Annotated in this window: 381 protein-coding genes, 5 tRNA genes, 1 other RNA gene and 93 pseudogenes (1 of these 480 only partly in view); 244 read left to right on the top strand and 236 right to left on the bottom strand. The window is 60.7% G+C overall.

The genetic code is table 11. The annotated features are described in order from the left end of the window. The 10 genes and pseudogenes from ACZ1HK_RS02965 to pgi all read left to right on the top strand — a co-directional run. A protein-coding gene (locus tag ACZ1HK_RS02965; protein WP_472627391.1) for a DNA-3-methyladenine glycosylase family protein crosses the window boundary here: on the top strand, nucleotides 1–49 show its final stretch. Its footprint begins 581 nt before the window's first position; the window shows 49 of its 630 coding nt (coding positions 582–630); the start codon falls outside the window, past its left edge; the stop codon is at nucleotides 47–49. Continuing rightward, nucleotides 49–714 carry an alpha/beta hydrolase gene (locus ACZ1HK_RS02960; RefSeq protein WP_472627390.1) on the top strand — a complete coding sequence of 222 codons (666 nt, stop codon included), beginning with the start codon at nucleotides 49–51 and terminating at the stop codon, nucleotides 712–714. Before ACZ1HK_RS02965 ends, ACZ1HK_RS02960 begins: the two co-directional genes overlap by 1 nt. Further along, nucleotides 711–1,241: a hypothetical protein gene (locus ACZ1HK_RS02955; RefSeq protein WP_472627389.1), complete on the top strand. Its 531-nt coding sequence runs from the start codon at nucleotides 711–713 to the stop codon at nucleotides 1,239–1,241. Before ACZ1HK_RS02960 ends, ACZ1HK_RS02955 begins: the two co-directional genes overlap by 4 nt. Nucleotides 1,242–1,401: 160 nt before the next feature. Beyond that, nucleotides 1,402–2,010 carry an HNH endonuclease gene (locus tag ACZ1HK_RS02950; RefSeq protein ID WP_472627388.1) on the top strand — a complete coding sequence of 203 codons (609 nt, stop codon included), beginning with the start codon at nucleotides 1,402–1,404 and terminating at the stop codon, nucleotides 2,008–2,010. Nucleotides 2,011–2,127: 117 nt separating this feature from the next. Continuing rightward, nucleotides 2,128–3,084, top strand: coding sequence for an agmatinase (gene speB, locus ACZ1HK_RS02945; protein WP_472627387.1), 957 nt, complete (start codon nucleotides 2,128–2,130; stop codon nucleotides 3,082–3,084). 95 nt (nucleotides 3,085–3,179) lie between these two features. Then, nucleotides 3,180–4,148, top strand: coding sequence for a reductive dehalogenase domain-containing protein (locus ACZ1HK_RS02940; RefSeq protein WP_472627386.1), 969 nt, complete (start codon nucleotides 3,180–3,182; stop codon nucleotides 4,146–4,148). Beyond that, entirely contained in the window at nucleotides 4,145–4,393 is a 249-nt protein-coding gene (locus tag ACZ1HK_RS02935; protein ID WP_472627385.1) for a hypothetical protein, read from the top strand. The genes ACZ1HK_RS02940 and ACZ1HK_RS02935 overlap by 4 nt, the downstream gene beginning before the upstream one ends. Nucleotides 4,394–4,531: 138 nt before the next feature. Then, a pseudogene (gene zwf / locus ACZ1HK_RS02930) lies at nucleotides 4,532–5,975 on the top strand (glucose-6-phosphate dehydrogenase). Beyond that, the gene (pgl, locus tag ACZ1HK_RS02925) at nucleotides 5,972–6,643 is read left to right on the top strand and encodes a 6-phosphogluconolactonase (RefSeq protein WP_472627384.1); all 672 of its coding nucleotides are present in this window, start codon (nucleotides 5,972–5,974) and stop codon (nucleotides 6,641–6,643) included. Before zwf ends, pgl begins: the two are co-directional and overlap by 4 nt. 5 nt (nucleotides 6,644–6,648) lie before the next feature. Then, a pseudogene (gene pgi, locus ACZ1HK_RS02920) lies at nucleotides 6,649–8,261 on the top strand (glucose-6-phosphate isomerase). Between the two features lie 23 nt (nucleotides 8,262–8,284). Here pgi and ACZ1HK_RS02915 read toward each other — a convergent pair. Together ACZ1HK_RS02915 and ACZ1HK_RS02910 are read right to left on the bottom strand one after the other, a co-directional pair. After that, nucleotides 8,285–8,698, bottom strand: coding sequence for a hypothetical protein (locus ACZ1HK_RS02915; protein ID WP_472627383.1), 414 nt, complete (start codon nucleotides 8,696–8,698; stop codon nucleotides 8,285–8,287). 209 nt (nucleotides 8,699–8,907) lie between these two features. After that, complete coding sequence (locus tag ACZ1HK_RS02910) at nucleotides 8,908–9,270, bottom strand: acyl-CoA thioesterase (protein WP_472627382.1); 363 nt, start codon at nucleotides 9,268–9,270, stop codon at nucleotides 8,908–8,910. 161 nt (nucleotides 9,271–9,431) lie between these two features. On the opposite strand from ACZ1HK_RS02910, the gene gph reads away from it, so the two are divergent. Beyond that, complete coding sequence (gph, locus tag ACZ1HK_RS02905; protein ID WP_472627381.1) at nucleotides 9,432–10,133, top strand: phosphoglycolate phosphatase; 702 nt, start codon at nucleotides 9,432–9,434, stop codon at nucleotides 10,131–10,133. A gap of 76 nt (nucleotides 10,134–10,209) precedes the next feature. Here gph and ACZ1HK_RS02900 read toward each other — a convergent pair. The 3 genes from ACZ1HK_RS02900 to ACZ1HK_RS02890 all read right to left on the bottom strand — a co-directional run bounded on the left by ACZ1HK_RS02900 (nucleotide 10,210) and on the right by ACZ1HK_RS02890 (nucleotide 12,225). Next, nucleotides 10,210–10,282 (bottom strand) — tRNA-Gly (locus tag ACZ1HK_RS02900). A gap of 1,086 nt (nucleotides 10,283–11,368) precedes the next feature. Beyond that, nucleotides 11,369–11,755 (bottom strand): hypothetical protein, encoded by a 387-nt coding sequence (locus tag ACZ1HK_RS02895; RefSeq protein WP_472627380.1) that lies wholly within the window; start codon nucleotides 11,753–11,755, stop codon nucleotides 11,369–11,371. 263 nt (nucleotides 11,756–12,018) lie between these two features. Then, entirely contained in the window at nucleotides 12,019–12,225 is a 207-nt protein-coding gene (locus ACZ1HK_RS02890) for a cold-shock protein (RefSeq protein ID WP_472627379.1), read from the bottom strand. A 255-nt stretch (nucleotides 12,226–12,480) separates the two neighbouring features. Between ACZ1HK_RS02890 and ACZ1HK_RS02885 the strand changes: the two genes are divergently transcribed. After that, nucleotides 12,481–12,609 carry a hypothetical protein gene (locus tag ACZ1HK_RS02885; protein WP_472627378.1) on the top strand — a complete coding sequence of 43 codons (129 nt, stop codon included), beginning with the start codon at nucleotides 12,481–12,483 and terminating at the stop codon, nucleotides 12,607–12,609. Nucleotides 12,610–12,651: 42 nt separating this feature from the next. On the opposite strand, the gene ACZ1HK_RS02880 is transcribed toward ACZ1HK_RS02885, so the two are convergent. Next, a complete protein-coding gene (locus tag ACZ1HK_RS02880; RefSeq protein WP_472627377.1) occupies nucleotides 12,652–12,888 on the bottom strand; it encodes a hypothetical protein in 237 nt (78 codons plus the stop codon). A 154-nt stretch (nucleotides 12,889–13,042) separates the two neighbouring features. Between ACZ1HK_RS02880 and ACZ1HK_RS02875 the strand changes: the two genes are divergently transcribed. Beyond that, complete coding sequence (locus tag ACZ1HK_RS02875) at nucleotides 13,043–13,774, top strand: Crp/Fnr family transcriptional regulator (RefSeq protein WP_472627376.1); 732 nt, start codon at nucleotides 13,043–13,045, stop codon at nucleotides 13,772–13,774. A gap of 57 nt (nucleotides 13,775–13,831) precedes the next feature. On the opposite strand, the gene ACZ1HK_RS02870 is transcribed toward ACZ1HK_RS02875, so the two are convergent. Then, on the bottom strand, nucleotides 13,832–13,987 hold the full coding sequence (locus ACZ1HK_RS02870; RefSeq protein ID WP_472627375.1) for a hypothetical protein: 156 nt from the start codon (nucleotides 13,985–13,987) through the stop codon (nucleotides 13,832–13,834). Between the two features lie 217 nt (nucleotides 13,988–14,204). After that, entirely contained in the window at nucleotides 14,205–14,621 is a 417-nt protein-coding gene (locus ACZ1HK_RS02865; RefSeq protein ID WP_472627374.1) for a hypothetical protein, read from the bottom strand. Nucleotides 14,622–15,078: 457 nt separating this feature from the next. On the opposite strand from ACZ1HK_RS02865, the gene ACZ1HK_RS02860 reads away from it, so the two are divergent. The 4 genes from ACZ1HK_RS02860 to ACZ1HK_RS02845 all read left to right on the top strand — a co-directional run bounded on the left by ACZ1HK_RS02860 (nucleotide 15,079) and on the right by ACZ1HK_RS02845 (nucleotide 18,504). Next, on the top strand, nucleotides 15,079–15,318 hold the full coding sequence (locus ACZ1HK_RS02860; RefSeq protein ID WP_472627373.1) for a hypothetical protein: 240 nt from the start codon (nucleotides 15,079–15,081) through the stop codon (nucleotides 15,316–15,318). Continuing rightward, nucleotides 15,308–16,090: a hypothetical protein gene (locus ACZ1HK_RS02855; RefSeq protein WP_472627372.1), complete on the top strand. Its 783-nt coding sequence runs from the start codon at nucleotides 15,308–15,310 to the stop codon at nucleotides 16,088–16,090. The genes ACZ1HK_RS02860 and ACZ1HK_RS02855 overlap by 11 nt, the downstream gene beginning before the upstream one ends. 97 nt (nucleotides 16,091–16,187) lie before the next feature. After that, nucleotides 16,188–17,387, top strand: coding sequence for a DUF1611 domain-containing protein (locus tag ACZ1HK_RS02850; RefSeq protein ID WP_472627371.1), 1,200 nt, complete (start codon nucleotides 16,188–16,190; stop codon nucleotides 17,385–17,387). Nucleotides 17,388–17,613: 226 nt separating this feature from the next. Continuing rightward, on the top strand, nucleotides 17,614–18,504 hold the full coding sequence (locus ACZ1HK_RS02845) for an alanine racemase (protein ID WP_472627370.1): 891 nt from the start codon (nucleotides 17,614–17,616) through the stop codon (nucleotides 18,502–18,504). Between the two features lie 605 nt (nucleotides 18,505–19,109). On the opposite strand, the pseudogene ACZ1HK_RS02840 reads toward ACZ1HK_RS02845, so the two are convergent. Next, a pseudogene (locus ACZ1HK_RS02840) lies at nucleotides 19,110–19,741 on the bottom strand (tyrosine-type recombinase/integrase). 212 nt (nucleotides 19,742–19,953) lie between these two features. Here ACZ1HK_RS02840 and ACZ1HK_RS02835 point away from each other — a divergent pair. Continuing rightward, nucleotides 19,954–20,442: a hypothetical protein gene (locus ACZ1HK_RS02835; protein ID WP_472627369.1), complete on the top strand. Its 489-nt coding sequence runs from the start codon at nucleotides 19,954–19,956 to the stop codon at nucleotides 20,440–20,442. Nucleotides 20,443–20,756: 314 nt separating this feature from the next. Here the strand turns inward: ACZ1HK_RS02835 and ACZ1HK_RS02830 are convergent, their stop codons facing one another. Then, complete coding sequence (locus ACZ1HK_RS02830; protein ID WP_472627368.1) at nucleotides 20,757–21,071, bottom strand: MarR family transcriptional regulator; 315 nt, start codon at nucleotides 21,069–21,071, stop codon at nucleotides 20,757–20,759. Nucleotides 21,072–21,215: 144 nt separating this feature from the next. On the opposite strand from ACZ1HK_RS02830, the gene ACZ1HK_RS02825 reads away from it, so the two are divergent. Together ACZ1HK_RS02825 and ACZ1HK_RS02820 are read left to right on the top strand one after the other, a co-directional pair. Next, a complete protein-coding gene (locus ACZ1HK_RS02825) occupies nucleotides 21,216–21,434 on the top strand; it encodes a hypothetical protein (RefSeq protein WP_472627367.1) in 219 nt (72 codons plus the stop codon). A gap of 392 nt (nucleotides 21,435–21,826) precedes the next feature. Beyond that, nucleotides 21,827–22,339, top strand: a complete 513-nt coding sequence (locus ACZ1HK_RS02820) for a YdeI/OmpD-associated family protein (protein ID WP_472627366.1) — start codon at nucleotides 21,827–21,829, stop codon at nucleotides 22,337–22,339. A gap of 969 nt (nucleotides 22,340–23,308) precedes the next feature. Here ACZ1HK_RS02820 and ACZ1HK_RS02815 read toward each other — a convergent pair. Beyond that, nucleotides 23,309–23,506, bottom strand: coding sequence for a tautomerase family protein (locus ACZ1HK_RS02815; RefSeq protein WP_472627365.1), 198 nt, complete (start codon nucleotides 23,504–23,506; stop codon nucleotides 23,309–23,311). Between the two features lie 157 nt (nucleotides 23,507–23,663). On the opposite strand from ACZ1HK_RS02815, the gene ACZ1HK_RS02810 reads away from it, so the two are divergent. After that, nucleotides 23,664–24,197 carry a TetR/AcrR family transcriptional regulator gene (locus ACZ1HK_RS02810; RefSeq protein WP_472627364.1) on the top strand — a complete coding sequence of 178 codons (534 nt, stop codon included), beginning with the start codon at nucleotides 23,664–23,666 and terminating at the stop codon, nucleotides 24,195–24,197. 421 nt (nucleotides 24,198–24,618) lie between these two features. On the opposite strand, the gene ACZ1HK_RS02805 is transcribed toward ACZ1HK_RS02810, so the two are convergent. Next, a complete protein-coding gene (locus ACZ1HK_RS02805; RefSeq protein WP_472627363.1) occupies nucleotides 24,619–24,801 on the bottom strand; it encodes a hypothetical protein in 183 nt (60 codons plus the stop codon). 448 nt (nucleotides 24,802–25,249) lie between these two features. Between ACZ1HK_RS02805 and ACZ1HK_RS02800 the strand changes: the two genes are divergently transcribed. Next, on the top strand, nucleotides 25,250–25,987 hold the full coding sequence (locus ACZ1HK_RS02800) for a hypothetical protein (RefSeq protein ID WP_472627362.1): 738 nt from the start codon (nucleotides 25,250–25,252) through the stop codon (nucleotides 25,985–25,987). A gap of 425 nt (nucleotides 25,988–26,412) precedes the next feature. On the opposite strand, the pseudogene ACZ1HK_RS02795 reads toward ACZ1HK_RS02800, so the two are convergent. The 3 pseudogenes from ACZ1HK_RS02795 to ACZ1HK_RS02785 all read right to left on the bottom strand — a co-directional run bounded on the left by ACZ1HK_RS02795 (nucleotide 26,413) and on the right by ACZ1HK_RS02785 (nucleotide 29,468). After that, nucleotides 26,413–27,190 (bottom strand): annotated as a pseudogene (locus tag ACZ1HK_RS02795) (ATP-binding cassette domain-containing protein). Next, nucleotides 27,190–28,345: pseudogene (locus ACZ1HK_RS02790) on the bottom strand (ABC transporter permease). The pseudogenes ACZ1HK_RS02795 and ACZ1HK_RS02790 overlap by 1 nt, the downstream one beginning before the upstream one ends. 104 nt (nucleotides 28,346–28,449) lie before the next feature. Continuing rightward, nucleotides 28,450–29,468: pseudogene (locus ACZ1HK_RS02785) on the bottom strand (substrate-binding domain-containing protein). 178 nt (nucleotides 29,469–29,646) lie between these two features. Here ACZ1HK_RS02785 and ACZ1HK_RS02780 point away from each other — a divergent pair. Together ACZ1HK_RS02780 and ACZ1HK_RS02775 are read left to right on the top strand one after the other, a co-directional pair. Further along, nucleotides 29,647–30,815, top strand: a pseudogene (locus ACZ1HK_RS02780) (ROK family transcriptional regulator). Between the two features lie 257 nt (nucleotides 30,816–31,072). After that, nucleotides 31,073–31,707: pseudogene (locus ACZ1HK_RS02775) on the top strand (tyrosine-type recombinase/integrase). A 556-nt stretch (nucleotides 31,708–32,263) separates the two neighbouring features. Here ACZ1HK_RS02775 and ACZ1HK_RS02770 read toward each other — a convergent pair. The 4 genes and pseudogenes from ACZ1HK_RS02770 to ACZ1HK_RS02755 form a co-directional block, all read right to left on the bottom strand. Beyond that, nucleotides 32,264–32,374 (bottom strand): CsbD family protein, encoded by a 111-nt coding sequence (locus ACZ1HK_RS02770; RefSeq protein WP_472627361.1) that lies wholly within the window; start codon nucleotides 32,372–32,374, stop codon nucleotides 32,264–32,266. A gap of 46 nt (nucleotides 32,375–32,420) precedes the next feature. Then, nucleotides 32,421–32,657, bottom strand: a complete 237-nt coding sequence (locus tag ACZ1HK_RS02765) for a hypothetical protein (RefSeq protein ID WP_472627359.1) — start codon at nucleotides 32,655–32,657, stop codon at nucleotides 32,421–32,423. Nucleotides 32,658–32,813: 156 nt separating this feature from the next. Further along, nucleotides 32,814–32,982, bottom strand: a pseudogene (locus tag ACZ1HK_RS02760) (DUF1328 domain-containing protein). A gap of 67 nt (nucleotides 32,983–33,049) precedes the next feature. Continuing rightward, nucleotides 33,050–33,292: a hypothetical protein gene (locus ACZ1HK_RS02755; protein WP_472627358.1), complete on the bottom strand. Its 243-nt coding sequence runs from the start codon at nucleotides 33,290–33,292 to the stop codon at nucleotides 33,050–33,052. A gap of 218 nt (nucleotides 33,293–33,510) precedes the next feature. Here ACZ1HK_RS02755 and ACZ1HK_RS02750 point away from each other — a divergent pair. Continuing rightward, nucleotides 33,511–34,242, top strand: a pseudogene (locus ACZ1HK_RS02750) (Crp/Fnr family transcriptional regulator). Nucleotides 34,243–34,308: 66 nt separating this feature from the next. Here the strand turns inward: ACZ1HK_RS02750 and ACZ1HK_RS02745 are convergent. Further along, nucleotides 34,309–34,488, bottom strand: a complete 180-nt coding sequence (locus ACZ1HK_RS02745) for a hypothetical protein (RefSeq protein WP_472627357.1) — start codon at nucleotides 34,486–34,488, stop codon at nucleotides 34,309–34,311. A 68-nt stretch (nucleotides 34,489–34,556) separates the two neighbouring features. Next, nucleotides 34,557–35,359, bottom strand: a pseudogene (locus ACZ1HK_RS02740) (formate/nitrite transporter family protein). A gap of 115 nt (nucleotides 35,360–35,474) precedes the next feature. On the opposite strand from ACZ1HK_RS02740, the gene ACZ1HK_RS02735 reads away from it, so the two are divergent. Further along, on the top strand, nucleotides 35,475–35,972 hold the full coding sequence (locus ACZ1HK_RS02735) for a Dps family protein (protein ID WP_472627356.1): 498 nt from the start codon (nucleotides 35,475–35,477) through the stop codon (nucleotides 35,970–35,972). Nucleotides 35,973–36,048: 76 nt separating this feature from the next. On the opposite strand, the pseudogene ACZ1HK_RS02730 reads toward ACZ1HK_RS02735, so the two are convergent. Further along, a pseudogene (locus ACZ1HK_RS02730) lies at nucleotides 36,049–36,877 on the bottom strand (response regulator). Nucleotides 36,878–36,995: 118 nt separating this feature from the next. Between ACZ1HK_RS02730 and ACZ1HK_RS02725 the strand changes: the two are divergent. The 10 genes and pseudogenes from ACZ1HK_RS02725 (at nucleotide 36,996) to ACZ1HK_RS02680 (ending at nucleotide 42,849) form a co-directional block, all read left to right on the top strand. After that, complete coding sequence (locus ACZ1HK_RS02725; RefSeq protein ID WP_472627355.1) at nucleotides 36,996–37,127, top strand: NepR family anti-sigma factor; 132 nt, start codon at nucleotides 36,996–36,998, stop codon at nucleotides 37,125–37,127. Then, nucleotides 37,117–37,667 (top strand): annotated as a pseudogene (locus ACZ1HK_RS02720) (RNA polymerase sigma factor). Before ACZ1HK_RS02725 ends, ACZ1HK_RS02720 begins: the two are co-directional and overlap by 11 nt. Nucleotides 37,668–37,763: 96 nt before the next feature. Next, nucleotides 37,764–38,345 carry a hypothetical protein gene (locus ACZ1HK_RS02715; protein WP_472627354.1) on the top strand — a complete coding sequence of 194 codons (582 nt, stop codon included), beginning with the start codon at nucleotides 37,764–37,766 and terminating at the stop codon, nucleotides 38,343–38,345. Beyond that, nucleotides 38,233–39,306 carry a sensor histidine kinase gene (locus tag ACZ1HK_RS02710; RefSeq protein WP_472627353.1) on the top strand — a complete coding sequence of 358 codons (1,074 nt, stop codon included), beginning with the start codon at nucleotides 38,233–38,235 and terminating at the stop codon, nucleotides 39,304–39,306. The genes ACZ1HK_RS02715 and ACZ1HK_RS02710 overlap by 113 nt, the downstream gene beginning before the upstream one ends. 267 nt (nucleotides 39,307–39,573) lie before the next feature. Then, on the top strand, nucleotides 39,574–40,218 hold the full coding sequence (locus ACZ1HK_RS02705) for a phospholipase D-like domain-containing protein (protein ID WP_472627352.1): 645 nt from the start codon (nucleotides 39,574–39,576) through the stop codon (nucleotides 40,216–40,218). Next, complete coding sequence (locus ACZ1HK_RS02700) at nucleotides 40,215–40,586, top strand: phospholipase D-like domain-containing protein (protein WP_472627351.1); 372 nt, start codon at nucleotides 40,215–40,217, stop codon at nucleotides 40,584–40,586. The genes ACZ1HK_RS02705 and ACZ1HK_RS02700 overlap by 4 nt, the downstream gene beginning before the upstream one ends. Continuing rightward, nucleotides 40,565–40,897, top strand: a complete 333-nt coding sequence (locus ACZ1HK_RS02695) for a hypothetical protein (protein WP_472627349.1) — start codon at nucleotides 40,565–40,567, stop codon at nucleotides 40,895–40,897. The genes ACZ1HK_RS02700 and ACZ1HK_RS02695 overlap by 22 nt, the downstream gene beginning before the upstream one ends. Nucleotides 40,898–41,113: 216 nt before the next feature. Beyond that, on the top strand, nucleotides 41,114–41,590 hold the full coding sequence (locus tag ACZ1HK_RS02690; RefSeq protein ID WP_472627347.1) for a hypothetical protein: 477 nt from the start codon (nucleotides 41,114–41,116) through the stop codon (nucleotides 41,588–41,590). Beyond that, nucleotides 41,590–41,991 carry a phage holin family protein gene (locus tag ACZ1HK_RS02685; RefSeq protein ID WP_472627346.1) on the top strand — a complete coding sequence of 134 codons (402 nt, stop codon included), beginning with the start codon at nucleotides 41,590–41,592 and terminating at the stop codon, nucleotides 41,989–41,991. The genes ACZ1HK_RS02690 and ACZ1HK_RS02685 overlap by 1 nt, the downstream gene beginning before the upstream one ends. 177 nt (nucleotides 41,992–42,168) lie before the next feature. Further along, on the top strand, nucleotides 42,169–42,849 hold the full coding sequence (locus ACZ1HK_RS02680; protein ID WP_472627345.1) for a hypothetical protein: 681 nt from the start codon (nucleotides 42,169–42,171) through the stop codon (nucleotides 42,847–42,849). Between the two features lie 117 nt (nucleotides 42,850–42,966). On the opposite strand, the gene ACZ1HK_RS02675 is transcribed toward ACZ1HK_RS02680, so the two are convergent. From ACZ1HK_RS02675 to ACZ1HK_RS02630, 10 genes and pseudogenes are all read right to left on the bottom strand, one after another. After that, a complete protein-coding gene (locus tag ACZ1HK_RS02675) occupies nucleotides 42,967–43,671 on the bottom strand; it encodes an AI-2E family transporter (RefSeq protein WP_472627344.1) in 705 nt (234 codons plus the stop codon). Then, nucleotides 43,635–44,048 (bottom strand): hypothetical protein, encoded by a 414-nt coding sequence (locus ACZ1HK_RS02670; RefSeq protein WP_472627343.1) that lies wholly within the window; start codon nucleotides 44,046–44,048, stop codon nucleotides 43,635–43,637. The genes ACZ1HK_RS02675 and ACZ1HK_RS02670 overlap by 37 nt, the downstream gene beginning before the upstream one ends. Before the next feature lie 527 nt (nucleotides 44,049–44,575). Then, nucleotides 44,576–45,223 carry a helix-turn-helix domain-containing protein gene (locus ACZ1HK_RS02665; RefSeq protein WP_472627342.1) on the bottom strand — a complete coding sequence of 216 codons (648 nt, stop codon included), beginning with the start codon at nucleotides 45,221–45,223 and terminating at the stop codon, nucleotides 44,576–44,578. Between the two features lie 1,355 nt (nucleotides 45,224–46,578). After that, on the bottom strand, nucleotides 46,579–47,676 hold the full coding sequence (locus ACZ1HK_RS02660) for a tyrosine-type recombinase/integrase (RefSeq protein WP_472627341.1): 1,098 nt from the start codon (nucleotides 47,674–47,676) through the stop codon (nucleotides 46,579–46,581). Nucleotides 47,677–48,032: 356 nt separating this feature from the next. Next, on the bottom strand, nucleotides 48,033–48,581 hold the full coding sequence (locus ACZ1HK_RS02655; RefSeq protein ID WP_472627340.1) for a carboxymuconolactone decarboxylase family protein: 549 nt from the start codon (nucleotides 48,579–48,581) through the stop codon (nucleotides 48,033–48,035). Nucleotides 48,582–48,602: 21 nt separating this feature from the next. Then, nucleotides 48,603–49,763, bottom strand: a complete 1,161-nt coding sequence (locus tag ACZ1HK_RS02650; protein ID WP_472627877.1) for an ASKHA domain-containing protein — start codon at nucleotides 49,761–49,763, stop codon at nucleotides 48,603–48,605. Then, on the bottom strand, nucleotides 49,690–50,637 hold the full coding sequence (locus ACZ1HK_RS02645; protein ID WP_472627339.1) for a hypothetical protein: 948 nt from the start codon (nucleotides 50,635–50,637) through the stop codon (nucleotides 49,690–49,692). The genes ACZ1HK_RS02650 and ACZ1HK_RS02645 overlap by 74 nt, the downstream gene beginning before the upstream one ends. 11 nt (nucleotides 50,638–50,648) lie before the next feature. Continuing rightward, nucleotides 50,649–51,720: pseudogene (locus ACZ1HK_RS02640) on the bottom strand (methyltetrahydrofolate cobalamin methyltransferase). Nucleotides 51,721–51,732: 12 nt separating this feature from the next. Beyond that, nucleotides 51,733–52,671: a methylenetetrahydrofolate reductase gene (locus ACZ1HK_RS02635; RefSeq protein ID WP_472627338.1), complete on the bottom strand. Its 939-nt coding sequence runs from the start codon at nucleotides 52,669–52,671 to the stop codon at nucleotides 51,733–51,735. A 24-nt stretch (nucleotides 52,672–52,695) separates the two neighbouring features. Further along, the gene (locus tag ACZ1HK_RS02630) at nucleotides 52,696–53,007 is read right to left on the bottom strand and encodes a virulence factor (protein WP_472627337.1); all 312 of its coding nucleotides are present in this window, start codon (nucleotides 53,005–53,007) and stop codon (nucleotides 52,696–52,698) included. 284 nt (nucleotides 53,008–53,291) lie between these two features. On the opposite strand from ACZ1HK_RS02630, the gene ACZ1HK_RS02625 reads away from it, so the two are divergent. The 7 genes and pseudogenes from ACZ1HK_RS02625 to ACZ1HK_RS02595 all read left to right on the top strand — a co-directional run bounded on the left by ACZ1HK_RS02625 (nucleotide 53,292) and on the right by ACZ1HK_RS02595 (nucleotide 61,188). Next, the gene (locus ACZ1HK_RS02625) at nucleotides 53,292–54,467 is read left to right on the top strand and encodes a Ppx/GppA phosphatase family protein (RefSeq protein ID WP_472627876.1); all 1,176 of its coding nucleotides are present in this window, start codon (nucleotides 53,292–53,294) and stop codon (nucleotides 54,465–54,467) included. Between the two features lies 1 nt (nucleotide 54,468). Next, nucleotides 54,469–55,113 (top strand): MSMEG_1061 family FMN-dependent PPOX-type flavoprotein, encoded by a 645-nt coding sequence (locus ACZ1HK_RS02620; protein ID WP_472627336.1) that lies wholly within the window; start codon nucleotides 54,469–54,471, stop codon nucleotides 55,111–55,113. A 16-nt stretch (nucleotides 55,114–55,129) separates the two neighbouring features. Beyond that, nucleotides 55,130–55,825 (top strand): annotated as a pseudogene (locus ACZ1HK_RS02615) (RlmE family RNA methyltransferase); the annotation flags it as partial. Between the two features lie 258 nt (nucleotides 55,826–56,083). After that, a complete protein-coding gene (gene guaB, locus ACZ1HK_RS02610; RefSeq protein ID WP_472627875.1) occupies nucleotides 56,084–57,547 on the top strand; it encodes an IMP dehydrogenase in 1,464 nt (487 codons plus the stop codon). Between the two features lie 36 nt (nucleotides 57,548–57,583). Continuing rightward, nucleotides 57,584–58,763: pseudogene (locus tag ACZ1HK_RS02605) on the top strand (RsmB/NOP family class I SAM-dependent RNA methyltransferase). 1,281 nt (nucleotides 58,764–60,044) lie between these two features. Then, nucleotides 60,045–60,678: pseudogene (locus tag ACZ1HK_RS02600) on the top strand (ATP-binding protein); the annotation flags it as partial. Nucleotides 60,679–60,837: 159 nt separating this feature from the next. Beyond that, a complete protein-coding gene (locus ACZ1HK_RS02595) occupies nucleotides 60,838–61,188 on the top strand; it encodes a response regulator (RefSeq protein WP_472627874.1) in 351 nt (116 codons plus the stop codon). Here ACZ1HK_RS02595 and ACZ1HK_RS02590 read toward each other — a convergent pair. Continuing rightward, the gene (locus ACZ1HK_RS02590) at nucleotides 61,185–61,790 is read right to left on the bottom strand and encodes a gamma-glutamyl kinase (RefSeq protein ID WP_472627335.1); all 606 of its coding nucleotides are present in this window, start codon (nucleotides 61,788–61,790) and stop codon (nucleotides 61,185–61,187) included. The two genes, ACZ1HK_RS02595 and ACZ1HK_RS02590, sit on opposite strands and share 4 nt — an antisense overlap. Nucleotides 61,791–62,005: 215 nt before the next feature. Here ACZ1HK_RS02590 and recA point away from each other — a divergent pair. The 12 genes and pseudogenes from recA (at nucleotide 62,006) to ACZ1HK_RS02530 (ending at nucleotide 75,747) form a co-directional block, all read left to right on the top strand. Then, nucleotides 62,006–63,083: pseudogene (recA, locus tag ACZ1HK_RS02585) on the top strand (recombinase RecA). 154 nt (nucleotides 63,084–63,237) lie between these two features. Continuing rightward, nucleotides 63,238–65,884: pseudogene (gene alaS / locus ACZ1HK_RS02580) on the top strand (alanine--tRNA ligase). 3 nt (nucleotides 65,885–65,887) lie between these two features. Then, nucleotides 65,888–66,178 carry a DUF1330 domain-containing protein gene (locus ACZ1HK_RS02575; RefSeq protein WP_368475239.1) on the top strand — a complete coding sequence of 97 codons (291 nt, stop codon included), beginning with the start codon at nucleotides 65,888–65,890 and terminating at the stop codon, nucleotides 66,176–66,178. A 56-nt stretch (nucleotides 66,179–66,234) separates the two neighbouring features. Continuing rightward, a pseudogene (locus tag ACZ1HK_RS02570) lies at nucleotides 66,235–67,649 on the top strand (cryptochrome/photolyase family protein). Between the two features lie 95 nt (nucleotides 67,650–67,744). Further along, entirely contained in the window at nucleotides 67,745–68,956 is a 1,212-nt protein-coding gene (locus tag ACZ1HK_RS02565; protein WP_472627334.1) for a class I SAM-dependent methyltransferase, read from the top strand. A 21-nt stretch (nucleotides 68,957–68,977) separates the two neighbouring features. Further along, a complete protein-coding gene (locus ACZ1HK_RS02560; RefSeq protein WP_472627333.1) occupies nucleotides 68,978–69,418 on the top strand; it encodes a TrgA family protein in 441 nt (146 codons plus the stop codon). A 2-nt stretch (nucleotides 69,419–69,420) separates the two neighbouring features. Next, nucleotides 69,421–70,551, top strand: a complete 1,131-nt coding sequence (locus tag ACZ1HK_RS02555; RefSeq protein ID WP_472627332.1) for an NUDIX domain-containing protein — start codon at nucleotides 69,421–69,423, stop codon at nucleotides 70,549–70,551. 75 nt (nucleotides 70,552–70,626) lie between these two features. Then, nucleotides 70,627–71,655 (top strand): cysteine synthase A, encoded by a 1,029-nt coding sequence (locus ACZ1HK_RS02550; protein ID WP_472627331.1) that lies wholly within the window; start codon nucleotides 70,627–70,629, stop codon nucleotides 71,653–71,655. Beyond that, a complete protein-coding gene (locus ACZ1HK_RS02545) occupies nucleotides 71,652–74,012 on the top strand; it encodes a DUF3772 domain-containing protein (protein ID WP_472627330.1) in 2,361 nt (786 codons plus the stop codon). The genes ACZ1HK_RS02550 and ACZ1HK_RS02545 overlap by 4 nt, the downstream gene beginning before the upstream one ends. Before the next feature lie 2 nt (nucleotides 74,013–74,014). After that, entirely contained in the window at nucleotides 74,015–74,731 is a 717-nt protein-coding gene (locus ACZ1HK_RS02540) for an alanyl-tRNA editing protein (RefSeq protein WP_472627329.1), read from the top strand. Between the two features lie 57 nt (nucleotides 74,732–74,788). Then, entirely contained in the window at nucleotides 74,789–75,616 is an 828-nt protein-coding gene (locus ACZ1HK_RS02535; RefSeq protein WP_472627328.1) for an endonuclease/exonuclease/phosphatase family protein, read from the top strand. Nucleotides 75,617–75,657: 41 nt separating this feature from the next. Beyond that, nucleotides 75,658–75,747: transfer RNA gene (locus ACZ1HK_RS02530), tRNA-Ser, on the top strand. 354 nt (nucleotides 75,748–76,101) lie between these two features. On the opposite strand, the gene ACZ1HK_RS02525 is transcribed toward ACZ1HK_RS02530, so the two are convergent. Continuing rightward, entirely contained in the window at nucleotides 76,102–76,623 is a 522-nt protein-coding gene (locus tag ACZ1HK_RS02525; protein ID WP_472627327.1) for an invasion associated locus B family protein, read from the bottom strand. 438 nt (nucleotides 76,624–77,061) lie between these two features. On the opposite strand from ACZ1HK_RS02525, the gene ACZ1HK_RS02520 reads away from it, so the two are divergent. The 8 genes from ACZ1HK_RS02520 to ACZ1HK_RS02485 all read left to right on the top strand — a co-directional run bounded on the left by ACZ1HK_RS02520 (nucleotide 77,062) and on the right by ACZ1HK_RS02485 (nucleotide 91,433). Then, nucleotides 77,062–83,784, top strand: a complete 6,723-nt coding sequence (locus ACZ1HK_RS02520; RefSeq protein WP_472627326.1) for an inverse autotransporter beta domain-containing protein — start codon at nucleotides 77,062–77,064, stop codon at nucleotides 83,782–83,784. A gap of 17 nt (nucleotides 83,785–83,801) precedes the next feature. Next, complete coding sequence (locus ACZ1HK_RS02515; RefSeq protein WP_472627325.1) at nucleotides 83,802–87,923, top strand: beta strand repeat-containing protein; 4,122 nt, start codon at nucleotides 83,802–83,804, stop codon at nucleotides 87,921–87,923. Between the two features lie 139 nt (nucleotides 87,924–88,062). Continuing rightward, nucleotides 88,063–88,533: a phage tail protein gene (locus tag ACZ1HK_RS02510; protein WP_472627324.1), complete on the top strand. Its 471-nt coding sequence runs from the start codon at nucleotides 88,063–88,065 to the stop codon at nucleotides 88,531–88,533. A gap of 9 nt (nucleotides 88,534–88,542) precedes the next feature. Beyond that, nucleotides 88,543–89,073, top strand: coding sequence for a phage tail protein (locus ACZ1HK_RS02505; protein ID WP_472627323.1), 531 nt, complete (start codon nucleotides 88,543–88,545; stop codon nucleotides 89,071–89,073). A 9-nt stretch (nucleotides 89,074–89,082) separates the two neighbouring features. Further along, nucleotides 89,083–89,616 carry a phage tail protein gene (locus ACZ1HK_RS02500; protein WP_472627322.1) on the top strand — a complete coding sequence of 178 codons (534 nt, stop codon included), beginning with the start codon at nucleotides 89,083–89,085 and terminating at the stop codon, nucleotides 89,614–89,616. A gap of 17 nt (nucleotides 89,617–89,633) precedes the next feature. Then, nucleotides 89,634–90,002: a hypothetical protein gene (locus tag ACZ1HK_RS02495; RefSeq protein WP_472627321.1), complete on the top strand. Its 369-nt coding sequence runs from the start codon at nucleotides 89,634–89,636 to the stop codon at nucleotides 90,000–90,002. Beyond that, on the top strand, nucleotides 89,999–90,907 hold the full coding sequence (locus ACZ1HK_RS02490; protein WP_472627320.1) for a PLL family lectin: 909 nt from the start codon (nucleotides 89,999–90,001) through the stop codon (nucleotides 90,905–90,907). Before ACZ1HK_RS02495 ends, ACZ1HK_RS02490 begins: the two co-directional genes overlap by 4 nt. A 10-nt stretch (nucleotides 90,908–90,917) precedes the next feature. Then, nucleotides 90,918–91,433, top strand: coding sequence for a GNAT family N-acetyltransferase (locus ACZ1HK_RS02485; RefSeq protein ID WP_472627319.1), 516 nt, complete (start codon nucleotides 90,918–90,920; stop codon nucleotides 91,431–91,433). Here the strand turns inward: ACZ1HK_RS02485 and ACZ1HK_RS02480 are convergent. Together ACZ1HK_RS02480 and ACZ1HK_RS02475 are read right to left on the bottom strand one after the other, a co-directional pair. Then, nucleotides 91,430–91,717 carry a DUF6916 family protein gene (locus ACZ1HK_RS02480; protein WP_472627318.1) on the bottom strand — a complete coding sequence of 96 codons (288 nt, stop codon included), beginning with the start codon at nucleotides 91,715–91,717 and terminating at the stop codon, nucleotides 91,430–91,432. The genes ACZ1HK_RS02485 and ACZ1HK_RS02480 overlap by 4 nt on opposite strands. A gap of 149 nt (nucleotides 91,718–91,866) precedes the next feature. Beyond that, on the bottom strand, nucleotides 91,867–92,889 hold the full coding sequence (locus tag ACZ1HK_RS02475; RefSeq protein ID WP_472627317.1) for a LacI family DNA-binding transcriptional regulator: 1,023 nt from the start codon (nucleotides 92,887–92,889) through the stop codon (nucleotides 91,867–91,869). A 102-nt stretch (nucleotides 92,890–92,991) separates the two neighbouring features. Here ACZ1HK_RS02475 and ACZ1HK_RS02470 point away from each other — a divergent pair, with 102 nt between their 5' ends. From ACZ1HK_RS02470 to ACZ1HK_RS02450, 5 genes are read left to right on the top strand one after another with little or no spacing between them, the layout of a single operon-like run. Continuing rightward, nucleotides 92,992–94,521, top strand: a complete 1,530-nt coding sequence (locus tag ACZ1HK_RS02470; protein ID WP_472627316.1) for a tripartite tricarboxylate transporter permease — start codon at nucleotides 92,992–92,994, stop codon at nucleotides 94,519–94,521. Next, nucleotides 94,518–95,009 carry a tripartite tricarboxylate transporter TctB family protein gene (locus ACZ1HK_RS02465; RefSeq protein WP_472627315.1) on the top strand — a complete coding sequence of 164 codons (492 nt, stop codon included), beginning with the start codon at nucleotides 94,518–94,520 and terminating at the stop codon, nucleotides 95,007–95,009. Before ACZ1HK_RS02470 ends, ACZ1HK_RS02465 begins: the two co-directional genes overlap by 4 nt. A 13-nt stretch (nucleotides 95,010–95,022) precedes the next feature. Next, nucleotides 95,023–95,997 (top strand): tripartite tricarboxylate transporter substrate binding protein, encoded by a 975-nt coding sequence (locus tag ACZ1HK_RS02460; RefSeq protein ID WP_472627314.1) that lies wholly within the window; start codon nucleotides 95,023–95,025, stop codon nucleotides 95,995–95,997. A 59-nt stretch (nucleotides 95,998–96,056) separates the two neighbouring features. Next, a complete protein-coding gene (sauS, locus tag ACZ1HK_RS02455) occupies nucleotides 96,057–97,460 on the top strand; it encodes an acylating sulfoacetaldehyde dehydrogenase (protein WP_472627313.1) in 1,404 nt (467 codons plus the stop codon). Next, nucleotides 97,457–98,947, top strand: coding sequence for an AMP-binding protein (locus ACZ1HK_RS02450; protein ID WP_472627312.1), 1,491 nt, complete (start codon nucleotides 97,457–97,459; stop codon nucleotides 98,945–98,947). Before sauS ends, ACZ1HK_RS02450 begins: the two co-directional genes overlap by 4 nt. A gap of 135 nt (nucleotides 98,948–99,082) precedes the next feature. On the opposite strand, the gene ACZ1HK_RS02445 is transcribed toward ACZ1HK_RS02450, so the two are convergent. After that, the gene (locus ACZ1HK_RS02445; RefSeq protein ID WP_472627311.1) at nucleotides 99,083–100,075 is read right to left on the bottom strand and encodes an AraC family transcriptional regulator; all 993 of its coding nucleotides are present in this window, start codon (nucleotides 100,073–100,075) and stop codon (nucleotides 99,083–99,085) included. 171 nt (nucleotides 100,076–100,246) lie between these two features. Here ACZ1HK_RS02445 and ACZ1HK_RS02440 point away from each other — a divergent pair, with 171 nt between their 5' ends. The 5 genes from ACZ1HK_RS02440 (at nucleotide 100,247) to ACZ1HK_RS02420 (ending at nucleotide 103,898) form a co-directional block, all read left to right on the top strand. Continuing rightward, a complete protein-coding gene (locus tag ACZ1HK_RS02440) occupies nucleotides 100,247–100,705 on the top strand; it encodes a (2Fe-2S)-binding protein (RefSeq protein WP_472627310.1) in 459 nt (152 codons plus the stop codon). Between the two features lie 2 nt (nucleotides 100,706–100,707). Then, on the top strand, nucleotides 100,708–101,850 hold the full coding sequence (locus ACZ1HK_RS02435) for a hypothetical protein (protein ID WP_472627309.1): 1,143 nt from the start codon (nucleotides 100,708–100,710) through the stop codon (nucleotides 101,848–101,850). Continuing rightward, nucleotides 101,847–102,950 (top strand): molybdopterin cofactor-binding domain-containing protein, encoded by a 1,104-nt coding sequence (locus ACZ1HK_RS02430; RefSeq protein WP_472627308.1) that lies wholly within the window; start codon nucleotides 101,847–101,849, stop codon nucleotides 102,948–102,950. Before ACZ1HK_RS02435 ends, ACZ1HK_RS02430 begins: the two co-directional genes overlap by 4 nt. 61 nt (nucleotides 102,951–103,011) lie before the next feature. Continuing rightward, on the top strand, nucleotides 103,012–103,569 hold the full coding sequence (locus ACZ1HK_RS02425; protein WP_472627307.1) for a hypothetical protein: 558 nt from the start codon (nucleotides 103,012–103,014) through the stop codon (nucleotides 103,567–103,569). An 11-nt stretch (nucleotides 103,570–103,580) separates the two neighbouring features. Next, entirely contained in the window at nucleotides 103,581–103,898 is a 318-nt protein-coding gene (locus tag ACZ1HK_RS02420; protein ID WP_472627306.1) for a hypothetical protein, read from the top strand. A gap of 9 nt (nucleotides 103,899–103,907) precedes the next feature. Here the strand turns inward: ACZ1HK_RS02420 and ACZ1HK_RS02415 are convergent, their stop codons facing one another. The 3 genes from ACZ1HK_RS02415 to ACZ1HK_RS02405 form a co-directional block, all read right to left on the bottom strand. Then, nucleotides 103,908–104,573 (bottom strand): GntR family transcriptional regulator, encoded by a 666-nt coding sequence (locus ACZ1HK_RS02415; protein WP_472627305.1) that lies wholly within the window; start codon nucleotides 104,571–104,573, stop codon nucleotides 103,908–103,910. Between the two features lie 96 nt (nucleotides 104,574–104,669). Further along, nucleotides 104,670–105,032: a hypothetical protein gene (locus tag ACZ1HK_RS02410; protein ID WP_472627304.1), complete on the bottom strand. Its 363-nt coding sequence runs from the start codon at nucleotides 105,030–105,032 to the stop codon at nucleotides 104,670–104,672. A 27-nt stretch (nucleotides 105,033–105,059) separates the two neighbouring features. After that, nucleotides 105,060–105,473, bottom strand: coding sequence for a hypothetical protein (locus ACZ1HK_RS02405; RefSeq protein WP_472627303.1), 414 nt, complete (start codon nucleotides 105,471–105,473; stop codon nucleotides 105,060–105,062). A 131-nt stretch (nucleotides 105,474–105,604) separates the two neighbouring features. Here ACZ1HK_RS02405 and ACZ1HK_RS02400 point away from each other — a divergent pair, with 131 nt between their 5' ends. From ACZ1HK_RS02400 to ugpC, 7 genes and pseudogenes are all read left to right on the top strand, one after another. Continuing rightward, the gene (locus ACZ1HK_RS02400; RefSeq protein ID WP_472627302.1) at nucleotides 105,605–105,898 is read left to right on the top strand and encodes a hypothetical protein; all 294 of its coding nucleotides are present in this window, start codon (nucleotides 105,605–105,607) and stop codon (nucleotides 105,896–105,898) included. A 584-nt stretch (nucleotides 105,899–106,482) separates the two neighbouring features. After that, nucleotides 106,483–107,388: an L-threonate dehydrogenase gene (gene ltnD, locus ACZ1HK_RS02395; protein WP_472627873.1), complete on the top strand. Its 906-nt coding sequence runs from the start codon at nucleotides 106,483–106,485 to the stop codon at nucleotides 107,386–107,388. Next, nucleotides 107,385–107,753 carry a methylglyoxal synthase gene (locus ACZ1HK_RS02390; protein WP_472627301.1) on the top strand — a complete coding sequence of 123 codons (369 nt, stop codon included), beginning with the start codon at nucleotides 107,385–107,387 and terminating at the stop codon, nucleotides 107,751–107,753. The genes ltnD and ACZ1HK_RS02390 overlap by 4 nt, the downstream gene beginning before the upstream one ends. A 281-nt stretch (nucleotides 107,754–108,034) precedes the next feature. Continuing rightward, nucleotides 108,035–109,339, top strand: a complete 1,305-nt coding sequence (locus tag ACZ1HK_RS02385) for an extracellular solute-binding protein (protein WP_472627300.1) — start codon at nucleotides 108,035–108,037, stop codon at nucleotides 109,337–109,339. A 79-nt stretch (nucleotides 109,340–109,418) separates the two neighbouring features. Then, nucleotides 109,419–110,300, top strand: a pseudogene (locus ACZ1HK_RS02380) (ABC transporter permease subunit). Between the two features lie 50 nt (nucleotides 110,301–110,350). After that, a complete protein-coding gene (locus ACZ1HK_RS02375) occupies nucleotides 110,351–111,241 on the top strand; it encodes an ABC transporter permease subunit (protein WP_472627299.1) in 891 nt (296 codons plus the stop codon). A 12-nt stretch (nucleotides 111,242–111,253) separates the two neighbouring features. After that, nucleotides 111,254–112,360, top strand: a complete 1,107-nt coding sequence (gene ugpC / locus ACZ1HK_RS02370) for a sn-glycerol-3-phosphate ABC transporter ATP-binding protein UgpC (protein WP_472627298.1) — start codon at nucleotides 111,254–111,256, stop codon at nucleotides 112,358–112,360. Here the strand turns inward: ugpC and ACZ1HK_RS02365 are convergent. Then, complete coding sequence (locus ACZ1HK_RS02365) at nucleotides 112,357–113,253, bottom strand: LysR family transcriptional regulator (RefSeq protein WP_472627297.1); 897 nt, start codon at nucleotides 113,251–113,253, stop codon at nucleotides 112,357–112,359. The genes ugpC and ACZ1HK_RS02365 overlap by 4 nt on opposite strands. A gap of 109 nt (nucleotides 113,254–113,362) precedes the next feature. Between ACZ1HK_RS02365 and ACZ1HK_RS02360 the strand changes: the two are divergent. The 11 genes and pseudogenes from ACZ1HK_RS02360 to ACZ1HK_RS02310 all read left to right on the top strand — a co-directional run bounded on the left by ACZ1HK_RS02360 (nucleotide 113,363) and on the right by ACZ1HK_RS02310 (nucleotide 125,221). After that, nucleotides 113,363–114,694 (top strand): annotated as a pseudogene (locus ACZ1HK_RS02360) (aminotransferase class I/II-fold pyridoxal phosphate-dependent enzyme). Between the two features lie 98 nt (nucleotides 114,695–114,792). Continuing rightward, the gene (locus ACZ1HK_RS02355; protein ID WP_472627296.1) at nucleotides 114,793–115,740 is read left to right on the top strand and encodes a metal ABC transporter solute-binding protein, Zn/Mn family; all 948 of its coding nucleotides are present in this window, start codon (nucleotides 114,793–114,795) and stop codon (nucleotides 115,738–115,740) included. A gap of 56 nt (nucleotides 115,741–115,796) precedes the next feature. Next, nucleotides 115,797–116,536, top strand: a pseudogene (locus ACZ1HK_RS02350) (metal ABC transporter ATP-binding protein). Beyond that, nucleotides 116,536–117,720 (top strand): annotated as a pseudogene (locus ACZ1HK_RS02345) (metal ABC transporter permease); the annotation flags it as partial. The pseudogenes ACZ1HK_RS02350 and ACZ1HK_RS02345, both read left to right, overlap by 1 nt. Before the next feature lie 18 nt (nucleotides 117,721–117,738). Further along, nucleotides 117,739–118,665: a metal ABC transporter permease gene (locus ACZ1HK_RS02340; RefSeq protein ID WP_472627872.1), complete on the top strand. Its 927-nt coding sequence runs from the start codon at nucleotides 117,739–117,741 to the stop codon at nucleotides 118,663–118,665. A 51-nt stretch (nucleotides 118,666–118,716) separates the two neighbouring features. Next, nucleotides 118,717–119,558: pseudogene (locus ACZ1HK_RS02335) on the top strand (tryptophan 2,3-dioxygenase). Then, nucleotides 119,530–120,715 (top strand): annotated as a pseudogene (gene kynU / locus ACZ1HK_RS02330) (kynureninase). The pseudogenes ACZ1HK_RS02335 and kynU overlap by 29 nt, the downstream one beginning before the upstream one ends. A 46-nt stretch (nucleotides 120,716–120,761) precedes the next feature. Beyond that, entirely contained in the window at nucleotides 120,762–121,484 is a 723-nt protein-coding gene (locus ACZ1HK_RS02325; protein WP_472627295.1) for a GntR family transcriptional regulator, read from the top strand. Continuing rightward, a complete protein-coding gene (locus tag ACZ1HK_RS02320; RefSeq protein ID WP_472627294.1) occupies nucleotides 121,481–122,398 on the top strand; it encodes a dihydrodipicolinate synthase family protein in 918 nt (305 codons plus the stop codon). Before ACZ1HK_RS02325 ends, ACZ1HK_RS02320 begins: the two co-directional genes overlap by 4 nt. Nucleotides 122,399–122,402: 4 nt before the next feature. Further along, nucleotides 122,403–123,896 (top strand): aldehyde dehydrogenase, encoded by a 1,494-nt coding sequence (locus ACZ1HK_RS02315; protein ID WP_472627293.1) that lies wholly within the window; start codon nucleotides 122,403–122,405, stop codon nucleotides 123,894–123,896. Further along, nucleotides 123,893–125,221 (top strand): NAD(P)/FAD-dependent oxidoreductase, encoded by a 1,329-nt coding sequence (locus tag ACZ1HK_RS02310; protein WP_472627292.1) that lies wholly within the window; start codon nucleotides 123,893–123,895, stop codon nucleotides 125,219–125,221. The genes ACZ1HK_RS02315 and ACZ1HK_RS02310 overlap by 4 nt, the downstream gene beginning before the upstream one ends. 29 nt (nucleotides 125,222–125,250) lie before the next feature. On the opposite strand, the gene ACZ1HK_RS02305 is transcribed toward ACZ1HK_RS02310, so the two are convergent. The 3 genes from ACZ1HK_RS02305 to ACZ1HK_RS02295 form a co-directional block, all read right to left on the bottom strand. Further along, the gene (locus ACZ1HK_RS02305; protein WP_472627291.1) at nucleotides 125,251–126,801 is read right to left on the bottom strand and encodes a trimethylamine methyltransferase family protein; all 1,551 of its coding nucleotides are present in this window, start codon (nucleotides 126,799–126,801) and stop codon (nucleotides 125,251–125,253) included. Between the two features lie 95 nt (nucleotides 126,802–126,896). Further along, complete coding sequence (locus tag ACZ1HK_RS02300; protein ID WP_472627290.1) at nucleotides 126,897–127,916, bottom strand: AbrB family transcriptional regulator; 1,020 nt, start codon at nucleotides 127,914–127,916, stop codon at nucleotides 126,897–126,899. A 112-nt stretch (nucleotides 127,917–128,028) separates the two neighbouring features. After that, entirely contained in the window at nucleotides 128,029–128,724 is a 696-nt protein-coding gene (locus ACZ1HK_RS02295; protein ID WP_472627289.1) for an alpha/beta fold hydrolase, read from the bottom strand. Between the two features lie 147 nt (nucleotides 128,725–128,871). Here ACZ1HK_RS02295 and ACZ1HK_RS02290 point away from each other — a divergent pair, with 147 nt between their 5' ends. Then, complete coding sequence (locus ACZ1HK_RS02290) at nucleotides 128,872–129,285, top strand: response regulator (RefSeq protein ID WP_472627288.1); 414 nt, start codon at nucleotides 128,872–128,874, stop codon at nucleotides 129,283–129,285. Here ACZ1HK_RS02290 and ACZ1HK_RS02285 read toward each other — a convergent pair. The 9 genes from ACZ1HK_RS02285 to ACZ1HK_RS02245 all read right to left on the bottom strand — a co-directional run bounded on the left by ACZ1HK_RS02285 (nucleotide 129,282) and on the right by ACZ1HK_RS02245 (nucleotide 138,589). Continuing rightward, entirely contained in the window at nucleotides 129,282–130,154 is an 873-nt protein-coding gene (locus ACZ1HK_RS02285) for a hypothetical protein (protein WP_472627287.1), read from the bottom strand. The genes ACZ1HK_RS02290 and ACZ1HK_RS02285 overlap by 4 nt on opposite strands. Nucleotides 130,155–130,186: 32 nt before the next feature. Next, nucleotides 130,187–130,924 (bottom strand): FkbM family methyltransferase, encoded by a 738-nt coding sequence (locus tag ACZ1HK_RS02280; protein ID WP_472627286.1) that lies wholly within the window; start codon nucleotides 130,922–130,924, stop codon nucleotides 130,187–130,189. Then, entirely contained in the window at nucleotides 130,921–131,958 is a 1,038-nt protein-coding gene (locus ACZ1HK_RS02275) for a glycosyltransferase family 4 protein (RefSeq protein WP_472627285.1), read from the bottom strand. The genes ACZ1HK_RS02280 and ACZ1HK_RS02275 overlap by 4 nt, the downstream gene beginning before the upstream one ends. Beyond that, nucleotides 131,955–133,496, bottom strand: coding sequence for an ABC transporter permease (locus ACZ1HK_RS02270; protein WP_472627284.1), 1,542 nt, complete (start codon nucleotides 133,494–133,496; stop codon nucleotides 131,955–131,957). Before ACZ1HK_RS02270 ends, ACZ1HK_RS02275 begins: the two co-directional genes overlap by 4 nt. Then, on the bottom strand, nucleotides 133,493–134,272 hold the full coding sequence (locus ACZ1HK_RS02265; RefSeq protein ID WP_472627283.1) for an ABC transporter ATP-binding protein: 780 nt from the start codon (nucleotides 134,270–134,272) through the stop codon (nucleotides 133,493–133,495). Before ACZ1HK_RS02265 ends, ACZ1HK_RS02270 begins: the two co-directional genes overlap by 4 nt. Before the next feature lie 9 nt (nucleotides 134,273–134,281). Beyond that, nucleotides 134,282–135,280, bottom strand: coding sequence for an ABC transporter substrate-binding protein (locus ACZ1HK_RS02260; RefSeq protein ID WP_472627282.1), 999 nt, complete (start codon nucleotides 135,278–135,280; stop codon nucleotides 134,282–134,284). A 65-nt stretch (nucleotides 135,281–135,345) separates the two neighbouring features. Then, on the bottom strand, nucleotides 135,346–136,272 hold the full coding sequence (locus tag ACZ1HK_RS02255; protein WP_472627281.1) for a lysylphosphatidylglycerol synthase transmembrane domain-containing protein: 927 nt from the start codon (nucleotides 136,270–136,272) through the stop codon (nucleotides 135,346–135,348). 14 nt (nucleotides 136,273–136,286) lie between these two features. Beyond that, nucleotides 136,287–137,903, bottom strand: a complete 1,617-nt coding sequence (locus tag ACZ1HK_RS02250; protein ID WP_472627280.1) for a sulfatase — start codon at nucleotides 137,901–137,903, stop codon at nucleotides 136,287–136,289. Next, entirely contained in the window at nucleotides 137,900–138,589 is a 690-nt protein-coding gene (locus tag ACZ1HK_RS02245; protein WP_472627279.1) for a CDP-alcohol phosphatidyltransferase family protein, read from the bottom strand. Before ACZ1HK_RS02245 ends, ACZ1HK_RS02250 begins: the two co-directional genes overlap by 4 nt. 245 nt (nucleotides 138,590–138,834) lie before the next feature. On the opposite strand from ACZ1HK_RS02245, the gene ACZ1HK_RS02240 reads away from it, so the two are divergent. Beyond that, a complete protein-coding gene (locus tag ACZ1HK_RS02240; protein WP_472627278.1) occupies nucleotides 138,835–140,352 on the top strand; it encodes an OpgD/OpgG family glucan biosynthesis protein in 1,518 nt (505 codons plus the stop codon). Nucleotides 140,353–140,354: 2 nt separating this feature from the next. Here ACZ1HK_RS02240 and ACZ1HK_RS02235 read toward each other — a convergent pair. Beyond that, a pseudogene (locus ACZ1HK_RS02235) lies at nucleotides 140,355–141,037 on the bottom strand (fumarylacetoacetate hydrolase family protein). A gap of 110 nt (nucleotides 141,038–141,147) precedes the next feature. Between ACZ1HK_RS02235 and ACZ1HK_RS02230 the strand changes: the two are divergent. The 12 genes from ACZ1HK_RS02230 (at nucleotide 141,148) to ACZ1HK_RS02175 (ending at nucleotide 154,099) form a co-directional block, all read left to right on the top strand. Next, nucleotides 141,148–142,590: an AMP-binding protein gene (locus tag ACZ1HK_RS02230; RefSeq protein WP_472627277.1), complete on the top strand. Its 1,443-nt coding sequence runs from the start codon at nucleotides 141,148–141,150 to the stop codon at nucleotides 142,588–142,590. A gap of 74 nt (nucleotides 142,591–142,664) precedes the next feature. Then, the gene (locus ACZ1HK_RS02225) at nucleotides 142,665–144,014 is read left to right on the top strand and encodes an acyclic terpene utilization AtuA family protein (protein ID WP_472627276.1); all 1,350 of its coding nucleotides are present in this window, start codon (nucleotides 142,665–142,667) and stop codon (nucleotides 144,012–144,014) included. Then, complete coding sequence (locus ACZ1HK_RS02220) at nucleotides 144,011–144,310, top strand: DUF4387 family protein (protein WP_472627275.1); 300 nt, start codon at nucleotides 144,011–144,013, stop codon at nucleotides 144,308–144,310. The genes ACZ1HK_RS02225 and ACZ1HK_RS02220 overlap by 4 nt, the downstream gene beginning before the upstream one ends. A 257-nt stretch (nucleotides 144,311–144,567) precedes the next feature. After that, nucleotides 144,568–145,569: a taurine ABC transporter substrate-binding protein gene (locus ACZ1HK_RS02215; protein WP_472627274.1), complete on the top strand. Its 1,002-nt coding sequence runs from the start codon at nucleotides 144,568–144,570 to the stop codon at nucleotides 145,567–145,569. A 109-nt stretch (nucleotides 145,570–145,678) separates the two neighbouring features. Further along, nucleotides 145,679–146,479, top strand: coding sequence for a taurine ABC transporter ATP-binding protein (locus ACZ1HK_RS02210; protein WP_472627273.1), 801 nt, complete (start codon nucleotides 145,679–145,681; stop codon nucleotides 146,477–146,479). A gap of 2 nt (nucleotides 146,480–146,481) precedes the next feature. Further along, nucleotides 146,482–147,753, top strand: coding sequence for an ABC transporter permease (locus ACZ1HK_RS02205; protein WP_472627272.1), 1,272 nt, complete (start codon nucleotides 146,482–146,484; stop codon nucleotides 147,751–147,753). 654 nt (nucleotides 147,754–148,407) lie between these two features. Continuing rightward, nucleotides 148,408–149,049, top strand: coding sequence for a L,D-transpeptidase (locus ACZ1HK_RS02200; protein WP_472627871.1), 642 nt, complete (start codon nucleotides 148,408–148,410; stop codon nucleotides 149,047–149,049). A gap of 237 nt (nucleotides 149,050–149,286) precedes the next feature. Then, nucleotides 149,287–149,880, top strand: a complete 594-nt coding sequence (locus ACZ1HK_RS02195) for a hypothetical protein (RefSeq protein WP_472627271.1) — start codon at nucleotides 149,287–149,289, stop codon at nucleotides 149,878–149,880. Then, the gene (locus ACZ1HK_RS02190) at nucleotides 149,832–151,634 is read left to right on the top strand and encodes a heavy metal translocating P-type ATPase (RefSeq protein WP_472627270.1); all 1,803 of its coding nucleotides are present in this window, start codon (nucleotides 149,832–149,834) and stop codon (nucleotides 151,632–151,634) included. Before ACZ1HK_RS02195 ends, ACZ1HK_RS02190 begins: the two co-directional genes overlap by 49 nt. 34 nt (nucleotides 151,635–151,668) lie before the next feature. Further along, on the top strand, nucleotides 151,669–152,190 hold the full coding sequence (locus ACZ1HK_RS02185; RefSeq protein ID WP_472627269.1) for a TRAP transporter small permease subunit: 522 nt from the start codon (nucleotides 151,669–151,671) through the stop codon (nucleotides 152,188–152,190). Further along, nucleotides 152,180–153,547 (top strand): TRAP transporter large permease, encoded by a 1,368-nt coding sequence (locus ACZ1HK_RS02180; RefSeq protein WP_472627268.1) that lies wholly within the window; start codon nucleotides 152,180–152,182, stop codon nucleotides 153,545–153,547. Before ACZ1HK_RS02185 ends, ACZ1HK_RS02180 begins: the two co-directional genes overlap by 11 nt. A 54-nt stretch (nucleotides 153,548–153,601) precedes the next feature. Next, nucleotides 153,602–154,099, top strand: coding sequence for a L,D-transpeptidase family protein (locus ACZ1HK_RS02175; RefSeq protein WP_472627267.1), 498 nt, complete (start codon nucleotides 153,602–153,604; stop codon nucleotides 154,097–154,099). 38 nt (nucleotides 154,100–154,137) lie between these two features. Here the strand turns inward: ACZ1HK_RS02175 and ACZ1HK_RS02170 are convergent. From ACZ1HK_RS02170 to ACZ1HK_RS02140, 7 genes and pseudogenes are all read right to left on the bottom strand, one after another. Beyond that, nucleotides 154,138–154,921, bottom strand: a pseudogene (locus ACZ1HK_RS02170) (ZIP family metal transporter). Between the two features lie 161 nt (nucleotides 154,922–155,082). Further along, nucleotides 155,083–156,450, bottom strand: a pseudogene (locus ACZ1HK_RS02165) (M23 family metallopeptidase). After that, nucleotides 156,447–157,073, bottom strand: coding sequence for an SCO family protein (locus ACZ1HK_RS02160; RefSeq protein WP_472627266.1), 627 nt, complete (start codon nucleotides 157,071–157,073; stop codon nucleotides 156,447–156,449). Before ACZ1HK_RS02160 ends, ACZ1HK_RS02165 begins: the two are co-directional and overlap by 4 nt. Then, the gene (locus tag ACZ1HK_RS02155) at nucleotides 157,073–157,540 is read right to left on the bottom strand and encodes a copper chaperone PCu(A)C (protein WP_472627265.1); all 468 of its coding nucleotides are present in this window, start codon (nucleotides 157,538–157,540) and stop codon (nucleotides 157,073–157,075) included. The genes ACZ1HK_RS02160 and ACZ1HK_RS02155 overlap by 1 nt, the downstream gene beginning before the upstream one ends. Nucleotides 157,541–157,564: 24 nt before the next feature. Next, nucleotides 157,565–158,223: pseudogene (locus tag ACZ1HK_RS02150) on the bottom strand (DsbA family protein). Further along, the gene (locus ACZ1HK_RS02145; RefSeq protein WP_472627264.1) at nucleotides 158,220–158,642 is read right to left on the bottom strand and encodes a disulfide bond formation protein B; all 423 of its coding nucleotides are present in this window, start codon (nucleotides 158,640–158,642) and stop codon (nucleotides 158,220–158,222) included. The pseudogene ACZ1HK_RS02150 and the gene ACZ1HK_RS02145 overlap by 4 nt, the downstream one beginning before the upstream one ends. Further along, nucleotides 158,639–159,214, bottom strand: a complete 576-nt coding sequence (locus ACZ1HK_RS02140; protein WP_472627870.1) for an SCO family protein — start codon at nucleotides 159,212–159,214, stop codon at nucleotides 158,639–158,641. The genes ACZ1HK_RS02145 and ACZ1HK_RS02140 overlap by 4 nt, the downstream gene beginning before the upstream one ends. A gap of 209 nt (nucleotides 159,215–159,423) precedes the next feature. Here ACZ1HK_RS02140 and ACZ1HK_RS02135 point away from each other — a divergent pair, with 209 nt between their 5' ends. From ACZ1HK_RS02135 to ACZ1HK_RS02120, 4 genes are all read left to right on the top strand, one after another. Then, nucleotides 159,424–159,852, top strand: coding sequence for a MerR family transcriptional regulator (locus ACZ1HK_RS02135; RefSeq protein ID WP_472627869.1), 429 nt, complete (start codon nucleotides 159,424–159,426; stop codon nucleotides 159,850–159,852). Between the two features lie 91 nt (nucleotides 159,853–159,943). Then, nucleotides 159,944–160,705, top strand: coding sequence for a transglutaminase-like domain-containing protein (locus ACZ1HK_RS02130; protein ID WP_472627263.1), 762 nt, complete (start codon nucleotides 159,944–159,946; stop codon nucleotides 160,703–160,705). After that, on the top strand, nucleotides 160,695–161,651 hold the full coding sequence (locus ACZ1HK_RS02125; RefSeq protein ID WP_472627262.1) for a cation diffusion facilitator family transporter: 957 nt from the start codon (nucleotides 160,695–160,697) through the stop codon (nucleotides 161,649–161,651). The genes ACZ1HK_RS02130 and ACZ1HK_RS02125 overlap by 11 nt, the downstream gene beginning before the upstream one ends. Before the next feature lie 105 nt (nucleotides 161,652–161,756). Then, nucleotides 161,757–162,506, top strand: coding sequence for a heparan-alpha-glucosaminide N-acetyltransferase (locus ACZ1HK_RS02120; protein ID WP_472627261.1), 750 nt, complete (start codon nucleotides 161,757–161,759; stop codon nucleotides 162,504–162,506). Nucleotides 162,507–162,641: 135 nt separating this feature from the next. Here the strand turns inward: ACZ1HK_RS02120 and ACZ1HK_RS02115 are convergent, their stop codons facing one another. The 5 genes and pseudogenes from ACZ1HK_RS02115 to ACZ1HK_RS02095 all read right to left on the bottom strand — a co-directional run bounded on the left by ACZ1HK_RS02115 (nucleotide 162,642) and on the right by ACZ1HK_RS02095 (nucleotide 167,589). Beyond that, entirely contained in the window at nucleotides 162,642–162,872 is a 231-nt protein-coding gene (locus ACZ1HK_RS02115) for a DUF2274 domain-containing protein (RefSeq protein WP_472627260.1), read from the bottom strand. After that, nucleotides 162,869–164,062: a TraB/TrbI/VirB10 family type IV secretion system protein gene (locus tag ACZ1HK_RS02110; RefSeq protein WP_472627259.1), complete on the bottom strand. Its 1,194-nt coding sequence runs from the start codon at nucleotides 164,060–164,062 to the stop codon at nucleotides 162,869–162,871. Before ACZ1HK_RS02110 ends, ACZ1HK_RS02115 begins: the two co-directional genes overlap by 4 nt. After that, a pseudogene (locus ACZ1HK_RS02105) lies at nucleotides 164,059–165,485 on the bottom strand (TrbG/VirB9 family P-type conjugative transfer protein). The gene ACZ1HK_RS02110 and the pseudogene ACZ1HK_RS02105 overlap by 4 nt, the downstream one beginning before the upstream one ends. 125 nt (nucleotides 165,486–165,610) lie before the next feature. Continuing rightward, nucleotides 165,611–166,807, bottom strand: a pseudogene (locus ACZ1HK_RS02100) (DUF932 domain-containing protein). An 89-nt stretch (nucleotides 166,808–166,896) separates the two neighbouring features. After that, nucleotides 166,897–167,589: a site-specific integrase gene (locus tag ACZ1HK_RS02095; RefSeq protein ID WP_472627258.1), complete on the bottom strand. Its 693-nt coding sequence runs from the start codon at nucleotides 167,587–167,589 to the stop codon at nucleotides 166,897–166,899. A gap of 546 nt (nucleotides 167,590–168,135) precedes the next feature. Here ACZ1HK_RS02095 and dusA point away from each other — a divergent pair. The 3 genes and pseudogenes from dusA to ACZ1HK_RS02080 all read left to right on the top strand — a co-directional run bounded on the left by dusA (nucleotide 168,136) and on the right by ACZ1HK_RS02080 (nucleotide 170,275). Continuing rightward, nucleotides 168,136–169,085 (top strand): annotated as a pseudogene (gene dusA, locus ACZ1HK_RS02090) (tRNA dihydrouridine(20/20a) synthase DusA). 53 nt (nucleotides 169,086–169,138) lie between these two features. Next, nucleotides 169,139–169,215 (top strand) — tRNA-Arg (locus tag ACZ1HK_RS02085). A 73-nt stretch (nucleotides 169,216–169,288) separates the two neighbouring features. After that, complete coding sequence (locus ACZ1HK_RS02080) at nucleotides 169,289–170,275, top strand: Ldh family oxidoreductase (protein ID WP_472627257.1); 987 nt, start codon at nucleotides 169,289–169,291, stop codon at nucleotides 170,273–170,275. Here ACZ1HK_RS02080 and ACZ1HK_RS02075 read toward each other — a convergent pair. The 4 genes from ACZ1HK_RS02075 to mepK all read right to left on the bottom strand — a co-directional run bounded on the left by ACZ1HK_RS02075 (nucleotide 170,272) and on the right by mepK (nucleotide 172,024). Further along, entirely contained in the window at nucleotides 170,272–170,412 is a 141-nt protein-coding gene (locus ACZ1HK_RS02075) for a hypothetical protein (protein ID WP_472627256.1), read from the bottom strand. The genes ACZ1HK_RS02080 and ACZ1HK_RS02075 overlap by 4 nt on opposite strands. A 4-nt stretch (nucleotides 170,413–170,416) precedes the next feature. After that, the gene (gene msrA / locus ACZ1HK_RS02070; protein WP_472627255.1) at nucleotides 170,417–170,926 is read right to left on the bottom strand and encodes a peptide-methionine (S)-S-oxide reductase MsrA; all 510 of its coding nucleotides are present in this window, start codon (nucleotides 170,924–170,926) and stop codon (nucleotides 170,417–170,419) included. Beyond that, nucleotides 170,923–171,366 (bottom strand): peptide-methionine (R)-S-oxide reductase MsrB, encoded by a 444-nt coding sequence (gene msrB / locus ACZ1HK_RS02065; protein ID WP_472627254.1) that lies wholly within the window; start codon nucleotides 171,364–171,366, stop codon nucleotides 170,923–170,925. The genes msrA and msrB overlap by 4 nt, the downstream gene beginning before the upstream one ends. A gap of 130 nt (nucleotides 171,367–171,496) precedes the next feature. Next, a complete protein-coding gene (mepK, locus tag ACZ1HK_RS02060) occupies nucleotides 171,497–172,024 on the bottom strand; it encodes a peptidoglycan L,D-endopeptidase MepK (protein ID WP_472627253.1) in 528 nt (175 codons plus the stop codon). A 429-nt stretch (nucleotides 172,025–172,453) separates the two neighbouring features. Here mepK and ACZ1HK_RS02055 point away from each other — a divergent pair, with 429 nt between their 5' ends. Genes ACZ1HK_RS02055 through ACZ1HK_RS02040 form a run of 4 tightly spaced genes read left to right on the top strand, consistent with a single transcriptional unit; the run spans nucleotide 172,454 to nucleotide 176,691 of the window. Beyond that, nucleotides 172,454–174,043, top strand: coding sequence for a L,D-transpeptidase family protein (locus ACZ1HK_RS02055; protein WP_472627252.1), 1,590 nt, complete (start codon nucleotides 172,454–172,456; stop codon nucleotides 174,041–174,043). 38 nt (nucleotides 174,044–174,081) lie between these two features. Then, nucleotides 174,082–175,179, top strand: a complete 1,098-nt coding sequence (lpxD, locus tag ACZ1HK_RS02050) for a UDP-3-O-(3-hydroxymyristoyl)glucosamine N-acyltransferase (protein WP_472627251.1) — start codon at nucleotides 174,082–174,084, stop codon at nucleotides 175,177–175,179. A gap of 30 nt (nucleotides 175,180–175,209) precedes the next feature. Beyond that, nucleotides 175,210–175,476: an acyl carrier protein gene (locus ACZ1HK_RS02045; protein ID WP_472627250.1), complete on the top strand. Its 267-nt coding sequence runs from the start codon at nucleotides 175,210–175,212 to the stop codon at nucleotides 175,474–175,476. A 3-nt stretch (nucleotides 175,477–175,479) separates the two neighbouring features. Beyond that, a complete protein-coding gene (locus ACZ1HK_RS02040) occupies nucleotides 175,480–176,691 on the top strand; it encodes a beta-ketoacyl-[acyl-carrier-protein] synthase family protein (RefSeq protein WP_472627249.1) in 1,212 nt (403 codons plus the stop codon). 72 nt (nucleotides 176,692–176,763) lie between these two features. Here the strand turns inward: ACZ1HK_RS02040 and ACZ1HK_RS02035 are convergent, their stop codons facing one another. Together ACZ1HK_RS02035 and ACZ1HK_RS02030 are read right to left on the bottom strand one after the other, a co-directional pair. Beyond that, a complete protein-coding gene (locus ACZ1HK_RS02035) occupies nucleotides 176,764–177,189 on the bottom strand; it encodes an invasion associated locus B family protein (RefSeq protein ID WP_472627248.1) in 426 nt (141 codons plus the stop codon). Next, nucleotides 177,168–177,476 (bottom strand): invasion associated locus B family protein, encoded by a 309-nt coding sequence (locus tag ACZ1HK_RS02030; RefSeq protein ID WP_472627247.1) that lies wholly within the window; start codon nucleotides 177,474–177,476, stop codon nucleotides 177,168–177,170. The genes ACZ1HK_RS02035 and ACZ1HK_RS02030 overlap by 22 nt, the downstream gene beginning before the upstream one ends. A gap of 436 nt (nucleotides 177,477–177,912) precedes the next feature. Between ACZ1HK_RS02030 and ACZ1HK_RS02025 the strand changes: the two genes are divergently transcribed. The 8 genes and pseudogenes from ACZ1HK_RS02025 to ACZ1HK_RS01990 all read left to right on the top strand — a co-directional run bounded on the left by ACZ1HK_RS02025 (nucleotide 177,913) and on the right by ACZ1HK_RS01990 (nucleotide 184,085). After that, complete coding sequence (locus ACZ1HK_RS02025; protein WP_472627246.1) at nucleotides 177,913–179,484, top strand: helicase HerA-like domain-containing protein; 1,572 nt, start codon at nucleotides 177,913–177,915, stop codon at nucleotides 179,482–179,484. A gap of 234 nt (nucleotides 179,485–179,718) precedes the next feature. Continuing rightward, nucleotides 179,719–180,544, top strand: a pseudogene (gene ccsA / locus ACZ1HK_RS02020) (cytochrome c biogenesis protein CcsA); the annotation flags it as partial. Nucleotides 180,545–180,664: 120 nt separating this feature from the next. Then, nucleotides 180,665–180,859 carry a cytochrome c-type biogenesis CcmF C-terminal domain-containing protein gene (locus tag ACZ1HK_RS02015; protein ID WP_472627868.1) on the top strand — a complete coding sequence of 65 codons (195 nt, stop codon included), beginning with the start codon at nucleotides 180,665–180,667 and terminating at the stop codon, nucleotides 180,857–180,859. After that, nucleotides 180,798–181,406, top strand: a complete 609-nt coding sequence (locus tag ACZ1HK_RS02010) for a cytochrome c-type biogenesis CcmF C-terminal domain-containing protein (protein WP_472627245.1) — start codon at nucleotides 180,798–180,800, stop codon at nucleotides 181,404–181,406. The genes ACZ1HK_RS02015 and ACZ1HK_RS02010 overlap by 62 nt, the downstream gene beginning before the upstream one ends. A gap of 59 nt (nucleotides 181,407–181,465) precedes the next feature. Then, nucleotides 181,466–181,705: a cytochrome c-type biogenesis CcmF C-terminal domain-containing protein gene (locus ACZ1HK_RS02005; protein ID WP_472627244.1), complete on the top strand. Its 240-nt coding sequence runs from the start codon at nucleotides 181,466–181,468 to the stop codon at nucleotides 181,703–181,705. Then, nucleotides 181,702–182,185 (top strand): annotated as a pseudogene (locus tag ACZ1HK_RS02000) (cytochrome c-type biogenesis protein). The gene ACZ1HK_RS02005 and the pseudogene ACZ1HK_RS02000 overlap by 4 nt, the downstream one beginning before the upstream one ends. A 70-nt stretch (nucleotides 182,186–182,255) precedes the next feature. Continuing rightward, nucleotides 182,256–183,033, top strand: a pseudogene (locus tag ACZ1HK_RS01995) (enoyl-CoA hydratase-related protein). Between the two features lie 722 nt (nucleotides 183,034–183,755). Continuing rightward, a complete protein-coding gene (locus tag ACZ1HK_RS01990) occupies nucleotides 183,756–184,085 on the top strand; it encodes a hypothetical protein (RefSeq protein WP_472627243.1) in 330 nt (109 codons plus the stop codon). Between the two features lie 5 nt (nucleotides 184,086–184,090). Here the strand turns inward: ACZ1HK_RS01990 and ACZ1HK_RS01985 are convergent, their stop codons facing one another. The 12 genes and pseudogenes from ACZ1HK_RS01985 to ACZ1HK_RS01930 all read right to left on the bottom strand — a co-directional run bounded on the left by ACZ1HK_RS01985 (nucleotide 184,091) and on the right by ACZ1HK_RS01930 (nucleotide 192,771). After that, on the bottom strand, nucleotides 184,091–185,407 hold the full coding sequence (locus ACZ1HK_RS01985) for a branched-chain amino acid ABC transporter permease (RefSeq protein WP_472627242.1): 1,317 nt from the start codon (nucleotides 185,405–185,407) through the stop codon (nucleotides 184,091–184,093). Further along, nucleotides 185,404–186,415 (bottom strand): annotated as a pseudogene (locus tag ACZ1HK_RS01980) (branched-chain amino acid ABC transporter permease). Before ACZ1HK_RS01980 ends, ACZ1HK_RS01985 begins: the two are co-directional and overlap by 4 nt. Before the next feature lie 49 nt (nucleotides 186,416–186,464). Beyond that, a complete protein-coding gene (locus tag ACZ1HK_RS01975) occupies nucleotides 186,465–186,800 on the bottom strand; it encodes a hypothetical protein (RefSeq protein ID WP_472627241.1) in 336 nt (111 codons plus the stop codon). Nucleotides 186,801–186,891: 91 nt separating this feature from the next. Then, the gene (locus tag ACZ1HK_RS01970; protein WP_472627240.1) at nucleotides 186,892–187,308 is read right to left on the bottom strand and encodes a hypothetical protein; all 417 of its coding nucleotides are present in this window, start codon (nucleotides 187,306–187,308) and stop codon (nucleotides 186,892–186,894) included. A gap of 8 nt (nucleotides 187,309–187,316) precedes the next feature. Further along, the gene (locus ACZ1HK_RS01965; RefSeq protein WP_472627239.1) at nucleotides 187,317–187,673 is read right to left on the bottom strand and encodes a hypothetical protein; all 357 of its coding nucleotides are present in this window, start codon (nucleotides 187,671–187,673) and stop codon (nucleotides 187,317–187,319) included. Then, entirely contained in the window at nucleotides 187,670–188,038 is a 369-nt protein-coding gene (locus ACZ1HK_RS01960) for a hypothetical protein (protein WP_472627238.1), read from the bottom strand. The genes ACZ1HK_RS01965 and ACZ1HK_RS01960 overlap by 4 nt, the downstream gene beginning before the upstream one ends. Continuing rightward, a complete protein-coding gene (locus tag ACZ1HK_RS01955) occupies nucleotides 188,035–188,418 on the bottom strand; it encodes a hypothetical protein (protein ID WP_472627237.1) in 384 nt (127 codons plus the stop codon). The genes ACZ1HK_RS01960 and ACZ1HK_RS01955 overlap by 4 nt, the downstream gene beginning before the upstream one ends. A gap of 430 nt (nucleotides 188,419–188,848) precedes the next feature. Further along, a complete protein-coding gene (locus tag ACZ1HK_RS01950; RefSeq protein WP_472627236.1) occupies nucleotides 188,849–189,589 on the bottom strand; it encodes an ABC transporter ATP-binding protein in 741 nt (246 codons plus the stop codon). A gap of 34 nt (nucleotides 189,590–189,623) precedes the next feature. Beyond that, on the bottom strand, nucleotides 189,624–190,154 hold the full coding sequence (locus ACZ1HK_RS01945; protein ID WP_472627235.1) for a hypothetical protein: 531 nt from the start codon (nucleotides 190,152–190,154) through the stop codon (nucleotides 189,624–189,626). Then, complete coding sequence (locus ACZ1HK_RS01940) at nucleotides 190,151–190,711, bottom strand: hypothetical protein (RefSeq protein WP_472627234.1); 561 nt, start codon at nucleotides 190,709–190,711, stop codon at nucleotides 190,151–190,153. The genes ACZ1HK_RS01945 and ACZ1HK_RS01940 overlap by 4 nt, the downstream gene beginning before the upstream one ends. Continuing rightward, nucleotides 190,708–191,499 carry an ABC transporter ATP-binding protein gene (locus ACZ1HK_RS01935; RefSeq protein WP_472627233.1) on the bottom strand — a complete coding sequence of 264 codons (792 nt, stop codon included), beginning with the start codon at nucleotides 191,497–191,499 and terminating at the stop codon, nucleotides 190,708–190,710. The genes ACZ1HK_RS01940 and ACZ1HK_RS01935 overlap by 4 nt, the downstream gene beginning before the upstream one ends. A 75-nt stretch (nucleotides 191,500–191,574) precedes the next feature. Continuing rightward, nucleotides 191,575–192,771: an ABC transporter substrate-binding protein gene (locus tag ACZ1HK_RS01930; RefSeq protein ID WP_472627232.1), complete on the bottom strand. Its 1,197-nt coding sequence runs from the start codon at nucleotides 192,769–192,771 to the stop codon at nucleotides 191,575–191,577. A 192-nt stretch (nucleotides 192,772–192,963) separates the two neighbouring features. Here ACZ1HK_RS01930 and ACZ1HK_RS01925 point away from each other — a divergent pair, with 192 nt between their 5' ends. Genes ACZ1HK_RS01925 through der form a run of 4 tightly spaced genes read left to right on the top strand, consistent with a single transcriptional unit; the run spans nucleotide 192,964 to nucleotide 196,670 of the window. Continuing rightward, nucleotides 192,964–193,701 carry an HpcH/HpaI aldolase family protein gene (locus ACZ1HK_RS01925; RefSeq protein ID WP_472627231.1) on the top strand — a complete coding sequence of 246 codons (738 nt, stop codon included), beginning with the start codon at nucleotides 192,964–192,966 and terminating at the stop codon, nucleotides 193,699–193,701. Then, the gene (locus tag ACZ1HK_RS01920) at nucleotides 193,644–194,741 is read left to right on the top strand and encodes a hypothetical protein (RefSeq protein ID WP_472627229.1); all 1,098 of its coding nucleotides are present in this window, start codon (nucleotides 193,644–193,646) and stop codon (nucleotides 194,739–194,741) included. The genes ACZ1HK_RS01925 and ACZ1HK_RS01920 overlap by 58 nt, the downstream gene beginning before the upstream one ends. After that, nucleotides 194,734–195,183 (top strand): DUF188 domain-containing protein, encoded by a 450-nt coding sequence (locus ACZ1HK_RS01915; RefSeq protein ID WP_472627228.1) that lies wholly within the window; start codon nucleotides 194,734–194,736, stop codon nucleotides 195,181–195,183. Before ACZ1HK_RS01920 ends, ACZ1HK_RS01915 begins: the two co-directional genes overlap by 8 nt. 50 nt (nucleotides 195,184–195,233) lie before the next feature. Next, a complete protein-coding gene (gene der / locus ACZ1HK_RS01910; RefSeq protein WP_472627227.1) occupies nucleotides 195,234–196,670 on the top strand; it encodes a ribosome biogenesis GTPase Der in 1,437 nt (478 codons plus the stop codon). 124 nt (nucleotides 196,671–196,794) lie between these two features. On the opposite strand, the gene grxD is transcribed toward der, so the two are convergent. The 7 genes from grxD to ACZ1HK_RS01875 all read right to left on the bottom strand — a co-directional run bounded on the left by grxD (nucleotide 196,795) and on the right by ACZ1HK_RS01875 (nucleotide 202,558). Beyond that, nucleotides 196,795–197,154, bottom strand: a complete 360-nt coding sequence (gene grxD, locus ACZ1HK_RS01905; RefSeq protein ID WP_472627226.1) for a Grx4 family monothiol glutaredoxin — start codon at nucleotides 197,152–197,154, stop codon at nucleotides 196,795–196,797. Then, nucleotides 197,144–197,290, bottom strand: coding sequence for a hypothetical protein (locus ACZ1HK_RS01900; RefSeq protein ID WP_472627225.1), 147 nt, complete (start codon nucleotides 197,288–197,290; stop codon nucleotides 197,144–197,146). Before ACZ1HK_RS01900 ends, grxD begins: the two co-directional genes overlap by 11 nt. A gap of 249 nt (nucleotides 197,291–197,539) precedes the next feature. Beyond that, nucleotides 197,540–197,776, bottom strand: coding sequence for a BolA family protein (locus ACZ1HK_RS01895; protein WP_472627224.1), 237 nt, complete (start codon nucleotides 197,774–197,776; stop codon nucleotides 197,540–197,542). Between the two features lie 61 nt (nucleotides 197,777–197,837). Continuing rightward, nucleotides 197,838–199,997 carry a phosphoribosylformylglycinamidine synthase subunit PurL gene (gene purL / locus ACZ1HK_RS01890; RefSeq protein ID WP_472627223.1) on the bottom strand — a complete coding sequence of 720 codons (2,160 nt, stop codon included), beginning with the start codon at nucleotides 199,995–199,997 and terminating at the stop codon, nucleotides 197,838–197,840. Between the two features lie 174 nt (nucleotides 199,998–200,171). Then, complete coding sequence (locus tag ACZ1HK_RS01885) at nucleotides 200,172–200,519, bottom strand: hypothetical protein (protein WP_472627222.1); 348 nt, start codon at nucleotides 200,517–200,519, stop codon at nucleotides 200,172–200,174. Between the two features lie 202 nt (nucleotides 200,520–200,721). Continuing rightward, nucleotides 200,722–201,636, bottom strand: coding sequence for a LysR family transcriptional regulator (locus ACZ1HK_RS01880; RefSeq protein WP_472627867.1), 915 nt, complete (start codon nucleotides 201,634–201,636; stop codon nucleotides 200,722–200,724). A gap of 70 nt (nucleotides 201,637–201,706) precedes the next feature. Beyond that, nucleotides 201,707–202,558, bottom strand: a complete 852-nt coding sequence (locus ACZ1HK_RS01875) for an EamA family transporter (protein WP_472627221.1) — start codon at nucleotides 202,556–202,558, stop codon at nucleotides 201,707–201,709. A gap of 141 nt (nucleotides 202,559–202,699) precedes the next feature. Here ACZ1HK_RS01875 and ACZ1HK_RS01870 point away from each other — a divergent pair, with 141 nt between their 5' ends. The 3 genes and pseudogenes from ACZ1HK_RS01870 (at nucleotide 202,700) to ACZ1HK_RS01860 (ending at nucleotide 207,793) form a co-directional block, all read left to right on the top strand. Then, nucleotides 202,700–206,104 (top strand): indolepyruvate ferredoxin oxidoreductase family protein, encoded by a 3,405-nt coding sequence (locus ACZ1HK_RS01870; protein ID WP_472627220.1) that lies wholly within the window; start codon nucleotides 202,700–202,702, stop codon nucleotides 206,102–206,104. Between the two features lie 87 nt (nucleotides 206,105–206,191). Then, nucleotides 206,192–207,017, top strand: a pseudogene (locus ACZ1HK_RS01865) (sulfite exporter TauE/SafE family protein). Continuing rightward, nucleotides 207,014–207,793, top strand: a complete 780-nt coding sequence (locus ACZ1HK_RS01860; RefSeq protein WP_472627219.1) for a hypothetical protein — start codon at nucleotides 207,014–207,016, stop codon at nucleotides 207,791–207,793. Before ACZ1HK_RS01865 ends, ACZ1HK_RS01860 begins: the two are co-directional and overlap by 4 nt. Here ACZ1HK_RS01860 and ACZ1HK_RS01855 read toward each other — a convergent pair. The 3 genes and pseudogenes from ACZ1HK_RS01855 to ccmI form a co-directional block, all read right to left on the bottom strand. Then, entirely contained in the window at nucleotides 207,790–208,026 is a 237-nt protein-coding gene (locus ACZ1HK_RS01855; RefSeq protein ID WP_472627218.1) for a DUF1289 domain-containing protein, read from the bottom strand. The two genes, ACZ1HK_RS01860 and ACZ1HK_RS01855, sit on opposite strands and share 4 nt — an antisense overlap. Continuing rightward, nucleotides 208,023–208,508 carry a Holliday junction resolvase RuvX gene (ruvX, locus tag ACZ1HK_RS01850; protein ID WP_472627866.1) on the bottom strand — a complete coding sequence of 162 codons (486 nt, stop codon included), beginning with the start codon at nucleotides 208,506–208,508 and terminating at the stop codon, nucleotides 208,023–208,025. The genes ACZ1HK_RS01855 and ruvX overlap by 4 nt, the downstream gene beginning before the upstream one ends. Nucleotides 208,509–209,393: 885 nt before the next feature. After that, nucleotides 209,394–209,729: pseudogene (gene ccmI, locus ACZ1HK_RS01845) on the bottom strand (c-type cytochrome biogenesis protein CcmI); the annotation flags it as partial. A 204-nt stretch (nucleotides 209,730–209,933) separates the two neighbouring features. Here ccmI and ACZ1HK_RS01840 point away from each other — a divergent pair. From ACZ1HK_RS01840 to ACZ1HK_RS01800, 9 genes and pseudogenes are all read left to right on the top strand, one after another. Continuing rightward, nucleotides 209,934–211,178, top strand: a complete 1,245-nt coding sequence (locus ACZ1HK_RS01840; RefSeq protein ID WP_472627217.1) for a sarcosine oxidase subunit beta family protein — start codon at nucleotides 209,934–209,936, stop codon at nucleotides 211,176–211,178. A gap of 206 nt (nucleotides 211,179–211,384) precedes the next feature. Beyond that, nucleotides 211,385–211,624 (top strand): hypothetical protein, encoded by a 240-nt coding sequence (locus ACZ1HK_RS01835; RefSeq protein ID WP_472627216.1) that lies wholly within the window; start codon nucleotides 211,385–211,387, stop codon nucleotides 211,622–211,624. 26 nt (nucleotides 211,625–211,650) lie between these two features. Further along, on the top strand, nucleotides 211,651–212,403 hold the full coding sequence (locus ACZ1HK_RS01830; protein ID WP_472627215.1) for a glycosyltransferase family 32 protein: 753 nt from the start codon (nucleotides 211,651–211,653) through the stop codon (nucleotides 212,401–212,403). Then, nucleotides 212,397–212,717: a sarcosine oxidase subunit delta gene (locus tag ACZ1HK_RS01825; RefSeq protein ID WP_472627214.1), complete on the top strand. Its 321-nt coding sequence runs from the start codon at nucleotides 212,397–212,399 to the stop codon at nucleotides 212,715–212,717. Before ACZ1HK_RS01830 ends, ACZ1HK_RS01825 begins: the two co-directional genes overlap by 7 nt. Beyond that, nucleotides 212,718–215,721, top strand: a pseudogene (locus ACZ1HK_RS01820) (sarcosine oxidase subunit alpha family protein). It begins immediately after the preceding gene. Further along, the gene (locus tag ACZ1HK_RS01815) at nucleotides 215,714–216,337 is read left to right on the top strand and encodes a sarcosine oxidase subunit gamma (RefSeq protein ID WP_472627213.1); all 624 of its coding nucleotides are present in this window, start codon (nucleotides 215,714–215,716) and stop codon (nucleotides 216,335–216,337) included. Before ACZ1HK_RS01820 ends, ACZ1HK_RS01815 begins: the two are co-directional and overlap by 8 nt. After that, nucleotides 216,334–216,735 carry a hypothetical protein gene (locus ACZ1HK_RS01810; protein WP_472627212.1) on the top strand — a complete coding sequence of 134 codons (402 nt, stop codon included), beginning with the start codon at nucleotides 216,334–216,336 and terminating at the stop codon, nucleotides 216,733–216,735. Before ACZ1HK_RS01815 ends, ACZ1HK_RS01810 begins: the two co-directional genes overlap by 4 nt. Nucleotides 216,736–216,828: 93 nt before the next feature. After that, entirely contained in the window at nucleotides 216,829–217,428 is a 600-nt protein-coding gene (locus ACZ1HK_RS01805) for a superoxide dismutase (protein ID WP_472627211.1), read from the top strand. 79 nt (nucleotides 217,429–217,507) lie between these two features. Beyond that, nucleotides 217,508–217,960: a GNAT family N-acetyltransferase gene (locus tag ACZ1HK_RS01800; RefSeq protein WP_472627210.1), complete on the top strand. Its 453-nt coding sequence runs from the start codon at nucleotides 217,508–217,510 to the stop codon at nucleotides 217,958–217,960. 39 nt (nucleotides 217,961–217,999) lie between these two features. Here ACZ1HK_RS01800 and ACZ1HK_RS01795 read toward each other — a convergent pair whose 3' ends face one another. After that, nucleotides 218,000–218,539, bottom strand: coding sequence for an LOG family protein (locus ACZ1HK_RS01795; RefSeq protein WP_472627209.1), 540 nt, complete (start codon nucleotides 218,537–218,539; stop codon nucleotides 218,000–218,002). A gap of 122 nt (nucleotides 218,540–218,661) precedes the next feature. On the opposite strand from ACZ1HK_RS01795, the gene ACZ1HK_RS01790 reads away from it, so the two are divergent. The 4 genes from ACZ1HK_RS01790 (at nucleotide 218,662) to ACZ1HK_RS01775 (ending at nucleotide 222,000) form a co-directional block, all read left to right on the top strand. Then, the gene (locus ACZ1HK_RS01790; protein ID WP_472627208.1) at nucleotides 218,662–218,904 is read left to right on the top strand and encodes a hypothetical protein; all 243 of its coding nucleotides are present in this window, start codon (nucleotides 218,662–218,664) and stop codon (nucleotides 218,902–218,904) included. After that, the gene (locus ACZ1HK_RS01785; protein WP_472627207.1) at nucleotides 218,897–219,265 is read left to right on the top strand and encodes a hypothetical protein; all 369 of its coding nucleotides are present in this window, start codon (nucleotides 218,897–218,899) and stop codon (nucleotides 219,263–219,265) included. The genes ACZ1HK_RS01790 and ACZ1HK_RS01785 overlap by 8 nt, the downstream gene beginning before the upstream one ends. 443 nt (nucleotides 219,266–219,708) lie before the next feature. After that, nucleotides 219,709–220,062 carry a LysM peptidoglycan-binding domain-containing protein gene (locus tag ACZ1HK_RS01780; protein WP_472627206.1) on the top strand — a complete coding sequence of 118 codons (354 nt, stop codon included), beginning with the start codon at nucleotides 219,709–219,711 and terminating at the stop codon, nucleotides 220,060–220,062. A 69-nt stretch (nucleotides 220,063–220,131) separates the two neighbouring features. Next, nucleotides 220,132–222,000, top strand: coding sequence for an ABCB family ABC transporter ATP-binding protein/permease (locus ACZ1HK_RS01775; protein ID WP_472627205.1), 1,869 nt, complete (start codon nucleotides 220,132–220,134; stop codon nucleotides 221,998–222,000). A gap of 213 nt (nucleotides 222,001–222,213) precedes the next feature. Here ACZ1HK_RS01775 and ACZ1HK_RS01770 read toward each other — a convergent pair. The 3 genes and pseudogenes from ACZ1HK_RS01770 to ACZ1HK_RS01760 form a co-directional block, all read right to left on the bottom strand. Continuing rightward, a pseudogene (locus ACZ1HK_RS01770) lies at nucleotides 222,214–226,059 on the bottom strand (efflux RND transporter permease subunit). Continuing rightward, on the bottom strand, nucleotides 226,056–227,243 hold the full coding sequence (locus ACZ1HK_RS01765) for an efflux RND transporter periplasmic adaptor subunit (protein WP_472627204.1): 1,188 nt from the start codon (nucleotides 227,241–227,243) through the stop codon (nucleotides 226,056–226,058). The pseudogene ACZ1HK_RS01770 and the gene ACZ1HK_RS01765 overlap by 4 nt, the downstream one beginning before the upstream one ends. Beyond that, nucleotides 227,212–227,400, bottom strand: coding sequence for a hypothetical protein (locus ACZ1HK_RS01760; RefSeq protein ID WP_472627203.1), 189 nt, complete (start codon nucleotides 227,398–227,400; stop codon nucleotides 227,212–227,214). The genes ACZ1HK_RS01765 and ACZ1HK_RS01760 overlap by 32 nt, the downstream gene beginning before the upstream one ends. Before the next feature lie 274 nt (nucleotides 227,401–227,674). Between ACZ1HK_RS01760 and ACZ1HK_RS01755 the strand changes: the two genes are divergently transcribed. From ACZ1HK_RS01755 to ACZ1HK_RS01745, 3 genes are all read left to right on the top strand, one after another. Next, entirely contained in the window at nucleotides 227,675–228,550 is an 876-nt protein-coding gene (locus tag ACZ1HK_RS01755; RefSeq protein ID WP_472627202.1) for a tetratricopeptide repeat protein, read from the top strand. Nucleotides 228,551–228,628: 78 nt separating this feature from the next. Then, nucleotides 228,629–229,141, top strand: a complete 513-nt coding sequence (locus ACZ1HK_RS01750) for a hypothetical protein (protein ID WP_472627201.1) — start codon at nucleotides 228,629–228,631, stop codon at nucleotides 229,139–229,141. Then, the gene (locus ACZ1HK_RS01745) at nucleotides 229,138–229,971 is read left to right on the top strand and encodes a PQQ-like beta-propeller repeat protein (protein ID WP_472627200.1); all 834 of its coding nucleotides are present in this window, start codon (nucleotides 229,138–229,140) and stop codon (nucleotides 229,969–229,971) included. The genes ACZ1HK_RS01750 and ACZ1HK_RS01745 overlap by 4 nt, the downstream gene beginning before the upstream one ends. 11 nt (nucleotides 229,972–229,982) lie before the next feature. Here ACZ1HK_RS01745 and ACZ1HK_RS01740 read toward each other — a convergent pair whose 3' ends face one another. Beyond that, nucleotides 229,983–230,573, bottom strand: a complete 591-nt coding sequence (locus ACZ1HK_RS01740) for a YdcF family protein (protein ID WP_472627199.1) — start codon at nucleotides 230,571–230,573, stop codon at nucleotides 229,983–229,985. Between the two features lie 150 nt (nucleotides 230,574–230,723). Beyond that, nucleotides 230,724–232,316, bottom strand: coding sequence for a glutamine-hydrolyzing GMP synthase (guaA, locus tag ACZ1HK_RS01735; RefSeq protein WP_472627198.1), 1,593 nt, complete (start codon nucleotides 232,314–232,316; stop codon nucleotides 230,724–230,726). A gap of 140 nt (nucleotides 232,317–232,456) precedes the next feature. Here guaA and ACZ1HK_RS01730 point away from each other — a divergent pair, with 140 nt between their 5' ends. Continuing rightward, on the top strand, nucleotides 232,457–234,013 hold the full coding sequence (locus ACZ1HK_RS01730; RefSeq protein ID WP_472627197.1) for a trimethylamine methyltransferase family protein: 1,557 nt from the start codon (nucleotides 232,457–232,459) through the stop codon (nucleotides 234,011–234,013). A 42-nt stretch (nucleotides 234,014–234,055) separates the two neighbouring features. On the opposite strand, the gene ACZ1HK_RS01725 is transcribed toward ACZ1HK_RS01730, so the two are convergent. Then, nucleotides 234,056–234,298 (bottom strand): DUF6477 family protein, encoded by a 243-nt coding sequence (locus ACZ1HK_RS01725; protein ID WP_472627196.1) that lies wholly within the window; start codon nucleotides 234,296–234,298, stop codon nucleotides 234,056–234,058. Between the two features lie 209 nt (nucleotides 234,299–234,507). On the opposite strand from ACZ1HK_RS01725, the gene ACZ1HK_RS01720 reads away from it, so the two are divergent. The 6 genes and pseudogenes from ACZ1HK_RS01720 (at nucleotide 234,508) to ACZ1HK_RS01695 (ending at nucleotide 238,705) form a co-directional block, all read left to right on the top strand. Beyond that, nucleotides 234,508–235,308 (top strand): hypothetical protein, encoded by an 801-nt coding sequence (locus ACZ1HK_RS01720; protein WP_472627893.1) that lies wholly within the window; start codon nucleotides 234,508–234,510, stop codon nucleotides 235,306–235,308. Continuing rightward, complete coding sequence (locus tag ACZ1HK_RS01715) at nucleotides 235,265–235,654, top strand: DUF6456 domain-containing protein (RefSeq protein WP_472627195.1); 390 nt, start codon at nucleotides 235,265–235,267, stop codon at nucleotides 235,652–235,654. The genes ACZ1HK_RS01720 and ACZ1HK_RS01715 overlap by 44 nt, the downstream gene beginning before the upstream one ends. Nucleotides 235,655–235,808: 154 nt before the next feature. Beyond that, nucleotides 235,809–236,090 carry a hypothetical protein gene (locus ACZ1HK_RS01710; RefSeq protein WP_472627194.1) on the top strand — a complete coding sequence of 94 codons (282 nt, stop codon included), beginning with the start codon at nucleotides 235,809–235,811 and terminating at the stop codon, nucleotides 236,088–236,090. 205 nt (nucleotides 236,091–236,295) lie between these two features. Next, nucleotides 236,296–237,240: pseudogene (gene lipA, locus ACZ1HK_RS01705) on the top strand (lipoyl synthase); the annotation flags it as partial. Between the two features lie 93 nt (nucleotides 237,241–237,333). Further along, nucleotides 237,334–238,215 (top strand): tetratricopeptide repeat protein, encoded by an 882-nt coding sequence (locus tag ACZ1HK_RS01700; RefSeq protein WP_472627865.1) that lies wholly within the window; start codon nucleotides 237,334–237,336, stop codon nucleotides 238,213–238,215. Next, a complete protein-coding gene (locus ACZ1HK_RS01695) occupies nucleotides 238,172–238,705 on the top strand; it encodes a tetratricopeptide repeat protein (protein ID WP_472627193.1) in 534 nt (177 codons plus the stop codon). The genes ACZ1HK_RS01700 and ACZ1HK_RS01695 overlap by 44 nt, the downstream gene beginning before the upstream one ends. A 19-nt stretch (nucleotides 238,706–238,724) precedes the next feature. On the opposite strand, the gene ACZ1HK_RS01690 is transcribed toward ACZ1HK_RS01695, so the two are convergent. The 6 genes and pseudogenes from ACZ1HK_RS01690 to hpt form a co-directional block, all read right to left on the bottom strand. Next, entirely contained in the window at nucleotides 238,725–239,978 is a 1,254-nt protein-coding gene (locus ACZ1HK_RS01690) for a methyl-accepting chemotaxis protein (RefSeq protein ID WP_472627192.1), read from the bottom strand. A gap of 268 nt (nucleotides 239,979–240,246) precedes the next feature. Beyond that, nucleotides 240,247–241,138: pseudogene (locus ACZ1HK_RS01685) on the bottom strand (c-type cytochrome). A 3-nt stretch (nucleotides 241,139–241,141) separates the two neighbouring features. Further along, nucleotides 241,142–241,603: a c-type cytochrome gene (locus ACZ1HK_RS01680; RefSeq protein WP_472627191.1), complete on the bottom strand. Its 462-nt coding sequence runs from the start codon at nucleotides 241,601–241,603 to the stop codon at nucleotides 241,142–241,144. A 146-nt stretch (nucleotides 241,604–241,749) separates the two neighbouring features. Then, entirely contained in the window at nucleotides 241,750–242,001 is a 252-nt protein-coding gene (locus tag ACZ1HK_RS01675; RefSeq protein ID WP_472627190.1) for a hypothetical protein, read from the bottom strand. Between the two features lie 100 nt (nucleotides 242,002–242,101). Further along, nucleotides 242,102–242,725, bottom strand: coding sequence for a hypothetical protein (locus tag ACZ1HK_RS01670; RefSeq protein ID WP_472627189.1), 624 nt, complete (start codon nucleotides 242,723–242,725; stop codon nucleotides 242,102–242,104). A 119-nt stretch (nucleotides 242,726–242,844) separates the two neighbouring features. Next, nucleotides 242,845–243,381 carry a hypoxanthine phosphoribosyltransferase gene (hpt, locus tag ACZ1HK_RS01665; RefSeq protein ID WP_472627188.1) on the bottom strand — a complete coding sequence of 179 codons (537 nt, stop codon included), beginning with the start codon at nucleotides 243,379–243,381 and terminating at the stop codon, nucleotides 242,845–242,847. Between the two features lie 95 nt (nucleotides 243,382–243,476). Here hpt and ACZ1HK_RS01660 point away from each other — a divergent pair, with 95 nt between their 5' ends. Further along, complete coding sequence (locus tag ACZ1HK_RS01660; RefSeq protein WP_472627187.1) at nucleotides 243,477–243,941, top strand: type II toxin-antitoxin system RatA family toxin; 465 nt, start codon at nucleotides 243,477–243,479, stop codon at nucleotides 243,939–243,941. Between the two features lie 82 nt (nucleotides 243,942–244,023). Here the strand turns inward: ACZ1HK_RS01660 and ACZ1HK_RS01655 are convergent, their stop codons facing one another. From ACZ1HK_RS01655 to ispD, 4 genes and pseudogenes are all read right to left on the bottom strand, one after another. Beyond that, a complete protein-coding gene (locus ACZ1HK_RS01655; protein ID WP_472627186.1) occupies nucleotides 244,024–245,205 on the bottom strand; it encodes an ammonium transporter in 1,182 nt (393 codons plus the stop codon). A 197-nt stretch (nucleotides 245,206–245,402) separates the two neighbouring features. Next, nucleotides 245,403–245,885 (bottom strand): CinA family protein, encoded by a 483-nt coding sequence (locus tag ACZ1HK_RS01650; protein WP_472627185.1) that lies wholly within the window; start codon nucleotides 245,883–245,885, stop codon nucleotides 245,403–245,405. Continuing rightward, nucleotides 245,882–246,367, bottom strand: coding sequence for a phosphatidylglycerophosphatase A family protein (locus tag ACZ1HK_RS01645; RefSeq protein ID WP_472627184.1), 486 nt, complete (start codon nucleotides 246,365–246,367; stop codon nucleotides 245,882–245,884). The genes ACZ1HK_RS01650 and ACZ1HK_RS01645 overlap by 4 nt, the downstream gene beginning before the upstream one ends. Then, nucleotides 246,364–247,508, bottom strand: a pseudogene (gene ispD / locus ACZ1HK_RS01640) (2-C-methyl-D-erythritol 4-phosphate cytidylyltransferase). Before ispD ends, ACZ1HK_RS01645 begins: the two are co-directional and overlap by 4 nt. 153 nt (nucleotides 247,509–247,661) lie before the next feature. Between ispD and dusB the strand changes: the two are divergent. The 5 pseudogenes from dusB (at nucleotide 247,662) to ntrX (ending at nucleotide 255,009) form a co-directional block, all read left to right on the top strand. After that, nucleotides 247,662–248,673: pseudogene (dusB, locus tag ACZ1HK_RS01635) on the top strand (tRNA dihydrouridine synthase DusB). Then, nucleotides 248,670–249,741 (top strand): annotated as a pseudogene (locus tag ACZ1HK_RS01630) (two-component system sensor histidine kinase NtrB). Before dusB ends, ACZ1HK_RS01630 begins: the two co-directional pseudogenes overlap by 4 nt. A 107-nt stretch (nucleotides 249,742–249,848) precedes the next feature. After that, nucleotides 249,849–251,229 (top strand): annotated as a pseudogene (locus ACZ1HK_RS01625) (response regulator). A gap of 115 nt (nucleotides 251,230–251,344) precedes the next feature. Then, a pseudogene (locus tag ACZ1HK_RS01620) lies at nucleotides 251,345–253,580 on the top strand (sensor histidine kinase NtrY-like). 3 nt (nucleotides 253,581–253,583) lie between these two features. Continuing rightward, a pseudogene (gene ntrX / locus ACZ1HK_RS01615) lies at nucleotides 253,584–255,009 on the top strand (nitrogen assimilation response regulator NtrX). Between the two features lie 96 nt (nucleotides 255,010–255,105). Here the strand turns inward: ntrX and ACZ1HK_RS01610 are convergent. The 3 genes from ACZ1HK_RS01610 to ACZ1HK_RS01600 form a co-directional block, all read right to left on the bottom strand. Beyond that, a complete protein-coding gene (locus ACZ1HK_RS01610; RefSeq protein ID WP_472627183.1) occupies nucleotides 255,106–255,567 on the bottom strand; it encodes a hypothetical protein in 462 nt (153 codons plus the stop codon). Nucleotides 255,568–255,759: 192 nt separating this feature from the next. After that, nucleotides 255,760–256,092: a putative quinol monooxygenase gene (locus ACZ1HK_RS01605; protein WP_472627182.1), complete on the bottom strand. Its 333-nt coding sequence runs from the start codon at nucleotides 256,090–256,092 to the stop codon at nucleotides 255,760–255,762. Nucleotides 256,093–256,110: 18 nt separating this feature from the next. Further along, nucleotides 256,111–256,737, bottom strand: a complete 627-nt coding sequence (locus tag ACZ1HK_RS01600) for a LysE family translocator (protein WP_472627181.1) — start codon at nucleotides 256,735–256,737, stop codon at nucleotides 256,111–256,113. Nucleotides 256,738–257,056: 319 nt separating this feature from the next. On the opposite strand from ACZ1HK_RS01600, the gene trkA reads away from it, so the two are divergent. The 5 genes and pseudogenes from trkA (at nucleotide 257,057) to ACZ1HK_RS01575 (ending at nucleotide 262,973) form a co-directional block, all read left to right on the top strand. Continuing rightward, entirely contained in the window at nucleotides 257,057–258,433 is a 1,377-nt protein-coding gene (gene trkA / locus ACZ1HK_RS01595; protein ID WP_472627180.1) for a Trk system potassium transporter TrkA, read from the top strand. Nucleotides 258,434–258,439: 6 nt separating this feature from the next. Further along, nucleotides 258,440–259,957 (top strand): TrkH family potassium uptake protein, encoded by a 1,518-nt coding sequence (locus ACZ1HK_RS01590; RefSeq protein ID WP_472627179.1) that lies wholly within the window; start codon nucleotides 258,440–258,442, stop codon nucleotides 259,955–259,957. Nucleotides 259,958–260,082: 125 nt separating this feature from the next. Beyond that, nucleotides 260,083–260,316: an RNA chaperone Hfq gene (gene hfq / locus ACZ1HK_RS01585; RefSeq protein ID WP_025312876.1), complete on the top strand. Its 234-nt coding sequence runs from the start codon at nucleotides 260,083–260,085 to the stop codon at nucleotides 260,314–260,316. 53 nt (nucleotides 260,317–260,369) lie between these two features. Then, nucleotides 260,370–261,621 (top strand): annotated as a pseudogene (gene hflX / locus ACZ1HK_RS01580) (GTPase HflX). A gap of 89 nt (nucleotides 261,622–261,710) precedes the next feature. Then, nucleotides 261,711–262,973, top strand: coding sequence for a sensor domain-containing phosphodiesterase (locus ACZ1HK_RS01575; protein ID WP_472627178.1), 1,263 nt, complete (start codon nucleotides 261,711–261,713; stop codon nucleotides 262,971–262,973). Here the strand turns inward: ACZ1HK_RS01575 and ACZ1HK_RS01570 are convergent. The 4 genes and pseudogenes from ACZ1HK_RS01570 to hemB form a co-directional block, all read right to left on the bottom strand. Beyond that, nucleotides 262,948–265,432 (bottom strand): annotated as a pseudogene (locus tag ACZ1HK_RS01570) (penicillin acylase family protein). The gene ACZ1HK_RS01575 and the pseudogene ACZ1HK_RS01570 sit on opposite strands and share 26 nt — an antisense overlap. Nucleotides 265,433–265,517: 85 nt before the next feature. Next, nucleotides 265,518–265,943, bottom strand: coding sequence for a DUF302 domain-containing protein (locus ACZ1HK_RS01565; protein WP_472627177.1), 426 nt, complete (start codon nucleotides 265,941–265,943; stop codon nucleotides 265,518–265,520). 76 nt (nucleotides 265,944–266,019) lie between these two features. Then, the gene (locus ACZ1HK_RS01560) at nucleotides 266,020–266,580 is read right to left on the bottom strand and encodes a lipid-binding SYLF domain-containing protein (protein WP_472627176.1); all 561 of its coding nucleotides are present in this window, start codon (nucleotides 266,578–266,580) and stop codon (nucleotides 266,020–266,022) included. 130 nt (nucleotides 266,581–266,710) lie between these two features. Further along, nucleotides 266,711–267,710, bottom strand: a pseudogene (gene hemB / locus ACZ1HK_RS01555) (porphobilinogen synthase). Between the two features lie 142 nt (nucleotides 267,711–267,852). On the opposite strand from hemB, the gene ACZ1HK_RS01550 reads away from it, so the two are divergent. The 3 genes and pseudogenes from ACZ1HK_RS01550 (at nucleotide 267,853) to ACZ1HK_RS01540 (ending at nucleotide 272,688) form a co-directional block, all read left to right on the top strand. After that, nucleotides 267,853–268,371 (top strand): component of SufBCD complex, encoded by a 519-nt coding sequence (locus ACZ1HK_RS01550; RefSeq protein WP_472627175.1) that lies wholly within the window; start codon nucleotides 267,853–267,855, stop codon nucleotides 268,369–268,371. A gap of 41 nt (nucleotides 268,372–268,412) precedes the next feature. After that, nucleotides 268,413–271,886 (top strand): annotated as a pseudogene (gene mfd, locus ACZ1HK_RS01545) (transcription-repair coupling factor). A gap of 112 nt (nucleotides 271,887–271,998) precedes the next feature. Then, nucleotides 271,999–272,688 carry a DUF2306 domain-containing protein gene (locus tag ACZ1HK_RS01540; RefSeq protein WP_472627174.1) on the top strand — a complete coding sequence of 230 codons (690 nt, stop codon included), beginning with the start codon at nucleotides 271,999–272,001 and terminating at the stop codon, nucleotides 272,686–272,688. Between the two features lie 102 nt (nucleotides 272,689–272,790). Here ACZ1HK_RS01540 and ACZ1HK_RS01535 read toward each other — a convergent pair whose 3' ends face one another. The 4 genes and pseudogenes from ACZ1HK_RS01535 to ACZ1HK_RS01520 form a co-directional block, all read right to left on the bottom strand. After that, nucleotides 272,791–274,017 carry a multidrug effflux MFS transporter gene (locus ACZ1HK_RS01535; RefSeq protein ID WP_472627173.1) on the bottom strand — a complete coding sequence of 409 codons (1,227 nt, stop codon included), beginning with the start codon at nucleotides 274,015–274,017 and terminating at the stop codon, nucleotides 272,791–272,793. Next, the gene (locus tag ACZ1HK_RS01530; RefSeq protein WP_472627864.1) at nucleotides 274,014–274,481 is read right to left on the bottom strand and encodes a methyltransferase family protein; all 468 of its coding nucleotides are present in this window, start codon (nucleotides 274,479–274,481) and stop codon (nucleotides 274,014–274,016) included. The genes ACZ1HK_RS01535 and ACZ1HK_RS01530 overlap by 4 nt, the downstream gene beginning before the upstream one ends. Before the next feature lie 74 nt (nucleotides 274,482–274,555). Further along, a pseudogene (locus ACZ1HK_RS01525) lies at nucleotides 274,556–275,217 on the bottom strand (DsbA family oxidoreductase). Beyond that, a complete protein-coding gene (locus ACZ1HK_RS01520) occupies nucleotides 275,214–276,683 on the bottom strand; it encodes a class I adenylate-forming enzyme family protein (protein ID WP_472627172.1) in 1,470 nt (489 codons plus the stop codon). Before ACZ1HK_RS01520 ends, ACZ1HK_RS01525 begins: the two are co-directional and overlap by 4 nt. A gap of 67 nt (nucleotides 276,684–276,750) precedes the next feature. Between ACZ1HK_RS01520 and ACZ1HK_RS01515 the strand changes: the two are divergent. After that, nucleotides 276,751–277,376 (top strand): annotated as a pseudogene (locus ACZ1HK_RS01515) (helix-turn-helix domain-containing protein). Here the strand turns inward: ACZ1HK_RS01515 and ACZ1HK_RS01510 are convergent. The 5 genes from ACZ1HK_RS01510 to ACZ1HK_RS01490 all read right to left on the bottom strand — a co-directional run bounded on the left by ACZ1HK_RS01510 (nucleotide 277,373) and on the right by ACZ1HK_RS01490 (nucleotide 280,745). Further along, nucleotides 277,373–278,035 carry an aquaporin gene (locus ACZ1HK_RS01510; protein ID WP_472627171.1) on the bottom strand — a complete coding sequence of 221 codons (663 nt, stop codon included), beginning with the start codon at nucleotides 278,033–278,035 and terminating at the stop codon, nucleotides 277,373–277,375. The pseudogene ACZ1HK_RS01515 and the gene ACZ1HK_RS01510 overlap by 4 nt on opposite strands. Before the next feature lie 76 nt (nucleotides 278,036–278,111). Further along, on the bottom strand, nucleotides 278,112–278,459 hold the full coding sequence (locus tag ACZ1HK_RS01505) for a hypothetical protein (RefSeq protein WP_472627170.1): 348 nt from the start codon (nucleotides 278,457–278,459) through the stop codon (nucleotides 278,112–278,114). Nucleotides 278,460–278,518: 59 nt separating this feature from the next. Next, entirely contained in the window at nucleotides 278,519–279,553 is a 1,035-nt protein-coding gene (locus tag ACZ1HK_RS01500; protein ID WP_472627169.1) for a patatin-like phospholipase family protein, read from the bottom strand. After that, nucleotides 279,540–279,911, bottom strand: a complete 372-nt coding sequence (locus ACZ1HK_RS01495) for a pentapeptide repeat-containing protein (RefSeq protein WP_472627168.1) — start codon at nucleotides 279,909–279,911, stop codon at nucleotides 279,540–279,542. Before ACZ1HK_RS01495 ends, ACZ1HK_RS01500 begins: the two co-directional genes overlap by 14 nt. Before the next feature lie 48 nt (nucleotides 279,912–279,959). Continuing rightward, nucleotides 279,960–280,745 carry a 3-hydroxybutyrate dehydrogenase gene (locus ACZ1HK_RS01490; RefSeq protein ID WP_472627167.1) on the bottom strand — a complete coding sequence of 262 codons (786 nt, stop codon included), beginning with the start codon at nucleotides 280,743–280,745 and terminating at the stop codon, nucleotides 279,960–279,962. Between the two features lie 294 nt (nucleotides 280,746–281,039). Between ACZ1HK_RS01490 and ACZ1HK_RS01485 the strand changes: the two are divergent. After that, nucleotides 281,040–282,849 (top strand): annotated as a pseudogene (locus tag ACZ1HK_RS01485) (extracellular solute-binding protein). A 419-nt stretch (nucleotides 282,850–283,268) separates the two neighbouring features. Then, nucleotides 283,269–283,751 carry a hypothetical protein gene (locus ACZ1HK_RS01480; RefSeq protein WP_472627166.1) on the top strand — a complete coding sequence of 161 codons (483 nt, stop codon included), beginning with the start codon at nucleotides 283,269–283,271 and terminating at the stop codon, nucleotides 283,749–283,751. 136 nt (nucleotides 283,752–283,887) lie between these two features. On the opposite strand, the gene ACZ1HK_RS01475 is transcribed toward ACZ1HK_RS01480, so the two are convergent. The 3 genes and pseudogenes from ACZ1HK_RS01475 to ACZ1HK_RS01465 all read right to left on the bottom strand — a co-directional run bounded on the left by ACZ1HK_RS01475 (nucleotide 283,888) and on the right by ACZ1HK_RS01465 (nucleotide 286,474). Further along, nucleotides 283,888–284,598 (bottom strand): DUF502 domain-containing protein, encoded by a 711-nt coding sequence (locus tag ACZ1HK_RS01475; RefSeq protein WP_472627165.1) that lies wholly within the window; start codon nucleotides 284,596–284,598, stop codon nucleotides 283,888–283,890. A gap of 82 nt (nucleotides 284,599–284,680) precedes the next feature. After that, nucleotides 284,681–285,588: pseudogene (locus tag ACZ1HK_RS01470) on the bottom strand (pseudouridine-5'-phosphate glycosidase). After that, nucleotides 285,585–286,474 (bottom strand): annotated as a pseudogene (locus ACZ1HK_RS01465) (PfkB family carbohydrate kinase). The pseudogenes ACZ1HK_RS01470 and ACZ1HK_RS01465 overlap by 4 nt, the downstream one beginning before the upstream one ends. 166 nt (nucleotides 286,475–286,640) lie before the next feature. Between ACZ1HK_RS01465 and ACZ1HK_RS01460 the strand changes: the two are divergent. After that, the gene (locus ACZ1HK_RS01460) at nucleotides 286,641–288,170 is read left to right on the top strand and encodes a GNAT family N-acetyltransferase (protein ID WP_472627164.1); all 1,530 of its coding nucleotides are present in this window, start codon (nucleotides 286,641–286,643) and stop codon (nucleotides 288,168–288,170) included. Nucleotides 288,171–288,210: 40 nt separating this feature from the next. On the opposite strand, the pseudogene ppk2 (ACZ1HK_RS01455) reads toward ACZ1HK_RS01460, so the two are convergent. Next, nucleotides 288,211–289,103, bottom strand: a pseudogene (gene ppk2, locus ACZ1HK_RS01455) (polyphosphate kinase 2). Between the two features lie 639 nt (nucleotides 289,104–289,742). Between ppk2 (ACZ1HK_RS01455) and ACZ1HK_RS01450 the strand changes: the two are divergent. The 3 genes and pseudogenes from ACZ1HK_RS01450 to tsf all read left to right on the top strand — a co-directional run bounded on the left by ACZ1HK_RS01450 (nucleotide 289,743) and on the right by tsf (nucleotide 292,496). After that, nucleotides 289,743–290,366: a Hint domain-containing protein gene (locus ACZ1HK_RS01450; RefSeq protein ID WP_472627163.1), complete on the top strand. Its 624-nt coding sequence runs from the start codon at nucleotides 289,743–289,745 to the stop codon at nucleotides 290,364–290,366. Nucleotides 290,367–290,726: 360 nt separating this feature from the next. After that, nucleotides 290,727–291,545, top strand: a complete 819-nt coding sequence (gene rpsB / locus ACZ1HK_RS01445) for a 30S ribosomal protein S2 (protein ID WP_472627162.1) — start codon at nucleotides 290,727–290,729, stop codon at nucleotides 291,543–291,545. Nucleotides 291,546–291,619: 74 nt separating this feature from the next. After that, nucleotides 291,620–292,496 (top strand): annotated as a pseudogene (gene tsf, locus ACZ1HK_RS01440) (translation elongation factor Ts). Nucleotides 292,497–292,568: 72 nt separating this feature from the next. On the opposite strand, the gene ACZ1HK_RS01435 reads toward tsf, so the two are convergent. The 6 genes from ACZ1HK_RS01435 to ACZ1HK_RS01410 all read right to left on the bottom strand — a co-directional run bounded on the left by ACZ1HK_RS01435 (nucleotide 292,569) and on the right by ACZ1HK_RS01410 (nucleotide 296,057). Continuing rightward, on the bottom strand, nucleotides 292,569–292,949 hold the full coding sequence (locus tag ACZ1HK_RS01435; protein WP_472627161.1) for a tetratricopeptide repeat protein: 381 nt from the start codon (nucleotides 292,947–292,949) through the stop codon (nucleotides 292,569–292,571). Continuing rightward, the gene (locus tag ACZ1HK_RS01430; RefSeq protein WP_472627160.1) at nucleotides 292,946–293,521 is read right to left on the bottom strand and encodes an RNA polymerase sigma factor; all 576 of its coding nucleotides are present in this window, start codon (nucleotides 293,519–293,521) and stop codon (nucleotides 292,946–292,948) included. The genes ACZ1HK_RS01435 and ACZ1HK_RS01430 overlap by 4 nt, the downstream gene beginning before the upstream one ends. After that, nucleotides 293,518–293,892, bottom strand: a complete 375-nt coding sequence (locus ACZ1HK_RS01425) for a hypothetical protein (protein ID WP_472627159.1) — start codon at nucleotides 293,890–293,892, stop codon at nucleotides 293,518–293,520. Before ACZ1HK_RS01425 ends, ACZ1HK_RS01430 begins: the two co-directional genes overlap by 4 nt. Nucleotides 293,893–294,346: 454 nt before the next feature. Then, on the bottom strand, nucleotides 294,347–295,150 hold the full coding sequence (locus ACZ1HK_RS01420; RefSeq protein WP_472627158.1) for a helix-turn-helix transcriptional regulator: 804 nt from the start codon (nucleotides 295,148–295,150) through the stop codon (nucleotides 294,347–294,349). 18 nt (nucleotides 295,151–295,168) lie between these two features. Beyond that, on the bottom strand, nucleotides 295,169–295,579 hold the full coding sequence (locus tag ACZ1HK_RS01415; protein ID WP_472627157.1) for a type II 3-dehydroquinate dehydratase: 411 nt from the start codon (nucleotides 295,577–295,579) through the stop codon (nucleotides 295,169–295,171). 79 nt (nucleotides 295,580–295,658) lie between these two features. Further along, a complete protein-coding gene (locus ACZ1HK_RS01410; RefSeq protein WP_472627156.1) occupies nucleotides 295,659–296,057 on the bottom strand; it encodes a rhodanese-like domain-containing protein in 399 nt (132 codons plus the stop codon). 108 nt (nucleotides 296,058–296,165) lie between these two features. Here ACZ1HK_RS01410 and ACZ1HK_RS01405 point away from each other — a divergent pair, with 108 nt between their 5' ends. The 3 genes from ACZ1HK_RS01405 to ACZ1HK_RS01395 all read left to right on the top strand — a co-directional run bounded on the left by ACZ1HK_RS01405 (nucleotide 296,166) and on the right by ACZ1HK_RS01395 (nucleotide 299,440). Beyond that, on the top strand, nucleotides 296,166–298,067 hold the full coding sequence (locus tag ACZ1HK_RS01405) for a propionyl-CoA synthetase (RefSeq protein ID WP_472627155.1): 1,902 nt from the start codon (nucleotides 296,166–296,168) through the stop codon (nucleotides 298,065–298,067). Further along, nucleotides 298,064–298,405: a RidA family protein gene (locus tag ACZ1HK_RS01400; RefSeq protein ID WP_472627154.1), complete on the top strand. Its 342-nt coding sequence runs from the start codon at nucleotides 298,064–298,066 to the stop codon at nucleotides 298,403–298,405. Before ACZ1HK_RS01405 ends, ACZ1HK_RS01400 begins: the two co-directional genes overlap by 4 nt. A gap of 105 nt (nucleotides 298,406–298,510) precedes the next feature. Continuing rightward, nucleotides 298,511–299,440 (top strand): amidohydrolase family protein, encoded by a 930-nt coding sequence (locus tag ACZ1HK_RS01395; protein WP_472627153.1) that lies wholly within the window; start codon nucleotides 298,511–298,513, stop codon nucleotides 299,438–299,440. On the opposite strand, the gene phoB is transcribed toward ACZ1HK_RS01395, so the two are convergent. The 15 genes and pseudogenes from phoB to ACZ1HK_RS01320 all read right to left on the bottom strand — a co-directional run bounded on the left by phoB (nucleotide 299,432) and on the right by ACZ1HK_RS01320 (nucleotide 315,091). Further along, nucleotides 299,432–300,118 carry a phosphate regulon transcriptional regulator PhoB gene (gene phoB, locus ACZ1HK_RS01390; protein WP_472627152.1) on the bottom strand — a complete coding sequence of 229 codons (687 nt, stop codon included), beginning with the start codon at nucleotides 300,116–300,118 and terminating at the stop codon, nucleotides 299,432–299,434. The two genes, ACZ1HK_RS01395 and phoB, sit on opposite strands and share 9 nt — an antisense overlap. A 3-nt stretch (nucleotides 300,119–300,121) precedes the next feature. Further along, nucleotides 300,122–300,832 (bottom strand): phosphate signaling complex protein PhoU, encoded by a 711-nt coding sequence (gene phoU, locus ACZ1HK_RS01385; protein ID WP_472627151.1) that lies wholly within the window; start codon nucleotides 300,830–300,832, stop codon nucleotides 300,122–300,124. Between the two features lie 16 nt (nucleotides 300,833–300,848). After that, nucleotides 300,849–301,550 carry a phosphate ABC transporter ATP-binding protein PstB gene (pstB, locus tag ACZ1HK_RS01380; protein WP_472627863.1) on the bottom strand — a complete coding sequence of 234 codons (702 nt, stop codon included), beginning with the start codon at nucleotides 301,548–301,550 and terminating at the stop codon, nucleotides 300,849–300,851. A 121-nt stretch (nucleotides 301,551–301,671) separates the two neighbouring features. Next, entirely contained in the window at nucleotides 301,672–303,027 is a 1,356-nt protein-coding gene (gene pstA / locus ACZ1HK_RS01375; RefSeq protein ID WP_472627150.1) for a phosphate ABC transporter permease PstA, read from the bottom strand. Then, nucleotides 303,027–304,479 (bottom strand): annotated as a pseudogene (pstC, locus tag ACZ1HK_RS01370) (phosphate ABC transporter permease subunit PstC). Before pstC ends, pstA begins: the two are co-directional and overlap by 1 nt. A 75-nt stretch (nucleotides 304,480–304,554) precedes the next feature. Beyond that, a complete protein-coding gene (locus ACZ1HK_RS01365; RefSeq protein ID WP_472627149.1) occupies nucleotides 304,555–305,592 on the bottom strand; it encodes a substrate-binding domain-containing protein in 1,038 nt (345 codons plus the stop codon). 139 nt (nucleotides 305,593–305,731) lie between these two features. Continuing rightward, nucleotides 305,732–306,826 (bottom strand): ATP-binding protein, encoded by a 1,095-nt coding sequence (locus ACZ1HK_RS01360; protein WP_472627148.1) that lies wholly within the window; start codon nucleotides 306,824–306,826, stop codon nucleotides 305,732–305,734. A 672-nt stretch (nucleotides 306,827–307,498) separates the two neighbouring features. Then, nucleotides 307,499–308,687 (bottom strand): annotated as a pseudogene (locus ACZ1HK_RS01355) (trans-sulfuration enzyme family protein). A gap of 87 nt (nucleotides 308,688–308,774) precedes the next feature. Further along, nucleotides 308,775–310,041 (bottom strand): annotated as a pseudogene (locus ACZ1HK_RS01350) (glutamate-5-semialdehyde dehydrogenase). A gap of 57 nt (nucleotides 310,042–310,098) precedes the next feature. Further along, entirely contained in the window at nucleotides 310,099–311,208 is a 1,110-nt protein-coding gene (proB, locus tag ACZ1HK_RS01345) for a glutamate 5-kinase (RefSeq protein ID WP_472627147.1), read from the bottom strand. Further along, entirely contained in the window at nucleotides 311,196–312,230 is a 1,035-nt protein-coding gene (gene obgE, locus ACZ1HK_RS01340) for a GTPase ObgE (protein WP_472627146.1), read from the bottom strand. The genes proB and obgE overlap by 13 nt, the downstream gene beginning before the upstream one ends. Nucleotides 312,231–312,324: 94 nt before the next feature. Next, entirely contained in the window at nucleotides 312,325–312,888 is a 564-nt protein-coding gene (locus tag ACZ1HK_RS01335; RefSeq protein ID WP_472627145.1) for a GNAT family N-acetyltransferase, read from the bottom strand. Between the two features lie 156 nt (nucleotides 312,889–313,044). Then, nucleotides 313,045–313,314 (bottom strand): 50S ribosomal protein L27, encoded by a 270-nt coding sequence (rpmA, locus tag ACZ1HK_RS01330; RefSeq protein ID WP_472627144.1) that lies wholly within the window; start codon nucleotides 313,312–313,314, stop codon nucleotides 313,045–313,047. Nucleotides 313,315–313,326: 12 nt separating this feature from the next. Next, entirely contained in the window at nucleotides 313,327–314,025 is a 699-nt protein-coding gene (locus ACZ1HK_RS01325) for a 50S ribosomal protein L21 (protein WP_472627143.1), read from the bottom strand. Between the two features lie 196 nt (nucleotides 314,026–314,221). Further along, a complete protein-coding gene (locus tag ACZ1HK_RS01320; protein ID WP_472627142.1) occupies nucleotides 314,222–315,091 on the bottom strand; it encodes a hypothetical protein in 870 nt (289 codons plus the stop codon). Nucleotides 315,092–315,266: 175 nt separating this feature from the next. On the opposite strand from ACZ1HK_RS01320, the gene ACZ1HK_RS01315 reads away from it, so the two are divergent. Beyond that, a tRNA-Ser gene (locus tag ACZ1HK_RS01315) sits at nucleotides 315,267–315,355 on the top strand. Nucleotides 315,356–315,435: 80 nt separating this feature from the next. On the opposite strand, the gene ACZ1HK_RS01310 is transcribed toward ACZ1HK_RS01315, so the two are convergent. Continuing rightward, entirely contained in the window at nucleotides 315,436–316,386 is a 951-nt protein-coding gene (locus tag ACZ1HK_RS01310; RefSeq protein WP_472627141.1) for a CheB methylesterase domain-containing protein, read from the bottom strand. Between the two features lie 161 nt (nucleotides 316,387–316,547). Between ACZ1HK_RS01310 and ACZ1HK_RS01305 the strand changes: the two genes are divergently transcribed. The 3 genes from ACZ1HK_RS01305 (at nucleotide 316,548) to ACZ1HK_RS01295 (ending at nucleotide 317,886) form a co-directional block, all read left to right on the top strand. Continuing rightward, on the top strand, nucleotides 316,548–316,925 hold the full coding sequence (locus tag ACZ1HK_RS01305) for a hypothetical protein (protein ID WP_472627140.1): 378 nt from the start codon (nucleotides 316,548–316,550) through the stop codon (nucleotides 316,923–316,925). Further along, a complete protein-coding gene (locus tag ACZ1HK_RS01300; protein WP_472627862.1) occupies nucleotides 316,813–317,406 on the top strand; it encodes a M20/M25/M40 family metallo-hydrolase in 594 nt (197 codons plus the stop codon). Before ACZ1HK_RS01305 ends, ACZ1HK_RS01300 begins: the two co-directional genes overlap by 113 nt. A 111-nt stretch (nucleotides 317,407–317,517) precedes the next feature. Further along, nucleotides 317,518–317,886 carry a hypothetical protein gene (locus ACZ1HK_RS01295; RefSeq protein WP_472627139.1) on the top strand — a complete coding sequence of 123 codons (369 nt, stop codon included), beginning with the start codon at nucleotides 317,518–317,520 and terminating at the stop codon, nucleotides 317,884–317,886. On the opposite strand, the gene ACZ1HK_RS01290 is transcribed toward ACZ1HK_RS01295, so the two are convergent. From ACZ1HK_RS01290 to speB (ACZ1HK_RS01255), 8 genes and pseudogenes are all read right to left on the bottom strand, one after another. Next, the gene (locus ACZ1HK_RS01290; RefSeq protein ID WP_472627138.1) at nucleotides 317,883–318,419 is read right to left on the bottom strand and encodes a holin family protein; all 537 of its coding nucleotides are present in this window, start codon (nucleotides 318,417–318,419) and stop codon (nucleotides 317,883–317,885) included. The two genes, ACZ1HK_RS01295 and ACZ1HK_RS01290, sit on opposite strands and share 4 nt — an antisense overlap. Further along, nucleotides 318,410–319,022 (bottom strand): annotated as a pseudogene (locus ACZ1HK_RS01285) (holin-associated N-acetylmuramidase). The gene ACZ1HK_RS01290 and the pseudogene ACZ1HK_RS01285 overlap by 10 nt, the downstream one beginning before the upstream one ends. Before the next feature lie 123 nt (nucleotides 319,023–319,145). Further along, on the bottom strand, nucleotides 319,146–319,592 hold the full coding sequence (gene ccmE, locus ACZ1HK_RS01280) for a cytochrome c maturation protein CcmE (protein WP_472627137.1): 447 nt from the start codon (nucleotides 319,590–319,592) through the stop codon (nucleotides 319,146–319,148). A gap of 12 nt (nucleotides 319,593–319,604) precedes the next feature. Beyond that, nucleotides 319,605–320,635 (bottom strand): annotated as a pseudogene (argC, locus tag ACZ1HK_RS01275) (N-acetyl-gamma-glutamyl-phosphate reductase). Between the two features lie 182 nt (nucleotides 320,636–320,817). Then, the gene (locus tag ACZ1HK_RS01270) at nucleotides 320,818–321,393 is read right to left on the bottom strand and encodes a hypothetical protein (RefSeq protein ID WP_472627136.1); all 576 of its coding nucleotides are present in this window, start codon (nucleotides 321,391–321,393) and stop codon (nucleotides 320,818–320,820) included. Nucleotides 321,394–321,437: 44 nt separating this feature from the next. Then, nucleotides 321,438–322,250, bottom strand: coding sequence for a glutamate racemase (locus ACZ1HK_RS01265; RefSeq protein ID WP_472627135.1), 813 nt, complete (start codon nucleotides 322,248–322,250; stop codon nucleotides 321,438–321,440). Next, nucleotides 322,250–323,209: a lysophospholipid acyltransferase family protein gene (locus ACZ1HK_RS01260; RefSeq protein WP_472627134.1), complete on the bottom strand. Its 960-nt coding sequence runs from the start codon at nucleotides 323,207–323,209 to the stop codon at nucleotides 322,250–322,252. The genes ACZ1HK_RS01265 and ACZ1HK_RS01260 overlap by 1 nt, the downstream gene beginning before the upstream one ends. Nucleotides 323,210–323,260: 51 nt before the next feature. Beyond that, nucleotides 323,261–324,225 (bottom strand): annotated as a pseudogene (speB, locus tag ACZ1HK_RS01255) (agmatinase). A 130-nt stretch (nucleotides 324,226–324,355) separates the two neighbouring features. Here speB (ACZ1HK_RS01255) and ACZ1HK_RS01250 point away from each other — a divergent pair. From ACZ1HK_RS01250 to ACZ1HK_RS01240, 3 genes are all read left to right on the top strand, one after another. Then, the gene (locus ACZ1HK_RS01250; RefSeq protein ID WP_472627133.1) at nucleotides 324,356–324,862 is read left to right on the top strand and encodes a flavin reductase family protein; all 507 of its coding nucleotides are present in this window, start codon (nucleotides 324,356–324,358) and stop codon (nucleotides 324,860–324,862) included. A 79-nt stretch (nucleotides 324,863–324,941) separates the two neighbouring features. Next, complete coding sequence (locus tag ACZ1HK_RS01245; RefSeq protein ID WP_472627132.1) at nucleotides 324,942–325,475, top strand: hypothetical protein; 534 nt, start codon at nucleotides 324,942–324,944, stop codon at nucleotides 325,473–325,475. After that, nucleotides 325,390–326,136, top strand: coding sequence for a Hint domain-containing protein (locus tag ACZ1HK_RS01240; RefSeq protein WP_472627131.1), 747 nt, complete (start codon nucleotides 325,390–325,392; stop codon nucleotides 326,134–326,136). Before ACZ1HK_RS01245 ends, ACZ1HK_RS01240 begins: the two co-directional genes overlap by 86 nt. Nucleotides 326,137–326,146: 10 nt before the next feature. Here ACZ1HK_RS01240 and ACZ1HK_RS01235 read toward each other — a convergent pair. Then, nucleotides 326,147–327,307 (bottom strand): annotated as a pseudogene (locus ACZ1HK_RS01235) (M20 aminoacylase family protein). A 91-nt stretch (nucleotides 327,308–327,398) separates the two neighbouring features. On the opposite strand from ACZ1HK_RS01235, the gene mazG reads away from it, so the two are divergent. The 12 genes and pseudogenes from mazG to ACZ1HK_RS01175 all read left to right on the top strand — a co-directional run bounded on the left by mazG (nucleotide 327,399) and on the right by ACZ1HK_RS01175 (nucleotide 337,676). Further along, on the top strand, nucleotides 327,399–328,196 hold the full coding sequence (gene mazG / locus ACZ1HK_RS01230; protein WP_472627130.1) for a nucleoside triphosphate pyrophosphohydrolase: 798 nt from the start codon (nucleotides 327,399–327,401) through the stop codon (nucleotides 328,194–328,196). Nucleotides 328,197–328,392: 196 nt separating this feature from the next. Beyond that, nucleotides 328,393–329,019: an outer membrane protein gene (locus ACZ1HK_RS01225; protein WP_472627129.1), complete on the top strand. Its 627-nt coding sequence runs from the start codon at nucleotides 328,393–328,395 to the stop codon at nucleotides 329,017–329,019. Between the two features lie 159 nt (nucleotides 329,020–329,178). Continuing rightward, entirely contained in the window at nucleotides 329,179–330,021 is an 843-nt protein-coding gene (locus ACZ1HK_RS01220) for a DMT family transporter (RefSeq protein ID WP_472627861.1), read from the top strand. A 793-nt stretch (nucleotides 330,022–330,814) separates the two neighbouring features. After that, entirely contained in the window at nucleotides 330,815–331,117 is a 303-nt protein-coding gene (locus ACZ1HK_RS01215) for a hypothetical protein (RefSeq protein WP_472627128.1), read from the top strand. A 318-nt stretch (nucleotides 331,118–331,435) separates the two neighbouring features. Further along, a pseudogene (locus tag ACZ1HK_RS01210) lies at nucleotides 331,436–332,342 on the top strand (DMT family transporter). 90 nt (nucleotides 332,343–332,432) lie between these two features. Continuing rightward, a complete protein-coding gene (locus ACZ1HK_RS01205) occupies nucleotides 332,433–332,813 on the top strand; it encodes a hypothetical protein (RefSeq protein WP_472627127.1) in 381 nt (126 codons plus the stop codon). A 39-nt stretch (nucleotides 332,814–332,852) separates the two neighbouring features. Then, nucleotides 332,853–333,227, top strand: a complete 375-nt coding sequence (locus ACZ1HK_RS01200) for a hypothetical protein (RefSeq protein ID WP_472627126.1) — start codon at nucleotides 332,853–332,855, stop codon at nucleotides 333,225–333,227. Between the two features lie 51 nt (nucleotides 333,228–333,278). Next, nucleotides 333,279–334,157, top strand: a complete 879-nt coding sequence (locus ACZ1HK_RS01195; RefSeq protein ID WP_472627125.1) for an ATPase — start codon at nucleotides 333,279–333,281, stop codon at nucleotides 334,155–334,157. 32 nt (nucleotides 334,158–334,189) lie between these two features. Next, a pseudogene (locus ACZ1HK_RS01190) lies at nucleotides 334,190–335,132 on the top strand (homoserine O-succinyltransferase). Next, nucleotides 335,129–336,097, top strand: a complete 969-nt coding sequence (locus tag ACZ1HK_RS01185) for an alpha/beta fold hydrolase (RefSeq protein WP_472627124.1) — start codon at nucleotides 335,129–335,131, stop codon at nucleotides 336,095–336,097. The pseudogene ACZ1HK_RS01190 and the gene ACZ1HK_RS01185 overlap by 4 nt, the downstream one beginning before the upstream one ends. A 72-nt stretch (nucleotides 336,098–336,169) precedes the next feature. Then, nucleotides 336,170–337,059 (top strand): annotated as a pseudogene (gene ppk2 / locus ACZ1HK_RS01180) (polyphosphate kinase 2). Next, the gene (locus ACZ1HK_RS01175; RefSeq protein ID WP_472627123.1) at nucleotides 337,059–337,676 is read left to right on the top strand and encodes a TetR/AcrR family transcriptional regulator; all 618 of its coding nucleotides are present in this window, start codon (nucleotides 337,059–337,061) and stop codon (nucleotides 337,674–337,676) included. The pseudogene ppk2 (ACZ1HK_RS01180) and the gene ACZ1HK_RS01175 overlap by 1 nt, the downstream one beginning before the upstream one ends. Before the next feature lie 339 nt (nucleotides 337,677–338,015). On the opposite strand, the gene ACZ1HK_RS01170 is transcribed toward ACZ1HK_RS01175, so the two are convergent. The 12 genes and pseudogenes from ACZ1HK_RS01170 to iscR form a co-directional block, all read right to left on the bottom strand. Further along, on the bottom strand, nucleotides 338,016–339,239 hold the full coding sequence (locus ACZ1HK_RS01170) for a cysteine desulfurase (protein WP_472627122.1): 1,224 nt from the start codon (nucleotides 339,237–339,239) through the stop codon (nucleotides 338,016–338,018). After that, nucleotides 339,236–339,616 (bottom strand): Yip1 family protein, encoded by a 381-nt coding sequence (locus tag ACZ1HK_RS01165; RefSeq protein ID WP_472627121.1) that lies wholly within the window; start codon nucleotides 339,614–339,616, stop codon nucleotides 339,236–339,238. Before ACZ1HK_RS01165 ends, ACZ1HK_RS01170 begins: the two co-directional genes overlap by 4 nt. Nucleotides 339,617–339,643: 27 nt before the next feature. Continuing rightward, entirely contained in the window at nucleotides 339,644–339,835 is a 192-nt protein-coding gene (locus tag ACZ1HK_RS01160; RefSeq protein WP_472627120.1) for a hypothetical protein, read from the bottom strand. After that, nucleotides 339,832–340,404 carry a hypothetical protein gene (locus tag ACZ1HK_RS01155; RefSeq protein ID WP_472627119.1) on the bottom strand — a complete coding sequence of 191 codons (573 nt, stop codon included), beginning with the start codon at nucleotides 340,402–340,404 and terminating at the stop codon, nucleotides 339,832–339,834. Before ACZ1HK_RS01155 ends, ACZ1HK_RS01160 begins: the two co-directional genes overlap by 4 nt. A 6-nt stretch (nucleotides 340,405–340,410) precedes the next feature. Beyond that, nucleotides 340,411–341,713 (bottom strand): annotated as a pseudogene (locus ACZ1HK_RS01150) (SufB/SufD family protein). Continuing rightward, nucleotides 341,713–342,469, bottom strand: a pseudogene (gene sufC, locus ACZ1HK_RS01145) (Fe-S cluster assembly ATPase SufC). Before sufC ends, ACZ1HK_RS01150 begins: the two co-directional pseudogenes overlap by 1 nt. Then, nucleotides 342,462–343,268, bottom strand: coding sequence for a polysaccharide pyruvyl transferase family protein (locus ACZ1HK_RS01140; RefSeq protein WP_472627118.1), 807 nt, complete (start codon nucleotides 343,266–343,268; stop codon nucleotides 342,462–342,464). The pseudogene sufC and the gene ACZ1HK_RS01140 overlap by 8 nt, the downstream one beginning before the upstream one ends. Continuing rightward, a complete protein-coding gene (locus ACZ1HK_RS01135) occupies nucleotides 343,265–344,065 on the bottom strand; it encodes an FkbM family methyltransferase (protein WP_472627117.1) in 801 nt (266 codons plus the stop codon). Before ACZ1HK_RS01135 ends, ACZ1HK_RS01140 begins: the two co-directional genes overlap by 4 nt. 8 nt (nucleotides 344,066–344,073) lie before the next feature. Beyond that, the gene (locus ACZ1HK_RS01130; protein WP_472627116.1) at nucleotides 344,074–344,304 is read right to left on the bottom strand and encodes a hypothetical protein; all 231 of its coding nucleotides are present in this window, start codon (nucleotides 344,302–344,304) and stop codon (nucleotides 344,074–344,076) included. A gap of 37 nt (nucleotides 344,305–344,341) precedes the next feature. Then, a pseudogene (gene sufB, locus ACZ1HK_RS01125) lies at nucleotides 344,342–345,858 on the bottom strand (Fe-S cluster assembly protein SufB). Nucleotides 345,859–345,880: 22 nt separating this feature from the next. After that, nucleotides 345,881–346,927 (bottom strand): annotated as a pseudogene (locus ACZ1HK_RS01120) (cysteine desulfurase family protein). Nucleotides 346,928–347,117: 190 nt separating this feature from the next. Next, the gene (gene iscR / locus ACZ1HK_RS01115; RefSeq protein WP_472627115.1) at nucleotides 347,118–347,576 is read right to left on the bottom strand and encodes a Fe-S cluster assembly transcriptional regulator IscR; all 459 of its coding nucleotides are present in this window, start codon (nucleotides 347,574–347,576) and stop codon (nucleotides 347,118–347,120) included. A gap of 197 nt (nucleotides 347,577–347,773) precedes the next feature. On the opposite strand from iscR, the gene ACZ1HK_RS01110 reads away from it, so the two are divergent. From ACZ1HK_RS01110 to ACZ1HK_RS01065, 10 genes and pseudogenes are all read left to right on the top strand, one after another. Further along, nucleotides 347,774–348,427, top strand: coding sequence for an alpha/beta hydrolase (locus tag ACZ1HK_RS01110; RefSeq protein WP_472627114.1), 654 nt, complete (start codon nucleotides 347,774–347,776; stop codon nucleotides 348,425–348,427). Nucleotides 348,428–348,450: 23 nt separating this feature from the next. Then, on the top strand, nucleotides 348,451–348,702 hold the full coding sequence (locus tag ACZ1HK_RS01105) for a hypothetical protein (protein ID WP_472627113.1): 252 nt from the start codon (nucleotides 348,451–348,453) through the stop codon (nucleotides 348,700–348,702). 88 nt (nucleotides 348,703–348,790) lie between these two features. Continuing rightward, nucleotides 348,791–349,498 carry a hypothetical protein gene (locus ACZ1HK_RS01100; protein ID WP_472627112.1) on the top strand — a complete coding sequence of 236 codons (708 nt, stop codon included), beginning with the start codon at nucleotides 348,791–348,793 and terminating at the stop codon, nucleotides 349,496–349,498. 151 nt (nucleotides 349,499–349,649) lie between these two features. After that, a pseudogene (locus ACZ1HK_RS01095) lies at nucleotides 349,650–351,847 on the top strand (NADP-dependent isocitrate dehydrogenase). Nucleotides 351,848–352,154: 307 nt separating this feature from the next. After that, nucleotides 352,155–353,371: pseudogene (locus tag ACZ1HK_RS01090) on the top strand (NADP-dependent isocitrate dehydrogenase). Nucleotides 353,372–353,536: 165 nt separating this feature from the next. Beyond that, the gene (locus ACZ1HK_RS01085) at nucleotides 353,537–353,746 is read left to right on the top strand and encodes a hypothetical protein (protein WP_472627111.1); all 210 of its coding nucleotides are present in this window, start codon (nucleotides 353,537–353,539) and stop codon (nucleotides 353,744–353,746) included. 59 nt (nucleotides 353,747–353,805) lie between these two features. Then, nucleotides 353,806–354,277: pseudogene (arsC, locus tag ACZ1HK_RS01080) on the top strand (arsenate reductase (glutaredoxin)). Then, complete coding sequence (locus ACZ1HK_RS01075) at nucleotides 354,274–354,567, top strand: SDR family NAD(P)-dependent oxidoreductase (protein ID WP_472627110.1); 294 nt, start codon at nucleotides 354,274–354,276, stop codon at nucleotides 354,565–354,567. Before arsC ends, ACZ1HK_RS01075 begins: the two are co-directional and overlap by 4 nt. Beyond that, nucleotides 354,473–355,030 carry an SDR family NAD(P)-dependent oxidoreductase gene (locus ACZ1HK_RS01070; RefSeq protein WP_472627860.1) on the top strand — a complete coding sequence of 186 codons (558 nt, stop codon included), beginning with the start codon at nucleotides 354,473–354,475 and terminating at the stop codon, nucleotides 355,028–355,030. Before ACZ1HK_RS01075 ends, ACZ1HK_RS01070 begins: the two co-directional genes overlap by 95 nt. Before the next feature lie 128 nt (nucleotides 355,031–355,158). Beyond that, complete coding sequence (locus tag ACZ1HK_RS01065) at nucleotides 355,159–355,779, top strand: YitT family protein (protein ID WP_472627109.1); 621 nt, start codon at nucleotides 355,159–355,161, stop codon at nucleotides 355,777–355,779. A 410-nt stretch (nucleotides 355,780–356,189) separates the two neighbouring features. On the opposite strand, the gene ACZ1HK_RS01060 is transcribed toward ACZ1HK_RS01065, so the two are convergent. Then, the gene (locus ACZ1HK_RS01060; protein WP_472627108.1) at nucleotides 356,190–356,984 is read right to left on the bottom strand and encodes a class II glutamine amidotransferase; all 795 of its coding nucleotides are present in this window, start codon (nucleotides 356,982–356,984) and stop codon (nucleotides 356,190–356,192) included. 1 nt (nucleotide 356,985) lies between these two features. Then, a complete protein-coding gene (locus tag ACZ1HK_RS01055) occupies nucleotides 356,986–357,192 on the bottom strand; it encodes a DUF6356 family protein (protein ID WP_472627107.1) in 207 nt (68 codons plus the stop codon). 118 nt (nucleotides 357,193–357,310) lie between these two features. Between ACZ1HK_RS01055 and ACZ1HK_RS01050 the strand changes: the two genes are divergently transcribed. Next, nucleotides 357,311–357,769, top strand: coding sequence for an Lrp/AsnC family transcriptional regulator (locus tag ACZ1HK_RS01050; protein ID WP_472627106.1), 459 nt, complete (start codon nucleotides 357,311–357,313; stop codon nucleotides 357,767–357,769). A gap of 83 nt (nucleotides 357,770–357,852) precedes the next feature. Here ACZ1HK_RS01050 and acuI read toward each other — a convergent pair. Together acuI and ACZ1HK_RS01040 are read right to left on the bottom strand one after the other, a co-directional pair. Continuing rightward, a pseudogene (gene acuI, locus ACZ1HK_RS01045) lies at nucleotides 357,853–358,844 on the bottom strand (acrylyl-CoA reductase (NADPH)). 45 nt (nucleotides 358,845–358,889) lie between these two features. Continuing rightward, nucleotides 358,890–359,994: pseudogene (locus tag ACZ1HK_RS01040) on the bottom strand (dimethylsulfoniopropionate demethylase). Nucleotides 359,995–360,150: 156 nt separating this feature from the next. Here ACZ1HK_RS01040 and ACZ1HK_RS01035 point away from each other — a divergent pair. Next, entirely contained in the window at nucleotides 360,151–360,546 is a 396-nt protein-coding gene (locus ACZ1HK_RS01035) for a hypothetical protein (protein WP_472627105.1), read from the top strand. Here ACZ1HK_RS01035 and ACZ1HK_RS01030 read toward each other — a convergent pair. The 3 genes and pseudogenes from ACZ1HK_RS01030 to ACZ1HK_RS01020 form a co-directional block, all read right to left on the bottom strand. Then, nucleotides 360,543–361,058, bottom strand: a complete 516-nt coding sequence (locus tag ACZ1HK_RS01030) for a DinB family protein (RefSeq protein ID WP_472627104.1) — start codon at nucleotides 361,056–361,058, stop codon at nucleotides 360,543–360,545. The two genes, ACZ1HK_RS01035 and ACZ1HK_RS01030, sit on opposite strands and share 4 nt — an antisense overlap. After that, nucleotides 361,058–361,770: pseudogene (locus ACZ1HK_RS01025) on the bottom strand (DUF1326 domain-containing protein). The gene ACZ1HK_RS01030 and the pseudogene ACZ1HK_RS01025 overlap by 1 nt, the downstream one beginning before the upstream one ends. 11 nt (nucleotides 361,771–361,781) lie before the next feature. Then, a complete protein-coding gene (locus tag ACZ1HK_RS01020; protein ID WP_472627103.1) occupies nucleotides 361,782–362,666 on the bottom strand; it encodes a DUF2182 domain-containing protein in 885 nt (294 codons plus the stop codon). A gap of 65 nt (nucleotides 362,667–362,731) precedes the next feature. On the opposite strand from ACZ1HK_RS01020, the gene ACZ1HK_RS01015 reads away from it, so the two are divergent. Beyond that, nucleotides 362,732–363,475, top strand: a complete 744-nt coding sequence (locus tag ACZ1HK_RS01015) for a FadR/GntR family transcriptional regulator (protein ID WP_472627102.1) — start codon at nucleotides 362,732–362,734, stop codon at nucleotides 363,473–363,475. Between the two features lie 10 nt (nucleotides 363,476–363,485). Here ACZ1HK_RS01015 and ACZ1HK_RS01010 read toward each other — a convergent pair whose 3' ends face one another. Next, a complete protein-coding gene (locus tag ACZ1HK_RS01010; protein WP_472627101.1) occupies nucleotides 363,486–364,070 on the bottom strand; it encodes a hypothetical protein in 585 nt (194 codons plus the stop codon). A gap of 146 nt (nucleotides 364,071–364,216) precedes the next feature. Then, a complete protein-coding gene (locus tag ACZ1HK_RS01005; RefSeq protein WP_472627100.1) occupies nucleotides 364,217–365,068 on the bottom strand; it encodes a hypothetical protein in 852 nt (283 codons plus the stop codon). Nucleotides 365,069–365,309: 241 nt separating this feature from the next. Between ACZ1HK_RS01005 and ACZ1HK_RS01000 the strand changes: the two genes are divergently transcribed. Further along, nucleotides 365,310–366,344: an extracellular solute-binding protein gene (locus ACZ1HK_RS01000; RefSeq protein ID WP_472627099.1), complete on the top strand. Its 1,035-nt coding sequence runs from the start codon at nucleotides 365,310–365,312 to the stop codon at nucleotides 366,342–366,344. A gap of 366 nt (nucleotides 366,345–366,710) precedes the next feature. Here ACZ1HK_RS01000 and ACZ1HK_RS00995 read toward each other — a convergent pair whose 3' ends face one another. Next, on the bottom strand, nucleotides 366,711–367,268 hold the full coding sequence (locus ACZ1HK_RS00995) for a protein-tyrosine phosphatase family protein (RefSeq protein ID WP_472627098.1): 558 nt from the start codon (nucleotides 367,266–367,268) through the stop codon (nucleotides 366,711–366,713). Nucleotides 367,269–367,345: 77 nt separating this feature from the next. Here ACZ1HK_RS00995 and ACZ1HK_RS00990 point away from each other — a divergent pair, with 77 nt between their 5' ends. Together ACZ1HK_RS00990 and ssrA are read left to right on the top strand one after the other, a co-directional pair. After that, nucleotides 367,346–367,960 (top strand): GntR family transcriptional regulator, encoded by a 615-nt coding sequence (locus ACZ1HK_RS00990; protein WP_472627097.1) that lies wholly within the window; start codon nucleotides 367,346–367,348, stop codon nucleotides 367,958–367,960. Beyond that, nucleotides 367,953–368,307, top strand: a transfer-messenger RNA (tmRNA) gene (gene ssrA, locus ACZ1HK_RS00985). Before ACZ1HK_RS00990 ends, ssrA begins: the two co-directional genes overlap by 8 nt. Before the next feature lie 76 nt (nucleotides 368,308–368,383). Here the strand turns inward: ssrA and ACZ1HK_RS00980 are convergent. Beyond that, the gene (locus ACZ1HK_RS00980) at nucleotides 368,384–369,958 is read right to left on the bottom strand and encodes a Hint domain-containing protein (protein ID WP_472627096.1); all 1,575 of its coding nucleotides are present in this window, start codon (nucleotides 369,956–369,958) and stop codon (nucleotides 368,384–368,386) included. Between the two features lie 204 nt (nucleotides 369,959–370,162). Here ACZ1HK_RS00980 and ACZ1HK_RS00975 point away from each other — a divergent pair, with 204 nt between their 5' ends. The 3 genes and pseudogenes from ACZ1HK_RS00975 to ACZ1HK_RS00965 all read left to right on the top strand — a co-directional run. Further along, nucleotides 370,163–370,528 carry a DUF4345 family protein gene (locus tag ACZ1HK_RS00975; protein ID WP_472627095.1) on the top strand — a complete coding sequence of 122 codons (366 nt, stop codon included), beginning with the start codon at nucleotides 370,163–370,165 and terminating at the stop codon, nucleotides 370,526–370,528. A gap of 74 nt (nucleotides 370,529–370,602) precedes the next feature. After that, entirely contained in the window at nucleotides 370,603–371,097 is a 495-nt protein-coding gene (locus tag ACZ1HK_RS00970) for an SspB family protein (RefSeq protein WP_472627094.1), read from the top strand. Between the two features lie 32 nt (nucleotides 371,098–371,129). Further along, nucleotides 371,130–371,486, top strand: a pseudogene (locus tag ACZ1HK_RS00965) (class I SAM-dependent methyltransferase); the annotation flags it as partial. Between the two features lie 9 nt (nucleotides 371,487–371,495). On the opposite strand, the gene ACZ1HK_RS00960 reads toward ACZ1HK_RS00965, so the two are convergent. Continuing rightward, nucleotides 371,496–372,566: a LysR family transcriptional regulator gene (locus ACZ1HK_RS00960; protein ID WP_472627093.1), complete on the bottom strand. Its 1,071-nt coding sequence runs from the start codon at nucleotides 372,564–372,566 to the stop codon at nucleotides 371,496–371,498. Between the two features lie 131 nt (nucleotides 372,567–372,697). Between ACZ1HK_RS00960 and ACZ1HK_RS00955 the strand changes: the two genes are divergently transcribed. The 6 genes from ACZ1HK_RS00955 (at nucleotide 372,698) to ACZ1HK_RS00930 (ending at nucleotide 375,690) form a co-directional block, all read left to right on the top strand. Then, a complete protein-coding gene (locus tag ACZ1HK_RS00955) occupies nucleotides 372,698–373,171 on the top strand; it encodes an SRPBCC family protein (RefSeq protein WP_472627092.1) in 474 nt (157 codons plus the stop codon). Next, the gene (locus tag ACZ1HK_RS00950) at nucleotides 373,158–373,472 is read left to right on the top strand and encodes a DUF1330 domain-containing protein (protein WP_472627091.1); all 315 of its coding nucleotides are present in this window, start codon (nucleotides 373,158–373,160) and stop codon (nucleotides 373,470–373,472) included. The genes ACZ1HK_RS00955 and ACZ1HK_RS00950 overlap by 14 nt, the downstream gene beginning before the upstream one ends. 150 nt (nucleotides 373,473–373,622) lie before the next feature. Continuing rightward, on the top strand, nucleotides 373,623–375,011 hold the full coding sequence (gene fumC, locus ACZ1HK_RS00945) for a class II fumarate hydratase (protein ID WP_472627090.1): 1,389 nt from the start codon (nucleotides 373,623–373,625) through the stop codon (nucleotides 375,009–375,011). Continuing rightward, entirely contained in the window at nucleotides 375,008–375,187 is a 180-nt protein-coding gene (locus tag ACZ1HK_RS00940) for a DUF4169 family protein (RefSeq protein WP_472627089.1), read from the top strand. Before fumC ends, ACZ1HK_RS00940 begins: the two co-directional genes overlap by 4 nt. Beyond that, nucleotides 375,180–375,401 (top strand): ribbon-helix-helix domain-containing protein, encoded by a 222-nt coding sequence (locus ACZ1HK_RS00935; RefSeq protein WP_472627088.1) that lies wholly within the window; start codon nucleotides 375,180–375,182, stop codon nucleotides 375,399–375,401. The genes ACZ1HK_RS00940 and ACZ1HK_RS00935 overlap by 8 nt, the downstream gene beginning before the upstream one ends. Before the next feature lie 34 nt (nucleotides 375,402–375,435). After that, a complete protein-coding gene (locus ACZ1HK_RS00930; protein ID WP_472627087.1) occupies nucleotides 375,436–375,690 on the top strand; it encodes an N-(5'-phosphoribosyl)anthranilate isomerase in 255 nt (84 codons plus the stop codon). Between the two features lie 76 nt (nucleotides 375,691–375,766). Here the strand turns inward: ACZ1HK_RS00930 and ACZ1HK_RS00925 are convergent, their stop codons facing one another. From ACZ1HK_RS00925 to ACZ1HK_RS00915, 3 genes and pseudogenes are all read right to left on the bottom strand, one after another. Then, the gene (locus tag ACZ1HK_RS00925) at nucleotides 375,767–377,056 is read right to left on the bottom strand and encodes a cytochrome P450 (protein ID WP_472627859.1); all 1,290 of its coding nucleotides are present in this window, start codon (nucleotides 377,054–377,056) and stop codon (nucleotides 375,767–375,769) included. A 56-nt stretch (nucleotides 377,057–377,112) separates the two neighbouring features. Then, nucleotides 377,113–378,371 (bottom strand): annotated as a pseudogene (locus ACZ1HK_RS00920) (hypothetical protein). 42 nt (nucleotides 378,372–378,413) lie between these two features. Further along, complete coding sequence (locus ACZ1HK_RS00915; RefSeq protein ID WP_472627086.1) at nucleotides 378,414–379,169, bottom strand: cytochrome c biogenesis CcdA family protein; 756 nt, start codon at nucleotides 379,167–379,169, stop codon at nucleotides 378,414–378,416. Nucleotides 379,170–379,302: 133 nt separating this feature from the next. Here ACZ1HK_RS00915 and ACZ1HK_RS00910 point away from each other — a divergent pair, with 133 nt between their 5' ends. Beyond that, complete coding sequence (locus ACZ1HK_RS00910) at nucleotides 379,303–379,494, top strand: sulfurtransferase TusA family protein (protein ID WP_472627085.1); 192 nt, start codon at nucleotides 379,303–379,305, stop codon at nucleotides 379,492–379,494. A gap of 143 nt (nucleotides 379,495–379,637) precedes the next feature. On the opposite strand, the gene ACZ1HK_RS00905 is transcribed toward ACZ1HK_RS00910, so the two are convergent. The 7 genes from ACZ1HK_RS00905 to rplM all read right to left on the bottom strand — a co-directional run bounded on the left by ACZ1HK_RS00905 (nucleotide 379,638) and on the right by rplM (nucleotide 385,278). Next, the gene (locus tag ACZ1HK_RS00905; RefSeq protein ID WP_472627858.1) at nucleotides 379,638–380,720 is read right to left on the bottom strand and encodes an ABC transporter ATP-binding protein; all 1,083 of its coding nucleotides are present in this window, start codon (nucleotides 380,718–380,720) and stop codon (nucleotides 379,638–379,640) included. Nucleotides 380,721–380,722: 2 nt separating this feature from the next. Continuing rightward, nucleotides 380,723–381,529 (bottom strand): ABC transporter permease, encoded by an 807-nt coding sequence (locus tag ACZ1HK_RS00900; protein ID WP_472627084.1) that lies wholly within the window; start codon nucleotides 381,527–381,529, stop codon nucleotides 380,723–380,725. Beyond that, nucleotides 381,526–382,590, bottom strand: coding sequence for an ABC transporter permease (locus ACZ1HK_RS00895; protein ID WP_472627083.1), 1,065 nt, complete (start codon nucleotides 382,588–382,590; stop codon nucleotides 381,526–381,528). The genes ACZ1HK_RS00900 and ACZ1HK_RS00895 overlap by 4 nt, the downstream gene beginning before the upstream one ends. Before the next feature lie 173 nt (nucleotides 382,591–382,763). Beyond that, complete coding sequence (locus ACZ1HK_RS00890) at nucleotides 382,764–382,955, bottom strand: hypothetical protein (RefSeq protein WP_472627082.1); 192 nt, start codon at nucleotides 382,953–382,955, stop codon at nucleotides 382,764–382,766. Between the two features lie 148 nt (nucleotides 382,956–383,103). After that, nucleotides 383,104–384,159, bottom strand: coding sequence for a hypothetical protein (locus tag ACZ1HK_RS00885; protein ID WP_472627081.1), 1,056 nt, complete (start codon nucleotides 384,157–384,159; stop codon nucleotides 383,104–383,106). 161 nt (nucleotides 384,160–384,320) lie between these two features. Then, on the bottom strand, nucleotides 384,321–384,815 hold the full coding sequence (gene rpsI, locus ACZ1HK_RS00880) for a 30S ribosomal protein S9 (protein WP_472627080.1): 495 nt from the start codon (nucleotides 384,813–384,815) through the stop codon (nucleotides 384,321–384,323). A gap of 1 nt (nucleotide 384,816) precedes the next feature. Continuing rightward, nucleotides 384,817–385,278 (bottom strand): 50S ribosomal protein L13, encoded by a 462-nt coding sequence (rplM, locus tag ACZ1HK_RS00875; protein WP_368474928.1) that lies wholly within the window; start codon nucleotides 385,276–385,278, stop codon nucleotides 384,817–384,819. Between the two features lie 257 nt (nucleotides 385,279–385,535). On the opposite strand from rplM, the gene speD reads away from it, so the two are divergent. Continuing rightward, nucleotides 385,536–385,907: an adenosylmethionine decarboxylase gene (gene speD / locus ACZ1HK_RS00870; protein WP_472627079.1), complete on the top strand. Its 372-nt coding sequence runs from the start codon at nucleotides 385,536–385,538 to the stop codon at nucleotides 385,905–385,907. A gap of 118 nt (nucleotides 385,908–386,025) precedes the next feature. Here speD and ACZ1HK_RS00865 read toward each other — a convergent pair whose 3' ends face one another. Further along, nucleotides 386,026–386,445, bottom strand: a complete 420-nt coding sequence (locus tag ACZ1HK_RS00865) for a PaaI family thioesterase (protein ID WP_472627078.1) — start codon at nucleotides 386,443–386,445, stop codon at nucleotides 386,026–386,028. Between the two features lie 68 nt (nucleotides 386,446–386,513). Here ACZ1HK_RS00865 and ACZ1HK_RS00860 point away from each other — a divergent pair. After that, a pseudogene (locus ACZ1HK_RS00860) lies at nucleotides 386,514–387,306 on the top strand (enoyl-CoA hydratase). A 96-nt stretch (nucleotides 387,307–387,402) separates the two neighbouring features. On the opposite strand, the pseudogene ACZ1HK_RS00855 reads toward ACZ1HK_RS00860, so the two are convergent. From ACZ1HK_RS00855 to ACZ1HK_RS00845, 3 genes and pseudogenes are all read right to left on the bottom strand, one after another. Beyond that, nucleotides 387,403–388,870 (bottom strand): annotated as a pseudogene (locus ACZ1HK_RS00855) (carboxypeptidase M32). Further along, nucleotides 388,870–390,009 (bottom strand): annotated as a pseudogene (gene ctaA, locus ACZ1HK_RS00850) (heme A synthase). Before ctaA ends, ACZ1HK_RS00855 begins: the two co-directional pseudogenes overlap by 1 nt. Nucleotides 390,010–390,091: 82 nt before the next feature. Further along, the gene (locus tag ACZ1HK_RS00845) at nucleotides 390,092–390,847 is read right to left on the bottom strand and encodes an RNA methyltransferase (protein WP_472627077.1); all 756 of its coding nucleotides are present in this window, start codon (nucleotides 390,845–390,847) and stop codon (nucleotides 390,092–390,094) included. A 117-nt stretch (nucleotides 390,848–390,964) separates the two neighbouring features. Between ACZ1HK_RS00845 and ACZ1HK_RS00840 the strand changes: the two genes are divergently transcribed. After that, the gene (locus ACZ1HK_RS00840; RefSeq protein WP_472627076.1) at nucleotides 390,965–391,597 is read left to right on the top strand and encodes a thiamine phosphate synthase; all 633 of its coding nucleotides are present in this window, start codon (nucleotides 390,965–390,967) and stop codon (nucleotides 391,595–391,597) included. On the opposite strand, the pseudogene olsA reads toward ACZ1HK_RS00840, so the two are convergent. The 3 genes and pseudogenes from olsA to ACZ1HK_RS00825 all read right to left on the bottom strand — a co-directional run bounded on the left by olsA (nucleotide 391,594) and on the right by ACZ1HK_RS00825 (nucleotide 393,569). Next, a pseudogene (olsA, locus tag ACZ1HK_RS00835) lies at nucleotides 391,594–392,429 on the bottom strand (lyso-ornithine lipid O-acyltransferase). The gene ACZ1HK_RS00840 and the pseudogene olsA sit on opposite strands and share 4 nt — an antisense overlap. Beyond that, the gene (olsB, locus tag ACZ1HK_RS00830) at nucleotides 392,426–393,199 is read right to left on the bottom strand and encodes an L-ornithine N(alpha)-acyltransferase (protein ID WP_472627075.1); all 774 of its coding nucleotides are present in this window, start codon (nucleotides 393,197–393,199) and stop codon (nucleotides 392,426–392,428) included. The pseudogene olsA and the gene olsB overlap by 4 nt, the downstream one beginning before the upstream one ends. A 169-nt stretch (nucleotides 393,200–393,368) precedes the next feature. Continuing rightward, nucleotides 393,369–393,569 (bottom strand): DUF3553 domain-containing protein, encoded by a 201-nt coding sequence (locus tag ACZ1HK_RS00825; protein WP_472627074.1) that lies wholly within the window; start codon nucleotides 393,567–393,569, stop codon nucleotides 393,369–393,371. Between the two features lie 22 nt (nucleotides 393,570–393,591). On the opposite strand from ACZ1HK_RS00825, the gene ACZ1HK_RS00820 reads away from it, so the two are divergent. Beyond that, nucleotides 393,592–394,215 carry a histidine phosphotransferase family protein gene (locus ACZ1HK_RS00820; RefSeq protein WP_472627073.1) on the top strand — a complete coding sequence of 208 codons (624 nt, stop codon included), beginning with the start codon at nucleotides 393,592–393,594 and terminating at the stop codon, nucleotides 394,213–394,215. Here the strand turns inward: ACZ1HK_RS00820 and ACZ1HK_RS00815 are convergent. The 3 genes from ACZ1HK_RS00815 to ACZ1HK_RS00805 are packed head-to-tail and all read right to left on the bottom strand — an operon-like array spanning nucleotide 394,212 to nucleotide 396,243. Next, nucleotides 394,212–394,733: a gamma carbonic anhydrase family protein gene (locus ACZ1HK_RS00815; protein ID WP_472627072.1), complete on the bottom strand. Its 522-nt coding sequence runs from the start codon at nucleotides 394,731–394,733 to the stop codon at nucleotides 394,212–394,214. The genes ACZ1HK_RS00820 and ACZ1HK_RS00815 overlap by 4 nt on opposite strands. Then, nucleotides 394,730–395,377 (bottom strand): guanylate kinase, encoded by a 648-nt coding sequence (gmk, locus tag ACZ1HK_RS00810; protein WP_472627071.1) that lies wholly within the window; start codon nucleotides 395,375–395,377, stop codon nucleotides 394,730–394,732. Before gmk ends, ACZ1HK_RS00815 begins: the two co-directional genes overlap by 4 nt. A 2-nt stretch (nucleotides 395,378–395,379) precedes the next feature. Then, complete coding sequence (locus ACZ1HK_RS00805; protein ID WP_472627070.1) at nucleotides 395,380–396,243, bottom strand: YicC/YloC family endoribonuclease; 864 nt, start codon at nucleotides 396,241–396,243, stop codon at nucleotides 395,380–395,382. 192 nt (nucleotides 396,244–396,435) lie between these two features. Here ACZ1HK_RS00805 and ACZ1HK_RS00800 point away from each other — a divergent pair, with 192 nt between their 5' ends. Continuing rightward, nucleotides 396,436–397,143 carry a PAS domain-containing protein gene (locus ACZ1HK_RS00800; RefSeq protein ID WP_472627069.1) on the top strand — a complete coding sequence of 236 codons (708 nt, stop codon included), beginning with the start codon at nucleotides 396,436–396,438 and terminating at the stop codon, nucleotides 397,141–397,143. Nucleotides 397,144–397,195: 52 nt separating this feature from the next. Here ACZ1HK_RS00800 and ACZ1HK_RS00795 read toward each other — a convergent pair. Then, nucleotides 397,196–398,511, bottom strand: a pseudogene (locus ACZ1HK_RS00795) (class II 3-deoxy-7-phosphoheptulonate synthase). A 247-nt stretch (nucleotides 398,512–398,758) separates the two neighbouring features. Between ACZ1HK_RS00795 and ACZ1HK_RS00790 the strand changes: the two are divergent. After that, on the top strand, nucleotides 398,759–399,754 hold the full coding sequence (locus ACZ1HK_RS00790; protein WP_472627068.1) for a GlxA family transcriptional regulator: 996 nt from the start codon (nucleotides 398,759–398,761) through the stop codon (nucleotides 399,752–399,754). A 103-nt stretch (nucleotides 399,755–399,857) separates the two neighbouring features. Here the strand turns inward: ACZ1HK_RS00790 and ACZ1HK_RS00785 are convergent, their stop codons facing one another. Both ACZ1HK_RS00785 and ACZ1HK_RS00780 read right to left on the bottom strand, forming a co-directional pair. Then, entirely contained in the window at nucleotides 399,858–400,361 is a 504-nt protein-coding gene (locus ACZ1HK_RS00785; RefSeq protein ID WP_472627067.1) for a hypothetical protein, read from the bottom strand. A gap of 218 nt (nucleotides 400,362–400,579) precedes the next feature. After that, nucleotides 400,580–403,384 (bottom strand): [protein-PII] uridylyltransferase family protein, encoded by a 2,805-nt coding sequence (locus ACZ1HK_RS00780; protein ID WP_472627066.1) that lies wholly within the window; start codon nucleotides 403,382–403,384, stop codon nucleotides 400,580–400,582. A 65-nt stretch (nucleotides 403,385–403,449) separates the two neighbouring features. Between ACZ1HK_RS00780 and ACZ1HK_RS00775 the strand changes: the two genes are divergently transcribed. Further along, entirely contained in the window at nucleotides 403,450–403,920 is a 471-nt protein-coding gene (locus ACZ1HK_RS00775) for a YbaK/EbsC family protein (RefSeq protein ID WP_472627065.1), read from the top strand. Between the two features lie 98 nt (nucleotides 403,921–404,018). On the opposite strand, the pseudogene lpxB reads toward ACZ1HK_RS00775, so the two are convergent. The 13 genes and pseudogenes from lpxB to pyrH form a co-directional block, all read right to left on the bottom strand. Then, nucleotides 404,019–405,168 (bottom strand): annotated as a pseudogene (gene lpxB / locus ACZ1HK_RS00770) (lipid-A-disaccharide synthase). A 1-nt stretch (nucleotide 405,169) separates the two neighbouring features. Further along, nucleotides 405,170–405,943 carry an LpxI family protein gene (locus ACZ1HK_RS00765; protein ID WP_472627064.1) on the bottom strand — a complete coding sequence of 258 codons (774 nt, stop codon included), beginning with the start codon at nucleotides 405,941–405,943 and terminating at the stop codon, nucleotides 405,170–405,172. 4 nt (nucleotides 405,944–405,947) lie between these two features. Next, nucleotides 405,948–406,754 (bottom strand): acyl-ACP--UDP-N-acetylglucosamine O-acyltransferase, encoded by an 807-nt coding sequence (gene lpxA, locus ACZ1HK_RS00760; RefSeq protein WP_472627063.1) that lies wholly within the window; start codon nucleotides 406,752–406,754, stop codon nucleotides 405,948–405,950. After that, nucleotides 406,754–407,227, bottom strand: a complete 474-nt coding sequence (gene fabZ, locus ACZ1HK_RS00755; protein ID WP_472627062.1) for a 3-hydroxyacyl-ACP dehydratase FabZ — start codon at nucleotides 407,225–407,227, stop codon at nucleotides 406,754–406,756. The genes lpxA and fabZ overlap by 1 nt, the downstream gene beginning before the upstream one ends. A gap of 73 nt (nucleotides 407,228–407,300) precedes the next feature. After that, a complete protein-coding gene (locus ACZ1HK_RS00750; RefSeq protein WP_472627061.1) occupies nucleotides 407,301–407,888 on the bottom strand; it encodes an OmpH/Skp family outer membrane protein in 588 nt (195 codons plus the stop codon). Between the two features lie 14 nt (nucleotides 407,889–407,902). Further along, a complete protein-coding gene (bamA, locus tag ACZ1HK_RS00745; protein WP_472627060.1) occupies nucleotides 407,903–410,239 on the bottom strand; it encodes an outer membrane protein assembly factor BamA in 2,337 nt (778 codons plus the stop codon). A gap of 452 nt (nucleotides 410,240–410,691) precedes the next feature. Then, nucleotides 410,692–412,017 (bottom strand): RIP metalloprotease RseP, encoded by a 1,326-nt coding sequence (gene rseP / locus ACZ1HK_RS00740; protein WP_472627059.1) that lies wholly within the window; start codon nucleotides 412,015–412,017, stop codon nucleotides 410,692–410,694. Nucleotides 412,018–412,020: 3 nt separating this feature from the next. Continuing rightward, nucleotides 412,021–413,220, bottom strand: a complete 1,200-nt coding sequence (gene dxr / locus ACZ1HK_RS00735) for a 1-deoxy-D-xylulose-5-phosphate reductoisomerase (RefSeq protein ID WP_472627058.1) — start codon at nucleotides 413,218–413,220, stop codon at nucleotides 412,021–412,023. Then, a complete protein-coding gene (locus ACZ1HK_RS00730; protein WP_472627057.1) occupies nucleotides 413,217–414,011 on the bottom strand; it encodes a phosphatidate cytidylyltransferase in 795 nt (264 codons plus the stop codon). The genes dxr and ACZ1HK_RS00730 overlap by 4 nt, the downstream gene beginning before the upstream one ends. 46 nt (nucleotides 414,012–414,057) lie before the next feature. Continuing rightward, a pseudogene (gene uppS / locus ACZ1HK_RS00725) lies at nucleotides 414,058–414,753 on the bottom strand (polyprenyl diphosphate synthase); the annotation flags it as partial. Between the two features lie 100 nt (nucleotides 414,754–414,853). Further along, nucleotides 414,854–415,408 (bottom strand): ribosome recycling factor, encoded by a 555-nt coding sequence (gene frr / locus ACZ1HK_RS00720; RefSeq protein ID WP_472627056.1) that lies wholly within the window; start codon nucleotides 415,406–415,408, stop codon nucleotides 414,854–414,856. 126 nt (nucleotides 415,409–415,534) lie between these two features. After that, nucleotides 415,535–416,347, bottom strand: a complete 813-nt coding sequence (locus ACZ1HK_RS00715) for a hypothetical protein (RefSeq protein ID WP_472627055.1) — start codon at nucleotides 416,345–416,347, stop codon at nucleotides 415,535–415,537. Beyond that, the gene (gene pyrH / locus ACZ1HK_RS00710; RefSeq protein ID WP_368474896.1) at nucleotides 416,344–417,078 is read right to left on the bottom strand and encodes a UMP kinase; all 735 of its coding nucleotides are present in this window, start codon (nucleotides 417,076–417,078) and stop codon (nucleotides 416,344–416,346) included. The genes ACZ1HK_RS00715 and pyrH overlap by 4 nt, the downstream gene beginning before the upstream one ends. A gap of 128 nt (nucleotides 417,079–417,206) precedes the next feature. On the opposite strand from pyrH, the gene miaA reads away from it, so the two are divergent. The 7 genes and pseudogenes from miaA to ACZ1HK_RS00675 all read left to right on the top strand — a co-directional run bounded on the left by miaA (nucleotide 417,207) and on the right by ACZ1HK_RS00675 (nucleotide 426,216). After that, nucleotides 417,207–418,064 (top strand): tRNA (adenosine(37)-N6)-dimethylallyltransferase MiaA, encoded by an 858-nt coding sequence (miaA, locus tag ACZ1HK_RS00705; RefSeq protein ID WP_472627054.1) that lies wholly within the window; start codon nucleotides 417,207–417,209, stop codon nucleotides 418,062–418,064. Between the two features lie 116 nt (nucleotides 418,065–418,180). Next, nucleotides 418,181–418,927, top strand: coding sequence for an AraC family transcriptional regulator (locus ACZ1HK_RS00700; RefSeq protein ID WP_472627053.1), 747 nt, complete (start codon nucleotides 418,181–418,183; stop codon nucleotides 418,925–418,927). 235 nt (nucleotides 418,928–419,162) lie between these two features. Next, nucleotides 419,163–420,818 carry an ABC transporter substrate-binding protein gene (locus ACZ1HK_RS00695; RefSeq protein WP_472627052.1) on the top strand — a complete coding sequence of 552 codons (1,656 nt, stop codon included), beginning with the start codon at nucleotides 419,163–419,165 and terminating at the stop codon, nucleotides 420,816–420,818. 152 nt (nucleotides 420,819–420,970) lie between these two features. Further along, entirely contained in the window at nucleotides 420,971–422,083 is a 1,113-nt protein-coding gene (locus ACZ1HK_RS00690; protein ID WP_472627051.1) for an ABC transporter permease, read from the top strand. A gap of 13 nt (nucleotides 422,084–422,096) precedes the next feature. Then, complete coding sequence (locus ACZ1HK_RS00685) at nucleotides 422,097–423,548, top strand: ABC transporter permease (RefSeq protein WP_472627050.1); 1,452 nt, start codon at nucleotides 422,097–422,099, stop codon at nucleotides 423,546–423,548. Continuing rightward, on the top strand, nucleotides 423,548–424,030 hold the full coding sequence (locus tag ACZ1HK_RS00680) for a hypothetical protein (RefSeq protein ID WP_472627049.1): 483 nt from the start codon (nucleotides 423,548–423,550) through the stop codon (nucleotides 424,028–424,030). Before ACZ1HK_RS00685 ends, ACZ1HK_RS00680 begins: the two co-directional genes overlap by 1 nt. A 100-nt stretch (nucleotides 424,031–424,130) precedes the next feature. Continuing rightward, nucleotides 424,131–426,216 (top strand): annotated as a pseudogene (locus ACZ1HK_RS00675) (dipeptide ABC transporter ATP-binding protein). On the opposite strand, the gene modC reads toward ACZ1HK_RS00675, so the two are convergent. The 8 genes and pseudogenes from modC to pdxH form a co-directional block, all read right to left on the bottom strand. Next, the gene (gene modC, locus ACZ1HK_RS00670; protein ID WP_472627048.1) at nucleotides 426,197–427,270 is read right to left on the bottom strand and encodes a molybdenum ABC transporter ATP-binding protein; all 1,074 of its coding nucleotides are present in this window, start codon (nucleotides 427,268–427,270) and stop codon (nucleotides 426,197–426,199) included. The pseudogene ACZ1HK_RS00675 and the gene modC sit on opposite strands and share 20 nt — an antisense overlap. Beyond that, entirely contained in the window at nucleotides 427,263–427,964 is a 702-nt protein-coding gene (gene modB / locus ACZ1HK_RS00665) for a molybdate ABC transporter permease subunit (RefSeq protein ID WP_472627047.1), read from the bottom strand. The genes modC and modB overlap by 8 nt, the downstream gene beginning before the upstream one ends. Continuing rightward, a complete protein-coding gene (modA, locus tag ACZ1HK_RS00660; protein WP_472627046.1) occupies nucleotides 427,961–428,695 on the bottom strand; it encodes a molybdate ABC transporter substrate-binding protein in 735 nt (244 codons plus the stop codon). Before modA ends, modB begins: the two co-directional genes overlap by 4 nt. 213 nt (nucleotides 428,696–428,908) lie before the next feature. After that, a pseudogene (locus ACZ1HK_RS00655) lies at nucleotides 428,909–432,579 on the bottom strand (vitamin B12-dependent ribonucleotide reductase). Nucleotides 432,580–433,157: 578 nt separating this feature from the next. Next, nucleotides 433,158–433,234: transfer RNA gene (locus ACZ1HK_RS00650), tRNA-Pro, on the bottom strand. A gap of 63 nt (nucleotides 433,235–433,297) precedes the next feature. Continuing rightward, entirely contained in the window at nucleotides 433,298–433,783 is a 486-nt protein-coding gene (locus tag ACZ1HK_RS00645; protein WP_472627045.1) for a DUF192 domain-containing protein, read from the bottom strand. A 58-nt stretch (nucleotides 433,784–433,841) separates the two neighbouring features. Continuing rightward, nucleotides 433,842–434,360 (bottom strand): cold-shock protein, encoded by a 519-nt coding sequence (locus ACZ1HK_RS00640; RefSeq protein ID WP_472627044.1) that lies wholly within the window; start codon nucleotides 434,358–434,360, stop codon nucleotides 433,842–433,844. Nucleotides 434,361–434,509: 149 nt separating this feature from the next. Further along, nucleotides 434,510–435,128, bottom strand: a pseudogene (pdxH, locus tag ACZ1HK_RS00635) (pyridoxamine 5'-phosphate oxidase). A gap of 132 nt (nucleotides 435,129–435,260) precedes the next feature. Here pdxH and fabI point away from each other — a divergent pair. From fabI to gpt, 3 genes are all read left to right on the top strand, one after another. After that, nucleotides 435,261–436,073, top strand: coding sequence for an enoyl-ACP reductase FabI (gene fabI / locus ACZ1HK_RS00630; RefSeq protein WP_472627043.1), 813 nt, complete (start codon nucleotides 435,261–435,263; stop codon nucleotides 436,071–436,073). A 3-nt stretch (nucleotides 436,074–436,076) separates the two neighbouring features. Continuing rightward, nucleotides 436,077–436,631 (top strand): LysE family translocator, encoded by a 555-nt coding sequence (locus ACZ1HK_RS00625; RefSeq protein ID WP_472627042.1) that lies wholly within the window; start codon nucleotides 436,077–436,079, stop codon nucleotides 436,629–436,631. A gap of 65 nt (nucleotides 436,632–436,696) precedes the next feature. Further along, nucleotides 436,697–437,215 carry a xanthine phosphoribosyltransferase gene (gpt, locus tag ACZ1HK_RS00620; protein ID WP_472627041.1) on the top strand — a complete coding sequence of 173 codons (519 nt, stop codon included), beginning with the start codon at nucleotides 436,697–436,699 and terminating at the stop codon, nucleotides 437,213–437,215. 3 nt (nucleotides 437,216–437,218) lie between these two features. On the opposite strand, the pseudogene ACZ1HK_RS00615 reads toward gpt, so the two are convergent. From ACZ1HK_RS00615 to ACZ1HK_RS00600, 4 genes and pseudogenes are all read right to left on the bottom strand, one after another. Beyond that, nucleotides 437,219–438,546, bottom strand: a pseudogene (locus tag ACZ1HK_RS00615) (HlyC/CorC family transporter). Nucleotides 438,547–438,647: 101 nt separating this feature from the next. After that, a complete protein-coding gene (locus ACZ1HK_RS00610) occupies nucleotides 438,648–439,589 on the bottom strand; it encodes a tyrosine recombinase (RefSeq protein WP_472627040.1) in 942 nt (313 codons plus the stop codon). A gap of 3 nt (nucleotides 439,590–439,592) precedes the next feature. Then, nucleotides 439,593–440,657, bottom strand: coding sequence for a hypothetical protein (locus ACZ1HK_RS00605; protein ID WP_472627039.1), 1,065 nt, complete (start codon nucleotides 440,655–440,657; stop codon nucleotides 439,593–439,595). After that, nucleotides 440,657–441,109 (bottom strand): hypothetical protein, encoded by a 453-nt coding sequence (locus ACZ1HK_RS00600; protein ID WP_472627038.1) that lies wholly within the window; start codon nucleotides 441,107–441,109, stop codon nucleotides 440,657–440,659. The genes ACZ1HK_RS00605 and ACZ1HK_RS00600 overlap by 1 nt, the downstream gene beginning before the upstream one ends. 271 nt (nucleotides 441,110–441,380) lie before the next feature. On the opposite strand from ACZ1HK_RS00600, the gene ACZ1HK_RS00595 reads away from it, so the two are divergent. The 4 genes from ACZ1HK_RS00595 to ACZ1HK_RS00580 all read left to right on the top strand — a co-directional run bounded on the left by ACZ1HK_RS00595 (nucleotide 441,381) and on the right by ACZ1HK_RS00580 (nucleotide 446,205). Further along, nucleotides 441,381–441,956 (top strand): shikimate kinase, encoded by a 576-nt coding sequence (locus tag ACZ1HK_RS00595; protein ID WP_472627037.1) that lies wholly within the window; start codon nucleotides 441,381–441,383, stop codon nucleotides 441,954–441,956. Next, a complete protein-coding gene (gene aroB / locus ACZ1HK_RS00590) occupies nucleotides 441,953–443,062 on the top strand; it encodes a 3-dehydroquinate synthase (RefSeq protein WP_472627036.1) in 1,110 nt (369 codons plus the stop codon). The genes ACZ1HK_RS00595 and aroB overlap by 4 nt, the downstream gene beginning before the upstream one ends. A gap of 147 nt (nucleotides 443,063–443,209) precedes the next feature. After that, a complete protein-coding gene (locus ACZ1HK_RS00585) occupies nucleotides 443,210–445,618 on the top strand; it encodes a GcvT family protein (protein WP_472627035.1) in 2,409 nt (802 codons plus the stop codon). Beyond that, a complete protein-coding gene (locus ACZ1HK_RS00580) occupies nucleotides 445,615–446,205 on the top strand; it encodes a nucleotidyltransferase family protein (protein ID WP_472627034.1) in 591 nt (196 codons plus the stop codon). The genes ACZ1HK_RS00585 and ACZ1HK_RS00580 overlap by 4 nt, the downstream gene beginning before the upstream one ends. Before the next feature lie 246 nt (nucleotides 446,206–446,451). Here the strand turns inward: ACZ1HK_RS00580 and ACZ1HK_RS00575 are convergent, their stop codons facing one another. Continuing rightward, nucleotides 446,452–451,434, bottom strand: a complete 4,983-nt coding sequence (locus ACZ1HK_RS00575) for a cadherin-like domain-containing protein (protein ID WP_472627033.1) — start codon at nucleotides 451,432–451,434, stop codon at nucleotides 446,452–446,454. Then, nucleotides 451,400–453,520: an Ig-like domain-containing protein gene (locus ACZ1HK_RS00570; protein WP_472627032.1), complete on the bottom strand. Its 2,121-nt coding sequence runs from the start codon at nucleotides 453,518–453,520 to the stop codon at nucleotides 451,400–451,402. The genes ACZ1HK_RS00575 and ACZ1HK_RS00570 overlap by 35 nt, the downstream gene beginning before the upstream one ends. Nucleotides 453,521–454,308: the final 788 nt, after the last annotated feature.

The following is a 454,308-nucleotide window of genomic DNA, read 5'->3' as shown; positions in this document are numbered from 1 at the left end:
GCTCTGGGCCTACTACCGGGAAAAGACCAAACGCGAAGGGGCGCTTTGATGGTGCGGACGCTGGACTACAAGACCAAGGGCTCCCATTCGGGTGACACGAAGAGCCTGGTGATCTTTCTGCACGGCTATGGGGCCGATGGGGGCGACTTGTTAGGGCTGGCTGATCCGCTGGCCGAACACCTACCCGATACCGTCTTTGCAGCGCCCGATGCACCGGAGCGGTCGGTGATGAATCCCATGGGGTTTCAATGGTTTCCGATCCCCTGGATCGATGGCTCGTCCGAGGAGGTCGCCGCCGAAGGGATGGAGCGGGCCGTGCATGATCTCAATGGCTTTCTTGACCATGTGATGGCCGAGAATGGCGTGACGGCGGCTGAAACTGCGCTGGTGGGTTTCAGCCAGGGCACGATGATGAGCCTGCATGTCGCGCCGCGCCGCGCAGACGCGTTTGCAGGCGTTGTTGGTTTCTCGGGCCGCCTGCTGGAGCCTGAGAGCCTGGTGGACGAGGTGGTCGTGCGCCCTCCGGTCCTTTTGATCCATGGCGATGCCGACGATGTCGTTCCGCCACAATCGCTGCCGGAGGCCGCCGAAGGGTTGCAAAATGCCGGTTGGGAAGAGGTCTACGCTCATATCATGAAGGGCACAGCACATGGGATCGCGCCCGACGGGCTAAGCGTGGCTTTGGCCTTTCTGCGGGACAAGTTACCATCATGAAATCCCTGCTCGCCAGACTGTTGGGACGGGATGGCGGCCTGCAGGAGGGGGCATTGGTGGGTGTGCTGTTTCACGCGAAAGGCACCTTATTTGAGCCCTATGAACGGCGGATCACGGCGCGCGGTCCAGGCTCTAACGAGGCGATGGAGCCGGAGTATTGGAGCGTCCTCGCGCCAGATACGGACGCGCCGGCGTTGGGCGAAGCCGCCCTTGCGGCCTTTGATCGGGTGCGTACGGTCAAAGGCAATAAGGAAGGGATGTGGGGGCGACCGGGCTATGCGGACGAGGTTCGCGCGGCTCTTGGTCTCAAACCCCGTGCGGCGTTATGGAGCGCTGCTGGAAAGGTCACTCTATCCGTGGATGCAGGAGACTTGATCTTGCGCCCCATGCAACCGGAGGGTCGGGCGGGTGCATTCACGTTTATGAAGGGCCACGGCGTTCCTGCGCTGGCTTTGAAAGATTTGTCCGCGGAGCGATTGGGGGCACGGCTGATGCGGGCGCGCGATCTGGTTTTGCCGCGTCGCTGAGACTGTCATGTCCCGGTCACACAGCCGGGCTAGGTCGATCACAACCACTTCATCTATTTTGCTTGCCGCAGGGCGGCACCTAGATATAGTGGCCAAAAGGCAGGAGCGGGGGCTCCCGCTCTGGTGCCGCGAACGGGCAGACAGGGCGGAGAAGGACTCGATGCAGGCAACGACCCCCGACAGTGTAGACGGTGACTTCCGAACCAACTTTGTGCGTGAGCCGGGCGCGTTGCGCCATAACCCGGCGCTTGTGCTGAACGCAGATTACCGACCGCTCAGCTATTATCCACTCTCCCTTTGGCCCTGGCAGGAGGCCGTGAAGGCCGTCTGGCTTGATCGGGTGCAGATCGTAGCGGAGTATGAGGACTATGTTCATTCGCCCTCCATGGCGATCAAGATCCCGTCGGTGGTAGTGCTGAAGGACTATGTGAAGCCGCAAAAACGCGTGGCCTTCACGCGGTTCAACCTGTTTCTGCGGGATGAGTTCAGCTGCCAATATTGCGGGGCGAAGGGCGATCTGACCTTCGACCATGTGGTGCCGCGTGCGAAGGGCGGGGTGACGTCTTGGGAGAATGTTGTCGCGGCGTGTTCCAAATGCAATTTGCGCAAGGGGTCGCGCAGTTTGCGGCATTCGGGTCTGTCGCTGCGCCAACCGCCGCGTCAGCCGGGCGCGGAAGAGCTGCGCAACCGGGGGCGGAAGTTTCCGCCGAATTACCTTCACGAAAGCTGGATGGATTTCCTTTACTGGGACAGCGAGCTGGAGGCGTAAGGCGCTCTTTGGGGGCCAGCCCCCAAACCCCGAGGTATTTGTAAAACAAGGAAGGCAGGGCCGTGACAGTCGCCACGGGCGCGCATAGCATAGCGTGGCCGAATGGGGAGTTATTCTATGGCTGATCCTTTCTTCCAACCACCGTCGGGCACCGATCTGCCGCGTTATGCCGGTGTGCCAAGCTTTATGCGTCTGCCTTACCTGACGCCTGAAGATCCGCGGCGTGCCGAGGTTGATATCGGCTTTTTCGGTATGCCGTGGGACGGGGCCACGTCGAACCGGCCGGGGGCGCGGCATGGGCCGCGGGCGCTCAGGGATGCGTCGACGATGATCCGGGAGATGAACCGGCATACCGGGCAGGAGCCGTTCAAAGCGGCACGGGTCGCTGATCTGGGCGACATCGCCATGAGCCCTGTCGATCAGGACGAGGCCTTGCGCGATGCGCAGGCGTTCATCGGAGATGTGCTGGGGCAGGGGATTCGACCGTTCATGGTGGGCGGGGATCACCTGTGCACGCTGACGGTTTTACGTGAATTGCGCAAAGCGCGCGGCGCGCCGTTTGGCCTGGTTCTGCTCGACAGCCACACGGATTTGTATCCGGCCTATTTCGGTGGCGAGACGCTGACCCATGGCAATCCGTTCCGGCAGGGGATTGAGGAGGGCTGCCTTGATCCGGCGCGCTGCGTGATGATCGGGATGCGCGGAACCTCTTACAATAACTCGGATTTTCAGTACGGGTGGGACAAAGGCGTGCGGATCATTCCGGTGGAGGAATGCATGGAGCGCGGCTGGCCGTCGACCATGCAGGTGGCGCGCGAGGTGGTGGGCGACGCACCAACCTACCTGAGCTTTGATATCGATTTCATCGACCCGGCCTTTGCGCCCGGAACTGGCACGCCGGAGGTGGGAGGGCCGACCTCCTATGAGGCGATCCAATGCGTGCGTGCATTGCGGGGGCTGGATGTGATCGGGGCGGATCTGGTTGAGGTCTCACCGCCCTTTGACACGAATGGCATCACCGCTTGGTTAGGCGCGTCGGTGATGTTCGAATTGCTCTGTGCGATGCAGCCATGAGCTGCCGCGAAACCGCGTTTCCGGGCATAATGAAGCTGTAGTTTTTCCGTAATTATTCTGTAACTACAATTGTAGTGCACGAAAGAGGTCAGACAGTGGAGGAATACGGGCGAAATTCCCTGTCTGCGCATCTGCTCGAAACCGATGCGGCGGCGGGTTTTGAGGTGACGGAAGATTTCGAACGCTTCAGTCAGATGAACGACATCTTCACGCGCGCCTTTTGGGACCCCGCGGTGAAGACCGCCGATACCGAGGCCTTCTTTGCCTCCTACCGGATGGAGGCCGCGCCGCGGCGGGGCGACGGGTTCACGCAAAAGGATTTCGCGCTGCGCAATGCTGCGTGGCTGATCAGCGACCTGATCAGCGAGCGCTGCGCAGCGGAGGGGCTGCGCGAGGGATTCCAAGGGCCGATCCGGGCCGATACGCCCGTGGCGCCGGACAAGGCCGATCTGGGGCCGCCCGCTGCGGAGGCGTCCGAGATTAAGGCGATCGCGAAACTATTCGGGGCCGATCTGGTGGGTATCACGCACCGTGACGACCGCTGGCACTACAAGGATCGGCCCGATACGCGCGCGATGAAACCGGTGGCGAACGACCTGCCGGATGGCTTGAGCCATGTCATCGTCATGGGCCACGCCATGGATGCGGATCTGGTCGAGACCTATCCAAGCGCGCTGGCCGGCGCCGCAACGGGGCGCGAATACAGCCATGAGGCCGCCATCGTGATGCAGGTTGCCGCCTATATCCGGAACCTCGGCTACAATGCAGTGGCCAGCATGAACGATACGGCGCTGGTGATCCCCTATGCGATCAAGGCGGGGCTTGGGGAATATGGCCGCAACCAGATGGTGCTGACGCCGGAATTTGGCCCGCGCGTGCGGTTTTCCAAAATCTTCACGGATTTGCCGCTGGCCGTCGACGGGCCGCGCGATCTGGGGATGAAGGACTATTGCACCGACTGCGATGTCTGTGCGGCGGCCTGCCCGGTGAACGCATTGCCGTTCGGGCCCCCGGATTTCGGCGAGGAGGTTGCGGCAGGCTCCCCCTCCACCCTGCGGGGGTGAAGAAATGGTCGTCGAACGCCGAGGCCTGTTTTGGCTATTGGGCGACGCTGAAATCCGATTGCGCGATCTGCATGCGCGTGTGCCCGTTGACCATGCCGCGGGATGACAGCTTCGGGCGGCGCTGGTTCCGATTGGCCACCGGATCGCACGGCGCGCGTGGGCGCGCTGTGGCGCGAAAATGGGCCGCGCGCCGGGCCAAAGCACGGCTGCGGCCAAAGGCGTGGTGGGCGCGTCTGCGCGACTGATTTGCGCAATCTGACATCGCCGGTTGCGTGGCCACCGGAAGTGATAGACTTTCCCTGTGGGTTTCGGATAAGGAAGCGCTGTTAGCGCTAACGTTCCGACGATTACGTCGGCCCATAAGAATATCGAGAGGACAGAGCATGGTCTCGCGCGTCATTCCGGTGGAACCGTTTGATCTGGTGATTTTTGGCGGCACGGGGGACCTTGCGCGGCGCAAGATTTTGCCCGCCCTGTATCGTCGTTTCCGGGATGGGCAGATGCCCGATGGGGCTCGGATCATCGGGGCCGCACGTTCCGACTTGGATGCCGAAGGCTATCGCAAGGAAATCCGCGCGGCGTTCAAGGAATTCCTGCGTAAGGAAGAACGCGACGATCAGATGGACGCCTTTCTTGAGCATGTCGATTACCTTGCCATCGACGCGATGGGGGACGGCGGCTGGAAGGCACTGAAAAGAAGATGCGCGACGGGGTCACGCAGGCCTTTTATTTCTCGGTCGGTCCCAGCCTGTTTGGCGCATTGGCCGAACGGCTGCATGCCCATGACATTGCGCATGAAGATGCGCGGATTGTTGTGGAAAAGCCTTTTGGGCGCGATTTGGCCTCGGCCCGGGCGTTGAACGCAACGCTGGCGGAGCATTTCGACGAAAAGCAGATTTACCGTATCGATCACTATCTGGGGAAAGAAACCGTCCAGAACCTGATGGCGATCCGGTTTGGCAACGTGCTGTTCGAGCCGTTGTGGAAGGCGCAATATGTCGACCATGTCCAGATCACCGTAGCCGAAGAGGTCGGCGTTGGTGGGCGGGGGGCCTATTACGACAAATCCGGCGCGATGCGGGACATGGTGCAGAACCACTTGATGCAGCTTTTGTGTCTGACCGCGATGGAGCCGCCCAACCGGTTTGAGCCTGATGCGGTCCGCGACGAGAAGTTGAAAGTGATCCGCGCACTGCAGCCGGTGCCTGCGGCGGACATTGTGCGCGGGCAATATGCCGGGAATGACGGGCCGTCTTACGTGGAGGACGCCGAAGCGCCCGAGAGCCGGACCGAAAGCTACATCGCAATGAAGCTGGAGATTGCGAATTGGCGCTGGAATGGCACGCCGTTCTATTTGCGCACGGGCAAGCGGATGAAGGCGCGCAAGTCCGAGATCGTGGTGACGTTCAAGGACACGCCGCATTCGATCTTTGATGAGGATGCGGGGCAGAAGGCGAACGTCTTGTCGATCCGTCTGCAACCCGATGAGGGGATCGACCTGAGCGTGACAATCAAGGAGCCGGGGCCGGGGGTATGCGTCTGGTGGATGTGCCGCTCGACATGACCTTCGCCGATGCCTTGGGGCCGGATGCCGAACATGTGCCCGATGCCTATGAGCGGCTGATCATGGATGTGATCCGGGGCAACCAGACGCTGTTCATGCGCGGCGATGAGGTTGAGGCGGCCTGGGCGTGGACTGACCCGTTGATCGAAGGCTGGAAAGAACGCGGCGACAAGCCTTCCACCTATGAGGCGGGGTCGGCCGGGCCGGAGGAAGCCTTGATGTTGATGCATCGCGATGGCCGCCGGTGGAGGGATCTGACATGAACATCGTCGAATATCCCGATCGGGACATGATGATGCTGGATCTGGCCGACAAGTTGACGGCTGAGCTGGCCGATTGCCTGCGCCGGCACGAGAGTGCGACGTTCTGCGTGCCCGGAGGCTCCACCCCGGGGCCGATCTTTGATGTCCTGAGCGAGCAGGCTTTGGATTGGGACCGCGTTGCGATTGTGTTGAATGATGAGCGCTGGGTCGATGAAGACAGCCCACGGTCGAACACGGCGATGCTGCGCAAACGGTTATTGGTTTCAAAGGCCTCCGACGCGACGTTGATCCCGCTGTTCAAACCGGGTGTTGCGGCGGAAGACGCGATGGAGGAGCTTGGCGCGGGACTGGACGGGCATTTGCCAATCTCGGTTCTGCTGTTGGGCATGGGGGCCGATATGCACACGGCCTCTCTGTTTCCTGGTGCGGATAACCTTGAGGCGGCCTTGGCGGCGGATGCGCCGCGCCTGATGCCGATGCGGGCCGAAGGTGCGGGTGAGCCGCGGATTACGCTGACGGCGCCGGTTCTGAACGGCGCGATGAGCAAGCATATCCTGATCACCGGTGCAGAGAAACGCGCGGCATTGGAACGGGCGCGTACCCTGAGCCCGCAAGAGGCGCCCGTGGCGGCGGTCTTGCAAGGCGCAACGGTGCATTGGGCGGAGTGACGGACATGAGCGATATCTGGGCAGATCTTGACGCGCACAACAAAACCAAGGCGCGGCGTACGATCCTTGAACTGTTCGAAAAGCCGGGCCGGGCAGAGGCATTTACCGCCAAAGCGGATGGGTTGCTGTTCGACTATTCGAAAACGCAGATCGACGCTGGCGCCATGTCACTGTTGCTGGAATTGGCGCGCGCCAGCCGGGTCGAGGCCCGCCGTGCGGCCATGTTCAGCGGTGAGAAAATCAATGAGACCGAGGGCCGTGCCGTTCTGCACACCGTCTTGAGGGCGTCCGGTGGAACGGTTCTGGTCGATGGCGAAGACGTCATGCCGGGTGTGTTGGAGACCCGCGCCCGTTGCCTTGCGTTTGCTGAGGCGGTGCGCAGTGGTGCCTTTGCCGGCGCGGGCGGGCGGTTCACGGATGTCATCAACATTGGCATCGGCGGGTCCGATCTTGGCCCGGCCATGGCAACGCTTGCGCTGGCCCCGTACCATGATGGGCCGCGACTGCACTATGTCTCGAACGTAGACGGAGCCGACATCAACGACACGTTGCAAGGGCTTGATCCAAAAGCAACTTTGGTGATCGTCGCGTCGAAAACCTTCACCACGATCGAGACCATGACCAATGCGCAGACGGCGCGGGATTGGATGGCCAGGGAGGTGGCGGACCCCGCCACGCAATTCGCGGCCCTCAGCTCGGCCACCGACAAGGCGGGTGACTTCGGCATCCCGGCGGAGCGCGTCTTTGGGTTCGAGGATTGGGTCGGCGGGCGCTATTCGCTTTGGGGACCCATCGGTTTGGGCATCATGATCGCCATCGGGGCGGAGGCGTTTGAAGCCTTCCTCGCGGGCGGCGCTGCCATGGACAGCCATTTTCAGGACGCTGATTTGGCCGACAACCTGCCCGTGCTGCTTGCGCTGGTTGGTGTTTGGCACAATCAGGTGCAAGGCCACGCGACCCGCGCGGTGCTGCCTTATGACAATCGGCTGAGCCGTTTGCCCGCCTACCTTCAGCAGTTGGAGATGGAGAGCAACGGGAAATCCGTTGCGATGGATGGCACGGCCTTACGCCGGAATTCCGGCCCTGTGGTCTGGGGGAGCCCGGCACAAACGGGCAGCACGCCTTCTATCAGTTGATTCATCAGGGCACGCGGGTCATCCCATGTGAATTCCTGGTCGCCGCCCGCGGGCACGAGCCGGAGCTAGCCCATCATCATCGTCTGCTTGTCGCAAATTGCCTCGCACAATCCGAGGCGTTGATGCGGGGCCGCACGCTGGAAGAAGCGCGTGAGATCATGCGGGCCAAGGGGCTGGAAGGCGCCGAACTGGAACGACAGGCGGCGCACCGCGTATTCTCGGGCAACCGGCCCTCAACGACTTTGCTCTACGATCAGCTGACGCCGTTCGTTCTGGGCCAGATCATCGCGCTTTATGAGCACCGCGTATTTGTCGAAGGTGTGATCCTTGGCATCAATTCCTACGATCAGTGGGGCGTGGAATTGGGCAAGGAATTGGCCGTTGCGCTGGAGCCCGTTCTGAGCGGCGCGTCCGATGGGGCGGGCAAGGATGGTTCCACCCTTGCCTTGGTTGAGGCGGTTCGATCGGCAGGTCAGGCATAGAGCCTGGCCTGATCAGGTGCGGCCTATAAGGGGCGCTCTTCGAACTGTTCACACTCGGTGCACTCTTCTTCCGGCTCTTCCGACTCCACCGGTGCGGACGCTGGCTGTTCCTCAGCCTCTTCGTCTTCGTTGAGAATACCGCAGACATAATCGGTGTAGTTGCCAAAGACCGTGCCCTCAGGGAACAGGCCGGAATTGCGTGCCCATTCCAGCGCGCGGCGTTGGTTGAACGCAATGGAACGGGTCAGGCCGCCTTCACCGACGACAACCAGAAAGCGGTTACCTCCGGATACGAAGTGCAGGGCTGGCGTATTGTTCCCATCCGCCGCGGCACAACGCGACACGCCAACAAAGTCAGCGGCGGCGGGAAAGGCGAGTGCGGTGGTCAGGGCAGCAGATAATGCAAGTGTTCGGGCCTTGGTGTTTGAGGGGGACATGGTGGCAGACCTTCCGGGAATATAATTAACGAATTAGCAGACTTCTTGTTTTTGCGCTGGCAACACTCTGTTGCCGGGGTCGAGGCAAAATAACCTCTGTGTACGCCGTCGGGCTTGAAATACTGGCGGGGCGTCGGGGTTCTTCAATATCCGCAAAGATTATCAGATCACGCCGCTGTGAACAGTTGCGGAAAACCCGACCTATTCCCTTAACCCTCAGAGACTGCGCCGTCCTCGTCCACAAAAGCGCGGCGACCGGCATCCGGGATCGGATAGCGCCCCGGCGCCCCGCGGTTGAGCAGCACAACCACCGCGCCGCCGCGCGCTGTTTCCTGGGCTTTTGCCCCCGGAACCCAAACGGCATATTCCATTGTGAAGGACGTATTGCGGAAGCGGCTGACCCGGCCCGTGACGACGTAGTCCAGCCCAAGCCCCATCTCGGCCAGGTAGGTGCATTCGACCTGTTTCAGCACGAGACGCGGTGAGGTTGAGCCATAGTCCGTGACATGGCGTGCCTTGAGGAACGGCAGGCGAAAACTCTCAAACCAGCGCAGATAGGCGGTGTGGTTCACATGGCCCAGGGCGTCGATCTCTCCGAACCGGACCCTGTCGGCCAGTCCGAACGTCCAGGGCGCAGGAATGCCGAGATCGCGCAGGCTGTCGGCCCCAAGGGGGTGTGATAGGGCAATGAATTCATGCCTCTAATCTGACGAGGCGGTTGGGAAGGGGCAAGATGGCACGTATCGCATTCGATCTTGATGGCACGCTTTTGGACAGCGCGCCGGATATTTGTCTGGCGGGCAATGCAGCGCTGGAAGGGACCGGGGCCGATCCGATGGATACGGGCGAAGCGCGCGGTTATGTCGGCTCGGGCGCTGCGGTGTTTGTGGAAAGGATGATGGCGGCACGGGGTCTGCCTGATGCACAGCACGCAATGCTGCTGGAGCGGTTCATCGATGCCTATGAGGGCGCCGTGCACCTGACCCAGCCCTATCCCGGTGCCTTGACGGCCCTTGAGCGGTTGAGCGCGCAGGGGCATCATCTGGCGATCTGTACCAACAAGCCGATGCGTCCGACACGGGCAGCGATGGCTCATTTCGGGTTGGACCGGTTCTTTGGCGCGGTTTTTGGCGGCGACAGCTTGCCGGTGCGAAAGCCTGACCCTGCGCCGCTGCACGCGGCTTTGGAGGCGTTGGGGCAGGGGCCTGCGTTGTTTGTCGGTGACAGCGAGGTGGATGCCGAGACCGGGGCTGGTGCGGGGGTTCCGACACTGATCTTCACGCCGGGTTACCGCAAAGCCCCGCTGGAGACGCTGCCCCATGCGGGTGCGTTTGATCATTGGGATGATCTGCCGGATTTGGTGGAGGCGGTGCTTGGAGCGGGTAACGGAATCGAACCCGTAACTGAAGCTTGGGAAGCAGGTTTGAAAATTTGATATTTTGTTTGATTATCAATATTTTGACATAGGCTTGAGGTCAAGATTTGTCGGAAAAGTGTCGGCTCAGTGACTTTGGAGCGGGTAACGGAATCGAACCCGTAATTGCAGCTTGGGAAGCTGTCGTGATACCTTTTCACCATACCCGCTACGCCTCAAACCGGTAAGTGAGACTTGTTCATTGGTCAAGACACAGTCTCCGTTGAACAGACCCTTCATAGTCAGAAACGATCGAAAGGTTGTCCGAGTTAGAGGCACTATTTCTGTTGACCGTTCTGCAACTTCGGCAAACGCGACAATGGATGATTGGGTGAAGCCGGTACGCGGTCAGCGAGATCAACGGAACAAAGACTGTGTTGTGACCTAGTGTGACGGCATCGCTTCACGAAGGGCGGAAAGCGGACTTTCGCTGCGATTGCATTGGTTGTTTTTTAACGAAAGCAAGCAGACCTTCTGGATGCAAATACCAACGCGAAGACTCTGGTGAGATGCCTTAAGGCGCAGATATCTTGGCAAAGCCGACCTCCGCTATTTAAGCGCGCTGTTCAGGACTGTGCGAAAGTAGGCTTGTCCATCTGGCAACATGGTTGGGAAAATCCACGTCGGGTGCCGGCTCCATCGGGGGTAATACGCGATCCGCCGACAGCTGCTTCTGGTTGTTGCTTCAGGATCGATGCATGCGACCGAGTGTTAAGCTGGGCGCTTTAGTGCTGGAGGTTGGCCTCCTGCTAGCGGGATCGTTCAGATACCACTTGTTCACCCGCAGGCAGGTTGACGTCTTGCCTTATCATTTAACCCTCGGCGGTGGCGCGCGGCTCCTCGCTATGGAAATGGCCAATGCCCCGACCCTTTGCAGGACGCATGGACATCTGCACCAAGTTAAGGGGCCGCGTCAGCGGATCGCAAATCGCTACCGTCTTTCGGTTGACTAAAGGATGGTCGGATCAATTGTATCCATGGCGGACACCTGCATCATTCCAATCTGCTCACAGGACCCCCTACAGCATCGCGCAATTCAGGATGCAGTATCCAGTTTCCGCGATGCGCATCGGTTTTTGCCGATCCACGAGATGCAAGGATCGTGTCGTCGTCCAAAGCGGTCGACTGGATATCCGGGCCCGTCTCGGAGGGACAGATAACCGGCGATCAGGCGGCCTGCGTTCGCAAGGGATCTGGTCGCGGAGGCCTGTGAAGTATACCCGACGCTGTTCGCCAGCATCGCGTCTGTCAGCCCGTCATCGCCTCGCCAATGACAATGCGAACAGCATCGCCCGCTGCGGGCGGGTCAGAGCGACGTGATCAAGTGCTTCGGCATATTCCTCGACGCTCGGCACCGCCATGTCCGTGGCCGTATCCTTCCTGCGGACTTCCATTCGGCGCGCTTCTCTTGCGTCGATGATGTCTTGCAAGGCGGCGATCGCGATATCTTCGGTTTTACCGCTCGCTTCGGCAATCAATCCACGTGTCTTTGTTGGCGGTTTGGCGAAGGCGCGCGCGACGAACTCTCCTGCGAGAAGTCCGGACTTGATCTGATATCTGCCATGTTCGCTGAGGTGGACCGGAGATTGCGCTTTCTTCTTGTCGACCCTGGCTTTCTTTGACTTCGTCATGTCTTTGAACACGGCCTGACCCTTAACGGATCGGCTTCCCAAGCTTGAACTCGCCACTGGGCATCCCCTTTCGGACTATGATTTAAACGGATCGGTTGACGCGCAAGGCATTGCGGCTGCCTGGGTGCCGCGACGCTGCATGCCGAACGGATCCACAGTCGCTGCGCGGATGTGCGACTTGGGATGTTGACGTTCAGGCTGAAGGCCTCGACCGCGTCAGAGGAAGCCATTCTTGGCTGGAATGGGTGCCCGGCTGAGGCACCCATCCGCAATTCTCAGGCGAGTGCAATATTCGTTGCACTTTCGCGGCCGTCCCGGCCAGGCTCGATCTCGAACGTCACTTTTTGGTCGTCGTTCAAGCTCGTCATGCCCGCCTGTTCAAGCGCGGAGATGTGCACGAACACATCCTTTCCACCCGATTCCGGTGCGATAAAGCCGAAGCCTTTGGTGGAGTTGAACCATTTCACTGTGCCATTGGCCATGTGAATTTTCCTTGTAGATCGCTGCCCGCGACATGCGGCAGCCCGGCTTCTTACGACAATGTCGAGCGCTGTGAGCCGGCAACGGAAAACAGGAAGTCGAATGGAGGTCAGTAGCACATGTGACGTGGTTACCATCTGACGCGATTACAAGTGGCGCGCCGACCGGGGACCGATCTTTCCTTTGCCAATGGGGTATCGATCTACTATGAGTGCACAGCTACCGGGCACCCCGGTGGCGCGAAAAGGAAAGCCAAAATGTCGTTCAACGACCTGGCGAAGAAAGAGGCCGCCGACCAAAAGGCCTCGCAAGAAAAAGACCCGAAACAACAAGACAAGACTGACAAGAGCCCTGCACCTGAGGCAGAGTCCGGCGATCAGAAATAGGCCTGACTCACTTCGAAGGATGTATCGTTCTTCGCACCGCTCTTAGAGGCGGTGCGCAAGAGTTCCGCCTTCAATGATCTCGTGGATCAGATCAGCGGCTTTCGCGTGCGATTTCCGCTCGGGCTTCGGACAGTCAGCGTTTCCAAGCGTCTCCGCAGCATCGCTGAGAATGCCGGTGATCTCGCTGTCGGGAAGCAACTTGCGATCTTGCAAAGCCAGCAGCAGGGCCTCGCAAATCGAGAGGGCGGCCAACCCCGCCGGGTCTGGTTGGTCTGACATCACGATATCCCTTTGGTTTTTCATCACGGTACGCAGGCGCGAGGTTTTGATGCCCCTGAATACTGTCAGGCAGGATTTTGTCGTTTGTACTGATTGAAAGCAGTGTCGATGACGAATTCCAGACAGCCATTCTGCAGATCGAGAGGGCCCGGAAATGGCAATTGAAACCAGTCCACTGGCGCGGAAGCTCTCCGCCTTCGTCCAGCTTTCGGCGACAGAACTCGGCGTTCTGGAGCGGTTGCATGAGCGACGGAAATCCTTCTCACCGGGACGCGATCTTGTGCATCAAGGTCAATCCGAGCAGGCGGCGTATATTCTGGCGGCGGGTTGGGTTGTCTCATACAAGATTCAGCCTGACGGATCGCGCCAGATCGTTGATTTCCAGATACCGGGGGATTTTCTTGGGTTGCGCAGCGTGCTTTTGCACACGTCCGATCATGGGATCGAACCGATTGTCGACATCGAAGCCGCTGAAGTCATGGTGGGCGATCTTCTGCAGGCCTTCGCTGAGACGCCACGGCTTGCAACTGCGATCATGTGGGCCGTGTCGCGCGACGAGGCGATGGTTGTCGAACATCTGGTTGGGTTGGGACGTCGCGACGCAGATGCCCGCATGGCGCATTTCCTGCTGGAACTTGGCGTAAGGTTATCCCTTGTCGGGATAGGAAGCAGACAAGGCTATGCGTGCCCGCTCACGCAGTATCATCTGGCTGATGCGCTGGGATTGAGCGCGATTCACGTCAACCGCGTCTTGCGCAAACTCCGGGAAGGCGGGCTTGTCACGTTTCGGGACGGTTTGGTCGTGTTCGATGATTATGACGGTTTGGTGGATTTGGCCAATTTCGACCCGGCCTATCTGGATCATGCGCGGCCGTTATTGCCTTAATGCGGCCGCCCGAAATTTGGCTACGGGCGGCCCGGGATCACTGCGGCGCGGGCGGCATCACATCAAGGCGCGGCTGGCTTCCTTGAGTTCGCGATGCGCTTCTTCGTCGTTGTCTGCGTCATGTGCCTTTTCGGCGGCTTGAAAATGTTTCAGAGCAGTCGCCTTCTTGGAGCCTTCAGGGGCCTTGTCCCAAGCCGACTTGACCGATGCCATGTGCTTCACAGTCTGATTTTCCTGGCTTTGATTTTCTTCTGTTCATGGAATTGTCCTTTCCTGGACAGTCCGACAACGAGAGGCGCAATAGCCGCGCATTACAGTCGATGCATTGCGTGCCTTCCGCGCCTCTGGGATACTCGGAAAAAGCGCCACCACGAATTGCGGTGGTCAGGTCGGGCATAGCCCATGCATGGAAGACGTGGACTGACGTAAGTTAGCCAGGCTGCGCCAGATACAGGATTTGCGCAATCATCGCGCAGCCAATGATTGCCAGCATAACCCAAATAACTGGAATTTGCGGAAACGAATGGCGGCCCGATTGAGGTTCCTTGGCGAAAATGGGCGGTGCCCGCGTGGGCAGCAAGGAGACAAGCCTGCTGGCCCTGCTCTGGCTTGCCAGTGCAAGCGCCGGGATATCCTTGATCATCTCGAAATGTGCGTTCAGGCGAAGTTCGGCATCCTCTTTCCCCAGCCGCGCAAGCTCTTTGGCTTCGGTCCAGGGTTCGAGGCCAAGACGCGCAAGGGCAGACAGAACTGTCACGGCGGCGCCGGTTCTGTCTTCGCCCACTTCTGCGTGCAGGAAGGCATCATAGTCGGAGCCATCCGGGTGGAGAACATCAGAGGCAGACATTGAATTCCTTTCTATCGGCGGCTGACACGGTAACGCGCAGCGCCCAAATCTATTTTCGGACCTACTCTCGCAGTCATTCACCACGTGAGAGCTAACCTCGATCAGCATCGCGCCCCCAATGATCGGTTAATGTGCGCTCAATCGCGCCGGTTTGCGGGGTGTCTTACTTGCTCACGCCGATGCGCCATGACTTGGCCGACGACCCATTGTCCTGCCTACGGCACCCAAAACCGATGACGCAAAAAAGGTTGAGGGCGCGGAGCACGCAGTTTTGTGCGGTCCCGCCTGCTCTTGAACCAAGAAAATAGCGAAGCGGCGCTTTCCCCGCTGGAGGATACAGAATGAAGACACCTGAATGGCTGAAGCCCGGTCTCTACGGTGCATTTGCGGGCGCTGCATTTGTTGCGATCGCGGGATTTTCCTGGGGTGGCTGGATGACCAGTGCCGGTGCCAACGAGTGCTGGCCGACGAACTTGCCCAGGATCGGGTGGTGGCAGCGCTTGTTCCGGTATGTCTCGAAATCTCGAACACCGACCCTGACAGGGTTGCCCTGATCGAGACAATCCAGGCCGCTTCGGGTTTCCGGCGGCGGGACGCGTTGATTGAGGCAGGGTGGGCCACGGTGCCGGGCGCGGATGCGCCCAATCGTGATCTCGCTTTGGCGTGTGACGAGGGGCTTGAGCTGGATGAGTCGTGATATCGCGGCGTTGGCAAAACCCCTGCTGATTGCCCTTATTGTTTCACTAGCGGGAGCGGCGCCGGCCTACGCACAGGTCGATGACGACACAGTCCCGGAAAACGCCCAACCCAGAAGTTTTGGAGGTGGATGGGAATGTCTGAGCACCTTTCGACGGGACGGCGGGGCCTGTTTGCCCGTTGTCGTGCCCGAAAACGCATTTCCGACGAACCGGACCTATGGCAACGGGTGGGAGTGTTCGCATGGGTATCGGGAAACAGCGGATGCGAACTGTGCCGCAGTGCATGTCCCCCAAGGTGCCTATCTTGATCCGTCAGGATTGAGTTGGACATGCGTGCGTGGATTTCGGGAGGTCGACGATACCTGCCAGGCGATTGTTCTGCCAGCCAACGGATATCTGACCGGTAATTCCTTCGGGGCAGAATGGACCTGCGATCGTGGTTTTGAGCGCATCAGCGAGCTTTGCGCAGCAATTGCTGTGCCCGAAAACGGGTATTTGAACGGTTCAAATCATGGACGCCCTTGGGATTGCGAACGGGGCTATGTGGCGCAGCGCGACAGCTGCGCGGAGATTGCCGTCCCCGAGAACGCGTATTTCGATGATGCGAGATATGGCCCGGGCTGGAGATGTGAGCGTGGGTTCGCGGCGTCGGACAACGCGTGCACTTTGATCGAAGTGCCCGCCAATGCGCATCTCAACCGGTCTGGAAACGGTTGGGAATGCAACCGGAATTTCCACCGCGCAAACGGACGCTGTGCCCTGAACGAGTAGCGGGCGCTCACTTAGCACCGAAAAAGGTCCGGCTATCACCAACATGTCGCGTGTCGGCGCATTGGCGGTCATGCGGCGCTGAGAAAAGGAACGCGCTATGAAACCAATAGATACACAAACACCAACCGCAAGGCTTTCGAGCATGGGGCCGCAAGCCCCACCGGGTCCAACGATGATTGGCTCACCGGATGGTAGCATCACGGTCACCGAAAAGGTGCCAACAGCGGTCGTTTATTGCGAAGGGAACTTCGGACAGATCGACGGCAAGACGGCAAACGGGCTTGTTCGCCACAGCCAAGCCTACCGCATTCTTTCTGTGATCGACAGCGCGCTTGCCGGGCGCGATAGCGGTCAGGTCCTGGACAATGTCAGCAACGGAGTGCCAATACTTGAAGGCATTGAGGCCGTCCTGGACGGCGCAACAAGCATCCCCGATACGCTGATCTACGGAATGGCGCCGTCGACCGGCAAGCTGTCGCCGTCAGATCGCGAAGTCGTACTCGATGCGATCGCGCTCGGTATGAATATCGTCAGCGGACTGCACGAATACCTCGGTGATGATCCAGAGATTTCGGCGGCTGCGCAGGCCGCAAACGTGACCATCCGCGACATTCGCAAACCTCGGCCGAGCAAGGATATGCGCCTGTTTGACGGCAGCGTCTCGAAGGTCGGGGCGATCCGCATCGCCGTGCTGGGAACAGATTGCGCCATCGGCAAGCGGACGACGGCGACCGTCCTCGCTCGGGCATTGAACGCCCGTGGCATCAAGACGATCCTGGTGGGCACAGGCCAGACTGGCCTGATGCAGGGCGCAAAATACGGGGTCGCCATGGACGCCGTGCCGCCGCAATTCTGCTGCGGGGAGCTTGAACGCGTGGTCGTTGCGGCAACTGATGGCGAGACACCAGATGTCATCTTGGTGGAAGGACAAGGAGCGCTCAGCCATCCGGCGTTTTGCACATCGGCCTTCATTCTGCGCGGCAGCCAACCTCAGGGGGTCATTCTTCAACACGCGCCGAAGCGTGCTCATCGATGCGACTTTCCAACCTTTCCGATGCCGGACCCGAAAGTCGAAATTGCCCTCATCGAAGCCTTTTCCGACACACAGGTCATTGGATTGACGATCAATCATGAGGCAATGACGGAGTCCGAGGTGGATCTGGCAATCAAAACGCTGTCGCGCGATCTCTGTATCCCAGTGACAGACGCGTTGACCCGGCCGGAAGTTCATCTGGCCGACATGGTCCTGTCGGCCTTTCCGCAACTGCATTCAGAACCGCTCGTGGCTGCAGAATGATCACACCGCGTGTCGAGATCGATCTTGAAAAAATCACTCAAAACGCCCGATGCCTCACAGGTAGGCTTGGCCCGCGGGGTATCTCTGTCACTGGTGTGACCAAGGCCGTTTGCGGCCATCCTGGCGTAGCTGGAGCAATGTTGACCGGAGGTGTCGTCGGACTTGCTGAATCCCGTATCAGAAGTGTCATGAGAATGCGGGGAGCGGAATCCGTTGCCCCATTTCGATGATACGCGCGCCAATGCTCGAGGAGGCTGCAGACGTCATCAGGTACTGTGAAACAAGCCACAATACCGAGAAGAGCACGATCCTGAACCTCGGCGCTACCGCGCGGCAAGAAGGAAAAACGCATCAGATAATTCTGACTGTCGAAATGGGGGATATGCGCGATGGCATCTTGCCCGAGGACCTTAACGATCTTGCCTCACTTGTCGTTGCCACGCCGGGCCTCGCCCTCAAGGGGGCTGCTGCGAATTTCGCCTGCTTGGGCAACGTGGCGCCGACAGCCAAAGACATGGCCAAATTCTCGCGACTGGCCGACAAGGTCGAAGGCGAATGCGGGCCCTACGTGGCGGTGGCATCTGGCGGCAGCTCGGCCAATTTGGCATGGGCGCTCGGCAAAGAACCGACCGGTCGGGTCAACAATTTGCGCCTGGGCGAGGCGATCCTTTTGGGCATCGACCCCGTTTCGGGGCAGCCGATCGACGGTCTTCATACAGATGCATTTGCTCTTTTTGCCGAAGTCATCGAAGCAAGCATCAAACCAAGCTCAATGCCGATGAGACCGAGTGCGCCGACGTTCGGGAAGCCCTTTCTGATTTCGAATGGCGCTCAACGACATTGCGCCGTCCTTGCCGTTGGGCGCCAAGACACGGATGCCACCGGCCTATTTCTTCCATCGGGGTTTGGGTTTGCCGGAGCGTCGAGCGACCACACCGTGGTCGACACCGGCAAAACCAGCGTATCCGTCGGTTCTGAAATGAAGTTTGGAATGAACTATGCTGCCCTGATCAGGGCGATGAGCGCGCCCGATGTCGAAAAAGTCGTGCACCACGGGCTGCCGATTAAGCGAACGAGCACAGACACCAGACCTCAGCCGTTTCTGAGGTTGATATGAGATCCAAATGACCCGGCCGGGGGCCGCCATTGCGCCGCAAACGAGGGGTCGCCAAGCGCACTCCTCCCTTCATTCCTCTCCAAGGAACAATGGAAAAGATCTTGCGCCCAATTGAATGTGGAGAAGCCATGCAAACCAAAGGTGACGACATTGAAATGGACCAGCCCACGCGCGCCCTTGGTGACGCACCCAAGGCGCGTTTCTGCTTGCGGTGTGAGGCCTCATTCTGGAGCGAAGGGTTCGGCCAGCGCATTTGCAACCGTTGCAAAGGATCTTCGGTCTGGCGGACGGAAGTGCCGGAAGGCATCGGTCAAGGTCGACGCCGTCCCGGCGGTCGATCCTACTAGGGTTCGCCTGTGGTGTTTATCACAATCACATACGCAACGACGCATCGCTATCGAACCCCTGCATGACTTGGTCCGCACCGACCCACCCTACGCCACCGTGAGACTCGGGACCTCGCCATGGCATTTCTTGATCTCAAGATCGTTCCGACCGCATGCATCGCGCCATGAATGCATAGCCGGTATGGTGAAGCTGCACTGCAGCGCGCAGCCATGAACCGAACGGCGGCTCAGGGCCGTCTCTGAAGGCGGCACAAGTCATTAGATTTCAATGGCTTCTGCAATCGCAAGAGCATCCTCAAGCTCGACGCCGAGGTATCTGACGGTGCTGTCCATCTTCGTGTGGCCCAACAGCAGCCTGGACTGCACGCAGGTTGCCCGTCTTTTTGTAGATCTGTGTCACCTTCGTGCGCCGCATCGAGTGCGTGCCGTATGCGCTCGCCTCCAGGCCGATCGACGTCACCCAATCACGGACAATCCGCGCATATTGGCGGGTCGAAATATGCAGCCGCTCGTGGAACCGGCCGGGCCAGAGGTATTCGGATCCGACCATCAGCGGGTCCCGCATCCACCTTTCGAGCGAGGCTCGGGTGCCTTCCGAGATTTCGAAGCGGACAGGTTTCTGCGTCTTGCTCTGCAGAACCGACGCACGTTCCTTGATCTGGCCAGATGCCATGACGTCGACGACCTTCATTTTGACCAGATCGCAGCCACGCAGTTTGCTGTCGATGGCCAGGTTGAAGAGCGCCAGGTCACGATGGTTCTCGGCCAGTTCGCCGAACTCGGATCGCCCAGACGTGCTTTGGCTTCAGCGGTCGTTTCTGGCCAACGATACGTCCTTTGTTCCAGGCTGGGCGAAGCGCGCGAATGGCCGGTAAGTTTGGTGCTTCCATGACTGATCCTCCGATCCGCCATACTCCTCCTCAAGCGACAACCCGACGTTGACAAGGCACGATATCACGGGATTGTTGCGCTGCCTCCGAGGTCGGCAGTGAGCCCAAAGTGACAGATGCTGCAATGCAAAAAGCGATGCTAGGCGACACTCCTGACATATCTTGGCGGCAGCGTATGCTATCCTGCAAGTCGGCTGGCCAGGAGAGAAGATATGAGCAGCATCGAGAACTATGACTCGCAATCAGGAAAGCTGATCCCTGTCTTTCGGATGGAGATAAACACACGACCGGATGATACCGAACGGCTGTTGGATACCATCTTTAAGGTTCATCCGCTTGCCGTTGGAGCTTACGAGCGGAACGCAACCGTAACCGCTCAAGGAGCGGAGACGGGAAGACCGGGAGAAGAAACGGTTACGCGTATTCACAACGAAGATTTCGAGGCCGATGGCACCGAGGTGTATCCGTCAGTCGAACTCAAGGTGTCTTTCGAGCGCGATATCCAGTTGCTACAAAGGATCATGGAGGCCGTTCTCCACGCCCATCAGTACGAAGAGCCGATTATCCATGTTCGTGAGGAGTGGGCCAGCCGGGCAAATTATACGCCAAAGAACGACAATCCGAACCGGTGGTGGAACGATGGGCGCGGCACTCTGAGATGGTTTCGCTCGATCAAAGCCGCAGATAGCTGGTCATCCTGAACGGCAGGAAAGTCCCGCGTTGCAGCCATCCGTCCACAGTTAGGTTTGCCAGCGCAGAGAATGTCCGGTTCGACGGGCCGCGCCGCAGCAGAAGCGAAGGCGGTTGAACGGCAGCTTTGGGCCGAGTGACCGTTAGTGATACTGCTGACCGCCTGGATGCTGCGATGCATCCAGTGACCGCCCTGAGCCCATACCTGCCACATGCTGCACGTAGCACGAATGGCTGCTATCGATCATGGATCGATGCGACGACCTCATATGCAGATGACGCGTCATTGAGGTGTGTCACGGCAGCTTTTCGCTCGTCCGCAGAATCACTCTGCGGCGATCCGTTCGATCTCCTTGGCAACACCCGAATAGATCGGTCCAAGCGCCTCAAACAGGTATTGTGTCGGATGGACAACAATCCCTCGCCGGTCGTCCGGGTCACGTTCGCGCCTCGCTAGGTCTGCTTTTTCCAAACGGTCTAGCAAGGTCGTGACGGACCCGGTGGTCAATCCCAACTCGGCGGCGATCTTGCTTGGCTTAACCGGTGCTTCTGCGAGCATGTTCAAACACCGCAGGTCGTTCCGGCTGACGCCGACGGTGTTGGCGGCTTTTGTGTCGAGCCGGTCAATACTTGCGTACAATCTGCGGCACGCTGCGACGAGGTCTTGAGGGGTCGCTTCTTCGGAAGATGGCATCGGCTGTCATCCATTTAGCTTGACAATCAAGTTACTTGATATAGATCATCGTTCAACTGGATTTGGAACGCAAGAACCTTGGAGACTGAAATGGAAATCGCGCTTTATATCGTGCTCGGGCTGGTTGCCCTTGTTGCCCTTCTGTCCGCACTCGCGCTCCACCAGGTTGAGTACACCGAAGAGATTACAGTCGATGCACCGGTTGAGCAGGTCTATGGCGATATACGCCTCCAAGAGCATCTGATGCGTTGGTCGGCCTGGCCGAAGGAGACCAAATCTACGTGCACTCGTCGAAGGTGCCGACGGTGAAACAGGAACCAAAACGGTGTTCTTCACAAAAGGCAAACGGGTGGGCCACCAGGAAGTTGTGCGCCTGAAAGAGAACGAGGAAGTGGTCCTGACACTTGTCGGCCCCGGACCTCCTCATAGACCAAAAACTGACCTTTGAACTTCCGCTCCCTGGGCGAAGGGCGCACGCGCGTGTTGGCTCACTTCATCAACGAACTGCCTCGCCCGTTCAACGCGATCTGGAAGCTTGCTGGTCTCACGAAATGGACGCGAGAAATGCATCGGAAGGACCTCGTCGGTCCTCAAGGCGTTCTGTGAGCCGCCGCATCGTGACATGAACGGTGACGTCGTCGGACACCCACCGAAGGGTAACAACCCCTATGAGCATAACAAGCAGTCGGCGTTATCGTCACATGAGTTACTTCCCTCATGACTTCTTCGGCGAAATTGCACTGCATGGTGTCGGGAAGTTGCGGGTGATCACCTACAAGGTTTTGTTCATGCCACCTCGTTTTGAGGCCGAATTACCCTTCCAGACGTACCCGCGCTTAAGGGTCGAGGGTGAGATCGCTGATGTCCCAGTACGTGGTGCATGGATGCCGGTAGGTGATGGACGGCGCTACTTTATTGTCTCGCCCGACATCAAGGCCAATACCGGTATTGACGTTGGCGACGAGGTCGAAATGCGATTCAGGGTCGATGACCAGGATCACGTCGATGTGCCGGCCGCCTTGAACGCGGCTTTGAAATCAGACGATGCCGCATCGGCGCAGTGGGCCAAACTTACAGCAGGGAAGAAACGGATGTTCACCAACCACGTCTTCTCTGCAAAGACCGCACTGACCGAACGACGCCGCGTTGACGAGGCAATGACAGCGATCACACAAGAGATCACTCTCCGCGACCTGCAAAAACGGAAGAAGTAGGTTCCTCATAGCAAGTGAAGCCGCCGTTGGCGCGGGCGTGTTAAACGGAAGCAAAGTCCGCATGCATAAATTAGCCGCCTCCAAGATTTCGCGGTTGCGGCGAAAGTCCGGTCTGACGGGCCGCACCGCGGCATACCGGTCGGTGGGAGAATGTCCGCAAAGGGCCGAATGCGGATTATTGAGGCAGCGCTTGATCTTGTCGGCTTGTTGTTCCGACGACCGTCGCGTTCGGCCCATAGCTGCCGTCCACCCCAAGCCCGCGATCCCGCGGTCGCAGCCCACTTTCCCGACATTTCCGCTGCGCGTGCAAAATCCGGAGCCTCAATGAACTCACAGATCGCGAGATTTTTGCTGCCGTTCGATCTGAGGATCGAACGGCTGCTAGGGCCGGATCAAGCGAACGCTTCGCGGGCTTTCACAGCCTTCTTTGAGGCGTCGGCCTTCACCTTTCGCGGATGCGGCTTTCCTGTCTCGGCATAGTGCTTCGCACTCTTCAGTCGCTCTCCCGCAGGACTTTGCCGAATTGCAGCTTCATCATCGGGCCCATCAGGATGTTGAGGGGGAAAGCGATGTCGACGTTGAGTTCCATTTGAACCTTGCTCGCGTTGCCCCTGGGCTGCACGGTCCAGCCTGTTCACAAGCCGTTTCACGAAGCCCGGCATTTTGTCTCCGGTGGCTGAATAGGCGACATGCCGTCTGTTTGCGTCGAAGGCCTCGATCGTCTCCTGTGAACGGCCCAAGCGAAGTCTGGCACACACGCCCGGCCACTGGGGCGGCCGCAATCTTTGGACGTTCCCGGTCGAGCTTCCGAGGAGTAGACGCTCGATGCCCATTCACCGGCATTGACGTAGTTCGGTCCAAGAATGTCCCAGACCTTGTCGGCAGGTGCATTGATGTTGATGGTTTTGCTGATTTTCATGGGATCCTCCTAGGGATAGCGGGGTCGGGTCCAATCCGACCCCTGGTCGGTTAACCGATCACATTTCCGCCCATCGCGTATCCGCCCTCGGCGGTTTCTTCGATATGGACGTTGATGTACTGCTTGATGTCGCCCTTACCGCTGTCGGAGGCGACGGTATTCAAACCGTCCGTCAGCTTGCTGACGATTGCGGCCTTTTCGTCCTTGGTCCATGCGGATTTCGGGACCGTTACTCGGATGGTTGGCATTTGGTTTCCTTTACTTTAGCTGAAGTGTTGCGTTTTGCATCACGTAATGTATTTTGCACCAAGCGATACATAATGCAACAGTTGATGTAAAATAAATCCGATATGGCCAGACCACGAAATTTCGATGAAGGCGAAGCCCTGCAAAAGATGGTCCAGGGTGTTCTGGCGCCACGGCTTCGATGCGACCACCACGAGGATGTTGGAAGAAGCGACCGGGATAGGCGTTCGCGGGATCGCCAACACGTTCGGTGACAAAGAAGAGATATTCTTGAAGGTGCTTGGCGCCTACACTCAGATGGCGCGCGGGGTGGTCGCACACGTCTTCGATCCGCCGCGTCTGGAGGCCGCCCAGATGTTGTTTCAGGGTTTGGCGCAGGCGACGGACGATCCCGATGACGTGACGAACTGCGGTTGTCTGATGGTGAACACGGTCTTTGAACTCCTGGTCGCGCGAGCCCGCGTAGTCCGCGACGCCGTGGAGGCATACCGCTTCATGTGGCGCGACGCGTTTCGCGACGCTGCAATCGCGGACGGATTATCCGATCCTGATGCGCGCGCGGAATTTCTTTTGGGGCTCTTGTGGGGCGCACTTAGTCAAATACGCTTGATGGGGTCGACAACAGCGCACTCGCACCCTATGGCGCAGATCGCCGTCGAGACAATCGATGGCTGGAAACGACAAACAGCCTGATCTTACAGAGGACGGCGATTTTGAGCTAATACTGCTCTTTGCCGATTGCAGACCTTCGTCGGCTCTGCAGCATCCTTCACGTTGGGCTCAACCTGCCATCAATGCGGCGCGGCATCTGCCAAGTCACAGCCTTGACTTTGGCCACTCGCGGCCCGAAGCCGCCGCTCGCTCAATGGTTGCCTTGCTGTGGTGCGACACGTCAGACCGGCCTTTCGCCGCAGGTGCATTCATTGCCTGCCCTCATACTCACAGTCCACGACATCAAACTGCCATAAAAACGTATGTGCCACATGACGGATCGCCGCTACCGGTCCTTTCCGTTCGCTGTACTCGCAGCGAACCGTCGCCAATGCCTTACGAGAATAAGCCCTAGCGCCTGTGGAGAGCACCAAGGCCGATCCTGTGGGAGCATTGCTCGACTTTAGCGCGACGACCCGAGGTCAAGGCCGGAGACGCCATCCACACGACCGGAGCCGAGGTCCGTGCCAGAAACCATGGACGGAGCTTCGACGCCGAAGGACCAGGCCTGGGCGGGTGCAGTATCGATGGTGAACGTGGTGACAAGTGCAAGTGCTATAATCAATGCAGTAAAGACGTTGGTCATGGGAAAGGGTCCTCCGTTGCGATGTGACAGATATGCGCACTCTCCGCCGCGGTTCGCGAGGCAGGGAAACCCGACTTCTCACATTTTCGCGAAGCGGTTATGCGGTGAGAGGCCGTCGAAGTGAGTCAGCGCGCCTGTCGGATTGCGCAACCCTTAGACGATATCTTGCCATTTTGAGCGAGCGCATTCCGCACTATCCCTCAGCGCACACCATGCCGCTCGGCCAGCTTCCGAAGGCTGGTCTCCGCATCATTCAGACTGGTCACGCAATATGTGTTCGGGGTGCTATTCCGTCACTTCCACCCGACTTGAAAAAACCCGAGAGGACGGACAAGCTCATCACAACCCAGACGTGCTGAGGAACTTTTGGTTAGGAATTATGATATGGATTTTTTGTCCCGCATCTTGGCGACTGGCGGCCTAGTGGTTCTGTTTACCCAACCAGCAAGTGCATCTCGATCCGTCAAATTGCACACAATTTGGCCAAGATAATCGGTTGCCACAGGGAGCCGAAGCGGCGGCAAATCCTGACCCGTTCGTTGATCCAACTGGTTGGTCAGAACGCCTGGTTTGCTTTCTTGCTCCCGATGCAACTCACGGACCGATATATCATTTCTTAGAGCCCATTCCTGGCGATCCAAATGGTGGATTTCTGCGCTACATGCCAAACGTTGTGACGGTGATGCGCACCTCTGGCCTTTGGGCTGGCAGGTCGATGACGGGGTGCGGCCCGTTGACGACGGACCAATCGGCGGGCCCAACGTTCGGAGGGTTTTGGTGTCAGGCTGACATCTCTTCAGGTTTCGACGTTCGTTTTGATTTGGAGTATTCTCCTATCGGCGACCTCTCGTCTGTAACGTTTTCGATCTACACGACCGAGAGCAGCGTTTTCCAAGGGTCGGACCTTGCTCCTCTTCTCTCCGCGTCGGACAATTTGGTCCTACAAGGTGAGCTTGTTTTGCCCGGTGCAGGGATCAGCTATCCTTTGAGCTTTATCAATGATGAAAACCGAATAACGACGGCCGTTCCGGAGCACATGATCGAGCTGTTCTTTGGCCTTCGCGAAACCGCTGAGGACGTGACTATCTTCATGAACGCGGCCAACGCGAACCCGCCTGTGTCCGCCGAGATCACATTGGGAGCCGCGACGATTGGGCAGGTCTTGAACGAGCCTGGCTCTTCTTGAAACAGTGATCCGCCATGACATTAACCGCTAATAAATGGTACTTTGCAAAAAACTGCGGCGGTCCCTTCTATCTAGTACCCTTCGATAAGAAAATATCTCTGGATCTGAACGCCTTTTTAAGTAGGCGGAATGCTAGATCCATTCCCTGGTTTGTCATCGCGCGAAGCGAAAAACCGGCCCAAAGCCGCCATCCGTGGCGTTCATCTTAGCTGCGATGCGGCTTCCCCCGAAGCGGACGTTGGCAGTCTGCGCGAAAATTCGAGGTTTTCAAGAGCGTCTGCGCTGCCGAAAGCCGTCCAATCTCAACGCAAACGAAAGACGCCGGTCGTTGCTGGGTACCTGGTGACGTGCGTGCGGCAGTTCGATGCTCACTGCAATGGCGTCTATGCAGGTGCGCCAAGCATCAAAGCCAACCTGCGCCGCGTCTAAGCCATTTGAACGCTCGCTGGAGCGTCCTTGGCGCCGGTCATAAAAGCGACGGCGTCTGACATGGTGTAGTCCTTTGGGTCCACGACACAAAGCCTGCGGCCTAGTCGATGAACGTGGATACGATCTGCAACTTCAAAGACGTGCGGCATGTTGTGACTGATCAGGATGATCGGAATGCCCCGCGACCGCACGTCCAGGATCAACTCCCAACACCTTCTCGACTCTTTGACCCCGAGCGCCGCAGTGGGTTCGTCGAGAATGATGACCTTTGAGCCAAACGCCGCTGCGCGTGCCACGGCGACGCCTTGTCGTTGTCCCCCTGACAAGCGTTTCAACAGCTTGGTTGATGTTCTGGATCGTCATCAATCCTAGCTCGTTCAGCTTTTCGCGCGCCTTGGCCTCCATCGCGGCCTTGTCTAACTGCTTCAATATCGTTCCGCGCCAGCCAGGTTTGCGCAGCTCTCGCCCCATGAACATGTTGTCTGCAATCGATAGCGCAGGGCTGACGGCCAACGTCTGATACACGGTCTCGATGCCGGCATGACGCGCGTCGTTTGGTGAGGCGAAGGTGACACGCTTACCTTCCAACTCGACCTTCCCTTGGTCGGGCACAACTGCCCCCGACAGCGCCTTGATCAAAGTGGACTTTCCCGCTCCGTTGTCGCCGATCACTGCCAGGATTTCCCCAGGGTAAAGATCGAAGTCGCAGTTATCGAGGGCTACAACCTTACCGTACCGTTTGGTCAGATTTCTGCCCTTGAGAATGGGTTCCATTACGCGGCCACCTTTCTGATCCATTGGTCGATGCCGACCGCTAAAATGATGAGCGTGCCGATCAACATGAACGTCCATTGCGGGTTCACACCAGCCATCCCGAGGCCCAGCATGAAGACCCCCACGATAAGTGCCCCAAAGAAGGCACCCCAGATGGAGCCACGCCCGCCGAACAGTGAGATACCTCCGATCACCACCGCCGTAATCGACTCGATATTGCCCTCGATCCCCGTCGACGCACTGGGCGAGACCGAGGCGAACCGTCCGATCAGTGACCACCCGGCGATCGCTGCAATGAAGCCGGCAAGCATGTAAACCGACATCAGCGTGCGCTTGACGTTCACACCGGCAAGTTCGGCGGCTTCGGGGTCGTCGCCTACGGCGTAGACATGACGCCCCCACGCGGTCGAGCGCAGCATATAGGCCAGAATGAAGGTAAGCAGGATCAAGGTCAGCACGCCGTAGGTGATCTTGGTCTGCCAGATCAGGTCCAAAAGAAACTGGTCGGTGTCGTTGGGCCTCATACGCTCATAGACATTCCCGCGCAGGCCATCGATCCAAAGGACCAGCTTGTTCGTTGGGCTTCAGCCCCAGCCATTGCAGCATCGGCGCGTCTTCACGGATGTCGCGGGCGCGGATCGTCTCGTTGCGGGAATAGATGTAGTTGGCCGCGAGCACGATTCGCCAAACGCCCAATGTGGCGATGAAGGGCGGGATCTTGATCCGTGTGACCAGCCATCCTGATAGCGCCCCGATGGCCGCACCGGCTGCAAGACCGCAGGCCACGGCAACGGCGGGAGGGATGCCGTAGCGAAACGTGAATTGCCCCATGATGACCGAACAGAATACCGCGATGGCGCCGACCGACAGATCAATGCCTGCGGTCAGGATCACCAAAGTCTGGGCCAAGGCGAGGATGCCGACAATCTGGATCTGCTGAAACACCAGCGTCATTTGCGGCAGGAACCGCGGCCCAAGCCAGCCGGTAAATATCATGATAGCGCAGCCAAGCACGATCAACGGCACCAACGACGGCGTCTTGTGAAGCGCACTCTGAAACCGCATCAGAAGGGATTTGTTATCCACTTCAAAGCTTGCGACGCTTTGCTCCGCGCCCTTCAGGCCGTCTTCAAAGTTGTCCGAACGCTCCGCCATATCCTCTGCCCCTGATTGCTGGTTGTCGCGGTCTTGATTTTCGAAGGGCGGACCCTGGCCCGCCCTCCTTTCAGCATGGTCGGTGGCACGAAGCCCCGATCACTTCAGCCCCAGCAGAGGTCAGCGCCTTCTTCGACGCCGATGCTTTCCACACCGTCGACGGGTTCAGCCGTTACAAGCGCCACGCCGGTATCAAAGAAGTCCAGGCCGGGCGTATTCTCCGGCAAGGTGCCGTCTTCGGCAAAGGCGGCAATGGCCTCAATGCCGAGCGAAGCCATCAGCAGCGGGTATTGCTGCGAGGTCGCGCCGATCACACCATCGGCCACGTCCGCCACGCCAGGGCAGCCACCGTCGACCGAGACGATCAGGACGTCATCCTGGCGACCAACGGCCACAAGCGCTTCGTAGGCACCGGCGGCGGCAGGCTCGTTGATGGTGTAGACCACGTTGATGTCCGGGTCGGCGGCAAGGCAGGTTTCCATCGCCGTACGCCCACCTTCTTCGTTGCCGGCGGTCACTTCGTTGCAGATGATGCGCTCGTCGGTTTCATCGCCCCACATGCTGGGATCGACCACATCAATGCCAAAGCCGGTCAAAAAGCCCTGATCCCGAAGAACGCCAACGGTCGGCTGGCTGATGGCAAGATCCAGCATTGCGATGCGGGCATCTGCGGCGGCGTCACCCATGGCGCCCGCGGCCCACTGACCACATCACCACCCGCGGCAAAATTGTCGGTGGCAAACGTTGCATCAGCGGCGTCAATCGGCTCCAGCGGCGTGTCGAGCGCGATAACAAGAATGCCAGCGGCACGCGCTTCTTCCACGGCGGGGACGATTGCGGCGGTGTCGGACGCGGTGATCAGGATGCCGGACGCGCCATTCGCGATGCAGGTCTCGATCGCTGCAACCTGGGCTTCGTTATCGCCGTCCACCTGACCGGCATAGGAGTTCAACGTGATTCCCAACTCGGCCGCAGCGGCCTCAGCACCCTGGCGCATCATCACGAAAAACGGGTTGGTATCAGTCTTTGTAATAAGACAGGCGGATACGCCGTGCCCATCCGCCATCGCAGCCCCCGTTGTCGCAACAGTAGCCATCGCAGTGCCGATCAGTAGCTTTTTCATAATGTCCTCCCAAGACAGATTTCCGGCAGCTCTGCGCCGCCTCATCAGCGATCCCTCCTCAAGGCCGCTGCCCTCAAAAGCCACGATCTGAACCGGGCTGTCAATTAATTAGTTAACTTTCTTTATTAAAGAGAATGCGCTAGGATGAACCATGAAAAAACGGCATTAGTAGTCGCCAATGGAAGACGGATTGGTCAGATCGCTCAGCTTCGGGCTGAGCCAAAGCGGTGTTCGTGATCATAACGAACGCCTGCTCCTGTCGTTGATCCAACGCCATGGCGGTATGCCCGGAAGTGACCTGTCGCGCCGCGCCGGACTGTCGCCTCCGACTGTCTCAAGCATTCTGCGCAAGCTCGAATCCGATGGGCTGGTGCGGCGCGGTGATCCGGTACGTGGCAAGGCTGGAAAACCGTCGATCCCCATGCACCTCGATCCTGAAGGGGCTTTTTCCTTCGGCCTCAAGATCGGGCGCCGCTCGGCCGAACTTGTGCTAATCGATTTCACCGGCGCTGTACGCCACGAACGTCACCTGACCTATATGCGCCCCACACCCGCAGAAATCTTCGCCTTCGTCGAAGACGGCGTCGAAAGCATCAGGGCGGAACTGAGCCCACCCCACCGACAACGCATCTGTGGCTTCGGCACCGCCGCTGCCTTCGAGTACCGTGGAATGCAAAAAACGCCAACCCGGGTGATATCTTTTCCGAGTGGCAAGGCGTCGATCTGAAGGACCAGCTTGGAGACCGGATCGACCTACCGGTCTTACAACTGAACGACGCCACCGCCGCCTGCCAGGCCGAACATACGTATGGGCGCGGCAAGGAATTCCAGGATTATGCTTATTTCTTCGTCGGGGCCTATATCGGCGGCGGCATTGCCCTGGACAATGCCGTCTACGAGGGCCGCCAAGGCAATGCCGGGCGCGCTGGGGGTCCCTGCGCAGCATTGGGCCCAATGGCGAAAGCATGCAATTGGTCGACATGGCTTCCATCCATCAGCTTGAACGTCGGCTGCACGAAGTCGACATGGACCCACGCCAGCTTTGGACCGATCCCGAGAGCTGGCGCACGTTGGCGCGTTACGTGGACCCTGGCTGGGGCAAACGGCCCAGGAACTGTCCAAAGCGGCCCTGTCTACTTGTTCCGTCATCGATTTTGAGGCGATCCTGATCGACGGTGCCTTCCCCGATCACATTCGTGATGAATTGGTCGAACGGGTCAGACGTTACGTCGTCACCCAGGATACGCGCGGCCTGATCTGTCCGCGCATCGAAGCAGGCAGTATCGGAAAAAAGCCCGCGCCATTGGCGCGGCAGCACGTCCTATCGGAACCCAGTTCTTGCTTTAGCGGAATTTCCTTCGCTTGGCAGAGTTGTGCGAACTTGCGGTTGCTGGTTCGGCGTTGGGTCAAATCTCAAATAATTCGAGGTCTGCACTAACTCGCGACAGGATCTGCTTGGTGTCTGTGTCTCTAGGGTATTGCTTTTCGCATTTAGTAGGTTGGGCTCGTTCCAGACCTCGAATGAGGCGCAGCATCCTGTGATATGTTGCGTCGTCAACGTCGGGTTGTCGCTGTGGAGGGCATGGCGGATTGGAGGATCAGTCATGGAAACACAAAACCTACCTGCCATTCGTGCGCTGCGGCCAGCCTGGAATAAAGGCCGTATCGTTGGTCAAATGCGGCCTCTTAAGCCGAAGGCAAGTTTGGGCAATCCGCGTTCGACTTGAACTGGCCGAAAACCATCGTGACCTAGCGCTGTTCAACATGGCGATCGACAGCAAACTCCTGCGGGTGTGATCTCGTGAGCATGAAAGTGGTGGACGTTATGGCGTCTGGCCAAATCAAAGAACGTGCGTCAGTGTTGCGGTGCAAAACACAGAAGCCCGTGCGATTTGAGATATCCGAGGGCACACGCGCCTCAGTCGGAAAGTGGATGGAAGACGAACTAATGGTTGGCTCCGAGTACCTTTGGCCTGGCCGCTTCCACGAGCGCTTGCATATCTCAACACGACAGTATGCGCGGATCGTCCGAGATTGGGTCACATCAATCGGTCTTGAGGCAAGCGCATAAGGTACGCATTCGATGCAGAGAACAAAGGTGACACAGATCTACAAGAAGACTGGCAACTTGCGGGCGGTTTAGCTTTTCCTTGGTCATACCAAGATGGAAAGCACTGTCAGGTACCTGGGCGTCGAACTGGAGGATGCGTTAGCCATCGCCGAGGCGATTGAAATCTAGCAACTTCGGGCCGTCTTCAAGGACGGCCCTTAGCGGACATCCAGTTGGGGATCACCTTGCTGGAGTGCGGCCGGTAGAAGGAAACTTTGGCTGTGATCACGACGTTCACGTTTTTTCATGTCACCTGCTATTCCAAGATCCGATTGCCCTCGACTGCATTGGCCGCGGACAACGGGTTATGGCTTGTCTCGATAACAGAGCCGAGAAGTCAGGCAGCACTGCTAAAGAAGACCGCCCTATCGGAGCATCTGCACCATGGCTTCGGAAATCTTTCTGTTTCCAACCATCGCTGACCGGCCAACATGAAGGGTAGTCTCGGTGCAGCCTACCCCTCCACTCTCAGCAAGCTAAGCCACGGTGCCCATGACAAGTATTGGCCGTCTCTCGTCGGAGCTACCCCCGGCAAACGCACATGTGAAAAAGGCCCTCGCAAGGAGGGCCTTTGAATTCTTAGCAACACGGTGCCGTCAGATGCTATTCAGCACCTTATCGACCGTTTCACGAACTTCGGCTTTCGATTTTCTCCAGCTTTTGCTGCAAAACGCCTTCCATCTGTTCACGATCGCCCTTTGCGGATCTCCAGGTCATCGTCGGTCAGATCTCCGTAGCTTTCACGGAGCTTGCCTTTGATTTCGGTCCATTTGCCTTCGATTTGGTCGCGGTTCATAGCGGTTCTCCTTGGGGCGTGGTTGCGGTTTCGTGGAACGGTCGGGTCAGTTCGAAGCGATATCGTCGTTTTCCGGCGGCGTTATTTCGATGCCAGGCACGGTCACGGTCTCTTCAGTGATTTCGACCGAGCCGACCTCAGCGTCGAATTCCGGCAGGTTGCCGCCTTCAACGGTCACGTTGGGCAATGCGGCCTCTTCGGTCTGATCGATGTCGATCATGTAGATGCCGACAACGGCAACGATCGCGGCGATTGCAATGGCGAGAATGGTTCCGGTTTTCATGTGTCAAACTCCTTCGTTTCTGGTGGGTTAACGGCCTCAACGGCAGAAGGTTCCAAAAAAATTTTCGAATGATAACAATTGCGTAAAGAAAAGGGGCGAACGATCACGAGGTCAGACCGTTCGCCCCTTTTCGGGCATCGCTTGATGCCAGTGGTGTCAGCTTCGTCCACTTACGGCCCGCGCCAAGAGCGAGATGACGAACAGGACGATGAATACGAAGAATAGGATCTGCGCGATCCCAGCGGATGCGCCAGCGATCCCTCCAAAGCCGAAGAGAGCCCGCGATCAACGCGATGATCAGAAATGTGACGGCCCAGCGTAGCATGGTGTGTCTCCTTATCGATTACACACCTCCTCAACCCTTGTCCTCGCCATTGGTTCCACGGAAACCGTCAGAAGATCTGCAATTTAGTTAATAGGGTCACAACGTCCTCGGTCCGGAAGGGCTCATCAAGCAGATGGAGACCGAGTTTGGACGCGTCTTCGGTCCGATGTCCGACGTCAAGGAGTACAAGCGGCGTGCCACTTCTCAGCCACGCGTCGAATTGCGGAGCATTCAAGGTACGTTCAAGGCCACCCGACGCAATGACCAACGCGGCTACATCTTCCGTGATTGCGGCAAAGTCGCTGTACACCACAACGTCCCGCGCCCCTGCAATTCATCAGGATGTCGCGCAAATCCTCGGCCACCAAAACGTTGGAATGCACGATGATACACGGCGCATCCAGCCGCCCTGTCGGTGGGTCCACGGTATCTGCCTTGGGGCTGCTGGGGCGTCCTTTCATCGTCCCATTTGGAACGATTTCAGTCGCCGTGCATTAAACTAGGACATAGCAAGCGACGAAAAGAGTCATGGTTACTGATTGTGCAAATTGCCCGCTTCGCAAACGCGAGGCCTACGACACTCTAAACAATGAAGAAATCGCCTTCATGCGACGTTTCAAGGTGGGCGAAGCCTGAAAGTCGATCCTGGTACGACCCTGCTGATGGAGGGCTCAAACAGCCCGCAATTGTTCACGGTTCTGAAAGGTATGGGCCTGCGCTACAAGCTCTTACCCAATGGGCGGAGGCAGGTTGTGAACTCTGCGCTGCCCGGCGCATTTCTGGGCCTTCAGGCCGGTGTCATGGGGGAGATGAAGCATTCCGTGGAGGCAACCACGCCGATGGTTTTGTGTGTCTTCGACCGTGCCGAGTTGTGGAACCTCTATAAATCCGGAACCTGAACGCGCGTTCGACCTGACGTGGCTATCCGCGATGGACGAGCACTTTCTGGGTGAGGCTTTGGCCTCAATCGGCCAGATGAGCGCGATGGAGCGGATGTGCTGGGGTTTGCTGCGTTTCTATGCCCGTTGTGATGATGTGGGGCTAACCGATGGCGATCATTGCCCGTTCCCCTATCGGCAGCAGGACCTTGCCGATGCTTTGGGCCTGTCGCTTGTCCACACGAACAAGACCTTGATGAAGTTGCGGGAAAAACAAATCCTGTCGCTCGAAGACGGGAAACTGGGCCTGCACGACCGCGAGCAAATGGAAGAGCTTGCCTTGATCGAAATTGACCGTCCTGCACGTCGACCGTTGATCTGACATGCGTTAGGACGACATGAAAAAGGGCTGCCCGGTAACTCGGTGCAGCCCTTTTTTGTGGCTTGTTTACTGCGTGGCGACGCTTTCTTCGGGCACGCCTGCCGCTTGGTCCTCGGCGGGCACGCCGTCAACAAGGAACGCGGTGATGGCGAAAATGGCCGCTGCGCCGACGGCAATGGCGATCCCCCAGAGCGCGGGTTTGTGGCGGCGGGCTTGACGGTCAAGGTTGGTATCGGGTGCGGACATGTTGTCTTCTCCTTCTGGTTCAGGAAGCTAACGCGTAACCTCGGGTTACGGTTCCTATTCGTTTGGCCCTAATCCTCTTCCTCGATCTCCGCTTTGACCTGGCCCCATGCGAGCAATGCGAAGACCAGCGTGCCACCGACAATGTTGCCCGCCAAAACAGGAAGGAAGAAACCAAACAGCGCGGGTTGGGCGGCGAGCTCGCCTTGCAGGATCAACACCCACATCTCGACCGAACCTGCGATGATATGCGTGAAATCACCTGCGGCGATGAGCCAGGTGAAGATGACAATCAGCACGACCTCTGCCACCATTCTGGCCCGGCATCATCCAGACGATGGAGGCGACCAGAATGCCCGCGGGGATGGCGCGCAAAAAGCCTTCCGAGGGCGCGAAGCCAGTTGCGTGATTCGATAGCCCGTTGATGGTTGCGAGAAGGTCGGGCGCGATCCCTGTGGTCTGCGTCACAAAGGCCGCCGCAACAAGCGCGCCGATGATGTTAGCCACAAGCACGATGCTCCACAACCGTGCGACGGCTGCCAGGCACGTGCTGGAGCGTTCCGCAGCAAGCGGCAGGATGGTTGTGATCGTATTCTCGGTGAACAGCTGCATCCGGCCAAGGATCACAAGGAGGAAGCCGAAGCTGTAGCCGAGGTTCTCAACAAAGGAAACGCCACGGTGCGTCTGGCAGGTAGGTGCGAAAGATCGCCTCCCCCAGAACCGAGAACGAGATCAGGATACCAGCGGCGACCCCGGACCAGATCAAGGAACGGGTAGGGCGCTCCAACTCTTCTTCGCCGTCGCGTCGGATCACCTCGTAAATCAGTTTGGAACTGAGGCGGGTTGCCTCGCGAACGGCCATCTCTTCGCGCATCGGGGGATCCTTTTGTTCCGCGGAAACGCGCACCACCCGTTGAGAGTTCCCCAATTAATCTGCGGAACTTCGGACCGGGCTGCGGGTTGATTGGGGAGAGAGAAAGGAGACACTCATGTCTGACACATTGAAAGTCATCCCCACTGCCGACGACGTTTCTACGGGCGTCCGCAATAAAGTCGCTGTTGCCGAAGGGCTCGCCGATGTTCTGGCCGACACCTATCGCATGACGTTCAAAACGCATGCCTACCATTGGAACGTGACCGGCCCGGCGTTTTACTCGATCCACAAGCTGACGGACGAGCAATACGAGAACATGTTTGCGGCAGCCGATGAGCTGGCCGAGCGTATCCGCGCCCTTGGCGAACTGGCCCCGATGCGCATGAACGACGTCATGAAACGATCGCGCATTGAGGATCTAGAAGAGATGCCGTCTGCCCGCGAGATGATGGAAGACCTCGCAAGCGACCATGAGAAGCTGGCACACCGCCTGCACGCGCTGGTCGAGTTGGCAGGAGGCCACAAGGACCCCGTGACGGAAGACCTCGCAACCGAGCGCAGCGCGTTCCACGAAGAAGCCGCGTGGATGTTGCGTGCCATAGCTGCCGATTGATTGACAGCGCCCGCAAACAAGAAAGCCCCGACCGCTTGGCCGGGGCTTTTTCGTGCGAAGCTCTGTGTGTCTCGGCTTAAGCGTCGACGCCCATACGCTCGGTTGTGGCGAAGAACATCGCTTGGCTAGACCGCGGCGCGGACCTGATCCTCGGAATAAGGCTTCGTAATCAGGAATGCAGGCTCGGGCCGCTCGCCCGTCAGAAGCCGTTCCGGGAATGCCGTGATGAAAATGACCGGTCGATCCCCGAGATCAGCCAACAACGCATTCACCGCGTCGATGCCCGAGGATTTGTCCGCAAGCTGAATGTCCGCAAGGATCAGATCCGGCACCTTTGCCTTACCCTTCGCGATCGCGTCGTCGCGGGTGCGGGCCACGTCCGTCACAGTGTGCCCCATATCGGTGACGATGGATTTCAGATCCATCGCGATGATCCCCTCATCCTCAATGATGAGAATGTCACCGGCAACCATATCGCCCATCTCGGACATGGCGCGCGAAACAAGGTCCTCCGCCTCACCCTGCGAGACATCCATGATCCGGGCGATGGCTTCGAACCCAAAGCCCTCAACCGTGTGCAGCAACAAAGCCTCACGTGTGTTGGCGGTTAGCTTGCCAAGGTGTACCTGCGCGCGCACCTCAAGCAGGTCGGTGTTTTCGCCCTCATCCGCACTGGGTGAGCCCGAACTGGACCAGATACCGTGGAAGATGCGGAACAGTCCAACCTTGGTAGACGGGTCGTCGGCAACGGTGGACGGGTCTGCAACAATCGCTTCCAACGTGGCCATAGCGTAGCGGTCGCCTGTATCCTGCGCGCCCGTCAGCGCGCGCGCATACCGGCGCAGGAACGGCAAATCTTCCATCAAATCAGTGCTCAGATCCCGCGTGTTTTCGGTAGATCCCATGCTAACTTCTCCTCGTGCACATTTTATTGGGAACTTTTTGCGCGCTGATTGGTTCCCACCAAGACGACAATTTTTTCGGTATCGGTGAGACATGGCCTCAGACAGCAAGAAATCCAGAGTGGAACAGCAGATCGATGAGAACCTGAAACGCGTCTACGACGATGCGATGAAAGATGAATTGCCCGACCGGTTTCTCGACTTGATTGCCCAACTCAAGGCAAACGAAGGGGCCGCAAAAAATGACAAATGATCCCCGCGACGAGATCGTTGAGCATCTTACGTCGCTGCGGGCATTTGCCCGTTCGCTGACGCGCAATCACGCGGCCGCCGATGATTTGGTGCAGGGACACGGTCGTCAAAGCATGGTCGAACATCGAGAAGTTCCAGGCTGGCACAAATATGCGCGCCTGGCTGTTCACCATCCTGCGCAACACGTTCTATTCGTCCCGCCGCAAGGTGAAGCGCGAAGTTGCGGACGTGGATGGAGCGATGACGGCGCAGGCTCTCGGAAAAACCGGCCCATGACGGGCGGCTTGCCATGAAGGATTTCGCCGTGGCCTTCGCCGAGTTGCCAGATGAACAGCGCGAGGCGTTGCTTCTGGTCGGCGCATCCGGCTTTTCCTACGAGGAGGCCGCCGACATGTGCGAATGCGCTGTTGGCACGATCAAAAGCCGTGTGAACCGGGCCCGCAAGCGTTTGGCCGAGCTTCTGGAACTCGATGAAGACGATGCCCTGGAATTGACCGATGCAGCCACGGTGGCTGTGATCTCGGGGCCAGCCGCTGCATGAAGCCACTCCAACGCCTGTGGAACAGCGTCACGTCGCTCAAATCGCGGTTGGCGCTGTTCTTGAGGTCTTGCCATCCTGCCGCTTGGGATGATTGCCGTGGTCCAAACGGCCGCCGTCGTGCGCGATGCCCGGACACTTGAACAGTTTAATATTTTGGCACGGACGGCGCAGGCGGCCAGCACCGAGCGTGCATTGCTGCGGCGTGCCCACGGTGCAGCCTCAGCCCTTGGGGCAAGTGCTGTTGAAGCGGCCGATGACCCGTTTCTTTGTGAGCGTATCATGCAACGGTTCGTCGACCGTGCGGCAGCCTACGCATTTGCCAGCTTCACAACAACAGCGGACGGCCAAACGGCGTGTTCTTCCACCGGCGAAGAGATGGACCTTTCTGACGATCCCGCTTGGCTGGACTATATCGAGCGTCCGACGCCGACCGTTACAATCGGCCTTGATATCGAGACCGGCGACCAGTCGCTTTTGACGGTTGTCTCACCGATCTTCGACTCTGAGACCGGTGCGTTTCTGGGTGCAACCTCTGTCGCGCTGCCACACAGCCTGACCGACACGCTTGGCCGCACAGGTCGAGGAAGTAGACCTCGCCCTTATAAACGAAACGGGAGAAGTCCTGTCGGCCAGCACCGGAATTTTCGATGCAGGCATCTTCGAGGCCCTCGACCTTGAACCGGAAACGCTCGCGCTTTCGCCGCGTGGCGTGACGTTCAACATCACCCTGCAAGACGGATCGGAGCGGTTGGCCGCTCTGGTCCCGTTGATTGAAGATCGCGTCTACGTGGTGGGCCTTTGGAATGGATCCATCCAGAACTACTCCGTTCCCATTTTTGGCACCCTCACGCCGCTATTCCCGGTTCTGATGTGGATCGTGGCATTCGGGATTGGGTTCTTGGCCCTAGACCGTTTGGTTTTGCAGCACTTGCGTGAAATCCGGCACCGAATGGTGGCGTTCTCTTTCGACGATCCGGGATCTGGCTTCGCAACGCTCGACAACCCGCCTGCTGAATTCAAGCAGATCGCGGGAACCTACAATCGGATGATCGGCAGGATGTTGGCCGACCGCGCCGACTTGGCCGAAAGCCTTGAAGAAAAAGAGCTACTGCTTCGCGAGGTGCATCACCGGGTGAAGAACAATCTACAACTGGTTGCATCCATCCTGAACATGCAGATGCGCAGTGTGCCAGACGGCGATGCGCGCCGCGTACTGCGCCGCGTCCAAGACCGTGTGATGAGCCTCTCGACGATCCACAAGGCGCTTTATACCGGCACGACCTTGGCGCGGGTGCGTGGCGACAAATTGCTGAGCGAGGTTGTTCAGGCCTCGTTCAGTGCAGGCATTCCTCACGGCAGAGGTGTCGTCACCTCGCTTGAGTTGGATGAGGTCAATCTTGACCCGGATCAGGCCGTGCCCCTGGCGCTGCTTGCCAATGAGACGGTGACCAACGCCATCAAGTATCTGGGCAGACCGGAGGCCTCTGGGCCGCCCTCGATTACGGTGCGCCTTACGGCAAATGCAGACCGCGACATCAGCCTGTCGGTCGAAAACACGCTCGGCGATGCCGTGCAGGACGAGATGGCCAGTGACGGAACCGGCTTGGCGCGCGCTTGGTGGAGGCCTTTGTGGCGCTAGCCTGGCGGCACGTCCGAGGTGTTCCAGGATGCCGAGATTTACCGGTTCGAGGCGACATTTACCGCCTTCGCGGAGGTGGCCGAACACGATGAAGAGGACGCGGCGGATGTGGAAACAAACGCAGCGTGATCGATGATGACCCGAACTCCAAAAGACGACCCAAGCCCGGTCCGTGACCTCGACGTTTTATTCACGGCAAGTGAGGCCTTTCCCGCATTCGAAACCCTGTGCCTTTCCGCGAAGTCCAAGATTTGCGGGTGCTTTCGTGTGTTTGATCCAACGACTGCGCTTCACGGTGACGCCGCGCGCGCGATCGGCACCACCTGGTTCGACCTACTTCTCCACCTGCTGAACAAGGGCGTGGAAATCGACCTAACCGTCAGTGACTTCGACCCGATCATCGCCACGGCAGACCACCGACGGTCGTGGCAGACGGCGCGGCAATTGGCGGCTCTCAATGAATTGTCGACCGGGGCGCCACTGCGCTTTGCCATCGTGATGCATCCGGCCCGTGTAGGCTACGTGCCGCGGCGCGTTTTGCATTCCAAAACGGCGGACGAATTGGAGCAGACGGATGCCGATCCGCTGACACCCGGATTGGACGGAGTTGAGCCGGATGATGACTTGCCGATGGTGCCCGCGACCCATCACCAAAAGCTGGCCGTCATTGATGACGAGGCGCTTTATATCGGTGGGCTGGATCTGAACGATCGCCGGTACGATACGCTTGACCATGACCAGCCCGCCGTGGGCACCTGGCAAGACATTCAAGCCATCGCCCACGGTCCGGTTGTGCAGGCCGCTTCCGCGCATCTGGCCAGCTTCCGCGCTGTGACCGAAGCCAGGCAGGATCCGCCGCCGCAGGCCCCCGGTTTCCGCGCACGTTGTCGTCGAAGCGCGCGCAGGACTTGATCCATATCGCGCCCAAGCCCGTGGTGAATGAGATCGAACAGACCCACCTGGATGCCGTCGCGCGATGTCGGGGCCTGATCTATCTGGAGACGCAGTTCTTCCGTCACAAGCCGTTGGCACAGGCACTGGTCGATGCGGCCACAAAACGCGACGAACTGGCCTGCATCCTGATCCTGCCAGCCGCACCGGAGGACGTCGCCTTTGAGGGGAACGAAGCCGAGGACGCGCAGTTTGGTGCACAGGTTCAAATGGACGCCCTGGACATTCTGCACGATGGCCTCGGTGACCGTCTTGCGCTCGCGTCCCCTGCTCAAACACGGCCTGCGACCGATGCGCCGAGGCGGCCGTGCTACACGACGCGCCTTTGATCTATGTCCATTCCAAGCTTTCCCTGCTTGGTCAGGACGAGGCGATCCTGTCCTCCGCAAACCTCAATGGACGCAGTTTTCGTTGGGACACGGAGGCCGGCTTGCACCTCACCGAGCGCAGGCACGTCGCGCCACTTTGGCCGCGTGCGTTCGACCATTGGCTTGGGCCCGATGCGCCGGATCCCACCGACAATCCCTGCGCCGTGGTGGATCAGATCAACGCCCTGCTCAGGCAGGCACGCGATACACCGCCCCAGGACAGACACCACTTTTTGTTGCCCTTTGATCCCGAGGCACAGGCGCGGATGTGACAAGCCGTTGCCCTTTGTCCCCGACGAAATGGTCTAGGCGGAAAAACCACCTGCAGAGGAGAATTGTTGGAACCTTCGGGCGCCTCAACCGTTGCCTCACCACAAACAAGCACAAGCAGATGAGACGCGTTGCGCGTTCTGGCCTCGCCGGATGCGTCCGGAGGACCTTTGTCCAAAAGCCCGCGCAGTCTGCCGCGAAACCGAAGGAGTTTGACAATGACACGCTCGACAGCGTCGAAAGTGGCCGACACGGCCAAGGACACCGCAAAGGAGGTGGCCGAGACCGCCAAGGCAAACGCGACCGTCAAGGCCGAAGCCGCCAAGGAAGAAGTTGCCAGCCGCGTTGCCGAACAAGCCGACAATTTCCGCGAAGCCAGCACCGCATTTGAGGGCAATGATCTTGCCTCGGACGCCGTGAAGTATCTGGGCGACAACTTGGCCCACGCAGCCTCTGCCGTGCGCGATATGGATCTGTCGAACATCCAGCAGGACGTGACGCACTTTGCGCGCCGCAATCCGCTCGTGTTCTTCGGTGGCGCGGCCGCGCTTGGCTTCCTCGCCGCCCGCGCGATGAAAGCATCCGAACGCAACGGCGCCATCGCGTCCGCGCCGGACCGGCACAATTACCCGGGCGTTCCTGAAAACCAGGCCGCCTATCCGGATCAGAACGGCCGCCGGTGGGGGTATTCGTGATGTACCCCGATCCGGAAACCGGGCGCGGCACAGCGCACCTTGTGACAGATGTGGTCAGTCAGATTGGCCGCATTCTGCGCAAGGAGGCGGCTTTGGCCAAAGCGGAGGTGGGTGAGAACCTGTCCCGTGCAGGGGTCGCAATCGGCCTTGTTGTTGGCGCGCTCGTTCTCGCCCTCGTGGGTTTGGGTGCGCTGGCGGGTGCTGGCGTTGCTGCCCTCGTTTCAATTGGTTGGGCGGTTCACTGGGCCGCGCTGGCCGTTGGGGGAGGCATCGCCTTTGTCGCGGCAATTCTCGCCGCAAAGGGCATCCATGACCTCAAACCAAGCCAGTTGTTGCCCAATCGCAGCATCGCAAACGTCAAGCAAGACGTCGCCCTGATGAAGGAGCAGATCAATGCCTAGCCCCAAGCAGATCGAGACCGAATTGCAGGCAGAGCGCGATGTTTTGCGCCTCGCAGGCCGACGCAACTTGAGGCGCAATTCGCACCGGCGGAACTGGTCGCGCGCGCCACCGGCCTTTCGGGCCAGGCTGGCGAAGGTGCGGTCAAATCGGCACGGCGCAACCCCGGCCCTCTCGCGGTGACCGGTGCCGGTCTCGCCTGGCTGGCGCTGAAAGCCGCCACACGCAACGCTGGCCCCCGCGTGGCCTATGACGAAACCTCTCACTCAACGGTGGGTGGGCTGCGGCAAGAGACGCCGCCTATGGCGGGCTTCGACGCCCGTGTGGCGGCTGCTGACACTGCCATCAAAGCCGATCAACCCGACAGCATTCTGGAAGGAGACCTCTCCATGACCGACGACACACATACCAACACCCGCTTGGACGCCGCCAAAGAGCGTCTGTATGACACCGCTGACAGCCTGCGCGCCCGTATCGAAGATGGCCTCGACGGCCTGCCCGATGGCGCCAAGGACCGCATCCGCCAGGCCCGCGAAGCGGCGATCTCGGTTCACGCCCGCGCCGAGGCGGAAGCCGCACGTGCAGCACAGGTCGCCCGGACCACCGCGCATGACAATCCGCTGCTGGTCGGTGGGCTTGCTCTGGCCGCCGGTGCGGCGCTGGCGATGATGTTGCCGCGCACGCAGGTGGAAGACCGTACCATCGGCGCACATCGTGACCGCCTCTTTGACGAAGCGGACCGCATGTTCCAGTCCGAGAAGGCGAAGCTCCAAGCAGCCGCTGAAGAGGCCGTCGCCGAAGGGCAGAAACGCGTGAAACAGACGCTGAAGTCGGACGACAAGGTGGACGAAGCGGCCTAACGCCGAACCACAGCAAAAAGTAGGCCCCCATCTCACACGCGGATGGGGGCCTTTTTGTGTGTGACTGCTGCCGAATACCTACGAGCCGCAGCACGGAACATCCGCGTTTCGGCGTAGCTAGGCCGCTTCATCCAACGGGGCGGGTTCCGGTACGTTATCGTCGTTTCCGCCTGACAGAACGAAGCGCAACCAGACCAGCAGCGGGATCGCGACCAAACCGCCAATCGGGCCCCACAGCCACAGCCAAAAGACCAGCGACAAGAACACCATCAACGGGTTAAGGGCCATTTGACGGCCCACGAAGGTGGGCGTCACGAACTGCGACTCGATCATGTTGAGGAAAATGAACGCTGCCATCGGAACCACAGACATCGCCCCGTCAAACGTAATGACGCCGACGAGTAGAAGAGACAGCGCAATCAAGCCCGGCCCGAGATAAAGGACGAAGTTCAGCAGGAAAGCGGCCAGCCCCCACATGATCGGCTGCGGCATCCCCAGCAATGACATTACGATCATCACCGCAATGCCGAAGCCCGCATTCACCAAGGCAATGGACAGGAAGTAACGCGACACCCGGACCTCGGCGTCGCGCAGAAGCGCTTCGGAGATGGATGGGATAAAGCGGGCAACGCGCGCATAGACATCGCGGCGGGTCGCAAGAAAGAAGTACAACGTCCCGACGAAAACAAGTACGCCGCCCAGAACCGTTGGCCCATAGGACAAAGCATCCAGCAGGTTCGGAACTGGCACTGCCGCTGCATCGGCCTCCGGGTCTTCCCCATCTGTCAGGGCATCCGCGACTGTTTCCTGCAGGCCCTGCACACCTTCCACAGCCCCCGCAGGCTTTCGAACAAGGTCCGCATCTCCAACCATATGATCGGGGCGTTGCGGATGGCCTCGCTGATTGTCGGCTCCACGATCAGGTAGATCAGCGCAACCGCACATAAAAAGACCGCCATGATCATCATGGCGGCTGCGGCACTGGGAATGCGCCATCGTTCCAACATGTTGCAAAACGGGGCGAGGACGACGCCCAGAACAATTGCACTAATGATCGGCGCAAAAAGCCCCTGCGCCTGATCCAGTACGACAAAGAGCATGAGAACAACCAAGGTGATGAGTGCCAGGTTGCCAATTCTTGCGGAGAATGAGGACGTGTTCATCAGAACGAAACGCGCGTCGCCGTCTTTCAGTTCCATAACTACCTGTCGCAGACTCGGGCCTTTCTGTATCGCTCCCTATCTCCGACGGAGCGAACGACATTCACGCTTTCACCATGAGATATCGTAAAGGTATCGGCAGGAAGGATTGTTCCAAGCTTCATGATCAGAGGGAAGAGAACTCCGAGTTCTGCTTCTGTGAAAATGAAGGTCTGCTAACCGGCCTCCAGCGCAACTAGTTCGCACCAGCAGCGAATGACTGCTTCCCGCCCAACAGTCGGCAGGCTTCGCATCACCTTCTTGTTCGAACCAGAAATTGCGGCATCAGCCCCGGTAGACAACAACAACCACAAGGTTAGGTCGTTGAGAGCACTAAATATTTTGAGAGCAACAGGGTGCGAATTACCCGTGTGCAATTTCTTCCGAGAAGGACCCGAGCGTTTGAGGCTGTACCTCTCTTGGCTGATCGGGACTGATGCCGTCGGTTCCAGCGACTGAGTGCAACCGTCAGCGACCTTCAACATCAGGCAACCTTTTCACCGTTGAACGCGACTGGTTTCATAGCCTTAGCCAAGCTCGCCTTCGGAAATGATAAGACGATCGAAGTAGGCCAGATAGGCTTGTTCTGCAGTTTCGGTGCTCTCGGGATAGTTCGCAGGCAGTCTCACGCCTTGACGTTGCTGAGCGATGCCCATCACCAAGTCAGGATCAAAGCCGCGCGCCTGCAGCCATTCTCGCCAGCCATCAATCTTCTCGGTTTCATCTGAGGGAACCGAAATCCACGAAATTGGCCTTGCCAAGCGGCTCAGGTCTTTTTGGTTCTTTGTTTTGGTTATCCTTGTATGAGGTGTGACAGAGTTGTCGCGGGGTGACGACAGTTGTGACGTCCCCCGACAGCTCTTTTTCATGGGCCCTTTTGTTTCCGGAAAACTCAGCAAAAGCACGCGTCTTCCGTTGTCGTTGTGCCCTTGTTTGAGGAAGCCTGTATTAGCAAGACCTGCAATATACCGTTGGATTGTTCTCCTACAGACATACAAGCTGTCTGCGAGCTTGCGATTGGAGGGCCAGCACGAACCCGTTTTGCGATCCACGAACTTGTTGCAAATCAGTGCAGCAAGCTGCTTGCTGCCGCGAGGCACACCCTGGGATGCTTGCACTCGCTCGAGCCAAACGAAGCGTCGTTTTGACCACCCCTGTTGATGGAGATCTTTCATAACGTTACCCGGTTATTCATATGATTGAAGGCATTCAGAATGCTGTTGGGGACTGACCATCGGATGCCATTCGTTGGCGCTTAAATTGACCCTGGCGCTGATCGTTGTTCCAAGATCCACGCCCGGACATCGTTCGGTGCGTAGCGGACAAGCCGCCCGATACGCACCACCGGTGGTCCGGTGCCCTTGGAACAACTGATTTCAAGGAACCTCTTTGGAATGCCGAAGCGTGCCTCTACTTCAGCACGTGAGAGCAAACGTTCGTCATCGTCATGCATATCAAACCTCAGATATTATTGAGGCGCATATTTGCAGACTTGGATCGTCAAATTAATCGGGTGCATTTGGGGCAGGGGGATTGCACCCCATTTAAGTGTCTGATTTTCCAATAATGTATTTTCGACCCTTAGGTATATTGCCCGCTACGGACCAATCCTCTGGGAAACGTGACCGCACTAGGTCTTTTGCCTCACGTTGAGTCAGACCGTGTTGGTTCGCCAGACTTTTGACTAGGTCGTCCTTTGTGATGCGCATGTCTTTTGACCGCGCGTCCGTTATCCACTCGTCCAACCGCCCAAGCGCGGAAGCCTTCTTGGCATCCATTTTGCGTATTTTTCGTCCCAACTCGCTGTACAGAATTGAGTCCGGGATGTCTGAAGAGAACAGGAATTCGGTTTCCTTTTTTCCTTCGCAAGGAACCGGATCTGTTCGGTTGCTTCCGGATCTAGAAGACGTGTTCCGGCTAGGCTCGGCCTAAAGCACAAAATCCGACCTTCTCGCATTGCCAACCTCAGCGATTGCTCAAGCGTGCTGTCTGAATCGTGCGAGTCCTTTGCAGAAGGCGACCCAAGGCGAGCCGACGTGCACAGTTTCGTATGAGGGTCCGTACAGGAAATTCTCGGTGACCCTTGATATCCGGCCTCCTTCAACATCAAATTCCAGATTGCCACCGCCGGGCGGGTGCTTTTCACGCGCGCAATTGAGCAACTGGCTCTTTAGATCATTCAAGTGGATTGATCCTGCGGTCAGCCTGAAAAGTATCTCTTGTCTCAGTTCTTGCGGTGACCGCTTCCAATTCAGTCTTTGACCACCCACAGCAGGTGGGAAGACAGTGTTTGAAAACGCCTCCGCGATCCGTCCGAGTGGTATAGGATCCGAACACTTTGGGCCCAACGAGTCGATATCAATGAGCGCATTGAGATAACGCTCCAGAATCATCAATGGGGGTTCTTTCTGGAGCGCTGTCAAAGTGCCCGTACCGTTGAGGACCATCTCAAGGCTCTTCTCTTCGGAAACGCTCACATGAGCCTGCTCAGTCGCTGGTTCGGTGGTCCGAGCTATAGAGAGCCTCAATGTCAAAAAGACGTGAGATTTCTTGGGTCCTCTATTCTGCGGACGACCTCTTCGCAGGCCTGTTCCATCGAAGGGCGCAACGCGTCGAGCGACGGTCGAACATAGCGTTGCCCGGTTATCGAGATCGGTGTGTGATTTAGCAATCGGGCCACAACTTCTTCCAGAACGCCAGCCTCCATCGCGACGGTAGCAAACGTCCGGCGATGAGTGTGCGGTGACCAGGAGAACTTGGGTGTGTTTGTGACATGTCCCATTTCGGATTTGGGTGATGGAAACACCCACTTGCGATGCAGCCGCCGAAGTGGCTCGAGCACTTCGAGGTGCAAAGGGATGATTGGGAGATCAAAGCTTCGCCCATTCTTCGTCATTGGAAGATGTATACGATCATCATGAATTTGTTCCCACGTGAGTGTGAGTGCTTCGGCACGGCGCAGGCCGGCAAGGAGCAAGAAAACAAAAAACGAACGGTGAATTGGGTTGGGAAGGGCGGTCAGTGATGTTTTCCATGCCGGAAAATCATCAATGATCGTGCCAGGTGGATGCTCCTCGTACCATTCGATCGCGATGGTCGGTGCCTCCGGCAGGTCTGCGACGCGACGGGCATGGTTCCATACCGTTCGGAAGTACTTCAGCGTATGGTTTGCGCTTGAAGGACGATCACGCATTTCAAGATGGCGCTGTGCAACCATTGCTTTGGTGATCTCATCGAGGGGCAAGGCGAGCCAGTCTGACAGGTCCCTCTCAAAGGACTGCCGCATCCCGCGCCTATACCGTTCAGAGCGAAGTTTCGGTCTTGCAAGGTAAGTGTCCATCGCAGTTCGAAGGGTAGGGGCCGCGACCTGCAGCAACTTGCCCGTTCCTCGTCCGAGTTGCACCGATAGATCGAGCGCGGACAGGCGTGCGGTTTCAGCTGTAATCTGTGGCGATCGTCCAATCAGAATGCGCCTGGTTCTTCCGGCGACATCCTTCTGGAAATACCAAGTCTTACTTCGCTTGCCGACGAAGAGCACCAGGCCCTTCACCTCACTGTCCCAATGCTTGATCGTCTTGTCGTTCGAAAACGGGGCTTTTCGGGCGAAGGTTTCGGTTAAGCGTGGCATACTGCTTTGTAGGTATTTTGTCGGGAGCTACACGCTAATGCCTGCAACCCAGCGCTACAAGACGAAACAATTAATATAATAAAATGAAACTCTTGGTAGGAAACAGCGGCTCAGTGCAAGTCGCCAACTCTGCTTGGGAAGCTTTCGTGATACCTTTTCACCATACCCGCCGCTCGTTTGGTGGATACGCTTGGGCAGGCGGGCCGTCAAGCGGGGCGTGGCAGGCGGTTCCAAGGTTGCAACTGGGCGTTAAGATGTTGAAAAATAGCAGAAAGACAGTCGTTCTAGGCTGAATCCGAGCCATCTTGAACGTCACCGTGCGGCCAAGTTCTGGCAAAGTTGGACCCCAAAAAAACCTAGACGCCAAGGCGTTTCGCGAAGTCAGCATAAGACGAAGACAGATCATCGGCGGTGGGTTTTTCGCCACTTGCCGCATAAGAGAAGTCGACGCCTGCGCCTTCCACAAGCCGGTTGAACAAGCTGAACAGCGCGCAGACTTGGATGGCATGATAAAGGGACGCTTCATCCCACCCGGCGGCGAAAACCGCGTCTGCATCTGCCGAGGTTAGGCGCGAGGGCAGGGCATTCAATTTGCGGATATAAGCCAGCAATGGGCGCATCTCTGCGTCGACATCCGCTGTTTGTGGATTGTCCAACAGCGCATCGATCAGACCCGGCGATACCCCGAGCGCTTCGGCGTAGATACGGTGTGAGCCCAAGCAAAACGCGCAGGCGTTCAGGCCCGACACGTAGGCCGCGATCAACTCGCATTGTGAAGCTGTGAGTGGCGCACCTGCGCGCATGACGCCTTCGGTATGGGCCAAAAGCGGACCTGCATGGGCCGGATGGGCGCCCAATAGGTCGCCCAAGCGGGCGGGTTCGGGCAATGAGGGGAAATGCGCCAAGGGATGTCCTCCTTGCAAGAACTATCCTCGCCGACGTCTCCGGCGTCCACCCCCTGCGCCGCCGGGCGCCGACCCGCTGGCCCCGAAAGCGACCTCAGGCAGGCTCACGACTTGCGCCAGTTCCGGGAACGGGTCGGTGGCGTGGGGGATGGCGTTGGCGTTGACGAAATGCTCCTGGAATTTCGGCTCGATCGCCGTTTCCACCTTGTGGATGTTGTGCACCGTCTCTTCGATACGCGTGCGCGCCGCGCGGTTGCACAGAGCAATGCGCGCGCCGTGGCCCGCGGCGTTGCCAGCGGACTGGACCTTGTCGAGCGGGACGTCCGGGATCATGCCGAGGACCATGGCATGCTTGGGTGAGATGTGGGCGCCGAAGGCACCTGCCAGCACCACGCGGTCCACTTTGTCGACGCCGCGTTGATCCATCAGCAAACGTGCGCCGGCGTAGAGGGCGGATTTGGCCAGCTGGATGGCGCGGATATCGCCTTGGGTGACGGTGATGCGGGGGCCGCCTTGATCGGTGGCGTCGTGGATCAGGTAGGCGTGGGTGCGGCCCGTGGGTTCGGCGCGGGAGGTGCCGGTGGCCTCGGCGGAGCCGATCAGGCCCGAGGAGTCGAGCAGGCCGGCCATACGCATTTCCGCCACGGCCTCGATAATGCCAGAGCCGCAGATGCCGGTTGGAACCACGTCAAAGGCGGGATCGTCGGACCAGAGGTCCGAGCCGATGACGCGGAAGCGCGGCTCCTTGGTGTCGGGGTTGATCTCGATCCGTTCGATCGCACCGGGGGCGGCGCGCTGACCAGCGGAGATCTGTGCGCCCTCGAAGGCGGGGCCGGTGGGGGATGAACAGGCAAGCACGCCGTTTGTGTCGCCGAGCAGGATTTCGGCGTTGGTGCCCACATCAACAATGAGCGCCAAATCATTGGACGTATTGGGTTCTTCCGCCAACGCGACGGCGGCGGCATCCGCCCCCACATGGCCCGCGATGCAAGGTAGAAGATAAGCCTGAGCGGTGGGCGCGATGCCGGTCAGGCCGATCTCGGCGTGCGTCCATGGTGAGACTGCCAGAGGTGGCGAGCGCGAAGGGGCCTGGCCCAGTTCGACGGGATCAATGCCCAAAAGCAAGTGGTGCATGACCGGATTGCAGACGATCACCGCCTCGAAGATCAGGGCCGGATCGATGCCGGCCTCGGTGGCGATCTCGACAGCCAGGGTGTTGAGCGCGTCCTGCACGGCAGCCGGTCATCTCGGCGTCACCGCCGGGGTTCATCATGACGTAACTGACCCGGCTCATCAGGTCTTCGCCGAAACGGATCTGGGGGTTCATGAGGCCGGAGGAGGCGAGGACGGTGCCGTCCGTCAGGTCGCACAGATGCGCCGCGATGGTGGTGGAGCCGAGGTCGACGGCAAGGCCATAGAGGCCGCCTTCGTGGAGGCCGGGCCAGACGCCCACGATTTGCGCTGTATCGCTGTTGGCTGGATGGTGAACCGCGACGGAAATCTGCCATTGGCCTTTGCGCAGGGCGGGTTGCAGGGCTTTCAGGACTGGCAGACAGGCTGTGACCGGGCCGATGCCCCATTGATCCCTGAGGGCGTCGGCGACACGTTCGAGATCCCCGGAGGGTTCGTGCATGTCCGGCTCGACCACGTCGATCATAACCAACCGGGTGGCCGGGTCCATCGTGATCGGCTTGGCCGAGGCCGCCTTGCGGACAACCTGTTTGTGGACCTGGCTCTCTGGCGGCACGTCCACCACGATGTCGCCCATGACCTTGGCCTGACAGCCAAGGCGGCGGCCTTCCTTCAGGCCGCGCACGCGGTCGTAGCGGGCCTCAACGTCGTTCCATTCGCTGAGCGCGCCGTCGGACACCGTGACGCCGTGCTTGGGAAAGTCGCCGTACGATGGGGCGATCTGGCATTTCGAGCAGATCCCGCGCCCGCCGCAGACAGAGTCGAGGTCCACGCCAAGTTGACGGGCGGCCGTCAGGATCGGGGTGCCGACGGGGAAGTGCCCGCGTTTGCCCGAGGGCGTGAAGATGACAAGGGGGTCGGCCATGGGTGTTTGTACTATCCCGCGCGCCGCCGCCGGCCGCCTTCACGGCCCCGGCGCGGGGCAGCGTCAGGATCTTTGTTGAAGGCGATCCAGGCCCCGCCGCCGTCATCGTGGTTCAGCAGGAAGTTTGCTGCGCGGATGGCCTCCATCTCTTTACCGGCGCGCGGCTTGGTCGAGCCCATTCCGAAGAGTTTGACAAAGGCCTCGTCGTCCATGCCTTCGGGTAGGAGCACGCCTGCGGCTTCGACCAGCGCCTTCTTCTCGGCGATCTTCTTTGGGCCGACGGGCAGGGCGACAGGGTTCATGATGGCTGATGTCATGCCGGCAGAGAACGCCATCGGCAGGAAGGCGTTGTTGATGCCGTGGCGGTTGGGAAGGCCGAAGGAGATATTCGACGCACCGCAGGTGGTGTTGACGCCAAGCTCTTCACGCAGGCGGCGGACCAGCGTGAAGACCTGATGGCCTGCCGTGGCCATGGCCCCGATTGGCATAACCAGCGGGTCGACGACGATGTCATGGGCCGGAATGCCGAAGTCAGCGGCGCGTTCGACGATCTTTTTTGCGACGGCGAAGCGCACATCCGGGTCTTCCGAGATGCCGGTATCGTCGTTGGAGATCGCCACAACGGGGACGTTGTATTTGGCGACCAGTGGCAGGACGAGGTCGAGGCGCTCTTCCTCCCCGGTGACGGAATTCAGAAGCGGGCGGCCTTCGGCGGCGGCAAGGCCGTTTTCCAAGCGCGCCGGGGACGGACGAGTCGATGCAAAGCGGGCAATCGGTGACGGACTGAACCGTTTCGACCAGCTGCTTCATCAGTTCGGGCTCGACGAAGTTGTTGTCAGCGTAACGGGGATCCTCGGCCATCTTGTTGGAGAAGACGGCGCCGGAATTGATATCCAGAACGGTTGCGCCAGCCTCGACCTGGGCAATGGCATCGGCCTGCACGCGGGAGAAATCGCCGCGTTCCAGTTCCTCGTTGAGGATCTTGCGGCCCGTGGGGTTAATCCGCTCGCCAATGACGCAGAACGGCTCATCAAAGCCGATCACGGTGGTTTTGGTCTTCGACTCGATGACAGTGCGCGTCATGTGCGTGTTTTCCTAGATATCTGCGTCAGGGTTGGCGGGCACGGTCGATGCCCCGCCATTGGCGATGGCCCATTTGGCGTTGGTCTTGATACCGCCAAGGGGGAAGAAGTGGATGGCTTCGATCAGGCTGTCGGGGTTCTGTGCCTTGTGGGCGGCCATGTCGGTCAGGATTTCGGTCGGCTCAAACGGCAAGAGCAGCTTGGTGACATCCTTGGCGCGTTTCTGGAGCACCTTGAGCGAGGGGCCAACGCCGCAGGCGATGGCGAATTTGATCAGCGTTTGCAGCTTTGCGGGGCCTGCGATGCCAAGATGGATGGGCAGGGTGATGCCCTCGGCCTTGAGCCGGTCGGCCCAAGCGATGATGGGCCCGGCCTCGAACGCGAATTGGGTGGCCATGGCCATCTCCGCGTCGGAGCGTTCCTGGAAGGCCTGTTTCCAGCGCAGCGCCTCCATCACCGCCGTGTCACCGCCATCGGGGTCGATGTCGCGATTGCCCTCCGGGTGGCCTGCGACGTGGAGGCGGGTGACGCCCGCCTTGTCGAAGAGGCCGGATTCCATCAGCTGCATCGAGCTGTCGAAATCGCCGTGGGGTTGCGCCACGCCACCGGCCAACAGAAGGGCTTGCGTGATGTCAGCCTCGCCCCTGTAGCGGGCGATCCAGTCTTCCAGCGTCGCGGCATCCTTGATGATGCGCGCGGGGAAGTGGGGCATGGGGTCGTAGCCCTCGGCCCGCAGACGGGCGGCGGTGGCGACCATGTCTTCGATGGGGGTGCCTTCGATATGCGCAATGTAGACGCGCGTACCGGCTGGCAGAAGCGCGCGGAAATCATCGACCTTTTCGGCCGTGCGGGGCATCACCTCGATCGAGAAACCGTCCAGCAGCGCCTCCATCTCGGGCGTTGCGGGCGTGTCAGGCGCGGGCGCGGCCTTGCGGAAGTTCAGCAGCGACATGAGTTTCTCCCGAATGCTCAACGGTCAGGTGGCGTTTGCCGGGTCATAACCCTCGGCATCGATCAGGGTTTTCAGGCGGGCATTGTCATAGGCGGCATCAAGGGCGGCGGCCTCGGCGGCGGCGGCGTCCTTCAAATCACCCTGGGCTTCGCCCACAACCACGCGGCGGAACCCTGCCAGATAGGCATCATCATCCTTGGCCCCTACCTTCATGGCAGCACGGTCAATGGCCTGCTCGAACCGTTCCGGCAAAGGCGCCTTGGCCCCCGTCCGGCCCTTGCCGATAATGACCTGCGCGGGGATATCGCGCCAGAAGACATGGGTGATGTTGGCCATGGCCGGTCCCTTGTTGGTTTGGCTGGCGCGAGTCGCCTGCGCAGGTTTTGCGCACCATAGGCGGGCCGGGGCCTGCCACTGATCCTGTTTTCGACATCACGCCTTCCCAAAACGACGCCTGCCATTTCCCTGATCTATCTAGGGGCTTGCGCGCCGTAGGGCGACAGGTGTTGCCCCCAAAATTCTCAACAAGAACATGAACGGGCTGTGCATCGCCCATTGTTTCAAATCTGTGAACAGGTTACGCTTTGGGCAACCTAGTATTCGAATTGGCGGTGCACCCCATGTCGCGCAAGCGCTCTGGCGGGGACGGCCCGTTCCCCAGACCTGTGGCGCCCGTGACGCCCAAGATCGAACCGGGCGCGATCCCGGCTGTCGAACGACGCCCTGCTGTAACCAAGAAATCGGGTCCCGACCCCGATGACCTCTATGCGGCCCTCGATCTTGGCACGAATTCGTGCCGGATGCTGATTGCGCAGCCAAAGGGCAGCCAGCTGCATGTGGTGGATTCCTTTTCCAAATCCGTGCAGTTGGGACAGGGGCTTGAGGCCTCTGGCCGGTTGGGCCGTGCGTCGATGGCGCGTGCGGTGGGTGCGTTGAAAATCTGCCATAAGAAGTTGCAGAAGCACCGGGTGGAACGGGCGCGCCTTGTGGCCACCGAAGCCTGTCGCCGGGCCACGAATGCGTCTGAGTTCATTAACCTGGTGAAGCGCGAGACCGGACTTCAGCTTGATATCATCGAGCCAGAGGAAGAGGCGCGGCTGGCCGTTGTGTCCTGCGCGCCGCTGGTTTCAACCCGAACCGAGCAGTTGCTGGTCGTCGATATTGGCGGCGGGTCGACGGAGCTCGTCTGGATTGACCTAAGCCGGGTTCCCAAATTGGAACGCCCCAAGGCGATCATGCGGCTTCATCACGGGTTCGATAATGCAGAGGATGTCTTCCCGCGCGCAAAGGTGGTGGATTGGATCTCAATCCCGCTGGGCGTGGCGACCCTGAAAGACATGTATGACGATGTGGCCGACGATGGGGCGCGGTTCGCGTTGATGAGTTGGTACTTTGAGGAACAACTGGCCGAGTTCTCTCCCTACGACGATGCCGCCGAACAGGCGCGTGAGGGCTTTCAGATCATCGGGACCTCGGGGACGGTGACCACGGTGGCCGCCTCGCATCTGGGCTTGCGGCGCTATGACCGCAACAAGGTGGACGGGCTGCGGATGACATCCGACCAGATCGACACCGTCATTAACGGCTATCTTGCCCTGGGTCCTGAAGGCCGACGCCGCGACCCGCGCATCGGGCGGGACAGGCAAACGCTGATCATGTCTGGGGCCGCCATCCTGCAGGCGCTCCTGCGGGCCTGGCCCACCGATCGCCTGAGCGTCGCGGATCGCGGCCTGCGCGAAGGGTTGCTTTATGCGCAGATGAGCCGGGACGGCGTTCTGGAAGACGGCCCGTACTGACGTGCCTTACAAGATCACCGATCCCGTCACCTCCGAGGCGCAGATCCGCGCCGTTGTCGATGGGATCCATGTCGCCCAACGCCACAAGGTCATCGACCATATCGATCAGCATTGCGCCAATTGGATTGCCCATTCGACGTTTCTGGTGATGTCCACGTTTGACGGCAAGGGCCGCGTCGATGCATCCCCCAAAGGTGATCCGGCGGGCTTTGTGAAAGTGCTCGATGAAAAGACCCTCGCCATTCCCGACCGGCCTGGAAATCACCTCTTCATGGGCTTCCGCAACATCCTTGAGACGGGGCGCATCGGGCTGGTCTTCTTTGTGCCAAACCGGAACGAGGTCGTGCGGGTAAACGGCTCGGCGCAGGTCGCCCGGGACTTGCCCTTGCGCGAAAGCATGGTGATCAAGGCCCGCGTCCCGGATTTCGCCATTGTCGTGCGTGTGGAAGAGGCGTTCTTCCATTGCGGCAAGGCGGTGCTTAGATCAGGGCTCTGGTCGCCGGAAAAGGCGGGGCCAACCGACACGCTGCCGACTTACGCGCAGGCAATCCACGATCAGGGCCAGCTGGATGCGGTTGACGTCTCGCTGGAGGCCGTGGAGAAGCGCCTGAAGCACAATGACGAGAACCGGCTTTACGATGAGTGAGGTCTGAGGGGCCGATATGGCAAAGAACACAAGCGGGCGGGGCCAGCGGGACCTGAAGGTAAAGGTCAAAACCGCGCGTGGCCGCAAGCTGAGCTCGACCCGCTGGCTCGAACGCCAGCTGAATGATCCTTATGTGGCCCGCGCCAAGCGCGACGGGTATCGCGGGCGTGCAGCTTACAAAATCCTGGAGCTGGACGACAAATACCGTTTCCTCGTGCCCGGCGCCCGCGTGGTGGATCTGGGCTGTGCGCCGGGCGGCTGGTGTCAGGTGGCCGCGCGACGTGTGAATGCATTGGGGGAGAAATCCGGCAAGGCGGTGGGCCGCATCATTGGTCTCGACCTGCAGGAGATGGAGCCGATTGCAGGTTGCGAGCTGTATCAACTCGACTTCATGGAAGATGGCGCGGACGACAAGGTGAAGGGCTGGCTCGACGGCAAAGCCGATGTGGTGATGTCGGATATGGCGGCCTCGGCTTCCGGTCACAAGCAGACGGACCACCTGCGTATCATGGCGTTGTGCGAGGCGGCGGCCGAGCTTGCCTTTGACGTGTTGGAGCCGGGCGGGACCTTCGTGGCGAAAGTGCTGGCGGGTGGGGCGGAAGGCTCGCTTCAGCAAACCTTGAAGCAAAGGTTCAAGAAGGTTGCCAACGTCAAACCGGGGGCGTCCCGCGCCGACAGCTCGGAAAAATTCGTGGTCGCCACGGGCTTCAAGGAGCTGATCAGCCGGTCTGAGAACCTTCGATGGTCTTTGCAGTCGCTTCCCTGTCGCCTGGTCTTCCATTGGTCAAAAAATACCTCGGGAGTCCGCAGGACGGGGGCAGCGCCCCCTTGGCAAATTTCCGAGGGAATTTGCGCCCGGCGACGACGCAGTCGGCGCAAACCCTTCGTTGAGACCAAACACCACATTTCGTCCTTGCCCCTCGGGCCACCCCATGGGATAGGGACGTGCCAACCGACACCCTCCAAGGAGATGCGCCAATGGAGATCTCGCGAGGCCCTCACTTTTGACGATGTTCTCCTTGTGCCGGGCAAAAGCTCCGTGCTGCCGTCCGACGCCGATACGCGCACGCAGGTGACCAAGAGCATCGCTTTGAACATCCCGCTTCTCAGCTCTGCCATGGATACGGTGACCGAGGCGCGCATGGCCATCGCCATGGCGCAGGCGGGCGGCATGGGGGTGATCCACCGCAATCTCGATATCGAGGCGCAGGCGCGCGAAGTGCGGCGGGTGAAACGTTTTGAGAGCGGGATCGTCTATAACCCTGTGACCCTGAACGCGGACCAAACGCTGGCAGACGCGAAAGCGCTGGCTGAACGCTATGGCTTTTCAGGCTTCCCCGTTGTCGACGAGAACCGCCGCGTGCTGGGTATCGTGACCAACCGCGATATGAGGTTTGCCGAAGACGATGCCACACCTGTAAGCGCGATGATGACGTCGAACGATCTGGCCGTCCTGCGCGAACCCGCGGACCGGGACGAGGCGATCAGCCTGATGAAGGCGCGGCGGATCGAGAAGCTTCTTGTGACAGATGCGGACGGCAAACTGACCGGTCTTCTGACCTTGAAGGACACGGAGCAGGCGGTGCTGAACCCGCAGGCGTGCAAGGACCCGCTGGGCCGGTTGCGCGTGGCGGCCGCCACCACGGTGGGCGATGCGGGATTTGAACGGTCCGAGGCGCTGGTGGATGCGGGCTGTGACCTGATCGTGATCGACACGGCCCATGGCCATTCCGAAGGTGTGGCGCGTGCGGTGGAGCGGGTGAAGGGCCTGTCGAACGAAGTGCAGGTTGTGGCGGGCAACGTGGCAACCGCTGAGGCCACCAAGGCCCTGATCGACGCCGGCGCGGATGCGATCAAGGTCGGCATCGGGCCAGGCTCAATCTGCACGACGCGCATTGTTGCGGGCGTGGGTGTGCCGCAGCTGACCGCGATCTCGGATTGTGCGAACGAGGCGATCAAATCCGGGACGCCGGTGATCGCCGATGGCGGCATCAAGTTCTCTGGCGATTTTGCCAAGGCCATCGCGGCAGGCGCCCACTGCGCCATGGTTGGTTCGATGATTGCGGGCACCGATGAAAGCCCCGGCGAAGTGATCCTGTTCCAGGGCCGCAGCTACAAATCCTACCGTGGCATGGGCAGCCTGGGCGCCATGGCGCGTGGATCGGCGGATCGGTATTTCCAGAAAGACGCGGCCAGCGACAAGCTGGTTCCCGAAGGGATTGAAGGGCAGGTGCCGTACAAAGGCTCGGCCGGGACCGTCATCCACCAGTTGATCGGCGGCTTACGGGCAGCCATGGGCTATACCGGCTGTGCAACCGTGGATGAGATGCGCCAGAATTGCCAGTTCGTGCGCATAACGGGGTCAGGCCTGAAAGAAAGCCACGTGCACGACGTGCAGATCACTCGTGAAAGCCCGAATTATCGTGCAGGATAAGCGCGTTGCGGCACGTTCTTGATGTGACGCAATAAGATGCGGCCCGAGGCGCGATATGCAGCCGCGATTGACGTGCTGGACACCTGGCAAGGGGGTATGCCTGCCGAGCAAGCCCTGACCCGCTGGGCACGCGGTGCCCGATATGCCGGGTCCAAGGACCGTGCAGCGGTGCGGGATCATGTTTTCGATGTGCTGCGCCGCAAGGCCAGTTGTGCGGTCCATGGCGGCGGCGAAACAGGGCGCGCGCTTGTACTGGGTCTGCTGCGGCTGAGCGGGATTGATCCTGCGCCCATCTTTTCTGGAGTGGGACATGCGCCAGAGGCGCTGACCGAGGCGGAGCGTTTCGCGCCGAGCCTGCCGGATCATGCACCATTGGATGTTCCGGACTGGATGCCTGCGGAACTGGACGACAACCGTATCGCGGATCGTGCGGCTCTTTTTCGGCAATGACAATGCGCGCGCCGGTTTGGGTGCGGGTCAACAACCGCAAAGCAAAGCCGGACTATGCCATGGAACTGCTGCAAAGCGACGGCGTGCTGTGCCAACCCGATGCGCGGCTTCCCACAGCCCTCAAAGTCATCGAAGGCGCCCGGCGATTGCGGCAATCGCAGCCCTTCGCTGAAGGTCTGGTTGAGGTGCAGGACCTGTCCCCGCAATGGGCAGTGGCGCGGCTGGATCTGCCTGAGACGGGTCGCGTGTTGGATTATTGCGCCGGTGGTGGCGGCAAGGCCCTAGCCATTGCTGACCGAACCGACGCTGCGGTCTTCGCCCATGATGCCCTGCCGCGCCGCATGGCTGACTCTGCCGGTGCGGGCTGCGCGGGCCGGAGTGCGCATCACGCAACTCGACCCAGACGCGTTGGAAGGAGCGGGCCCGTATGATCTGGTTTTGACGGATGTGCCCTGTTCAGGCAGCGGCACCTGGCGTCGCGACCCGGAGGCCAAGTGGCGCCTGACGCCGGATCGCTTGGCGGAACTGATCAAGGTGCAAGCCGGCATCCTCGATAGCGCCGCTCCGCTGGTCGCGGAGCATGGCCAATTGGTCTACATGACCTGTTCTTTGTTCAGGACCGAAAACGATGCTCAAATCGAGGGCTTTCTGGCACGCAATCCTGAGTGGCGTTGCACCATGCAGCCACCTCGATACACCGCTGACCGCCTCTGACGGGTTCTTCTCGGCAGTTCTGACGCGCACGACAGACTCGCCAGACGCCTGAATTTGGCGCATTCTTAAATCAATCTTAACCATTTTGGCGGAGAGCTATGGCGCAAGAGGACCCTGTGGCTTCAGGGACCCGTTCGACAGTACGGCGAGGGCAGCCATTGACCGATCAGGCCGCAGATCCCGGCTTTTCCCGAGGGCGGGGTATTCGCCCGTTTGCGCAGCCAATCATATTGCTTGTGCTTGGCGTTGTCGCCGGTGTGGCAACCTTGTTCGCGCCGGTGCCGGAATTGCGCTTTGGGCTATTGGCGGCCACCGGGGGCTGCCTTGTGGCGGCGGCCTTGGTCGCGTTGCGGGATGTGTGGCGCGTCTGGCAGGCCCGCGGGGCCATCAAGGCGGCCTTCGATCTAATCGAAAATGATCCATCTCCCTGTTTTTGCACAAATGATGACGGCGCGATCCTGCACCAGAATGCGGCCGCGGACCGACGCTTCGGCGACCGAAAAGGGGTCTCCATGTCGCGTGCGATTGCCGGTGCATTGCCCAATGCAGCCGCAGTTGTGTTTAGGCAGGAAACAGCCATTGGACGCAGGCCCTCGTCCCATGAAATCGTGGTGACACCGCGCGGAACAGTGCGGCTTGCAGCCCACCGAATGCGAGGCGGCGTGGTTTGGCGCCTGGACGATCTGGCAGATGCGCATTCCCGCCACGGGGAATGGATCGGGCTGCCGATGATGGTTGTCAGCCACAATGACACTGTCCTGTCGATGAACGCCGCCATGCGCGATGTTCTGGGCAGGCGGGCCACCACGCTTGAGGATGTATTCCCCGAGCAGCCGCTGGTCGCAGGTCGCCGGTCGTCCTTGTCCGGCGTTGATGGCCGCATCGAGGTTATACCAATCGTCGTTCCCGCCAAGGACGGTCGGCGCGAGATCTATGCAGTGCCTGGCCTGTCCGAGCCGCCCGCGGCGTCTGTAGCGGCACGGGCATTCGAATCCTTGCCCGTGGCTTTGCTGCACATCGGCGCGGATGGGGAGGTCTTGGCCTCCAACCAGCACGCGCAAAGCCTGCTTGGCATTTCACAAGACGCCAGCGGAATGCTGTCGCAATTCGTTGAAAACCTTGGCAGGCCAGTGGACGATTGGGTTGCCGACACACTGGCGGAACGGATTCCCAACCGCGCAGAGGTCGCGCGCGCCAAGCGTCGCAAGGATGAGACGTTCCTGCAGATTTCGCTCAGCCGCATCGTGGACGGCACCGGGCCGTCCTTTTGGCGGTCCTGCATGACGCGACTGAGCTCAAGACCCTCGAACAGCAATTTGTCCAGAGCCAGAAGATGCAGGCCATTGGCGAGCTTGCCGGCGGCGTGGCGCACGATTTCAACAATCTGCTTACAGCGATCACCGGACATTGCGACCTGTTGCTGCTGCGCCATGATCAGGGCGATCAGGACTATGCCGACCTTGTCCAGATCAACCAGAACGCCAATCGCGCAGCATCCCTTGTGGGCCAATTACTGGCCTTTTCACGCAAGCAGACGTTGGAGCCCGAGGTTATTGATCTGCGCGATTCCATTGGCGAATTGACCCATCTGCTCAATCGCCTTGTTGGCGAAAAGATCAAGCTCACCCTGTCGAACGATCCGGGCCTCGAACCCATTCGGGCCGACCGGCGCCAGTTGGATCAGGTGCTGATGAACCTTGTCGTCAATGCCCGTGACGCAATGGCCGATGGCGGCGAAGTTCGCGTCGAAACCCGCATGGTCCACTTGGCCGAGAAGATGAACCGCGATCAGGCGGTTGTGCCGCCCGGCTCTTACGTGACCATCCGCGTCCGTGACCAGGGCAGTGGTATCCCTGCCGGACAAGCTGCACCGCATTTTCGAGCCGTTCTTTACGACGAAACGAACCGGCGAAGGCACAGGGCTGGGCCTTTCGATGGCCTATGGGATCATAAAGCAGACGGGCGGATATATCTTCGTCGATAGCGTTGTTGGGGCCGGGACAACCTTCACGATCTACATACCGGCGCATGTATCGGACGGCGATGTACAAGAGCCTGTGGCCGCGTTGACGGGTCCGGCCAATGCGTCCAACAGCCTGACCGACGCGTCGCGTCCCGGGGTGGTGATGTTGGTCGAGGACGAAGCGCCAGTGCGCGCCTTTGCATCCCGCGCGCTCCGCCTGCGGGGCTATACGGTGATTGAGGCGGGCAGCGCAGAAGAAGCGCTTGAAACGCTCACCGACCGTGAGCTTGAGATTGACCTGTTCGTCACCGACGTCATCATGCCGGGCCTCGATGGCCCGACATGGGTCCGCGAGGCGCTGAAAGACCGGCCAGACACCAAGGTCATCTTTGTCTCAGGTTATGCGGAGGATGCCTTGGACAACTCTGAGGATGGCATTCCTGGGTCGGTGTTCTTGCCCAAACCGTTCTCGCTCACCGATCTGACCGAAACCGTTCGCCGGCAATTGCACTAACGGCCAAGCGACTGAACGTGATCCCACAGCTCGAATTCCTGCGGTGCCTCATCCTGCAGGCGCCGCAGCACCCGCGGGCTAAGGTCCGTGGCCTGGGTGGGCGAGACGTTTGTTCGCCCCACATTCAGCTTTGCTTTGACGCGCCCCTCAAGAAAGCCCACTGCCTGTTCCAGATGGGCATGGCTGAACAGATGGTCGATGCCCAATGTGCCGTCCTCTTCCGCCACAAAGCGCGATTGCCGACCCACCTTGGCGAAGGCGGGGGGATCATCCTCCAGCCAGGCCTCGACAAAAGCATCGAAACTGACCCCTTGGGTGGAGTTCGCATGGCCTGCAATCGCATCGCGGGCGCGGTAGCGATACCAACTCGACAGCCAGCCCACGGGCTCACGCACGACGGCCATAAGCTCCAGCTTGCGCTGTCCGCGCTGTTCAAAGAATTTCTGCAATTGGTTGCGATACCGCTTCACCGTGCAGTGCTTTTGTTGTGGTGGGTTCAGGATGGCGGTGTCTGCGTAAGGCAACAGCGCCTCTTCCAGCGCGGTGGTCCCTGTTTTGGGAACCGCAAGCAGCACCAAACGGGCTTTCCAGAACACCAACATACCTTGCCTCAAATTTTTCTGGCCACCGTAACCGATTGTTAACGTCTCGGGCCGAAAGATCACAGCGCATAAGATTTAACTTGAATTGTTCTCGTTTTGTTTGCTAGTGGATATGCGAACAAGAGGTGAACAAAGAGCATGCCGGATTTCAGGGGATAACCCTTACCGGCCCCATTGCCGCCACGCCCCGCGGCATGACATAAGGATGAAACTCCATGGCAACGGCGAACCTTCTCGACATGACTGACCGTATCTCGGCCGACAAGCAAAAGGCCCTCGACAGCGCATTGGCCCAGATCGAACGGCAGTTCGGCAAAGGCATCGATCATGAAACTGGGTGGCGAGAACGCGTTGCCGGATATCGATTCGACGTCGACCGGCTCGCTCGGCCTCGATATCGCGCTGGGGATCGGCGGTATTCCTAAAGGCCGGATCGTTGAGATCTACGGCCCGGAAAGCTCGGGGAAGACCACGTTGACGCTGCATTGCGTGGCTGAAGAGCAGAAAAAGGGTGGCGTGTGTGCCTTTGTCGATGCCGAGCATGCGCTTGACCCGCAATATGCCAAGAAGCTTGGCGTAAACCTGGATGAGCTGCTGATTTCGCAGCCCGACACCGGCGAGCAGGCACTTGAGATCGTGGATACGCTGGTGCGCTCCGGTGCGGTTTCCATGGTCATCGTCGACTCGGTTGCGGCGCTGACGCCAAAGTCAGAGCTGGAAGGCGACATGGGCGACAGTTCCGTAGGTGTGCATGCCCGCCTGATGTCTCAGGCAATGCGCAAGCTGACGGGTTCAATCAACCGCTCGGGCTGCACGGTCATCTTCATCAACCAGATCCGCATGAAGATCGGCGTCATGTTTGGCTCGCCCGAGACGACGACGGGCGGCAACGCTCTGAAATTCTACTCCTCCGTCCGCCTCGACATCCGCCGCATTGGCGCGCTGAAGGATCGTGACGAAGTTGTCGGCAACGCGACCCGCGTGAAAGTGGTGAAGAACAAGGTGGCGCCGCCCTTCAAGCAGGTGGAATTCGACATCATGTATGGCGAAGGCATCTCCAAGATGGGTGAATTGCTTGATCTGGGCGTGAAGGCCGGTGTGGTCGAGAAATCGGGTAGCTGGTTCAGCTACGGGGATGAGCGGATCGGGCAGGGGCGTGAGAACGCGAAGACCTTCCTGAAGGAAAACTCGGACATCGCCCTGCAGATCGAAGACAAGATCCGTGCCGCCCATGGACTCGATTTCGAGATGGAGCGCGAAGGCGACGAGGATATCCTGGACGACGACGAATAGGTCGCCACGATCCGAGGTGACAGGGGGCGGTCCAAACGGGCCGCCCTTTTTCGTGTCGCGCCTAAGGGCGTGCCTTTTTCATGGGGCCCTGTGGACAGACCCATGCCGCAGGGATACATCGGCGCTTGCACCCTAGCTACGGACACGCGCGCCTATGACCAGCCTGAACGATATCCGCTCGACCTTCCTTGATTACTTCGCCCGGCAGGGCCACGAAGTTGTCGCGTCGAGCCCGCTTGTCCCGCGCAATGACCCGACACTGATGTTCGTCAATTCGGGCATGGTGCAGTTCAAGAACCTCTTCACTGGGGTGGAAAAGCGCGACTATGTCCGCGCCACGACCAGCCAGAAATGCGTGCGGGCGGGCGGTAAGCACAACGACCTCGACAATGTCGGCTACACCGCGCGGCACCATACGTTCTTTGAAATGCTGGGGAACTTCAGCTTTGGCGACTATTTCAAGGACGACGCCATTCCCTTCGCATGGGAGTTGATCACCAAGGATTTTGGTATCGACAAGTCGAAGCTGCTGACGACCGTTTACCATACGGACGACGAGGCGTTTGAGATCTGGAAGAAGGTCGGCGTACCGGAGGATCGCATCATCCGTATCGCGACCTCGGACAACTTCTGGCAGATGGGCCCGACCGGGCCGTGCGGGCCATGCACCGAGATTTTCTACGATCATGGCGATCATATCTGGGGTGGTCCTCCGGGCAGCGCCGGAAGAAGATGGCGACCGCTTCATCGAGATCTGGAACATCGTTTTCATGCAGAACGAGCAGTTCGCCGATGGCTCCATGGTGCCGCTCGATATGCAGTCGATCGATACCGGCATGGGGCTGGAGCGGATCGGGGCGCTTTTGCAAGGCTCCCACGACAATTACGACACCGATACGATGCGGTCGTTGATGGAAGCGTCGGCCAATGCCTCGTCGACCGATATCGACGGCACACAGAACGTACATCACCGGGTGATTGCAGATCACCTGCGCTCGACCTCGTTCCTGATCGCGGATGGTGTGATGCCGTCCAATGATGGCCGCGGCTACGTTTTGCGCCGGATCATGCGCCGCGCCATGCGCCATGCGCACCTTCTGGGCGCGAAAGACCCGCTGATGTATCGCCTTGTGCCCGCTTTGGTCAGCCAGATGGGGCAGGCTTACCCGGAACTGGGGCAGGCGCAGGCGCTGATCACCGAGACCCTGAAGCTGGAGGAAGAACGGTTCCGCCAGACGCTGGATCGGGGTCTGAAACTGCTCGATGACGAATTGGGCAATCTGCCAGAGGGCAGCGATCTGCCCGGTGAGGCGGCGTTCAAACTGTACGACACCTACGGCTTCCCCCTCGACCTGACGCAGGACGCCCTGCGCGAAAAGGGGCGGGGCGTGGATACCGATGGCTTTGACGCCGCCATGGCCGAGCAGAAAGCCAAGGCACGAGCAGCATGGAGCGGATCGGGCGACGCGGCGGATGCGACGATCTGGTTTGACATCGCCGAGCAGCATGGCGTGACCGAATTCCTGGGCTACGACACTGAAGTTGCCGAGGGACAGGTTCTGGCATTGGTGAGTGATGGCGCCTCCGTCGACGCCGCCAAGGGCGACGTGACGGTGGTGCTGAACCAGACACCGTTCTACGCGGAATCTGGCGGCCAAGTGGGCGACACGGGTGTCATCAAGACGGAAACTGGCACCGTTCAAGTCACCGATACGCGCAAGGTGGCGGGTGTCTTCCTACATATCGGCAAAGTCACGGACGGCGAGATCAAAGCCGGGCAGGGGGCCGAGCTGGTGGTCGACCACGGCCGCCGGTCGGCCATCCGCGCCAACCACTCGGCCACGCACCTGTTGCACGAGGCCCTGCGCACGCGCCTTGGTGATCACGTGGCGCAGCGTGGCTCGCTCAATGCCGCTGACAGATTGCGCTTCGATTTCTCGCACAATCACGCGCTGACTCTTGAGGATCTGGAAGAGATCGAGCGCGAGGTGAACCATTTCATCCGCCAGAATGAAGCGGTCGAGACTCGGATCATGACGCCTGACGATGCTCGTGCCATCGGCGCGCAGGCTTTGTTTGGCGAGAAATACGGGGATGAAGTGCGTGTGGTCTCCATGGGCCGCGCGCAGACCGGCAAAGGGATCAAGGGCGATACGTGGTCGTTGGAACTCTGTGGCGGAACGCATGTATCGCGCACCGGCGAAATCGGCGCGTTTGTCACGCTTGGCGACTCCGCATCCTCCGCCGGTGTGCGCCGGATCGAGGCACTGACGGGGCAAGCGGCCCATGACTACTTGCGCGGGCAGGATCATCTGCTGGCGGAGACTGCGAACGCTTTGAAAGCGCAGGCAGCGGATGTACCGGACCGAGTGAAGGCCCTGATGGATGAGCGCAAGAAGCTTGAAAACGAAGTTGCGCAACTGCGCCGCGAGCTTGCCATGGCGGGCGGTGCGAGCGCGCCTAAGGCCGCTGAGATCAACGGCATCGCCTTCCACGCGCAGGCTTTGTCTGGCGTCACGGGCAAGGATCTGGCCGGGATCATTGACGAGCACAAAGCGCGGCTCGGCTCCGGCGCTGTCCTGCTGATTGCCGATGCAGGTGGCAAGGCCGCTGTGGCGGCTGGCGTGACCGACGATCTGACCAACAAGATCAGCGCCGTGGACCTTGTCCGCGCGGCGACCCCTGTTCTAGGTGGCAAGGGCGGCGGTGGTCGTCCCGATTTTGCGCAAGGGGGCGGGACCGATGCCTCCAAAGCCGACGAAGCCATCGCAGCGGCCAAAGCTGTCATTGAAGGAGCCTGAGAGATGCCCCAAGCCTATTGGATCGCCCATGTGACTGTCACGGATGAAGAGGCCTATGCGAAGTACGCGGCCCTTGCGACCAAAGCCATCGAGGCCCATGGCGGCAAGTTCCTGGCCCGCGGCGGCACCGCGATCCAGAAGGAGGGCCGCGCCCACCCGCGTAATGTCGTCAGCATCTTCCCCAGCCTCGATGCGGCCAACGCCTGCTACGAGAGCGAGACCTATCAAGAGGCGCTCAGCCACGCAAAAGGCGCCTCGGAACGTGATCTTGTGTTGGTTGAAGCGGTCGAGTGACTTGACCCGCGCGCCCGCGCCCTAACTTGCGTTGAAAGCGTTAACAAGGGCAGGGCATGAGCGCACCAATCCTCTATTGGGTCCGTCGGGACCTGCGGCTATCCGACAACCCGGCACTGGTCGCCGCCTGTGCGGCAGGCGGCCCGGTCATTCCCGTATTCATTTGCGATGAGGTGGTCGAGAGCCATGGTGCGGCGCCGAAATGGCGGCTTGGCCTGGGGGTGGAGACCTTCGCCAAGGCGTTGGAGGAGGCTGGATCAAAGCTGACCTTGCGGCGTGGGGATGCTTTGCCGGTCTTGCAGGAGCTGATCGAGGAGACGGGTGCCAAGGCCGTCCACTGGAACCGGCTTTACGATCCAGACAGCCGCAAACGCGATGAAGGCGTGAAATCGGCGCTGAAGGACGCGCGCGTTGAGGCCGTCAGCCATAACGGCCATGTCCTGTTTGAACCCTGGACGGTCGAGACTGGCGGTGGGGCCTTCTACAAGGTTTATACGCCGTTCTGGAAAAACGTGCGCGCGCGTGATCCGGGGAGGCGTTGAGCGCGCCGAAGATTCCCGCGCCTGATAATTACCCGGCTTCAGATGACATTGAGGATTGGACCCTTGGCGCGGCAATGAACCGTGGTGCGGATGTGGTGGCGGAGCATCTCAATGTTGGTGAACCTTCAGCCCGTGCGCGGCTTTCCAATTTTATCGGCCATGGGATCGACGATTATTCCGATGCCCGCGACAATCTTGCCAAGAACGGCACGTCGCTGCTGTCTGAAAACCTCGCTTACGGTGAGATCAGCGCGCGGGCCTGTTGGTGGGCCGGTCAGCGCGCGATGGAAGAGGGAAAACAGGGGGCGGAGACGTTCCTGAAAGAAGTGGTCTGGCGCGATTTTGCCTATCACCTCGTCTATCACACGCCGCGCATCACCAGCGGTAACTGGCGTGAGGATTGGGATGCTTTCCCGTGGAATACAGACGAAAGCACACCCGAAGTGATTGCCTGGAAGCAAGGGCGCACGGGCATGGCCATTGTCGATGCTGCCATGCGCGAGATGTATGTGACCGGCCGGATGCACAACCGCGCGCGGATGTTGGTGGCGTCGTACCTGACGAAACATCTCATGTGTCACTGGCAGATCGGACTCGATTGGTTCGAGGACTGCCTTGTCGATTGGGACCCGGCCAGCAATGCGATGGGCTGGCAATGGTCGGCAGGTTCAGGTCCCGACGCGACGCCCTATTTTCGCGTGTTCAATCCGGAAACGCAGGCCGAAAAATTCGACAAGGCCGGGCGCTACCGGATGCGCTGGCTGGCCGAAATCACCAACCAACCGCCCGAGACAGCGACGCGCTACTTCGATGCGATCCCGCGATCCTGGGGGCTTGCGCCCAACATGGGCTATCCGACCACACCGATCGTGGATGCCGCCGAGGGCCGCAAACGCGCACTTCATGCTTATGAGAACCGAAACTTCTGACACGAACGTGTCGTGGATACCTTACACTGACAAGCGATGGGGGCTTGCCCCGCACCGCCGCGCCTCGCAAGAGTGGCGCGGGACAAAGGGAAAAAATGACCGCACTGACATCACTTGAGGGGCAGCGAGATCTGCCGCGCTACTTTAAGGCCGTGTTCGAGCAGGCGCAGAACCTTGAACATGGTCGGATTGATTTCCGTCTGCCGGATGGCCGTGTCTTTCGGGTTGAAGGCGACAAGCCCGGCCCGGTGGGTGAGCTCAACATCCACAACGTTGATATCTTCGCCCGCCTGATCCGCGAGGGGGATCTGGGGTTCTGCGATGCATATCTGGATGAATGGTGGTCGACGCCCGATTTGCAGGCTTTCCTTGATGTGGTCCACGCCGACAATGATGAGGTCTATGACGGCTTTCTGGGCATGGGCCTGATCCGCGCCTATGAGAAGTTTCGCTTCTGGCTGCAATCCAACACGCGACGTCAGGCCAAGAAGAACATCTCGGCCCATTACGATCTGGGCAATGATTTTTATGGGCTTTGGCTCGACGATACGATGACCTATTCCAGCGCCTTGTTCGAGACCGGGCAGGAAAGCCTCGAGGCTGCGCAGATCGCGAAATACAAGCAAATGGTCGATGAAATGGGCACCCAGCCCGGGGATCATGTGCTTGAGATTGGCTGCGGTTGGGGCGGCTTCGCCGAATATGCCGCCAAAGAGCGGGGGTTGAAGGTAACAGGCCTCACAATCTCCAAGGAACAGCACGATTACGCGGTCAAACGCATCGCGGATGCAGGCCTGAGCGACCAGGTTGAGATCAAACTGCAGGATTATCGTGACGAGAAGGGCACATATGACGGTATCGCCTCGATCGAAATGTTCGAGGCTGTGGGCGAGAAATACTGGCCCACTTACTTCAACGTCGTCCGTGACCGCCTCAAGCCCGGCAAGAACGCCACGCTGCAGATCATCACCGTGCAGGACAAGCGGTGGGAGGTTTACCGGAAGGGCGTTGATTTCATTCAGAAATACATCTTCCCCGGCGGTATGCTTCCGGCCCCGAAAGTGCTAACAGAACAGGTGGAAAAGGCGGGACTATCGGTCGCGAATTCCATCGAATTCGGCGAAAGTTACAGCCAGACCTGCCGCCGCTGGCACGAGACTTTCAATGAAAAATGGGACCAGATCGCTGCCATGGGCTTCGATGATCGGTTCCGGCGGATGTGGAATTTTTATCTGACCTCTTGCGCGGCGACCTTCCATTTCGGAAATTGTGACGTAACGCAGATAACGGTTCGAAAACCGGCATAAGCAAAGAGGACGGGCGGTCCGATGCCCACAGGCTCAAAACTCGTAGGCGCAGTCTTGTTCATGGCTGTCGGCTACTTCGCGGCGTTGCAGGTGATCCCGACCTTTCCCGAAGGCACGTCGATGCGGTTCTTTCCGCTGACCATTGCTTTGATCGGTCTGGTCAACGGATGGATGGTCATGGGGTCCCGTGCGGGCACTGGGGTGCGCGCGGCCGTGGCCAACGGATTGCGCACCTCGCTTCAAATTGCCTTCTTTGGGCTGTTGCTGTTCTCGCTCCGGCAAATGTTCCTGCGCTCGGCTGATCTGCGCTACAGCGGGTTCGGCGAGGCCATCGGTGATGCGATGACCCAGTTCATCGAGTATTTTGTGCAATCCCTGACCATCGAGATCTGGGGTGTTTTGTTCGTGGGCGGGATCGTTGGCGGGTTGCTGACGGAATGGGCCGCGAAAGCCTGGCGGTAGACATGTCTCCGATCTTTTTGTTTGGCACGCTCTGCCACCAGCCGCTGCTGGATATTGTGGCAGGGGTGGAGTTGCGTATGGAGGCTGCCGCCTTGCGGGGATATCGCGCGGCCTGGGTTAAGGGCAAATCCTGGCCGATGCTCGAAGAACGGGCAGAGGCTTTGGCCGAAGGCGCGCTGATCCTGCCCGAGCCGCGCATTCTCAACCGGCTCGATTTTTACGAGGCCTGCTTTGGCTATACCCGCCGCAAGGTTCAGGTCGTGTGGGACGGGGCCGAGATCGAGGCAGAAGCCTGGTTTCCGCCAGAGAATACGGTTCAGGAGCCGGGCGAAGATTGGTCGCTACCGCTTTGGGCACGCCAATGGGGTGAGGTGCAGTGCGTTGCCGCTGCGGAAATGATGCGCCAGATGGGCGGTGTGGCCCCCGATCAGGTGGGCGCACGCTTTGCCATCATCCGCGCGCGCGCCGATGCTTTTGTCCGTACCAGCCGCTGGCGCAGGCCGGGCCATGTGGGCGCAAAGATGCCCGGGGACCAGATCGTCCATCACGGCACGGACCATGTCTACGATGGCTTTTTCAATGCCGAAGAAATGCAGGCCAGCCATCCAAGATTTGACGGCCGCATGAACGGCCCGCTGAAACGGTCCGTCTTCCGCGTGGCAGATGCAGTGACTGTTCTGCCCTATGATCCCGTGCGCGACCGCATTCTGCTGGTGCAGCAGTTCCGCTTTGGTGCCTATGCCCATGGCGATGTGAACCCCTGGTTGATGGAGCCCATCGCGGGCATGATCGACGCTGGTGAGACGCCTGAGACGGCTGCGCGGCGCGAAGCCCGGGAAGAGGCGAACCTGACCCTCGGCGGTTTGCATTTTGTTGGGCGCTACTACCCGTCACCGGGCGGCGTTGCGCAGGTCCTGTTTTCCTATCTCGCGATCGCGGATTTGCCCGACCATGTGGCCGGGTTGGGCGGCCATGCGGATGAAAACGAAGATATTCTTAGCCATCTTGTGCCTTATGATCTTGCGCGCAAGCTGTTGGCCGAAGGGGATATGGCGGATGCGGCCCAGATCGTGACGATGCAATACCTCATGCTGCACCGCGATCGTCTGCGCGCGACGGTGCGCCTTGGATAGACGGCGCGGGTTGAGGTCGGCTGCCGAACCCCCTAATCCTGCCCGCACCCTTCAGCCCGCAAAAGGCATGTACCCATGACGACCCACAAAGATCTTGCCGCTGCCATTGGCAACACACCGCTGATCCGGCTTAACGCGGCATCCGAGGCCACAGGATGCGAGATCTTGGGCAAGGCTGAGTTCCTCAACCCCGGCCAGTCGGTCAAGGACCGGGCCGCGCTGTTCATCATCCGCGATGCTGTTGCGCGCGGTGATCTGCGCCCCGGCGGCACAATCGTTGAAGGCACGGCGGGCAATACCGGGATCGGTCTGGCGCTGGTCGGTGCATCGCTTGGCTTCAAGACCGTGATCGTCATTCCCGACACGCAAAGCCAGGAAAAAAAGGACATGATACGCATCGCGGGGGCAGAGCTGATCGAAGTGCCTGCGGTGCCCTATGCGAACCCGAACAATTACGTGAAATACTCCGGTCGCCTGGCCGAGCGCTTGGCGCAGTCCGATCCAAATGGGGCCATCTGGGCCAACCAGTTCGACAATGTCGCCAATCGGCAAGCCCATATCGACATGACGGCCCCCGAGATTTGGGAGCAGACGAACCACGAGGTGAACGGCTTTGTCTGTGCCGTGGGCTCCGGCGGGACGCTTGCCGGGGTCGGCATGGCGCTTCAGCCAAAGGGTGTGAAGATCGGCCTGGCGGATCCCGAAGGCTCCGGCCTCTACAAGCTTTATACTGGACAAGAGGCGGGCGGAAATTCGATCACCGAAGGGATCGGGCAGGGGCGTATCACGGCCAACCTGGAAGGGTTCACACCGGACATCTGCTATAAGATCCCCGACGCCGAGGCGTTGCCGATTGTCTACGATATCCTGGCCAATGAAGGGCTCTGCCTTGGTGGCTCGTCCGGCATCAACGTGGCCGGGGCTATCCGCATGGCGAAAGAGATGGGGCCTGGCCACACCATCGTGACGATCCTGTGCGACTATGGCACGCGCTACCAATCCAAACTCTTCAACCCGGACTTCCTGCGCGAAAAGGGCCTGCCGGTACCGCCGTGGATGGATGGCGCGGGGCGTGACGTGCCGACCGTATTCGAAGACGTATGACTGCCTTTACCCGCATTTTTGCTGCCCTTTTCCTTGCGCTCTCGGTCATCTTGAGCGTCGGGATTTCGGCGGCCTATGCGCAAACGACCGAGGGCAGCGCCAGCGCCGAATTGGATTTTGACGCTTGGGAAACGGCGGCCACGGCAGCGGAAAACCTCATTTCGGGCGGGGTGGCATCGACCGCCTTCTTTGAGAACAGACGGTCTGAATTGGTGCGCTGGCGGGCGCAATTCCTTGCGGCTGAGACGGCAAATGCGGAGCGCATCGATACCATTCAGGCCCAGATCGATGCGCTCGGGCCAGCGCCAGCGGACGGCGAAGTCGAGGCGGAATCCATCGCGGCACGCCGGGCGGCCCTGCAAGAGCGGCTCGATCAGGCGCAGGTTCCGGGCCTTGCCGCGAACGAGGCCTTCAACCGCGCAAACGGCCTGATTGCCGAAATCGACGCCATCTTGGTGGAACGCCAGACCCAGGAATTGCTGGAGCTTGAGCCGACACCGCTCAACCCCGTGAATTGGGCCACCGCATTGTCCGCGCTGGCGGATCTGGCGGGCAATCTGCAATCTGAGACGGCTGAAAAGCTGTCCGACGACGAGGTGCGCACAGGCATCGCCGACAATGCCCCGGCTATTCTGGGGATGTTGTTGATCGGGTTTGTGATGGTTTTGCGGGGTCGCAAGTTTGTGGCCCGCATGGGTGAGCGGTTCCTCGATGGAGACGGCCGCCGTGGCCGGACCGTTCTGGGCTTCTTCGTGTCTCTCGGGCAGTTGGTGATCCCGGTCATCGGCTTTGGATTGATTGTTGCGGCCCTGGCCCTGTCCGATCTTCTGACGGAGGATGGCGAAACGCTTCTTGCAGCGATCCTTGCGCTGATCATTTCGGTATACGCCGCTCTGTGGTTGGCCGGGCGCCTGTTCCCTGATCACGAACAGCGCGCCGCCGCATTTGAGACAGAGCTGAGCCTTCGTGCCCCGATGCGGCGCACGATCCTGTTGATCGGGCTGCTGACCGGTCTTGGCAATCTGGCGCAGGTTGTGGCGGATCTCGATATCGTGCCGCCCGCCGCGCGCGGTGTGCTGGTGGTGCCCATCCATATCGGTTTGGGCCTGATGTACTGGCGCTTGTCCGGCTTCTTGCGGCGCATCCGTATGCCCATGCTGGAAGGTGAAAGCGGCGGCTTTGCGACGGGCGTCCTGGGACTTGTAGCAACTGCCTTACGGGTTCTGGCCGTGGTCGGCCCGCTTCTTGGGGTGATTGGCTACATCAATGCGGGCGAGGCCTTGATGGTCCCCGTTGCGATGACCCTGTTCCTGTTCGGGGTTCTCGTGGCCCTGCAAGCCGTAGTTCGAGACCTCTACGCGCTGGCATTCCGCACTTCGCAGGATGCGGCGGGCGATGCGTTGTTGCCGGTGCTGGTCAACTTCGTCCTCTTCGCGCTTGCCGCGCCGCTTCTGGCCATCACCTGGGGTGTGCGCCCGGAACGCTTGTGGGAGCTTTGGGTCAGGATCCTTGAAGGGTTCACCTTGGGCGATACGCGCATCACGCCCGGGATCATTCTGGCTGTCATTCTGGTTTTTGCCGCCGGTCTGCTGATCACCCGGCTGTTGCAAGGCGCACTGAAGTCGACGGTCCTGCCGCGCACGAAGCTTGATGTCGGGGCCCGCAACGCGGTCAGCGCTGGCGTGGGCTATGTGGGCATCGCGCTCGCCGCACTCATTGCCGTGACGTCCGCTGGCATCGACCTGACGGCCCTTGGCTTTGTGGTCGGCGCGCTGTCCGTCGGCATCGGATTCGGCCTGCAAAACGTGGTTTCGAACTTCGTCTCAGGCATCATCCTGCTGATCGAACGGCCGATCTCGGAAGGGGACTGGATCGAGGTCAACGGCAATATGGGGATCGTCAAGGACATCTCCGTACGGTCAACCACGATCGAGACCTTCGACAAGACAGACGTTATTGTGCCCAACGCCGATTTCATCTCAGGCACGGTCACGAACTGGACCCGTGGCAATACTGTGGGCCGGGCGATTGTAACGGTAGGTGTGGCCTATGGCACTGACACCCGCCGCGTGTCGGACATTCTGATGGAGATCGCGCGCGGCCACCCCGATGTTGCCAAGTTTCCCGAACCTGGCGTTGATTTTCTTGGCTTCGGGGCCGACAGCCTCGATTTCCGCGTGCGAGTGATCCTGCGCGACATCAACCAACTTGTTGCCGTGAAGACAGAGCTTCACCACCAGATCGCCGAACGCTTCACCGCCGAAGGCATCGAAATTCCCTTTGCCCAACGCGATATCTGGCTGCGAAACCCCGAAGCCTTGTCGCAATCGCAGCCCCCTGTACCAGAACCAGAGTAACGATGACCCAAGCGCTTTTTCTCGACGATCCCTATCGCAAATCCAGCCCTGCCACTGTTATCGCGTTGACGGAAGAAGGCGGCATCGTGCTGGACCAGACCATCTTTTACGCGCGTGGTGGCGGGCAGCCGGGCGACAGCGGCACGTTGGATTGGGACGGCGGGCGCATCCCGATTGCAACGGCGGTAAAGGGCGAAGGCGGCGACATCATCCTTGTCCCTTCGGAACCCAGTGCTTTGCCGCCCGTGGGCGCCACCGTTGACCAACGCCTCGATTGGGAGCGTCGCCTGGGCCATATGCGCATCCACACGGCGCTTCATCTTCTGTCGGTTGTCATCCCGTTGCCCGTGACGGGCGGGGCCGTCGCCGCCGACAAAGGGCGGCTTGATTTCAACATGCCCCATCCGCCCGACGACAAGGCCATTCTTGAGGGTCAGTTGAACGCGCTCGTCACCCGCGATCTCCCCATTTCGGTCGACTGGATCACAGAGGCGGAGTTGGATGAAAATCCGGGCCTTGTGAAAACCCTCTCGGTTCAGCCGCCGCGCGGTGCAGGCAAGGTCCGGTTGGTACGGATCGGGGACGGCAAGGACCAGGTCGATCTGCAACCCTGTGGCGGCACTCATGTGGCGCGCACGGGGGAAGTGGGCAAGCTGACCATCGCCAAGATCGAGAACAAGGGCAAACAGAACCGCCGCGTTACGATCGAACTGGTCTGACGCCGCACTGTCGCAATTCCGTGCTATCCTGGCGTTGCATCGCTTGGAGACACGGACATGACAAACTCGATCCTGCGCACCGCCGTCTGGAACCTCGCCTCGAACGACCGCTTCGGCGGTGGGGCAGGGGATGGCATTCTGGCCGAAGATCTGCAAGCCGCCCGCCAAGCCCTTGGCCTTGCCCATCTGGATGCCGATCTCGTCACGCTGGTCGAGGTCTTTCCGATCACCCATATCGAGCGTTTGCGTGATCTTCTGGCCGAGAAGGATCTGACCTATGACATCACGATCCTGCCGCAGCCCGACAGTCACTTGCACATCGGCTTCCTGCACAAGCCTCATGTGCAGGTATCCAACGCGCGGTTCATTCCCGGCTCCGAAGGCACGTATCAGGGCGGGCGTCAGGCCATTGCCGTCGACGTGCGGGCGGGCCAGCGCTTCAAGGCGGTGGTGATCGGCGTGCATCTTAAGTCTGGCCGCGACAAACCCAACCAGGACAAGCGCGACAGCCAATGCAAGGTGATCGGTGATTGGATTACCGACCTCCACGATACGCCCGGCTACAAGCAGCACACGATCTGCCTGATGGGGGATTTCAACATGATCCCCGGGCAGGATGTGTCGAACTTCCACAACCTTGGCGGCGACGATGTGATGGATTTCACGTCTTCCTGGGACCTGCAGGATCGGTGGAGCCATATTCTATCCAGCGGACGGGCCAACCTGCTGGACGGCTTCGCCGTCTCGCGCCGGTTTTCAACGCGCTATATCCAGGGCTCGCTCAGGCTTTTCCCGATGCATTGGGCCTTCAAGATGGGCCGAGCGAAGTTCCGCGATCAGGTCTCGGACCATCTGCCATTCACCGCCAGCTTTCGTTTGTTCTAACCCCTTGCACCTGACACCCGAACGCCTGTAAACCCCGCCTCGGACAGGTGGCCGAGTGGTCGAAGGCGCGCGCCTGGAAAGTGCGTAGGCGGGAAACCGTCTCGAGGGTTCGAATCCCTTCCTGTCCGCCACCACTCCTCTCTACATCATGTGTAGGTTTCACTATCCGAGGCCGCATTGCCTCATGTGTCGATCACTGGGTATGCAGTTCGTCGGCGAAGAATTTGGTCATGCGATGAGGCTTTGGCCCTTGGGCAATTTATGAGGTTGCCATCAACCGATGCGAATTGGCGCAGGACCGGTAAATTGGTCGCCCCGGATTTGGCGGACAGAGTGGCGCTTTGTCCGGTTGGTTTTTACCGAATATGGCGCCTTTGATCGCACCACTGGCGGGAACAAGCGGCAGCTCGCAAAGCGCACAGGCAAACGCGCTTCAAGGTTCCAATTCAGACCGTTTCCGAAGTGCCCGGGGCAGAAAGCCCTGCCTAATTCAGCCGGTCCAGTGCGGCTGAAAACCCTTCCAAAGGCAGCTCAATTGGGGTTGAGCCGCCGTCACTGGTATACATTACAATCGATACCGTTGCGCCGGCCACAAATTGATCGACCATTTCTTGGTTGGCCGGTTGGATCACGAAGCAACCACTTTGCAAACACGTTCCAATTTCGAAATTGACGACATCCGCATCGTCGACGCTAACGTCGATGCCTCTTGGCAGATTGAGGCCGAAGGGCAATTGCATAACCAGGTTGGGTGTCTCGCTGCCCTCTGCTTCCTGAAAGGATATACTGAAAACGAGTTGGTTTTGGGGCGGTGCGACGATCGACAATGATGCCGCGCATTGCAAAGCATCACCGTTGTTTTCGCATTGAACGGTCCATCCGGAGCTTTGCAGGCTGGTCTCGCCCGCAGCACCTGCAGCCTCAGTTTGGGCATGGACCGACGGCGCCAGCGCTGAGGCTGTTGCCATTGCGGCGCCCAACGCGAACGCAAATTTGCGAATTTTCATAAGAGCTTACTCCCGACCTGTCCCGTTACCCAGCTTTCTTGAGCCGAGTGTTTGGACGATGAAACGGGATTAATGAAGGCCGGTCAAGGCAACTGACACTCAGGGATCAGTCGCAGAAATGAGTGTCCATTACGACATGGATCATCGAAAACCGTTACCCGACGTCAATTTGGATTTGCCAAAGGGCCTTGATGGTGTGCATCCTGTGGGTGGGAGAAGAAGGGGACATCCAGGCTAAAAAAGGCTGCGTAGCTGCATTGAAGGCAATGCCGTCATCGGCCGCACGGGAATAACACGCAAAGTTTTGTTGATCGATTTCACCAAGGTCGTGAGTGGGCCGCGCAAATTGCGCTCAACGACAATTCTGGGATCCGCGGCGCTATCTCTCGCTCTGTTGCTCGGAGGGGTGCAAAACCGCTGTTTGCGCAATCCTATGAATTGCCCGAACTCAACTCCACAATTTTCCAAACGACCCAACGCTCTAGCCAAAGCCCCAGCAGTGCCACACTGAATGGATGGGGCCTGCGCGGATCTTCGACGCTTGAAATCGTTTCTTCCGGTGACGTCGTCGGGGGTATCCAATTCTTCGTGCCGATTTACCAAGCCAGTGACAGTCTGGCGTTCCTCGATCTCCGGGCGCGATCGTCCGGGGACATCGGGCGTCAAGTGTCGATTGGCGCGGGCTACCGGCGACTTCTGCCAAATACCGTTTTCGGTCAGCCCGCTTACGTTGGATTGAACATCTTTGCGGACGCCCTGGAAACTGAGGCGGGCAACACCTTTACCCAATTTGGTCTTGGCGCTGAGCTGACGGCAGAAAATTTTGACATTTTTGCCAACATCTACAGCGCAGACGGTGGCATTGGCGATTCCGGCACAATGCCGTTTGACGCACTGGCCATCGTGAACACTCAGATTGTGCGCCAAGCAGGCACACTTGATGTGATGGAGCAATCCCTGTCCGGATTTGATTTCGGCGGGAATTACAGGGCCACCCTTTCGGATAATGCACTGCTGCAGCTGAGCGCTCGCTATTTCAATTTCGACGGTTCAGCGCAGTCATTTGATGGGATCAATGCAGGCGCAACGGTGCAGTTCGATGAACCGTTTGGGATTGTTGGTGGGCGCTTGAGCGTTGGTGCTGAGTATCGCAGCGGCTCGGCCCGCGGTGAAGAAACGGTCGCGTTTGTCAGCCTCGACATTCCGCTGGGTGGTGGCTCCGGACGAAATCCTTCGGATCGTCGGTTGAACGACATCGACAGGCTGATCACGCGAGGCGTGGATCGCGAGGATTGGATCTTCACGGAACAAATGGTGGTCCAAAATACCACGGACACGCAGCTGACGGATCTGGCGAGCGGATCCGGCCTGAACGCGTTTTTCGTGGCCGAGGGTGGCACAGGGATTGGCGACTGTACGGATGCCGCAAACGCCTGTGATCTCGCCACCGCGCTTGGCGGGGCTGAGGTCGGCGAAGGGGATATCTTTATCCTGACCGACGCTGGCGGGCCGATAGGGTCGGTGGTGACACTAACCGCGGATCGTCAGCAGGTCGTGGGTGCGGGAAGCAGTGGCGCCGTCTCGGTGACTTTGAGCGACCTGTTGGGAAGCACGCTGACCGTCTCGGGCCTCGGGGCGCAACCATCCGTCCAGGGTGTTGATATTGGCGCGACAAATGGGGCGACCGTGCGCGGCATCACCACGACCGCGTCGGGCATCGTTGGCAACGGCTTCACTGGCAACTTTTTGATCCAAGATGTTGAGACCCAGGGCGCAGGCATCTCGCTATTGAATGCCAATGGCGCCGTTGTCACGGTCTCAAACGCCGTGCTTGACGGTGGCGCTGGCCCTGCCTTTGAGGCGTCAAGCAGCGTCGCGGGCGGTTTGCAATTGGCGCTGGGAGATATCACCGCAACGACGAGCGGCGCTGGTCCCGCTGTCGACGTATCGGGCAGCGCGTCGGGTGACGTAATCGTCACCGCAATGGGTACGATTTCGGTTACCGGAACCGGTGGAGTCAGCCTGTCGAACCTGACCTTTGACGCGGATGGCAATCCGGGCAACGGGATCACACAGGTGGTTGGCGGACCGATGACAATCGGCGCCGCGGGTACGCCGGTCACGGGCGCTGGCCTGAATTTGGATCAGGTTGCGGGTGACGTCGCACTGGCGAGCCTTGATGTAGTCAACAACGGCGGCACCGGCCTCTTTATCCGTGACGCGGCTGGCAAGGCCGGCACCTTCAGCTTTGGCACCGGTGGCGGCTCGATTGATACAACCGGGGGCACAGCGATCGACATCGACCCCGTCGCGTTGAACGTTCTCCTGAACAGCGTGACCTCGACCGGCGGAACGCACGGCATTCTGCTCGACACCGTTACCGGAACATTCATCATCAACGGTGGCGCGATTTCGGGCACCAGTGTAGCGGGCATTGCGATCACGAATTCCGATATCAACGTCACCTTGGGGGCCTCGATCACCAATAGTGCCGGCCGTTCGGTGGAGTATTCCATGAACAGCGGAGGCACCGTTCTGCTGAACGGAGCCATTCTGGATACCGGCGACGGGATCCTCTTTGCCCAGAACTCTGGCGGTATGGTTGCGATTGCGGACGCCACCATTGGAACGGCTGGCGATCCTAACACGGGTGTCGGCGTTTCGGTAGCGAACAACACTGGAGGCACCTTCGGATTCGTCGCTCTGGACGTTACAGCAGGCGGCAACGGGACCGGCCTTGATTTGGTTGGTAACGCAGCGGGCGCAAGCTTTATGGTCGACGGCGGAACCGTGGCCGCCGATGGTGGCGCGGTGGGCACGGCCCGGGCCGTGGACATATCCTCGGACAACGCGACCATCACCATCGGGTCCGATATTTCGGTCACCGGCACGGGGGCATCGGGGATTGCCGTCAACGGGACTGGGGGCACCATCACGTTCTCGGGTTCGGTCACACAAACCGGATTTTCTCTTTTCCCAACACTTCAGATTCAGAGCACCACAGGCGGCAACGTTCAGTTTACCGGCGCCTCGATCACGATGCAGACGGGCGGGATCGTGGTCGCCAACAATGCTGGCAATGTGTCAACGGCTGCCGGGACAGCGATCACGATTAACAGCATCGCCTCGCTCCATGGCGTGACGATCAACAATAACGCCGGCATCGTCAGCTTTGCCGGGCCGGTGAGCGTCGACTTGGGGGCCATTGGCTTGTCCGGGGTCAACGTATTAGGCACCAACAACCTGATCATGTTCGGTGACCTCACGATCACCAATGTCGGCGCGGGCTTCGGTCAGACCGGGATCGATTTCAACGGCTCGACCCTGACCACCGGCTTCACGGCGAATTCCGTCACGATCAGCGGCCCCGCGACGTCCACGAATTCCATCGGCGTCGATCTGACCGGGTTGCAAGGCAACGGCATGGTCGCGTTGGGCGACAACGATCCGGCAGGCGCGTCAAGCTCGATCACCGGCCTGCATCGCGGCGTCTTGGTGGATGCAACTGCGGCGGTGCAATTCACGTTCGGCGACGGTGAAAGCGCGACGGATCAGGGCTCAAACATCGACGTCAATGGATTGGCCGGGTCGTTTACGCTGGACGTGGGTGGCGGGACGCTTGCAACGTCGAGCTTCAACTTCGCCGACGTGACCTTCGGGGCCGGGGACGGCGCGAATTTCCCTGTGCTCGCCACAAATCCGATCTTCGTCTCCACCGCGGGCGGGTTGGTCACGGCTGGCACCAACGGTCTGACAATCGATTTGACCACGATCAGCGTGGCCGCCGCCCTGGCGCAGGTCGATATAGACCAGACATTCGTATTTGTCGGCGATGCCGGTGGCCAGGTCGTGACGGACACCTTCCTCCTGAATGACGGTCAGAACATCATGGGCTTTGCCGGAGGCAACATGATTGGCTTCGGCTCGCCGCAGCCGCTCAACGTGATCGGTGATTTCGGGGCTACGGGCGGGTTCGTTGGCAGCGATGTCGTCACGCTGACGCACGGGGCCGGCGCTACAGACGCCGTCTTGTCGGTTGGCGATGGCAGCATGGTCAGCGGCTTCAATGTCCAAGCGACGTCCGCTGTTGCGGGCGCAATCAACGTGAGTGCGGTGACGACAAGCACGACCCTCGCGGACATGCAGGTAACGGGTGCGCCAATTGGTGACACGCACATCTTCGTGACCGGTGTCAGCGGATCCCTTGCGTTCAACAATGTTGATGTCAGCGGCGCAACTACGGCGGTCGTCCTTGCGGGTAATACGGGCAACATCACTTTTGATGCCGCCTCGACGCTTTCGGTCACAGCACCTGGCGGAACGTTCGGGTCTAGCGGGATCAGTGTCGCCGGGCAGTCTGCGGGCACCGTATCGTTCCTTGGCGACGTGACGGTGGCATCGACGGGTGCGCTTGGCGGTGTGGACCTGTTCAACAACGCGGGCGGCACGATCACCTTTGCGGGCAATCTCGACATCGACACCGCCACGGGGACCGGCTTCCGCGCGACGACCGGTGGAACCGTGAATGTGACGGGGCCAAGCGCCAGCATAAACACGACCAATGGCGTCGGCGTCGATATCGATGGCATCACGGCAAATATCACCCTGTCGGATATTACGGCATCCGGATCGACTGCGTCGGTTGGCATCGCGGATATGGCGGGCAGCTTCACGGTGACGGGGGCGACAAACCTGTCACCCACGACCACCGGCATTCAGCTGGACATCAACACCGGAACAATCGCCTTCAACGGCGCGACGACGATCAACCTCGGCGCGGGCGCGAACGGCGAAGGTGTTGAGATCACAAACCTCGGGATGCCTTCGACAACAGGTGTCAGCTTTGGCGACCTGACGATCAACGGGGTCGGTACCGGGGCCAATCAGGCCGGTATCAACCTGGCGGGCACGACGCTCAGCAGCGCTGTGACGGCAAGCTCTGTCACGATCAACGGCGTCGCGACCTCCACGGATTCCATCGGCGTCAACCTGAACGGTCTGCTCGGTAACCAGCAGGTCATGTTGGGTGAGGCCGATCCGAACGGAGCCTCAAGCTCCATTACTGGCGTCCACCGCGGCGTTGTCATCGATCCGACCGCAGCGGTCCAGTTCACCTTCGGTGACGGTGAGGACGCGACCGATCAGGGCTCGACCATCGACGTCAACGGCCTGGCGGGCAGCTTCGTCGTAGATGCGGGCGCGGGCACGCTTGCGGCATCCAGCTTCAACTTCCTTGATGTCACAATCGGCGCAGGCGATGTGTCGAACTTCCCGCTTGGCCCCGGATTTGTATTTGTCTCGGCGGCAGGCGGGACCGTCACGGCGGGCACCAATGGCCTCAGCTCCGATATCGCAACCGTGACCATCGCGGCAGCAGAGGGCCTGGCGAATACCGGGCAGAGCTTTGTCTTTATCGGCGATGCGTCCGGCGATTTCATCCTCGATGGAGCTGGCGTCGATGGCTTCACGGTACAGGCCGGGCAGAGCATCCGTGGTTTCGCTGGCCCGACACCCATCACCTTTGGTCAGGCACAGCCCACCAACATCACGGGCAGCGTCGGAATTCAGGGCGGCGCGCTGACCAGCAATACGGTCACGGCGCGATATGCAACGCCCCTGTCCGGGACAGCAATCACCTTCACCGGCGGTGATGGGTTCATTGAAGGGTTCAATATCGATGCCGCGAATTCGACCGCATTGTCCAGTGGAGTGGTCCGTCTCAGCACGATAAGCGGCGGTGTGACAGTGATGAATGTCAGCATCACCAACTTGCAGCCGTCGACAACCGGCGTGAACATCAGCGACCAGAGTTCCACCTCAACCATTGCCTTCAACAATGTTGATATAGCGGGTGACGCGCGCGCATTGGCGCTCATCAACAATGACGGCGCGATCACGTTTGATGCGCAATCGACCATCAACGTCAGCGGCTCGAGTGCGCAGGCCCTGACCGCCATCAACAGCAATGGCGTGTTCACGTTCAATGGCCCGATTGCATCGACCAATCCCGGAACACTGAACGGGATTGAGCTGCTGAACAACACGTCCGGCAGCTTCAATTTCAATGGCGGTCTGGACATCTCGACCAATTTCGGGACGGCGTTCCTGGCACAGGCGGGCGGGACAATCCTTGTTCAGGATCCTGTGGGTCCTGCAGGTGCGGACCTGAACGCGACAACCGGCATGGCGCTAACGTGGGATGGTATCACAATCGCGGCGGGCGGGGCCCAATTCACGAATATCGCGGGCGGCGGAATCTCTTTGAACAACGTCTCCGGCGGTTCACTCTCGACTGCAGCTGGCGGCTCGGTCACGATCACCAACCCGAGCACTGCAGGCATTTCGGTCACCAATTCGAGCGTTGCGCTGGACTTTGCCGGTCCGGTCACGATCACAAGTCCGGGCGTCGCCGGACTGGTATTCAGTGGCTACACAGGGACTTCAGTAGCATTTGCGGATCTCGACATCGCGCTGTCGAACGACGGAACAACCGGCATCGACCTGTCCAACAATGTGATCAGCGGTACGTTCACAGTTACCGATTTCGACCTCACGTCGAGCACGGCGACCGGGACCACCGGCATTGATCTGGAGGGCGTTACCGGCACCGGCACGATTGTGTTTGGCGATGGAAGCGACCCTGCCACCGGTGAAAGCGCAACGATTGCCGGTGTGGCACAAGGCGTACTGTTCAATGCGTCCACCGACATCACCTTCACCTTCGGCGATGGTGAAGACACGGTCGATACCGGAAGCTCGATCGATGCCACTACAGCCATAGCAGGCACGCTGCCGCCTGCGACGCAGGGCAGCTACAACTTCCTTGATGTCGTGTTCCCGTCAGGGACAGGCGTCTCGACCGGACCCAGCGTCTATTTTGCAACCCTCGGCGCGGGGCAGGGTACGGCGGATGGCTCTTCCTTCGCGAATGCAGGCACCGTTGCCGGGGCCGAAGCTGCCACGGCGGAGGCGATCATCTTCTTCGACAATGTCGAAAACGGGGCTCAGGATGTGATCACCCTGGGGGCCAATTCCTTCGATGTCGATGACGGCCAAGTGCTTGTGTCGATCACCCAGGGCCAATCCATCGACCTTGCCACCTTTGGCATTGCCAGCGCGGCACCGGGGCGAACTTCCAGTTCAACGCCGGGGCCGGTGTGACAGCAGGCAGCACGGTCGTGACGGCGCCCGGCGCAGGAAACAGCGTGGATACTGTGCATCCGATCCTGTCGGGCACCGCGATATCCGTCATTGAGATGAACAACGTCTCGGCCAGCCTTGTGAACCTTCATGTCAGCGGAACCAGCAATGGCATTCGCTACCTTGGCACCGGCACAGGCACCGTCCTGCTGCAGAACGTGTCGGCAACCTCGAGTGGCGGCATCGCGTTCAACTTCGACCCCACAACGAATGGCGTAACCTTCCAGGGCAGCGCCAATGTCGCCATCGGAACCGGAACGGGCCGGGCCCTGCGGATTGCGGACGGCACGATCGGCGCGGGTGGACTGGGCTTCACCAGCGTGACCACGGCTGGGTCAGCTGGCGGTCCAGCGATGCAAATCAGCGAAGTCGTTGGCGGGGCACTGACCATTGATAGCGTGGGCCTGGTCGCGACTAACACATTCGATGCGTTGGAAATCCGCGAAACAAGTGCGCCGATCACCATCACCGCCGGCAGCATTGCGAGCACAGGCTCCGGCACCGCTGTGCAAATCGGTCAAGCGGGGACCGCGGGCTCCGGCGGGTCGAACGCGATCAGCATCGGAGCCGTTATCAATTCCAGTGGCGGCACCGGACTGGCCGTGGATATTCAGGAGCGTACTGGCGGCACCGTAACCATCTCGGGCAACTTGGTGGACGACGCAGCAGCCGGCGGTGGCGTGCTCATCACTGGCGCGAATGCGGGCACGATCCAGTTCACCGGGGCCAGCAACGTGATCTCGACGCTGAACACACTCGGTTCGTTTGAGATTTCCGGTTCCGGAACACCGAATGTAATCCTGCAAAACTTCAATATCACCGCGACGCGAAATTCGGGCGGTGCGTCGAACGGGCTGCGGTTGTTCGGCACCCATGGCGCAGGATCGTCGCTTACGCTGACCAACGTGGCGGTGACCGGGGTTGGTACCACGGGCTCTGTCACCGCGATCAACCTCGATCCGAGTGCGACCTCACAAATAACGCTCTCGGGTTCCGGAGTGCAGGCGATCGGCACGGGCACCGCACGTGCGCTGCGCCTCGCGGGCGGCACCGTCGGCGCAGGCGGGCTCACCTTCACGAACGTCACAAATGCAGGCACGGCGGGTGGCAATGCTGTCACGATCTCGGACATGGCAGGTGGGGCGATCACCATCGATAACATCGCGGTCGTGTCGACGGGGGCGTTCGACGGGTTGGAAATCCGGGAAACCGGCGCGCCGATCACCATCACCGCCGGCAGCATTGCGAGCACAGGCTCCGGCACCGCTGTGCAAATCGGTCAAGCGGGGACCGCGGGCTCCGGCGGGTCGAACGCGATCAGCATCGGCGCTGCGATTAATTCCAGTGGCGGCACCGGACTGGCCGTGGATATTCAGGAGCGTACTGGCGGCACCGTAACCATCTCGGGCAACCTGGTGGACGACGCAGCAGCCGGCGGTGGCGTGCTCATCACTGGCAACAATGTCGGGTCCATCCAGTTCAACGGGGCCAACAATGTCGTGTCGACCCAGAACACTCTCGGCGCGGTCGAGTTCAGTGGTAGCGGCACCGTCGAGGTGATCCTGCAGAACTTCAACATTACGGCGACGCGGAATACTGGTGGATCATCCAACGGTCTTCGGGTGTTTGACACACATGGTTCGGGTGCGCTGCTGATATTGAACAATGTGAACGTCACCGGGGCTGCTTCGGCAGGTAACGTGATTGCGTTCAACCTGGACCCCAGCTCAAGCTCGCAATTGTTGATTTCTGGCAGCGGGTTGCAGGCAAACGCGACCGGCACAGCGCGCGCGCTGCGCATCGCAGGCGGGGTCATAAGCCCTGGCGGGCTGAATTTCTCCAATGTGACCAGCACCGGCACGTCGAGCGGCGCTGCGGTATCGCTCTCGGACGCGACGGGCGGGCCGATCACGATCAACAGCATCGGGGTCGTCGCAACAGGCACATCCAATTCGCTTGAGATCAGGGAACTGGCCTCCAACCTCATCATCACGTCGGGCAGCATCGCGAACACCGGCTCTGGCACTGCGGTTCAGATCGGTGAAACCACGACCGTAGGCTCTGGCGGTTCAGGCACGATCTCCATAGGGGCTGCGATCAATTCCACCGGCGGCACGGGCCTGGCAGTTGATATTCAGGAGCGCACGGGCGGAACGGTGACCATCTCGGGCAACCTGGTCGACGACGCGGCGACAGGCGGCGGTATCGATATCGAAGGTGCCAATGCCGGGACGATCCAGTTCACCGGTGCGGCGAATGTGATCAATACCAATACGGACGGCATTGAAATCGACGGGTCGGGAAGTGCTGCGTTCATCTTCCAGAACTTCGACGTCACCAACAGCGCCGGAAACTCGGTATTTGTGTCTGGCACTGGTGCCGGAAGCTTGACGCTGAACAATGTCATCGCGCGAAATTCGGCGGGGATCGGCTTCAATATCGACCAAACCGTTGCCACGCTAAGCGTCAGCGGTTCCGGCAATCAAGCTCTTGCAACAGGTACGGGTCGGGCGATCCGGCTGAATGATGTTGTTATCGGCGCGGCCGGTCTCAGCTTTGCCAATGTGCAGACGACCGGATCTTCTGGCGGTGGCAACGCGGTTGACCTTGATAACGTGACCGGCGGTTTGCTGAGCATGACGAATCTGTCGCTTGTCGGCAGCGCCTCAACGGGCGGGCTGGAGATCACCAACTCCAGCAACTTCACGATCACGGGTGCCACCAACACGATCACAACCACCAGCACCGTTGCAGTTTCCATCGCGGATTCGACGATTGCCGGGTCAGGTGTGACGCTGCAATCTGTGACGGCAAACGGCGCGACCAACGGGATCATCCTGACCAATGTCAGCGGCGGTTCCTTCACGGTAACCGGCACAGGCGCGACGGCCGGGTCAGGCGGCACAATTCAGAATACAATCGGCGCCGGTATTTCGCTGACCAATGCAAGCAATGTCAGCCTGTCGAACATGAATGTGCTCAATTCGCTGTCCCATGGCATTCAGGGATCCACCGTGACCAACCTGACCTTGACGGGTGTTTCGATCGACAATGCAGGTAACGCGCTGAACGAACATGGCATTTATATTCAGAACCTGTTCGGGACGAATACCTTCACCGGCCTCAATGTGAGGGATTCTTTCGCCGACGGCATCAACATCGAGAATACGGGCAGCACGGCTGGCAGTCTGACGCTGACCGGCAGCTTCATCGCCCGCAGCGGTGAAAACGGTCTGAACGTCGAAAACATCGTCGGCGGCAATGCGAATATGACGGTGACGGTCGGCAATACGACCTTCGACGATAATGCGTCCTCGGGGATCGTGCTGAACGCCAATGCCGGGCAACTGAATGCAATAATTGGCGGCGCCGCTGGCCTGGTGGACCTTGGGATTGCGACGGGCACCCAGTTCAACGGGATTTCCGGCGGTGCGACCAATGGCGGTACGCTGGATGTCGATATCGACGGTGTGATTATCACAACGAACGGTACGGCGGGCACAGGCCCGGGCGGCATCAGCTTTGCGTCGTTCGACACGAGTGACATGAACGTCACCATTCTGAATTCGACGATCACCTCGACCGTGGCCAGCATTTCGGGCGGCGGAACCGCAGTCAGCGGCATTTCCGTCATTACCCAAGGTGGGGGCCAATTGCGTGCTCAGTTCGACAACAACACGATCAATATCGTGGATGGCTTCGGCATTATTGCCCGCACTCAGGGTTCGGCGAATTCGGACGCCCATTTCACGATCACCAACAATACGATCACGGTCTCCGGCTCCGATCTCGCGAACACATCCATAGACGTCGGGCATTTGACCACTGGATTGGGATCGTTGTGCTTGAACATCCCAGGTAACACCCTTTCAACCGCGCCCGCTGGCAATGGTGATGTCATCATCGCAAACAGTTCACCGGGCGCCTTCATAATTCAGGGGCTAGCTGCAAATGATGCTGCGGCGGCAGATTTCGCACCGGACAATCAACCGGCCGAAATCCTTGTGACCGGCCTGCAGGCTTCTGCTCCGGGTGGGACATTCGCAAATCCATTCGCCCATACCGGCACGTTCTTTGCGGGCACCTGCGTGCTTCCGTGAGCGCGCGGTAGAGAATCGTTGCCTGATTGGGAAACGCCGAATAACGTTTACGTAACGTAAGCTATTCGCCCTTCGCCGTTTCTTTTGGCGTCATTTTTAGGAGATAGCGGTGTCGGAGCCTTTTTTAGCCGAAATACGCATGGTTGGATTTAACTTTGCGCCGCGCGGATGGGCGTTTTGTGACGGGCAAACCCTGCCAATCAACCAGAACCAATCGCTCTATTCCCTATTGGGAACGACTTATGGCGGTGATGGACGCACATCCTTTGCTTTGCCCGATCTTCGCGGCCGCACGCCAATTCATTTTGACAGCGCTTATCCGCAAGGCGATGCGGGCGGTGAGGAGAATTGCGTGCTTGAGGCGTCTGAAATGCCTCAGCATGATCATGGGCTTCGCGGGACCACGGCGGATGTAGATTCACCCAACCCGACAAATGCCCTTTTGGGGACCAACGCCGGCAACCCCTATCACGCAAATACAACGCTGGGTCAGATGAATTCTGAATCGATTTCCGTCGTAGGCGGCGGACAGGGGCATGAGAATATGATGCCATCGCTGGCCGTGAATTTCTGCATTGCCCTGTCGGGCCTGTTCCCGTCCCGCAACTAGGAGCCTCCGATGTCCGAACCGTTTATTGGAGAGATCAGGATGTTCGCAGGCAATTTCGCGCCGCGCGGATGGGCCTATTGCGACGGTCAATTGCTGGCGACCAGCCAGAATGACGCGCTTTTTTCCCTGCTCGGTACGATCTACGGAGGGGATGGGCGCACAACCTTCGGGCTGCCGGATATGCGCGGTCGGGTTCCGATCCATGCGGGTACGGGCGCGGGGATGAGCCAACGCCGTCTCGGCGCCAAGGTCGGACAGGAAAACGTGACGCTGACAGTCCCCGAATTGCCGGGCCATTCCCACACGCTTGAGGCCTCGACGGTCCTTGGTGATACAAGCGCGCCAACTGGAAATCTCCTGGCGCCGGTCAGCGGCGGGAACCCTTATTTTCAGATCGGTCAGGTACAGCCGCCCACGTCGGCCTTGGCGTCGACGTCCGTCAGCAGCTTGGGTGGCAGCCGTAGCCACACCAACCTTCAGCCATTTTTGTGCATCAACTTCATCATCGCCTTGTTTGGCATTTATCCAAGCAGGCACTAGGGGGCGCCCATGTCGGAACCATTTACCGCCGAGGTCCGGATTTTCGCGGGCAATTACGCGCCCCGAGGATGGGCATTCTGCGATGGGCAACTCTTGCCAGTTTCTCAAAACACAGCGTTGTTTTCTCTGATTGGAACAGTCTTTGGCGGGGATGGCCGCACCACAACGGCATTGCCAAATATGCAAGGGCGCGCGCCCATGCATCCGGGCCGTGGACCGGGTCTGACGGCACGCCGGTTGGGCCAGAGCGGTGGCGTGACGGAAGTCACGCTGACCGAGGCGCAGATCCCCAACCACACCCACGGATTGAATGCCGTGCCGCGCAGCCAATTCACAGTCGGCAATTCGCTCGAACCCATCGGAAATCTTCTGTCCGGGCCGCAAACCGGCAATGCCTACGCGAACACCCAGACGGCGAACACCGACCTGGCCGATCAGGCCCTGGCCCCGGCGGGCGGCGGCGGAGCGCATGACAATATGCAGCCGTATCTCGCCCTGAACTTTATCATCGCGTTGGTGGGTCTTTTCCCGTCGCGTTCCTGAAGAGGAGACGTCCCACCATGCAAGACGAACACATGATCCCAAAGCTGTCTGACGATGGGGAGACCATTGTGGAGGCCGTTGCCGACCCAACCGGCATGGACCCCGGACCGAATTTCAAGTTGTTCGTTGCCGCGATCAGCGCCACGGGTTCGCTGGACAGCAACGATCAAAACGCGGCAAACGGTTCGTTCGGGACAGCGTGGACGACCATCAACCCAGGCCCCTTTCTTCCTGTAATCGCGACCGGAACAACGCTTGACGGGCGCATCGCCATCGTCACGGCGGAAAAGGCGAGCGGTTCGATTATCTACACAGCCGAAAATCTGGCGGGCGCCACGTCAGGCCGCTGGGACACCCCGAAAATCTGGGTCTGCCGAGTGGGGTGACAACTGTTGGCAGCCTTGCCCTCGCGCGCGGTGTCGACGGCCTCGATAACGTGTTCATGTCATCAACGGACAACACGCCGACGTCGATCTGGTGGAAATACCGCAATCCACCAGAAATCGTGACGAAAACCATCAGCGTGACGCCACCGGGCAGCACCACCCCGATCAAAGTGACTGTACAGGAGGCGCAACCGCCCGCCACGCCATGGAGCGATTGGATCAACATCAACGGCAACCTTCAGGGCTATCTGAAGCAGATGAAGGCGGCCAACAACGCGGACGGCCGGATTGTGCTTTCGGGCATCTATTTCAATGGAATTCCCTGGGTCAGCCAACAAAAGTCGGACGACCCATACCAGAAAGAATCCTGGACCGACTGGGTGGTTCCGGGCGGAACGGCTGGGGACGCGGCTGGCGATTTGACCCCTGTCCTTGATCAGGAAGGCCGGGTCAGCATGTTTGCCAGCACTAATTACGGCCTTCTTCGTTCCCGCCAAGACACGCCAGGGTCTGCGACGTGGGATGTGTGGAGCTCGCCAGGCCAGATACCGGACAATGTGGCGCATCATGTTGTTTGCATGGACGCTGATGACAACCTTTATGCCGCTGCCCTCAACTATGCGCCTCCGGGCCAACAGACGCTCCTCTACGGTGCGTTGGAGCAAAACGCCATCAAGGCTCAATGGACCTCATGGCAGCAGATCGGAATGGTGATGGCAGCCGATCAGATTGCGTTGAACGCGAATGCGGATGGGCGTCTGACGCTGTTCGTGTTCGACACCAAATCCACCAAACTTCAGGTGATCTCGCAGGTGGCGCCGGGCAGCACGGAATGGATGTATTTCTGGACAGAAATCGGCTCCGGGATTTCAGCATTTTCCGTCGCCCAGGATTTGACCCCTTAAGGCGCCGCGCATGATCTCAGTCGGCCCGCGTGCGGAAGCACTGGACCTGTCTTACCGCCCGATTTCGCCCCAGGACATGGGGTTTCTACGTGAGCTCTATCGCTCGACGCGCGAAGATGAACTTGCGCCTCTCCCCTGGCCCGAAGATCAGAAGGCTCAGTTCATCGCACAGCAATTCGCTGCCCAACACGAACATTATCAAGCGCACTACCCGGATGCGGACTGGACTGTCTTGGAGCAGCGGGGAGGGGCGATCGGGCGTCTGTATCTGGAACTGTGGCCAAGTGAATTCCGGATCATCGATATCGCCTTGATGCCAGAGGCGAGGGGTTCGGGAATTGGCACGGCTGTATTGCAAGATCTTATGGATGAGGCTGCTGCTGACGGAAAAGCCGTGGGCATTCACGTAGAGAAAAACAATCCGGCGATGGGACTCTACAAACGTCTTGGATTTGAGAAGATCGAGGACAAGGGGGTCTACGATCTGTTGCGATGGGCACCAGAGGCGCAGGGCCGCAGGACTTAGGCGTAGACCGCCTCGTATTGCATGACATCGTCAAATTGGGCGATGGGCACCAGAAAAACGTCAAGCTCGCCCAACTCTGGCAACGTCAGGCGATATGTGCCCTGTTGGAGCGCTTCACTGCTGGCACCTTCCCAAAGCAACGCAAACGCGCCGCCGGGACGCGCGCCGCCAGACATCGCTTTGACTTCAACAAGTTTGAGTGATGCAGAGCCGTTGCTTCCCGCAACATCGCAAGACGCGTGTAGGTGGGGCGCAAAATTATCGATTGCCAAAATGTCATCCATTGCCTTTTTGTCTGCAAGCCCCGCGCCAAGGTCAAGACCCGGAGGTGCAAAACACGGTTTGGATACATACCGGGCCCGGCCTTGTGCTCTTGTGAAACGCCAGTGATCGGATCATCTCCGGTCTCCTCAATCCCTATGGATCGCGCGCGTCAGATCGGGCGTGCGGACTTACGGTTTATCAGTGTCGGCGCGCAGTGAAGGCTGCGTTGCACCTGCGGGTCTTCGTCGACTATCGCGCTGACGAGCGCGGTTGCTGCTTCCTGTCCAATGCGTTTCGCCGGAAGGCGAACGGTGGTTAAGGGCGGTTCGATGTCGGCCGATCCTTTGAAATCCCCAATGCCAACAATCGAAATGTCTTCTGGAACGGAAAACCGAGCAGCCTTCGCACCATAGAGGGCCCCGGTGGCGAGGATATCGTTTCCGCAGATCAGGGCCGTGGGAACATCGGGCCGCGATAGCAAGGTCTCGGTGTCTCTTTTCGATGCGGATATGCTGTAGACGGTCGTCAGGGACCAGTTCGTAGGGACGTCGACCCCCGCTTGTGACAAGGTTTCCAGAATCACAGTCCGACGCGCCTGCGCGCGGTCATTTCCCTCTGTCGGTGGGAACATGCACGCAATGCGCCGATGGCCAAGCGACAGCACGTGTTCGGCAATCAGCCGCCCGGCAAGTTCGTTGTCCGCTCCTATGGACGGATAACGAGATCCAACGGCGTAATTCCACATCAGGACACAAGGAACCGATTGCTGATCGATCAGCTGAAACACCGCGTCATCGTGGTCCAGTCCGGTCAGCACTACGCCGTCAACGCGATGCTCAAGAAATTTGCGGAGGATCTCATATTCCTTTTGTTGGTCGTAACCATGCGAGGCAAGCAGAATGGTAAATCCCTTGTCTGCGACACTGTCCGAAAACGCTTGGACGACTTCGGCGAAAATTGCGTGGTCGAGCGTCGGGATCAGAACGCCAATTGTGCCGGACCTGATCCCATGGATGGTCTGTGCGGCCCGGTTGCGAATGTATCCCGTGCGCCGGATCGCAGAATCGATGCGCCGACGGGTCGTGGGCTTCAGCAGCTCAGGATGATTGAAAAAGCGCGACACCGTCGAAGCAGACACTTTCGCGGATTTGGCGACTGAAAAGATGTCAACTTTCTTACTCTTATCAGCCATTTAGAAAGGGTTCTCGACGCGATTTATGAAAACATTTGCAAAACTATTTTCATGACATAGCCTGCTTGGTCAACCGCTGAGTGTTTGGGAGGGCCGAGGCGCGTGGACTTTATTTTCTACATGGGTGACGTCTTCACGCCGGTGAACTTCGCGCTGCTTTTGCTTGGCACTGTCGGAGGGCTGATCCTCGGCGCGACGCCCGGCTTGTCGCCCACGATGGCCGTGGCGCTTCTGATCCCGTTCACGTTCCAATTGGAACCACAGCAAGGTCTGATCCTGTTGGGGGCCGCCTATACATCGACCGTGGCGGGAGGTGCGGTTTCAGCCATCTTGCTGAAGATACCAGGGGCGCCTGCAAACATCGCCACCACACTCGACGGACATACGATGGCGTTGAATGGGCAAGGGGCCAAAGCGCTCCAGGTTTCGTTCCTGGCCTCGGCCGTCGGCGGCATCTTCGGCGTGCTGCTCTTGATCTTCCTGACGCCGGTCTTGGCTCAATGGGCGCTGGCGTTTGGTCCGTCGCACCTGTTCTGGCTCGCGATCCTTGGGGTTACGGTGATCGGCACGCTCGACAGCTCGTCGGTCGTCAAAGGCCTTCTTTCTGGCTGCATCGGCCTGTGGCTCGCGACCATCGGGTTCGACGACATCATGGGCGCGCAGCGTTTCATCTTCCATTCTTCGCTGAGCGGCGGGATCAACGTGATCCCCGCGCTGATCGGCCTCTTCGCGATCCCGCAGGTCATCACCATGCTGACCAAAGGCCGCAAGGACAGTGGGGCAGAGGTGATCACCGTGCAGCGTCACCCGATCGGGGCGGCCTTCCGCGAGGTGTTCGGCCGCATGCGCGCGCTGAGCATTGGCACCGCTGTCGGATCAATCATCGGCCTGATCCCGGGTGTCGGCGGGCAAATTGCGGGGCTGGTGGCTTATGACCAGTCGAAGAAATTCTCCAGCGAAAGCGAGAAATTCGGCAAAGGCCATCCTGAGGGTGTGATTGCCGCCGAAAGCGCGAACAACGCCATGGTCGGCCCGTCGCTGGTGCCGCTTCTGACCCTCTCGATCCCCGGTTCTCCCACGGCGGCCGTGTTGCTCGGCGGGCTTCTGATCCACGGCATCTTCCCTGGCCCGGACCTCTTCATGAACTACCCCGCCGTGGCGTGGACCTTCATCGACTCGATGCTGATCGGACAGATCCTGATGTGCATCTTCGGGCTGTTCATCGCAGGCCTCGCCGCCAAAGTCGCGCGGGTGCCGCACGCCGTGATGGCTGCCATCGTCCTCGCGCTGGCCGTTTTCGGCAGCTACTCGGTCCAGAACTCCATGGGTGATGTCTACGTCATGGCGACGCTGGGGCTGGCGATGTATTTCCTGGAACGCTTCGGCTTTTCCGCCGCACCGCTCGTCCTCGGCCTGATCCTCGGCCCGATAGCCGAGGCGAACTTCATCCAGGGCTCGATGATCGCAAATGCCACCGTGGGCCTCGGCCCCTACTTCTTCACCGGCGCACTGAACTGGCTGCTGATTGCCATCGTGGTCGTCTCCATCGGCTACTCCGTCTGGATGGAACTGCGCCAGCGTCGTTACACAACCAAGGATGATGCCGTCGCCAAGGAGGAGAGCCTGACATGAGCGATCTTCCCCGTACTCAGCACATCATTGCGTCGGGCCTGATTGCAGCTGTGGGCGTGACGGTCGCCTATATCAGCTTCACGCAAGAGCCCGCCCAAGCTTATCTTTTCCCGCGCATGATCTCGTCGGTCTTCGCGGTCCTTGCGATCTGGACCTTCGGCAAAGCGCTTCTGGGCCGCACCAAGGTCGGCAATGGCCTGTCTGCCGAGGCGATGAAGAACATGTTGCCCGGCCTGATCGTCATGCTCGTCTACGTGTTCTGGGCCGCCAAGGCCCTCGGCTTTTACACCGCCACGACAATCGCCGTTTTCATCGTGATCTCACTCTATGATCCCGCCCCGCACGGTGCGGCCAAGACGTGGATCAAACGCATCGCAATCACCGCCGGGTTCATGGCGGTCATGTATGGCCTTTTCGCGCTGTTGCTGAACGTGTTCACACCGCGAGAGGTCTTTTCTGAACCGCATCAGCGGCAGAGCCAATCTTAGGGAGGAAAGAGAAATGAAAAAGTGGATTGCAGGGGCCGCCATGGCCCTGACCGCGATGTCCGGGGCCGCGTTTGCGGAGGGGCATGGCGACTACCCGGAACGCCCGCTTCTGCTGATGGTCAGCTATGGCGCAGGGGGCGCCACGGACTTCCAGGCGCGCATCGTGACGATGACCGCGGGCAACGAGGATGCCCTGGGCATGCCCATCGCCATCCTGAACCGCCCCGGTGCGGGTGGTCGCGTTGGCTGGAACTGGTTCGCGACCGAGGCTGAGGCCGACGGCTATACGCTCGGGGCCTACAACATTCCGCATTTCATCGCGCAGTCGATTGAAGGCGGCGTTGAGTATTCCACCGAAAGCTTCGAGCCCATCGCCAACTGGGGCGCAGACCCCGCCGTGTTCGTGGTCCCCACCGACAGCGAATTTCAGTCCATGGCCGACGTTGTGGCCTACGCCACCGAAAACCCCGGCGGGCTGACGTTCTCGGGCGCGGGCCTCTTCGTGGGCCACCACATTGCAGCGCTGCAGCTGGAGCAGGCGGCAGGCGTGGAACTCGCCTACATCCCCAACAACGCGGGCGGGGCCGGGGCCATGCGCGCCGTGATCGCGGGTGAAGTCCTGGGCGGGGTCAACAACCTCTCCGATGCCTTCCGCGCGCAGGAGGCGGGCAATGTCCGCATCCTCGGCGTCTTCGATCTGGAGCGGAACGACTTCCTGCCGGACGTCCCCACGATGATCGAACAGGGTTATGACATCGACAACGCATCGGTGAACTTCCGCGGTGTGATGGTGCCCGCAGGCACCCCGCAGGAGGTCATCGACCACCTCGCGGCAATCGTGCCAACGATGTTCGAGAATGGCCGCGTCGCATCCCGCATGGAGGCCGGTGGCTCACCCATGCACATCATGACCCGCGACGAGGTGCTAGAGATGTGGGCCGCGCGTCAGGAAACGCTTGAGGCGCTTCTGGCCGACCTCGACAACTGAGCCAATCCCGGGGTGGGCCAAGCGCTTGCCCCGGATCCCTTCGATAAGGATGCACGCACTTGTCCGACCTTGATCCCATCGCTGAAGTGGACGCTATCGTTGCGCGTTCCCGCGCCGCGCAGGCCGCCTATGAGCGGGACGGAAGCCAAGCGCTCTACGACCGCGCAGCCCAAGCCGCCGCATGGGCCATCATGGAGCCCGCGCGCAATCGGCATCTGGCAGAACTGGCCGTTGAGACAACGGGCCTAGGCAACGTCCCCGACAAGATTACCAAGAACCACCGCAAGACCCTGGGTCTGATGCGCGATATCGCTGACGTCAAAACCCATGGCGTCATCAACGACGATCCGTCCACCGGCATCACCGAAATCGCGCGGCCCATCGGCGTGATCGGCGCCGTTGTCCCCTCCACCAACCCCGGCGCGACCCCCGCGAACAACATCATCAACGCGCTGAAATGCGGGAATTCCATCGTGGTCTCGCCATCGCCCAAGGGCGTGCCGACCTGCGAGGCGCTGCTTGGCTACATTTACGCAGAATTCGACAAGGCCGGGATCGACCGCGACCTTGTGCTGATGATCCCCGGGCGCGGGTCGAAAGAGAAAACCCAACGCCTGTTAGAGACCTCCGACCTGATCGTCGTGACCGGCAGCCAAAACAACGTCAAACGCGCCTATACCTCCGGCACGCCTGCGCTGGCCGTGGGCGCAGGCAATGTCTGCGTAATCGTCGATGAAACCGCCGACCTCACCGCCGCCGCCCAGAAAATCGCCGCCTCGAAATGTTTCGACAACGCGACCTCCTGTTCCTCGGAAAACGCCATCGTCGTGGTCGACGCGATCTACGACGCCTTCGTGTCCGAAATGGCCAAAACCGGCGGCGCACTCATCACAGACGAGGCGAAGGTCACCGACAAGCTCTGGGTCAAAGGCACCCTCAACCCCCGCGCCATCGCGCAAGACGCGGGCGATATGATCGAGGCGCTCGGACTGACCGGCGAAGTCCCCGAAGACACCCAATACATCGCCGTCGAGACCAAGGGCATCGGCCCGGGCCATCCCCTGTCGGGTGAGAAGCTCAGCCGCGTCCTCACCGTCTACCGCGCCGCCGATTTCGACGAGGCGGTCGCCACGACCCTGCAAGTCCAACTGCACCAGGGCGCGGGCCATTCCGTCGGTATCCACACCACCGACCCCGACCGCCCCATGACCCTCGCGAAGGCCATCCCCACCAGCCGCGTGATCGTGAACCAGGCCCATACCTTTGCGACTGGCGGCAGTTTCACCAACGGCATGCCTTTCTCGTTGTCGATGGGGTGCGGCTCATGGGGTGGCAATTCCATCGATGAAAACCTGCATTGGAAGCATTTCCTGCAATCCACCAAGATCGTGCGCGAAATCCCCGCGCGCGAACCGGAATTGGAAGACATCTTCGGCATTTACTGGGCGGAGGTCGGAAAGTGATCTTCGACCCGACCATGCCACCTGCGGGTACGGTGCGCGATTGGCTGGATGCCCGCGCAGAAGATGGCGGCACCGCCTTTGTCTTTCCCGAAGGCGATGCCACGCTGAGCTGGCGTGACGTGCGTGACGTGGTGCGCCAGATGGCGCAGGGGATCGTCTCCAAAGGGGCGCAAAAGGGCGAAAGCCTGGCCATTGTGCAGCCTAACGGCCGTGAAGGCGTCCTCGCGCTCTACGCCACGCTTTATGCTGGTTGCCGTGCCACGATGATCAACCTCGCCGCCGGTCCGTCCGCAATCGCCTACGCGTTGGAGCATTCCGGCGCTCGCTTCGCATTCGTGCACGACAGCCAGGCAGAGACGATCCGAGAAATCGCACCTGCGGACCTACGCGTCATTGCGGCAGGGGATCTCTCGGATGGGGAGGCGACGCTTCCTGACCTCGGTCCCGAGGACCATGCATTGCTCATGTACACGTCGGGGACAACCGGCACGCCGAAAGGTGTTGTGCACAGCCATGCAAGCCTGCTTGCCGGTGGCTGGACCACTGCTGTCGCACATGAACTGACGCCACAAGACCGCGCCTTCTGTGTACTGCCGATCTACCATATCAATGGGCTTTGCGTGACGTTGATGGGGCCGTTGGTTTCCGGCGGGTCCACCGCCATCGTCTCGCGCTTTTCGGCTCGGAAGTTCTGGGATCAGATCGATCACGCCGATGCCACTTGGTTCTCCGTCGTGCCGACAATCATCAGCCACCTTTTGCATGGCAAGACCGTTCCTGCATCTGCTGTGACCGACCGGCTCAGGTTCGGGCGCTCCGCGTCTTCGGCCCTGGCGAAGGAGACACAATCAGCCTTCGAGGAACGGTTTGGCGTGCCCATCATCGAGACGATGGGCCTGACCGAAACAGCGGCACAGGTCTTGTCAAATCCATTGCCGCCTCGCATTCGCAAGATTGGATCGCCCGGCATCGCATTCGGCAACGACGTCTGCATCCTGACCGCGGATTTGCAAACGGCGCCACCAATGCAGGAAGGGGAAATCGCGATCCGTGGGCCGAACGTCATGGTCGAGTATCTGCACAACCCAGACGCTACCGCGAAGACCTTCTCCGGCGATTGGCTTCGCACGGGCGACCTTGGTCACATAGACGAAGACGGCTATGTTTTCGTCACCGGCCGCCTGAAGGAGCTTATCATCAAAGGCGGAGAGAATATTGCCCCGCGAGAGATCGACGAAGTGCTCTATTCCGAGCCCGATATTATCGAAGCCGCCGCCTTCGCGCGTCCTTGCAGCAGCTATGGCGAAAGGGTTGAAGCCGCTGTCAGCATCAAGCCGGGCTCAGCCATCACAGAAGCCGCATTGATCGACGTGTGCCGGAAGCAGCTAGGGGATTTCAAAGCACCTGATCGGGTTTATTTTCTGGATGAGTTGCCAAAGGGACCTTCCGGCAAGATCCAGAGATTGAAGCTCGCCGCGCTCGTTTAATTGCTGTTGGCGATACAGCAGCGTTGCCCATGGCATTTTGCGTCACTTGGCATCCGTCCGGAAACAGGTGCGGTGCGCATTCGGAACATGAGGTTTCAAACGCTCATCCGCCACTTCGTCCTCCCAAAGCCCGCTTCAGACCGCCTCTTTGCTGCGGTAATCGCCCGGTGTCATGCCGGTCCAACTCTGAAACGCCCGGAAGAACGAAGACGTTTCACGATAGCCCAATAGGTAAGAGATTTCGGGCACACTCAGATCGCTATTTTTTAGATACTGCACGGCCAGATCGAACCGGGTTTTCGACAGCAGGTCCTGGAAACTCGTGCCTTCCTCACTCAACCGCCGTTGCAGGCTTCGCTTGGAAAGATTGAGCCTGCGGGCCATGTCTTCGATCGACGCAGCTCCACCCGGAAGCGCCTCCCTCAGGCTCTCGCGGACGCGCGCGGCCATGCTGGTCACGTCGGTTTTGGCGCGCAGTTGTGCGACAAGACCGGGCTCCAACGTATCCCACAAAGCGCCGCTTCGTGTGATCAAGGGGCGGTCGGCATCCTCGGGCGAGAAAGTGAGGCTCACAACGTCCGTCGTCTTCGGGGCGGACCCCAGATAGGCAAGGGCAGCGGGATCCAAATCCAACGGGCCAGGCAGGCTTGAGGCGACCGGATACAACTCCACTCCCGTAAACGAACGGGCGCATTCCACGATGTAGAGCAATTCGAACAGGCCCATTCGGGCGGGCATCCGTAGGCTCGGGTCCGATGGGCGCAGGGTCAGATGCAACTGCCCATCGGGCCGGGTGACATCCATGATGGCCGGGCCAATCAGCGCCTTGAAATGGGACAGGCGTCCCAATCCCAACGCCAGCGTATCCGCGCAGGAAAACGCGAAGATGGCGGGGATGAACGGACCATGCGCATAAGCCATGGCGAGGTCCATCTCGACCCCGGGTCTGTCCGCTTCGACACACATTGCATCCCAAAGGCGAAAAAACATCTCGGCGGTGACGCTGAAATCCTCCTCATCGGCCAGCGTGGCTGACAATCCGACGCGGCGCAGCACCGCTTTGGGCGCGATGCCCAAAATGGCACCGGTCTGCTTCATGTTGGCGCCCATGGGATATCGCGTGGCCATTCTGCGCTCCGGATTGATGACGTCACGGCACTATGCGCTGATGCGGTTGACCCGATCCATAGGGTGACGAAGCATTGGCGCGAAATGACAGTGAATTGGCGCGCTCCGTCAATTCGCCTTCATCGTTTCGTCCCATATGATGTGGGCAACAACGACCAGGGAGGCAGCGCGATGCGACTGACCGTGAACGGAACCGAGCATGAAGTGGATGTCGAACCGGACATGCCGCTTTTGTGGGTCTTGCGGGATGAATTGAACATCACAGGCCCCAAATATGGCTGCGGCATCGCGCAATGCGGCGCGTGTACCGTGCATGTCGATGGGTTTGCGGTGCGGTCCTGCCAATTGGCCATCGGGGATTTGCAGGGCGACGTCACCACGATCGAAGGGCTTGGCACGCCGGACAATCTGCACGCCGTGCAAGAGGCTTGGATTGAACAGCAGGTCGCCCAATGCGGCTATTGCCAGTCCGGGCAGATCATGCAGGCCGCCGACCTTCTTGCTGCCAATCCCACGCCATCGGATGAGGATATCGACGCCGTGATGGGCGGCAATCTATGCCGCTGTGGCACCTATCCCCGTATCCGCGCCGCGGTTCACGCCGCCGCAACGAAGCTTCAGGGGGCGTAACCATGGCCAGTCTCGGAAAAATCGCCCGCCGGACCTTTCTTATCGGCTCTGCCGCCATTGCCGGTGGCGTGGCCTTCGGCGTCTACGCCGCTCGTCAGCCCTTTCCCAACCCGAACCTCGACGACCTGTCTGAAGGCTCGGCCAGCTTCAACCCCTGGGTCATCGTCGACAATGAGCGTGTGACGCTGATCGCACCGCATGCCGACAAGGGGCAGGGGGTCTTCTCCACGCAGGCGGCGCTCATCGCGGAAGAGCTCGACATCGAATTGGATCAGGTCGACGTCAGCTTTGGCATGCCGGACCGGGCCTATTTCAACACGGCCATCACCGAGGCGGCGGCCGGTTTTCCGATGTACGACCATTCGCCCACGGCGGAACGGGTGCGCGGCTTTCTCGGCGGTGTGGCAAAGCTGGCCATTCCGATGATGGCCACGGGCGGCTCGTCCGCCATGCCGGACGTCTACACCAAATTGCGAGAGGCAGGCGCAACCGCCCGCGAAACGCTCAAACTTGCTGCGTCAGAGGAAAGCGGCGTGCCGGTGGCAGATCTGCGCACGGAACGCGGTGCGGTCATCCTGCCCGATGGAACGGAACTGCCCTATACCGCCTTGGCGGCCCGCGCAGCGACGCTTGCACCCGTTACTGATGTGGCCCTGCGTGACCCGTCACAATGGCGGATGCTGGGCCAGCCGATGGACCGCATCGACATCGTGCAGAAGTCGACCGGCACGCTGCCCTACGGGATCGATTTTCGCACCGACGACATGCGGTTTGCCACCGTGAAGGTGAACCCGCGTCAGGGTGGGGCGATGAACGGCTATGATGCCTCGACCGCCGAAGCCATGCCGGGTGTGGAACGGATCCTTGAGATCACCGGCGGTGTGGCCGTTGTGGCCAACAACACCTGGCGCGCAATCCAGGCTGCAAATGCCATCGAGTTTGACTGGGGCGCGGCGCCATACCCCGCCGATCAAGCCGCCCATTGGGAGCATCTGGCAGGCATATTCGACGACGAACACCTCAATGCCGAGGCCCGCGTTGAGGGCGATGTTGAAGCCGCCGCGGGCGAAGAAATCACCGGCGAATATCGCTCCCCTACATCGCGCACGCCCCGCTTGAGCCGCTCAATGCCACCATCCTCGTGACCGAGGACCGCGTCGATATCTGGACCGGGCATCAGGTGCAGCAATTTGTCGAACAGGTGGTTGCGGAAGTCACCGGGCATGAGGTGGAAAATGTCCACCTGCACAATCAGTTCATGGGGGGCAGCTTTGGCCACCGGCTGGAGTTTGACTTCATCCGCCAAGCCGCTGAAATCGCACACCAGATGCGCGGCACACCCGTGCAGATGACCTATTCCCGGGAAGAGGATTTCGTCCACGATTTCCCCCGCCACATCACCATGGGGCGCGGCGTGGCGAAGGTGTTGGACGGGCAGGTCAATGCACTCGACGTGCAGATCGCGGGGCAATCCGTTATTCGCAGCCAGATGGGCCGGATGGGCCTCAGCCTGCCGGGGCCGGACACGCAGTTGCACGAAGGCGCGTGGGACGCGCCCATGTTCAACTTGCCCAACTTCCGCGTGCGCTCTTACCTGACGGAAGCGCTTGCACCCGTGTCGTCGTGGCGTGCGGTGGGGGCGGGCCCCAACGTCTTCATCTTTGAAAGTCTGCTCGATGAAGCGATCCACGCCGCAGGCGCGGACCCGTTGGAGGAACGCATTCGCCTGATGGGCCATGATGTGTCGGTCGGCGTGTTGGAGGCCGTGGGCGACATGTGCAGCTGGAACGGCGCAAATATCGGCGAAGGCCGGGGCAGGGGCGTGGCCTACGGCTTCTCCTTCGGGGTGGCTGTGGCGACGGTCGTTGAGGTCACGAACACCGACGGCGGCATCAAACTGGATCATGTCTGGGTGGCCGCCGATGTCGGTCGCGTGCTTGACCCTGTGAACCTAGAAAACCTTGCTCAAGGCGGCACGGTCTTTGGCCTGGGCCATGCGATCAATTGCGAAATCACCTATGCCGACGGGATGGCCGAGCAGACCAATTACCATGCCCATGAAGGCATGCGCATCTGGCAATGCCCGCCCATCGAATTCCGCGCGCTGGAGAACAACCCGAAAATCCGCGGCTTTGGGGAACCTCCAATCCCGCCCTCCGCACCCGCCCTGGGCAACGCCATCTTCGCCGCCACCGGTCAGCGGATCCGCGAGATGCCGTTCAACAAGCACATCGCTTTCGTCTGAGGAAAGATCTGATGAAGTATCGTCTCCTTGCGGCCACTATCGTGATCGCGGCCTCCCTCTCTTGGCCGAGGTTGACCTGACCCCGCCCGAAAGCGCGTCTGAAGCCGAAGGGCTGGAGGCCTGGGCGCGCATTTACGAGGTCGCCAGTCACCCCCGCTGCTCCAATTGCCATACCGGCGAAAGTGATCGCCCGATGTGGTCGGGGCCGTCCTACGGACAGGCGCGGCCCCACGGCATGAACATCCGCGCCGGCGAAAGCCGGATGGGCGTGGAATACATTCCCTGCCAAGCCTGCCACACGACGATGAGCGAGGATTGGGAGAATGCCAACGCCATGCCCCACACTGCGCCGCGCGTGCCGATGTTCTGGCAACTGGCCCCGGTCGAGGCCGACTGGTTCGGGCGCAGCTCCATCGAGATTTGCCAACAACTCCGCGATCCTGAGTTGAACGGAGGGCGCGATACGATGGCCCTGGCCGAACATCTCGACCATGACCTGATCCTGCACTGGGCGTGGAACCCGGGCGGCAACCGCGAACCTGCGCCCTACAGCCTGCAGGAACATGTGGACGACATTCTGATCTGGGGCGTCGCCGGCATGCCCTGTCCGGAAAGCTGAGGAGAGACGCGATGTTCGCAGGCATAGCAGGCGGCCTTCTGGTCTTCACCGGGATCTGGCACGCAACGGAATGGATGATGGATGGAAGACGGCCCGATACGTGGCGGCTGGTCCCGTTCGGGATCGTCTACCTCGTGCTGGGATGTCTGTTAGTGTTGGGCACCGGCGGCGTTATCACCCAGATCATCGCGCTTCTCATCGCAGGGGCGGGTGGGACAATTGCGTACCTGAACCGGACCACGCTGACCGTGCGCAAATGGGTGCTTTGGGCCTTTATCCTCGTAGATATTCTGGTCGTTCTCGCCCTGCTTGCGGCCCTTCTCAGCTAGACCGCCCGCTCAGAAAAACTGCACCAAAGCGTCCCGCGCATCGGCGATGTGGGCGCGCACGCAGGCCTCGGCCGCGTCCGTATCGCGGGCCAGGCAATGCTCCAGCAGTGCCCGGTGTTCTGTATTTGCCTTGGCCTTCAACTCCGGCCCCGCGGACACCATCGAGACATAGCGATCCGCCGCGTTGAACAACATCTCCACATGGGTCAACAGCCGCGTGCGACCGGACGGGCGATAAAGCCCCATGTGAAACGCCATGTTCAGCGCGCCGAAGCCTTTTGGATCCACGCCTTCGATCCGGTCCTGGATCTCTGCCGCCTCTTCGATATGGGCATTTGTCAGGTGCGCAATGGCCGAGCGCATGGCCAAAGCCTCCGCCGCTTCGCGCATATCGTAGATTTCCACGAAATCAGCTCGGCTCAGCGACGCGACATGCGCGCGCTTATTGTCTTCGATCGTCACAAAGCCAAGCATCTGCAAATGCTTGATCGCCTCGCGCACCGGCATCCGGCTGACGCCAAAGCGGCTCGCCAAATCCTCCTGCACCAACGTGGTGCCCGGCGCGATGGCACCCGTCACGATCTCGGCGCGCAGGTCTTCGACAAGGTCAGCGACCCTTCCACGCGGCAGGGGCAGGGGGGCCAGATCGGCCAACTCTCGGATCGGGGCTTTCATGGCGCGTAGCCTAGCAGATGTCGCTTTGTTGACAAATATCTAAAACTGTATCCAATTATGAATATGCGTATCCGGTTTCTGCTTTCGACTCTGTTTCTACTTCCGATCCCATCGCTCATGGCGCAGGAAGAGCAGGGCGAATTCTGTGTCGACGCCCCCCACGACCAACTCTGCGCGACCTTCCCGCAGGACGTGCCCGAGTTCAGTGAATTCTTTGAATATATGGTGATTTCCGGCGCCGCTCAGGAGCCGTTCGATCGCCACGCTTGGCAGGCGTTCGTCGCCCTCAACTGGCCAGAGATCGCGCCTGAGACGGATCAACAGGGCTGGCGCGCCTTCCCGCGCCGCGATGCTGTGCTTGGCCGTGAGCCTTCGCAATGCGCCGCGCAAGCTGCTGGGGCCGAGGTCATCATCACCGATTTTGACCAATCCGACGGTCATCCGCTGGTGGACCGTCACGGCAACTACATCCTCTACGAGACGCGCCTAAACCCGGTCGTGGCAGACCACATTCACGCCGAACACCTCCATACCGTAGAAGGCCAGACCAGCCCCGTGGCCTTCCCCATGGGGCGCGACGCCGAAAACCCTGCTTCCGTTCTGTTCAAATCGTCCTGGACGGTGTTGGAGGCTCCATCGGACGATTACATCACAGCCACGGGTCTGATCATCGTGCCGCCTGACCGTAGTCTGTCGGGCACGCCGCTCTGCCTTGAGGTCACGCTTGGCCTTGTCGGCATGCACATCGTCACCAAGGTCGAAAGCGGCAATGGGGATGAATGGATCTGGGCCACGTTCGAACACCGGGCTAACGCGCCCACCGCCGCTGATGCCCGCGATATCAACGCGATCTACGGCAGCGATCTGTTCCTCAAGGCTGCATTGCTCCTGAAAACCCACTCAACCATCTGCTCTTCGACGCGGCACTCGCCGCCCCGGCCAACACGCCCCCACAAACCCCCACCCTCTGGTCCGCCACACCACCCCATGCCGTCGACGCCACCGGCACCCCGCTGCCAACAAGCCAGGTGGTGCGCTGCTGGGACATCTTCGCGCCGACACAGGCCACAAATGCACGCTGGCAAGCCGAACTCTCCGGCACACCGCTTGAGAATTACATGCTCATCTCCGCCCAATGGCGCGGCGCCAATGCCAGCCCCTATATCGAGCATGGGGAGCTTCCGCGCTTTCTGTCGAACACCACGATGGAGACATATATCCAGACCCATCGTGACGGCACCTGCCTCGGCTGCCACGCGGAGGCCACGACATCCGCAGGCGCCTTCTCAGACTTCACATTCGTCCTGCGGGAGGTCCCCGAATGATCCGCCTTGCCCTCCTGTTGGCCCTGATCCCGGCCAGCGCCACGGCGCAGACCTGCACGCTGACGCTCTCCATCCAAACCGAAGCGATCCACGGCACCCACGCAGAAGGCACGAACCTGCAAGCCGAGCTGACCTTCACGCCCACCCGCCAGATGCGCATGGGGTCGGAAGCCACGGCCTATCTGACCGATGGCGCGGTCCAGATCACCGGGCCAGACGGCACCGGTCTGACCGGTCGGCTTGGCGTGATCCACATCGTCCGCGCGCCCCACTGGGCCGATTACATGTCGTTCGACATTGTCGATGTGACGGGCGATCTGGGCGGCGTGACCGACTACGAGGACCCAATGCTGCTCTCTTTCTATGCCGAACGGGGAGAGGTCGCTTCGTTCGACCTGCCCACAACACAAACCGATTTCGCCCAGTTCGACCGCCGCCAGACCTTCCAGGTCCACACGCCCGATACCATGTGGACGCTTCCGGGCCGCGTGCACGACCCGCGCCTCACCTGCGATCCCACCCGACTCGCACTCCGCCCTACTTTCACCGATAAGACGTTGGAACCGGGTGAAAGGGAAACAGGCATGGGTGAACAGAAAACGATCGGACTATTCGGCCTCGGCGCCATGGGGTTCGGCATGGCGCAATCGCTCCTGCGGGCAGGCCATTTCGTGCATGGCGCGGACCTTAACGCCGACGCCGTGACCCGGCTGCAGGCCGAAGGCGGGGCAGACGGCACGCCGCACGCCGCGGCAGACCAACTCGACGCCGTAGTGATCGTCGTCCTCAACGCTGCGCAGACCGAAAGCGTGCTATTTGGTGAGAATGGCATCGCGCCGTTCCTGCGAAAGGGTGCGCTGGTCATGGCCTGCGCCACCGTCGCGCCTGACTTCGCCCGCGATATGGCCGCCCGCTGTTCGGCCCTTGGCCTCCACTACCTCGACGCGCCCATTTCCGGCGGCATGGCCCGCGCAGCGGCGGGCGATCTGGCCATCATGGCCTCCGGCACGCCTGAGGCCTTCACCGCCGCAGATCCCATCCTCAAGGCCACCGCCTCCACCGTGCATCACATGGGCGACGCCGTCGGGGCTGGGTCGGCCATGAAAGCCGTCAACCAGATCCTCGCCGGTGTCCACATCGCGACAATGGCCGAAGCGATGACCTTCGGCATGACGCAAGGCATCGATCCCAAGCGGTTCATGGAGGTCATCCCCCAATGCGCGGGCACCTCTTTCATGCTGGAGAATCGCGGCCCGCATATCGTGGACGGCGATTATACCCCCACCAGCAGCGTGAACATCTGGCCCAAAGACCTCGGCATCGTGCTCGACATCGCCAAGGGCGCACGCTTTCCCGCGCCGATCACCGCACTCGCCCTGCAACAATTCGTGGCCGCCGCTGGCATGGGCCACGGGGGCGAGGATGACGCCGCCGTCGCCAAGGTCTACGCCCGCGCCTCCGGCCTGACCCTGCCGGGAGAAGAGACGTGAAAACCATTGCCCTGGTAGCCCATGACCAAAAGAAAGATGCGCTCGTCGCCTGGGCCAAGGCGCATGAGGCTGAGCTTGGCCCCCACCGCCTTTACGCCACCGGCACGACCGGCGGGCGGCTGCAAAACGAAACCGCCCTTGATGTCACGCCGCTGAAATCCGGACCCTTGGGCGGTGACGCGCAGCTTGGCGCGATGATCGCCGAAGATAACCTCGACGCGCTGATTTTCTTCATCGACCCGCTCTCCGCCATGCCCCATGACGTCGACGTCAAATCCCTGATCCGCTTGGCCATTCTCTACGACACACTAATGGCAGTGAATGAGGCAACGGCCACCGGTATCATCCGCTCGCTCGCGGACTGAGCCCTGTTAAGTGACGGTTTTGTAACGGTTTTGCGAAATAGCGTCACATCCCTGTCACCGACTCGCCCTAGGACGCCCGGCATGCGCCTGGGGGCAGGCTCGTTTCATTTCGTTTGCGTTCGCGCACGCGCTGTGTAGGCTTCCCCCACGCGACATGATGATCGGGGGATCGTGCCAGCGCACGCTCCTCTGTTCCACAATGACATGACCTGCCCGATCCAACGGCAGGCGGTCGCGGCAATGGCAGCCAGTTTCGGCTGCGGAAGAGATGGGAGAAACGAATGACCCTCAAGACCACACTATCGCTTGGCCTGGCGGCTGGCCTTCTGGCTGGTGGTGCTGCCCAAGCCCAAACCGAGATTGAGTTCTGGCACGCCATGGGCGGCCAATTGGGCGAAACCGTCAACCAACTGGTTGCCGACTTCAACGCCAGCCAGTCGGACTATGTCCTGACGCCCGTCTTCAAGGGCACCTATGAGGAAACCCTGACCGCCGCCATCGCCGCGTTCCGCGCGGGCGAACAGCCCAACATCGTGCAGGTGTTTGACGCCGGCGCCGCCACCGTGATCGGCGCGCAAGGCGCGACCATTCCTGTCGAGCAGCTTCTCGAAGACAATGGTATCGAGTTCAATATCGAGGATTACATCTCGGGTGTGCGCGGCTTCTATGCCGACGCCGATGGCCAGATGATCGGCATGCCGTTCAACTCTTCCACGCCGATCCTCTATTACAATGCCGACGCGCTTGAGGCGGCGGGTGTAGAGCCGCCAACCACCTGGGAAGAATTCGCCGAAGTGACCGGCCCGGCCCTGCTCGAATCCGGTATCGCACCGCTCGCGCAATCGCACCTGCCGTGGATCTTTACCGAGAACTTCTTCTCGCGCCACAACCTCCAATTTGCCTCCAACGACAACGGCTATGGCGGGACGGACACCGAGATTATGGTGAACCACCCCGCGATCCGCGCCCATTTCCAGGCGCTGGCCGATTGGCAGGAAGCGGGCCTCTTCAACTGGTACGGCACCGGCTGGGGCGACAACCAGAACCCGTTTGAAGCAGGCGAAGTCGCCATGTGGCTCGGCTCCTCCGGCTCGTTCGGTGGCATCGCGGATCGCGTGGAATTCAACTTCTCCGCCACCATGCTGCCCTACTGGGAAAGCGTGACGACCGAGCCCACGCAGACCTTCATCGGCGGCGCAGCTCTGTTCGCTATGTCGGGCTTTGATGCCGAGGAAAATGCCGCAACGGCTGCCTTCTTCGACTATCTCGACAGCGTCGATGCACAGGTCATGTGGCATACCGAAACCGGCTACGTGCCAATCACCACGGCCGCTTACGCCGCCGCCGGTGAGCAGGGCCACTATGAGGCGTTCCCGGCTGCCGAAGTTGGCATTCAGCAGCTGTCGCTGCCCGCCGGTGACTACACCCGCGGCTATCGCATGGGCTTCTACGTCCAGATCCGTGACGTGATGAACCGCGAATACAGCCGCATCCTGACCGGTGAGGCCACCGTGGACGAAGCCTTTGAGATCATCGAGGCCGAGGCCAACGACCTGCTGGAGCGTTTCGCGCAAACGCAGGGCTAAGCCTGACCTGAAAGTTCCGACGGGGGCCGAGCCATTCGGCCCCCGTTGCACCAACAAAAACGACACGAACAGGGCCCCCATGAAACGCGCCGCCTTCGGCCATATCGGCTTTCCGATCCTGCTGCTTCTGCCGCAGCTTGTGATCATCGCGATCTTCTTCTACTGGCCCGCCGCTTATGCGGTGCAATCGTCGTTCTACGCGCAGGACATGTTCGGCTTCACCTCAACCTTTGTGGGGGCCGAGAATTACACCCGCCTGATCGACTCGACCAATTATATCAACGCGCTGAACTTCACGGTCATCTTCACCGTGCTCGTCACCTTCTTCTCCCTTGGCATCGCACTGCTGCTGGCGGTCAAGGCCGACAAGGTGATCCGCGGCGCCAAGACCTACCGCACGCTTCTGATGTGGGTCTACGCCATCGCGCCGCCCGTCGCGGGCCTGATCGGCGTGATGCTGTTTCGACCAATCGCGCGGAAATATCACCCAGCTTCTGGCCTTCTTCGGCTACGAATACCGTCTTGGCGTGAACTACTGGGATACCGCCACCGCGATGATCGCCGTCTCGGTCTGGAAGCAAATCCCGGTCAACTTCATCTTCTTCCTCTCCGGCCTGCAGGCGATCCCGCAATCGGTGCGCGAGGCCGCGATGATCGACAATCGCTCGGGCACCAGCCGCTTCTGGGACATCACCTTCCCGCTGCTCGCCCCCACCGGCTTCTTCCTCCTGATCATCAACATCACCTATTCGCTCTTCGACACGTTCGGCATCATCGACACGATCGTGAAGGGGAGCCCGGGAACAACCCGCTCACGCTCGTCTACCGTGTCTATGTGGACGGCTTCCGAGGCGGTGATCTGGGCGGGTCGTCGGCGCAATCGGTCGTCCTGATGGTCCTCGTCCTCATATTAACAATCGTGCAGTTCCGCTTCCTGGAACGCCGCATTCACTACACGTAAGGGGGTAGGACTATGGCTGACATTACTGAAACCCGCGTCACCGCACCCCCGTGGCCCGCACCCGCAAACGCATTCGCTGGGATCATGTGGCCGACCACGCCATCCTGATTGCCGGCGCGCTCTTGATGCTGGTGCCAGTCTACATGGTCTTCGCGACCTCTTCGTGGGACGCGATCACCGTCCACCGCGAAGGCATGCAATTCGGCTTCTCCGATCAGCTCGGCACCAACTACGACGCCGCGCTCTTTGAATATGGCGGCTTCACCGATGCCGTGAACGGCGTCACGATGCTCGCCAACTCGCTGATCCTGGGCCTGGGCTTTGCCATCGGCAAGATCGTGGTCGGCATGATGGCGGCCTACGCCATCGTCTACTTCCGCCTGAAGTTCGCCACGCTGGCCTTCTGGATGATCTTCACCACGCTGCTCCTGCCGCTCGAAGTGCGCATCCTGCCATCGTATGAGATCATCACCTCCATCACCGTCTTCGGCCTGTATGAGAACGGCATGGGCAACAGCTATGCGGGCCTCATCATCCCGCTTATCGCATCGGCCACCGCCACCTTCTTCTTCCGGCAGTTCTTCTTGTCGGTCCCGGAAGAGTTGATCGAGGCCGCGCGCATCGACGGGGCAGGGCCGGTGAAATTCTTCATCGACATCCTCGTACCGCTCTCACGCACCATGATCGCCGCGATGTTCATCATCATGTTCGTCTTCGGCTGGAACCAGTATCTCTGGCCCACGCTGATCACCACCGACGAGTCGCTCTTCACCCTCGTGCGCGGCATCCGCCAGATCGTGCAATCCTACGCCGACGGGTCAGAAACCCCCGATTACGGCCAGGCCGCGGCGCTCGCCATCATCGCGATGACACCCCCGGTGCTCATCGTCGTCTTCTTCCAAAGCTGGTTCGTAAAGGGCCTGACGGAATCCGATAAGTAGAAAGCAATAAGAATGGCACAGGTCACACTCAATCAGGTCCGCAAGGTCTACCCCAATGGCGCCGAGGCGCTGGAACCCTCCACCTTCACGATCCCCGATGGCGAATTGTGCGTACTTGTCGGCCCCTCCGGCTGCGGCAAATCCACGATGCTGCGCATGGTGGCGGGGCTGGAAGATATTACCGAAGGCGAGGTCTCCATTGGCGACCGCGTCGTCAACGACATCGACCCGGCCGACCGCAACATCGCCATGGTGTTCCAGAACTACGCGCTCTATCCGCATATGACCGTCGCGCGGAACATGGGCTACGGCCTCAAGAACCGCGGCATGGACAAGGGCCACCATCTCCGCCAAGGTGCGCGAAGCGGCCGAGATGCTGAACCTCACCGAATTCCTCGACCGGAGCGCCCTGCTCAACTCTCCGGCGGCCAACGCCAGCGCGTCGCCATGGGCCGCGCCATCGTGCGCGAGCCTGACCTGTTCCTGTTTGATGAGCCGCTGTCGAACCTCGACGCGAAACTCCGCAATCAGATGCGGATCGAAATCCGTGCGCTGCAACGCCGCCTTGGCACAACGGCCATGTACGTGACGCACGATCAGGTGGAGGCCATGACCATGGCCGACCGCATCATCGTGCTGTCGAACGGGCATATCGAACAGATCGGCACGCCCAACGAGATCTACGAACATCCCGCGTCCACCTTCGTGGCCTCCTTCATGGGCGCGCCGCCGATGAACCTGCTGGACGCCGAAGCGGGGCAGGGGCGTGTCACACTACCGGGCGGCGAAGTCGTGCCGCAGGCGGGGGTGAACGGCCATACCGGCGCGATCAAGGTCGGTATCCGTCCCGAGGATGTGGCCCCATCCGCCCAGGGCGATCTCAGATTCAACGTCGACATCATCGAAGAACTCGGCGCGCAACGCCTGCTGCACGGCAAGATGGCGGGCCAGGACTTCTCGGTCGCCGTGCCCAAGGATCAGGAGGCCGCAACGGGCGAGATGCGCCTCGCGCTGAAGTCCAACGCCGTTCATCTGTTCGATGCCGATCAGGGCGTCGGCTCGGGTAGCCGGAAATCTCGATTTCCGGCCGGAAAACAGCGGTTTTCCATCCCGTCCTAGGTAAGTGCTGTGCGAATAGCTTCGGTCTCAGCCTCTGAAAAGCGGTGGCTCATCTCCAATTGCAGCCCCTTACGGGTCCCCACACCATCCTTGTACATCCGCTCGGCAAAGGCGTCCGCGCCTTGCAGTGGCCGCACCAATGATCCCTCGGCCAAATCCTCCTTCACCAACGCCAAATGCCCCATCGCCACACCCGCGCCCGCCTTCGCCTCAGACAGGACAAGCGCATAAAGCGAATAGCGCGGCCCCAGATCAGCATTCGGCAAGTCCAACCGCGATGTCTCCGCCCAATATCGCCAATCACCGGCCCAGGACGCATCGTGGAGCAGCGTTTGCTCCGTCAAATCCTCTGGCGTCTTGATCCGTTCGGCCAGCTTCGGTGCGCAGACCGGAAAGATCAGGTCCGGGGCAAGGCGCGTACCGATGTCGCCGGATTGGAAGAAGATCGAAAGGTCATAGCTTTCGCGCATCAGGTTCGGCGGGGTTTCCAACGCGGTGACCGAAATCTGGCGATGCCCCAATGCAGCGCGCAAACGGCCCAGACGCGTGGGCAGCCAAAGCTGTGCAATGGAGGGCAGGCTGGCCAACGTGATCGTCGGCGCCTCCGTGCCCGCCCGCAACTCTGCCACGGCCTGTCCCAAGGCGTCGAAGGCCTGGGTCATGCTGGCCGCGATCCGGGCGCCATCCTGCGTCAGTTGCACGCCGCGAGAGCGGCGCTCGAACAGCGTGACACCGGCCCATTCTTCCAACACGCGCACCTGTTGCGAAACCGCACCCGGCGTCACGCCCATCTCTTCGGCGGCGGCCAGAAAGCCACCGCACCGCGCGGCCACCTCAAAGGCGCGCAGGGCGTTCAACGGCGGTAGGGGCGGACGGGGTGGAGAAACGGACATTTTGGCTAATGACTCAGTTTTTCTGACTCAGATATTCTATATTACTGATTTGTCCTTAACGGACCATGACCGCAATATGCGACCAGTTCGATTGCGAAAGGTTGCACCCATGTCTCTTGCCCGTCGCCCATGGGTACCCTCATTGTCCGAGGATCTGGTCCAGGGAATTTCGGGTGACACCGCGCAGATGGCCAGCGTCCAGATCAACATGAAGATCGATGCGTTGGGTGTTGAAAACAAACGCATTCATGAAGAACGCTGCTTCAACCTGAACCCCGCCACCAACGTGATGAACCCCGTCCGCCGAGGCGCTGCTGGTCGAACGGCATGGGCTCGCGCCCGTCGCTTGGCTATCCCGGCGATAAGTACGAAATGGGCCTGGAGGCCATTGAAAAGGTTGAGGTTATCGCCGCCGAACTGGCTGCGGAGATCTTTCAGGCCCGCTTTGCAGAGATCCGCGTCGCCTCCGGCGCCATGGCCAATCTCTACGCCTTCATGGCCACGTGTAAGCCGGGCGACACGATCCTTGTTCCGCCCGCGTCCATTGGCGGTCACGTCACGCACCACGGCGCGGGATGCGCCGGATTGTTTGGCCTGCGCATTGTCGAAATGCCGATCAATGCAGAAGGCTATACGATTGATATCAATGCTTTGCGGGATGTTATTGAAGTGGAGCGGCCTGCACTGATTACTCTTGGCGGATCGCTCAACCTGCTCCCCCATCCGGTCGCTGAGGTCCGCGAAATTGCCGACACAGCGGGCGCGAAAGTCCTGATGGACGCAGCCCATCAATGCGGCCTTTTCGCCGGCAAGGCTTGGTCCGACCCGCTGGCGGAAGGCGCGCATCTCATGACGATGAGCACGTACAAGTCCTTAGGCGGACCGGCGAGGAGGATTGATCGTCACGAACGATGAGACGATCGCAGAACAGCTTGATTCCATTGCCTTTCCTGGCATGACTGCAAATTTCGATGCCTCCAAATCCGCCGCCCTCGCGCGCACGCTTCTTGATTGGCGTAATCATGGTCAAGCCTATGCAGCCAAGATGGTTGAGGCGGCACAAGCCTTGGCAAACGCATTGAAAGAAAACGAAATTCCGGTGTTCGAGACAGTCGAGGGGCCAACGAAATCCCATCAATTCGCGATCCCGGCCCATGCGTTCGGCGGCGGGCAGGCCGCGTCCAAACATCTTTACAAAGCCGGGCTCATTGCCTGTGGCATCGGGGTTCCGATGGCCGAAATCGAAGGCGATATGAACGCCATTCGCATCGGCACCCCTGAGCTGGTGCGTTGGGGAGTGGCTGAAAAGATGCATAATATCAATAGATTGGCAGATCTGATTGCGCGCGCCCTTCGCAGCGATCGCCCAGAAGGCTTTGCCCAGGAAACGGCTGAATTTCGGCGGCAGTTCAAGGATCTCCACTACATCACGGCAAGCTGATTGGCCCATTCTTGCAAATCATTCGCAATTACCTTGACCCAGTTGCGAATGCCTCTCATATACAATGCGACGGCATCGTTCGGATGTGAGGTTTGAATATGCAGAAGACATGGGTTTCGTTTGCACTGGCGGCCGCTTTGTTGCCCGCGCCTGTACATGCGCAGGACGCGTTGAATGTCGTCGCGACGACGGGAATGATTGCGGACGCGACGCGCGTCGTCGGCGGAGAATTGGTTGAAGTTCAGGCGCTTATGGGGCCGGGTGTAGATCCGCACGCCTATCGGCAGACGCGGTCTGATATCGTGGCGACCGCCCAGGCGGATGTCGTGTTTTGGCACGGGCTCTACCTAGAGGCGCAGATGGAGGAGTTCCTTCTGGAGCTGTCCGAAACAAACACAGTTGTCCCGGTGGCTGATGCTTTGCCGCAAGATCAGCTTCTCGCGCACGACGATTATGGCGATCAATTCGACCCCCATGTCTGGATGGATCCTGATCTTTGGCGCGGCGTCGTTGCCGAGATCGAAGTGCAGCTCAGCGCCGCCATGCCGGAGGTTGAAGAGGCGTTTGGGGCAAATGCATTCGCCTACGCAGAACAGATCGAACAACTTGCCGCCTATTCCGAACAGGTCCTTTCGACCGTGCCGGATGCGGCGCGCGTGCTGGTGACTGCGCACGACGCTTTCAACTATTTCGGGGCGGCCTACGGCTTCGATGTCGTTGGAATTCAAGGTATTTCAACGGAATCCGAGGCTGGTCTTCAGCGGATTGGCGAGCTTGTGGACCTTCTGGTCGAGCGCGATGTCGGGGCCGTTTTCGTCGAAAGCTCCGTCTCGGACCGCAACATCCGAGCGCTGATTGAAGGCGCTGCGGCGCGCGGCCATGAGGTCGTGATCGGGGGTGAGCTGTTCTCAGACGCGATGGGGCCCGATGGCACATATGAGGGCACGTGGGTCGGCATGATTGACCACAACGTCACAACGATTGCACGCGCCCTTGGCGGTGACGTGCCTGAAGGTGGCATGCAAGGGGCGCTTACGCTGAACTGACATGGCAGACCTGACGCTCCTCCAGATCGGCTGAACCGCTTGACCCCGCCAGCCCCCTGGCTGTCCGGGGTCTGACCGTCAGCTATGGCGAAAAGCCCGCGCTATTCTCTTTGGACGCAACATTTCCGGTCGGAGCCATGTCGGCCATCGTCGGACCGAACGGCGCCGGGAAATCAACCTTTCTCAAGGCTGTTCTGGGCTTGATTCCTCGAGTGTCGGGTGACGTGAGCGCTTTTGGCCGCGACGTAGATCGCGTCCGCGACCGCATTGCTTACGTTCCGCAACGCGCAAGCGTGGATTGGGATTTTCCGACCACGGCGCTCGATGTTGTTTTGATGGGACTGTATGGACAGGTCGGCTTGTGGCGACGCATCACCGGGGCGCACAAGGCGCATGCGCGCGCCTGTCTGGATCGGGTCGGTATGGCTGATTTTGCGGACCGTCAAATCGGACAGCTTTCGGGGGGCAACAACAGCGGGTCTTTCTGGCCCGTGCTTTGGCGCAAGACGCGGACCTTTTCCTTTTGGATGAACCCTTTGCTGGCGTCGATGCAGCAACGGAAGCGGCCATTATCGAGGTGTTGAAATCCCTCAAGACCGAAGGGCGCAGCGTGATCGCCGTGCACCATGATCTGAGCACCGTTGCCGACTATTTTGACCATGTCATGCTGGTCAACCTCCGCCGCATTGCCGAGGGGCCGGTTCAAACGACCTTTACGGCGGAAACGCTTGCCGAAGCCTATGGCGGGCGGCTTGGGGCCGTGCAGATCGACGCCCTTTCGCTGCAGGGCGCGTAATGTCGGCGTTCCTGGACGCACTTTTCTTTCAGGCCGGGTACAACGCTGCGCTGGTGGCGGTCGGGGCTGCACTGCTTGGCTTTGCGGCGGGCGCGGGCGGCTCATTCCTGTTCCTGCGGAACCGGGCGCTTGTCTCGGATGCCGTGGCGCACGCCACTTTGCCCGGCGTGGGACTGGCATTCATCGTGATGGTCGCGCTCGGCGGCGATGGGCGCGCGCTGATTGGGTTGCTCGCAGGCTCCGCCATTTCGGCGTGGATTGGCTTGTTGGCGGTGGAATGGATGGTGCGCCGGACACGCCTGTCGGAGGACGCGGCGATTGGTGCGGTGCTGTCCACGTTCTTCGGGCTTGGCGTCGTGCTGTTGACCGTCATTCAGGGGATGAGCCGCGGGCGGCAGGCGGGGCTGGAGGATTTTCTGCTTGGCTCCACTGCCGGCATGCTTCTGCAGGACGCGCTGCTGATCGCGGGCGGCGGTCTGTTGGTGGTCACCGCCATCTGGTTGTTGCGCCGCCCCATGACGCTTGTGGCTTTTGACCCGGCTTTTGCTGCGGCCCGTGGCGTGGACGTTCGGCGGGTCGATCTGGCGATGATGGCTGTGGTGCTGGCCGTCACGGTTGTAGGTTTGAAGCTGGTTGGGCTGATCCTGATCGTGGCGCTTCTTATTATCCCACCAGTCACGGCACGCTTCTGGGCGGATCGGGCCGAAAGGGTCGTCTGGATTGCGGGCGTTATTGGCGGTCTTTCGGGCTGGGTTGGCGCGGCTTTGTCCGCAACGGCGCCGGCCTTGCCGACAGGGCCAATCATTGTGCTGGTCGCCACGGGTCTGTTTGTTGTGTCTTTACTGTTTTCGCCGACGCGCGGTGTGGCGGCTGCCATGATCGCGCGCCGGGCGTTCCAAACGCGCGTGCATCGGCGCCAGGGTTTGCTGGCGCTCGCGCGCAATGAGCCGATCCATGATCGCCTGACCCTTAGAATTCTGCGTACGGAGGGGCTTATGCGAGGCGACGGCGTGGCGACAGAGGACGGCCAGGCCGCCTGTGCCCGCATCGCCCGGGACGAACGCCGGTGGAGCGTTGCACGCCGCTTGCACAAGGATACGGCCCTGACGGGGCGGTACGATGGTCTGACACCGATCGACGACGTCTTCACCGAAGATGAAATCGCCTGGATCGACTCACAGATGCTTGCCGGGGAGCGCGTGATGGGGGCCGAGTTCGTTCAGTTTTCGCTGACGCCGATCCTGATCGGCATCTTTGCGGCCATCGCCTGTGCCTTGCCGGGCAACTTCCTGATCTTGCGGCGCCAAGCGCTGATCGGCGACGCGATCAGCCATGTGGTACTGCCGGGGATCGTGGTGGCCTTTCTGATCACGGGCGTTGTTGCGACCTGGCCCATGCTGATGGGGGCTGCGGCGGCGGCGCTTGTGGCGGTCTTCCTGATCGAGGTGGTGCGCCGCATGGGCAAGATCGAACCCGGCGCCGCGATGGGCGTGGTCTTCACTTCGCTTTTCGCAGGAGGCGTCTTGCTGTTGGAGCAGTCCGATACGTCGAGCGTCCATCTGGATGTTGAGCACGCCCTTATGGGCAATCTTGAGCAATTGATCTGGTTGCGGGCGGAGGGCTGGGGATCGCTGCTGGATCCGGTTGCGCTGTCGCATCTGCCGCCGGAGCTATTGCGCATGGCGGTGGCTGCGGCGTTGATCGGGGCGCTGACATGGCTGTTTTGGCGTCCCTTGAAACTGTCGAGCTTCGATGAAGGGTTTGCCCGTGCGCTTGGTTTGCCCGTCCGCGCCATTGGTCTGGGGCTTGTTACCGCAGCTGCCGTAGCCGCCGTTGCTGCCTTTGATGCTGTGGGCTCCATCATCGTGATCGCCATGTTCATCTGCCCACCTGCCGCTGCGCGGTTGATGACGAACCATCTGGGACGGCAGGTTGGGTGGAGTTTGGTGTTCGCCGTTCTGTCGGCGATCCTTGGCTATGTGTTTGCGGGATACGGGCCGCTGTGGCTTGGGGCATCCAACTCAGTCTCTGCGGCTGGAATGGTGGCGTCCGTCGCAGGCGTGATCCTGCTGCTGGCCTGCCTGTTTGGACCCGCCCGGCATCGGGTGGGCGTGGCCGCCGGCAGCTAGGCGCCGCGCTTTCCGGCTTGCCTGTGCGGCCCTGCAAGATACGCTCGGCCCATGTCCGATCCTCTTGACCCTGAAGTTGATGGCGCGCGCATGTCGTTTGACGGCGCAATGAGCTATGGTGATTATCTGGCGCTTGATCCAATCCTCGGGGCCGCACAGCCCAAGAGTCAGGCCCATGATGAGATGCTGTTCATCATTCAGCATCAGACCTCTGAGTTGTGGATGCGCCTGGCGCTGCACGAGTTGAATGCGGCCCGCGACGCTCTCATCGCCGATGATTTCCCGCCTGTTTTCAAGATGCTTACCCGCGTGGCGCGGATTTTTGAGCAGTTGAACGGCGCGTGGGATGTGCTGCGCACGATGACGCCATCGGAGTATACGGCCTTTCGAGAAGACCTGGGCGAGTCGAGCGGGTTCCAGTCGCACCAATACCGGTTGATCGAATACATCCTCGGCAACCGCAACACTGCCATGATGCGGGTCCATGAACACCGCCCGGCGCTGCATGCCATGCTGGCCGCAGAACTGACGCGCCAGTCGCTTTATGCTGTGGCTGTTCAAAAGCTGGACCCGGCGTTGCCCGCGCCCGCCATGGATGCACCGCACAAGCCGGTCGCGAGCAATCGAGGATGCATGGGTGGAAGTTTACCGCGACCCGAGCCGCACATTGGTCGCTTTATGAGTTGGCGGAAAAGCTGGTCGATCTTGAGGATTACTTCCGCCGCTGGCGGTTCAATCATGTGACGACGGTAGAACGGATCATTGGCTTCAAGCGCGGCACCGGCGGCACGTCGGGCGTGCAATATCTGCGCCGAATGCTGGAGGTAGAGCTGTTTCCGGAGCTTTGGAACGTAAGGGGCAGCTATGAGCTTGCCGATGAAGGATCGCTTTGAGCTGCCCGAGGGGATGATCTACCTCGACGGGAATTCGCTTGGGCCCTTGCCGAAAGGGGTCGCTGCGCGCGTTGCGCAAAAGATGACGGACGAGTGGGGGGCAGCTGATCAAAGGCTGGAATGCCTGCGGGTGGATGGCGCAGCCCAGTCGTGTGGGGGATATGGTCGGCCGGATCATTGGTGCGCCTGAGGGCTCAGTCGTCATGGGGGACACGCTGTCGCTGAAGGTGTATCAGGCGCTTTCGGCAGCCTTGCAGATGCGGCCAGAGCGCAAAGTGATCCTGTCGGACATCGGCAATTTCCCTACGGATCTCTACATGGCCGAAGGCTTGGTGCGGCATCTGGGGCAGGGGCATGAATTGCGCGTGGTGGCACCCGAGGATGTGGCCGGTGCGATCACGGACGACACCGCGGCAGTGATGTTAACGCAAGTGGACTACCGCACCGGTCGGATGCACGACATGAATGCGATCACCGCCACGGCGCATGGGGCAGGGGCCGTGATGATTTGGGACCTTGCCCATTCAGCTGGGGCTGTTCCTGTAGATATGGCTGGTTCAAACGCCGAATTCGCCGTTGGCTGCACTTACAAATACCTCAACGGGGGGCCGGGCGCGCCGGCGTTCATCTATGTCCGGCCCGATCTGGCGGACAGCATCGACCCCGCGCTCGCGGGGTGGCTGGGGCATGAGGCGCCATTTGCCTTTGATCTCGACTATCGCCCTGCGCCGGGGATTGAACGGATGCGCGTGGGCACGCCGCCTGTCTTGCAAATGGCCGCGCTGGAAGAGGCGATGGCGATTTGGGAGGAGGTTGATATGGCCGATCTTCGCGCCGCCTCTATCCAATTGTCTGAGCTGTTCATTGACGAGGTGGAGGCGTATTGTCCGGATCTTCGCCTGGCGAGCCCGCGTGACGCAGCGCGGCGGGGCAGCCAGGTCTCCTTCCATTTCGAGCATGGCTATGCCGCAATGCAGGCGCTGATTGCGCGCGATGTAATCGGCGATTTCCGCGCGCCAGATATCATGCGCTTCGGTTTCACGCCGCTGTACATCGATGAAAGCGACGTCAGAGGCGCCGTTGCCATCCTGGCCGAGATCCTGCGAGACCGCCTTTGGGACCGCCCTGAATATCTGACCCGCCAGCGCGTGACGTAGAATATACATATTGTATTCAGGCAAGATTCGGGTCTAGCGTCCGCCCATGGCTGCTGATCATCTTTCTCCGCGAAACCGCAAGGCGGCTTTGGCCGATCACTTGCGGGCGAGTATCCTTACGCTGGAATATCACCCAGGCAGTGACTTGGATGAGGTCGCAATCTGCGAACGCTTTGGCCTGAGCCGTACGCCCGTGCGCGAGGTGTTTCGCGACCTTGATGGCGCAGGCTATGTCGAGTTGCGCGAGAACAAGGGCGCTCGGGTGGCGGCGCTGTCGCACACAACGTTGCGCGACTTCTTCCTTGTGGCACCGATGATCTATTCCGCGATCTTGCGACTGGCGGCCTGCAATGCCACGGCTGCGCAGATCACGCAGCTGAAAGCGGCTCAGAACGCGTTCACCGCAGCCTTGCGCCAAGGCAGTGCGGCGGAGCGGGCGCTGACGAATTCCCGCTTTCACGAGATCACGGGCGAGATGGCGGGCAACGTATACCTGATCCCGTCCTTCCAGCGCTTGTTGATTGATCATGCGCGGATCGGGATGACATTCTATCAACCCAAAAACCAGCAGATGGCGGAAAATCTGGCGAAGGCCAGCGAACACCACGATGCGATCATTGCCGCAATTGAGGCGGGCGACGAAGACGCCGCCGCCGCGTTGGCTGAGGCACATTGGGCGCTGAGCCGGGATGAGATCGGGCGTTTTGTGCTTCCAACGCCACTCGATTTGGGTTTGGGCGACGATCTTGCGGGCGGAGGCGCGTCGTGACCCCAATCTTCAACTTCGACGGTATCTACACGCCAGTGGTGACGCCCTATGCCCAAGATGGCTCGGTCCATTGGGACCGCTTGGCGGATGTCGTGGAATGGTTGGTCGAGAATGGCGTCAATGGTCTGATCTCCGGCGGCTCGACCGGAGAGAACTACGCGCAGACCCTTGCCGAACGGGTCGAGATCGCGCGGTTCACGAAGGATCGGCTGAACGGACGCCTGCCTTTGGTGGTGGGCACGGGGGCGATGTTGACCTCGGATAGTCTTGCACTGGCCGAGGCCGCGCGTGGGATGGAAGCAGACGCGATCCTGCTGGCCTCGCCACCCTATGCGGTGCCCACGGATCGTGAAAACGCGTTGAATGCGCTCGCCATCGACCGGGCCGCGAACTTGCCCATCATGCTTTACAATTATCCGGGTCGGACCGGCACAAATATGGGCGAGGAATTTCTGGATCGCGTCGGACGCTCCCGCAACTTCTGCGGGATCAAGGAGAGCTCTGGCGATATCAATCGCGTGCATCTGCTGGCGCGCGATTATCCGCATATTCAGCTTGGCTGCGGGATGGATGACCAGGCGTTGGAATTCTTTGCCTGGGGCGCGCCGTTCTGGGTGTGCGGCGGGTCCAACTTTTTGCCGCGCGAACATGTGGCGCTGTACCGTGCCTGTGTGGTGGATGGGGATTTTGCCAAGGGCCGCCGCATCATGTCGGCGCTTCTGCCTTTGATGCGCGTGTTGGAACAGGGCGGCAAGTTCGTGGCTACGATCAAGTACGGGGTCAGTATGCAGGGCATCGACTGCACGGATGTACGTGTGCCGCTCAAGCCGCTGAACAAGGACGACAAGCGCGCGTTGGAACAGGTGGTGGCCGTGGTCAAACGTACTGTGGCTGCGATCGAGGCGGAGGGCTGAGGCGATGGATCTTTTGACGGCACAGGAATACCGCGCATTGGCCGCGGATCTGGACCCGCCCGGTGGCGCCTTTATTGACGGTGGGTTCCGGCAGGCGATCTCGGGCAGGACATTTGACAGCGTGAACCCGGCGACGGGAGAAGTGCTTGCGGCGATCGCTTCATGCGGGGCTGAGGATGTTGATGTCGCCGTCGAAAAGGCGCGGGAGGCCTTTGAGGATGGTCGGTGGTCGCGACTGCATCCGTCGGAGCGGAAGGATGTTCTGATCCGCCTGTGCAAGTTGATGACACGTAACGCGCGCGAACTGGCCGTCTTGGAGAGTGTGGATTCGGGCAAGACCATCTTCGACTGCGAAACGGTCGATGTACCCGAAGCCATCAACTGCATTAAGTGGCACGCAGAAGCAATTGATAAGATTTATGATTCCGTTTCACCGGCATCGGATGATCATATCGCCATGGTGGTGCGCGAACCCGTCGGCGTGGTGGGCCTTGTCCTGCCGTGGAACTTTCCGCTTTTGATGATGGCGTGGAAGATCGGCCCGGCCCTCGCGTCGGGATGTTCGGTGGTGCTGAAACCGGCCGAGGAGACATCTTTGACCGCCCTTCGCCTTGCGGAATTGGCGATGGAGGCCGGGGTGCCCCGTGCGGTGTTGAATGTGGTGCCGGGTCTGGGGGTGGATGTGGGTGAGCCCATTGGGCGGCACATGGATATCGACATGGTGTCGTTCACAGGCTCAACGGAAACCGGATGCAAGTTCCTCTCCTATGCTGCTGAAAGTAATGCAAAAGAGGTGGTGCTTGAGATGGGCGGGAAGAACCCCGCTATCGTAATGGAGGACGCTGAAAACCTCGACCGGGTGGCGGCGCATATCGTGAACGGTGCCTATTGGAACATGGGCGAGAATTGTTCAGCTACATCTCGGTTGATCGTGCATGAGGCGGTGAAGGCCCCGCTGTTGGAGCGGATCGCGGCCCATGTGCGCGAATGGCCCGTGGGCGATCCACTGGATCCCGAGGTGCGTGTAGGTGCGTTGGTCTCAGAAGCGCATTTCAAAAAGGTTTCCAGTTATTTGAGTGGTGATCTTAACGTCGTTTTTGGTGGTAAGGCGGAAGATGGTCGCGTCGTACCGACTTGTATCGAAACGGATCCTTCCAGCCCGCAGGCCAGAGAGGAAATCTTTGGCCCGATCCTGTCAGTTTTGACGGTATCCGGGTTCGACGAAGCGATCAGCTTGGCCAACGACACACCCTACGGTTTGTGCGCCAGCCTGTTCACCGCAAATACGAAACGCGCCATCCGGGGCGCGCGGATGCTCAAGGCCGGCACGGTTACGGTGAACAGTTTTGGAGAGGGCGACATCACCACGCCGTTCGGCGGTTGGAAGCAATCGGGGTTCGGAGGCCGTGACAACGGTTTGCAGGCCCATGACCAGTACACCCAACTCAAGACCATCTGGATCGACCTGAGCGATGACGAAGATGAGGCGGTGGATTGAGCCGCTACGTCGCCCGGCGCCTGCCGAAACATCGTGGCGATGCCGCCTGGTCCTCGATCCTCGGGCCCGGCCCGCGCTATCCCCGGCTTGAGGAAGAGATCACCGCAGATCTTGTGATCATCGGGGCCGGGTTCGCAGGCTTGTCCGCGGCACGGCGGCTGGTGCAATTGCGTCCAGACGCGCGGATTGTCGTGTTGGAGGCCGGCCAAATTGCGGAAGGGGCGGCCGGGCGCAACTCCGGCTTCATGATCGACCTGCCGCATGAACTGACAAGCCATGACTACGCGGGTGCGGGCGATGATCGCGCCCAGATTGACATGAACCGGCACGCCATCGCCTTTGCGCGGGATGCAGTCGAAGACTACGGCATCTGTGCCGACTTCTTCGATCCCGCGGGCAAGGTTAACGGCGCTGTCAGCGACGCGGCGGATGCGCAAAACCAAAGCTACGCCGCGCATCTGGATGCGCTGGGGGAACCCTATGACCTGCTCGACGCGCAGGCGATGGCAGAGATGACGGGAAGCACCTACTATCGGTCCGGCCTCTACACGCCTGGCACCGTGATGCTGCAACCAGCCGGATATATTCGAGGCCTGGCAGAGGGTCTGTCGCAGACGATCGCTATCCACGAGAATTCGCCATGCATTTCGATCAAGCGGATTGGTCATGTGTGGCGGGTACAGGTGCCCAAAGGCGGCATTGCTGCGCCTCAGGTGATCTTGGCAACCAACGGGCATCTGGAAAGCTTCGGGCTGGCCACGGGGCGGTTGATGCATGTGTTTCTTTATGCGGCCTTTACGCCCGTCCTTCCCAAGGGTGCGGTCGCAGGCATTGGGCGCTGGGGGATCACGCCATCGGACCCGATGGGCACCTCCATGCGCCGGATTGATGCGCCGCAGGGCGGAGATCGTATTTTGACGCGGGCGGTGGCCACCTTGCGTTCCGGGATGCGCGCGACTGAGGCCGATCTTGCGCGCGCCGCCGCCATCCAGCAGACGAAATTTGACGCGCGGTTCCCAAAGCTTGCGGGGCTGAAGCCCGAATATTCCTGGGCCGGGCATCTTTGCTTGTCACGCAATGGCGCGTCGGTCACCGGTGAGGTCGAAGAGGGGCTGTTTACCGCTTGCGTGCAGAACGGTCTTGGCACGGCACGCGGAACGCTGACGGGAATGGCTGCAGCCGAGATAGCCTGCGGCGTCGACACGCATTTGACCCGGCATTTCGCGGCAGAGGCCGCGCCCACACGCCTGCCGCCTCAACCGTTTCGGGACATAATCGGCAATGCGGTGATCCGCTGGAAAGAAAGGCGCGCGGCGCTGGAGTAAACCGGCTGCCAAGACCTCAGAAGGACGGCTCAATGGGTCTGGTTCAGCGCCTCAGCCGCTGGAATCTCGCGCTCGCGGCGGGCGATGTATTCCATCAACGCTTCATTCACAGCCACATCAAGCTTGGGCTCTTCATAGGCGGCAAGCAGCTTTTTGGCGTAGGTCAGCGCGCGTTCCGTGATCTCGATTGAACCTTCCGCTGCCCATTGCTCAATCGAGTTGTTGTCGAACAATTCGGGCATGAAGAACGCCTCTTGAAAGGTTTCTTGCGTGTGCGGATGGCCAAGGTAGTGCCCGCCGGGGCCGATGTCTTTGACGGCATCAAGGGCCGCATCGAAATCGTGCCATTTGGGTCCTTCCGCCATGCGGTAGGCCATTGCGCACTGCTCGGCATCCACCACGAACTTTGCGACCGAGCAATGCATTCCCGCCTCGTTCCAGCCGGCGGAATGCCAGATGTAATTTGCGCCCGAATGCATCACGGCAGATAGCGTATGGGCGCTTTCATAGCCCGCCTGCGCGTCAAAGGTTTTGGCCCCGCCCAGGGTATTCGACGTGCGCCAGGGGACGTCGTAGAACCGCGCCATTTGGCCGATCATGAAGTTCATCAGGCTGATTTCGGGCGTGCCTGCCATTGGTGCGCCGGACTTCATCGAAACTGTGCTGAGGTAATGGCCATAGATCGCAGGCGCGCCTTTGCGGACAACTTGCGTGTAGGCCAGGGCCGAAAGAGCCTCGGCATTGAGTTGCGCCACAGTCACGGGGACGGACGCGGGCGTATTGGCGCCGCCAAGCACAAAGGGCGAGCACAGGATCGGCTGGTTCGCGCGGCTAAAGGCACGGAGTGCGCCAAGCATGGTCTCGTCCCACACGAGCGGTGAATTTCCGTTGCAATTGCCGGTCACCACGGGGTAGGTTTCCATGAACTCTGCGCCAAACAGGATCCGGCACATATCGATGACATCTTCGGCGTTCTTGGGGCTGGTCGTCATACCCATGAAAGTTTTGTCGGAATGCTTCATCGACGAATAGGTGATGCGAAGGTGTCGCTGGCTGATCGGATGGTCAAACGGCTCCACGATATGGTGTGCGGATGAATGCATCGCAGGCAGCATGTGGCTGAGTTTGTGGAACATCGCCAGATCGTCGAGCATCGGGTTGCGGCGTTTGTCCTCCAGATCACGAAGGTAGGGCGCACCGGTCATCGGCACGAAAATCGATCGCTGTCCGCCAAGGGGAACATTGTTTTTCGGGTTCCGGGCATGGAGGGTGAAGGTTGAGGGGATCGTCGCGATCAACTCTCGCACCAGACTGCGGTCAAGGTAGACCATCTCACCGTCGACCTTCGCACCGGCGGCCTTCCAATCGGCCAGTGCAATTTCATCCCGGAACTGCACGCCGATATTTTCAAGGATCTGCATCGACGCGGCGTCGATTTGTTCGACCTGCGCCCCGTCCATCACCTCGGTAAAGGGGAGCGTATTTTCCAGCCCGGGCAACATCGTGATGTCGATGGCCTGCCGTGCCGCGCGCCGTGAAGCACGCCCTCCGGCGCGGGTGCGCGTAACAGTATCGGTCATGGCAGGCCTCCCTTTGTATACATATCGTATACATCAGGGTTTGGGGCGACTAGCAGATTTCCGAAATCTCTTGGCTCAGCGCCGACATGCCCATGCTAGTGGCGGTCAAAAATGCGGGCTGCGATGGGCGCGCCCAGGATGACCGCGATGATGCGCAGCAAGTGATGGGCCACGACAAACGCCACATCTGCCCCAACGACAAGGGCCAGAACCGTCATTTCGGCCTGACCGCCGGGCGCGAACGCGAGGAGCGCCTCCAAGTGAGGGGCAAGGTCCCAGAAGACGGCCAATTCGGCAAAGGCGAGGGCCAGCAAGAGGATTATCACGCAAAAGCCCAAGGCGGCGGCCACATCGCGGCGAACCTCATGGCCCGTCACGCCGGAATATTTGGTTCCGACGACCATTCCGATGAAAAATTGCGCCGCAAAGATGGCCTCGGCCGGTGGACGAGATTGCAGAATGCCGGTGAAGGCCAGCACTGCGGCGACAATGAGCGGGCCAAGGATCGACGCACCGAACAGCCCGATCCGTTTTGCGCCTTGCCAGCCGATCAAACCAGCGGCGACCATCAGCAGCAATTGCACAGGCGCGATTGAAGCGACGGGAGCGCCTGGGGGATTGGTCAGGTCGACTTCCCATCCGAGGCTGAGCACGAAAGGCAGGAGCATCACAATGACCAGAACCCGTGTTGCGTGGATCAGCGACAGGGCGCGAACATCGCCACCGGCTTCTTCGCCGAAGACCAGCATGTCCTGCAAACCTCCTGGCATCGCGGAATAGTAGCTGGTCGCAAAATCAAAGCCCCACAACTTCATGAAATAGGGGATCCCGACGGCGCCGATGGCTGCGATCATCACCGGGATCATGGCCAGCGTTGGCCACATCGCGCCCATAGATTGCACGACCGATAGGGTCAACGTGGCCCCGACCGCCACGCCAAGGATGGCCCGCATGGCGTCATTGACCATCGGTTGGCCGCGCAGCTCCAGCCCCGCCAAAGCAGCGATCAGGCAGGCGGTGATTGGACCGAGCAAGAACGGAAGCGGCAAACCCAGCAGGTAGAACGCGCCAACGCCAAGGGCCGAAATCAGGTAAGTGCGTGTGAGGATCAGCAAGGGATGGCCTTGGGTAGGGACGGTGCAAAAGCTATACGCTTCGCACCAAGAAAATGGTATACCTTTGTATGCAATGCTCCCTTGCCACTACCGCAAAGCGGAGGAGGCCCGACTATCGCGAGAGCCAGCGCGCCAATGCCACGTTGGTTGCGTCTGGCTGTTCCAAGGTCGGCAAATGCCCGGCCCCTTCGATGACCTCCAGCGTCGCATCTGGCAGAAGATCTCGCATCAACGTGTGCCGGTCCAGCGGGCAGAGCGTGTCTGCGGCCCCGCACAGCACAAGAGCGGGCATGTTGAGCCCGCGTAACGTGTCAGATTGATCGGGCCGCACCTGAAGCGCGCGGGATTGGCTTTCAAACACCTCGGGCCCCAGGGCTTCGGCCATGGCCATGCACAGATCTAGGATGGAGCCCTGGTTAGGACCATCGGCGAGGTAATTTGGCTTCATCTCGTCGCGCATGACCCGGCGCAGACCACCGGCGCGCACTTCTGCAATCTGCGGCTCCCGGGCGGCGGCGCGCTCTGGCGGTTCGTCCAAGGGGTTCGTGTCGAGCAGTGCAATCCGTTCAATCCGGTCCGGCGCCTGGCGCGCCATCTCCATCGCGACGATGCCGCCCATCGATAAACCGGCAAGCGCAAAGCGACCCGGTGCGTGGGAAAGGATGTTGCTGGCCAGTTCCGGGATCGTGTTCGCATTGGTCAAGGGCGCCGTCATGACGGGTCGCCTGGCGGAAAAGGCGGTGAACTGCGGTTGAAACAGTCGCGCGTCGCACATCATGCCAGGCAATAGAAGAAGGGGTGTTTTCATGTTTTGGATCGACCTGTCCGTGACGTCCATTCAGTGCGTCACTTGTCGCGCGTCGCGATGTCTTTTGCAAATTCGTGGTGGAAGGATTAACCAAACGGCAGCACCCGCCATGTTAGGTTCGGTGCCTTTCTTTTTGGAGGGCGGTAAATGGCGAACGTACTCTTGATGGAGGATGACGCACTTCAGAGCGCACACGTGGTCGGAATTCTCGAGGAAAATGGCCACGACGTGGTAAGTTGTTCGAACGCGACAGATGCTTTGATTGCGGCTTCGACCGAACGGTTTGATCTTATCATCACGGATATCATTGTGCAGGTGGGAGGGCGAAGCCAGCCCGATGGTGGGATCAGTCTGATCGGGAAGGTCAGGCGCCTGATGGGTCGTGAATGCACGCAGGCAAATGTGCCGATCATCGCGGTCACCGGAACGTACAAAAACCCAGGTATGCGCGACATCCTGACGACGGCCCGCGCAATCGGCGCCACGGACGAACTGAAAAAACCGATCAAAGAAGCCGAGTTGCTTGACCTTGTCACTTCGTTGCTGGACCGGAAGCGTTAAGCCCGGCCCAAAAGCCGGAGCTTTGCATCCAAAAAAGGCAGCAACACGTTGCAGAGCGCCATCAATTCAGCGGATGGCACGCGCTGCCGCGCACTTTGACATTCGATCACACCCCATGGCGCACCATTCCGGCTCAGTCGCAAAGTGACGGAGGATTGCTGCCCCGCTTGCGCCAACCTGCTAATCGCGCCCGATGCCGGGGTGCGCGACAACGCCAAGGACAGATCCACGTTGCATGCAGGTTGATCTGCCGTCGCGAGCAAGGGAACTGGCCCTGCCTGTGCATCGGCAATCACGCCAATCGTTCCGGTGTCACTGGGCCAAAGATTTGCCCAATGGGCCATTTCCTGCAGCGCGCTGTCTTTGCTGCGCCGCTTCGACTCAGCAATACATCGGGCCATATCAGCGCTTTGCCGGTTCCAGATCAGGACATGGTCGGACCCCGTAAAATGACGCAGAAGCGTAGCGAGTTGTTCGGCCAAGCCAAGCGTCAGCTCTTGCGGCAAAAGCTGGGACATGACGGCTTGGGCGATATCGATTGTGGCGGTGCTTCCGAACTCGGGTGCACGTTTCGGGAACACTTCAATCACGTACAGCCGATCGGATGCGAAAGCGCGCACATTGTGAGACGTGCCGAGATCCCCTACGCCCGCAACAGCAACTGCGCTGTCTGTGAAGGCAGGATTTGACGCGGCATTGCGCAGTCCGTGCCACAGCTCGACCCCCAGAAGATCACGCATGTTCGCGTTGAGTATTTGGGGCGCTTCAAGACCCAGGATACCGTGGCACGTCTCGCTGACATGTGTGATCCGCGCCGTTTCGGGATCAACCGCGATCAAGCATGCGAAAGGCTGGTGGTATTGCGTCATATTAGCAGCATGGTGCGTTCGGACTGCGGCGTCTACGTCTCAATGGCATCTATCCGCTTCGCGAAGATGTCACCGGAATTGGCGGCTTCTGGCAGGTCGATGAGTAGGCGGGCCATGTCAGTTGCGGGCAACCAGTCGGGGCGCAGAACATGGTCTTCCCCAAGGCTCCAATTGAAGCGATAGGTCCCGAGCTCTGCCAAGCGATCAAGGCAGTCTATTGCGACGGTTCTTTGAAGCGTCGTGAATTCAAAGGATAGTGCGGAAATGGGGTGGCTCAGCCCTTTGAGGGCTTCGAACTCATAGCCCTCGATATCGATCTTGATAAACTCCGGTATTCCTCGGGTCGCTATCAGTTCGTCCAGAGTCGTCACCGGTACGTCGATCTGGCTGTCCCAAGTTTGGGTGCTCCATGCCTGCGCGTTCTGTGCGGCTTTCACCAGTTCGTCTGACGCCGTTGAGACCGTCGGATTGGACGAGTTGATGTGAAAGGGGAGTGTGCCATGCTCCGCACCAACAGCGGATTGCATCAGAATGGCGTCCGGGTTGCGGCCATGGATCAGGCGCAAGGCGCGGAAGACCCTAGGCTGTGGCTCAACCGCCAAAACGCGCGCGCCCAGGCGCAGGAAACTTGCGGTCCGGTCACCCACATGTGCGCCAATGTCAAAGGCCAAGCTGCCGGGACGAATGAAGAGCGCATTCAGCCGGTCCATCCGGTCTGTGCGCGCCGCGTCGCGGTAGTAGACATCGAAGGAACGGCGGAGGCTTGTCATAGACTGTTCAAGACGTTGCTGGCCGTGCGTGCGGTGTCTGCCCATGTCGGCAAGGCCGCACCCGCCCGTTGCGCGGCTTGCGCCGCCGCTGTTCGCTTGATGTGGTCGGTTAGCATCGTTTCCAATGCGCCGGCCAAGGCGGTCGCATCGTCCGGCGGGGCGAGTAGACCGGCATCTGCCGGTACGGTTTCCGGGACAGCCCCCGTCGCGCAAGTGACAATGGGCAAGCCGCGCGCAAGGGCTTCGTCAAAGACGATGCCATAGCCTTCGTACCTTGTCGCAAGGGTGAACAGCGTGGCCTGTGCATAGAGCTGGTCTAGGTCGGGTTGGGGCAGGCGCCCTGCAAGCGTGACGCGGTCGGAAAGCGCGAGGTCACATCGCAAATTCTCGAGCGCTTGCGCATGGTCAGGATCGTAGGGAGAGCCCACGATCGTTGCGTGCCAGTCGAGATGAGTCAATCTGGCCAATGCTTTGAGCAGGATGTCGTGGCCCTTGCGTGGATGCTGGATGCCCACAGACAGGATCAGCGGAGGTTGCGTGGGCGTATGGGGCATGGTCGGGCGAAGGGTGCCGGGTTGCGCGATTGTGATCTTGGACTCTGGTACAGCGTAATCGCCGATCAGGATCTTGGCTGTGTGCGGGCTGGGGACGAGGACATGCGCGGCGAGCGCAAGGTTGTCGCGCTCCGTCTTGAAAAGATGCGCTTTGGTCTGTGGGTCCAGCCCCGTCTCTAATGCCAATGGATGGTGGATCATAGCGACGATGGGCGCGCGGACTTGCATCAGACCTTCGGTGTCGATGGATCCGTAGACAAGGCCATCAAGGATCAGCGTGCGGTCGCTTGGCAGGGCCGCTAGTTCGGTAACGGCGTGAGTCATATGCTGTTCGGTGGGCGCAGGAAACGTGTCGCCCAATGGGATATGGTCCAGGTCATGCCCAAGATCGCGAAGCCCCTCTAACAGGCGGCGTTCGTAGATGTAGCCACCCGTCAGCGTCGTAAGCTCGCCCGGGATGGCGAAGGCGGCCTGTTTCATGCCAATTGCTCCGGCGCGTAGGTTTGTAGCACCCGTCGCTCAAGCGCTCCGACTAGGCCGTAGCCCAGGACCGAAAGCAAAGTGGTCAGCACAACGGCGCTCCAGAGCATGTCGTAGTCCGACAGCGACGCAGACAGCGCCATAAGCGCGCCGAGGCCATTGCCGGTGGCGAGCCATTCGACAACCGTCACCGCAAGGATCGAGGCGGGCACGTTTATACGGGCGGCAGCGAAGAAGGCGGGCAGCATGGCGGGCACGCGCACATGTCGCAGGATTGCCATGTCAGACGCAGCGTAGGAGTGCATGACATCCGTCGCGCGCCCCGGGGCCTGACGCAATCCGTGAAGGCACGCGATGAAGGTGGGGAAGAAGACCATGATGGCGATGAGTGTGACCGTTCCAACAGCACCGCGCCCGAGGAGCAGGACGACCAGCGGCGCGGTTGTGATGATCGGAACTGACCGCAGCGCGATGGCCAGCGGCATAGCCGTATTGGCAAGTGATGGGGCGAGGATGATGGTCATAGCCAGCGTCGCACCTGCCAGCAATCCGGCGAGATAGCCTGGGAAAAGGAAAATGAGCGTCTCATTCAATGCTGCCGCAAGGGCTGCGCGTGTCTCGGCCGCGTCTGGGGCAAGGAAGAGTGCGTCCACCAGATCATCCGGGCGTTTGGCAAAGAACGAAGACAGGTTAAGCGCATCGAGGCCGACCCACCAAAGGGCGAGGATGGCAGCGGTGCTGAAGGTAACCATGGCGATCAATGAGAACAGATTACGGCGCTTGGCGGCGGGGGCTGCAAGGATCACAGGTGGCTCTTCCGTCAGGACCCAGCGCGCGGCGTAGCCAATCGCAAGGTAGGCCAAGACCGCAACGGCCGTGGCCACGGTTGCAAGCGCCCAGGTCATCTCGATGTTGAGGTCTCGCATCGCACGGATAGTCAGCACGCCCATCCCGCGTTCGGCCCCCGTGAATTCACCGACCATGGCGCCCAGAAACGCGGCAGGTGCTGCGATTTGCAGGCCTGCGACCAGGTACGGAAAGGACGCCATGGCGCGCACACGAAGCAGCGCGGTCATCCGGCCCCGACCATAGCTGCGCACAAGATCCAGCCAATCGGAGGGAACGGCGCGCAGGCCGACGAGGAGCGGGATTAACGTGGTGTAGTAAACAGCCAGCGCGGCGAGCGTGATCTGCGGCCCCGCGCCGGGGCCAAACAGGATGCGCAGGACAGGGCCGGTGGCCACAAGGGGCAGGCAGAAGACCACAAGGGCCAAAGCACGCACCATGTTTTCGGTGCGCGGTAGTGCGATAGCAAGACCAGCAAGCAGGATGGCTGCGGCGTTGCCGATCAGGAATCCTGCAGCGGCGTTGGACAGCGTGACACCAAGAGCGCGCGTCAAAAGCCCTGCATTTTCATATAGGTAGAGCAGGATCGCGGAAGGCGCCGCGAGGACAAAGGCACTGGCGAAGAGATGGGCAAACCCCTCCCAAAGGACAAGGGCCAGGATCGGCCCGATCCATTGCCTTAAATGCGTCATTGGGCGGCTTTGGGCAAAGTGTCGGCCACGCCGTGGCTGAGCGCTGCGAAGGTTGCATCAACATGGGTTTGAAACGCAGGCAGGGCCTTGAGATTTGACGGGCGCGGACGCGGCAAGTCGACCTTGATGTCCGCCACTATAGCGGCCGGTCTCGGAGAAAGGACAATAATCCTGTCGGATAGGGTCACAGCCTCTGTCACCGAATGGGTGACCAAAAGCGTTGTTGTTCCGCGTGCCTCCCATATGCCGGGCAGGTCGGCGGCAAGCTGCGCGCGGGTGAGTTCGTCGACGGCACCAAAGGGTTCGTCCAGAAGCAATAGGTCAGGGTTTGTCGACAGCGCCCGGGCAATGGCCGCGCGTTGGCGCATCCCCCCCGAAAGGGCCCCGGGGCGGGTATCGGCGAAGCCATCGAGCCCTACCAAATGGATCAACTGGTCGATTTCAGCCGCCTTGCGCGGTTTGCGGGCCAGATCCAGAGCCAGCTCGATATTTTGGCGGACCGTGCGCCACGGCAGAAGCGAGGGATCCTGAAAGGCCACGGCAAGCCCGGCGCGGGCAAGGGTATCGGCGGCAGGCGCACCGCCGATCGTGAGCGTCCCGGAGGATGGATCTTCCAGCCCTGCGATCATTCGCAATAGCGTGGACTTGCCGCAGCCCGAAGGCCCGACAAGCGCCGTGGTCTGGCCCGCCACCAGGGTGAGGTCGAGCGGACGCACCGCCTCAACCCCGCCGGTATAAGTCTTGGCCAGCCCTTTGCAGATGATCTCTACGGACATTGGCGTCCCTTAGCCGTGAACTTCTTCCAGGATTGAACGATCCCAGAGGTCCGCTGTCACTTCACGGCCCAGAAGCCTGAGGGTTTCGATGTTGGCCTCAACCGTTTCATCGGTCCACCAGCCGAAGCCGTTTGCATCGGTCAGGTCCGAGAACATCAGCGGCACCTGACGTTCGGCCTGCAACAACTGCGTTTCACGGTCGAGGCCCGCATCGGGGAACATCGAAAGCGTCAGGTCGGTGGCCGCTTCGGTATCCTCGCGGTAGGCCGCCCAACCGGCGACTTCGCCAGCCATAAGTGCCACGATGTCGGCGCGCCGATTGGCGAGGCTGTCTTCGGTCACGATGTAGGTTTGCGAATGGACGGCATAGCCATGGTCGGCCATCAGCATCGTCTCATTCTCGACGCCTTGAACGGTCATGGCGACGGGCAGGTCGGTGGCCCAACACAGCAGGCAATCGACTTCACCTGCGACAAGGGGCTGGGGCGAATATTGCGTCGGCACGATCTCAATCGCGTCGAAATCGACGTCGTTGATGGTGCAAAGCGCCTGCAGCACTGGCGTGTTGGCCAGCGCCATACCGATGCGCATCCCTTCCATGTCCGACGGCTGGTTGACGGGGTTGGCGGAAAGCGAGGCGATGGCGAATGGATTATTCTGCATCGCGACGCCGATGATCTTGAACGGTGCGCCTTCCGAGACGGCGGCGGCGGTGTAGTCGGCGGCCGAGATGCCCATAAGCGCTGTTCCTGATACAACGGGCGGCTCGACCGGTGCGTTGGGCCCGCCGGGTTGCAGGGCGACGGAGAGGCCGCGTTCCGCCCAAAATCCGCGATCTTGTGCGATGTAGCTGCCCGCGAATTGTGTCGAGTGAAGCCAGGACAGCTGGAAGTTAACCGCCGTCTGAGCATGGAGCAGGCGTGGCGACAGCCCGAGGTAGGCTGCGCCAAACGCGCCGACGCCGGTGGCCAGAAGGGAGCGACGAGAGAGGCCGGAAGAAGGTTTCATGTGAAAGTCCTGTTCGTTGCAAGTGTATAGTTTTGTTGACAGTTTTCAGTCATTCGCGCGCAAACTCAAGGCTTTGCTTCGGAATTGTGATCGGCGGTGAGTTCTGGCGCATGGCGAAGCATCAGAAGGCCGGGAAGGGTCACGGCAAGAAAGGTAAGGCCAAACGCGACCGATGCAGCGAGCCCTGCGCTGGACGAAAGGCCCGCGATTGGAAACAGGGCTGCAGCAGCGCCTTCGCGCAATCCCCACCCGCTGACAGAGAGGGGCAGAACCATCGCGAAAAGGATCATTGGGACAAGGGCTGCCGCGTAAAGCAGGGGCATCGGCGCGCCAATTGCGATGGCGCAAAGGGAAAAGGCTGAAACATTCAGCGCGGCGGTTGCGATGCTGAGATTGGCTTGGCGGGAAAAAATCGGTGCGGCCAAAACAGCGTGGTGAAACTGCGCAAGGCCGTGCCCCATGAAACTGCGGCGGAAGATGAGAGCCGCAAACGACAATAGGGCCAAGACCGCCAGGGCACCCCAGATCGCAAGTTGAATGCCCCACGGCCATTGCAAGCCGGATGGGTCTAGTGCGTTGAGGACCAGCGCGCTTATCAGCACGACCAACAGCCCAATCTGCCCCGCAATCCGCTCAAAAAGAACCGACTGCCCGGATGCCAGAAGCCCGGCAGGACCGCGGGTGCGGACGGCGCGCCCCGCATCCCCAAGGACGCCTCCGGGCAAGGATTGGTTGACGACCTGACTGAGGTAGTATTCGCGAATGGCCTGACCCGCCGGCAATTCTATCCCGAGACGGGCGGCGGTCAGACGCCAGCGAAAAGCCGACAGGATTGTCTGCAGTGTCAAAAGCAGGGCTGCGACAAGCAGAAGCAATATGTTGGCGCCACTCAGGAGTGTCCATGCCTCAGCCCAATTCACAGTGCGAAACAGAAGGTATGCAAGTGCTGCAAGCACAAGCGACTGCAACACAATCCTAAGCCACCAGGGCATTATCAGATGCCCGTTCAATTCCCCAGCTCCGCCGCATCGCTGCGGAATGCGTGCAGGACAATATCGCGGGCCATCTCCATCCCAAGGGCAGGGCTGTCTGATGGCGGCAAGAGGCCAGGTGCGGGTGCAAGCGACGTCAGCCGAGAGACCAAAGCGTCCGGTCCAATCACGTGGACAGGCACTTCGGCCCGGTCGTCCAAGCCAATGAAACCGGCCGCCTGATGATCGCCAAGCGCAATGACAAGCGGCGGGTTCTCTGCGTGCAACGCGATATAGTCGAAAACGACTTGCAGAGCATAGTCGACGGCCAAGCGGTACTGGTCGCGAACACGGTCGTGGTCGCGCCAGACGACTTCAGGAGGATCACCTGCCAATGCCATATCGTTGAATTCGGAGCCGTCGGTGATCTCGTTCCATGGCAGAAGCTCGGGCACCGGCGTCCAGGGCGCGTGAGAGGAGACGAGGGCAATCTGAGCGAACAGGCGGCGCGGATCTGAGCCGTCGCGGAGCAGCCGGTCGAGCGTGGCCAGCGTGTACTGGTCGGGCATCGTGACCCAATTGAAGGGCAGGCCGGCATAGCCAGTATCGGCCGCAACCAACACATCCTCGAACCCCATCATGTCGGCCTCGGGCCAATCCAGCGTGATCTGCGGCATCAGAGTGGCAGTACGAAACCCGTTGGCGGCGGCGTGATGGTATAGGTTGTTGCGGCCACTGGCTAAGGCGGCGGCATAACTGATCTGGTTGTCGACCCACAGCCCATTCGCGAAAGTCGCATGGGCCAGCCAGCTTTGCCCGCCTTGTGTGGGGGAGGTAAGGAATCCCGATTGCATCGACAGGCCAAGGCTGCTGAGGCGCGCCTCAGCTGCCTCCAACGTGGCGCGATGGGTCTCAGCGTACAGAGGTGTGTCAAAACTGGTGCGGCCATAACTTTCAATAAAGATGATCAGCACGTCACGGTCGATCTGGTCGAAGAGCCCGGTCGTATCGACAAATGGATCTTGTGCGGCGGCTTGATCAAAGGCGGCAAGGCGCGCGCGCGTGTCGCGGATCATCTCGATCCGCTCTAGTCCGACGCGGGCCGTGAACGCAGCCCCGGGTACACGCGCCGGCAGGGTCCAACGATTGAGCGCCTGACCAATCTCGGCCGTCGCGATTGCCGCCGAAATAAGGGCCAGAGGAACCGCGGCAAACCGTGCCGTGCGTGGTAAAGCCAGACCTGCCCACATGCCCGTCGCCCACCAGATCAGCCATGCGACGGCGATGATGAGCGCCAAAGAGGCGCAGCCAATCAAGATCGTCACTGGCACACCGACCGACCCGGTCAGAAGACGAATGAATGCGTCGATCAGTGAGAGGTCAGTGACGGGGTTAAATCCACGCGATAAGGCGGTGAAACTGACGAAATCGGCGGATTTGAGGGCAACGAGGACAGTCAAAACGGATGTGAGCGCAACTCGAAGCAGTCGAGACACCCCAGTTTGTCCAAGTGCCATCAGTGAAAACAGGATGACGGGCAATTCCAACGGAAACAGAAACAGCGCTTGCCAAGAAACGGCTGCAGGGTGGTTCGGTTGGATCAAGACCAGATGCAGCACCAAGGCCGCGCTAAGAAGGGCCGACACCCTCATGCGCGCGCGGCCCGTCTAAGCCATGAAATGTCACGCCAAAACGACCATAGCAGAGCCAAGGCAGCGATGGCGGCGACCAAATCTGTCAAAGGGGATCCAATAGGCGGGAACACCATAAGCAGAAGCGTTCCAATCTGGATAACGCAGACCACCTTACGAGAAAAGCGCGGCGGCAGGTCACCGTTCAGCCAAGGCAAGATGAGTTGCGCCGCCCCAAAAACGTACCGCGGGATGCCGAGCAGCAGCACGTACGCCCCGGCCGACCCGCTTTGGAACGCGAGGGCGGCAAGCGTGAGGGCAAGGATCGAGTCGACTTCCATATCGAAGCGGGCTCCAAAGGCAGAGCTGAGCCCTTCGCGCCGCGCAAAATACCCATCCAGACCGTCAAGACCGAAGGCGAGCGCGGCAACGACAAACACGGGCCACGCAGACCATTCGCCCGCAGACAAGGCACCAACCAATGCGCAAGCCAATGCAAGCCGCAGCAAGGTTGTCAGGTTGCAAAGGCCAAGCCTTTCGTGCGGATATCGCCGCGCGAAAGCTGCCGCTGCCACCCCTGCACACGCGGAAAATGCGGCTGCGGCCACGAGCCCGCCGCCAAGCTCAGAGCTGTCTGTCGCTAGCCCACCAAGGCCAAACGCCAGGCAAAGCCCCGCAACAGCCGAGCCTAAGAACGCCAAGTTCACCGCGCGCGGCTTCACAATCCTGAGAGGGATGCTGCGGGCTTGGGCCGCGTTCTCAATATTTGTTGGTCTGTTGGTCAAAATCGAATGATGTGCAAGCGTTGGATGCCCTTGCCCCGATCGCGGTATGGGGGTCAGATCAGGCGGTAATGGTAACCTGCCAAGGCCTACAAGAAAGGCCTTTGCGTGGAAAATGACAAATTCGGCAACAGCTTACCGGCAGTATGCTCAATTTGGAGGGGCAAAGCATGGACCGAAGGCTGTTTTTAGGCACTGCGCTGGCCGGAATGGTGGCCCGGGGCCTTCCCCTTGCGGCACAAGACGGCGTGCCGTCATTGCGAGAGGTCGCGCGTGCCATGTCGGCCGAAGCATATGTCGCGCCCTCAGGGGTTCTTCCGGCACCCTTCGCGGGGCTGAATTATGATGCCTTTCGCGGTATTCGCCCAATTGTCGGGCAGGCCGCGATGTTGCCCCAGGGCGGGTCGTTTGCGGTCGATCTGTTGCCGCCCGGCCTGTATTTCCCGGATCCCGTCACGGTGGAGCGCCAAGTAGCAGGAGTTTGGGCGGATCTTCCGCTGACCCCGTCCTTGTTTGATTTCGACGCAAGGTATTTCGACGCAGTGCCGTCCGAGGCCCCGGGCGCCGGGTTTTCTGGCCTGCGCCTCCGATACCCTTTGAATGCCGCGGATGTCATGGACGAAGTGGCAGTGTTTCAGGGCGCCAGCTATTTCCGCGCAATCGGTCAGGCGATGGCTTACGGGCTTTCGGCGCGGGCCGTTGCCCTTGGCACCGGTGGAGCGGCCCCGGAAGAGTTTCCGCGCTTCACTCACATGCGTGTGCACGAAGGGGTGGGCGACAGCATCCGGATGGAGGCCTTGATCGACAGCCCGTCCTTGTCCGGCCACTTCGACTTGGTCCTGCATCCTGGCGTAGATACGGGCATGGATATCTCGGTGACGCTCTTCCCGCGCGCGCGGCTCGACACAATCGGGATAGCGCCGCTGACGTCGATGTACCTGAAAGGCCCGATGCGGGATGCTGCCTCCGATGATTTCCGCCCGCGTGTGCATGACAGCGATGTCCTGTTCATGGAAAACGGTGCAGCAGAGCGTCTGTGGCGACCCATTGGCAATCCGGCCGCGGTCGAAACCTCGGCTTTTGGTGATGTGAACCCGGTCAGTTTCGGCCTCTTCCAGACCGCACGGACATATGAGGATTTCGAGGATAGTGAAGCCCGGTACGAGGCACGCCCCTCTGCCGTAATCCACCCGCAAGGGGAGTGGGGCGCGGGGGCAGTCATGTTGGTTGAAATCCCAACGGGCACAGAGTTTCTGGATAATATCGTGGCGTTCTGGCGACCCGAGGCCGCGTTGGAGGCCGGTGGTGAATATCAGTTCGATTACCGGATCGACTGGACCTTGACGGATCCGGATACCGGACGCGCCGCCCGCGTTGTGCAGTCACGCAGCGGGCGGGAACATGAATATCCAGGCACCCGACGCTTTGTTGTCGACTTTGAGGGCCAATCAGAAGGCCTGACCCCCGATCTAAGCGTTTCGGGCGAGGGGGCATTGCCGGAGATGGTAGCCGGTGCGGCCTTGTTCGATTTGCCGGAGGGGCGCGGGCAGCGGGCGACCTTCCTGTTGACGCCCGGAGAAGAAGCCCGCGCGTTGGAGTTGCGCTTGGTGCTGCGCGATGGGGCCGGAATGGCGATCAGTCCAGTCTGGCTTCACCGTTGGACGCGCAAGCGCGACGGGCGGGAATGACCCTAGACAACGGTCACGCTGATCTCGCCCAAGCCCTCGATAGAGGCCAGCATCGTATCGCCCCGCTCAACCGGTCCAACGCCTGCGGGCGTGCCGCCAAGGATCACGTCACCTGCGGCAAGCTCGAAATATTCCGACAGGTATGAAATCATCTCAGGCACTTTCCAGATCATCTGGTTCAGGTCGCCATCCTGTTTGACCACATCGTTCACCGACACCGCAATGCGCCCGGCATCAATATGGCCGATCGTCGAGGCCGGATGGACCGGGCCGATGGGGGCGGAGCGTTCGACTGCTTTGCCGATCTCCCACGGGCGCCCGGCTTTCTTCGCTTCGCCCTGCAAATCACGACGGGTCATATCCAATGCAACGCCATAACCCCAGACATGATCCAGCGCTGATGAAACGGAAATGTCGGTGCCGCCTGACTTTAGGGCTATCAAAAGCTCAACTTCGTGGTGAACGTTTTGACTGTGTGGCGGGTAGGGGAACTGGCCCGAGGGATCGAGGTTGTCAGGGTTTTTTGAAAGAAAAACGGGGCCTCGCGATTTGGATCATGACCCATCTCAATGGCGTGATCGGCAAAATTTCGACCGATGCAGTATACTCGGCGGACCGGGAAAGCCCCTCCATCTGCGGTTGGAATTGTGTGTTGCTTCGGTGCAGCGATGACGAGATCGGACATAGGCGTTTTCCTTGCAGCTTGGGATTGGCCTAACATGACGTCCGGGCATGGCCAATGGGGTGACCATGTGCTTGGTTTCAGAGAAAGTCTTTGAGGGGACGAGGATACGCATGAACACCCTGATTTCGGCCTTGTTGGGTCATCAGCCAGAGGGCGCTACGTTTCTGGAAACTCCGGATCGTGCACGGATCACCTATGGGGATCTGACGCGCCGCGTGGCCCAGACGCATGGCCATTTGCAGGCTGCGGGCGTCGGCCCCGGGGACCGTGTCCTATGCCAGATTGAGAAATCGCCGGAAGGGTTGGTGTTGTATTTGGCAACCGTTGCAGCGGGGGCTGTCTTTGTCCCTCTGAACACAGGCTATACGGGTGCCGAGATTGACTACTTCCTTGGGGATGCAGATCCAGCCCTGCTGATTTTGGACGACGCCAAGCAGAGCGCGCAAAGCTTAGCGGAAGCGCGGGGCGTGGCGGTGGCAAAACCCGCTGACTTGGTAAAAGACGGCGCGGAACCGGCCCCTGTTCCGCGAAAGGCCGACGATCTGGCCGCAATCCTTTACACATCAGGCACCACCGGGCGATCAAAAGGCGCGATTCTGACCCACGAAAACCTGCTGTCGAACGCGCAGGTCTTGCGGGATCTCTGGCAATTCACAGACACAGACACCTTGCTGCATGCTTTGCCGATCTTTCACACCCATGGGCTGTTTGTGGCAACAAATATCATGTTGCTGGCCGGGGGACGCATGGTGTTTCTGCCCGGGTTCGACATCGACACGTTAGCCCGTCATATGCCGGACTGCACAGCGATGATGGGGGTGCCGACCTATTACACGCGAATGTTGGGGGATGCGCGCTTCAACCAGAAATCGTTGGCACATATGCGGTTGTTCGTTTCCGGCTCGGCCCCGTTGCTGGCCGACGCGCATGCAGAATTTGAGGCACAGATGGGCCATACGATCCTGGAACGCTACGGCATGACCGAGACGAATATGATTACATCAAATCCGTATGATGGCCCTCGCCGCGCGGGCACGGTTGGTTTGCCATTGCCAGGTGTCGAGATGCGCATCAGTGCGCAGGATGATCAAGGGATCGGCGTGGTTGAAGTGAAAGGCCCCAACGTGACGCCCGGCTATTGGCAGAATGCTGAGAAAACGGCGGAGAGCTTCACTGACGATGGCTGGTTCATCACGGGCGATCTGGGACAGGTTGCTGCTGATGGCTATCTTTCCATCGTCGGACGCCAAAAGGATCTGGTGATCTCGGGCGGGTTCAACATCTATCCGAAAGAAGTCGAAGTTGAGATCGATGCACTTCCCGGCGTGGTTGAGAGTGCGGTCTACGGCCTGCCTGACCCGGATTTGGGCGAGGTCGTTGCCGCAGCGGTGGTGTTGGAGCCAAACGCCGACCTTTATGAGGCGGCCATTTTGGCGTCGCTCGGCGACAAGTTGGCCCGTTTCAAAATTCCCCGGCGCGTGCGCATTCTTTCCGAGTTGCCGCGCAACACGATGGGTAAGGTTCAAAAGACGCAGTTGAGGGCCGATGGTTAAGGCAGCCTTCAGTCTTGGGGATTGAGACACGAAGCCGAGGCGCCTATGACATACGCCTTGAACAGGGATGTTTCATGACCAAAATTCTTATTCCTTCGGGTGCGCTTGGGCTTGGCTATGATCGCGCGGCTTTGGCGCGCGGGATCGCGGAACGCCCCGACCTGATTGCCATTGACGGCGGCTCGACCGACAGCGGCCCGCATTACCTCGGTACTGGCACCTCGAAATACTCGCGCAGTTCGGTGAAAGCCGAATGGAGAGAGTTGATGGAAGCGCGCATGGAGGCAGATGTGCCTCTGGTCATCGGAACCGCCGGGACCTGCGGGGCCGACAGTGCTGTTGACTGGATGCTCGACATAACGCGGGAGCTTGCGGAAGAGCTTGGCCAGCCACTCAAAATCGCGACCATCAAAAGCGGGCAGGGCGGGGACACCATGGCCAAGGCCTATGAGGATGGTCGGATCACCCCACTTGAAGCGGCGCCAGAGATTTCCGTCGATCTTCTTCGATCGTGTACAAACATCGTCGCTCTTGCAGGGGTTGAGCAGATCAACGCGGCGCTTGAGACCGGCGCGGATATCGTGATTGCGGGGCGCACGACGGACACCGCAATTATTGCGGCGTTACCGATTGCCCGAGGTGCGCATAGCGGCGGGGCCTGGCATGGTGCGAAAATCGGGGAATGCGGCGCGCTTGCAACGACCAGCCCCTACTCTGGCACTATCCTGATCGAGTTCGATGAGACGGGATTCACCATCACGCCCATGGGGGAAGAGGCACGGGCCACGCCGTACACTGTTTCGGCCCATATGCTTTACGAGAATTCTAACCCCTACGTGCTTTATGAACCAGGTGGGCATCTTGATGTGACGGGCGCCCGTTATGAGGCTTTGGATGCGCGACGTGTCCGTGTCACGGGCAGTGAGTGGATCGCTTCGGGCACCTACACCGTAAAGCTTGAGGGCGCGCGATCCGGCGGCTTTCAGACGGTATCCCTCGCCCTGGTTCGGGATGCGCGGTACGTCGAAAACATCCGTGCTTGGATTGCCGATATCGAAACGCAATGCATCCAAAAAGCTCGGGCCAGGGTCGACGGGGATTTTTCACTGGAGTTGCGCCTGATTGGTGCTGACGCAACATTGGGTCCGCTGGAACCTTCGGCGGGCATCGCAAGTGAAGTCGGCGTCATGGGGATCGTGACGGCGGAGCGGGAGGACATTTCCCGTGAGGTCGCCAAGATCCTGAACCCATACCTCTTGCATCATCCGCTGACGGAGCAGGAAGAAATGCCGACCTTCGCCTTTCCTTTTTCGCCTCCTGAAATGGCACGAGGCGAGATTTTCGAGTTCTGTCTGAATCATGTGCTTGAACTGGACGATCCACTGGACGCCTTCCGGATCGAAACATGTGAGGTTGGACCATGACCACTCTGGCAGATATCGCGACCAAGGTGCGCTCAAAGAATGCGGGGCCGTTTTGGCTGACCTTCGACATTTTCTGCGCCGGAGAGGATGAGTTCCAAAAGGTCTGCGCGGCGATGCGAACGAAACGGGTAGCCGCGGCGCTTCAGGTCGATCCGGATGCCCTCAAGCGATTTGAGATTGCCGACCTCAACGTGCTGAAATTCAGCCTGCCACGCCCGCAGATCCAAGGGACGCGACAGGACCGAGACATGCACGGCGCGTCCTTCGCAACCATCCTTGCTGAGCTTGAGGTGTAGCTAAGGGTTCTTTCGCACCTCACGCAATTGATTTGCAATCGTCTCGGTTGGCCAGTCTGTTCGTCAAATCTGGACCTAGGCACCCCGAGGTCTCCATCTGAAAGGTGTTGACGGCGTTCAGACGCTCAACCTACGCTCGCGCGTGGTGAGCCGTCGGTTCTCCACAACAAAACTCAATGTCCGTTAAGGTGCGTGAAACCCGCCGAAAATACGGAACTGGTCCAGTCCATACGGACGGATCCCGACAGGAGAGAACAATGAAAAAGACTATCGCCTCGCTGCTGGCTGGCACCGCGATCCTTGCGTCCGGTCAGGCAGCATTGGCCGACGGCCATCTCGAAGAGATCACCGTAGCCTACTTCCTTGAATGGCCGATGCCGTTCCAGTTTGCCAAAGTTGAAGGCATGTACGAGGAGGCCATGGGCGTCTCGATCAACTGGGTCGCATTCGACACCGGTGTTGCGATGTCCGCCGCCATGGCTTCGGGTGACGTGCACCTTTCCGTATCGCAGGGTCTGCCGCCGTTCATCGTCGCAACCTCTGCCGGTCAGGACCTTGAGCTGCTCGACGTGGCCGTGTCCTACGCCGACAACGACAACTGCGTTGTCGCAGAAGCGCTGGAAATCGATGCTTCGAACGCCGGTGACCTGGCGGGTCTGACTGTCGGTGTGCCGCTCGGTACCGCCGCGCATTACGGCTTCCTCGCCCAGATGAACCACTTCGGTGTGGATGTGTCCTCGATGAACGTCGTCGACATGGCGCCGCCCGATGGCGCGGCTGCCTTCGCACAGGGTGAGCTGGACATGGTCTGCGGCTGGGGCGGCGCGCTGCGTCGTATGCTGGAGCACGGCAACGTGCTTCTGACCGGTGCAGAGAAGACCGAACTTGGCATCCTGGTGTTTGACGTAACCTCGGCGCCTGCGTCGTTCGTTGCAGAAAACCCCGAACTGGTGGAACAGTTCCTGGCCGTGACGGCAGAAGCCAACGCCATGTGGGCGGCTGGCGACAACCGTGACGCGATGCTGGAAGTCATCGCCAACGATGCCGGTATGGATCTTGAAGCGACTGCACAGACCATCGACACCTTTGTTTTCCCGTCGGTTGAAGAGCAGCTCTCTGAAGCATGGCTCGGCGGCAATGTCGGTGAATTCATGACTGGCGTTGCAACTGTGTTCGCCGATGCAGGTTCGATCGACGGCACGCTGGACGATTACGGCTCGCTCGTGAACATTGCTCCGCTGCAGGCTGCTGCTGAGTAAGGCAATAGCCGTTTGATATCGGCCCGCCGCGACGAAGCCCTCGCGGCGGGCTTTTTCTTATCCGCCAGGTCCCCAGATCGGCCCCTTTGCGTCGGAGTTTGCCCCGCCCATGTCGGAACTCGCAATTAACAACATATCCATGCGCTTCGAGCTGCCCGATGGCGGTGCTGTACAAGCGCTAGAGGATGTCAGCCTGAACCTGAAGCAGGGCGAGCTGATGTCTGTCCTCGGCCCATCGGGCTGTGGGAAAACGACCCTTCTCAACATCGTTGCCGGCTTCCTGGCCCCAACCGCAGGCTCAATCGAGATCAACGGCCATGAGGTCACCGGCCCCGCACCCGAGCGTGGCATGGTGTTCCAGAAAGGCGCGCTTTTCGAGTGGATGAGCGTGCGCAAGAATGTGAACTTCGGCCCGCGCATGAAGAGCATGCCGGCAAAGGAAGCCGCCGAAATCACCGACCATCTGCTTGATGCGGTGGGCCTGCAGGACTTCAAGGACAAAGCCATTTATGAGCTTTCCGGCGGTATGCAACAGCGTGTGGCGCTCGCGCGCTGCCTCGCGAATGACCCCGACGTCATCTTGATGGATGAACCTCTTGGCGCGCTGGACGCGCTAACGCGAGAGAAAATGCAGGGCCTCGTCCTGAAATTGTGGAAAGAGACCGGCAAGACCATCATTCTGATCACCCACTCGGTCGAAGAAGCTCTGCTTCTGGGCCAGCGGCTGGTTGTGATGGCGCCGCGCCCGGGCCGCATCCATTCCGAATATGAGCTGCCCTTCGCACAAGAAGGCGTCGGAAAGGACCTGCGGGAGGTGAAACTTCACCCCGAGTTCAATCCGAAGCGCGAAGAAATCCTCTCCCTCATCTGGGAGATGGAAGAAGAAATCATGGGCCGGAAGGAGGGCTGATAATGATCGTTCTAGCGTTCTACGTAGCACTCTTTGTGGGCTGCTATTTCGTTGTGAAACTGGTGCGCTCGCAAATGGATGCGCGCCGCGATTTCACCTCTTTGAAAACCGTGACCTTCGGTGATGAAAGCGCCGTGACGCCGGACCGGGTGGCGTCGGTTCTGTCCGTTGTGTGCCTGTTCTTCATCTGGGGCGCCTTCACCAACTCGGCCCTCGTGCCGCTGCACGTTCCGGGGCCTTATTCGGGCGATGTTGAATTCACCTACACCGCCGAGACGTCGGATGGGGAAAGCGCCGATGCGACCGTATTCATCCGCGTCTATGGTCGGGATGAGGAGGAAGGCGATCCGCCCGAGATCGACGAAGGCGATGGCCTCGCGCTGAATGATGCAGGTTCGGCTGGCGCATGGGGGTCGGTTCTGATCCGCGCCCCGCGGAACGATCCAGGTGCCGAAGGTGATGATGGCTATGGCATCGTTGCAATCAACGGAGAGCCGATTGCCACGAACGAAACTGTGCGTGTGGACAACGGGACTGTCACGCTGACCCAGCGCGGCTCGCTTAACTTCACGCCGACTGCCGGTATGCAGATGCAGCCGATCTGGCTGCCAGCGCCCGAGGCGATCTGGTTCCGACTGAAGGAAATCTGGACGGACGGCTACCAGAACTCGACCTTGTTGGAGCACCTCTGGGCATCGCTTTTCCGCGTTCTTGGCGGTTTCTTCTTCGGCGCGCTGGTGGGCATTCCGCTTGGCTACGCGATGGGCTTGAGTGGATGGTTCCGCGGTTGGTTCGACCCCATCGTCGAATTCATGCGCCCGGTTCCTCCGCTGGCGCTTATTCCGCTGGTCATCATCTGGTTCGGCATCTTCGAGACCGGCAAGATCGTGCTGCTGTTCCTGGCGGCCTTGTGGATCATGACCATCGCGGCGCGGGCCGGTGTGGCCGGTGTGAACATCTCAAAGATCCACGCGGCTTATTCGCTGGGGGCGTCAAAGGGGCAGATCCTGTGGCATGTGATCGTGCCCAACTCGCTGCCGGAGATATTTACCGGCGCGCGGGTAGCGATGGGTGTGTGTTGGGGCACAGTGGTTGCCGCCGAACTTGTGGCCGCAACCCAGGGCGCGGGCATGATGATCATCGCCGCCTCGCGCTTTCAGCTGACCGATATCGTGATCCTCGGGATCATCTTGATCGGCATCATTGGCTTCGGCATCGACATCCTTATGCGTGCTGCCGAGAACTGGCTGGTGCCGTGGAAGGGCAAAAGCTAACAAAGCCCAATGGAAAAAGAAAGCGGTCCGAATTTTCGGGCCGTTTTCATTTTGGTGGGTCAAGTGCCGCTCAAACCAAAGCGATGGAAGTGGTCAGCATTCTGCGATAACACGACCTCCAATTTCGAGTTGGGACGGGTCCAGACGTGACTATCACGCAAAACATGAAACTTGGGGAAAACGCCCGACATTCCGTCGCCGCGATGATAGATTGGACGAGTTATATTTAATTTCAATGGGTTAAGGGGTGTCGTGTGCACTATGTGTGTAACGCCAAATCGCCTTCTGGCGCGGTCTGTCGGGCGTTTGGCGGCTGTGTGTATTTGGTGAAGTGGAAGAGAGTTGAAGTCCGAACGACCCGAGGAGCTGACCGATTTTTTTGAGCGGACCTGGTCATCTGTGACCTCGTGTTGCGGACCAGAGGTTCAAATGGAGGTGTGGCGATGCGTCTCGCCGATTGTACCATGAAAGGCAAAGGGCGAACTGAACGTTCACGTTCCCGTTAAATCTGCAAATTCGGCATTTTGCGTCCAACTTTTCGCTTGAACCTCCAGCTACCGGAGGCGTTACAATGAGGTGGACAAACTGTGGGCAAGCCGATGGACAAACTGTGGGCAAGCCACTGAAAGACAAATTTTGATGCGGGGAAAACAGATGCTGACGAGACGACATTTCATTCAAACGACCACGGCTTTGTTTTCGGCCGCATTGGCTGGACCGTCGTTGGCAAATAATTGGCCAACAGAGTCGGAAATGGCGTCTTGGGACGCGCAGGTTACGCCGCCGGGTTTTGATCTGGCTACCACCAATCCGTGGGGCTTGAACCCTCGTCTGCTGCCCCAAAGGGTGGCAGCGAACGATGGGCTTGTTCCGGGTGACATTCACGTCGATGCGACCGCGCGCTACCTGTACCATATCGAAACCGGTGGAACTGCGATGCGATATGGCGTCGCCATTGGCCGTGACGGGTTGTACCAACCGGGGACTTACACGATCCGTCGCAAGGTCGAATGGCCACATTGGACCCCCACTGCAAACATGATCGCGCGGGAGCCGGAGGTATATTCGCAGTATGCCAACGGGCAGGAACCTGGGCCCAACAATGCGCTCGGCTCACGTGCGCTGTATTTGTATGTCGGTCAGCGAGATACTTACCTTAGGATCCATGGCACACCACAGCCTTGGTCAATCGGAAGTCGCGCGAGTTCCGGATGTGTGCGAATGGTTATGCCACATATCAACGCTCTCTTCCCCAATGTCGAAATCGGATCCATGGCGCGCCTTTATCCGGCTTAGAAAAGTCGAAGCCAATAATCCGGGGTCTCACAAACGTGTCTTTGCTCTCGTCAGGCACCAGACTTGTTAAGAGGGAACTATGCCGTACTGCCGGGTGTGGTTTCTTCTTTGCGGGTGTTCAATCTGCGCCGAGAGCGTCTTTCAGCAACCTGCGGGTTGGCGAAAATTAACCTCTTGAAGCTATAGTGACTGTAGGTGCTATCTCGGTTCCATCATACCGAATCCCGAGGTGACACCATGCCGTCCGAAACACACCGTCACGATCATTCCGAGAAAACGCACACGGATGGCGATGCCTGCTGCGGCAGCGCCAATTCTGGTGGAGATATTGCCCCTTCCGCTGTTGCCCCATCCTCGGGGCGCAGCTTTCAGGTGTCTGGCCTAGACTGCGCTGAGGAAGTCTCGATCCTCAACAAGGTGGTTGGGCCCAATGTGGGCGGCGCTAAGCATTTGGCCTTCGATGTCATCAATGGCCGAATGACCGTTCTGGATAGCGCCAGAGCGATTTCGGACGCACATGTTGCAGAGTTGGTCGCAAGCACCGGCATGACAGCCAAGCCGTGGGATGCCGACAGCGCATCAGTCGATCAGGCTGCACACCTTGCCCGCCAAAGGGTGTTCACGTTCCTCAGTGGGGGCTTTTGGGCCGCAGGCTTCATCTGGCACGTGGTTGAGACCGGCTTGGGCGGGGCTGTCGGGCTCTTTTCCGGCCACGGGGAAGCGCCGATGCCGTTGATCGAGGTTGCATTTTTGCAATCGCGATCCTGTTCGGCGTCTGGCTCGTGGCGCCCAAAGCGTGGTCCTCCGCGCGGCGGCTTTCGCCCGACATGAACCTGCTGATGGTGGTGGCAGTTGCGGGCGCGATCGGCCTGGGGGAGTTCTTTGAGGCGGCAACGGTTGCGTTCTTCTTCTCGCTGTCTCTCTTCCTGGAAAGTTGGAGCGTCGGACGCGCAAGGAATGCGGTCTCCGCACTTCTCGATCTCGCGCCGCCAACGGCGCGGGTGATCCGCGATGACGGCGCCGAAATGGACATGCCTGCCGCAGAATTGGTCGTAGGCGACCGCTTCATAGTGCGCGGCGGCGACCGTATTCCGCTTGATGGAGAGGTCACATCCGGGATGGGAGCCGTCGATCAGGCGCCGATCACCGGTGAAAGCGCGCTGGTACCGAAGGAAACCGGGGATGACGTCTACGCAGGCACAATCAATGGTGAAGGCACACTGACGGTGCGCGCTACCAAGTTGGCATCGGACACGGTGCTGGCCAAGATCACGCGCATGGTTGGCGATTCCCATGCACGCCGCGCGCCGGTAGAACAATGGGTCACGAAATTCGCACGCATCTACACGCCCATCGTGATGGTGCTGGCGATCGCGATTGCAGTTCTGCCGCCGCTCATCGCAGGCGGGGCGTGGGACTACTGGTTCTACAACGCGCTTGTCCTTCTGGTCATTGCCTGCCCCTGCGCGTTGGTGATCTCAACGCCTGTGTCAATCGTTGCGGCACTTGCCGCATCTGCTCGGGCTGGGGTGCTGATCAAGGGCGGGGCCTATGTCGAAGCGCCCGGCCGCACGACGGCGCTGGCGATGGACAAGACCGGAACGATCACCATGGGCGAGCCAGAGGTGGCGTCCGTGCATCCGTTGGGAACCGCGACGGCCAGGGACCTGATCGAGATGGCTGCCGGTCTTGAGGCGCGATCCTCGCACCCATTGGCGCGCGCCATTATTGCGCGGGCCGAGGTCGACGGCGTCACGGTGTCTGCCGCTGAAGATACTCGCACTGTGCCGGGTCGCGGGCTTGAAGGGCGCGCTGCTGGCCGTTCGATTTGGCTTGGCTCTGACCGTTTCGCGGAAGAGAAGGGATTTGGCAGCGCCATTCCAAAAGACATCCGCGACCGGATTGAAGGCGCTGGAAGCACGCTTGTCGCCGTGGGCGACGACACGGGCGTCATGGGACTTCTGGAGTTGCGTGACAGGATCCGTCCAGACGCTAAAGGCATCGTGGCGCGGCTTCACGCACAGGGCGTGAAAACCATCGTCATGCTGACGGGCGATAACGAGCGCACTGCGCGCGCCGTCGCCGCCGAAGTGGGCATCGACGAGGTCCGCGCTGAGCTTCTGCCCGAAGACAAAGTGAAAGCCATCGAAGAGCTGGTCGAAACCCACGACATGGTGGCCATGATCGGCGACGGCGTGAACGACGCACCCGCCATGGCGCGGGCGCATTACGCGATTGCCATGGGTGCCGTCGGCTCGGATGCAGCGATTGAGACGGCGGATATCGCACTCATGACCGACGATATCGGCAAGGTGCCTTGGCTTATCGGCCATTCACGCCGGGCCATGTCGATCATCCGCCAGAACATTGCGATTTCGCTGGCGACAAAGGCGCTGTTTGTTGGCCTGACGGCCTTCGGGATGGCGTCCATGTGGGGCGCTATCGCTGCAGATGTTGGCGTGTCGCTGGTCGTAGTTGCCAATGCCCTGCGGCTTCTGAACGCTGGAGAGTCAAAGCCACCACCTGCCGGTGGAAAGCGGGTCGGCGCGCAGATGGCCAAGGGGGCCTTGGCGCCTGGACAATAAGGTGGCGCGGGAGGGCGGCGAAGGTGGGGGCAGAATGCGCATATTTGACGTGCTGGAAAAGATCATCCATTCGATAGGTGTGGGGACCGCTTGGCTGACAGTGGTCCCCATCGCGTTTTTCACCGGCCTGCAAATGCTTGATCGCAAACTACACCTTGGGGTGTCGTCGTATCTTCCGGACATTTCGACGTCCTTGCTGTTCATCCTGATCTTCATGACATTCGGGTTCACCTATCTACGGGACGGCCATGTGCGCGTGGACGTGTTTCGAAGGAATTGGCCGCCACGCCGCCTGGCTTGGATCGAGCTTGGTGGTTGCCTCCTCGTCGTTCTGCCCCTCGCGGCCATCCTCACCTACTACGGCTGGGATGGGTTGATGCGAACAACGCAATTCGCGGACAACGACATTTGGGCACGCCGCATTGCCGCTGTGATCGGCCCGGTGGTTCTGGGATTGGCCGGGCTTATCGTCATCGCGCGGAACGTCGCGTTCCTGCGCGGCAATCGCGACAACCTCTCCCCATTCTCTGAGGAAGACCTTCCCCGTGGAGACTGAATTCCTGGCCATCGCCATGCTGGGTATTCTGGCGCTCGGTGTATTCAGCGGCTTTCCCGTGGCTTTGGTTCTGACGGCGACTGGCTTTCTTGCCTTTGTGGGGGCGGTCTGGCTGGAGGCTACGGATTTCGGCCACTTGGGTCTGATCTACCTTCGCGTGCGTGGCATCCTGACGAACGAAGGGGTGCAGTTCACCACCGTGCCTCTTCTGATCTTTCTGGGGCTGGTGCTGAACGCCAGCGGCATTTCATCAACCCTGTTTCGAACACTGGGGCAGGCACTCAGGAGGCTCCCCGGTCACTATGCCATTGCCACGTTGTTAATTGGCCTGATCCTCGCCCCCGCCGCTGGAGTGATTGGAGCTTCCGTCGTGACCGTGGCATTGGTGGCCTACGCCCCGATGCTGCGCTCAGGGTATTCCGCGTCAGCTGCAGGATCGGCCGTGGCGGCATCCGGCGCGTTGGGCGTCGTCTTCCCCCCGGCGGTCCTTCTGTTCTTCGTGGCCAATGTCTTTCAGCTTCGTATTTCCCTGATGTATTCGGCCTTGGTCGTTCCAGTGCTCATTCTGGTTTTCTTCTTTTCCGTCTATTTTTCCGTCACGCTGAGAGGGCGTATCGATATCTCACTTTCGGACGAAGCAAAGCCGACCCTGCGGGATGTGGCGTCCTCGATTCTGGCGATTGCGGTGATCGCCGCCATTCCCCTCAGTATCATGGGCGGGGTCGCGACCCTGTCGGAAGCTGCGGGCGTCGGGGTCTTTGGCGCGCTATTTGTTATGGCGGTTCGCGGTCGCATGACAATTGAGCGGCTGAACAAGACGATTGTGCAGACGGCGTCCATGACCTCGATGGTATTCTTCATCGTCGTGGGTGCATCGATTTTCTCGCTCAGCTTCAATCTGTTGGAGGGTGGGCAGCTGCTTCTTGCGTGGATTGATGGATTTGACCTTGGGCGTTGGGCGACCCTTGGCATGCTGTTGGGCGTTATTCTTGTGCTGGGGTTCGTGTTCGACTGGATCGAAATTCTGCTCGTGTTCCTACCGATCTTCCTTCCTGTGTTCGCACAGCTGGATTTCTCCGATCACGTCGGGTCGGTCTATTTCTCGCAGGTCTGGTTGGCTGGTCTGATCGCATTGGCGCTTCAGACCTCATTTCTCACACCGCCGTTCGGATATGCGCTGTTCTTCGCCAAAATGGCGGCGCCACCGAGCGTCAATCTGGCCGATATCTATCGCGGCGCGGGACCGCTCGTGGTCATCGAAGTCGCACTGATTGCCTTGCTGGCATGGCGACCTGAATTGATCACATGGCTGCCACAACTTGTTCTTTCGCGATTAAACTCGGCTTTGATCAACTAGATTTGGCATGCTAACTATCGTCATGAGGCATAGTCATAAAACCGAGCTTTCTCCATGAAACGCCGCATCTTTCTTTTGGGTACGATCACCGCATTTCTGTCCGGCTGCGCCAGCAGGTTCCGGGACTACGATGGACCGCAGGTCACGCGGCTCAGAATGTACAAGGATGAGCGTTTGCTAATCCTTGATGGCGCTGAGGGTGAATTGCGGAGGTTCCCAATCGGACTTGGCTTCGCGCCCGTGGGTCACAAACAGTTCGAAGGCGATGGCCGCACGCCCGAGGGGGCATACATTATCGACCGCCGCAATCCGAACAGCGAATTCCATTTGTCCATCGGTATCTCCTACCCGAATGAGGCCGACATCGCGTTTGCGGAGTCGCACGGTCGTTCGCCCGGTGGAGATATCTTCATCCATGGCGGTCCGCGGCGCGGAATTGACCCAATGAATGTGCGGGATTGGACGGCGGGCTGCCCTTCTGTCACGGATCGGCAGATTGAGATCATTTATGCGATGGTGCAGAACGGCACCCCGATTGATATTTATCCCTGACGGACGCACCAACTTGGTGAGGGCAGAATCTTCCGCAATCACCCCAGGTAGACATCTAGGAACAGCATAATCACGAGGCCGATCGCAAGGCCGAGGGTGGCCTTGTTCTGATGGCCACTGCGGTGGGTTTCGGGGATGATCTCGTGGCTGATGACATAGAGCATCGCGCCCGCAGCAAAGGCAAGGCCCCATGGCAACAGCGGCTCTGACAGCGTGATGATGCCTGCCCCAAGCAATCCGCCGATGGGTTCGACCATGCCGGTGAGCGCTGCGATGCCCCACGCACGCCATTTGGAATAGCCTTCACCAAGCAAAGCCACAGCGACGGCGAGACCTTCGGGCGCGTTCTGTAGGCCAATACCAATCGCAAGGGGCATGCCGCCTTCCATGCCGCCGGACCCGAACCCAACACCAACTGCAAGGCCCTCTGGAAAGTTGTGGATCGTAATCGCGATGATGAAAAGCCAGACCCGCCGGAGGGACGCACCTTCGGGCCCTTCGCGCCCGGTGTTGAAATGCTCGTGTGGGAGCTTTTCGTTCATCAGCGCAACCGCACCCATCCCGAGCAGTATCGCGACGCAAACGATGGCCGCAGGCGCTGCTTCGCTCTCGAGCCGAATATCAGCTGCGTCCAGGGCGGGAATAATCAGTGAGAAGAACGAAGCCGCAAGCATCACGCCTGCCGCGAGATCCGAGCGAAAGATCACGGGTGGACCGCGATGGGACACGGCCGAACAACACGGGCAGGGCTCCAACTGAGGTAAGTGATCCGGCAGCGAGGCTTCCGAGGAAGCCGAGCATTACTGGTGAGAGGGTTTCCATTGCAGGCCAATCCGTATGTCAGTTTAAATGCGACTTATTCTCAATAGGCCTGCCTTGTCCGTATGGGAAGGCTTGTTCGAGTTTCGCTTTTTGTAGCCGGTACTGATACTGGTCGAGACCAAGTGTCGTGATTGCATCTCGCAGAACGCATCAGAGCCGTTTCAGAATGCTGAAGTGGCATCATTCGGACCTAAGCTTTCCTCCATATATGCGCGGGCCTCAGGTGAGGCGTGACAACGCCGCTCCATCATCCGCTTCGGGATCAACCGCGTTAGCCAGACGGTCGTCGGCGAGGGGGTCTGTCTGGACGGCCGTTCACGAGCACTTCGTAATGAAGGTTCGGGGCCGTGGTAGTGCCGGTTTCTCCGACACGCCCGATCATATCCCCGGCGTTGACGCGCTGACCTTCCGCGAGACTTTCAGGCACAGTACTGAGATGCGCATAGCGCGTCGTGATGTCCGGACCGTGGGCTATTTCGACAACACGGCCATAGCCGTTTCGCCATCCGATGAAGCTCACGCGTCCCGGCGCTGTCGATTGCACAGGCGTTCCGTGCGCCGCGGCAAAGTCCACGCCCGTATGCATTCTTACGTTGCCAAAGACCGGATGCGTGCGACGCCCGAAGACAGAACTTAACCGTGCGCCCACTACGGGTTGCGCGAAAACGCGCAACACATCGCCATCTACATAGATCGTCGCCTGTCCGCTGGCATCATCTGGCCATACAACCTCATAGAGACTTCCCGCGATTTCCAAAGCTGCGAAGGCAAGCTCCGGCTGGCCGATACGTTCTTCACCAACACGCGCCTCGCGCCAAAGCAGGCGGAGCCTTTCTCCACCAGCCATATCTCGGCGGAAATCCACGGTGCCGCCCAACATCTGAGCGAGGTCGACGGCAAAACGGGCAGGAATCCCGGCTTCATCGAGTGCGGCGAACATTGAGGTCGAAATGATCGCTTCACCGGCTACCGTCACAACTTCGGTCTCCGGGGCCATGACTAGTGCGACCATCTCAGTTCCAAAAACTGCCTCGATCCTCACGCCGTCCTCGACGGTGAGGGAGACCGTCTGCGGACTGCCGTCCATGGTGGAGACAATCGTGAGCGAGTGGCCGGGCCGAAGCCGTCGCAGATCGTATTCAGCGCTAATTGCCAAGGCGACTGCTGCCCGGTCGGACGTCGCCATCCCGGAGTCGGCCGAGTACTTCATCAAGCGTTTCGCCGGGTGCGATGTCACGGGACCAAGTCGATAGAGGAGGTTGGATCACTGGCGGCTGTGCGTCGATGGCAGGGGGCAGAAAAGGGGGCAGGGGGCGTTGATCGCGCGCACTCTCGGATCGCATCGTTGCGAAACGAACTGCTCCGTGCCCAATTGTGTCGGGAAGCGTCGGTGGTTCGGGCAGCCACAGGGATGCCTCGTCCAATCCGCTTGGTACCGGGTCTCTCAACCAGGTCCCAGCAGCGAAAATCGCGGCCCCCGAGACACCAGCCACAATTGCCAAACCCGCTGCTATCGTCCTCAGCATCATGTCGTTTCTTCCATTTCTTGTTGCAGTGCGCGGCGGATTTTTGGCAGCGCAAATTCTCTTGCCTCGTGGTAATCGATCGTGGTGACGAATTGCCCCTCGGCGTCGAATAGGAAGACGCTGGCGGTATGGTTCATCGTGTAGTCCCCGTCGTCGGTCGGCACTCTCTCAAAGACGGCACGAAAGCCCTCCGCCGCGCGAGCAATCTGCTCTTCCGGACCAGTCCAGCCGCGGATTGCAGGGTGGAAATAGCTGACGTACTCCGCCATTGCGGCGACGGTATCCCGCTCGGGATCGACCGTGATGAAGATCACGTTCAGCGGATCTGCCTCATTGCCCAACGCGTCAAGCCAGTCTGAGATATCGGAAAGCGTGGTCGGGCAGACATCTGGGCAATAAGTGAAACCGAAAAAGGCCATGGTGGGATTGCCGAGAAGGGCCTCGGGCCCGACAGCGTTGCCTTCATGATCGGTCAAGCTGAACGCCATCTCGGTCAAAGGAATGGGGCGTTGCCCCATCGGCTCCGGTGCGCCGGGGCCGTCGACTTGCCACCATCCCACGAAAAGCATCATGCCAATGGCCGCGACGGCGGTTGCGCCAATGCCCCATACACGCGTTCGCTTCATCAGTCTTCGGGCCCGCGCGCCGCGAAGCCGAGGATCGGCACTTCGACCGTCGCTTCACCACCATCTTCGAAGACCAGAGTTAATGGAAATGTCTCCCCTTCAGTCATTGGCTCTTGTAGTTGCATCAACATGGCGTGCAGGCCACCGGGTTCCAGAGCCACGCTCTCACCCGGTGCGATGGTGATTTCGTCGGTGGGAGTCATGCTACTGACGCCCTCGGCGCTAGTTCTCGTTTGATGTATGGCGGGCATCATGGCCAGCGGGGTCGAAAGTCCAATCAGTGTCACGGGCTCGGTGCCGGTGTTGCGGATCGTCATATAGGCGGCACCGGGACGGTTCATTCCAATGGACGCTCGTGCCCAAGCGCCGTCGATGTCGATATCGTCCGCGTCGGCTAGCGCAGTCATGGAAGCACCCGCGAAAGAGAACAGCACCAACAGCGCGCCCGTGGATACGATCTTTTTCATGTGTCTAATTCCCAATCAATTAGTTCAGCTCTGCGCTGCAGCGACTTGCGAAGCAACCAACCGCCGCAATTCCGCCTCACCAAATGGATCCGGCGAAATGCCGTTCACGAAGAAGGTCGGCGTCTGACGAATACCGACGGTTTCAACGTCGGCACGATCTTGGTTCAGGATTGCCACGACACCGGGCGATAGCATTTGCGTGCGCGCAGCCTCGACATCGAGCCCTGCTGTCGCGGCGATTTGCAGAAGACGGCCAGGTGCAGGCGCTCCGTGGGACGCCCAATTTGGTTGTTCGCGCAAGACAGCTTCGAGAACTGGTTCAAAAACCCCTGCATACGGGCCGCTTCCAGCACGCGGATCGCTTCCTCGGACGCTTCTCCATGGAACGGTGTGTACCGAATTACGACACGGACGGCGTCACCATGCTCGGCCATGATGTCTTTCACGATTGGATGAAAGGCGCGGCATGCCTCGCAGGCAGGATCGAAGAATTCCACGATCGTGACAGGCGCTTCTTCGGGCCCAAGGACGGGTGAGTAGGGGCGGATCATGGCCTCTGCCAGTTCCGGTGCCAATGGCTCCGCCTCGGCAATCGGACCTGGCCTTGTTGCCAGCCAGGTCGCACCGCCGAAACCGGCAACGCCCACGGCGAGAACGGACAGGATTAGGCTACGTCGGTTCATGTTCGTGTGTCCTTCAGTGAAAGGGCTGACAGCATTCCGATCAGCGCGAAGGCCGCGAGGGCCATCAGCGGGATGGGAATGCCGAAAACCAATTGGTTGTCGTCAGTGCAAGAGGGGCCAGTGGCTGTGCAGGGTTGGATGCGCTCGGGGATCAGGCCCGCATAGAGCCCCATATGCCAAAGTGCGATTGCACCGCCGCCGAGGGCCAGTGCGATGCCGTATCGGCCGACCCGCGTGTCCTGCCACCAGAGGCCAAGACCAAGGATGATGGCCAGCGGGAACATGAAAGCGCGCTGGAACCAGCACAGGACGCAGGGTGTCTGTCCCAAGACTTCACCGATGAAAAGCACGGCAAGTGAGGCTACGACGGCGATGATCCAAGCCAGCCCAAGGGCGGTTTCTCCGGTCAAACGGTTCATCTGGCCTCCATTATGTTTTGCAAATCGGCGAGGATTTCTTCGGCGGGCGTGCCGTAGGCCCAGGAGGTCGCAAAGCCAGCCTCGGGGTCGAACAGGAACAGATGTGATGTGTGTCCCATGGTGTAGCCGTCAGGTGCGGCCGCTTCTTCGATGCGCTCAAAGAAGATCGGGAAGGTATCAGATGTGCGTGCGATCTGTTCCGGCGTTCCGGTGAGGCCGATAATGTTCGCGTCGAACAGCGAGACATATTCGGCGAGTGCGGTCGTCGTATCCCGCGCAGGATCGATCGTGATGAAAAGAGGCTGCACGTCTGCGGCGTCCTCACCGAGGCCGTCCATCACGTATGCGACTTCGGACAGGGTGGTAGGACAAATATCTGGACAGTTGGTGAAGCCAAAAAAGATCAGCATCCAGCGCCCATCGAAGTACTCATCTTGTTGCACCATTCCGCGGTGATCGGTTAGCTCAAAATCGGCATAGAAGGCAGGATCAGACCCAGTCTGTGCGCGATCATCCCTAAGATTTGGCCAGAGCATCAGCCATAACGCCGTAAGCGCCGCGACAGCCACCAACACCCATAGGGTTCTTCGGAGGGAAAGGAGGGACAACTAGGTTTACCTGCGGTTAATTCTTATTTGTCTCGGCGGATACATCCTCTAGCAACTGGAGGTTCAAGACGAAAATTCGCTGCACGACACAATATCACAAGGACGTGATTCCAGCCCTTGCCACCCATCATGCCGAAACCTACAAAGACTTTACGTATGTTAGGGGTTTGAGCATGCTCACGATTGGAACCTTGGCGAAGAGAACCGGGACGAAGGTGCAGACGATCCGGTACTATGAGCAAATCGGCCTGATGCCCGAACCTGATCGCACCGAAGGCGGACAACGACGCTATGGTGACGCTGAGCTCGATCGCCTCGCATTTATCCGACACAGTCGACAATTGGGGTTCCCGCTCGATGCGATCCGGGAGTTACTTGATTTGACTGACGCTCCGGATCGGCCCTGTCACGAAGCCGATGAGATTGCACGCCGCCAATTGAAACTCGTAGAGCAAAGGATGGAGCGACTGAAAGCCCTTCGCACAGAATTGAAGCGAATGGTCAAGGAATGCAGTGGCGGTAACGCCGCACAATGCCGTGTCCTTGAAGTGCTCAGAGACCATTCAGAGTGCCTGACCGAGCATGATCAAATTGGCGCTTGAGTAAGCGCAGAAAACGCTTCCAAGTTTCCACTTGAAGCTACAGTGGCTGTAGCAATTATCTATATCCTCGAAAGATTCGAGGAGACCATTCGTGACACATGCTGACCCTTTACTGACTGCAACCCCGATCCTGGATTTTGGAACGGCATCCATCGCCCGGCTTATCGCAGAAAGGGGCTGGCGCGATCTGCCCGACCGCGACAAGATCGGAGTTGTCTATGACTTTGTGCGCAACGAGATCGCGTTCGGCTACAACCGCGCCGATGACATTTCGGCTTCGGAGGTGCTGTCCGATGGCTATGGCCAGTGCAACACCAAGGGCACGCTCCTCATGGCACTCTTTCGGGGTGTCGGCATCAAGTGCAGGATACACGGGTTCACGATCCACAAGGGCCTTCAGCGCGGCGTTGTGCCGGAACTCGTCTACCCGATTGCGCCGGATGAGATCCTGCATTCTTGGATCGAGGTCGAACTAAACGGCACATGGATCAACCTCGAAGGCTTCATTCTCGACGACGCGTTTCTGAAGGTTCTGCAGTCTACGTTTACCGACCGCGAAAGCCTGTGTGGTTATGGTGCCGGAACGGATTGCCTGAGCGCGCCGCCCGTCGAATGGACCGGGCAGGACACCTACATCCAAGACACTGGGATCGTTCAGGACTTCGGAACGTTTGACACGCCTGACGCCTTTTACGCACAACATGAGCAGAAGTTCGGTCGACTGCGGGGATGGCTCTATCGCAACATCATTCGGCATTGGATGAACGCGCGGGTGCAGGCCTTCCGCGCAGGCCGTCTGACACCCAACGCCTCCATTGCCCATGAGCATCAGGAAGAGACCCATGCCGCATGATCACCACGGCCACAGCCATGCCCATCTAGATCCCTCAAGCGGGGATCGCCGCGTCGCTATTGCGATTTGGGCCAACGGTCTTCTGACCGTTGCGCAGATCGTGGGCGGCATTCTTGCAGGCTCACTCGCCCTGATCGCGGACGCGCTGCACAACTTCTCGGACATGGCGGCGCTCGTCATTGCCTTTGCGGCTCGTAAAATCGCTCGCCGGCCCGCTGATGAGCGGATGACCTTCGGCTATGGCCGGATCGAGACCGTGGCAGCTCTGATCAATTACACGACGCTGATCGTGATCGGGCTCTATCTTATCTACGAAGGCAGCATGCGCCTGTTTGAACCGACCGAGGTTCAAGGGTGGACCGTCGTCATCATCGCGGGCCTGGCACTGGTGGTTGACGCCCTGACGGCGGCGTTGACCTATTCCATGCAGAAAGGCAGCCAGAACATCCGCGCGTTGTTCCTGCACAACCTGTCCGACGCTCTCGCCTCGGTCGCCGTTATCGTCGGGGGCACGCTCATTATCCTCTACGACATGCGCTGGGTGGATCCGGCGATCACAATCGGGATTGCGCTCTACATTCTGTATTTGGCGTTTGCTGAGATCGGTGGTCCGATTCGGACACTGATGCTCGGTTCCCCGCCGGACATCGACGGAGGGGAGGTGGTGGCCCTTCTGCGCCAAGCAGAGGGCGTCAGCGACGTTCACCACGTGCACCTGTGGCAGATGGAAGAAAATGCCCCAGCGCTCGATGCTCATGTTGTCGTCGAAGACACCGCGTGGGAGCGGCTGGAGCAAATCAAGGCAGAGCTAAAGACGCAAATTGGTGCAAAGTTCGGGATCAGTCACTCCACTCTGGAGTTCGAGCGCAATGGAGTTTGTGACGCCGAGGCGCCATTGTTCGGTCATGATGATGTCCATGGTCACGGACAGGCTGACAATGCATAGCCACATAGAACTAGTAAAAATTGGCGGTTGCGTTCAAACGTCGTTCTACGTCGGATTGATTGTCTCTCGGACACCAACGAAGAACTCATCGAGAGGCGAATGCCCATGACCACTACAACCGGCGACGTTACTGTATCCCGTCCCCGCATCTTCATCCTAGACATTGCGCGGGTCGCGGCGCTTTTGGCGATGGCGGTGTTTCACTTCGTGTTCGATTTGGAAATTTTTGGCTATGTCGAACCCGGCACGACTGGCGCCGGCTTTTGGCGTGGTCTTGCCGTAGCTTCCGCAGGATCTTTCGTGTTTCTGGCGGGCGTTGGCCTATGGCTGTCCCACGCAAACGGCATTAGATGGACCGCCTTCAGCAAGCGTTTGGCAATTATCTTGGCGGCGGCAGCGCTGGTGTCTGTCGCCACATACATCGCGTTTCCCGACGCCTTTGTTTTCTTCGGCATCCTGCACTCAATTGCCTTGTGCAGCGTCTTGGGATTGGCTGCCCTGCGTCTTCCGATTGTGGTCATCGTGCTCCTCGCCGTCGCGGTTTTCTTCGCACCGGACTTCGCGGCATCCCCGGTCTTCAATGCGCCGTGGCTTTGGTGGACGGGCTTGCAGACGATCCCGCTGAGCACCGTAGATTACGAGCCGATCTTTCCATGGTTTGCGGCCTTCTTGGCAGGCCTGGCTGCGGCGAAATTGGCATCGCACTTAGGTTATTGGGAGAAACTCTCCACCACCAAGACGTCGCGCACGATGCGTGTATTCGGGTTCTTCGGACGGCACACTCTCGTGGTCTATTTGATCCACCAACCCATCTTGATATCAATTGTCTGGGCGGCCACGCAGGTGCTGCGATAGAGCCGTTTCGACGCTCACTAGCTCAACAACTGCACCCATTTCCGGCAAGCCAAAGAGCCGTATCATGGTTGGCCAACTGCCAGTCTGTTTGCACACTCATTGAGCGGGCGAACCTAAGTCAGGGGCCGCAACCGATCATGTGCGAAGCGTTCGTAAATCCTTTCTTGCAGTTGCAAAGCCGCGGTCAGATGCCATGAAGCGTGCAAGCATTGGCGCGACGATGCGCGCGGCTTCCAAGTCCTGCCCGGATTGTTTTGCCAGAACAGCCGCATAGTCATTGAGGTCGCGGTGAACATCGGCAGGCAACTCCACGGTCAGTTTGACCGGCTTGTCGTCGTGGATTGGCCCCAGCTTCAATTTGGTCATCGTACTTGCCCCAGAGGTTCCAGGATCAGGTCACGGGTCACCAATACCTGGACGGGAAAGCCCGGGCGAATTGTCAACGTTGGCGGGATAGCAAGTTGCTGACGCACGATATCGTCTCCCGTGCGACCAATGGTGTCTTGTGCGGCTTCGCGGATTGCGTTGGCAGTGTCGTCTTCGCTTTCTCCGTCCAGTCCGATGTTGAGGATTGTCGCAAGGCCCGCAGCGAGGAAGATGCGGCCCCAATGGTAGTTGACGCGATCTTGTAGTCCTGTGGCACCGGCGCTGTCGGTGCCAGGTTCACGCTCCAGAACTATTGACCGACCGTCCGGAAGAATGAGGCGAGTCCAAACGAGGAGCAAACGGCTTTGACCTGCGGTAATGCGGCTGTGGTATTCCCCCAAAAGCCGGGCACCCTGTGGGATCAAGAGATAGTTCCCGGACGGGCTGTCATAGACATTTGATGTAACCTGAGCGGAGATCTGTCCGGGAAGGTCTGAGCGTAGACCTGTGATCAATGCTGCTGATATCACGCTGCCAGCTTGCACGATGTATGGGCTGGCGGGCGCTGCAATACGTTCGCCGCTCACAGCGTCTCCGTCCGGTTCAGCATTCAGAAATCCTTCAAGCCCTGTAGTTGGATCGACCCCAACTCCGGAGCCAGAAGTCGATGGAAACAGGACGCCAGTCGCGCTCGACCCCGTGGCAGATGCAGGTCTGTTGCTGGGTACGGTTTGCGCCTCGGCAAAGAGAGCGCTCAACCGTGCAGCGTCAATCTCTTGGATGCGTCGTTGCTCGCCCAGATCAACAACAGGTGGCACAGGACCAGTGAGCGGCGGTACCGGGACTGGTTGCCCACGATCCTGCGCGCCGAGGATGGCGCGGCCAAGCTCTCCCAGGAGGGGAGGTCCGAGACGGGGAATGTCGGCATAGTCGCTGGGTAATGTCGAAAGACCGTCGGCGGGTTGAATGCGTTCCGTGGAGAAGAGTTCGGGCTGGGTATCGGCTTGTCGATTGTTCTGGAGGGCTGCAATCAAGATGAACCCAAGTGTTAAGCCACCGATGGCCACAATTAGTGCGATGGCTCGGCGTGAAAGGCGCATGACCCGTGGAGGGTCAGCCCGCAGGCGGAGGTCTTTGGCAATGTCTTCCTCCAAATTTGGTGGATCGTGCATGTCGGCGGACGGGGTCATTGCGTGTCCTCCACGGCCGGGTCAGGTGAACCAGGCCGCTGTTGGACGCCGTCCGTCCGAACAATGCGAACGACGTCTTGACGGCGTTCGCCGAGCCGGAGTTCTGCTGCGCCGAACAGACGGTCGACGATCAGAATACTCCTATGTACGCGGGTGTTGACGATCTGCCCGCTCCCGTCTGTGCCAATGACGAAAAGAGGTGGCATTTCGCCTTGTGCGATGCCGGGCGGAAACACGACATAGACACGACGCCCATCGTCAAAGACTGAGACAGGCCGCCAAGGAGGGGTGTCACCCTGAAGGCCGTAGCGATAGTTCCGCTCGCCTTCGGCCGGGATTGTCGAACGGAGCAGGATCGGACGGTCGTGCAACGCCTCCATGGCCGTTTCGATCTCTTCGAGACGTGCGTCAACCTCGTCCGGCAACTCATCGGCTTCGGCATGTTCCGCCTCAAGCGCATCGTATTCGGCCTTCAGCGCTTGGTCGGACGATTCTTCCTCGTCGCTAACCGGCTCTGCTTCACCATGAATGCGCCGCAGGCCGAAGGTGTGGCCATAGGGAAAGTCCGTGTCGGCCTCGACCCATTTCCAGCCCTCGGCGCGCACCGCCTCAGCCTCCTCGGACAGTTTCTCACGCACCATGAGGTCGAGAAGGGCGGCATCCTGCAGCCAGCCGCCATCGTCCTGCTGGAACAGATCACGCAGGATTTCGCCGCCGGCCTCGATGTAGTTGTCGAGCCCAACGAACTGCGCCGCTTGTCCGAGGCCCGAACTGCGCCTTCGGTCAGCATCCGGCGGATTTCGTAGGGCTGCCGCGAATAGTGGCGCTGCAACGCCTCCCAGACCTGCTCCTGCCGCGCGTGATCGGGATTGACCGTGAAGGCCATGAGCTGGTCGAGCGTCATCTCCTCCTCGGCATAGGCGTCAAGCAGCAACGGCGCGACCGCGGCGAGCTTCAGCCGCTGCTTGACCACGCTGGGCGAAACGAAGAAGGCGGCTGCGATTTCCTCCTCGGTGCGACCTTTCTCCCGCATCGCCTGGAAGGCACGGAACTGGTCGAGCGGATGCAGGGGTGCCCGCTGGACGTTCTCGGCCAAGCTGTCCTCCTCGGCGAGGCCGTCGGTGCGGACGATGCAGGGCACCAGCGCGGTCTTGTTCATGCGCTTCTGTTTCACGAGCAGTTCCAGCGCCCGGAACCTCCGCCCGCCGGCGGGGATCGTGTACTTGCCGGTCTCGGCGCCGCTCTCATCCAGCACGGGCCGCACGGTGATGGAGCTGAGCAGCGTCCGCCGGGCGATATCCTCGGCCAGTTCCTCCATCGACACGCCCGCCTTGACATGGCGCACGTTCGACTGGCTGAGCATCAGCTTGTTGAAGGGGATGTCGCGCGAGGCGCTGAGGGTGATTTTCTGTTGCTTGGTCATCGGGATTACTCCGCGACGGGCCAGCCGGGAGCCACTCTCTCGACCTCCAAACCCGTCACGGAAAACCCGGCCCACCTCTTCCACTGGAAAAGACGCGGACCGGATCGATCTAGGCGCAACTGGCTTCAGGCAGCGCTTTCGAGAAGTGTCTTGGCGCGGGTCTCCATCTCCAGCCGGGCGTCCTGCTGTGGTTTGTTGCGCGCGACCGCCGTGATGCCTTGCACGAAATCAAAGACGCTTTCGGGCGGGCGACCTTCTTCGGTCAACACGGTGTCGATGATGGTGGTCGCGGCTATTCTCGAGAACCCGCGTTTGCGCAAGAATTCTTCCCGGTCCTCGTCCGACCGTGCCACGATCTTTTCGCGTGAGGCCCGAATGCCGTCGATGAAGGGGGCGGGCGAGGAGTTGGCAAAGCGGGTGAGCGCCGGGGCCGCTTCATGCGCGAAGCGGGACGCGGCGTATTTTTCGAATGGCGGATTTTGATTTCCTGAAAATCTTCGACGCCCCAGAGGTTTCGGTTCTGACAGACCGCGCGCAGGTAGAAGCTGGCGATGCCAAGCGTCTTGGCGCCCACCTCGGAGTTCCAGCAGTAGAACCCCCGGAAAAAGGTCGGGCGAACCGTCGGGCAACAGCCCCGCCTCGATCGGGTTGAGATCGTCGACGAGGAACAGGAACACGTCGCGGTCCGAGGCGTAGAGCGTCGTCCTCTCCTTCGTCACGTCCACGCGCGGGTTGTAGATTCCGGTCGACCAATCGAGTACGCCGGGAACCTTCCAGCGCGTGTCACCCGTGCCATTGCCCGCGATGCGCTGGACGGCGGAGACAAGCTCGTGATCGTCGATGCGACCATAGCCGGGGCCAGTCACGGCGCGCAGTTCCGTGCGGCCATCCGGGACCTCCATCGTCTTGATCTGCTCGGCCCGGTGGTTGGTCAGCCCGTACTGTAGGTTGATACCCGCCAGCGGCGCAGGCAGTTGCCGCAGATAGGCCGCGGGCGCACCGACGAGGCTCGAGAGCTGGCCGAAGGACCAATGGGTTGGCGCAACTGGCTCATCCGTGTCCGGCGAGCGAACGAGGCCCAGCTTCTCTGGGTTGTCGCGATGCGCCTCGACCCGGATCGCCGCACTCTCCACCGTGCGCGTCCGGGTCTGGTGAGCGCGTGTTTTCACCGAAGCGAACAGATCGTCAAGCGACAGATATCGCTCGTCATCCGGCCGCGAAAACCATTCGGACGACACGCGATCCACATTCTCGCCGCGCGACACATCCACCTTGTAACCGCCGCCGATGTCACGCCCGGCATCGATAATCTCGGTATTCATAAGGAACCCTCCGCGACGGGCGGCCGGGAGCCTCTCTCTCGACCTCCAAACCCGTCACGGGAACAGGCGGCACGCCTCTCGCTCTTTGGTCACTCCGCCGCGAGATTTCTGGACGGGGATAGGCGGCGCGCATCGTGAAGGTGATGCAGCGCTTCCGGCCGGATATGGGTATACCGGCGCAACATCTTCCAATCCTTGTGGCCAGTTACGAGGGAGACCTGTTCAATGGCGAAACCCGCCTCGAAGAGGCGGCTTGTGCCCTCATGACGCAAGTCGTGGAAATGCAGGTCCTTCACCGTAACCTCTACACATGCGCGACGAAAGGCGGTGCCAACAGATCGAGAGTTATAGGGGAATAACTTGCCCTCCAGCTTTCCTGTATGCTTGCCCTGCGCCTTGACCAAGGCCCAAGCGTCGAAACCAGTGGCATCAAATAACGGAATCCGCTGGTCATTTCCTGTTTTGTTGCGCGGGTCCTTGCGGTCGCGGATCAGGAGCATCCGACGTTCGACATCCAGATCGCGCCATTCTACGCGGCAGATTTCATCGAGGCGCATGGCCGTGGCTACTGCGAATTTTACGATCCGTGTCATTGGTAGGGTCAGGCGCTGGTTGTCGTCAAAGCAGCGAAACAGGCGGTTCAACTCTTCTTTTGTCGGCCTTCTGTCGCGTTGCGTGCCTTTGCCAATCAGGCCAAGCCGCTTCAAGGCAACGCGGGCAAGATCGACCGGTTCTGAGGAAATATCGAGACCGTGCACCGCTGCAGCATGCGTGATGATCATCTTGATGACACCGATATCGATGCCAAGTGTAACGGGACCGGCCCCATTCTTGGCACGCTTTCGACCATACTCTATCAACAATGCGCGATCGATATGACCAATGCGCTCCTTGCCAAGGTCTTTTTCAAAGTTGCCAGGGTCGCCGCCTTACTTCTGCGAGGTGGTTTCCCAACGGAGCACATGTCGTCTATATGCAGGTCCACGAGATCGCCAAAAGTCGCAAGGCGGGCCACGGAAGACTTGTTCGGTGACAGGCCCTGATCGACACGTGTCTCCGCCTGACGGGCCCATTTGTGTGCGTCGTCACGACGGTGAAAGGTCTCGCTGGCGTAGCGGCCCTTGCGTCTGATCTGGACCCGGTATCCACCGGAGGGAAGCTTGTTTATGGTGGCCATGTCGTGTGCGCTGAGTGTGCAATGAGTCGTCGAAAAGGGGCAAATCGCGGGATATTGGGGCGTATTCCTGCGTAGCAACTTTGTCCCGGAACAGTTTGAAGATACACGAAAAATGAAGATAAATCAACATGCTAGGCTGTCCGTGGCGCCGATGATGGACTGGACCGACAGGCACTGCCGGTATCTGCATCGGCTGATGTCGCGTCATGCTTTGCTTTACACCGAGATGGTTACTGCGCCTGCGATCACGCGAGGGGATGCGGCGCATTTGCTTGCCTATGATGCAGCGGAGCATCCCGTAGCATTGCAATTGGGGGCTCTGACCCGGCCGAATTGGCCGAAGCCACGCGCATCGCCTGCACCTATGAATATGATGAGATCAATCTGAATGTCGGTTGCCCCTCGGACCGGGTGCAATCGGGATGCTTTGGCGCTGTTTTGATGCGCCAGCCCGATCTGGTCGCCGACTGTGTCCGGGCGATGCAGGATCAAAGCGCAGTCGAGGTGACCGTCAAATGCCGTATCGGCGTTGATGAGCAAGACCCTGAAGAGGCGCTGCCCCGGTTTCTTGAGGCGATGGTGCAGGCCGGGATCAAGCGCGTGACAGTCCATGCGCGAAAAGCTTGGCTCGAAGGGCTTAGCCCAAAGCAAAACCGCGATGTCCCTCCATTAGACTACCCGTTGGTCTATCGCATGAAATCTGCCTTTCCCGAACTGCATCTCTCGATCAACGGCGGTGTCGCTTCGTTAAACGAAGCGCAGTTGCACCTGAGCCATGGCATGGACGGCGTGATGATTGGACGTGCCGCGTATCACACACCGTCGGATGTTCTGCTGACCGCTGATGCGCAGATTTATGGGGACGTCCCGAATGCGCGAACTGCGGAAGATGTCGCGTTGGAGATGTTGCCCTATATCAGCTCGCATCTGAGCGCGGGCGGGCGGCTCAACCAGGTCACACGGCATATGTTGGGCTTATTCGCCGGCAGACCCGGCGCGCGGGGGTGGAAGCGGACCCTGTCGGAAGAGGCGCACCGGGACGGCGCCGGGCCAGAGGTTGTTTTGCGGGCATTGGATCACGTCACGCAGCACGCCGCCTAGGCGGTGATTTCCGATTGCGATGCTGATGGGGCAGGGCTATACCGCGCGGCACGGGACCCTTAGCTCAGCTGGATAGAGCGCTGCCCTCCGAAGGCAGAGGCCAGAGGTTCGAATCCTCTAGGGTCCGCCATTCTTTCCTTGCATGACCGTCGCCGCTCAGTTTGTGTGCGCGGCAGAATTGCAGTCCCTGAAAGGCGTGGCCCATGCATGTTTCCGTATCCGATATCCGCGCAACGGCAGAGGCAGCCTTGCTGGCCCATGGCGCAGGTGTGTTCCAGGCCTCTGAGGTCGCCAAAGCGGTGGCCCGGGCGGAGGAGACCGGCAATATCATCTGTGGGCTCTACTATCTTGAAAGCTACTGCACCCAGCTGCGATCGGGCAGGGTGAACGGAACGGTGGAGCCGGAGGTTTCGCGCCCCAAACCAGGTACCATTCGCGCGGATGCGAAGTTCGGCTTTGCGCAGCCCGCGTTTTCGCGCGCCTTACCGCAAGCCATTGAAGCGGCAGAGGAATGCGGAGTCGCAACGCTTTGCGTGGCGCACGCCCATACCTGCACCTCGCTTGGGTATTTCACCGAACAGATTGCAGCGAAGGGTCTGATCGGGATTGGGTTCACCAATGCCTCAGCCATTGTCGCGGCCCCCGGCGGACGCGCGCCAGTTCTGGGCACCAACCCGATCGCGATGACGATCCCGGGTGATGGCGCACCGGTGATGCATGCCGATTTCTCGACCTCTGCGGTTGCACTCGGGAAGATCACCATGGCCAAGGCCGCGAGTGAGCGCATTCCCTTGGGATGGGCCGTCGATGCAGAGGGCCAGCCCACCACGGACCCCGAAGCGGCCCTTAAAGGGGCGCTGGTCAGTGCAGCGGGTCCCAAGGGATGGGCTTTTGGATTGCTGGTGGAAGTGATGGCGGCGGGGCTGACAGGCTCGGTCAATTCACTGGATGTGAAGGGGCTGAAACTGCCCGATGGGGCGCCACATGATCTGGGGCAGACCTATCTTCTGATTGACCCCGACGCCCATGCCGGCGGCGACGTCATGCGTGCGCGCCTGAAGAGAGTGGCTGATGTGATCGCGTCAGATGGCGGCGAGGGGCGCGTACCAGGTGTGCCACGCAAGCATCTAGATCCGGTCGACGTGCCCGATGCCCTTTGGGCGCAGGCGCAGGCCTTGGCGGGCGCCTAGGCCTCTTCGGTTTTCGGAGATTGCATGTTGGCCGCCGCCTCGTTCCGGGCGGCAGCCTCCTTGCGTTTGGCAAGCATTGTCCATCCGGCATAGACGCCCGCGAAGATCACGAAAACGGCGATATGTCGAATGGCCATGGGCTTACTCCGCTGCTTGGGTCCGTTTTGGCAGCACCCAGTCGGGACGCGGGAAATGGCAGGTATAGCCATTTGGAATCCGCTCCAGATAATCCTGATGCTCTGGCTCAGCTTCCCAGAAATCGCTCACCGGCTCAACCTCCGTGACAACCGGACCGGGCCAAATCCCGCTATGGTTGACGTCAGCAATCGTATCGAGAGCCACTTGGCGCTGGTCTTCATCGACATAGTAGATGGCTGAGCGGTAGCTCATGCCACGGTCATTGCCTTGGCGGTTCAGCGTGGTCGGGTCATGGATCTGGAAGAAGAATTCCAGCAGTTGGCGATAGCTGATGACATTGGGATCATAAATGATTTCAATGCCTTCCGCATGTGTGCCGTGGTTGCGGTAGGTCGCGTTGGGAACATCGCCCCCGGTATAGCCCACGCGGGTTTTCTCGACACCGGGCAGTTTGCGGATCAGATCCTGCATGCCCCAGAAACAGCCGCCGGCCAGTACTGCACGGTCACTCATGCCACATCCTCCACTTGATCGATGTATTTGCCGTAGCCCTCGGCCTCCATATCGTCACGATGGATGAACCGCAGGCTTGCGGAATTGATGCAATAGCGCAGACCGCCTCGGTCACGCGGACCGTCAGGGAAGACATGTCCCAGATGGCTGTCGCCGTGTTTGGACCGCACCTCGGTGCGGATCATGCCATGGGTGGTGTCCCGATGCTCGGTCACGTTGTCGATCGGTTTTGTGAATGACGGCCAACCGCATCCGCTTTCATATTTGTCCGCGGACGCGAACAAGGGCTCGCCTGACACGATGTCGACGTAGATTCCCGGTTCTTTGTTGTCGAGGTATTCGCCCGTGCCGGGGCGTTCCGTGCCGCTTTGCTGTGTGACGCGGTATTGCTCAGGCGTCAGCGTGGCGATCACGTCGGGGTTCTTGGTGAATTCGGACATTATGCTCCCCTCATGGTTTCCTTCAGGAATATGGGGAGCCGATGGTCACTTGTCCAATCGGCGGACATGAAAACGCCCCGCGGGCAGGGCGGGGCGTGATGAAACCTTCGAGGCAGTCAGGCGTTTGCCCTTAGCCACCCCAAGTGCGGACAGGTCCGCAATCCATATGGACGAAGTTCGAGCGCGAGTAACGACCGACACCACCTGCATTGCAGGAGCGCGCGGCATTGAACATCTGCGTGACCGAACGCGACTGCAACTGCAAGTCGGCTGCTTCGCCGCGGATGTGGCGCGAATTGCGTGCAACGCCCGACGACCGGCGACGCAGCATCGCGTTCGTCTCAGGCGAACGATAGCCCGACAAAAGCGTGTAAGGCTCAGACGTTTCCATCAGGTTGTGCGCGGCTGTCATGATGTCGATCGTGCGCGGATCGATGTTGATCGTCTGACCGTTCCGCCAGTCGCGCATGAAATAATTGATCTCTTCCAAGGCCGGGCCGATGTATTCGCCTTCGATCCAGTAGATCATGTTGAGGCTTTCACCTGCACGTCCATTGTACATGTTCAAGCGGCGGATATCGCCAGCACCGCGAAGAAGTCCAGTTGCGTTGGCCATCACTGGCGCGGCCGCAACAGTCGTGGCGGCGAAAGCGCGCATACAGCGCGCGCCGCGAAAAATTCGTGTTCATGGGTTCGTTGCCCCTTGTTCTGCCCGTTCCATTCAGCACCTCGACCGCTTGTCCATGCGATCATCACAAACTCGTGTGCCATCCCCACAGGCTCAGTGCGGCTTGAATGACACAATCGAAACTTTTCTGAAAGCCCCGATGCCCTCAGCTTGTGGATATGTCCCCGAATTTCGGCGATTTTCTGCCGGTTTAGCGGAAAATTGCCGATGGGTGGACGGCAGGGACGTGTTCACGAAACCTCTTCTGGCGATGTGGAAGGTCTGGAAACCCTCTGTTGCATCCATGAAACTACCCTGGAAAACTTGCAAAAACGTGAATGGACTCGCGCGCAGGCTCACGTAAGGGTGAGGCATTGACGGCTGCACCACAGATTTCCATCCAACTGGGGATATATTAACATGTTGAAACTAGCGAGGCTTTCGCTTCTCTCGCTCGCCTTGGCCGCAACGCCTGCAGTAACTTTGGTTCTCGCGCCTGCGCAGGCAGAGGCACAGGCATTTTCCAGCTTGCGACAGGCCATTGCCGAAGCATCTTCGACCGAGGAGCAGCTGGCGGCCTTCTACCGGGAACGGGACTTCCAGCCGATCTGGACCACCGCTGATGCAGCCGACCGCCGGAACGCGCTTTTCAGTGCGCTGGCGGAGGCGCACAACCACGGCCTGCCGACGCAGCGTTATGACACGACCGATCTTGTCGCGGCCTTTGAAGGCGCAACCAACCCGTATGAAATGGGTCGCGCAGACGTTCAGGCCTCATTGCTGTTCTTGCAATATGCACAGGACATCCACTCCGGCTTTCTAGAGCCCGGCGATATCGTTGGTGACATTGTCCACACATTGCCGCGCCGCGATCCGCTGGAGCTGTTCACCGAGTTCGTGGACGCCAATCCTTACGAATACATCGCAACCCTGGCGCCGCAGCACCCGGAATATACGCGGCTGATGCGCGCCAAGCTGCACCTGGAGAACCTGATCGACAATGGCGGCTATGGCGCCACCGTGCAGGCAGGTTCGCTCGCACCCGGTGCGAGCGGTGAAGCTGTCGTGCAACTGCGCAATCGCCTCATCACGATGGGGTATCTCGAACGGTCCATGACCGCCGAATATGACGCTCGGATCCAGCAGGCCGTTGTGGAATTCCAGATCGACAACGGGATCGAAGCAGATGGCATTGCCGGTGCAGATACCATCCGCGCGGTCAACCGGTCGGCCTCCGACCATCTCTCGGAAGTTATCCTGGCGATGGAGCGTCAGCGCTGGTTGAACTTTGACCGCGGCGACCGGCATGTCTTCGTGAACCTGCCCGATTTCCATACTCGTGTGATCGACGATGGCGAAGTGACCTTCATCACCCGCTCGGTCATCGGCAGCCGCGACGCTGACCGTCGCACGCCCGAATTCTCTGACACGATGGAGCATATGGTCATCAATCCGAGTTGGTATCTGCCCCGCTCTCTTGCGCGCCCGTACATTCCGCAAATCCTGGCTGGAGGGGCAAACCATCTTGAGCTGATGGCCAATGGTCGGACGGTCAGCCGTGGCTCCGTCGACCTGTCGCGTTACACGCCTTCGAACTTTCCGTTCGACCTGCGTCAACCGCCGGGGCCGCGCAACGCTCTTGGGATGGTCAAGTTCATGTTCCCGAACCAGTGGAATATCTACCTGCATGACAGTCCCGAGCAAAACCTCATGACCCACGAGGTCCGTGCCTATTCAGCTGGCTGCATCCGTTTGGATGATCCGTACGAATTTGCTTATTTCTTGTTGGCGCGTCAAACGGACGATCCCCAAGGATTGTTCCACACGGTTCTGGATTCGGGCCGCGAGACACAAGTGGATCTTGCGGAGCCAATTCCGGTGCACATTACCTACTGGACCGCGTGGGTCGATACCGAGGGCCGCCTGAACTTCCGCAACGACATCTACGGGCGCAACGCTGATCGCTTCGCGATGCGATTGCGAACCTCGGGGTGGAGATTCGTGGGGTGAACAGCTAAATCCACCCGCAACACACAAGCGGGGGCGGCATGGCTGCTTACACGATCAGAGACATTGCGGCGGCGCTTGGGGCAGAGGCCCTGGGCGCCGCCGATCTTTTGGTGCGCGGCGTGGCCGAACCTGCGCAGGCTGGCCCGGAAGATCTGGCACTGGCGATGAAGCCCGAATTCGCGGAAGGGCTTGCAAAAGGTGGCGCACGGGCCGCAGTCATCGGCGCGGGTATGGATTGGCAGGCGCTTGGCTTGGAGGCTGCAATTATCGCACCCCGCCCACGGTACGCCATGGCCGGGGTGACCTCCGCGATGGACGCAGGGCCTTTGATTGCGCCAGGCATACACCCAAGCGCCGTTGTTGATGAGACAGCGCAAATAGGGCCGGGTGCTGCAATCGGACCGTTTGTTGTGATCGGCCCGGACGTGCGGATAGGCGAGAATGCACGGATCGCCTCCCATGTCAGCATCGGGGCAGGCGCTGTGATCGGCGATGATGCACTGATCCATGAAGGCGTTCGCATTTGCCACCACGTCCACATCGGGGATTGGTTTATCGCGCAACCCGGAGCCGTTCTGGGTGGAGACGGTTTCAGTTTCGTGACGCCTGAGACATCCATGGTCGAACAGGCCCGCGCGACCCTTGGCAAGGCCGAGAACGCGGCGACCGCCCAAAGCTGGACCCGCATCCACTCGCTCGGCTCACTTGTGATCGGCCATGACGTTGAGGTGGGCTCAAACGCCGCCATTGATCGCGGCACGATTGCAAACACTGTGATCGGGGACGGCACCAAGATCGATAACCTTGTTCATATCGGCCATAACTGTGTGATCGGAAAGGATTGCCTGATCTGCGGCCAAACGGGTTTTGCCGGGTCCGTTCAGATGGGCGACCGCGTGGTTCTGGGCGGCAAGTGCGGTGTGAACGACAATATCGTCATTGGCAGTGATGTTGTCGCCGCCGGATCATCCAAGCTGTTCACCAATGTCCCGTCAGGTCGGATGGTCATGGGGCATCCGGCCGTCAAAATGGACACTCATGTCGAGATGTACAAAGCGCTCCGTCGCCTTCCGCGCACCACACGGGCCGTGACGGAACTGCAAAAAGCCCTGTCAAAGCCGGATGATACGCCCTAAATGCCTTCTCAAGAGGAAGGGTACCACTCCATGGGCGAAAGCGTTCAGGACAGGATCATCGCGATCATCGCAGAGCAGGCGGTTTTGGAGCCATCGGACGTATCGATGGACCAAACGTTGGACGATTTGGGCATCGACAGCCTTGGGCTGGTCGAGTCGATCTTCGCCATTGAAGAAGCCTTTGATATCCAAGTGCCTTTTAACGCGAACGAGCCTCAGGCCAGCGATTTCGATATTTCTTCGGTCGCCGCCATCGTGAAGGCTGTTGAAGGCCTGGTGGCCGAGCAAAAGGGCTGACCGGTGCGCCGCGTTGTCATCACCGGTCAAGGTACAATCAATGCGCTTGGCCATGACATCGCGACAACGCTTGAAGCGTTTCGCGAAGGGCGTTGTGGTATCGGTGATCTGGAGTTGCGCGATGTCGACCGGCTTTCGGTCAAGATCGGTGGGCAGGTCAAAGGTTATGACCCCGAAGCCCTGTTCAACCGCCAACAGATTGCGCTTTACGACCGGTTCACTCAGTTCACGCTGATCGCCACAAAACAGGCGCTGGACGGCTGCGGGCTCGATTTCTCCGGTGCATTGGCGACGCGAACGGGCGTGGTGTTCGGAACCGCCGGTGGCGGCGTGAACACCTGGGACGAGAACTATCGCTCGGTCTATGAAGAGGGGAAGAACCGCGTTCATCCCTTCGTCGTGCCGAAGCTGATGAACAACGCCGCCGCCAGCCATGTCAGCATGGAATACAACCTCAAAGGCCCATCCTTTTCAGTGGCAACAGCCTGCGCGTCGTCCAACCATGCGATGGGGCAGGCCTTCAACCTGATCCGCTGCGGCATGGCCGATGTGATGGTAACAGGCGGGTCCGAGGCGATGCTGTCCTTTGGCGGCGTGAAGGCATGGGAGGGCTTGCGCGTCATGTCAAAAGACGCCTGCCGCCCGTTCAGTGCCAATCGCAACGGCATGGTCCAGGGCGAGGGGGCCGCGGTGTTCTTGTTCGAGGAATATGAGCATGCACGTGCACGCGGGGCTGATATCTTGGCAGAGGTTGTGGGCTTTGCGATGACGTCCGATGCGGCGGATATTGTCATGCCGTCCCAGCAGGGGGCCGCGCGTGCGATTACCGGCGCGTTGACCGATGGCAACCTGAACCCGGAAGACGTGTGCTATATCAATGCGCACGGGACCGGCACGGCAGCCAATGACAAGGTCGAATGCGCGGCGGTTGCCCACGCATTCGGGCATCACGCCGATGATCTGATGATCTCGTCGACCAAATCCATGCACGGGCATTTGATCGGCGGTACCGGCGCGGTAGAGTTGTTGGCCTGCATCATGGCGTTGAAAGACGGCATCGTGGCCCCCACCATCGGTTATGAAGAGCCTGACCCTGAATGCGCGTTGGACGTCGTCCCGAATGTGGCGCGCGAGGCGAAGGTCGACGCCTGCCTTTCCAACGCCTTTGCATTTGGTGGATTGAACGCCGTTCTGGCCTTGCGGTCCGCGCGCTAGTTATCTGCTCATGCAAAAGAAAAGCCCGCGCGGCTGCATCGGCGGGCCTTCTTGCTTTGATGTGAGTTCAACCTACTCGGTTGCTTCTTCGGCGCCTTCTTCACCACCTTCATCGCCTTCATCGCCTTCATCGCCTTCATCGCCTTCAGCAGCGGCGGCAGCGGCTTCTTGCGCTTCAATGAATGCGATGATCTCGGTCCGGCGTTCCAGCAGATCTTCGTAGGCGGCGGTGAACCCACGCAGCGACGCTTGGGTTGGCACGGGAATGCCGCCGATCTGACCGAATTCGTCGCGGGTCAAAGCAAACAGAACCACCAGAGCGTCAGCTCCGTTCTGGAACAGCGCCACGTTTTCCTCGGTCAGTGAGATCTGAACGAAGCAGCCGATGGGGCGGCAGAAGGCGTAGGGCAGAACAACCGCTTCGGCATCGTCGATTTGCATCTGAAGCCCGGGGCTCAGCAGCGTGTCCAACGGCGTCAGGATGGTCGCCGATGCCACGGCTTCGTCGGGGAAAACAGCTCGGCCCCCACACGGAATTCTGCGACCGGGTTGCCGTTTTCCTCTTCCAGCAATTGGAACATCTCGCAACGATCCGGCGCTTCGTCGGTTTCCGCCCGGATGCAACGGATCTGCCAATCGCGATAGATCTCGGCCACGAAAGTTTCGCCCGCTTCGACTTCGCTGCGATCCGGAAGAACAAGGGGATCGTCCTGCGCAAACGCTGCGTTCGATACGACCATTGCAGCAGCAAAGCTCAGGGTGGCAAATTTGTTAAACACGGTCATCAGGTGTGCGTCCTTTTGCTTTTTCGGTTGGCTCTGCTCGGGCACCGAAATCGAAGGTGCGCCTGCCAACCCACCGTTGGCTAACATGCCAGGGGTGCGCCTGTCAGCGCCAAAAAATTCGTGCCTAAAATAGCGAAAGGGCCCGCGCACGGACCCTTTGCGTTTTCTCTCCCTGTCGGACTGGCCGACTTATGCGACGGACGCTATGCGAAGGTGTCGCAGCCGTCAACAGGGCTTTTGGGGAAATTTGCAGATGTGAACGATCGCCTGTTTTTCCTGACCAAATGGCCAAAAAAAACCGCGCCCAAGCGGGGCGCGGCCAGTTGACAGGGAGGAAGTCAACACCGCGCAAAAGCGCGGCGTGGGGATAGACTGGCATCCAAAGGTTAAAAATGTATTGGTATCGGCAGAAAAACGGACTGCAGGGACAAATTCGATGCCAGACCAGGTCGAAAACGGGATTTTTGTGGGGGGCGGTGGCCGTGATTACGGCGAAGCTCAAGTTCTGCGGCCGGACTATGCAAACCGGCACGGATTGATCGCTGGCGCCACGGGAACAGGCAAGACCGTGACCCTGCAGATTTTGGCCGAAAGCTTTTCTGCTTTGGGTGTCCCCGTGGTTCTGTCGGACGTCAAAGGGGATCTCTCCGGGCTGGCGCAATCGGGCTCACCCGACTTCAAGCTGCACCAACCCTTTATGGACCGCGCGGCGACCATCAATTTCACCGACTATGCGTATCGCGCGTTCCCTGTGACTTTCTGGGATCTTTTCGGGGAGCAAGGCCATCCGGTGCGCACAACAGTGGCCGAGATGGGTCCGCTTCTATTGTCACGTCTTTTGGAACTCAGCGAAGCGCAGGAAGGGGTCATGAACATCGCCTTCCGCGTCGCGGATGAGGAGGGGATGGCCCTGCTGGATCTGAAAGACCTGCAGGCGCTCCTTGTCTGGGTGGGCCAAAATCGCAAAACGCTGTCCCTGCGCTATGGCAATGTCTCAACGGCGTCCATCGGCGCGATCCAACGACGCCTTTTGGTGTTGGAAGGGCAGGGCGCCGCACAGTTCTTCGGTGAACCGGCATTGGAACTTGATGATTTGTTCCTGAAAGACGAAAGCGGCGCAGGGCGCATCAACATCATCGCCGCTGACAAGCTGATGCAGTCGCCACGTCTCTACGCAACGTTCCTGTTGTGGCTTCTGTCCGAACTGTTTGAAACGCTGCCTGAAGTCGGAGATCCGGACAAACCCAAGCTCGTTTTCTTCTTCGATGAAGCCCATCTGCTGTTTGAAGACGCGCCCAAGGCGTTAGTGGATAAGGTGGAACAGGTCGCGCGCCTGATCCGGTCGAAAGGCGTTGGAGTTTATTTCATCACGCAAAACCCTGCCGATGTGCCCGAAGACATTCTGGGCCAGCTTGGCAATCGTGTGCAGCACGCGTTGCGGGCCTTTACCGCGAAGGATCGCAGGGCGCTCAAGCAGGCGGCAGAAAATTACCGCGAAAATCCGGATCTGGATATCGAGGACGCGATCCGCGAGGTGGGCGTGGGTGAGGCCGTGACCTCCCTCCTCGAACGCAAAGGCGTCCCTGGGATCGCGCAACGCACGCTGATCCGCCCGCCGTCTTCGCAGCTTGGCCCGATCGAACCTGCGACGCGGGCCGCCTTGATGGGTGCGTCGCCCGTGGCTGGTAAGTATGACACGCTGCAAGACCGCGAAAGTGCTTTTGAAATCCTCCAGAAACGCGCAGCTGAGGCCGCGAAGGAGGCGGAGCAGGCAGAAGAGGCCGAGGAGGAGGCTGAGGCCGCTGAACGCGAATATCGGGCCGGTCGGCGCTATTCTGGTGGGGGCGTCAGCCGATCATCCTCGCGCCCCGTGCGGCAACGCCGGTCTTCGTCCCGCTCAGACAGCATCGGCACGACCTTCGCCAAAAGTTTCGCCCGACAGCTTGGCACGCGCACAGGCCGGGCGGTCGTGCGGGGTGTTCTGGGTGGGCTGTTCCGGGGCCGTTGAGCGGCCCGGGACACGCGTGATTTCCGCTCCTAAAGGGCAAGGGGTATCACGTTGATCATTCACGGGTGAATAGCTAGGGCATGTTTTGGTGGCAACGCTATTCATTCCTGAATGGGCAACGCGCACAAGACCCGCACACTGGGACATGACATCTGCGTCAACGCGGCGAAATCCGATCGGCCACGTCGTCACATCCTATGGTCACTCCCGCGCGCATGACCTAGACTGTGGGTCATGATCGTAGAACTCGGACATTTCGCACTGATCCTCGCCTTCGCCGTGGCGATCTTTCAGATGGTTGTGCCCATGGCGGGCGCCTGGGCAGGCAATCGAGGATGGATGGCGACGGCTGATCCAGCGGCCTCAGCGCAGTTCGTGCTGACGGCGTTCAGCTTTGCCGCACTGACCTATGCGTTTGTAACCTCGGATTTCTCGCTGAGCCTCGTGGTCGCCAACTCGCATACCGACAAGCCGCTGCTCTACAAGATCACCGGCGTTTGGGGGAACCATGAAGGCTCGCTCCTGCTGTGGGTATTGATCCTGACCCTCTTCGGCGCCTGTGCCAGCTGGTTCGGGAAGAACCTACCACCGACCCTTCGCGCCCGCGTGTTGGCGGTGCAGAGCGCCGTTGCCGTTGCGTTTTTTGCCTTCATCCTGTTCACGTCCAACCCGTTCCTGCGGCTGGCCAGCCCGCCTTTTGACGGGCAGGATCTTAATCCTTTGTTGCAGGACCCCGGCTTGGCGTTCCACCCGCCGTTCCTTTATCTGGGCTATGTGGGCCTCAGCATGGCATTCTCCTTCGCCGTTGCCGCGCTTGATCGAGGGTCGCGTCGATGCGGCCTGGGGCCGATGGGTGCGTCCCTGGACCTTGGCGGCCTGGGTGTTTCTGACCATTGGCATCGGCCTTGGATCCTGGTGGGCGTATTACGAGCTTGGCTGGGGTGGTTTCTGGTTCTGGGACCCGGTCGAGAATGCGAGTTTCATGCCCTGGCTGATTTCGGCCGCGCTGCTGCATTCGGCCATTGTGGTTGAAAAGCGCGAAAGCCTGAAAAGCTGGACAATCCTTCTGGCGATCCTTGCCTTCGGATTCTCCCTGATCGGGACCTTTATCGTGCGCTCCGGCGTGCTGACCTCGGTCCACGCCTTCGCCAATGACCCTGAGCGTGGGCTGTTCATTCTGATGATCCTGGCCGTCTTCATGGGCGGTGCGCTGCTGCTGTTCGCCTTGCGCGCCGGCACGATGGAGGCGAAGGGGGTGTTCGGCATCGTTAGTCGCGAGAGTGGGTTGGTGCTTCAACAACCTCATCCTGGCCGTGTCGACCTTTGTGGTCTTCACCGGCACGATCTGGCCTCTGATTGCGGAGCTGTTCTTTGACCGCACGCTCTCCGTCGGACCGCCCTTCTTTGATGCGGCGTTCACGCCATTTGTCTTTGCCTTGTCGGTGGCCCTTCCCATCGCGGCGATGATGCCGTGGAAGCGGGCCACGATTGCAAAGCCTGTGCGCGCGCTGGTCCCGGCTGCGGTTCTGGCACTGGCGGTGGGCTTGCTGACCTGGGCCATGTGGACGGGCCGGTCTGCCATCGGACCTATCGGTGTTGGCCTTGCGGTCTGGCTTGTGGCGGGTGCCGCGACCGATCTCTGGTCGCGGACCGGGCGCGGCGCGATCGGAGGGCGGTTTGCGCGCCTCACGCGCCTGCCGCGCGCGGATTGGGGCAAGTCCATCGCCCATGCGGGCGTGGGGATCACGATGTTCGGGGTTGTCACGCTGACCGGCTACCAGATTGAGGATATTCGCGTCGCGCGTGAGGGTGAGGCCTATCAAGTCGGCGCCTACGAGATTGAGCTTTTGGGCGTGGACGAGACCGTGCAGGGGCCGAATTACCTGTCCACCATGGCCTCTGTCGCCGTGCGCGACGCCTGAGACGGGGGCGGACATCTGCCCTGCTGAACCCTGAGCGCCGGATTTACCCGGTCGCGGGCATGCCGACCACTGAGGCGGGCATCAACAGTGGTGTGACGCGCGATGTCTACGTGACCCTTGGGGATCCGCAGGTCGGCGGAGGTTGGGCCTTGCGGGTCTGGATCAAGCCGTTTGCGAACTGGATCTGGGGCGGCACGATCATCATGGCTTTGGGCGGTATCCTGAGCCTGTCGGACCGTCGTTACCGCGTTGCGGCTGGCGCTGCGAAAGCGCCTGCGGCAGGAGTGCCTGCGGAATGAGGCGACTGGTGTGTGCAGCCCTCCTCGGATCCGCGATCCTCCTCGCGGCTGTGCCGGTTGGGGCGGTGCAGCCCGACGAGGTGCTGGACGATGCCTGTGTTGGAGGAGCGCGCGCGCGATATCTCCGCCGGGTTGCGGTGCCCGGTCTGCCAGAACGAGAGCATCGACGAGTCGGGCGCCGATATTGCCCGCGACCTTCGGCTGCTTGTTCGGGAGCGGTTGGTTGAAGGCGACAGCGATACGGAGGTCGTTGACTATATCGTTGCCCGCTACGGCGAGTATGTTCTTCTCAGCCCCAATTTTGATGGCGCCAACCGCGTGTTGTGGGTTTTGCCGCTGGTGCTTCTCGGGGCCGGGATTGGCCTGTCGGTTGTCTATATCCGTGGCCGGGCGAGCGCACCTGCACCGGCGGAGGCCGGGCTGAGCGCGGACGAGCAGGCGCGGTTGGATGCGATCCTCGAGGATGACCGCGCAGACTGACGCAGCGTTTCCGCTTTTCTGAACTGATCGGTTCGCTTAGGGTCCGCCCAACGCAATGGGAGGCACCTCCATGGACTATGAAACGATTACCCGCGAAGACCGTGACGGCATGGCTGTCATCACAATGAACCGGCCTGATGTGATGAACGCGCTCAACACGCAAATGCGGGCTGAGATCACCCATGCGGTGACGGCGGCGGGCAATGAGGCACGGGTTGTGGTGCTGACTGGGACCGGGCGCGCGTTTTGTTCAGGGCAGGATCTGGGGGATCGCGCGAATGCGGCGAACCTGAACCTGGAGCGCACGTTGCGTGACGAATACATCCCGATGTTGATGGCGATTGTCGACTGCCCGGTGCCGGTGATTGCGGCCGTGAACGGGACGGCGGCTGGGGCGGGGGCGAACCTTGCGCTGGTCTGTGATGTGGTGATTGCGACGGAGTCAGCCTCGTTCATTCAGGCCTTCACGCGGATCGGGTTGATCCCGGATGCGGGCGGCACCTGGGCCTTGCCACGCACGATTGGTTTGCAGCGCGCGATGGGGGCGGCGTTGTTTGCCGACAAGATCAGCGCGCAGCAGGCAGCCGATTGGGGCATGATCTGGGAAGTGGCCTCGGATGAGGAATTTGAAGCCGTCTGGATGGGCCGGGCGCAGCGTCTGGCGAGCGGTCCGACGGAGGCGTTCAAGCGGGTCAAGCAGGTGATGCGGGCGAGCTTTGGGAATGGATTGGAAGAGCAGGCTGAAACTGGAGGGTCAGTTGCAAGGCCAATGCGGAAAGACGCGGGATTTCAAGGAGGGCGTGCTGGCGTTCCTGGAGAAGCGCGCGCCGGTGTACGAGGGGCGGTGAGGTGGCGGTAGCACGCGTGCTACCAGGGTTCAGGCCCCTGTAACTGCAAGAAAAGATGGTTCTCGTTAGGGATCTTTGATCCTCTTGGTCGGGGTGCTGCCTTCTTTGCGCATCCAAAAGCAAGCGCATACCCCCGAGGGTTTTCTGGCAATATGAAGGGGGTGCGCCGTTGAAGTCGCACGTACTTCACATCATTGACATTGCTTTTCGATCTCCGGTGGAATTGTGCGCGTTGTTATCGCGCCTTGAGCGGAGTCCAAACAGCGCGTGTTAAGAGTTGTCATCGGTAGGAGCGTTTTTTGGTTCGGACTGCGATTGCAGCCAGCATGGTTTTTTGGCTGTGTGTGCAACATGTTCTTGCGCAAGAGTCCTCTGCTCGTTTGTGGGCATTGGGAGCCTATTGGGACATCCGTGATATCGAATGGGTTTCTTTTCAGGATCACTTTGAGATACGCGCGGTTGTGCACGGTGCGCAATGGGATGGTCGTAGCGAAGCGCCGGAGGCTCTCTCCGACACGGTTGTGTTGAATGCCCTTTGCGCAACGCTTCTTGCGCATCGTCCCGTTCCACCATCAGCCGATCTCGGGCGCACGGACGTCTTCAGGGTCAGCCTGGCGTACGGACAAACGAATGACAGCGAACGAAGGATTGCCGCGGCTCACGTACCGATTTCTGTGGTTGATGGCGCATGTACCGTGATTTCGAACGCAGGACCTTCGGCTTTGACCTATCAGGGCGGCTTGGATGGGTGGGCTTTCCTGGGCTTTGCGGAGCTCGATGACCTGGAAGAGTTGCAGCCATGGGGCGCCGAGGCGTATCCGATCTTTTCACAGCCGGAGGGCCTCGATGAACCGCCGCCGCTTGAACTCTTGTGTGATGCTGCAGTCTTTGAGGCAAGGTATTGGCGTGAATTGGGTCGGTTTCGCGACGGGGCACGCATTGCGATCGGCGTCACTACTGCCGCAGGCGAGGCCGACTTCTTTCTAGCGGTTCGATCGATAGAGCTTGGGCAATGCGTCTTTCCGGAACCCGGTGGGTTCGGGAATCTGTAGAGTGCCTACCGTTCCGGGATCAGCCCCCGTGGGCTGAACCTGAGCACCAGCAGCAGGATCAGGCCCATGGTCAGCAGGCGCATATGCGCGGCGCTGTCGAGGAGGTGTTCGGAGAGCGGTGAGCCCGGTTCCATGAAGTAGGTGAGGCCCTGCATCAGCATGAGGCCCATCGGCTCCACCTGAACCCAGAGCCACCAGATCAGGAAGCCCCCAAGAACCGCGCCCCAATTGTTGCCCGACCCGCCGACGATCACCATGACCCAGATCAGGAAGGTGAAGCGCAGGGGTTGGTAGGTGCCCGGTACAAGCTGGCTGTCGAGTGTGGTCATCATCGCGCCCGCAAGGCCGCATACGGCGGAGCCGAGGATGAAGATTTGCAGGTGGCGGGCTTTGACGTCCTTGCCCATGGCCGACGCCGAGACCTCATTATCGCGGATCGCGCGCATCATGCGGCCCCAAGGGGAGTTCCACGCTTTCTCGCTGAGCCAGATGAGGGCGATGAGGAACAGGATGAACAGGCCCGCATAGGCGAGTTTGACGGTGATGGTGGAGGCCGTGACGGGGTCAGAGAAGGCGTTCACGAAAGCCTCGTTCGCCTGCAGGTCGACCTCGTAAGGGACCGGGCGGGGGATGCCGGTGACGTTCTTGACGCCGCGGGCCAGCCAATCCTCGTTCTTGAGGACCGCAATGATGATCTCGGCGATGCCGAGGGTAGCGATGGCGAGATAGTCGGAGCGCAGGCCAAGGGCCGTCTTGCCAATGATCCAGGCCGCGCCTGCGGCGAGGACGCCGCCCATGGGCCAGGCGAGGATCACGGGCAGACCGAGGCCGCCGAGGAATCCGGTGGAGGCGGGGTCAACGGCCTCCACGGCCTCAACAGCAGGGTCGAAGACCGTGCGGAAGATCGCAAAGCCGCCAACCAGGACGACCAAAACGGCCAGTGCCCGCAGGCGACCGGCAGGGAGTTTGGTATAGGTCAAGATGGCGGCCACGATTGTCATGGCACCAAGAACCAGGCCCAACAGGACGCTGGGGCCACCGGCGGCCCAGGCCTCTGGCACTGGATCGCTGGAGACAAGTACAGCGGCGAGGCCACCGAGCGCCACAAAGCCCATGACGCCCACGTTAAAGAGGCCCGCATAGCCCCATTGCATGTTCACGCCGAGGGCCATGATGGCCGAGATCAGCCCCATGTTGAAGATCGTCAGCGCGGTGTTCCACGACTGCACGAAGCCCGTGCCGATGAAGAGCACGGCGACGAGCGCGAAAAGCAGAAGGGTTTTGGAATTGCCCGTCTGAGGGGTGGTGGTGGCGTCGCTCATACCGATTTCCCCTTCATGATGCCGGTGGGTTTGAAGAGCAGCACAATCAGCAAGATGCCGAAGGAAACGGCGAATTTATAGTCGGTGCTGAGCAGTTGCAGCAGGCCCTCGGGCTGCCAATCCTCCGGCCCCAGATAGCCAACGACCTTGCGGAACGCGTATGTCACGCCGACCTCGGAGAAGGCGATGAGGAAGCCGCCGAGGATCGCACCCAGCGGGTTGCCGAGGCCACCCACGATGGCGGCGGCGAAGATCGGCAGAAGCAGGCTGGAAATAGGTGAAGGGTTTAAAGCTTTTGTCGAGGCCGTAGAGGACGCCTGCGGTGGTGGCGAGTGCCGCCACGATGATCCAGGTGACGAGAACGACGCGATCCGGATTGATGCCCGATAGAAGCGCGAGGTCTTCGTTGTCGGAAAACGCGCGCATGGATTTTCCCGTGCGCGTTCGGTTGAGGAACCAAAAGAGTGCTATCACAGCGATCAGCGCCACCACGATGGTGATGCCTTGGGTCGTGCGGAAGGCCAGGCCTTCGTCGAGACCCGTCATCTCGCGGAAATCGCGGGCGCGGATGATGAAGCGCTCTCCGTCCGCAAACCGCTGGTCATCGACGCCAATCAGGAAGCGGACGATGCCGTTCATGATGAACATGACGCCGAGGGACGCGATGACGAAGATCACAGGCTTGGCTTTGTTTTCGCGGTAGAAGCGGTAAACGGTGCGGTCGGTGCCGATCATCAGTAGGGCCGTGACGGCGATACCAAGGGGCAGGGCGAGGAGCGCCGTGGGCAGTGGGCCAAAGCTGACGCCTGCGGCTTGCAGGCCCCAGGTTCCGAAAATGGTGATCATGGTCCCGAAGGCCATCGTGTCGCCATGGGCAAAGTTCGAGAACCGCAGGATTCCGTAGATCAACGTCACGCCGAGCGCGCCAAGCGCAAGTTGTGCGCCATAGGCGGTGGCGGGGATGATCACGAAATTCGCCAAAGTGACGAGCGCGTTTAGAAAGTCCAAGTGGATTGTCCCCGTTTAGGTCTCGCTCTGTGGCGTTTGGTCGGTTTTATCAATTTCCGATGGTCTCGCAACTGCCGAAAAAGTTTGTGACGGCAGCCTGGTGGGTTGTGAGGTACGCCAATGGGCCGGTGATGGTGAGAAGGGCTGTTCCGCCGGGGCCGATGGCGGCGTAGGTGGTGCTATCGTCCAGCACGGTCGCGCGGAGCTGTTCGCCCTGCCATTCCAGAAACAACTCACCCGCGTGATCGGCGGCGATCAGGCGCGCGGAATTGGCCTGATCGAAGCAGTCGAGGCTGGCCATGCAAGTCGTGTTGAAGGTGCAGTTCCAAGGCTCGGTCATGGCAGGGGTGGTGAGCAAGAGCGAGGCGAGCAAGACGCGGATCATGACGTGACCTCTGATACCGATGTGCAGTGGTGGCACATGGCGCGCGGCGCGAGGCCCCCGATACGCAGCGCCTCTGCAAGTACGCCGGCCATCAGGACGGCTCACAGGTGCCAAGACCGGTGACAACCTGCATGCCAGCGTGCGGTTGGTGGGTGGTGACGATCACATGTCCGGTGCTGTCGAAGGTCAGGGTCTGCACCGTTTGCGTCGCCTCATCGCGGTGCATGAGGCTGCGCACGCGGGTCTGGTGGACGGCGCCCACAACCGGTGGGAGATCAGCGACCAGAGCATAGTCAGACGGCAGGTCGGTATTAATCCACTCTACCGTCCAAGTCTCATCACCCTCAATGATGCGCAGTGTTTGATCCAGGTCGCGACAGGCGCCCGTATGGGGGCACATCACGTTCAGAAGGCACGTCCAATCCACTGGCGCCTCTTGCGCAGGCGCGGCGAATGGCAATGTGCAAAGGAGGGCGGCGATGGAGACTGCGTTGGAGACGGGGCGCATGGAACCTCTCAGTAGAAACTGGTGCAGCGACCAATGGTCGTTTGAGCTGCGGGCTGACCGTTCAGAGTGAAGTGGCGGGTGTGAATGGCGTCGAATCCATCGAACAGCGTAATGATTTCGCGGTCGCCATGGCCGAGGGTCACATAGCTGGGGGCCTCAACCGTTTCGTCGGGCACCGCGCGAATGGGCGAAATGTGGCCGCCATAGTCGAACATCGGAGCTTCAGCGCCGTGATGGGTGTTGATCGTGACTTCATATGGGTCGCACAGCACGCCCGGGGCGCAGTCCATGGGGACGAAGCCGCAGATCAGGACGTCAGCATATGCGGGCGTCGCCACTAGCAGGAGGGCGGCGATACGGATCATGAGGCAGGCTCGCAGTTACCGAAATAGCTGACCGAGGCCATCCTGCCTGCTGCCTCAAAGTCATGCTGCGTCATCACTGCTTCGCCGGTGGGCGATACGCTGAGCAGAAGCGTTTGATCGGGCTGGGTGTCAAAGATCAGCGACAGGGCTGGGGCCTCCACATGCGAAAGAGGTGTGCCGAATGTGATGCCGTCTGGCGCGGTCAGGGCCAGAGCGCCGCTAATGACGTCGAAGGTGAAAGGCAATCCAGGATGGGACTGGCAATCGGTCAGGGGCGAGCAGAGCTGCGTAAAGGTGCAAGCGAGGCCAGTGGCGGCGGCGGGGGAGGCGGCAAAGGTCAGAAGGAGTGGAAGCAGGCGGATCATTCCGCCTGCTCCGTGCATTCAAGGATGAAATATCGCCCGGCGGGGCCGGCGCGGGTTTGGTCGACATAGGCGAAGCGCCGGGTGAGCGGGTCTGTCGGCTCTTGTTCCACGATGAAGCGGAGGCCGAGGTCTTCGGGATCGGGCGGCGTGGTGTCAAGGGCGTGATAGACCTGCAAAGGGCGCGGATCGTCGGGTTCAGGGCCAAGCTGGCCGGTGTCGCCCGTGATCTGAAGGGACAGGCTGCCGAAGGTCGGAAAGGCGGCGCAGCCGCTGTTTTCGCGGCAAATCTCGACGGTTTCGCAGGAAGCGGCGTAGGAAAGTGGCGTTGCAGGATCATCATCAAGGGTCGCATGCGCGGTCGTCGCGGCCAGCAGAGCCATGAAAATGCTTGGTGCGCCTCTTCTCCACCAGACTATCATGGGGCCGCAAACCGCTGTGTGCAGATGGCTTCCGACAAAAGCGCGTCCGGGCCTGTCGGATTGCCGCCGCGGTCTGGATGAAGGCGTAGGCTGGCGCGCGTCGTCGTGTCGTCGGACGGGATGGCACGGAGCGAAAGCAGCAATGCGCCATGATCGCGAGACCGTGACAGTAGGTGCAGGGCCTGCCCTTGCGCGCTTGGTAAGGGGGAACGATTTCCACTTCGACCGGACGGCCTGTCGCGTCCGCCGAGGTCCACAAGCGGATTGACTGGTCATCGGCCCCGAAATCCAGCGTCACGGGCAGAGGGGCCGTGTCCGTGCAACTGCCATCGGGCGCACAGAATGTGGCGAAGAGGCAGGTGAGAAGGACGACGACGGCTTCCATCTACGCTTATCCCCCGAGGAAGCTTTTGCGCACTTCGGGGTCGGCCAGAAGTTCCTTGCCGGTGCCGGTATAGGCATTGCGTCCCTGCACAAGGACATAACCGCGATCAGCGATCTCCAGCGCTTGGCGGGCATTTTGTTCTACCATGAGGATAGGTATACCGGTGCGCGAGACTTCGATGATGCGGTCAAAGAGCTCATCCATCACGATGGGGCTGACGCCTGCGGTCGGCTCATCCAGCATCAGGACTTTCGGCTGGGTCATCAGCGCACGGCCGACGGCAACCTGTTGGCGCTGGCCGCCCGAAAGCTCGCCCGCCGCCTGCTTGCGTTTTTCGCGCAGGATCGGGAAGAGGTCATAGACCTGTTCCATGGTGGTGCGGAAATCGTCGCGGCGGATGAATGCGCCCATCTCCAGGTTTTCTTCAACCGTCATGGACGTGAAGATGTTGGAGGTCTGGGGCACGAACCCCATGCCCGCCGCAACGCGTGCCTGCGGCGTGAGGTGCGAGATGTCGGCGCCGTCGAGCATCACATTCCCTTCGCGCAGGTTCAGCATTCCGAAGACGGCCTTCATCGCTGTGGATTTCCCCGCGCCGTTCGGGCCGACGATCACGGCAATCTCGCCAGGGTTCACGGCAATGGTGCAGGCGTGCAGGATATCGGCGCCCGAGCCGTAGCCGCCCGTCATGGCATCGCCAATCAGGAAGGGCGTTGTGGTTTCGGTGGCGGCTGCGGTCTGGGTCATGGTTGGCCTGACTTGAGAAGTGGGAGGCACCGGATCATTGGCCGGTGCCTTGTGGCTGTATCATATCCATGGCTTGCGCAATCAAGCCACTGGTGGCTTCGCGGTCATAGTTGAATACGGGTTCTATGATCTCAAGGGCGACTGGAATGCCATGGGCCTCGAATACAGCGAGGTGGATGTAGAACGAATTCGAATTGCCCTCGGGCCGCAGAATAAATGGATTGCCGTAGACGGTCTGCCCATTGATTTCGTAGGTCCGATCACGATTGAATTCCAAATGCCCCCGGCTTTCAAGGCGATCGGCGACAAGGCTCCAGACGGTCCAAAAGGTCGTCTCCACATCACCCTCGGACTCGATCCGCGGGCCGGCAACAGTCCAGAACAGCTGGGTGAGGCGGCGGTCGGTTCGGATCTCGACCGTTGGGAATCCGAACTCGTTGTAGGCAACCGTCAGGTCGGGTGTGCTGCAGACCTCAAGGTCGGTGCCCCAGTCGATGCAATCAGCGACTGCCGGACTTGCGAGGCCGGCGGCGAGTGCTACGACCATCACACGTGCCGGGATCATTGACCGACCTGCATTTGATCGAGGAATTGCAAGTGGAGGGAGCGGTGGCGTGGCGAATAGGTGGTCACGCCAGCCTCGATCGTGACGAACTGGGCGACGCTGTTCTCCATCAACAGAAGAGAGTTCGAGTAGACGTACATTTCCCCATCAACTGTTCCGCGGTAGACGAAATTTGGATGCGGTCCGCCTGCAATGATCAGCTGGCCGCGCTGGATCACGGGAAGAGACTCGACGCTCACATTCGCGGCTGCGGCAAGGTTTTCCAGGGCCACTTCTTGCAGGCGTTCGATGGTTAGCCCGTCTGCCCGGCCAATGGGCTCCACCACGGCGATGGCCTGTATGCCCTGCGGGGTCGCGTAGTAGCTGGTGATTTCGCTGTTGTCGGACTGGGGCGTCAGCACGAATTGCGGGGACGTCCCGCAGAACCGGACGGGTTCGGCAATCAGGGGGCATGGGGCGGAACCCGGCATGGGCAGATCGCCGTCCTTGGGGCTGATTTGCGCGAACGCCGGTGCGCCGAGAGCCGCGACCGCCAGCACCGTCCACGCCTTGATCATGCAGGCGTGCTTTCAAGCTGATCCTTGTTCTTCAGGCCGGTGCCCAGATAGGCTTCGATTACCTGCTCGTTGGCCTTGATCTCATCAAGGGTGCCTTCCGCCAGGACCTTTCCTTCGGCCATACAGATCACCGGACCGCAGATTTTGCCGATGAAATCCATGTCATGTTCGATGACGCAGAAGGTGTAGTTCCGTTCCTTGTTCAGGCGCAGGATCGTGTCGCCGATAGTATTCAGTAGCGTGCGGTTCACACCTGCGCCGACCTCGTCGAGGAAGACGATCTTGGCGTCGACCATCATGGTGCGGCCAAGCTCCAGCAACTTTTTCTGCCCGCCGGAGACGGCGCCTGCCGGATGGTCGGCGAGGTGGGTGATCGTCAGGAATTCGAGGACTTCGTCGGCCTTGGCGCGCAATGCGCGTTCTTCGTCGGCGATGCGTTTGCGTCCGAACCATGTGTTCCACAGGCTTTCGCCGGTCTGGCCTTCGGGCACCATCATCAGGTTCTCGCGGCAGGTCATGGAGCTGAATTCATGCGCGATCTGGAAGGTCCGCAAGAGGCCCTTGCCGAAGAGTTTGTGCGGCGGCAGGCCTGTGATGTCCTCGCCGTCCATCTGAACCCGCCCGGACGTTGGTTCAAGAACGCCAGCGATCACATTGAAAAGTGTGGTTTTTCCGGCTCCGTTGGGGCCGATCAACCCGGTGATCGAGCCCGTCTCGATCCTCAGCGACGCGCCATCCACGGCGTGGAAGCCGCCGAAGTGCTTGTGGAGGTTTTGAACGTCGATCATGCCGAGCGCTTCCTTTACTTGGAAAAACAGCCCGGCGATGACACCGGGCTGTTTGAAGGTCTCAACGATCAGCGCTTAGCGGTAGCCAGCGACCGACAGCTCACCATCGACGATCTCGATCTCACGGTAGTTGCCGGCGCTTTCGCCTGCACCGATGAGCTCAACTGCGGAGGCGCCGACATAGTCGATGTCTTCGCCGTTGGCGATCATCTCAAGCGCCATGCCAAGCTGACCCGGCAGGATCTCGGTGCCCGGTGCGTTTGCAACATCCATGACGGAGCCCATGTAGTCGGCGGCATTGCGCGAACCGGAGGCGGCCATGGCGAGCATGATCAGGGCTGCGGCGTCGTAGGACTCAGCCGAGAACGGCGAAGTGCCGTCGAAGCCTGCTTCCTCGGCCATCGCCTGGAAGAGGCCCGCGCCTTCGCTGTCGGTGCCCGGGTTCTGGCCGAACGAGCCGTCGATGTCGGAGCCGAAGTTGTCAACCAGCGCCTGAGAGACCATCCCGTCCGGGAAGACGAAGGTTTCAAATGCGCCCGTGTCCAACGCCGCCTGGATCACACCAGAGCCGCCTTGGTCCACGTAGCCTGCCACAACAAGCGCATCGCCACCGGCGGATGCCAGCGCGCCGACTTCGGCGGAGTAGTCCGCGCGACCATCTTCATGGGCGGCGGAGAGGGTCACGGTGCCACCGGCTGCTTCAAAAGCGGCGGTGAAGGCGTCGGCGAGGCCCTGGCCGTAATCGTTGTTGGTGTAGGTGACGGCGACGGTGTCGATGCCACGCTCCATGATGATTTCTGCCATCACAACACCCTGACGGGCGTCGGAAGGCGCGGTGCGGAAGAAGAGGCCGTTGTCTTCAGCGGTCGAAAGACCGGGGGACGTGGCGGACGGCGAAATCATGACCATGCCGTTTGGCACGGCGACGTTGGCAAGGATCGAGCCGGTCACGCCGGAGCAGTCAGCACCCACGATGCCATGCACGCCATCGGACGTGATCAGACGCTCAGCCGCGGCTTGAGCTGCCGAGCTATCAACGCAGGTCGAGTCTGCGCGAACCGAGGTGACAGCAGCGCCACCGAAAAGTGCGCCGGATTCGGTGACTTCGGCCATCGCAAGCTCGGCCCCGTCGCCCATGGCAGGTGTGATCGATTCGATCGGGCCGGTGAAGCCGAGGATCACACCAAGGGTCACATCACCCTGATGGCCATCAGCGGCAGCGGCACCGGTCAGCGCCATGGTTGCGGCGGATGCCAGCAAAAACTTCTTCATCAATTTTCTCCCTGTGGATGGGCGTTCATCGCCCTTGATGCCGGGGAGATTAGCTTTGAGCTTCGCAAAGTAAAAGGGGTTGTGTTGCAGGGGATTGGGCAAGGTGCTGCGCACCTTATGGGTGGACAAGCAGCGCCCCTGCGGCAATTTTTGCCGGAGGTACGAAATGGGGGACTTCGCGTGGGAAATCGGTTGAAGGCAGCACTGGTCGAGGGACGTTTGCAGCGGGGTCTGTGGCTGAACCTTCCGGGCGCGGTCACGGCAGAGATGGCCGGGCAGGCCGGGTTTGATTGGTGCCTGATTGATGGCGAACATGGTCCGTGGGATCCGTCCGCCATCCGCGAGCAGTTGATCGCACTTGAGGGGACAGGCACCGAGGCCGTCGTGCGCGTACCTGTGGCCGAGGATTGGATCATCAAGCAGGCGTTGGACCTTGGTGTGAAGACCCTTCTGGTGCCCATGGTGAATTCAGCTGATGAGGCCGCGGCGGTCGTGCGCGCGTGCCGCTACCCGCCTGACGGTGTACGGGGCATGGGCGCGATGGTTGCGCGTGCGGGCCGCTACGGCGGAATTGGGGCGTATGCAGCCAGCGCAAATGATGACATCTGCATTCTGGTGCAGGCCGAAAGCCGTGCGGCCATGGAGGATTTGGCGGGGATCACCTCGGTCGACGGCGTGGACGGCGTGTTCATTGGGCCAGCCGATTTGGGGGCGGATATGGGCTACCGCGATGATCTCGCAAACCCTGCCCTGTGGCAGGCGGTTGCAGATGGGATTGCGACGATTTGCCAAGGCGGAAAAGCCGCCGGCATCATCGTGGGCGGGGCGGAGGCGGAGGCGCGCATGATTGACCTTGGCGTGACGTTTCTGGGGTGCGGCTCGGACGCGGCCTTGCTGCAGACAGCTTTGTCGGAGCTGGCCGCGACATGATGATCGACCTCAAGCACGGCGATGCGCATGCGGTTTTCGACACCGACGCGGGCAATATCCCGGTCTGGTCCGTTGGCGGGCGAACGCCTTTGCATGTCGCGCCTTGGCGGGACGAGGACGCTGTTCAATCCGATCTGAGCGTCGCGGATGTCGACAAACGGCTGGCCGGGGACTTCTTTTGCATGCCCTTCGGGAAAGACGATGTGCATGGCCATCCCATCCATGGGCCAACAGCCAATGATCCTTGGTCGGTCTTGAGCGTCGAGGGCAATAGAGGCGTCTTTGCCAACGGCCTGCCAAAGATGCATGACGCCGTTGTGGCCAAGGAAATTCAGGTCGTGGGCGAAAGCCTGTTGCAGCGGCACATCATCGACAAAGGGCGCAGCGATGTGACCTTCGCCCACCATCCGATGGTCCGGATGGAAGAGGGCGGGCGCATCTCCTTCAGCACGAAACGCGCGGCGCTGACCGATCCTGCGCCTCAACATGACGGGTTCAATTATTGGCAACTCGGCCAGTTGCGCGGTGATCTTCACCTTGAGTTGGAAGGCGGTGGTCAGTGGGATGGGCGAACCTATCCGGCGGGTCATCTGGTTGAGGATTTCTGCACGTTGGTGGAGTCCCGCGAGAACACGCTCGGCTGGACCTGTGTGATGCGCAATGCCGAGGACGATATGCTGTTGGTCCTGAAGGACCCGGTCATGATGCCTGTCACGATGCTTTGGATATCCAACGGCGCACGGGATTTTCCGCCGTGGAACAGTCGACATACGGGCGTTCTGGGTATCGAAGATGGGCGCGCCATGGGTGGGCAAGGATTGGCTGCGGCCTGCGCCGACAACGTGCTGACGTCGATGGATGTGCCCACAACCCTCCCCTTGGGGGAGTTGCACACCATCCGGCACGCGATGGTGTCCTTGCCCCGCCCGCCGGGTTGGACGGAAATTCAGGCCGTGACGCTCAAGAAAGGCGTTTTGACGTTACGAGAGGCGTCTGGCGTCGAGATGTCGGTGCCATTTCCGGAGGGTCATTTTGACTGATCCCTTGATCCTGGTCGACGCCGATGCCTGTCCGGTGAAGGAGGAGATCTACAAAGCCGCCTGGCGCCACGGGATTGCGGTGCGGCTTGTGGCCGGCTCTTATTTGCGCCATCCGGAGCATCCTTTGATCTCTATGCAAATGGCCGGCGATGCGTTTGACGCCGCCGACGATCTGATTGCCGAAGCGGCGGGTCCCCAGACCCTTGTCGTGACGGCGGATATTCTTTTGGCGGAGCGGTGCCTGGAAAAGGGTGCGGCTGTGCTGGAGCCCAAGGGCAGAGCCTTCACCAAAAACTCCATCGGGTCTCAGGTCGCGACCCGGGCGATCATGGCCGACATCCGGGCCGGATTGGACGGGCAGGGGATCGGGGGGCAAAGCCGTTCAGCAAGGCCGACCGTGCGGCCTTTTCCAACGCGATCGAGACTGCACTGCGACGCTTGAAATAGCGCCAAGAAGGGCGTAGAGCCGCGCCTTCTGTTAGAGGTAGTCCCATGTCCTTCACCCTCGCCATTGTCGGGCGTCCCAATGTTGGCAAATCGACGCTGTTCAACCGGCTTGTGGGCCGGAAGCTGGCGCTGGTCGATGACCAGCCCGGTGTCACGCGCGACTTGCGTGAAGGCGATGCGCGGTTGGGGCCCTTGCGGTTCACGGTGGTGGATACAGCCGGCCTTGAGGATGCGACCGATGACAGCCTGCAAGGCCGGATGCGGCGGCTGACGGAACATGCCGTCCAGATGGCCGATGCCGCGCTGTTTGTCATCGACGCGCGCGCCGGGGTGACAGCAGCGGATGAGTATTTCGCCGACATCCTGCGCAAATCCGGCAAGCCCGTGCTTCTGGGGTGCAACAAGGCAGAAGGCAATGCGGGCCAGTCCGGCATGTTGGAGGCTTACGGCCTTGGATTGGGGGAGCCAATTGGTCTGAGTGCCGAGCACGGTGAGGGCATGAGCGATCTTGCCATCAGTCTTGCGCCCTTGATTGAGGCGAAGCCCGTTGAAGAGGCAGAAACCGACGTCGATATCGAGGGTGAAGATCGCGTCATAAGCCGTTCTAAACCCTTGCAAATTGCTGTTGTTGGCCGTCCGAATGCAGGCAAGTCCACTCTGATCAACCAGATCATTGGCGAGGACCGATTGCTGACCGGCCCTGAGGCCGGGATCACCCGCGATGCCATTGCCCTGCCGTTCGAATGGGACGGCGTGCCGATGAAGATCTTCGATACGGCGGGCATGCGCAAACGCGCCAAGGTGCAGGAAAAGCTGGAAAAGCTTTCGGTTGCAGATGGCCTGCGCGCGGTGAAGTTCGCGGAAGTTGTGGTGGTCCTGCTGGATGCCGCGATCCCGTTCGAGACCCAGGATCTGCGCATCGCCGATCTGGCCGAGCGCGAAGGGCGCGCGGTGGTCGTCGCTGTGAACAAATGGGACGTAGAGCAGGAAAAGCAGCAAAAGCTAAAGGATCTGCGGGCAGGATTTGAAAAACTGCTGCCCCAATTGCGTGGCGCACCCTTGGTGACGGTTTCTGCCAAGACGGGCAAGGGTCTTGACCGCCTGCATGCGGCCATCATGAAAGCGCAGGAAACGTGGAACACGCGCGTCTCGACGGCCAAACTGAACCAATGGCTCGGTGGGATGATCGAGGCGCATCCGCCCCCCGCGCCGGGCGGGCGTCGCATCAAGCTGCGCTACATGACCCAGGCCAAGACCCGGCCCCCGGGTTTTGTTGTGATGTGTTCGCATCCCGACAAACTGCCTGAGGCCTATTCGCGGTATCTGGTAAACGGTCTGCGTGAGGATTTCGATATGCCCGGCACGCCGATCCGGTTGTGGATGCGCAGCCAGGCGGATGATAACCCCTACAAGAACCGCAAGAAATCGACGCCCTCACGCCTCAACAAGCACGTACGCAAGGGTGAGACGAAAAAGGGCTGAACGCAACGCACATTGCTGCACCAGACGCGCTTGCGCTTCCTTGTTTCGAAAATACCTTCAGGGGGTCCGGGGGATGAAATCCCCCGGTTGGTCGGCGACGCAGTCGGCGAAATCCCGGCGTGCGTCAGGCGTTGGCTTCCCGAATTTTGTCGGCGGCGTCTTTGTCAAAACCGATGCCGTTCTCTGCAAACATCGTGTCCAGCTCACCCGACAGCGTCATTTCGGTGATGATGTCACAGCCACCCACAAACTCGCCCTTCACGTAGAGCTGGGGAATGGTCGGCCAGTCCGAGAAATCCTTGATCCCCTGGCGGATTCCTTCATCGGCCAGCACGTTCACATCCTGGTACTCGACGCCCATATAGTTGAGCACGCCCGCCACGCGGGACGAGAAGCCACATTGGGGCATCTCCTTGGTGCCTTTCATGAAAAGCACGACGGTGTTGTCGGTGATGGTTTGCTTGATCTGCTCTTCAGCGCTCATGGTGTCGGGTCCTTTGATCGTCGATCCGCACATTGGTCCGTACGGGGATCGGGTTGAGCTGTTGCCGCGTGGGGCGGAAAAGAAGGGCGAAGGGTCCGAGAAGCGCGATGAAGGCGCCGTGGAGGAAGGCTTTCATGTAAATCTCACTTTCGGTTTCCGGGCATCATGCCCTTGGCGTATTTTTGCGGGTCACGATGAACCAGCGTCAAAGAATGGTGGCAGCCACGATCACCCGAATAGCCGCCTGTGACAACGCTATGACCGGCTCCCGGTGCGGTGCCTCGCAAGGCGCGGCCACCGCGATTGGGATCTGTCCGCCAAAGTCCATAGCCAATAAGTGCGAGCAGGAAAGCGCAGCCGGCCAGTATGCCCCACATAAGCGGCGTCATTCCGGCGCTTTCGTCGTCAGGGCCAGCGCGTGCAGCTCACCCGAAGGGCCGTCCATCTTGCCTTTCAGCGCCGCGTAGACTGCACGCTGCTGCTGGACACGATTTTTGCCGCGGAAGCTTTCGTCCACCACCATGGCGGACATGTGCACGCCATCGTCTCCTGCGACCTCGATCTGCGCGTCGGGGAAGGTCTCGCGCAGGAGGGCCTCGATCTCATTGGCTTGCATGGGCATGGGGCGGATGTCCTTGGCTGTCTCAAGATCAAATGTAGGCGCGCCGCGCACTGGCCGCAAGTCAGGCGAAGGCTTGTGTGAACGTACCGGACCATGCCTCTGTCAGGTCTGCCAGCGGCGCCTCGGACGTGCCAATGCGGATCACGTCACCCCCGACTTTGCCAACCGTCACAATCGGCACGCCCGCACGGCCTGCGGCAATCATCAGCGCCTCTGCCTTGTCGAAGCTGGTGGAGATCAGGTAGCGACCCTGATCTTCGCCGAAGAGGGTGGGAGTGTCGGCCACGTCAAGGGTCACGCCACAGCCTGACGCCTCCGCGAGCTCAAACACCGCCAGAGCGAGGCCCCCATCGCTGAGGTCGGTGCACGCGCCGATCCACTCGCGCTGCGCGCGGATGAACTCGCCATTGCGGCGCTCAGCCTCCAGGTCAACCTGCGGCGCATCGCCATCTTCGCGGTTGAAGACCTCGGCCAGCAGCGCCGATTGACCAAGATGCCCCTGCGTTTCGCCGACCAGCAGAAGCATGTGACCGTCGCGGGCCGTGCCGGCGATAAGGTCGTCGGTATGATCCAGAAGGCCCACCGCCCCAATCGTGGGGGTCGGTAAAATGCCTTTGCCATCGGTCTCATTATAAAGCGAGACATTGCCCGATACGATGGGCGTATCCAATGCAAGGCACGCCTCGCCAATGCCTTTGATGGCGCCGACAAACTGGCCCATGATCTCAGGCTTTTCGGGATTGCCGAAGTTCATGTTGTCGGTGGTGGCGAGCGGCTTGGCGCCCACGGCGCAGAGGTTGCGGAAGGCCTCCGCAACCGCCTGCTTGCCGCCTTCGACGGGGTTGGCCTTCACGTAGCGTGGGGTCACGTCCGAGGTGAAGGCCAGTGCCTTGTTCGTGCCGTGCACGCGCACAACGCCGGCACCAAGGCCGGGCGCGCGGATCGTGTCGGCCATGACCTGGGCATCGTATTGCTGATAGGCCCAGGCGCGAGAGCAGTAGTTGGGCGAAGAGACGAGGGCCCGCAAAGCGTCGATCGGGTCGACTTCTGGCACCGGCTCCATTTCCGGCGCCGGTTCGGTCGGAACCCAGGGGCGATCATATTCCGGCGCCGTGGAGGCGAGCTTGGACAGCGGAAGGTCGGCGACTGTTTCGTTTCCGTGGATAATCAGAAAGCGATCTTCGGCGATGGTTTCGCCCACGATGGCAAAGTCGAGGTCCCATTTCTCGAAGATCGCGCGGGCCTGATCTTCAAGCTCCGGGTTCAGGACCATCAGCATGCGTTCCTGGCTCTCGGACAGCATCATCTCGTAGGCGGTCATGTTTTCTTCGCGCTGCGGGACGTGATCGAGGGTCAGCTTGATGCCGAGGCCGCCCTTGTCGCCCATCTCGACGGCCGAGCAGGTCAGGCCAGCGGCCCCCATATCTTGGATCGAGATGACCGCGCCGGTTTCCATCAGTTCGAGGCAGGCTTCCAGCAAGCGCTTTTCGGTGAAAGGATCGCCGACCTGAACAGTGGGGCGCTTTTCCTCGATCGTGTCGTCAAATTCTGCAGAGGCCATCGTGGCCCCGCCGACGCCATCGCGCCCGGTCTTCGCGCCGAGGTAAACAACGGGCATGCCGACGCCCGAGGCGGCGGAGTAAAAGATCTTATCCGTGTCAGCCAAACCGGCCGCAAAGGCATTGACCAGACAGTTCCCGTTATAGGCGGGATGAAAGCGGATCTCGCCGCCCACGGTCGGAACGCCGAAGCAGTTCCCGTAGCCGCCGATGCCTTCGACCACGCCATTGACGAGTTGCCGCGTTTTGGGATGGTCGGGCGCGCCGAAGCTAAGCGCGTTCATCGCGGCAATGGGGCGCGCGCCCATGGTGAAGACGTCGCGCAGGATGCCGCCCACACCCGTTGCCGCACCCTGATAAGGCTCGATGTAGGAGGGGTGATTATGGCTTTCCATTTTGAAGACAACGCATTGCCCGTCGCCGATATCCACGATGCCCGCATTCTCACCGGGTCCGCAGATCACTTGCGGGCCCTCGGTTGGCAGGGTGCGGAGCCATTTCTTGGAACTTTTGTAGGAACAATGCTCGTTCCACATGGCCGAGAAGATGCCCATCTCGGTGAAGTTGGGCGCGCGTCCGAGGATGGAATTCACCTCGGCCCATTCGCTATCCGTGAAGCCATGGGCGGCGATGATTTCGGGCGTGATGGTTGGCTCTTGCATGTCTGTCCCCCAGTTGCGGCGGTCTATAAGCCGCCCGCGCCTTGGGGGGAAGAGAGGGGACGGCGAAAGGTGAAGGCTGTTGGCCGGTTGTAGCCAAGATGTGCCGTTTCGCCGACGCGAAGGAACCCCATGCGCACGAAAGCGGCGTGGTTTTCGACGAGTTCAACGCGGCTTTCAAGTTCGAGTGAGCTGTGCCCGAGGGTTTGCGCGCGGGCTGCCGCGGCCTCGACCAGGGACGCGGGCCAATCCCTTGCCGCGTTCGCGGTGCGATACGGCCAATTTTCCAATGTAGTAGCTGTCTTTGCGTGATGTGCCAAACAGGCAGGCAAGGGGCGTATTAGTGTCACGGATCAGGAACAAATCCTCTGCCCGCGCCTTTTCAACGACATCCTCCATCGTCATTCGCTCCAACGACGACGGCGGGTCAATCCGATCATCCATATAGGCAAAAGATGATTTCAAAAGGTCGAAAAGGGCGGGCCAATCCACACTTTCCGGGTTTGTTTCTATTTTGGAAACCATCGCATCCCCCTGAAATCGCAAAAAAAGGCCGAGACGAATCTCGGCCGAAGTCCAACAGGGAGGTGTCAAAGCAGTTTGCTCTGACACTTGATGAAGTAAGTGGCAGACTGCTTTCAATCAAGGCAAAATGGGGATTGACGGCGCAAAGCCGGTATGTCTGTGGCGCATAGCACACAGACATAGTGGGCTGTTTGCCTGGAAATCAGGCGGTTGGATGGGCCTCTGCTTCGCGCTGGCGACGGCGGTAGGCAATCACCTCTTCCATGACAAAGTCTCGGAATACTTCAATCCGCCTCGATTGCCGCAATTCCTCAGGATAGGCCAGAAATACCGGGACTTCCGCAGATTCGACCTCGGGCAGGACACGCACGATGTCTGGAAAATCCTGCGTCAGATAGTCGGGCAGTACCCCGATGCCAAGGTCGTGGATCACGGCCTGCAGCACACCGAAGTAATTATTCACGCTAAGCGTTGAGCCAACATCATAGCTCAAGAGCTCACGGACCAGAAGCGCACCGGCGCTGACCTGAGCAGCGGAGGCGTTTTGCGAAATCAGGCGGTGATTGCCTAAATCCTCAACCGTTTCAGGCATACCGTTCGCTTCGATATAAGACGGTGTCGCGAACAGGCGCATGTTGATGGTCATAAGGCGACGACGTATCAGGTCGGCCTGTGACGGTTCCTTCATACGAATGGCAACATCGGCCTCGCGCATGGGCAGGTCCAGCAGACGTTCCTCCAGCATGAGGTCGATCTTGAGGTCCGGGTACTTCTCGTAGAGAGCGGGCAGGCGCGGCGCCAGCCAGAGCGAGCCGAAGCCAATTGTCGTTGTGACACGCAGCTCGCCGAATACTTCCTCTTCGCTGTCGCGGATACGGGCCGAGGCGGCATCAAGCCGCTTTGTCATGGCGCGGGTGGCGTCAAACAAAAGCTCCCCCTGTTCCGTCAGGATCAGACCGCGGGCATGGCGGTGGAAGAGGGTGGTGTTGAGCCCTTCCTCAAGCGCGCGGATCTGGCGGGAGACGGCGGATTGGCTGAGGTGCAGCGTGTCACCGGCATGGGTCAACGACCCCGCAGAGGCGACCGCATGGAAAATGCGCAGTTTGTCCCAATCCATTTCGTCACCCATTCGCGCGTTTTGAGCGGCCAACCTAAGAACGCATGCGGCTGTATGCAAAAGTTTTCTGTCAGCTGGTCGCCAGAATGCTGACGCCTGCCAGAATAACGCTCGCCCAGATCAATCTTCGGGCAAGTTGCCCTTCACCCAGCACGATTGAGCCGAGCAGCACTGCGATCAGGACCGAGACCTCGCGCAACGGGGCGACGTAGATCACTGGCGTAAAGGTCAGGGCGTAGAGCACAAGGATGTAGGCGAGGCCGCTGAACACTGCGATCGCCAGAACCTCGATCCGGTGATCGCGCCAGAGCGCACAGACATTGTCCCATCGTTTCACTGCGTAGGGCAGCAGCACGATGGAGCGAGAGAGTGCTGTTGCGTAGTCCATAACAACCGGCGGGATCAGCAGGACCGAGACGCCCCAAGCATCCCACACCGTGTAGGTGCCGATCAGAAGTCCGACGCCCAGGCCATAGGCCAGCGATTTCAGTGGGCGCGTGCTGCCTTTGGGACCAAAGGTCAGCATGGCGACGCCAAAAACGATGATGGCACCCCCAATCGCGGCCTGTGCCGGAAGGGCCTGACCGAGAATGAAAAGCGCAAGGATCGATGACAAGACGGGCCCGGTTGCGCGCGCAGTCGGGTAGATCACCGAAAGATCGCCCGCGCGATATCCGGCTTGCAGCAAAAGGAAGTAGACAAGGTGCAAAGCGGCGCTGCCGACAAGCGCTGCAACCACAAGCCAACTCCAACCGTCGAACGTGAGGGCCAGATAGATGGCGAAGGGGCCGAAAATCGGGAGGGAGACGGTCCCGAACAGCCAAATCAGCTCTGGCCCGCCGTTCAAGCGTTTGACGAGGAAATTCCAGGTGGCATGCGCAAACGCAGCCGCAAGGACAAGGGAGAAGCCAAGAAGTGTCATGGAAAGCCTGTGTTTATCCGGCGGACTGTGTGCAGATCGTTGGGCGCATGCAATCCCTCACGATTGTTTTTATAGACAGGTCAGCTTTTGTGACCTATCTTGCACTTAACGGATGAACACCACGCAGCACGGGAGGCCCATATGGGAGTGCAGCAGGTCTCGCTCGACGACAAGTTCGACCTTTCGAAATCCCCGGTATTGCTGAACGGCACGCAGGCGTTGGTGCGTCTGATGCTGATGCAGAAAGAACGTGATCGGCTGGCTGGCTTGAACACGGCGGGGTTTGTGTCGGGCTATCGCGGATCACCGCTTGGGGCGGTCGATTTGCAGATGGCACGCAATGAAAAGCGGTTGGCCGAGAATGACGTCCTGTTTCGCCCGGGTCTGAACGAAGATCTCGCCGCCACGTCCCATTGGGGCCATCAACAGGCGGAGCTGCGGGGCGAGGGGAAGTATGACGGTGTCTTTGGCCTTTGGTACGGCAAAGGCCCCGGCGTGGACCGCACCGGCGACGTGATGCGCCACGTGAACATGGCCGGCACATCGAAACATGGCGGCGTGATCATGGCGATGGGCGATGATCACACGGGCGAGTCCTCAACCGTCTGCCACCAGAGCGATTGGGCCATGGTTGATGCCCATATGCCGGTGCTGAGCCCAGCCGGCGTGCAGGAGATCCTTGACTACGGCATGTACGGCTATGCCTTGAGCCGGTTTGCTGGGGTCTGGGTTGGGTTGAAATGCCTCAAAGACACTGTCGAGGCGACGGCTGTGGTCGACGGGCGGCCGGACCGGTTGAGCTTTGTGGCGCCAGATTTCGACATGCCAGAAGGTGGGTTGAACATCCGTCTGGGCGATCATTGGATCCAGCAGGAAGAGCGGTTGCTGGAACATAAGAGATGGGCGGCAGAGGCATTCTCGCACGCCAATGGGATCGACAAGCGCGTCCATGGCAAATCCGGTGCTAAAGTCGGCTTCGTGGCGGCGGGCAAAAACTGGCTCGACCTACTTTCGGCGCTGGCCGCCCTTGGCATTGATGAGGCTGAGGCCGAGCGCCTGGGGATCACCACGTACAAGATCGGGCAGGTTTGGCCGCTGGATATGAAGGGGTTCAACACCTGGGCCGATGGGCTCGACCTGATCGTTGTGGTGGAAGAAAAGCGCAAGCTCATCGAGGTGCAGGTCAAGGAAGCGATCTTCGACGACCGGCGCGGTCGCCGCGTCTATGGCTACAAGGACGGTCACGGCAATACCTTGTTCCCGCAGCATTTCGCGTTGGACCCGGCAGATATCGCGCAGAAGCTAGGGCGCATTCTGGGCGAAGAAGGCTGCATGACCGACCGGATGCGCGCAGGCCTGGCCCGCGTGGAAGAGGCGCAGCGGGCCACCAACGCGCCCGATCTGGCCAAGCGCACACCGTGGTTCTGTTCTGGCTGTCCGCACAATTCTTCGACGAAAGTGCCCGAAGGCTCCCGCGCTGGGGCAGGGATCGGCTGTCACTTCATGGCGAAGTGGATGGATCGCGAGACCGAGGCGTACACCCATATGGGCGGCGAGGGCGTGAACTGGGTGGGTGAGGCCCCATTCTCAACTCGCGATCACATGTTCCAGAACCTGGGTGAAGGCACCTACAATCACTCAGGCATTCTGGCGATCCGCGCGGCTTTGGCGGCGGGCACGAACATCACATACAAGATCTTATTCAACGATGCGGTTGCGATGACAGGCGGGCAGACCAATGAAGGTGAGCTGTCGCCGGGCCGGATTGCCCATGAATTGCGCGCTATGGGCGTCGAAGACGTGGCGCTTGTCTACGATGAGAAAGAGGATGTCGATTTCGCAAGCATCCCGCGTGAAGTAGAGCGCTTCGAACGGGCCGAATTGATGAATGTGCAGGAGCGGATGGCGAAGGTGAAGGGCGTATCCGCCATCATCTACGTGCAAACCTGCGCCGCCGAAAAACGCCGCCGCCGCAAGCGCGGGACATTCCCCGATATCGACAAGCGCGTCTTCATCAATACTGATGTCTGTGAAGGCTGCGGCGATTGCGGGGTGCAGTCGAATTGTGTGTCCATCGTGCCGGTCGAAACGGAGTTGGGCCGAAAGCGGGCGATTGATCAATCGACCTGCAACAAGGATTTCTCCTGTGTGAAGGGGTTTTGCCCGTCCTTCGTCACGTTGGAAGGAGCGGTCATCAAGAAAGAGGCCTCGGCTTCAGTCGATCTATCCGGCCTGCCCGAACCCGCATTGCCTGCCATAGATGGCACGCACAACGTGCTGGTGACCGGCGTTGGCGGCACGGGCGTTGTGACGATTGGGGCCGTGATGGCGCAGGCGGCGCAACTAGATGGCATGGGCGTCGGCATGATCGAGATGGCGGGGCTGGCCCAAAAGGGTGGCGCCGTCGCGATCCATCTGCGTTTGGCCAACAGCCCGGACGAGATTGCCGCGATCCGTGTGGGCGCGGGGGAGGCCGATACGGTGATCGGTGGCGATCTGGTCGTGACGGGCGGTGCAAAGACGCTCGGCCAGATGGCCACGGGGCGCACGGGCGCCGCTGTAAATAGCCATGAGATCACGACGGGTGATTTCACTCTGGATACGGAATTTACCATTCCAGGCAAGGATTTGGAGGTCGCTCTTCAAGCGCGTTTGCGGGACCGCTTGGTGCTGTTTGATGCGACTGAATTGGCGCGCGTTCTGTTGGGCGATTCCATCTACTCCAACATGATGGTATTCGGTGCGGCCTGGCAAATGGGGCTGGTCCCGCTCAGCCATGATGCGATCACGGCGGCCATCGGAATGAACGGTGCTGCGGTGGATGCCAACCGGCAGGCGTTCGAGATGGGGCGTTGGGCAGTGGAAAACCCGGTGGAGGCCGAGCGCCTGACGACACCCAACGTCATCGCCTTGCCCAAGACGCTGGACGAGAAAATCGCTTACCGCGAGGGTCATTTGCTGGCCTATGGGGGCAAGCGCCTCGCAAAGCGGTATCGCGCTCTGGTCGATAAAATCGAAGATCCGCGTCTGAAAGAGGCGGTGGCGAAGGGCTACCACAAGCTCCTGTCCTACAAAGACGAATACGAAGTCGCGCGCTTGCACTTGGAAACTGAGGCCAAGGCCCGCGAAACCTTTGGTGGCGATTTCAAAATGTCCTACCACCTCGCACCGCCTTTGCTGCCCGGCAAAGAGCCGAACGGACGCCCGAAGAAACGCGCGTTTGGGCCGTGGATGGGACAGGCTTTCAAGCTGCTAGCCAAGATGCGTGTGCTGCGCGGCACATGGTTTGATCCGTTCGGTCGTACCGAGGAGCGCAAGATGGAGCGTGCCCTGATCCGCGACTATGAACGCGACATGACGCTCTGGTTGCCGGATGCCACGCCTGAGCGGATGGAAGCCCTGATCGCGCTCGCTGAATTACCGCTGCAAATCCGAGGCTTCGGTCCGGTGAAAGAGGCCAACGCAGAACGGGCCGCACAGCGTCGGGTCGAGATCCTGGCAAGCCTGCAATCGGGAGGTTCGCCGGCCGCTCAAGCGGCGGAATGATGGCTCGCCAAAGATGTTTTTCCCGCCCGGGTCTTTTGCGTCCCGCCCCCTTGCGCTAGCTCTGCGCCGGGCTTGAGGAGGACGACCTTGCCAGAGCTATCCGAACTGCTGCCGATGGTGGCGCTTATCCTTGCCATAGGGGCCTTGGGCGGTGTGATCGCGGGCCTTCTGGGGGTCGGTGGGGGCATCGTATCTGGTGCCCGCCTTTTATTTCGCGTTCGAGGGATTGGGATACGGTCCGGAAGGGCTGATGCAGATCTGCCTCGCCACGTCACTGGCGACCATCGTGGTAACCTCTCTGCGCTCGGTCCATGGGCACCACAAGAAGGGAGCGGTGGACTGGGATATTCTGAAAGCTTGGGGGCCGGGAATTGCCATCGGGGCAGCACTTGGCGTTGTGGCGGCCAGCGGGCTGCGCAACGAGGTGCTGATGATGATCTTCGGCGTTCTGGGGATGTTGGTCGGGCTTTACATGGCCTTTGGCCGGGCGGAATGGCGCTTGGGCGATGCGATGCCGGGCACCGTTGGCACGGCCCTGTCTTCGCCGGTTCTTGGGTTCCTTTCCGTCTTGATGGGCATTGGCGGCGGGTCATTCGGGGTGCCGATGATGACGCTCTACAATCAGCCCATTCACCGGGCCGTCGCCACCGCAGCGGGCTTTGGCCTGTTGATCGCGGTGCCCTCCGTGATCGGGTTCCTGCTGGTCAGCGGCGATGGCGCAAACCGGCCTCCATTCACCGTTGGTCAGGTCAATCTGGTCGCGTTTGGATTGGTTGTTGCGATGACGCTTATCACCACGCCGCTTGGTGTGCGGCTGGCCCATGCGCTGGACCCGAAGCTGCTGAAGCGCGTATTCGCATTCTTCATCATTCTCATGGCGCTAAACATGCTGCGCAAGGCGTTCGGCCTTTGAGCTGGCTGGAGGCGGGCTATCAATTGTACCCCCGCGAGTCTGCGGTCGACGCATGGTGCGAGGCAGCACGTGACGCCGCGCTGAACGCGGCTATGGACCCTGATTTGAGGCAACTTTGGCTGCGCCATGGCGGCACATGGTTCGTGGGTGTCGATGCGCTCGACAACGACGCCGAAGGTTGTGTCGGCAATGGCCCTGCCTTTGGCGGCGCGGCTTACGGCGCGGCGGTTGCAGCAACCGGAATATCCCCGCTTCATCGCGCTCAGGTGTCGGTCACCTATCCGGGCTATCCCCGGCAAGACGCAACGGACAGCGACGCGGCCCACCGATTTCGAACTATGCGGGACGCCGCGCATTTGGACGGGCTGTTGCCTGAGGGTCCACAGAAGCGCCGGCATCTGCGCGAACCACATGCCTGGATTCTGGGTGTCGCATTGACCGAGGCGGAAGCGGGGGCTGCGCCTCTGGTGGTTTGGGAGGGCAGCCACCGGATCATCGCAGCCGCATTCGCGAAAGCATTTGCCGGCATCGCGCCTGAAGCATGGGGCGATCAGGACGTGACCGGCCTGTACAAAGCCGCACGCACCGAGGTTTTTGAGACCTGCAAGCGTGTCGAGGTGCCTTTGTCCGTTGGCGAAAGCGTGCTTTTGCACCGCCATGTGATCCACGGCGTAGCGCCATGGTTTGAAGGTGCGAAGGCCGCACCCGAGGGGCGCGCCATTGCCTATTTCAGACCGTGTTTCGAAGACCCGGAAGACTGGCTTGGGCGACCTTAGCCTTCGCGCGCGATCCGCGCTGCGCGCCCACCGCGACGCTTTTGGATCAGGGCGCGACGGTCGGGCAGGGCGTCCATGACAGCACGCCGGGCGTCCGGCGCCATGCGAGACCATTGGGTGATTTCGTCGATGGAACGCAAGCAACCGGTGCAAATCCGCGCCTCTGGATGGACCACGCAGATCTTCACGCAGGGGCTTTCGATCTCATCCCGTTTCCAGACGTCGTCGGTCATGACCCGCTCCTGATGTGGCGCAAACGATCCAGCGCGCCTTGCAGGATATAACCCGCTGCGACGGCATCAATCACCTCTGCGCGACGTTTGCGGGTCGTATCCGCCTCAAGCAGTGCCTTTTCTGCCGCAACGGTGCTGAGGCGTTCATCCCAGAACGCCAGGGCCATGTCCGCAAAATCCGGGCGACGCGACAGGTTCAGGGCAAAGGCGCGCGTGGCTTGCGCGCGCGGGCCTTCGGAGCCATCCATGTTCCGGGGCAGGCCGAGGATGATCCCGCCGACCTCATGCTGTTTGACCAGATCCGCCAAACGATCCGCATCCAACGTGAACTTCTTGCGTTTGATCGTCTCCAAAGCGGTCGCCGAATTCAGCAGACGGTCCGATAGCGCGACACCAATGGTCTTGGTACCGAGGTCCAATCCGATAAGGCCAGACATCGGGCGCGTGGCGCCAGCGAAGGCTTCAAGCGTGTCGTGGATCACTCCGCTCGCTCCCCCGGCGCGGGCCATGGCGGCGCGAAAGGCTTCATCAATGATCTCAAGCGCTTCGGGGAACTCCGCAAACGTGGCTTGCGCATCGTCATGGACGATCTGCGCGGCGTTGGAGCGGCCAAGCACACCATAGGCCGTGATCAGCTGAGCCCAATCCTGCGGCGTGCCGCCTTCGGTCGCCAGGCGGTCGGCAAGGCCTGCCACCATGGTTTCGATCATTTCCGCCTGTTCATCGGCGCTAAGGCCTTCCATCGCCGCTACATCAACTGGGGCCGCGTTTTGCAGCATTGCGGGGTCCAACTCGACGCCCGCCGCAAACGCGACCTCTCCGATCTGCGCCTCGATGGCGTTGACCCAAGGGGCTTCGGGGCGGCTTTCGCGCAACAGGTTCACCCAGATGGGCAGCGCCAGATCGGGGCGGCCCTGTTGAGCGTACATCTGACCAGCGAAGAAACGCCCCGTGCCATCGCGCGGCTCTAACGCCAGCCCGCGCACCAGCGCATCTTCGGCCTCGGGCGAAACATAACCGCCTGCCGCAAAGATCAGCATTTCGGCATAGTCGATCCAGTGGCGGCCTGTGGCATCATCCTCAAGCAGGCTCAACAACCGGCCCTGTGCGTTGCGCGCCGCACGGAAATTGCCAAGCATCGCCTCGTTCGCGGCCAGCAGCTCCAACCCGCGCGTGTCATCAGGGCGCTGTTCAAGAATGGTGCGAAGCTGTTCCACCTGTGCCACCCGCTCGGGGTCGACCGCGCGTTCCGGGCGGTCAGGGGCCTGCTCTTCTGCGGTGGCTTGATCGGGCCGGTTCTCGCGCGCGTCTTCGATCAGGGCGATACGGCCTTGCAATGGCAGGTCCGGGTATCCCGGCGCGCCGATCTGCCAATAGGTCCACCCAGAGATCGCGAATGCTACCAGAAGCCCAACAATAATGAGGAGGGATCCCTTGCCATCGGTGGTCCGCGCCTGCTCGGCTTGCAACGCACGATCTGCGTCCAGGATGCGTCGGCTGACCTCCGTCCTGGCGCGCGTCGCCTCCTCTTCGGTCAGGGTGCCACGGGCGACATCGCGTTCGACCTCGCGCAGTTGATCCCGGTACACCTGGAGATCGTAGGCGGCCTTGGGCGCCTCCGCCGGGCCGGACCTTCGCGATGCCATGATCACAAGGGCCGCCACAACGAGGCAGATCAACGTGGCGGCGATCCAAAATGCCATGCTTCGCAACCCTTCCGTGGTCCATCACCTCGCCCATGACATAAGCCGCACCGCGCCCGAGCGAAAGCGTTTGCGCATGACAATTTCGGCACAGGCGCGACAACATGGCATGGGGTCGTAAATTGGCATTCAAATGTCGCCGGGAGTATCCTCTTTTTCGGCCTCGCGCGAAAAGCGATGCATCAGGTTCCGGAGTGGTCATCCATGCGCAAATATTCTGCCTTTGCCGTCGCTCGCGAAGCGTTCCGCCATCACAAGGGGTGGGAGCGCGCGTGGACCTCGCCGGAGCCCAAGGCGACGTACGATGCGATCATTGTAGGGGCTGGTGGGCACGGGCTTGCCTCCGCCTATTACCTTGGCAAGAATTTCGGCATCACCAATGTGGCCGTGATCGAGAAAGGGTGGCTTGGTGGCGGTAATACCGGGCGGAACACGACGATCATCCGGTCGAACTACCTGCAGGACCCCTCCGCTGCGATCTACGAAAAAGCCCGCAGCCTCTATGAAACGCTAAGCCAGGACCTGAACTACAACATCATGTTCAGCCCGCGCGGTGTGATCATGCTGGCCCAGACCCACCATGAGGTGCGCGGCTATATCCGCACGGCGCACGCCAACGCGCTGCAAGGAGTGGATACGCGGTTCATCGACAAGCATGAGGTCAAGAAGCTTGTCCCGATCATGAATATCGAAGGGCCGCGTTATCCGGTCCTTGGTGGCTTGTGGCAACCGCGCGGTGGCACGGCCCGCCACGATGCGGTGGCCTGGGGTTATGCGCGGGCGTGCTCGGACATGGGGATGGACATCATCCAGCAGACCGAGGTGACGGGCGTGCGCCGCGAAGGTGGCGCGGTTGCAGGTGTTGAGACGACACGCGGCTTTATCGGGTGCAAGAAGCTTGGCATCGTGGTCGCGGGCCATTCCGGCGTCGTGGCCGAAATGGCGGGCTTCCGTTTGCCGCTCGAATCCGTCCCGCTCCAGGCGCTGGTCAGCGAACCGATCAAGCCCTGCATGGACGTGGTCGTCATGGCCAACACCGTGCACGGCTATCTCAGCCAATCCGATAAAGGCGAAATGGTTATTGGCGGCGGTACGGACAGCCACAACAACTACACCCAACGAGGTTCCTTCCATCACATTGAGGAAACCGTGCGGGCGTTGGTCGAGACGTTCCCGATGCTCTCACGCCTCAAGATGCTGCGCCAATGGGGCGGGATCGTGGATGTGACAGGCGACCGTTCGCCCATCCTGTCCAAGACGCCGGTTGACGGCGTGTTCATCAATTGCGGTTGGGGCACGGGTGGGTTCAAGGCCATCCCCGGTTCGGGCTGGGGCTTTGCCGAGTTGATGGCCAAGGGGCACTCGCCGCTGACTGCCGAATTCGGGATGGAACGCTTCAAAGAGGGGCGCTTCATCGACGAGTCCGTGGCAGCGGGGGTGGCGCACTAGTGTCTGCAATCCCGATGTCATTGCACGAAGTCCATTTCGGCAACGTCCCGCCGGTCACAAAACGTGATCGGGACGCGGCAGGGATTGGCGCATGGCACATGGACGAAGCGGCCCGTTCTGGCCGACATGCTGACGATTTACGTAGCCCGCGTTGAGGCGCAAGGGGCAGGGCGCAAGGCTGAGGGTATCCAAATGGAGGATGCCTCATGTCTGACTACGACCACAGAAACCAAGCCTTCGACTATGCCCCGCCGACACGTGGCGGGTCCGGTACCGGTGCGCTTATGTTCATCGGCGGGATCATCGCGCTGTTCGTGCTGGCCATCATCTTCATGGGCAGCGGCACCAGCACATTGCCCGAGGACGGTGCAGAAGCGCCGGCCATCCAAGGCACGGCCCCTGCTGCCGACACAACTGCGCCAGCGGCCCCGGTGCCAACCGAATAACAACCTCTCCCATGGGGGTGGCGGCCATGAACGCGGTCGCCATCCCCATGCGCCTGGGCCACATCTGGATCGGCCCGCGCCCTGCGCCCACGCGGTGGCTAGACAGCTGGAAACGGCTGCATCCCAACTGGGCCTATCGCCTGTTCGACAATGCCTATCTCACGGGACGTCGTTGGCGGAACCAGCGCCTGATCGCGCACTATTTCCGCAAGCAGCATTACGAGGGCGTTGCGGACCTCATGCGCTACGAGATCCTGTTCGAGCAGGGAGGTTTCCTGCCCGGCGCGGATTTCGAGGCGTTGAAGTGTTGTGATGAGCTTTTCTCGGAGCCGTGCACCTACACCTGCTATGAGACTTATCCCAAGCGCCGATCCAAGCTGACGCCGTATCTCGCCTCGGCACCCGGCACGCACACGCTCGCGCTGACGATTGACGAAATTCATCAAAGTTTCGCACATGCGCCCGAAACCGCGCGCCAGCCGTGGATTTCGGTGGGCAATCTTTTCTTGCGTGAATTCCTGCAAAAGTACCGCGACGAGATCACCGATTTGCGCATCTGGCCTGCCTATTTCTTTGTGCCGCAACACAAGACCGGTCCCCGCTATGACGGCCCCGGTCGCATCTATGCCGAGCATCATTGGGGCAGCACGTTGGACAAGTACGAAGAACCGCCCGAGGCAGAGGCCCGCGCGCTGCGTGCTGACATTCTCGCCAAGCTCGATGCGACCGAGCCTATGGCCCTGACTGACGATTTCCCTACGGAGACTGACCCATGTTGACGTTGACCTGCCCCGTCTGCGGTGTGGACGCCTGCGAGACTGAGCTTGCCGCCGGCGGCGAAGCGCATCTCAAGCGCTATGGACCTGGCTCCACCGATGAACAGTTCGAGGAATACCTGTTCATGCGCCCGAACGTGAAGGGTGTGCATTTCGAACGCTGGCGGCACGCTATGGGCTGCGGAAAGTGGTTCCTTGCTGCACGCGACACCGCCACCCTTGAGGTCTTTGGCACATATGCCGCCCAGACGACCGAACCGCCGGCCGAGATCATCAATGCCATCAAGGCGAAACGTCCCGATTGGAGCCTGACGTAAATGAGCACCCGTCTTGAGACCCACGGCCGCCTGATCGACCGCTCTACCAGCGTGAAGTTCACCTTCAACGGGAAATGGATGCGTGGCCATGCGGGCGATACGCTTGCCTCGGCGCTTCTGGCCAACGACCAGATGCTGGTGGGCCGTTCGTTCAAATACCACCGCCCCCGCGGGATCGTTGCCAGTGGCGGGGAAGAGCCCAACGCCCTGGTAAACCTGGGCCGCGGCAACCGGCATGAGCCGAACCAACGTGTGACGACGACGGAATTGGTCGAACAGATGCATGCGACCAGCCAGAACCACTGGCCGTCGCTGGAATTCGATGTGGGCGCCGTGAACTCGATGGTCTCGCGGTTCCTGCCTGCCGGGTTCTACTACAAGACCTTCATGTTCCCGCGCGCCTTCTGGAAGCATGTGTTCGAACCTGTGATCCGCCAATCGGCGGGCCTGGGCGCAGCCCCGCATCCCGAAACCCGCGACCCCGACCGGTACGAGCATTTCTATGCCCATGTTGATCTGGTCATCGCAGGGGGCGGAATGGCCGGCCTGATGGCTGCGTTGGCGGCGGGCAAGGCGGGCAAGCGTGTGCTTCTGGTGGAACAAAGCGCCCATTGGGGCGGTCGCGCGCCCGTCGACGGCGATGTGATCGACGGCCTGCCTGCAGAAGAGTGGGTGAAGAACGCCGTCGAAACGCTTGAAAAGATGGAGAATGTAACGCTCCGCCTGCGCACGCAGCTGTCTCGGCGTCTACGACCATGGCTATGCATTGGCCTATGAGCGTGTCAGCGACCATCTGGACGACGCGGATGCCCCGCGCCACCGCCTTTGGCGTATCCGGGCCGGTCAAATTGTGGCGGCGACTGGCGGCATTGAACGCCCGCTCAGCTTCCCCGGTAACGATAAGCCCGGGGTCATGCTGGCCTCTGCCGTGCGCGACTACATCGTGAACTACGGGGTTACGCCAGGTGATCGCATCGTTGTCGTCACCAACAACGACGATGGCTACCGCACGGCCCTGACCGCGCGTGCGGCTCGCGGTCGAGGTCGCTTGCGTGGTCGACCCGCGCACAGAGGTCGACGGCGAGCTTCCGCAACAGGTCCGCGCGCTTGGTGTTCCGGTCAAGACCGGATCAGCCATCAGCAAAGTGAAGGGCCTCAAGCGCGTCGTTTCGGTCCGTGTGCAGCCTTTTGCCGAGGATGATGGCAGTTACGAAGAGATTGCCTGCGATGCTGTCGCCATGTCCGGCGGCTGGTCGCCGGTTGTGCACCTCTGGTCCCATTGTGGCGGCAAGCTGAACTGGGATGAGGCGCAGGCGTGCTTCTCACCCGACCCGGACCGCCCGCCGACGAACCAGCACGGAGAGGGCTTCGTCACCTGCATCGGCACGGCCGCAGGTGGGCTGACCGGGCACTGCAGGCCGCGAAGACGGTCGCGGGCAGGCCATGCAGCGGTCTGGGCATCAACGCTGACGACATCGCGGTTGAGACCGCCGGCGAAGCGCCACTGGCGCCGGTCTGGGTCATGCCCGCCTATGCCGGTGCCAAGAAGCGCGCGAAGATGTGGCTCGATTTCCAGAACGATGTGAAAGTGTCCGACGTCATGCTCGCCGCGCAAGAAGGCTATGAGAGCGTCGAACATACCAAGCGCTACACCACCCTCGGCATGGCGACAGATCAGGGAAAGCTCAGCAATATCAACGGCCTCGCCGTCCTCGCCGAAGCGCTCGACAAGGGTATCCCGCAGGTCGGGACCACCACGTTCCGCCCGCCCTACACGCCGATTTCCATGGGCGCGATCGCCGGTGAGGCGAAGGGGGACCTGTTCCAACCGCTGCGTCGTACTCCCATCCATGACTGGCACGAAGAACAAGGCGCCTATATGGAACCGGTCGGCCATTGGCGGCGGCCCTATTGCTTCCCGCGCGACGGCGAAAGCCATGAAGACGCTGTGAACCGTGAGATTGACGCGACCCGCCGGTCGCTCGGCCTGTTGGACGCGTCGACCCTGGGTAAGATCATCGTCAAAGGCCCCGATGCGCCGAAGTTCATGGACATGCTCTACACCAACATGATGTCCACACTGAAACCCGGCAAATGCCGGTATGGCCTGATGTGCAACGAAAACGGCTTCCTCATGGATGACGGCGTGGTCGTCCGGCTCGATGAGGACACGTTCCTTTGCCACACGACCTCAGGCGGGGCGGACCATGTTCACGCGCATATGGAGGATTGGCTTCAGTGCGAATGGTGGGATTGGCAGGTCTACACCGCCAATGTGACGGAGCAATGGGCGCAGATCGCGGTTGTCGGCCCCAATGCCCGCAAGCTGTTAGAGAAGCTTGGCGGTATGGATGTGTCCAAGGACGCACTGCCGTTCATGCAGATGGCGGAAGGGACGCTTGGCGGTTTCGACGCCCGAGTGTTCCGCATCTCGTTCTCTGGCGAGCTCAGTTACGAAATTGCCGTCCCCGCCAGCCAGGGCCGCGCCTTTTGGGATGCGCTCCATGAGGCCGGGGCAGAGTGGAACGCCACGCCCTACGGCACCGAGGCGCTGCACGTCATGCGCGCCGAGAAAGGCTTTATCATGATCGGGGATGAGACTGACGGCACCGTAATCCCGCAGGACCTTGGTCTGAACTGGGCGATTTCCAAGAAGAAAGAGGACTTCCTCGGCAAACGCGGGCAGGAACGAACGTTCCTGGCATCCGAGGATCGTTGGCAGCTCGTGGGCCTTGAAACGCTCGACGGCTCCGTTTTGCCCGATGGCTCCTATTGCGTCGCTGAAGGCAGCAACGCGAACGGGCAGGGCAATGTGCAGGGTCGTGTCACTTCGACTTACTATTCGCCCACGCTGGCCCGCGGCATCGCCATGGGCCTGGTCCACAAGGGGCCAGACCGCATGGGCGAAGTGGTGGCGTTCAATAAAGTCGATGGCAGTACGATCCAGGCCAAGATCGTCAGCCCCGTATTCTATGACCCGGAAGGGGAGAAGCAGAATGTCTAATGCTGTCAGCGCGTTGCAGGGTGTGTCAGAGACTGGCTTCGCCCATATCAAGGAAATGGGCCTGGCAGGTATGGTCACGCTCAAAGCTGATCTGGGGGCGGCGGCCACTAAGAAAGCTGTGAAAGCGGCTGTGGGTGCCGATCTCCCCGAACCACGCGGCATGAGCAGCGCAAAGAAGGAGGACGGCGTCGCCTGGATGGCCCCGGACGAGCTGCTATTGTTCTGCGACCATGCGAGGGCCGATGAGGTTGTTGCGACCCTGACAAAGGAGATGGGCAGCTCTCACCACCTCGCCGTCAATGTCTCCGACGCGCGCGCGGTTTTCACCATCGAAGCCCGTGATGTGCGGGAAGTTCTGGGTAAGCTCACGCCAGCGGATCTAAGCAATCTGCCAATCCGCGAAATGCGCCGCTCGCGTCTTGCCGCAAGTGCCTGCCGCTTTCTGGATGAACAGCCACAACCACGCGGCCGTCATCTGCTTCCGCTCCGTCGCGCAATATGTCTACGATCTGCTGCGCACGGCGGGAAAAGAGGGCGGCGAAGTCCACTTCCATTGACCTCATTTCTCGTGATGGTATCCTGCTGCTTAGAACACAAGACACGGGTAACATCATGAAATTGGTTAACAAATCTGCGGCAGCGGGCCTGATGGTCTGTGCGGCGCTCATGGGTGGGACGGTTCAGGCACAGCAGTTTTTCTGCACGGTCCAAGAGGATGGCAACAGCAACTGGATTCCGGCTGAATTCCTGATCGATTACAGTGGCGGGGCTGCGATCGTTACGCATCCTTGGGTCGGCCAGCCTTCGGTACGCGAGGTTCCGGTGCGTGGCAGTGGCAATCAACGCAGGCTCAGCTACACCCTTTCGGATGTTGGTGCAATGAACGGTCAGCGCACGACAATGCGCGTTACCTTGCGCCACAATGTGCAGCGTGGATCGTTGCAGGTTGTCTTTGACCCGATCCAGTATGCGAACCGGTTTACGGGCGCAGGCGGGTGTGTTGCGGTTCAGTAATGCAGGGTCATTGAGCGCTTAAGCCCTTGACCTTCGGCGCCTGCGACCTCCATCTGTGCGCCAGAACGCACCACATCAAAACAGGGGGCCAAAATGGCATTCGACCTTCCCGATCTTCCCTACGCCCATGACGCGCTTGCCGCCAAAGGCATGTCCGCCGAGACGCTGGAATATCACCACGACCTGCACCACAAGGCCTATGTCGACAACGGCAACAAGCTGATCGCCGGGACCGAATGGGACGGCAAATCGATGGAAGAGATCATCACCGGCACCTATGACGCGAACGCCGTCGCGCAGTCCGGCATCTTCAACAACATCTCCCAGCTTTGGAACCACAACCAGTTCTGGGAAATGATGGGGCCCGGAGATGCCGGCATGCCGGGTGAGCTTGAAGCGGCGCTGACCGAAAGCTTCGGCTCCGTCGACAAGTTCAAGGAAGAATTTTCCGCCGCAGGTGCGGGCCAGTTCGGCTCGGGCTGGTGCTGGCTGGTGAAAGACAGCGATGGCGGCCTTAAGGTCACCAAAACCGAGAACGGCGTGAACCCGCTGTGCTTCGGCCAGACCGCGCTTCTGGGCTGCGATGTGTGGGAGCATTCCTACTACATCGATTTCCGCAACAAGCGCCCGGCCTACCTGTCGAACTTCCTCGACAACCTGGTGAACTGGGAAAACGTCGCCAGCCGGATGTAGTCGCCAATTGATCGACTAGAAAGACCCGCCGATCTTGGCGGGTCTTTTCATTTGTAGTGATCTCGGGCCTGATACGCACATGATCCGAACGGCCACCCGCAACGATATCGCCGACCTGCAAGACCTCTACCGGTACCTCATTCCAGATGAGGAAAGCGCACCTGAAACCGTCGCGGCCGACCGGCTGGAGGCGCTGCACGCGTTTACCGGTTCATGTATCTTGATCGCGTTTGAGGGCAACCAACCCGTCGCCACGGTCACGTTGATCATAGTGCCGAACATGACCCGCCTCGGCGCGCCTTATGCCTTTATCGAGAACGTCGTCACCCACGCAGACCATCGGGGCAGGGGCCATGCCAAGGCCCTTCTGGCCGAGGCTGAAGCACGCGCCTGGGCCGCAGGTTGTTACCGGATCATGATCGTCAGCGGCAATCACAACTCTGCCGCCCATGCCGCCTATAGTGCGGCGGGGTATGCCGCTACGAAGACGGGCTTTCAAAAACGGCGCATCCCAGACAGACCCGCGATCTAGTCGCCGTACCCACGCCCATCAGCGCAGCGGAGGGCCGGTTTACGCCAAAGCCGCCATCAGCGACGGCACATCAGGTACAGTCTCGACGAACGACAAAAGCGTTTCGTCGGCAAAACCTTCCGCCACCACATGGTCCATAAGCGCGCGCAGCGGATCCCAATAGCCGTCAACGTTCAATAGAAAGATTGGCTTCTCATGCAGCCCCAATTGCCGCCAAGTCAGGGCCTCGAAGAATTCGTCCAGCGATCCGGCGCCGCCCGGAAGCACCACAACCGCGTCTGCATTCATGAACATGACCTTCTTACGCTCATGCATGGTCTCGGTGATGACGTATGTGGATAGGTCCGTTTTGCCCACTTCCATATCGACAAGATGGGTCGGGATCACGCCGAACGTCTCGGCCCCGCCGGACTGCGCCGCGCGGGCCACGGCCCCCATGATGCCGACATCGCCCGCGCCGTAGACAAGCCTCATCTTTGCATTGGCCAAGCCCGCGCCCAATTCCGTTGCAGCTGCCATATAGGCCGGGTTCGAGCCGGGCCGCGCGCCACAATAGACACACAATGAGAACGTGGACATCACTATACCTTGTGTTTTGGATTCCTTTGTTCCCTGATAGGGAGGATGTGCTGGCCGCTCAAGCCGTCATAGGTTAACGGCCAGGCAATGGTCCGGGGAGATGTCATGCGGCGGGGTCGTCCATGAAAATCGCGGCGATGTTTGGCTCAAGTTCCACTGCCATTGGCGCGGCAGCCGGTGGCGCTGTCCTGCTGGTGGCCAGTGCGGTCGGCTATTCTGTTTTGACATCGGATACCGACCCCGACGCGCCGGACACCTCCGTACCCGACATTGCAGAGGTGGTTGAAGTTGACCCGACCGCGCCGGAAGAGCCAGGCGAGCCAGTGATTGCGGAGGCGCCGGCCTCGTGGCGCGCCGATGCTTGATGTGGTCCGGGTGGAGCCTGACGGAAACACCCTGATCGCAGGCCAGACCGAGCCGGGTCTGCCCGTTGCGATCCTTCTCGATGGCACGGAAGTCGCCTTGGTCGAAGCCGACAGCGCGGGCGATTTCGTGGCCTTTCTGACATTGGTGCCCTCTGATGCGCCCCGCATGATATCTGCCGAGGCCCGACCTGAGGGCGCACCGGCCTTGCCGGGCCCAGAGTCGGTTCTGGTGGCCCCATTTGCTCTGGCGGCCGCAGAGCCCGCGCCGGAAAGCCCGCCAAACGTTCCAGTGGCAGAAACGGTTGAGGCAGAAGAAGCGACGCCGGAGCCATCGGAGAGTGAACCCGTGGCAGAGGCTTGAAGCCCCTGCGCCTGACACAGTGCCCGCGCCCGAAATCGAGGCGATCGCCGAAGTGCCCGCGGCTGATACCCCAACACCTGAGGCACCAGTTGAAACCGCCGCGCAACCCCTCGCACCACAACCTGAAACTGTAGCCTCTGCGCCCTCGTTGGGTGCGCCAGCGCCACTTGATGCGGCATCGGATGCACCCAGCCCAATTGCCGCAGCGCCGTCCTTGTCGGTACCTGTGCCCAGTCAAACACCGGCAGTGCTGATTGCAGGGCCCGAGGGGCTCCGCATCGCGCAAGGCCCCGGCACTCCCGCCGTGCAAACCGTCGTGCAGCTTGATGCCATATCCTATGACGCAAGCGGCGCGGTCATTCTGGCCGGCCGTGGCCCGGCAACGGCGGATATTCAGATCTACCTCAACAACCAGCCCATCCAGTTGGGCGAGGTCGGCGCAAATGGCGCCTGGTCGTTGCAATTGCCGGACGTTGATCCGGGCACCTACGATCTGGTTGTGGCCGAACTTGGCCGAAGACGGCTCCGTCGAAAGCCAGGTTGCAACTCCGTTCCTGCGCGAAGACCCCGAGCGTGTGGCCGAGGCCCCCGCGCAGGCGGCTGCCCAAGGGATCGACGTCATCACGGTGCAGCCTGGGTTCACGCTTTGGGGTATCGCCGAAAACAGCTTTGGCGACGGCATCCTTTACGTGCAGATTTTTGAGGAAAACCGGGACCAGATCCGCGACCCGAACTGGATCTTCCCGGGCCAGATATTCCGCATGCCGGAAATGGACGCAGACGGTGCACAGAACTGAGCGGTGCCACTGGTAGTCCGGGGGCGAAGGCTTAGGTTAAGCCCCTGACGGACAAGGGGGCGAGCTTATATGCCAGCCGACACCACCGCGCAGGGGCAAAGCGGCCCGGCGCCCACAAATTCACCCGACCCGATTGAAGCGCAGGACGTGGCCGAGCGCCGCTCAGGCTGGCGCACGATCCGCAAGGTCGCGCCCTATCTCTGGCCTGACGACAAGCCATGGGTGAAGCAGCGCGTTGTGATCGCGCTGGTGATGTTGGCAATGGCCAAGGTCATCGCTGTAACGACACCGTTTTTCTACCGTGAAGCCGTGAACCTGCTGTCCGGCGAAGGCACGTCGCCCGCATGGATGCTGGGGGCAGGGGCCGTGGCGATCACGGTTGTCTACGGCCTGACCCGCGTGATGAATGTGGGTTTCCAGCAGCTGCGCGATGCTGTGTTTGCGCGGGTGGCGCAACGGGCTTTGCGGCAGCTTGCGCTGGAGACGTTCCAGCACATCCACGCGCTTTCGCTGCGGTATCACATCACCCGCAAAACCGGGGGCCTCAGCCGCATCATCGAGCGTGGGGTGAAGGGCGTCGAGTTCCTGTTGCGGTTCCTGCTGTTCTCCATTGGGCCGCTGATCCTGGAACTTGCGCTCACCGGCATCATTCTGGCCGTGGTCTTCGACATCAACTACCTCTTCGTGCTGGCCGTAACGATTGCCGCTTATGTCTGGTTCACCTTCAAGGTGACCGAATGGCGTGTGCGCATTCGCAAAGAGATGAATGATCAGGACACCGACGCGAACCAGAAGGCCGTCGACAGCCTGCTGAATTTTGAGACAGTGAAATACTTTGGCGCCGAGGCCCGCGAAGCGCGGCGTTATGATGTGTCGATGGAGGGCTATGAGGCTGCAGCGCTCAAGACCTCCTATTCCTTGGCGGCCTTCAACTTCGGCCAGTCGTTGATCATCACGGCCGGGTTGGTCGCGGTGATGGTCATGGCCGCCATGAGCGTGCAATCGGGCGATCTGACGGTCGGCGATTTCGTCATGGTCAACGCCTATATGATCCAGATCACCATGCCGCTGAACTTCCTCGGCACTGTCTATCGTGAGATCCGGCAAGCGCTGGTGGATATGGGGGAAATGTTCGACCTGCTCGAACAGCCGCAAGAGGTGCGCGATGCCCCTAACGCCAAACCAATCGAGGTCGATGGCGGCAATGTGCGGCTGGAAAACGTCGTCTTCGGATACGAGGCCGCGCGCCCGATCCTCAAGGGCGTCGATATCGACATCCCGGCCGGGCAGACCGTGGCCGTCGTGGGTTCGTCCGGGTCTGGCAAATCCACCATCGGCCGGCTGATGTTCCGCTTCTACGATGTGGGCGACGGGCGCATCACAATCGACGGGCAGGACCTGCGCGATGTGACCCAGGAAAGCCTGCATGCCCAGATCGGCGTCGTGCCCCAGGACACGGTGCTGTTCAACGACACGATCTTCTACAACATCGCCTATGGCCGCGACGGCGCAACCCGCGCAGAGGTTGAGGCGGCGGCAAGGGCCGCGCAGGTGCATGACTTCATCATGTCCCTGCCCGAAGGCTACGATACGGCCGTGGGAGAGCGGGGCCTGAAGCTCTCGGGCGGTGAAAAGCAGCGTGTCGGAATTGCGCGGACCTTGCTGAAAGATCCCCCGATTCTGGTGTTGGATGAAGCCACGTCCGCGCTCGACACGGATACGGAGATGGAGATCCAGGCCGAACTGAAGGCCATGGGGGAGGGGCGCACGGTTCTGACCATTGCGCACCGCTTGTCGACCATTGTGGATGCGGACCGGATCGTCGTGCTTGAGAAGGGCGAAGTGGTCGAAGAAGGCAGCCATGAGGCCTTGCTGGAGCGCGACGGGCGCTACGCACAGCTTTGGCATCGGCAGGCGAATGAGGATGAGGCAGCCTAGAGGGATTGCGCTGTGCCTTCGGCCCATTCGCCCGGGCGCGCGCGCTGCGCGCGCTCATGAGCGGGGCGGCCCCGGCTTCGCTTCGGCCGCGGTGGCGGGCTACGCCCACCTATTTTCAGATTTCCTTGAAAGACCCGGGGCGCAGCTGTGGCCTTTTGCGACTAGGACCCAAATGAAAAGGCCGGCGCAACGGCCGGCCTCTCTTCGTTCACTTCATTCCGCTGCACGCAAGGGCGGTTGCGGCGGGATATCGTTTTCGAGTTCGGTATCCTCGAACGGATCAGCACGCGGCCGGGATGTCCTCGGGTGCGGGAGGGATCGGGTTCTCGGCCGCCGATTTCGGCTCAGGCGTCGCGATAGTCGTGAGGCAGCTCCGAGGGTTGCGACCTCAGCGTCGCTGGGTCTTCGTCCCAGTAGATCACCGGGTTGCGTGCGCGCCGGGCCTGCCGTTGCAACGCCCAGTCCTGCGCGCGCTGGCTCATATTGCGGGCGCCAAGCCGGGCCAACCCGCGGAAGCCCCAGGACAGGATCGTCCAGAACCACACCCGCAGCGCCAACAGCGAGGGCGTGAACAAAAGCGTCAGGAAGGTCGCAATGCCAAGCCCGAACACCACGGCCGTCGCCAACTGCTTCCACCACAGAGCCGTGGGGCTGTCGATGGTATATCCGCCAGACCCGAAATCGAGGCTGATGCCGTACATCATCGGCGCCAGACCCGCCATCGTGGTGATGGTGGTCAGCAGAACGGGGCGGATCCGCGCCTCAACCGTGCGCACGATCGCCTCAAGCCGGGGCATGTAGCGGCTGTATTCCTGATAGGTGTCAATCAGAACAATGTTGTTGTTCACCACGATCCCCGCCAAAGCCACGATGCCTGTCCCCGTCATGATGATCGAGAAGGTCTGATCCATAACGATCATCCCCCACAGCACGCCCGTGGTGGACAGAACCACGGCCAACAGAACCAGAATGGCGTTGTAGACCGAGTTGAACTGCGCCAGCAGGATGATGAACATCAGCCCGAGTGCGGCCGCAAAGGCCGAGCTGAGGAAGGCCTGGCTTTCCTCCTGATCTTCCTGATCGCCGGCCCATTCCCAACTGACGGAGGCAGGCAGGACGTCTTGCGTCTCAAGCCATTCTGTAAGCTGTTCGATCCGCTCATTCGCGGTGACCGGCGTGGTCGGAAGATCGCCCGCGATGACACCATCGCCAATCTCGGACACATCAAGATCGGAGTAATTGGCGTAAAGCTGATAGCCAACCTCCTGATGTTCAAAGTCCGCAGTAGTGTCGCCGGTGGCAATCTCAGCCACATCGCGGATCAGGGCGATGATGTTGCCGTCGGCATCATCCACACGCTCCAGCCCGGACAGGACATCGGCTTTCACCATGAAGAAGCGCTGCTGATTATAGCGTTCGATGGTCGCAAGCTGCGGTGTCGGCTCCCACGACACGAAGTTGGACAGCGGTACAAGACCATCGCGGGTCCGCACCCGAAGGCTGTCGAGTGTGCTGAGAACACGCGCCTCTTCCGGGAAGCGGACGCGGATGTCGATTTCCTCGTCAGAGGTCGGAACGCGCATCGTGTCCAGCAGGATGCCGCGCGTCACAAGTTGCACCATCGCGCCCACCGTCGCCACATCGGCGCCAAACCGGCCTGCGGCCTCCACGTCCACGTTGATCTGCCAGTCGATGCCGGGCAGGGGCAGCGTGTCTTCGATCAGCGTCAGACCATCAAGGCTTGCGTAGTATTCCCGCACAATCCGGGTCGCTTCCTGAAGCTCTTCCCAATTGTCACCGGCCAGACGCAAGCTGATCGGCTTGCCTTCCGCAGGGCCGGTGGAGGCCGAGAAGATCTCGGTCTGGATGCCGGGGATCTGGTTCAACCGGGCTTGCAGCGCATCGAGGATCATGTCGCCATCGGCGCGCTCACCCCAAGGCTCCAGATCAATCTGAACCTGCCCGATCGTGTCCGACGGCGCCGCCGCACCACCGGTATTGTTGTTCAACCCGCCGGAACCGGAGAAGGCGAAGACATCGCGGATGCCGTCGGTCTCCAGCACGATATCTTCGACCTGGCTGACCAGCGCGTCCTGTTCCTGCACGCTCAGATTGCCGCGGGCCCGCACATAAACGATGGCGTTCTCGGGCTCGGTCGCAACGAAGAATTCCACGCCGTTGCTGTTCTCACCGAAGTAATTGAACGTGAAGCCGACAAAGCCGAGCACCGCGACAACCGATACAACAGGCATGACCGGATTGCCGGTCAGGAAGTGCACGAACCAGCCAAACGACGACCGGCGATAGCCGGACTCTACGGCCTTCTCACGGCGCTGGAATTGCACCGTGGCAATCAGGACCGACATGATCACGCAGGTCGCCACGAACGTCAGACCGCCCAGGATCATCTGCATGACAGGGGACATGTCTGGCGGCATAGGCAGCAAGATGCCCGGCTGCACCACGTTCAGCGCCGCCATGAACATCAGATAGCCCGCGCCGATCGTCAGCGCGAGGCGCACGAGATACCAGGGGATCAAGCCCTTCACGACGGCTGCCGCATTGTCGATTACCCGGCTGAACCGTGCGGCCACACCACCCAGAACCGGCAGGTAGATCAGCGCCACGATCAGCGAGGCTGACAGAACGAAGATCAGCGTCACGGGCAACATGCCCATGAATTCACCCGGCACGCCGGGCCAGAACAGCATTGGCAAGAAGGCACAAAGCGTCGTCGCCGTGGACGACACGATGGGCCAGAACATCCGCTTGGCGGCATCCGCATAGGCCTGCATAGGCCGCGCGCCTTCTTTCAGGCGGCGGTCGGCATATTCGACGACCACAATCGCGCCATCCACCAGCATCCCCACCGCAAGGATCAGACCGAACATCACGATGTTCGAGATTGTGATCCCCATCACGCCGAGCAGGATGAAGCAGAGAAGGAAGGAGGTCGGGATCGCAAAGCCCACCAGCAGGGCGGAGCGCGTGCCAAGCGCCGCCAAAACCACAATCATCACAAGCGCAATGGCCGTCAGGACGGAGCCTTCCAGCTGCCGCACCATGCTGTCCACTTGCACCGACTGGTCCAGCGTTGTCTCAACCGTGACCGACGCGCGCAATTCCTCCGGCCAGCTTTCCTGAACTCGCTCAACTTCGGCCCGGATCAGCTCCACCGTGTCGATGATGTTGAAACCCTGCCGTTTGACGACCTGCAGCGCCACGGTTGTCTCACCATTGAAGCGCGCGGTTCCGGTCTCATCCTGATAGGTCAGGCGGATCTCGGCCAACTCGCCAAGGGTCACGACCCGGTCGCCGTTTACCGTGACGGCCAGGTTGTAGACATCCTGCGCATTGTCGAAGCTCGACGGGATCGTGATCGAGATCGCACCACCCGCCGTTTCAACCTCACCGCGCTGCAATCAACTGGTTGTTGTTGACGACCGCGTTGATCAGATCGGCAGCGGTGACGTTGTAGGCCTCCAATGCAAGCGGATCGAGGATTACCTCCAGCATCTCATCCCGAGTGCCGGCAAGCCCCGCTTCCAGAACGGGGGAGAGCGTCTCAAGCTCCGCCTGCATCTCATTGGCCAGCCGGATCAGCGTGCGTTCCGGCGCATCACCTGACAGCGCCACGATTATGATCGGGAATTCCGAGAAGTTGATCTCGTTGATCGAATAGCTTTCCGCGCCTTCGGGGAATTGCACCTCGGCCCGGCCCATGGCGTCGCGGACATCTGCGATGGTCTCGCCCTTGTCCCACCCAAACTCGAACTCAAGGAACACACCTGCATAGCTTTCGCCGGCGGTGGAGTTGATGCTCAGCAAACCATCAAGGTCCTGGAATTCCGCCTCCATCGGGCGGATCAACAACCGTTCGCTATCCGTGGCCGAGATGCCGGGGAAGGGGACCGAGACGAAAAGGCCTGGAATATCAATATCCGGCTCACCCTCTTTCGGCAGGCCAATATAAGCCGCCGTGCCCGCTGTCAGCGACAGCAGGACAAAGGCGATGACCATGCGGGCGCGGCTGGCGGCCCAGTCGATGATGCCGGTCATTGCGTCAACTCCTCGAACGTAGTGCGAACCTCAACGCCAGCGGTGACAAATTCCTGACCCACTGTGATGACATCCGCCATGTCGGGCAGCCCGGTCAGCAGAACACCGCGCGGGGTGTCGCGGATCATCTGAACCTCAACGAATTCCACCACGCCATCCACGACCGTGCGCACACCAAGGCGACCATCATCATCCAGGGTCAGCGCGGACGACGGCAGAAGATGCGCCGCAATGCCTTCGGTCTGCACCAGAATGTCCGCCGTCTGACCGTCACGGATCAGCAGTTCGGGGTTATCAACTGTAATCTCAACGCGGAACGTGCGTGTGTTCTCATCCGCAGAGCGGCTGACAAAGGTGACTTCCCCCTCAACGCGCTGACCGGAGGAGAGTTCGGCCCCCGCGCGCGCGCCAACGACGACACGGTCCACCTGTGCTTCGGGAACGAAGCCAACCAGCTTGATCGGGTTCAGCTGGATGATGGTCGCGCAGATCGCACCCGGTTGCATCAACGTGCCCAATTCCGCCGTGTCCGATTCCAGCAAACCTGAAAACGGCGCATAGATCGTCAGGTCGCCAATGGCGTCTTCGGCACGTGTGACGGCGGCCTCAGCGGCCCGCACACCGGCGAGCGCCGATTGAATACCGGCCTGCGCCGATTGCACGCCGGCGTCTGCGGCCTCCACACCGGCCTGGGCGCTTTGCACGCCAGCCTCTGCGGCGGCAACACCGGCTGCAGCAGACAGGGCGCGCGTTTCAGACCCAAAACCCGACTCGCTCAGGCGGGTGGCGGCGTTGCCGTCGATTTGGGCGGAGGCCAGCTGCGCCTCGGCTTGGGCCAGCATGGCGCGTGCTTCGGGCAACCGCGCCTGCGCTTCGGGCAGGCGGGCTTCTGCCTCCGGCACACGGGCCTGAGCTTCTGCAAGCCGCGCCTGCGCTTCTTCCAGGGCTGTCTGCGATGTGCCGGGATCAATCTCGCACATCACCTGGCCTTCTTCGACAAAGGCACCGGCCCGGATCGGCGTTGAAATGATGCGACCCGAGGTCTCGGAGGCCACATCGACCAGCCGGATCGCTTCGGTTCTGCCGCGCATCAAAACAGCATTTTCAGTGACTTGGGCCTCAGACCGGCGCACAACCACATGCATGCGGCCATCATCGGCGTCGGTGTCCGCCTCGCTCTGCAAGCGCCTCTGCGGTCTCTTCTTCGGCCATCTCTTCAGGGGCATTCTGCGGCTCAGGCACAAAGCCCGCCGCGAAATTGGTCAGGCTCTCTCGATCCAGTACGACAAAGTAGAGCGCAACGCAGACCAGCGCCGCGGTCAGAATTGGAAACAGCTTCATGCCTTCGACCTTTCTTGTCCAAACGCCCCCCGGCGTTGGAATGTCAGACCATCCCTTTGGGCTGACATTATCCCGTGTTGACAGTTTACGCTGAACCGTCCAGTTCAGATTACTTTTTTCCGGCGGGGCTACAAGAGTGAACTGAACGGTTCAGAATACTCGCCTCTCGGTAGATCGCACCTTGCCAGATGCACTGGTCTTCCAGCCCTTGCGCCTTGACCCAATGCCGGGGTAATCCCTGCGCAACAAAGAATTCCGGGGTGGAGCGGCAGGCATGTCCAATACCGACAGTTTTATTGATGAAGTCAGCGAGGAAGTGCGCCGTGACCGGCTGTTTTCGCTGTTTCGTCGCTGGGGGTGGCTGGCGATCCTAATCGTGGTCGGAATCGTGGGGGCCGCCGCCTGGTTCGAGTGGCAATCCGCGCAACAGCGCGCCGCGTCCGAAGCCTTTGGCGATGCATTGCTGGCCGGTCTCGAAAACGAAGATCCCGAAGCACGTATCGCGGCCCTGTCCGAGATTGAGACACCGTCACCCGAAGTCGCCATGATCCTTGCCCTTCTGGCAGCCGGTGAAGAGGCGAATTCCGAGGACACCGCAGCCGCCGCAGCCCGTCTGCGCGCAGCGGCAGAGACGCCTGGCCTGCCGCGCCGCTACGTCGACCTGGCCTTGCTGAAAGCGCAGATGATGGACCCGGCGCCGGAAGATGAAGCACGGCTGGTGCTGGAACGTCTGGCCGAACCCGGCGCACCCTATTCGGCCCTTGCGGAAGAGCAATTGGCGCTTGTGGATATCCGCGCGGGCGATCTTGATGCCGGTCTCGACCGGTTGCGCAGCATCGAGAACAGCGCCGCCGCCACAGCAGGCTTGCAACAACGCGCCGCGCAGTTGATTGTGTCGCTGGAAAGCGGGGCCGTTTTGGTGGACGCGCCCGTGGAGGAAGAGGCACCGGAAGAGGCACCAGCCGAGGACGCACCTGTTGAGGGCGATGGCGCGGCTGAGCTAGGCTCGGAAGAAGAGCCCGCCGAAGACGCAGCCGCTGAGGCCGACGATGCGCCGGCAGACGCACCTGCCGGCGAAGCGAGCGCCGAAGAAGAGGGTGCGGAGGAAGAACCTGCACCGGCAGAAGAGGCCGAGGCAGAAACGGAATAAGCCTGTGGCCCGACTGGCCCGGCGCAAGACATTTTAGGGTCGCAAGACGACCCCAAGACAATGAGTGGTGGGCACGAGATGAGCACAATTTTTAAAGCCAGCGCTTTTGCCTGTATCGCCGTGCTTGGCCTTGCTGCCTGCGAGCGGGAAGTGGTCCTGCCCGGCGAACGGTTCTCGATCGACACGCCCCTCGCTGATGTCCTCAGCGGCGACGCAACCCGGTCTCTTGCCGATGCGGGTGCTGCCGACGCGCCACGCGCCATCAGCCTGCCCGGTACCGTCCGGATCGCCACATGGGAACAGCGGGGCTACAATTCCTCGAACCGCACACCGCACGCCAATCTGGGCTCTAGCCTGACGCCCGTGTGGACGGCCGATATCGGACGCGGCAATTCGCGGCGCAATCGCATCACCGCTGATCCGGTCTCGGACGGTGCGCGCGTCTTTACCATGGACGCCACAGCCGGCGTCGTGGCGACCGACCTGTCCACAGGCGGGACGGTCTGGTCCGCTGATCTTCAGCCCGGCTTTGACCGTGGCGGCTCGGTTTCGGGTGGTGGGCTCGCCCTGTCAGGTGGAACACTTTTGTGACCACCGGATTTGGAGAGCTGATTGCGCTGAATGCGACCACCGGCGCGGTGAATTGGCGGCAGCGTCTCGATGCGGGCATCGGGGCGCCGACCATCTCGGGCGGGACTGTCTATATCGTCAGCCGCAACAATCAGGCTTGGGCGCTTGAAGCCGCCAATGGACGTCTGGTCTGGCAAGTCCCCGCCACCACAACCGAACCGCTGCTCAGCGGCGGGGCCGCGCCCGCCGTGACGGACCGCATCGTTCTGTTCCCCTTCGGCTCGGGCGAGCTGTCGGGAACGCTGCGCCGCTCAGGCGCACCTTTGTGGGTCACATCCGTGGCAGGTGGGCGCAGTGGCGTGGCCTATGCCAATATCAACGATGTCACCTCGGACCCGGTCATCGCCAATGGCCGCATCTATGTCGGCAACCAATCGGGGCGCGTTGTGGCACTGAACCCCGGCACCGGCACCCGTCTTTGGACGGCTGAAGAAGGGGCCTATTCGCCCGTTCTGGCCACAGGCGGTGATCTTTTCTTCGTGTCCGACCGGAACGAACTCATCCGCCTTGATGCCGGATCGGGCGCGCGCGTCTGGGGCACGGAACTCCCGCTCTACGTCAATGATCGGGAGCGTCGCCGTCGCGCCGTCTTTACCCATTACGGTCCCATTCTTGCAGGCGGTCGCCTTGTCGTGGCCTCGGGTGACGGCAATATCCGCTTCTTCAGCCCGGAAAGCGGCCAACTTGTCGGCGCGGTTGAGATGCGCGATGGCGCGGCTGCCCATCCCATTGTGGTCAACGATATGCTGCTTGTCGTGACCGAAGGCGGGCGTTTGCAAGCGTTCCGCTAAGGCTGATCGCTTCACGCCATCAGCGCGCCGCGAACGTCCTGATCAATCCAGAACAGCGCGCCGTAGATCATCAAACGCAATGCGTTGAACCAGATCGCGGAAACCTCGCGCAGCAAGGGTGCTGGCCGATCCACCATCGCGGCGGAGGATGACAGCCGCACATCCTCAAACCCCATGACCCGGAATGATACCCAGGATCGCGGCAGGTGATAGGCATCGGTCACAACAATTACCGGCTGCGCTACATCGGTCATCCGGGCCGAGAACAGAGCATTTTGCAGAGTCGAGCGAGACTGCGGCTCCAATGCGACGACGTCGGGCGGGACCCCCATGGCCAGGATGTGATCGACCATCAAGGTTCCGGCCCCGGTGCCAGTGACCAAGATATCTTCCGCCAGACCCGCCAGAAGCAACTCGGCGCAGCGCTCCGCCCGCATCGCGCTGTTTTCGGCCAAAACGCCCTGATGCGACCCGCCGCCAAGACAAATCACTTGTGCGGCCGGCGCGGGAAGCGTGTCGCGCGGCCAATACCAATTGCTCAACAAGACCATGGCGAGCGTCGCGGCATAGAAGATCACCATCAGCCGCAGAACACGCCGCACGCGCCGCATTTTGGTTCGCCGGATCAGGGCCAAGGGCTTATCCAGGCGGCAACATATTTCGTGAACAGGGCCAACATGCCCCGGTCTTAGCCGCCAAAGGTCTTCAAAGCATGAACTTTTTGCAGGGTTGGGATCACCGGGTCCTACGGCTCATTCCCACTCGATCGTGCCCGGCGGTTTTGAGGTGATGTCATATGTGACCCGGTTGATCCCCGGCACCTCGTTGATGATCCGCGTCGCCGTCTCACCCAGGAAGTCGTGGCTGAACGGATAGTAATCCGCCGTCATGCCATCAACGCTCGTCACAGCCCGCAGCGCGCAGGCATAGTCATAGGTCCGACCATCCCCCATCACGCCAACCGTGCGCACGGGAAGGATCGCGACAAAGGCCTGCCAAATCTCATCATAAAGGCCGTGCTTGCGGATCTGGTCGATATAGACCGCATCGGCCAGCCGCAGGATATCCAGCTTCTCCCGCGTGATCTCACCTGGGCAGCGGATCGCAAGGCCGGGGCCGGGGAAGGGGTGGCGCGCAATGAAATGGGCGGGCAGGCCAAGCTCGTGGCCCAAGGCACGCACTTCATCCTTGAACAACTCGCGCAGCGGCTCGACCAGCTTCAGGCCCATCTTTTCGGGCAGGCCACCCACATTGTGGTGGCTTTTGATCGTCACGCTCGGGCCGCCGGAAAAGGACACCGACTCAATCACATCCGGATAGAGCGTGCCTTGCGCCAGATAGGCGGCCCCTTCGATTTCATTGGCGTATTTCTGGAACACGTCGATGAAGAGCTTGCCGATAATCTTGCGCTTGGTCTCGGGGTCGCTAACCCCCTCCAGCTCGCCCAGAAACAGCTCTTGCTCCTCGGCATGGATGACCGACAGGTTCATGTGATCGCGGAACATCGCCACGACCTCTTCACCCTCCTTGTGGCGCAGCAGGCCATGATCCACGAACACGCAGGTTAGCTGGTCGCCAATCGCTTCGTGCAAAAGCGCCGCCGTCACCGACGAATCCACGCCACCCGACAGCGCACAGATGACCTTGGCATCGCCCACCTGCGCCCGGATCGCCTCCACCGCCTGCTCGCGGTAGGCCTCCATCGTCCAATCGCCCGAGAACCCGGCCAGACGCACGAAATTCTCATACAGCTTCGCGCCGCGCGGCGTGTGGTGCACTTCCGGATGGAATTGCACGGCAAAGAACCGTCGCTCCAGATCGGCAGTAATCGCATAGGGTGCATTGGGCGAGGTCCCGTAGACCTCGAACCCCGGCGCAAGCTTGGCGACATGGTCGCCATGGCTCATCCAGACTTGCTCACGTCCATCCGCAAACCAGCCATCCAGCAAATCAATCGTGCCTTCAGGCTCCACAAAAGCACGCCCGAACTCAGCTGTACCGCCGCCTCCCGAAATCTTGCCGCCATGCACCTCGCCGCCAAGGTCCTGCATCATCACCTGCTGACCATAGCAAATGCCCAGAATCGGCACGCCCGCGGCGTAGGCCGCCTGCGGCGGTCGTGGCGAACCCTCACGCACCACCGAATCCGGCCCGCCCGAGAAGATGATCGCCTTGGGGGCGAACGCTTCGATGAACGCATCATCGACGTTCTGATAGGGATGAATCTCGCAATAGACGCTCAACTCGCGCAGGCGGCGGGCGATCAATTGCGTCACCTGCGACCCGAAGTCGATGATCAACAGGCGTTCATGGTCGGCGGGGTCGGGGACGGCGCTTGTGTTCATGGTTGCGGATTAAGCTGCAGGGCAGGGGCGTGCAAGCCCACCATGTCGCATCCGCGTCGCAGATGACGCAATTCGCCCGCTTGCCAATTGCCCCACAATGTAGACACGCCCCAACGGGTCACTTGCGCTTGGAGGGTGTCATGGGCGAAGCGGAACAGGCGGATCAACCACGGCGCAGGGCGCGTGGGGGCGGGGGTGCTGCGCGGCGGGCCAGTCGGTCGGCCGTCAGCTTTGAGACGGCGCGGTTCATCGAACGCAAGATCCCGAACCTCGACATCCTGCATGACGAGGCGCTCGAGATTATCGAGGCCAATGCCGAAACGGTGCTGGAAGAGATCGGCGTCATGTTCGTCGAAAACCCCGCAGCACTGGATCGCTGGCGCGACGCCGGGGCCGATGTCCAGGGCGAACGCGTCCATATTCCCAAAGGTCTCGCGCGCGAATTGATCAAGACCGCGCCCTCGAAATTCACCCAGATCGCCCGCAACCGCGCCCGCGACGTTGAGATCGGCGGCAACACGATGGTTCTGGCGCCCGTTTATGGCCCGCCCTTTGTCACCGACCTCAAGGACGGACGGCGCTACGCGACCATGGCCGATTTCGAGATGTTCGTGAAACTCGGCTACATGTCGAAATGGCTGCACCATTCCGGCGGCACCGTGTGCGAGCCCACCGATGTGCCCGTCAACAAGCGTCACCTCGATATGCTCTACGCCCACATGACGCTGTCCGATAAGCCCTATATGGGCTCTGTTACGGACCCGTCGCGCGCGGTCGATTCGGTCGAGATGTCGAAGATTCTCTTCGGCGCGGACGTGGTCGACCAGAGCACCGTGATGACCTCGCTCATCAACATCAACTCGCCGCTGACCTTCGACAGCGTGATGATGGGCGCGCTCGAGGTTTATGCCGAGGCCGGGCAGGCCTCCATCATTTCACCGTTCATCGTGGGCGGCGCGATGGCGCCGGTCTCCGTGGCCGGAACCCTTACGCAATGCCTGGCCGAAGGGCTGGCGGGCGTGGCCTATAGCCAGCTGGTCAATGCAGGCTCACCGGCGATCATGGGAGCGATGGTGACGTCGATCGACATGAACTCCGGCGCGCCGACCTTTGGCACGCCTGAGACCTCGCAGATCACCTATGGCATGGGCCAGCTGACCCGGCGACTGGGGCTGCCGTATCGCTCCTCCGGCTCGTTCACCGGCTCCAAGATCCCCGATGCGCAGGCCGGGTACGAGACCGCGAATTCGCTGAACATGGGCCTCTTGTCAGGCGTGAATTTCATGCTGCATTCGTGCGGCTGGCTGGAAGGCGGCCTGTCCTCCAGTCCAGAGAAATTCGTGATGGACGCCGACCAGCTTGGCATTCTGCACAAGATGGCCGAAGGCGTCAGCGTGGATGAGAACGCGCAAGCCATGGGCGCGCTGCGCGAAGTGGGCCCAAGCGGGCACTTTCTGGGCTGCGAGCACACGCAGGCGAACTATCAGACCGCGTTCTGGCGCACCAATGTGCTCGACTACAAACCCTATGAGACCTGGGCCGAGGATGGCAGCCGCTCCAGCTACGAGCTTGCGGCGCTCAAGGTCGAAAAGATGCTGTCGGACTACCAACAGCCCGCGCTGGACCCCGCCATCAACGAGGAATTGCGCGCCTATATCAGCCAGAAGAAGGCCTCGATGCCCGACGCGTTCATCTGAACCGGCGAGCAGGTTATCCACATCAAAAAGTAAACGCGCGGCTCAGTTGACCGCGCGGGCCGCGGCCAGAAGCGCGCTCATCACCTGCACGTGGCGCGTGGGCGAATAGCCCATGCCACCGCCCATGCGCGCGGCGTTCAACATCTCTTCCTCAGCAATCAGCTTTGTCACCGGGCGGCGCTTGGCCCGGCGGTGCGCGTCCCCTGTTTCACAGGCCAGTGTGGCGGCCCGCACCAATAGCCCCGGGCGGCGTAAGGCGCGCAGATGTGTGGTCAATTCGGTCATTTTGGTATCCCCAAGCATGAACAATCACGGCCTAAGGCTGCCACCGGGAAAAAGGGGCGTTGCATGAATCCGGGAACCTGCGCGCGGACCCCCTGAAAAAGTTTACGTTTCGGAAACAATTTTCCAGTTATCCACAGAATTTAACCATTCAGTAATCAATACGGCGGAATTTTGCAGGCATTAACCTTTTGATCGCGAGGCCTCTGGCCATGAACCATTCTGACTCTGCAAACACGACCGCTGCATCGGACTTACCAGCGTGGGTTCCGCAACAGGCGCAGCAATACCTTGCCCACACGGCTTCGGGGCAAAGCTACCGCAATATCGCTGGCACGTTTGGGAAATCGCCGTCGACGATCTGTCGGCAAGTGCGCGACCTCGAAGACCGGCGGGACGACCCATTGCTGAACGAAGCGCTGGACACCTTGTCCAGCCCACGACCCTGCGAACGGACCGATTCCACCACTCAAAACAAGGAGACGCGGCGAATGACTGCCCCGATACGGACGCCGATTGAAGACGAGACGCTGATTACACGCGAAGCGCGCCGGATTTTGCGCCGGTTGTGCGAAACGGGGGCCGTTCTGGCCGTGGCTCAGGATATGGACAAGGCCGTGGTGCTGCGCCAGGGCGTCGATGGGGACCAGACCCGCACCGCCGTCGTGGATCGCCGTGTCGCGCAGGCCTTCGCCGTCAAGGATTGGATCGAATGCGTCAAGAAGGGCGGGCGTATTGCGCGCTACGGAATCACCAATGCCGGAAAATCCGCCCTCAAGCGCCTGATCGAAGAAGACCGCAAGCGCCGCGTCGGCAATGCCGGATTTGCCGAAGGCCCCACGGCGTTTCAGGGCCAACATGCGAACTGGGGCAAACGGAAGGTCTCGGGCGAAGACGGAAAGCCCGTGCATTTGCGCGTGAACCTCTCTGAATCGCCGCTTGCAGGTCTGGCCCGCCGCAAGGGCCCTGATGGCAAGCCGTTCCTCGGACCCGAGCCTGGTGCAGGCGGGTGAGCGACTGCGCGAGGATTTCGAGTGCGCCCAAATGGGACCGCGCGTCGGCCAGAACTGGGACCGGTTCCTGACCGGGGGCGATCGGGGCGGTTTTCTGTCCGATGGCGGCATTGGCGAAGGCCCGATGGATGCCCGCAAGCGCGTATCCGATGCGCTCGACGATCTCGGACCCGGATTGGCGGATGTCGTGATGCGGGTCTGCTGTTTTCTGGAAGGGCTTGAGTCCGCCGAAAAGCGGCTTGGTTGGTCGGCGCGGTCGGGCAAAGTTGTGCTCAAGATTGGCCTGCAACGCCTCTTGCAGCATTATGAAGCAGCGCACGGCTTCGTGCCGGCGACACGGGACTAGGGCGCGGCCCGGGGCGGGGTGGGGTGCATAGAATTGGGAGTGGGCGGATGCATAGAATTCTCTGCGAAAACTATCTCAGCCAGACCAAGGCTTTGCGAAATTGCTGAAAATCCATGGGGTTTGCGGGGTTCCGGGCGGGATGAAGACCGTGTTGATGACCGACCACACGCTTCTGACATCCGAGGTTCAACCATGCTTAGAAAACTCGCCTTTGCCCGCCGCCTTCGCCCTCTTTGCCGTTCCGGCCGCTGCACAAAGTGCCGCACAATGCGAACAGGCATTGATGATCGGTCCGCAACAGGCAGACCCCGCCGTGATGGCGGCTTGCATGCCCTATTTCCAGACACTGGCGACCAATGCCGCAGCGCCGGGGACGTTCGCTGCCCCAGTGGCCGGAACAACGGTCACGCTGTCCACGTCAGGCACCGGCGGCTAACGCACTTTGCGTTTTATCTGAGACACTCTTTGCGTCCGCGTTCGCGCATCGGCGCGCGGCAGCGGGTTGCGATTGAAATCAAAAGCAAAAGTGCTCCAGGCTCGAAACGGCTTGCACCTGGCACATAGCGGCTGTGCCATCTCGCCCGGGTGACGTAGGGATCGTTTAACGTTAAATGATCTCTATCGCACCGAACGAGGAAGCCATGCGCGATCTAAAGATCCCCGAACAGCGCCACCCGGAAAAGGCGCGTCGGCCCGACAACCCGCAGCCGAAAAAGCCCAGCTGGATCCGCGTAAAGGCCCCGGTGGGGAGGGATACGAATCCACCGCAAAGATCATGCGGGACAATAAGCTAACAACCGTCTGCCAAGAGGCGGGCTGCCCGAATGTGGGCGAATGCTGGTCGCAGGGCCACGCCACCATGATGATCATGGGCGAGGTCTGCACACGCGCCTGCACCTTCTGCAACATCGCCACCGGCAAACCGCCGGAACCGCTTGATGTGTTTGAACCGGGCAGGGTGGCCGATGCCGTCCAGAAACTCGGCCTGAACCACGTCGTTATTACCTCCGTAGACCGCGATGATGTCTCCGATGGCGGGGCCGAACATTTTGCCCAGACCATCCGCGCCATTCGTCACCGCGCGCCCGGAACCACGATCGAGATCCTCACGCCCGACTTCATCAAATCCACACCCGACGCGCTGCAAGTGGTGGTCGAGGCTAAACCGGATGTGTTCAATCACAACCTCGAAACCGTCCCCGGCCTCTACCCCGAAGTGCGCCCCGGCGCGCGCTATTTCCACTCGCTCCGCCTTCTGCAACGGGTGAAGGAAATGGACCCGACCATTTTCACCAAATCCGGCATCATGGTGGGTCTGGGCGAAGACAAGCAGGCCGTGCATCAGGTGATGGACGACATGCGCGCCGCAGACATCGATTTCCTGACCATCGGCCAGTATCTGCAACCCACGCCCAAGCACCACAAGGTGGACCGTTTCGTCACGCCGGAGGAGTTTGCGGGGTATGAGAAAGCGGCTTGGGGCAAAGGGTTCCTGATGGTCTCTGCCACCCCGCTGACCCGGTCGTCGCTACCATGCGGGCGATGACTTTGCCCGTTTGCGCGAGAACCGCTTGGCAAAACTGGGCCAAAGCCTAAGCACTTTACCGGATTTCCCGCCTTCGCAGTCTGCGTTGGGTGTGCCTATATTGGGCGCACCCTTCACAGCTGGATGTCCGTTCATGTCCCGATTTTCGAACCTCGCCTTGGCCACAGCCCTTGCGCTGACCCTGTCTGCACCGCTCTCCGCGCAAACCTATGACGACGCGCGCGCTGCTTACGATGCGGGCGATTTCGCGCGCGCGGCCGAGCTCGTCATGCCCTTGGCGGATGCAGGTGACGCGGCGGCGATGAACATGCTGGGTCTGATGTACGATGACGGGCTCGGTGGGCTGTCGGTTGATCCGGTGCGCGCGCTCGACCTTTATACGCGGTCCGCGGATGCCGGTTTCACGGGCGCCATGAACAACCTCGCCCGCGTCTACCATTACGGCCTGTTGGGGGAGGAGGTCGATGTCGGCCGCGCGCAGACGCTTTACGAACGCGCGATTGAGGGCGGCAGCGAATTCGCGATGAACAACTTCGCCCTCATGCAGGAAGAGGGGCTGTTGGGCGCGCCCGATTGGGCCGCCATCATCGACCTCTACGCTCGCGCCGCCAACCTGCAGGAACCAAGTGCGGCCGCGAACCTCGCCAATGTCTTCCTTAACGGTCGCGATGGCGTGCCCGAAAACCCGTCGCTCGCCCGGCAATGGGCCGAAAGCTCGGTTTCGGTCGGATCGGCGCGGGGCATGCGGATGCTTGGCTATATGCTCGAATTTTCCATCGGCGGCCCGGAAGACATCCCGCGGGCCGAGGCCCTTTATCGCCAGGCCTGGGATCTGGGTGATGCCGCCGCGGCCAACGATATGGCGCTTTTGTTCAACTACGGCGCCACGGGCGTGCCGGTCGATTTCGACCAGGCCGTCGAATGGTATGAACGCGGGATCGCCGCCGGCGATGAATGGTCCCACGTCAATCATGGCCGACCTGCTGGCCGATGGCGATCCAGCGGTTCCCGATGATCCCGTGCGCGCGCGCCGCCTTTATGAGATTGGGCACGATATGGGCAATCTCGATGCCAGTGTCGCGCTCAGCTACCTGCACTGGGACGGCGTCGGCGGCCCGGTGGATTATGATGAGGCGCGTCGCCTGCTGACCCACGCCGCCGAGCAGAACGATCACGGCGCCATGAACGATCTGGGCGTGATGCTGCAACAGGGCCTTGGCGGGCCGGTGGATGTGTCCGGGGCGGCCCATCTCTATCAACGCGCGGCGCAGGGCGGGCATACCCTGGGCGCCCAGAACCTTGCCTATATCCTCACTGATACAACGAAATCACCCGTTGATCCGGTCGAAGGCGTGGCCTGGTGCCATTTCAGTGCCGAGCGTGAGGATAACCCCGATACGCGTGACGAATACCGCCTGAATTGCGCCGATCTCGCCCAGAACCTCAGCCAGGCTGAACAGAGCGCTGCAATCGCGCGCTCTGCTGAACTGCTCAACACCTATTGATCCAAGGAGCGCCGCGGGATCAGTCCTGCGGCGTCACCCCCATGCGCAATCCGCCCCAATGGCGGCCACAGACATGGATCGGCGCGGACAGGTCTTTCATCAGCACAAACGCACCACCACCCATATCACGCCGATAGGTTTGCATCAGGAACGGCGCGGTATTGCGCCCGGCCTTCAATCCAACCCGGTCGTCAAACAAACGCCGGTTCCGACAATTCGCAGCATTCCAAACCGGATCAGGTCCCTGAGGGTGCGAGAATTTGCGATTATGGGTCGGCAAATACCCGTTCAGATCAACGGCGCTGCAAAAGATGATGCGCGCATTCTCTTTTAGGATCGCCTCCTGGATCGGCGGCAACAGCGCGTCGGTCAGCGCGGTGAAGGGGGCCATGACCTGTTCAGGGTCCGTGCCGTGAATTGGCACGTAGGTTCTGTCAAAAAGCTCCGCTTCACTGATATGGCCCGCCTCAATCGCGGCCTCGAACTTCGCCCCGATCATCGCCGCCCGATCCTGCACCAGCTCGATCAAGGCACCATCGGCGGTGGAGGCCCCCATCTGCACCGAAACCTGCACAGCATATTCCGAGATATCGACAATGGTTTCCGCCCGTTGGGTCGCCTTGTGCACTTCGTCAGCGGTTTCAGCGAGCGTCGCGCTCAACCCAGCAAAGGCCGGCGTGAATCGGTTGATGACCGTGCGCGCATCCTGCGCCGCGCGGCTAACCTGCAGCGCGTCGTCGGTTGCGGCCTTCACGTCCGCACTGATCTGCGACAGGGCGCTGTCTGCTTTGGATGACCCTTCCAAAACGGCGTCAGCACTTTCGGTGATGTTGACCGCATCTGCACGCAAATCCACCAACGCCGCGCCAAGCGTTCCGGTAGAGTTTGTGACATCCTGCGCCGCGCCCGCCGTCTCTTTCGACAAGGTGTTGATGGCCTCGGCCACCACGGCAAAGCCGCGCCCGGCGTCACCGGCCCGCGCGGCCTCAATCCGGGCGTTGACCGCCAGGATATTCACCTGCTTTGCAATTTCCGCGATCCGCTTGTTGGCCTTCTGGACCGATTTCAGCGTTTCTTCGACAGCGGCAAGGGTGCCGTCCAACGTGCCAACCCATTCCGCCACGTCCTTCGATTGCTCGGTCGATTGGCGCAAGGCCGCGACCGACCCGTCCACGGTGTCGAGCGCGCGAGAGTTGACATGCGCCACCGCAGCCAAGCCGTCTGTCATCTCCGTCGACACACGCGCAAGCTCTTCCGCCTGATGCGGAGACATCTTCAACCACGCTCAGTTGGGCTGAGGCTTGCCGGTCGATCTCCTCAAGCGCGCCAGCAAGTTCGACAATGTTCTGTCCGGTTTGCCCGGCAAGTGCGCCCAATTGCTGAAGGCCGGATTGCCGGCTGTCGGCCTGGCCCGCCGCATCTGTGTCTGTGGCCATATGAGGCGAGGATAGTGGCGTCGAGTGCATGGGGATCCTGAAAGCGTGCAAACCTTTGATCCGGCCATAGCCTGCCTTGGCTTTCGGTTCCGTTAAGATGCCCCCTTAAGGCATGTCGGGCACACTCAGCAGGTAGGCGGCAATCGCCGCGCGATCCGCCTCGGTCAGTTCCGCCATATTCAGGATCACGGATCGCATATGCCCGCCTGCTACATCAAAGTCCGGCGTGAACCCGTCATTCAGATAGGCCGCAATTTCACCGTCGGACCAACCAAGGGCGCCCGGCGTGACGTTCGGGATTGTGCCGCGCCCCGACGGGTCGGGCGCACCGCCAAGCCAGTTTGCCAGATCAAGCCCGCCCAAGAGCATTGCGCGGCGTATGGCACTCGCCGCAATGGGCAAGCGCCTCTGCCAGGTAACGCCCGCGTTCGGCCTCTGCACTCAGATCGCCCTCGACGGCGAAATCGTCGCGCAAGTGCAGCAGATTCCACGCCCCAACCGCGCGCCGGATCGAAAAGGGAAAGCCCACATCATGCGGCTCTGATGGCGTGTCCGAGGCGGGCAGGGTCTGCATGAATGCGTAAAGATCGGCGAGGTCTTGCCGCTCCGCCAACCGATAGGCCGTATACGGGAAGGCGGGATAATAGTGCTGCCCCTCCGGGCTGATCCCGTTCTGCAAGGCGGTCAGAAACTGCGCGAGGGTCCAGTCCCCGATGCCATGGGTTGCATCGGACGAGATATTGGGTGCCCGAAACGTGCCAAACTCGCTTGGAAAAGCCTGCCCGCCCGACAGGATCAGCCGATCCGCGCCCTCAGCATCATCGGCGGAATGGCATGAGGCACAGCCCGCCGCCCAAAACACAGCCTCACCTGCGGCCGGATCACCAGTAAGCCCGGCAATATCCGTGTCAGTGATGTGAACCGGTCGGGTAAGCCAAAGCCCTGCCGCACCAGCGACAAGGCCCAGGATCACCACAAAGCGGACAAAGCCGCGCATCGCTCAGTTCGCAGGCGCGCGATAATCGTCGTGGCAAGACCCACAAGCGGCCCCAACCGGGCCAAGGGCGGCGCGCATGGCGTCCAGGCCATCACCGGCAACGGCAGCCAGCCCTTCGGCCCCGGCGCCAAACTCGCCCCAGATTTCAATGACCCGGCTGCCCTCTTCCCAAATGGCGGGCAGGGCGCGGGTGCCTTCGATGCTGGCATTGTCTGTGCCAACCGGCCAATGGAAGCGCTGGTCGATCTGGCTGACGGCCAGCAGGTTGTTCGCAGCCGCCTGCGCGGCCTCGGCATCATAGTCCGTATTGCCGCGCGCCATATTGCCCAGCACACCGATGTTCAGCGCCATGACCTGGAACTGCCCCTGGCGCGCATTCACCGCCGGATTGCTCTCCTGCGCCGTGGCGGCGAGGGCAAGGGCGCCCGTCAGGGCTGATGCGATGAGAATTCGGGTAAGGGTCATGGCGAAGCTCCAATGTTGTGTGGCTGACATGTCGCGGTGTCACGAAGCGTAGACAGGTGCGACATTCCGTCAACCCACAAGTCCGTGCGATGACGCACCGCCCCTGTGCCTGACCGCTCAGCATGATGGCGCATTCCGACAACGCCCTAGAACGTGATGAACGCCTCGAACGACACCCAATTCGTGGTGCTTGACCCGCCAGTATCCCGACGCCCCGCGCTCAGACCCAGTCCGAACTGATCCTCAACCGTCACTTCCGCACCCAGCCCGAAAACCGTCAGGGTGGAGCCGCCGTTTGACCGCTGCGCATGGGTATAATCCGCCCCGATGGTCAGCTCGCTCGAAACGCTGCCCGCCAGTGGCCGGAAATCGGGCGTATAGCCGACGCTGGCATCCACCACGGTCAGTCGATCGCTGCCTATGGGCGAGTCCCCCCAGCAATCGAAATCGCCCCAAAGAAGTCATCCACCTCAAATGTGCCCAGCCCGAAAAAGCGCGTCAGATCGTCCGCGGTTTCGCTGTCGGTATGCTCGACGCCACCGCCCACGGTGTAATCCAGCCCGCTTGCGAGGCTGCCAGAATAAGTCGCGGCCACGGAATAGACCTCACCATCGCCAGTCGGGTTGATGTGCACACTCGCCCCGGCCCAGATCGCCCCATAATCGGCATCGTACAACAGGCCATAGGGCGGCTCATCTTCCAAAACCCGATCAGGTGCGGGAACGGCTCTGTCAGAAACCCGCCAAGATCCCGCTCAATGACGGCGCCATATCCGATCCGGTCATCAAGGGTCAGCGCATCAATCGGAGAGGGGATGTACCCCACGCCGATCGATTGGCCCTCAGTGTATTCGTAGAAAAAGTAGGCGGTGTAGCGGTCGCGCAGCGTGCCGCCAAATTCAGAGAAACCGTCATAGCCCAAATCAATCCCGAAGAACGGCGTGAACAGGATGCGCGCCGTCATATCCAGATCGAAATAATCAAGCTGGTCGCCGGTGCTGGGATCAAAAATGCCTATCCTCGCCTCGCCAGAAAAGCCGATCGTCGGGTCAATCGGCCCCGCATGGGCGGCAGAGGTGATGGCAGTGGCGGCAGACAGTGAAAGAATGAAAAGAGGCTTCATGAAAATTCCCCCAAATGGTGCATTGCAATATTGTGCAACCCACCAATCGCGCCGCGCAATGCATCTTGGGAAAGGCCGCTGACCTTAGGTCAACCACGTTGCAGCGGGGCCACAGCCCCTTATTTCATTGACACTTTGCCAATATACGGGAGGTTCCGGTTTCTTTGCGCATAATCAATGCCGTAGCCCACCACAAACTCATCGGGGATCTCGAAACCGGTCCAATCGGCGCGAATGTCGACTTCGCGACGCGTGGGTTTGTCCAACAGGGCAATCGTCTTCATCCGGGCCGGTTCACGCTGCGCCAACAGGCCCACCACATGCTTCAACGTGTGGCCGGTATCCACGATATCCTCGACCACCAACACATCGCGGCCCTGAATTTCGCCGCGCAAATCCTTCAGGATGCGCACCTCGCGGGAGCTTTCCATGGCATTGCCGTAGCTGGAGGCTTCCAGAAAATCGACCTCCACCGGCAGGTCAATCTCGCGCACCAGATCAGCGATGAAGACGAAACTTCCGCGCAACAGGCCCACGACGACCAGTTTGTCGGTGCCGCCGAACTCCGCTTCGATCTCGCGCGACAATTCCTCGATCCGTGCCGCAATCGCCTTGGCCGAGATCATCTTGTCGACAGTGTAGCTTTGCTGCGCCATTTCGCCCCCAAATCCCCCAAAGCGGTCCGTGCAACCTTGCAATCGCCGGTCAGGTTTATGACATGACCCGCAAGACGAAAAGGCGAAAGGGGCCCATGCCAAGCCATTCCGAGACCCGCAAGCTGCCCTATTCGGCGCAGCAGATGTACGACCTTGTCGCTGACGTGGCGCGCTATCCGGATTTCATTCCGTGGACGGTTGCCACCCGCGTGAAGTCCGTCGAAGACAAGGGCGACCACGCCCTGATGCACGCCGATATGGTGGTGGGTTTCAAAATGTTCCGCGAAAAGTTCCTCAGCCGGGTTGAGCTCTATGAGGCCGCGCACAAGATCGACACCGCCTATGTCGATGGTCCGTTCAAATACCTCAACTCGAATTGGGAATTCGTCGACACGGCCACGGGATGCGATGTGAATTTCGCCGTCGAGTTCGAGTTCAAGAACCGTCTGCTGCAAGGCGCCGCTGGCCTGTTCTTCATGGACGCCATGCAGCGCATCGTCCGCGCGTTCGAGGCCCGCGCGCATGAGCTTTACGGGGCAGGGGCAGCCGAGACCGCGTAAGCCGCAAATCCGCCCGTCCGAGAATCAAAAGCAAAAACGCCCGACCAATGGCCGGGCGCTCTCCTAACTCCCGTAAGCTGCGTTACGACGTGATGTCGTAGGCCCGTTCGCCATGCGACGACAGATCCAGCCCGGTATTCTCATCCTCTTGCGTCACCCGCAGCGGGAAGATCGCTTTCACCACAAGGATGATCACCGTGGTGGTCACAATCGTCCAGGCACCCACAACGGCCAATCCGCCAAGCTGCTCGGTCGCACCGGCATGGCCGAAGACCACCAGCATGATGATCCCGAACATGCCGCCCACGCCGTGCACGGCAAAGACGTCCAGCGTGTCGTCGATCTTCATCAGGTCTTTCACCACCCCGCACAGCACCTGGCACAACACGCCAGCAACACCGCCGATGATCAGCGCCTCAACCGGCCCTACGGAGCCTGAGGCCGGCGTGATGGAGGCCAGGCCCGCAATCGTGCCCGTGACCATGCCCACAAGCGACGCCTTGCCGTAGCGGATGCGTTCCCACAGCGCCCAGGTCAGCGAGGCCGTCGCGGCCGAGATATGCGTGACCGTCAGCGCCATCGCGGCCCCACCGTCAGCGGCCAGTTGAGAGCCGCCGTTAAAGCCGAACCAGCCAACCCACAGCATCGCGGCCCCGATCATCACCATGCCGGGATTGTGCGGTGGCTTTGATTTGTCAGAGCGCTGGCCAAGGAAGAACGCCAGGATCAACGCGGCCAAGCCTGCGGTCTGGTGCACCACGATGCCGCCTGCGAAGTCATTGACGCCATTCTCGAACAGCGACCAATCCTCGCCCGCCAGCAACCCGCCGCCCCAGATCCAGTGCGCCACCGGCGCGTAACAGATCAGCATCCAAAGGGCCGAGAAGGCCATCACGAAGCCATAGCTGATCCGCTCCACATAGGCGCCCACGATCAAGGCTGGGGTGATGATCGCGAAGGTCATCTGGAAGGCGAAGAACAGGACTTCCGGGATCGTGCCCGATACCGTGTCGGCGTCCACGCCGTTCAGGAACGCTTTTCCAAGCCCACCCCAATAGGCGTTGCCATCCCCGAACGCGATGGAATAACCCACGGCCAGCCACAGAACGCTCATCAGGCAGGCGATCGAAAAGCACTGCATGAACACGCTCAGCACGTTCCGGGATCGCACGAGGCCCCCGTAAAACAGCGCAAGTCCCGGCAATGTCATGAAAAGGACCAACGCCGTTGCGACGATGATCCAGGCGGTATCGGCTCCGACCATAGCGGATGCTCCCTTCCCAGATGTCTCTCTCCAAAGCGATTGCGGAATGCGCATTATTTCTATGCGTCGTCCCGAACCGCCCCTCCGAGGGCGGACAAACCGCGAAGGTCGTGCGGGAAAAAGAGGCAGGGGGCGGATTCACCGCACAAAAGCTATGCGGTTTTAACTCTGCACGAATTTTGGGCGTTTTTGCCGCTCTACGCCTCGGATTTGAGCGCGGTTTGGATCATGGCCAGCGTATGTTCAACCGTCCGCATCCGGACCACTGGCCGCCCCAGCGCGCCGAACTGGACCGTCTCCACCTGCGTCTCGCGGCCTGTCATAGCCAGACCAAAACACACCATGCCTTCCGGCTTCGCCTCGGTCCCGCCCGGTCCAGCGACCCCCGTGACGGACACGGCAATATCAGCCGTCGAATAAGTCAGCGCGCCAACCGCCATGGCCCGCGCCACGGGCTCCGACACCGCGCCATGCGCCTCGATCAGAGCGGGGTCCACGCCCAGCATCTCGGTTTTAGCGGCGTTGGAATAGGTGACAAAGCCCCGGTCAAGGATGTCCGAACTGCCCGGCACGTCCGTGATCGCCCCGGCAATCAATCCGCCCGTGCAGCTTTCTGCCGTGGCCAGAACCATGCCCGCCGCGCGCAGCGCCGCGTTTACCGCCTGCGGGTCCGCGATCATACGAACACCAGATGCGCCAGCACGGCGGCCAAAGCCACAATCATCGCGGCCAGCCAGCCCGCAATCAAGTCATCCGCCATGATCCCGAACGCCCCGTGCTGCCGATCCGCCCATCCCACCGGACCGGGCTTGAGAATGTCGAACAGCCGAAAAGCGATGAACGCCACGATCAGCCCAGGGTAAAGCGACAGGATGTCAGACCCCGTCAGTTGCGCGCCGACCGAGACCGGCCAAAGCGCCACCCATTGCCCGGCCACCTCGTCGATCACGATCTCGCTTGGATCGTCGTCCGAGGTGCCGACCTCGACCTGCACCGCCCAATAGCCCAAAGCCGTGACTGCCAACGTCGCCAGCACTAGTAGCAGCGCGCCGCCAAGCATGTGCACCAACACGCCCAGACCCAGCCCTACAAGGCTGCCCCAGGTGCCAGGGGCCGGGCGCAACAGGCCCACGCCGCCCACGGTCGCAATCAGTCGCGTCATCGCGCCACCAGCGTGACCGTGGCCATCGCCGCAATCCCTTCCTCACGACCCGTAAAGCCCAACCGCTCCGTTGTCGTGGCCTTCACAGACACACGCCCAACCTCGATTTGCAGCAACTCCGCCAACCGCGCCCGCATCGCACTGGCCACCGGCCCGATTTTGGGCCGCTCACACATCAGCGTCAGATCGGCATTGGTAATCTCGAACCCGCGCGCCGCGGCCAATTCCACCGCATGGGTCAGGAAAATGTGGCTCTCCGCCCCTTCCATTGCGGATCGCTTGGCGGGAAATGCGTGCCAATATCCCCCTCCGCCAGCGCACCGTAGATCGCGTCCGTCACCGTGTGCAGGCCCACATCCGCATCCGAATGCCCCTGCAAGCCCCGCCCATGGGGGACGGAGACACCACACAGCCAGACCTGATCGCCCGGCCCGAACCGGTGCACGTCAAACCCGTTGCCCACACGAATATCCATTTGCCCGCCTTTCAACAGCGCCTCGGCCCGCGCGAAATCGTCCGGGCCGGTGATTTTCAGATTGGCCTCGTCCCCCGGCACGATCGCCACGTCCAGCCCGGCGGCGCGCGCCACTTCAACATCATCGGCGGGGACGCCCTCAAACGCCGCATGTGCTGCAACAATCGCGGCCTTTTCAAAGCCTTGTGGCGTTTGCGCCCGCCACAACCCATCGCGCTCCTGCGTGCCTTGAACCGTGTCCGCCCCACGCCACAATGCATCGGTCACGGCCAAGGCCGGGGCCGCAGCCCCCTGCGCGCGGACGCCCTCAATCACCGCCGAGATCACCTCAAGCGTCACACAGGGCCGCGCGACATCATGGATCAGGACGATCCCGTCGGCGCAGGCCGCCAGACCCGCCTTGACCGAGGCCGCCCGGTCCGCGCCACCGTGAACAATCCGGACGGTGCTTGGCAGCGATGCGGCCTCCGCCCGCGCGGCATCGTCGGGGTGGATCACCAGCACCACGTCGATGCCCGCGGGATGCGCGGCAAAGCGCGACACACTCCATTCCACAACGCTCCGCCCGGCGATCACGCGCCATTGCTTTGGCACGTCGCCGCCCGCACGCGTGCCGCGTCCGGCAGCCACGATCACGGCGGTCAGGGAAGGGGGCGTTTCAACCATGGGTTTTGTGATAGGCGAGGCCACCTGTCCGCACAATCCGATATCGTTCCGACCAATATTGCGCCGATATGCCTAATTATTGTGCAAATGCACTTTTCCGTGCAAATAGACGGGGTCACCACTTTGTCTTCTGCCGATCACAGCCCTATCCAAATGTCCAACGCACAAGGATTAAGCGCCCTGACCATCCTGCTCGACGATATCACGCTCGCACCGCCCGTGCTTCTGGCCCCCATGGCAGGGATCACCGATCTGCCGTTTCGCAGACTGGTGGCGCGCTTCGGCGCGGGCCTCGTGGTGTCCGAGATGGTGGCGAGCCAGGAAATGGTCGAAGCCAAGGCCTCCGTCCGCGCGCGGGCCGAGCTTGGCTTTGGCGAACAGGCAACCGCCGTACAAATCGCGGGGCGTGAGGCGCACTGGATGGCCGAGGCCGCGCGGATCGCAGCCGGGCAGGGCGCCAGGATCATCGACATCAACATGGGCTGTCCCGCCAAGAAGGTGACGGGCGGCATGTCCGGCTCTGCCCTGATGCGCGACCCCGATCACGCCCTACGGTTGATCGAGGCGGTTGTCGATGCCGTGGATGTGCCCGTTACGCTCAAGACCCGTCTCGGGTGGGACGATGATCTGCTGAATGCCCCAACGCTCGCCAAGCGCGCCGAAGATGCCGGCATCCGCATGGTCACGATCCATGGCCGCACCCGGTGCCAGTTTTACAAAGGTAGTGCCGATTGGCGGGCCATCCGTGCGGTCAAGCAGGCCGTTTCAATCCCTGTCATCGCCAATGGCGATATCGTCGATGCACCCTCTGCCATGCAGGCGCTGCGCTGTTCCGGTGCGGACGGCGTCATGGTCGGGCGCGGTATCCAGGGCGCGCCGTGGCTCTTGGCCGAAATCGGCGCAAGCCTTTATGGCCTGACCCGCTCCGGTCATACCCAAAGGCGCAGCCCTGGCCGATATGGTCCGGGGCCACTACGAAGACATGCTCGCCTTTTACGGCGCTGATCTGGGGCTGAGGGTCGCGCGCAAACATCTGGGCTGGTACATGGACGCGGCCGGCACGCCGCGCGATCTGCGCAAGCAAATGCTGACGGCCAAGGATCCCGCACATGTCATCGCCAGCCTGCCATTGGCGCTTTCCTCCGGGTTGAGGGCGGTGGCATGACATCTGTCACCGATGCGCTCTGGGCCTCGCTGCCAATCCCCGCTCTGATCCTCGATGCCGAGGATCGCATTGCGGATGTGAACCCGGCGGCGGAGGCATTTCTGAACACATCGCGTCGCTCGCTGCTGACCTATCCAGTATGGGACAAGATTTTTGTCGATGCTCCGTTGGAGGATAGCTTCGCGCGTGTCCGGTCTGCCCAGTCCGCGCTTTTCGTGAACTCCGTCGATGTTGGCACCGGTAGCCGCAAGCCCGTGTCCTGCGACGTGCAGATCACCGGGCTCAGCGATCGCCCCGACCATGTGCTGGTGCTTCTGGAAAGCCGTGAGATGCAGGGCCGCATGGACCGGGCCATGTCCTCCAAGACGGCAGCGAAATCCGCGATTGGCATGGCCGAGATGCTGGCTCACGAAATCAAGAACCCGCTGGCAGGCATCACCGGCGCCGCGCAGGCTGATCTCGATGAACCTGCCGCCGGAAGATCTGGAATTGACCGATCTGATCGTGGCCGAGACGCGGCGCATCCTGAAACTGCTCGAACAGGTTGAGGATTTCGGCAATGTCCGCCCGCCCGACCGGAGGCCCGTGAACATTCACGATGTGCTCGACCGCGCCCGCAAATCCGCCGCCCTTGGCTTTGCGGCCCATATGACGATCGAGGATGATTACGACCCCTCCTTGCCTGCCACATGGGCCGATCCCGATCAGCTTTTGCAAGTTGTCCTCAACCTCTTGAAGAACGCCGCCGAAGCCGGGTCTGAGGGCGGAACGATCCGCCTGCGCACCTTCTATGAGCTTGGCCTGAAAGTGCGTCGCAACGATGGCTCGGGCGCGGCCGTGCCGCTTCAGATCGAGGTGGTCGATGACGGCCCCGGAATTCCCGCAGACCTCGCGCAGGATATATTCGAGCCGTTTGTGTCCGGGCGCGAAAATGGCACCGGCCTCGGGCTCGCGCTGATCTCCAAGATCGTGTCCGACCATGACGGATTGATCAGCGTCGACAGCGTGCCGGGCCGCACGATGTTCCGCGTGTCGCTGCCCGTCGCTCCACGGGAGGGCGCCGCATGACGCACGCTTGGCAAAACCCTGACCATCTGGACGCATTTTTGCAGAATAATCCGACCAACTGGACGCAATTGCGACCAGCTGGTCACATCTTGAAAGGCACGTGACCCATGGACGGTACCGTTCTTGTCGCTGATGACGACCGCACAATTCGCACCGTTCTGACCCAGGCGCTGACCCGGGCAGGGTGCAAGGTGCATGCAACCTCTTCGCTGATGACCCTGATGCGTTGGGTGGAGGAAGGGAAGGGCGATCTGGTGATCTCCGACGTCGTCATGCCTGATGGCAATGGCCTGGAAACATTGCCAAAAATTACGGCTGAGCGTCCGGGCATGCCGGTGATCATCATTTCGGCCCAGAACACGATCATGACGGCCATTCAGGCGACCGAGAAGGACGCCTACGACTATCTGCCCAAGCCGTTCGACCTGCCGGATCTGATGAAACGCGCCGCGCGTGCGCTGGAACAGAAGCGCCGGCTTCAAACCACCGCCAAACCCGCCTCCGACCCCATCCCCGCCACCGGCGAAGACCTCCCTTTGGTCGGTCGAACGCCGGTTATGCAGTCGCTTTATCGGCTGGTGGCGCGGGTGATGAACACCGATCTGACGGTCCTTGTAACGGGCGAGTCTGGGACCGGTAAGTCATTGATTGCACGCGCTATTCACGACTTTTCGGATCGGCGAACGCTGCCTTTTGTCGTGGCCTCCGCGCCCGATCTGGAAGGTGTTGATGGCCCGTCCTCGATCCTGGCGCGCGCCAAGGGAGGGTCGATCCTGTTCGATGAAGTCGGCGACCTCCCAGAAGAGGCACAGGCCAAGATCGTGCGTATGCTCGACGCCATGTCCGACGGCGGCCCGCGCATCATGGCCACGTCTCAGAAAGACCTGATGGAGAAAATGGAGGCCGGCGCCTTCCGGCAAGACCTCTTTTACCGTTTGGGCGGCGTGGGCATTGCCGTGCCCAGTTTGCGGGAGCGTGTTGACGATATCCCATTGCTTGCAAACCATTTTCTGGCCCGTGCTGAACGCGATGGGGCTGTTACCCGCCGCTTCTCCGATGCGGCGATGGACCTGATCCGGGCCTATTCCTGGCCCGGAAATGCGCGTCAGTTGGAAAATTCCATCCGCCGCCTGACCGTGACCGCCGCAAGCGAAGAAATCACGCTGGCCGAGGTTGAAGCCGTCCTTGGAAGCCAGCCCGCGATCGAGCCGCTGATCTCCGGCAACAGTGAGGGCGACAAGCTTTCTGCCAGCGTCGCCAAGCACTTACGGCGCTATTTTGATCTACATGGCGGGGTGCTTCCCGCGCCAGGGCTCTACACCCGCATCCTGCGCGAGGTGGAGCCTGCCGCTGATTGAGATTGCCCTTGATGCAACTGGCGGCAATCAGGCCAAATGTGCCGATCTTCTTGGCATCAACCGCAATACCTTGAGAAAAAAGATCACGGACCTCGATATTCGGGTTACACGGCGGCGCAAATTGATGTAATCTCGCAACAGTCGCGTGGCATAAGGGGAACAGGCACCCCGAAGCTGCCGGGCCTGTCAGCCCGACCAAGCGACGGAATTGGGGGATCTGAGTGGTCGACGAGCGCGCCCGCGATATGGGCGAACATCAGCCTTTTCTCGCGCGTGTCGCAGGTATGCGGCGCAACAAGCGCGTGCGCTCCTTCGGAACTATAGGCCTGATCGTTCTTGCCCCGGCGCTTGCGCTGGCGACCTACCTTGCATTCCGCCCGCTTGGCGATGTCACGGGCCAAACGGCGCGCACGTTCATCCTGCTGGCGGATTTCGTCTATATCCTTGTTATTGCAACACTTGTTCTGCGGGAGCTTGCGCGCATCGCGGCATCCCGTCGGGCGGAATCGGCGGGCTCTCGTCTGCATCTGCGCCTGACGACGATCTTCGGTGCTGTTGCCCTTGTACCCACCGTTGTTGTCGCTGTGCTTGCTGTATTGAGCGTGAATATGGGCCTTGAAGGCTGGTTTTCGGACCGCGTCTCAACCGCGCTCGGAAACTCCGTGGATGCGGCTGTGGCCTATCAGCAAGAGCATCGCGATGACCTTGAACAGGATGCCCGCGCGCTTGGTGCGTTTATCAACCTCAACCGCCGCGCGGTGCCCTTCCTCAGTGACGGGGATCTTCGTCAGGTTCTCAGCCAAGGCCAGCAACAGATCCAACGCGGCCTGCGAGAGGCATTTGTGATCGACGGCGCTGGCCAGATCCGCGCGCGTGGCGAGCGGTCTTATCTGTTCGACTATGATGAACCCAGCGCAGAAGATCTGATGAACGCTATGGAAGGCTCCGTCGTTCTGACGGAGGATCGCGAGCAGAACGAATTCCGGGCTCTCCTGCGTTTGGATGCCTTTCCGGATCGGTACCTCTACATCAGTCGCGAGGTGGATGGTCAGATTATTTCGCTGCTGGATGAGACCGAGCAAACGGTTTTGCTCTATCGCCAGGTCGAGTCTGATCGGGGACGCCTGCTTTTCGATTTTGCCCTGCTTTATCTGGGGTTTGCGACCTTGATGATCCTCGCCGCCATCTGGGCGGGCCTCAGTTTTGGGGAGCGTTTGTCGCGCCCGGTCGGTCGATTGGCGGGCGCCGCGCAGCGGGTCGGGCAGGGCGATCTTGATGTCCGCGTGCCGGAAGAGACGTCGGATGATGAAATTGCCATGTTGGGGCGGCTGTTCAATCAAATGACGCTTCAACTCAAAGGCCAGCGAGACACCTTGATTGAGCAGAATGCCTCGACCGAGGAGCGGCGCAGGTTGTTCGATTCCGTGCTGTCTTCCGTCACCGCCGGGGTCATTGGCCTTGAGGAGTCGGGCCGGGTCGATTTCATGAACCGCTCCGCCATTCGCCTGCTGTCGCTGGTGGAGCAACGCGATAGCGGATTGACCCTCGAAGCCGCCGTTCCCGAATTCGCTGAGCCGTTCGAAAAGCTCAAAGGCACCACCGCGGAAGCGGTGCAAGAAGAGATCAAGCTGACCCGCGGCAGCAAGCAGGAGAGCCTGCTTGGTGCGGATGGCGACCCGGCGCAACCTGGATGGGGCGCTGGAGGGATATGTGGTTGCCTTCGACGACGTCACCCAGTTGGTCAGTGCGCAGCGCATGGCGGCATGGGGTGATGTGGCGCGTCGGATTGCCCATGAGATCAAGAACCCGCTGACGCCGATCCAGTTGAGTGCTGAGCGGATCAACAGAAAATTCTCCAAACGATTGGAAGATGAGGATAAGGCGTCACTGGAGCAGATGACCGAGGTGATCGTGCGCCAAACCAACGACCTGCGCCGGATCGTTGATGAATTCTCAAAATTCGCGCGCATGCCCGAGCCTGAAACGCGCGTCGAGGATATGGTTCAACTGTTGAACAATGCCGTGATGCTGCAGCGTGCAGGTCAGCCCGATGTGCGCTTTGTGACGGACATCCCCGATGTGCAGGCCATGGGTGAGGTTGACGCCACCATGATCGGGCAGGCCCTGACCAACTTGTTGAAGAACGGCGGGGAAGCCATTGAAAGTCTGCAGGAAAAAGGCGCACCGGATGGCCATGTGCCCGAACTTCGCGTGGCCATGGAAATTGCCACCGACACCGTCCAGATCGACATCGCGGATAACGGCATTGGCCTGCCGCCGGACCGCGCGAAACTGTTCGAACCTTACGTAACCACCCGCGACAAGGGCACCGGCCTTGGCCTGCCCATCGTCAAGAAAATCATCGAGGAGCATGGCGGCACGCTGGAGCTTCTGGATGCCCCGCCGTTCTCGGACGGCGCGCATCCCGGAGCGCTGGCGCGGATCACATTGCCGCGTTTGCCCGACAGGCATGGAGATTGAGACATGAGTGACATTCTGGTCGTCGACGACGAGCGCGACATTCGCGAACTGATCTGTGACATCCTCGAGGATGAGGGTTTCACAACCCGAATGGCGGGCTCGTCCGACGAGTGCATGGCAGAGCTGAACAAAAGCCAGCCGGGGCTGATGATCCTTGATATCTGGCTCAAGGACAGCTCGATGGACGGGATCGATATCCTGGGCCACGTGAAGCGCGACAATCCGGAAGTTCCGGTGGTGATCATCTCGGGCCACGGCAATGTGGAAATCGCCGTCGCGGCGATCAAGCAGGGCGCCTATGACTTCATCGAAAAGCCGTTCAACATTGATCAGTTGATGGTGGTCATCAAACGCGCAATGGAAACCTCGCGTCTGCGGCGGGAGAATTCGGCGCTTCGGCGGCAGGACAGCCGGTCAATGGATATGGTCGGGTCTTCCTCTGCGTTTCGGACACTCAAGAGCCAGCTCGACAAGGTCACCAAATCCAATGGCCGCGTGATGCTGACGGGCGGGCCGGGTGCGGGCAAGGAAGTGGCAGCGCGGTATATCCATGCGGAATCGAACCGAGCCGACGCGCCGTTTGTGACCGTCTCCAGCGCGTCGATCCAGCCGGATCACATGGAAGAGGTTCTGTTCGGCCGCGAAAGCCAGCAGCGCGGGGTGGAGCAGGGCTTGCTGGAACAGGCCCATGGCGGGGTGATCTACTTCGACGAAGTCGCCGATATGCCGCTGGAGACGCAGGCGAAGATCCTGCGTGTTCTGGTGGACCAGAGCTTCACGCGCGTGGGCGGAACAACGAAGGTGCGGGTAGACCTGCGCGTTGTCTCGTCGACGACGCGCAACCTGCAGGCCGAGATCGACGCTGGTCGGTTCCGGGAAGAGCTTTACCACCGCATGAACGTGGTGCCGGTGGAGGTGCCGAGCCTGGAGGACCGGCGCGAGGATATTCCGGAGTTGGCGCGCTACTTCATCGAGTTATTCAACCGTGAGCAGGGTCTGACGGCGCGGGACCTTGGCGAGGATGCGGCGGCGATGCTGCAGACCATGGCCTGGCCGGGCAATGTGCGGCAGTTGAAGAACATGATTGAGCGGGTGTCTGATCCTTGGCGAAGGGTCAGGCCCGATCGAGGCGCGGGACCTGCCGGGGCAGACGGAGGCGCCGACCTCGGAGGAGGATATCGCCTTGTCGGCCTCGCTGACGACGCTGCCGTTGCGCGAGGCGCGGGAGCTGTTTGAGCGGCAATATCTGATGGCGCAGATCAACGGGTTCGGGGGAAATATTTCGCGGACCGCGAGTTTTGTGGGGATGGAGCGGTCTGCCCTGCACCGGAAGCTGAAATCGTTGGGTGTTGTGACGACATCAAAGGCCGGAACGCGGGTCGGCGCAGGTGAGCGAAGGGTAGGCGGTATCAAGGTTGATCACGCGTGATCAAGATGAAGAACGCCACCTAAGCCGTTGAAAAGCCACAAGCGACACTCAGAAACATTTCTATGATTGTAGAAATGTTTTGCGCCCGGAACGCCGTCAACCAGCCGGGTTCACGATCAAAGGCTCGGTGCCACGCTGACGGATCAGGCAGGTACCACCGGTGAGCGTCGGGATCGTGGTGGATTGGGTGACGGCGGTGCCTTCCTCGCAAAACGGCAACTCGATGCGTGAGAAACCTGCTGCGCCCATGCAGCCTTGTGTGGCCGTGCGCCGGATGTCGCGGTTGATGTCGACGGTATAAGCCTCGCCCGGTTCCCAATACCCCTCGGTTCTCGTGCAGACGCCCGCCGCATCACAGGTCTCGGTTGCGGGCACGAATGTCGGCGCGCGGAAGCGGGTCTCGTTCAGGACTGGGTATTGGCGCAGAGACTGCGCCTGACACTGGGCGAAGGTTGCGTCGCGAGTGGCCACGCTCACGCCGGGTGCGTGGTAGACAGTGTCCGAGACGCAGGCGGCGAGGGCGGAGACCGCGAGGGCCGTGAAAAGGGGGCGGTACATTTTGAAATCGTTCCGTGTTTGGGCCCGCTCGTCCTAGCGCAGTGCACTTTTGTCATTCAATGACAACGGGGTTGAGGCCATCAACCGGGCGTCGGAGGGCACGGGTGGCCGCTGATGTCTGCGGCAGCACGCCCATGCCTGCTTTGCCAGGTAAAGGGCCATATCGCTGCGTTGCGTCGCGTTGAATGATCGCTATTTCACGAAAGGCACAAATGGAATGCGTTCCCGGTGAGCGGCCTTTGCGACGAGATCGTCAACAGCCGCGAGGAAATGTGGTGACGCATTGTGCGCGTCCCATCCAGAGGCATCTTCGTAAAGTTCGTAGACGAAAAACTGAGATGGATCGTCGGGCGATCTGTAGGGCATGAAAAACTTCATTCCCGGTTCGGCATTTGAGGGTTCGGCCAGTTCTTGAAGGATTTCGGCAACGGCGTCGGCCTCACCTTCCTTGGCCGTGATCCGCACCATCACAACAAACCCCGTATTCAGGTTGGTGGCGTCTGGATTTTCGTCATAGGCCCCCATCCCATCAACTCCGATCCGTCAACAAACGAAGACCCGCAAGACCGAAGAATGTGCCGAGCGCGCCCTGAATAATGCGGCGCGCGCGCCATAAATACGGACCATCACTGGCGTGGAAAACGCCACTGCGTAAAGGAGGTGGATGACAACGGACAATATGAATGTGCCGAAAACAATTGCGCCCGCGACCCACAAAGGCGCACCGGGCGCAAGGCCGAGGGAGATGATCGCGATCCAGGCAAGCGCAGCCTTCGGGTTCGTCATCTGAATGATGTACCCACGTCTTGCATATCCCCAAGGCGTGCGACGACCGCCTGCCAATTCATTTGCGTCGATATCATGTGCCGATGCAGCCGACCGAAACGCTTTGTAGGCCAGCCAAAGAAGGTAAAGGCCGCCAAAGATCTTGATAACAAGAATGGCCGAAGCGTAAGTCGCGAGCAGCGCCGAGAGGCCAATTGCAGTCAGGACTGCCCAAGTGAGTGTGCCCACTGCAACTCCCATCGCCAGAGCCATGCCTGAAGGACGGTTCACCGCCATCGACGTGCCAATAACAGCGAGAACGTTTGGACCAGGGCTGGCAATAGCAATCAAAAATGCGCCGTAGGACAACAGAATGCCTGGCAGGTATTGGTAGATGTCTTGCATCAAAATTTACCTCGCGCTGTACGCATGATGTTCGTACTATGTTCTGCACAGGCCGTTAACGCAAGAACTGTGTTCCACAGGCGGCACCTGACACGAGAGCAAGCCGCAGGATCATGCACTTGGAACCCATAGCTGTCGTTTGCAGCACGTGCAGCAAATGGGCCGCTGCGAATGGGTTTTGGGACACCGCCTTCTAAGGTGGTTCGGCACATGCATTTCTTGAGGGCGCTCAAAACGCCATTCCTCCCACCCGTTGACGCCCGGCCCCCAACCTGCCAATCCTGCGCAACCTTTTGGAGCGTAAAGGCGGGCCTCACCCATGAAGGTCATCATCTGTGGCGCAGGTCAGGTCGGCTGGCAGATTGCGCGCCATCTTTCCTCGGAAAACAACGATGTGACGGTGGTTGATAACAACCCCGATCTTGTGCGGCGTGCGACCGATACGCTTGACGTGCAAGGCCTGACGGGCTTTGCGAGCCATCCGGATGTGCTGGACCGCGCGGGCGCGCGGGATGCGGATATGGTGATTGCGGCCACGTTCTCGGACGAGGTGAATATGGTCACCTGCCAGGTGGCGCATTCCGTCTTTGCCGTGCCGCGCAAGATCGCGCGGTTGCGGTCACAGAGCTACCTTCAGGCGAGCTATTCGGACCTTTACCGGCGCGATCACTTGCCGATCGACGTTGTGATCTCGCCCGAGATGGAGGTGGCCGAAGCGGTTCTGAACCGGATCGCCTCGCCCACGACATTTGATACGGAGAGTTTCCTGGGCGGCGATGCCAAGTTGTTGGGGATCGCGCTGGATGAGGATTGTCCGGTGCTCGACACACCTTTGCGGCAGCTCTCGGAACTGTTTTCGACCTTGCGGGCAATTGTTGTTGGTGTGCGTCGCGACGGTGTGCTGTTTGCGCCCGAACCCGGTGATCAGCTGTTTGCGAATGATCAGATTTACATCTTCACCCATGCCGAGGATGTGGCCCGAACGCTGGATATTTTCGGCAAGACCCGCACACGTGCCGAACGCGTGCTGATTGTGGGCGGTGGCAATGTCGGCCTGACCGTGGCCAAGAAGCTGGAATTGTCAGAGACCCGGATGCGGACCCGTGTGATCGAGGCGAACCGGGCGCGGGCCGAAGTGGCCGCCGATGCGCTGGAGCGGACGATTGTGCTGCATGGTGACGGGCTCGACATGGACCTGTTGCGCGAAGCGGGGGTTGAGCGCGCCGATGTGATGTTGTGCCTGACTGATGATGACAAGACGAACATGCTGGCCTCTGTCCGGGCCAAATCGGCGGGCGCGGGGATGGCGATTTCTCTGGTGAACGATCCCACGCTGGTGCCGTTGATGGACCCATTGGGGATCGACGCCTATGTCAGCCCGCGCGCGACAACCGTAAGCTCCATCCTGCGCCATATCCGGCACGGGCGGGTGCGCGGGGTTTACTCCATTGGCGATGCAGAGGCCGAGATCATCGAGGCGCAGGTTTTGTCGACCTCGCCCATTTCGGGCAAGGCGATCCGCGATATCGATTTCCCGGAAGGCGCGCTTGTCGGGGCTGTGCAGCGGGGCAAGAAGGTGTTCCGCCCCTCAGGCGCCACACGGATCGAGGATGGCGATGCCATTGTGATTTTTGCGCTGACGGCGGATGTGCCTGCGGTCGAGGCTTTGCTACAAGTCTCCATCGATTTCTTCTGAGCCGGCATGGCCGCCTATTTCCGCAATTTGCCCTTCTTCACGGTGCTGTTGTTCGCATCCGGTGCGGCGATGTTGCTGCCTGCTGTGGTGGGCACCTATCTTGGCTACTACGCCACGGCGCGGGATTTCTTCTATGTCGGCGCGATGGTGATCATGGCGGCGTGCCTGATTGGGTTTGCGAGCCAGACCCCGCGCCGCAAGCCGTCGGAACGCAGCCATTTGGCGACGGTGTTTCTGGCCTATCTGTGGATGCCCGTGGTTTTGGCCTGGCCGATGGATCAGGCGGTGGGCAATACGCGCTTTATCAACGTCTACCTGGATATGGCATCGGCCCTGACGACCACGGGGGCAGAGGTGTTCGAGCCCGCGCGGCTGGACCCGGTGGTGCATCTGTGGCGCGGATTGGTGGGCTGGATGGGCGGCTTGCTGATCTGGATCACGGCGTTCGCGGTCTTGGCGCCGCTGAACCTTGGCGGATATGAGGTGACCTCAGAGGCCAATATCCAGGGCCAGGTGGTGAAGGCGCGCGGACAGATGCGCGCGGCCGATGCGTCAGAGCGGTTGCGCAAGCACGCGCTTCGGCTGACGCCGATCTACCTCGGTCTCACGGTCGTGCTTGCCCTTGCGATGATCGCCGTGGGGGAAGAGCCGCTGGTGGCCGCAATCCATGCCATGTCAACGCTGGCCACGTCCGGCATCAGCCCTGTGGGCGGGATCGACGGGCGCCCGACAGGCGTGATGGGGGAGGCGCTGATCCTGATCTTCTTCGTCTTCGCCCTGTCACGCCGGACCTATGCCAGCGGCATCGGGCGCGAATTGCGCGAACGTCTGACCAAGGATCGCGAGATCCGGCTGGCGATCTTTGCGGGGATCGTGCTGCCCACGCTGCTCTTTGCCCGGCATTGGCTGGGGGCGCTGGAGGTGGACGAGCTTGCCGATGGCCGTGCGGCGCTGGAGGCGTTGTGGGGGTCGGTCTTCACTGTGGTCTCGTTCCTGACGACGACGGGATTTGTCTCGGACAATTGGGGGGCAGCGCGGGATTGGTCCGGGTTGCAGTCACCGGGCTTGTTGCTGGTGGGCCTTGTGCTGATGGGGGGCGGGGTGGCGACCACTGCGGGCGGTGTAAAGCTGTTGCGGGTCTATGCCCTGTACAAACACGGGGTGCGTGAGATCGGAAAGCTGGTCTACCCGCACTCGGTCGCAGGTGCCGGACGTTTGGGGCGCCGGATCCGCCGCGAAGGCGCCTATATCGCCTGGGTCGTCTTCATGCTGTTTGTCTTGTCGATGGCGGCCGTGATGGTGGCGCTGGCCCTAACTGGCCTGTCGTTTGAAGATGCGATGATCTTGTCGATTGCGTCGCTGACGACAACCGGGCCGCTGGCCAGCGTGGCCGGAGAAGCCCCGGTTTCCTTCTTCGCCTTGTCCGATGCCGCCAAGCTGATTTGTGCCGCCGCCATGATTGTGGGGCGGATCGAAACGCTGGTTCTCATCGCCCTATTCAACCCGTCGTTCTGGCGCGATTAGGCCCTGTCTCGCTCAACCTATTGAACGGGGGTGGAAATTCCCTGCGAAGGGCGACATAGTGTCCGGACGCGGGAGTGCGGCCGGGATCAACCTGGCCCGAAAAAACCAACGGGGCGTGATAGTTAATGGCCGAAAATAAGCAAAACTTGCAGGACGCATTTCTGAATCACGTCCGCAAGACGAAGGTTCCTGTAACCATTTTCCTGATCAACGGTGTGAAGCTTCAAGGCGTCATCACGTGGTTTGACAACTTCTGTGTGTTGCTCAGACGCGACGGACAAAGCCAGTTGGTCTATAAGCACGCGATTTCGACCGTGATGCCGGCACAGCCCATCAACCTCTACGACGGGGAAGAGTGAGCGCAGCCAACGGCGCCACTGACGAGAACGGAACCGCATTGGGCAAGGGCCCCATGCGGGCATTGGTGTTGCACCCGGACATTCAATCTGATCGGACCCGGCGTGAGGCTGGCCCTGCGTTGGAGGAGGCGGTCGCACTGGCCGCTGCTTTGCCGGATCTGGAGGTCGTGGATGCGCAGGTTGTGCGCCTGCCACGCGCACAGCCCGGCTTGCTGTTCGGGTCCGGCAAAATCGAGGAATTGCATGATCTGATAGAGGCGATGGATATCGGCCTTGTTCTGATCGACGGACCGGTTACGCCCGTCCAGCAGCGCAACCTTGAGAAACAGTGGGGCTGCAAACTGCTCGACCGGACGGGGCTTATCCTTGAGATTTTCGCCGACCGGGCCGCAACACGGGAAGGGGTGCTGCAGGTTGAGCCTGGCAGCGCTCAGCTACCAACGCACGCGGCTGGTGCGTGCCTGGACTCACCTGGAACGTCAGCGCGGCGGATTGGGATTTGTGGGTGGCCCCGGTGAAACCCAGATCGAAGCGGACCGTCGTGCGATTGATGAAGCCGTCACCCGGATCCGGCGGCAGTTGCAGAAGGTCGTCAAAACGCGATCTTTGCACCGGGCCGCGCGCAAGAAGGTGCCGTACCCGATTGTCGCGTTGGTGGGTTATACGAACGCGGGCAAGTCGACCCTTTTCAACCGTTTGACGGGGGCGGAGGTCATGGCGAAGGACATGCTGTTTGCGACGCTCGATCCGACCATGCGAGCGGTGACATTGCCCGATGGGACCGAGATCATTTTGTCTGACACAGTGGGTTTCATCAGTGATTTGCCCACCCAGCTTGTTGCGGCCTTCCGCGCCACGTTGGAAGAGGTGCTCGACGCCGATTTGATCGTACATGTGCGCGATATCTCGCACCCCGAAAGTGCTGAGCAGGCGCAAGATGTCTCAGCCATCCTTGGCGATCTGGGGGTCAGCGAGACGGCGCCGCAAATTGAAGTCTGGAACAAGTTGGACCGGCTTGACGCGGCAGCGCGTGAGGCGCGCCAGACAGAAGCCGATCGGCGGTCAGATGTGTTCGCGACATCCGCATTGACCGGCGAAGGGATGGATCCGATGCTGGCGGCCGTGGCCGAGGCGCTTTCGCCACCCCGCCACGAAGCGACCCTGACGCTGGCCCATACGGAGGGCCGCAAACGCGCCTGGTTGTTTGAGCGCGGCGTGGTCGAAGCGGAAGCTTCGGGCGAAGAAGAGACGGTGCTGAGCGTGCGCTGGACCGCGCGTCAGGAAAAGGCCTTCCGCGCCTTATAGGACTCCGCGCAAGATCTATCATTTGGAAACCTTGCCTTAACGCGCATCGTGCCATGCGTATCGGCAGAAGGCTTTCCAAAGGATGTGTCATGGTTGATTTGCACCTTCCCGAACTTTTCGGTGCCCAAGCGCAACAAAGGCCGGCGCGCCAGTCTACGGACGTTGTGCAAGACGCGTTGCGCGATGTGCGCACGCATCTGGGCATGGAAATCGCCTATCTGTCTGAATTTGTGGATGATCAGACGGTATTCCGCGCCGTCGATGCGCCCGGCCTTGAGGATATGATCAAGCCGGGTGACGCGCGGCCATTGTCGGAAGTGTATTGCAAACACATTCTGGATGGCCGCTTGCCCGAATTGATCCCCGACACCTCGGCGCACCCGATTGCCCTGGACCTGCCAATCACGGCGGCAGTGCCGATTGGGGCGCACGTTAGCGTGCCGATCCTGCGCAAGGATGGGTCGGTCTACGGTATGTTCTGTTGCCTGTCGCCCAAGCCGAACCCGGGTCTGAATGCGCGCGATCTGAACATCATGAAAATGTTTGCGCGTCTCGCCCAGGCTGAGGTGCAGGACGGGATGGAAGCACGCCGCCTTGTGGAAGAGGCGGAAGCGCGCGTTCGGACCGTGATCTCGAATGAGCACTTTCGCATGGTGTTCCAGCCGATTTGCGATCTCGCGACGAACTCGGTCTCCGGGTTTGAGGCGCTGTGCCGGTTCGAAGCGGACCCGGTGCGAAGCCCCGATCTTTGGTTTGATGAGGCTGCGAATATCGGCCTTGGCGTGGAATTGGAGCTGTGCGTTCTGGAGGCTACGATGGGCGTCCTGCCCATTATTCCCGAACAGATGTATCTGTCGGTCAATGCCGGCCCTGATTTGGTTGCAACGGGTCGGTTGAAGGACCTGTTCTCGGCCCATGCGCCTGAGCGGGTTGTGCTGGAGGTGACCGAGCATTCCGCCGTGCGCGATCCGGCAGCATTGGCGCGCGCCTTGGCAGATCTGCGCAGTCTTGGGGTGCGGATTGCGGTTGATGACGCCGGTGCGGGCTATTCCGGCTTGCAACAGATCGCGCGCCTTCAGCCTGAAATGATCAAACTGGATCGTTCGCTGGTGTCCGGGATCGATGGCGATCAGGCCCTGCGCGCCTTGTGTGCGGCCTTGATGCACTACACGGCCGAGACCGGTGCGCTTTTGGTGGCAGAAGGGATCGAGACGCAGGCAGAGGCGGACACGCTGCGCAAGCTCGGGGTGCATCGCGGGCAAGGTTGGCTGCTTGGGAAGCCCTTGCCGCTGGCCGAGGCTTTGGCTGCGGCGAAGACGCCGGCACCTATTGGGATGGGCTCAGCCGCGTGATCCCCAGATTGCCCGCGCGCGCCAGTTCGGGGTCGAGGGTCATGGGAACATATTCGCCGCGCCGCCATAGATCGCCCAAATCGTCGTAGTGCCGGCTGAGCGGGTGGCCAGACTGCCCGGTGGCAATGATGAAGACCGAACTGTCAGGATCGGCAAAATCGTAGACACCACGATAACCGGCGGCATGGGTGTTCAGGTACGGCTCCGGTCCGGTTCCGGGCGTTGCGGCGCGGTTGAGGGTGAAATCCCCGCCGGATGTGGCCTGACGAATGTTCACGATCCAGGAGAACAGCCGCGTCTGCCCCAGCACGGGATGTTCGTGCAGGGCTTCGTGCGCAGCCCCCCAGCGCCAGCTTTCGATGTCATCGCCGTAAGCCTCAGACAGTTCTTGCAAAGCTTCATCAAGGGCCACACGCGCGATGTCGGTGCAGGTCTCGGTCGCCGTAGACGGGCGCACATCGCACCAAGTCGAGGCCCCGCCGACATCGCGAAAGACGCGCTCCAAAAAGACCGGCTCGACCTGCCAAAACTCTTCGGCAAGGGGGCCGATATCATCGCGGATCAGGCGCTGTTGCAGATGCCGCATCCAGGACGCGAAAATGAGTGGTTCAGGCAGATGTTCGTTCATCTCACCGTTCCAGTCCGCCAGCAATTCCAAGGCGCGCTGTCGGCGGCGTTCCGGCGTGCCGGGGGCAGCGGGTTCCCCCGTGAACCACAGATCGCGTGCGACCAGCGGCAGAAGGTTCCGCGCGGCAGGCGAGACGGTATCAAGCTGCGCTTCGATGAAACTGTCGCGGGTGTGGACCGCGCGCGCTTCCATCAACCGGCTGAGGCGGTCGATACGCTGCGTATCACCCCAATAGTAGGAGACATGGAGCGGGAAATCGCGGTCCACCATCTTGTTGTTGGTATTGCCCAATACACCGCTTTCAGGGTCCACAAAGGTCGGGTTCGCGAAATACTGGGTGATGCCCTGCCAGCGATTGCCTTCGATCCAGCCGCGCGACGGCATGCGCGCCTCGGTCTCATGCTCGATCAAGCGCCAAGGCATATGGCCAATGACCTGCATGCCGATTTGCCCGTCAGCAGCCGCGACCATCAGGTTTGCCGAGGGTGCGACGAAATCCTCACCCGTGGCCAATGCCTCTTCCACGGTGCGCGCGCGCATCAGGCGCAGACCGGTCTGGATCGAGGTGAATTCGTCGCTTAAGCCCGTCCACCGCATCGACATGACATGGCCCGCGGGCGTCACATTGCTGAGCCCCCAATGCGCACCGGGGATAACGGGCCCATTCTCGGTCTCGCGCAGGGTTATGGTGACGGGCGCTTCGCCTGCGATCTGGATGATCTCGCGCCGCGTCTCAAACTCGGCCCACCCATCCGGCGTGCGGTATTGCTGCGGATTGTCTGGGTTGAGCTCTTCCACATAGAGGTCGATGTCATCGAGATATGCTGCGGTGATGCCCCAGCTTATCTGCTCCGACCGGCCATTGAGGATGCTTGGCGTGCCAGGGATCGTGGCACCGATCGCGCCACCGGTCGCAAGCTCTAGCCGGGTGAGATACCACAGGGAGGGTGCGGTCAGGGTGACATGCGGATCGGACGCCATCAACGCGCCCCCCGCCGCCGAGCGTGAGGGGGCCGCAGCCCAGACATTGGACGCCCCGCCCCGGTTCACCCCTTGCGCGTTGGGATGGAGCGCGTCGCGCGGGCCGACGGCGGCCCCACCGGCATCCGCAAACAGCGAGCGCGGGATGTCGAGGATCGCAGCGATGTCGCCCAATTCCGCCGCGCCGGTTCCGGGTGCGTCCGGCATGATGTCGACAAGGCGCGCCGGGTCCGGCAGGGCCAGCGACGTGCGGGCACGCAGGATCTCATTTTCCTGGTGTGTCGTGGACTCGAATGCGACCAGCAGCGAAATCGCGACCGAGATCGTTGGGGCGCCATGGGGCAATCTCGGGCTCGAACAGGAACAGCTCCGGCGCGCCGCGTCCCAGCGCCTCCGACCCGACAAGGCGCAGCCAGGCGTTCACGCCGTCCGAATAGGCCTGCAACGCGCCAAGGCTTTCTTCCGAAAAGGCATCAAGCGACCGGGTGGCGTGGCCATCCAGATCCAGCCTCCGCATGAGGTCATCAACTTCCAGCGTGCGGGGACCGAACAGTTCCGACAGGCGCCCTTGCGCGGTACGGCGCAGCATCAACATCTGCCAAAGCCTGTCCTGCGCATGAACGAACCCAAGGCCGAAGTAAACGTCGTGATCCGTCAGGCCGAAGATATGCGGGACGGCGGCGGTGTTGCGGACAATCTCCACCTCACCATCAAGGCCCGGGACGGACCAGTCGGCCTCATAGTCGGGGATCGAGCGTCCGGCGATCCAATAGGCCAGCATCGCAACGAGGACGACCAGGACGATACCGGCGGCCACAAGCCGCGTCAGCCATCGCAACAAGGTCATCATTCCGGTGCGGTCCTTCGCTAGGGATCACTGCATCGCCCGCGTCTAGCGCGCGATGGCGTCCTGAGCAATGGCGGCGAACACATCATCAAGGTCCGACGCCACGTCTGATGCGGCGGCATAGGGGGCCAGCAGGGTAGGACGGGGCGATGTAGGACAGGGTTGCAGTGCCGTCCGCGTTCTCGGTGACATAAAGCCGGATCGGAGCGTGGATCATCGCCTCGGTCGATAGGCGCAAGAGACGCACGGCAAAGTCGTTGTTGAATGCGCCGATCACGCGGTTGCCGGGAATCGCGATGCCGCGCCGCGCCGCGGCCCCGGTTGGCCCGGCTTGCGTGACCACGGCCAATCCATTTGCACTCACGGCGTCGCGGGTCCGCGTCGACGAGCGTTTCGAAGTCGTAGGAGGTTGCGTGCATTTCCCAGCCGGGCAGGGGGAGAGGTCAGCGATTGCATCGTCCTGCGCGGTGGCAGGCAGGGCGAACAGGATGAGGGCAAGGAAATAGCGCAGCATGGAAACCTCCGGTCAGGTGCTGCCGAAAGATGACGCGGCCCGCGGGCCGCATCCAGTCACGCTTGCGCGAGGAGTGTTAGGGAATGATGCGCGTGTAGCGCGTGCCGTCGAGCGTGGCACCGATGATCAGCCCGGCCTGCCCATAGATCACGGCGATGACAGGCTCGGACAGGGTCGCCGTGTCAAAGCCGAGGGAGCCCGCATTGGTGTTGACCGCATAGCGGACATCTGCGCCCACGGACCAGCCCACGGAATTGCGGAATTCAGCCAGCGCGTCGGGGTTCATGAAAAACAGGGTATGGGCATATTGCTGCGCCCCGATCTGAAGCCCGAAGCTGCCGGAAACAGCGGAGTAGTAATCGACGGTGGCCCCGCCCACGCGCAACGCGCCACGCCCATAGGCGCCGCCAAAGCCAAAGCCTGCTTCGGTGATCAGCGGCATGACGAGCATGCCTGACGCGTTGTTCACCAGATCCTGCGTGCCCGGAACCTCGGCCACCATGAAATCAATTGCAGCATCAACGCGGCTGTCGATGCGCGGCGCGTTTGAATTGCCAAGCGGGTTGCCACAGGCCGCCAAAAGCGGGGCGGCGCCTGCGCCGAGAAGAAGGGAACGTCTGGAAAGACCATCTGCCATGGGAAATACCTTGCCTAATTGCCTCGTGCCGGGGCTTTGTGCCCCGATCCTTGGTGGCAAGAATACGCCGAAACGGCGGGGCTGTCATCCGCCAAGACGCAATATCTGCGGGTTTTTGCCGATTGGGGGGCTATCCGTTGAGGATGCGGGCCACGCGAGGTGCGAAATAGGTCAACACTCCGTCACAGCCTGCGCGCCGAAAGGCCATCAGGCTTTCCAGCATGACCTTTTCGCCGTCGATCCAGCCATTGGCGGCCGCGGCCTCCACCATCGCGTATTCGCCACTGACTTGGTAAGCGTAGGTCGGTGCGCCGAAGCGGTCTTTCACCTGCCGGCACATGTCCAGATAGGGAAGGCCGGGTTTGACCATGACCATATCGGCCCCTTCACGCAGGTCGCGTTCGACGCAGCGCAACGCTTCGCGCCCGTTCAGCGGGTCAATCTGGTAGGTTTTCTTGTCACCTTTGAGGGCGCCGGATGCACCGACCGCATCCCGGAACGGGCCGTAAAAAGCACTGGCGAACTTGGCGGCGTAGGACATGATGGTGACGTTGGTGTGGTTTTCGGCCTCAAGGGCTGCGCGGATCGCGCCGATACGCCCGTCCATCATGTCGGAGGGGCCCAGGATGTCAGCCCCGGCCTCGGCCTGCGCCAAACGCCATTTTGACGAGTGCTTCGACCGTTTCGTCATTCACGATGATGCCGTCGCGGACAATCCCGTCATGGCCGTTGGCGTTGTAGGGGTCCAGCGCGATGTCGGTCATGATCGCAATCTCGATGCCCGCATCGCGGATCGCACGGATCGCGCGGTTAGACAAATTGTCGGGGTTCCACGCCTCTTCGCACAGCTCGGTCTTCAGGGACGGATCCGTGTAGGGAAAGATGCAGATCGCGGGAATGCCAAGCGACGCGGCCTCGCGTGCGGCGTCCACCAGCAGGTCAACCGACAAACGCTCAACACCCGGCATGGAGGCCACTTTTTGACGTTCGTTCTGCCCGGCACAGACGAAGACAGGCCAGATCAAATCGTGCACGCTCAAGCTGCTTTCCCGCACCAGATTGCGGATGGGGGCCGCGGCGCGTGTCCGACGGAAACGGGCCAGGGGGAAAGGGGCTTGGTTCACACTCATCTGTAAGGTCTTTCGGTCGTCACGTTTCATTGACAGAGGTGCCATGGCAACGCTTTTGGTGCAAGCGTGCTGCCGGGGGTGGCATCCGTCAAATCCCGCGCATATGGTGCGCGCGAATTGTCGGCACTCAGCAAGAGCTCCCTTGGATTTCCTCGATCTCGTCACCGAAGTGATCAACCTCAGGTCATTTTCGAACATGTGGTACTGGATCGTGCTGGCGATCCTCTGGTCCTCGCTGAGCCATTGGACCATCGGTGTGCCCTTCCATCTTGTCAGCCGCGCCAAGCGCGGAGATGAGAGGGCTGAGGCCGACATGATGGTGCTGACGCGTATGAATGCCGAGCGGATGCTGCAATATGCGGAAACGTCGGGCGTGGCCGCCGTCGCATTCGCCACCTTCCTGTTGACGGGTCTCGCCATCACGGGATGGGCCTATGGGGTCGAATTCAGCCAGGCGATCTTCTTGCTGCTGTGTCCGTCTATGCTGGTCCTCGCGCTTGGCGTCTGGACCTCGCGACGGTTGCACGACAGCGGCTATGCCAAGGTTCCGGCCATGTTGCGGCAGCATCGGTTGATCGTGCAGATGATGGGTGTGGTGTTCATCTTCATCACGGCATTCTGGGGCATGTATCAGAATGTGAATGTCGGTCCGTTCGGCTGACACCTTGACACGCGCGCGCGGCGGCGTAGGTCAGGCGCTTCATGGCTGATCCCAAGCATATCCTTTGCGGTGGTGCCCCGGAGGGGTTCGATGCAACCTTGGTCCTGCGCGAAGCCGCGTCAGGCCCGGTAGTGCACGTCGCGCGCGACGACAAGCGTCTGCGCGCCATGGCGGACGCGTTGCGCTTTTTTGACCCGACGGTGCCGGTATTGGAATTCCCCGGATGGGATTGCTCTGCCTTATGACCGCGTCAGTCCGCAGGCTGAAATATCTGCTGCGCGGATGGCCACATTGGCAACTCTGGCCGGCGGGCTGAAAGGGCCTTTTATCTTGCTGACGACGCTGAATGCGGCGACGCAATATGTGCCACAGCGTGAATTGCTGGCCTCATCAGCATTCGTGGCGCAGGTCGATGGCAGGATTGATGAAGACGCACTGCGCGCGTTCCTTGTGCGCATGGGCTATGTGCAGGCCCCCACGGTCACAGAACCCGGCGACTATGCTGTGCGTGGCGGCATCATCGATGTTTGGCCGCCGGGTGAGGCACAGCCCGTTCGGCTTGATCTGTTTGGCGACGTTCTAGACGGGGCGCGGCGGTTCGATCCAGTCAGTCAGCGCACATCAGAAAAACTTGAGCGTATCGAATTGGCCCCTGTTTCCGAGGTCATCCTGGATGAGGCTGCCATTGCCCGGTTTCGACAGAATTATCGGGTGGAGTTCGGGGCAGGCGGATCAGAGGACCCGCTCTATGAGGCCGTCACGGCGGGGCGTAAGGCGCAAGGGATGGAGCATTGGCTCCCCTTCTTTCATGAACGGTTGGAGACGCTCTTCGATTATCTGCCTGATGCAACCATCACGCTGGATGATCAAAGCACGCCGCAACGTGTTGCCCGGTGGGACAGCATCACGGACCAGTATGATACACGTAAGACAGCACTGACGCAGAAGGGGCGGCTCGACACGGTCTACAAGCCCGCACCGCCAGAATTGCTCTATTTGGATGATGACGCGTGGGAGCGGGCAATCGATGGAAAGCGCGTTCTTCAATTCTCGGTCCATTCGGCGGCGTCTGGTCCTGGGGTCATCGATGCCGGCGGGCGGATCGGGCGCAGTTTTGCGCCGGAACGGCAGCAGGAAAACCTAAGCCTTTTTGGTGCTTTGGCCGATCATGTTCGCGCAATGCGTAAAGATCGTGCCGTTGTCATTGCCAGCTGGTCCGACGGTGCCCGCGAACGCCTGGAGGGATTGCTGCAAGATGAGGGGCTGACGGATATCCGTCGTGTTGCGGACGCCCGCGATATTGGTGAGCCGGGAAGCTTGAACCTGACGGTCTGGCCGTTGGAGGAAGGGTTTACCGGCCCGTTTTCGTCCGGCGGCGTGGCGGTGATCTCAGAACAGGATGTTCTGGGCGACCGGTTGATCCGGCCCAAGCGCAAGGTCAAGCGGGCCGAGAACTATCTGACCGAAGCCCAAAGCCTCAGCCCCGGCGATCTGGTGGTGCATGTGGATCATGGTGTGGGCCGCTACACCGGGCTTCAGACGGTCACGGCCGTGGGCGCGCCGCATGAATGCGTGGCACTGGAATATGCCGGTGGGGATCGGTTGTTCCTCCCGGTCGAGAATATCGAACTGCTCAGCCGTTACGGCCATGATGAAGGCCTGCTTGATAAGCTCGGTGGTGGGGCGTGGCAGGCCAAGAAAGCAAAACTCAAGGAGCGCATCCGTCAGATCGCCGACAAGCTGATCCGGATCGCAGCCGAGCGCGAATTGCGCAATGCCCCTGTCTACGAGCCGCCCGGCGATATGTGGGAGGCGTTCAATGCGCGCTTTCCATACGAGGAGACGGACGATCAGCTGACGGCTGATTGCCGATGTGCTGGACGATCTGACGCTGGGGCGGCCCATGGACCGGCTGGTTGTGGGCGATGTGGGCTTCGGCAAAACCGAGGTGGCGATGCGCGCGGCGCTTTGTGGCGGCGGCTTCAGGGCATGCAGGTGGCCGTGATCGCGCCCACAACGCTTTTGGCGCGTCAGCACGCAAAGACCTTTGGCGAGCGGTTCCGGGGCTTTCCTGTCACGGTGCGGCAGCTTAGCCGGTTTGTGTCGACCAAGGACGCCGCGGATACCCGCAAGGGCCTGGCCGATGGGTCGGTCGATATCGTGATCGGCACCCATGCGGTGCTGGCCAAGCAGGTGAAGATCAAGAACCTCGGCTCTGCTGATTATTGACGAGGAACAGCGCTTTGGCGTGACCCATAAAGAGCGGCTGAAAGAAATGCGCTCGGACGTGCATGTGCTGACGCTTTCGGCCACGCCGATTCCGCGGACCTTGCAGATGTCGCTGTCTGGCGTGCGCGACCTGAGCCTGATCGGGACGCCGCCGGTCGACCGGCTTGCGATCCGGACCTATGTCAGCGAATTCGATGCGGTCACGATCCGCGAGGCGCTGTTGCGGGAGCATTACCGAGGAGGGCAGAGCTTCTATGTGGTTCCCCGCATTCAGGACTCTGCCTGAGATCGAGGAATTCCTGCGTGACCACGTGCCCGAGGTGACGTTCATCACGGCCCATGGCCAGATGGCGGCGGGTGAGTTGGACGACCGGATGGTCGCCTTCTACGACGGCAAATATGATGTGCTTCTTGCGACCACGATTGTGGAGTCCGGCATTGATATTCCGACAGCCAACACGATGGTCATTCACCGCGCGGACATGTTCGGGTTGGCGCAGCTTTATCAGATCCGGGGCCGGGTCGGGCGCGCGAAGACAAGGGCATACGCCTATCTGACAACGAAGCCGCGCGGTAAGCTGACGCCCACGGCGGAGAAGCGCCTGCGTGTTTTGGGGAGCCTCGACAGCTTGGGCGCGGGCTTCACGATTGCCAGCCAAGACCTCGATATTCGCGGCGCGGGCAACATTGTGGGCGAAGAGCAATCGGGTCACGTCAAAGAGGTCGGCTTCGAGCTGTACCAGAGCATGCTGGAAGAGGCGATTGCCAAGATCCGCTCGGGCGAGGCGGAAGGCGTTCTGACCGACGATGGGCAATGGTCGCCGCAGATCAATCTGGGTGTGCCGGTCTTGATCCCGGAAGCTTATGTGCCTGATCTGGACGTGCGCTTGGGGCTATACCGCAGGCTGAGCCAACTGGAGACCAAGGTGGATCTGGAAGGCTTCGCCGCCGAATTGATCGACCGGTTTGGGACGCTGCCCAAGGAGGTCAATACGCTGCTTCTGGTGGTTCGCATCAAGGCGATGTGCAAGCGGGCCCATATTGCCAAGCTGGATGCCGGGCCAAAGGGCGCGACGATCCAGTTTCACAACGACAAGTTTCCGAACCCCGGCGGGCTGGTTGATTTCGTGCAAGATCAGAAGGGTCTCGCGAAGGTCAAAGACAACAAGATCGTTGTGCGGCGCGATTGGAAAAAAGACAGCGACAAGATCAAAGGTGCCTTTGCAATTGCCCGTGACCTGGCGATGCACGCTGAGGGCAAAGCGCCTGCAAAGGCGTCGCATTGATGCGCGGGCCAGTTTCGAGGTAAACGAGCGCAAAGCGCGAAGGTCATACACGCAAAAGGCCCCGAGCAGATGTCAGACACGTCCAAGATCCCGCCCCATCGCAAAGCGCGAAATGCCCCGATGGGGGTGGTACGCATTCCTGCTGTTTTCAGCACTCTCGGCGGCGTCCGCGTTCAAGTTCGTCCCGCCCGGACTGATCCATGGTGTCCTTGCCCATTGGGGCGAAGGATTTTCGGCCACGTGGATGGGCTTTGTGGTCGAGGGGATTTCGCGCGGCGCCGACCATGTTGCCCATCACATCGAAAATGTGGGATCGATATTGGCCGTGCATATGGTGGCAGGCGGTCTGGCCGTTTTGCTGACGCCTTTGCAGGTCAGCCGGATGTGGCGGCGGGGTGACCGGCGCAAACATGTGTATCTTGGATGGGCGCTGGTGCCGATTGTCGTCATCGCATCGCTCACGACGCCGCCGATCAGCTTCAACATGTCATACCCGCTCTGGTCCGAGCTTGGCTTTGCCATGGGTTCGGTCGCGTGGTTCGGTGCGCTGGTGATGGGCATCTGGCACATACGTCGCAAGAATTTCGAGATGCACAAGCGCTGGATGGTGATGATGGCAGCACTCAGCTTTGGGGCTGTCTCATTCCGCCTTCAATTGCCGATCCTGCGCTTGTTCTGGGATATGGACGTGGTCTTCCCCTATCTGGGCTGGACCTGCTGGGTGCCTAATGTGCTTGTCGTGGCGATCTGGTGGTGGCGCACGGCGCGCCGGCAGGCAGCAGTTGCGCAGCCAGCGGAATAGAGCACGTTGCGTTTGATTTGAAAAGCAACCCGCTGCCTCGCGCCGATGGCGCGAACGCGGAACGCGATAAGAGTGCCGCAGATAAATCGCAAAGTGCTTTCGTCAGTCGCGCCCTTCGCGCGGCATGTAGCGCATCACCACTGCACCTAGGAGAGAGAGGATCAAGACCGACGCAGCAAGCGGCATTGCGGTTCCGTTGTAAAGTTGGCCGATGCTCGTGCCCAGGACAGCTCCTGCGACCGTGGCCAACGCCCCCATCAGCGACGCTGCAAGCCCTGCAATATGCCCTAAGGGTTCCAGGGCCAGCGCGTTGAGGTTGCCGATGGTGAAGCCCATCAAGGCGAAAACAGTGACTGACCAGGCGAAGTAGAACCAGATTTCGGTCGTTCCTGCGGCTCCGCTGAGCAGGAGCGCCACGAACAGTGTTGAGAAGGCCGTCTGCGCCCAGAGGGCCCGGCGGATCAGCGGGCGCATCCCCAGCCGCACGACGAGGCGCCCGTTCAACGGGGCTGCGGGGGCCGACAGGACGGCAATCGCGAAGAAGAACCAATGGAAATATTCGCCCCAGCCATAGGTGCGGTCAAAGATAGGTTGGATCGAAGTGATTTTTCCGAAAAGGAGCCCGTAAATCATCGATTGCACAAGGATCGACAATTGCATCTGGCGCAGCGATAGCGCCTCTCGCGTGCCGGCCCACAGCTCTGCCGCGTTCAGCTTGCGGCGGTTTGCGGGCGGATGGGTTTCGGCCTGTCTGAAGGTCAGCCAGCCCACGGAAACAAGTGAAAATAGCAGGAAGCTGATGAAGATCGCGCGCCACCCGAACAGCTCGATAATGCCATGGCCAATCAGCGGCGCGACCGCAGGGAAGACTGTGAAGACCAGCATCGCGAACGAGATGATCCGCGCCATCTCGCGCCCTGTGTAGAGGTCCCGGATCAGGGCCATGGAGGCCACGCGAGGGCCCGCAGCACCGAGGCCCTGGATGATGCGGGCGGCAATCAGCAATTCCATACTGGACGCCGCCCAAGCGAGCGCGGCGCCGACCATGTAGAGCGCGGCAAAGATGATGATGATCGTCTTGCGCCCGAATGCATCCGACAGCGGCCCTGTGACAAGCGTTCCGACGCCCATCCCCATGACAAAGCTGGTGATGACCAGCTGTGCATAATTGGGTGTGTCGGGCGAAAGCTGTGCTGCGATGTCGGGCAGGGCAGGCAGCATCGCGTCGATAGAAAAGGCGATGGTGGCGAACATCATGCCCATGAGCGCGATGAACTCAGTCGTCGACAGGCGGGGGATGGGCTGTGCGGGGGCGGCTGCACTGCTCATGCGCTGCGTCCCAACAGGAACGGCACGCGCGTTCGGTAGGCGGCATAGTTCGCGTGCCGCGCCTCCAGCGCCGCCTCTTCCACACGTGCGGCAGCGTAAAGGGTTGCCATCGCAGTCAGTGAAATGATCCAGCCGGGCCAGTGGCCCAAGATGATCGCAAAGCCCAGAAAGCCTGCGGCTTGGCCCAGATATTGCGGGTGGCGCGACAGGGCATAGGCACCGCGGGCCTCGACGCCCACATCCCAGCCGCTTGTGCCCTTGAAGCCGAGGTTGGCCGTGCCCCAAGTCTGCAACGCGCTGCCCGCGAAACCAATCCCCAGCCCAATCGTCCAGACAAGCCAGGCCCAGGGGCCAGTCGGAACCACCCAAGTCTGGAAAAGGCCAACATAGATCAGGATCGTCAGGCCCCAGGCCCAGGCCGCGGTGCCCCAATTGCCCTGTTCAGGCGGCCATGGGCCGGTCATCGCGTCACGTTCGGACCACCACAAAAGCAGGCCCCATGCCGCGCAGGCACCAAGGCCCAGGACGAGGCCGAAAATCACCCCTGCGCCTCGTCGGCTTGCAGCTTCGCGAGCTGTTCGTTGAGGTCGTCAATGATCGCTTCCCACTGCTGGGGGGCTGCGCGCCGGGCACGGCGTGTTGCGAGGCCACAATGAAGGTGGGAACAGCCTGCACACCGCGCGACCTTGCATGGGCATCGCGGTCGCGGATGCTTTGTGCGTCAGATGTGCCTTCGTAAAGCTTTGCAATCATCTCGCGGTCGAGGCCTACACTTTCGGCAATATCTACGAGCGTTTCGACATCCCCGATGTCGCGTCCATCAACGAAATAGGCCCGGAACAACGCAAGGACCGCAGGCGTTTGCCGCCCTTCAATTCCTGCCCAATGGATCAGGCGATGCGCGTTCAACGTATTGGGCGTGCGGCGGATACCTTCGAGGTTCAGTTTCAATCCCGCTTCTTCGGCCTTTTCAGCCACGGGCGCGTAGGCGCGGACCGCCGCTTCCTTTCCGCCGAACTTGCCTTCCAGATAGGCCCGACGGTCCATGCCTTCGGGCGGCATGTCGGGGTTCAGCTGGAACGGATGCCATTCGATCGTGAAGGGGTGATCTGGCTTGGCCTCCATCGCGCGGGCGAGGTTGGACCAGCCGATATAGCACCATGGGCAAATGGGGTCGGAAAGGATGTCGAGCTTGATCATATCAGGTCCTTTGCCGCGTCAGCCAGCGCGCGGCGGTTCAGTTTGCCGTTCCCGCCACGCGGCAAGGCGTCGAGGCGCAGATAGGCGCGGGGGCGTTTGTGTTTTGCAAGAATGGGTTCAGCGTGCTGTGCTAGCGCATCCTCGCTGGCTGTGCCGGAATAGGCAAGGGCGAGGATATTGGTTTCAGGCGTCAGTTGAAGGGTGAGGGCGGCACATTCGGTGAGGCCCGGAAATCCGTCGAACGCGGCTTCAATCTCGGCCGGGGCAACCCGAAAGCCACCTGCGGTCAGGATGTCGTCGCTACGGCCATGGTAGGTGTAGGCGCCATCCGGGCGGCGCGTAACCAGATCACCGGTGACGAACCACGCGCCCGTCAGCGGCAGGCTGACGCCGCCCTCGGGACCGGAGATGCCACAGGTCAGGCCCGGGTCCGTGTGGTGGATGGCAAGCTGGCCCGTGGTGCCGTCCGGAACCGCCATGCCGTCTTCATCCAACACGGCGAGCCTGCGTCCGGCCTGTGCATAGCCGATGCAGCCTTCAGGCGCTGGTCGGTCGGGCGCGCCGGACAGGAAGGTCGAACATTCGGACATGCCCAGGGCTTCGTGGATGTCCGTACCGGTCGCCTGTTGCCAGCGGGTCCGGAGGCTTGGAGGCAGGGCTTCGCCAGCGGACAAGGAATGCCGCAGCTTTGGAAGCGCTGGCAGATCGCGGGCCAGGAGCTTGCGGAACAGGCCGGGAGAGCCTGCAAGGATCGTCGCATCGTGGCGCTTTGCAAGAAGGCCGAGGGTCGCGAGGTCGGTGCCGTCGGCAGGGACAAGCGCCGTTGCGCCCATCGCCCAAGGATCGAGCAGGCCTGTGCCGAGCGTATAGGTCCAATTCAGCGCGCCTGCGTGCAAGACGCGGTCGGAGGGTTTCAAGCCGTACCAGCCATCCACCATCATACCACGCGCCCAGATCGCACGATGGGCGTGGTGCACCGCCTTGGGTTGGCCGGAGGTGCCAGACGTAAAAACGATGTAGGCGAGGTCTTCCGCGGTGGTTCTGTGGATCTTGTCAGGTGCGCCATTCAAGATGTCCGGCCCGTGGATCGGCCATGGACCATCGGGTAAAGCGATGCCGTTGCCCGCAATGATGGCGTCCGGAGTAGCCACCGTGGCCAGTTTCGTCACCTCGGGCACGGTCAATGCAGCGGACGTCACAAGCGGCACGTAACCTGCTGCAATTGCACCCAGAAAGGCCAAGGGGAACGTGGCAGAATTCGCCAGGCGGAGCATGATGCGACTGCCCGTGGGCAGGCCGGTGGCCTGCAATCCACCCGCGGCGCAGGCCACGGCATCGGCCAGGCGGCCGTACGACCAGCGTTCGGCCCGGGCCGGCCCCAGCACGGCGAGCGCGATCTTGTCGGGGTCCACATGGGCATGGGCAAGCACATGTTTGACGATGTTGAAATCAGGGGGCGGCTGCATGACACGGGGCCTATGCGCGCCCGCGTCCGGTTGCAAGCGCAGCACGGCCTGCGCTACTGCACAGATCATGACCGACCAGACACCGGAACCCAGCCTGATCCAACTTGCCCGCGCGTCCGGTGAGGATGTGACGGCTGCCCCCGTCGATCTTGCTGTCCGCGTCCGCGAATTGCGCAAAGCGCGCCAATGGACATTAGAGCAAGCCGCCCAACAGGCGGGGCTGGCACGCTCGACCCTGTCAAAGATCGAGAATGGGCAGATGTCGCCCACCTACGATGCGCTCAAGAAGCTGGCCGTTGGGCTCGGGATTTCGGTGCCGCAGCTCTTCACGCCAAAATCCTCGCCGCAGGGGGCGGACGAATGGTTTCGACCAAGCGGGGCGAGGGCGCGGCCCATGCGACGACGACGTATGAGCATGAGCTGTTGGCCGATCAGATGGTGCAGAAATCAATGCTGCCGTACAGGGCGCGCATTCGCGCCCGCGCGTTCGAGGAATTCGACGGCTGGGTGCGCCATGAGGGCGAGGAATTTCTTTACGTGCTGACAGGTGCAGTGCGTCTGTTCACGGAGTTCTACCAACCCATCGACATGGTGCGCGGCGACAGCGCCTATTACGACGCCACGATGGGACACAACGTGATCTCGATCTCGGATGATGACGCCACGATCCTATGGGTCACGTCGATGGGTTAGCGTCCTTTTGCCGGATAAAGGACGCGCGTTGCGCCCAGGGCCAGCAACGCGCCAACGATCTGTGCTGCGATAAACGGCAGGACGTCCACGGGTGCAATGCCCGCGAACGTGTCTGAGAAGGCCCGCGCGATGGTGACCGCCGGATTGGCAAAGCTGGTGGACGCCGTGAACCAATATGCACCGGTGATGTAAGCCGCGACGAGTGCCGCCACCTGAGACGGGGCGTGGCGGATGCCGGCAAGGATCGTGATCACCAGGCCGAATGTTGCAACGACCTCAGCCACCCACTGTGATAGCCCTGTTCGTGTGGTGGTGGAGGCTTGCAGGATCGGCAGTTCAAACATGACATGGGCCAGCCAAACGCCCAAAATGCCAGCGGTGATCTGCACAAGGATATAGGCTGCAGCATGAGGCAGGGGGATTTCGCGCTTCAGCGCAAAGACCATCGTGACGGCGGGGTTGAAATGCGCGCCCGAGATCGGACCGAAGATGGTGATCAAGACGTAAAGCGCAACACCTGTGGCAATCGCGTTGCCCAAAAGCGCCAGGGCAACGTTTCCGTCGCTCAGATTGGCAGCCATAATGCCGGATCCCACCACCGCAATCAGAAGAAAAGCGGTACCCAGAGCTTCAGCGAGGAGTCGGTGCGACAAGATCATGGCCGCGATCCATGCCCAACTTGGGTTCAGCAATCAAGATGCGGCCATGTGAAGGTTTTGTGACGGATGTGGCGGCCTAGCCAAAACGTCGCTGGGGCTGTTCGACCTGATCGTCATCGCCCAACCGCGCATCGTCAGAATAGATGTCTTCTTGTGCCGGGACATACTTGCGGCTGTTCAGCATAGCCACGTTGTTTTGCACCGGATGCGTGCGCGCATCTGAGGGCATGGGCCCCTCCTGCCATTCATCCACGGCTTCGCGCGCCTCGGCTTTTGAAAGGCCGTGCTCGTTTGCGATTGCCAGCTCAAGCGCCCGCCGCTGACCGTCGGCGGCAAGCAGGATGTCATCTGTCAGATAGAGGAAACGCGCCTTGAGCGATGCAAAGACGGAAGGCCGATTGGATGTGACTTCGGACCATTTCATGGGAGTTCTCTTTCCTGTTGCGTCCAACTGGAACGCGCCGAAGGGAAGATGGTTCCCGGCTATTCGAACATCGCGCGCAGATCGACGGTGCTATCCTCACCGATTTTGTCGAAGTGTTCCGAAATGAACGCCTCGGCCGAGGTTCGACCGGCTTCGCGCAACTGGTGCAACACTTGCGGTGTGGCAACCAATTTCGTGGCCACCGACAATTGTTGCATCAGATCGTCGTCCGAAACCATGTGGATCAGCATATCCTTCATGGCGTTGTCCTGCACCGCGCCCTTATGGAGAAGGCGCTGGACAAACTCGATGGCGCGCAGCTCGCGCAGCAGCGAAGTATTAAAACTGATCTCGTTGATCCGGTTCTGGATCGCCCGAGCGGACGTTGGCAGCTCGTCGCGATGAAGCGGATTGATGTTCACGATCAATATGTCGCGGGGAAGATCTGGGCTAAACAGCGGGAAAAGCGCGGGGTTGCCGGTATAGCCACCGTCCCAATAAGCCTCTGTCTCGCCCGTTTTGGGATCGTCGATCTCGATGGCACGGAACAGTGTCGGCAGGCAGGCCGAGGCCATGATGGCTTTCGGCGTGATCTCATCGTCCGAGAAGATGCGGATCTTCCCGGAGCGCACGTTGGTGGCGCAGATGTAAAAGGCCGGTCCTTCGGCACAGCAGATATGATCATATTCGAATTTCGAGACGATCGGGGCCAGCGGGTTGCGGTAAAACGGACCAGTCGAATAGGGGCTGACCATGCGGCTGACACTGTCGCCAACCGCAAAGGGCAGGGAGGTTTCGATCGCAAAGCTTACTGCCTGGGGTGAGATCATGTTGAGCCATGGCGCAAACGCATCATCTGTGATCGCGCCGACCTGTTCCCACACGCCTGCCAAAAGCTCGGATGCAAGCGCGCGGGAGCCGCGGCTGAGACCGGATTTCACGGCTGCGCCATTCAATGCACCGGCAGACGTGCCGGATATTCCGGCAATCTCCAAATCCTCGCATGCAAGGATCGCCTCTAGCACACCCCAGGTATAAGCGCCGTGCGCGCCACCGCCCTGAAGGGCCAGATTGATCCGCTTAGGCGGTGCCATGATGCTCCTTCCACAGCGCCAGCATGTCACTGACCGGAACGCCGTAGATTGTGAACCCATCGATATTCGCGTTGTCGATCCTGGCACCGGCGAGGTTCACGTTGGTCAACGTCATCTCCGCGAGGTTCGCGTTCTCGATTTTTACCTCGGACATGTTCACGTTGTGAAACCGGGTTTCGGATAGGTTGACGTTCTCAAACGTCATCTCCGACGCATTCACATCGTTGACCTCGGCGCCGATCAAGTGCGTGTCACCGAAAAACGCGTCCTTCAGACTGACCCGCGTAAAGCGTGAGCCGCACAGATACATGTTGTCGATCTCAAGTTTGTCGCGCCCGGCTTCTGGTTCGTCAGTCATGGCATTCCCTCCGGTTCAAATGACGATGTGGATCAGCCTAGTGACGTGTCAAAGCGCGGTCCAACCTCCGTCGACGCTGATCGTCGTGCCGGTGATCTGGTCCGCGGCCGGCGAGCACAGAAACGCGACAGTGCCGCCCAATTGCTCCGTTGTGGCGAATTCCTTGGATGGCTGGCGCTCCAGAATGACTTTCTGCGTCACTTCTTCCTCGGACATATCGTATTTTTTCGCCGTGTCGGGGATCTGCGCCTGGACCAGCGGAGTCAGGACGTAGCCGGGGCAAATGGCGTTGGCCGTTATCGGTTCCTGCGCGGTTTCCAGCGCCACGACCTTCGTCATGCCCACAACACCGTGCTTGGCCGAGACATAGGCTGACTTGTAGGGGGAGGCTGTCAGCCCGTGCGCGGACGAGATGTTGATGACCCGGCCCCAACCGGCCTTGCGCATCATCGGCAGGGCCGCTGCGGTGGTGTGGAAGGTCGAGGACAGCATGATAGCAATGATCGCATCCCACTTTTCGACCGGAAACTCGTCGATGGGTGCTACATGCTGGATGCCTGCATTGTTGATCAGAATATCACACGTGCCCGCCTGCTCGATCAGTGCGCGGGCTTCTTCGCCCTTGGAGAGGTCCGCCTTGATATAGCGCGCCTCGACGCTGAAGTTTTCAGCAATCTCCTCGGCCAGCGCATGGTCCTCCTTACGGTCTGTGTAGGAGTTGAGAACCACATTTGCGCCCGCCCGCGCCAATTCCCGCGCAACGCCCAGCCCGATGCCAGAATTTGAGCCGGTGATAACGGCGGTTTTGCCGGATAGGTCGGTGGTGATGGCCATGGGAAATGTCTCCGCGCTGATCGTATTTGCCTGCACGCTAATGCTGCAGGTGCGAAAAGAACAGAGGAAGCCAGACAAGGTTCCGTGTGATTTGAGGGCTGCACAAAAAAACCCTGGCACGAAGCCAGGGTTAAGTCATTGAGGCAGGTTTCATACAGGCAAGAAACCTATCGAGCAGTGACCCCTTTATAAGCAATGACTTGGCCCGTGTCCAACCGAAAAGTTTGCCCTCCCAATCCGGCCCGGATAGCGTGAGACTACAACAAAATCGGGCCGCAGGAGGATTGTTCACAAATGCACACGCATTGTTTCATCAAAGGGGCAGGTATTGTGGCCTTGGGTCTGGCGCTCGCCAGCCCTGCCATTGCTGAGCCTTCGCATGGCGTCGCCATGTACGGCGAACCCGCGCTCGGCGCGGATTTCGAACATCTGCCTTACGCCAATCCGGATGCCCCCACCGGCGGGCGAATCGTCACCGGCGAAGTTGGCTCGTTCGATCTCGCTGAACCCGCATATTCGGGAAGGCTCGGTTCCATGGCAGTTGCGATTCCTCGCCTACGAATCGCTGTTGGGCCGATCCTATGATGAACCCTTCACGCTTTACGGCTTGCTGGCCGAAACGGTGGAGATCGGGGACGACCATACCTGGGTCGAGTTCACCTTGCGGGAAGAGGCCGCGTTTTCCGATGGCAGCCCGGTCACGGTTGAGGACGTGATCTGGTCGTTTGAAACGCTCGGAACTGACGGTCATCCACGCTATCTCGGCTCGTGGAGCCGCGTTGAGGGGATCGAAGCGGTGGGTGAGCGCACTGTGCGGATCACCTTGGGGGAAGCGGACCGAGAGCTTGCGATGATCATGGGTCTCCGGCCCATCCTTCAGGCCGCTCAATGGGAGGACGTCGAGTTTACCGAAAGCGGTCTGACGAATATTCCGATCACGACAGCCCCGTATATCATCGATGATTTCGAAGCAGGGCGCTTTGTCAGCCTGCGGCGCAATCCGGACTATTGGGGTGCAGATGTGCCATTCCGGCGTGGCACCAACGTGATCGATGAAGTCCGGATGGAGTTTTTCGGTGATGGCAATGCAATGCGTGAGGCGTTTACCAGTGGATTGGTGACAACAATGCGCGAAACCTCGGCGCAGGCTTGGGCCGACAACTACGATTTCCCGCGCGTTCAAAATGGCGAAGTAGAGCTGGCCGAGGTCGCCCATCAGCGGCCTTCGGGTATCACTGGCTTTGTGATGAACACCCGTCGCCCGCTATTTGACGATTGGCGCGTGCGTGAGGCGATGATCCAAGCGTTCAACTTCGAGTTCATCAACCAGACCATCAATGGCGGCGTGGACCCGCGTATCACATCGTATTTCGCGAATTCGCCGCTTTCGATGGAGCCGGGGGCTGCACAGGGACGTGTGGCTGAGTATCTGGCGCCCTTTGCAGACGAGTTGTTGCCGGGTGCGATGGAAGGGTACGAGCTTCCAGTCTCTGACGGGTCTGAACGCAACCGCGACGGCATTCGCACGGCCATCGCGTTGATGGAAGAGGCTGGCTACATCGTCGAAGAAGGTGTGATGACCGGACCTGACGGGCCAGTGACGTTTGAGATCCTGCTTCAAACCGGGTCGTCGGAGAATGACTCGATCGCCAATATCTATGTGGAAGCGCTGGCGCGTGTGGGGATCGAGGTGAATGTGACGCGTGTGGACAGTGCGCAGTACCGCGAGCGTACGGATGTCTACGACTTCGATATGACCTATTACCGCCGCGGCCTGTCCCTAAGCCCCGGCAATGAACAGCGGCTTTACTGGGGCTGCGAAATGGCGGAGGTCGAAGGCTCACGCAACCTAATGGGGGCCTGTCATCCGGCGATCGAGGCGATGGTCGACGAGATGCTGAGCGCGCCAAGTCAGGATGATTACCGCGCCGCTGTGCGCGCATTGGACCGGGTGCTGATTTCGCAGCGGTATGTCGTACCGTTCCACCACAACCCGATCAGCCGGCTCGCCTTCAACAGCGAGTTGGAATATCCCGACTACATCCCGATTTATGGCGATTGGATCGGTTGGCAGCCCGATGTCTGGTGGGTTGCAGAGGAGTGAGTGCCGACGGTTACAGGGTTGCAACCGGGGGCTAAGGCACGGATTTTTTGAGAAAACCGCGCTGCGTTAACTTTTGAGAGGCCACGCCTCAGGGGCCGCTTCCGAGAGGGGCGGCCCTTTTCTGTTAGAGCACCCCGCCAAAAACCAGACTCACGAATTCCCTGCCGCGCTGCGCGCTATCGGGACGTTCGCGTTCCATGATGCCTTAGCTATTTGGCGGGGTGCTTTAGGTTGCGGGTTGAGAACCAGCAGCCATCGATGCGTCGCGTCATTGGCGACACGCGATCAACATTGGTCTGTTTCAATTGAGAAAAGGCCTGAGATGGCCTGCGTATGGGTAGTTTCCCCAGTGTATGGCAGCGCCACGTGCTGCATTTCCGGTCCATCGCTTCAACGCAATGGTTTCTTGACCACCCAAAGTGAAGGAGCACACACAAACCAAATTAAACGGACTAATGATTATGACCCTTTCCCTGAACATCAAATCTATCGCCATCGCTGCGGCCCTCGGCGTGGCCGCAATCGCAACCTCGTCATCTGGCGCTCAGGCGATGACCCTGCACAACTGCACAGACTTGAGCTTGCAGGTAGTTCTGGAAGACAGAACCGGCGACACCAGCCGCCGCGGTTTTCTGGCACCGGGTGCCAGCCAGCAGATTCACGCGACCAACAGCTTCGGCCCATACCGCATCATTTTGCCTGCGCTTGGAGCTGGCGCACATTTCAGCGGTCGCAGTGGGGATGGAATATTCAGTCTAATCCAGACCGGCGGCGGCAATATCGGAATTCGCAACGGCCATGTGTGTCCCCAACCCGTCGCACCGCCAAGCAATGGCGGTGGTGGCACAGGCGAGCTGTGCTTTACAAACAACAACGGGTTTGAAGTTTGCCTGCGCCAATAACGGCAAACGAAAGCCCGCAAAACGAACCGAAGCAGGCGCCCCGGGCGCCTGCTTTTTTCATGTAGATCTCAGGTGGCGAGCCGCATTTTCTGGTTTAAAATCCATGGTCCGGAGGCGCGCTTTTGGTGTCACAAGCTCATTCAGCGGCTTCGGCCACCTGCGCCTCGACCGCCTTCTTGGCCTCTTCCCCGTTGGGGTAGACCAGACCGGCGGAGATGATCAGCTTGGCGCTGTCCTCGACGGACATGTCGAGGATGATGACATCCTTACGCGGCACAAACAGCAGAAAACCCGAGGTCGGGTTGGGTGTGGTGGGCAGGAAAACAGACACCATATCCTGCGGCACCTTCTCCGCGATCTCGCCCTTGGCGGAGGTCGAGATGAAGGCAATCGCCCAGATCCCCTCACGCGGGTATTGCACAAGACAGGCCTTGTCGAAGTTCTGCTGGCCTTGCTGAAGGACCGTTTCGGCGATCTGCTTCAGGCCGGAATAGACCGTGCGCACGACCGGGATCGACAGCACCAGCGATTCTGCCCATCGGATCATCGAACGCCCGATCAGACCCTTGGCGATCCAGCCCACAAGCATCGTGAAGACGAAGAACGTCACCACGCCGATGCCGCGAATGTTGATATTGATGCCGGTCCATTCGGCGATCAACAGGGATGGATTGTAGCGGTCTGGGATAAAGGGCAGCACCCAGCTGTCGATCCAACCTGTCAACGTCCAGATCAACCAGATCGTGATGCCGATCGGGGCGATCACGATCAGACCCGTCAGAAAGTTCGACCTGAGCGAGGCGAACATTCCGCGGCGGGGCGGTTTTTCGGGTTGAGGCAGTTTCATGGGGCCGTCAGCTGCTGATCGAATTAGGGATTATCTAGGCGCGCCGGGGCGGGCGCACAAGCGCACAGGTGCCCGGCCCGCGTCAGTCGCGCAAATGTTGGGCGATTTGGACCGCAACCCGGGCATTGTTGAGCACAAGCGCGATATTTGCGGTCAGGCTTTTGCCTTCTGTCAATTCAAAGAGCCGTTGCAGCAAGAAGGGCGTGACGCCTTTGCCGGACACACCTTGTGCCTCTGCCTCGGATTGCGCCTGCGCGATCAAGGGGGCCAGGGTCTCTGCCGCGATTTCAGCGTCCAGCGGGATCGGGTTGGCGATGAGTTGCCCACCGGGCAGGCCCAGGGTTTTGCGCATCCGGTGGCCGGCGGCGATGTCTGCTGGATCATCCATGCGTAAGGGGCGGGCAACCCGCTGTCGCGGCTCCAGAAAGCAGGGAAGGCAGTTTGGCCGAGCGCGATAACGGGCACGCCCAGGGTCTCGAGCACCTCAAGAGTTTTGGGCAGGTCGAGGATGGCCTTGGCACCGGCCGCAACGACCGTGACGGGGGTTTGGCCGAGTTCGTGGAGATCTGCGGAAATATCAAAGCTTTCTTCGGCGCCTTTATGGACCCCGCCAATGCCGCCTGTCGCAAAGACGTGGATACCTGCGAGATGGGCGCAGATCATAGTGGCGGCGACTGTCGTGGCACCGATCCCGCCAGAGGCGAGGCAAGCGGCCAGATCCGCGCGGCTGAGTTTTGCGACATCGCGTGCCTGTGCGAGCGTTTCGAGACGCTCCTCTGTCAGCCCGATGTGAATGGTGCCGTCCATGATTGCGATAGTGGCGGGAACCGCACCGGCGTTTCGTATCTCAGCCTCTACCCGCTGCGCCGTTTCAACGTTCTGCGGGTAGGGCATGCCGTGGGTTATGATGGTGCTTTCAAGGGCCACAATGGCGGCGCCTTCGGCCTTGGCGGTGGCAACCTCGGGCGAGAATGTAAGGGGGAGGGTCATAACGCATCTCCGGCGACATAGGCGGCAGCGGTTGTGGTGGCCGTGTGCAGTGCGTCCGCTCGGGTCGCCCCCGCGATCTCGGCGGCGATATGCGCGGCCATGAAAGTGTCGCCTGCGCCGGTGATGCGGATGGCTTCAACGGGGGCGGCGTCTGGGTCAGGGTGCTGTCGGGCGTGGCATCAACGGCCATCTGTGCGCCCTCCGTGACCAATACCCGGCCCGCGCCTGCGCGCAACAACGCCTCTGCCGCGGCGATGGCATTGGCTGGGTTTGTGCCTGTCAGCAGGCCCGCCTCCTCCCGGTTGACGTACAGTGTGGCGCGGGGATGGGTTAGAAACGGGCGCAAACGTTCCGCTTTGCCGGGGGAGGCTGGGGCAATGCGCAGGTCGGCCTGCGAAAAAAGCGGGCTTTTCGCAATATCAGCCAGGAGCGCCTCGGTTAGATTGCCGTCCAGCGCGACCGGACCATTCCACGGGGCCGTGACCGAGCCGAGCCGTCCATCGGCCAGCGGATCAAGGATGCGTGCACCGGCCCGTTCCAGCGAATGCGCGTCTGCGATGGCAGCAACCAGCGCGCCTTGCGCCTCAATCGCCATATAGACGTCGGTGGGCAGATCAGGATCGACCAGCATTGCATCGGTCCCAAGACCCATTTGCGTGCACGCTTCGCGCAACTCCTTGCCCGCACCGTCATCTCCAACCACCGACAACAGCTCGGTCTGCAGCCCCAAGCGTTGCAGTGCCATGGCGATATTCAGCGCTACGCCACCGGGTATGCGGGTGATTTGGCCAGGCTTGTCGTTGCCCTGAACCATCGGCAGCTGCGTGCGACCGATGATGTCCCACAGGACGGCGCCAATGCACAGGATGTCTGGGCTGCGTGTCATGGGGCGTTCAATGGCGTGGGGGCGCTTGCATTGCAAGATCATGCTTGGGCCAAAGCGGTGGAATCCCTTACCTTGGTCGCCAAGGCGCGTTGTGATTTTTCCTGCGGGTCCGGTGTTGGCGCGATTTCCACGCCACCGGGACTCACATTTTATCAGGATCAACACCATGGACCAATTGGACCACCCACGCCGTTCGGCGTTGCTGACGACGTCCCGCCCGTATTTGACGGATGGCGGGTTGGAGACGACTTTGATTTTTCACGATGGCTTGGATCTGCCGGAATTCGCGGCCTTTCCGCTTCTGAACACGGAAGCGGGCCGCGCCACCATCGCGCGGTACTACAACGGCTATCTGAAGCTGGCATCTAAGGCGGGCACGGGTTTCGTGCTCGACACACCGACATGGCGGGCGAGCCAGGGCTGGGGCGAAAAGTTGGGCTTGGCGCCTGAAACGGTCGCAGGGGCTAACGTTGATGCGGCCGCCTTTGCGGCAGAGCTGGCCAAGCCCTGGCGTGAGACGGGCATGGACGTTGTGCTGAATGGCGTGATCGGACCCGAGGGGGACGGATACGCGCCGGGCGACATGAAGTCGGTTGCTGCCTATGAAGGTTATCACGCGCACCAGATCGCGGCTTTTGCCAAAACACAGGTCGATATGGTGAGCGCGGTCACGATGACCCATGTGGAAGAAGCAATCGGGATCGCGCGGGCGGCTGCATTGGCCGGGTTGCCTGTTGTTGTTTCCTTCACTGTTGAAACGAATGGCGTGATGCCCTCGGGCCAGAATGTGGCGGATGCGGTGGCAGAAGTGGATGCGGCCACCGGAAGTACGCCGCTGTTCTACATGATCAACTGCGCCCATCCCGACCACTACGCGGCGATCCTGCACGGTGAAGCGTGGACGCATCGCCTGGGTGGATTGCGGTCCAATGCCAGTCGGATGAGCCATGCGGAACTGGATGAGGCGGTGGAGCTTGATGATGGCGACCCGCAGGAATTCGGCGCGCTTCATGCAGCCATGCTTTCGCATCTACCCGGAATGAAGGTTCTTGGCGGCTGCTGCGGCACTGACCATCGCCATATCGCGGCGGTGGGACATGCCTGTTTGGGGGGCACAACCATGTCGCGTGATCTGGCCTCCCGCCCGGCCACGTTGGCGGACGTGCCATTGATGGCGCAATTGGTGGATATGGCGGGCGAGGGTCTGCCAATGACCCTATGGGCCGCGATGGTTCAGGGGGATGAAACCCCGATGGATGTGGGCATGGCGCGGGCGTCGCGTGAGGAAGGCGCATTTTCCTGGCGCAACGCGGTGGTGGGCACCGTGGATGGCGCGCCCAAGGGGATGATCATCACCTATGACGTCCACCCAGAGCCCGAAGAGATCACACCAGACACGCCTGATCTGTTCGTTCCACTGATCGAGTTGGAGAATATGGCGCCGGGCACGCTTTACATCAACGTTTTGGCAGTGCTGCCAGATGCGCGCGGACTGGGCCTTGGACGTTTTCTGCTGGAGGAAGCGCTCGCCGCGCGATCCGAAGGGCAGGGGGCGAGCATTATTCTGGCAGCGGGCAATGCCCCGGCTGAAGCGCTCTACCACAGCCTTGGGTTCCGCGAAGTCGCCCGCCGCCCGCTGGTGAAAGGCGGTTGGGACACGGATCGTACCGAATGGGTGCTTCTGGTTTTGGAATAGCCTCAAGCGGCGGGCCGATTGCATTGGCCCGCCAAAACCTTCAGCCGCTTTTCCGCGCTTTCGGGTGGAGAGAGCTGGCAAGGATATGGTCGGCCTCATGCACCACGGTTTCTGCCTGTAGCACTATTTTTGGGTCAGGCGCGCCCACAACTTCATGGTCCTTGCCCGGATAATCCAAACTGGCAAGGAAGTGACGCATACAGCCAAGGCGTGCGCGTTTCTTGTCGTTCGAACGGATCAACGTCCAAGGCGCATCGGCGGTGTCGGTGTAGAAGAACATCGCTTCTTTGGCCTCGGTATAATCGTCCCATTTGTTGAGGCTTGCCCGGTCGATGGGCGACAGCTTCCACTGTTTCAGCGGATCGGTTTCGCGGGACTTGAATCGGCGGCGTTGCTCTTCCTGCGTGACCGAGAACCAATATTTGAAAAGCCGGATGCCGGAGCGGGTCAGCATCCGCTCCAGATCAGGTGTCTGGCGCATGAATTCGAGGTATTCGTTGGGTTCGCAGAACTCCATTACCCGCTCGACGCCCGCGCGATTGTACCAGGAGCGGTCGTAAAGGACGATCTCACCCGCCGTTGGCAGGTGCTTGATGTAGCGTTGAAAGAACCATTGCCCGCGTTCTTCATCGGAGGGTTTGTTCAGCGCCACGACCCGCGCGCCGCGTGGGTTCAGATGCTCGGTAAAGCGCTTGATGGTGCCCCCTTGCCAGCAGCATCGCGGCCTTCAAACAGCATCACGATCTTTTGGCCGGTTTCTTCCACCCAATGCTGCACTTTGAGCAGCTCAACCTGAAGCGCTGCCTTTTGGGCCTCGTATTCCTTCGTCGGGAGTTTGGTGGGGTAGGGGTATTCGCCTTTGTCAAAGCCTGAAATCCGCGTGGCTGCGTCGCTGTGCGGATCAAATTCCTTCAAATCAGTATCTTTTGCCATCGGGCCCTCCTGTTCCGTTGGCATCGCCTTAAGGCACCTGCGGTTTTCTGTCGTTGATTTGGGTCAAGGCGGGTCGCGCTTCTCAAAACGGGTGAAAGCACAATTCGAATAGAGTTTCGCGTTTGTTTGCAGGGCTCAAACGCAGCCGTTTTGGCATTATTTTAGGATTTTTCGCGCAGCGTGCGTGCCACGTTGGAGACAAGCCATGACCTTCACCATAAATGCGAGTGACAATGAATTCGCTGTCGCAACTGGATCAAACGTCAATAGTGGTCCGGGCACGAGCACGTTCGACTATCCGCCAACCTCTTCGAGGGGTCTGATCATCACTGCCAACGACGGGGATCCGTCGCCGGGAACGTTCAGTGTCGGAGACACGTACGACCTGGTCTATGGCAATGGTGGGGGCGGGAAGGGCGGCACGTTCGAAGATGCGGTCGTGATCCGATCGGACGCCTTGCCCGGGGCGGGCATGCGGTTGTCTTTGAGGGGGTCAATCAAGACGGCGATCTGGAACAGATCGTCTGGACCCCGGGCTTCGATCTGGAGAGCTGGTATTTCGATAATTTCAACCAAGGCAATTCGCCCCAATTCTACACCTCGGACCAAAGCGCCGAAACGGAGTATCAACACGCATATGTGTGCCTTTCATCGGACACTGTCATCACAACTGCGAAGGGCGAAATACCAATCGGGCAAGTGCGCGTGGGCGACCTTGTTCTGACCATGGATCATGGGCTTCGTCCCGTTCTCTGGATTGGGCGGCGCATCGTCCGGGTCGATCAGAAATCGCGCAAGACGCTGCCGATTCTCGTTCCGCCGAGCGTCCTGCAAAAGGGGCTTATGCGAAGGCAGGTCATCGTGTCCCCGCAGCATCGATTGCTTTTGCGTACTCCTCACGGACAGGAGATATTGGCGCCGGCCAAGGCCTTTGTCGGGTCAAACGGCATCCGCTACATGCGCGGTCGACGCGAGGTCGAGTACAACACCCTTCTATTTGCACAGCATGAGGTCATCGACGCCTCCGGCCTTGCGGTTGAAAGCTTTCTTCCCGGACCACAGGGATACCGTTGGCTTTCAGCCCGAGAGTTGGTGGAGGTCGAACGTGTTGTAGCGAGCACGAAAAATGGGCAAACCGAGCATAGGATGCGGGCCGCGCGCCCATGCCTGGGCGGATCATCTGGTCAACGCGCAGTGGCGGCTGGTGCACATCTGGTTGCGTTTGACCCCAATCGGATCAGCAGCAAAACCCAAGTTGGATGACAGGCAACTGTCTACCATTTTGTTTTCGTGATCTAGGAGCCGGTCAGGCAAAGCGGTGACTTTAGATAAATGCATACCTTTGCGGTCTTCAAATCACCGAATTCGCTCGAAAATTCAGGAGCGCCCAATGCCCCGTGAACCTTCCCTTGGAAGCTCACTGGGCAAATTAAGAGTTTCGCGCAAAACATGCAGGGCGCGATCGGCATTTTCTCTTGCGCGCGCACTGAAAACCCCCTAAATCGCGCGCACTTCACAGGCGAGGGCGGGCCATGCGGCGGGAGACATCCCCGTACGGTCCACCGGTTGAGGCATCCGCCTCTGATCCCTCGCTCAGGTTCAAACCGGAAAAGGAAAACAAGCATGGCGCTTCCTGATTTCTCCATGCGGCAGCTTCTTGAAGCTGGCGTTCACTTCGGCCACCAGACCCAACGCTGGAACCCCCGTATGGGCGAGTTCATCTATGGTGACCGCAACGGCATTCACATTCTCGACCTGACGCAAACGCATCCGATGCTGGAGCAGGCGTTGATCGCCGTGCGCGAAACCGTCGCCAAAGGTGGCCGCATCCTGTTCGTGGGCACCAAGCGTCAGGCGCAAAAGCCGATCGCCGACGCCGCAGAGCGTTGCGCGCAGTATTACATGAACCACCGCTGGCTGGGTGGCACGCTGACGAACTGGAAGACCGTTTCCAACTCGATCCAGCGTCTGAAGGACATCGACGCCAAGATGGAAGACGGCGTTGAGGGTTTGACGAAGAAAGAGCGTCTGGGCATGGAACGCGATCAGGCGAAGCTGCAGGCCTCGCTGGGTGGGATCCGCGAAATGGGCGGTCTGCCGGACCTGATCTTCGTGATCGACGTCAACAAGGAAGACCTGGCGATTGCCGAAGCCAAGAAGCTGGGTATCCCGGTTGTGGCCGTGGTCGATACCAACTGCTCGCCCGACGGCGTGGATTACATCATCCCCGGCAACGACGACGCGGCCCGCGCAATTGCGCTTTACTGCGACCTCGTTTCCCGTGCGGCGCTTGACGGCATGACCACGCAGATGGAGACCGCCGGTGTTGATCTGGGTGCGTTGGAAGAAGGCACCGTGGAAGAAGCGCTGAGCGAAGAAGCTCCCGCCGAGGCCGCAGCCGAAGAAGCGCCCGCCGCTGAAGAGACGCCCGCAGAAGGCTAAGCCTTTCGCGACAGGACTGACATGAGGGTCGGGGTAAGCCTCGGCCCGACATTCCCCATTTCAGGAGACATGACATGGCAATCACCGCAAGCATGGTGAAAGAGCTGCGCGACACAACCGGCGCAGGCATGATGGACGCCAAGAAGGCGTTGACCGAAACCGATGGCGACATGGAAGCTGCCGTTGACTGGCTGCGCACCAAGGGCCTTGCAAAGGCCGCCAAGAAATCGGGTCGCACCGCGGCTGAGGGCCTTGTGGCCGTCGCCGTTGATGGTGGCACGGGCGTTGCGGTTGAGGTGAACTCCGAGACCGACTTCGTGGGCAAGAACGCCGACTTCCAAAAGATGGTGTCCGGCATTGCCGGTGTGGCCATGGGCGTGGACGATGTGGACGCGCTGAAAGCGGCAGATATGGGCGGCAAGTCGGTCGAGCAGACCGTCACAGACGCCGTTGCCGTGATCGGTGAGAACATGTCCGTGCGCCGGATGGCCAAGCTGGAAGGCGATCAGGTTGTGGCATACGTCCACAATGCTGCAGCCGATGGCATGGGCAAGATTGGCGTTCTGGTGGCCACCAAGGGTGGTGATGCGGGCTTTGCCAAGCAGGTTGCGATGCACGTCGCCGCCGTGAACCCTGCCTCGCTGTCTCGAGGACGATCTGGACCCTGCCGTGGTCGAGAAGGAAAAGCAGGTCCAGATGGACATTGCTCGCGAAAGCGGCAAGCCCGAGCAGGTGATCGAAAAGATGATCGTGGGCCGTATGAAGAAGTACATGGCCGAGGTCACGCTGGTGAACCAGTCGTTCGTTGTGAACCCCGACCTGACGGTGGGTGACGCTGCAAAAGAAGCCGGTGCTGAGATCACCGGTTTCGTCCGCCTCGAAGTCGGCGAAGGCATCGAGAAGAAAGAAGAGAACTTCGCAGAAGAAGTGGCGAAAGCGGCCAAGGGCTGATTTCGAACCACATGCGTGGGACAGTGACGGGGCAGGGGAGTGATCCTCTGCCCCGTTTTCGATGCGTTGGGATCAGCTATTTTCCTCGATAATGGCCTGCAGTTCCGCCAGCGCCAGATCCGCCTGACCGGTGTCGCGATAGAGGTCGCGCAGTTTGAAGCGGATGATGTTGCGTACGGCCAGATCATCGGGGTATTGGGCCAGCGCCTCTTGCAGGACCGGGATGGCTGCGGCCAACTCGCCGCGTTCTTCGTAGATTTCAGCGACACCTTCGATGGCGAGGAAAACTGTCGCCTCCTGCTCGGTAGTGAAGCCCACAAATTGCTCGGCCAGGTCGAGATAGGATTGGAAGAGGCCGATCATCTCATACTCGGCCTCTTGCGCCTGTGCGTTATGCACCGGGGCAAATAGAGCCGTCACGCTGAGGACGCCTGCGATAAGCATGTGTTTCATTGGGAAGTCTCCTTACTGGTGAGTGCGGGCGGGGATTGGAATTCGGTTTGCAGTTTGCGGGTGGCCCGGTGGAGATGGGCCTTCACGGTGCCTTGGCGGCATCCGAGAATTTCGGCGGTCTCGGCGGTGTCGAAGCCTTCGAGAAAACGCAGAAGGACGACTTCGCGTTGCCGGATCGGTAGTGTGGCGAGCGCACGACCCAGATCGCGCAACCGGTCAAGGCGGGCGGGGTCGGCTTGCGCATCAGCGTGGGTGCTGAGCACTTCATCCGCTTGAGCCGCGCCCCAGAACCGGCGGCGTTTACGGGCCTGTTCGCGGGCAACGTTGATTACGACGCCGTAAAGCCATGTGGTGAATTTCGCGCGCGGCTGCGCCTTTAAACGCCCATCGTGAAGGCGCAGGAAAACCTCTTGCACCACATCATCTGCGGCGGCGTCTTCGCCCAAGATGCCCCAGGCGAGCCGGAACACGTAGTGACGGTGTCGGTCGTAGAGCTGCGACAGGGCCAATTGGTCCTGCGCGGCGCGCGCCATCAGGCCCCAATCCGCATCTGAGGGCGGAGCCGCGTTCATCCGCTCGATCCGTCGGGGCGTTGCGGCAGCGTGAAATCGAACGTCATGCGAGAAAAGGACAGCGTCGGGCGGGGGCTGCCGGTGAATTGCGGGCGGCCGGACGGGGCGTCGGGCATGGCTTGCGGCGCGGCGATCAGACGGTGGCCCGGCGGTGTGTCGGGTTGATTGAGGCTCAACAGCACAAGGCCGGTCACACCAAGTGCGGCGACGCCTGCCGCAATGGCTAGCACCCGGTGCACGGGGCGGGGCTTGGCTTGCGGCACAACTGTAAGGGGCGGCGGCACTGCACGATGGCGCAGCGCCTGGTAATCTGCCCGCGCTTCCCCAAACAGCCGGTTCAGCGTTTCAATGTCTTTGTCCGTCTCGGTCATGTTCAGCCCTTTCATGACCATACATGTCACGGAAGCACGGATCGGTTTACTTCAAGGCTGCGCTTTTTCGGGACAGGATGTGCACAGACAAAGAAAAACGGCGTTGCCCAGGGACATAGGCAACGCCGCTTCTTCAGTGAACACCCGGCGCGAGGGACAAGGGATAGTGCGCCGGTTCGTCAAATCGGGCTGCCCAAGGGACAAAAGGCAGTCCGTTTCCCGAAGCGGATATCGGGCGTCGAAAAATAAACGCCGCCCGCTTCGAGCCCCTCAGGCCACGAGGTGCGACCTTTGGGTGGACCCGGTGGCGGGAGAATGCCGCCACGCGGGCCCGATGTTCCTGGCCGTAATTGCCATCACTCACGGAACAGCATCAGAATGCCAAAAGAGAACCCTTCGGGATAGATGGGGATTCCCTTACCATTCGGTCAAAAACCTGTCGAAAAGGACAGGTTTAGCGTCGATCTCCGACAGAACCGGTCAAATGTGGTAGGCGCGCGGTCTGATCTTCCTTGTCGTCGAGTCGGAAAATCTGGTTGAGAATCGATGCTTTGCGGACCGCTTGGGCCGTCGTTTCGACCCCCAATGCGTCGCGGGCACCGCGCAGGTGTTTTTCGACTGTTGCTACGTTGCGTTCCAGCAGAAGCGCGATGTCGGCCATGGTTTTGCCGTCCGCCACAAGCTCCAGAACCTCGGATTGGCGCGGCGTCAGCAGCTTGCGCTGACCGGTTGCGGGCAGTTGCAGGATGCACAGATGGGCGACATGGCAGATCGTTTCGATATCTGCGCCATGTTCTTCCCAGATGGCATCCGCTTCGTCCTGGCTCATGCCTTTCTTGACGGCCATGCCGATGCCCGCATTGGCGTTCTTGATCGCCATGGGAAAGCTGATGGTATAGCCAGCTGTCAGCCCATGCCGCTCATTGAGGGCGCGCATGGCCAGTTCGCCTTGCGACGGTTCGTCGTGGGCCATGGACATGTAGACATCGCGCCACGACGCGGCACCGGTGTTTGAGATCGCCCACCGCATCATCACACCGTTGCGGAACATGCCGCCGTCGACATAGGCCTCCACATAGTCAGTGGGCATATTGGTCAGCAGCAGCGCGTCTTCGGGATTGTCGTAAAGACCCGCGCCGCGGAAGGCGTTGAAGCCGTAGAAAACCCGGTCAAAGCCATATGAGGCGAGAACCTTGGTATGGTGAGACCAGAGATCTTCGACGCTGGTCATCTGCAAATAGGGGCGAAGGCGTTTCATGAAGGGGATCCTAAACGCTTATGAAAGGTGAGTGTGAAGGGCGCGAAGCGCGAGGCCGTAACCCGCGGTTCCAAAACCTTGGATAATGCCAAGGCAAACCCCGCCGAGCATTGAGGCATGGCGGAAGTCTTCGCGGGCATGTGTATTGGAAATATGAAGCTCGATCGTGGGAAGAGCGATCCCACTGATCGCGTCCCGCAACGCGATCGATGTATGGGTGTAAGCACCCGCATTGATCACCACGCCCTGATGGGTATGGCGAATGTCGTGGAGGGCGTCGACAAGGCCGCCCTCGTGGTTGGATTGGCGAAACTCGATCTCAAAGCCCAAATCGCGTCCGAGCGCAGCGCACTCGGCCTCGATATCGGCAAGCGTCTTGGCGCCGTAAATTTCAGGCTCCCTCTCCCAGAAGGTTGAGGTTTGGGCCATTGAGCACCAGAAACTTCATTTTCGTCCTATCCCTTTGGCCGCACTCTATAATCAAGTGCCGGGCCACGTCAAAGCGTCGTTAACCCTTGTCCGACTGTTCAATCGGCCCGCCGTGATCGGCCCAGGTGGAAAAGCCCTCGCGCAGATGTGCGGCGGCAAAGCCCATGTCTTGCAAGGTCGCCACGGTGAGGGCAGAGCGCCATCCGGACGCGCAATGGAAGACATAGCGTTTGCCGTCCTGCGCAAAGACGGGCTTGTGGTAGGGACTTTCCGGGTCCACCCAGAATTCGATCATACCACGCGGCGCATGGACTGCGCCCGGGATGAACCCGCTGCGCTGACGTTCGCGGATGTCGCGGATGTCGACCACCACCAGATCGGGATCATCCAACTGTGCGATCAGGTCCTTCGTTTCGATCTCGTCAATGCGGGCGCGGGCGGCGGCGACCATCTCTGCGGCAGTCATCGTAAGCGTCATGCCTGTCCCTTTCGTCACAGTTGGCGGTAACGCAGATTGACCCCCTCGCGCCTCGGTTGCAACATGCCTGACGAACACGCGCAACGGCGCAGCGGGAGGGACACCGAGATGAGCTACAAGGATACCTACGCGGCCTGGGCGGCTGCGCCGGAGGATTTCTGGGCGGAGGCCGCCAAATGGGTCGACTGGATCAAGGCGCCTGAGGTGATCTTTGATGGCGACGCTGACGTCTACGGGCGCTGGTTCCCCGATGCGAGCTGCAATACCTGCTGGAACGCGGTAGACCGACATGTGGAGGCCGGACACGGCGACCGGCTTGCGCTGATCTACGACAGCCCCGTGACGGAGACCAAGCGCAAGATCACCTATGCCGAGCTGCAGGATGAAGTCGCAACCCTCGGGGCCGTGCTGCAAGACATGGGCGTGGGGCAGGGGGATCGCGTCATCATCTACATGCCCATGGTCGCGGAAGCGGTGATGGCGATGCTCGCCTGTGCGCGGATCGGGGCGGTGCATTCGGTTGTATTCGGTGGGTTCGCCGCGCCGGAACTGGCGACCCGCATCGATGATGCGGGGGCCAAAGCCGTGATCTCGGCCTCTTGCGGGATCGAGCCGGGGCGCGTGATTGACTACATGAAGTTACTCGATGAAGCCATTGAAATTGCATCTATAAAGCCTGATGCGTGCTTGATCCTTCAGCGGGAGGTTCAGCCGTGTACCTTGACGGAAGGCCGCGATGTGGATTGGGCCGAGGCGATGGCCGCCGCTCGTGCTGCAGGCCAGAAATCGGAGTGCGCTGAGGTCAAAGCGACCGATCCGGCGTATATTCTCTACACCTCGGGCACGACGGGTCAGCCCAAGGGGGTGGTGCGGGATACGGGCGGCCATATGGTGGCGCTGAACTGGACCATGAAGAATATCTACGACGTCAATCCGGGCGACGTGTTCTGGGCGGCCTCGGATGTGGGTTGGGTCGTTGGGCATTCCTACATTTGTTACGCGCCACTCTTGGCGGGATGCACCACGCTTGTGTACGAGGGTAAGCCGATTGGCACCCCCAATGCGGGCGCGTTCTGGCGGGTGATTGCCGAGCACAACGTGAAAGTTTTGTTCACCGCACCCACGGCGTTCCGTGCGATCCGCGGACAGGACCCAGAGGCCGCATTGATGGCGGACTATGACCTGAGTGGGCTGCAATCGCTGTTCCTTGCAGGCGAACGTTCGGACCCCGCGACGCTACAATGGGCGGAAGAACATCTGGGTGTGCCCGTCATCGATCATTGGTGGCAGACGGAGACTGGTTGGGCGATTTCAGCTGTGCCGATGGGGATTGAGGCATTGCCGGTGAAGTATGGCTCACCGGGCGTCCCGATGCCCGGATACGACGTTCAGGTGCTGGACGATTCCGGCGCGCCGGTGCCGAACGGAACGCTTGGAAATATCGTGGTCAAACTGCCATTGCCGCCAAGCTGCTTGCCGACGCTGTGGAATGCGGAAGATCGCTTTCGGTCCAGCTATCTCAACGATTTTCCCGGATTTTACGCGACCTCGGATGCTGGGATCCTCGATGAAGACGGCTACCTTCACATCATGGCGCGCACGGACGACATCATCAACGTGGCGGGTCACAGGCTGAGCACAGGTGCGATGGAAGAGGTTCTGGCGCACCACAAGGACGTTGCAGAATGCGCGGTGGTTGGTAAGGCGGACGATCTGAAAGGTCAGATGCCCTTGGGGTTCTTCGTGACCAAGGCGGGTGTGAACCGGCCGGAAGACGAGATTTGCGCGGAGCTGGTCAAGATGGTCCGGGCCGAGATTGGCGCTGTGGCGGCGTTCAAGACCGCTGTGGGTGTGAAACGTCTGCCCAAGACACGCTCTGGCAAGGTGCTGCGTGGCACGATGCAGAAGATTGCGGATGCGGAGAGCTACAAGATGCCGGCGGCAATTGATGACCCGGCGATCCTGGATGAGATCACGGATGTGCTGAAGACGAAGGGATTGGTCGGATGATCGAACGGATTGAACCTGGCGTGCGGTCGTCAAAGATCGTGAAGCACAATGGCGTCGTATATCTGACGGGTCAGGTGGGCGAGGGTGCGGACATTACCGAGCAGACAGTTGAGTGTCTGCGGCGTGTGGATGCGTTGCTGGAGCAAGCTGGATCGTCGCGCGAGCATTTGTTGCAGGTCACGATCTGGCTCGCGGATATGGCGGATTTCGCGGCGATGAATGAAGTCTGGAACGCTTGGGTGCCCCAAGGCCATGCGCCGGCGCGCGCCTGTGGCGAGGCAAAGCTGGCGCGGGACGTGTTGAAGGTGGAGATGATCGTCACAGCTGCGGTGGCGTAGGCGTGCACGCGTACACAACGGGTTAAGCCATTGCCTTGTATGGATAGTTTCAAGCATCCGTTAATTTAACATAATCATGATTACTGGCCAAATGGATACCGAGACATGGCGTTGAGTGAACTCCTCCCCCACGGCTATATTGATGCGCATCATCACGTTTGGGCACCTGAAAGCCGTGGCGATGAGATCGGCTATGCATGGCTCCGCGACATTGGCGCGCCGAAACCGTTCGGTGACCCGACACCGATCCAGCGCGACTACCTGATGGAGGAGTTTCTGGCGGAGGCTTCGGTTGCGCCGCGCGCCTCGATCCATGTGCAGACCGATGGTGCCTTGCCTGATCCGGTGGCTGAGACGGCGTTTGTTCAGGCCGAGGCGGATCGCTGCGGTCATATGGTGAAAATCGTTGGCCTTGCGGATTTGAGTTCGTCCGATTTGCCTGAAACGCTTGCGCGCCATGCCGCGTTCACTGGCTTTTGTGGTGTGCGCCAAATCGTCGGACGGTTGGCACACCGACCTGATTTATCCTTTGCGCCACGCGATTTCATGATGGAAAAACAATGGCGTGAGGGCTTGAAGCGGCTCGAAGGCGACGGACTTACATTTGACCTTCAGATGTATCCCGAGCAGGCGCATCAGGCCCTGGACGCCCTATCTGCAACCCCTGCCCTGCGCGTCATTATCGACCATGCGCTGTGCCCGTATGATCAACGCGCCGAAGGCTACGAGCTTTGGAATGAAGCTGTGGGCCTGATGGCGACACGACCCAACACGTTTATCAAGCTGAGCGGCTTTGGCATGTACGACAACGGTTGGGACCAGCTCGGGGCCGAGGCAATTCAACCTTACGTCGATGACATCATGCTGGCGTTTGGAGCGGATCGTGTGATGTGGGGCAGCAATTACCCGGTCGAGAAGCTCGCGAAACCGTATCAGGAATGCGTCGAAGCGATTGCAGATGCGATTCCGCCGGAGCAACGAAAACCTGTTTTTTTGCATTCCGCAGCAATGGCTTACGGGCTGACGTTAACCTAACGCGTAGCCCGCACCACGCACGGTGCGGATCGGATCTCCGGCCTCACCAACCTTCAGGGCTTTACGCAAACGGCCGACATGGACGTCGACGGTTCTGCTATCGACATAGATGTCCCTGCCCCAGACACGATCCAATAGCTGCTCTCGGCTCCAGACCCTGCCCGGGCGTTCCATGAAGGCGGTCAGAAGCCGGTATTCTGTCGGCCCGAGATGGAGTTCGTCGCCGCCGCGATACGTGCGATGCTCGGCCAGATCGATCGCAATATCCTCGTACTCCAAACGCTCCCCCACAGTGGCGGGTCGTACACGGCGAAGCTGAGTGCGGACGCGCGCCAGGAGTTCCGCTACCGAATAGGGCTTGGTGACATAGTCATCTGCGCCTGTTTCCAACCCGCGGACCTTGTCGATTTCTTCGGAACGAGCAGAAAGCATGATGATCGGGATCTTTGCGGTGTCCGTGCCCATCTTGAGCTGACGGCAGACCTCGATGCCCGATACGGCGGGCAACATCCAATCCAACACGATCACATCGGGTGGTGTTTCCTGGACGGCCACCAATGCCTCGTCGCCAGAGGCGACGGTATGCACGTCATAGCCCTCAGCACGGATATTGTAAGCCAGAACCTCGCGTTGAGCGGGTTCATCCTCGACCACCAGAACAAGCGGCTCACCAGCCATGGCTCAGGCCCCTTGAACGTAAGGTGTCTTGTCCTCTTTCGGACGGTCATCATCGGGCATCTCACCGGTCACAAGGTAGATCACCTGCTCGGCCACGGATGTCACGTGATCCCCCATCCGTTCGATGTTTTTGGCCATGAAATGCAGGTGCATGCAGGTAGTGATGTTGCGCGGATCTTCCATCATGTGGGTGAGGTATTCGCGGAAAAGCGCGGAATACATCTGATCCACTTCCAGATCGCGCTGACGGACATCTTCGGCCAGGTCGGCATCCTGCTGGATATAAGCATCAAGCACGTCCTTCAGCATCAATTCGACTTGCCGCGCCATGCGCTTGAGCGCCTTTGCGGTGCCGGGCACATGTTCCAACTCGATCACCGATTGGCTACGTTTGGCGATGTTTTTGGCGTAATCGCCGATGCGCTCAAGATTTGCGGAAACGCGGAAAACGGTCAGCACGGTACGCAAGTCGGAGGCGATGGGTTGGCGCAGCGCGATGATACGCGCGGCATCTTCATTCACTTGCTCTTCTAGCGCGTCGATGGCCTTGTCGGCCTTGCGCACGGTTTTGGCGAGCTCAACATCGCGCGCTTCCAACGCGTCGACGGATTTGCTGATCGCCTCTTCCACCATGCCGCCCATGCGCATGATCTTGGCTTGAATGCCTTCGAGGTCGCGGTCGAAACTGCTGACGATATGTTCTGAATTAGGCATGGCCCCTACCCTATGATCAGCCGATGCGGCCAGTGATGTAGCTTTCCGTGCGCGGATCGCTGGGGTTGGTGAAAATGGTATCGGTGTCGTCGAATTCCACGAGGTTGCCGAGGTGGAAGAACGCCGTCTTCTGGCTGACGCGCGCGGCCTGCTGCATGGAGTGTGTGACAATCACAACGGAGAAGCGGCTGCGCAGCTCGTCGATAAGCTCTTCGACTTGCGCGGTGGCGATGGGGTCGAGGGCTGAGCACGGCTCATCCATCAGCAGGACCTCGGGTGAGGTCGCAACGGCGCGCGCGATGCACAGGCGTTGCTGCTGACCGCCCGACAGGCCTGTACCGGGGGCGGTCAGGCGGTCTTTCACCTCGTCCCACAGCGCGGCGCGGCGGAGGGACTTTTCGACGATGTTCTCAAGATCGGCCTTGTTCTGGGCCAGCCCGTGGATGCGGGGGCCGTAAGCGACGTTGTCGAAGATCGATTTGGGGAACGGGTTGGGCTTCTGGAACACCATGCCTACCTTGGCGCGCAGTTGCACCGGGTCGACCTTGGGGTCGTAGATGTCTTCGCCCTCCAGCGTTACATCGCCTTCGACGCGGCAGATATCGATCGTGTCGTTCATGCGGTTCAATACCCGCAGGAAGGTGGATTTTCCGCAGCCTGAGGGGCCGATGAAGGCGGTGACCGTCTTGTCGGCGATGTCGACATCGACTTCTTTGATCGCGTGGTTGTCGCCGTAGTAGACGTCGACCCCCTCGCCCGCATTTTCAGCGTGTCGACGGCGACGCCTTGGTCGATCTGGGACATATCGTTCATGTTTGAGCCTTCCATGGAACTGTCTCTCACCACCGTCTTTCGAACCGACGCCGCAACAGGATGGCGATCAGGTTCATCATCAAAAGGAACACAAGCAGCACGATGATCGCGCCCGAAGCTCTCTCCACAAAGGCAGGGTCGGAGCGTTGTGTCCAGCTGTAGACCTGAACGGGCAGCGCGGTCGCGCCGTCGCCCATCAGGGGGAATGTATTGGAATGGGTCGACAGGAAGTCGGGGTATTCGCGCACGAAGGCGACCATGCCGATCAGCAGAAGCGGCGCCGTTTCGCCAAGCGCCTGGGCCAGGCCGATGATCGTACCGGTGAGGATGCCGGGCATGGCGAGAGGCAGGACGTGGTGGAAGATCGACTGCATTTTCGAGGCGCCGAGGCCGAGGGCTGCCTGCCGGATCGAGGGCGGCACGGCGCGCAGGCTCGCGCGGGTGGCGATGATGATCGTGGGCAGCGTCATGAGCGTCAGGACCAGGCCGCCGACAAGGGGCGAGGATTGGTTGAAGTTCATGAAGTTGATGAAGACGGCCAAGCCAAGGATGCCGAAGACGATGGAGGGCACGGCTGCGAGGTTCGAGATGTTGACCTCGATCAGGTCGGTCAGGCGGTTCTTTGGTGCGAATTCCTCAAGGTAGATGGAGGCGGCGACGCCGATGGGAAGCGCGAGGGCCAGAACAACAAGCATCATGTAGAACGAGCCGATGATCGCCACGCCCAGGCCTGCCGCTTCGGGGCGGGAGCCGGAGGCATCGGGCCAAGTGATGAAATCCCAGTTGAAGCGAGTTTCCATCATGCCGAGATCGGCCAGTTGCTGCGCCAGCACAAGCTGCGCGGGGCTGACATTGCGGTCCCGCTCGGCACTTTCCATGGTCACGCGGCCCTTGAAGAAACCGTCGATACGGCCGCCGACGAGGATCTCGGCGTCGATGGTGGTGCCGACAAGCTCCCGATTGGCAAGGACCATGGCGCGGATCTGCGCAGGCGCTTCCTCGGAAAGCATTGCGGCCAGCTCACGCCCGCCCATGCCGGGATCGATCCCCTCCGCCTCAAGGTGCTGTTGGAGGGACATGGCGATGACAGGCAGGTAGCCGAAGGTGGTGACGGCGGCCATCTCCGCCGGGTCGCGGTTGCCTTCCGGATCGAGCCGGTCTTCGGACAATGTGATCGGGTATGAGATATACGTCTGCTGGAACGCGCTGAGGCCGTTGCCGAGAATCGAGGTCAGCAAGACGATCAGCGCAATGATCCCGGTGATAACGGCGGCCATGCCGTAGACACGGAAGCGCGTCTCAGCACGGTTACGCTTCTTGGTGCGGGCATCCTGCGCATAAAGCGACCGCTTGGGCGCAGTAGAGATCGGCATATCGGTCATTAGTCGTACTGCTCCCGATATTTGCGCACGATGTAGAGCGCGAAGATATTGAGCGCGAGGGTGATGACGAAAAGCGTCAGGCCAAGGGCGAAGGCCACCAGCGCCTCCGGGCTGGAAAAGTCCGTGTCGCCGGTCAACTGGCCCACGATCTTCACGGTCACGGTTGTCATCGCCTCAAACGGGTTGAGGTCAAGCCGGGCTGCGGCCCCTGCCCCAAGCACCACGATCATCGTCTCGCCAATCGCGCGCGAGGCGGCCAAAAGCACGGCGCCGACGATGCCAGGGAGTGCAGCGGGCAGGATCACCTGCTTCACGGTTTCCGATTGCGTGGCGCCAAGGCCATAGGAGCCATCGCGAAGGGATTGCGGGACAGAGTTGATAATGTCGTCGCTACAGCGAGGAGACGAAGGGGATCAGCATAATGCCCATGACGATGCCTGCGGTCATCACTGAGGACGAGCTATCGCCGAGCCCAAGCGGTTGCGCGAAGTAGTCGCGCAGCATGGGGCCCACGGTGATCAGGGCGAAAAGGCCGTAGACGATGGTGGGGATGCCCGCGAGAACCTCGATCAGTGGCTTTGCGACTGAGCGCACGCGTTTGGTGGCGTATTCGGCCATGTAGATCGCGGCGAAGAGGCCGATGGGCACAGCCACGAGGAGCGCGATGAGCGAGATGTAGAGCGTGCCCCAGAGGAGCGGGATCAGGCCAAGCTCGGACCCGCCTTCGAAGGAGGGACGCCATTCAAGGCCAAAGAAGAAGTCCTGCCATGGGTAGAGCTGGAAGAAGTTCCGCGTGTCCCAGAGCATCGACAGGACGATGCCAACCGTCGTCAGGATTGCGAGGCTCGAGGCGACCACAAGGATCGACAGAATGGCGTATTCCACCCGGTTGCGTGCGCGCAGGTCCTTGTGGGTGCGCGCGTAGGCATAGGCGAGGCCCGCGAAGGCCAATGCAAAGACAGTGATCAGCATCCACGTGCTGCCGGTCGCGTTCAGCGCGCGGAAGCTTTGGGCCGCCAGCAGGACGGTTTCACTGACATGTGCGCCAAGAGCCACGCCAGCCTCGGCCAATTGCGCACGAATATCACTGTCCGAGGCGAGATTTGAGGCGTCTTCTGCATCCAAGAACCCACGCTCGATAGCTGTATCGATGCCCAGGGCCAACCGGCGAATTTCGGTCATTAGGAGGGTCGGGTTTTCGACCTGCTCCATATACGGGTTTGGAATCTGACGCTCGACCATGCGTTCGACCGCGATGGGCTGAATGATCAACCACAGGCCCAGAACCAAAAGCGCCGGCACCAACGTCAAAAGAGTGACATTGAGGCCGTAGTAGTTGGGAAGGGAATGGAGCTCGCGGCGATCGCCCCCAGCGCTGGCCATGGCCCTTTGGCGCCCCAGCACATAGCCGAGCGATCCGAGGAAGATCAGGGCGATAAGAATCCAGAGCATGGCAGTGTTCCGGTGCGTTCGAGGTGCGGACGGGGCCGTCTAGCGGCCCTGCCCTGTTGGTTCAAGCAGATGGGGTTACTGCCCCATCAGCACGCGGTCAGCGACCACCGACTGTGTCTCGGCCAACTGAGGATCCGAAACCAGGCCATAGGCGGCCAGCGGGCCCCAATCGCCGGCGATGTCATCGCTGACGAAGAACGACGCGTATTCCTGAAGGCCGGGGATCACGTCGAGATGTGCGGCCTTGATGTAGAAGAACAGCGGGCGCGAGACGGGGTATTCGCCGGTCGCAATCGCATCCACGGTGGGGACGATGCCGTTCATGGTGGCGACTTGCAGGCGATCGGTGTTGTTTTCGTAGAACGCGAGGCCGAAGACGCCGATGCCGTTGGCATCCGCGTCGATGCGGGCCAGCGTTTCGGTGTAGTCGCCGTCGATGTCGACGGACACGCCATCGGCGCGGATTTCCATGCAGGCCTCTTCGGCGGCGTCTTCATCCATGCCCATTTCCATCATGGCAGCCATGGAGCCCGTGTCTTCACAACCCTGAAGGATCACACGCTCATCAAAGACCTCGCGGGTGCCGTGGCGGGTGCCGGGGATGAACGCGGCGATTTCCTGATCAGGCAGGTCTGCGTTCACTTCGGCCCACGAGGTGTTGGGGTTGGCGACCATCGCACCATCGACCGGAAGCTCAGCGGCCAGTGCCAGGTACCAATCGGATGGCGTGAATTCGAAGGAATTGCCGTTGATGTCAGAGGCGAAAACGATGCCGTCATATCCGAAGCGCACTTCGATGATGTCGGTCACGCCGTTCTCGGCACAGGTGGCCACTTCGCTCTCGCGGATCGAGCGGGAGGAGTTGGCGATGTCGATGGTGTTCTCGCCCACGCCTTCGCAGAAGCGGCGCAGACCGGTGGAGGAGCCACCCGATTCGACCACGGGGGTCGGGAATTCGAAGTTCTCACCGAAGGCTTCGGCGACGATCGTGGCGTAGGGCAGAACGGTCGAGGACCCGGCGATCTGCACGTTGTCACGGCTTTGAGCAGCGGCTGTGGTTGCGGAAACGGCAGCAATGGCCAGAACCGATACGCTGAGCTTTGCGAAAGACATGTTGGAACTCTCTCCACTTGGTTTGTCAGACATCCCGAAGGCACGTGTAGGCCTCCGTTGGCGCCCCGCCTAAGGACGGCTCGCAATGCTTTTGTGACGGTTGCGTAACAGTTTTATGACACCCACAAATGTCGTTGCGTCAGGTGGCCGGAAGGATGACAGAGAACGTGCTGCCCTTGCCCTTCTCCGAGGTGATTTTCAGCCGACCCCTATGGCGATTGACGATGTGTTTGACGATTGCCAAACCAAGGCCCGTTCCTCCCATCTCACGCGACCGGTGCGTGTCGACGCGGTAAAAGCGTTCGGTCAACCGTGGCAGGTGTAGCCCGTCGATCCCGTCGCCTTGGTCTGTCACATCAACCTGAACAAAGGGGCCGCGCAAAAGGCCCCTCCCCTCACCCCGGCTGATCCGGAGGGTGACGGGTTTGGCTGGCCCGCCATATTTGATCGCGTTTTCGGTGAGGTTCAGGAATACCTGCATCAGTTGATCACGCTCTCCGATCACCTCTGCCGCCCCCGAGGCAGACGTGTCGACTTCCAGCCTGAGGTCGTTACCCGTTTCCTCCGCGCGAGGGCGCAAGGCGGCGATGCTGGACTGCAAAAGACTTTCAACGTCCAACACATCGCTAGGGCGCATCCGTTCGGCGGCCTCCACCCGGCTGAGGGAAAGCAGGTCCGAAACAAGTCGGTTCATTCGGCTGGCTTCATCTTCCATGATCGAAAGGAACCGATCATGGGCTGCAGGATCATTCCGGGCCGGGCCGCGCAAGGTTTCAATGAAGCCAAGCAAGGCCGTTAACGGTGTGCGCAATTCGTGACTGACATTGGCCACAAAATCGCGGCGGATTTCCTCCGCCTCGCGCAGATGGGTTATGTCAGAAAAATGCAGCAGCAGCGCGCGCGCATTGCCCGTTGGCAGGGCCGTGATGCGAACCTTGTATTCGGTCACCCCGGATTGCTCGGACCGTTCAAATCGCGCCTCGGCGGTTGGCGCCCCGTTTTGCACCTCCTCTATGCGGGATTGCAGGGCGGGCTGGCGCAAAACCGTTCCATGATTGCGGTCAAGGATCCAATCGCCAAGCATCAGCAATGCAGGCCCGTTCGCACTGGCGATTGTCCCTTCCGCATCGATGTGCAGAAGCGGGTCAGGAACCGCGTTTAGGATTGCATCAATCATCGGGTCTGTGGCCGCCATGTCCCAAATCCGCAGCTTATCAAGCGTTGCCACATGCATTGGGCCGATTCTTCAAGAGGGCGCAATGGTGCCGAGACAGGTGGCTTTATTACTTGCACTAGCAAACAATCCCCGATGAGCATAACTTGTGTATGACGGTGCCGCTCATTGAGTCCCCATCCTTGGGGTACCCGGCGCCTTTGGGGTGGACCACCATGCCACACGACCAATCCACACGCCAATGGATGCCGGTAGACGGTGAGCCTCATGGAATGGCTAAGCCCTTGGCTGCGATGACAATTTCCCTACCGGAATACGTTCGCAAACGGCTTCCACCGCATGTCCTTTCCCCTTGGCATCGGTCAAACATATCAATCTGTCCGAGGTCAAATTTCATAAATTTGCAGGCTCTTTGGCGCCGGATTTGGTACTGTCGCCACTCATCTCGCCGGGATCCGATGCCTTGGATCTTTTGGCCGCTCTCAAGGACCGAAGATCTGCAGGACGCTTCCTGATGCTGGCCCCGGCCGTGCCGGACATCCCCCTGATCCGGGCCGAGATGTTGGCGCAGGCAGGCGGCGTTGATCTCGATGTCATTTCCCTTGGCGCATCCAGCACATTGCACGAGGTTTAGAGCACTTTGCGTTTGATTTGAATCGCAACCCGCTGCCTCGCGCCGATGGCACGAACGTGGAACGCGACAGGACTGCGTCATATGAAACGCAAAGTGCTCTAGACAGCGCCCAGACCCGCCTCAAAATCCGCAATCAGAAGCTCAATCGGCTCAATCCCAACCGAAACCCGGAAGAACCCATCGCTAATCCCAAGAGCTGCACGCCCCTCAGCCGTTAGACCGCGATGGCTGGACGAGGCTGGATGGCTGAGCGTCGTGCCGACATCCCCTAGCGTTGGCGCAAAGGGCAAATCAGGCGCGGCCTGAACCATGCGATCGGCAGCCGCTTCGGTAGGATCAGCCAGTTCAAAGCTGACCATGTTCCCGAATGCGCTGCCGGTCAGTGCGCGGGCGCGTGCGTGATCTGGATGGTCAGCACGCCCCGGGTAAAGGACGCGCGCAACCTTTGGATGCTCGGCCAGCCAATCGGCCAAAGCTGCCGCATTAGATTGCGCCTTCTCGAACCGCAAAGGGAATGTGTAAAGCCCGCGTTCCGCCAACCAACATTCTTGCGGCGCGGGGTCATCCCGACGGTCACCGCAAAATCGTAGATCGCGCGCATCTGATCAGGCGCACGCGCAGCGACGTAGCCGAGCGTCACATCGGAATGACCCGCAAGCAGTTTCGTGACCGAGTGGATGGTGATGTCCGCCCCAGCATCCAACGGTTTGTAGGCCATGGGCGTGGTAAAGGTGTTGTCGACCGCCAGAATGACACCGGCTTCCTTTGCCAGCGCAACGATCCCCTCCATATCTGCCACACGCAGTGTCGGGTTCGATATCGCCTCAACCAAAATCATCTTGGTCTGGGGGTAGTCGCCGCCCGCATGGCCGCCACATCCGTGGGGTCAGCGACCGATGTTTCAATCCCGAAACGGGCCAAGTCCTGATGCATCAACCGCAGGGACCGCCCATAAAGCTGATTGCCCCCCAGGATGTGATCCCCCTGCCCCAATAGCCCCAGGATTGTTGCCGAAACCGCCGCCATCCCGGACCCGAGGACAAGCCCGCCCTCCGCGCCTTCCAACATGTCGATCTTGCGCGCCAGAAGTTCTGCATTCGGATGCCGTTCGCGCGCATAGGTATAGCCGTGGGCGCTGCCTTCGTATTGCGCGTGAAGCGTTTGGATGGACGGCGAGGCGTACACAACGGACGGCTGGATCGGTGTCACCACGGGGCGGCTGACGCCCTCCCGCAGCCCTGCGCGTCGCACCAAGGTTGCAGGTATTTCATTCCGCCCGTCGCTCATTCTGCGCCGCCCTTCTTCCTTGTTTCAAAAATACCTCGGGGAGCGCGAGGGGCTGGCCCCTCGCACCTCTGCCCCACACATATGGCCTTAACTGCGAATGGTGCCGTCCCCGGTCACAAGATATTTGAACGAGGTCAGCTGTTCAGCCCCAACCGGCCCGCGCGCGTGCATCTTGCCTGTGGCAATCCCGATCTCGGCGCCCATCCCAAACTCCCCCATCTGCAAATTGCGTTGAGGCGTTGCGCATCAAAATGGCACTATCGAGCCGTTGGAAGAAGCGATCGGCAACCCCGTCATCCTCAGTGATGATGCAATCAGTATGGTTTGATCCATATTGGCGGATATGCGCAATTGCGCCGTCCACGTCGTCAACGACGCGCGCGGCGATAATCATATCCAGGAATTCACGGCCCCAATCGTCGTCTGCGGCGGCACTTACCCCGCCGATCTTTTGAACCTCGGCATCCCCACGCACATCCACACCGGCATCCAGCAGGGCGCGCACAACACCCTGGCCAATCGTGTCTGCAATATCGCGGTGGATCAGAACGCATTCGGCTGAGCCACAAACCCCGGTACGGCGCGTTTTCGCGTTCAACACAACCTTCAGCGCCTTTTCCGGGTCGGCTGATGCGTCAAGGTAGATGTGGCAGATCCCCTCCAAATGGGCAAAAACGGGAACCCGCGCTTCACGCTGGACGAGGCCCACCAAACCTTTGCCGCCGCGCGGAACGATCACGTCGATGGTGTCGGTCATCGTCAGCATTTCACTGACGGCGGTGCGATCGCGTGTCGGCACACGTTGGACGGCGTCTTCGGGCAGCGAGGCTGCACGCAGCCCGTCTTTCAGGCATTCGACCAGCAGGGCCGAGGAGTGGAAGCTTTCCGACCCGCCCCGCAGAATGACGGCATTGCCGGATTTCAGACACAGCGCGCCGGCATCCGCCGTCACATTGGGACGACTTTCATAGATCACCCCGATCACGCCCAGGGGCGTGCGCACCCTTTGAATGTGGAGCCCCGTGGGACGGTCCCATTCGGTCATGACCCGTCCAACCGGATCATCCTGGCCGGCGACGGCCCGCAGACCCACAACAATCGCTTCAATTCGGGCCTCGTCCAGCATCAGCCGGTCGAGCATCGCCGCCGAAAGGCCCTTGTCGCGCCCGTAGTCCATATCCTGTGCATTGGCTGCGATGATCTCACTGCGACGCGCCCACACGGCATCCGCTGCGGCATTGAGGGCCGCGGCCTTCGCTTCGGCTGGTGCAAAGGCAAGCTTGGCCGAAGCGGCTTTCGCGCGGGCCCCAATATCAGCCATCAGGGCGGGGATATTGTCTATCAGGTCTTTCATGGCATTGCCTCCAGGGTCGGCTGGCAGAATAGGGTGTTTTGCGCGAAGCGGAAGGGGCTAGAGGGCCATGTCATCGCGGTGGATCAGGGCGGCCCGGCCCGGATAGCCCAGAATTGGCTCGATCTCAGAGGAATGGTGGCCTGCAATCGATTGCGCCTCCACGCTGGTATAGCGGCTAAGGCCAATGCCCAGGGCCGTGCCATCCGGGGCCTCCATGCGCACGGGATCGCCGCGCTCGAACGCGCCTTCGACGCTGGCAACACCTGCAGGCAGCAGCGATTTGCCCCGGCCCATGGCCGCAACGGCCCCGGCATCAAGCCGCACGGATCCTTTCGGCTTCATGGCTCCGATCCACGCTTTGCGCGCTTGTTGTGGGGTCAGGTTTGCGGTGAACCATGTGGCAGTTGAGCCGTTTTGCAATGCTAGCAAGGGCCGCTCCACCGCCCCTTGCGTGATCACCATCGCGCAGCCCGCCGCCGTGGCCGTGCGGGCGGCCATGATCTTGGTCTTCATGCCACCTTTCGACAGGCCTGAGCCTGCATCACCGGCCATCGCTTCGATCGCGGCTGTGATTTCTTCCACCAGTGGCAGATGCGTCGCGCCGTCCGTTCCAGGCGGAGCTGTGTAGAGGCCGTCAATATCGCTCAGCAGCACGCAGATATCGGCCCCCGCCATCACGCCCACATTGGCCGCCAGGCGATCATTGTCGCCGTAGCGGATTTCATCCGTTGCGATGGTGTCATTCTCGTTAACGATGGGCACCGCACCCCGCGCAAGGAGGGCAGCAAAAGTGGCGCGGGTGTTGAGATAGCGCCGACGATCAAGGCTATCGTCCAGGGTCAGAAGGATCTGGGCTGACGTCAGGCCATGCGGTGCAAGGGCTTCTTCATAGGCCCGGGCCAACCGGATCTGGCCCACGGCTGCGGCTGCCTGTGCCTCTTCCAGCGACAGCGCACCAGACCCCAGCGCAAGCACGCCGCGCCCGAGCGCAATGGCACCGGATGAGACGAGGATGACGTCTGTGCCGTCAGCCTTCAGTGCGGCGACATCACAGGCCAAACCCTTCAACCAATCGGCGCGCAAAGCACCTGTTTCGCGGTCCACCAATAGAGCTGAGCCAATCTTTATGACGACCCGTTTGGCGCCTGTAACGCTCAGGGTTGCCATGGCGAAGGGTCCTCCTTGGCCTCCCGCTCGGCCTTGCGGTCGGCATCAACGCGGGCCCGCAGCACGCGAAGCACCTCGATCAGGCCGGTCCGTGCAACGCCGGACATCTCCATCACCGGGCCTGCTTCGACCTCAAGAGCCGCGCGTTTCTCGGCCACTTCTTCGGGCGACAGCGCGTCCACTTTGTTGAGCACCGTGATCCGCGGCTTCTCGGCCAGATCGCCGCCATAAGCCTCCAGCTCACCAATGATAGTCTTGTAGTCGGCCACAACATCCTCTGCCGTGCCATCGATCAGATGCAACAAAGCTGCACACCGTTCCACATGGCCAAGAAACGTATCGCCAAGCCCCCTGCCCTCGCTGGCCCCTTCGATCAGACCAGGAATGTCGGCCACAACAAATTCCGCGCCATCGACGCCAACAACGCCCAGATTGGGGTGCAGCGTCGTGAAGGGATAATCTGCGATCTTGGGCCGCGCGTTCGATGTGGCCGACAGGAAGGTGGATTTGCCGGCATTGGGCAGGCCCAAAAGGCCCACATCCGCGATCAGCTTCAGACGCAGCCAGATTGTGCGCTCGACGCCTTCTTGCCCCGGATTGGCCCGGCGCGGCGCCTGGTTGGTGGCGCTTTTGAAGTGCAGGTTGCCAAAACCGCCATTGCCGCCCTTGGCCACGCAAAGCCGCTGGCCGACCACATCGAGATCGGCGATCAGGGTTTCCTGATCCTCTTCAAGAACTTCGGTGCCCGCAGGCACACGCAACAGAATGTCATCGCCATCCTTGCCGGTGCGCTGCTTGCCCATACCAGGCTGGCCGTTCTTTGCAAAAAAGTGCTGCTGGTAACGGAAATCGATGAGGGTATTCAGCCCTTCAACCACTTCGATCCAGACATCGCCACCGCGCCCGCCATCGCCGCCATCGGGGCCGCCATATTCGATATATTTCTCACGCCGGAACGAAACCGCTCCGCCGCCGCCGCTGCCCGAGCGGATATAGACTTTCGCCAGATCGAGAAATTTCATCGGAAATCGCGCGCGCGGACGCCCGCCCCATCTTTGTTCTTCAAATATGCCGGGGAGTTTGGGGGCTGGCCCCCAGCGTCCGTACGCCCGCCTCCTACCCCAATCGCTTGAGGTAAGTCCACGTCGCAACTTTCGCTGCACGCGCGACCGAGAATGCTTCAGCATCGCCCAGATAGTCGAAACCTGCGTTTGTCAGGACCCGGGCTGAACTTGGATTGTCCTGAAAGACCGAGCCGAAGATCGTCTTGTTCTTCAGCGGGTTTGCATCAACCAAGGCATGAACAGCCTCGGACGCGAAGCCGGTGTTCCACATCGCGGGCGCGACCCAGTAGCCGATTTCCGACTGGCCGCGATCCATCTGATCGAGCGAGATGATCCCCAGAACCTCCGCCCCGCCAAAGCTGCTGGCATCCATGACCCAGGCCGTATGCTCCACATCGTCGCGCAGGAACTTGCCCATGAAGCTTTCTGTCGCGCCCGGTGGCAATGGATGGGGGATCGATGTCGTCATCTCAGCCACGCGCTTGTCAGCATGATAAAGCGCGATCAGCCCGGAATCGGACGCGCGCATCGGGCGCAATACCATGCGCGGTGTCTGGATCTGCATGTGAGCGGCCTCCATGTTGGGGGCCGTACGCAGGATCGTTTCCTGTTTCATATCTCGGTCCTCCTCCGAACCGATTGCTCTTGTTGGCCTCTCATCCCCGCCTTCACAGGTGGGCATCGCGGCCCTTTTGCACAAGAGCAGTTACAGAAATGCGAAGGGGCCGGCGTTTCCACCGGCCCCTTGAAATTTTACCCTTGGGACGGGTGGTTACTCGGCAGCCTCTGCGGCTGGGAGTACGGAAATAAAGGTGCGGCCTTTGAAGCCTTTACGGAAGGTCACATTGCCTTCGACGGTTGCGAAGATCGTGTGATCCTTGCCCTCGCCCACGCCTTCACCCGGCCACCACTTGTTGCCGCGCTGACGCGCGATGATGTTGCCCGGGATGACGGCTTCGCCACCGAATTTCTTGATGCCTAAACGGCGACCAGCGGAGTCGCGGCCGTTCCGGGAGCTACCACCTGCTTTTTTATGTGCCATGTGTTTGTCTCCTTAGCCTTCGACGATTTTCTTGGCTTGATCGACCCAGCCTTCACGCTCGATCCGACCCTTGAACGAAAGCTTTTCGTCCATCGCGGCGATGTCATCGGCGCCCCAGGCGGCGATCTGAGCGAAAGTGGTCACACCAGCTTCGTGCAACTTCTTCTCAAGCGCGGGTCCAACACCGGACAATTGCTTGAGGTCATCGGCGCCAGCTGCAGCGGCGGGCGCCGGAGCGGCCTCGGCCTTTTTGGCCTTGGGCTTTTCGGCCTTGGGGGCCTCAGCCTTGGGCGCGTCTGCCTTGGCTTTCTTCGCGGGCTTTGCCGCAGCGGCGGCAACAGCCACACCTGCGACGGAGCCTGCGCCAACAGCCGCCTTCACACCTGTCTTGTCGCCACCCTTGGCAAGGACTTCGGTGATTTCGATCAGCGTCAGTTGCTGGCGATGCCCCTTCTTACGCTTCGACGAATGCTTACGGCGGCGCTTGACGAAGTGGATGAGCTTCTCGCCCTTGATCTGGTCCACAACCGTGGCCTGAACAGCGGCACCTTCCACAAGCGGTGCGCCGACCGTGGCGCTATCGCCACCCAGCATCAGAATTTCGTTGAACTGGACCGTTTCACCGGCCTCTGCTGCAAGCTTTTCCACGCGGAGTTTGTCACCCGCCTGAACTTTATACTGCTTGCCGCCTGTCTTCATGACAGCGAACATGTGTCTATCCTTCATTACCCGCGTCGTGTGGCCCTGCGCGTTCGCAGTGTTTTCGGGTTTCCCCGCCTCGGACAGCGCGCCCCGGTCGGAGCGTTCATTACCATATCCGCACACGCCGGAGAATCCGGGCACGGGCAGAATTCGCTATCTGCTGGAGGTGTCGTAATATGTCAACCCGAAACGATCGGCGCGAATGTCAGAGATCTTCGCCGCCTATATATGGCGCGGCAGCATAACCGACATCGTAATTCAGGGTTCCCAGAAGGTTGTCGAAAGCGACGAACAGGGCCGCGATGATTTCTTGACCTGCCTCGCTTTGTGAATGGGCAACATACGCATCAAGATCACTGATCTCGACATCTGCATAGGCCGTCGCCTGGAACGAGAACAACCATTCAACCGTGGCCTCACGGATCTGAGGCTCATGGGCCAGGACATCGTCGATCATCAGATCTTCGCCCATATCGTCTTCAAACGCGCCGCCATCGGCCAGCCCACGGAACAGGGAGAAGCGGGCGTTCAACGCGCCCGAGACATTGCGATTGATCAGGTCGTTGACCTCGTTGAAGGCGCGCAAGCTCTCCAACCGAGCATCCCCCGTTTCCATCGCCAGCAGCAGTGCAGCGTTTCCGTTCGCGATCGCATCCTCTTCCAGAAAGGCACGGCGGGCCGCAATCTCGCCCTGGATAAGGCGTTGGCCGGCGTCGGATTGCATGAAGTCGGTGACCGCGCGGATTGTTTCTGCGCTGATGTCGCTGGAGGGAAAATTCGCCTCAAATAGGGTCACCAAACGTTCAGGGCTGTGAATGGAGGCGATCCTTTGTTGCCAGGCCTCCCCGCCGCGCCCGGGGAACAGACCGGCCTGCATCGCCTCGGCCCCCATCACGTGTTCTTCCGCCATGATCGGGAGCATCTCGTACATCCCCATGGCCTCGAACATCGCGAAAAGCTCGGGTTCTTCTACGGCGAAGATGCTTCCGGGAACCGACGATGCGGGTTGGATCTGGGCATCGGCCCCGAAGGCGGGGACCAAAAGGCTCAGAGCAAGACAGGTAGCGCGGATCATGGACTCTCCGGTGCAGTTTATTGGCGTCACGGCAATGTCGGTCAGACGCTGCCTTAGCGTTTTCGCGATCCTGACGGAAAAGACCACAAGGTCAAATCGGTTTTCACCCAGATGGCTCTTGCGCGGCGGAACGCTTGCCGCTATCCCGCCGCCCACGGGCGACAACCCTATCCGCGGAGAGGTGCCGGAGTGGTCGAACGGGGCGGTCTCGAAAACCGTTGTGGGTGCAAGCCCACCCAGGGTTCGAATCCTGTCTCTCCGCCACTCCTGTCTCTCCGCCACCTCCCCTGCATTGGCGCTATGGACGAGCCGCTATTTTCGCGGTGCCCGCGTGGCCCGCCGCCTCAAGGATCGACGGCCCAATCTCTGCGAAGCGGGAGAACCTTGCAAACCCCGCCCTCCTGCTTGGCCGCGTGCGGCATGCCGTAGACGACAGAAGTCGCCTCGTCTTGCGCAATGGTCCATGCGCCCGCCTTTCGCAATTGCGCCATCCCCACCGCGCCATCGCGTCCCATGCCGGTCAGGATCACGGCGACCGCCGTTGGCGCAAATCTGGTGGCAGATAGAAATAGCCTGTCCACGGACGGGCGGTGCCCGCTTACGGGCGGGCCATCGACCAGGGCCATGCGCGTGCGGCTAACCAATTCAAGGTGCCTTGGTCCACCGGGGGCCACCGCAACAACGCCGCGCTGTAACGTCATATGGTCTTCTGCTTCGACAATGCGCGCGGGACAGGCTTTGTTCAGTCGTGCAACCATGGCTGCCAGAAAATTCGGTTTGATGTGCTGGACAACCAGCGTTGGCGGACAATCCAGGCCGAAGTTTTGCAAAATGGTTTCGAGGGCTTCTACCCCACCCGTTGAGCTACCGATCAGCACCGGGCGCATCGGAGTGTCTGGCGTGGGCATATGGGGCTTCTGCTGGGGTCTTGTGCCATTGAGATGTGCGTCGAGTCGATCAAGGAAAGAGGCTACATGGCTGTCGTCGGCCCATCGGGCCTTTGTCTCGGCGCCCGACCGTTCGGTTGCGCCAATCACGATATGGGGCACCCGCAGCATATTGAGCAGGGCCTTGAACATCGCAAACTCAGCCAAGGCGCTGAAGGTTGCGGAGACAATGACAAATTCCGGCTCCGCAAGCTCGATCCCGACATAAGCGTCACTCAGAGTTGGATACCAAATCGCGCCAGTTGCAAATCGGGTGTCGCTGGCCAGTGCGGCTTTGATGCGTTCCGCCCGGTGGGGCAGATCATCGACGATTGCGATCTTGATGTGTCTGCTGCGCAAATGGCCCATCGCACGTCGCCCACTCATACCACCAACGGTGTTGCCCTGTTTCGATAGGTGCAAATCCTTAAGAAAAGGATCACACTTCAGCGGTGGCGCAAAAGGCCTCTTGGCCATTTGAAAGATAAAGGGACATGCCGATGTTTGCCTCAGACCTTGCTATGGCAGGAATGGGCCGCGCACGCAGCCCGGCGTTCAAGGCGCGCTTGGCGGAAATGATTGCGCAAAAGACCGATGCCCAACGTGAAGATGCCGCGCACCAGGCCGCCGCGTACTTCGATCTGATCGGTGGCTGGTTAAGCTCGCTGTCATTCACACTGCTGCGTCATGAGCAGGCCGGCGTGCCCTTTCTGATCGCGCGCCGCATTGAAGACCCGGCCAATGCGACCGTGCTTACCTATTCGCACGGTGATGTTGTGCCGGGCATGGAAGGGGATTGGATCAACGCGCGGGACCCTTGGGCCCTCACGGAGGACGACGATCAATTGGTTCGGGCGTGGGATCGCCGACAACAAGGGTCAGTTTCTGGTCAACCTCACTGCCGTTGAAACCTTATTGGCCGAGCGCGGGGAATTGGGGTTCAACCTGATCTGGCTGATAGAGATGGGCGAAGAAATCGGCTCACCCGGCCTGGCGGAAATTTGCGCGCAGCACACAGAGGCTCTGACGGCGGACATACTGCTTGCGTCCGACGGGCCGCGGGTTGCGGCCGATACGCCCACACTGTTTCTAGGCGCGCGGGGCGGTGTGACCTATCGCCTGGATCTTGAGCACCGGGAAAGCGGCCGCCATTCGGGGAATTTCGGCGGAGCGCTGCGCAACCCCGCCATTGAACTGGCCCATGCCCTTGGCACGATCGTGGATCGCAATGGGTCGTTGCAGATTGACGCCTGGGCGCCAGGCGATATCCCAGCTGCGACGCGCGCCGCGCTGGCGTCGATCACACCAGCCGGGGGCGCTGTTGATGAAAACTGGGGCACCGCAGGGCTTAAGCCCGGCAGAGCGTATTCATGCCTGGTCTTCCGCTGAAGTGCTGGCCTTGCATGCAGGGCACCCCCTGCCCCAGTCAATGCCATTCCGCCGAAGGCCAGTGCCTGGGTCCAATTGCGGTATGCGCCCGGTACGGACGCCGACGGATTGATGCCAGCGCTGCGCGATCACCTCGACCGGAACGGCTTTGAGCAGATCACCATCACCCCGGAAGGCCCGGCATTTCGCGCAAGTGCGACGCCTGTGGACCACCCGGCAGTCACGCGTATCGTTGAAGCTGCGAAAGCCGTGATAGGGCGGGCTCCTGCGATCCTACCCTCGCTTGGCGGCTCCCTTCCCAACGACATTTTCCGGGACGCGATGGGCCTGCCCACAATCTGGGTGCCCCATTCCTACCCCGAATGTTCGCAACATGCCCCGAATGAGCATTTGCCAAAGACATTGCTCTTTGAAGCCACGGGTCTGATGACTGGCCTGCTTGCCTCTGTCTCTGGCACCCGCCCGGAGGATTGGCGCTAGTCGCGTTGCCAATCGCTCAGCGCGGGGTTCTCTGCGCTAGTATCGGGCGCAGGTTGGCGCCGACGTCGCCCGAAGATCCCACCCAATCGATCCCTCAGGCGACGTCTGCGACGGGGTGTGCCTGTTCCACCTTCGCCGGATGACGTGTCGCGCGCATAATGCAGCTCTCGCGCGCCAAAGTAGAAGCTGACAATGGCGCCAAGAAGCCACCACAGGGGTTCCGGCACTTCCTGCAACCCTATCATGCGCGCTGCAAAGGCTTGCGGATCTGCCATCGCATAGATGAACAATCCTAGCGTGCCCAAGGCGAGCATCGGGCGCGGCAGGCGATTGAGGCCGTTGATCATGCGGTCAAACCAGCCCGTGCCTGCATGCTCAAATTCAGCCGCCGCAGTCTCCAAGGTCGCTTGGTGAATCTCGGCTGCCAGTTCCATGGCGCGCGTCGCATTGGGAACGAAGACCTCGGAAAGCCCTTCGGCCGCCTCCCCTATCCCTTCGACGGTTTCGCCGAGCCCGCGGTTCATCAGCCCCATGATGCTGTCCTTTCGCGGTGCTGTGCGGCGGTCAGATGGTAGCGGGGAGAGATGAATTCCTCGGCCCGTACAATCCAGCCGCCTTTGCCACCATCCCGCCGCCGGGCATATTTTCGGCTGGCAGGGCGACGATCAGCCAATCTGTAATAATAGTTCCGCCGTGCAATGCCGTAGGCATCGACCAGATGGTCCGGGGCCTGCGCCAAGGCGGCATGGGCGGCCCGCGCGGTCTGCGGGCCGATGGCGCCGTCCACAGCGATGTCGAGGCCCATGTCTCTCAGCAGTCGTTGCAGGATGCGAACGGCGTTTGAGCCTGCATTGACCTGCATATCGAAGACGGTGGCCTGCAACGGCTCCGGCAGCAGGTGAATGCGCGGGCGGGTGAAGTAATGCTCGATGAACAGAGTCGGTGGCGAGGTCGGGCGTGACCAGCCGCACATCGGCGACATCCACATCGCCGTCCTCGTCCAGGTCAAGGCCAAGCGACCGCATCGTGTGGATCGTCACACCATGTTTGGTCGCCCCACCCGGATCATCGGGGTCGTTCACGAAACCGCCCTCTCGGGCAACAATATCTTCTGCTATGGATCGAACCGACAGCATGGCTCTCCCCTCCATGCTCAATTGGTCCTGAGCTCTGAATCCACCATGGCAGAGTTAAAAAGTGTTACCCGTGTACGGATCATTTGAGCGGACTGCCGATAGGAAGAAGAAAGGGCTGAGAGATCAGCTTTCGCCGGGGTCGCGGTACACGCCCTGTTCTTCCAGCGCTTCGATTACTTCGGCGGGCATATACGTCTCATCATGGCGCGCGAGGATTTCGGAGGCCTGAAAGACGCCATCGACCAGGCGCCCGGTGCCCACCATGCCTTCGCCTTCGTTGAAGAGATCGGGCAGAATGCCGGTATAGCTGACCGGGATTGAGGCCGCGCCATCGGTCACGCTGAAGGTGATCGTTTCGCCCTCGCCGCGTACCAAGGTGCCTTCTTCAACCAGACCGCCGATGCGGAAAACTTCGTTTGGCGGCGGGGGATTGCTGGCGATTTCGGCGGGCGGGCGAAAGAAGTTGAAGGCGTCCTGGGACGCCCAGATGATCAGCCCGGTGGACCCGATCAGGGCCACAGCCGCCAGTACAATCACCTGAATGCGTCGCTGTCGCTTCAAACTCCGCATCGCACTCTCTCCCTACGGAAACACGCCCAAGCCCATCAGGCCCGCCGTCTCCTTCAGCCCCAGCATCAGGTTGGCGTTCTGGATCGCCTGCCCTGAGGAGCCTTTGCACAAATTGTCCAAAGCCGCCACGATTTGCGCACGGCCTGACCGGCGGTCAGCTGCGACCCCGATATGACAGTAATTGGTACCTCTGACGTCATGTGTCGAGGGGGCCTGGCCCATCGGAAGCACTTCGATGAACGGTTCGTGATCGTAGGCGTTGGTCAGAGACGCTGATGGATCGCATCCGCCTCGCCCTTAACGTACACAGTCGCGAGGATGCCGCGGTTGAACGGTGCGAGATGTGGGGTGAATTGCACCTCAACAGGGCGTCCGGCCAACAGGCTAAACTCTTGATCAAACTCACCTAAATGCCGGTGCGTGCCGCCCAGGGCGTAGGCGTTGGTGCCTTCGCTGAGTTCAGCGTGGAGGAGGTTTTCCTTCAGGCTGCGCCCTGCGCCGGAAACGCCGACAACCATGTCGATGATGATCTCGTCCAGATCGACCAATCCATCTGCAATTACGGGCCGGAGGGCAAACTGCCCCGTCGCGGCATTGCACCCGGTGCCGGCGACCAGCCGGGCTTTGCGGATTTCATCGCGGTAGAACTCGGTCAGACCATAGACAGCCTCGCCCTGAAGCTCTGGCGCGTCATGATCTTTGCCGTACCATTTGGCGTACATGGCCGGATCCCGCAGCCGGAAATCCGCCGACAAGTCCACAACTTTAAGATCAGATGGCAAGCCTTTGATAACACTTTGTGATGTCGCATGCGGCAAGGCGCAAAAAGCAAGATCAACCCCAGAGAAATCCACATCCTCGATGCGCTGCAAATCAGGCAAATCGGCGGTGCGCAGGAACGGGTAGACCGAGGCCATGGCCTGTCCCGCTTTGCGGTCGCCGGTCAGGGCCACGATACGCATATCCGGGTGCCCGCAGATCAGGCGGCAGAGCTCGGCCCCAGTATATCCGGACGCCCCGAGGATCGCGATGGTCTTGGTCATGGTCTTGTGCCCGTCGAATAGAGGTCTGACGCCGCATACGTCAATTCAACGCGGCGTTCAAATCACGCGCTGTGATAGTCGCATCACAGCCGAAAATGCGAGTCCTGAACCTGTAGTTTTCCTGTAGTTTTTCTGTAACTACAATTGTAGTGCACGGCGACGCGTGAATTTGCGCCGAACGGTCAGGAATAGACCAGATCGAACACAACCTCGACCGGCGCATCCATCCCCAATTCGGTGCGGAAGAGATCCGTAAATTCGAGGGCCAGCTGGTATTGGCCAGGCGGTAATTCCGGGCCCAACCCGCCGGTGATCCAGCTTTGGAAATATTCGGGATCATCCGGTGCCATGGTTATGCTGCCGGAATAACGGTGAATGTCGAGCCAAGGGCTAAGCGGCTCACCGGTTGCGGAGCGCACTTGCGCCCTGAGGGAAATGAGGAATTCCGCGCCCGGTTGTCCGACCGGGTTACGGGCGACATTGGCGAATGAGACGTAAAAATAGACCTCTTCGCCGCTCGCAAACTCCACACTTGCGCGGGGGATATGCTCTCCATTTTCGCCACGCTCGTCCTTTTCAGCAACAAAGGCCGCGACGATCTCCAGAGACGGCATGGCCGCTTGCCATGCGGCCGGATCGCTTCGATCAGCATCGGCGCTTGCCGGAGCATTGGGCGGAACGGACAGGATTGGCGCCTGCGCTATTGCGGGAAAGGCCAAGCACATGAACATCGCGGCGACAGAGTAGTATTTGAACACCGTTCAAAGGTGATGCCAATTGGCCCGTTGCGCAAGAGGTGCTGTCACCCAACACCTTCAAAGGTGATTTTCCGCCGAAGGAACAGCGTGGCTTTTGCCTCGACCGATTTTGGATCACCGGTGGTCAGAAACGCGGCCTCCCCCTGCCCTAACATCTCAGGGCGGCGGTCAAGGTAGTCGGCCAAAGACTCTGCGACCAACGAGGGTTGCGAATAGACGGCCACGCCGTCGCCCAGGGCGGCTCGGAAAACCTCCTCGACAAGCGGGTAATGCGTGCATCCCAGGATTGCGGCCTGTGGATTGGGCATCCGCCGCTTCAATGCATCGACGTGGGAGCGCACGAGCGCCTCCGCCAGGATCATGTCGCCTTCTTCGATGGCATCAACGACACCACCGCAGGGTTGCGCCTCCACATCGACACCGATGGCACGGAAGGCCAGTTCGCGCTGGAAGGCGCGGCTGGACACGGTCGCTGGGGTGGCAAACAAGGCCACATCGTTGACGGCCACTTCGCGCGGCGGGGAATTGTCGCCCCAGTTGCGCTCTGTCAGAGCCTCGATCAGCGGCACGAACACACCCAGCACGCGCTTGCCTTCGGGCACCCAGCCTTCCTGCATGCGCCGCAACGCCGCCGCAGAGGCTGTGTTGCAGGCCAGGATCACCAGATCACAGCCCCGATCAAACATCGCTTGGACGCCCGCCGTTGTCAGGTTGTAGATATCCTCAGGCTCCCGCGTTCCATAAGGCGTATGGGCATTGTCCCCGTAGTAGAGGATCGGCAGGTCCGGCAGACGCTTTTGCACCGCGTCCAGCACCGTCAGCCCGCCCAGACCCGAGTCGAAAATACCCACTGCCATCAGTAACGATCCTTCAGTCTTTTGCGCGTCGGCTTCTCATCCGGGCCGCGATGTTTGTCTTCAAATTCGAACCCCCGTGCGGTCGGGTCCAGTGGGCGTGGCGACAAGGCGTAGGTGGTTTTCCGCAAGTGATCCATCAACGTCTTTGCGTCGCCCGCCATATCGTTCAGCGCCTCGCGTGAGATTGGATCCCCGATCACGACGTCGACGGGTTTGTTCACCCGTTTTTTGAATTCCTTGATCAACAGGCCCATCCGCAGCGTGTAGTGCAGGTGGCTCATCAACTGGAATAGACGGCTGTTATGGCCGTCAAAGAAAACGGGCACGACGGTCGCCTCGGACTTTGCGATCATCCGCGCCGTGAAGCTGCGCCAGACCGGGTCCATCGGGCGCCCGAACGGTTTGGCGGCGGTGCTGACGGTGCCGCCCGGGAAAACCCCGATTGCGCCGCCATCGGACAGGTAGCCAAGCGCCTCTTTCCGGGTGCGGAGGTTCTGCGCCAATGCTTCCTTGGTTTCCTCGAAACTGACCGGGAGAATGACGCGGTTGAGGTCTTCGGCTTTGCGAAACACCTGGTGGGCGAGAATGCGAAAATCGCCGCGCGCCTGGCTGAGGATATGGCCCATCATGAGCCCGTCCAGAATGCCGTAGGGGTGGTTGGCAATCAGCACCACGGGCCCCTCGGCCGGGATATTGGACAGAGCGCCGCCGATGACGTTCAACTCCAACCCGTAGCGTTCGACCATGACTTCCCAGAAATCGCGCCCCTTGCGCACCTCTTCGTCGTAGCCATCGGCCTGTTTGATCAGGCGCATGCGGCCTGTCGTATTCTCCATCACACGGATCATCGCGCGTCCGCCTTTTGTCTCGGCGGAGTTTGCATAGGAAATCTCGCGCGCAACTGCGCGGCTCTCACGATCGGGTCGGCGACGGTTGGGCATCTGCTCAGGAAGCCTCATTATGCGTGCTGCCCCATGGATAGGCCAAGGGCGCGGCCCGGTCTACCCGCTCTACCGCCGGGTCCAGCCCCATAGGCACAGAAGTTCCATTGCCACATGGGCGCCCGCCACCGCAGTGATACCAGCGGTATCAAAAGGCGGCGAGACTTCGACAACGTCACCGCCCACAAGGGTGATGCCCGCCAGCTCCCGCAACAGAATCGCGGCCTGCGCGCTGCTCAGCCCGCCCCAGACCGGCGTGCCTGTTCCGGGCGCATAGGCAGGGTCCAGCCCGTCGATATCGAAACTCAGAGTAGACGGGGGCGTTCCCGGCGCGTGCCTTGACGGCTGCCGCAACCTGGGCGGCGCCCGCTTCGTGCAGCTTCACGCGCATCGTGGATGTGAATGCCCAGATTGTCCTCCACCACTGTGCGAATACCGATGTGCGAGGACCGCGCCACATCGATCAGGCCTTCCTTCACGGCGGTGTAGCAAAAGGTGCCGTGATCAATTCGCGCCGGGTCATCATCGGGCCATGTGTCGGTATGGGCATCGACCTGGATCAGGGCCAGTGGGCCGTGCACCGCCGCATGGGCGCGCAGGATCGGCAGGGTGATGGAATGATCGCCCCCAAGGGTGATGGCCGCGGCCCCTGCCCCGAGGATGCCTGCGATATGCGCCTCGATCCGCGCTGGTACGTCGGCGGTATGGGCGTAGTCGAAGGCCATATCGCCGTAGTCGGCGATGGCGAGTGCCTCCAGTGGTGCATAGCCCTCCCAGCCATAGGGCGGATCATAGGGTTGCAGGGCGGACGCCTCGCGGATCGCGCGCGGGCCAAGACGTGTGCCGGGGCGGTTCGTGACGGCCTGGTCGAACGGGATCCCGGTGATGGCGACATCTACGCCCGCCAGATCTTTGGTGTAGCGCCGCCGCAGGAACGACACCGCACCCGAGAACGTGTTCTCGAACGCCGCCCCCTTCAGATCGTGCCGGGTGAAGGCCCCATCGACTTCGTTCTTTGCGTCTTCCAATGCCATGTGTTTTGCCTTTCCACCGCCGCCCCCTTGCTACACCGCAGATTTCACGAGACGAAAGCGCGAATTGATCCATCTTGTGCCTCAAAGAGCGCTGAGCGATGGTTTGCGCGCGCGAAAAGGAGACGCGGATATGGGCAGCTCGGATGATTTGAAGGCACTCTTCCTTGAAGGGATGAGCCGCGCGGCCGCGTCCGTTTCCGTTGTCACGACCGACGGACCGGCCGGGCGCGGTGGCGTGACCGTGTCCGCGATGACCTCAATCTCAGCCGATGGCGAGGCGCCCACGATGCTGACCTGCCTGAATGCATCGTCGTCCGCCCTGCCCCTGGTGCTGGAAAACGGCTGTTTCTGTATCAACGTCCTTCGCATCGGGCAGACCGAAATCTCGGATGTCTTCTCATCCCGCAGACCGGCCCCTGGTGGCGACAAGTTCAACGCCGTCTCGGTTGAGACCCTGGCGACGGGCGCGCCAACGTTGAGCGAGGCGCTTGTCAGCTTCGATTGCAAACTGATCTCTGCCGAACGCCATGGCACGCACCACATTTGCATCGGTGCGGTTGAGGCGGTGCGCGTATCACCGGACGGCGATCCGCTGCTGTACGGCATGCGCAAATACCTGCGCGCCGAGGCCCACTAAACAAGCGCTTTTCCGCAGCGCCCGAGTTTTGACGAATTTCATCACGATTTTAGTCAAATTCTCTGACTAACTGCCTCTCATGGTAGCTTTTCTTGACGGCCTCTTTTTCAGCGAAATCCTTGCAGACAATGCCGGTGGCAATGCTTTTGACACCGACGGGGATGGGGGATCGAACAAGGCTGACGAATATGTCGAGATCCAAAATGCCAATGGCACGCCGCTTGATCTGAGCAACTATTCCCTTTGGAGTGCACAGCGCGGCGAGTTGTTTGATTGGGGCGAAATTCCACCCGAAGATCCCACGCCCATAATCGGAGGCGGTGGGACCGCGACGGTTATTGGTCAACATGATGACGACCCGCCGCCTGTGGGCTTCTATGATGCTGGCCTTCCCGACAACAACTCCAATCAAGGTTTCCTTGAAGATGGGGAAGGCACGCGGTTCGACACGCTCTACCTCGTCGATGAAGTCACCGGCGAATACATCGCGCTGGAATATGGGCCCAAACCATCCCGGCAATCTGGCGTTGCCGACGGATTTTCCCGGCTCCACTCTTTTGGGGTCGGAAAGCACGACGTCGGATGCGCCAAATGCCACCGCCATACTGCGTGACGCTAACGGTGATCTGGTAGAAGGCACCCCCAATCCGAATACGCCCGGACCGGTCTGCTTTGTTGAAGGCACGCTTATTCTGACGAACAAAGGCGAGCGTCCCATCGAGACGCTCAGCGCGGGCGACCTGATCGTCACGCGGGAAAACGGTCTCCAACCGCTGCGGTGGCTGGGGCGCAGCCCGCAAAGCTGTGCAGCGCTTGAGGCCACGCCGGACCTTCGCCCTGTCCGAATTCACAAAAACGCCTTGGGCCCCGGTGTTCCTGCACGTGATCTTGAAGTGTCGCCGCAACACCGGATCTTCGTGCAGTCACGGATTGCGTCCCGCATGTTCGGGCCAGAGGGCGTCTTGGTTCCAGCGATCAAGTTGCTGCCCCTGCCCGGCGTCTCACGCCTTAGAATGGCGCCGCTGACCTATTTCCACATGCTGTTCGATCATCATGAAATCGTCTTCGCGGAAGGCTGTGCCAGCGAAAGCCTGTTGCTCGGTGAAATGGCCCGTCAAAGCCTTGGGGAAGAGGCCATGGCCGAGATCAAGGCGCTTTTCCCCGATCTGCCCGCGACGCGCCCTGCACGAGAGCTTCCGAAAGGTCACAGATTGCGTCGCCTTGTTCAAAGACACGCTCGCAACCCGCGCCGCAGCATGATCGACGCGGCCTGATCCAACGGGTCTAGGCCGGCTGCGCAGTCTCCACCAGCCGAGCGAAATAGCTTGCGCCAATTGGCGCAATTTCGTCGTTAAAGTCGAAGGCCGGGTGGTGCAGCCCCGCCCCCTCGCCTGCGCCCAGGAACAGGTAGGCGCCGGGACGGGCTTGCAGCATATAGGCGAAATCCTCCGCCCCCATTTCTGCCCCGGCATCGGCGATCACGTGCGCGGCACCGACCACGTCGCGCGCGACGTCGGCGGCAAACTCGGTTTGCGTGGCATCGTTGATCGTGGCGGGATAGCCGCGCTCGTAGATCAGTTCGGCCTCGACGCCGAAGGCGCGCAGCGGTGCCTGCCACGATTTCGCCCATGCGGCGTTCCACCATGTCCTGCACCTCTGGGTTGAAGGTGCGCACCGTCGCGTTCAGGAACGCCTCTTCCGGGATGATATTGCTGGCCGATCCGGAATGGATCTGCGTGACCGAGATCACCAGATCCTCGGACGGCGTGTGATTGCGCGACACGATGGTTTGAAAGGCTTGCGCCATGGCCAGTGCGGGCGGGATCGGATCGACGCAATCCTGAGGATAGGCGCCGTGCCCCCTTTGCCCTTGATGGTCAGGTACACGGTATCGACGGCCGCCATGATCGGGCCCGGCCGGGTAAAGAACTGACCCAAAGGGGCGCCGGGCACATTGTGGATTGCGAAGACCCGCTCGATCCCGAACCGGTCCATAGCCCCTTCTTGCACCATCACTTCGCCACCGCCGCCATCCTCTTCGGCGGGTTGGAAGATCAGCGCGACGCGGCCGGAAAAATTCCGGGTCTCTGCGAGGTATTTCGCGGCGCCCAACAGCATGGTGGTGTGGCCGTCATGGCCACAGGCATGCATCTTGCCTTTGACGGTCGAGGCATGATCGGCCCCCGTGATCTCGTCCATCGGAAGCGCATCCATATCAGCGCGCAGGCCAATCGTGGGGCCGGGCCGGCCGCTGTCGATGATGGCCACAAGGCCGGTCTTTGCGATGCCGGTATGGATATCCGTGATGCCGAAATCCCTCAGCCGCGCCTCCACGAACGCCGCCGTTTCGTGGCAATCAAACTCCAATTCCGGGTGGGCATGTAGGTGCCTGCGCCAAGCGGTCATGTCGTCGGCCAAGGCAGCGATAGAGTTGATGATGGGCATGGACGAAAATCCTCCTGCACCGACCGTGTCAGAGCCATCCCGCCATCGCAACACCCTTGCCCTGACCCGGAGCTTACCGCATGACCGGGGCATGACAGACCTTCCGACCGATCCATTGCCTCGCCTCCGCGCCATCATGGCGCGGCTACGAGACCCTCAGCATGGCTGCCCTTGGGACATAGAGCAGACTTTCGCCACCATCGCGCCCTACACCATTGAAGAGGCCTACGAGGTCGCGGACGCCATTGAGCGTGGCGATATGGAGGAGTTGAAGGGCGAATTGGGCGATTTGCTGTTTCAGTCCGTGTTCCATGCGCAAATGGCTGAGGATGCGGGTCTGTTTGACCTTGACGATGTGGCCCGATCGATCGGTGACAAGATGATCGCGCGCCATCCCCATGTTTTCGGTGATGAGAGCAATCAAAAGTCTGCGGATCAGCAAGTCGCAGATTGGGAAAGCGTCAAAGCCGCAGAGCGCGCTGCAAAACAGCGCGGAGGGGTGTTGGATGATGTGGCCCTCGGTCTGCCTGCCCTGATGCGGGCGGAAAAGCTTCAGAAACGCGCCGCCCGCGTTGGGTTCGATTGGCCGGAGGTTGAGCAGGTCCTCGACAAGATCAGCGAAGAAGCGCGTGAATTGGCCGAGGCCCGTGAAACATTGCCGCAAGACAAGATCGCGGAAGAGATGGGCGATTTGCTGTTTGTGATGGCGAACCTCGCGCGGCACTTGAAGGTCGATCCGGAGACCGCTCTGCGGCAGGCAAATGCAAAGTTCGTGCGCCGGTTTCAGTATATCGAACAACAGCTTAAGGCGCGTTCTTCAAGTCCGGAAGGCAGTTCGCTGGAAGAGATGGACCGGCTTTGGGATGATGCGAAACGCGCAGGCCTCTGACAACGGCTCGGCCCGCTCCGATGGATCTGGCGGCGCAGGTCCAGACGATATGAGCGGTTTTGAGCCATAATGGCGTTGTTTTATTGGCAACACGCTTTGCGCGAATTCGCGACAGGTCTGGCGCCCTGAAGGTCTTCATGCGATATTCATCACTATCTGCTGACACTACTCACAAAGCTATTCCACGGGTTGCCCTATGAAACGTCTCGCAACAACGACAGCCATTTTCGTGGCTTCCTCTACCGCCGCCTTTGCTGGCCCTGTCGAGGTGCCGCCCCCACCGCCGCCGGTTTACGTGGAACCTGAGACCTGTGCTCTGGCCTTTGATTGCTTTTACGGCGGGGTCGAATTCGGCTTTGGCGACGGCTTCGTCGATGAAGCGACAGCCGTTGTTGGGGCCAATGCTGTGTCGCGCACGCTGACATTCGACGGTGAAGCCTATGGTGCTTTTGCCGGGTACAACATCCAGAACGGCTCCACCGTATTCGGCGGCGAAGTGCGCTACCTGCATGTGGACCTCACGGACGCCAGCGGCGCGTTCGAGATCGACTCGATTGTTGATATCCGGGGCCGAGTGGGCCTCACCTCGTCCGACGCCTTGATGATCTACGGCGCGGCAGGCTGGTCCACGGCAAGCGCAATGGGCGCGGCCGCGTTTGACATGACCGGCTTCAACTACGGCGTTGGTGTCGAATACAACATCAACGAAAGCCTGTTTCTGGGCGCCGATGTGACGGGCCGCCAGGTCGAAGGGTCCGCAGGCGGATTCGACTATGATGCGGTCTTGAACACAGCCACGCTGCGCGCAGGCTTCCGCTTCTGACCGGGCAGCGCCCAACCAACAAGCATTGGCCGCCCTTGTGGGGCGGCCTTTTTGTTTGCGGCCCTGAATTCCCCGCCTATGGCGTGGTGCATGTCCAAGGCCTCGCACCATGACTTCGCCTGAAGCGCCCCCTCCAACGTGCCGCTCGCCGCGCTGTGGATGGTTGGGGCGGTGATAGCCTTTTCATCCATGGCTATCGCCGGGCGTGAGCTTTCGACAAGCCTCAGCACATTCGAGTTGATGACCTATCGCTCCCTGATCGGCATGATCTTGGTTTTGGCGATCGCTGGCATATGCGGCACACTTGGGCAGATCAAAGCCAACCGGCTGCGTGACCATACCTTGCGCAACATCTTTCATTTCACTGGACAAAACCTGTGGTTTTGGGCCGTCGGGGTTATCCCGCTCAGCCAGGTCTTTGCGTTGGAATTCACCTCGCCCCTTTGGGTGATGGGGCTTGCAGCCATTTTCCTTGGGGAACGGCTCACCTGGATCAAGGTCTGCGCCGGGTTGGCCGGGTTCATCGGGGTCTTGATCGTGATCCAGCCGGGCTCGGCCGCCCTTTCGCCGGGCATGGGAGCCGCCGCCCTGGCCGCCCTTGCCTTCGCGATCACGGCGATTTTCACCAAGCGTCTGACGCGGGATCAATCGATCACGTGCATCCTGTTTTGGCTGACCGCCATCCAACTTGTCCTGGGCCTGGCCTTTTGCCTTTACGACGGCACCATGGCACTGCCCGATGCGGCGGCCTGGCCTTGGGTGATTGTGGTGGCAATATCAGGCCTTGTGGCGCATTTCAGCCTAACGAATGCAATCGCCCTTGCACCGGCTTCGGTCGTGATGCCCATCGACTTTGTGCGCCTGCCGGTGATCGGCGCCTTGGCCTTTGTCCTGTACGGCGAACCGCTGGAATGGCCCGTTGTCTTGGGGGCGGCCATTATCTTTGGCGCCAATTACCTCAACGTGCTGACCGAGCATCGCCGCAGCCAATCCGCGCAATAGTGTAGCTTTTGTGACACAGGGATTGCCTTACCTTGTCCTGCACCCCGTGCTGACGTTGCGGAATATTTGACCGAAACGGCCCTTTTCCGCCTTTAGTATGGGCAGGACATTTTGGGACATACAGGTCGGGGAGGCACTCATGACCCGCTACACACTCACCGCAGCCGCAGCGCTGCTGGCATCGACAAGCATGGCAAGCTTCGGCAGACATCAGCCGCACGGACCAATCCATGCGCATCGCTGTTTGAGGAAACCGGCGAGTCGGGCAGCTGCTTCGAATATTCAGTTACGGTGTGGTTGTGCCCGAAGCCAACCGGTTCGAACGCAGCGTGGCTCCTTTGCGTCCGCGATATGGACGCTACGAGCTTATTGCGCGGCGGCTTCGCGTATCGCATCGAGCTTTCAGCGAGCAACTCTCGGTTGGCATGTAATCTATTGACCAACCCTATGGCGCCGACGATGCACGTATGACCTCGGGTGCGCTTGCAGGCCTTCGGATGCAACGACTTGAACACCGAACTGACCGGTGACGGTGCTCGGACGCTACCTGAGTTATCAGGTAACCGACCGCTTCAGTGCCCATGGCGGCGTGCGATTCCGTTGGGTCGATGGACTCGAAATCAATACCCGCATCGGGTGGGACTACCCCTGCGGCGACTTGCAAGCAACCGGGGCATGCCGGCATGCGGTGCCGTGATCGGCGGTGCGTATGAGCGCCTAGACATCGCGCTCCGCGTCGCGCTGACCTATTCGACCGCGGATTAGAAGATTGACATGACCGGCACGGAGAATTTTGCCCTCGACTGCCTTCACGGTAGAGTTCCCTGACAAGCATTTTTACTTGAAGCGCAGATCTGGTATCGCCGAAGACACGCTGGTGTTCGGCTCAATTCGTCATGTTTTCTGGGACGGGTTCAACGTCACCACACCGGGAACTGGTCCTGGCCTTGGCGGCACACCAGCGCAATACGTCAACTTCTCCAGCGACACGACAACTTACAACATCGGCATCGGCCGCCGTTTGAATGAAAACTGGGCGATCAACGCGTCCTACACGCACGCGACTCCGGCAACACACCATCTGACACGGCCCTAGCGCCGACAACTGGGCGGACTCCATCGACCTTGGGCGCGCGATATGAAAATGGCCCACTGACTGTTTCTGGCGGGCTGACCTACAGGATCCTTGGCGATCAAATTGTTAGCCTGCCTGCAGCGGCTGGCGGCAACATTGCGTTCGACGGATAACCCCGTCATGGGTGCGGGATTGCGCGTTGGGTTCCGTTTCTGAACGACACCGCCTGCGATCAACATACACCCCGCGGCCGCCCTGAGCCCGCGGGGTTTTTCTTTGTCTGATCCAGCAGGTTCCGGGTCGCGCGCCGCCTGATCGTGCGGCTCTAGACCGAGTCCCATGACCCAGACCTCCGTCAGCACCCATGCCTGGGCCCTCATGGCCGCGCTCGGCGCCATCTGGGGGGCGTCATTTCTGGCGATCAAGGTAGGGCTGGAGGAGCTGCCGTTCCTCACCCTCGTCGCCCACCGCGTCATCTGGGCGTGTCTGATCCTTTGGGCCTATGTCGTGATCCGTCGCCTTCCCATCCCACGCGATCCGCGTATCTGGGGCGCATTCCTCGTCATGGGGCTGCTCAACAACATCATCCCCTTCGGCCTGATGGCCTGGGGCCAGCAGTTTATCGAGACGGGTCTTACCTCCATCTTCAATGCGGGCACGGCCATCTTCGGCGTTCTTGTCGCCGCGATGGTCTTTGCGGATGAGCGGCTGACGTTGCGCAAGGGCATTGGCGTTCTGGTGGCCTTTTTCGGCGTGGCCGTCGCCATTGGCCTCGACAGCTTCCGGCAGTTCGACATCCGTTCGCTTGCGCAACTGGCGGTGATTGGGGGCACAATCTCCTACGCGTTTGCCGCGGCCTGGGCGCGGAAGACCATGTCGGACCTGCCGCCGCAGGTCTCGGCCGCGGGAATGCTGACAGGTGCCAGCCTGATCATCCTGCCGGTGGCGCTTCGTCATCGACGGCGTGCCGCAGGTGCCCACCCTTCCCGCAACATGGGCTGCAATCCTCTATTTCGGGGTAATCGGCACGGCGTTGGCCTACCTGCTCTATTACCGGATCATTGCACTGGCAGGGTCCGGCAATGCGATGCTCGTCACGCTGCTGATCCCGCCGGTGGCGATTGTTCTGGGGGCGCTGGTCTTGGGGGAGCGTTTGGCCCCCTCTGCCTTTGCGGGCTTTGGCTTGCTGGCGGTCGGGCTGATCTTGATCGACGGCAGAATTTTTGCGGCCCTGCGCAAGGGTTAAGGCGATTTTTCTTGGCGCAGGCGCTGACGCTGCGTAAGCTTACCGGGAACGGTGGGCTGCCCCTTAACCAGAATTTGAAAGACGCGATTTATGAAACACTACCTTACAGCGGGCCTTGTGGCCGCGCTTTTGACGGCAACGTCTCCGCCAACTGCCCTGCACGCCCAAACCGTCACCACCGAGTGGATGACCAGCGGGCAATATCAGCAATATTTCCAGTCCCAGGTGCAAGGGCGCGGCCTTCTGCTGACCTATTTGGAGGCGGCGGAATTCCACGGACAGATCTACTATTTCGCCAACTTTGACCCGCTGCCGCCGGGCGTCGGATGGGCCACGCACCATGGGCTGTCTGATGCCTCTTTCCAGCAGCGCGATCAGCAATACCGCTCGCAAGGCTATCGGCTGAGCCACCATCAACGCTTCGTCAGCTCATCGGGCCGCGTGGCCAATCAAGCCATCTGGTTGCGCTGATCCCTTTCCTTTTCCGTTACACTTGAAGTGAGATACTCCATGAAATCCATTTTCCTTTCTGCCCTGGCCGCCCTGGCGTTGACCTTTGCTGCGACCACCGCCTCAACGGCGCAACAAAACACCACCGGCTGGCTGCCCCATCACGACTACCAGTATTTCTTCGACGAAGGCTTCTATCAGCCCCTCGTGCCGATCCAGGTGGACGCCGCCGTGATCAACGGACAAGTCCACTACCACGCGACGTTCGCCCCCGCGCCGGGTGGCGTGAACAATTGGGCGACGCATCACGCGATGTCTGACAGCGCCTTTGTGCAGCGCAACCTGTTCTACCAGAACCAGGGCTATTACCTGCGCCAGCAATCGCGGGTCGTGCATGCCGGCCAAGCCTATAACCAGGGCATCTGGTACCGCTAAGGGTCTGACACCGCTTGCTTCGGGCCATCTGCCCGTGGCAAGCCTGCGTCCATGAAACTGCTCTATGACAGCCCCGCCGCCTTTCGCGATGCGCCGCAAAAGCGCGTCGCGGTCTTTGGTATGTCTGGCCTTGGCAAGACCGTGCTGTCGAACAAGCTGCGCGATGCGGGCGATTGGTTCCACTACTCGGTCGATTACCGCATCGGTACCGCCTATATGGGCGAACACATCACCGACAACCTCAAGGCGCAGGCCATGCAGGTGCCGTTTCTGGCGGATCTGTTCCGGTCGGACTCAATCTACATTGGCTCCAACATTACCTTTGGCAATCTGGCGCCCCTGTCGACCTATCTGGGAAAGCCCGGCAACCCGGCCAAAGGGGGCCTGCCGTTTGAAGAGTACAAGCGCCGCCAGGCCCTTCACCGCCGGGCCGAGGTCAACGCGCTGCTCGACACCGTTCCTTTCATCCACCGCGCGCAAACGCTTTACGGATACGCCAATTTCATCTGCGACACTGGCGGATCAATTTGCGAGGTTGTCGCCCCAACCGATCCCCAGGATGAGGTTTTGACAGCGCTTTCGCGCAACACGCTGATGGTCTGGATCGAAAGCCCCGACGGCCATGAGGCCGAGCTGATCCGGCGCTTCAAGTCACATCCCAAGCCGATCTACTACCAGCCTGATATGTTGGATGCGCTGTGGCAGGCCTATCTGGACGAAAGCGGGGAAAGCGAGGCGTCTGTGGATCCCGATGCCTTTGCCGTCTACGCCTTCTCGAAGGTCATTCACCACCGCGCGCCGCTTTATGAAGCAATGGCGCACCATTGGGGTGTGACGGTCACAGCGGCTGATGTCGAAACCATACGCGATGCCGCCGATGCCGAAGAGATGATCGCCACGGCCCTTGGCACCGCCGCCGTGAAGGCTTAACTCCGGCCTCCCAGACAAACGTATCCGGTCCCATGCCCATCAAATTGCCCGACAGCCTGCCCGCCTATGATGTCCTCGCCCGCGAGGGGGTCATGGTCATGCCGGAAGACAGCGCATCCAAGCAGGACATTCGCCCCTTGCGCATCGGGTTGTTGAACCTGATGCCCAAGAAGATCCAGACCGAGACGCAATTCGCCCGTCTGATCGGGGCCTCGCCCCTGCAGATCGAATTCTCGCTGATCCGCATGTCGGAACATGAGACCAAGAACACCTCGTCCGAACATATGGCGGAATTCTATCGCCCGTTCAGCGAGGTTGAAGCGACGGGTGAGAAGTTCGACGGCCTCCTGATCACCGGCGCCCCGATCGAGCATTTGGCATTCGAGGATGTCACGTATTGGGATGAGCTGACCCGCGTGATGGATTGGACGCAGACCAATGTCCATTCCACCTTCGGCATCTGCTGGGGTGGTATGGCGATGGCCTACCACTTCCACGGCGTGCCCAAGCACATGCTGGACGCAAAGGCCTTCGGCTGTTTCCGGCACCAGAACCTCGCCCCCGCCTCCCCCTACCTGCGTGGCTTTTCCGATGACGTGCTGATGCCCGTCAGCCGCTGGACAGAGATGCAGCGCGCCGAGATGGAAGCGGCGGGCATGACCACCCTGATTTCCTCTGAGGAAGTTGGCCCGGCACTTGGTCGAGGATACGGCCCACCGTGCGCTCTATGTCTTCAACCATTTCGAATATGACAGCGATACGCTGAAGCAGGAATATGACCGCGATGTAGATGCGGGCACGCCGATCAACGTGCCGGTGAACTACTATCCCGGTGACGATCCGGCGCGCGACCCGATGAACCGCTGGCGCAGCCATGCACATCTGCTTTATGGCAATTGGGTGTCCGAGCTTTATCTGACCACGCCCTACGACATGGATCAGATCGGGTTGGCAAGCACGGATTTGCGGAAATGAAACTCCTCCTCGGGCTCGCGGCCCTCCTCGCAGTATTGACGGTTGTGACGCTTTGGCGGTCGAACGCACGGGAGGCGGCGACAGAGGCTGAATACCCACCCGTCGGGCAATTCGTTGCTGTGACGAACCCACGCGGCGGGGATCCGATTCAGGTGCATTACGTCGATGAAGGGCCCCGCGATGCCCCGGCCGTGGTGTTGATCCACGGCGCGTCTGGCAATGTGCATGACTGGACCTTCGACATGATCGAGCGCTTGTCCGACCGTTACCGCGTTCTGGCCTTCGACCGGCCCGGTTTGGGCTATACCGACATGCTCGGGCGCAATGCCACGGCGGAAGAGCAGGCCTATGTGCTTGTTGCCGCATCCAAGGCGCTTGGCGCGGAGACGCCAATCGTTGCGGGCCATTCCTACGGCGGCTCCGTTGCATTGGCCTGGGCCGTCTATCACCCGGATCAGATCAGCGGGCTTTTGGTGCTGGCTGGCGCGTCAAACCCGTGGGAGGGTGGTCAGGGCCTCTACTACACCCTCCTTGGCAACCCCGTGACCGGCCCGATCATGGCGTCCCTGATCTCGGCCTGGGTGCCGGATGACACTGTGTCGGAGGCCATCGCTGGCACCTTCTCCCCGCAATCCGAGCCCGAGGGGTACGAGGCCCATTACGGCACCGGCCTGATCCTGCGCCGCTTCTCGCTGCTGGAAAATGCCCGCCAACGCACGCGCCTTCTGCCTCAGATCCAGGCCATGGTGCCGCGCTACCCCGATATCTCGGTCCCCACCGAGCTTCTTCACGGTGATGCGGATATCGTCGTGCCGCTTGCCATTCATTCCGAGCCGCTTTCGCGCGCGATACCGGATGCGAATTTGGTGGTGATGGAAGGCGTTGGCCACATGCCGCACCACGCCGATCCGCAAGCCGTGGAAGACGCCATTGACCGCCTGAACGCCGCGTCGGGTTTGCGTTAAGCCCCACAAGTCCCTAATGTAATAGGGAATAACATTCGCAGCCATGCGATCCCCTCAGAGGCGGGCAAACCCATGAGCAACAAACATGTCGGCGCCATCAGCGCCTATTTCGACGACCTTGCCCCCGATTGGGTGCGCGATCAGATCGAAAGCGCCGAGAAGAACCGCGTCCTTGACCCGTCCTATCCGTATGAAAAGCGGATGAAGCGCGCGGAGTATGAGGATCAGCTGGCGGCCTTGCAGGTCGAGCTGGTCAAGATGCTCGCCTGGACGCGGGAGACCGGCGCGCGCGTCGCCGTGGTGTTCGAGGGGCGCGATGCCGCCGGCAAAGGGCGGTGCAATCAAACGGATCCGCGAAAACCTCAACCCGCGTGCGGCCGGTGTTGTTGCGCTGTCCAAACCCACGGAACGCGAAGCCGGGCAATGGTATTTCCAGCGCTATGTCCAGCACCTGCCCGCCGCCGGTGAAATTCGCCTGTTTGACCGGTCCTGGTACAATCGCGGCGTGGTGGAGAAGGTGTTTGAATTCTGCACCGATGCGCAGCGCGAGACGTTCTTCGCGCAGCTTCCGGGGTTCGAGTCCACGCTGGTGCAGGACGGGATCCACCTCACCAAGATCTGGCTGAATGTGGGCCGGGCCGAGCAGTTACGCCGCTTTCTGGACCGCGAGGGCGATCAGCTGAAGCAGTGGAAGCTCAGGCTGGATCGACGTCGAAGGCCTGCAGCGTTGGGATGCCTATTCTGAGGCGATTGCCGAGACGCTCGAACGTTCGCATACCACAGCCGCGCCCTGGACGGTCATCCGATCCGACGACAAACGCCGCGCGCGGCTGGCCGTGATCCGGGCGGTTCTGCAAGGCTTGGATTACGATGGGAAGAATGACGATGTGGTCGGCGCACCCGACCCGGCGATCTCCGGCGCGCCCGATATGTGGTCCGACCCGGGGCATGTGGCCAAGTAATGCCCAAGCGCGGCTACCATCACGGCAATCTCAAGCAGGCGCTTGTGGACGCTGCCCTGCGCCTGATCGAGGCGAAGGGCCCGACGGGGTTTACCCTGTCGGAGGCGGCAAAGAATGCGGGCGTGACGCCAGCGGCTGTCTATCGGCATTTCGAGGGCCGTGAAGACCTGATCGCGGAATGCGCGCGGCAGGGCCATGAGATTTTCGCGGACCTGATGAACCACGCCTATAACGGTGGCCAACCCACCGCGCTTGCGGCGTTTGAGGCCACAGGCCGCGCCTACCTGGCCTTCGCGCGCAAGTTTCCCGGCCATTACATGGCCATGTTTGAGTCCGGGACATCCGCCAATGCCACGCCTGAGTTGGCCGCCGCCGCCAACAAATCCCGCGATGTGCTTGAGCGCGCGGCAGAGGCACTGTCGGCCCATATCCCGCCCGAAAAACGGCCGCCGCCGTCGATGTTCTCCGCCCATATCTGGGCGATGAGCCACGGCGTGGTGGAGCTGTTTGCGCGCGGCCGCCCGGGGGCCAATGCGCCCTTCCCGCCCGAGGATTTGCTTGAGGCTGGCATCGGCATCTATTTGCGTGGCTTGGGCCTGATCACGCCAGACACTTAGTTGGCACGTGTCTCGCGAGGGATTGCGCCGGCTGCGCCGTCGCCGGGCGCGCCGCGCCTTCGGCGCGGCGCCTAGGCACCCTGAACTGATGTGTTGGCCTTATGTGGGCAAGGGCGGGATCGCCTCCGGCGGGCATTTTCATGGAACAAAGATGCGAAGGTTTCGTGCCATGGCCATCAACGGTCTTTCGGGTAGGCGCCTCTCAGCAAAAGTGCCCGCGGGTGGACGCGCGGGCCGGCTGGTCGGCACGCGCCCCGCGCGCCACGCCCAAGTCCCGGAGGCCGTCAGGCCGAGGGAGACGCGGGAGCGCCTCGGGACTGGGCTAGGTGAAACACAGGGTTAGGCGAACAGCTCGTGGCACAACTCCAGCGCATCGACCAACACATCGACTTCGGCCTTCGTGTTGTACATCCCGAAGCTGGCGCGCGCGGTGGCGTTCACGCCCATATGCTCCATCAAGGGCTGCGCGCAGTGGTGGCCCGCGCGGACCGCGACGCCCTTCTTGTCGAGGACCGTCGAGATGTCGTGGGCATGGGCCGCGCCGGACATTGTGAAGCTGAATATCGCGCCTTTGGTGGACGATTGCCCCTGGACGTTCAGCCAATTGAGGCCCTGTAGCCGCGTGCTGGCATAGGCCGCGAGGTCCGCCTCATGGGCTGCGATGGCGTCCATGCCGACGCCCATCATGTAGTCCAGCGCCACGCCAAGCCCGATCTGTTGCACGATCCCCGGCGTGCCAGCCTCGAACTTCATCGGCGGGTCGTTCCAGGTGACCGCGTCGCGGTGCACCTCGCGGATCATGTCGCCGCCGCCCATGAAGGGGCGCATCTCGGCCAAACGGTCCTTGCGGATATGGATCGCGCCCGAGCCGCTTGGCCCGTAAAGCTTGTGGCCCGTGATCGCGTAGAAATCCGCACCAATCTCATCGACATTCACCGGCATGTGCACACAGGCTTGCGATCCGTCCAGCAGCACCGCAATCCCGCGCGCATGGGCCGCCTCGACCACGGATTTCACATCGAACACGGTCCCCAGCACGTTTGACATATGCGACATCGCAACCAGCTTGGTTTTCGGCCCCATCGCATCAATGACCGCTTGCGGATCCAGATCGCCATTGGCGTCCACATCCACCCAGACCAGTTTCACGCCCTGTCGCTCTCGCAGGAAATGCCACGGCACGATGTTGGCATGATGCTCCGCGATGGTCAGGATGATCTCATCGCCCGCCTCCATGCGCGGCATGGCCCATCCGTAAGCCACAAGGTTGATCCCCTCGGTGGTGCCGGAGGTGAAGACAATCTCCTCCTCATCCGTCGCGCCAAGGAACCGCGCGATGGTCCCGCGCACGCCCTCATACTTCTCGGTCGCAAGATTGCTCAGGTAATGCAGGCCGCGATGCACGTTGGAATATTCCATCGAATAGGCCTGCGCGATCGCGTCGATCACCACCTGCGGTTTCTGGGCGGAAGCCCCATTGTCGAGGTAGACCAGGGGCTTGCCATTCACCTCGCGGCTCAGGATCGGGAAATCTGCGCGGATCGCATCAACGTCGTAGCTCATGTCGGTGTTCCCGTCGGAAGGCCCAGTCCCAGCAAAGTCAGAACAAGGCTCAGGGTGAAGAGGATGACCACGAAGCTCAGCAGCGTCATCACAAAGACCTGCCCCACGGACGTGAAGCCGTGCAGCACCGTGATGAAATGGCTCAGCAGCCAGAAGAAGAGGACAATCGCCAGCAGCGAGATCACGGCCGCCAGGGGTGGGGCGATCAGGGCCACGGCCAGTTGCAAGACCTGCAGAACGATGAAGATGAACTGCAGCCAGGTGACCAGCGCCAAGGCCCCCTCAAAACTGCCGGTGCCGCCAAAGATGCGGCCGATATGGGTGACAGCGTGGACCGCAAGAAACAGAAAGGCGCCCTGCATCAGGCCCAGGGCCACGGGGTCTGGCCGGTCAATGGCCCCTCTTCAGGTGCGCCGAGAACGAAGGTCACAAGCAGCCCAAGGATCATCGAAAAGACGATGGTCAGAGAAAAGGCCAGCCAGAGCGCGGACCGCGGCAGGTTCAGACGACAGGACCATCTCAGCCCCGCGACGCGGGTCGGAGATCGTGTCGCGCACCATGTTCAAAAGGGTTGGGAGCCGCAGAAGGTCGGTCATGCCCGCGCCTCCCACCCGGCGACGCGCAGGTTCATCGACCAGTTCCACATCAAAAGCGCGAACCACAAAAAGCCAACGGCCGTCAGGGCCGGGCCCGGGCCGATCATGCCCCCCACGAGCCCATGGAACAGCTTGAGCGGGACCGCGACGACCAGCGCCCAGAACAGCGCAAGGCGAGAGGCGGTGGTGTCAGGCTTCCCCCCGAGCAGCTTGGCCACCAAATGGCCCACCATCGCGACGCCATAAAAGACCAGTGGCAGGATCAGGAACCACACCATGATCTCAGCGGACAGAAGCGCGCTGAATTTGGCGTCCACCATGGCCTCTGGCACTTCGACGCCGTCGATCGGGCGCACATCGTCGCGTTCTGCCGCGATGGCGGCCTCAAGCTCGGGGTTGGGCAGGTTGGCATCGCGCGAGACGCCGGGCAGTTCCGAGACAAAGCCCAAAGCCATGGCCAAAAGCAGGAACACGAGCCCCGTCTTATCGTCGGCCCCACGCGCCAACAGCCCGGCGAAAACCGAACGTGGGCGGCGGTAGGAGCCGGTGATATCGTTGACCAATGCCATCCCGCGTCAGCCCTGCCTGCGCCGCTCCAGCCAATGCATCAACCGCGCGATGATGTCCTCGCGCAGCGCCTCGCTTTCGATTTCGTCGATGGCTTCCGCCAGAAACGCGATCACGAGCAGGTCCGTCGCGATATCTGTCGGCACCCCGCGGGAGCGGAGATAAAACAGAGCCGTCTCATCAATCGCGCCGGTGGTGGAGCCGTGGGAACAGGCCACATCGTCGGCGTAGATTTCCAACTCGGGCTTGGCCTGAAAGCTGCTGTCATCATCCAGAAGCAAGGATTGGCTGATCTGGTAGCCGTCCGTTTTCTGCGCACCTTCCTTGACGAGGATCTTGCCCTGGAACACGCCCTCCGCGCCATTGCGCAGGACCTTCTTGTAGACCTGCCGGCTTTCGCCGTTCAGCGCGTCATGGGTGATAAAAACCGTGTCATCGTGGTGGAACGGCGCGTTCCTGCCATCGCCGAGCGCGGCCCCGGCCACATGGGCCGACGCATTATCACCAACGATCTCAATGACATGCTCATTGCGCGTCATCACGCCATTCGCGGTCAGCGTGAAGCTCTTGTAAAGCGCCTCCGCCCCAACCCGCGCAAACATATGCGTGGCGGCACGGCGTTCATGGTCGCGGCCCTGTGCACGGACATGGTGGAACGCGCCCGTGTCGGCCACGTCGATCTCCATGCATTTGTTGAAGCGCGCAGCCGCCGGTCCGACCTCAAGAATGGTCAGCTCGGCCTCCGGTTCCACCTTCACCAGATGGTGCAGGATCGCGTCCGAGGTCTCGTCCCGGTGCAGGTAAATGAAGCAGACAGGTTTTTCCGCCTTCCCCGTCGCACGGATCACAATGCCGTCGCTGGCAAAGGCGGTGTTCAGCGCCGCCAAGGGCCGCGCCACGGGGTTCCTGGCCTGCACTCTCGCGCACGCCATAGAGGTCCTTGGCCCAGTGAATGTCGGTCGCCGTGGCATCAGACAGGCGTTCAATCTCCAGCCCGGCCATGTCCAGCGGGTCCGAGCGGTCTGCATCAAACACGCCATCCACAAACACGATATTCAGCTTGTCGATATCGCCAAAAACCGGTGGCTCATCCCGATCATCAAAGATCGCAGCGCGCGGCGCCGATGCCTGCACGAGAGACGCCGGATCGGTATAGCGCCAATATTCGTCCCGCCGTGTGGGCAGGCCCATCTCACGCACACGCGCCAAGGCCGCTTTGCGCGCGTCTTGCGCCCATCCTGCCCCGTCGGGCATCTCCAAACCGGCAATCCGCGCCTGGGTCGCGTCCTGTTTCACAGCCGGAGCCGCCATTACGCCACCTCCGCCAGGATATCGGCATAGCCGTTCTTCTCGACCTCAAGGGCCAGTTCCGGGCCACCGGTTTTCACGATGCGCCCATCCGCCATGATGTGCACAACATCGGGCTGGATGTGATCCAGCAGGCGCTGATAGTGCGTGATCACCAGGAAGCCACGCCCCTCGTCGCGCAACGCGTTCACACCTTCAGACACCAGCTTCATTGCGTCCACGTCGAGGCCCGAGTCCGTCTCATCCAGGATGCACATCTTCGGCTCAAGCATGGCCATCTGAAGGATCTCGTTGCGCTTCTTCTCACCGCCCGAGAAGCCCACATTCACAGGGCGCTTCAACATGTCGGCGTCGATCTTCAGATCCTTTGCCTTGGCGCGGATCAGCTTGAGGAAATCGCCTGCGCTCATCTCTTCCTCGCCCCGGCTTTTCCGCTGAGCATTCAGCGCTGTGCGCAGGAAGGTCATGTTGCCCACGCCGGGGATTTCAACCGGGTATTGGAACGCCAAGAACAGCCCCGCCGCCGCGCGCTCTTCCGGGTCCATGTCCAGCAGGTCCTCGCCCTCCAGCGAGGCCGATCCGCCGGTGACCTCGTAGCCATCACGGCCCGACAGCACATAGGACAGGGTCGACTTGCCCGAGCCATTGGGCCCCATGATCGCGTGCACCTTTCCGGCCTCGACGCTCGAGGTCGACACCTTTCAGGATCTGCTTGTCTTCTTCTTCCAGTTTGACGGCCAGGCCTTTGATCTCAAGCATGGGATACCTCATTCGGTTGGGCAGCGCGCAGCTCTGCCGGGAAATGGCGCAGAAGGCTCTCGCGGCAACGTGCGATCCCTTCGGCATAGGGAAGCGGATGATCCTTCACGGCCCGCGCGGCCGCTGGAACATCCGGGATTTCAACGGGATAGGTCATGTCGCGCCCAATGGACGCGGCGTAGTCATGATATTTCAGGCGGCCCTGTTCGGTCGGGTCCATCCAGGTGTTTGGGATGCCATAGGCATCGGCCACGATCAGCCCGTGCAGGCTGGCCGAGAAGACATGGGCCGACGCTGCAATCTCCCGGCACACGGTCACCGGATCCAGCCGCACGTCGATCAGATGCAACGCCGGATCAGCCTCCACCATGTCCACAAAACGGGGATCGTCCATTTGGGAATGATGCGGCACTATCGCGATCCGGTCGTGGCGTTCCGCCACGGGCCCGATCACATCATCGGCCAGCAGCCCGGGGTCCCCGAACTCCGTCATCTTCAGGCGCAGGAATGCGGCAGAGACCGGCCCGCGCAGCAGGCGCACCCGCACGTTCTGCAAGAAATCCTTCCGGTAGAACGGGTTCAACAGGCCCGTCCCCCACAGGATCGGCCCCTCCCCGCGGCTGTGGTCCGTCCAGTGCTTGGCAATCACATGCATCAGCGAGCCAAGTGCAAACAGCTCCGCCTGCTTCGGACGCACCTGTTCGACGCGCCGGCCCGAGACATGCTCGACGATCAGGTGGCTCAACGCGTCGCCGAAATTCGGCGCGGGCCAGTAATAAAGGCGCAACGGAGCCGTCATGACCGTTCCTCCGGCACCAGCAGAAAATTCCGGTTCTCCGCATAGTGCTTGATAGAGGCCGGGATCACGAAGCCATTGGCCAGACGCCAATCTGCGAAATCGTGGATATTGGTGCGGTCGCATTCCACCAGCAGCACCGGACGGCACCTGCGGATGGTCTTCTGCAACCCACGCAGAACGGCCATCTCCATGCCTTCCACGTCGATCTTGATGAAATCAGGTGTCTCATCACCCAGCACATCGTCGGGCCGCACGGTTCCAATATCCCCTGCACCGGGCACCATGCGCGCGGCGCCAAGGTTGAACTCCCGCTCGGTCATGCCAAAGCCGTCATGATCCAGATCCGAGGCGCCCACACCGATATGGTCGAACACGACACGGTCCGACAGCCCGTTCAGCACGATGTTCAAAACCAGCAATCGGTATGCCAGCGGGTTCGGCTCAAAGGGAATGATCCGATCCGCCTCACAAAACAGCCCGGCATAGAGGGAGTGGTTACCGACATTGGCCCCGATATCCACGAACGTGCCACCTTTCGGCAGGTATTGCGCGGTCAGCGCCAGTTCTTCCGGTTCAAAAAACACACCCCTGCGATGGCGCTTCTGGATCGGATCGCGCTGCATGTCAGTGGCAAATTTCACGTCGCGATCTTCAATCACCGTCTCGGTGATTTGCGTTTTTTCACTCAATAGGCTGCGCGCACGTGTCAAGATGCGCCGGGCCCGCTGGCCCTGCGGGGCGGGGGCCGCATCCAGTGCCTCTTCCACAGCTGGGATATTGGATTGCGCGATGACCATATCCGCCCTCAGCACCGCGACCAGAGGCCATGCCAGACCGGCCCGTCGCAATAGGGCGACTCCGCCGTGCCCGCACCGAAATGCGTGGGATCAAGCGGGTTGGCACTATCGCCCGAGCCCCAGAACCCGCCAGCCACACTCATCGAGATGCCAATCGCCACCACCGCCATGACCAGGACAGCCATGGTGAACGCCCGTCGGCCGGGCGATCTGGGTTGGATATCATCCTCGTGGCTCACGGCGGATCCTCACTGCACAGACGGCGCGACCAAGCGGTCAGCCCACTGAGCCTTCCAGCGAAATCGCCACCAACTGCTGCGCTTCCATGGCGAATTCCATCGGCAGGGCCTGCAACACTTCCCGCGCGAAGCCGTTCACGATCAGCGCCACCGCCTCTTCCTCGTCCATGCCGCGCGACTGGCAGTAGAACATCTGGTCGTCGTCCACCTTGGAGGTCGTCGCCTCATGCTCCACCCGCGAGGAGTTATTCTTTACCTCGATGTAGGGGACCGTATGGGCCCCACACTTGTCACCGATCAGCAGCGAGTCACACTGCGTATAGTTCCGCGGCTGTCCTTCGCCTTCGGATGCATCGACACGAGGCCCCGATAGGTGTTCTGCGCCTTACCCGCGCTGATCCCCTTCGACACGATCCGCGACTTCGTCCGCTTGCCCAGATGCACCATCTTCGTGCCGGTATCGGCCTGCTGCATGTTGTTGGCGATGGCGATCGAATAGAACTCGCCCTGGCTGTCATCACCGCGCAGGATGCAGGACGGATACTTCCACGTCACGGCAGAGCCCGTCTCCACCTGCGTCCACATCACCTTCGACCGGTCGCCTCGGCAATCGGCGCGCTTGGTCACGAAGTTGTAGATGCCGCCCTTGCCGTTCTCATCGCCTGGATACCAGTTCTGAACGGTGGAATATTTGATCTCCGCATCATCATGGGCGACCAGTTCGACCACAGCCGCGTGCAGCTGATGCGTGTCGCGCATCGGGGCCGTGCAGCCTTCAAGGTAGGACACGTAAGAGCCCTTATCCGCAATGATCAGCGTCCGCTCGAATTGCCCGGTATTCTCCGCGTTGATGCGGAAATACGTCGACAGCTCCATCGGGCATTTCACACCGGGCGGAATGTAGACGAACGACCCATCCGAGAAGACAGCGCTATTCAACGTCGCAAAGAAGTTGTCCGTAATCGGCACGACCGACCCGAGATACTTCTTCACCAGATCCGGGTGATCCTTGATCGCCTCGGAGATCGAGCAGAAGATCACGCCCGCCTTCGCCAATTCCGCCTTGAAGGTCGTGCCAACGGAGACCGAGTCAAAGACCGCATCCACAGCCACCTTGCGATCCTCCGGCGCAGGCTCCACGCCCGCCAAAATCGCCTGCTCCTTCAGCGGGATCCCCAGCTTCTCATAGGTCCGCAGCAGTTCTGGGTCGACCTCATCCAGCGATTTCGGCTTCTCCGTCATGCTTTTGGGGCGCGCGTAGTAATACTGGTCCTGATAGTCGATGGCCGGATAATGAACCATCGCCCAGGTCGGCTCTTCCATCTGCTTCCAGCGCTTGAACGCCTGCAGACGCCAATCCAGCATCCATTCCGGCTCACCATTCTTCTCGCTGATCAGACGGACGATATCCTCGTTCACGCCCTTGGGCGCGTATTCCATCTCGATCTCGGTATCCCAGCCGTACTTGTACTTCCCGCCCAGGCCTTTGACGGCATCCACGGTTTCCTGATCGACACCGTCCTTAACGACAACGTCCGTATCGAGTGCGCTCATCTCAAACCCTCCAGATCGCGGATCAAACCCGCGCCAATTTCTTCTCTCTCGCCGCCAGCCAGGCATCGCAAAACGCCCTGACCTCGGCTTCCGTGGTGGAAGGCCCCAACGACACGCGCAACGCGCAGGCCGCCTGCTCTTCCGAATATCCCATCGCGCGTAAAACGCCCGAGGCCTTCACCTTGCCACTGGAGCATGCCGAACCCGCCGAGACGGCAAATCCTGCCAGATCCATCGCCATCACCTGGGTCTCGCCTCTCCAGCCTTCGGTGATGAACATCGACGTGTTCGGGCAGGCGATCCGGCGCCTTTCCCGACAAAAATAGTCGCTTGCGCCGCGGGTTCCAGAGTCTTTTCTAGAATATTTCTAAGTTTCTCAACCCCGGCCCATACGCCATCCGCCAAATCTTGCGCTGCAGCCGCCGCTGCGGCCCCAAATCCAGCGATCCCGATCAGGTTCTCGGTCCCGTGGCGGCGGCCCATCTCCTGCCCACCGCCCTTGATCCGCGCCTCAACATCAAGGCCACGCCGCAGGATCAGCGCGCCCACGCCCTTGGGCCCACCGATCTTGTGGGCAGACACAAAGGCCATATCAATGCCCGCCCAATCGAACGCCAGCGGGATCTTCCCGAACCCTTGCGTCCAGTCACTCACCGCAAGGCCCGCGGGCAAGTCTTGCAAAAGCCCAGTCTCGGAATTGCCGACCTGCACACAGGCACGGTCGGGTGCGGCGATTTCCACGAGCCAATCGCGGGACACCGGCAACGCCACTTCGCCCCAGGCCAAGACCGCGTCATGCTCAATGCCAGCGACCGCCAGACCCCGTCCCGCCATCGCCAAGGCCGCGGCCTCCGTGGCCCCGGACACGAACACGATATCTGCGGCCTGCGCGCCCAAGGCCTCCGCCACCTGCGCGCGTGCGCGTTCCATCATCGCCTTGGACGCGCGCCCTTCGGCATGCACGGAGGACGGATTGCCCACCACATCCATCGCCGCCACCATGGCCGCCCGCGCCTCTGGCTCTCAGCGGGGCCGTCGCATTCCAATCCAGATAGATCCGCCCGCTCACGTGACACCGTCCGCGCGTGGCAACACATCCTGTCTTCCTCGTTTCGCAAATACCTCCGCCGGAGGCTCCGACCGCGCAACACAAGCCGCCCTTGGACGCTTGCATCAAAGCGCCTGCCCCGAACGCCCGCGATTTTTCGCCAGAAAAATCGCCTCCGGCGACGGCGAAGCCGGCGCAACCCCTGTCCAACTTACTCATCCACCAGCTCGAACAGGTTCGGAACCGCTGGGCAGGGCGTCAGGTCGTTCTTCACCACATCCGACAGACGCGTCTGATGAAGGAACACATAAACATGGGCCGAAAACCCTTCCCACAACCGGTTGGTCAGGCTCTGCGCACGGCTGCCCGACGCCCCGCCGGATGCACCAGCGCCGGTGTGCAGCGCCGACACCGTTTCATCCACAGCCTCGAAAATCTCCACCACCCGGATGTCATTGGCCGCCCGCGCCAGCCTGTAGCCACCACCCGGGCCGCGCACCGAAGTCACCAGATCAGCGCGCCGCAGCTTGACGAAAAGCTGCTCCAGATAGGGCAGCGAGATGTCCTGCCGCTTCGACAGATCCGACAGGGGCGTCAGCTGATCCTCGGGCTGCAAGGCAAGGTCGGCCATCGCCACCATCGCATAGCGCCCCTTGGTGCTCAGTTTCATGGCCACACCCCCGAAAATTAAGCGCATGGAACGGCGCGAGACGCGCCCTTCCGATTGACCTTTCCCGCCCTCCCGCTTAACTGCGGAACAGCCCTGCGGAGTGGGACAAGACCCCTCTCCAATTTGGAATCGTTCTAAAGACGTGCGCCCCGCCCGTCAAGAAAGCGGCCAAGCGCCGCGCACGCGAAGGAGACAGGATGCCCGAGGTTATTTTCCCCGGACCCGAAGGCCGCTTGGAAGGCCGCTACCACCCCCAGAAAGCCAAAGACGCGCCCATCGCGATCATTCTTCATCCGCATCCGCAATTCGGCGGCACGATGAACAACCGCGTGGTCTACAACCTGCACTACGCCTTCCACCAGATGGGCTTTACCGTGCTGCGCTTCAATTTCCGGGGCGTGGGCCGAAGCCAGGGCGAATATGACCAGGGCATTGGCGAGCTGTCCGACGCGGCCTCCGCCCTCGACTACCTCCAATCGATGAATCCCAATTCCAAGCATTGCTGGGTCGCGGGTTTCTCCTTTGGCGCGTGGATTGGCATGCAGCTACTGATGCGCCGGCCTGAGATCACGGGGTTCATCTCAGTCAGCCCGCCCGCCAATATGTACGACTTCTCGTTCCTCGCGCCCTGCCCGTCTTCTGGCCTGATCATCAACGGCACGGCCGACCGCGTGGCCAAACCACAGGATACCCGCATCCTCGTCGACAAGCTGCACGAGCAGAAGGGCATCACCATCACCCATGAGGAGATGGAAGGCGCCGGCCATTTCTTCGAGGATCCGCACATGGACCCGATGATCGACCACGTCCAAACCTATGTTCGCCGCCGCCTGACAGAGACGACGCGGTAAACGCCCCAACAGGACCCCGCCCCATGAGCCGCCTCGCCCAAGACCTCGCCGAGCAACTCGCCCTCGACACCGTTGCCGCCGCCGACAAGCTCGGCGACGAGAACCTGCCGGAGACCATCGCGAAATCCGTCGGCGCCTCCTCCCCGACCACGGAGGAGCTCTTCCGCACCGCCGTGCGCACCATCATGGCCGAACGCCGCGCGCGGAAACTGCTTGAAGAAAAGCTGAAGGCCGCAGGGCCTGGCCAGTCCGTGATCGCAACCGGATCAGGGTAGTCCATCAGGTCGGGTTTCCCTTGCTTGCGGCTTGGGGCGCAAGCGCCAGATAACGCAGCCTGACAGCTAATTTCAGCGGAGCCGCTCCATGGACTTCAACGTCATGATCCCGATCCTGATCATCGCGGCCTTCGCGGGCACCGCGTTCATGATCTTCGCCAAACGCAAATCCCAGGTCAAAGCGGAGGCAATCCACGCGCTGGCCGAACGGAACGGCTGGCGGCATGATGTAACGACCGACGCCTCGGGCTATACCCGGATCACACAGATCACCAGCCGCACCGCCAATTGGGTTGTGGAGGAACGGTTTGGCTCAAATACCGGTGGCGGCGCCACGGACACGACCAATCGCAGCCTCACCTGGACCGACCCAGACGCGGCCATCCCCTCAGGCCTCGCGGTGATGAGCCTGGCCATGTCCGACGACAAGGCCGCCAACATGGAACGCTTTCTCGACACCATGGGCGACGGCGTGATGGGCAAACATATGATGAAGACCTTCTTCGGCGTCGTCGGCGACCGCGCGTCCGAGCTTGATGCCGTGGAAGCCACCGGGGCCGCCGGCGCGATCCTGGCGACGTCGGATGCCCGTGAGGCTCTGCTTCCCATCGCCTTTCACGAGGCGCTGGTCAGCCCCCATGACGCCATGCCCAAAGGCGCCATGCCCACGATCATTCGCTCCCCCGACGGATTACAGCTGAACCTCAAGTCCACGATCCACTCGACCGAACAGCTAGAGGCGATGGTGGCGCTCGGCGAAACCCTCAGCGCCGCGCTGAAAACAGCCACACATTAAATCGGCACCGGCGCAACGAACCGCGTCAAACTCCATCACAGCCTGTGACACTCCGCGCGCGGTATACAATCGTATACCCCCTTCCCTGCGCGCGCCACCTCCGCTAGAAGCGCCTCAAATTCTCCCACCCCCGGACCGGAGGGCACGCGCCATGACGAACCCCGACATCATCTACACCAAGGTTGACGAAGCGCCCGAGCTGGCCTCGGCCTCGCTCCTGCCGATCATCCAGCGTTTCGCCTCAGCCGCGGGCATCACCGTCGGCACCAAGGACATCAGCCTCGCGGGCCGCATCCTCGCCACCTTCCCCGAGCACCTGACGCCCGATCAGCGCATCCCCGATGATCTCGCCGCCCTGGGTGAGCTGGTGAAAACGCCCGACGCCAACGTCATCAAACTGCCCAACATCTCCGCCTCCGTCCCGCAGCTTGTCGCCGCGATTGAGGAGCTTCAGGCCAAAGGCTACGCCCTGCCCGACTACCCCGAGGCCCCTTCGACCGACGAAGAAAAAGCCATCCGCGCCAAGTATGACGGCATCAAAGGCTCTGCCGTGAACCCGGTCCTGCGCGAAGGCAATTCCGACCGCCGCGCCGCCGCCGCCGTGAAATCCTACGCCCAGAACAACCCGCACCGCATGGGCGAATGGAGCGCTGACAGCAAAACCCGTGTCGCTTCGATGTCGGGCGGTGATTTTCGCTCGAACGAGGTTTCCTCGACCCTGCCCAGATGCCACCGGCGCCAAGATCGTCCTGGAAACCGCCATCCGGCACTACGACCCTGAAAGACGGCCTCTCCTACCCCGCCGGCACCGTCGTCGACGCGACGTACATGTCCGCCGCCGCCCTCGATGCCTTCCTCGCCGAGGAAATCGAGAAGACCAAGGCCGAGGGTGTCCTCTTCTCGCTGCACATGAAGGCCACCATGATGAAGGTCTCTGACCCCATCATCTTCGGCCACGCCGTCAAAACCTTCCTCGCCCCCGTCTTCGACCAGTTCGGCGATGAGATGGCCAAGCACGGAGTGAACCCCAATTCCGGCCTCGGCGATTTGCTGGAGCGTGTGAACGGCCATTCCGAAATCATGTCCGCCATCGACGCCACCATGGCCGACCGCCCGCCGATGTACATGGTCGACAGCGACCGGGGCATCACCAACCTGCACGTCCCCTCCGACGTCATCATCGACGCCTCCATGCCCGCCCTGATCCGCGCAGGCGGCAAGGGCTGGGGCCCCGACGGCAAAGAAGCCGACGCCGTCTGCGTCATCCCCGACAACAGCTACGCGCCCGTCTACGACGAGAGCATCAACTTCTTCAAAGCCAACGGCGCGCTGAACCCCGCCACCGCGGGCACCGTCCAGAACCTCGGCCTGATGGCCCAGAAGGCCGAAGAATACGGCTCCCACCCCACAACCTTCGAGATCGCGGAGGCCGGCACCGTCAAGATGATCCTCGATGACGGCACGGTTCTGCACAGCCACGACGTGCAGCCGGGTGACATCTGGCGCTCCGCATCGGCCCGCAAGGCCCCCATCGAAGACTGGGTGCAGCTTGCGATCTCCCGCCAAAAGGCCACCGGCTACCGCTCCATCTTCTGGCTGGACGAGACCCGGGCCCATGACGCGCAGCTGATCGCTTACGTGAAGCCCATCCTCGAAGCCGCTGGCGTTGCTGACAAATTCGAGATCATGGCACCCACGCGAAGCCACCCGCGCCTAGCTTGGAGACCATCACCAAGGGCGAGAACACCATCGCCATCACCGGCAACGTGCTGCGCGACTACCTGACCGACCTCTTCCCGATCCTGGAACTTGCGACCTCCGCCAAGATGCTCTCCATCGTGAAACTGATGCAGGGCGGTGGCTTGTTCGAGACCGGCGCGGGCGGCTCCGCCCCCAAACACGTCCAGCAGCTCCACGCCGAGAACCACCTGCGTTGGGACAGCCTCGGCGAATTCTGCGCCCTGGGCGAGTCGTTCAAGTTCCTCGCGGACGCCAAAGGCAACGCCAAGGCACAGGTCCTCGGCGACGCGGTGGAACAGGCCACCCAAGGCATCCTCGACGACAACCGCTCGCCCGGTCGCAAGGTCGGCCAGCCCGACAACCGCGACAGCCATTACTGGTTTGCCCGCTACTGGGCCGAGGCGCTGGCAGAACGGCCCCGATGCCGATCTCGCCGCTGAATTCGCCCCCATGGCACAGGCGCTCGCTGAAAACGAAGCGACCATCATCGCCGAACTCGACGCTGGCGCAGGCAGTGCAGCCGATACCGGCGGCTACTACATGAACGCAGACGACAAGCTCGCAAACGTCATGCGCCCATCGGCCACGCTCAACAGCATCATCGGCTAACCCGCCCCGAGTCTTGGGGCTGTCAAGGATCGCGCCAGCGACGGCGCCAAGGGCCGCCTGTCCTTGACTGCTCCACGACTCGGGAGCACCCTCGACATGGCGCGTTCAGCGGGCGGACCCGCCCCTGAACCGCCTCTCAGCAAAAAGTCCGTCCTCAACACCCACAGCAAAACCCGCCTCTTGCCTGGATAGCAGATGTGGGTGGGTGGGCCATATGCCATCCCGTCTAGGCCCCACCCCTTGCCTCAAGCCCCCACTCCGCTCTAACCAAAACAACCAGACCGCGACCTACCGGGACCGCCCAGACATGACCAAAATCAAAGTAGACAACCCCATCGTCGAGATGGACGGCGACGAGATGACCCGCATCATGTGGGCCTTCATCAAGGACAAGCTGATCCTGCCCTATCTCGACATCGACCTGCTCTACTATGATCTCGGCATCGAGGCTCGTGACGAAACCGAAGACCAGATCACCATCGACGCCGCCGAGAAAACCAAGGAAATCGGCGTCGCCGTCAAATGCGCCACCATCACGCCGGATGAGGCCCGCGTGGAGGAATTCGGCCTCAAGAAGATGTGGCGTTCGCCCAACGGCACGATCCGCAACATCCTGGGCGGCGTGATCTTCCGCCAACCGATCATCTGCAAAAACGTCCCCCGCCTTGTCCCCGGCTGGACCCAGCCCATTGTCGTGGGCCGCCACGCCTTCGGTGACCAATACAAAGCCACCGACATGAAGTTCCCCGGCCCCGGCACGCTCACGATGAAATTCGTCGGCGAAGACGGGCAACGAGATCGAACATGAGGTCTACAAAGCCGACGGCCCCGGCGTCTTCATGTCGATGTATAACATCGACAAGTCGATCTACGACTTCGCCCGGGCGTCGTTCAACTACGGCCTCAACCTCGGCTGGCCCGTCTACCTGTCGACCAAAAACACTATTCTAAAACAATACGATGGTCGCTTCCTCGAAATCTTCGCTGAGGTCTACGAGGCTGAATTCAAAGAGGCGTTCGAAGAGAAAAAGATCTGGTACGAACACCGCTTGATCGACGACATGGTCGCCTGCGCGATCAAGTGGAACGGCGGTTTCGTCTGGGCCTGCAAGAACTACGATGGCGACGTGCAATCCGACGTCGTGGCCCAAGGCTTCGGCTCGCTCGGCATGATGGCCTCGGTCCTCATGACGCCCTGACGGCAAGATCGTCGAATCCGAGGCCGCCCACGGCACCGTCACCCGCCACTACCGCAATCATCAGGAGGGCAAGGCCACCTCCACCAACTCCATCGCCTCCATCTACGCCTGGACCGGTGGCCTCAAGCACCGCGCCAAACTCGACGACAACGCCAAGCTCATGGAATTCGCCGAGACGCTGGAACGCGTGATCGTGGAAACCGTGGAATCGGGCTTCATGACCAAGGACCTCGCCCTTCTCGTCGGCCCCGATCAGAAGTGGCTGACCACGATGGGCTTCCTTGAGAAGATCGACGAGAACCTCAACAAGGCGCTCGCGGGCTAACCGCAGCGCCACCAGGGGCAAGCTGGGGTATTCCACCACTTGGCGGGCCGTAATGACGGGCATAAGATCCGCCCATGACGGTATCGACCCAAACGCCTCCCACGCCGTTGGCGCATCCTCTTTTGGGGTGCGCTTTCAATCCCCTCGGCGATCGGCCTGTTCTTCATGGGCCTCGTCATCGCGGGCCTTGTCGAAGCAACCCGCCTGGATTGCGGAACGCGCAACGATTGGACTGAGGTCAACTACGTCCCCTGCTCTGACATTGACGAGACAAACCCCATCTTCTTCGCCTTGGGTATGGCCTGGCTGGCCCCCCTGCTCGTCACTCTGTTGATCCTTTGGGCAAAGCGTATCATCAACATCCCGCAATCCTGACACACCGCGCCGGGTCAACTGACACATCCCTGTTACAAACCCCCGCTACGCCACGCCCCATGATCGTCATCCACCACAATCCCGCCTGCGGAACCTCCCGCAATGTCCTCGCCATTATCCGCGCCACCGGGGCAGAGCCTGAGGTGATCGAATACCTCCAGACCGGCTGGACCCGCCCGCAGCTTCTGGCGTCTCTTCGCCGCCGCCGACCTCACCGCGCGAGAGGCCCTGCGCACGCACAAGACCAACGCAGAAGAGCTTGGCCTGACCGCCCCCTCCGTCAGCGATGACGCCCTGCTCGACGCCATGGTCGCGCACCCGATCCTCGTGAACCGCCCCATCGTCTGCACACCGAAAGGTGTCGCCCTCTGCCGTCCATCCCATAAAGTCGAGGCTCTGCTCGACACGCTGCCCGACGGCCCGGTCCACGACGAAAAGGGGAGGTCATCTGGCCCGTCGCCTGAGCAGCCATTGACCTTTCCGCACCCGCGTCCGACCTTGCACACACCGCTGCAAGGACTGCTTCCATGACCCAACCGCAATTCGCAACCTACCCCTCGCTCAAGGGTGCCAGTGTCTTCATCACCGGTGGCGCGTCGGGCATTGGCGAAGGGCTCGTTCGCGCCTTCGCAGATCAAGGCGCCAAGGTGGGCTTCGTCGATATCGACACTGAACGCGGCACCGCGCTCGCCGCTGAGACCTGGCACAACCTTTGCCCCCTGCGATCTGCGCGACATCGACGCCCTGCGCGCGGCCTTCGACACACTCGCCGCCACCAACGGCCCGGCCGAGGTCCTGGTCAACAACGCCGCCCGCGATGACCGACATGACTGGCAGGACGTCACGCCCGACTATTGGGACGAGCGGATGCAAACCAATCTCCGCCACATGTTCTTCGCCATCCAGGCCGCAGCCCCCGGCATGATCGCCGCTGGAAAAGGCTCCATCATCAACATGGGGTCCAATTCATGGTGGGAGGCCGGCGGCGGCTTCCCCGCCTATGCCACGGCCAAAGCTGCCGTCCACGGCCTGACCCGGACCATGGCGCGTGATCTGGGCCGCCACCGCATCCGCGTGAACACCGTGGTCCCGGGCTGGATCATGACCGACCGTCAGAAAGAGCTCTGGGTGACGGACGAGGCGCTGACCGCCCAGACCAACCGCCAATGCCTGCCCGACCCCATCGACCCGATCTACGTCGTGCGCATGGCCCTGTTCCTCGCCTCCGATGATGCGGCGATGTGTTCAGCGAACAATTACATGGTCGAAGCAGGCTCGATCTAGGCGCGCGGGTTGCGACCCTGCCCAAGACTTGAGCAATCGCCGCCAAATTCCATGCACGACGTGCATAGCCGCCTCGCACAGCGCCTCAGGCTATTGATTTGTTCTGACACTCTTTTATGTCAGCAAGCATGACCCAAATTGACCTCAGATCCGAAGGCCATCAACATACCCCGTTCGAGGACGCGCAGGCGCTTATCCTCGGCACAGCATTGTGCGCGCTTGGCATTCACCTGCTGACCCATGCGGGCCTCATCACCGGTCAGGCCGCGGGCCTTGCCGTGTTGGTCAGCTATGTCAGCGGCTGGTCCTTCGGTTGGGTGTTTTTCGTGGTGAACATCCCGTTCTACGCGCTGGCGCTGATGCGCCTCGGCTGGCGCTTCGTGCTCAAGACCGTGATCGGCGTGACGCTTTTGTCGGTGATGGCCGAGCTTGCGCCCCACGTCCTGCGCCTCGACTATATCCACCCTGGCGTCGCCGCCTTCCTGGCAGGCGCCACACTTGGCCTCGGGGTGCTAGCGATCTTCCGGCATGGCGCGTCCCTTGGCGGGATCGGCATCCTTGCCTACTACCTGCAGGAAAAGACGGGCCTGCGTGCGGGCTATGTGCAATTCGGCGTCGACGCCCTGATCTTCGCCGCCGCCTTCGCGCTGCTGGACCCCGTGCTTGTCGGTTGGTCGCTGCTGGGTGCGGCCATGGTCAACGGGATCGTCGCGATCAACCATCGCGGCGATCTGTATGTGGGGCACTAACCCCGCGTTTTTGGCGCTTCTGTGCTACGCTCCGCCAAACACCAACCGAACCGGAGCATACCAACATGGAACCCTTTACGTTCACGCTCGGCGCCAGAGACGAGGAAAACCCGACCGCTCCTTTTTGGCGGCCATTTGGCCCCGGAACGTATCGCGTTCAGGCCATTGAAGGGGAGAGCGATCGAACCGCGTGGAGCACCGGCTCGCCCCCGCGATGGCGAACGCGGTTTGTGGTATGGTCCCCGGCCTTCGCCACACCGCGCGCGGATGGCCTTGTCGTGGACGACAATGGTGGGTTCGATACCCCCGAAGAGGCGATCAAGAATGCAAGGCCAAGGAATTCACCCTCAAACCGGATGGCTATGTCTTCTTCCTGATCAGCGACAGTCCAGGTGACAACAAAGACGGGGTCACGCTGAAGCTTGAAAAGCTGACCTGACCAGTTCCTGCACCTCAACCCTATCCCCCTCAAACACTGCGACATGTCCGGCGGGCAGCTCCGTCCAGCCGCCCTGCCCGATTTCCAGCGGCTCACTCACCACGGCCCATCCTTGCCGTGACGCACTCCACCGATAATAGACCGACGGCGCAATCGCGTCGGAGGACAGGCGCAGAGCGTACAATCTGCGCCCGTCGCTCCACGCCGCTGAGGATCGCAGATGCGGGGCCGTTCCGTGAGTGATCGACAATTCGCGCAAGGCGTCATGCGCAGCAACCATGGCCCCCACCGGGTCCGCGTCCAACCCTGCCTCCAAAGCGTAAAGAAACAGTAACTCGCTGTCCGTGGCGCCCTTTCGATACGGATAAAGCGCATCACTCACGCCCATATCCGCGCGGCGTCGAAACCCGTCAAACCCACCGATCTGGCCGTTGTGCATGAAACTCCACCGCCCATGGGCAAAGGGGTGGCAATTGTTCCGGCTCGTCGCCGCGCCCGTGGACGCGCGCACATGGGCCAGAAACGCGTGGGATTTCACCGTTCGGCAAAGCGCCGCCAAATTCGGATCAGACCATGCCGGATACACATCCCTGTAAAGCCCGGGCTCAGGCCGCTCCGCATACCAGGCCAGCCCGAACCCATCAGCATTGGTCGCGGTCTTGCACTCCGTCGCTTGCCGCGATTGCTCGATCAGGGAATGGCCCGGCGCGCTGACCAAATCTTCGATGAAGATTGGCGCGCCTAGATAGGCCGCCCATCGGCACATCTCACGCGCCCCGATTGTGGGTCTTGGCGTACATCTCGGCAATCATCCGGCTTGCCGTCTTCTCGAACAGACACGGGATTACCGCGTGCACCGCCGCTGCGCCTGCCGCCAGAAACAGCTTGCCCGAAAACCTGCCTGCAAAGGCCGCATGCTGAAGGTAGCTTTCATCCACACTTGCGGGATGCTCAAGGAAGACGCGGTTGATCATGTTGGGATACTCCTGTTCGTGCTTTCGCAAAGACTGTCACGGAACTGTGGGGAAACGCTCCCAAATGTCTGGTGAATTCTCCGTGACGTGTGGAGGATTTCCCGCTAAATGCCCCAACATGATGACACTTGATGAAATCGACCGCCGAATCCTCACCCATCTGCAAGCCCGCGCCGATGAACCGTTGGAGGAACTGGGCCGCCACGTCGGCCTGAGCCGCAATGCCGTCTGGCGCCGCATCAAGGCGCTGGAAGAGCGCGGGGTCATCAAAGGCCGTGTTGCCATCGTGGACCCCACCGCCATCGGCCTCGGCCTGATGGTCTTCATCCAGGTCCGCGCCGCGCACCATTCTGCAGACTGGCTCGATCAGTTCCGCCGCGCCGTGCGCGCTATCCCGGAAATTCTCGGCGTCTACCGGATGACCGGCGATCTGGATTATCTGATCCGCGCCCGCGTCGCCGACATGGCCGATTACGACCGCCTCTATCAGCGGTTGATCGAGCGAGTGGAGATGGGCGACGTCTCCGCCAGTTTCGTGATGGAGGAGCTGAAAGAGGGGCAGGCCCTGCCCCTCTGAAACTCTGACCAAATGGACGCTTTTTCGCGAAAAACTCCGACCAAACGGTCACATATGTGACCAGATGGTCAGGGTTTCGGGTGTCATGCGTTCACGTCAACCACGACGCGGCCCCGCACACCACCCTTCAGGATCGCGCGGCCAAGATCGGGCAGATCGGCCAGCGTCGCGGGCTGAACCATCGCCTCAAGCTTGTCCATCGGCAGGTCCTTGGCGATACGCTGCCAGGCCCGCACTCGGTTGTCGTAGGGCTGCATCACGGAGTCGATGCCAAGCAGGTTAACCCCCGCAACAAAAAGGGAATTACGGTTGCGGGCAGGCCCGCGCCACCGGCCAGGCCGACGGCCGAGATGGAGGCGCCATATTTCATCTGCCCCAGCACACGGGCCAACATGTCGCCGCCCACTGCGTCCACGCACCCGGCCCAAGTCTCTGCTTCCAAAGGTCTTTTCGTGGTTTCGTTCAGCTCCTCACGGGGAACGATCCGGCTTGCACCCAACGATTTCAGGTAATCCGCCTGCTCCGGCCGCCCCGTCACAGCGGCCACCTCATAGCCCAGATTAGCGAGAATTGCAGTCGCGACGGAGCCCACGCCACCGGCGGCACCCGTCACCAAAACCTCACCGTTTCCGGGGGTTAGACCGTGATCTTCAAGCGCCATAACGGCCAGCATGGCGGTAAATCCAGCCGTGCCCACGGCCATTGCCTGACGGCTCGTCAGCCCCTTGGGCAGCGGAACCAACCAATCGCCCTTAACGCGCGCCTTCTGAGCATAGCCGCCCCAGTGCGCCTCACCCACGCGCCAGCCCGTCAGGACAACCTTGTCACCGGCAGAATAGTTCGGGTTATCAGAGGCTTCGACAGTACCGCTAAAGTCGATGCCCGGCACATGCGGGTAGGTCCGTACAAGCCCGCCGCCCGGCCCGATGCACAGGCCATCCTTGTAGTTCACGGTCGAATACTCGACCGCCACAGTCACATCACCGTCGGGCAGCTGATCATCGGTGATCTGGGTGACTGCGGCGCTGGTCTTGCCTTCGTCATTCTTCTCGACCACCAGGGCATTAAAGCTCATCTCATCTCTCCCGTAACTTTAAGAACGTCCAACAGAACGCTGGATTCATTTCCAAAACTCTTCCCGGACTTCAGCATCAAAGCTGCCCTCCGGCGTCTCAAGATGCAGGGGTGTGCCCGCATCCCAGTGGGTCATGCGCACCATGCCGATGGCGACCCCTTCCTTGAAATCGGGGCTCATCGCCGCCGATGTCACCTGTCCCACACGGCGCGAACCGGCCATAAGCGGCCAGGCGCGATCGCAGCTTGGCAAGGACGTCGCGTTGATCGCGATTGGCCGGATTTGCTGCACCGGCCCTTCCATCGACACCCGTAGCAGAGCGTCGCGGCCAATGCACCCAATCGCGGTCGCGGTGTTGCAGAACCGTCCAAGCCCGCATTCATGGGGCGTGTTATCGTCGGTCATGTCATTGCCATAACTCAATAATCCGCCTTCGATCCGCTCGATGTTGTTTGGGCATCCGGCATGTACATCAAGGTCTTTGCCAGCCTCCATCAACGCATTCCAAAGCGGCATGCCGATATCGGAGCCTTCTACGTAAATCTCAAATCCGCCCTGTTTCGAATAGCCAGAGCGCGCAATTGCCATGCTGCGACCCTGAAAATCGAACCAGCCGAAGCGGAAGAATTTCACGTCCCGGATGCTATCGCCAAAGACCCGCGCCATCAGCTCATCGGCCTTGGGGCCCTGTACGGCCAGGGGTGATACGTCGGGTTCATCGACCAGCACATCCAGGCGATAGCCATAGGCTACCCCCTTGACCCACAACAACAAATCGCTGTCCGCGATGGAGATCCACCAGCGATCCTCGCTCAACTTCACGACCACCGGATCGTTCAGCATACCGCCCGTCTCATCGACCACCGGCATGTAATAGCACTGCCCCGGCAGCATGCCGCGCAGGTCGCGCGGGGTCAGCATCTGGATCAGCTTGCTTGCATCGGGCCCGCGCACCTCAACCTGCCGCTCGACGGAGACGTCCCACAGCTGCACCGCATCCTTCAGATGGCGGTAATCCTCCTCGACCGAGCGGAAAACAGTGGGCAATAACATGCGGTTATAGATCGTGTAGGCCTTTACCCCGGCCGACCTCCACACCGTCGGAAAACGGCGTTCTGCGCAACCGGCGGGACGGTGAAATCATTGCCATGGCCGGGTCTCCTTACCTTGGCGAAAATCATTTTGTGTCCTAGGGTTAGGCCATCTCATTGAAGGATTTTTCCATGACACGCGTTTTTGTTGTGGCGCTCGGCGCCCTGTTGATCACCGGCGCTGCCGCCCTGCCCAAACCCAAAGTGCCGAGGCTGTGGCCTCCGCCGTTCTGCACGGCATGCGTGCGCAGGATGCCTCGTTGATGGCGCCCCATTCCAACGCCACCAATGCCGACTTCTTCGCTGAGGCCGCCATTAACCCCGAGACCGCCGAAGAGCTTTGGGACGGCACGCGGGGCGAGGCTGGCGCAACGTGGGACGGCATGATCCTGCCCGCGCGTTACCGCACCTCTCCAGATGGCCTTCCCGTGGCGATCATCCCCTTTGCGATTGAGACCGAAACCGGCGTGGCCGCGCTCAATTCCGGCCAATCGGGCCGCTACATCTCGCTCGTGTTGACGCTTGATACACCCGACGACGACACCTGGGGCGCCGAGGATATCAACTTCATCGACCCGGGTGATTACGCAGGCTACGCCGAGACCCGTTAAACCCATTCCGGCACCTCGTCCGGCATGAACGGCAGGTCCGTGTCGACCGTCTTGACGCCAAGCGCGGTCAGCGCCGCATGCACCTGACCGCGATGGTGCGTCTGGTGATTGAACAGCTGCATGGCACACAACGTTCGCGGCATGGTCATCTGACGCCCCACGCCTTGCGAGTACCAGCTCAGATCACCCTCGAAATCGCTGTTATCCGTGCCCCAGGCCCAAGCCGCGATGCGCGCGTCCAGCTTGGGCCGTTCCGCCATCATCGTGGGCCAGTCATAGGCATCCGCAGTGTCGGTCAACGGCGCCTCAGGCCCCTCGCCCCCGTCAAAGCGCGAGATCCAGATCATGTCGCCCCAGAAGGAATGGCTCAGAGTGCCCTGGATCGAACGCCAGAACAGCCCGCGATCCTCGGTGCGCTGTGCGTCCGACAACTCATTACAGGCCTGAAACATCCACTGGTTCTGCCAGGCGTTGTATCGCGCCATGGTCCGCGCGTAGGCGGGGCCGACCATTACTTGCCGCCCGCCGAACCGCCCCATTCGATGGGACAGATTTCCGCCGACTTGCCTGAGAAATCCCACATCTTGCCGAAGTCGCGCACCTTCGATTTCAGGCCGCGCGCGGCGATGATGTCTGGGCCCATCCAGTACTTGGAGTTCGTGATCATCACCGGATGATCGGGCGACGCGCCGTCAATCATTTCGATCTCGCCCTGGATCTTCTTGCCGACGAACAGCCCACGCTTCTTGCCGTCGCGCGTGATCTCGACCTTCTCGCGCTCCGCCGAAACGATGTCGGACACCAGAAGCGTGAACAGCCCCGTGGTCCCGCCCGCAGCGCCCGAGAAGATCTCCAGCAGCCCTTGATAGGCCTTCCCGCTGGCGCGCTCATCGACATAGGCCGCGACCTGCCATCCGCCTTCGGCCATCTTGCCGGGGATATAGACCATCAGGCCCACGTTCAGCCCGCTCAGGTCTTCGCCCTCGAAATGACCCTCGTCGATGGCAATGCCCATCCAGGCCTTACAATCGCCGTCCGTCGGATCGTGTTTCCCAAGCGAGACTACGCAAGGACAGAACACGGTGCAGGAGCAATTCAGGATCAGCTCCCCTTGATCGCCCAATCGCGCGGCTTCAACTGCCGCCGCTTGGGGTTGTCCATCCGCTGGTCGATCCGCTGGCTGACCGGCAACCGGTCCGCGTCGGGGCGTTTCTTTACGGCCATATCTCTCTCCCTCAAGCGATGAACGGATAGCCGAGCACAGCCAAACCGCCCAAAATCAGCGCCACTCCCAGTGGCTTGGTCACATAATGCCCCACCTGGGGCAGCTTTTCGATCACCATGAACAGCGTGGCGAGGCCCATCCAGAGCAGGCTCATCATGCCGCCCACAAAGCCGAGCGCCATGAAGCCCCAGCAGCAGCCCGCGCAGAACGCGCCAAGGCCCATTCCCATCCGCACACCACCCGCGAAGCCGGTCTTCCAATGGCCCAGGAAATAATTCATCGGCGCATGGCACACGCCATGGCAGACCTCTTTCGCGCGGGTGAACTGGAACGCGCCGACCACGATCAGCAGCGCGCCCGAGACCCACAAGGCGTTCGGCACACCCATCATGTCGATAATCCCGGCGCGCAGAAGCCCGATCTGGACCATGGCAAAAATTGCGGCGACCCCGATCCAGACGATGGAATAGCCGCCCAACACGCCCAACCACCCGGCCCGCGTGCCATCGGCGGAGGTCATTAGACGTTCGTAGTTCACCAAGGTTGGCACGAGCGTCGGCAACATCATCGCCGCCATCATGATCGACCACATGCCAAAGAGCGGACCGAAGCGGGTCATGGCAGACATATCCATGCCGCCCATCTCCATCTCGTCCATCGCCATGTCATCGTCCATGGCCATCGGCATCGCCGTCTCGTCATCTGACGGCGTGTCGCCATCCATGGCCATAACGCCCATGTCCATCGGCTCGGACATCTCCATGTCCATACCCATGGACATGCGCCCGAGCCAATCCAGCCCCATTCCGCTTGCCATTTGATACAGCACAACCCACGCCACCAGAATGCCGCCAAAGAAGCCAAGCCACAGCGTGTTGCGGATTACGTGCGTCACCGGCCACTCCCTAAACGGTGATTCTGCTTGCCGAACGTGATGTCAGACATTTAAATGTCTGACAAATGAAAATCGACCCAAACAGCTCCGCCGATCTTTCGGCGCAGATTGCCGCCGCGATCCGCGATGCCATTGTCTCGGGCAAGCTGATCGTCGACGAACGGCTACCGTCCGAATCCGAGCTTGCCGACCAGTTCGAGGTCTCGCGCTCCACCGTGCGCGAGGCGCTCAAACGCCTTGCCGCGCAATCCCTGATCCGCACGCAGCGCGGGGCATTCGGCGGCGCTTTCGTGAACCGCCTCAGCTATGAAGATGCCTATCGCGGCCACATCACCACATCGACGCTGCTACTGGGCATGAACAATGTCAGCTTCGACACGGCCTGCGAAGCGCGCTTTGCGCTGGAACGTGCCTGCGCACGCCTGTCGGCCGCACGCCGCGATGCCGACCACCTGGCAACCATGCGTGCCGAGATCGTGCGACAAGCGCAGCCGGGCCTTTCTGATGAAGCCTTCTGCGCCTCAGACGTCGCCTTTCACCGCGCGCTGGTTGATGGCGCGGGCAATCCGGTCATGTCTTACCAACTTGCCGGCGCGGTTGAGGCGATGCAGCCGCTGATGAACATGATCACCTTCACTGCCCGCGACCGGGCCGAGATTGTGCGCCTGCACGAACAAATCGCGGACGCGGCGGATGCGGGCGACGGTGAAGCCGTTATCACGGCCTTGTCGGAGCTTGAGGCCTATACCAAAGCGTTGGCTCAATCGGTCTTCGATGCCCGTGCAAAGGCCGCCGACACACAAACGTAGCCAACCGTCACTATTTCAGTGTCGCGCGAAGTTCACGTAACCTCTGAAGGTTGTGCAACGGCAAAGGATACCCCCACGCCCCATGATATCCCGCGGTCCCGAACCGTGCCTCTGCCTCGTGGGAAAGCCAAAGAACATCGTCCATGAGGTGCTTCAAGGCAATGGGCCGTGCCGTCCCGAAATCCTGCCATGGAAGGCTTTCATCCCAGACCACATGGTCTCCCTCATCGCGATACGGGTACCATTCGCGGATGCGCAAAACGATCTGGTCTGCACCGCTTGCTTCTTTGACAAACCGGAACTCTGCCCGCGTCGGCTCCATGTCTGCAAAAGCCGTGGCGTCCTTCGACCCTTCGGCCAAGGCGATCAACGCCTCAACGATCTGGGCGAATGAGTCTTCCACATAAGAGACATAGCCATGCCAAACAGCCGTCTCATCCAGGGGATCATCGGCACCTTTCGGGTCAAGACGAATGATCAGGTCGGCCCATCCATGGGTTTGGCTATCGGGCCAGAACATCAGGATCGTGCGGTCCCCATTGGCGTAGTCCGGCACCGGCTTTGCAACGAGGGGCCGTTTGTCGCGCGGCGGCAATCCCGCTTTTTCGGCGGCTTCCGGGTTCTGATAAAATCTAGGAATTTCATTTCAATTGGTGGGGCAGGACCAGATGCACTTCGTCAAAGCTACCGCCCTCGCAAGGGTCATTGCAACAACACGGCAGGCTCAAGCGGCGCATCATCTCAAAGCGCTTCGTCAGGCACAGCGCGGTAGATCCGCGTCAGAACGGCGGTGCCTACAAGCATTGTGACAATGTCGACGAGCGCGAAGCCCACCCGCATGATCACCTCGCGCCCGGTGGAATAGTCCTGATCCAGCGCGACCAGCACGCCGAACGAGGCGGCGTACAGAATGATCGAGGCGAACGTCGCCCATAAGCTCGCCCCGAACACCGCACCTGCAACCCCGCGCGTGGCGCGCCACGAGGCGCGCATGCCAATTCCCTGCCCATCCAGAATGGCAACCGATGGCAGGCCGATGCCCATGCGGAACAGCAGGAGGATCGAGCTGAAAATGATCAGGAAGACAAAACCAACTGCCAGTGCCAGAAGGCCAGCTGATAGGCTCGTTGGATCAAAGATGTCATCCTGCAAAGTCATCACCACAACGTCCTGCAGCGCCTGATCAACGAGTGCCGACAGCAACAGCGCAGGTAGCCCGAAGAAGAACAGCAACATCAACCCGATGATGATCCCGATCACGACCCAGGCCAGCATGTATTTAAGGATGATCATCAACCGCATTTGCGGCAAAAAACTGGGCGCCTCTTTCAAGACAACGAACCGATGCCAGGACGCGGCAACCGTGCCGAGCATCACCAGGAACATGAGGTTCACGTACCATTCACTGGGCACGGGGCTCCGTGCATTAACATCGTACAGCACCCAATGGGCGTAGACGCGCCCGGCAAGGATGTGGAGCGCGATGTAAAGGGCGAACCAAGGTCCGCCGATCCTGAGGACGGCACCAAAGTTGTTCAGAAGGTCGCCGATCGCTCCGAAAAAGAGCGATGTGGCTGTGATGCGTGTGTCCATGTCGTCCCTGTGTTTTGCGTGGCTCATCCTCGCATTGCGTTCTGCCTCGTCAAGCTAAACCAGAACTGTTGGCACGTCGAAACCTCAATGAGGTACACCTCTTTTTGTATGTTTGTCAGCACTTTAACCCCCGGTTTCAACCTTGCAACCACGCGGTCAAATCCACTGGACCGCAGCGCGCCTGCGCCCTAAACTCTCCGGCAGTCTGATCGTAACGAGACGCCAACAGGGACCATAAAACATGACCAAGACCACGCTGCTCGCCTCCGCCGCGACGCTCGCCCTTTCGGGCGCGGCCTCTGCCGAAGGCCTCACCGTTTTTGACTATTCCGGGTTCGAGGATCCGAGCTTCCACCAGCCATTCATCGATGCCCACGGCGCGCCGGAATTCGTGTTCTTCGGCGATGAAGACGAAGCGTTTCAGCGCCTTTTGGCAGGCTTCCAATCCGACGTGACGCATATCTGCGCAGGCTCCGTCCCACGCTGGCAGGCGTCGGGCATTATCGAGGCATGGGATCAGGACCAGATCGCGGCGTTTGAGACGCTGAATGCGGATCTTGTGGGCCAAGATGTGCTGGCGGGCAGTGAAGAGCTGTTCTTCCTACCGACTGACTATGGCTCCACTGCGGTGGCCTACAACGCCGATGAGCTGTCGGCTGAGGATGTCGCGAGCTTGGAGATCTTCAACAACCCCGCCTATGCCGGTCGTCTGTCGATCCCCGACAATGTGGATGACGCCTACGCGCTGGCATACCTCGCCACCGGCGTGACCGACTGGGCAAACGTCACGGATGAACAGTTCGAGGCCGCGACCGATTGGCTGCGTGGCATTCACCAGAACCTGCGCACCTATTGGACTGACCCGGCCGAGATCAGCCAGTTGATCGGCTCGGGCGAGGTTTTGGCAGCATGGGTCTGGAACGAGGTACCCGTCGCCATGGCGGAAGAAGGCTTCAACGTCGGCTTCGCCCGCAACACGACCGAGGGCACGTCCGTCTGGCTCTGCGGTTATGTGAACATGGTTGAAGCCCCCGGCGAAGAGGCCTTGGCGTATGATTATGTGAACGCCGTGCTCAGCGATGCCTCCGCGGGCCCGCTTCTGGGCAATGGCTTTGGATCGGCCAACGACGCGGCCCTGCAAGCCTTGGGCGCCGAGGCAATGGAGGCCGCTGGTCTTGGCGAAGTGACCGTGCCTGTGCTGGCGCAGCTGCCGATCTCGAACGAGCAGCGGGAGCGTCAGGCCGAAGCGTTTGAGCGGATCAAAGCAGGCTTCTGATCCCCTACCACAATCCACGAAACCAAGCGCGCCCACATTGCCGGGCGCGTTTCTTTTGAGCCAATGTTCAGAAAAGAAAAAACGCGATCGGGGGTGAGCCCGTCGCGTTCTAGGTGACCTTACGGTCCTGCCGCCACTCAGTCGGACGGTGTATATTTTGTCCTTTGCAGCCGCAGCCGCGACACGGGTAAGTCGACCGCGGCTGCAAAGGTGAAGTTTGCGAAGTGACCTCCGGATTGCTCCGGGCACGCTTCAATCGCCTCGCTCCCTTTCACCTACCTGTATACATGTTCACACAGCTGTATACAAGTTGGTTTTGAGACCAATTAGATCAAAAATGGAGCAAAACAGCCAATTGACGCAACGTCATCCGGCGCGGCGCAACCATTCTTCTTGCTCATCACTTTCGATGGCTTCCGCAAAATGACTGCGGACCAGGGCAATCGCGGTATCGACGGTCATACCGCCTTCCATCAGGACCCGGGCAGCCATCAATCCGCTGCGCCCTGCCCCGTATTGGCAGGCAAAGGCACTGGTTTCGTTGCGCGACAACGCAGCGGCACGGTGTGAGCGGTTCTTGTCCCAGTCATTGCTTTGCGCATCGGTGGGCACGGAATAGTCCACGATCGGAAAGTGGGTGATCGAAAGGCCCACCTCATTTGCGATGTCGATGAGCGACGGAATGAACTCCGCGTCCAGCTCGTCCGCTTCTACCAACAGAGTGAGAGTTGTCGCCCCAAGCTCGCGCAGGCCCTGCAATGTCTCGCGGCAGGCCTCTGGCAGGAACAGGGCTGATCCGTCGATGCTCGTCTCGAGGCCTGGGAACCCGGCCATGGCGATCGCCCCACCCGCAGGGTGCGGGATGACCGCACGGATCGAGCCCGGCAGGACCGGATCAGTGTCGTGGCGTTTTGGAAGAGACATGCGTTGGCTTTCAAGTAATGCTGTATACAGATATACTTGCCCCCAACACTTTGCAAACACAGGTTGCCCGCGTCCAAATGGCCAAAAACAATGCAGAAACAATCGCCAATGCGCTGCGCAAGCGCATTTGCCTGGAGGCGCCGACAGCCAGCCCGGTCTTGCACGAACAGGCACTGGCTCAGGAATTCGGCGTCTCGCGCACACCCGTCCGTCAGGCCCTGCAGGGTTTGGCTTATGAGCGCTTGGTTGAAGTCCGCTCCGGTGTTGGAACCGTCGTTTCGCCGTTAAAGGCGGAAGATCGACAGCGAGATATCGACCTTGCCTTCGCGCTTTTGAAAGTGGCGGCGGACATCGAAGGGGATCGTCCACTTTCGGTTGAAGCCAATGCCTATATCGTCGCGTTGGAGCGTCAGGTCAGCGCCGCGAAAGAAATGAACCTTGAGACCAATTTCGCGATCCGATCGACAACGCTGAGTATCATTACCGGCGAAATGTCGAGCGATATTCTGGCCAACGCGCTCAAGGCTGCCCTGTGGCGGTTGTTCCGCTGGCGCATGGCGGAGGCGGCGGAAACCGGCTCTGGCATCGATAGCCGCTTGCCCGAAGTGATGTCGCGCATGGCCGATGCGACACGTATCGGTACCGTTCGCGCCCTTCTGGAAGCCCAATCCTTGCCGAGCGACGAAGGTTGAACCGGCGCGTGACCATCCGTATATGTAAAGCGTCCTCTCGGGGACTATGGACATAAACGCGCTCGTAATAAGCGGATCGGACCCGGGGCGGTACCCGGCGGCTCCACCAACATATCCTTCATTTGGGGATGGTACGGGGCCGAAATAGGATCGACGAACGTCTAAAGGGGTTAGCTTTGTCTCGGCGGGGTGCCACCGTATCGGCCCGACAAGTACAATTGCAAATGACAATCGTGCTCCGGCAATGGCTCTCGCAGCGTAAGCTGTCCTGAGTCGCCGACTTTAAGCCCAGTTCTCTAGCCAGAGCTGGCGGGGTTCGCAGGCACCTGGCAACAGAAGCCTGCATTTTCCACCTTGTTCGCCGCGATCTGCCCCTCCTTCAAAGCTCAGGATCGACCCGTGGCTTGTTGGAGGGACGTCAGATCAAGTGGCGAGTTTCAGGGCCTGCCCATCGCGCCCTTTCAGGCCAATGCGCGCGGCCTGCATGTCGGCCACACCATCTTCAAGCTCAGGGAAAATGGCATAAAGCTCCTGCCGCTGCGGTTCGGTCAGCACCGAAACGGTGTCAGCGGCCGGGTGGAAACTCTCCGTCTCCAGACCTTCGGAATAGATCACTTCGTGTCGGTCAAAGGCGATGTGGAAATACTCCACGCCATCGGCAGTGACATCGTCGGGGCGAATGGTGTTGTCGTTGATCAGCGTAAACGCCGGGGTCAGAACGCCTTCAGGGCTGCCAAACAACATCTCGGCCCGCCAATCGCGGACCAACACGCGGTGTTGGCGGGAGACGCAGAGGTCACGCGACGGCACCTGATCGGCGATTGCACCAGCGCTGATCCGAACCGGGCGCAGCTCGGGCCGCGCTGACAGGGCGCTGGCGGGAAGACGGGTCGCGCCGATCCAGCGGATCGGTTGCGCGCCATGGTCCCGGGTGACAATCCGGTCGCCAATCTGAAGATCCTCGACCGCGCGTTCACCTTCCATTGTCAGAATGTGCGTCCCGCGGGTGAAACACACGAACATCGGCAAGGCGAAGCCATCAACGACCAGCGTATCGCCGTTCGGCGTAAAGGTTGCCACAACCTCAACCTCGAGCGTGTCACCCAGTTCGAAATCATATCCAGACACTTCAAAGCAATCGATGCGCAACCCCAGAGGCGTTTCGATGATCGCCGGACTGTCGGCCGGAATTTCAATCGCTGTCTGATCGCCATTTTCGTCGGTGACGATGATCTCGATCTTCTCCAGTTCGGGCAGCGGCGGCGGTGTGGTGATCAGGTCGGTCAACTGGCTCAGATCCGTGATCTGGGTGGCCGAGGTATCGTTGCCATCGCCCGGGGTCGGGTCCGTGTTGTCAAGCAGGTGCAATTGGCTGAGCTGTGCGTTCGCACCGATACCGATTGCTGTTATGTCCGCGTCGAACTCATTCTCCAGCTCTGCCACTTCACTGTTGAAGTTGCCCGCGTTGGACCGGCCATCGGACAGAAACAGGACAAGGTTGTTGTCGTCCGGGCCCACATCGCCGGCGTCACGCCATTCATCCACCACTTCATCGAGGCCCTGCTCGAAGTTGGTTCCACCACCTGAGGTCAGGCCATCAACGGCGCTGTCAAAATCACCCTGCTCATCAAGCGTGAAATTGCCAAGCGTATTGCCGCCGGAATTGTATTCAACCAGAGTGACCGTGACATCCGCAGGGTCGTAACCGGCATCCACAAGCGATTGGAAAACGGCCTTGGCCGCCAGTTTCTGCGCTTCGAGGAACGTATCATTGTTCCCGTCCCCATCGACGTCCGAGCCCGAACTGTTTCGGGTTGACCCGGAGGTGTCGATGACAAGCGCCACGTTGACGTCCTGGCTGGTCGCGCCAGTCGTGATATCGGCGGTGACTTCGAACGTATCGGTGGCGAATGTCGGCAGCTCAGCCGTCAGGCCAACATCGATACCGTTGATCGTACCAGTGTCTGATCCGCTTTGTGTATCCGTTGACGAAACCATGCGCGATCCCCCGTGCGATTGTTTCTGAAATGGAATAAATACCTTAAAAATAACAATAAAGCGCCATTATCCGCGTGGGAAGAGAATTCTGGAACTCAGGTATTTCTTTCAGTCTGCACGATTAAAACTTGTGCGGTGAGTGATCCAACCGAGGTCCTTGCGCGTTTAACGTTCACAAGGGCAAGCAAATCGGGTTCAAAACACATGACCGCCATCGACTATATCAACTACGCTGTCGCCGTCCTGACCATAGGATTGGGTCTGCTCGGCTGGCTTGCGCCGCGCTGGACCATGGATGTGCTGGATATGAAGTCCGGACCCACCAACATGGCCTATACCGAAGTGTCCGCCGTATCGGGCTGCTTGTTCGTCGGTATCGGCGCGGGCGTGCTGTTCCTGAACGAACCGATGGCATGGATCGCTTTGGGTCTTGCCTATGGCGGGGCCGCTGTGGGTCGCGTGACTTCGATCCTGCGTGATCAGGCCGGATCGCGCCAAAGCTGGACGTTCTTCGGGACCGAAGCCGCGCTCGCCGCATGGTTGGTCATTGCGAACACGCCTGCCACCTGATCCCGCCAGACCGCCTTTCATATCGGCACGAATCTCGTATGGTGATCAGGTCTGCACGCAACCGGTTCATATTCATGCCTGAAAGCACGTCCTCCATTCCCTATGGCCGCCTCATGCATGAGGCTGTTTGCGGTGTTATCCGTGAGGTGCTGCAAGGCGTGTCAGACAATGGTCTGCCGGGTGAACATCATTTCTTCATTACCTTCAACACGCGCCACGAAGAGGTCGACTTGGCCGACTGGCTGCGCGATCGGTACCCCGAAGAGATGATGATCGTGATCCAGAACTGGTATGATGATCTTGTCGTCGAGCAATCGCACTTTGCCGTGACCCTGAATTTCGGCGACGCGCCCGAACGCCTTAAGGTGCCGTTCGATGCAATCCTGACCTTCGTGGACCCCTCCGTCGAATTCGGCTGGCGGTTTGAGCGAAATGAAGAGGAGCCGGATGGGCCGTCGCCCGATGGTGGTGGCCCCGACGGAGAAACCGGGGCAGACGAAGATGGTTCTGATACCGCCCCGCGCGATGCAGAGGTCGTGAGCCTCGACACCTTCCGCCGCAATACCTGACCCTCCGCGCCCCAACGTCCAGGAAGATCCGAATGGCCACCAGCGATTTTGCCCTGTTCATGGGCCAGCTTTTGCGCAAACCGCATCAGGTTGTAGCCCTTGCGCCCTCTTCCAAGGGCCTGTGTGCAGAGATGGCGGCGGAGCTTGATCCGGCAAAAGGTCCGGTCATCGAATTGGGGGCGGGTACCGGCAACATCACGCGGGCCATTCTGGACGCCGGAATCGCGCCGGAAGCCTGCCATTCGATCGAGATGAACCCGGATTTCTGCGACCGCCTCCGAGACAATTTCCCAGGCCTCAACGTCTATCAGATGAGCGCGGGCGATTGCGGCGATCTGCCAGTCGAGAATGTACAGGCGGTTGTCTCTGGTCTGCCGCTCTTGTCCATGCCCACACAGCTACAGCGCGACATCATGACGGGCTTTGCAAAGAAGGTTCAGCCCGGTGGCGACTATGTCCAGTTCACCTATGGGCCTAAACCACCCGTCACAAAAATAGTGCGCGAGGAGTTGGGACTGACCTGGCGCAAAAGCCACAAGATTTGGTGGAACATGCCACCAGCCCGCGTCTATCGCTTTTCGCAATCCAGCTAAGCAAGCGGTCCTAGAAAAAGCGACCGACGTTCTTTCAGGCTCTTTCGCCATGTGATCAACAAGCAAACGCACCCGCTTGGTTCGGCGCAGGTCGGAATGCAGCAAAATCCAGACTGAGCGGTCAAGCCAAGGCGCCACGCCCGGAACAGGGACCAGATCCGGAAAGACTGTTTCGAAATAGACCGGCAGACGCGCCATCCCAAGCCCCGCGCGTACCAGGTTCACCTGCATATAGAAGCCACGAACGGCGTGCCGGAGGCGAGCCCTGGGAAAGGCGGTTTCCTTCACCCACGCGCCTTCGTCACCCCAACCAATCCACGAAAGCCCCTGCCCTTGCGGCCCGCGATCTGACCAATTTCGGTCGAGATAACCTTGGCTGGCGTAGACGCGTGCGGCGGTCTGGGCGACCTTCCGGCCCACGACATCATCATCTACCGAGAACCCGACCCTTACAGAAACATCGACCTCCGCCCGTTCGAGGCTTTGGATGCGGTTGGAGATGTCGACATCAAGCTCGATCTGCGGATGTTTGGCGGTGAACGTCCCAAGGATCGGGGCCATAACGTCAAAGGCCAGCCCCGGCGGCATCGTCAGGCGGATCAAACCTGCCGGCTCCCGATCCAGCCCGGTCAACTGACGGCGCGCGGCAATCACCGCGGCCTCGGCCTCTTCCGCTTGCGGGATCAGGGTCTCACCGGCTTGCGTCAGGATCAGCCCACGCGGCGTGCGATCGAACAGACGCACACCATAGGCCGTTTCAAGCGCGCGCAGATGGCGATCCACGGTTGCATGGGTTGCGTCCAACGCATCCGCCGCGCCACGCAGGCTTCCGTTGCGTGCCACAGCAAGGAAATAGGGAAGTCCGCTCCAATCCATGGGGGCTTATAGCAGATGCTGCAGCACGAAGTGGACCGAATTCTGACCGCAGCGGTGCGTATGTGGCACTTCTGGATAAAATTCGAGCCGTTACATCTGGCTCATCTTTCGCATCCTTGAGGAGCCCACCCATGCCGAATGTATCCGTCACCCGCCAAGTCCAAGTCCCCCTGGATGCCCTTTGGGCGTCATGGGACGATTTTGGAGACATCGCCAAATTCAATCCGAACCTCAATGCTTCCTACCTTATCAACGCACGCCAGGCTTCGGGCAAAGGGGCCGAGCGGCAATGTGATCTGACCGATGGCAAAACCTACCTCAAGGAGAAGATCACCGGCTACGACCCGCACCGGCGGCTGGAGATCGACATCTACGAGTCAAACATGCCGATCAAGAATGCCCGCGCCGTGTTCGACTTCCGTGCCCTTGGCCCGAAACGCTCCGAGGTGACGATGACCATGCACTTCACGCCGCCGTTCGGCCCGCTTGGCTATTTGATGCTGCCGCTGATGAAACCGCAGATGCGCGGCTTGCTGGCGAAGCTGTTGGACGGCAACAAAGCCTATGTCGAACGTGGCGAAGAAATCGTGCGTGTGGCTGCGTAACATGGCCCATTACGTTATCGCGCAACTCGATGTGACCGACCCCGAGGCGTTCATGGAAAGCTACGCCAAGCCGTTGGGGCCGCTCTATGATCGGCATGGCGGCAGGGTCGTGGCAGCGTCCATGGCGCCGTCCATGGTGGAAGGCAGCAGCACGGCGAACATGGTTGCTGTGCTGGAATTCCCCTCCGAGGATGCCTTCGACAATTGGTACAGTGACCCCGACTATCAGCCGCTTTTGGCAAAGCGGCGAGCGCTGACGCGCATGGGATCGAGCCGGTTGATCGCGCTGCCCGGCGCTTAGCCTCGTCCACCGCCTGCCCTGTATTTGTGGGCGGTGGGCAAGTGGCCATCGACGCATCGCCACTGGTAGCGCAAACCTGCGGCCGACCATGCGTTGCACCCCCTTCCGGCCCCGGTAAACCGCTTCGTAAGCCGCATACCGGAGGATAATATGACCCAAACCCGTACAGAGACCGACAGCTTTGGCCCGCTGGAGGTTCCCTCCGACAAGTATTGGGGCGCGCAGACGCAGCGCTCGATCCTGAATTTCCCTATCGGGTGGGAAAAACAGCCCGTAGCTGTTGTTCGCGCCTTGGGTGTGATCAAGCGCGCCTGTGCTGAGGCCAACCACAAAGCTGGCAAGCTCGATGGGATCGGCGAGGCCATTATTGAAGCAGCGCAGGAGGTGATCGACGGCAAGCTCGACGACAACTTTCCGCTGGTTGTCTGGCAGACGGGTTCCGGCACGCAATCGAACATGAATTCGAACGAAGTGATCGCCAACCGCGCGATTGAGATCCTTGGCGGTGAGATCGGCTCCAAAACCCCCGTACACCCCAACGACCATTGCAATATGGGCCAGTCGTCGAACGACACGTTCCCCACTGCCATGCACATCGCCACCGCCATGACGGCGCGGGATGTGACTTTGCCGGGCCTGCGCAAGCTGCTGGCCGCGCTGGAAGAGCGTGCGGCGGCCTTTGAAGGCATCATCAAGATCGGCCGGACCCATACGATGGATGCCACGCCGCTCACGCTTGAACAGGAATTCGGCGGCTACGCCCATCAGGTTCGCAAGGGGATCGAGCGGGTCGAAGCGGCACTGGGCGACATCTACGAACTGGCGCAAGGCGGCACGGCTGTTGGCACCGGGTTGAATTCTCCCAAGGGCTGGGGCGAGGAAGTTGCGGCCAACATGGCGCGGATCACCGGCCTGCCCTTTGTCACGGCCCCCAATAAATTCGAGGCGCTTGCAGGCCACGATGCCATGGTCGCCATGTCGGGCGCGATGAAGACCGTCGCTGCCTCGCTCTTCAAGATCGCCAATGACATCCGCTTGCTCGGCTCTGGGCCCCGCTGCGGCCTGGGTGAGCTGATGCTGCCAGAGAATGAGCCCGGTTCGTCCATCATGCCGGGCAAGGTGAACCCGACGCAGTGTGAGGCGATGACGCAGGTCTGCGCCCATGTGATCGGCAATGATGCCGCCGTCGGCTTCGCCGGCAGCCAGGGCCATTTCGAGCTGAACGTCTACAAGCCCATGATGGCTTATAACGTGCTCCAATCGATGCAGCTTGTCGGCGATGCCTGCGTGGCCTTCACCGACAATTGCGTCGCCGGGATCGAGGCGAATACGCAACGCATCGACAAGATCATGAACGAAAGCCTGATGTTGGTCACGGCCCTTGCCCCCACCATTGGCTACGACAACGCCACAACGGTCGCCAAGACGGCTCACAAGAACGGAACGACCCTTAAGGAAGAGGCGATCGGTCTGGGTTTTGTGGATGAAGAAACCTTTGACCGCGTCGTGCGTCCCGAAACCATGATCGGCCCGAAGTGACGGGAAAGGTCGTCAGCCTGTCCCGAGCACGCAAGGCGCGTGCCCGGGACGCAGGCCGCCGCCAGGCAGATGCCAATGCGGCCAAACACGGCCGCACCAAGGCTGAGCGTCTGACCGACGCAAAACGCAATGCCAAAGACACGCGCGACCTCGACGCACACAAACGCGATGACTGACGCCCGCCCCCGCAAGCGCTCCCTGACCTTACAAGGCCACCGCACCAGCGTGTCGCTTGAGGATGCGTTCTGGGAAGAACTTCAGGCGATGGCCGAGGCCCGCGAGATGTCCGTGAACGCGCTGGTCGCCGAAATCGACGCCGCACGCGGGGTGTCTGCAGGGCTCGCCTCCGCGATCCGGGTGCATATCCTGGCGGAGCTCAAAAGGCGGTAAGGTCCAGTTAACCAAGGCTGGATAGTGTTTTGGGATGGATAAGCAGCCCCCAAACGTCAGCCCCGAAGTATTTATTGCGGACATCTTTGGAACCAAACTCGTCCGCGATGGAACGGTCGTCCGTCGCAATATGCGCGATGTTGAGCGCTACTATGAACGGAAGGCCTTCATCAACGAAGTCTACAGGCACGGGTCTCGAGCCGTCGAAAATGCGGGCCAGATCGTTATTTTCTGTAACTGCGAACCGGTTCGTATCCTACGGCCGCGCGCCCAGATTGACGCACGCTAGCAGAAAAACTCGAGTTTTTCTGGCCCGGAAAACTGCAGTTTTCCCAACGGAAATCTCCAGATTTCCGCCCACGTCTCTACCGCCGTGACACACGCAACCGGATCCCATCCTTCGCCCGCACCGTCAGATACGCCACCGGTACCGGATCATCCCCCTCAACCCGCTCAAACCGGAATGCCCGCACCAGCATCGCCAGCAGTAGCGGCCCCTCAACCATCGCGAACCCGGCGCCAGTGCACACCCGCGCCCCGGCAGAGAAAGGAATGAACGCCTCACGCGTGCATTGCTTACCGTTCTCCGTTTCCCACCGCCCGGGATCAAACCCGTCCGGGTTTTCCCACAAGCGCTCTTGCCGATGCAGATGCCACGGCGAAATTACCACTTGGCTGCCCACTTTGACCGACCGGTCTCGGAAGGTCTCGGGGCAGGTCGTCTCCCGCACCATCATCGGCACCGGCGGGTAAAGCCGCAGCGCCTCGCGAAACACATCGCGGGTAACACGCAGATTGGACATCGCACCAAAATCCGGTGCTTCGGGCAAAAGCGCGGCTTCCGCCGCAACCTTGTCCTGCCATGCGGGATACCGCGCCAGCAGATACAGCGCCCATCCAAGCGCCGAGGCGCTCGTTTCGTGCCCCGCCAGAAAGAAAATCGCGACCTGATCGACCATTTCTTCGGTCGTGAAGCGCTCGCCCGTTTCCGGATCCCGGGTCGTCATGATCTTTGTCGCCAGATCATCGGGCGCGGTCCCGGACTTGATCTCGGCCATCCGCGCCTCGGTCATCTCAGTAATCAGCGCTCGGATCGCCTTTGCTGTGCGCCGCGTCTCAGCCCTATGACCCCGCGGCAGCCACTTGGGCAGCGGCACAAAAGCCGCCGCGTTCAAGATCGGTTGCGTCCGCTGATAGGCACGGAATTCGTGAAAAACGCGTGTGGCGATCTCGGCCTCGATCGGCAGAGAGAAGAGCGTGCGAAAGATGACATCTGCCGCCGCATGGCTCATCTCCTCTTCAACTTCAACCACACCTTCTGGCATCCGCGTGGTCGAGGCCGCGCCTGCCGCCCACATTGCCGGGAAGGTGTCGCGCAGCCGTCCGCCCTCAAAAGCCGGGTCAATGATCCGCCTTTGTCTTTGCCATTCTTGGCCGTTGGTCAGAAATACCGAGTTCCCCAGCAAAGGCCTCAACCCCTCGCCAACCCGGTCTGATTTCGGAAAGTCGAGCGGGCGCGCTTTCAACACCTCCTCCACCAGCGAGGGCTGGTTGATCATGTAGGAGCGGAAGAATGGCGTCCGAAACTCTGCCATCCACGCCCGATAAAGCCGCGCGGGTTGCGCGGACAGGATATCGTCGCGAAAGAGCCGCATGTAGCGCCAGAGGGAGACACGCTCGGCCCGCGCCGGAGGTTTTGGCGGCAGGTCCGTCACGCCGCGATGTCCGTGAACTTGTTCACTGGCATCTCAAGGCGTGACTTTGATGGGGCCCGCGCGCCAAACCGGTCCCACAAGGTCATTGGGCCAGCGGTTACACGAAAGTAGTCATAGACCTCCGGGCCGTCAGGCAAACGATCAAAGGCATTCAGGTACTGGAAGTGCAGCTCAAACAGCTTCCATTTCAGACGCGCCTGTTCGTCGGCCGACAAAGTCTGGGTGAAGGCCGCTGAAATCACCAAAGGCCAACGCTTGCCTTCCGGTGCGACGCCAGAGACAGAGACCGGATCACACAGCGCAAAGGCGCAGCCATCACTTGGGGCCGTGACATCGACCCAAGGCACATCACCTGCGCCCATGAATGCCAGATCCGCCCGCAATCGCCCCGCTTTTGGCAGGAACGACACCATCGGCACCACATGGCCAAGGGTCAGCAAGGACAGCACTGGCCCATTCTCGGGAACGCGCCCGGCCCGGATCAGGTCCGCCAGAACGGATACCGCGATATAAGCGCCTGAGGAATGGCCGACGATCAGAACTTCGTCCACATCCTTGCGCAAAACCTCGGCAATCCGGTCCGCAAAATCGCGCATGCGCGCCTCCTGCTCAGGGGGTAAGCGCCCTTCAGAGAGGAGGAAAACGCGTAGTCCTTCATCAGATACCAAGCGTAAAGATGATCGCGCCGCGCGCACCAGCGCAGGAACAGATAGCCAAGCCCCAGCCCGCCCAACCACGCAAAGGGCTGGAATGCATCGAACGGATTGGCCAGCACATCCGCTCCGATCATCGCCATGAGCCCATGGGCGCCGCGATAGATCAGCCAAGCCGCGCAACCGGCAATGGCCAATGCCACAAGGCCTTGCAATAGCAGCACGACCACCGGGTAAAGCGCTGCAATCACTGGCCCCTTCCTGAGCCGCATCAATCGCCACAATGCGCCTGACCCGATATAGGCCCATGCGGTGCGGACCAGGGCCATGTAAGTTGCGGCAATCCCACCCTGCATCCGGTCCCGCACGATGTCCGCCCAGTAGAGCACTTCCAGATCGGCGGAGACCTCCGCCCCCTCGATCTGCGCGTCCACGCGCCAGCCAAAGCGGGCGCCTTCCGGCGGCTCCCGCTTCTCAATCACGTAACCTGAGATGTCCGCCTGCCGCGCGGCCTCCCGCCGGTAGCGTTCCCGATAGGCGCGCGGCGGCACCGGATCGAAGCCGGGGATATAGAGGACATGTCTGCGAGAAACGCTGGCCATGACCGCCACAATAGCGGTCGATTTCGGCAGCACTAGGGCAATTCAGCCCAAGGCGCCAAGGGCTGGGAAGGTTTCAAGCAGCCAGAAGGCAAATGCCGAAAACGCGCCGGTCATCAGGGCGATGCCGACGGCGACCAGCAATCCCCCCATGATACGTTCAATCAGCTTCATGTGCCGTTTCATCTTTGCCATCAGCCCCTGCGCGCGGTCGATGAAGGCCGCGGCCAGCAGGAAGGGTAGCCCGAGCCCAATGGCATAAACCGCCAACAGGGCTGTGCCCCGCTCAACACTGGCTTCCGTGGCGGCAATCGACAGGATCGCGCCAAGCTGCGGGCCGATGCACGGCGTCCAGCCGAATGCAAAGGCCAAGCCCAGAACGTAGGCACCCAGGGTCGATCCGCCCTTGTCGCCCGCATCCAGCCGCGCCTCTAGGTCCAACAGGGGGATGCGAATGATACCCAGAAAATGCAAACCGAAGATGATCACGACGGCGCCGGAAATCCGCGCCAGAAGGATCTGGTTTTGCAGGAAAAATTGCCCAAGGATTGACGCGGTGAAGCCAAGGAAGATGAAAACGGTGGACAGTCCCATCACGAAGAACAGGGCGGGTAGCAACGCCTTGCGCCGCGCGGCGCGGGCCTCGTCCTGGATGTCCGTCATCGTGATCCCGCCCATATAGGCGAGGTACGGCGGCACAATGGGCAAAACACAGGGGCTGAGAAAGCTCAGCACGCCCGCCGTCAGGGCCACCACCATCGCGGGCAAAAGCGACGCGTCAAACAGATCAATTCCGAACATGCCTCAACCCTTAGACGCCCTGCCGCGCCGCGTCACGCGTCAATCCGGCACAATCGCGTAGACGTGAGCGCGCCGTGCGCGTTACCTGCCGGGCATGGCCGATCCGATCCTTAGTCGACGCACGTGACCTGCTGTGCCCCTACCCGTCCTGCGCCTGCGCAAAGCGCTGGCTTCAGTTGCACGAGGGGCCGAGGTGCACCTTCTCGCCACTGACCCTGCCGCCCATGTCGACGTTCCACATTTCTGTGCCGAGCAGGGCCACATTCTGCTGTCCACTACCGAGGAAAACGACGCCACGCGCTTTCACATCAGGCGCGCGTCCTAGCCGCCCGCCGCTGGCCACGCGCGCCGACGGGCCGCGCAAGCGGACCCCGGCGCGCCAAGCCCAAATGGCGGAGGCTTGCCTGTTGAAAACAGGCGAGCCGAGCCAGATGCGGGAGCTCTCCCAGACCGATCCAGGCGCGCTGCTTAGTCTGGAAACACCACCATTGCCCTGGGGTCCCAACCCACACGTGCCTGCGCACCGACGTCCAAAACGTCGCGTCCGACGGTATTGCGCATCGACAGCCGAACAGGCGCCTCCAGCCCGTCCAACCGCACGTCGTAATAGGTCATGTCGCCGTAGTAGACGACTTCATCCACCACGCCGCTGACCTCGCGCGATCGGGCCGTCTCGCCGTCATACAGCAGTGACAGTGTTTCCGGCCGCAAGCCCACCGAACACGCACCGGAAACTGCGCCCTGCGGGCTGATCACGCCCTCCAGATCAACCGGCCCAAGACCCGCAACCTCAAGCCTTTCGCCGGCCTGCGCAGGCAGGAAGTTCATCACGCCGATGAAATCGGCCACCCGCTTCGTCGCGGGCCGCCGGTACAATTCCTCCGGGTCCGCAAGCTGCGCAATCTCACCTTCGAACATCACGGCGATGCGGTCTGACATCACCAGCGCCTCTTCCTGATCGTGGGTGACAAGCACGAACGTGATGCCAACCTCGCGTTGCAGCTTCATCAGCTCTACCTGCATATCCTCGCGCATCTTGCGATCCAACGCAGAAAGCGGCTCGTCCAGCAAAAGCACCTTCGGCTTCAGGATAAGAGCCCGCGCCAGTGCCACGCGCTGACGTTGACCGCCTGACAGGGCATGTGCCGCGCGCCCGCCCAGATGCCCAAGCCCGACCATGTCGAGCGCCGCGCCTATCGCCCGCGCCTTGTCCGCCGCCCCCATACCCGACTTCCGCAACCCGAATCCGACATTTTGCTCAACACTGAGATGGGGAAAAATCGCGTAGCTCTGGAACACCATGTTCGTCGGCCGCAGGTTCGGTGGCACCCCCGCCATGTCCTTGCCCGACAAGGTGATCGTCCCGCCTGAAATCTCTTCAAACCCGGCAATCGCACGTAGAAGTGTGGTCTTGCCGCAACCCGAGGGCCCGAGAAGCGAAAAGAACTCCCCGGCCCCAATCTCGGCCGAGATGTCCCGCAGCGCGTGGTAATCGCCGTAATACTTGTTCACGCCGTTCAGACTGATCAGTGGCCCAGAATTTATATCCAAGTTCACAGGAACCCTCCCGCATCATTTTGGCCCATCTTCCGCAAGCCCCGGCGCCGAAACCCGTCTGCCACGATGAGCAACACAATCGACAGTGCGACAAGGATTGTCCCAAGCGCCATGACCACCGGCAGGCGTGCCGGGAACCGCAATTGTCCCCATAGATAGACAGGCAGGGTCGGCTCGTTGCCCGACAGGAAGAAGGCGATGATGAATTCATCCAAGGAGATGATGAAACAGATCAGGAGTGAGGCGATAATACCAGGCACGACCAGCGGCAAGATCACCAGACGGAACGCGCCCGCGCGCGTCTCTCCTAGGTCAACAGCCGCTTCTTCCAGCGATTGATCGAGTCCGGCGAAACTGCCCTGCAGGATCGCAATCGCAAAGGGCATGCACAAAAGGGTATGGCCCAGAATGATCGTGAAGATCGACGTTTCCAGCCCCAACTGCATCAACACCACAAGCAGCGAGATCGCCACGATCACCTCTGGCAGGACCAGTGGCAGCATGATGAACCCCATGATCCCGCCCTTTAAAGGGAAGTTGTAACGGGTCGCCGCGCGCGCTGCGAACATCCCCAAACAGGTCGCAAGGATCGCGACCGAGCAGGCAATGATCAGCGAATTCAACGTGGCCTCGTGCAAGGCCGGGATATTGCCCAGTTCCGCAAACCAGCCCCAAGTGAATCCGCGCAGCGGGAACGCAATGACCGTCCCGTCGTTGAACGCAAACAGCGGCAGCAGCACGATCGGCGCATAGAGGAACACCAGATATAAAACCGCAAAGACGCCAAGGGGCCGGATCCTCATATCCCCCACCTCCCCTTCGGCAGGAAGACCGCAATCGCAATCGCGCCGCCCGCCATGATCGCGGCCATCACACCCAAGACGCCCGCAGGTCCGAACCAATCCGCCCCGTAGGTCCACAGCCACCACAGGATGCCAATATCAACCACCGCAGCCGCGCCCGCCAGCGCAAGTCCTGCAATCCCGCCGCCGACGCGATCATTCAGATGCACCCAGAACCGCACATGCAGGATGGCCCAGGCCAGTGTGATCGTCACCGTCAACATCGCCACAACGGCCAGTGTCGCCCCCATCGGCCGGTTCGACAGGTCGAAAATCTGCACATAGATCATGTTGGCGATCATTGTGCCGCCTGATCCGCCGACCAGCCGCGGCGTCACGTAGTCGCCCACCGTCGGGATGAAGACGATCAACACCGCCGCCAGCACGCCCGGCATGGCGAGCGGCAAGGTCACTCGGAAAAACGTCATCACTGCCCCCTCACCCAGATCCTTGGCGGCCTCCAGAAGCGAACGATCGATCTTCTCCAGGCTCACGAAGATCGGAAGGATCGCAAAGGGCGCAAAAGCATGGGCAAGTGTGATGACGACCGCATTGGCGTTGTAGAGGATCCACGAAAGCGGCTCTTCAATCAGACCCAATTCCATCAGGGTCCCGTTGACCGGCCCGTCAAACGCCAGAATCACCCGCCAAAGGAAGATGCGGATCAGGTAGCTGGTCCAGAAAGGGATCGTGATCAGGAACAGCCAGATCGCTTTCTTCTCGGGCCGGACGTAAAAGCTGATGAAATAGGCAATCGGGAACGCCAGAACGACAGTGACCGCAGTGACCGAGGCCGCGATCCGCAAACTGCGCATCATCAGGGCCCGGTAGAGCGGATCGGTCAGCGCCTCGGAATAGTTCTCAAGCGTGAAGGTCCGGTCGATTTCAAGGAAATTCTGGGTCCAGAAGCTGAACGCAATGATCGTCAGCAAAGGAAATGCCAGAAGCAACAGCGCAAAGATCAGCGCCGGGCTGACAATGGTCAGACCCTGCCTTGCATCCCTCGATAAACCTTGTGCCATCCCCGCGCCCTGCACGCCCCTTGAGCGGGCAGGATTGCCGTTCGGCCGCATAATCACAAGAGGCGTGTTGAGGGGCGCGCGTGGCGCCCCTCAGGGCAGAGTATTGGTGCGGTCAGCCTTCGCTCTCGGCTGGCGGAACCTTGGGGTTCGGCTGGGTAGAGACGGACGTAAAGTCAGCATCGCTTTGGATATCCTCGCAAGCGACTATCAAGGGCCGGGTCGCACGCGGTGATTTCCGTCGTCAATTCGGCGGGCTTCACCAGGGTCGTCGGCTCAGAGGCCACGTCTGCCGCTGCGTCGCCGGTCGCAAAGGCCGGGGTTGCAATCGCAAAAGCGGCCAGGAAAACACTGAAGATACGGGTCATGGTCTTGTGCTCCTCTCAATCACAATCACGAAACGCGGGGCTGTTCGTCCCCCCGCACGCGCGGATTTGGGAAGGCTGTCTTGTTGTGCAAGACATGCTCACAATTCTGTGATGAAACGGGGCAAGACCCGCACCCTGAGGTTTGATCTTAGCGGGCAGATTGGGCCCCAGACACCTTGCCGTTTGGCCGAACCAACGCCGTGCCGCCCATGAACAGACGCCCAAGGCTTTCCTTGATCAGTCGCTCAGCCTCTGCCGCGTCCCGACCAGAGCGGTGGGCCAGGATCGAGGCCGTCGCAGACGCAATCGCCATGGCAAAGGCCGAAAGGCCCATCAAGGCGGCGAGGATGACACCGAGGATGGCGGCCAGATGCATGAAGGCCCCATTCAGGCTGTCCGCGCCAACGCTTGTCATTTGCCCGACGGACGCGGCCAACGCCACAGTTGTGAAGGTCAGACCCGCCAGGAACAATGCCGATGGAAACGCGCTGCGGATTGCGGCGCGGAAATCATGCCAGGCACTCTCAGCCGACGAAATATTGTCAATGCCCGAGCTTGTGCGGTGCCAACTTGGCAGCCTGCTTGCAGGCGCGGCGGTCCAGGCATCCCCAACCGCGACAAGCGCGCCGGCCGTCAGGGTCAGAACACCGGCCAGCCACGGCACGCCCAGATTCCAAAGCGCAACGGCAATCGCGCCCATCAGCCCGAAGTGCAGGCTAATATAAAGCGGGAATGTCAGTCCGATCTGGAAGCTGTCCCATGTCAGACGCTCACCGTTCGGGCCTTTGCCCGACAAAATGCGCTCGATCACAGGTCCAAAGGTCACGATCGGGACGATAACCATCGCCAAAATCATGGTCAGCGACACACCGCCAAACCCATCGCGACTGACCGAGGCAATGGCCCAATCGCTATGTTCCGTGGCAAGGTTGAACACCGTCGACAAAAGCAGGGCAACAATGCCTCCGGCCCCAAGTCTGACCCGAAAGGTCGACCAATCCCGCGTACCGCGCCATGCGCCAACGGGATCAGCAAACATGAAGATCACAAAGATGGTTAGCGAGGCTGCGCTCGTCGCGGGATCTGTCGCACCGACAAGTCGCAACGAAAGGGACGCGACCAAACAGGCCATCAAAGCTGTTGTTAATCCACCCAAATGCGTGATCAGAAATGACCATTCGGCGCGTTGCGTTGGTGCATGCATGACATCTGCTCCCCAGAATATGGGGCTGTCCTAGGTAACGATTGCGGCACGCATGCGGCACATTCCGGGCAGAAAATGGGCTGGTGTGATGCGCCAATCCCACAAAGGAAAAGGGCCACCCAATCGGGCAGCCCCATCCGAAATTCCAAAAGGCGTTAGGATCAGCGCTTGGAGAACTGGAAGCTCCGGCGGGCCTTGCGGCGACCGAACTTCTTGCGTTCCACCACGCGGCTGTCGCGGGTCAGGAACCCGGCAGCCTTCAGCGCGCCCCGCAACGACGGCTCATACAGTTGCAGCGCCTTCGAGATACCGTGCTTGACCGCACCGGCCTGACCCGAAAGACCACCACCCTTGACAGTCGCCATGACATCAAATTCGCCATCAACACCGGCCACGGTGAAGGGCTGGCGCAGGATCATCTGAAGCACGGGACGGGCAAAGTACTTGTCCATCTCTTTGCCGTTCACGGTGACCTTGCCGGAGCCCGGCTTGATCCAGACGCGGGCGACCGCGTCCTTCCGCTTGCCGGTGGCGTAGGAGCGGCCAAGCGCGTCGCGCTGTGGCTCACGGTGGATCGTCTCAACCACGGGCGCTGCGGCCTCCGTGCCTTCTACAGTGCCGCGCAATTCGTCGAGCGATGTGAGTGTCTCGGTCATATCATGCGCTCCGCGTGTTTTTCTTGTTCATCGACGCCACGTCGAGAACGGTAGGATCCTGCGCCTCGTGCGGGTGCTCAGCACCGGCATAAACGCGCAGGTTGGTCATCTGCTGACGGCTCAGCTTGTTGCCCGGCAGCATCCGCTTGACGGCCTGCATGACAACACGCTCTGGGTGCGCGCCTTCCAGGATCTGGCCGGTGGTGCGGGACTTGATCCCACCCGGATACCCCGTGTGCCAGTAATTCGGCTTGTTGCGCTTGTTGCCCGTCAGCTGCACCTTGTCGGCGTTGATGACGATGACATTGTCGCCCATATCCATGGACGGCGTGAACGAGGCTTTGTGCTTGCCGCGAAGACGCATGGCGACGATCGAAGCAAGACGGCCCAGAACAACGCCCTCGGCGTCGATCAGGATCCACTTCTTGTCGATATCCGCCGGCGTGGCAGAGAAGGTTTTCATTTTGCGTTTCCTAACGGATTTGCGCCGGAAGGCGCTCGGGTCAGCGCCCTGCGGCGCGAAAGAAAAACGAAAGAGCGGCACGTGCCCCTCGAACATGGGCGCTTTCTAAGCATCTTTGCGCCCACGTCAAGAACACAAAGACGTAACGGATTAAACAAAAACAACGACTTAATAATGGGGTTTTATTTTACCCCATAGATTTCCCACCGAATTCCGCCCCTTGCCCTCGCTCACAGACACGGGCCATACCCTCCGCCATGACCGCGACGCACCTCACAGCCAAAGACGGCACCACTTATGCCGGCACGCACCTGATCGTGGATCTCCACGATGCGGCACACCTCAATGATCGCGCATATATTGAACAGGCGCTACGCGACGCGACCGAAGCCACCGGCGCGACCCTCCTCAGCTTGCATTCTCACCACTTCTCGCCCCAAGGCGTCACCGCGATGGCGATCCTCGCAGAGAGCCACATCTCTTGTCACACTTGGCCCGAAATCGGCTTTGCCGCCTTCGACCTATTCATGTGCGGCGACACGGACCCAAACGCGGCCATCCCAATCCTGAAAGCTGCCTTCCACACCGACAATGTCCGCGTGACAGAGTTGCACCGCGGCGCACGCTGACCCTGTCTTCCATTGGTCAGAAATACCTCAGGGGGACAGTCCGAAGGACTGGGGGGACAGCGTCCCCCACTCCTCGATCATCAGAACGCGGCGCAAGCCGCTCCTTTTGAACGAGGTGCTACTTCGGTGGAATCGAATAGGTCATCGACATGCGCGCCACCGGGGCTTCCATCCCGTCCGAGAACAGCAGGCACTCGCCAACCGCCAGCACGCGACCCAGTTTCAGCAAGCGGCACTCACAGACCATGTCGGCACCCGCGACCGGCTTGCGCATGAAGTCGAAAGAGCCGCTTGTCGTGACGGCCAGCGCTTCACGGCCCACCATGGCCATCACAGCGATATAGACCGACACGTCGGCCAGCGCGAACATGGCCGGGCCCGACACAGTGCCACCGGGGCGCAAATGCCGCTCGGCCACCGGCATGCGCACGCGCACCGCCATATCGCGGACGTCTTCGATCACGAAATCGCCGCGCACCTGCGGAAATACCTCGTCGAGATAGGTTGCAACCTCTTCGGCATTCATCTTGACCGGCATGGCTTCCCCCGTCCTCCGTCCCGGCTACCTTTCCCGCAACTTGATCACACGCGCAAGGGAGGCGCCCCATGACGACAGAACCCCTCGTTCTGCGTGACGATCACGGCGCGATCACACATCTGACGCTCAATTCGCCCAAGAACCTCAACGCGCTGAGCGATGAGATGTTGGCCGCCTTGCAATCGGAATTCGATCACCTCACAGACGATGCCGATCAGAAGGTTGTCGTCCTGAAAGGCTCGGGCCGCGCCTTTTGCGCGGGCCATGACCTCAAGCAGATGCAAGCACGCGCGTCAGTCTGAGGATAACGGCGCCGCCGCATGGAAAGACCTGTTCGACCGCTGCGCGCATCTGATGCAGACGATCCCCGGCCTGCCCCAGCCCGTCATTGCACAGGTCCACGGCCTTGCCGCCGCCGCAGGCTGTCAGCTTGTCGCCTCCTGCGATCTGGCCGTGGCCGAGGAGGAGGCGAAATTCGGCGTCAACGGCGTCAACATCGGCCTCTTCTGCTCGACACCCATGGTGGCGCTTTCCCGCGTCATGCACCGAAAGCAGGTCTTCGAGATGCTGACGACCGGCAAGTTCCTGACAGCGCCAGAGGCGCGAAACGCGGGCCTGATCAATCGTACGTCGCCCGCCGAAGGGTTAGAGGCCACCACGGCTGATCTGGCCGAGACCATCGCCGCAAAACTCGGCTCCGCGGTCCGCGTCGGGAAGCAGGCTTTCTATGCCCAGGCGGAATTGACCACATCGGAGGCCTATGCGCTCACCGGCGAGGTCATGGTGGAGAACATGCTCAACCGTGACACCGACGAAGGCATCAACGCCTTCCTGGAAAAACGCCCGCCCACTTGGTCCTGAGGGAGGAATGCAGGAGTTAAGATTTGGTAAACCAAAAAGGTTATTTTGTATCTGTGTCAGGAGCTTAACCCCACTTATCAACCGTGATAAGCGCACTCAAACGCCAAACAGCGCCCCGTATTTCGCATCCAGGTAGTCCAGCAGCGGCGCTTCGCTGATCTCTCCGCCTGTGGCATGCATGATCGTTTCACGCGGTGTCCTCAGACCCCCATGGCGCTGCAGGTTCTCGCGCAGCCACTCCAGCGCCGCTGATGGATCGCCCGCCTCCAGCTGACCATCCAGATCCGCCACATCCCGGCGCAGCGCCTCATGCAAGCAGCCCGCATAGACATTGCCCAGGGAATAAGTCGGGAAATAGCCGAACAGCCCGACCGACCAGTGCACGTCCTGCAGCACACCGTTTGAGGGGCGATCGATCTCCAGATCCAAAGTCGGAGGCAAAGCGCGTGTTCCACGCCTCTTCCAGGTCAGCGACCTCAAGCCCGCCGCCGAACAACTGCCGCTCCAGATCGAACCGCAGCATGATGTGCAGGTTATAGTGGACCTCATCCGCTTCGGTGCGAATGTACCCGGTCTCGACCCGGTTGATCACCCGCGCGAAGTCCTCGGCGCTGGCCGACAACACGCCAAAGTGCGCCTCCATCCGACCATGCAGGAAGCGCGTGAACGGAGCGGATCGCGCAAGCTGATTTTCGTGTATGCGGCTTTGGCTTTCGTGGACACCCATCGACACGCCTTGCCCGATCGACGTCAGACGCAGGGCCTCGGCGATGTTCTGTTCATAGGTGGCGTGGCCCACCTCATGGATCGTGGAATACAGGCACCCAAGCGGTTCGCCCTCATCCACGCGGGTCGTGATCCGCACATCGGCGCCCGAGCCAGAGCTGAACGGATGAACCGCCAAATCCAGACGTCCGGTGTTGAAATCATACCCGAAGACCTTTGCGATTTCTGCGCCAAGGGCCATCTGCGCGGCCTTCGGGAAAGTCCCGGACAGCGCGTTGGGCATGTCGACCTCAGACAGTCGGCCGCGCAGATCGACCAGACGCGGGCGCATGCGGTCGAACAAGGCCGCAATCTCGGCAGCGGTCGCACCAGGCTCGTAGTCTTGCAGAAGCGCGTCGTAGAGATCGCCGCCATCGGCGATAGCAGCCGCTTCTTCGCGGCGCAGGGCAACGACCTGCTTCAGCGTGGGCAGAAAGGCCGCGACATCATCCGCGGCGCGCGCCTTGGCCCAGATGCCTTGGCTGACCGAGGTCAGACGCGCCAGCTCTGCCGCCAGATCACCGGGCACCTTCACCGCCCGTTCATGTCCTCGTCGGATCTCACGCAGTTGGGCGGTTTGCACTGCGTCAGCGGGTTCCACGGCCTCAAGCCATTCGCCAATACGCGGATCGGTTCGGCGGGCATGCAGAACGGATTCAAGCGCCGCCATTTCCTCACCGCGTTGCGCGGCGGCGCCGGACGGCATCATGGTTTCCTGATCCCAACCCAGACGGCCCATCACCTGACCCAGGGCTTCGGTGGTCTTTTGGAACGCGAGAAGATCGTCGATGGCAGCCATCAGGCGGCTCCTCTGACAGATTGTGGCAAGGGGTAGCGTGCGAGGAACCGCGCGCGCAGGATTAGTGTCACAAGCACGACCGCGCCAAATTGGTGCAGGATCGCCAGATACCAGGGCGAGGAGTGCATGACGGTGACGATACCAAGAACAATCTGGCCGAACATCATGACCGCCACCCAATCAAAGGCGCGCCGCGTCGCGGTGCGGGAACTTTGCGCGCCGCAAACCACGCGCCGATGCCGAACAGCAGCAACACATAGCCGGTGATGCGATGAATGAATTGAACGGTCCCGTCATTTTCAAAGAGGTTCCGATACCACGGCTCCAGCACCCACATATCGGGCGGCGTGAAGGCCCCGGCCATCAAAGGCCAGTCGATATAGTTTCGGCCCGCATCAATGCCCGCAACCAATGCGCCAAGCAGGATTTGCACAAAGGTCAGATGCAATAGACCGGTCGCCATACCGTTCAGTTTTCGGTCGGCATCGCGGCGGGCCGTCATAAGCTCCGCCTCTGCGCGACCGAGCGTCAGGATGTACCAGGCCATTAACGCAAGGATCACGAAGGCCAACACCAGATGAACCGCGAGCCGGTAAGACGCGACATCGAACATCCCCGGCGCAAGGCCAGAATGGACCATCCACCACCCCGCAAGGCCTTGCAGCCCGCCGAGCGCGCCCAGCAAAAGCAATCGCCCGGACCAACCCGTCGGGACAGACCTTGTCGCCAAAAGCCCCAGAAAGCCAACGGCCCATACAAGCCCAAGGGCCCGTGCCCATTGTCGGTGCCCCCACTCCCACCAGTAAATGAACTGGAACTCGGACATCGACATGCCGCGGTTTTGTTCCTGGTATTCGGTGGTTGCGCGGTAGGCCTCCAGCTCGGCTTCCCAATCCGCTTCATTGAGCGGCGGGATCGCACCGCTGATCGGGGCCCATTCGGTGATCGACAGCCCTGAATCCGTCAGCCGCGTCAGGCCACCCACGGCGATCTGAACGACCACCATCACAAACAGGATCATGATGAAGATCCGCACACGCCGCCGGCCCCGACCACGGTCGCCCGTCACGCCACCCGGCGTTGCCGCGGGCTTCTGCGCCTCGCTGACCTCTTCGAAAGATACTGCGTCTACCGGCCATTGTCGTCCCTCTTCGCTCTTGCCCGCAGACCTAACCCGGCCCCTCTGCCCCTTCAAGCGCCCGCGACATCGATGCACGCGGCTTACCTGGGGTCCTTGCGCTTGCGCTCCGCCCACCGGCGCATTTGGCGCAGGACGCCATGCATGGTTTGGACATCGGCACGGGTCAGGTTCAACCGACCCCACAGATTGCGCAGCGTCAGCTTCATGCTGTCGGCCTTCTCTGGTGGCCAGAAGAAACCGGCCTCCTCCAGTTGCGCTTCATAATGATCGCCAAGCGCACTGACTTCCAAACCACTGGCAAAATCCGTCTTGGCCAGCTCCATCACTTCCGGTGCGACATCCACCGATTGTCGCCGCCATTCATAGCCGCACAGCAAGACGCATTGCGCCAGGTTCAGCGATGGGAAGTCGGGATTGACGGGCACGGAAATGATGGCGTCCGCCCGCGCGATATCGGCATTCTCAAGACCTGCGCGCTCAGGGCCAAACAGGACACCCACCTTGCCACCCTCGGCCGCAATGGCCCGGGCCTGCTCCATTGCACGCTCTGGCGTAACGACCGGTTTGGTCATTCCGCGTTCCCGCGCCGTGGTTGCGAAGACATAGGTACAATCGGAAAGGGCGCCGGGCACATCCTCAAACAGCCCCGCCTGATCCAGCAATCGCCCCGCCCCGCTGGCCAGCGCCACGGCTCGCTCATTCGGCCAGCCGTCGCGCGGCGCCACAACGCGCATATGGTCGAGCCCGAAGTTCCACATCGCGCGGGCGGCCGCGCCAATATTTTCGCCCATTTGCGGGCGGACAAGAACGAAAGCCGGTTGGCGTGGAGTAGTCATGGCGTCTGTCATACGCGCCGCTTAGCCAATGGCCCTCAAGGCTGCAAGCCATCGCCCCATTGCCCCGCCGGATTGGGAAGGTTATCAGCCTCAAAACTCGCTTGGCAGGAGAACGCCATGGCCACCGAAGACACGTCCGTCGATCGCCCGCAAATCTACTTGATCACGCCGCACAGTTTTGACCCTTCGGTCTTTGCGCCGCAGCTTGCGCAGATCTTGGACGGCGCGGAAATCGCGTGCGTGCGGATGGCGTTGGCCGGTGATGATGAAGACACTCTCGCCCGTGCCGCGGATACCTGCCGCGAAGTGGCCCATGCGCGCGACGTGCCACTGGTGATTGATCGTCATATCCAATTGGTCGAACGACTTGGTCTGGATGGGGTTCACCTGCCCGATGGTGCGCGATCGATCCGCGCCGCCCGCAAGACGCTCGGGGCCGATGCAATCCTTGGCAGCTATTGTGGCGCCTCGCGCCATGACGGGATGAATGCAGGTGAGGCCGGTGCAGACTACATCAGCTTTGGGCCTGTCGGGGAAAGCCGCCTTGGCGGCGGGACTCGCGCCGAGGCGGAGTTGTTTGCCTGGTGGTCGCAGATGATCGAATTGCCCGTGGTGGCCGAAGGGGCATTGGATACCGATCTTGTGGCAGCCCTGGCCCCCGTGACTGATTTTTTTGCGATCGGCGCGGAGATTTGGGGGCAGGATAATCCATTGTCGGCGCTCCAGACCCTGTTGGCACCGCTCGACTAGACCAGAGCAGTCCCCGTCTCCAACCCATGCCGAACGGCCGCCTCGGCGGCCTGGGCAAGGGCTTTTCGATTGACTGATGGCCGTCACCGGAAGCGGAGGATGATAAATCACCTCGACCCGACCACGGCCGGGCGTGGCCAGAATTTGCAGCAAGCTCGGCCCGAAATCCATGTCCCCCCACCATCCGTAGTGGCGCGGATGTGCACCGGCAGGGGCGTGATAACGCAGACTGACAGGTTGGACCGAAATCTCGTCTTTCAATCGGTCGGAAAAGAAGGCGGCGAACAGCGTTGTCTTGAACGGCAGCACCTGCTTTCCATCCGTCGACGTGCCTTCCGGGAAAAACAGAAGATGGTGGCCCGCGATCAAGCGATCCTCGAACAGTTTTGTTTGCGCCGCCGCTTCACGTCGGTCGCGGCGAATGAAGACAGTGCCCGTGCCGCGCGCCAGCCAGCCCGACACCGGGCCAAGTGCTGACCTCGGCCTTGGCGACGAAATACAGCCGCTTGCAGGCGTTCAGAACGAAAATATCCAGAAAGGAGACATGGTTGCTGACATAGGCACCAGCGCCGCGCATCGGCGTGCCGACAACCTCGCGCTGCAACGACAAAAACCGGCACGCCGAAATGCACACAAACTGGGTGATGTAGGGCGTAATGGGGCGTTTGAGGCCCCAGATTGCCCGTTCCAGCGGTCGGCAAACCAGCAAGAGCGGGAAGCAAATCAGCAGCAGAACGACCAACGGCCCGCCGCGCCACGCAATGCGAAGCCAGTCCAAGGCGCTGATTGCACGCGGCGTCGGAGGCTCTTCACCGTACCACGTGCCGCTCATCGCGCCGCCCCGCGTTGGTAGATCGCGCGATGGGTGTCGGACATGCGGGTCACGTCCATCACAAGGCAAACGTCGATACAATTAAACGGCTCATCAATGTACGCGCCCTGCCCGACATATCCACCAAGCCGCAGATAGGCTTTGATCAACGCCGGCATCTGACGGATCGCTGCAGGACGGTCCAGGCTTTCAGGCGCGATCAAATCCATCCGTTGAAAGCCATCCGCACGGGCCTGGGGGCGAATATCTTCAGGCGCGAGGTGGCGATGGTGCAGCAAAGAGAGTTGCCCCGCCAACGGCGTGGCATCGAGGCCGTGAAAGCTCGCCACGCCAAACATCAACTCGATCTTATGGGAGGAAATGTAGTCCGCCAGGCCGTTCCACAAATGCATCATGGCCGCCCCGCCGCGATAATCGCGGTGCAAGCAGGACCGGCCCAATTCCAACAACCTCCGACCGGAACTGTGCAGCACGCTCAGATCATATTCATCTTCGGAGTAGAAACCGCCCGCCCGTTTGGCGCCGTCCGCGCACATAAGGCGATAGACACCAACAACCTGGTCCTCAGGCGCACGGCGCTTATCGAGCAGCAGAAGATGCTCAAAAAAGGGATCGAAGCGGTCGGCTTCTATCCTCTCGTCATGATCGACAAGCGCGCCATCACCGCCCAGTTCTTCTACAAAAACATGGTAACGCAAACGTTGTGCCGCCAAGACATCTGCGTCACTCGCGGCCAGGCGCAACTCGAATTTGGGCTCGTCCATAGACATGGTGCGAGGTGTATCCTCGTAGTGCGCAGCGCGCGGCGCGGGGAGCGTTGGCGCGCAGGGTTAAGCGGAGGCAGGCCCATTTGCAAGCAACCGCAATGCGCGCTGGACGCGAAGCTGACGCCAACGTTAAGTTCGTGTTAACCAGTTTCCGCTATCGCTGAGGTTGAGTTTATGAGGGATCTACGATGACCAGACCCACGACCCGGCCATCCAACACTACCTTGCCCTCATGTTCGAAATTAACGGTGACCTTGCCGCCGATGTTTGATTGCACCTGCCCCACCCCCCAATCGGGTGCGGCGGGATGTTGAACATACATGCCGGGTTCAAGGATCGCTGTGATATCGGCGGCGTGTGTATTTCGTTCCATAAACCCAAAGGACCTTTCCACCATGCTTGATGCGCATTCCCAACTGCCGACGCGACTGGCTGACCTGGTCGCATCACGGCTGTGCCACGATCTAGTTAACCCATTGGGTGCGATCGGCAATGGTGTCGAGCTTTTGGAGATGACCGGGAAAGCAGACGGACCCGAGATGGAGTTGATCCGCGACGCTGTGCGCGCAGCGGAAGCCCGGATTCGGCTGTTCCGTTTGGCATTCGGCGGCGCCGGCCCCGACCAGAGCACAAGCAACCGCGAAGCGCGCGAGGCGGTGGATGGGTATTTCCATCAAAGCCGGATCACAGGACATTGGCGGATCGAAGGCGACCGACCGCGGCAAGAGATCAAGCTGCTTCTCTTGATGCTTCTTTGTGCGGAAACGGGCCTGCCCATGGGCGGCGATCTTTACTTGCAGGATGGGCAGGACGGTGGACTGGCGGTAGAGGCTCACGGCCCCCGACTGGCCGTGGATGACGATCTTTGGGGCATCCTTGCGGCCGGCGAGGTGCCCGATGACATGAACCTGAAGCCATCACAGGCGCAATTTGCCGTTGCTGTGCACGCGGCCTCGGCCCTAGGGCTGGAAATGTCTTACGAGGCGAACGAGGCTTCGGTGAGATTGACGGCGCGTTAAAGCGCCCGCAAGCCATCCCGAAAGCGGCGCATGTTCTGCCTGTAATGCTCTGCCGAGGCTAATAAGCCGGCACGTGCAGCCTCATCAAGCTCTCGTACAACCTTGCCCGGCATACCCATAACAAGCGAGCCGTCTGGAATAACCTTTCCTTCGGGGATCAGCGCCCCGGCCCCGATCAGGCAGCCCGCCCCGATCGTGGCGCCGTTCAACACAGTCGCCCCCATTCCGATCAGGGTGCCTGCGCCAATGGTACATCCATGCAGCATGGCCTTGTGGCCAATCGTGCAATCCGGCCCAATGCTCAACGGGCAACCAGGGTCGGTGTGGCACACCACATTTTCCTGAATGTTTGAGCCGCGCCCGACGCGGATTTCTTCGTTGTCGCCCCGCAGCGTGCAGGAAAACCAGATGCTTGCACCCGGCTCCAGCACGACATTGCCAATCACATTGGCATCTGGGGCGATCCAGGTATCGTCCGCAATTTGCGGACTGATATCGTTCAATGCATAGAGGGTCATGGGGCGTCCTCAAACTCGGATTGTAGCATGCGCACATGCTCCATCAGCGCGGGCTGCTGGCTGGCCTTCATCCGTTCTGCTGTGACAATGGTTTTCAGATGCGCTTCGGTCGCATTCAGATCATCGTTGACCAGCACATAATCGTAGCCATCCCAATGGCTGATCTCGTCCCAGCTTTTCTGCATCCGCTTCGCGATCACCTCGGCATCGTCCTGTGCGCGGGTTTCCAATCTGCGGCGCAGCTCTGCAATCGACGGCGGTAGAATAAAGATCGAAAGGACATGCGCGGCCAGTGCGCTTTTCTGGATCTGTTGCGCGCCTTGCCAATCAATGTCGAAAAGAACGTCACGCCCGGCCTCAATCGCATCCGCAACAGGACCCATGGGGGAGCCATAGAAATTGCCGAAGACATGGGCATGTTCCAGCATTTCACCATCGCGCACCATCGCCTTGAAGCGAGCTTCATCCAGAAAATGGTAGTCTTGGCCGTCAACTTCGCCTTTGCGCGGCGCGCGCGTGGTGGCCGATACACTGAACGATAGGGTGCCGTCCCACGCCATCAGGCGGCGGGCCAAGGTCGACTTGCCCGCACCAGATGGAGAGGACAGGATGATCAATAGCCCGCGTCTGGTTGTCTCTGGCATGCTCATTCCACGTTCTGAACCTGTTCGCGCATCTGATCGATGGTCAGTTTCAGGTCAAGGCCGATCGCGGTCAGCGCCGCATCGCCCGACTTTGAACAGAGCGTATTTGCCTCGCGGTTGAACTCCTGCATCAGAAAATCCAATTTGCGGCCAACTGCGCCACCTCCTGCGATCAGGTCACGTGCCGCCACAATGTGCGCCCGCAGGCGGTCGAGTTCTTCCGTCACGTCGGCCTTCACGGCCAGCACGGCCAATTCCTGTGCAAGGCGGGCTTCATCAACCACTTCGGTGACATTCAGCAAATCGTTGACCTGCTGGCGCAGACGAGTGCCAGCGGCGGCAGAGCGTACCGTGGCCGTTGCGGCTGCCGCTTCGGTCAGTTCCGCGATGCGATCCAGTTGGCCGTTCATAACCTCGGCCAACGCCGCACCCTCCCCTTTCCGCATCTCCACGAAAGCTGCGATAAGGGCCTCGGCCTCAGACATAAGCACTGCCTGGTCCGGCACGTGCACATTATCCGTGGCCTCAAATACACCCTTCAAGGAGAGTATGTCCGCAGCTGATGAGGCGGCCAATCTGCCACCAGCTTGCTGCTCCACCGTGGCCAGTGCCGACAGGGCCGCGTCCAGCGCGTCTGACTGCAAGACGTGTGCGCCTCCGCTGGCGGCCCGCTGCAATTTGAGGGAGAGGGACACATTCCCCCGAGCCAACGCTTTTTGAAGCGCGGCCCGCACGGGCTGCTCCAACGCGCCCAAGCCGTCGGGCAGACGCAGCCGCAGATCAAGACCCCGCCCATTCACACCGCGAATTTCCCATTGCCAGCTGAGCGCCCCGTCTGACCCATCTGACGCCGCGAATGCAGTCATTGACGCAAGACCTTTAGTTGCCACCTGCGCCCCCAAACCCATTAACCATCCCGCCACTCTCCCCCTGCACATAAAATTTTATTCAGTGTAGATGAAAAAGGACAGGAACGCAGACCCGCGGTCAAGCCGCAGGACGTGTTCTTTCGGGGGGCTACGAACAGTAAACGAATGCATTTTGGCGGAGGCCGACCCATGACCGATACCCATTTGCAAGCTGCGGGATTTGAGCGCCTTGATGCGCGATGCTTATCGTTGTTGCGTCACTGGGACGATTTGCGCGCCGGGCGTCCGGTGCCGGGCCGTGTTGAAATTAACCCTGCCAAGATCCCACAATTCCTGTCTCGCATCTGCATTCTTGAACGCCCACGGGCGGGAACCGTGCGCATTCGCTTGTCCGGGGCGGCTCTTTCCCAACGCATGGGCATGGAGTTGCGCGGCATGCCGTTTCGCGCACTTTTCGAGATGGATGATCGCACCAAGGCACTCGATGCCGCAGAAACGGCCATCACCACGCCTGCCATAAGCGTTTTGTCGCTGGCACTGCGCCAGCAATTCGGCGCGCGCTACGAAGGGCAGCTCATGATCCTGCCACTGGCCGACACACGCGGGCAGTTGAACCGGGCCATTGCCCTCTATTCAGAGGCGGCCGCGACAACCGCAATCTCCGATCTGCGTGGAAGGTTCCGGGTGTCCGAGTGCTGGAGCCACGATATCCCAGAGCATGCAAGCCTGCCTGGCCTCGCCTCAGCGCGCGCGCTTGGAGAGGTTCCGCTGCCGAAGATGGTGCAAACGCGTAAGCCGAGACTGCGTAAGGGGGCAGCGCTTGCGCGTATCGAAGCCCGCCAAATGGAACACCATGCGCGTCCCGTATTCCAAGTCATTGAAGGCGGCAAAGCCTGACTTTGCAAAACAAGGTGCGCGCGCCTGATCGAAAAGGCGCGCGCTTCTTTTGTTAACCGGCTGCCCGCAGCGCCTCGCGGCTGGCCGAAAGCTCTTCCGCCACAAGGAAGGCTAGTTCCAACGACTGCGAGGCATTCAGACGCGGGTCACAGGCGGTGTGGTACCGGCTGGACAGATCCTCATCCGTGACCGCGCGGACACCGCCCGTGCATTCCGTCACATCTTGCCCGGTCATCTCGAAATGCACGCCACCCGGTACGGTGCCCTCGGCGCGGTGCACTGCGAAGAATTCCTGCACCTCGCGCAGCACGCTATCGAACGGACGGGTTTTGTAGCCGCTGTCGGACTTGATTGTGTTGCCATGCATCGGATCGCAGGACCAGACAACAGGATGGGCTTCCTCTTCGACCGCGCGGATCAGCTTGGGCATGTGATCGGCCACGTTTCCGGCGCCAAAGCGGTTGATCAGAACAATACGGCCCGCTTCGCGATTCGGGTTCAGCGTGTCGAGAAGCTCCTTCAGGTCCGAGCGTGAAATCGAAGGACCGCATTTGATCCCAATCGGGTTCAACACGCCCTTGCAGAACTCCACATGCGCCCCGTCCGGCTGCCGCGTACGGTCGCCGATCCAGATCATGTGACCGGAACCGGCCAGCCATTTGCCGGACGTGGGATCAAGGCGGCACAGGGCCTCTTCATATTCCAGCAACAAGGCCTCATGCGAGGTGTAGAAATCCACCTGCTCGAGCTCGTGGGTCTTGCCCGGAGCGAAACCAGCGGCAGACATGAAATCAAGCGCATCCTGGATGCGATTGGCCATATCCGCGTAACGCTCCGCGTCACCCATATCGGTGAAGCCAAGCGTCCAGGAATGCACCCGGTGGATATCCGCAAAACCACCTTTCGAAAAGGCGCGCAGCAGGTTCAGCGATGCAGCCGCCTGCGTGTAGGCCTGCAGCATCTTCTGCGGATTCGGGATGCGCGCTTCGGGTGTGAAATCCAATTCGTTGATGATGTCGCCGCGGTAGGACGGCAACTCCACCCCATCTTTCACTTCGGTGGGTGCGGAGCGTGGCTTGGCAAACTGGCCTGCCATACGGCCGATCTTCACCACGGGCACCTTGGCACCGAAGGTCAGAACAGTAGCCATCTGAAGCATTACCTTGAAGGTGTCGCGGATGTTGTCGGCGGAAAATTCCGAGAAGCTTTCCGCGCAATCGCCGCCTTGCAAAGAAATCCTTCGCCGCGCGACACGGCGGCCAATTCGTGCTTCAGCGTGCGCGCCTCACCGGCAAACACAAGTGGCGGGTATTTCCCCAACTGCGTTTCAACGTCGTTCAGGGCGGATTCATCCAGATAATCCGGCATCTGCACGCGCGGTTTGGCGCGCCAATCCGATTTCGTCCAGGTCGTTGCAGAGGCCATTCTCGTCTCCATCTCAAAGGGTCGGCCCTCTCTCTACACAAGGGCCATGCAGCTTCCAATCCCGCATTTGGCAAAAGTGTGAGCGCCAAAATGAACAATTGTGGGATTGCACAGGCGCGAAATTGGTGATTTCGATTTTTCATTGGGGTGAAGCACGGATCAACCGATGCCGCCCAAGGGAGACCTGCGCATGACGGATGCAACCGCCAGACCACGCCCGGGCGACGGCCCCAAGCGGTTCGTTTTCGTTCTTCTCGATCAGTTTACCATGCTTTGCTTCTCCTCCGCGGTTGAGGCGTTGCGCATCGCCAACCGGATGTCGGGCAAGGAGTTGTATGAGTGGAGCCTTGCGGGCGAAGGCGGCGAATATGCGCAAAGCTCTGCCGGGATCTGGTTCAGGCTCGATACCGATCTCGATGAGGTGCGGCGCGAAGATGTCATTCTGCTCTGCGGCGGGATCGACGTTGCGGGTGCAACCACCAAAAGACTGCTCAGCTGGTTGCGGCGCGAGGCCAGGAAAGGACCCGTCATCGCGGGCCTTTGCACGGCGGGATATACTCTGGCGAAGGCGGGCCTGTTGGATGGCAAACGCGCCACGATCCATTGGGAGAACCAGGATAGCTTCGCGGAAGAATTTGAAGAGGTCACGCTGACCAAATCTGTCTTCGTGGTGGACGGCAATCGGATCACCACGGCGGGCGGCACCGCCTCCATCGACTTGATGCTTAAACTGATTGCTGAGGATCATGGCGAAGAGCTGGCCAATCTGGTTGCGGACCAGCTGATCTACACCTCGATCCGCACCGATCAGGACACGCAGCGCCTGTCGATTCCCACCCGCATCGGGGTGCGGCACCCAAAACTCGGTGCCGTGATCCGCATGATGGAGCAGAATATCGAGGACCCGATCAGCCCCTCGCAACTGGCAGAAGATGTGGGTATGTCGACCCGCCAGTTGGAGCGCTTGTTCAGGCGGTATCTCAACCGCTCGCCCAAACGCTACTACATGGAATTGCGGTTGGGCAAAGCGCGCAATCTGTTGATGCAAACCGATATGAGCGTGATCAACGTGGCGCTTGCGTGTGGATTTGCCTCGCCGTCGCACTTCTCGAAATGCTACCGCGCGCACTACGACACGACCCCTTACCGGGAACGCGGCACGCACGCCGCGCGCTTGAAAACCTAGACTAAAGCACTTTGCGTTTTATCTGAGGCAATCTTATCGCGTTCCGCGTTCGCGCCATCGGCGCGAGGCAGCGGGTTGCGATCCAAATCAAACGCAAAGTGCTCTAGAACATCGACAGAAGCGGCGACAGGCTGGTGTTCATGACCATGTGCAGGACCACCAGATCCTCTTCACGTTCATGGATCATCAGCAGCAGATACAGATAGCCGGTGCCGCCATCGTGGTAGGCCAGGATCTCGCGGCGAAAGCCGTTCTCCAGGGGCGATAGCATCATAAGCTCCACCTCTGTCAAAGGATCGCGCAGTGCGTTGCGCATCTGGATTTCGAGGGCCATGATTTCGCCCGTGTCCATCTGGCTGGTATCCGCAACACGCGGCAGCAAGGTCTGAATGCGCAGGTCAGCGACCAGCGGATCGATCTCGGCCCGCATCGCCTCGTAACTCTCGAAAACGCCAGGGTTGGCCAGCCCGCTCTGGGCGGATGCCTGGGTCGCAGCGATAGAAAAGACCAAGACGGCGATAATCCGGCGCATCATACTGACAGCTCCTTGCAGTTTCTGGGTCACGACGCCCGCATCCTTGCGGCGCGTCCCCCCGCCTGCGCGCATCCGGCGCTTTGGCAAGTCCCTCAGTTAGCACAGCCTTCATAGGGTGATCGTCCGGCTCGTTACGGTGTTTCTCGAGAAGCACTGAAATCGCTGGCTTCGGATCGGAAGATGCAAGGCTCAGCGCCCAGTCGACGAAGATGGATCGACACTCCGACGCCGTGATCCCTTCAATGCGAAAGGCTTCTCGGATCAGGTTCTTTGGATCATTGGGGTCATCCTCACGCATCCGTAGGGTCCTTTCCAGTTTCGCCCAAAATTTCGTTGACCCTAGTGGCTGCGCGTTCGCGCAAAGTGTCAAGCTGCGGCACCAAAGTGTCCAGGTCCGTCACCTCCAATAGGCGGAGCAGGAAACTCACACCGCCCGCGCCTACCGTTTCAGGCGCCAGTGGGCGGTCTGTCAAAAGCCGGGCCCCTTGTTGAAGCGTGCTGAAAAGCGTGTGCGCATCTGTCAGGTCAGTCCCAGCTTCCTCCCCCAACAGCCCGGCCGTCACCGCATCTGCGATCTGCGCGGGGGGCTGACGGCTGGCGCTTCCAGCCGCCAGCGCCAGCGCCTGCGCGCACAGCGCAATGTCCTGCAAACCACCCTGCCCCTCCTTGACTGCCCAGGTATCCCCGGCCCGCCCCGCTTTGGCCAAACGGCCCCGCATATCGGCGGCATCTTTCAGGATTTTGGCGGTGTCGGACTGACGCGAGGCAATAACATCGCACCGCACCTGTTCCACGTCACGCGCCAAAGTCGCGTCACCTGCAACAACGCGCGCCCGAGTCAGCGCCATATGTTCCCACGTCCAGGCTTCTTCCCGCTGATATCGGTCAAAGGCCGCAAGCGATGTGGCCACCGGCCCCTGCCCGCCTGAGGGGCGTAGACGCATATCAACCTCGTAGAGCTTCCCCTCACCTGTCAGCGCGCTGAGGGCCGTGATCATCGCTTTTGTCGCCTTGGCAAACCAGCCACGCGGGTCCAACGGTCGCGGGCCCTCCGTCAACTCCACCTCACTGGCATCGAAAATCACGATGAGGTCGAGGTCAGACGTTGTCGTCATCGAGGTTGTGCCAAGGCTGCCCATTGCCAGCACGACCCCACCCCGTCCAGGGGCCGGTCCGTGCCGTCGAGCGATCTCGGAACAGACGCATGGCCATAGGGCTGCAACGATGGCCTCGGCAATGTCGGAATATTGCTGTGCGGCGCCCTCCGCCCCAATCAAACCCCGCAGCATGTGCACGCCGACCCGAAAGTGCCACTCCTTCTGCCAACGGCGTGCGGTATCAAGCTGCGCCTCATAATCGAGGGGGGACAGCAACCGCTCCAAATCCTGGGTCAGACCCTCTGCGCCGGGCCAGTCCGCGAAAAACTGACCATCCAAAACCGCATCCAGAACGCGGGACTGGCGCGAAAGGTAGGTCGCAAGACCCGGTGCCGTGGCGCAGATATCAGCAATTAGATCCACCAGGCTTGGGTTGGCCTCAAACAAGGAGAACAGCTGAACGCCGGCTGGCAAGCCACGCAGAAAGCCATCGAAATTCGCCAGGGCTTCATCGGGGCGGTCCGCTGATGCGAACCGGGCCAGAAGATCAGGTTTGAGGCGTTCAAAGATCCCCTGCCCCCGTTCAGAACGCAGCGCCGGATAGCCCGGCCAACGGGCAACGATATCCTTTGCACCGTCACTCAGGTCTGGCGCCACCTTTGCGCGGGTCTTTGGCGCATAAAGATCGCCGGTGATCTCATCGACCGCATTCAGACGCGCCTCCAACGCGGCCCGGTACCGTGCTGTATCCCCCTCGCCGCTTAGCCGTGCCAAACGGTCAAACCCTTCATCGGATTTCGGCAGGCTATGGGTCTGCGCATCATCGATGATCTGCAAGCGATGCTCAACCTCGCGGAGCGCACCGTAATGGTCCGCCAATTCGCTCGCCACGTCCCGGGTGATCCAGTCCGCCCGCGCCAAGGCCTGCAACGCCTTCACGGTGCGCGGCTGGCGCAGCGATGGGTCGCGCCCACCCGCCACCAATTGCCTGGTCTGGGCAAAGAATTCGATTTCGCGAATTCCGCCTGATCCCAATTTGATATTGCGCCCTTCCAGCGCCTGACTGTGCAGACCCTTGTGATCGCGAATGCGCTGCCGCATATCCATGGTCTCGGCCACCGTCGCGAAATCGAGGTGCTTGCGCCACACGAACGGCGTCAGGGTTTCCAGAAACCTCTGCCCCGCCGCGACGTCTCCGGCCGCTGCGCGGGCCTTGATATAGGCCGAACGCTCCCAGGTCCGTCCTTCCGCCTCATAGTACCGCTCTGCCGCGGCCATGGAGATGCAGACAGGTGTTACGCTCGCATCGGGCCGCAGGCGCAGGTCCGTACGGAAGACATAGCCTTCGGCGGTTGCGTCATTCAGGCTGGCGGCCATCGCACGGGTCGCTTTGATAAAGGCGGCGCGCGCCTCCATCTCTTCTGCCGCACCATCGAAGCGGGTTTCATCAAACAGGCAGATCAGGTCTATGTCGCTGGAATAGTTCAGCTCCCCAGCGCCCATCTTGCCCATGGCAAGCGCCACCATGCCTGCGCCGTCACTCAGGGCATCCTCTTCCGTCATACCGGGCAATCGCCCGCGCCGGGCCTGTGTTGCAACGTGGATGGCCAATGCCGCCGAGACACAGGCATCGGCGAAATCTGTCCAAGCCTGTGTGAGGGTCGCCAGCCCCCAAACACCGCCCAGATCAGCAAGCGCTACGATCAAGGCCGCCCGGCGCTTGGCCTGCCGCAATCCCGAATTGAGGCTGCCCGCATCGAGTGTGCCAGTCTCAGCAATAAGTTCGGCAATCACATCTTCCGGCTGCTTTTCGAGCGCATGTGACAGCCAATGGCCTTCTTTCGAGATCAGCCCTGCGAGATACGGGGAGGACCCAGCAGCGCCCAAAATCAGTTCGGCCAGGTTAGGCCCCAGATGGGGCATCTTGGCCAAAGCCTCCTGTCCCCGGTCGGGGGCGAACGCGATGGGTGCCCGGCTGAGGCGTGCTGCGAAGCTCATGATCTGCCCTCTTGTGACCGAATGTGATCCTTGTAAGGTCCGGCGGGATTGGCAAGCAGGTGATCATGTCGAAGTCGTTGAAAAGGGTGAAACAGGCGCTGGAAGAGGCCGGGCTGGATGTCGATGTGCTGGAAATGGCGGATGGCACTCGTACAGCCGCCGAGGCTGCCGCCGCTGCAGGATGCGCATTGGACCAGATTGCCAAATCGATTATTTTCCGTGGTGAGACGAGCGGCGCCGCCGTCCTCTTCGTCACGGCAGGCGGCAATCAGGTAGATGCAAAAAAGGCCAGTGCCGTGGCGGGTGAGCCCCTGGGCAAAGCCGATGCCGGATTAATCCGCGCGCAGACGGGCTTTGCGATTGGTGGCGTCGCCCCCATCGGCCATCTCAACCCAATCCGGGCCTGGTGGGACCCACGCCTGTCAGAGTTCGATACCGTATATGCCGCCGCCGGTACGCCGCGCCATATCTTTCCCATCAACCCAAACGCATTGCAGAAAATGGCGGGCGCAATAGTGGCGGATTTCGTCAGCTAAAGCACTTTGCGCTTTTTATCCGAGGCACTCTCATCGCGTTCCGCGTTCCGCGTTCCGCGTTCGCGCCATCGGCGCGAGGCAGCGGGTTGCGATTCAAATCAAACGCAAAGTGCTCTAAGCACGCGCAACACCGATTGCGCGGCCCGAAGTCCCGGCGCATCACCGCCTTCGCCCAAACGCAGCATCGTTTGTTCCATCGCTGCACGCTGGCCGGACGGGTCCGCCAGCACGCCAAGCAGTCCAGCACGGATCAGATCGGGTCGGCAATTCTCAGCCAGAAATTCCGGGACCGTGCGCGTCTCGGACACAAGATTCACCAATGTCACCGTGTCCACCCGGATCGCCCGTTTGACCAGTGCGCGCGTGACCCAGTTGAAATCATAGGCGATCACCATCGGTGTCCGACTTGCGGCAAGCTCCAGTGACACGGTGCCAGAGGCCGCCAAGGCCACATCCGCCGCGGCAAAGGCCGCGCGTTTGGTTGGTAGATCTGTGGCATCGATGATCAGCGGAGGGGTGGCCCAGGTGCGGGTCAGCGCGGTCACCGTCTCCCGAATATGGGGCAGTGTCGGCAGAACCAGCTTCGCTTGCAGGCCATCCAGCGCCTCACCAAAGATCGGCGCCAGCCGCGCCACCTCTGACCGGCGCGAACCCGGCAGCACAAGAACCAGCCTGTCCTCGGCAGCTATGCCGTGTGCCGCCCGGAAGGCCCGTGCCTCATCGGCCGAGGCGACGGGCTCCGCCACGACCGGATGGCCGACAAAGTCGCACGTCATCCCGGCCGCCTCCATATAAGGCGGCTCGAACGGCAGCAGGGCAAGCACATGGTCGATGACCTTCGCCATCTTCGCAGCGCGCCCCGGGCGCCATGCCCAAACAGACGGCGCGACGTAGTGAATCGTCTTCATCTCTGGTCGCACGGCTTTCACCTGTTTGGCCACGCGCAGACCGAAATCAGGGCTGTCGATTGTGATCAACGCATCGGCGCCTGAGGCGATGGCCGCCTCCGCCGTTTGTGCAATCCGTCGCTTGAGCTGGCGATATTTGGGAAGCACCTCCGCAATGCCCATCACGGCTAGTTCCTCATAAGCGAAAAGCGAGTCCATGCCTTGCGCGGCCATGTCAGGGCCACCCACCCCGTGCGCCGATACGTCAGATCCAGCAGCCTCAAAGCCCGCAAGCAAAGCGCCCCCAAGCGGTCACCCGAAGGCTCCCCGCAACAAGGAACAGCTTTAGCGGCGCGCCCACGTCACGGACCCGCCCACAGGTTCACCCCTGTCTCGGCGCAGGCGGCCTCAATCGCAGGACGATCCAGCAAAAGAACCTCGCCCGGCGCAACCTCAATGCCCGACAATCCGGCAGCTGCGACCTGATGGATCGTCTCAACGCCAATGGCCGGCATGTCCATGCGCAAGTCTTGGCCCGCTTTGGGGCGCTTGACGAACACGCCGCCAGAGCCCTTGGCGGTCTGTGCCACGAACCGCAACAAGGCCTCCGTCCCTTGCAGCGTTTCGATCCCCAGAACCTGGCCCTTGCCGACGACAGCCCCTTGGCCAACATCCAATGGCCCCAATGCCTCCAGAACCGCCCGCCCCCGTGCGGCGTCGCGCCCGCCCATTGGTGCGCCCGCAATGACACCCGCGGGCACGACCAGATCGGGCCGAATGTCATGGGCGGCGACGATCGAAAAGCCTTCGCTTTCAATGATGCCAACGACAGCCCGCAGCAGCGCATCATCACCCTGCCCCATGGCTTGCATAAGCATTGGCATCTTGGCCGCCGTGAACGGGTCAAACGCAACGGGGTCCAACGACGGACGGCCCATCGAACCGGCCAGGCACACTTCCGTGACGTCCTTGGCGCGCAAATCGTCGAACAGCTTACCCAGTTGTTCAAACCGTGCCTTGATCGGCGGCCCCTTGTGACGGTCGATCACCGTGCCCTTGAACTGGACCACATAGGCTATCTCTGCCTCGAGCAAGAGGCGCGGCAAGGCGCCGCCACCGGCAAGAATTGCACGCATCACATCACTCCGGCGTCAGATAGGATCGGTCGCTTTCGCCCATGACGAAGTCGACGATGTCGCGAACGTAATCACTGTCAATCTCGTCACTGTCGCCAAGCCGTCTGGCGCGTTCCTGAAACGACGCCCCTTCGCCTTGCTTGAGCGCCTGAAGCGCCGCGCGCAGGGCTGTGATATCGGCCTTTGCCACGCCCCGGCGTTTGAGCCCGACTAGGTTCAACCCGTCCAACCGGCCCCGCGGCCCCTGCACCAGACCGTAGGGAATGACATCATTCGTCACCATGCTCAGCGCGCCAACGATCACACCACGCCCGATGCGGACGAACTGATGCACGCCCGAAAGCCCGCCCAGGATCACGTCATCGCCCACGATACAATGCCCGGCGAGCGCCGAGGAATTCACCATCACAACGCGGTCGCCCACAATACAGTCATGGGCCACATGGCAATTGGCCAGGAATAGCCCGTCATCGCCCACGCGTGTGACGCCACCACCACCCTGTGTGCCGGTATTCATCGTCACGCCTTCGCGAATGCGATTGCGCTTGCCGACGATCAGGCGGGTCCGTTCCCCACCGAATTTCTTGTCCTGCGGGATTTCACCAATCGACGCGAAGGAGAAAATCTCGCACCCATCGCCGATATCAGTCCAACCGGTGACAACCACGTGGGATTTCAGAACAACGTCGGCGCCGATTGTCACCTCGGGTCCCACAACGCAAAACGGGCCGATCTCGCATCCCGGTCCAATCGTGGCACCGTCTTCGATCACCGCCGAGGAGTGAATGCGCGCCGCAGGATCAACCGCCATCAAGCGGCTCCTTGCGGCAAATCCATCATGGCGGTGAAGCTGCATTCGCAGGCCAGCTCACCCTCCACCTCGGCGCGGCCCTCAAACTTCCAGACCTTGCCGCCGGGCTTGCCGCGCAGGGTCGTGACGTGCAGTTCAAGCACGTCCCCCGGCACCACCTTGCGGCGGAACTTGCAGCTGTCGATGCCCATGAAATAGACGAGGAAATTCTTGTCCGCCAAGTCGGCAGAAACGCCCACCATCACAGCCGCAGTTTGCGCCATCGCTTCGACAATCGTGACACCGGGCATGATCGGGACACCGGGAAAATGGCCTTGGAAATGCGGCTCGTTCACAGTGACATTCTTGATGCCGGTCGCGGATTTGAACGCCTCAATTTCGCGGACCTTGTCGATCAACAAAAACGGGTAGCGATGCGGCAGAATGCGCTGGATCAGGTCGATATCGGCGGTGGTCTGAGTGTCGACCGTCATGGAAGCTGCTCCGGCGTTAGGGCGTGTGTTCGCGGTGGCCTAGCAACTCAGCCCGCGCGCGGCAAGTCGTGGGCTAGTCATCTTGCGGACCAGTCGAAAGACCGGGGATCGCAATCAGCGGTTCATCGCCCCCGCGCCCCAGCCGTTCATTGATCACATCAATCGCTGCCTCGGTGATATCCACACCACCTGCCGACAAAAGAACCGTGCGGCTGTCCATCAACACGGATGCACCGCGTTCCTCCACCAATTCCAGCAATATGGGTACGGTTTCCTCGAAAAACCTCTGGCGCGCCGCCTCAGCCTGCGCTTGCAGATCACGGGTTTTGGCATCCTGTGCGGCCCGGATTGCGCTGACCCGGGTGTCGAATTCATCCGCAAGCACGCGGAATTCGTCTGCCGGAAGGGTCTGACGCAAATCCGTCAACTCAAGCTCTTCGGTGGTAAGCTGCTCTTCGATCCGCCGATTTTCCGCCGCAAGTGCCACGGACGCGGCCTCCAATTCCTGCTGAATGCGTGCTCCATAGTCTGTTTGGTTCAGCAGCCGGTCCTGGTTCAGCACAAGGACATCATTCCGCACCGGGCCCGTTTGCGATGCCGCAGGCGGTGCGAATGCAAGCGCCGCCAACCCAAGGGCGGCGGCGCAAAGACCATTGGTCAAGGTTCCCATGACGATCAGAAACGCGCCTCGACGGTGAAGTCGAAGTTGCGGGTCCGGTCATAATCCTCGTACTGGATGGGATGCGAGAAGTTGAACCGCAGCGGCCCAAGTGCCGTGTCCCAGAAGATCGAAACGCCGACTGCGGACCGTAGGATGAAGCTGTCGTCAACCGAACCCGGGCCACCAACTCCCGTGGTGTCATCCAAACCCCAGACAGAGCCAACATCCGCAAACACACCACCGGAAATGCCGTATTCATCAGGCAATGGAAGCGGGAAAGCAGCCTCGAAACGTGCCACGGCAAAATAGTTGCCGCCCAAGAAGTTTTGGTTGGCCGCAGCGGTATCACGCGGTCCGAGCCCCCCACTTTCAAACCCGCGCATCTGGCGTGAGTTCAAGGAGAAGCGGTTGGCGATCCGGGTGCCGTCATCATCAAGCGCGTTGATCGCACCGCCCTCGAAAGTCGCCCGCAAGGTAATCTCTTCACGCGCCACACGGGTTTCAGCCACGGCACGCACTTCCGAGCGGAAGAACTCCGTGTCACCACCCAAACCTGCATACTCACCCGTAAACGCGAACGCGACGCCCGCGTTGGGGTTCAAACCGGTATCGCGGTTGTCAAAGCTGTAGGTAAAGCCAACCCGCGAGGTATCTGCTTCCAACGGCTCGTTCAGCAGGATCGGAGAGTTCACACCAGCGGTATCGTCCAACCCGGCCACTTCGTCATGGTCGTAGTTATAGAAGACACGCAGGCGGCCGTTCTCGCTCACGGGGAACGCAAATCCAACACCAACCCCATAGCGAACGGTATCAAAGCTCGCGTTGTTCTGCTGCTGCGTCTGCTGATAGTACGCCGTCAAGCCCGCCGCGAGGTCGCGGCGCAGGAAGGCCGGTTCTTCAAACGAGAAGGTCAGCGCTTGCGAGCCGTCGACGGTGTTCAAGCTCAACGCAACCGCTTGCCCTCGACCCAGGAAGTTCTCTTCCGAGAAGTTGATCGCAAAGCCCGCCCCGCTATCGGTCGAATAGCTGGCCGAGAAGCCGAGCGAGCCTGTGGGCTGCTCTTCAACATCCACGTCGATGATGACCTGCTCGGACGAGGTGCCCGGGCGGCCTTCAACCTGCACGTCCGCAAAGAAGCCCGTGGCGCGAATGCGCTCGGCGGCTGCGCGAATTTGCGACGGATCCAACGGATCGCCTTCCACCACGTCGAACTGGCGGCGGATCACTCGGTCAAGCGTCGTCTGGTTGCCCTCAATATCGATGCGCTCCACAAACACGCGCTCACCGCGCGAAATCACGAACTCAACGTTCACGATGAGGTTTGCATCGTCTCGCGTCACGACTGGCTCGATACGCACAAAGCGCAGGCCCTGGTCAGCGGCGAGGTTTTCCATCCGCGTCACGACGTTGTCGATAATGCGCGGGCTGTAACGGACACCCTGGCGGATGTTGATCGCGCCCTCGAAGTCTGTTGCATTCGCGCCCGGAAGCTCCGACCGTACGCCAACATTCCCGATCCGGTAGCTCTGCCCCTCACGGATGTTGAACGTCACGAAGTATGCGCCACGGTCGCGGCTCAATTCCGGCGTGACCGAGAGGATTTCAAAGTCGATATAGCCACGATCCTGGTAGAAATCGGTCAGCAATTGCTGATCCAGCGCGATGCGGTCCTGGATGAACGTGTCCGACCGGATCAACGCCCGGAACAAACCAGCCTGGGTGCTTTCCAGCACCTGACGCAGGCGGCGGTCCGAATAATCCCTGTTGCCGACAAATGCGATGCGCTGCGTTTCAACGACCGCGCCCTCTGTCACTTCGAACACCAGATCAACACGGCCTTCATCACGGCGGATGATCTGCGGCACGGCGGTCGCGGTCAAGCGACCAGATTCGCGATAGGCCTCCGCAATTGCGGCCGCGTCCCGTTCGGCCGTCACTGGCGAATAAACACGGCGCGGTGTGGAGGAGATGACGGTCAGCAGATCTTCGTCATCCAGCCGGCGGTTCCCCTCAATGGAAATCCGGTTGATCGTCGGGAATTCCACAACGGTGATGACCAGCGTATTGCCGCGCGGCGCAACCTCGACCCGCTCAAACAGGCCGGAGTTCTGAAGCCGCTGAAGCGCATCGTTGACCTGACCCGCCGAGACGGATTGGCCCGGCGTGATACCAGCCACTTCCAGCACAGACGCATCATTGGTGCGCACATTGCCCTGAACATCGAAGTTATTGAAATTAAACGACTGCGCGGTTGCCAGAGGCGCCGACAACAGCAGCACACACACAATCAATGCGAGGGTCGCGATACGTCCAGCGAAGCCAGACAAGTGCGAAAAAGCACGGAGGACCATAGAATCCCACCCATTGGTCAAATTTGCAGACACTCACTGGGTATCCTGCCCCCAAAGGGTAGTCAAACGCATGATGTGGAAGTGTTGTGCCTTTCTCGCCGATTGTCACAACCTGTGGCGAATCCAGCACGGCGGCACAGTTCCGTGGCCGCCGGATAATTGTTTTTGATGTGAGGGTTAAGGGCGTCCTAACGCCGCCTTACCAGGGTTGCGCCATCGCAAAGACCCAACCCGCCAAGGTCAACGCCGCCACGATCAGAAGCGGTGTCAGAAAGCGGTCCATGTTCAGCATCATAAGCTGGGTCATGCCGCGGGTGCTTTGGGCGATATAACGCATGGGTCACTGGTCCAATCAAAGAAGAACTGCCCCTTTGATCGCGTTAAAATGTGTCAGAACCGTGTTCCGAGGGTGGAGATTTGGGGGTTTCGCTGCCCCCAAATCTCAAACCAGTTCAGCACCAGATGTCGTTGGTCAGTGCGAAGAGCATCAGCGACAGAAGCATCGCCAAACCCACGGACATGAACACGCGCAGCACCTTGTCCGACGGTGGCTTCCCGGTGACGCCTTCATAGGCGTGGAACACTAGATGCCCACCGTCCAGAACAGGAATCGGGAACAGGTTCAGCAGGCCAACCGCCGTCGACAGAACGGCAATGAACCAGATGAAGTTGTCGAGGCCCTGGCTCGCCGCCGCGCCAGACGTTTCTGCAATGCCGATAGGCCCTTGCAGGTTACAGCTTGAGATCGCGCCAGTGATGATGTGCCACAGGCCATCCAGCGAGCTTTCGATAATGAAACCAACCTGGTTGACGCCATAGGTGAGCGCAGCCCATGGGCCGACACCCTGCCGCTCTGGGTCAAAAATCAATCCGCCGGTGATGCCGATCAACCACCGCGTCTCGAACCCATCCCCGGTCGGAATGTCGGTCTGGCGTGGGCTCAGTGTCAGGTTCAGGATCTCACCGGCGCGCCACACTTCCAGCGCCAAAGGCGTGCCTTCAGACGCATCAACAAAATCGCGCAGCTGGCTGAAGCCGTGGATGGGCGTTCCATCCACACTCAGGATCACATCGCCCTCTTCGATGCCGGCTGCAATGGCCGCAGATTGCGGCGCTACACTTTGCACGATGGGCATCATCGGAAAGGCCGCTTCGACCTGAATGGCTTCGTCGTTGCGCACGATGTCGTAGGTCAGCAAAGGCGCCGGTTCCAGATCGCGGGCCAGCGTGAACAGGTCCTGCAACTCTTCGACCGGCTGGCCTTCGATGGCCGTGATCAGATCGCCGGGCTCCAGCGTGACCACCTCTGGCGGCAACGCTTTGGGGGCGCCCACGCGCGCTTCATCCACAGCCTGACCGCTGACCATGACGATGCCCGCAAAAATCGCGATGGAGAGGATGAAGTTGAAGATCGGGCCTGCCGCAACGGTTGCAGCCCTGGCCCATAATGGCGCACCGGGCATGGAACGACGCCGTTCCGTCGGGTCGAGCGCATCCAGAACAGCCCCATCGGCACCCGCCGAGGCCGCATTCGCGTCGCCCAGGAATTTCACATAGCCGCCAAACGGCAGCGCGGCCAATTGCCAACGCGTACCGCGTTTGTCGACGCGGCTGAACAGGACCGGGCCAAAACCGATTGAAAAGACCTCCGCATGAATGCCCGACCAGCGGCCAACGATGTAGTGACCGTATTCGTGGATCGCCACGATGATCGACAAGGCAGCAACGAACGCCACCAGGGTGAAGCCGAAATTGCCGAATGCGGGAAGAAGATCCATCAACTATGCCTTTTCTTCGTGGTGCTCGATCATGGTCCAGGCTGTCTTACGTGCCATTTGGTCCGTTTGCAGGACGTCCTCAAGGGTATCAACGGCATTTGAAAGGCCGATCTTTGACGAGATCGCGTCAAGTGTGGCCTCAACAACGCCGCTCATGTCCATAAAACCGATGCGACCCGCCAGAAATCCGTCTAGCGCGATTTCCTTGGCTGCGTTGAACACGCAGCCCGCATGGCCGCCCGTTTCCATCACCGCACGCGCGATTTTCAGCGCCGGGTATCGCGTCTCGCAGGCGGCATAGAATTCCAGTGTCGCCAGTTCAGTAAGGTCGATACGGGACACGGGCAAATGTTTGCGATCCGGGTAGTTGAGCGCATAGCCAATGGCGTGCCGCATGTCCGGCGCGCCCAGATGGGCCATCAATGCCCCATCGTTAAAGCCAACAAGGGCGTGCACGATGCTCTGCGGGTGAATGACCGTCTCGATTTGGGCAGGAGCTACGCCGAAGAATTCCTTGGTTTCGATCAGCTCCATCGCCTTGTTGAACATCGACGCGCTATCAATCGTGATCCGCTGACCCATATCCCAGTTCGGATGCGCCCCCGCATCTTCAGGCGTGGCAGAAGCCAGCGCGTCAACAGGCCAATCACGCAAGCCGCCGCCAGAGGCGGTGATGATGATCCGCTCCACCGCGGCCATATCCTCACCCACAAGGCCCTGAAATACGGCCGAATGCTCCGAATCGACCGGCAAGATCGTGGCGCCATGGGTGCGCGCTTCTTGCAGAAGAAGTGGGCCCGCCGTCACTAGGCTTTCCTTATTGGCCAGCGCCAAAGTGGTGCCATGGCGCAGCGCGCGAAAACCCGGCGCCAAACCCGCCGCACCCACAATGGCCGACATGATCCAGTCCGCCGGTCGGTCAGCGGCCTCCAGCAGCGCAGCCTCCCCCGCCGCGGCCTCAATTCCTGACCCCTCCAGCGCCGCACGCAGGTCGGGCAGCAGCCCCTCCTCGGCGGTAACCGCGATCTGCGCGCCCAACCTCTTCGCATCTGCGGCGAGTTGGGCAATGTTGGAGGCCCCGGTCAGGGCCACGACGTCATAAGCGTCTGGGTCGCGCGCAATCAGGTCGAGGGTGTTCTGCCCGATGGAGCCTGTGGCCCCGAAGATCGAAACCCGTCGCGTGCCAGCCGAACTGACGCTCACAGCGACACCGTGAAGCCCGCCAGCACAAAGACCAGCCCCGCAACCGTGAATGCCCCAAGCATTCCGTCAAACCGGTCCAGCGCGCCGCCATGGCCCGGGATAATCTTCGAGCTGTCCTTGACCCCGGCCCGACGCTTCAAGGCACTCTCTGCGATATCGGCAAGCTGCGCAGCAAAGGCCACAAAGACCAGGAATATCACGCCAACAATCGTGGTTGAGACCGGATCACTCGCCCGGAGGCTCACGGCAATCGCAATGATCGCGGCCATGACCCAACCCGACACCGTTCCGGCCCAGGTCTTGTTGGGGCTCAGGCTCGGCCAGAATTTCGGGCCGCCAATCAGCTTTCCAAAGAAATACCCCGCAACGTCGGTGGAGATCACGACGGCCACAACCAGCCACATCGCCAACGGCACCGATTGGTGAAGGAAGAAGAAGAGAAAGGTCGCCAACGGGATCATCGCACCAAACAGCGTCTCCAACCGGCTTTTGCGCACGGGGATCATAACGACCACCATCGTGACACCCAGAACGCCCATCGCGACGGGCGAGACCGCCAAAACACCATCTGTCTCCTGCACCAAGCGATGCTCAAGGATCAGCGCCAGCGCCAGCAAGGCCGAAGACAGGATCGTCGCAATCCGGGCAAACGGTTTTGTCAGCCGGATGATCAGTCGGAAATATTCCCACAGCATCACCGCGCCGAAGACGGCCAGCAACAGCGCCAGCACAAGCCCCCCGAACCAAAGCCCCGCACCGGCAACGCCAAGCAGCACAAGCGCGGACAGCACACGCGGGACGAGATCCGCGAATTTCGGCCCCCCGCCATGGCGCGCCTCAGACCGGCACTGCGCCGAAGCGCCGTTCGCGCACGCCGAAGCGATCCACAACTTCCGCGAAGACGTCCGAGGTGAAGTCCGGCCAAAGCGTGTCAATAAATTCGTATTCCGAGTAAGCCGATTGCCACAGCAAAAAGTTCGAGATGCGCGCTTCGCCACTCGTGCGGATCACCAGATCCGGGTCAGGCAAAACATGGGTGTCGAGGTATTTGGGGAAGGTCTCATCACAGACATCACGCGGGTTCAGGTTGCCCATCTCGACGTCATGGGCCAGCCGCCGCGCCGCGCGCGCCACCTCGTCCCGCCCGCCATAGTTGAGCGCTATGGTCAGATGCACCTTGTCGTTGTCAGCGGTCAAAAGCTCCAAACCGTCCATCAGGTCAACGAGGGCAGGCTCCAGCTTGACGCGGTCGCCGATGAACCGCACCCGCACGCCCTCTTCCAGCAGGTTCTCCGCTTCCCGCCGGATATAGCGTTTGAACAGCTTCATCAGACCCGCAACTTCGGTCTGCGTCCTTTTCCAGTTCTCGGTCGAGAACGCAAAGATCGTCAGATATTTCACGCCCAGATCCGGACAGGCGCGCACAACTTCACGCACGCGCTTGGCGCCCGCATGGTGGCCGACAAGGCGCGGGCGATGCCGCATTTGCGCCCAACGTCCATTGCCATCCATGATGATCGCAACATGTTCGGGGGCTTTTTCTTGTCTGACATGGGGGAGCGTCCTTTCATCGGGCGCCTACTGCAATTGGATCAGGGCTGTGGCCCGCACCAGGCCGCGGTCTGCGATTGCATCAGACCTGCATGATTTCTTCTTGTTTGTTCTCCAGCGCCTCATCAACACGCTTGATGAACGTATCGGTCAGCTCCTGCACGGCGCCTTCCCAGAACTTCGCATCATCCTCGGACGTGTCCGCTTTCTTGATCTGATCCATCCCGTCGCGACGGATATTGCGGATGCTGACCCGCGCGTTCTCCGCGTAGGTGCCTGCAACCTTGCCAAGCTCGCGGCGGCGTTCCTCGTTCAACTCGGGGATCGGCAACATGATGATTGTACCGTTGAGCTGCGGATTGATGCCCAGACCGCTTTCGCGGATCGCCTTTTCTACCTTGCCGACAAGGCCCTTGTCCCAGACGTTTACCGTAACCATCCGTGGTTCGGGGACATTCACTGTGCCCACTTGGTTGATCGGCGTCATTGCGCCGTAGGCGTCGACCATCACCGGCTCCAGCATCGAAGCACTAGCGCGTCCTGTGCGCAGCGAGGCGAATTCTGTGCGCAGAGACGAAATCGCCCCTTCCATCCGCCGCTCCAGATCATCGGTATCGAGCATGAAATCGTCGGACATATCGCGCGGGCCTGTTCATTGTTGTTACCTGGCGCTGCTTGTAACCCGCGGGGCTTGGGTTCGACAACACCCCAGCTTCAGGGGTTTTTGTGCAGATGCAGGGATCTATGTGGCCAGTCGGCCGCCTTATGGCCAGCCGCAAAGGGGCGGGCGCGTCATGCCACGCTCTGTCAGGCTATCCCCGATAAACCAGTCTGCGGCCAGAAAAATAATCAGGTATTCGGTATCCAGCCATGCGTTCACCGGGCCGTCGCCGGTCGCGCTGCCGGTTGCCGGGTCGATGCCCTGCAAGGCGAGAACAGCATCGCGCAGGCTGTCGCTGCGTTCCTGAAAACAGGCGTCGTTGGCCTGCAAGGTTGCGATCACCTGCGCAAAAGCGTCATCGGAAATGTAACGGTGTGTGGCACGGATCGCATCAATCTGCGGGACATTGGCGCACGCGCCCGTCACAACCTGCCACGTGGCCGGCGTCGCAAGCGGCGAGTCGCTGAAAAACCGCACATCTCCCGAAATGATATGGGCCGCAATGAACCTGACCCACTCATCATAGGCGCGCGCCGGATCATCCGGGTACTGACGCTCAAAGAACCCCGTCACATCCTCAAGGAAACAGCCGGGAAATTCCGGCTCGTCATCAACCGCCGTAGTGATCGCCTGAATTTCCGGCGCATCCAGCCGCCATTCCGTTTGGATATCCGGCAGTCGGATCGTGCATATCTCAGGCGAAAGGACCGTGTAGGCGCCTTGCTCGACCACATGGCCCACAGCCATCTGCGCCGTGACAAACGCATCAATCGCCGCGACATCCACGCCAGCAGCCTGCGGGACAGTCAGATCGCCAGCCGAGGCGACACATCCGTTACGCTCAAAGAAGGACAGCGCCACCGGGTCCGCCGCGCAGGGAAATGCGAACAGCGCGACGCAAACCGCGAGCCTCAATCCGACACCTTCGTGAACGTCCCCTCGCCCGACAGGATCGACAGGAACCCACCCGGCGCGTCGAGGCTGAAGACGATGATCGGCAGGTCATTTTCCCGAGCCAATGCAATCGCGGAGGCGTCCATCACCCCCAGGTGCTGCGCCAGAACTTCGTCATAGCTGACCGTCTCGAACCGTTTGGCATCGTCGTGCTTGGCCGGGTCCTTGTCGTAGACACCGTCAACCTTCGTGCCCTTGAAGATCGCTTCGCACGCCATCTCGGATGCCCGCAGGGTGGCCGCTGTATCGGTGGTGAAATACGGGTTGCCCGTGCCCGCCGCAAAGATGCAAACCCGCTTCTTTTCCAAGTGGCGCACGGCGCGGCGGCGGATATAGGGCTCGGCCACCTCATTCATCGTGATGGCAGAGATCACCCGCGTGAACACGCCAAGGCTTTCCAGCGCGCTTTGCATCGCCAGCGCGTTCATGACGGTGGCCAGCATTCCCATATAGTCAGCGGTCGTCCGCTCCATCCCCTGCGCGCTGCCCTGCAGGCCCCGGAAGATGTTGCCGCCGCCGATCACCAGACAGATCTCCACGCCGAGGTCGTGGACCGATTTGATCTCCTTCGCGATCCGCTCCACCGTCGGCGGGTGCAGACCGAAGCCCTGATCGCCCATCAAGGCCTCACCCGAGATCTTGAGCATCACGCGGTTGTACCGGGCGGCAGTGTGGGCGGGGTCGCTTGTCATGGCGGGGATGTCCTTCGTTGATTTGCGGCGCAACAATGGGCTAAACACCGCGCCGGTTCAACGCCCTCCTTTCGCCGGACCGCCTTTGATCGACAGCATGAAGAACGGCCCGCAACCCATTGATTAACATGGATACCATTCCGGACGATGTGCCAATCCCGATCGCAGGCCCGACTGCGTCAGGAAAAACGGCGCTCGCCATCTCGATTGCGCAGGCGCAAAACAGACCCATCGTGAACGCCGATGCGCTCCAAGTCTACGACGGCTGGCGCATCCTGACCGCGCGCCCTTCGCCTGAGGAGGAGGCCGCAGCCTCCCACCACCTGTTTGGCCATGTGCCGTTCGAGGACGAGTACAGCGTCGGCCAATGGCTGCGTGATGTCACCCCGTTCCTCAGCAAACGCCCCATCATCGTCGGCGGCACCGGGCTCTACTTCCGCGCGCTGACTGAAGGGTTGGCCGAAATTCCTCTTACACCGCCCGACATCCGGGCAACCGCTGATGCCCTGCCCACCGCGACACTGCTACAAGACCTGGACCGCGAAGACCCCACCCTCGCCCTCCGCATCGACCGACAGAACCGCACCCGCATCCAGCGCGGGTGGGAGGTTCTACGCAGCACCGGCAAGCCGCTCTCTGCCTGGCAAACCGAAACGCCACCTCCCGCACTCCCGCTTTCGAAAACTTACCCCATTCTGTTGGACGCCGACCGGGATTGGCTGGCCGATCGTATCGCGCGCCGGTTCGACCTCATGCTCGAACAAGGCGCACTCGAAGAAGCCCGCGCAAACCTGCACCGCTGGGAAAAGGCCGGAGGCGCCGCAAAAGCCATCGGCGCGCCTGAGTTGATCGCCCATCTGCAAGGCCATCTCTCCCTAGATGACGCCCGCGAAGCCGCAATCATCGCCAGCCGCCAATACGCCAAACGTCAACGCACCTGGTTCCGCTCGAATATGGCCGATTGGACTCACCTTTCGCTCCCATAAACAAGCGCAAGGCCTTTCCGCTTGCGTGCGCTAGCGCGAAAGCTACCCTGCCGCCTATGTTCGAAGCATCCCGCCGTCCCATTGCCCATTCTGTCGCGTCCCTAGGGAAATTGCGGATGCAAGGGGCTTGGCGTATCGAACATCTGCACGCCTCGCCGCGTGCCCGGCTCTACTGGATCACGCGGGGCCAGGGGCGGGTGACGGTGAACTGCATCACGCGCGGCTACGGGCCCAACACAGCCGTCTTTGTGCCGGCCCGCGTGCCGATGGCCCTCGAACTGGCCGCACAGACCCAGGGGTTGGAGCTCTGCCTGCCCCCCGATACCAGTCTCGACCTGCCGGACCAGCCGTTCCACCTGCGTGTGTCCAACATTGAAAGCCAAGCGGCCGTCACCTCTCATGTCGAGAAGATCGAGGCCGAACTTGCCGCCCGCGCGCCTGCCATGGGTCGTGCGCTGACGGCTTATTCGCTGCTGATTTCCGCCTGGATGACACGCGAATTGGCGCGCCAGGAAGGTGTGATCCGCCGCGAACGATCCCACAAATTGGTTGAGATGTTCGCCGAACGCATGGAACAGGGCTTTCGGACCGGAAAGGGCGTGGCCGATTATGCACGCGATCTGCATGTGACGCCCACCCATCTTAGCCGCGTCTGCCGCGATGCTGCGGGCCGCCCTGCCCTCGCGCTGCTCAACGAACGGATCATGCACGAGGCGCGTCGCCTCCTTCTGGAGACTGACCTGCCCGCACGTGAAGTGGCCGAGCAATTGGGTTTCTCTTCGGCTGCCTACTTTACGCGGGCGTTCAGTCAGGCCGTGGGCCAAACGCCCAAGGATTTTCGCAAGCCGCGTCTGCGCAGCTGAGTCCCCGCCAGCCGGCCACCCCACACTCAACCTGTATACATCTCCGGTTGCATCTAGGCCCAATGTCGGTTTTTGTCGTGGGCGATGTCGCAAACGTGCGCTTAGTCGGCGCAACTAACCGTTGACGCAAGTGTCCAATACGGTTGCTAATGTGGCTGAGGGTGCGCGGGCCGCTTCGCGGCAAAATGGGCGCCCAAATAAAAACAGACCAAGACGTCACAGGGAGACGACGCAAATGAAAGATTTCACCCACGTACAGACCCAATCGGGTTTGACGAGCCATCCGGTCGCCGAGATGTACGCGCGCGAGCACAAGGATGGCAAACTTGACCGCCGCGAATTCCTCGTCCGCTCGACTGCACTCGGCCTGTCCGCTGCCGCAGCCTATTCGCTGATCGGTGCGTCGCCTGCCGCGGCCGATGGCCACCGCGCTGTGCCCGCCGCTGGTGGTACCCTGCGCATCCAGCAGGAAGTCCGCGCGCTGAAAGACCCGCGCACCTATGACTGGTCGCAGATGGCCAACGTCACCCGTGGCTTCCTCGAATACCTGATCCAGTACAACGCAGACGGCTCGTTCGAAGGCGTCCTGCTGGACAGCTGGGAAGCCAACGAAGATGCAACCGTCTACACGCTCAACGTGCGTCAGGGCGTCAGCTGGAACAACGGCGATCCGTTCACCGCCGAAGACGTCGCCGCCAACTTCATCGGCTGGTGTGACAGCACGGTTGAAGGCAACTCCATGTCCACCCGCATGGGCGGCCTCGTTGACCCGGATACCGGCGTTGCGCGCGAAGGCGCCATCGAAGTGGTTGATGACTACACCGTGCGCGTGACCTACCCCGCGCCCGATATCACTCTGGTCCCCGGCATCGCGGATTATCCGTCGGCCGTGCAGCACCGCGACCTGATCGGCACCAACCCGGCAGACCACGGCGTGGGCACCGGCGCGTACGAGATCACCAACTACGAAGTGGGTGTTTCCGCCACGCTGTCGCGCAAGGCAGATCACGAATACTGGGGTGAAACCTACCTCGACGAGATCGTCTTTGTTGACCTTGGCCAGGACCCCGCCGCGTGGTTTGCAGGCGCCGAAGCCGACGAATTCGACATGACCTACGAGACGGTCGGTGAATTCGTGGACCTCTTCGCCGCCATCGGCTGGACCCAGTCCGAAGTGACCACCGCCGCCACCGTGGTGATCCGTCCGAACCAGAACAATGCGCCTTATGACGACGTCCGCGTCCGTCAGGCCATTGCCATGGCGTGCGACAACCAGGTGATGCTCGATCTGGGCATCAACGGCCAGGGCGTGACCGCGCAGAACCACCATGTCTGCCCGATCCACCCGGAATATGCCGATGTGGCAGCCCTGCCATTCGATCCAGCCGGCGCTCAGGCGCTGCTGGAGGAATCCGGCAATGCTGACTTCGAGTTCGAACTGATCTCGATCGACGATGATTACCGCAAGAACACGACCGACGCCGTGGCAGCACAGCTGCGCGACGCAGGTTTCAACGTGACGCGGACGATCATCCCCGGCTCCACCTTCTGGAACGACTGGGCGAACTATCCGTTCAGCTCCACGAACTGGAACCACCGCGAGCTTGGCGTTCAGGTTCTGAACCTCGCCTACCGCTCCGGTGTGCCATGGAATGAGTCGGGCTTTGCGAATGAAGAGTTCGACAGCCTCCTCGACCAGGCCAACGGCATCCAGGACGCCGATGCGCGCCGCGAGGTGATGGCACAGATCGAAACGATCATGGTCAACGAAGGTGTGACGATCCAGCCCTACTGGCGCTCGCTCTTCCGCCACTACAAGGCCGGCATCGTGAACGCGGACATGCATCCGAAGTTCGAGATCAACGTCCACTATCTCGGCTTCGAGGCCTAATCAAAGAACCGGCGCTCCAGATTGGGGCGCCGGTTTTCTATCCGGCGGAGTGATCCGCACCCGGGCCGAAGCCGCACCATAAGCGGACATGCCCATTTCCAGGCGAAGCGCAGACAATAAGCGCCGCCCAGACCAACAGGGGACCGACCGACATGGGAGCCTTCATCCTCCGCCGCACCGGCGTGATGATCCTGACCGCCCTTTGCCTGACCTTCGTGGTGTTCTTTCTCACGAACCTCTTCCCGAACCTCGAAAAGCTCGCGAAGACCCAAGGCAATGCCCGCATGACCGATGCAGAGGTCGTCTCGTGGCTCGACAATAACGGATATGGCGGCCCCATGATCCTGCGCTACGGCGAATGGTTGGGCGTTGTTCCCGGCTGGACCCAAGTGGATGAAGAAACCGGAGAGATCACGGGACGTTGCATTGATTTCGGCATGGATCCCGCCGATGCCCCGACCCGTTGCGGCCTGCTGCAAGGCGATTTGGGCTTCTCCACGGTCTCCGATGACGAGGTCGGCAATATCATCGGCGGTCGGCTCCAGCTGACCGGCATCCTGATGTTCTGGGCCTTTGCCCTGATGGTTCCTGCCGCCCTGATCGTGGGCGTGCTGGCGGGCATGCGCGAAGGCTCAAGGCTTGACCGCTCCCTCTCCACCTTCTCCATCGCTTCGACCGCGACGCCAGAATACGTCTCTGGCGTGATCTTCATCGTCTTCCTCGCGTCTTCGACGGCGGGCATCTCCGGCACGCTGACGGAATGGGGCTGGCTGGGGGGCGACGGCTGGCTCGGCGACCGCAACACACTCTTCCTCGGCTCCGCACGCTCCGCCATGGACGGTGGCATCACCTTCTGGAACTTCTTCCTGCCGGTCGTGACCATCGCGCTCTACGGCATGGGCTATATCGCCCGCATGACGCGCGCCTCGATGGCTGAAGTCATGACCGCCCAATACATCCGCACCGCGCGCCTCAAAGGCGTCAGCTTCCGCAACATCGTCCTCAAGCACGCGCTCCGCAACGCGCTGATCGCACCGTTCACCGTCATCATGCTCCAGTTCCCCTGGCTTTTGACCGGCGTGGTGATCGTGGAGACGCTGTTCAACTACAACGGCTTTGGCTGGACCATGGTTCAAGCCGCCTCCAACAACGATATCGAGCTGCTTCTGGCCTGCTCCATCGTCGCCGTCTTCGTGGTGCTCGTGACGCAGCTGATCTCGGACATCGGCTACGTCTTCCTCAACCCTCGCATCCGTATCGCGTGAAGGAGATCTGATCATGGACCCGATTTCCTGGACCGGCCAATTCGGCAGCTTCCTCAACCCCCTGATCCTCGCCTCGGTGGTGATCTTCTTCGTGGGCTTTGCCACCAACTTCGTCCTCACCATCGCAGGCGTCCGCCCCGGTGAGTTGGAGATCCAAGGCGACGGCACAATGGCCGTGAACTCCACACCCGCCGACTATGCGCTGGCGACGATGAAATACGCCGTGCTTCTCTTTATCATTTGCCTCATCGGCTATGTCATCGGCGGGCTGGTCCTGCCAACAATGGAGCAAAAGGGCATCATCGGTGCTGCAGGCCAACGCTTCCTGCCCGTCTGGGTCGCCCTCATTGCCACCTTCATCCTGTCGATCACCTTCAAGCGCCGTCTCGGCCTTTACGGAAAACTCTTCGACAGCCTGATCGGCATGATCGGCTTCGGTTTGGTGATGTTCTGGGTCTTCACTGCAATCTTCTCAAGCTGGGTGGCGCCGTTCGACGCGCTCGACCAGATCTCGGCGCTGCGCAACAAGGTTCCCGGCACGATGGCGCCGGAAGGTGAGGCGTTCTCCCACTACCTTTTCGGCGGTGACCGCCTTGGGCGCGACGTCTTCTCCCGCATGGTTCTCGGCTCCACCTACGTGCTGCAGATCGCACCGCTTGCCACGCTCTTTGCGTTCATGGTCGGCATCACGCTTGGCCTGCCTGCAGGCTATATCGGCGGCAAACTCGACACGGTCCTGACCTTCGTGGCCAACCTCGTCCTCGCCTTCCCTGTCATCCTGCTCTTCTACCTGTTGGTGACGCCAGAAATCGTGACGGCAGGCGTGCCGCAATACATGTCGATGGTGCTGTTCCTGTTCCCGATCATCTTCCTCGTGGTGCTGTTCAATTCGCGCTACCACACGCAGCCGACGATCCGGAACGTCCTCGTGGCCGTCGCGGCGATTGTGGGCTTCTGGCTCTACTTCTCGCTGATCTCCGACCGCGCGGACCCAGACAGCGCCGTACGTTTCTGGCCCACACAACTCGACCTCTTCAACATCCCCGGCAACCTGCTGATCGTGTTCGTCTCGGTCGTCTTTGTGAACTCGCCCACGGTCTTTCGTATCGTGCGCGGCATCACGTTGGACGTGAAAACCCGCGACTATGTGGCCGCCGCCCAGACCCGGGGCGAAGGGCCGTGGTACATCATGCTGTGGGAGATTCTGCCCAACGCGCGTGGGCCACTGATCGTCGATTTCTGCCTGCGCATCGGCTACACGACGATCCTTCTGGGCACCTTGGGCTTTTTCGGCCTCGGCCTCTCGCCAGAGTCCCCCGATTGGGGCAGCACCATCAACGAAGGCCGCCGCCTTCTGACAGTCTATCCGCACCCGGCCCTGCCACCTGCACTGGCGCTCATGAGCCTTGTACTTGGCCTCAACCTGCTGGCCGACGGCCTGCGTGAAGAAAGCCTGAAAGACTGATGCGGATTGCGCCCCTCATCGGGTTTGCAACCCTCCTCGTTGCTGCGCCGGCTGCTGCCCAAAGTGGCGACGAAGCGGCGGCGCGGGCGTTGATGCAATGTAGCGGCGTCGCCATCGGCGCTGTTGCCGTGTCGCGCGTCGTGACGGCCCGGCAACTCTCGGACGATTGGACCGCCGAAGTCTACGAGATCACGCCAGACCTCGGGGTGACACAACTCGCCCTGCAATTGCGCGCGATGGATGCAGCCGGATGCGACGCGCCGGTTGTCGATGTCGCGGATCTGTCCGTTGATCTGATGGTCGAATTTGCGCAACCGGTTCTGGACGCACACCGCGCAGACGATGTCGCGGCGATCCGCAGCCTGTGGGAGACCTACGCATCCCAGCTGGATTGCGCATCCGCCCTTGACGCGGACGACCTGGCCCGCGCCCGCCACATGATCGAAACCAACGCCGAGCCTGTTTGCGGGTATCAACCATGATCGGCGCGCTCCAACCCATCCAAAAAACTACGATTGTAGTTACAGAAAAACTACAGCTTCACGACTCCGCCTTTGGGCCGTTCAGTTAAGGAAAACTAACATGGCAGATCGCACACCTTACGACGGCCCGATCCTCGAGATTGAAAACCTTTCGATCTCCTTCTTCACCCGCCTGCGCGAAATTCCGGCGGTGATGGATTTCTCCTGCACCGTGATGCCGGGTGAGGCGATGGGCCTTGTGGGCGAGTCCGGTTGCGGCAAGTCCACCGTCGCCCTCGGTGTCATGCAAGACCTCGGCGTGAACGGCCGCGTCGTCGGCGGCTCCATCAAGTTCAAGGGCCGTGACCTCAACAAGATGAGCGCCGAGGAACTGCGCGACCTGCGCGGCTCCGAGATTGCCATGATCTATCAGGAACCCATGGCCTCCCTGAACCCCGCCATGCGCATCGGCAAGCAGCTGATGGAAGTGCCCATGATCCATGAGGGCAAGTCCGAGAAAGAGGCGTACCAACTGGCCCTCGAAGTGGTCCAGGACGTCCGCCTGCCCGACCCTGAGCGCATGCTGAAAAGCTATCCGCACCAGCTTTCGGGCGGTCAGCAGCAGCGTATCGTGATCGCTATGGCCCTGATGTCAAAGCCTTCTTTGTTGATCCTGGATGAACCCACCACGGCCCTCGACGTGACCGTTGAGGCCGGGATCGTGGACCTCGTGAAGGGTCTGGGTGAGAAGTACGGCACCTCGATGCTGTTCATCTCTCATAACCTCGGGCTGGTGCTGGAAACCTGTGACCGCCTCTGTGTCATGTACTCTGGCGAGGCCGTGGAAACGGGCCGCATCGCCGATGTCTTTGACAACATGCAGCACCCCTATACACAGGCGCTCTTCCGCTCCATCCCGCTGCCCGGCGCCGACAAGAACGCGCGCCCCCTGATCGCCATTCCGGGCAACTTCCCCTGCCCCACGAACGCCCCCCGGCTGCAACTTCGGACCCCGCTGCAACTATTTTGAAGAGGGTCGCTGCAACGCAAACGCCATCCCCATGGCCGAGCTGGATCACGGCGACCGCCACGCAACCCGCTGCCTGCGCTACGCGGAAATCGACTGGGACGCGCCCCCGGAAGTTGCCGCCTCGACCGAGAAGGCGACCATTGGTGATGTGGTCCTGAAAATCGACAACCTCAAGAAGTACTACGAGGTTGCCGCCAACGCCCTGTTCGGCGGCGGCGACAAGAAAGTTGTCAAAGCAAATGAGACACTTACCTTCGAGGCGCGCGAGATCCGAAACTCTCGCCATCGTGGGTGAATCCGGCTGCGGCAAGTCCACGCTCGCAAAGGTTCTGATGGGCCTGGAGACTGCAACCGAAGGCGAGATCCTGCTTGGCAACAAGCCGATCCAGAACACACCCATCGAGGAACGCGACACCGGCACGGTCTCAAACGTGCAGATGGTTTTCCAGAATCCGTTCGACACGCTCAACCCCTCCATGACCGTGGGCCGCCAGATCATCCGCGCACTGGAGATTTTCAAGATCGGCAAGAACGAAGCCGAGCGCCGCGAGAAGATGCTCGACCTCCTCGACCTCGTGAAGCTCCCCCGCGCCTTCGCGGACCGGATGCCGCGTCAGCTGTCCGGTGGACAGAAACAGCGCGTCGGCATAGCGCGCGCCTTTGCCGGAGACGCCAAAATCGTTGTGGCGGACGAACCGGTTTCAGCCCTCGACGTGTCAGTGCAGGCTGCGGTCACGGACCTGTTGATGGAGATCCAGAGACGCGAGAAAACCACGCTCCTTTTCATCTCTCACGACCTCTCGATCGTGCGCTATCTCTCCGACCGCGTGATGGTCATGTATCTAGGCCATGTGGTGGAACTGGGCGATACCGAACAGGTCTTCAGCCCGCCTTATCATCCCTATACCGAGGCCCTGCTCTCGGCCGTGCCCATCGCGGATACGAGCATTGAGAAGCAGCATATCGTGCTGGAAGGCGACATTCCGTCAGCGATGAACCCACCCTCGGGCTGCCCTTCCAGACCCGTTGTCGGTGGAAATCCGATGTGCCCGGTGGGCTTTGCGACAAAGAGGTCCCACCGATGCGCACGCTGGCCGATGGCCACCAGATCAAGTGTCACCTCGCCGAAGATATTCTTGCCCGCATGGAGCCCGTCATCAAAATCGCCGCGGAATAACAGGGGCGCTTTCAGCCCCGACATTTCCGGACGCGATGGAAACAGACTTCACAACGGCATAGCCTTGCCAGCCGTCCGCCAAACCCATGGCCTTGGCGGACCGGTTTGTGACACGCGCGAGCAATCGCGCACCGCCGGCATTCAACTGGACCATCACGCCCGGGCCCTGCCCGTCGCGTATGGCGCTGACCTCCACCGGTAGAACGTTCAAGGCGGAAATCCCCTCGGGCCGTGCGTTTGACAACATCACATCCTGTGCCTCGATCCGCACCCGAACATTGGCCCCTTCCACGGCGGCCACGCGCGGTAACCACAGCGCACCGCCAACGCCCGATAATTCCGTCAGACCATCCTCATGGTGGCGCACGACACGTGCCTCAAGGATCGCGCCGGCCTCACGTATGCCGATAACCGGGGCGACGTCTGGGTCCGACAACAGCGTCGCGGCCGCCCCCACACGCACCACCCTGCCGTGTTCCAAAGCCACCAGCGTAGTGGCTAGACGGGCCACTTCAGGCACAGAATGCGAGACGTAGAGGATCGGAACCTCCGCCGCGTCGCGCACGCGTTCGAGATACGGCAGGATTTCGGCCTTTCTCGCCTCGTCCAAAGCAGCCAAGGGCTCATCCAGCAACAACAGGCGCGGGTTACTGAGAAGGGCTCGCCCGATGGCCACGCGCTGTGCCTCTCCGCCTGAAAGGGCCGCCGGGCGACGCTCCAGCAGATGCCCGATTCCGAGCATCTCGATCACCGGTTGCGCGTCCATGCCGGCGCGTGCGTAGTTGAGATTGGCAGCCACGTCCAAATGGGGAAACAAGCGCGGCTCCTGGAAGACGTAACCGATGCGGCGCCGGTGTATCGGCAGGGTATCAAGCCGCTTTCCATCGACGGTGACCCGAGCGTTTTCTGCTTTAAGAAGGCCCGCCACTGCCCTGACAATGCTGGTTTTTCCGGCACCGGACCGTCCGAACAAACAGGTGACACCACCAGGTGCCTGAAAGGCTGCATCCAGCGTGAAACCGCCAAGGTTGTGCCGCACCGCAACGTCAAGCATCGCGACCACCAATCCGTTGCATGACCCGCCGTGCCAAAAGTTCCGATGCCAGCAAAGCGCCCATTGCAATGACCACGGACACGATCACCAGCCGCCATGCGCTGGCTTCCCCACCCGGCACTTGAAGGAACGCATAGATCGCGGACGGCACCGTTCGTGTCTCGCCCGGAATGTTACTGACAAAGGTGATCGTTGCGCCGAATTCACCCATGGCCTTGGCAAAAGCCAGGATCGCCCCGGTTAGAATGCCGGGGGCCATCAAGGGCACCGTGATCGTCCAGAAAACCCGCCAGCGCGAGGCGCCCAGTGTGGCCGCCGCGTCTTCCAATCCGGGATCGACGGCTTCCAGCGACAATCGGATGGCGCGCACCATCAGTGGGAAGGCCATGATAGCGGCCGCCAAGGCTGCGCCAGTCCAGCGGAAGGCCACGCCGAGGCCCATGGCTTCAAGCCAGCCACCCAAAGCGGCCTGCGGCCCAAAGGCGATCAAAAGCAGATACCCCGTGACCACCGGCGGCAAGATCAGCGGAAGATGCACCAAGCCATTCAATAGCGCATGGCCCGGAAATTGCCGCCGCGCCAGAAGCCAGGCCACAGCCACACCGAAGGGCAAGCTCAAAACCGTGGCGACCAGCGCCACCCGCAGCGAGAGGGCCACGGCTTGCCATTCGGCGGGACCCAGCCAATCGCTCATTCCACGATCACCTGGAAACCAGCATCCCGAAACACAAACCGCGCGTCACGTTGCATGAGCCAATCAAGGAACGCCTCTGCGGCCTCCGGCGCATCGGGCGTCAAAGCTGCTGGATAAACGATGGGCGGATGCAAATCCTCCGGTATCGTTGCGATCACCTCAACGCCCGGCTCTGCATGGGCATCCGTTGCATAGACCACGCCCGTATCAGCCGCCCCCAAAGCCACAAGGCGCAAAGCGGCGCGCACATTGTCTGCCTCGATTACGTTGGGGCGCAACTCCTCCCACACGCCCGAGGCCTCGAACGCCAAGCGACCATAGATGCCCGCGGGCACCGCATCGACCAACGCCATTGCGATGCTACCCTCAGCCAAGCCGCGCGGAGGGGCGTTGGCGACCTCATCGTAAAGCGTCCGGTTCATAACGATCACAAGGCGATTGCCCAGGATTTCGCGCCGCGTCTCCTCTGTAATGGCACCCAGCTGAGCGAGATGCTCCATCCAGTCCGTATTGGCGAGGAAAACGACATCCGCAGGTGCCCCGGCCTCCACCTGCCGCGCGATGGCGGAAGAGCCGGCATAGGACAGTGTGACCGTGTGGCCCGTGTCCGACGTGAAAGCGTCTGCAACTTGATCCAGTGGCCCGGCAAGGCTTGCGGCTGCAAAAACGGTAACGTCGTCCGCCAGGACGGGTGTTGTCAGGAACAGCGAGAGAAGCCAGGCAAGCCGCATGGCGCGACTATCGCGGTTGCAGACGGGGGCGGCAAGTGGCGGGCGCACCAAAGAAAAATGGGGGCCCCGAAGGACCCCCAGTTTCGCTGATCAGGCTCTGATAATTGACTGCCCGAAATTTTCTGCCTGCGGCCTGATCCGCGCCAAGGGTGAGCGCACCCACCCCGGAACTCAGATGCGCGAACGGTGAGGACGCGCATCCGATCTCTGTGTTCAGCTACACCCCGACGTCCCGCCGCAGGTGTTGCACTTCATGCAGGTGCCGTTGCGCACCAGTGTGTAGTTTCCGCACTCGCCGCAGGCCTCGCCCTCATAGCCCTGCATTTTGGCTTTGGTGCGCGCATCGATGGATACGCTGCCCGTCGCTACGGCCGTGGTTGAGGCTGCGACGGCCATCGTGCCGCCGCCGCCCTTGGTCTCAGGGACCAGCGTCTCCAGTACGGCGACCGGATCGGCCCCGCCCTGCAGCACCACAAGTTCTTGCGGGACGCGCTTGCGGAGATACCCGCTCGATGCGACCTGCTTGAGAACTTCCAGCGGGTCCGAGCCACGGCTTTCCGGCACTTCCTGGATGTTGGACACGCCTTCCTCTGCCCCGCGGCCCACATCGTCGAACGTCTCGCCGGTGGGGGCCACATGGGCCAGATCCGTCCGGTCGAGGTAGCTGACCGCCAGTTCGCGGAAGATGTAGTCGAGGATCGACGTCGCGTTTTTGATCGTCTCGTTGCCCTGCACCATGCCCGACGGCTCGAACTTGGTGAAGGTGAAGGCGTCGACGAACTCTTCGAGAGGCACGCCATATTGGAGGCCGACGGAGACCGCGATGGCGAAGTTGTTCATCATCGCCCGGAAGCCCGCGCCTTCCTTGTGCATGTCGATGAAGATCTCGCCGAGCTGGCCATCGCCATACTCGCCCGTCCGCAGATAGACCTTGTGGCCGCCAACGGTCGCTTTCTGGGTGTAGCCCCGACGACGATCCGGCATCCGCTCACGGCCACGCGCGACTTCTTTGACGATGATCTTTTCGACCACCTTTTCGGCCAGAACAGCGGCCTTTTCCTGCGGCGTTCCCGTTTCCAGGATTTCCGCGGCCTCGTCATCATCTTCGACAAGGGCGGCGGCCAGCGGTTGAGACAGCTTGGAGCCGTCACGGTAGAGCGCATTGGCCTTCACGCCGAGCGACCAGCTGAGCTCATATGCCTTCTGGCAGTCTTCAATGGTCGCGTTGTTCGGCATGTTGATCGTCTTGGAGATCGCGCCCGAGATAAAGGACTGTGCCGCTGCCATCATGTGGATATGCGAGTCGACGCTGAGGAAGCGTTTGCCTTTTTCCCGCAAGGGTTCGCGCAGTCGAACACGGACAGGTGTTCGTCTTTGAGGAACGGCGCGCCCTCCAAGGTCATGGTCCCACAGACATGGTCGTTCGCGGCCTCGATATCGGCTTTCGAGAAACCGAGGTGGCGCAGTAAGTCAAAGGTGGGATCGTTCAGTTTCTCCGCCGGGATACCCAGAGTTTCGGTGCAGAATTCCGCGCCGAGGGTCCACTGGTTGAAGACGAAGCGGATGTCGAAGGCTTGCGGCAGGGCGGCTTCGATCTTTTCGATCTCTGCCGGGCCGAAGCCGTGGCCAATCAGGCTGGTGTGGTTGATGCCGGGGGCCTGACCAATGGTGCCGTGGCCGACCGCATAGGCGATGATCTCTTCGATCTGGGCCGAGGAATAGCCCATCGCCTCCAACGCGCCCGGGACCGAGCGGTTGATGATCTTGAAGTAACCGCCACCGGCGAGCTTCTTGAACTTTACCAGGGCGAAATCCGGCTCAATGCCCGTCGTATCGCAGTCCATGACCAAGCCGATGGTGCCGGTCGGAGCAATCACCGTGGCCTGAGCGTTGCGATAGCCGTGCTGTTCGCCGAGCGTCAGCGCCTCGTCCCAAGCCTGCTTGGCGAGCGCGATCAGCTTCTGATCGGGGCAATTGCCGTGGTCCAGAGCGACCGGGTTCACGTTCACGTCTTCATAGCCGTCCACTTTGCCGTAAGCGGCGTTGCGGTGGTTCCGCATCACCCGCAGCATGTGCTCACGGTTCTTGGCGAAGCCGTCGAATGGCCCCAGCTCAGATGCCACTTCGGCGGAGGTTGCGTAGGCCACCCCGGTCATGATCGCGGTCAGTGCGCCACAAAGCGCGCGACCTTCGGCCGAGTCGTAGGAATAGCCCATGTTCATCAGCAGGCCGCCGATGTTCGCGTAGCCAAGGCCAAGCGTCCGGAAGTCGTAGCTGAGCTGCGCGATTTCCTTGGACGGGAACTGCGCCATCATGACCGAGATTTCCAGCGTCAGCGTCCAAAGGCGCGTGGCGTGGATGTAGCTTTCGGCGTCGAACACACCGTTCGAATAGAAGGTCAGCAGGTTCATCGACGCGAGGTTACAGGCGGTGTCGTCGAGGAACATGTATTCGGAGCACGGGTTGGACCCGCGGATCTCGCCATCTTCCGGGCAGGTATGCCAAGCGTTGACGGTGTCGTGGTACTGAATGCCCGGATCAGCGCAGGCCCAAGCCGCATGGCCAACCTTTTCCCACAGGTCACGGGCTTTGATCGTCTTGGCGACGTCGCCGTCCTTGCGGTTGATCAGCTCCCAATCGCCATCCTCTTCGACGGCCTTCAGGAAGGCGTCGGTCACACGGATGGAGTTGTTGGAGTTCTGACCGGAGACGGAGTTGTAGGCTTCCGAGTCCCAATCCGTGTCGTAGGTCGGGAACTCGATGCTGGTATGGCCCTGCTTGGCGTAATCCAACACACGCTTCACGTAAGTCTCTGGGATTGCGACCTTTTTGGCTTCGCGGATCGCCTGCTTCAGGCTCTCGTTTTTGGCGGGATCAACCGCATCTTCCAGCGAACCGTCCCACGTCTTGATGGCCGCGAAAATGCCGTTCAGCATCTTCTCGTGCATCTTGGAGCCCGCGACGATGGACGCCACTTTCTGCTCTTCCAGTACCTTCCACTCGATGAAGTCTTCGATGTCCGGGTGATCCGCATCGACGATGACCATTTTCGCCGCCCGGCGCGTCGTGCCGCCCGACTTGATCGCGCCTGCCGCGCGGTCGCCGATCTTCAGGAAGCCCATCAGTCCGGAGGATTTGCCGCCGCCCGATAGCTTTTCGCCTTCGCCGCGCAAGTGGCTGAAGTTCGTGCCGGTGCCCGAGCCATACTTGAACAGACGCGCTTCACGAACCCAAAGGTCCATGATGCCGCCGTCATTCACTAGATCGTCAGCCACACCCTGAATGAAGCAGGCGTGCGGCTGCGGGTGCTCGTAGGACGAAGTAGATTTCGTCAGCTTGCCGGTTTTGTAATCGACATAGTGGTGCCCTTGGGCAGGCCCATCTATGCCGTAGGCCCAATGCAGGCCCGTGTTGAACCATTGCGGGCTGTTGGGCGCAGCCATCTGGCGCGCCAGCATCAGCTGCATCTCATCGAAATAGGCCCGCGCATCAGCCTCAGCTGTGAAGTAGCCGCCTTTCCAGCCCCAATACGCCCAGGCGCCTGCAAGGCGCCGGAAGACCTGCTTGGCGGACGTTTCGCCACCATAACGCTGGTCTTCCGGCATAGCCTCCAGCGCCTTTTCGTCGGCCACGTGGCGCTGAAGGAATGCGGGTACGCCCTTTTCCTTCACAGGCTTTGTCGCTGCCGGAACACCGGCTTTCCGGAAATACTTCTGGGCGATGACGTCCGAGGCCACCTGGCTCCAGCCCTGCGGGATCTCTACGTCGTCAAGCTTGAACACAACGGTGCCGTCGGGATTGCGAATCTCCGACGTTGTGGTTGTAAACTCCAGATCCGCGTACAGGTCTGCACCGTCGCGGGTGAATCTCCGTTCAATCTTCATGTCTGCCTCATTCTCACCTGGACCCGTGCCAGGCCCCTGTTTCCCAACAAAGCGGTCTGCCAGGGTCTTCTGCCCTCTGACCGTCTCTCTCTCATTCCGGCGCTCGCCGGGCGGTCGCACACATCTCCAGTCGGGTGCCAAGGCACTCGTTTGCAGACCGTGCTGTCATTTGCTGAGGTGTTATCCCTCTGCCCCCGCAACGCTGCGCTATATGTGGTGGCGCTTGCGTCGACCAGCACAACCTGACGTGTTTGGACCTATCCGGTCAACGGGTTTTTGAGAGAATTCACAGGAAAAATTCCTTGCTTTTTCCTGTTTCTGCAGACGGGCCTGATTCCTGTCCGGTTCGCCCCGACCCCAACATCTTGGGGTTTTCCTTTGTTCAGGCCTAGATAGCCAATCTTCTGGATGCTTTACATAAGGGAAGGTGACGCCAATTCGGAAATGCATGGGCTGCATATGATTTCACTTGGACGTCTACCAGATATTGGGGTGACGTCGCAAAACCGCGCGAAAAATACCACATAAGGGCATCGAGAGCAGCTACGCACCTACATATAGTCGATCCTGAGAGGAAGTGGTCGGGGCGGCGAGATTCGAACTCACGACCCCCTGTACCCAAAACAGGTGCGCTACCAGACTGCGCCACGCCCCGACCGTGGGCGCGTCATATCGGTCCTTTGGGCCATTGTGCAAGCCCAATCAAAGCAGAATGATTTTACTCGTCACACGGCCATGCGGCTTGCGTCTGATCGATTGAGGGATGGCGCAATTGCGTGCCTTCGGAAATACCAAAATCCGCTGACACGCCGCCATTCACTTCGAGCACATATTGAATATCGTTGCTGCCGCCCGGAATGCCCGTTCGGTCCAGCGGGATCGCATTTTCATGGACGTTGCGCACCACGCCGTCGGGCCCCACAAATATCATATCGAGGGGGATCAACGTGTTTTCCATCCAAAAGCTCACCCGCTGCGGACGCTCGTAGACAAACAGCATCCCACTCATCCGCGGCATCTCTTCGACATGCATCAGCCCTTGCGCGCGCTCGGCGGCGGTATCGGCAATCGCGACCCGAAAACGGGCAGTTCCCCAATCGCCACGCAATTCGACACGGTCTTCCTGACACGCCGCCAAAGCGGTGGTGCCGCTCAGGCACAGCAACAAGATCGCCAGGATCGGTCCAAGTCGTGTGTTGATCATTGTCTACTGCCCCTTTCGGGCGATGCGAGCACGGGCCCGCATGTGCAGCAGTCCGGCCTCAGGCTTGATCCCAGGTGCGGATTTCCGCAGCCATTTTTCCGCGCGGTCCGTCGACGATTTTCACCGCCACCGCTTCACCGGGCTGAAGCTCCGAAAACCCGAAGCGGCGCAAAACCTCGACGTGGACAAACACATCTTCCGGTTGGCCAAACGCATTTGCGAACCCAAATCCCTTGGACTTGTCAAACCACTTCACACGGGCTGCGACAAGGGGCACGTCACTCACATCTGGTAGATCAGCGTGTGAACTGTCGGTGGGCGTTTCGCATTCCGGCAAAGCCTCAATCGAGATCACCTCAGTGGCCTGCAACCCTCGCCCGGTCTCTTGCGTGAGAAGTTTGACGCGCGCACCTTCAGATACCGACCCCCGGCCAAAGTTGCGAAGAACGTTTGCATGCAGCAAAATATCTGGCCCACCGCCATCGGCCAGCACAAAGCCAAAGCCTTTGGCGGCATCAAACCATTTCACCTGTCCGGCCACTGCGTCGTCGAACGTCGCATCGGGGCTTGAATGCATTTTCTGCTCCACTTCGATTACGTACCGATGTTGAAGCACTTGCGGTGAGACACAAGGTGAAAAAATTGTTCTATTTCAGTGATTTACATTTTCACGATACGTGAAATTGCAAAAAGGACACACCCTTAGTTAGGTGACGTGAAGGTCACTCAAGGGTTTAGGCGTACTACATCCCATGCATCATTCGGACCTGTCCGGGTCCACCGAAACCTATCGTGCAAACGGAACGCCCCATCGGCCCAAAACTCGATTTCGACGGGCGTAATTCGGATTCCCCCAAAAGGGCGGCCGCGCCGGATTTGTCCCGTGCTGTGCCGTGACCCGCGCAACTTCCGCCATCAAAGTGGCCCGGTTTTCGAGCGGCTGAGATTGTTGCGACGCCCACGCACCCAAGCGGCTCTTGAGAGAGCGAGATGCGTAGTAGGCATCTGCCTGAGGTCCGTCCTCGCGGGAAGTGATACCGCGCACACGGATTTGACGTCGTAACGATTTCCAATGCAGCACGAAGGCCGCCTTACCGGCCGCCTCAATCTCTTGCGCCTTTGCGGAGCCGTAATTCGTATAGAACACAAACGCGCCCGTTCCGTCGCCAAAGGCTTCGATTTCCTTCAGCAGGACCATACGCGCATTCGGAAGGCCGTCCGCATCCACGGTCGCCAGCGCAATTGCGTTTGGATCGTTCGGTTCGCTCGCCTCTGCCTCAGCCAGCCAGGACTGCGCCAAGGCAAACGGATCGTCGCCTGCAAAAATACCATCGCGCGCTGCCATTCCAATGTCTCCCATCCAAACCGCCCCTCCAGCTAGCCGTCGGCAAGGGGGGCGACAAGGGTTGCCCATCTTGAAGCCCTGCGGCCAATCGCCTACGAGAGGTCGTGATCACGACGGGATGGGGACAATAACATGGGCATGATGGACGGCAAACGTGGGCTGATCATGGGCCTCGCAAACGATAAATCCATCGCATGGGGGATTGCAAAAGCTCTTGCTGCAGAAGGCGCAGAGCTGGCTTTCTCGTACCAGGGTGAGGCGCTGTTGAAGCGGGTCGGTCCGCTGGCGGAGCAGCTTGGCTCGTCCCTGGTCGTGCCGTGTGATGTGGGCGATGCGGACTCGCTTGATGCCCTATTTGAGACCCTGAAGGACGCCTGGGGCAGCCTTGATTTCGTGGTTCACGCGATCGGCTTTTCCGACAAGAACGAATTGCGTGGCCGCTACGTTGAGACGTCATCGGCCAATTTCCAGACGACAATGGACATCTCGGTCTATTCTTTCACCGCTGTTTGCCAGCGCGCGGAAAAGATGATGCCCAATGGCGGATCGCTTCTCACACTGACCTATTCGGGCGCCGAACGCGTGATGCCCCACTACAACGTCATGGGCGTTGCGAAAGCCGCGCTTGAGGCCTCGGTCATGTACCTGGCCGAGGATCTGGGTCGTGACAATATTCGCGTCAACGCGATCAGTGCGGGCACCATCAAAACGCTCGCCGCCTCCGGCATCGGCGATTTCCGCTACATTCTGAAGTGGAACGAAAACAACGCCCCCCTGCGCCGCACCGTCACTCAGGATGAAGTCGGCAAATCCGCGCTTTACCTGCTCAGCGATCTTGGCTCAGGCGTGACCGGCGAAACGCACCACGTCGACGCGGGCTACAACATCATCGGGATGAAAAACCCCGAAGCCCCCGACATGACGCTTGAGAAAAAGGGCGAGTAAACCATGACCTGGGCCGTTCTTTTGACATTGGCGGGGTTGCAAGCCCTGATTGTCATTAGCCCCGGTCCCGCCACGCTGCTTTGCATCAAGACTTCGGCCGCCGAAGGCGCACCGTCCGGTCTGGCGCTGACATTCGGGCTCGCGCTTGCTGCATTGATCTGGGCCAGTGCGGCATTGGCAGGTCTGAGCCTTCTTTTCGAACTCGCCCCCTATTTGCAAACGGCCTTTCGCATACTGGGGGCGGGCTTTCTGATTTGGATCGCGGTTGCGATGTGGCGCCATGCTGACACGCCCTTGCCGGACGCAGACCGTGTCGTTCCGCGCAGCCTGCTCAGCCAGATCCGCCTTGGCGTTATCACCAACCTCGCCAATCCCAAGGCGCTGGCCTATTTCACGGCTGTGTTTTCAGGCGTTATGCCAGCTGACCCGTCACTGGCGAGCGCTGCGACGATCCTGTGCGTCATCTTCGTCATCGAATTTGGCTGGTATGCGATCGTTTCCCTCGTTTTTCCAGATCCGGCCCCCGCCGGGCCTATGGGCGCGCAAAGCGGTGGTTAAACCGCAGTTTCGCGGCAATCCTGACCGGCCTGGGTATCCGTATCGCCCTACCCTGAGGTGTTTCTATGACCACGCAACTCCCCCATGAAAAAGGCTTCCACGTCAGCTGGGATCAAATGCACCGCGATGCGCGCGCGCTGGCGTGGCGGCTGGATGGGCGTGGCCCCGATGATGGCGCCTGGAAAGCCGTGGTTGCCATCACACGCGGCGGTATGGCCCCTGCGATGATCGTCAGCCGTGAATTGGACATCCGCACCGTCGATACCATCTCGGTCAAGTCATACCATGCGGGCGGTGGGAAAGCCGATCAACAGCGCGAGGCTGAGGTTCTGAAATCCCCCGACGCCGATCTGATGGGCGACGGTGACGGCATTCTGATCGTTGATGACCTGGTGGACAGCGGCAAAACGCTTGAGCTTGTCCGCTCTCTTTATCCCAAGGCGCATTTCGCGACCGTCTACGCCAAGCCGAAGGGAGAGCCGATGGTCGACACGTTCATCACCGGCGTCAGTCAGGACACGTGGATCTTCTTCCCCTGGGATATGGCGCTTCAGTATGTCGAGCCCTATCGCGGCAAAGACTAGTCGTCACAACCGCCGCACCTTCAGCTTCGTCAGCCGGTTCTGCTCGCGCTCGGCGACCTCAAATCGGAACCCGTGAAACGCAAAGCACTGTCCCGGCAAAGGGATCGTCTGCGCCTCGTGGATCACGAGGCCCGCGACCGTATTCGCCTCTTCATCGGGCAACGTCCAATCGGCCGCGCGGTTGAGGTCGCGGATCGTCATGGCGCCGTCGATTGTGTAGTTGCCCGCCGTATCGGCCTCCAGAACCGGCGCATCTTCGACGTCGAATTCGTCCGTGATCTCGCCCACGATCTCTTCCAGAATATCCTCTAGCGTGATCAACCCGGCCAAGGCGCCGTATTCGTCCACGACCAGCGCAAAGTGCGTGTGGCGGCGCAGGAATTGGCGCATCTGATCGTCGAGCGTCGTGGTCTCTGGAATGAAGTAAGGCTTCATCATCACATCCGCGAGGTCGAACCCCGCAAGGCCCACGGCTTCCTCCCCCGGGTCAACCGATCAATTGTGCGCAACAGATCTTTCGCATGGACCATGCCAACGATGTTTTCCTGATCGTCCTTGAACACTGGCAGGCGCGTGTAGCGGCTTTCAAGGCATTGGGTGAGAATCTCTTCCGGGGTCGCATCGGCATCAATCATCTCGATGCCCGACCGATGGAGCATGATCTCCTCCACCGTCCGTTCGTGCAGGTCGAGCGCGCCCAACAAGCGATCGCGCTGTTCCTTCTCGACCGAGCCTTCCTCATGGCCAATCGACAATGCGCCCATGATCTCTTCCTTGACCGACAACATGTTGTCGCCCGCCTCGATCCGCGTGCCGAACAGGCGCAACACCCCGCGAACGATGAAACGCACAACGGCCACAACCGGTGCCATGACGGCAATGATCAACCCGATCGGGCGCGCCACACGGGCCGCCGACATCTCAGGGCTGTTGATAGCGAAGGTCTTGGGCAAGACCTCCGCAAAGATGAGAACCAGCGCCGTCATCACAAGCGTGGCAATCGCCACCCCGCCTTCGCCCAGGATCGCCGTAAACAGCGCGGTCGCGAGCGCTGTCGCGAGAATGTTGACCAGGTTGTTGCCCAGAAGAATGCCGCCAATCAGGCGCTCATTGTCTTCCTTCAACTCCAACGCCCGCTCCGCTCCGCGATTGGGCCCGGTATCCTTGCTCGCAATCGAACGCAGCTTACCGCGCGAGGCCGCTGTCAAAGCCGTCTCCGAGCCTGAGAAAAAGCCCGAGCAAACCAGCAAAAGCACAATCACCGCGGCAATGATCCAGTTCGTGGGATCGGCCAGCGCCGATGGTTCGGGGATAGGGAGTTCGTTTTCCATTGCCGGGTTATGGAGGTGCGGACGGCCCCATTCAAGAGACGCGCCGTCGAATTGGATCATCTGCGACGGCGTCCATTGGCTAAAGGTAGGGTTGGACCGCTCTACCCGTCCCTCGCCAAAGGGTGTTTTTCAAGCACCAGTGCCTTCAGACGCTCATCAAGAATATGGGTGTAGATCTCGGTGGTGGCGATGTCCGCATGGCCCAGAAGGGTCTGAATGGCCCGCAGGTCTGCCCCGTTTTGCAACAGGTGCGTCGCAAAGGCATGGCGCAGGGTATGGGGCGTGACCTTGGCCGGGTCCAACCCGGCCTCAAGCGCCAGTTCCTTGACCAACGTGAAAAAACGCACCCGCGTCAGATGGCCAGCCTTGCCGCGTGACGGAAAGGCAAAGGCGCTTGGCTTTGCCCCGGTCTCGGCCCGGGCGACGTCATCCACCGCATCGCGATGGGCAAGCCAGGCGGCGGCCGCCTCCCGCGCCGGCGGGCTGAGGGGCACCAAACGCTCCTTGCCCCCCTTGCCCATCACCAACAGCATCTGGGGGTCGCCCCGCAACGCTGTGATGGGCAGCGAAACCAGCTCCGTCACGCGCAGACCTGTGGCGTATAGGATTTGCAGCAGGCAATGGGTGCGCAGCCGCTCCGCCTCTGACCGCCCATGCCGCTCGGCGACCGCCAGAAGGGCGTCCACCTCGGCAATTTGGAGCGTCCCGGGCAGCTTTCGTGCGCGAGCCGGGCCGGTGATCTGCAACGTCGGGTTATCGGCACGCCAGCCTTCTTCATGGGCGAAACGGTACAATTGCTTCAGCGATGAAAGCCGTCGTGCGCGCGTGGCAGGCGCAAGCCCCTCCGCTTCAAGGCTTGTGATATAGCCTTCCAGTTTAGCGCGATCTGCACCCGCAAACCCGCCTCGACGCGACAGCCAAGCCATGGCATCCTTCAGGTCACGCCCGTATCCCAGAAGTGTGTTGTGCGCGGCCCCTTGCTCAGCTGCCGCCGCGTCCAGGTAGAGGGCAATCCAGTCCGCATCCGTGGCCGGGCCTGCCATGGCTCAATCCTGTAAAAGATGCAGCTGCAACGCCGTTCGGCGCGCCACATCTTCCAGTCCAACCGCTCGAAACAGAACCAGCGCATCGGTCACATCGTTCGGGTCGCTGTCCGCCGCGCCCTGCCCCAGCACGAGCGCCGCGCGCAGCAGGGCTTCGCCCAACTGGTTGTTTTCAAGGAACAAACTGTAACGATGCGGCGGCAGATCAGGGGCGAAGGCTGCGGCAATGGCCCGGTTCAAAGGATCGCGTGCGTTTTCAGGGGGCAGACCGCGCGCAATGGCAAAGGCGAAGCGTTCAGTCTCATCCTGAGCCACCGAAGACTGTGCAACCTGCTCATAAAGCGGCGAAAGAAGCCCCACACGTCGTGCCAGAATTCCGGCCTCGTCGACCAACGGCGTACGCAACAGCCGCTCGCCATAGATATCCGCAAAGGCCACCTCCAGACCGGCCTCCTGCATAGCGTCCCAAGCCGGAGCCAAGCGGCGCGATGTTTCAATCGGGTCAGCCGCCAAAAGCGCGGCATCAAGGGCTTGCAAGGCCTCGACCCGATCCCAGACCGCACCAGATGCCGAAGGCGCTTGCGAGGTGTAGATTGCCAGCCATTCCTGCGGCGCAATGGCACCTGACCGTGTCAACCTCTCCGCCGCGTCGAGCTGCGCGCGCCAACCTGCCAGCGGGGACAGATCAGCATAGAGAAACGCAAGCGGTAGGCCTGTCATGTCCGGTCGCTGCGCAATCGCCATGCGCATCTGGAATTCCAGCGGCGTAAGCGTCGGGTCCGGCGGCAAGGGCGGCTCCCCCTCGAACAGTTCGGGGTCAAGGAACCGCGCGATCAAGTCGCCTTCTTCTTCCGTTATTGCGCCCAGAGCTTCCCCGGTCCCAAGTGACAACGCGGCGGCCGACCAATCGCCACCGCGCGCCATGCAGAAGATCCGCGCCGGAAAGGTCGGCGCGATATCGGGATTGGCGTTCATCGCACCACAGGCGCGGTCGGAATGATCTGTCAGCAAAGAAACATCGAACCAGCGCCGAAAAAGGTCCACCTGGGTCGGGCCCGCGCGTTCCATCAATGCTTGCGCAGGGTCAAGCGCCCCCGGTCCAGCAACAGATCCAACCGTGCGAGGAACAGCTCGGACCCCTCAGCCGGAGCTCCGAAGGGCGGGTCAAGTTCCGCGAGCGCAAGCACTTCCGTGAAGTTCTGCATTGCCGGCAAGCCCTGCACTGGCTGTGCCCGCATCAACCGGGCCAGGGTCTCGGTCTCCGATGTGCCCCAAAGGCCACGCGGCAACCCGGTGATCGACGTGGGCAGCAACCCCACCGAGTCGAGCTGAACAGCATCGAGTGGCAGAACGGTGATTTGCGGGACAGACGCGTCCGTCGCGACATTGGCATGGGGCCGCGTGATCGCATCCGAGAGCCAGGCAGGTGTACCCAGTTCCGGCAACCCCGTCAGGTCAATCTCGGCCTCTTGCGCCACAAGCGGCTGTGCCATGGCGACCAACACCGCAAGGGCCCGCACGTCAGTCCACATTTAGGCTAACCGGTTGTGTGACTGTTTGAACATCCGGCTGCAGGAATCCGGAATAGGCATATCCCACCAACCCCAGGGCCCCGAGAATAACCAATAAAATCAGTATAATAAGGATACGCCCCATAGCTGCGCCATGACCCCTTCAAGTCCCTGCCCCTTTGCACCCCGCGCAAAGACAGCAGCGTTTGCCGCCGCCGTATTTTCCATATAAGCCATGGACGGCGGGATTTCGCCACTTACGGAGGCAATTTTTTCGGTGATGGGCGAAAGCGTGCCACATGGGGAATGGCGGTTGACCCGCTCGGTCGTGCTGGTGGGCATGATGGGCGCTGGAAAGACGGCCATTGGTCGCGCGCTGGCCGCGGACTTGGGCGTAGAAATGCGCGACTCGGACGCCGAAATCATCGCATCCGCGCAGCTTACAATTGGCGAGATCTTCGAGAAATATGGCGAGCCTTTCTTTCGTGAGAAGGAAGGCCAGGTCATTGCCCGTCTGCTGGAGGGGCCGCCCTGCATCCTGTCCACGGGCGGCGGCGCGTGGATGTCTGCTGACAATCGCACAATGCTGATGGAAAAGGCCTGCGTCGTCTGGCTGGAGGCCGACCTCGATCTGCTTTGGGCGCGGGTGAAACACAAAACCCATCGCCCGCTTCTGCGAACCTCAGATCCCAAGGCCACATTGACCGCTCTGCTGGACGAGCGCACGCCGGCCTATGCCATCGCCCCGAACCGGGTTCGTGTCTCGGCGCATTGGTCCATTGATCAAACCGCCTCTGCCGTCATGGATATCTTGCGGGCGACCGGGACCGTCACAACAAAAGCACCCGCCGAATGATCGATACCGTTCACGTACCCCTGGGCGACCGCGCCTATGATGTTCGCATCGGCCCCGCGTTGATCCACGAGGCAGGCCAGCACATCGCCCCGCTTCTGGATCGCCAGAAAGTCTGGATCGTCACGGAGCGTACCGTAGCAGGCCACCATCTTGGCGACCTTCGGAATGCACTCCGCGCGTCCGGGATTACCGCCGAGGCTCTGATCCTTGAGCCGGGTGAAGGGACGAAGAACTGGGTAAATCTCGAAAAAACAGTGGATTGGCTACTGTCCGAAAGGGTCGAGCGTCGCGATATCGTCATCGCGTTCGGGGGCGGCGTAATTGGCGATCTGGTGGGATTCGCCGCCGCCATCCACCGCCGCGGTATCCGCTTCGTGCAAATCCCAACCTCACTGCTTGCGCAAGTCGACAGCTCCGTCGGCGGGAAAACTGGGATCAATGCCGCCCACGGCAAGAACCTGATCGGCGCGTTTCACCAGCCCACGTTGGTTCTGGCCGATATTGACGTTCTGGGCACCCTTACGCCGCGTGATTTCCTTGCTGGATACGGTGAAGTGGCGAAATACGGCCTGCTTGGCGATGCGGACTTCTTCAAATGGCTTGAACAGAACGGCCCCGCATTGGCCGACAACCCGGCCCTGCGTCAGGAGGCGATCCGCCGCTCTGTCCAGATGAAAGCCGATATCGTGGCCCGCGACGAGACGGAGCAAGGCGACCGCGCGCTTCTGAACCTCGGTCACACCTTCTGCCACGCGTTGGAGGCTGCGACGGGCTATTCCGATCGACTTTTGCATGGCGAAGGTGTCGCCATTGGATGCGCCTTAGCCTTTGAGCTGTCATCGCGCCTCGGCCTGTGTTCTCAGGAAGATCCAAGCCGTGTCCGCGCACACCTGGCTCAAATGGGCATGAAGCGCGATATCGCTGATATTGCGGGGGATTTGCCCAACGCCGAGGATCTTCTGGCATTGATGGGACAGGACAAAAAGGTTGTCGCGGGTCAATTGCGATTCATCCTCGCCCGCGGCATTGGCGAGGCTTTTGTTACGGCTGATGTCCCGCAGGATGCGGTACTCGCCCTGCTGACGGAACAGCTCGCAAACCGCTAGCGCGCGCCCGCCCCTCTTTGTTCCCCGCAAATGCCCGCCGGAGGCATTGCGGCGGATACCGCACGCGCGACCTGCGCGTGTCGCAATCCGACTTGCCCAAGGCCCTCGAACCCAATCAGATGCGCAAAACACTTTGGAGGGGCCTGCATGAAATCCCATACGCGTGTGTGCATCATCGGTGGCGGTGTGGTCGGCTGCTCGGTGGCCTACCACCTGACGAAACTGGGCTGGTCAGATGTCACATTGCTGGAACGGTCCGAACTCACAAGTGGCTCCACCTGGCACGCTGCGGGCGGGTTTCACACACTCAACGGCGACACGAATATGGCCGCTTTGCAGGGCTATACGATCCGACTTTACAAGGAATTAGAAGAGCTTACGGGCATGTCCTGCGGCTTGCACCATGTGGGTGGCGTGACACTGGCAGACACGCCTGAGCGGCTGGATATGCTCAAGGCCGAGCGGGCGAAGCACCGGTTTATGGGGCTGGAAACCGAGATCGTCGGCCCGGATGAGATCAAAGCGCTGGCGCCGATCACCAACGTCGATGGCGTGCTTGGCGCGCTCTATGATCCGCTGGACGGGCATCTGGACCCCTCCGGCACCACCCATGCATATGCCAAAGCTGCGCGGATGGGCGGCGTGGGAATTCATACACATACCAAAGTGTTAGCGACCAATGCTCGTGTGGATGGAACGTGGGAGATCGTGACCGACAAAGGCACTCTTATAGCAGAACATCTAGTTAACGCGGCTGGCCTCTGGGCGCGGGAGGTTGCGGCGATGGCAGGTTGTTATTTGCCGCTGCATCCGATGGAGCATCAATACCTCGTAACGGAAGAAACGCCAGAGATTTACGAGCGTGATACGGAGCATCCCCATGTGATGGACCCCGCCGGCGAAAGCTATCTTAGACAAGAAGGTCGCGGGCTATGCATCGGTTTTTACGAGAAAACCTGCCGTCCGTGGGCCGTTGATGGCACGCCGTGGGATTTCGGGCACGAGTTGCTACCCGATGATTTTGACAAGATCACCGACTCCATTGCCTTCGCGTTCCAACGCTTCCCCGTGCTGGAACGCGCCGGCATCAAATCGGTGATCCACGGGCCGTTTACCTTTGCCCCTGATGGCAACCCCTTGGTGGGGCCGGTGCCGGGCTTGCGCAATTACTGGTCGGCCTGCGGTGTCATGGCCGGGTTTAGTCAGGGCGGCGGCGTGGGGTTGAGCCTTGCACAGTGGATGATCGAGGGCGAGGCCGAGCGGGACGTCATGGCGATGGACGTCGCACGGTTCGGGCAGATCGTCACGCCAGGCTACACTCTGCCGAAGGTGATCGAGAATTATCAGACAAGGTTTTCAGTGGTTTACCCCAATGAAGAGCTGCCCGCCGCGCGGCCGTTCCGGACCACGCCGATGTATGATGTCTTCGATCAGATGGGCGCTGTCTGGGGCCAACAATATGGGCTGGAGGTACCGAACTACTTCGCCGAGGGTGATGAGCCGCGGTATGAAACGCCGTCGTTCAGACGCTCGAATGCATTCGGGGCAACCGCGCGGGAGGTGGCAGTGGTTCGGGGGGCGGTCGGCATCAATGAGGTGCAGAATTTTGGGAAATATCTGGTCAAAGGACCGGGCGCGCGGGCGTGGTTGGACCGTATCATGGCGGGCCGTATTCCGCAGCCGGGGCGGCTTTCCTTGAGCCCGATGCTGTCCAAGCGGGGCAAAATAATTGGTGACTTTACAATCACTTGCCTGACGGAGGGACAATTCCAGCTGACCGGATCCTACGGCGCGCAGGACTATCATATGCGGTGGTTTGAGTCGCATCTGGAGGAGGGTGTGCGGCTTGAGAATATCTCGGACAGGCGGACTGGGTTTCAGATCGCCGGGCCGCGCGCACGTGACGTACTGCAAGCGGTCGCGCGGGAGGATGTGAGCGGCCTCAACTTCATGGATGTGTGTTCGCTAACCATTGGATATTCCACGGCAATTGTGCAGCGGGTGAGCTATACAGGCGACCTTGGGTACGAGATTTACGTGGACGCGATGGAGCAGCGGGCGTTGTGGGATGTGCTATGGACTGCGGGGCAACCTTTTGGGATGAAACCGTTCGGGATGCGAGCGATGATGTCGCTGCGGCTGGACAAGTTCTTTGGGTCCTGGATGCGGGAGTTTTCGCCGGATTACACCCCGGCCGAGACCGGGTTGAATCGATTTATCTCATTGAAAAAGAACGTGGATTTCATCGGGCGAGCCGCGGTTGAGATGGAGCGGACGAACCCGCCGGAGCGTGTTTTGGCCGCCTTTACGGTGGACGCTGACGATGCAGATGTCGTGGCATATGAACCGATCTGGATTGACGGCGAGGTGGCGGGGTTCTGCACCTCAGGCGGTTATTCGCACCATGCGGGCCAGAGCATTGCAATGGGATTTGTCCCGCGAAATCAGGCGGTTGAGGGGCTAGAAGTTGAGATCGAAATCCTCGGCCATATGCGCCCTGCCCGGTTGATCACTGAACCCCTTTTTGATGCTGACAACGCGCGGATGCGGGGATGAAAGATCCGCTGATCCTTTTGCTTGCAGCCGGTAGCTCCACCCGAATGAAGGGGCGGGACAAGCTGCTGAAATTGGTCGATGACGTGCCACTTTTGCGTTTGATGTCAACACGTTGCGTGAAGGCGGGTGACTGCCGAGTGGTGCTTGGAACAGATCAGGCGGCGCGGCGGGCTGCCATTGAAGACTTGCCCGTCGACATTGTAGAGGCGACCGAGACGGATGGGATGGCGGCGTCGATCCGGGCGGGCGTTGACGGCGTGAAAAACCGTGCCGTGATGATCGTTCTTGCAGATATGCCGGAGATCACGGCCTCAGATTTGCATCTGCTATCAGGGCTTTACGGCCAAAACCTCAGCCTGATCATCCAGGCTGCCAGCAAAGACGGCCAGCCCGGTCAGCCTGTGATTTTCGCGCCAAAATACCTGAAACAGCTTGCGAAATTGCAGGGAGATCAGGGGGCGAAGTCGATCCTCAAATCCCATGCGCGCGATGTTGCGTTGATCCCTTTGGCGGATGACAGGGCGCTTGTGGATCTGGATACGCCGGAGGATTGGGCCGCGTGGCGCGCCAAAACTGTGACCAAGTGAACGCAGTTGTGACCATCTGGTCGCTTATTTCCTGAAAAATGCGTCCAAATGGTCAGGGTTTTGGAGCCGCGCCGCAAAAGCGTTCATCCGGACGCAACTGTGACCAGATGGTCAGGTTTTCAAATGACTGACCCGCGACGGTTAACGGGCGGCCCTTCCCCCAGAAAGGACCGCCCGTCGGTGGTGTTGGCTGCAGAAACCGGGGGACCGCGTGTGGTGCGAGATACACACGGCCCCTAGGCACACTCAGAGTTGCAGAAGCTTCGCCTCGTGAGCCTTAAGCGAGCGGCGCGCGGCCGCGTAGTCGGTCAATCCACCCTCGGTCGCCAGTTCGGGGAACAGAGCGAAGATTTCTTCGCGGCTGGCCTCGCCCATGGAGCCGAGTGTCTGATCGCCGGGCTGGAAGCTTTCCGTCCAGGCGCCGTCCGACAGAACCACTTCGTGGCGGTCGAACATGAAGTGGATGTACGTTGTGCGCATCGTATCCATGATGCCGATGCCCTGACGACCGACCAGATGCTTGGCCGCAACCAGAACTTCGCTTTCTTCGAAGTAGAGTTGCGGTGTCTCACCGGTGATCAGCACACGGTGTTGCGGGCTGACCAGCATGTCGCGTTCGGGCAGGTTGTGCCCCAGCGACCCGGCCTTGATGAAGATCGGCTTCATGTTCAGATGATCGGCCAGCTCTTCACGGTTGAGCGTGCGCTTGCCGGTCCAACGGATCTCCTGGATGCCGTTGTCGCGGGTGATCACCTTGTCGCCTTCACGCAAGGATTCGACCGGAACCTCACCACGGGGTGTGGCGATCATGGCACCCGGCGTGAAGCACGGGATGACATTCTCGATCTCCTTGAACGTCAGGCGGCCCGATTCTTCGGTCTGCGTGTCGTCCGTGTAGAAGATCACGGTGCCGGATTCACCCGGTGTGCCGGTCGGATCGATGCCGTCGTCGAAGATGACCTTCAGCGAGCCGGAGCCGGTCAGGTCGAGGGTATCCTCATCCCCGTCACCGGGATCTTCGCCGCCGATGATCTCGTCGCCGATGCCTTCCTGATAGTCGCCCGTCCCGTTCGGGTCGGTGAAGGTGCCGACGTTGAAGACATCGTCGCCAAGGCCACCATCAAGGCTATCTGCGCCCTGGCCGCCGACGATCACGTCATTGCCTTCGCCACCGAGGATGGTGTCATCGTCGATGCCGCCGTCGAGCGTATCGTCGCCTTCGCCGCCATCGATCAGGTCATTGTCGTCTTCGCCGTTGACCACATCATTCCCGGCACCGGCGTTGATGGTGTCATCGCCATTGTCGAGGATCGGGTCGCCGAAGAAGCCGTCGTTGGGCTCATCGATGAAGTTGGCCGCAGGATCACCCACGCCGCCGTCGATGGTGTCATCGCCGTCGCCGCTGTCGATGCTGTCGGAGCCTTCGCCGCCGATGATGCTGTCCGCGCCGTCACCGGTGGTGATGGTGTCTGCATCGGTGCCGCCGTCAACGACATTGTTGCCATTGCCTGCATCGATGACGTCGGCATCGTCGCCGGTGGTGATGGTGTCATTGCCATCGCCGGTTGTGACGGTGTCCTTGTTGTCATCGGGGTCGGCATCGGGTGCCACGACGATGAAGCCACCAGCCGGCGAGCCAAATGGTGTGCCGAGGTCAGGGTTGAACGAACCCGGATTGTCCGAATTGATGACGTTGTCGCCTTCAAGATCGGTGATCTCGTCCGCACCAGTACCGCCAGTGACGGTGTCATCGCCTTCGCCGCCGTCGATGACATCGTCGCCGGACCCGCCGGTGATCGTATCGTCATCGTCGCCGCCGTCGATGGTGTCATTGCCGGTGCCACCGCTGATCGAGTCTTCGCCTTCGCCGCCCATCAGGCTGTCGTCGCCATCATTGCCGCGAACGGTGTCATTGCCGGTGCCGCCATCGACGCTGTCATTGCCATCGTCGGCCTGGATCGAGTCATCCCCGCCATTGCCTTCGATGCTGTCGTCGCCGGTGGTGATCAGGTCACCGCCGCCATCGGTGGGCGCGTTGGCATCGTCGTAGCCAAGCTCCATGACTTCGCCGAACTCTTCGCCATCAACGATGCCGTCCGGTTCTTTCGGGGGCAGAAGCAGGTTCTCGATTTCTGCGAATGTGACGGGGACCCATTCGTCTTCGTCATTTTTCACTTCGACCGAGCCGGAGGTCGAGTCGCCGTCGCCGTCGACCGTTTCCACCAGGTTGCGGTAGGACACGAAGTCGGCCAGGTCGAGCGTGTCACGGTCATCGCCGTTGCCGGAGCCGTCAGCGTAGATGGCGGTGTCGTTGTCGCCGTTGCTGTCAACTTCGTCCTGATCGATGATGATCGTGTCGCTGTCGCCGCCGCCGATGATGCTGTCGCCGGCGCCGCCGAGGATCAGGTCGTCATCGCCATTGCCTTCCAGCGTGTCGTTGCCGCGGCCACCTTCCAGCGTGTCGTCGCCGAAGTTGCCCTGGATCGAGTCGTCGCCGTGATCGCCGAGCAGGCTGTCGTTGCCGGCACCGCCGGAGATGTCGTCGTTGTCCACGCCGCCATCGATGGTGTCGTTGCCGGTGCCGCCGGTGATGGTGTCGTCATCGTCCTGACCGAAGATCAGGTCATTGCCGGCACCGCCGTCGATGCTGTCGTTGTTGTTGTCGGTCAGCGGATCGGGTCCGAACGGAGCACCGAAGCCATCGTCGGCAAGGTTGACGCCATCGGGTGCCGGGGTTTCCAGGCCACCAAAGATGGTGTCGTCGTCCTGACCACCCAGCAGAGTGTCAGCGCCCTCGCCACCGATGATCAGGTCTTCGCCCTGGCCGCCGGTCACGCTGTCGTTGTCGATACCTGCATCGACGGTGTCGTTGCCGGTGCCTGCATCAATGACGTCCGCATCATCGCCGGTGGTGACGACATCATCGCCCTCACCCGCAAAGACGGTGTCCTTGTCGTTGTCAGGGTCCGCGTCCGGCGCCACAGGCGGGATCGGGCCGTAGCCGGGCCAGCCGCTGTCGAGCAGGTTTTCGGATCCGGAGGTGTCGATGGTGTCGTTGCCGCCACCGCCAATGACGCTGTCATTGCCGTCACCGCCGGTGATGTCGTCATCATCCGCGCCGCCGTCGAGCACATCGTCGCCCACGCCGCCGTCGATGGTGTCATCGCCGCCGCCGCCAAGAACGGTGTCATTGCCTTCGTCACCGGACAGGTCATCGCCATCGGGCGAAGCGCCGCCTTCGATCACGTCATCGCCGGTGCCGCCCGACACGGTGTCGGAGCCTTGGCCTGCGTTGATTGTGTCGTTGCCGCCATTGCCTTCGATGACATCATCGTCGCCATCGTCGCCGTCGATCTGGTCGCCGCCGCCATCGGTGGGCAGGTTATCGTCGTTGTAGCCGGGGCCCATGAGCTCACCGAACTCTTCGCCGTCGACCACGCCATCGGGCGGGGTCGGATCCGCGCCAACTTCAATGGTGTGCACGGCGCTATCGAAGCCGCCATTGCCATCGGTGATGGTGTAGGAAACGGTCGCTGTGCCCTCAAACCCATCGGCAGGGGTGAAGAGGAAATTGCCGCCGCCCTGATCGTCGAGTGTGCCTTGATCCGCAGGCACGGTGGCCTCGGTCACGGTCAGGCTATCGCCATCAAGGTCGGTGTCGTTGTCGAGCAGGTCGATGGAAATCGGCGTCTCGAATTCGGTCGAGTCGCTGTCATCCACGGCATCGGGATCATCATTGACCGGGGTCACGTTGACATTGATCAGGCCAACGTCGTTGCCGCCATTGCCGTCCGAGATCGTGTAGGTGATCGTCGCCGGGCCGTTGAAGTTTTCGGCAGGCGTGAAGGTGACGTTGGTGCCGTCGGTGGTGACTTCGCCCTGCTCTGCGGGAACCGTGACGGAGATGATGGTCAGCGGGTCGCCGTCCGCATCGCTGTCATTGTCCAGCACATCGGTGATCGTGATGGGCGTATCTTCGTCGGTGGTGGCGGTGTCATCACCGGCCACGGGGCCGTCGTTGATTGCACCGACCGAGACGATTGCTTCGCCTTCATCCGTGCCGCCGTTGCCGTCAGATACCGTGTAGGTGATCGTGGCGGGGCCGTTGAAGTCCGGCGCCGGTGTGAAGGTGACGGTGCCGTCGCCGTTATCCACCACGGAGCCTTCGCTTGGGTCGACCGAGACGGACGCCAGTTCGAGCGTATCGCCGTCAACGTCGGTGTCGTTGCCCAGAAGGTCCACGATCACCGCCTCATCTTCATCGGTGGTGTCAACATCATCGACGGCCACCGGATCATCGTTCACGGGGGTGACGGTGACGTTCACGGTGCCCGTATCGGTGCCGCCGTTGTTGTCGGTGACGGTGTATTCGATCGTGGCCGGACCGTTGTAGTTTTCGGCCGGAGTGAACACCAATTCGTTGTTCACAATTTCGACCATGCCTTCGGCTGGATCGACGGTTGCACCGACGATTTCGAGGGCGTCGCCATCGGGATCGCTGTCGTTGGCGAGAACGTCGATGGTGACAGGCGTGTCCTCATCGGTTGTGGCTGCGTCATCTTCGGCAACCGGGCCGTCGTTCACGGCGCCCACGGAGACGACCGCCTGGCCGTCATCGGTGCCGCCATTGCCGTCGGAGACCGTGTAGCTGATTGTTGCGGCTCCGTTGAAGTCGGGCGCAGGTGTGAAGGTGACGGTGCCGTCACCGTTGTCGACAACGGAGCCTTCGCTTGGGTCAACCGAGACGGACGCCAGTTCGAGCGTATCGCCGTCAACGTCGGTGTCGTTGCCGAGCAGATCGACCACGACGCTTTCGTCTTCCATGGTGGATGCGCTGTCGTCGTTGGCGACCGGATCATCGTTCACCGGAGTGACATTGACGGTGACGTCCGCGGTGTCTGTCCCGCCGTTGCCGTCGGAGATGGAGTAGCTGATCGTCGCCGGGCCGTTGAAGTTTTCGGCAGGCGTGTAAAGCAGCTCACCACCTACAATCTCAACCGTGCCTTGCTCGGCCGGAACGGAAGCGGCGGTGATCTCAAGCGTGTCGCCATCCACATCGGTGTCGTTGGCAAGTGCGTCGATGGTGATGGGCGTGTCTTCGTCCGTGGTGACCGAGTCGTTCACCGCATCGGGGGCGTCGTTCACGGGCGTCACGGTCAGGTTGACTGTGGCCGTATCCGTGCCGCCGTTGCCGTCAGAACACCGTGTAGGTGAAGCTGTCGGGGCCATTGTAGTCAGCGTTCGGCGTGTAGGTGTAGTTGCCGTCGGCGTCGATGGTGACTGTGCCGTTGGAGGGATCGGTGTTGCCGATCACCTGCAGCGGATCGCTGTTCGGATCGCTGTCGTTGTCGAGCACGTTGCCGCTGATGGTGGTGTCTTCATCGCCCGAACCGTTGTCGTCGGTGGCCTCGGGGTCATCGTTGAAGCGATCGCCAAGGATCGTTTCGATCTCGGTGAAGGTCAGCGTGTCACCTGTGGGCGTGCCGTCGGGATTGACGAACTGGATCGTCCCGGAGGTGGAGTTTCCGTCGGCATCAGGCGTTTCGTTGAGGATACGGAACGGGCCTTCGCCGGTCAGGTCGAGCGTGTCGTTGTCGTTTGCATCGCCGGGCGCGGTGGAGCCGGTGCCGCCGTCGACCACATCGCCATTGTTGCCGCCAATAAAGGTGTCGGCATCGTCGCCGCCCTTCATGGTGTCCGCGCCGTCGCCCCCTTCGAGGGTATCGTCGCCGGTACCGCCTTTGAGGCTGTCGTCGCCGCCTTCACCAAAGATCAGGTCGTCGCCGTCGCCACCGTAAAGGCTGTCATCGCCTGCGCCTTCGGACGGGTTCACGCCCGGCACGTCAAAGTAGACGTCGGTGACGTTGATGCCCGAGTTTCCGCCACCGTCCTGGGTGTGGAAGATCTCAATCTCGGACACGGGGCCCGGGATCGTGACCAGCACCGAATATTCGGGTGCCGTATCAGGCAGATAGCCGCCATTGCTGTCGGCGGTGTCGGCCAGGCCGTCGCCATCGGTGTCGACCATGGTCAGGTTCGAACCACCGGCCAGCTGCACTTCGATCGGATCGCCGTTTTCGTCAAACGCCTTGATCGTCACAACGCCGTCGCCGTCGATATCGTTCACGCGGAACGACACGTTTTCGACCGGGTCGGAGAAGCCCAATGTATAGGTGTCGGAATTGCCCTGACCGCCAGTTTCGCTGTCGAGCGAGGAGGTCGCATCAGCGGCTGCGCCACCGGTGTCGATGCCGCTGACCAACTGAGTGTCAGAGGAGATGTTGTCGCTGGCACCGCCGTTCACTTCGGAGAAGGAGACGGTGACATTGCCCGTGTTCTGGCTGAAGTCGGAGGCGTTGGAGGGCCCGAGGTCCCACTGGAACACTTCGCGGACGGATCCATCATCCTGCGTGCCGCTGTCGCCATAGAGCGTGTCGTTGCCATCGTCGCCGAAGCCAAGGTCATTGCCCGAACCGCCAAGGATCAGGTCATCACCGTCCATACCTTCCAGCACGTCCGCCCCGGCGCCGCCGTCAAGCGTGTCATCCCCGCCCAGGCCGCACAGCGTGTCGTCGCCATCTTCGCCAAGCAGAAGGTCATCGCCCTGGTCGCCCGACGTGTCGTCGCCCAGGATGAAATCGTTGCCGGAGCCGCCTTCAACCGTGTCGTCACCGGCGCCCGCATAGACCGTATCGTCGCCCGCACCGGCGCGAATGGAATCGTCGTCATTGCCGAGCTGGTTGTCACCTGCATCGACCATGTCACCTTCCGGGTCCTGGTCGTAGGCGGCATCAATCAGATCGTCGCCGGAGGTGCCTTCGACGATGTAGTCAGGCCCTGCGGAGGCCACGAATTCGAGGTTGTCGATTGCACCGGAGCCGTGCAGCGTCACCTCCATGCTCGCAACGCCTGCGACGTTGATTTGCACCACGCACTGGCCGTTATTGCCGGTCGGCCCTGCGTGGATCGTATCGATGACATTGCCATCGGCATCGAGCAGCTTAATCTCAGCGGTTTCTTCGATGTCGAGGAACGTGAGAGCCTTCACGGTGGCCGCTGTCTCAAACGCAAAAACGACGGTGCCACCGCCTGCATTGTCGTCTGGATCGCTGCTGTCGCCATCTTCCGAGATGATCAGGACATTGCCAAGGTTGTTGGTCGCGAGATCATGGTCGCCGCCTGTCGGGTTCGACGTATCGAAGATCATCGCATCGCCAGACCCGCCCGAGGCGGTGATCGTGACACCGTTGCTTTGGAATTGGTTGGTTACAACATCGCCGGCAGACAAATTGTTGAAATCAATAACCGTTGTCATCTCGCACTCTCCTAATGCCGACCACATGCCGACGTGCCCGCCTGCGCGGGAAAAATCACAGTCAACTGAATCGCGATGGCCGGACAGACCAAGGGCGACCGCTCACGTAATCCAACACTGGAAGGAGAGGGGCGGGTCATTCACCCGCAACAGGCAGCCATCCATATACCGCTCGCACGGCACAAAGACGCGTTACGTAAACCGTTTGAGTCGTACTGACCCAAAACACAACGGCTACACCCCTCCCGCACTATTCCTGTGCGATCAATCGTGTGCGGCCGCCCCCGTGGCCTATTTGCAGACATCGCCCCCAGTTGGGCTGAGATGGAGATAGCGGAAAACTTGAATGCATTTGAAGAGAAAATTTTCGCAAACGCGTCACAAATGCGGCAGATCGACGGCTAAGATGGTACGGGGGCGGGCCAAGACCGGGTCGGATTGTTTCGCAATTTGAAAGAGAACCGCTAAGTGTTGAGGCCACTTCAAGTTGAAATCGCTTTGTTTTCTTAGCGTTCACCGACAACCCCTAGTTAGTGGTTATGATTAACCTGCAGGATTGTCAAAGAATTGGAAACAAACGTTAACTTACGTAACGGAAACAGTCTGTCTCTCCGACTGAAAATCGCCACATTTCAAAACCTGTTCTTTTAGACAGGTCCTCGACCTGCTGACGCCCTCTCCGCCTGACCGCGGCGCGAATCGCACCCCTTCATCATACCTAGGGTGGAAAACGGAGATTTGCCCCTTAGGGCGTATCGGCGGTCAATCGCTTGGAGGATGGGCTGGTA

It is taken from the genome of Gymnodinialimonas sp. JB5-7 (genome assembly GCF_055693405.1).
This window is presented reverse-complemented; position numbering and strand designations above follow the sequence as displayed.

Excerpts from the sequence above, each read along its gene's own strand:
- ACZ1HK_RS00800 (WP_472627069.1), top strand. The coding sequence starts at position 396,436 with ATGACCGATACCCATTTGCAAGCTGCGGGATTTGAGCGCCTTGATGCG.
- ACZ1HK_RS00605 (WP_472627039.1), bottom strand. The coding sequence starts at position 440,657 with ATGGAACGCGCGGGCCCGACCCAGGTGGACCTTTTTCGGCGCTGGTTC.
- ACZ1HK_RS00595 (WP_472627037.1), top strand. The coding sequence starts at position 441,381 with ATGGGCGAAAGCGTGCCACATGGGGAATGGCGGTTGACCCGCTCGGTC.
- ACZ1HK_RS01085 (WP_472627111.1), top strand. The coding sequence starts at position 353,537 with ATGGGCCTCGTCATCGCGGGCCTTGTCGAAGCAACCCGCCTGGATTGC.
- ACZ1HK_RS02460 (WP_472627314.1), top strand. The coding sequence starts at position 95,023 with ATGAAAAAGTGGATTGCAGGGGCCGCCATGGCCCTGACCGCGATGTCC.
- ACZ1HK_RS02590 (WP_472627335.1), bottom strand. The coding sequence starts at position 61,790 with ATGTTGGTGTTCTGGAAAGCCCGTTTGGTGCTGCTTGCGGTTCCCAAA.
- ACZ1HK_RS02225 (WP_472627276.1), top strand. The coding sequence starts at position 142,665 with ATGACCAAAATTCTTATTCCTTCGGGTGCGCTTGGGCTTGGCTATGAT.
- ACZ1HK_RS00690 (WP_472627051.1), top strand. The coding sequence starts at position 420,971 with ATGGGAGCCTTCATCCTCCGCCGCACCGGCGTGATGATCCTGACCGCC.
- ACZ1HK_RS02805 (WP_472627363.1), bottom strand. The coding sequence starts at position 24,801 with ATGACCAACGTCTTTACTGCATTGATTATAGCACTTGCACTTGTCACC.
- guaB (WP_472627875.1), top strand. The coding sequence starts at position 56,084 with ATGCGCCAATGGAGATCTCGCGAGGCCCTCACTTTTGACGATGTTCTC.
- ACZ1HK_RS01645 (WP_472627184.1), bottom strand. The coding sequence starts at position 246,367 with ATGACGCGACTGATTGCGACCGTGGGCGGCGTGGGCCTGTTGCGCCCG.
- ACZ1HK_RS02025 (WP_472627246.1), top strand. The coding sequence starts at position 177,913 with ATGCCAGACCAGGTCGAAAACGGGATTTTTGTGGGGGGCGGTGGCCGT.
- ACZ1HK_RS01830 (WP_472627215.1), top strand. The coding sequence starts at position 211,651 with ATGAACGCGGTCGCCATCCCCATGCGCCTGGGCCACATCTGGATCGGC.
- ACZ1HK_RS01750 (WP_472627201.1), top strand. The coding sequence starts at position 228,629 with ATGAGCACAATTTTTAAAGCCAGCGCTTTTGCCTGTATCGCCGTGCTT.
- ACZ1HK_RS00685 (WP_472627050.1), top strand. The coding sequence starts at position 422,097 with ATGGACCCGATTTCCTGGACCGGCCAATTCGGCAGCTTCCTCAACCCC.
- ACZ1HK_RS01780 (WP_472627206.1), top strand. The coding sequence starts at position 219,709 with ATGGCGCCTGGTCGTTGCAATTGCCGGACGTTGATCCGGGCACCTACG.
- mazG (WP_472627130.1), top strand. The coding sequence starts at position 327,399 with ATGACAGACCTTCCGACCGATCCATTGCCTCGCCTCCGCGCCATCATG.
- ACZ1HK_RS01885 (WP_472627222.1), bottom strand. The coding sequence starts at position 200,519 with ATGGTTTCCAAAATAGAAACAAACCCGGAAAGTGTGGATTGGCCCGCC.
- olsB (WP_472627075.1), bottom strand. The coding sequence starts at position 393,199 with ATGTCTATGGACGAGCCCAAATTCGAGTTGCGCCTGGCCGCGAGTGAC.
- ACZ1HK_RS00815 (WP_472627072.1), bottom strand. The coding sequence starts at position 394,733 with ATGACCCTCTATGCATTGAACGATATCAGTCCGCAAATTGCGGACGAT.
- ACZ1HK_RS01785 (WP_472627207.1), top strand. The coding sequence starts at position 218,897 with ATGCTTGATGTGGTCCGGGTGGAGCCTGACGGAAACACCCTGATCGCA.
- ACZ1HK_RS02315 (WP_472627293.1), top strand. The coding sequence starts at position 122,403 with ATGGATCTTTTGACGGCACAGGAATACCGCGCATTGGCCGCGGATCTG.
- ACZ1HK_RS02915 (WP_472627383.1), bottom strand. The coding sequence starts at position 8,698 with ATGTCCCCCTCAAACACCAAGGCCCGAACACTTGCATTATCTGCTGCC.
- ACZ1HK_RS02005 (WP_472627244.1), top strand. The coding sequence starts at position 181,466 with ATGCCGACCACTGAGGCGGGCATCAACAGTGGTGTGACGCGCGATGTC.
- ACZ1HK_RS00580 (WP_472627034.1), top strand. The coding sequence starts at position 445,615 with ATGAAAGATCCGCTGATCCTTTTGCTTGCAGCCGGTAGCTCCACCCGA.
- proB (WP_472627147.1), bottom strand. The coding sequence starts at position 311,208 with ATGGCAACCCTGAGCGTTACAGGCGCCAAACGGGTCGTCATAAAGATT.
- ACZ1HK_RS00930 (WP_472627087.1), top strand. The coding sequence starts at position 375,436 with ATGGATAAGCAGCCCCCAAACGTCAGCCCCGAAGTATTTATTGCGGAC.
- frr (WP_472627056.1), bottom strand. The coding sequence starts at position 415,408 with ATGTCCGACGATTTCATGCTCGATACCGATGATCTGGAGCGGCGGATG.
- ACZ1HK_RS02685 (WP_472627346.1), top strand. The coding sequence starts at position 41,590 with ATGTACCCCGATCCGGAAACCGGGCGCGGCACAGCGCACCTTGTGACA.
- pstA (WP_472627150.1), bottom strand. The coding sequence starts at position 303,027 with ATGACCGATATGCCGATCTCTACTGCGCCCAAGCGGTCGCTTTATGCG.
- ACZ1HK_RS00995 (WP_472627098.1), bottom strand. The coding sequence starts at position 367,268 with ATGTCTCTTCCAAAACGCCACGACACTGATCCGGTCCTGCCGGGCTCG.
- ACZ1HK_RS00645 (WP_472627045.1), bottom strand. The coding sequence starts at position 433,783 with ATGATCAACACACGACTTGGACCGATCCTGGCGATCTTGTTGCTGTGC.
- ACZ1HK_RS02865 (WP_472627374.1), bottom strand. The coding sequence starts at position 14,621 with ATGTCTGCCTCTGATGTTCTCCACCCGGATGGCTCCGACTATGATGCC.
- ACZ1HK_RS01975 (WP_472627241.1), bottom strand. The coding sequence starts at position 186,800 with ATGATCCGCGTCTTGCTCGCCTCGCTCTTGCTCACCACCCCTGCCATG.
- ACZ1HK_RS00765 (WP_472627064.1), bottom strand. The coding sequence starts at position 405,943 with ATGCGTGCAATTCTTGCCGGTGGCGGCGCCTTGCCGCGCCTCTTGCTC.
- ACZ1HK_RS01870 (WP_472627220.1), top strand. The coding sequence starts at position 202,700 with ATGGGAGTGCAGCAGGTCTCGCTCGACGACAAGTTCGACCTTTCGAAA.
- ACZ1HK_RS01500 (WP_472627169.1), bottom strand. The coding sequence starts at position 279,553 with ATGGCACCGCCTAAGCGGATCAATCTGGCCCTTCAGGGCGGTGGCGCG.
- ACZ1HK_RS02155 (WP_472627265.1), bottom strand. The coding sequence starts at position 157,540 with ATGAAAAAGATCGTATCCACGGGCGCGCTGTTGGTGCTGTTCTCTTTC.
- ltnD (WP_472627873.1), top strand. The coding sequence starts at position 106,483 with ATGGGTGAACAGAAAACGATCGGACTATTCGGCCTCGGCGCCATGGGG.
- ACZ1HK_RS01195 (WP_472627125.1), top strand. The coding sequence starts at position 333,279 with ATGAAACTGCTCTATGACAGCCCCGCCGCCTTTCGCGATGCGCCGCAA.
- ACZ1HK_RS02575 (WP_368475239.1), top strand. The coding sequence starts at position 65,888 with ATGCCCCAAGCCTATTGGATCGCCCATGTGACTGTCACGGATGAAGAG.
- ACZ1HK_RS01310 (WP_472627141.1), bottom strand. The coding sequence starts at position 316,386 with ATGGGCCATTTGCGCAGCAGACACATCAAGATCGCAATCGTCGATGAT.
- ACZ1HK_RS02325 (WP_472627295.1), top strand. The coding sequence starts at position 120,762 with ATGGCTGCTGATCATCTTTCTCCGCGAAACCGCAAGGCGGCTTTGGCC.
- ACZ1HK_RS02745 (WP_472627357.1), bottom strand. The coding sequence starts at position 34,488 with ATGTCCGCACCCGATACCAACCTTGACCGTCAAGCCCGCCGCCACAAA.
- ACZ1HK_RS02160 (WP_472627266.1), bottom strand. The coding sequence starts at position 157,073 with ATGAAGCGAACGCGTGTATGGGGCATTGGCGCAACCGCCGTCGCGGCC.
- ACZ1HK_RS01600 (WP_472627181.1), bottom strand. The coding sequence starts at position 256,737 with ATGCAAGACATCTACCAATACCTGCCAGGCATTCTGTTGTCCTACGGC.
- ACZ1HK_RS00775 (WP_472627065.1), top strand. The coding sequence starts at position 403,450 with ATGTCGAAGTCGTTGAAAAGGGTGAAACAGGCGCTGGAAGAGGCCGGG.
- ACZ1HK_RS02540 (WP_472627329.1), top strand. The coding sequence starts at position 74,015 with ATGACCCAAGCGCTTTTTCTCGACGATCCCTATCGCAAATCCAGCCCT.
- ACZ1HK_RS02555 (WP_472627332.1), top strand. The coding sequence starts at position 69,421 with ATGTCTCCGATCTTTTTGTTTGGCACGCTCTGCCACCAGCCGCTGCTG.
- pyrH (WP_368474896.1), bottom strand. The coding sequence starts at position 417,078 with ATGACAAGCGACCCCGCCCACACTGCCGCCCGGTACAACCGCGTGATG.
- ACZ1HK_RS02420 (WP_472627306.1), top strand. The coding sequence starts at position 103,581 with ATGTTCGCAGGCATAGCAGGCGGCCTTCTGGTCTTCACCGGGATCTGG.
- ACZ1HK_RS01015 (WP_472627102.1), top strand. The coding sequence starts at position 362,732 with ATGAAAATCGACCCAAACAGCTCCGCCGATCTTTCGGCGCAGATTGCC.
- ACZ1HK_RS01945 (WP_472627235.1), bottom strand. The coding sequence starts at position 190,154 with ATGATCCCGGCACGTGTGATGGTCGTAGCACTCGCCGCCGGCCTCGCA.
- ACZ1HK_RS02135 (WP_472627869.1), top strand. The coding sequence starts at position 159,424 with ATGCTCACGATTGGAACCTTGGCGAAGAGAACCGGGACGAAGGTGCAG.
- ACZ1HK_RS02475 (WP_472627317.1), bottom strand. The coding sequence starts at position 92,889 with ATGGCTGATAAGAGTAAGAAAGTTGACATCTTTTCAGTCGCCAAATCC.
- ACZ1HK_RS02230 (WP_472627277.1), top strand. The coding sequence starts at position 141,148 with ATGAACACCCTGATTTCGGCCTTGTTGGGTCATCAGCCAGAGGGCGCT.
- ACZ1HK_RS01825 (WP_472627214.1), top strand. The coding sequence starts at position 212,397 with ATGTTGACGTTGACCTGCCCCGTCTGCGGTGTGGACGCCTGCGAGACT.
- ACZ1HK_RS01985 (WP_472627242.1), bottom strand. The coding sequence starts at position 185,407 with ATGAGCGACGCCACCACCACCCCTCAGACGGGCAATTCCAAAACCCTT.
- ACZ1HK_RS01900 (WP_472627225.1), bottom strand. The coding sequence starts at position 197,290 with ATGAAAGCCTTCCTCCACGGCGCCTTCATCGCGCTTCTCGGACCCTTC.
- ACZ1HK_RS00990 (WP_472627097.1), top strand. The coding sequence starts at position 367,346 with ATGGCCAAAAACAATGCAGAAACAATCGCCAATGCGCTGCGCAAGCGC.
- ACZ1HK_RS01335 (WP_472627145.1), bottom strand. The coding sequence starts at position 312,888 with ATGAAACAGGAAACGATCCTGCGTACGGCCCCCAACATGGAGGCCGCT.
- aroB (WP_472627036.1), top strand. The coding sequence starts at position 441,953 with ATGATCGATACCGTTCACGTACCCCTGGGCGACCGCGCCTATGATGTT.
- ACZ1HK_RS02145 (WP_472627264.1), bottom strand. The coding sequence starts at position 158,642 with ATGAACCGTTTGACCGGAGAAACCGCCCTTGGGCTGGCTTGGATCATC.
- iscR (WP_472627115.1), bottom strand. The coding sequence starts at position 347,576 with ATGAAACTGAGCACCAAGGGGCGCTATGCGATGGTGGCGATGGCCGAC.
- ACZ1HK_RS02480 (WP_472627318.1), bottom strand. The coding sequence starts at position 91,717 with ATGGATGACATTTTGGCAATCGATAATTTTGCGCCCCACCTACACGCG.
- ACZ1HK_RS00625 (WP_472627042.1), top strand. The coding sequence starts at position 436,077 with ATGACCTGGGCCGTTCTTTTGACATTGGCGGGGTTGCAAGCCCTGATT.
- ACZ1HK_RS00575 (WP_472627033.1), bottom strand. The coding sequence starts at position 451,434 with ATGGCCCCGACAGCTTCACCTACACGGTGTTCTGACGGCAACGGCGGC.
- ACZ1HK_RS01725 (WP_472627196.1), bottom strand. The coding sequence starts at position 234,298 with ATGACCGAATTGACCACACATCTGCGCGCCTTACGCCGCCCGGGGCTA.
- ACZ1HK_RS02565 (WP_472627334.1), top strand. The coding sequence starts at position 67,745 with ATGACCGCACTGACATCACTTGAGGGGCAGCGAGATCTGCCGCGCTAC.
- ACZ1HK_RS02365 (WP_472627297.1), bottom strand. The coding sequence starts at position 113,253 with ATGTCCGTTTCTCCACCCCGTCCGCCCCTACCGCCGTTGAACGCCCTG.
- ACZ1HK_RS01075 (WP_472627110.1), top strand. The coding sequence starts at position 354,274 with ATGACCCAACCGCAATTCGCAACCTACCCCTCGCTCAAGGGTGCCAGT.
- ACZ1HK_RS01795 (WP_472627209.1), bottom strand. The coding sequence starts at position 218,539 with ATGTCCACGTTCTCATTGTGTGTCTATTGTGGCGCGCGGCCCGGCTCG.
- ACZ1HK_RS01955 (WP_472627237.1), bottom strand. The coding sequence starts at position 188,418 with ATGGCTCTGCTGGCCGCGACGACCGCGCATGCGACCCTTGATGATGAT.
- ACZ1HK_RS01815 (WP_472627213.1), top strand. The coding sequence starts at position 215,714 with ATGTCTAATGCTGTCAGCGCGTTGCAGGGTGTGTCAGAGACTGGCTTC.
- ACZ1HK_RS00790 (WP_472627068.1), top strand. The coding sequence starts at position 398,759 with ATGACGGATGCAACCGCCAGACCACGCCCGGGCGACGGCCCCAAGCGG.
- ACZ1HK_RS02510 (WP_472627324.1), top strand. The coding sequence starts at position 88,063 with ATGGTTGGATTTAACTTTGCGCCGCGCGGATGGGCGTTTTGTGACGGG.
- ACZ1HK_RS01160 (WP_472627120.1), bottom strand. The coding sequence starts at position 339,835 with ATGACCGACCTTCTGCGGCTCCCAACCCTTTTGAACATGGTGCGCGAC.
- ACZ1HK_RS01835 (WP_472627216.1), top strand. The coding sequence starts at position 211,385 with ATGTCTGACTACGACCACAGAAACCAAGCCTTCGACTATGCCCCGCCG.
- ACZ1HK_RS01535 (WP_472627173.1), bottom strand. The coding sequence starts at position 274,017 with ATGAGCAGTGCAGCCGCCCCCGCACAGCCCATCCCCCGCCTGTCGACG.
- ACZ1HK_RS00680 (WP_472627049.1), top strand. The coding sequence starts at position 423,548 with ATGCGGATTGCGCCCCTCATCGGGTTTGCAACCCTCCTCGTTGCTGCG.
- ACZ1HK_RS00840 (WP_472627076.1), top strand. The coding sequence starts at position 390,965 with ATGGCCACCGAAGACACGTCCGTCGATCGCCCGCAAATCTACTTGATC.
- ACZ1HK_RS02845 (WP_472627370.1), top strand. The coding sequence starts at position 17,614 with ATGATACGCGCGCCAATGCTCGAGGAGGCTGCAGACGTCATCAGGTAC.
- ACZ1HK_RS00865 (WP_472627078.1), bottom strand. The coding sequence starts at position 386,445 with ATGCCGGTCAAGATGAATGCCGAAGAGGTTGCAACCTATCTCGACGAG.
- ACZ1HK_RS01415 (WP_472627157.1), bottom strand. The coding sequence starts at position 295,579 with ATGGCCCAAACCTCAACCTTCTGGGAGAGGGAGCCTGAAATTTACGGC.
- ACZ1HK_RS00955 (WP_472627092.1), top strand. The coding sequence starts at position 372,698 with ATGCCGAATGTATCCGTCACCCGCCAAGTCCAAGTCCCCCTGGATGCC.
- ACZ1HK_RS00925 (WP_472627859.1), bottom strand. The coding sequence starts at position 377,056 with ATGCGGCTCTTTCGCGACGATATCCTGTCCGCGCAACCCGCGCGGCTT.
- ACZ1HK_RS01790 (WP_472627208.1), top strand. The coding sequence starts at position 218,662 with ATGAAAATCGCGGCGATGTTTGGCTCAAGTTCCACTGCCATTGGCGCG.
- ACZ1HK_RS00805 (WP_472627070.1), bottom strand. The coding sequence starts at position 396,243 with ATGACTGCATTCGCGGCGTCAGATGGGTCAGACGGGGCGCTCAGCTGG.
- ACZ1HK_RS02765 (WP_472627359.1), bottom strand. The coding sequence starts at position 32,657 with ATGAAAACCGGAACCATTCTCGCCATTGCAATCGCCGCGATCGTTGCC.
- ACZ1HK_RS02440 (WP_472627310.1), top strand. The coding sequence starts at position 100,247 with ATGCGACTGACCGTGAACGGAACCGAGCATGAAGTGGATGTCGAACCG.
- ACZ1HK_RS02055 (WP_472627252.1), top strand. The coding sequence starts at position 172,454 with ATGTTGAAACTAGCGAGGCTTTCGCTTCTCTCGCTCGCCTTGGCCGCA.
- der (WP_472627227.1), top strand. The coding sequence starts at position 195,234 with ATGTCCTTCACCCTCGCCATTGTCGGGCGTCCCAATGTTGGCAAATCG.
- ACZ1HK_RS01030 (WP_472627104.1), bottom strand. The coding sequence starts at position 361,058 with ATGGTCGGCCCCGCCTACGCGCGGACCATGGCGCGATACAACGCCTGG.
- ACZ1HK_RS00640 (WP_472627044.1), bottom strand. The coding sequence starts at position 434,360 with ATGCATTCAAGCCCCGATGCGACGTTCGACGACGCAGTGGCCGGACAG.
- ACZ1HK_RS02340 (WP_472627872.1), top strand. The coding sequence starts at position 117,739 with ATGGGGGCCGAGTTCGTTCAGTTTTCGCTGACGCCGATCCTGATCGGC.
- ACZ1HK_RS01410 (WP_472627156.1), bottom strand. The coding sequence starts at position 296,057 with ATGACGCTTACGATGACTGCCGCAGAGATGGTCGCCGCCGCCCGCGCC.
- ACZ1HK_RS02835 (WP_472627369.1), top strand. The coding sequence starts at position 19,954 with ATGAGCAGCATCGAGAACTATGACTCGCAATCAGGAAAGCTGATCCCT.
- ACZ1HK_RS02275 (WP_472627285.1), bottom strand. The coding sequence starts at position 131,958 with ATGAAACAGGCCGCCTTCGCCATCCCGGGCGAGCTTACGACGCTGACG.
- ACZ1HK_RS02260 (WP_472627282.1), bottom strand. The coding sequence starts at position 135,280 with ATGAAACCTTCTTCCGGCCTCTCTCGTCGCTCCCTTCTGGCCACCGGC.
- ACZ1HK_RS02445 (WP_472627311.1), bottom strand. The coding sequence starts at position 100,075 with ATGGCCACGCGATATCCCATGGGCGCCAACATGAAGCAGACCGGTGCC.
- ACZ1HK_RS00845 (WP_472627077.1), bottom strand. The coding sequence starts at position 390,847 with ATGACTACTCCACGCCAACCGGCTTTCGTTCTTGTCCGCCCGCAAATG.
- ACZ1HK_RS01365 (WP_472627149.1), bottom strand. The coding sequence starts at position 305,592 with ATGTCTTTCGCAAAGCTCAGCGTATCGGTTCTGGCCATTGCTGCCGTT.
- rpsB (WP_472627162.1), top strand. The coding sequence starts at position 290,727 with ATGGCGCTTCCTGATTTCTCCATGCGGCAGCTTCTTGAAGCTGGCGTT.
- ACZ1HK_RS01140 (WP_472627118.1), bottom strand. The coding sequence starts at position 343,268 with ATGACGGCTCCGTTGCGCCTTTATTACTGGCCCGCGCCGAATTTCGGC.
- ACZ1HK_RS01670 (WP_472627189.1), bottom strand. The coding sequence starts at position 242,725 with ATGAAGCCTCTTTTCATTCTTTCACTGTCTGCCGCCACTGCCATCACC.
- ACZ1HK_RS02290 (WP_472627288.1), top strand. The coding sequence starts at position 128,872 with ATGGCGAACGTACTCTTGATGGAGGATGACGCACTTCAGAGCGCACAC.
- ACZ1HK_RS02250 (WP_472627280.1), bottom strand. The coding sequence starts at position 137,903 with ATGAGGGTGTCGGCCCTTCTTAGCGCGGCCTTGGTGCTGCATCTGGTC.
- ACZ1HK_RS01840 (WP_472627217.1), top strand. The coding sequence starts at position 209,934 with ATGCGCAAATATTCTGCCTTTGCCGTCGCTCGCGAAGCGTTCCGCCAT.
- rpmA (WP_472627144.1), bottom strand. The coding sequence starts at position 313,314 with ATGGCACATAAAAAAGCAGGTGGTAGCTCCCGGAACGGCCGCGACTCC.
- ACZ1HK_RS02855 (WP_472627372.1), top strand. The coding sequence starts at position 15,308 with ATGAGTCGTGATATCGCGGCGTTGGCAAAACCCCTGCTGATTGCCCTT.
- ACZ1HK_RS01405 (WP_472627155.1), top strand. The coding sequence starts at position 296,166 with ATGAGCTACAAGGATACCTACGCGGCCTGGGCGGCTGCGCCGGAGGAT.
- ACZ1HK_RS01565 (WP_472627177.1), bottom strand. The coding sequence starts at position 265,943 with ATGCTGCGCTATTTCCTTGCCCTCATCCTGTTCGCCCTGCCTGCCACC.
- ACZ1HK_RS02355 (WP_472627296.1), top strand. The coding sequence starts at position 114,793 with ATGCAGAAGACATGGGTTTCGTTTGCACTGGCGGCCGCTTTGTTGCCC.
- ACZ1HK_RS01720 (WP_472627893.1), top strand. The coding sequence starts at position 234,508 with ATGAACCATTCTGACTCTGCAAACACGACCGCTGCATCGGACTTACCA.
- ACZ1HK_RS01495 (WP_472627168.1), bottom strand. The coding sequence starts at position 279,911 with ATGACTGACGAACCAGAAGCCGGGCGCGACAAACTTGAGATCGACAAC.
- ACZ1HK_RS02875 (WP_472627376.1), top strand. The coding sequence starts at position 13,043 with ATGGCAATTGAAACCAGTCCACTGGCGCGGAAGCTCTCCGCCTTCGTC.
- ACZ1HK_RS00820 (WP_472627073.1), top strand. The coding sequence starts at position 393,592 with ATGCTTGATGCGCATTCCCAACTGCCGACGCGACTGGCTGACCTGGTC.
- ugpC (WP_472627298.1), top strand. The coding sequence starts at position 111,254 with ATGGCACAGGTCACACTCAATCAGGTCCGCAAGGTCTACCCCAATGGC.
- ACZ1HK_RS01530 (WP_472627864.1), bottom strand. The coding sequence starts at position 274,481 with ATGACCGGCCCATGGCCGCCTGAACAGGGCAATTGGGGCACCGCGGCC.
- ACZ1HK_RS02535 (WP_472627328.1), top strand. The coding sequence starts at position 74,789 with ATGACAAACTCGATCCTGCGCACCGCCGTCTGGAACCTCGCCTCGAAC.
- ACZ1HK_RS01200 (WP_472627126.1), top strand. The coding sequence starts at position 332,853 with ATGAAATCCATTTTCCTTTCTGCCCTGGCCGCCCTGGCGTTGACCTTT.
- ACZ1HK_RS01760 (WP_472627203.1), bottom strand. The coding sequence starts at position 227,400 with ATGAAGCTGTTTCCAATTCTGACCGCGGCGCTGGTCTGCGTTGCGCTC.
- ACZ1HK_RS01110 (WP_472627114.1), top strand. The coding sequence starts at position 347,774 with ATGCCCGAGGTTATTTTCCCCGGACCCGAAGGCCGCTTGGAAGGCCGC.
- ACZ1HK_RS01560 (WP_472627176.1), bottom strand. The coding sequence starts at position 266,580 with ATGGCAGATGGTCTTTCCAGACGTTCCCTTCTTCTCGGCGCAGGCGCC.
- ACZ1HK_RS02435 (WP_472627309.1), top strand. The coding sequence starts at position 100,708 with ATGGCCAGTCTCGGAAAAATCGCCCGCCGGACCTTTCTTATCGGCTCT.
- gmk (WP_472627071.1), bottom strand. The coding sequence starts at position 395,377 with ATGCCAGAGACAACCAGACGCGGGCTATTGATCATCCTGTCCTCTCCA.
- obgE (WP_472627146.1), bottom strand. The coding sequence starts at position 312,230 with ATGAAATTTCTCGATCTGGCGAAAGTCTATATCCGCTCGGGCAGCGGC.
- ACZ1HK_RS02075 (WP_472627256.1), bottom strand. The coding sequence starts at position 170,412 with ATGGCCATTCGACATATCGCCGTTTTCGTGATCTTCGCGGGCGTCTAT.
- ACZ1HK_RS01460 (WP_472627164.1), top strand. The coding sequence starts at position 286,641 with ATGGACCAATTGGACCACCCACGCCGTTCGGCGTTGCTGACGACGTCC.
- ACZ1HK_RS01540 (WP_472627174.1), top strand. The coding sequence starts at position 271,999 with ATGCCCCGATGGGGGTGGTACGCATTCCTGCTGTTTTCAGCACTCTCG.
- msrB (WP_472627254.1), bottom strand. The coding sequence starts at position 171,366 with ATGTCCGAATTCACCAAGAACCCCGACGTGATCGCCACGCTGACGCCT.
- ACZ1HK_RS02550 (WP_472627331.1), top strand. The coding sequence starts at position 70,627 with ATGACGACCCACAAAGATCTTGCCGCTGCCATTGGCAACACACCGCTG.
- ACZ1HK_RS01265 (WP_472627135.1), bottom strand. The coding sequence starts at position 322,250 with ATGGCAGTGGGTATTTTCGACTCGGGTCTGGGCGGGCTGACGGTGCTG.
- ACZ1HK_RS01175 (WP_472627123.1), top strand. The coding sequence starts at position 337,059 with ATGCCCAAGCGCGGCTACCATCACGGCAATCTCAAGCAGGCGCTTGTG.
- ACZ1HK_RS02240 (WP_472627278.1), top strand. The coding sequence starts at position 138,835 with ATGGACCGAAGGCTGTTTTTAGGCACTGCGCTGGCCGGAATGGTGGCC.
- ACZ1HK_RS02255 (WP_472627281.1), bottom strand. The coding sequence starts at position 136,272 with ATGCCCTGGTGGCTTAGGATTGTGTTGCAGTCGCTTGTGCTTGCAGCA.
- hfq (WP_025312876.1), top strand. The coding sequence starts at position 260,083 with ATGGCCGAAAATAAGCAAAACTTGCAGGACGCATTTCTGAATCACGTC.
- ACZ1HK_RS01590 (WP_472627179.1), top strand. The coding sequence starts at position 258,440 with ATGGCCGCCTATTTCCGCAATTTGCCCTTCTTCACGGTGCTGTTGTTC.
- ACZ1HK_RS02545 (WP_472627330.1), top strand. The coding sequence starts at position 71,652 with ATGACTGCCTTTACCCGCATTTTTGCTGCCCTTTTCCTTGCGCTCTCG.
- ACZ1HK_RS02385 (WP_472627300.1), top strand. The coding sequence starts at position 108,035 with ATGACCCTCAAGACCACACTATCGCTTGGCCTGGCGGCTGGCCTTCTG.
- ACZ1HK_RS01715 (WP_472627195.1), top strand. The coding sequence starts at position 235,265 with ATGGCAAGCCGTTCCTCGGACCCGAGCCTGGTGCAGGCGGGTGAGCGA.
- ACZ1HK_RS02870 (WP_472627375.1), bottom strand. The coding sequence starts at position 13,987 with ATGGCATCGGTCAAGTCGGCTTGGGACAAGGCCCCTGAAGGCTCCAAG.
- ACZ1HK_RS02485 (WP_472627319.1), top strand. The coding sequence starts at position 90,918 with ATGATCTCAGTCGGCCCGCGTGCGGAAGCACTGGACCTGTCTTACCGC.
- ACZ1HK_RS02665 (WP_472627342.1), bottom strand. The coding sequence starts at position 45,223 with ATGAAAGATCTCCATCAACAGGGGTGGTCAAAACGACGCTTCGTTTGG.
- phoU (WP_472627151.1), bottom strand. The coding sequence starts at position 300,832 with ATGCCTAATTCAGAACATATCGTCAGCAGTTTCGACCGCGACCTCGAA.
- modB (WP_472627047.1), bottom strand. The coding sequence starts at position 427,964 with ATGAGCGATTGGCTGGGTCCCGCCGAATGGCAAGCCGTGGCCCTCTCG.
- ACZ1HK_RS00890 (WP_472627082.1), bottom strand. The coding sequence starts at position 382,955 with ATGACCCGTATCTTCAGTGTTTTCCTGGCCGCTTTTGCGATTGCAACC.
- ACZ1HK_RS01730 (WP_472627197.1), top strand. The coding sequence starts at position 232,457 with ATGGGCGAAGCGGAACAGGCGGATCAACCACGGCGCAGGGCGCGTGGG.
- purL (WP_472627223.1), bottom strand. The coding sequence starts at position 199,997 with ATGCAAGAGCCAACCATCACGCCCGAAATCATCGCCGCCCATGGCTTC.
- ACZ1HK_RS01220 (WP_472627861.1), top strand. The coding sequence starts at position 329,179 with ATGGTTGGGGCGGTGATAGCCTTTTCATCCATGGCTATCGCCGGGCGT.
- rplM (WP_368474928.1), bottom strand. The coding sequence starts at position 385,278 with ATGAAAACCTTCTCTGCCACGCCGGCGGATATCGACAAGAAGTGGATC.
- ACZ1HK_RS02635 (WP_472627338.1), bottom strand. The coding sequence starts at position 52,671 with ATGTCGCTGCTGAACTTCCGCAAGGCCGCGCCCGCGCCTGACACGCCC.
- ACZ1HK_RS00885 (WP_472627081.1), bottom strand. The coding sequence starts at position 384,159 with ATGCATGCACCAACGCAACGCGCCGAATGGTCATTTCTGATCACGCAT.
- ACZ1HK_RS02080 (WP_472627257.1), top strand. The coding sequence starts at position 169,289 with ATGCATGTTTCCGTATCCGATATCCGCGCAACGGCAGAGGCAGCCTTG.
- ACZ1HK_RS01430 (WP_472627160.1), bottom strand. The coding sequence starts at position 293,521 with ATGAACGCGGCTCCGCCCTCAGATGCGGATTGGGGCCTGATGGCGCGC.
- ACZ1HK_RS01325 (WP_472627143.1), bottom strand. The coding sequence starts at position 314,025 with ATGTTCGCTGTCATGAAGACAGGCGGCAAGCAGTATAAAGTTCAGGCG.
- ACZ1HK_RS02285 (WP_472627287.1), bottom strand. The coding sequence starts at position 130,154 with ATGACGCAATACCACCAGCCTTTCGCATGCTTGATCGCGGTTGATCCC.
- mepK (WP_472627253.1), bottom strand. The coding sequence starts at position 172,024 with ATGCGCGCTTTCGCCGCCACGACTGTTGCGGCCGCGCCAGTGATGGCC.
- ACZ1HK_RS01135 (WP_472627117.1), bottom strand. The coding sequence starts at position 344,065 with ATGGTCATCGCGCAATCCAATATCCCAGCTGTGGAAGAGGCACTGGAT.
- msrA (WP_472627255.1), bottom strand. The coding sequence starts at position 170,926 with ATGAGTGACCGTGCAGTACTGGCCGGCGGCTGTTTCTGGGGCATGCAG.
- ACZ1HK_RS01680 (WP_472627191.1), bottom strand. The coding sequence starts at position 241,603 with ATGACCCTTACCCGAATTCTCATCGCATCAGCCCTGACGGGCGCCCTT.
- ACZ1HK_RS01875 (WP_472627221.1), bottom strand. The coding sequence starts at position 202,558 with ATGACACTTCTTGGCTTCTCCCTTGTCCTTGCGGCTGCGTTTGCGCAT.
- ACZ1HK_RS01360 (WP_472627148.1), bottom strand. The coding sequence starts at position 306,826 with ATGCATGTGGCAACGCTTGATAAGCTGCGGATTTGGGACATGGCGGCC.
- ACZ1HK_RS01260 (WP_472627134.1), bottom strand. The coding sequence starts at position 323,209 with ATGAGGCTTCCTGAGCAGATGCCCAACCGTCGCCGACCCGATCGTGAG.
- ACZ1HK_RS01810 (WP_472627212.1), top strand. The coding sequence starts at position 216,334 with ATGAAATTGGTTAACAAATCTGCGGCAGCGGGCCTGATGGTCTGTGCG.
- ACZ1HK_RS02200 (WP_472627871.1), top strand. The coding sequence starts at position 148,408 with ATGCTGACGAGACGACATTTCATTCAAACGACCACGGCTTTGTTTTCG.
- ACZ1HK_RS01935 (WP_472627233.1), bottom strand. The coding sequence starts at position 191,499 with ATGATCGACGTTCAAAACCTCCACAAGCACTTCGGCGGCTTCCACGCC.
- ACZ1HK_RS01475 (WP_472627165.1), bottom strand. The coding sequence starts at position 284,598 with ATGAAACTGCCTCAACCCGAAAAACCGCCCCGCCGCGGAATGTTCGCC.
- ACZ1HK_RS01205 (WP_472627127.1), top strand. The coding sequence starts at position 332,433 with ATGAAACACTACCTTACAGCGGGCCTTGTGGCCGCGCTTTTGACGGCA.
- ACZ1HK_RS02660 (WP_472627341.1), bottom strand. The coding sequence starts at position 47,676 with ATGCCACGCTTAACCGAAACCTTCGCCCGAAAAGCCCCGTTTTCGAAC.
- pgl (WP_472627384.1), top strand. The coding sequence starts at position 5,972 with ATGAACATCGTCGAATATCCCGATCGGGACATGATGATGCTGGATCTG.
- ccmE (WP_472627137.1), bottom strand. The coding sequence starts at position 319,592 with ATGCGGAGTTTGAAGCGACAGCGACGCATTCAGGTGATTGTACTGGCG.
- modA (WP_472627046.1), bottom strand. The coding sequence starts at position 428,695 with ATGCGGCTTGCCTGGCTTCTCTCGCTGTTCCTGACAACACCCGTCCTG.
- ACZ1HK_RS01245 (WP_472627132.1), top strand. The coding sequence starts at position 324,942 with ATGGTAGCTTTTCTTGACGGCCTCTTTTTCAGCGAAATCCTTGCAGAC.
- lpxA (WP_472627063.1), bottom strand. The coding sequence starts at position 406,754 with ATGGCGGTTGATCCTGCGGCGCGCATTCACTCCTCGGCGGTGATCGAA.
- ACZ1HK_RS00980 (WP_472627096.1), bottom strand. The coding sequence starts at position 369,958 with ATGGTTTCGTCAACGGATACACAAAGCGGATCAGACACTGGTACGATC.
- speB (WP_472627387.1), top strand. The coding sequence starts at position 2,128 with ATGGCTGATCCTTTCTTCCAACCACCGTCGGGCACCGATCTGCCGCGT.
- lpxD (WP_472627251.1), top strand. The coding sequence starts at position 174,082 with ATGGCTGCTTACACGATCAGAGACATTGCGGCGGCGCTTGGGGCAGAG.
- ACZ1HK_RS01055 (WP_472627107.1), bottom strand. The coding sequence starts at position 357,192 with ATGATCAACCGCGTCTTCCTTGAGCATCCCGCAAGTGTGGATGAAAGC.
- ACZ1HK_RS01655 (WP_472627186.1), bottom strand. The coding sequence starts at position 245,205 with ATGGTCGGAGCCGATACCGCCTGGATCATCGTCGCAACGGCGTTGGTC.
- ACZ1HK_RS02625 (WP_472627876.1), top strand. The coding sequence starts at position 53,292 with ATGTCGCGCAAGCGCTCTGGCGGGGACGGCCCGTTCCCCAGACCTGTG.
- bamA (WP_472627060.1), bottom strand. The coding sequence starts at position 410,239 with ATGGTCCTCCGTGCTTTTTCGCACTTGTCTGGCTTCGCTGGACGTATC.
- ACZ1HK_RS01505 (WP_472627170.1), bottom strand. The coding sequence starts at position 278,459 with ATGAAATGGTCCGAAGTCACATCCAATCGGCCTTCCGTCTTTGCATCG.
- gph (WP_472627381.1), top strand. The coding sequence starts at position 9,432 with ATGGCACGTATCGCATTCGATCTTGATGGCACGCTTTTGGACAGCGCG.
- ACZ1HK_RS02095 (WP_472627258.1), bottom strand. The coding sequence starts at position 167,589 with ATGATCATCACGCATGCTGCAGCGGTGCACGGTCTCGATATTTCCTCA.
- ACZ1HK_RS01295 (WP_472627139.1), top strand. The coding sequence starts at position 317,518 with ATGCCAGCGCTGCGCGATCACCTCGACCGGAACGGCTTTGAGCAGATC.
- ACZ1HK_RS02645 (WP_472627339.1), bottom strand. The coding sequence starts at position 50,637 with ATGGCCGACCCCCTTGTCATCTTCACGCCCTCGGGCAAACGCGGGCAC.
- miaA (WP_472627054.1), top strand. The coding sequence starts at position 417,207 with ATGGATACCATTCCGGACGATGTGCCAATCCCGATCGCAGGCCCGACT.
- ACZ1HK_RS01320 (WP_472627142.1), bottom strand. The coding sequence starts at position 315,091 with ATGATCCGCGCTACCTGTCTTGCTCTGAGCCTTTTGGTCCCCGCCTTC.
- ACZ1HK_RS02185 (WP_472627269.1), top strand. The coding sequence starts at position 151,669 with ATGCGCATATTTGACGTGCTGGAAAAGATCATCCATTCGATAGGTGTG.
- ACZ1HK_RS01185 (WP_472627124.1), top strand. The coding sequence starts at position 335,129 with ATGAAACTCCTCCTCGGGCTCGCGGCCCTCCTCGCAGTATTGACGGTT.
- ACZ1HK_RS02505 (WP_472627323.1), top strand. The coding sequence starts at position 88,543 with ATGTCCGAACCGTTTATTGGAGAGATCAGGATGTTCGCAGGCAATTTC.
- ACZ1HK_RS01060 (WP_472627108.1), bottom strand. The coding sequence starts at position 356,984 with ATGTGCCGATGGGCGGCCTATCTAGGCGCGCCAATCTTCATCGAAGAT.
- ACZ1HK_RS02030 (WP_472627247.1), bottom strand. The coding sequence starts at position 177,476 with ATGACCGTGTTTAACAAATTTGCCACCCTGAGCTTTGCTGCTGCAATG.
- ACZ1HK_RS01225 (WP_472627129.1), top strand. The coding sequence starts at position 328,393 with ATGAAACGTCTCGCAACAACGACAGCCATTTTCGTGGCTTCCTCTACC.
- ACZ1HK_RS02690 (WP_472627347.1), top strand. The coding sequence starts at position 41,114 with ATGACACGCTCGACAGCGTCGAAAGTGGCCGACACGGCCAAGGACACC.
- ACZ1HK_RS01755 (WP_472627202.1), top strand. The coding sequence starts at position 227,675 with ATGTCCAATACCGACAGTTTTATTGATGAAGTCAGCGAGGAAGTGCGC.
- ACZ1HK_RS02205 (WP_472627272.1), top strand. The coding sequence starts at position 146,482 with ATGATCGTTCTAGCGTTCTACGTAGCACTCTTTGTGGGCTGCTATTTC.
- ACZ1HK_RS00960 (WP_472627093.1), bottom strand. The coding sequence starts at position 372,566 with ATGGATTGGAGCGGACTTCCCTATTTCCTTGCTGTGGCACGCAACGGA.
- ACZ1HK_RS00915 (WP_472627086.1), bottom strand. The coding sequence starts at position 379,169 with ATGTTCGGAATTGATCTGTTTGACGCGTCGCTTTTGCCCGCGATGGTG.
- ACZ1HK_RS01510 (WP_472627171.1), bottom strand. The coding sequence starts at position 278,035 with ATGATCTTGTCGCACCGACTCCTCGCTGAAGCTCTGGGTACCGCTTTT.
- ACZ1HK_RS01490 (WP_472627167.1), bottom strand. The coding sequence starts at position 280,745 with ATGGCCATCACCACCGACCTATCCGGCAAAACCGCCGTTATCACCGGC.
- ACZ1HK_RS01290 (WP_472627138.1), bottom strand. The coding sequence starts at position 318,419 with ATGGGGCTGATGAACCGCGGGCTCGGCGAAACCGTCGAAGGGATAGGG.
- ACZ1HK_RS02210 (WP_472627273.1), top strand. The coding sequence starts at position 145,679 with ATGTCGGAACTCGCAATTAACAACATATCCATGCGCTTCGAGCTGCCC.
- ACZ1HK_RS02885 (WP_472627378.1), top strand. The coding sequence starts at position 12,481 with ATGTCGTTCAACGACCTGGCGAAGAAAGAGGCCGCCGACCAAAAGGCC.
- ACZ1HK_RS00970 (WP_472627094.1), top strand. The coding sequence starts at position 370,603 with ATGCCTGAAAGCACGTCCTCCATTCCCTATGGCCGCCTCATGCATGAG.
- ACZ1HK_RS01695 (WP_472627193.1), top strand. The coding sequence starts at position 238,172 with ATGGCCGACCTGCTGGCCGATGGCGATCCAGCGGTTCCCGATGATCCC.
- ACZ1HK_RS01855 (WP_472627218.1), bottom strand. The coding sequence starts at position 208,026 with ATGACCGACGACGTCTGGAAACGGGATGAGATCGAAAGCCCCTGCGTG.
- fumC (WP_472627090.1), top strand. The coding sequence starts at position 373,623 with ATGACCCAAACCCGTACAGAGACCGACAGCTTTGGCCCGCTGGAGGTT.
- speD (WP_472627079.1), top strand. The coding sequence starts at position 385,536 with ATGACCGCGACGCACCTCACAGCCAAAGACGGCACCACTTATGCCGGC.
- ACZ1HK_RS01940 (WP_472627234.1), bottom strand. The coding sequence starts at position 190,711 with ATGATCAAGGCGTGGACGGTGCTGGCGGTCGCGGCTCTCGGCGCACCG.
- ACZ1HK_RS01100 (WP_472627112.1), top strand. The coding sequence starts at position 348,791 with ATGGACTTCAACGTCATGATCCCGATCCTGATCATCGCGGCCTTCGCG.
- ACZ1HK_RS01805 (WP_472627211.1), top strand. The coding sequence starts at position 216,829 with ATGGCATTCGACCTTCCCGATCTTCCCTACGCCCATGACGCGCTTGCC.
- ACZ1HK_RS02120 (WP_472627261.1), top strand. The coding sequence starts at position 161,757 with ATGACCACTACAACCGGCGACGTTACTGTATCCCGTCCCCGCATCTTC.
- ACZ1HK_RS01425 (WP_472627159.1), bottom strand. The coding sequence starts at position 293,892 with ATGACCGAGACGGACAAAGACATTGAAACGCTGAACCGGCTGTTTGGG.
- ACZ1HK_RS02960 (WP_472627390.1), top strand. The coding sequence starts at position 49 with ATGGTGCGGACGCTGGACTACAAGACCAAGGGCTCCCATTCGGGTGAC.
- ACZ1HK_RS02825 (WP_472627367.1), top strand. The coding sequence starts at position 21,216 with ATGGAAATCGCGCTTTATATCGTGCTCGGGCTGGTTGCCCTTGTTGCC.
- ACZ1HK_RS01005 (WP_472627100.1), bottom strand. The coding sequence starts at position 365,068 with ATGGACACACGCATCACAGCCACATCGCTCTTTTTCGGAGCGATCGGC.
- ACZ1HK_RS01305 (WP_472627140.1), top strand. The coding sequence starts at position 316,548 with ATGGGCCGCGCACGCAGCCCGGCGTTCAAGGCGCGCTTGGCGGAAATG.
- ACZ1HK_RS02850 (WP_472627371.1), top strand. The coding sequence starts at position 16,188 with ATGAAACCAATAGATACACAAACACCAACCGCAAGGCTTTCGAGCATG.
- ACZ1HK_RS02880 (WP_472627377.1), bottom strand. The coding sequence starts at position 12,888 with ATGTCAGACCAACCAGACCCGGCGGGGTTGGCCGCCCTCTCGATTTGC.
- modC (WP_472627048.1), bottom strand. The coding sequence starts at position 427,270 with ATGCTTGACGTTGCGGTGCGGCACAACCTTGGCGGTTTCACGCTGGAT.
- ACZ1HK_RS01895 (WP_472627224.1), bottom strand. The coding sequence starts at position 197,776 with ATGCCCATGCAAGCCAATGAGATCGAGGCCCTCCTGCGCGAGACCTTC.
- rseP (WP_472627059.1), bottom strand. The coding sequence starts at position 412,017 with ATGGATCTTCTTCCCGCATTCGGCAATTTCGGCTTCACCCTGGTGGCG.
- ACZ1HK_RS01520 (WP_472627172.1), bottom strand. The coding sequence starts at position 276,683 with ATGCAGCCGCCCCCTGATTTCAACATCGTCAAACATGTGCTTGCCCAT.
- ACZ1HK_RS01050 (WP_472627106.1), top strand. The coding sequence starts at position 357,311 with ATGATGACACTTGATGAAATCGACCGCCGAATCCTCACCCATCTGCAA.
- ACZ1HK_RS02465 (WP_472627315.1), top strand. The coding sequence starts at position 94,518 with ATGAGCGATCTTCCCCGTACTCAGCACATCATTGCGTCGGGCCTGATT.
- ACZ1HK_RS01800 (WP_472627210.1), top strand. The coding sequence starts at position 217,508 with ATGATCCGAACGGCCACCCGCAACGATATCGCCGACCTGCAAGACCTC.
- ACZ1HK_RS01000 (WP_472627099.1), top strand. The coding sequence starts at position 365,310 with ATGACCAAGACCACGCTGCTCGCCTCCGCCGCGACGCTCGCCCTTTCG.
- ACZ1HK_RS02595 (WP_472627874.1), top strand. The coding sequence starts at position 60,838 with ATGTTGGTCGAGGACGAAGCGCCAGTGCGCGCCTTTGCATCCCGCGCG.
- ACZ1HK_RS01880 (WP_472627867.1), bottom strand. The coding sequence starts at position 201,636 with ATGGATTGGGACAAACTGCGCATTTTCCATGCGGTCGCCTCTGCGGGG.
- ACZ1HK_RS00785 (WP_472627067.1), bottom strand. The coding sequence starts at position 400,361 with ATGCGCGCAGGCGGGGGGACGCGCCGCAAGGATGCGGGCGTCGTGACC.
- ACZ1HK_RS02045 (WP_472627250.1), top strand. The coding sequence starts at position 175,210 with ATGGGCGAAAGCGTTCAGGACAGGATCATCGCGATCATCGCAGAGCAG.
- ACZ1HK_RS01690 (WP_472627192.1), bottom strand. The coding sequence starts at position 239,978 with ATGTCTCCGCATCAGGCGGAAGAGCTTGCGCGTGTGTCGACGGAGATG.
- ACZ1HK_RS01105 (WP_472627113.1), top strand. The coding sequence starts at position 348,451 with ATGAGCCGCCTCGCCCAAGACCTCGCCGAGCAACTCGCCCTCGACACC.
- ACZ1HK_RS02280 (WP_472627286.1), bottom strand. The coding sequence starts at position 130,924 with ATGACAAGCCTCCGCCGTTCCTTCGATGTCTACTACCGCGACGCGGCG.
- ACZ1HK_RS01395 (WP_472627153.1), top strand. The coding sequence starts at position 298,511 with ATGGCGTTGAGTGAACTCCTCCCCCACGGCTATATTGATGCGCATCAT.
- ACZ1HK_RS01170 (WP_472627122.1), bottom strand. The coding sequence starts at position 339,239 with ATGAGCTACGACGTTGATGCGATCCGCGCAGATTTCCCGATCCTGAGC.
- fabI (WP_472627043.1), top strand. The coding sequence starts at position 435,261 with ATGGGCATGATGGACGGCAAACGTGGGCTGATCATGGGCCTCGCAAAC.
- ACZ1HK_RS02820 (WP_472627366.1), top strand. The coding sequence starts at position 21,827 with ATGAGTTACTTCCCTCATGACTTCTTCGGCGAAATTGCACTGCATGGT.
- ACZ1HK_RS02220 (WP_472627275.1), top strand. The coding sequence starts at position 144,011 with ATGACCACTCTGGCAGATATCGCGACCAAGGTGCGCTCAAAGAATGCG.
- ACZ1HK_RS02495 (WP_472627321.1), top strand. The coding sequence starts at position 89,634 with ATGCAAGACGAACACATGATCCCAAAGCTGTCTGACGATGGGGAGACC.
- ACZ1HK_RS02195 (WP_472627271.1), top strand. The coding sequence starts at position 149,287 with ATGCCGTCCGAAACACACCGTCACGATCATTCCGAGAAAACGCACACG.
- ACZ1HK_RS01575 (WP_472627178.1), top strand. The coding sequence starts at position 261,711 with ATGGTTGATTTGCACCTTCCCGAACTTTTCGGTGCCCAAGCGCAACAA.
- ACZ1HK_RS01435 (WP_472627161.1), bottom strand. The coding sequence starts at position 292,949 with ATGAAACACATGCTTATCGCAGGCGTCCTCAGCGTGACGGCTCTATTT.
- ACZ1HK_RS02770 (WP_472627361.1), bottom strand. The coding sequence starts at position 32,374 with ATGAACCGCGACCAAATCGAAGGCAAATGGACCGAAATCAAAGGCAAG.
- ACZ1HK_RS02735 (WP_472627356.1), top strand. The coding sequence starts at position 35,475 with ATGTCTGACACATTGAAAGTCATCCCCACTGCCGACGACGTTTCTACG.
- ACZ1HK_RS01775 (WP_472627205.1), top strand. The coding sequence starts at position 220,132 with ATGCCAGCCGACACCACCGCGCAGGGGCAAAGCGGCCCGGCGCCCACA.
- ACZ1HK_RS00610 (WP_472627040.1), bottom strand. The coding sequence starts at position 439,589 with ATGGCAGGCCCGGCCACGGATGCGGACTGGATTGCCCTCTACCTGGAC.
- ACZ1HK_RS01610 (WP_472627183.1), bottom strand. The coding sequence starts at position 255,567 with ATGTACCGCCCCCTTTTCACGGCCCTCGCGGTCTCCGCCCTCGCCGCC.
- ACZ1HK_RS00780 (WP_472627066.1), bottom strand. The coding sequence starts at position 403,384 with ATGAGCTTCGCAGCACGCCTCAGCCGGGCACCCATCGCGTTCGCCCCC.
- ACZ1HK_RS01660 (WP_472627187.1), top strand. The coding sequence starts at position 243,477 with ATGCCAAGCCATTCCGAGACCCGCAAGCTGCCCTATTCGGCGCAGCAG.
- ACZ1HK_RS02950 (WP_472627388.1), top strand. The coding sequence starts at position 1,402 with ATGCAGGCAACGACCCCCGACAGTGTAGACGGTGACTTCCGAACCAAC.
- ACZ1HK_RS02890 (WP_472627379.1), bottom strand. The coding sequence starts at position 12,225 with ATGGCCAATGGCACAGTGAAATGGTTCAACTCCACCAAAGGCTTCGGC.
- fabZ (WP_472627062.1), bottom strand. The coding sequence starts at position 407,227 with ATGACGGTCGACACTCAGACCACCGCCGATATCGACCTGATCCAGCGC.
- ACZ1HK_RS02560 (WP_472627333.1), top strand. The coding sequence starts at position 68,978 with ATGCCCACAGGCTCAAAACTCGTAGGCGCAGTCTTGTTCATGGCTGTC.
- ACZ1HK_RS00935 (WP_472627088.1), top strand. The coding sequence starts at position 375,180 with ATGACTGACGCCCGCCCCCGCAAGCGCTCCCTGACCTTACAAGGCCAC.
- ACZ1HK_RS01970 (WP_472627240.1), bottom strand. The coding sequence starts at position 187,308 with ATGCGCCCCGTCTCCAACGCAGTCTCCATCGCCGCCCTCCTTTGCACA.
- ACZ1HK_RS00900 (WP_472627084.1), bottom strand. The coding sequence starts at position 381,529 with ATGAGGATCCGGCCCCTTGGCGTCTTTGCGGTTTTATATCTGGTGTTC.
- ACZ1HK_RS02265 (WP_472627283.1), bottom strand. The coding sequence starts at position 134,272 with ATGTCCGTAGAGATCATCTGCAAAGGGCTGGCCAAGACTTATACCGGC.
- ACZ1HK_RS02815 (WP_472627365.1), bottom strand. The coding sequence starts at position 23,506 with ATGCCAACCATCCGAGTAACGGTCCCGAAATCCGCATGGACCAAGGAC.
- phoB (WP_472627152.1), bottom strand. The coding sequence starts at position 300,118 with ATGGCTGGTGAGCCGCTTGTTCTGGTGGTCGAGGATGAACCCGCTCAA.
- ACZ1HK_RS01650 (WP_472627185.1), bottom strand. The coding sequence starts at position 245,885 with ATGATCGCGGACCCGCAGGCGGTAAACGCGGCGCTGCGCGCGGCGGGC.
- ACZ1HK_RS02115 (WP_472627260.1), bottom strand. The coding sequence starts at position 162,872 with ATGACCAAATTGAAGCTGGGGCCAATCCACGACGACAAGCCGGTCAAA.
- ACZ1HK_RS02415 (WP_472627305.1), bottom strand. The coding sequence starts at position 104,573 with ATGAAAGCCCCGATCCGAGAGTTGGCCGATCTGGCCCCCCTGCCCCTG.
- ACZ1HK_RS02670 (WP_472627343.1), bottom strand. The coding sequence starts at position 44,048 with ATGGAACTGAAAGACGGCGACGCGCGTTTCGTTCTGATGAACACGTCC.
- ACZ1HK_RS02125 (WP_472627262.1), top strand. The coding sequence starts at position 160,695 with ATGCCGCATGATCACCACGGCCACAGCCATGCCCATCTAGATCCCTCA.
- ACZ1HK_RS01960 (WP_472627238.1), bottom strand. The coding sequence starts at position 188,038 with ATGATCCGCCTGCTTCCACTCCTTCTGACCTTTGCCGCCTCCCCCGCC.
- ACZ1HK_RS01250 (WP_472627133.1), top strand. The coding sequence starts at position 324,356 with ATGGGCAGCTCGGATGATTTGAAGGCACTCTTCCTTGAAGGGATGAGC.
- ACZ1HK_RS02015 (WP_472627868.1), top strand. The coding sequence starts at position 180,665 with ATGATCCTGGCCGTCTTCATGGGCGGTGCGCTGCTGCTGTTCGCCTTG.
- ACZ1HK_RS02110 (WP_472627259.1), bottom strand. The coding sequence starts at position 164,062 with ATGACCCCGTCCGCCGACATGCACGATCCACCAAATTTGGAGGAAGAC.
- ACZ1HK_RS01950 (WP_472627236.1), bottom strand. The coding sequence starts at position 189,589 with ATGACCCAGACCGCAGCCGCCACCGAAACCACAACGCCCTTCCTGATT.
- hpt (WP_472627188.1), bottom strand. The coding sequence starts at position 243,381 with ATGGCGCAGCAAAGCTACACTGTCGACAAGATGATCTCGGCCAAGGCG.
- ACZ1HK_RS00695 (WP_472627052.1), top strand. The coding sequence starts at position 419,163 with ATGAAAGATTTCACCCACGTACAGACCCAATCGGGTTTGACGAGCCAT.
- ACZ1HK_RS01930 (WP_472627232.1), bottom strand. The coding sequence starts at position 192,771 with ATGAAGAAGTTTTTGCTGGCATCCGCCGCAACCATGGCGCTGACCGGT.
- ACZ1HK_RS02295 (WP_472627289.1), bottom strand. The coding sequence starts at position 128,724 with ATGAAAACACCCCTTCTTCTATTGCCTGGCATGATGTGCGACGCGCGA.
- ACZ1HK_RS02955 (WP_472627389.1), top strand. The coding sequence starts at position 711 with ATGAAATCCCTGCTCGCCAGACTGTTGGGACGGGATGGCGGCCTGCAG.
- ACZ1HK_RS00975 (WP_472627095.1), top strand. The coding sequence starts at position 370,163 with ATGACCGCCATCGACTATATCAACTACGCTGTCGCCGTCCTGACCATA.
- gpt (WP_472627041.1), top strand. The coding sequence starts at position 436,697 with ATGACCACGCAACTCCCCCATGAAAAAGGCTTCCACGTCAGCTGGGAT.
- ACZ1HK_RS01420 (WP_472627158.1), bottom strand. The coding sequence starts at position 295,150 with ATGAAACGCCTTCGCCCCTATTTGCAGATGACCAGCGTCGAAGATCTC.
- rpsI (WP_472627080.1), bottom strand. The coding sequence starts at position 384,815 with ATGACCGAGACACTCACATCGCTCGACGAATTGCGCGGCACTGTAGAA.
- ACZ1HK_RS00585 (WP_472627035.1), top strand. The coding sequence starts at position 443,210 with ATGAAATCCCATACGCGTGTGTGCATCATCGGTGGCGGTGTGGTCGGC.
- ACZ1HK_RS00700 (WP_472627053.1), top strand. The coding sequence starts at position 418,181 with ATGCAAGGGGCTTGGCGTATCGAACATCTGCACGCCTCGCCGCGTGCC.
- trkA (WP_472627180.1), top strand. The coding sequence starts at position 257,057 with ATGAAGGTCATCATCTGTGGCGCAGGTCAGGTCGGCTGGCAGATTGCG.
- grxD (WP_472627226.1), bottom strand. The coding sequence starts at position 197,154 with ATGAGCGCTGAAGAGCAGATCAAGCAAACCATCACCGACAACACCGTC.
- ACZ1HK_RS01155 (WP_472627119.1), bottom strand. The coding sequence starts at position 340,404 with ATGGCATTGGTCAACGATATCACCGGCTCCTACCGCCGCCCACGTTCG.
- ACZ1HK_RS02500 (WP_472627322.1), top strand. The coding sequence starts at position 89,083 with ATGTCGGAACCATTTACCGCCGAGGTCCGGATTTTCGCGGGCAATTAC.
- ACZ1HK_RS01400 (WP_472627154.1), top strand. The coding sequence starts at position 298,064 with ATGATCGAACGGATTGAACCTGGCGTGCGGTCGTCAAAGATCGTGAAG.
- ACZ1HK_RS01700 (WP_472627865.1), top strand. The coding sequence starts at position 237,334 with ATGTCCCGATTTTCGAACCTCGCCTTGGCCACAGCCCTTGCGCTGACC.
- ACZ1HK_RS02630 (WP_472627337.1), bottom strand. The coding sequence starts at position 53,007 with ATGGCCAACATCACCCATGTCTTCTGGCGCGATATCCCCGCGCAGGTC.
- ACZ1HK_RS01965 (WP_472627239.1), bottom strand. The coding sequence starts at position 187,673 with ATGATCCGTATCGCCGCCCTCCTGCTAGTGGCGACGCCCGCATATGCT.
- ACZ1HK_RS01065 (WP_472627109.1), top strand. The coding sequence starts at position 355,159 with ATGACCCAAATTGACCTCAGATCCGAAGGCCATCAACATACCCCGTTC.
- ACZ1HK_RS00825 (WP_472627074.1), bottom strand. The coding sequence starts at position 393,569 with ATGGAACGAAATACACACGCCGCCGATATCACAGCGATCCTTGAACCC.
- ACZ1HK_RS02215 (WP_472627274.1), top strand. The coding sequence starts at position 144,568 with ATGAAAAAGACTATCGCCTCGCTGCTGGCTGGCACCGCGATCCTTGCG.
- ACZ1HK_RS02305 (WP_472627291.1), bottom strand. The coding sequence starts at position 126,801 with ATGACCGATACTGTTACGCGCACCCGCGCCGGAGGGCGTGCTTCACGG.
- ACZ1HK_RS00895 (WP_472627083.1), bottom strand. The coding sequence starts at position 382,590 with ATGGCACAAGGTTTATCGAGGGATGCAAGGCAGGGTCTGACCATTGTC.
- ACZ1HK_RS00570 (WP_472627032.1), bottom strand. The coding sequence starts at position 453,520 with ATGACAACGGTTATTGATTTCAACAATTTGTCTGCCGGCGATGTTGTA.
- ACZ1HK_RS02175 (WP_472627267.1), top strand. The coding sequence starts at position 153,602 with ATGAAACGCCGCATCTTTCTTTTGGGTACGATCACCGCATTTCTGTCC.
- ACZ1HK_RS02270 (WP_472627284.1), bottom strand. The coding sequence starts at position 133,496 with ATGACGCATTTAAGGCAATGGATCGGGCCGATCCTGGCCCTTGTCCTT.
- ACZ1HK_RS01710 (WP_472627194.1), top strand. The coding sequence starts at position 235,809 with ATGACCGACCACACGCTTCTGACATCCGAGGTTCAACCATGCTTAGAA.
- ACZ1HK_RS02525 (WP_472627327.1), bottom strand. The coding sequence starts at position 76,623 with ATGAAAATTCGCAAATTTGCGTTCGCGTTGGGCGCCGCAATGGCAACA.
- guaA (WP_472627198.1), bottom strand. The coding sequence starts at position 232,316 with ATGAACACAAGCGCCGTCCCCGACCCCGCCGACCATGAACGCCTGTTG.
- ACZ1HK_RS01605 (WP_472627182.1), bottom strand. The coding sequence starts at position 256,092 with ATGGGGGCCTATGACGAAAATCCAGACGCCACCAACCTGAATACGGGG.